The following is a 461373-nucleotide window of genomic DNA, read 5'->3' as shown; positions in this document are numbered from 1 at the left end:
GACGGCGACTCGGGGGCGCAGCCGGGTGCGGGAGAAGTCGGCGGCCTCCTGGTCGGCGACGAGTCTGCCCTCGTCGAGGGTGACGACTCGATCGGCGGTGCGGGCGGCCTCTTTGGGGTCGGCGGTGGTGATGAGCACGGTGCCGCCCTGCGCCGCGTGGGCGCGCAGCATGCCGTACAGCCATCTGCTTTCCCGGGCAGAGAGCCCTTCTGCGGGGTTGTCCAGCACGAGTGTGTGCGGGTCGGACAGCAGGGCGCAGGCCAGGCCGAGGCGGCGGTCCATGCCGCGCGACAGCGTGCCGAGCCGCTCCTCGCGCAGGCTGACGAGACCGACGACCTCCAGCACCTCGTCGGCACGCCGTACCGGAACCCCCGCGGCGGCGCACAACATCCGCAGATGTCCTCGCACCGTGCGCGCCGGGTGGCCCGGCACATCGCCGAGGAGCACGCCGACTTCGCGCGAGGGATGGGCGAGCCGGTGCAGGGGGCGGCCTCTGAAGTAGGTGACGCCGCGGCCCTGTTGGAGTTCGAGCATGAGCCTGAGCGTCGTCGTCTTGCCCGCCCCCGGCGCACCGAGCAGCGCGGTGACGCGGCCCGCCCGGGCTTCGAACGAGACGTCGTCGACGGCGGGCGGAAGCTCCTTGCGGGGGTTGCTGGTCAGTCCGAAGGCCTGGATCACCCGTAGCAAGATAGCGCGCTATGTCCGTTTTTTCGGTACCGCAAGGCCCGCTCCGCAGGCGGTAGTCAGGCCTTTCGGACCAGTGTTCGCCGCCCAACCACCCCTGCGGACACCGCCTGATGCCCCACCGCCCGCAAAACCACCCAAGTCCGCGTCATACCTCGGGGCGCAGCATCGGCGGGTTGAGGAGGGTGGCGCCGCCGGCCCGGAAGAGCTGCGCGGGGCGGCCGCCCTGTCGTGTGGTCGTACCGCCGGTGGGAACGAGAAAGCCCGGCGTCCCCGTCACCTTGCGGTGGAAGTTGCGCGGGTCCAGCGCCACGCCCCACACCGCTTCGTAGACGCGGCGCAGCTCTCCCACGGTGAACTCGGTGGGGCAGAACGCCGTGGCCAGCGACGAGTACTCGATCTTGGAACGGGCGCGTTCCACACCGTCGGACAGGATCTGCGCGTGGTCGAAGGCGAGCGGCGCGACCGGTTCGCCGTCCCGGCCGTAGCCCCCTTGCTGGAGCAGTTCCTCGACCGGCGCCCAGCGCGCGTTGCTGGCGTCGCCGCCCGCCCGGGGTGCGGGCAGGTCGGGGGCGAGCGCCAGGTGCGCGACACTGACCACCCGCATCCGAGGGTCCCGCTTGGGGTCGCCGTAGGTCGCGAGCTGCTCCAGGTGGGCGCCGTTGTCCTGCGCCGGGGCGGCCGGGTCGTGAGCGCGCAGCCCCGTCTCCTCGGTGAGTTCGCGGGCCGCCGCCTGCGACAGGTCCTCGTCGGCCCGTACGAAACCGCCGGGAAGCGCCCAGCGCCCCTGGAAGGGCGGTTCGCCCCTGCGCACCGCCAGCGCGCACAGAGCATGACGGCGCACGGTCAGCACGACCAGGTCCACGGTGACGGCGAAGGGCGGAAAGGCTGACGGGTCGTAGGGCATGCGGCGATCATAGTCGTCTGCTTGACGATAAACACTCCCTTCGTCGGCCTCACCGGTGGCTGATCCACTTCCGTCCGCCATGTGCTCCTCGCCCGCTCCCGACTTGCCCGCAGCTGCGTGTCGTACGAGGTCACACCCCCAGTTGCAGTCCGTCGGCCGCCTCTTCGACCATGGCCAGACCGAGGCGGCTGACCCGTACGGAGAACGGGGCACCCGCGATCCGCAGCCCGGTCAGGACGATCTCTCCCAGCGGCGCACCGCGCACCGGACGCAGAGTCACCGTCCCTGCCGGGGCGTCGGGGCGGATGCCCGCGAGTGTGGTCAGCAGCATCACCCCCGCGGCCGCCGCCGTGGCCGCGGGCCGGCAGGCCGCCGGGTGCGGGACGGGTGCGCTCCCGTCGGTGCGCTGCTCCCCCGCGTACATCTCGGGCAGCCGGTGGCCGAAGGCCTCGGCCGCCGCCAGCGTGCCCCGGAGGAGTGACGCCGCCTGTTTCTCGTACCCGGCGGCGGCCAGGCCCGCGACGGCGACCGCTGTCTCCTGCGTTCTGACGGCGCCCCCGCGGTGGCCGAACGGGTTGTACCCCGCCTCTTTCGCACCCAGCCCGCGCAGCCCCCAGCCCGAGTCCATGGCGGGCCCGCCGAGCAGTCGGGCGAGCTGTTCGGTCTGCACCTTGTCGAGCAGCCCGGAGGCCAGCTCACCGCCGCCCAGCAGACCGGTGTCGAGGAGGTGGGCGGCCGCCGCGCCGAGGTGCGGGACGGGACGGCCGTCCGGGGCACGGGCTGCCGCGGGTCGGCCGCCGCCCAGGTCGTCGATCCAGAAGTCCTCCCGGAAGGCGGCCCGCAGCTGCTGCGCCCAGTGCCGCAGCGCGGCACCACCCGGTCTGCCGCAGGTGTCCAGCAGATCGGCGCCGAGCAGGGCCGCGCGATGGGCGTGTGCCTGCGTCTCGCAGCGCTGGGGCCCGCCGGGCTGTGGATCGCACAGGTAGAGAGCGTCGCCGACGGTGTTCCGCAGCCAGGTCAGACAGCGTTCGGCGGCGGGCAGGAACTCTTCCGTCTCGACCTCGGACAGGCCCCAGCGTCGGGCTTCGGCCAGCAACACCGGGAAGAGCAGCGTGGCCTCCGTGCCCGTGCAGCTTGGTGGCAGATGCGTGCCCGCGTCGCGTCTGGGCCCAGGGATCATGCCGGACTGCGGGCCCGAGCTCTGGAGCTGGGTGCGAGCGAGGGTGCGCAGGGTGCCTGCGGCGAGACGGGTGCCGAGCGGCAGGGTCATGCGGGCGGCGGCGAGCGCGTCGGCCGGGGACAGGCCGCAGCGCCAGGGCGCGCCGGCGGCGAGGTGGGTGTCGGCGGGGTGTGCGGGGTCGCGCAACAGTAGGGCCTGAAGATCCTCGATGCTCGTCCGCATGAGGTGCTGGGCCCTGTGGTCGTCGCCCATCGCACGGGCGGGGGCGAGAGGGCTCGTCGCCGCCCGGCCCACGGCCCGAACGGGTCCCGCGCGGTCGGGGTGGACCCGCAGCTCGACGCTCGCGCTGCCGCCCGGCGGCATGACCAACTCCCAGCGCAGCAGTCCGGCCGAGGCCAGCGCGTCGGCGGGCGGCGGGTCTGCCGTGACCGACGCGTTCCCGAGGGGCGACGACCAGCGCAGACCGGAGTCATGGACGCTCGCGGGCAGTTCGGGCCCCGGGCCACCGGCCGCGATGGCACCCAGATCGGCCAGGTCCGTGCCGAGGGCCACCTCGACCGGCAGCCGCAGGGGACGAACGGCCGCGCTGTGCAGGGTGATCCGCTCCGTACCGTCAGCGTGCCGGATGCGCTCGACGAGCACATCCGGGTCCGGGCCCACATGCGGAGAGGTGCGGACGGTGCCCAGGAACCGCGCGCTGTCGGCCGAGGTCATCCGCGCCTGCACCGGCAGCGGTTCACGCCCGGCCACGCGAACCTGACAGCGCGATAACACACGCCGACCAGCCCGGTAGAACCCCTCCAGCCCGCGCCCCGTCAGCTGCCCCTGCTCCGTGGAGATGGCGAGGCCCGGGAGGGCGACGCAGATCAGGGTGGTGTGGGTGGATGGCAGATCGGCGGGACGACGGGGCGGCGGGAACTGGGCACCGGGGGCCGGTGAGACCGAGACACGAGGTGTCGGCCCCGTGGTGCGGGTTGGCCCGGGGGCAGGGGGCTTGTGCCGGTCTGACGCCGCCGGGCTTGCGGGATGCGGCCGGTCCGACATCGACGGGCTCGGGGGGTGCGGCCGGTCTGCCATCGGTGGACTAGAGGGGTGTGGCCGATCCGACGTCAGTGGACTTGAGGGGTGTGGCCGATCCGACGTCAGTGGACTTGAGGGGTGTGGCCGGTCCGACATCGACGGGCTTGCGGGACGGACCGAGTCTGACGCCGCCGAGCTTGGGAGATGCAACCGGTCTGTCATCGGCGGACCCAACGGATGTGGCCGGTCTGACGTCGCAGTGGACGGCGGGCTGGACTTTACGACCGGGTCCGGCTGCCGTAAGGCCGTCGAGTCCGAGGCAGAGCGTTGATCATCGGCGGTGGAGGGCGGAGTCGGCTGATACATGGGCGGCCACTTCTGCGCTCGGTGCGCCTCGGGCGGGTGCGGCATCGGCGGGGCGGGATTCTGAACCGTGGCGGGACTGTGAACGGGGCTGCGGCGGCAGGTCCGTCCACGCGTTCCGCCACTCAGGTGAACGGAGCAGGGCTCCTCGGGGTCACGCCTCCGACCGCCGAAGCAGACCGGATGGCGGCGGGGTCGGCTGGCCGCGTCCTCGCAGGTGTGCCCGGCCGCCCTCACCCTCACCCTCACCCCCGCCCTCGCCCCCGCCCTCGCCCTCGCCCTCGCCCTCGAGCGGCCGTCCCCGCTATCCCCACCGCCGTAGCCGCCGTAGCCGCCGAATCAGCCATCCCCACCCCGCACGCCATCACACAGTCCCCGCATCCCCTACGCCCCCAGATCGCGCACCACCCCCGCGCGCACCCCGGCCACTGCCGTCAACACCCTTACGAGGACGACCGGCACGAGCCGAATCGGGCCGTGTGCCTCCCTCGGGCCGAGTGCCTCCCGCCGACGTACGCGCCGCACCAGGCCGCGCACCTCCCCCCGCCGAAGCACGAGACCGGGAACCCACCCCCGGACCACGCCCCTCCCGCTCCCCCTTCGCCGAACGAGCACCGCTCGCACCCGCATCGGCGGACCGCGTCCGGCGTCGACGGCCGGAACCCACCGCGGGCTCCGAAAGCGACACGGACGAGGCAGCCTCGCCGACCTCTACGGCAGCGTCGCCGGCCCTCAGCACGGCCTCAGCGTCCTCGTCGGCTGCCATGCTTCCTGCGCCCCGCCTATCCGGCCGCCCCACGCCGGCCACGGAGTCGACGGCTTCGAGAGGCTCCGCCCGTCCCCTCTCCCCGCGTTCCGACCGCAGACAACGGCGGATCGACTCCGGGTCCAGTCCCTCGTTGCAGGCCTGGTGGAGCAGGCGTGCGAAGAGGTAGTCGGGGTCCGCGCCCAGGGCCATGGCCAGGGCCTCCCTCGCCTCCAATTGGTCGCCGGTCGACCATGCGACCCAGCCGGCGAGGGTCAGCGGCGCCGCTGCGTGTTCGCCGTACGGCCCGACGCAGCGTCGGGCGAGGGCTCGCCACAGTCGTAGAGCGGGAGCTGCCGCGTCCCCTTCCATCCACTCGGCCGCGCGGTCCCGGGTCGTGCGGTCCTGGAGGCCGAGGATCAGCGATGCGGCCTCGTCGTGGCCCAGCAGTTGGTCGTCACGGAGATCGGCGGTGAGGATGCCGGACACGGACGGTGCCTGCTCGAAGCGCCGCATGATCTGTTCGGCGAGCTCCAGGGTCTCCGCGGCCACCCCGGCGCGACCGGCCTCGTCGAGGATCCTCGGGACGATGGCCATTCCGGCGGTGTCGAGGGCGATCTCCTGGGCCAGGGCGGCGGCGTTCTCCCAGGGCATCAGCCTGGCCCGCAACTCCCGCAGGGTGCCTCGCACTTGGAGACCGGCGTAGGTGGCGGCCGCGGCGAGTACCGAGGTGCCCGGCAGGCCCATCGACTGCCCCTCGGGCGGACAGCACGCCTCGCTCACGCAGCAGTACGACCAGAAGCGGCCGTCGGAAATGCACAGCGCCTCGATCACCGGCACGTCGCGGGAGCCGCACTCGACACGCAGTTGCTGGGCGAGCGGCCGGAGTCGTTCCATCACCTCTCGGCCCGACTCTCCCCGGCCCGGCTCCTGGCAGAGGTAGGCGACCATCTGGTCGGGACGGGCTCCTCTGCGCTCGCTACCGGTGACCAGTCCGTGGGCCAACTGCCGAGCCACGGCGGGCCAGTCGTCGGCGTTCGCGGGAATGCCGAGTCGGGCGCGACCCCCGAAGCGGCCGCGTCCGTCCTTGTCGCGGAGGGCGACCAGGACGATGCTGTCCTCCGGCCGGTAGCCGAGCAGATAGGGCAGGGCGTCGGCCAGTTCGGCCGGGGTGCGCAGGGTCACCTGTTCGTCGCCGTGGCCGTCGTACGCGAGGGAGTCGACTCCTTCCGCCCGCTCCGTGCACTCGTCTGGCGCACCGAGCGTCTTGCGGGCGCCGCTTCGCGTCGTCTCCCTGCTTGCGGGAGCCGTGGAGATTTCTGCGTCGGATGCCGCGGTTTCGGCGGTTCCGTGGCTTTCAGGGGATCCGGTCGTTTCGCCGTGGTTCGTCATGCCCAGACGATCTCGCGAATCGCAGGATTCCGCTTTCGCCTGTGGATAACTCGGGCCAGGGACACGTCAATTCACCCCTGTCGCACGCCGACCGCCTGCCGAGACGTGCACCGCAAGGATGGCTCCCAGCGAGGCGACTCAGCCTGCCGCGGCAAGCACCAGAGGCAGCACCCGCTCGCTCCCGGCTCGGAGCAGCAGCCGGGCCGCGACCGCCAAGGTCCAGCCGGAGTCGGTGTAGTCGTCCACGAGCAGGACGGGGCCGGGTGTGCGGGCCAGTGCTTCGGCGAGCTCGTCGGAGACGGCGAAGCTGCCGGACAGCGCCCTGAGCCGCTGGGCGGAGTTGCTGCGCCGGGCCGCGTGCGCACCTCCCGGGCCCGTGTACGTCAGCGTGCCCAGGAACGGGAGGCGGCCGATGCCGGCGATGCCCTCGGCCAGGGAACCCACCAGGCGGGGGCGGGCCAGGGACGGTACGGCGACGACGCCCACCGGCCGGGTGGCGGCCTCCACGGCCCCGGAGGCCCACCCGTCGGGCGAGCGCGCCCAGTCGGCGAGGACGGCCACCGCGGCCCGCAGTACGTCGTCGGGGACCGGGCCGTCGGGGGCGTCCTCGGCCAACAGCGGACGTAGCCGGTTGCCCCAGCCGATGTCGGAGAGCCGCCCCAGAGCGCGCCCGGTGGAGCACTGTTCCTTGGCCGGGATGCGGCCCTTGAGGTCGATGCCCAGCGCGGGCATCCCGGTCGGCCACATCCGGCGTGGTTCGACCTCGACGCCCGGACGGTCCAGTTCCTTCGTCGCCGCCGTCAGCGTCTCCGCCGAGACGGAGGTGTCGGCCCAGGCTCCGGCGCAGTTGTCGCAGCGGCCGCAGGGGGCCGCCCCTTCGTCGTCCAGCTGGCGGCGCAGGAATTCCATCCGGCACCCGGCCGTGCTCACGTAGTCGCGCATGGCCTGCTGCTCGGCCGCGCGCTGCCGTGCCACCCAGGCGTACCGCTCGGCGTCGTAGACCCAGGGCTCGCCGGTGGCGATCCAGCCGCCCTTGACCCGCTTGACGGCCCCGTCGACGTCGAGGACCTTGAGCATGGTCTCCAGCCGGGTGCGCCGGAGGTCCACGACCGCCTCCAGGGCGGGCACGGACAGTGGCCGGCCCGCCTCGGCCAGCGCCGCGAGGGTCTGGCGGACCTGTGCCTCCGGCGGGAAGGCGGTGTCGGCGAAGTAGCGCCAGATGGCCTCGTCCTCCTTGCCCGGCAGCAGCAGCACATCGGCGTGGGCCACCCCGCGTCCCGCGCGGCCGACCTGCTGGTAGTAGGCGATCGGCGAGGACGGCGAGCCGAGATGGATGACGAACCCCAGGTCGGGCTTGTCGAAGCCCATTCCCAGCGCCGAGGTCGCGACGAGCGCCTTGACCCGGTTCTCCAGCAGGTCGGTCTCGGCCTGGAGCCGGTCGGCGTTCTCCGTGCGTCCCGTGTAGGAGGCGACCTGGTGGCCGCGCTGCCGCAGATGGGCGGTGGCCTCCTCGGCGGCGGCGACCGTCAGCGTGTAGATGATTCCGGAACCCGGCAGCTCGTCCAGATGCTCGGCGAGCCAGGCCAGGCGGTGTGCCGCGTCCGGCAGTTGGACGACGCCGAGGCGCAGGCTCTCCCGCTCCAGCGGGCCGCGCAGCACCAGCGCCTCTCCTGCGCCGGTACCGAGCTGCTCGGCCACGTCCGCGGTCACGCGCGCGTTGGCGGTCGCCGTGGTCGCCAGTACCGGCACCCCGGGAGCGAGTTCGGTGAGCATCGCCCGCAGCCGGCGGTAGTCGGGCCGGAAGTCATGCCCCCAGTCGGAGATGCAGTGCGCCTCGTCGACCACCAGCAGGCCGGTCGTGGCCGCCAGCTTGGGCAGCAACTGGTCGCGGAAGTCTACGGAGTTGAGGCGCTCGGGGCTGACCAGGAGCACGTCGGTCTCACCTCGCTCCACCTCCTCGTGGATGGTGTCCCACTCCTCGGGGTTGGCCGAGTTGATGGTGCGCGCCCTGATCCCGGCCCGCGCCGCCGACTCGACCTGGTTGCGCATCAGCGCCAGGAGCGGCGAGACGATCACCGTCGGGCCCGCTCCGCGCCGGCGCAGCAACGCGGTGGCGACGAAGTACACCGCCGACTTGCCCCAGCCGGTGCGCTGCACCACCAGCGCGCGCCGTCGGTCCTCCACCAGCGCCGCCACTGCCTGCCACTGGTCCTCCCGCAACCGCGCGGAGCCGTCCGGGGCCCCGACCAGCTCGGCGAGGACGGCATCGGCTTCGGCACGGAGTTCCAGGTTGTCCATGTCTCCATGCAACCCGATGGCACTGACAATCGGCCACTTCACAACGCGTGACACCAGGCATCCCGTGCGTCAGGCACGCGCGTGTGTCTGGCGTCGCCTGGTGAAACACCGGGTAGGGATATAAACCACACACCGTCAGATACCGGTCGGTGGCCCCAATTGCTCGTTGCCGCATTCAAGTTCGACAGGAAGAATTGAACTCCGCTCCCCGCACGGCTCGCCCGTGGTCCGGTAGGGCTCTGCTGCGGCGTGCGTTCCCCCGAATCCGACCCCGCCCGCAGTGTGGGCGCGTAGCCGAAGGGAGGACCGTGACCTTCGGATTCGCTCCGTCCTCGGCGGCATCCACGTCGACGTCTGCCGACCTGTCCGCCGCATCCAACCCGCTCACCCGTCTGCTCGAACCCGCGGAGTGGGCCGCAGCCGGGATTCCTCTGCTGCGCAATCCCCGCGAGGTCGTCAGCGGACTGCACTCCCGGCATCGTCCGACGACCGCGACGGCGATCGTCGCCGTCCTCGACGCGGACGAACGGCTGCGCGCGAGCGCCTCGTTCACACGCCGCCCGGCACCGGCCGACGGTTGGATGTTCCGCAACGCGCTGCTCGCCCAGCTGCGCCGGGTCATCCCGCACGACCTGCGCCGCCGCACTCCGGTGCGTACGGCCGTGCTCCTGTACTGCCGTGACGGCGACGCGCGTTGGACGGAGGAGGACGGCGCGTGGATGTGGGGGCTGCGCGACGCCTGCACGCTGCACGGACTGCGCTGCGGTGCCTACATCACACTCACTCGTGACGGCTGGCAGGTTCTCGGAGAGGGCCGCGGCGGCCGCCGGCCCAACTCCACGTCGGCGCCGGAACCTTTCGCCCTGTCCGAGGCGCCGCCTCCGCTGCCGCGCACCGGCGGTGCCGCGTCAGAGGTACTGCGCCGCGCGGCAGCCCGCTGAGACTCCGGAAGGTGCCCCAGGCGCCTTCCGGTACGACCAACCGGTCGCCCCGTCCACGACATCCACGGATCACCCGGCTCCGCCGTACGTTCATGTCCTACGACGTCGTACGGCATCGCAGGCGAACGTGCCCCGTCGCAAGGCGTCGTACGGCGCGAGAGTCGCGCGGGCGAGAAAGCCCGAGCTCACCGGGCAGCCGCCCAAGCCTGATCACCCCGCGTCCACAGCGAGCGACAACGGTGGAGCTTGCCCGGGGCTGTCGCCCGACTCAGGCCGATACCGAGCCCCGTGCACCGCAGCGAAGCGTTCAGCCGTGCCCGAGCAGACCGCGGCGAGGGGACGCGCACGGACCGCCCCCAGGCGTTCGCGCACGACAAAACCCCCACCGTGCAGAAGCCGCCGTGGCGGCTCCTTCGTCCCCCCGGCGTTCCCCCCGGGTTCACCGATACGGGTTCAGACGCCCGCGCCCAGCACCGAGTTGATCTGCTGCGGGTCGCCGCAGACGATCAGCAGAGCGCCGGCCCGGCTGTGAGCCAGGGGCAGAACGGTCGCGGCAACGGCGTCGGCACCGCCATTGACGGCGACCACGACGACGGGGCGCGCGGCGGCACGGCCCGCGGCGTCGGCGTCCAGGTAGAAGACGTCGTCGCCCGCGTCGTGCTGGGCCCAGTAGGAGGCTTCGCCGAAGGACAGCTCGTGGGTGGCCCACGGGTGCTGCTCGCCGGTGGTGATCACCAGCACGTCACCGGGGGCACGGCCCGACTCCAGGAGCAGGTCCACGGCCTCCTCGGCGGCGTCGAGAGCGCCGTCGGCGGAGGCCGGGATCAGCTGGATCTGCGGGGTCACCCGGGCCGGAGCGGCGGCGCGGGGCGCCGGGTCCGACGGTCCGGGCTTGGCGGCCACGTCATGCGGCGCACGCTGCACCGGAGGCGTGGGGCGGAGGGGGCCGGGACGACCGGGACGCGGGTGCGCCGCGGGCCGGGGGCCGGGTACGGGGCGGGGGGTCGGCGCGGTACGGCCACTGGCCGGAGTGGCGCGGGGACCCTGGGCACTCTCGTGAATCTGAGGCTCCTCGGGAAGGAGAGGCATGAGCTGACTTTTATCAAACATTGGTGCGGTTCGCGTCGGCGGGTGGCACATAAGTGCGAGCGGAACGATCAGAAATCGAAGCCGAGCTGGCCCTCGATCTCCGGAACGCGTCCGTCCGCCCAGCCGCGGACCTTCTTGAGGTGCCGCCACTGAGGCAGCGCATCAAGATACGCCCACGACAGCCGGTGGTACGGGGTGGGTCCCCGCTCCTCCAGCGCGGCCTTGTGCACGGGTGAGGGATACCCGGCATTGTCCGCAAAACCGAAGTCTGCATGGTCGATACCCAGTTCGGCCATCATTTTGTCGCGCTGAACCTTGGCGATCACCGAGGCCGCCGCGACCGCCACGCACGACTGGTCACCCTTGATCACCGTACGGACCCGCCACGGGACCCCGAGGTAGTCGTGCTTGCCGTCGAGGATCACCGCCTCGGGACGGACCGGCAGGGTCTCCAGGGCGCGGACCGCCGCCAGACGCAGGGCGGCCGTCATGCCCAGCTCGTCGATCTCCTCCGGAGAGGCGTGCCCCAGGGCGTACGACGTCACCCAGGTGCGCAGCTGCTCGGCGAGCTCGGTGCGCCGCTTGACGGTGAGCAGCTTGGAGTCGGTGAGGCCTTCAGGGGGTCGGCGCAGTCCGGTGATCGCCGCGCAGACGGTGACGGGGCCGGCCCACGCGCCGCGCCCCACCTCGTCGACACCGGCAATGACCTTGGCTCCGGTCGTGGCGCGGAGAGAGCGCTCGACGGTGTGTGTAGGTGGTTCGTACGGCATGGCGTCCTTAGCGTACGCCGCCTGGATCACCCGGCGACACCCCGGTTCCTCGAGTGGCGTCACGGTGGGCGCAAAGCCCCCTCAGCCAGCGGCCCGACGGCCGCCGCGAGGCCTCCTCAGTCACCGCTCGGTCGCAGCAGCGGAACCATGAACTGGTCGATCAACTCCTGCAGCTCCTGGTCACTCCATTCGCTTCCGCTCATCTTGGAGCGGTACATCATCATCGCCGGGATCGCGTCGAAGACATAGCTGTTCGCGGCATCGGCGCGGACCTCTCCCCGCTCGATTCCACGGGCGATGACCTTCCCGAGCAGCCTGAGCGTCGGCTCCACGACCCCTCCGAAGATCACGCTGTGAAAGCGCTCCGCCTGGGCGTCATCGCATTCGTGAATCACCGCGCGAAGCGCGAAGCCGGGACGCGAATACATCGCGTCACGTGCCTGCCGGCAGAGCGCGAGAAGGTCCTCGCGGAGCCCTCCCAGGTCCGGCGCCTCGTCGATCAGCGGCAGTCCGGCCTTGAGTGCGTCCGCGACGAGGTCCTCCTTGGAGGGCCAGCGACGATAGACCGCGGCCTTGCCGGTCTGGGCGCCCGCGGCGACGCCCTCCATGGTGAGGCCCTTCCAGCCGACCGTGCTGAGCTGCTCCAGCGCGGCGTCGAGGATCGCGCGTTCGAGCACGGCGCCGCGCCGACGGAGGGAGGCCGCCTGAGCGGGGGCGGCCGTCCAGCGCGAGGTAACCATCTGAGTTTCTCCAGCGAGCAGGGGGAGCGGGGATTCCGGGGACACAGGGAAGACGCGCGGCGACGACGGGGGGACACGCCGCACGACCACAATCTAAGTGAACGCTTGCGTTCACTATGGAGGACTCACTACCGTGGACGCGACAGTGAACGCGAGCGTTCACTAACGCACTTGTGGGGGACCCATAGTGACAACCTCTCAGTTGATCAAAGATCAGAAGCCAGGTGCGGCGCGCCGGGAAGGACACCCCGGCATCGCGCTCGCCGTCATCGCGGCCTGCCAACTCATGGTGGTACTCGACGCGACGATTGTGAACATCGCACTCCCGCACATTCAAGACGCTCTGAAGTTCAGCACCACCGACCTCACCTGGGTCGTCAGCGCCTACACACTCACCTTCGGCGGCCTGCTGCTCCTGGGCGGCCGCGCCGGGGACATCCTCGGTCGGCGGCGGGTGTTCACCGCCGGCATCCTGCTGTTCACCTTCGCCTCGCTCCTCGGCGGACTCGCCCAGGAACCCTGGCAGTTGCTGGCGGCACGCGTCCTGCAGGGCGTGGGTGGCGCGATCGCGTCGCCCACCTCGCTGGCCCTCATCACCACCACGTTCCCCGAAGGCCCGGAGCGGAACCGGGCCTTCGGAGTCTTCGCCGCCGTCTCGGCGGGCGGCGGCGCGATCGGGCTGCTCGCGGGCGGCATGCTCACCGAATGGCTCGACTGGCGATGGGTGCTCTTCGTCAACGTGCCGATCGGTGTCCTGATCGCCGTTCTCACGCCGCTGTACATCAGCGAGTCCGAGCGGCACACCGGCCGCTTCGACATCGCCGGCGCACTGACCTCGACAGCCGGCATGGCGTCGCTCGTCTACGGCTTCATCCGCGCGGCGGACGAGGGCTGGCGGGACGGTCTGACGATCGGCTCCTTCGTGGCCGCGGTCGTCCTGCTGCTGTCCTTCGCGTTCATCGAGACGCGCGCGAAGGAACCGATCACCCCGCTGCGGATGTTCGCCGACCGCAATCGCTCGGGCACGTACGTGATCATGCTGAGCCTGGCCGCGGCGATGTTCGGCATGTTCTTCTACATCGTTCTCTTCGTGCAGAACGTGCTGGACTACACCCCGATCGAGGCGGGCCTCGCCTTCCTTCCGGTGACGGTCGTGATCGCGCTCGGCGCCGGTCTGTCGCAGCGGTTCCTGCCGGTGCTGGGCCCCAAACCCTTCATGCTCGTGGGCTCGGCCCTCGCGGTGATCGGCCTGTTCTGGCAGACCCTGATCAGCTCCGACAGCACGTACGCCGGCGGCGTGCTCGGCCCGATGCTGGTGTTCGGCTTCGGCATGGGCCTGAACTTCGTCACGCTGACCATCACCGCGGTCTCCGGCGTCGCCCAGCACGAGGCGGGCGCGGCGTCCGGACTGCTCAACGCGACGCAGCAGGTGGGCGGGTCGCTCGGCCTGTCCATCCTGACCACGGTGTTCGGTTCGGCCAGCAAGGACGAGGCGGAGAAGCAACTGCCCCAGTTCATGGCCGACGGGACGGCGGAGCAGAAAGCGGAGTTCGCCAAGACGCATCAGCTGCCCGCACCGTGGGGCCACGAGGTGCTCGCGCAGGGCATCTCGACGGGATTCGTCGCGGCGGCCGCGATGGCCGTACTCGCCCTGGCCACCGCCTGGCTGGTCATCCGCGTCCGCAAGAGCGACCTGGAAGCCCTCGCGGGCACGGCGGGTCCGGGGCTCGGCTGACCGGCGGGGGCTCGCGCAGAGCCGTGGACGACCGGACCCGGACCTCGTCCGCACGACGGCGGACGAGAACGCCGGTCCGGTCATCCAGGCAACGAGGGTCAACACGCCCACCAGGACCCACATCCCGTACATGCCACCCCCGCGCCCCTCGTACGACACCTGGCCGCCTGTGCCCATGGATCACACAGCGGATACCACGACAACGCACGGCCGGTTACACAGAGTTCCCACCCTGCACGGAGAGTTTTCGCGCACCCGGTGATCGACCGGATCCGCCCCGCGGACGGAGACCGACACCGCTACCGCACGGAGCCAGCTCAGCCGGCCACCGCCATCCATTCCGGCAACGCCTCGGTCCGCCCCACCCACTCGGCAGGCGGCGCTCCCGCCTTCCCCGAGGCGACGATGCCGCCCACGATGGCGCAGGTCGTGTCCACGTCGCCGCCCACCTGGGCGGTCGACCAGAACGCCTCCTCGTAGTCACCGAGACACCGGGCGGCCGACCAGATCGCGAAAGGCACCGTGTCATGAGCCGTCGTACGCCGTCCGCAGCCCAGCACGGCCGCGACGGTGCTCGCGTCGCCGTAGTCGAGCATGTCCCTGGCGCGGCGCAGGCCCGCGCCGACGGCGGACTTCGGGACGAGCGCGACGACCCCGTCGAGGAGCTCCTCGGCAGTGGGCGGACCACCGGGGGCCGCGACCAGTGAGGCCGCCGCGGCGACCGCCATGGCCCCGACCACGGCCTCGCGGTGCTGGTGCGTGGGGTAGGCGGAGATCTCCGCCTGGTGGGTCGCCTGCTCCGGGTCGTCCGCGTACCAGGCGCCCAACGGGGCGATCCGCATCGCGGCGCCGTTGCCCCAGGATCCTTGCCCGTTGAAGAGTCCGGCGGCGAGCTCACGCCAGTCGCCGCCTTCGCGGACCATTCTCAGCAGGCGGTTGACCGCCGGGCCGTAGCCGCGGTCGAAGTCGTGGTGGTGGGCGAAGGACTGGGCCAGCGCGTCCTGGTCGATGCGGTGGTGGGCGGCCAGGACGGCCACCACCGAGCAGGCCATTTCGGTGTCGTCCGTCCACTGCCAGGGCTCGGACGGCAGCTCGCGTCGCTTGAGCAGCGGGTAGTTCACCGGCACGAAGAACTGTGAGCCGAGCGCGTCTCCCACCGCGAGCCCGCGCAGGCTGGACAGGGCGCGGTCCAGGCGCCCGTCGGGAGAGGAGTCAGCGGTCATCGCTCTGCCACTCTATCCGGTGATCCCGTACGGTTCCGGATCTCGCCAGCGGTCAAAGGGCCGGTCAAGGGCGTACCGGCCGTCGTCACCGAGAACGAGCATCCGCATCTCGGCGTTCCCGGGATTCGACAGCGACTCGAATTCGGCCACGCTCCAGTGGAACCAGCGCATGCAGAACAGCCGCATGGCCAGCCCATGGGTCACCAGCAGGACGTTCGGTGGATGGTCGGGTGCCTCGAAGCTGCGGAAGAGACTCTCCAGGAAACCGCCGACCCGGTCGTAGACGTCGGCCCCGGACTCCCCCTGGGCGAAGCGGTAGAAGAAGTGGCCGTACGCGTCCCGATAAGCCTTCTGCAGCCGTACGTCGTCGCGGTCCTGCCAGTTCCCCCAGTCCTGCTCGCGCAGCCGCGGCTCCTCACGCACGCGTACCTGCTCGGGGTCGAGGTGGAAGGCGCGGAAGGTCTCGTGGGTGCGGCGGTACGGCGACACGTAGACGCTGACGCGTTCGCGGCCGAATATCTCGCGCAGCCGTTTCCCAGTCTCCTCCGCCTGCTGCCAGCCCCGCTCGGTCAGTGCCAACGCGTGGTCGGGCTCGCGCTCGTACACGGTGTCATCAACATTGCCCGTTGACTCGCCGTGCCGGACAAGGACGATGCGCCGTGGTCGTGCCATGCCAAAACCCTAGATCGGTTCAGGCCGGATCGAGCACCCGTACGGCCTCCATACGGCGTAGGTCACACATTTCCTGCACCACAGGCCTCACAAGGCTCAGGCGCAGCGGGTCCCGGTCTCAGACCGTCCAGGTCGGTTCGAGCTGCACGATGTCTCCGGTGAGAGAGGCCACGTCGGCCTCGATCTGGGCCCGCAGAGCCAGTCGCTCGACCCGTTCCGTGCGGTACTTGCCGTGCTCGGCGGCCGACTGCCACATCGACAGGACGAGGAACTCGTGGCCCGGCGCCTCGCCGAACAGGCCGCGGATCATGCCGGGCGAGCCGGCCATCGCCGGGTTCCAGACCTTCTCCTGCATCAGCGTGAAGTGCTCGGCCCGTTCCTCGTGGACCCGGCAGTGCGCGACGCGCACCAGGTCGGCGTCGGTGAAGCGCGGCTCGAAGCCGGTCTTCACGTCGAAGCGGTAGTCGAAGAGCTTGACCTGCGCGTCCTTGAACGTGCCGGACTGCGCGGACGCCAGCCGGTCGTGGGAGCGGGCCATGAAGGAGTCGTAGAACGAACGGCTCTCCCAGAAGGAGAAGATGTGCGCCACTCCGGTCCGCCCCCGGCTCCAGCCTCCGCCCTGTCCCCGAAATCCCGGCTCACCGAGTAGCCCCGCCCACTTTCGCTGCCCCCGCTCGAAGCCGCGGCGGTCCACCACGGTGCAGCGAATCCACTTGACCAGCACCGCGCCATCGTAAGGCCACGCAGCGTGGCGTCGGTCACGCTCCGGCAGAGATCTCTCCCGCGCGGGGTGCCGAGCGCGTGGCAGGATGGACAACCGGCCCTGACCTCAAGGCAGTTCGGGCCGCGACACACGGGGAAGGGGAAGCCTGGTGAACGGCCTCAACAAGGGGATCCGCAAGGTCGAAGTCGCACTGAAGTGGGACCCGAGTCCCCCGGGCCACGCTGCCACCGACCTCGACATCGTCGCCGCACCCTATCCGGCGAGCGATCCGTACGGCGCCCCTGGTTACGTGGTGCACTTCGACAGCCGCTCCCCCGACGGCACCATGTACCTCAACCGGGACAGCAAGGACGGCAAGGGCTTCGGCTGGGACGAGGTCATGACGCTGGAACTCGACCGGCTCGACAGCCGGTACGCGCGCGTGGTGGTCGGCGTCGTCATCCAGCAGCGTTCCGAGGAGCGCACGTTCGTCGGGGTGGCCAACCCGGCGCTGCGCATCCGTGAGGGCTACACGGTCCTGACCGAGGACGACTTCGGGACGGTGCTCGGGGCCACGGCGGCGACCGTCGCGGAGTTCGTCCGGGACGGCTCCGGGACCTGGGAGTTCCGGCCGGGCATCCATGGCTTCGAGGACGATCCGGCGGGGTTCACGTCGGCCATGGGGAAGGCACACCAGCCCTGACCCGCGCCACACGGACACGCAGGAGAACACGGACACGCAAGAGGCGGTGGAGCCGGAACCGGCCCCACCGCCCTCACATGTCACTCACGCGTGCGTGATCAGCTGCAACCGCTGGTCGAGCCGCAGCCCTCGCAGATGTAGCAGGAACCGGCCCGCTGCATCTTCGTACCGCAGGAGAAGCAGAGCGGGGCGTCGGCCTGGATGCCCAGCTGCATCTCCACCAGCTCGGCGCTGGTGTGGGCCTGCTTCGGGGCGGGCTTGGCCACCTCGATCTCGGCCTTCGGGGTGGCGACGGCCTTCAGCTCCTGAGCGCGCGGCGCCGACTGGGCCAGGCCCTCGACGTCGACCTCTTCCTCGGTCGGCTCGTAGGAGCCGGTCTCGAGGTGCCGCTGACGCTCCTCGGCGGAGTGGATGCCGAGCGCGGAGCGCGTCTCGAACGGCAGGAAGTCCAGCGCCAGGCGGCGGAAGATGTAGTCGACGATCGACTGCGCCATCCGCACGTCCGGGTCGTCCGTCATGCCGGCCGGCTCGAAGCGCATGTTCGTGAACTTCGAGACGTACGTCTCCAGCGGCACGCCGTACTGGAGGCCGACCGAGACCGCGATCGAGAAGGCGTCCATCATGCCCGCGAGGGTCGAGCCCTGCTTCGACATCTTCAGGAAGACCTCGCCGAGACCGTCGTCCGGGTAGGAGTTGGCGGTCATGTAGCCCTCGGCGCCGCCGACCGTGAAGGACGTCGTGATGCCGGGACGGCCCTTGGGGAGGCGCTTGCGGACCGGGCGGTACTCGACGACCTTCTCGACCGTCTCGCGGATGGTCGCCTCGGCCTTGGCGGTGACCTCGGCCTTCTCCTTCTCCTTGGTCTTGGCGGAGAGGGGCTGGCCGACCTTGCAGTTGTCGCGGTAGATGGCGAGCGCCTTGACGCCCATCTTCCACGCCTCGAAGTAGATCTCCTCGACCTCCTCGACGGTCGCCGACTCCGGCATGTTGACCGTCTTGGACAGGGCACCGGAGATCCAGGGCTGGATCGCGGCCATCATGCGGACGTGGCCCATCGCGGAGATGGAGCGCTCGCCCATGGCGCAGTCGAAGACCTCGTAGTGCTCGTGCTTGAGGCCGGGGGCGTCGACGACATTGCCGTTCTCGGCGATGTGGGCGACGATCGCCTCGATCTGCTCCTCCTGGTAGCCCAGGCGGCGCAGGGCCTGCGGCACGGTGCCGTTGACGATCTGCATCGAGCCGCCGCCGACGAGCTTCTTGAACTTGACCAGCGCGAGGTCGGGCTCGAGACCGGTGGTGTCGCAGGACATCGCCAGACCGATGGTGCCGGTCGGGGCGATGACGGACGCCTGGGAGTTACGGAAACCGTTCTTCTCACCGAGACGCAGCACGTCCTGCCAGGCCTCCGTGGCGGCGGCCCAGATCGGCGTGTCCAGGTCGTCCATGCGGACGGCCTTGGTGTTCTCGTCCGCGTGCTGCTTCATGACCCGCAGGTGCGGCTGCGCGTTGCGGGCGTAGCCGTCGTACGGGCCGACGACCGCGGCGAGTTCGGCGGAACGCTTGTACGACGTGCCGGTCATCAGGGAGGTGATGGAGCCGGCGAGGGCACGGCCGCCGTCGGAGTCGTAGGCGTGGCCGGTCGCCATCAGCAGGGCGCCGAGGTTGGCGTAGCCGATGCCGAGCTGGCGGAACGCGCGCGTGTTCTCGCCGATCTTCTGCGTCGGGAAGTCCGCGAAGCAGATGGAGATGTCCATCGCGGTGATGACGAGCTCGACGACCTTGGAGAAGCGCTCGACGTCGAAGGACTGGTGGCCCTTGCCGTCGTCCTTGAGGAACTTCATCAGGTTCAGCGAGGCGAGGTTGCAGGACGTGTTGTCCAGGTGCATGTACTCGCTGCACGGGTTCGAGCCGTTGATACGGCCGGACTCCGGGCACGTGTGCCAGTGGTTGATGGTGTCGTCGTACTGGATGCCCGGGTCGGCGCAGGCCCAGGCGGCCTCGGCCATCTTGCGGAACAGGGCCTTGGCGTCGACCTCTTCGATGACCTCACCGGTCATCCGCGCGCGGAGGCCGAACTTGCCGCCCTGCTCGACGGCCTTCATGAACTCGTCGTTCACGCGGACCGAGTTGTTGGCGTTCTGGTACTGGACGGAGGTGATGTCCTCGCCGCCCAGGTCCATGTCGAAGCCCGCGTCGCGCAGGGCGCGGATCTTCTCCTCTTCCTTCACCTTGGTCTCGATGAAGTCCTCGATGTCGGGGTGGTCGACGTCGAGGATGACCATCTTGGCCGCGCGGCGGGTGGCGCCACCGGACTTGATGGTGCCCGCGGAGGCGTCGGCACCGCGCATGAAGGAGACGGGACCCGAGGCGTTGCCGCCGGAGGACAGCAGCTCCTTGGAGGAGCGGATCCGGGAGAGGTTCAGGCCGGCGCCGGAACCGCCCTTGAAGATCATGCCCTCTTCCTTGTACCAGTCGAGGATCGACTCCATGGAGTCGTCGACGGCCAGGATGAAGCAGGCGGAGACCTGCTGCGGCTGGGGCGTTCCGACGTTGAACCAGACGGGGCTGTTGAAGCTGAAGATCTGGTGCAGGAGGGCGTACGCCAGCTCGTGCTCGAAGATCTCGGCGTCGGCGGGCGAGGCGAAGTACTTGTAGTCCTCGCCGGCCTTCCGGTACGTCTTCACGATGCGGTCGATCAGCTGCTTGAGGCCGGTCTCGCGCTGCGGGGTGCCGACGGCACCGCGGAAGTACTTGCTGGTGACGATGTTGACCGCGTTCACCGACCAGAAGTCGGGGAACTCGACGCCACGCTGCTCGAAGTTGACCGAGCCGTCGCGCCAGTTGGTCATGACGACGTCACGACGCTCCCACTGGACCTCGTCGTACGGGTGCACGCCGGGGGTGGTGTGGATGCGCTCGATACGCAGTCCCTTGGTGGCCTTGGTGCCCTTGGCTCGGGAACCTCGTGCCGGACCGCTCGCCGTCTCTGTCATGCCGCCTCCCTGGTACGGGCGAAAACGCCCTGAAGTGCCCCGATGTTCCCGTGGCACGGTGTTCTGTCTTGTATTGCGGGCACCCACTCACTACCGCCCGCAACAGGTCTTCGTCGCCGCCGTCCGGCCGACCCGGGCTCCGACGACCGGGCCGCCCCACTGATCAGTCGGCGGCACCCGCGGGCTCGGGGACCGATACGGCCTCTCCCGCCCCGCGGTCGTCTTCCTGGCTCCCCACGTCCGCGTCCACGTCGGGACGCCCCGTCGCCTCCCTCAGTTCCACGATCGCGGCCTCGAAGTCCTCGAGCGAGTCGAACGCCCGGTAGACGGAGGCGAATCGCAGATAGGCGACCAGATCGAGCTCCTGCAACGGGCCGAGTATGGCCAGCCCCACGTCATGGGTGGTCAGCTCGGCGCTTCCGGTGGCCCGCACCGCCTCCTCGACCCGTTGGCCGAGCTGGGCGAGAGCGTCCTCGGTGACAGGCCGTCCCTGGCATGCCTTGCGCACGCCGTTGATGACCTTGGTACGGCTGAAAGGCTCGGTGACTCCGGACCGCTTGACCACCATGAGCGAACACGTCTCCACGGTCGTGAAACGACGGGAGCAGTCCGGACACTGGCGGCGCCTGCGGATCGACGTGCCGTCGTCGGTCGTACGACTGTCGACGACGCGGCTGTCGGGGTGCCTGCAGAAGGGGCAGTGCATGAACTCCCAACCCTCCTCACAGCAGACTCAATAGCCTCGCCGGGGCCCATGGGCCCCTCGAAGCAGCCCCAAGCATAGGCGATCTCAGAGGCCGCGGAGACCCGGGGGACCACAACTTCTGGGCTGCTGTAGCAATCCAAGCACTAGATGTAGGGATCGTCACCGCAAACACGCCGTACGCGCGTGTTGCTCTCGTATTGGCATGTGCCGCATGCCCTAGGCGCCACGCGGGACATGGCCGTGCACAGGCGTACCGCTGCGGCGCATGCGGAGATACCGTGGGCGCCACACGGAGAGGACGTGGGACTCCCGCGCAGATGAGGGCCGCATCCCGGTTGACGGGACGCCGGATGGCAGACTGGGTCAACGACCCACGACGTCGTCACCCGGCGGTGAAGAGTACAACAAAGGGCCCTTTTGTCCGCCAGGCGCCGCGTTGGCTATACACCCAGGCACATGATCACGTCAGGTGAACCAGACTTTTTCACTCGAACGTGTGTTTGGCGCAACCTTTCGAAAGCAACTACCGTTGTCCAGCAGGGAGACCATCGAGAGGGGCCGACGTGACCACCACCGCAGACAGTGCCACCATCACTGCCCAGGACCGCTCCCAGGGCCGACTCGAGCCGGTGCATGCGATGAACGAAGCCGTGAATCCCGAGGGACACAAGCGCTCCCTGCCGGGCCGACCTCCAGGCATCCGCGCCGACAGCTCGGGACTCACCGACCGACAGCGCCGGGTGATCGAGGTCATCAGGGACTCCGTGCAGCGGCGCGGCTACCCGCCGTCCATGCGGGAGATCGGACAGGCGGTCGGCCTCTCCAGCACGTCCTCGGTCGCACACCAGCTCATGGCACTGGAGCGCAAGGGCTTCCTGCGCCGCGACCCGCACCGTCCGCGCGCCTACGAGGTGCGCGGTTCCGACCAGGCCGCCTCCGTGCAGCCCACGGACACCGCCGGCAAGCCCGCCGCGTCGTACGTCCCCCTCGTCGGCCGCATCGCCGCCGGTGGCCCGATCCTCGCGGAGGAGTCCGTCGAGGACGTCTTCCCTCTCCCGCGCCAGCTCGTCGGTGACGGTGAGCTGTTCGTCCTCAAGGTCGTCGGCGACTCGATGATCGAGGCCGCGATCTGCGACGGCGACTGGGTCACGGTCCGCCGCCAGCCGGTCGCCGAGAACGGCGACATCGTGGCCGCCATGCTCGACGGCGAAGCCACCGTCAAGCGCTTCAAGCGCGAGGACGGCCACGTCTGGCTCCTCCCGCACAACGCGGCTTACGAGCCGATCCCCGGCGACGACGCGACCATCCTCGGCAAGGTGGTGGCGGTGCTGCGCCGCGTGTGACGGCTGCGGCGGGCAGGCCCCTTCGAGGTCCGCCCCCTGACCGGGCCCCGGGACCCCTGCGCCGGTTCCGGGGCCCTGTGCTGTGCGGCGTCTTCGGACGCCTGGGGCGTGGGTTTGCCTGGCCGGTGCCGGCCAGGCAAACCCACGCCCTCTCACTCCGCCTGCTTCGCCATCGCATCGATCGCGGCCAGCGACTTCCGGACCTGGTTACGGTCCGTCGTGTACCAGAAGTCGGGCAGTGACGCCTTCAGATAGCTCCCGTACCGCGCGGTCGCGAGTCGCTGATCCAGTACGGCCACCACACCACGGTCCCCCGACGCCCGTACGAGACGGCCGGCGCCCTGGGCCATGAGCAGCGCCGCATGCGTGGCGGCGACCGCCATGAAGCCGTTGCCTCCCGCGTCCTCAACGGCCTTCTGGCGGGCGCTCATCAGCGGGTCGTCGGGCCGCGGGAACGGAATCTTGTCCATGACGACCAGCTGGCAGCTGGGGCCGGGGACGTCCACGCCCTGCCAGAGCGAGAGCGTGCCGAACAGGCACGTCTTCGGGTCGGCCGCGAAGTTCTTGATCAGCTCGCCGAGGGTCTCCTCGCCCTGGAGGAGGATCGGGAACTCGGGGATACGGGAGCGCAGTTCCTCAGCGGCGAGTTGGGCGGCCCGCATCGAGGAGAACAGGCCCAGCGTGCGGCCGCCGGCCGCCTGGATCAGCTCGGTCAGTTCGTCGAGCATGTCCGCGCGGTCGCCGTCCCGCGCGGGGCGCGAGAGGTGCTTGGCCACGTAGAGGATGCCCTGCTTCGGATAGTCGAAGGGCGATCCGACGTCGACGCCCTTCCACTGCGGGAGGTCGTCACCCTCGGTGCCCTCGGGGGCCAGTCCCAGGGAAGCGCCCACTCCGTTGAAGTCGCCGCCCAGCTTCAGCGTCGCCGAGGTCAGGACGACCGAGCGGTCCGCGAACAGCTTCTCCCTGAGCAGGCCCGACACCGACATGGGGGCGACGCGCAGGGACGCGCCGAAGCGGTCATGGCGCTCGTACCAGACGACGTCCCACTCGGAGCCGTTCGTGATCCGCTCCGCCACGTCGTGCACGGTCTCCACGGAGGCCAGGGCCTGCTTGCGGACGGCGTCCTCGTCCTGGACGGACTTGTCGCGGGTGGTGCCGATCGCGGAGATGACGGTCCTGGCCGCGTCACGCAGGGCCATGAGCGCGTAGCCGAGGTCCTCCGGGATCTCCTCTAGACGGCCGGGAAGGGCGAGCTCCATCAGCCGCTCGAAGCCCTCGGCGGCGGTCTGGAGCTGGTCTGCGGCCTTTTCGTTGACGAGCTTCGCCGCGCGGCGCACCGCGCGGTTGACCTGGCCGGGCGTGAGCTCGCCGGTGGCGACGCCGGTGACCCGCGACACCAGTTCATGCGCCTCGTCGACGATCAGCACCTCGTGCTGCGGGAGGACCGGGGCGCCTTCGATCGCGTCGATCGCGAGCAGCGCGTGGTTGGTGACGACGACCTCGGCGAGCTTGGCGCGCTCACGGGCGTTCTCCGCGAAGCACTCGGCGCCGTAGGCGCACTTCGTCGCACCCAGGCACTCGCGCGACGACACCGACACCTGGGCCCAGGCCCGGTCGGAGACGCCGGGTGTGAGGTCGTCCCGGTCGCCGGTCTCCGTCTCGTCCGACCAGTCCCGCAGCCGCAGCAGGTCCTGGCCCAGCTTGCTGGTGGGGGCGGCCGCCTCGAACTGGTCGAAGAGACCCTCCTCCTCGTCCTGCGGCACGCCCTCGTGCAGTCGGTGCAGACACAGATAGTTCGATCTGCCTTTGAGCATCGCGAATTCCGGGCGGCGGCGCAGCAGGGGGTGCAGGGAGTCCACCGTGCGGGGCAGGTCACGCTCCACGAGCTGACGCTGGAGGGCCAGGGTGGCGGTCGCGACGACGACTCTCTCCCCGTGCGCGAGCGCGGGCACGAGGTAGCCCAGCGACTTTCCGGTGCCGGTGCCGGCCTGGACCAGCAGATGGGAGCCGTCGTCGATCGCTTCCGCGACGGCTTCGGCCATGGTCACCTGACCGGGGCGCTCCGTGCCGCCGACGGCAGTGACGGCAGCATGCAGGAGTTCGGGGAGTGAGGGCTTCGTCATAGCGCGACAACCCTACGGCCCGGCACTGACAAACGAGTGGTCAAGGGTGAGACGAGGGGCTGGTTCGGGCCTCGGTGAGAACAGGGGCACGATCGGGTTGGGGTCGTTCAGGGGCGACTGAGGTCGGAATCGGTCGCTTGCGGTCAACACCGACCGACTGTGTCTACGCATGCCGGGTTTCGGCGGAATCCGCTCGGCTGGAAAAAGCTGTCTCGCGATCGGGAACCGGATCGGCCCGAGCGGTGTACCAAAAGTGATGACGATGTGACGCGAGGTGACATCGACCGGTGTCGCGTCACAGCACATCGCGCAGTGGTGTCGCGTCACAGCACATCGCGCAGCGACCGGTCGCGGACCATCAGGGCCGCTCGCTTCTCGGGCAGATCGATCTCGGCGGAGAAGCGGAAACCGGCGCTGAGGAAGGCGGAGACGGAGGGGATGTTGCGAAGGTCGGGTTCCGCGATGACGCGTGCGCAGGCGGGCCGCTTGTCCAGCGCGAGATCGGCGACGGCTCTGAGGAGCGCGCTGCCGAGCCCTCGGCCGCGGTCGGCGGCGGCTCCGATGAGGAGGTGGATTCCGGTGTCATGAGGTCGGGCGGGATAGTGGCGGGCCACGGCATCGAGGTCGGCCCGGTAGATCTCCCAGTAGCTCATGGCCGTGCCGTCCAGCATGCCGAGACAGGGCACGCTGCGCCCGTCGCCGGAGAGCTGGGATCGCACATGGTCCTCCGTCCGGTTCTGGGGCCCGGCCAGCTCCCAGAACTCCGCGACGGCGGGGTCGTTCATCCAACGGCCGAGGAGCGGAAGATCCCGCTCGGCATGTACGGGAACGAGGTGGAACACGCCCACGGGTGTGTTCACCGGGCCCCAGTCGGCCACTCCGTCGAGGAGGTCGTCGCGGTGCGGGGCGCCCGCGCTGAACTGCGCCCGGCTCCCTTCACCGCCCGGTTCCGCATCCGCATCGGCGGCCTCCTCGGCGATGAGGGCGAGGAATGCGTCGGGCAGGCGCAGTTCGAGCGTGTCCTCACAGTCCGTGCCCAAGGCCTCGACCGGACCGAGGTCGGTGCCGGCGGCCGCACCGGCATCGACGGTCGGGGCGGGGGCGGTGGTGGCGTTGGCGCTCGCGTCGGTGGACGGCACGGCGGCGCTCCTCTCAGGAGACGGGTCGGGGCATGTTCCTCAGGAATGAACGGACAGAAATGAGACGCATGACAGGTATTGCCGGTGGAGTGGACGCCGCCCAGAAACGACTGGGTGGTCGGGGCGAAGGGGGTCAGGTGTGAAGGGGGTTGGCGATGGTGACGTAGACGGACTGGGTGTCGACCGGGCCGACGAGTTCGTCGAGTCCGTGCAGTCGGGTCAGGAGGTTGGCCTTGCAGCGCAGGACCGGTGAATCCAGCAGGCGGGCGGGCAGCGTCGTGCGCAGTCGAGCGGGTCCGGAGGCGACATCGCCCAGAAAACGGCGGAAGGCGGCGAGCAACAGACGTTCGTCGGCGAGGCGTTGGGAACCGAAGGCACCGATGAGCCCGAGGACGTTGTTGATGGCGAGGTAGTACGCGAAACGTTCGTCGGTGACCTCGTCGGAGACGAAGGTGTCACTCTGCTCGCCGATACCGGACAGCCGGGCGTCGAGTTCGGCGCGCCGCGAGTCGCGGAAGTAGTAGCCCTGGTTGTCCCGGTAGCGGCCGCCCACGGGCCAGCCGTCGCCGTCCAGAAGGACCAATGTGTTCTGCTGATGTGCCTCCAGGGCGATGCCGGCCTCCGCGTCGAACCACAGCACCGGGCGCACCACCTGCTCCAAGTAGCGCAGGAACCACTCGGCGGCGACGGCGCCCAAAGGTCGCCCCGTGCGGCTCGCGAGGCGGGTGACGACCTCGGCCAGCCGGGATCGCATGGCCGGCTGGTCCACGGCCGGCCCCGCACCGGCACCGGTCGGCCCAGCGGAAGGCCTTGGCGCCACGAGTCCGGCGATGCACGAGACATCGTCAGCAGGGGAGAAGGGGTTGTGCCGGATCATCACGTCGAGGCCCGGCACAGGCCTGCCGTCCGGTCCGTCGACGGCCAGCCAGGCCGGATCGCGGACGATGTCGAAGCCGGGGTGCACGGCCTGCCACTGCTTGGCGAGTCCGCTGCGCAGCAGCCGGTGGACCTCGACGCCTCGATGGAGTTCTTTGCGGAGGTTCTGACGACGGGAGTTGGTGATGCGCAGGCCGAGCGACAGTTTGGGCATGGCTGACGCGCCGGGCCGGTGGAGGGTGCGTACGGAGGAGGTGGGGTGCCAGGGAGAGCCGTGCGTTCCGAGATCGCGGAGCAGTCCGGCGTCGAACAGTGCGGCGGTCGCGGGGTCGTGCCGGACCTCCCGCAACTGCCAAGGGTGCAGTGGCAGAGCCGCGTGACCGTCGGGGAGCGGTAGCCCCGATCCGGCTAGACGTGCGGTGAGTTGAGGGGCGGGAATGAGGCGTCCGCGCTCGGTCCAGGCCGAGTCGGTGGCCAGGAGGGAGGGGGCGACAGCGATCCAGTGCAAGGGGAAGGCACCGCGCAACTCGGGTGAGTACAGCCGCGCTTCGGTGTCGGTCAGGCCCTCGCGGCTCTTCGGTGTGGGGTGCAGGGGATGGCCGAGCACCAGAGCCTGTTCGGCCGCGAGGAACAGGTCGGGCTCCTCCAAAGGATGCTCCCTGCGCTCGCGGATGAAGCTGGCGGTACGGCGCACGGAGTCAGCGACGCGGGCCACGAGGTCGGTGCCGTCTGTGGCTGTGGCCGCGGCCGCGGGACGAGTTCCGGCCGTAGCGTCGGGATGGGTCCCGAGCGTGGTGGCGGGCTGAGCTCCGACCGTAGCGTCGGGGTGAGTCCCGACCGTGGTGGCGGGCTGAGTCCCGACCGTGGTGGCGGGCTGAGCTCCGACCGTGGTGGCGGGGGCGGAGGGTGTGCCGGCAGACGTGGAGGACGTGTCCGCCGGGCGGTCTTCTGAGGGCTCTCTCGCCAGCAGCGCGGCGAGGGTCACGGCGTCGAGAGGCGGCGACTGTTCGGGGGCGCCGGCCAGTTTCGGTGGGCCGAAGCGGTGCCAGCCCGTCGGTGACCAGTAGTGGACGGGGGCCAGCAGGGCCGTTCCGCTGGCGAGGAGCGGGATGCGGAGGGTCCCGTGGGTGGGGGCGGGGAGGTCGGCTTCGCGTACCCAGCAGCGCAGCAGGTTCTCCACGGCGGCGGACTCGGCGGCGGTGTGCGGGTCGGGATGGTCCAGGGGGTCCGCTGTGGCGCCGCGCAACCAGTCGGCGTTCAGGTGGGGCGCCGGTGGACGCGGGTGGCTCATCGGTGCGGACGTTCCGCCTGGGTCTGTCGTCGGCTGGTCGCCGGAGGCTTCGACTCCCGCCGTGATGGTCCGCTCCCTCGCGGCCTGGTCGTCATCGGCCCCCGGTACCCGTGTCCGCTCCTGGTCTCGCTCCCCGTCCCGCCGCCCACGGCCCTGCTCCGGGACTCGTTCCCGCGAGCGGATCCCGGAGGCGCCTGTCGGTCCAGCACCCGACCCCGGCTCGGTCTGGTGGGGAGGCTCCATCGTGGCGCGGCCTGATGTCGGCGTGTGGCTAGGGCCTTCGGGGGTCGGGGTGGTGTCCAAGGCTGTTCCTTGTGAGCGGGGCAGGAAGGGGTGTGCAGGTAGAGGGGTGCGGTGATCTGTGAGGCCGGGTTCCTAGGGGTTCGCGCGGAGGGTGTGCCGGGGTTCGTATGGAGGTGGGGATGTCATTGATCTGGATGATCTGGTTGATCTGGGCGACATGGGCGATCTGGGCCATCTGGGCGATCTCGCTGATGCGGTGGCGAGTGCTGCACCAGCTCTCGCTCAAGCCGCTGCGCCAGCCGCCTCCGCTTCGGTTGCGGGCGCTGTCCCGACCGTCTCTCCCCGCGCGAAGTGTGGTCATGGGCGGCGGCTTCCACCGCGTCGGACAAGCGGTCGAGCACCGCCTCCGCCTGCTCGTCAGTGATGGTCAGCGGCGGGAGGAGGCGGACGACATTCCCCCTGGGTCCGCCGAGCTCGACGATCAGACCGCGGCGCAGGCACTCCCGCTGTACGGCGACGGCAAGTTCGGGAGCGGCGAGTCCAGGGCCGACGGCGGAGTCGACCCCGCCCACACCAGCGCCGCCCCCACCTGCACCGACGCCATTGCCGACACCGGCCCGCGCACCCGCACCGACCCCCGCACCCGCACCGGCCCCCTCATCCGCCCCCGGACCCGCGCCCACACCCCACGACGCACAATCGCCCCCCGTTCCCGTTCCCGTCCCCGTTCCCACCCCACGGTCCCCCACCCCACCCCACACACCGACCGCGCCCCCAACCTCCCGCTCCACCGGCTCCACCAGCTCCACCCCGAGCATCAGCCCCCGCCCCCGCACGTCCCCCACACACGCGAACCGTCCTTGCAGGGAGCGGAGATGGGCGAGCATGCGGGCTCCCAGGAGGGAGGCGCGTTCCGCGAGGTGGTTCTCGCGGACGTGGGCGAGGGTGGCCGTTCCTGCGGCCATGGCGAGTTGGTTGCCGCGGAACGCGCCTGCGGGGGCGGCGGGTTGATGGGCAGCGAGGTCGTCGCGGTAGACCACGGCCGCGAGCGGGAGGCTGCCTCCGATGGCCTTGGACAGCACCATCACGTCGGGAGTGATCCCGCTGTGCTCCACGGCCCAGAAGGCGCCGGTGCGGCCGACTCCCGTTCGGGTCTCGTCGGCGATGAGCGGGATGGACCGGTCGGCCGTGAGCCGGCGCAGACGCCGCAGCCAGGCGTCCGGCGCCGGGATCACTCCGCCCTCGCTCTGAACGGGTTCGACGATCATCCCGGCGGCACCGTTCGCGCCCGAGGCGGGGTCGTCGAGGACGGACTCCGTCCAGCGGGCGGCGAGTTCGGCGCCCTGTGCGCCGCCGACGCCGAAAGGGCAGCGGTAGTCCTGCGGGTAGGGCAGCCGTGCGGCCCGTACGGCTGCCGGGTCCCCCGCGGCCGTCAGAGCCACGTCGGTCATGCCGTGGCGGGCGCCGGTGAAGGCGAGCATCCCCGTGCGCCCGGTCGCCGCCCTGACGAGCCTGTACGCGGCCTCCACGGCATCCGTGTCGGCCGGCCCGCAGAACTGCACGCGCGCGTGGTCGGCGAGACCTGGCGGCAGGGTGCGGAACAGCTCGGTGCGGAAGGCGTCCTCGACAGGGGTCGCGAGGCCCAGGGCGTGCAGTGGCGCGCCGGAGTCGAGCACCTTGCGGATCGCCTCCAGCACGACGGGGTGGTTGTGCCCGAGGGCCAGGGTCCCCGCGCCGGAGCAGCAGTCGAGGTAGCGGCGACCGTCCGCGCCCTCGATGGTCAGCCCGCGCGCCCGCACGGGCACGATCGGGAGGGCGCGCGGGTAGGTGCGCGCCGCCGGCTCGCGCGCCGACTGGCGCCGCAGGATCCCCTCGGACACGTATCCGCCGTGCAGAGCCTCGGCCACGTGTTTCTGTCCTCCCGCCGTCGTCCGACGCCCCGGCCGGGCCGAACTCCCGCCACGGGCCCGGAGGACCGCGCCCGGACAGCAGGCCCCCCACCGCTACCAACCCCGGACGCCGCACCGGGTTACGGGTTGCCTCAAGATCCTTGCCGTGACGGAACCGTTGCCGTTCCGTGGGAAGTCCCCCACAGCGAGCGCATAGTGTGTGATGCCGTTCCAACAGGCCGTGAGCACACACCCGGAGCATCCGGGGGCCGGCGCGGGATCGATGCCAACCGGCTTGCGATCAGACCGTGTTCGGCGTGGGCTCAGGGCCGTCGCGCCAAGTTCGTTCACCTCAGGGGGAGTCAGATCATGCGATCCACAAGGCCGTCGTTCACCGTCCGCCGGGAAAGGGGCGCGCGCCGCAGAACCTCCCCCGTGCTGGCCGCCGTCGCCCTCGCTTCGGCGCTCGCGCTCACCGCCACCGCCTGCGAGTCGGGCGACGACCAGGCAGGGGGCAGCGCCTCCGCGTCGGCTTCCTCCGACGGGAAGATCACGATCCCGGACGACATCAAGGACCGGCTCAAGGAGCACGGGATCGATATCGACAAGTGGAAGGACGGCGCCTGGAAGGACTGGAGCAAGGACGACTGGCTGCGCGAGGCCCAGGACTTCGTCAACCCGATCATCGAGGGCCTGTGGGACCCGGACCGGATGCGCGGCGCCGAGGACCCGGACCAGGGCAAGGGTGTCGACGACAGCGACATCTCCGGGGACCAGGGTGTGACCGACCCGGAGCCGGGGCCAGTGGACGCCAAGGCCGTGTCGGCTACGTACCATGACAGCGTCCCCGTGGCGGGCAAGGTGTTCTTCGACTCCCCCGAGGGCACGATGGTCTGCTCGGCGACGGTCGTGCAGGACCCGGCCAACCCCGGCAAGTCCAACATGGTGTGGACGGCGGGCCATTGCGTGCACGCGGGCAAGGAGGGCGGCTGGTACCGGAACATCGCCTTCGTGCCGTCGTACAACAACGACGCCCTGTCCGTGGCGGAGTTGGCGAAGGCCTCCCGGGAGGAGGTCGCTCCGTACGGTGTCTGGTGGGGTGACTGGGCGCAGACCTCGGACCAGTGGATCGAGCAGGGCGGTGAGACGGGCGGGGACGGTGCCTCGTACGACTTCGCGGTCATCCATGTGACGCCGGAGAAGGGTGGCTCGGGCAAGTCCCTGGAGGAGACGGTCGGTTCGGCCCTGCCGGTGAACTTCAACGCCCCGGCGGCGGCGAAGATCCAGAGCCTGACGGCGACGGGGTACCCGGCGGCGGCGCCGTTCGACGGCGAGACGATGTACCAGTGCCAGGACAAGCCGGGGCGCCTGTCGATCAAGGCGTCGGACCCGACGATGTACCGCATCGGCTGCACCATGACGGGTGGTTCGTCGGGCGGCGGCTGGGTCGCGACCGGGTCGGACGGCAAGCCGGCGCTGGTCTCCAACACCTCGATCGGCCCGGTGACGGCAGGATGGCTGGCCGGACCGCGGCTGGGTGACGTGGCCAAGGGCGTGTACGACTCGGTCAGCGAGAAGTTCGCCGGCCAGTGATGTGATGCGCGGTCAGTGACGTGATCGACGGCGGGGCGAGCCCAAGAAATCTTCACCGCTCCGCCGCCGTTCGCCCTCAACTGCACGGGCATAGTGGGGTGTCGCGCCCGAGGACACCTCTCCAGCCGTGACACGCGCATGACACCTGAGCGGCCTCGGCGCGATCATCAGCTCAACCATCAAGCACAACAACTGTTCCAACGGGGGTCAACGCACCATGCGTTCCACACGTACGTCCCGTACGTCTTCCAAGCGGCGCCGCAGCACGCTCGCCGCCACCGGTCTGGTCGCCGCCCTGGCGCTGACCGCGACGGCCTGCAACGGCTCGGACGAGGCGAGCGACAAGCCCGGGGCCACCACCTCCCAGGCGGCCGACAGCGGCAACGACAAGATCCAGATCCCGGCCGACATCGCCGACAAGCTCAAGAAGCACGGCATCGACGTCGACGACTGGAAGGACGGCGGCTGGAAGAACTGGGACAAGGACAAGTGGCTCAGTGAGGCCAAGGACTTCGTCAACCCGGTCATCGACGGCCTGTGGAAGCCGGAGCGGATGAAGTCCGCGAAGGAGGCCAACAAGACGTACTCGACGAAGGACGCGGCGGCCGACACGGGCGTCACCGACCCGGACCCGCTGCCCGTCGAGGCGTCCGCGGAGAAGACGCCGTACCACGAGAACGCGGCCCCGGTCGGCAAGATCTTCTTCGACACCCCCGAAGGGCACGCCGTCTGCTCGGGCACGGTCGTCAAGGACGTCAACCACCCCGGCAAGTCCAACCTGGTGTGGACGGCGGGCCACTGCGTGCACGCGGGCAGCGGCGGCGGCTGGTACCGCAACATCATGTTCGTCCCGGCCTACAACGACTACGGCAAGTCCGAGGCGGAGCTGACGAACTCCAACCCCACGGAGATCGCACCGTACGGCCAGTGGTGGGCGGACTGGGCCTCCACCTCGAACGAGTGGATCGCGGGCGGCTCGGAGACCGGCGGTGACGGGGCGGCGTACGACTACTCGGTGCTGCACGTGAAGCCGGAGTCCGGCGCCAAGTCGCTGGAGGAGACGGTCGGCGCCGCGCTGGACATCGACTTCTCCGCTCCCTCCGCCACCGAGGTCGCCAAGATGGGCGCCTGGGGCTACCCGCAGGCGGCCCCGTACAACGGCCTGAAGATGTTCAAGTGCATCGACCGGCCGGGCCGTCTCTCGCTGAGCACGACGCTGCCGACGATGTACCGCATCGGCTGCACCATGACCGGCGGTTCGTCGGGCGGCGGCTGGTTCCGGGTGGTCGACGGTGAGACCAAGCTGGTCTCGAACACGTCGATCGGCCCGGCCGACAACACCTGGCTGGCGGGCCCGCAGCTGGGCGCGACCGCCGAGGCGATCTACCAGAACATGAGCAAGACGTACGGCGGCAAGTAGGCCGTACCTACGGAAGGCCCGCCCCTCACGACGAGGGGCGGGCCTTCACGCATACCGCTGTTACGCCGCCGGCGCCGGAACGTACGGCGCGAGATCCGCCGCCAGTTCCTCGTGCACCCGCACCTTGAGCAGGGTGCCCTCCGGGGTGTGCTCCTCGGAGATCACCTCGCCCTCGGAGTGGGCGCGGGCGACGAGCTTGCCGAGCGTGTACGGCACGAGCGCCTCGATCTCGACCGAGGGCCGCGGCAGCTCGTTGTCGATGAGCGCGAGCAGTTCCGCGATGCCCTGGCCGGTACGGGCCGAGACCGCGATGGAACGCTTCTCGATCCGCATCAGCCGCTGGAGGGTCAGCGGGTCCGCCGCGTCCGCCTTGTTGATCACGACGATCTCGGGGACATCGACCGCGCCGACGTCCCTGATCACCTCGCGCACGGCGAGCAGCTGCTCCTCCGGGTTCGGGTGCGAGCCGTCCACCACGTGCAGGATCAGGTCGGACTCGCCGACCTCCTCCATGGTGGAGCGGAACGCCTCGACCAGGTGGTGCGGCAGATGCCGTACGAAGCCGACGGTGTCGGCCAGGGTGTACAGGCGCCCGCTCGGGGTCTCCGCGCGGCGGACGGTCGGGTCCAGGGTCGCGAACAGGGCGTTCTCGACCAGGACACCGGCGCCGGTCAGGCGGTTGAGCAGGGAGGACTTGCCGGCGTTGGTGTAGCCCGCGATGGCGACGGACGGCACCTTGTTGCGCTTGCGCTCCTGGCGCTTGATCTCGCGGCCGGTCTTCATCTCCGCGATCTCCCGGCGCATCTTCGCCATCTTCTCGCGGATCCGACGCCGGTCCGTCTCGATCTTGGTCTCACCGGGACCACGGGTGGCGAGGCCGCCGCCCTTGCCGCCGCCCATCTGACGGGACAGCGACTGACCCCAGCCCCGGAGCCTCGGCAGCATGTACTGCATCTGCGCGAGCGCGACCTGTGCCTTGCCCTCTCGGGACTTGGCGTGCTGGGCGAAGATGTCGAGGATCAGGGCCGTACGGTCGATGACCTTGACCTTGACGACGTCTTCGAGGTGGATGAGCTGGCCCGGGCTGAGCTCACCGTCGCAGATGACAGTGTCCGCGCCCGTTTCGAGGACGATGTCCCGCAGCTCGGTGGCCTTGCCGGAGCCGATGTAGGTGGCCGCGTCGGGCTTGTCGCGGCGCTGGATCACGCCGTCCAGCACGAGCGCGCCCGCGGTCTCCGCGAGGGCGGCGAGCTCCGCGAGGGAGTTCTCCGAGTCCTGCGCGGTCCCCGAGGTCCAGACGCCGACGAGCACGACCCGCTCCAGACGGAGCTGTCGGTACTCGACCTCGGTGACGTCCTCGAGCTCGGTGGAGAGGCCCGCCACACGGCGCAGAGCCGCGCGCTCGGAGCGGTCGAACTGGTCGCCGTCCCGCTCTCCGTCGATCTCGTGGCTCCAGGCGACGTCCTCTTCCATCAGGGCATCGGCCCGAAGGCCTTCGGGGTATGTGTGCGCGAAGCGCTGCTCGTCCTGGGAAAAGGATGAAGAGGAGGTCATTGGGTCCTTACGTCGTTGGGGATGCCGATTCGGCGATCGTGACTTCGTCACCGGTCACAACGCACGAGTACCCCGGGAGATTCCCGTGTCCCGTGCCGCGCCGACCCGAAGATGGTCGCACGGGACGAGGCGTCTCGTCACGGCCTTATTCGCCGTGCCGCTTCGCCGCCGGTGCGACGGACTTCCAGTCCGGGTGGCCCGGCATCGGCGGGGTCTTCTCGCCGTACAGCCAGTCCTGGAAGAACCCGTCGAGGTCGCGCCCGGACATCTCGGAGGCGAGGGCGACGAAGTCCGCGGTCGTGGCGGTGCCGTCCTCGTGGCGGCTCACCCAGACCCGTTCCAGGCGCTCGAAGGTCTCGCGGCCGATCTCCTGGCGCAGGGCGTACAGGGCGAGCGCGGCGCCGTCGTAGACGTTGGGGCGGAAGATGCTGATCTTCTGGCCGGGGTCGGGCGCCTTGGGGGCGGCGGGCGGGCCGCCGGCCGCGCGCCAGCGGTCGGAGGCGCCGTACGCCGCCTTCATCCGCGCCTCCATGGACTTGCCGGCCTTCTCCTCGGCGTACAGGGCCTCGTACCAGGTGGCGTGCCCCTCGTTGAGCCACAGGTCGGACCACGAGGCCGGGGCGACGCTGTCGCCGAACCACTGGTGGGCCAGCTCGTGCACCATGATCGACTCGACGTACCACTTCGGGTAGGCGGGCTCGGTGAAGAGCTCTCTCTCGAAGAGAGAGAGCGTCTGTGTCTCGAGTTCGAAGCCGGTGTCGGCGTCGGCCATGAGCAGGCCGTACGTCTCGAAGGGGTAGCGGCCGACCTTGCTCTCCATCCAGGAGATCTGGTCGGGGGTCTTCTCCAGCCAGGGTTCGAGCGCCTTGCGGTGCTTGGTGGGCACGACGTCGCGGACCGGCAGTCCGTGCGGACCCTCGCGGTGCAGCACCGTGGAGCGGCCGATGGACACCTGGGCGAGCTCGGTGGCCATGGGGTGCTGGGTGCGGTACGTCCAGGTGGTCGCCCCGGCGGCCCGGTCCACGCCGGTCGGCAGCCCGTTGGCGACGGCGGTGTAGCCGTCGGGCGCGGTGATCCGGATGGTGAACATCGCCTTGTCGGAGGGGTGGTCGTTGCACGGGAAGACCAGGTGGGCGGCGTCGGCCTGGTTGGCCATGGCGAGCCCGTCGGTGGTCCGTACCCAGCCGCCGTCCCGGTCCTCGGCGGACACCGGGTCGCTGGTGTGCTTCACGGTGATCCGCATCCAGCTGCCGCTGGGCAGCGCCTCCTCGGGCGTGACCACCAGGTCCTCGCCGGCATCGGCGAAGGACGCCGGCTCGCCGTCGACCTCGACGGACTCGACCTCGCCGTGCGCGAAGTCGAGGTTGATGCGGTCCAGTGGGGTGGTCGTCCAGGCGTCGATGGTGGTGACGGCCTGGAGCGGCTCGCTGTTGGAGCCGGGATAGGTGAAGGAGAGGTCGTACGACGCCACGTCGTATCCGGGGTTGCCGAGGTGCGGGAAGAGGCGGTCGCCGACACCCAGCGGGGCGGCGGGGGCGCTCGCGGCGACGAGGCAGACGGAGACGGCGGAGGCGAGCAGCGCGGCCGCCTTGAGCCGCCGGGGCGTCCTGGCGTGGGGGGTGAGCAGCATGCACCACCGCTACCAGCGCACCCGCCCCCCACGGCGACGACTCGCGCCCGGCCCACCCGAACGAGTGCGACCGAGGTGACGCCGCGACAATCCGGTGCCGCAAACTGCCGCCGCGATCCGGCGCCGCAATGCGCCGCCGCGATCCGCTCCCGCGTCAGGCCCCCTGCGTCTGCGCCCGGCTCACGTCGTACACGCCGGGCACGTTCCGCATCGCCCGCATCAGGGCGGGCAGCAGGGCCGCGTCAGGGAGGTCGACCGTGTAGGTGTGACGGACGCGCTGCTGGCTCGGGGGTTCGACCGTCGCGGAGACGATCTCGGCGCCTTCGAGCGCCATGGCCTCGGTGAGGTCCGCGAGCAGATGGGGGCGGCCGAACGATTCGGCATAGAGCGTCACCCGGCACTCCGCGGTGTCGCCCCAGCGCACCTCCACCTCCGGGCGCCCCGCCTCCTTCATGCGGGCGACCGCCGGACACCCGACGCGGTGCACGGTGACCGCTCCCCCGCGCACGGCGAAGCCGGTGACGTCGTCGGGCGGAACCGGCGTGCAGCAGCCGGCCAGACGCACGGTCGCGCCGGGCTGGTCGACGAGGACGTCAGCGGTACGCGGGCGGGCCGGCGGGCTGTCGGTCGTCCGAGGGCGGGTGCGCTGGGCGGCGGCAGCCGGGGCGTCGGCGGACCCGGCAGGCGCCTCAGCGCCGGCCTGGAGGCCCTCAGGGCGGTCCACCGTGCCGTGCAGGCTCTCGCCCAGGCCCTCCCCGGGAGCCTCGGGCGCGGGATGCGTGGCGAGCCACCGTTGGATGGCGATCCGCGCGGCGGGCGTGTGGGCGTGTTCCAGCCACTCTCTGGAGGGCTCCGAGGCCGGGTCCTGCCCCATGAGGAGCTGGACGGTGTCGCCGTCCCGCAGAACGGTGCTCAGGGTCGCCAGCCGGCCGTTGACGCGGGCGCCGATGCACGCGTGCGCGTCCTCGCCGTACTGCGCGTAGGCGGCGTCCACGCAGGTCGCGCCGTCGGGCAGCCCCAGGGTGCCGCCGTCGGGCCGGAAGACGGTGATCTCGCGGTCCTGGGCGAGGTCCTCGCGCAGCGTCGACCAGAACGTGTCCGGGTCGGGCGCGGCCTCCTGCCAGTCGAGCAGCCGGGAGAGCCAGCCGGGCCGGGTCGGGTCCTCGCGCTCACCGTCGACGGGCTCCTCCGAAGGAGGAGCGTAGGGATTGCCGAGCGCGATGACGCCGGCCTCGGCGACCTTGTGCATCTGGTGGGTGCGGATGAGGACTTCGGCGACCTGGCCGTCGGGGCGGGCGACGGCGGTGTGCAGCGACTGGTACAGGTTGAACTTCGGTACGGCGATGAAGTCCTTGAACTCCGAGACGACGGGCGTCAGACAGGTGTGGAGCTCGCCGAGCACGCCGTAACAGTCCGCGTCCTCGTTCACGAGCACCAGCAGCCGGCCGAAGTCCGAGCCGCGCAACTGGCCGCGTTTACGGGCCACTCGGTGCACGGAGACGAAGTGCCGTGGCCTGATGACGACTTCGGCCTGGATGTCGGCGTCGCGCAGGACACCGCGCACCTCGTCGGCGATCTCGGCGAGGGGGTCGTCCGCGCGGGAGGCGTTGTCGACGATCAACTCGCGCGTGTGCTCGTACTCCTCGGGGTGCAGGATCGCGAAGACCAGGTCTTCCAGTTCGGTCTTGAGCGCCTGCACGCCGAGGCGTTCGGCGAGCGGGATGAGGACGTCGCGGGTCACCTTGGCGATGCGCGCCTGCTTCTCGGGGCGCATCACGCCGAGGGTGCGCATGTTGTGCAGCCGGTCGGCGAGCTTGATCGACATCACGCGGACGTCGCTGCCGGTGGCCTTCAGCATCTTGCGGAAGGTCTCCGGCTCGGCGGCGGCGCCGTAGTCGACCTTCTCCAACTTCGTGACGCCGTCGACGATGTAGCGCACCTCGGCGCCGAACTCCTCGCCGACCTGATCGAGGGTCACATCGGTGTCCTCGACGGTGTCGTGCAGCAGCGAGGCGGTCAACGTCGTGGTCTCGGCGCCGAGTTCGGCGAGGATCAGGGTCACCGCGAGCGGGTGGGTGATGTACGGCTCGCCGCTCTTGCGCATCTGGCCGCGGTGCGAGGACTCGGCCAGCACCCAGGCGCGGCGCAGGGGTTCGAGGTCGGCGTCGGGGTGGTGGGCGCGGTGAGCCTCCGCGACATGGCCGATGGCGTCGGGCAGCCGGTCGCGGGCAGCCGGGCCGAGCAGGGCGGCGCGGCCCAGGCGACGCAGGTCGATCCGCGCCCGCCAGCGCGCCGCAGGCCCCGTTACCGGACCTGGGGTCGCGGGGTTCGTGGCCTCCGCACTCATGGGCACCTCCGGCTGCATTGACCGGCGGACGGGGTGCCCCAGGGCGGACACGGCACAGGGGATGGCATCGGTCCCCCGTCCGGGCCGGTGCTTGATGCTACCGAGCCCATCACGCGCGGCTGACCGCCTCTCGTCGAGCGTGAAACGGATCACCCATTCGAGCGACGGTTTTCAGGTTTACGGTTTCGCGCCACCCGACCTGCGGATCTCCGTCGTTTCGTATCACCGGTGCCGGGTGAGGCTGTGGATCCCAGCGTTCCGAACCGCCGGAACCCACCTTTCACTCGGTCAACGTGCGGCGCTTTCCAGCCATTCCCGGTCGATCTCGCCCTCGGCCACGATCACGGCCGGGCCGGTCATCTCGATCTCCCCGTCGGGCCGCTCGGTGATCACGAGGGTGCCGCCGGGCACATCGACGGTGTACGTCGCCGGGGTCCCGGTCACCGCCGGGTCGACGCCGTCCCTGCGGGCGGTGGCCACGGCGACGGCGCACGCGCCCGTGCCGCACGAGCGGGTCTCGCCGGACCCGCGCTCGTGCACCCGCAGCGCGACGTGCCGCGGGCCGCGGTCGACCACGAACTCCACGTTGACCCCGTCCGGGTAGGCGGAGGCCGGGCTGAAGGGCGGCGCGTCGTACAGGGTGCCCGCGTGGGCGAGGTCCTCGACGAAGGCCACCGCGTGCGGGTTGCCCATGTTCACGTTCCGCGCGGGCCAGCTGCGCTCGCCGACGCTCACCTGGACGTCCCCTTCGGGGAGGCGGGCCTTGCCCATGCCGACGGTGACGTCGCCGTCCTTGGCGAGGTGCACGGTCTTCACGCCCCCGCGCGTGGCGATAGCGAGGTCTCCCTCGGTCACCAGCCCGGCGTGCTGGAGGTAGCGGGCGAAGACGCGGACGCCGTTGCCGCACATCTCGGCGACGGAGCCGTCGCCGTTGCGGTAGTCCATGAACCACTCCGCTTCGGCGGCCATGTGCTGCGCCTCAGGGTGCTTGGCGGACCGCACGACGTGCAGCAGGCCGTCACCGCCGATGCCCGCGCGGCGGTCGCACAGGGCGGCGACGGCGGCCGGGGGCAGGTCGATGGCGTTCTCGGGGTCCGGGACGATCACGAAGTCGTTCTCGGTGCCGTGGCCCTTGAGGAAGGCGATCCGGGTGGTCATGTCTCGATCCTACGTGCCGGCCGGTGGGGGCCGGTCGCGCCCAGACGGCGGAGCCGCACATCGATACGGCCCCGCGCCCCTGAAGGCCTCTTCAGCGCAGCCGCGCCACGCGGAACACCGCCAGCGCGACCACCGCGGCCACGACCACCACGTACAGGAGCACCACTCGCCAGTCCACGCGCCGGCCCGAACCCCGCTGCGGCAGCCCCGGCAGCGTGTATCCCACCCGGCGCGCGGCCATCATGCCCCAGCCCGCCGCGCACGAGCAGATCAGCAGGCCCAGCATCGCGATCACGGCCCCGCTGTCGCCGAAGTCGAAGGCGAGCGGGAAGGCGAACATCAGGGAGCCGAGCGCGGCCAGGGACACGATCGGGGCGAGCTGCCAGATGCGCATCCGGCGCTGCGGACGCAGTTCGACCTCGACCTCGGGGCCGTCGGCGAACATCTCCTCGGGCTCGGGGCCGTCGGCGATCACACCGCCCTGCGTCTCGTCGGGCCCGTCGGGGCTCAGACGGTCGCCGTCCTGCTCCGTTTCACCGCCGTCGGCGGTGCGGGGCTCGGTGCTTCGTGCGGTGTCGCGAGGGCCGGCCTCCATCGCCACGCGCCCTCCCAACTCGGACTCCACTTGGTCGATCGAAGCTCGATGATGGCACGGCGCCGACGGGCCGGATGACGGCCTGAGCGTCCCGATGCCAGGACGTGATCAGGCTGTAACCGGTCGTTCGACCAACGCCAGTGCGAGCTGGGGAAGTTCTGTGAGATCCGCCGCAGCCCCACTGAGCCAGTGCACCCGCGGATCGCGCCTGAACCACGAATCCTGGCGGCGCGCGAAGCGCTTGGTGGCGCGTACGGTCTCGGCCCGGGCCTCCTCCAGCGTGCACTCCCCGGAGAGCGCCGCGAGCACCTGCTGGTAGCCGAGCGCACGCGAGGCCGTGCGCCCCTCGCGCAGCCCCTGCGCCTCCAGCGCGCGCACCTCGTCGATGAGTCCCGCGTCCCACATCCGGTCGACGCGGCGCGCGATCCGCTCGTCGAGCTCGGGGCGCGTGACGTCGACGCCGATCTGGACGGTGTCGTAGACCGAGTCGTGGCCGGGGAGGTTGGCGGTGAAGGGGCGGCCGGTGATCTCGATGACCTCCAGGGCCCGGACGATCCGGCGGCCGTTGCTGGGCAGGATCGCCTGCGCGGCCTCGGGGTCGGCGGCGGCCAGGCGGGCGTGCAAGGCACCGGAGCCGCGGAGCGTGAGTTCCTCCTCCAGGCGGGCCCGGACCTCGGGGTCGGTGCCGGGGAACTCGAGGTTGTCGACGGCGCCCCGGACGTACAGGCCGGAGCCGCCGACCAGGATCGGCCAGCGTCCCTCGGCGAGCAGCGCGTCGATCCGCTCGCGGGCGAGGCGCTGGTACTCGGCGACGGACGCCGTGACGGTCACGTCCCAGATGTCGAGGAGGTGGTGCGGGACGCCGCCGCGCTCCTCGGGCGTCAGTTTGGCGGTGCCGATGTCCATCCCTCGGTAGAGCTGCATGGAGTCGGCGTTGACGACCTCGCCGCCGAGGCGCTGGGCCAGGAAGACGCCCAGATCGGACTTTCCGGCCGCGGTCGGTCCGACGACGGCGATGACTCGGGGGGCGGGGGGTGCGCTGCTCACCGCCCCAGTCTCGCAAACGTCGCGGTGTGGCCTCGAACGAGTTACGTGACGGCACGGGTCCGGGGTCGTTGCCAGTTGCGAGGTTTTCGCCGCCGGTTTGCGGAGGCGGCTCCCCGGTCGACGCAAATGGGCGCACCGGACGACGCGGGATTTCGCCCGCACGAGTAACGTATGGAGCGGATATGGGTGTTTTCGCACGACTTCTCCGGAGGTCGAAGACTGCGGAGGAGACGTCAACCGCCGAGGCAGGGGCCGCCACGCTGACGGCCGATGCCGAGTCGGACGAGGCGACCGAGCCGGCAGCGGCGAAGGAGCCGGCCGAGGCGCAGTCACAGGCCGGAGCCGAGCCCGGGACCGAGACCGAGAGCGGGGCCGAGACCGAGGAAGCGGCCGCGTCGACGGAGGCGAAGGCGGAGACGGACGAGGAGCCGGCGACGGCGTCCGGCGAGTCCGGTGCCGCCGACGGCGTCGAGATCCCCAAGCAGCAGTCCGCCGAGGCGGCGGCCGACAGCGAGGCCGGCGAGAGCGCCCGCACGTAACTGCCCCCGCGCGGGAAGGTGAACGATGGGTCTCCTGGACAATTTGAAAGCCAAGCTCGGCCCGGCCAAGGACAAGGTCTCCGGACTCGCTCAGCAGCACGGGGACAAGGTCCAGCACGGTCTCGACAAAGCCGCGCAGGCCGTCGACAAGAAGACCAAGGGCAAGTACAGCGACAAGATCCAGACGGGCACGGGCAAGGCCAAGGACGCCATGGACCGACTCGCGCACAAGGCCGACGACGGTACGGGCGGCTCGACCACGCCCCCGTCATCACCACCGCCGGCTTCCTGAACGGCACATCGGCGGACGGCCGTGGAGCAACGCTCCCGGCCGTCCGCCGTTTCCTGTCCGCGTCAGGGCAGCGGGCGGTCAGGACCAGGCCGCGACCACATACCCCACGCCGTACGGCGCGTCCTCGTACAGCAGCTGCCCGCCGAGCCCCGCCCCCTCGGCCGCGCCCGCGAGGACCTGCCAGGGGGCCCGGCCGGAGGCCTTGAGCTCGTACGCCAGCCGCGCGTCCAGCGCTTCGAGGGCCGCCACGTCCGCCGCGCCCAGCGCCCGCGCGACCTCCGCGTCGAAGGGTGCCGCGCGCTCGTCGAGGTAGCCGGGCGCCTTGAGCGTGCGGCAGGCGCTGGCGTCGCCCATCACCAGCAGCGCCACGCGCTCGGCCCGCGCGGCGATGTCCCTTCCGACTTCAATACACCGCTCGGCCGCGAGAGGTTCCCCCACGCCGAGCCCCTCGACCGGGGCGCACGACCACCCGGTCCTCGCCAGCAGCCACGCGGCCACGGACAGCGAGGGCGGCAGCGTGTACTCGGCCGCGTCACCCGTGTCCCGGCCGAGGCGTACGTCGACGTCCACGCCGAAGCCCCGGAACGAACCCCGCGTGCCCTCGGCGTGCGTCCCGCGCCCGCTCTCTTCGGCGGGCCCGACCACCACGAGCACGTCCGGCCGGGCGGCGGCGAGCACGCCGAGCGCGTCCGTGCAGGCGGCACGCGCGGCATCCAGCTCGGCCGCGGCACCCGCGGCGACCTCGGGCACGAGGAGAGGCGGACAGGGGCAGACTGCGGCGGCGACAAGCATGATCGGCAGCGTAACGCCGTGCGGCGCCGAACACGTACAGCCCCGGACCTCTGTCCTCAGTGCGCGGTGCAGCCCCCCGTCGCCGCCGGCAGCGGCTCCGGTACGCCGATCTTCGGCAGGCCCAGCAGCACGCCCGCCGGCTTGGCCGCCTCGGCGGCGTTGCGCTTCTCCCAGGCGTCGCCCGCGCGCGTGCGACGCACATTGAGGACGGGGCCCTCGGCGAGGAGGTGGTGCGGGGCGGCGTACGTGATCTCGACCGTGACCACGTCGCCGGGGCGGACCTCCTCGTCCGGCTTGGTGAAGTGGACCAGGCGGTTGTCGGGGGCGCGGCCGGAGAGGCGGTGGGTGGAGCCGTCCTTGCGGCCCTCGCCCTCGGCGACCATCAGCTCCAGCGTGCGGCCGACCTGCTTCTTGTTCTCGTCCCAGGAGATCTCCTCCTGAAGGGCGACGAGACGCTCGTAGCGCGCCTGGACGACCTCCTTGGGGATCTGCCCCTCCATGGTCGCGGCCGGGGTTCCGGGGCGCTTGGAGTACTGGAAGGTGAAGGCGTTGGTGAAGCGGGCCTCGCGGACCGTGTGCATGGTCTGCTCGAAGTCCTCCTCGGTCTCGCCGGGGAAGCCGACGATGATGTCGGTCGAGATCGCGGCGTCCGGCATCGCGGCACGCACCTTCTCGATGATCCCGAGGAAACGCTCCTGCCGGTACGAGCGGCGCATCGCCTTGAGCACCGTGTCCGAGCCGGACTGGAGCGGCATGTGCAGCTGCGGCATCACGTTCGGCGTCTCGGCCATGGCGGCGATGACGTCGTCGGTGAAGTCGCGCGGGTGCGGGGAGGTGAAGCGGACGCGCTCCAGGCCCTCGATCTTGCCGCAGGCCCGCAGCAGCTTGCTGAAGGCCTCGCGGTCGCCGATGTCGGACCCGTACGCGTTGACGTTCTGGCCGAGCAGCGTGATCTCGGAGACGCCCTCGGCGACCAGGGCCTCGATCTCGGCGAGGATGTCGCCGGTGCGACGGTCCTTCTCCTTGCCGCGCAGCGCCGGGACGATGCAGAAGGTGCAGGTGTTGTTGCAGCCGACGGAGATCGACACCCAGGCCGCGTAGGCGCTCTCCCGCCGGGTCGGCAGCGTGGAGGGGAAGGCCTCCAGGGACTCGGCGATCTCGACCTGCGCCTCCTCCTGCACGCGCGCGCGTTCCAGCAGGACCGGCAGCTTGCCGATGTTGTGCGTGCCGAAGACGACGTCCACCCAGGGCGCCTTCTTGACGATGGTGTCCTGGTCCTTCTGCGCCAGGCACCCGCCGACCGCGATCTGCATGCCGGGCCGCGAGGCCTTCTTGGGGGCGAGGCGGCCGAGGTTGCCGTAGAGCCGGTTGTCGGCGTTCTCGCGCACCGCGCAAGTGTTGAAGACCACCACGTCCGCGTCCCCGTCGGAACCCTCGGGCGCGCGCACGTACCCGGCCTCCTCCAGCAGTCCGGACAATCGCTCGGAGTCATGGACGTTCATCTGGCACCCGTAGGTACGAACTTCGTAGGTCTTGGGCACTGAGACGTCCACTGCCGGGCTCCGGTCGCTGCTGATGGTCATCCCTCAAGAGTAGGCGGTCCCGGGAACGCCTCGCGCCGGGCCGGGGCGCCCCGGGGTGCGGGGTCCACAGGGGCAGATCACCATGAGGAGCAGGTGGCCCATGGATTCCGTGACCTCGCGCAGAGTGCTGCGCGTCCTCGCCTTCGCCGCGGCCGTGCTGTGCACGCTGATCGTCGCCGTGGCGGCCACGGCGCGTGCCACGGTCGTGTCGGCGGGCTTCTACGGCTCGGTGCTGGACGAGGAGTCGGCGTACGACCGGGTCTACGACCAGGTCCTGGTCGATCCGAAGGCCGCGTCGGTGACCCGGAACCTGCTGGCGGGGCTGCCCGTGCCGGAGGCCGTGGTGACCTCCAACATCAAGCTGGTGCTGCCGCCGGAGACGGTCCGGGACCTCACCCAGGAGCAGATCGGCAACGCCGTCGGCTACCTCCGCGGCGACCGGGACACCCTCGTTCTGTCCGTGGACCTGCGCCCGGTGCTGGACAACGTCGACGACCTGGCCCAGGTCTACTTCGGCGATCTCGTCGCCTCCGTGCAGAACCGGACCGAGCCGGACTTCGCCGCGTTCTCGGCGGATCTGTCGGCCGCCCTGGAGCACGTCGTCGCCGGCCGCGTCCCCGGTTCGCTGCCCGCCCTCCCCCTCACCGAGGAGCAGGCCGCGACGGCCGCCCGGGACCTCCTCGCCGCGCTTCCCGAGGAGCAGCGGGAGGCGCTGCGACCGGACGTCGAAGTGGCCCTGGGCGACGGGGACATCGGCACGGTGCTCGCCACCGTGGCACCCGCGGTGGTGTCCGAGCGCACCCATGACGCCGCCGCACGGCTGCGGACGCTCGCGGGAGGCAGCCACTGGAACCTCGACCGCCCCCTCGACCTCGCGGGTCTGCGGAGCGTTCGCCCCTATACGGCGGTCGGGCTCGGGATCGTCGAGGCGGTCGCCGCCGCGCTGCTGGTCGCCGCCCTGGCCGTGCTGTGGTTCACCGGTTCCGCCGCGCCCGGCCGCAGGCCGATGCTGCTGGGCTGGGCGCTGGCCGCCGGTGGCCTGCTGACGGCTCTGGTCGTCGTGGTCGTACGTCTTGTCGGCGGCGGCCGTTTCGTCGATCCGCCGGCGAGCTGGCCGACGGGCCTCGCCCGCCTGGTCGACGACCTCCAGCGCACGGCCGTCGACGACATGACGGCCGCCGCCCTGGGCAGCGCGCTGGTCCCGCTGGTGGCGGGGGCGCTGCTCGCCGGGCTCGGGTGGGCTCTTCAGGTACGCCCCCGGCTGCGGACGGCGCCCGCTGCCGCGTACATCCGTCCGCTGGCGGCCGGCGCGAGCGCTCTCGCCCTCGCCGGTCTCGTGCTGGTGCCGTTGGCCGCGCCCGAGGCGCCGCGCCGGTGCGAGGGCAGCGTGCGGCTGTGCGACCGGCCCTACGACAAGGTCGCCTTCCTGACCTCGCACAACGCCATGTCGACCACCGTCGACCGGTTCATCGGCCCGCTCCAGGACCCGGCCATCACCACCCAGCTGGACGACGGGGTACGGGCCCTCCAGATCGACACCTACCGCTGGGAGCGGCCCGACGAGATCACCGCGCGGCTGAACGCGTCCGACTTCTCGCCCGAGCAGCGCGCGCTGATCGCCCACGTGGTCAACCGGGTCAACCCGCCCCGTGAGGGGCTGTGGCTGTGCCATTCCGTGTGCCGGGCCGGCGCGATTCCGCTGGTGCCGGAGCTCCGGGAGATCGGCGACTGGATGCGCGACCATCCGACCGAGGTGCTGACCCTGATCGTGCAGGACGCGATCTCGGGTGAGGACACGGCGGAGGCGTTCGCGCGGGCCGGGTTGAGCGACCTCGTCTTCACACCGGACGCCGATCCCGCGGAGCCCTGGCCGACGCTGGGCGACATGATCGACAGCGGCCGGCGACTGGTGGTCTTCGCCGAGCAGGCCGACGGCCCGGCCGCGTGGTACCGGAACTTCTACGGCTACGGCATGGAGACGCCGTTCTCCTTCCGGCGCCCCGAGCAGATGAGCTGTGAGCCGCACCGGGGCGGCACCGGCAAGCGGTTGTTCCTGCTCAACCACTTCATCACCGCGGGCGGCGGCAGCCGTCTGGACGCGGGCGAGGTCAACGCCCGCGACTACGTCCTGAACCGGGTCGAGGAGTGCGAACGGGAGCGGGGACGACCGGTGAACTTCGTCGCCGTCGACTACACGACGATCGGCGACGCGCGCGGGGCGGTGGAAACGCTCAACGCCGACCGGTAGCGCGAGCCGTCGGGTCCTGTCGCACTAGACACCACCCGGTGACGCGAGCCATTAGGGCCCGCCGAAGTGGCCGGGCCGTCCCGTCGCCCGCAGGATGGTGACGAATCATGACAACTGCCGCCGAGAGGACCTCATGCTCTCTTCCACCCCACGGCGCCGGACCGCGACCGCGCTCACCGGACTCGTCCTGGCAGCGGTGAGCGCGGCGTCGCTCGTCTCGTGCAGTTCGGACAGTGACGACAACGGCTCCAAGTCCAGCGCTTCAGCGACCGCCACGGCGTCCTTCTCCGGTTCGGTCCCCTCCGCCCTCGCCTCCGTCAAGGAGTCGGTCAAGGCGTCGGTCTCGGCCCTCGCCTCCTCCGCCTCCGCCCAGGCCTCGGCATGGCTGGCCTCGGTGTCCGCGGAGACCGAGCGCGCCAACCGGGCCGCCAAGAACGCCCTCAAGGACGTCGACGGCAAGGGCAACGCCACCGCCGACGTCTCCCTCACCGGCAAGCCGCGATCCGAGACGGCCGGACTGCTCGCCGTCGTCGTGAACATCACCAACAGCACGGACAAGACCACGTCCTACGCCGTCCAAGTCGACTTCCGCGACCCCGACGGCAAGGTCGTGCAGACGCGTTACGTCGGCGCGGAGGACCTGAAGCCGGGCGCCAAGGCCCAGCCGCTCGCCATCAGCACGGAACCGGCGGAACCGCAGCTGACCGCCGTGGTCGCGAAGGCGCAGCGCTACTGACCCACACGCCTCACGGCTCGATCAGCCCCGCGCGGATCGCGTACCGGGTCAGTTCGAGGCGGTCCCGCATCCCCAGCTTGGCCAGCAGGTTCGCGCGGTGCCGTTCGACCGTCTTGGTGCTGATGAACAGCAGCTCGCCGATCTCCTTGGACGTGTGCCCCTCGGCGACGAGCTTGAGGATCTCCTCCTCGCGTTCGGTGACGGCCCGCGCGGGCAGCGCGTCGCCCCGGTGCAGTCGGTCCAGGTACGACCGTACAAGAGCGCGTTCCGCGCCGGGATAGACGAACGGCTCGTCGCGCACCGCGCTCCGGCAGGCCGCGACCAGGTCCCGGTCGGCGACGGACTTCAGCACATAACCGCTGGCCCCGGCCTTGAGCGCCTCGAAGAAGTACTGCTCGTTGTCGTACATGGTCAGGATGAGGATGCGCAGCCCCGGCAGCCGTCGCGACAGCTCGCGGGCCGCCTGGAGGCCGGTCATCCGGGGCATGGCGATGTCGAGGACCGCCAGGTCGACCTCACGCGCGCGTGCCAGCTCGACGGCCTCCGCCCCGTCCCCGGCCTCGGCCACGACCATCAGGTCGTCCTCACCGTCGAGGATCAGCCGTACGCCCCGTCGTACGAGGGTGTGGTCGTCGGCGAGCAGTACCCGAACGGGGGTCATCGGTTCCCCCGGACGAGCAGTCGTACATCCGTTCCCCCACCCGGAGCTGCCGCGAGCGTGAGGTCGGCCCCGATGAGCAGCGCCCGCTCCCGCATGCCCCGTATCCCGGCTCCCTCGGTGGCGTCCCCGACGCCCTTGCCGTTGTCCCGTACGAGGAGTTCGACGCCGTCCGCGACCGGCTGGAGCCGGATCTCGGCGTGGTCGGCGGCGGAGTGCCGGGCGGTGTTGGTGAGGCCCTCCTGGGCCACCCGGTAGAGCACGAGTTCGGACTCCTCGGTCAGGGGCGGCAGTCCGCCGGTGACGTGGTGACGCACCGTCAGGCCGGGCGCGCTGAACTCGCCGGCGAGCGAGCGCAGGGCGCTGGCCAGGCCGAGCTCCTCCAGGACGCCGGGGCGCAGCCGGCGGGCGATGCGGCGGATCTCGTCGAGCCCCGCGCGCGTGGCCTCCTGGGCCTGGGCCACCTCCTCGCGCAGCTCCTCGGGGGCCCGGTCGGCGACGCGCTTGAGCTGGAGGAGGACGGCGGTCAGGGTCTGACCGACCTCGTCGTGCAGCTCGCGCGCGATGTGGTGGCGCTCGCGCTCCTGCGCGGACAGGGCCCGCCCGGCCCCGGCGGCATGCTCGGCCTCCAGCCGGTCGAGCATGGTGTTGTACGTCGTGATGAGCGCCGCCGCTTCCGTGGGACCGGCGACGGCGGCGCGGGCGCCCGGCCGGAGCAGGTCGGCGGCGGCCATGGCGTGCCCCAGCCGCTTGAGCGGGGCGAGGCCGATGCGCAGGACCAGCGCGTTCACCGCCAGCAGCGCGGCGAGGCCGACGACCACGACGACCGCCTCGGCCGAGGTCACCGGCGTCGACACGGTGACCGGGCCCAGCAGCAGCGCGGCGGCCACGACCAGGCCGGCGGCGTTGAGCGAGAAGATCCGCCAGAACAGCGACACGTTCCTGTTCCCGCCCCTCTCCTCTGATGCCTGCCCTACCAGACTCGGCCGGTCTCCCCGCCCGCGTATATCCGTGACGCCACCCATGTCGCCACGGTACGGCGCGGTGGCAGCATGCCCATCCGGTACCTGCGACCACCGACCGGGACGATCACCGACCATGAGGGGAAGAAACGTGTCTGCACCGCGCCTGAGGGCGACGCCGCTGCCGGGGATCGGGGTCCAGTACGACCTCGTGACCCGGGAACACCGCCATCTGTCCGTGGTGGCGCACCGCGACGGCGCCCGAACGGTGAGCGTGTACCGGGCCGACGACCCCGACTCCTGCGCCCAGTCGCTGCGGCTGACCGGCGCGGAGGCCGGCTCGCTGATCGACGCGCTGAAGCCGTCCCACCACAGCGCGAGCCTGCTCTACACCACCGACCTGGGGCTGGTCGCCGAGCGCATCGAGGTCGCGGCGGCCTCGCACTGGAACGGGCGGCTGCTGGGCGAGACCCGGATGCGGACGGACACGGGCGCGTCGATCGTCGCCGTGCTGCGGCGGGCCGAGGCGATCCCGTCCCCGGCGCCGGACTTCCGGCTCGCGGGCGGAGACACGGTCATCGTCGTCGGCACCCGCGAGGGCGTGGACGCCGCCGCCGCGATACTCGGGCGGGAGTGAGGCAACCGGTGCACTCCGCGGTCCTGTTGATCGAGTTCGGTTCCATCATCCTCGGCCTCGGCCTCCTCGGCCGGTTCGCCGGCCGCTTCAGCCTCTCCCCCATCCCGCTGTATCTCCTGGCCGGGCTGGCCTTCGGCGAGGGCGGGCTGCTGCCGCTCGGCGCGAGCGAGGAGTTCGTCGCGACCGGCGCCGAGATCGGCGTCATCCTGCTCCTGCTGATGCTCGGCCTGGAGTACTCGGCGGGCGACCTGGTCACCAACCTCAAGGCGCACTATCCGTCGGGCCTGGTCGACGCCGCCCTGAACGCCCTGCCGGGAGCGGCGGCCGCGCTGCTGCTGGGCTGGGGCCCGGTGGCCGCGGTGGTGCTGGCGGGCGTCACCTGGATCTCGTCGTCCGGCGTGATCGCGAAGGTCCTCGGCGACCTGGGAAGGGTCGGCAACCGCGAGACCCCGGTGATCCTCAGCGTGCTGGTCCTGGAGGACCTCGCGATGGCGGTCTACCTGCCGATCGTCACCGCGCTGGTGGCGGGCGCCGGGCTGATGGCCGGGAGCCTCACGCTGGCGATCGCGCTGGGAGCGGCGGGCCTGGTGCTGTTCGTCGCGGTCCGCTACGGGCGCCTGATCTCGCGTTTCGTCTCCAGCGACGACCCGGAGAAGCTGCTTCTGGTGGTGCTGGGGCTCACGATCCTGGTGGCGGGCGTCGCCCAGCAGCTCCAGGTGTCCGCGGCGGTGGGCGCGTTCCTGGTGGGCATCGCGCTGTCCGGCGAGGTGGCCGAGGGCGCGCACACCCTGCTCAGCCCGCTCCGGGACCTGTTCGCCGCGGTCTTCTTCGTCTTCTTCGGCCTGCACACGGACCCGGCGAGCATTCCGCCCGTGTTGCTGCCGGCCCTCGCGCTGGCGCTGGTCACGGCCGCGACGAAGATCGCCACCGGCTACTGGGCGGCCCGGCGGGCCGGCATCTCCGAGAAGGGCCGCTGGCGGGCCGGCGGGGCGCTGGTCGCCCGCGGCGAGTTCTCGATCGTCATCGCGGGCCTGGCGGTCGGCGCGGGCATCGAACCGTCCCTCGGTCCCCTCGCCACGGCGTACGTCCTGATCCTGGTCGTCCTCGGCCCCCTGACGGCGCGCTACACGGAGCCGCTGGCGTCGAGGTGGGCGGGGCGGCTGCGTGAACGCGGGCACGCGCGCGAGGACGAGCCCGTTGCGAAGGAGGCGTCGGTGGTGGACTGAGTCAGGCCACCTCGTCCGCCGCCGAACGGCCGCTCTCCTCCGGCACCCACCCCTGTCGCCGCAGCACCCCCGCCACATCCGGCGCCTCGTAGTGCTCCCCCTTGAGCACCTTGCCGTCGGCCCGGCGGGCCACGCGCCCGTCGGGTCCCAGCTTGGTCATGTTGGAACGGTGGATCTCGGCGATGACCGCGTCGAGGTCGATGCCGTGCACCAGGGCGGTGCCGTACGCGACGTACACGACGTCGGCGAGTTCGTGGGCCAGCCGGTCCAGGGGCCCTTCCACCGATACCTCGGCCACCTCCGCGGCCTCCTCGGCGAGCAGCTCACCGCGATGGGCGGCCAGCTCCGGCGAGACAGCGGTCGGCGTGCTGCGGGCGTCGAGCCCCATGGCGAGATGGAAGGCACGGACGAGATCGGCGGGCGAAGAACTCATACGGCGAGCCTATCCATCGGGCGCCGCCCCCTCCCCGCCCCGCACCCTTGTGATCCTCGCCCTGGTCAGCACCGCGTCCCGCCTGGCAGGATCGCGCGCATGTCCCGCATGTTCCCCCGCATCAGCAGGAGCCGGGCGCTTCAGGGCGCGGCCGCCGGTTTCGTGGCCTTCGGGCTCCTGCTGTGGTGGCTGCTGCCGCTCGGCGAGGAGCCTCCCGGCGGGACGATCACGTTCAGCACGGGCTCGCGCGGCGGCGTCTACGAGGAGTACGGCAAGCAGCTCAGCGACGAGTTCGCCAAGGACATGCCCGACCTGAAGGTGGACCTGGAGACGAGCGCCGGCTCCCAGGACAACGTCGCGCGCGTGGCGTCCGGCGAAGCCGACTTCGCCATCGCGGCGGCCGACGCCGTGGAGACGTACGCCCTCGACCACCCGGCCGAAGCCGCCCGGCTGCGCGGTGTCGCGCGCCTGTACGACGACTATGTGCAGCTGATCGTCCCGCCGGACTCCGACATCCGGTCGGTCGCCGATCTGAAGGGCAAGCGGGTGGCCGTGGGCCTGCCCAAGTCGGGGGTGCGGCTGATCGCCGACCGCGTGCTGGCGGCGGCCGGCATCGACCCGGACAAGGACATCACGGCACTGCCGTACGGCATCAACGACGCGTCCCGCCTCGGCCGTACGTTCGACGCGTTCTTCTGGTCCGGCGGACTGCCCACCCGGGGTCTGCAGACCCTCGCCGAGAGCGAGTCCTTCAAGTTCGTGCCGATAGGCAGCAACCTCATCAGCAAGCTGCACACCCAGGGCGCGGCCATGCGCTACTACCGCCCGACCAACATCCCGGAGTCGACCTACGACGTCCAGGAGGGCTACTCGGTCCCGACGATCGCCGTCTCCAACCTGCTGATCACCCGCAAGGACCTCGACCCCCGGCTCACCGAGTGGCTGACCCGGACGGTGCTGCGCAGCCGGGACAAGATCGGCGCCGAGGTGCACTCGGCCCAGCTGGTCGATCTGCGCACGGCGATCTACACCTCCCCGCTGCAACTCCACGACGGCGCCCGCCGCTACTACCGCTCGGTCAAGCCGTAGCCACCGTCCACCCGGAGGTGGCGCTCCGCGGCACCGTCACCGTCACCTTCAGGCCGTGCGGTTCGTGGTGCTCGTACGAGATCGCGCCGCCGCCCGCGGCCAGCAGGGCGCGGGAGATGGACAGGCCGAGACCGGAACCCTTGACGTTCTGATGGCGGCCGCTGCGCCAGAAGCGGTCGCCGACGCGGGCGAGTTCCTCGTCGGTGAGGCCGGGGCCGTTGTCCCTGACCACGACGTTCGCCGTCTCGCCGTTGGAGGAGACCGTCACCTCGACGCGCTCGCCCTCGGGTGTGAACTTCACGGCGTTGTCGATGACAGCGTCCAGCGCGCTGGACAGGGTGACCGGGTCGGCCCAGGCGGTGGTCGGCGGGCAGTCGCCGACCAGGGTCACGCCCTTGGCCTCGGCGGTCGGTGCCCAGGCCGCGACGCGTTCGGCGGTCAGCGCGCCGATGTCGGTGATGCGCAGGTCCGCGTCGGTGTGCTCGGCCAGGGCGAGGTCGAGCAGGTCGTCCAGGACCTGCGCGAGGCGCTTGCCCTCCATCTGGACCGAGGCGATCTCCTTGTTGCCCTCCGGGAGTTCGAAGGCGAGCAGCTCGATGCGCAGCAGCAACGCGGCGAGCGGATTGCGCAGTTGGTGGGAGGCGTCGGCGACGAAGGCGCGCTGCTGCTCCAGGACGTCCTCGACGTTGTCCGCCATCTCGTTGAACGAGTGGGCCAGGCGCCGGAGTTCCGGCGGCCCGCCGGCGGCGGCGACCCTGGACTTCAGGCTGCCGCTGGCGATCGCGTGCGTGGTGGCGTCCAGGACGCGTACGGGCCGCAGCACCCACCCGGTGAGCCGCAGCGCGGCACCGACGGCCAGCAGCATCGCGGCCATCAGGCCCGCGCCGATCACCAGCCAGTTGTGCAGGATCCGCGACCGCATGTCCCCGGTCGGCGAGTCGGTGACGACGACCGCGACGACGTCACCGTCCCGGATGACCGGGGAGGCGACGACGAGCCGGGTGCGCTCCCAGGGCCAGATCTGGTGCGGGTTCTGGCTGCGCCGGCTGAGCCGCGCCTCCTCGAACGCCTCGCGCACCTCGCCCGTCTCGGGGAGGAACCAGGTCGCCGGCGCGTTGGCCATGGGCACGTCGGTGCGGTAGAAGACGCCGACCCGGATGTCGTAGACCTCGTAGTAGCTCTCGAGTTCGCTCTCCAGCGTGTCCTGACGCTCGTCGTCGGGACCGGTCACGTACTGGGCGAGGGCCGCGAAGTGCGCGGTGTCGTCGATCCGGTCGACGACCACTTTCTGCTGCTGGGCCGAGGCCATGCCGATGCCGAGCGGGATGCCCAGCGCCAGCAGCATGGCCGCCATCAGGACGATGAGCAGCGGGAGGAGTCGTGTACGCACCCGAGCCTGCTACGAGGACGGGGCGACGAGCCGGTAGCCGACGCCGCGTACGGTCTCGATGAGGGCCGGCATGCGCAACTTGGCGCGCAGGGAGGCGACATGGACCTCCAGGGTGCGCCCGGTCCCCTCCCAGCTGGTGCGCCACACCTCGCTGATGATCTGCTCCCGGCGGAAGACGACGCCCGGGCGCTGGGCCAGCAGGGCGAGCAGGTCGAACTCCTTGCGGGTGAGCTGGACGACGGAGCCGTCCACGCTGACCTGACGGGTCGGCAGCTCGATGTGGACCGGCCCGAGGACCAGCGTGGTGTCGGCACCGCCCGAGGCGTCCTCGTGGGCGGTGCGGCGGCTGACGGCGTGGATCCGGGCGAGCAGCTCTCCGGTGTCGTACGGCTTCACCACGTAGTCGTCGGCCCCGAGGTTGAGGCCGTGGATGCGGGAGCGGACGTCGGAGCGGGCGGTGACCATGATCACCGGGGTGCTGGTGCGCTTGCGGATCTTGCCGCAGACCTCGTAACCGTCCTGGTCCGGCAGCCCCAGGTCGAGCAGGACGACACCGAATCCGTCGCTTTCCGGGACCAGGGCCTGGAGAGCTTCCTCCCCGCTTCGGGCGTGCGTCACGTCGAACCCGTGCCGGGCCAGGACCGCGGACAGGGCGGCGGCGACGTGATTGTCGTCCTCGACGAGGAGCAGTCTCATCCGGCCCTCCTTCGCTTCATCAGCCGTACGATCAAGTTGTGTACAAAAAAGCGTGCACGCGCGCGTGCACGTTGCAGTCACGCCGATGGAACAGGACGGCGTCAAGTGGGTTCCGGTTGCGGGCCGCTTCCGTTACCCGGCCGATATGCGGCCTGCTCACAACTGCTACGACACGTGTCCGATTGCTATCGGATCGTGATGCTCAGATTCCCCTCAAAGGTAATGACGCAGGTCGCGTGGGGTCACTACTGTCCTGCGAAACCGAGGAGGACGGAGCCCGAGAGCGATGACCGAAGTATCGGTGGCCAAGCAAGACGCGGCCGCAACCGGCGAACTGGTCGTCCTGAAGAGCGTCAACAAGCACTTCGGCGCGTTGCATGTTCTCCAGGACATCGATCTGACGATCGCCCGCGGTGAGGTCGTCGTCGTCATCGGACCCTCCGGGTCCGGCAAGTCGACGCTGTGCCGCACCATCAACCGCCTGGAGACGATCGACTCCGGCACCATCGCCATCGACGGCAAGCCCCTGCCCGCGGAGGGCAAGGAGCTGGCGCGGCTGCGGGCCGACGTCGGGATGGTCTTCCAGTCCTTCAACCTCTTCGCGCACAAGACCGTGCTCGAGAACGTGATGCTCGGCCAGATCAAGGTCCGCAAGGCGGACAAGAAGACGGCCGAGGAGAAGGCCCGGTCCCTGCTCGACCGGGTCGGTGTGGGCAGCCAGGCGGACAAGTACCCCGCGCAGCTCTCCGGCGGCCAGCAGCAGCGGGTCGCGATCGCCCGGGCACTGGCCATGGACCCCAAGGTCATGCTCTTCGACGAGCCCACCTCGGCGCTCGACCCGGAGATGATCAACGAGGTCCTCGAAGTCATGCAGCAGCTCGCCCGCGACGGCATGACCATGATCGTCGTCACCCATGAGATGGGGTTCGCCCGTTCGGCGGCGAACCGAGTGGTCTTCATGGCGGACGGCCGCATCGTCGAGGAAGCTGTGCCCGACCAGTTCTTCAGCGCTCCGCGCAGCGACCGCGCCAAGGACTTCCTCTCCAAGATCCTGCACCACTGACAGCAACCACTGGCAGCGGCCCCTGACCACCCCTGACAGCGCGTCAGACCCGCGTCACCCGCCTCGACGGCTCGCATCTCTCCTCACACAAAGGATGTTCACCATGAAGCTCCGCAAGGTCACCGCGGCGGCCGCCGCTGCGCTCGTCCTCTCGCTGACCGCGACCGCGTGCGGCGGGGACGACAACGACAGCGACACGGGCTCCGGTTCCGGCGGCGGCGACAAGATCAAGATCGGCATCAAGTACGACCAGCCCGGTCTCGGCCTCAAGAAGCCCGACGGTTCCTTCTCCGGCTTCGACGTGGACGTGGCGACGTACGTGGCCAAGGAGCTCGGCTACAAGCCCGACCAGATCGAGTTCGTCGAGACCAAGAGCGCCGACCGCGAGAACGCGCTGGCCCGTGGCGACGTGAAGTTCATCGCCGCGACGTACTCGATCAACGACGAGCGCAAGCAGAAGGTCGACTTCGCGGGGCCGTATCTGCTGGCCCACCAGGATCTGCTGGTGAAGACGGACTCGGACATCGCCAAGGGCACCGACCTCAACGGCAAGAACCTGTGTTCGGTCACCGGTTCGACCTCGGCGCAGAACGTCAAGAACGACATCGCGCCGAAGGCCAACCTCAAGGAGTACAGCGGCTACTCGGAGTGCATCGCGGCCCTCCAGAGCGGCACCGTCGACGCCGTCACCACCGACGACTCGATCCTCGCCGGCTTCGCCGCCCAGTCGCAGTACAAGGGCAAGTTCAAGCTGGCCGGCCTCAAGCTGAGCAACGAGAACTACGGCATCGGCGTGAAGAAGGGTGACACGGCGACCGTCGACAAGATCAACAAGGCCCTGGAGAAGATGGTCAGCGACGGCAGCTGGGACAAGGCCGTCAAGGACAACTTCGGTCCCGCGAACTACAAGAACGAGCCCGCCCCGAAGATCGGCGACATCGTCCAGTAACAGCGCAACGGTCCATCGGCGTGCCGCCGTCCACCGCGAGGTCGGCGGCGGCGCGCCGTGCCGTCCACGTACGCCACCCACCCGGAAGCGCGGGACATCGTGTTCGACTTTCTCTCCGACTATGACAACCCGACCCTGCTGGGCGCCTTCTGGATGACGGTGAAGCTCACGTTCTTCTCCGGCATCGGTTCCCTGGTCTGGGGCACGGTGCTGGCCGCGATGCGCGTCAGCCCGGTGCCGCTCATGCGTGGGTTCGGCACCGCCTACGTGAACATCGTCCGGAACATTCCCCTGACGGTGATCATCCTGTTCTGCTCGCTGGGTCTCGCGGACATCTTCCACGTGACGCTGGGCGCCTCGGACTTCAAGATCCAGGGCTTCCGGCTGGCGATTCTCGGCTTCACCGCCTACACCGCAGCCTTCGTCTGCGAGGCGGTGCGCTCCGGCATCAACACGGTGCCGATGGGCCAGGCCGAGGCGGCCCGCGCGATCGGCCTGAACTTCACCCAGACACTGCGGCTCATCGTGCTGCCGCAGGCCTTCCGCGCGGTCATCGGCCCGCTGGCGAACGTGCTGATCGCACTGACCAAGAACACCACCGTGGCCGCCGCGATCGGCGTCGCCGAGGCCGCGTACCTGATGAAGGAAATGATCGAGAACGAGGCTCAGACGCTGCTCATCGGCGCGGTCTTCGCCTTCGGTTTCGTGGTACTGACCCTGCCCACCGGCCTCATCCTCGGCTGGCTGAGCAAGCGACTGGCGGTGAAGCGATGAGCTCGGTCCTCTACGACACTCCGGGCCCCCGCGCCAAGCGGCGCAATGTGATCCTCTCGGTGGTCTTCTTCGCCCTGCTCCTGCTGCTGGCGTGGTGGGTGTGGACGGCGCTGGACGACAAGGGCCAGCTGGAGTGGTCCCTGTGGAAGCCGTTCACCCAGTCGGAGACCTGGACGACCTACCTCCTGCCGGGCCTCGGCGAGACCCTCAAGGCAGCGGCGCTGGCCATGATCATCGCCCTCCCCCTGGGCGCGGTCTTCGGCATCGCCCGCCTCTCCGACCACCGCTGGGTGCGGGGCGTGGCCGGCACGGTGGTCGAGTTCTTCCGCTCCATCCCGGTCCTGCTGCTCATGCTGTTCGCCAACGAGGTCTACGCCCGCTCGACGGACGTCGGTACCGAGAACCGGCCGCTCTACGCGGTCGTCACCGGCCTCGTGCTCTACAACGCGGCGGTCCTCGCCGAGATCGTCCGGGCCGGCATCCTCGCGCTGCCCAAGGGACAGACGGAGGCAGCCCAGGCGATCGGCCTGCGCAAGGGCCAGACGATGGCCCTGATCCTGCTCCCGCAGGCCGTCACCGCGATGCTCCCGGCCATCGTCAGCCAGCTCGTCGTCATCGTGAAGGACACCGCGCTCGGCGGCGTCATGATCGGCTTCACCGAGCTGCTCAGCGAGCGCGCGACGCTGGCGGCGAACTACGCCAACGTCATCCAGAGCTTCGTCGTCGTTGCGATCATCTACATCATCGTCAACTTCCTCCTCACCAGCTTCGCGAGCTGGCTGGAGAAGCGGCTGCGGCGGAGCAAGAAGAGCACGGGTGCGGTGCTGGGCGCGACCGACATGGAGGAGATGAACCCGGCGGCGGTCGGCGGTACGTTCGGGACCGGCGGCGAGGGTGGCGGCCCGGGTGGCTTCACCTTCAGCAAGAAACCATGACCGACCTGATGATCAGTCAAGTCGCTTGAATGACCCGGCCCCAGTGCCGTGAACGACGCGGAGGCAGTGGCATGATCGCCACTGCCTCCGTCACTTGACGCAAGCACCGGCAATGGGTTGCATACGTTCTGTGATCGTGCACCCTGCTCCAACCCTCTGTTCACCCACGTCCCCCGGGACACCGCCACGGGCAGGGGGCGCCGCGCCGTGGACCCGGTGATCATCGTCGGAGCGGGGCCCGTCGGGCTCACGCTCGCCCTCGCGCTGGCCCGGCAGGACGTGCCGTCCGTCGTCCTCGACGAGGGTCCCGGCAAGGACGAACCCCGCCTGGCCCGCACGGTCGTGCTCCGTGAGGACACCGCCGCCCTGATGGAGCGGCTGACCGGCGTCGCGCTCGACGGGGTCGGCTGCCACTGGGCCGGATGGCGGTCATTGCGGCGCAAGCAGGTGATGCGCGAGGTCACCTTCGACGACCCGGTGGAACCGGCTCCCCTGCACATCGCCCAGCACGTCCTGACCGGCCTGCTGCGTGAGGCCCTCGCCGGCGAACGGCTCGTCAAGATCGCCGTCGACAGCCGTCTCGACACCGTGGAGCAGGAGAAGTCCGGCGTCACCGCGCACACCCGCGGCACCAAGGGCACGTGGTGGCGCGGCAGTTACCTGGTCGGCTGCGACGGCCCGCGGTCGACGGTCCGCAAACTCCTCGACATCCGTTTCCCCGGCCGTACGGCGGTGGAGCGACACGCCGTCGCCGCGCTGCGTACGGAACTTCCGTGGGAGGGCGAGGCGTTGCTCCACCGGATGCCGCCGTGGCGGACCTCGGGCCCCTCAGCCGGCGAGGTCAGCGGCCGCCCCCTCCCGGACGGCGTGTGGCGCCTCGACTGGCTCCTGCCGCCCGGCAAGGACCTCGTCACACCCGAACTCCTCGTGACCCGCGTCCGCGAGACCCTCGCCGGCTGGACAGGCGGCCCGACACCGCCGTACGACCTCCTCGACACCGGTGTGCACACCGTCCACCACCGTCTCGCGCGGCGCTGGCGGGTCGGCCGGGTGTTCCTCGCCGGGGACGCGGCGCATCTGCTCGGCGCGCTCGGCACCCAGGGGCTGGACGAGGGGCTCAGGGACGCCGACAACCTCGCCTGGAAGCTGGCCCTCGCCTGGCACCACGGCCCGCACGAGGCGCTGCTCGACAGCTACCAGGCCGAGCGCCGTGGCGTCGTCGCCGCCCGGCTGCGCGCCGCCGACCAGGCCCTGCCGCTGCTGCGCGGCGGTGGCGGCCTGCGCGCCTACGTCCCCGGCTCGGCCCGGGGCCATGACGCGCTCCTCGCCGACGGCCACCTGGGGCGCGGCGTGCTCGGTGCGCCGGGGGCGTACGCCGGCTCCCCGCTGGCGCCCCGGCACCTGGAGGGCGAGGTCCCGGTGGACACGGAACCGGGGGCGCCGGTCGCCGATGTGCGGGTCACCGCCGAGGACGGCTCGTTCGTACGACTCCGGGACCGGCTCGGTCGCGGGGCGCTGCTCGTCGTCCTGATCGCGCCGGGGACGGGCGTGTGGGACCGCAAGCACTGGGTGACCGCCGGGGTCATGCCGCGTCTCGCGGCCGCCGTGACGGCGCTGCCGCACGCCGCCGAGCTGCTGGTCGCGGAGAGTTACCCCGGGGCGGCCGCGCACAGCGTCCTGCTGGTACGCCCCGACGGCCACCTGGTGACCGCGCTGAGCGGGGTCCGGCCCGCCGATCTGTACGCGGCCGCGGAGGCGACGGTGGGCGGACCGACGAAGACGGAGGCCGAGGCGGGGGCGGGGACGCGCTGAGACGAGGGGGGTGCCGAGCCGGTCGCGGCGCTCGCACAGGCGTGCGTTCCACATAGTGACGCTGAGTTGACCGTTCTGCACCGTGATGCTGTAATCCGCCTCATGACCGACACCTGTGTGCGCCTGTGGCGGAGGGTCCATATGGACCTGGTCCGCTATGCGGGCTGCGTGTGTCGTCCGTCGTTCTGATTCGCATCCCTCCTCCCGCGCGTGCCGTGCCCGTGGTGCCGTCGCGCGCGTTCCGCGAACGCTCTTCAGGACGGTGCCCGTGTCTGTCTCCCCTGCTCCATCGACCACCGCTTCCGTCGGCGCGTCGGCGCCCACGCAGGCCGAACTGCTCGACTTCGTACGGCGTACCGCTGCCGACGCCGAACTGATCTCCTCGCTCCCGCTCGACCCGCAGGGCCGCACCTGGGTGCGCCTGGAGGGTCCCGGCGGCAGTGAGGCCTGGCTGATCGGCTGGCCGCCCGGCACGGGCACAGGCTGGCACGACCACGCCGAGTCCGTCGGCGCCTTCGTGACGGCTTCCGGCGAGCTCAAGGAGAACTCGCTCGCCGCCCGGCTGCCCGCGGACGGCTGGAAGACTCTGGAACTCACCGACGGGGTGGACCGGGCACGGCGGCTGTCGACCGGCAAGGGCCGTTCCTTCGGGCAGCACCACGTCCACGAGGTGCTCAACGAGTCCACGGACGAGCACGCGATCTCGGTGCACGCCTACTACCCGCCCCTGCCGCAGATCCGCCGTTACAGTCGGACCGGGCAGGTCCTGCGCCTGGAGCACGTGGAGCGTCCGGAGGACTGGCAGTGAGCGCAACACGTGAACAGCCCGTCGGTATCGACGAGTTGCTGGAACAGGTACGCGAGCGCTACGACCGGATCGAGGCACGGGAGGCGTACGACGCCGCCCAGCGCGGTGAGGCGCTGCTGGTGGACATCCGTTACGCCGCCCTGCGCGACCGGGACGGCCTGATCCCCGGCGCCCTCGTCGTCGAGCGCAACGAACTGGAGTGGCGCCTCGACCCACGCGGCAGCCACCGCGCCCCCGAGGCCACGAGCCATGACCTGCGGGTCGTGGTGATCTGCAACGAGGGCTACGCCTCCAGCCTGGCGGCAGCGTCCCTGCACCAGCTGGGGTTGCACCGGGCCACGGATCTGGTGGGCGGGTTCCAGGCCTGGCGGGCGTCGGGATTGCCGGTGACGTCGGCGTAAAGAGCACGCCGTCGTCGAGGTGCCTCAGCCGACGTCGGGATCGCAGCAGAGCGGGACCGTGTCGGCGGTGCCTCTGGTGACGAGGCGGGTCTGGGGGTGGTGACCTTCTCCCTCACCTCAGACCCCCTCAACCCCCACCTCAAAACCCCTCCCCCTCAAGGAACTCCGTCTCCTCGCCCTCTTCCTCGAGCGCCTGCCGCACCACTCTCAGAGCCATGCCCTCGGGATACCCCTTCCGGGCGAGCATCCCCGCGAGCCGGCGCAGGCGCTTGTCCCGGTCCAGGCCGCGGGTGGCACGCAGCTTGCGGTCCACCAGCTCACGCGCGGTCGTCTCCTCCTGCTCGGAGTCGAGCTGCGAGACGGCCGCTTCGATCAGCGTGGAGTCCACGCCCTTGGTCCGCAGTTCCTGGGCGAGCGCCCGCCGGGCGAGCCCCCGGCCGTGGTGCCGGGACTCCACCCAGGCGTCGGCGAACGCGCTGTCGTTGATCAGTCCGACCTCCTCGAACCGCGACAGCACCTCCTCCGCCGCCTCCTCCGGAATCCCCTTCTTGCTCAGGGCGTCCGCGAGTTGCTTGCGGGTGCGCGGGGTCCCGGTGAGCAGGCGCAGACAGATGTTCCGTGCCCGCTCCACCGGGTCCCCTGAAGGCTCTCCCCTCTCGGCCCTCGACGAGGAGGAGACGCCTCCGTCCATGTCGGAGGGATCGTCGGCCGGTCCCCCGTGCGACTCTCCGAAGCCGCGCCGCCGGCGCCCACGTCCCCCACGTGAGCCACCCTCGCCGCGCGCTCCCCGACCGCCCCGGCGCGAGCGGCCGCCGCCCGAGTCGGCTCCGTAGCCGAAACCGTCCTCCGGCCGCTCGCCCTCGGTCGGTGCACCCTCGTACCGCGTGCCGTCGCCCGGCACACCGCCGCCGTACTCCCCGTCCATGCCGTACGACGGCGTACTGCCGTATCCCCCGTGACTGCCCTGGGCCTCGGCGCCGGTGGCACCCCTTCCCCGGTCGCGCGGAGCGTCCGGGTAGGCGTACTCGGCCCAGTCGGTTCGCCGAGTCACCGCGTCAGCTCTTGGCTGCCGCGGCCTTGGTCTTGGCCGTCTTGGCCGCCGCCGGTGCGGGGACCGTCTTCACGGCGTCGTCCGCGGGGGTGGCGACCGCCGCGTCCGCGCCCGGCTCGGCGGTCGGCTCCTCGGGACGGACGCCGACGCCCAGCTTCTCCTTGATCTTCTTCTCGATCTCGTTGGCCAGGTCGGGGTTGTCCTTCAGGAAGTTGCGGGCGTTCTCCTTGCCCTGGCCGAGCTGGTCGCCCTCGTACGTGTACCAGGCGCCGGCCTTGCGCACGAAGCCGTGCTCCACGCCCATGTCGATCAGACCGCCCTCGCGGCTGATGCCCTGGCCGTAGAGGATGTCGAACTCGGCCTGCTTGAAGGGCGGCGCGACCTTGTTCTTGACGACCTTGACGCGGGTGCGGTTGCCGACCGCGTCGGTGCCGTCCTTCAGGGTCTCGATACGGCGGATGTCCATGCGCACCGAGGCGTAGAACTTCAGCGCCCGGCCACCGGTCGTGGTCTCCGGGGAGCCGAACATCACGCCGATCTTCTCGCGGAGCTGGTTGATGAAGATCGCGGTGGTCTTGGACTGGTTGAGCGCGCTGGTGATCTTCCGCAGGGCCTGGCTCATCAGTCGGGCCTGGAGGCCGACGTGGCTGTCGCCCATCTCGCCCTCGATCTCCGCGCGCGGGACGAGCGCGGCGACGGAGTCGATGACGATGAGGTCGAGGGCGCCGGAGCGGACCAGCATGTCCACGATCTCCAGGGCCTGCTCGCCGTTGTCCGGCTGGGAGAGGATCAGGTTGTCCACGTCGACGCCGAGCTTGCGCGCGTACTCGGGGTCGAGGGCGTGCTCCGCGTCCACGAAGGCCACCTGGCCGCCGGCCCGCTGCGCGTTGGCCACCGCGTGCAGGGTGAGGGTGGTCTTGCCGGAGGACTCCGGGCCGTACACCTCCACCACACGGCCACGCGGGATGCCGCCGACGCCGAGTGCGACGTCGAGTGCGGTCGACCCGGTGGGGATGACCTCGATGGGCTCGTTCGGCCGCTCGCCCATGCGCATGACCGCGCCCTTGCCGAACTGCCGTTCAATCTGTGCGAGCGCGGCGTCGAGCGCCTTCTCGCGGTCGGTTCCTGCCATGGGTTCCACCCGGTTTGCTTGAGTCGATCGCTTCACGTGAAAGACGCTAACGCCTGCCACTGACAATGGGCCCCGACGCCCGTCCTGCCTGTGGATAACTCGGGCACTTATCCATCCGAACCATGCCCAAATGCCCACCGCGGACCCTTCTCGGGCCTCGCCCGCGCCTCCATAAGAATGGATGTTCGATTTTCGTGTCAAGCGCACCACGCGGCACATCCGAGCCTACGTCCAGGAGCCGGCGACCCCGGGGATCCCGGGCCGCGCGTCCGGCCCTCCGCGCCTCCCATACTTGCCCTCATGGCCACCTACGACACGCTCGGTGCGACCTACACCCGGACCCGCAGGCCTGATCCGCGCATCGCCGCGCAGATCCACGCCGCGCTCGGCGACGCCCAGGACGTGGTCAACGTCGGGGCGGGCGCCGGTTCCTACGAGCCTCCGCAGACGGTGCTCGCCGTCGAACCCAGCCAGGTCATGATCAGCCAGCGTCCGGCGGGAGCGGCGCCTGCGGTGCAGGCCGTGGCGGAGAACCTCCCGCTGCGCGACAACGCCGCCGACACCGTCATGGCCCTGCTGACCGTGCACCACTGGACGGACCTGAACGCCGGGATCAGGGAGCTGCGCAGAGTCGCCCGCCGCCGCATCGTCGTCCTGACCTGGGACCAGCGCGTCTTCCGCGAGCGGTTCTGGCTCGTCCGCGACTACCTGCCGGAGGTGGCCTCGTACGACGACCTCCGGGCCGTCCCCGTCGACCAGCTGCTCGACCTGCTCGGCGGCGGACGCCAGGAACCGGTCCCCGTCCCCCACGACTGCGTCGACGGCTTCGGCGCCGCCTACTGGCGCCGCCCGGACGCCTACCTCGACCCACAGGTACGCGCGGGTGTCTCCATGCTGGCCCAGACCGGCGACGACGCGCTCGCGCCGGGGCTGAACCGGCTCGCGGACGACCTGAGAACCGGCCGCTGGCAGACGCGGTACGCCGAGCTGCTCACGCTCGGGACGATCGACGTCGGTTACCGGCTGCTCGTGACCGACCTGGGACCGTCCGCCGCCTAGGAACCGGCTTCGTCCCCGGGGTCCCGGTCCCCGGGCCTCCGGGACAGGACATCACGCGCGCGCTTGAACAGGCCGGACCCCGACACCCGTCGCCGGTGGCCGTGCACGCGCGGGTCGTCCGTGACGTCGTACCGCTTCACGTACGCGCCCAGGAACGCCTGGAGCGTGGCGACCGCGGGGATGGCGATCAGTGCGCCGACGGCGCCCAGGAGCGCGGTGCCGGCGATGACCGAGCCGAAGGCCACGGCGGGGTGGACGTCGACGGTCTTCGAGGTCAGCTTGGGCTGGAGCATGTAGTTCTCGAACTGCTGGTAGACCACGACGAAGATCAGCACCCACAGCGCGTACCAGGGATCGACCGTGAACGCGATCAGCATCGGCAGGGCGCCCGCGAGATACGTGCCGATCGTCGGGATGAACTGCGAGACCAGGCCCACCCAGACGGCGAGCACGGGGGCGTTGGGCACTTCCAGTGCCTGGAGCAGGATGTAGTGCGCGATGCCGGAGATCAGCGCCATCACACCGCGCGAGTACAGATAGCCGCCGGTCTTGTCGACCGCGATCTCCCAGGCACGCAGCACCTCGGCCTGCCGGGCGGGCGGCAGGACGGAGCAGAGCGCGCGGCGCAGCCGCGGACCGTCCGCGGCGAAGTAGAACGAGAACAGCGTGATGGTCAGCAGCTGGAAGAGTCCCCCGAGGACCTGGGCGGACAGGTCGAGGACACCGGTGGCGCTGTTCTGGACGTAATTGCGCAGCCAGTCGGACTTGAGCAGGCCCTCCTGGACGTCGATCCGCTTCAGATCGGTGTGGAAGTGCGTGTTGATCCAGCTGATGACGGAGTCGATGTAGTCGGGGAAGTCCTCGACGATCTTGATGATCTGCCCCGCGAGCATCGACCCGAGCAGCGTGATGAACCCGGCGGACACGATCATCACGGCGAGGAAGACGAGGAAGGTCCCGGCTCCTCGGCGTATCCCGCGCGAGGCCATCCAGCTCACCGCGGGTTCGATGGCCAGGGCCAGGAAGAATGCGATCAGGATGTTGATCAGCAGCCCGGTGAGCTGGTGGAAGGCCCACGTGCTCAGCTGGAAGGCTGCGTAGAGGCCGAGGGTGAGCACCACCGCACGCGGCAGCCAGCGCGGCATGCGCGCGTTCGCCCCGGCGCCGCCGTCGGCCGGGGGCCGGGCGGGCGGCGTCGTGCCGAACGGGGACGCGTGCTGGGGGACCTCGTCGGTCTCGTCAGTGGGTGCCACGGTGCAAGTTTCGCCTACGCCGCTGACAATCCGCTGCCCCCCTGCGATCTTCGTGACCGGTCAGCGCTCGACCTGTGGCACGTTCATGACCGGTGCGCACCCGGACCACGGCACGTTCACGACCCGTCAACGCTTCTCTTGCGGCACATTCATGACGGTGCACACCACACGCCACACGTCCTTGGCGTCCCAGCCGGCGTCCAGGGCCTCGTACACCGTGCGCCCGCCGAGTTCGGCCATGACGTGGTCGCGCGCGAAGGTGTCGTCGTACCCGGGACCGAAATGGTCCGCCATCCGCTGCCAGAAGACCGTCAACCGCATGACCCCAGTATCCCGCCCCTGAGGGTGGGCCTCGGCCGGGACCGCTTGCCGAGACCGCTTTCCGCCCTACGGTCTGACGCATGGCCGAAACAGGAGCTTCCCCACTCCCCCCGACGCCCCCCGCGCACTCCCCGCTCTTCCGCGCCGAGCACTTCGTCTGGCTCACCGCGCGCGTGCTGGAACAGCGTCTCTTCGCCCACCACTTCCTGAACGGCGACGCCGACCCGGTCGAGACCGCGCTGGACGCGTACCGCAACGAGGACGGCGGTTACGGCCACGCCCTGGAGCCCGATCTGCGCGGCCCGGTCAGCCAGCCCCTGCACACCGGGCACGCCCTGCGCGTCCTGGACGCCATCGGACGCTGCGGCGGGCGGCGCGTGGAGCACGTGTGCCGCTATCTGACCTCCGTCTCCACCGCGGACGGCGCCCTGCCGGCGATCCTTCCCGGCCAGCGCGGCTATCCCACGGCCCCCTTCATCACGATCGTGGACGACCCGCCCAGCGAACTCCTCGCCACCGGCCCGGTCGTCGGCCTGCTGCACCGCAACGAGGTGTGGCACGCCTGGCTGTTCCGCGCCACGGACTTCTGCTGGCACGCGGTCGAGTCCCTGCGGCAGTCCCACCCGTACGAGGTCCAGGCCGCCGTCGCCTTCCTGGACGCCGCTCCCGACCGCCCGCGCGCGGAGGCGGCCGCGGACCGACTGGGCCGCCTGGTGCGCGAAACCCGGCTCGCGGCGCTGGACCCGGAGCACCTGGACACCCACCCCGTCTCTCCGGGCTACGCCCCGGGCGAGCACCACTTCCCGCACGACTACGCCAGGACGCCGTACTCGCTCGCGCGCGCGTGGTTCACGGACGAGGAGATGGAGCGCTCCCTGGACTTCTTGGCGGCCACGCAGCAGCAGGACGGCGGCTGGCCGATCCGCTGGCGCCAGTGGGCGCCCGGCACCGCCCTGGAGGCCCGCCCCATGGTGACGATCGAGGCGCTGCGCACCCTCAGGGCGTACGGCCGCTCGATCGGCTGAGGTCACCCGCCCATGGCCCGGACTCCCGCCGTGACCACCACGGCCGCCGCGACGACGAGCAGGAAGGGAGCACGCAGCAAGACCGCCACCGCGGCCGCGGCAACCCCCGCAAGCCTGGCGTCCAGCACCAGCTCACGCCCGTCGGCAAAGGTCTGCTGGGCCGTGAGAGCGGCCAGCAGGGCAACCGGCAGCAGCGCGGCCAGCCGCTTCACCAGCGGCCGCTCCAGAGCCCCCTCGGGAACGAGCAGTCCGACGAGCTTGACGGCGTAACAGCCCACGGCGGTGACGCCGATCGCGATCCAGACGCTCACCGCTGCCCCCGCCCATCCTGCCGACGGCCCTCGGCCCACAACACCACGGGAGCCGCGAGAGCGGCCGCCAGCACCGGCACCCCAGCAGGCAGCACGGGCAGCAGCCCGAGCCCCAGCAGCACGGCGAGCCCGGCGACGGCACGCTCGGTGCCGCTCTTCAGCATCGGCGCGAGCAACGCGAGGAACACGGCCGGCCCGGCGGCATCAAGCCCCCAGGCGTCGGTGTCCCCGATGGCCTCGGCCCCGAGCGCGCCCAGCAGGGTGGTGAGATTCCACAGCGCATAGAGACTCAGCCCCGTGACCGCGAACCCGATCCGCACCTGTCGCCGCCCGGTCTGAGCCAGCGCAACAGCCGCCGTCTCATCGATCACCCACTGAGCGGCGAACGGCCGCACCACGCGCGGGAGCGCCAGCAACTGCGACAGACGAAGCCCGTAGAAGGCATTGCGCACTCCGAGGAAGAAGGCCCCGGCGGCCGCGGTCAGCGGATTCCCACCGGCGGCCAGCGCCCCCACGAGCGCGAACTGAGAGGCCCCGGTGAACACCAGAAGGCTGAGTGCACACGTCTGCAACAGGGTGAGCCCACTCCCCGCCGAGGTCACCCCGAAGGCGAACCCGGACAGTCCCACGGCGACCCCGACTCCGAGGGCGTCCCGTACGACGGCGGCATCGGTCTTGCGCCCGTCACCGGCGGCTGTGTCCACGAAAGCTTTCTGTTCTCCCACGCCTCGGACGCTAGACGAGGCCCCGTCCGACGTCTTGTACGTTCTTGCGCTCACGCTGGTACGCCCCGGGCGGCACGCCGACGATCCGCGAGAAGTGCCGATTCAGATGCGGCTGATCACTGAACCCCACGGCGACGGCGGCCTCCCCCGGCGACGTACCCCCGTCCAGCAACAGCCGGGCCCGCCGCACGCGCGCGTCGGTGAGCCAGGCATGCGGCGGCATCCCGTACAGATCCCGAAAGGCCCGCAACAACGCGAACGACCCGACACCGAGCTCCCGCGCCAGCGCCTCCAGGCTCGGCGGCTCGGCCATCCGCTCCTCCAGCAAGGCACGCGCGCGAACAGCCACCCGAGCCCCCGCCGACCGCACCTCCCGCCGTGGCAGCACCCCACCGTTCAGCCGCAGCAACCGGGTCACAGCAACGCGGAGCAGTGTGTCGGCGGCCAGCGCATTGCCCTCGTCAGCGGCCCGCAACACCTGATGCACCAGCCCGACGGCATACGGATCATCAAGAACTGGATCGACGAACCCCGGGGTCCCACGGATCGACGTGGTCTCGGCAGCGATCCCGGCCACCACCTCACGCGACGGATACACGGCCCCGTACCGCCACCCCTCGGGCACCCCCGCCCGCCCGGTATGCACCGTATCCGGATTGACCAGGGCAAGCGCCCCGGCCCCCGCGTACCGATCAGCACCCCGATAGTGAAAGACCTCGACCCCGTCCGCGATGGCGGCGATCACGAAGCTCTCATGGGTGTGCCGCACAAAGTTCTTCCGCACATACCGAGCCCGCAGCAGATCGACCCCGGGCAACTCGGTATACCGCCAATGCCGCGCCCGCTCGCCCGAACCTGCCATACGGACCATTGTCCGCCAGACGGCACGCACCCAACGGCGAGCGGGAACGCGCGGCCCCCGCCCCCACCCCAACCACCCGCGCACAACGCGCCCCCCACCACCACCGAGCCGCAGCCACGAATCCCCAGCTCACCAGCCGTTGTCAGTCCCCGGGTGCAGGATGGACGCATGGTCAGCTCCACACACCGAGCCCTGGACGGCTTCTCCCCCGCAACCCGCGGCTGGTTCACGGGAGCCTTCGACGCGCCCACCGCGGCCCAGGCAGGCGCGTGGACGGCCATCAAAGAGGGCTCGGACGTCCTCGTGGTCGCCCCCACCGGCTCCGGCAAAACCCTCGCCGCCTTCCTGGCCGCCCTGGACGACCTGGCCTCCACGCCCCCACCCGCCGACCCCCGGAAACGCTGCCGAGTCCTCTACGTCTCCCCCCTGAAAGCCCTCGCGGTCGACGTGGAGCGCAACCTCCGCAGCCCCCTCACCGGCATCCGCCAGGAATCCGTCCGCCTCGGCCTGCCCGAACCCGAGGTGAAGGTCGGCATCCGCTCAGGAGACACCCCGGCGGCCGAGCGCCGCGCGCTGTCCACCCGCCCCCCGGACATCCTGATCACCACCCCGGAGTCCCTGTTCCTGATGCTGACGTCGGCGACCCGCGACGCGCTGACCGGCATCGAGACTGTCATCCTGGACGAGGTCCACGCCGTGGCGGGCACCAAGCGCGGCGCCCACCTCGCCCTCTCCCTGGAGCGCCTCGACGAGCTCCTCCCGAAGCCGGCCCGCCGCATCGGCCTCTCCGCGACCGTCCGCCCGGTCGACGAGATCGCCCGCTACCTCTCCCCCCGCCGCAAGGTGGAGATCGTCCAACCGAAGTCGGGCAAGGAGTTCGACCTCTCGGTGGTGGTCCCCGTGGAGGACCTCGGCGAACTCGGCGGCTCCCCCGTGGCCGACGGCACCGAGGGCGCGGAACGCCCCTCGATCTGGCCGCACGTCGAGGAGCGCATCACCGACCTCGTCCAGGCCCACCGCTCCACCATCGTCTTCGCCAACTCCCGCCGCCTCGCGGAACGCCTCTGCAACCGCCTCAACGAGATCGCGTACGAACGAGCGACCGGCGAACCCCTGGCGGAACACCACGCCCCCGCCGAGCTGATGGGCGGCTCAGGAGCGGCCCAGGGCGCACCCCCGGTCATCGCCCGCGCCCACCACGGCTCGGTCTCCAAGGAACAGCGCGCCCTGGTCGAGGAGGACCTCAAGGCCGGCCGCCTCCCCGCGGTGGTCGCGACCTCCAGCCTGGAACTCGGCATCGACATGGGCGCGGTGGACCTGGTCGTACAAGTCGAGTCACCCCCTTCCGTGGCCTCCGGCCTGCAACGCGTGGGCCGCGCGGGCCACCAGGTCGGCGCGGTCTCCACCGGCGTGGTCTTCCCGAAGTACCGCGGCGACCTGGTCCAGGCCGCGGTCGTCACCGAGCGGATGCGCACCGGCTCCATCGAGTCCCTCAAGGTCCCCGCCAACCCCCTGGACGTCCTGGCCCAGCAGCTGGTCGCGATGACGGCGCTGGACACCTGGCAGCTCGACGACCTGCTCGCCACGGTCCGCCGGGCGGCCCCCTTCGCCTCGCTCCCCGAGTCGGCCTTCACCGCGGTCCTCGACATGCTCGCGGGCCGCTACCCCTCCGACGCCTTCGCGGAACTGCGCCCCCGGGTCGTCTGGGACCGCGTCGCCGGCACCGTCACCGGCCGCCCGGGGGCCCAGCGCCTCGCGGTCACCTCCGGCGGCACCATCCCGGACCGTGGCCTCTTCGGCGTGTTCCTCGCCGGTGCCGACCCCAAGAAGGGCGGCGGAAGGGTCGGCGAGCTGGACGAGGAGATGGTCTACGAGTCGCGCGTGGGCGACGTCTTCACGCTCGGCACCAGCTCCTGGCGTATCGAGGACATCACCCGCGACCGCGTCCTGGTCTCCCCGGCCCCGGGCGTCCCGGGTCGGCTGCCGTTCTGGAAGGGCGACCAGCTGGGCCGCCCGCTCGAACTCGGCCGCGCGGTCGGCGCGTTCCTCCGGGAAGTCGGCTCGATGCCCAAGGAGAAGGCCCGCCCACGTCTCCTCGCGGCAGGCCTGGACACCTGGGCGGCGGACAACGTCCTCGCGTACCTGGACGAACAGCGCGAGGCCTGCGGCCACATCCCCGACGACCGCACGATCGTCGTGGAGCGCTTCCGCGACGAACTCGGCGACTGGCGCGTGGTCGTCCACTCCCCGTTCGGCGCCCAGGTGCACGCCCCCTGGGCCCTCGCCCTCGGCGCCAAGCTCTCCGAGCGCTACGGCATGGACGCCCAGGTGATGCACGCGGACGACGGCATCGTCCTCCGCCTCCCCGACGCCGACCTGATGGGCCTGGACCTGCTCGACCAGGAACCCATGAAGCTCGGCACGGAGTACGACGCCGACCAGGCCCCGGTCGGCGCTGCGGACGTCGTCTTCGACAAGGGCGAGGTCGACCAGATCGTCACCGACCAGGTCGGCGGCTCCGCCCTGTTCGCCTCCCGGTTCCGCGAATGCGCGGCCCGCGCGCTGCTGCTGCCCCGCCGCAACCCCGGCAAGCGCACCCCGCTGTGGCAACAGCGTCAGCGCGCCTCACAACTCCTCGAAGTGGCGAGCGAGTTCGGCTCCTTCCCGATCGTCCTGGAGGCGGTCCGCGAGTGCCTCCAGGACGTCTTCGACGTCCCCGGCCTCGTCGAGCTGATGGGCGACCTGGAGTCCCGCAAGGTCCGCCTCGTCGAGGTCACCACCCCCGAGCCCTCCCCCTTCGCCCGCTCCCTCCTCTTCGGTTACGTCGCCCAGTTCCTGTACGAGGGAGACTCCCCCCTCGCCGAGCGCCGCGCCGCGGCCCTGTCCCTCGACTCCCGTCTGCTGGCGGAGCTGCTCGGCCAGGCGGAGCTGCGCGAGCTGCTGGACGCCGAGGTCCTGACGGAGCTGGAGCGGGAACTCCAGTGGCTCACCGAGGACCGCCGCGCGAAGGATGCCGAAGGCGTCGCGGACCTCCTGCGGCTCCTCGGCCCGCTCACGGACGCGGAGCTGGCCGAGCGAGGCGCGGAACCGCAGTGGGCGCAGGACCTCGCCGCAGCGCGCCGCGCCCTCCGGGTCCGTATCGCCGGCACCGACCACTGGGCGGCGGTCGAGGACGCGGGACGGCTGCGCGACGCGCTGGGCACAGCCCTGCCGGTCGGCGTCCCGGAGGCCTTCACCGAGCCGGTCAAGGACCCGCTCGGCGACCTCCTCGCCCGTTACGCCCGCACCCACGGCCCGTTCACCTCGGCGACCGCGGCGGCCCGATTCGGTCTGGGCGTGGCGGTCACGGAGGGCGCGTTGCAGCGCCTCGCCGCGAACGGCCGTGTCGTACAGGGGGAGTTCCACCCGGCGGGCATCGGCCAGGAGTGGTGCGACGCCGCCGTGCTCCGCCGCCTCCGCCGCCGCTCCCTGGCCGCTCTGCGGCATGAACTCGAACCGGTCCCGCCGCCCGCGCTGGCCCAGTTCCTCCCCCAGTGGCAGCACATCGGCAAGGGCCACGGGCTGCGCGGCATCGACGGCCTGGTGCGTGCCGTCGAGCAGTTGCAGGGCGCGTCCGTGCCCGCCTCGGCCCTGGAGAAGCTGGTCCTGCCGTCCCGGGTGGCGAACTACACCCCGGCGATGCTCGACGAACTCACCTCCGCCGGCGAGGTGGTGTGGGCCGGAGCGGGCTCCCTGCCCGGCAAGGACGGCTGGGTCTCCCTCTATCTCGCGGACGCGGCCCCCCTCCTCCTGCCGGCCCCGCACCCCCTGGAGCTGACGGCCCTCCACGAGTCCGTCCTCACCACCCTCTCCGGCGGCTACGGCCTGTTCTTCCGCCAGATCGCCGACCAGGTCCGCGCGACCACCCACCCCGACGCCACCGACCCCCAACTCGCCGACGCCCTCTGGGACCTGGCCTGGTCCGGCCGCCTCACGAACGACACCCTCACGCCCATGCGCTCCCTGCTGGGCTCGGGCCGCACAGCAGGTTCCACGGCCCACCGTGCCAAGCGCACGATCCCGCGCGGCCGCTACGGCTCCCTCACGGCCGCCGCCCGCCCGGCGTCCCGCACCGGCCCGCCCACCGTCGCCGGCCGCTGGTCCCTGCTGCCCGCCCGCGAGCCCGACCCCACCCTGCGCGCCCACGCCCTCGCCCGCACCCTTCTGGACCGACATGGCGTGGTGACCCGCGGCGCGGTCTCCGCGGAGGGCGTCGAGGGCGGCTTCTCGGCGACGTACCGCATCCTGTCGGCCTTCGAGGAGACCGGTCAGGCCCGTCGCGGCTATGTGGTGGAGGGCCTCGGCGCCGCCCAGTTCGCGATGGACGGCGCGGTGGACCGCCTCCGCGCGGTGGCGAACGCCCGCGAACGGGGCCAGACCGACGCCACGGCCCCGGCGACCGACGACTTCCCCCCGTACGCCGACTTCAGCACTCCGGTGCCCGGCGCCGACTTCTGGCAGACCGACGGAGACCAGACCCCCCTGGGCCTCGACGACTCCTACGACCCTCTGCCCCCGGCCCCCACCTCACGCGACCACTACGTCTCCCCCCGCGACTACCGAGACCACCACCCCGCCGCGCGCGCCCCCCACCGCCGCGACCGCCCCTCCCCCGACACCCGAGCCGTCGTCCTGGCCGCCGCCGACCCGGCGAACGCGTACGGCGCCGCCCTCCCCTGGCCCGAGCCCCCGACCGGCGCCGGGCACAAGGCAGGCCGCAAGGCGGGCTCCCTGGTGGTCCTGGTCGACGGCGAGCTGACGCTCTACATGGAGCGCGGCGGCAAGACCCTGCTGGCCTGGCCCGAGGACCCGAACACCAAACCCACCGACGATCCCCGCCTCCAGGCAGCAGCCGACGCCCTGGCGGCAGCCGCCCGAGCAGGCTCCCTGGGCACTGTCACCGTGGAACGCATCAACGGCGCCTCGGCCCTGACGTCTCCCTTCGGTACCCTCCTGGAAGGAGCGGGTTTCATCGCCACCCCACGAGGCCTACGCCTCCGCGCCTGAGGCCGGGCTGAACGCGCCCCAAGGGCGCCGCCGCATGGGTGCGACCGTCCACAAGGAGCCCGCACCCGCCCCACCACAGCACAGCACAGCAGCACCCCGCTCCCAGGCGCCCGGCCTCCACCCCATGCCACCCTTGACCCATGCCCGAAGGAGACACCGTCTGGCAGACAGCGAACCGCCTGCACAACGCCCTCGCCGGCCAGACCCTCACCCGCAGCGACCTCCGCGTCCCCAAGTTCGCCACGGCCGACCTCACCGGCCGCACCGTCCTGGACGTCACCCCGCGCGGCAAACACCTCCTGACCCGCATCGAAGGCGGCCTGACCCTCCACTCGCACCTCAAGATGGACGGCTCCTGGAAGGTCTACGCCCACGGCAGACGCTGGACCGGCGGCCCCGCCCACCAGATCCGCGCGATCCTCGGCAACGCCGACCGGACCGCCGTCGGCTACCGCCTCCCCGTCCTGGAACTCCTCCGCACGTCCGACGAGGACCGCGTCGTCGGCCACCTCGGCCCCGACCTCCTGGGCCCGGACTGGAACCCCGACCGCGCTCTCGCCAACCTCCTCGCCGACCCGGCCCGCCCCCTCGGCGAGGCCCTCCTCGACCAGCGCAACCTCGCCGGAATCGGCAATGTCTACAAGAGCGAGCTCTGCTTCCTGCTGGGCGTGACCCCCTGGCTCCCCGTAGGCGCGCTCCCCGCCGACCGCGCCGCCAAGCTCCCCGCGCTCGCCAAGAAGCTCCTGGAAGCCAACCGCGACCGCCCGGTCCGCACCACCACGGGCCGCCACGGCCACGACCTGTTCGTCTACGGCCGCGCCGGCACCCCCTGCCTCCGCTGCCGCACCCCGGTCCGCATCGCCAACCAGGGCGACGGCTCCCGCGAACGCCCCACCTACTGGTGCCCGACGTGCCAGACGGGACCCGCCCCGGGCGTCACCTCACGTCCCGGAGCCCCATACCGCACGACCAATTGACGATCCGTCAGAAACCCTCGTACCGTCCCCCCATGACCGTCAGCGCGTACGACCTCACCGGACGCACCGCCTTCGTCACCGGCGCCGCCGGCGGTATCGGCCGCGCCTCCGCGGTCCTGCTCGCCGAAGCGGGCGCCACCGTGCACTGCGCCGACCGCGACGCACAGGGCCTGCACGAGACGGCGACCCTGATCAAGGACGCGGGCGGCACCGCCCGCCCCCACCACCTCGACGTGACGGACCGGGACCAGCTCCGCGAAGCCATCGCCTCCTGCGAGCAGCTGGACGTCCTGGCCGCGATCGCCGGCATCATGCACAGCAGCCCGGTCCTGGACACGAAGGACGAGGATCTCGACCGCGTCCTGAGCGTCAACTTCAAGGGAGTGCTGTACGCCTGCCAGGAGGCGGCCCGCCTCATGATCGCCCGGGGCGCCCGGGGCAGCATCGTCACCATGGCCTCGGGCGCCGTCGACACCGGCGGCCCCGGCCTGCTCGCCTACGGCGCGGCCAAGGCGGCGGTCGTCCAGCTGACGAAGACCCTGGCGAACGAGGTCGGCCGGCACGGCATCCGGGTCAACGCCGTCGCCCCGGGCTGGATCCGCACGCCGATGACCGACCGCCACGGCGCGGACCAGGAGCGGACCGAGGCGCTGATGGCCCGTATGTCACCACTGGGCCGGGTGGGTCAGGCCCCCGAGGTCGCCCACGCCGTGCTGTACCTGGCGTCCGACGCCGCGTCCTTCACGACGGGCCAGATCCTCCGTCCGAACGGCGGAGTGGCGATGCCGTGGTGACGGCGCTCGGGGCAGCCGGCATCGCCGTACCGCGCCAGGCCGCCCGCCACCGCCCCGCGGCGAGCGCCCCCGCCGCCCGTCCCTTCGCCACACAGTGCACCGGCAGCAGGCTCAGCCCCCACCCGCCGGCGGCGACGGCACCCTCCAGCACCCCCGCGTCGGAGGCCAGCGCCAGTCGCAGCACCGCCCACCACCACACCGCGCCCAGCGTGACGGCCACCCCCCACCGCGTTATCGGACGGCCCACGACCCCACCTCCAGTCCGCAGACCTCGACGCTAGGACCGAGCCCCGTCCAACGACAGGGCGCACCAAGGGCACACCGAGGCACCCCCAGCCCCCGCCTCACCCGTTCTCGGCCTGGAACATCCAGTGGTGCTTCTCCAGATCCGCCGTGATCCCGATGAACAGATCCTGGCTGACGGGGTCCGCGTCCCCGGTGGCGGCGACCCGCTCCCGCATCCGCCCGATCACCGCGCCCAGCGCGTCCACCAGCGTCCCCACGGCGTCCGCGTCCTTGACCCACCCCTCGGGCACCGCCCCGATGCCGCTGCCCGCCGCCACGGTCGCCGCACGCCCGTCGGGCGGGACGCCCAGCGCGGAGGCCCGCTCGGCGACGGTGTCGGAGTGGGTGCGCGCGATGTCCACGACCTCGTCGAGCTGCAGATGCACGGACCGGAACCGGGGCCCGACCACGTTCCAGTGGATCTGCTTCGCCACGAGGGCGAGGTCCACCAGGTCGACGAGGGCGCCTTGCAGGGCCTCGGCCACGGTCTTCAGGTCCGCGTCGGACAACGGGCTCTTCACGACGTACATGCGCATGCTCCGATTCCTGTACGGCTACACGGCCCCGAGCCCCGCCCGTCCCACGATGCACGAAAGCCCCGGCCGACGCCTCTCCAGATGTTCGGAGAGACCCGGCCGGGGCCTCGCGCACTTCGCAGAGTGCTTTGCACTTCTCAGTGCGTCGTCAGCTCGTCCTTGAGCGGAACCCAAGGACGTACGCGCGTGACGCTCAGGCGGCGACGACGTCCACTGCCTCGGCGGGTGCCTTGATGGTCACCCGTTCCGGTGGCACACCGGTCACCGACACCGAACCCAGCATCGGACGTACCGGCGTGGGTACGGGCTGGCTGGGGGTGGCCGCAGCGGACTGGGCCAGCTCGGCGAGGGCGAGCTCGTCGCTCACTTCCCGCATCAGTTCGGACATCCGTACGTCCAGCGCGTCGCAGATGGCGGAGAGCAGTTCGGAGGAAGCCTCCTTCTGCCCCCGCTCCACCTCGGAGAGATAGCCGAGTGAAACTCGGGCGGACGAGGAGACTTCGCGCAGAGTACGGCCCTGGCGTTGGCGCTGCCGACGCAGCACGTCACCAAGCAGGCGACGGAGCAGAATCATCGGTGGCTCCCTCCTCGGACCGCGTAGCCGCATCCTTCACGCCCCACCGTACCGCCTTGCGCCGCGGCCGTGCGGGGAGCGATGTCGTGTTCACTCAGGGCTGCAAACATCAAAACCCCCCGTTCCGTTCCGTATCCTGTGCCCGCTCATTCCCGGTCTGTTCGCCCGCAAGCTCCTGAAGGAGCAGTGCGAGTACGCTCCGTACACTCTCCATACGAATTTCCGCGCGGTCGCCGTTCAACCGCAGTGAGGCGACTTTCCCGCCATCCGAGAGCCCCGGAGCGGGTCCGTCGACCGCCACATAGACCGTCCCGACGGGCTTTCCGTCCTGTTCGTCCGGCCCTGCGACTCCCGTGGTCGCGATGCCCCAGTCGGCGCCGAGCGCCTTGCGCACGCCGGCTGCCATCTGGGCCGCGACCTGCGGGTCCACCGCTCCACGCGCCGCCAGCAGGCCCGCGTCGACACCGAGCAGTTCATGCTTCAGTTCGGTGGCGTAGGCCGTCACCGAGCCGCGGAAGGCCTGGGAGGCCCCGGGCGCCGCTGTGATTTCCGCCGCAACCAATCCACCGGTGAGAGACTCGGCGACCGCGAGCGTCTCGCCCTTCACCGTCAGTAGTCGCACCACTTCAGTGGCCGGGGAATTCACGCTTCCGACTCCTCCAACGCCGCCTCGCGCTCGGCGATTCCCTGCCTGCGCAGCACAATGGCCTGTCTCACATAGTCGAGTCCGGTCGCCACGGTCAGGACGACCGCCACAGCCATCACCCAGAATCTCGCGGTCGCCAGCCACCCCGTCAGCGCCAGGATGTACATCCCGACCGCGATGCCCTGCGCGAGGGTCTTCAGCTTGCCGCCGCGGCTCGCCGGGATGACGCCGTACCGGATGACGATGAAACGCAGCAGCGTGATCCCGAGTTCCCGGCCGAGGATGACCGCGGTCACCCACCACGGCAGGTCGCCGAGCGCGGAGAGACAGATCAGCGCCGCCCCCATGATCGCCTTGTCGGCGATGGGGTCGGCGATCTTCCCGAAGTCGGTGACGAGGTTGTACGTGCGCGCCAGATGGCCGTCGAAGAGGTCGGTGATCATGGCGACGGAGAAGGCCGCCCAGGCGAACGAGCGCCAGGCGGGGTCGTGTCCGCCGGCGGCCAGCATCAGCGCGACGAAGCCCGGCACCAGCAGGAGCCGGATCATCGTCAGGATGTTGGCGATGTTCCAGAGGCTGGCCTGGTTGACGGCCGCGGCCGCGATCTTGCCGCCGCGCGCGGGCCTGTCGCCGTGGTCGGTACCGGACGCATCCCGCTGCGAAGGGCCCGTCTTGGAGGGGCCGCTCGCAGCGGATGCCGGTACTCCGGTCATCTGCCCGCCTCCTCACTACACGCGAGCGAGCCCGTCACCGGCTCGGCCACCAGGTCGACACCTTCGGTACCGACCACCTTCGCCTCGACGATACGGCCGACGCCGAGCCCCTCGCCGCTCGTGAGCAGCACCTGGCCGTCCGTCTCGGGCGCCTGGTGCGCACCGCGCCCGTACACGCCCTCCTCGTCCACGGACTCCACCAGCACGTGCACGGTCTCGCCCACGCGCTCCTCGGCGCGCTGCGAGACGAGTTCCTCGGCGAGCCGGGAGACACGTGCCAGCCGCTCGGCGACGACGTCCTCGTCGAGCTTGTTGTCGTACGTGGCCGCTTCGGTGCCCTCCTCGTCGGAGTAGCCGAAGACGCCGATGGCGTCCAGCCGCGCGCCGCCCAGGAATCGCTCCAGCTCGGCGAGGTCGGCCTCGCTCTCGCCGGGGAAGCCGACGATGAAGTTGGAGCGCACACCCGCCTGCGGGGCCTTGCTCCGGATGGTGTCGAGCAGCTCCAGGAAGCGGTCGGTGTCACCGAAGCGGCGCATGGCGCGCAGCACGCCGGGCGCGGAGTGCTGGAAGGACAGGTCGAAGTAGGGCACGACCTTGGGCGTCGACGTCAGTACGTCGATGAGGCCGGGCCGCATCTCGGCCGGCTGGAGGTAGCTGACGCGCACCCGCTCGATGCCGTCGACCTCGGCGAGCTCCGGCAGCAGGGACTCCAGCAGGCGGATGTCGCCCAGGTCCTTGCCGTAGGACGTGTTGTTCTCGGAGACCAGCATGATCTCCTTGACGCCCTGCTCCGCCAGCCAGCGCGTCTCGTTGAGCACGTCCGAGGGCCGCCGGGAGATGAACGAGCCGCGGAAGGACGGGATGGCGCAGAACGTGCAGCGCCGGTCGCAGCCGGAGGCGAGCTTCACCGAGGCGACCGGGGAGCCGTCCAGACGGCGGCGCAGGGGCGCGCGCGGGCCGGAGGACGGAGCGACCCCCTCCGGAAGGTCCGCGGGGCCGTGCCCGGGCAGCGCCACCTCGGCCGCCGAGTCCTGGCGCTCGGCCGGGCTGATCGGCAGCAGCTTGCGCCGGTCGCGCGGGGTGTGCGCGGCGTGGATGCCGCCGGACAGGATGGTCTGCAGGCGGTCGGAGATGTCGGCGTAGTCGTCGAAGCCGAGCACGCCGTCGGCCTCGGGAAGGGCCTCGGCGAGGTCCTTCCCATACCGCTCGGCCATGCAGCCCACCGCCACGACGGCCTGGGTTCTGCCCTGGCCCTTGAGGTCGTTGGCCTCCAGGAGGGCGTCGACGGAGTCCTTCTTGGCGGCGTCGACGAAGCCGCAGGTGTTGACGACGGCGACGTCCGCGTCCGCGGCGTCCTCCACGAGGTCCCAGCCGTCCGCCTCCAAGCGGCCTGCGAGCTCCTCCGAGTCCACCTCGTTGCGGGCGCAGCCAAGAGTGACGAGTGCGACGGTACGGCGTTCAGGCATGGGCTCAAGACTACTTTGTCCCACCGACAACGAACGTCGACGGGGTTGGTGAAGATCACCAACCCCGTCGAGCACGCTCCGAGCCTCAGCCGACCTGCGGGTCGCCCTTCGTGTACGTCAGGCGCTCCACGGCGCCGGGCGCCCAGTCGTCGTCGATCTTCTTGCCGTTCACATACAGCTGGATCGCCCCGGCGTCACCGAGGACGAGGTTGATCTTCTCGCTGTCCTGGAAGGTCTTCGACTCGCCCTGCTGGAGCAGACCGTCGTACAGCAGTCGGCCGTTGTGGTCCTTGGCGGAGATCCAGCTCTTGCCGTCGGGGGCGCTGACCTTGACGGTCACCTTGTCCTGGGGGGCCGCCGCGATGGCGCTGTCGGACGGGTCGGGCTTCGGCGATTCGGGCTTCTCGCTCTTCGGCGTGGGCGAGGCGGACTTGCCGGCGGAGGGCGAGGCACCCTCGGCGACCGGCGTCTTGGCGCCCTCGTCGCCGCCCTTGAAGGCGGTGAAGCCGACGAACCCGATCACGGCCACGATCGCGGCGACCATGGCCGCGGTCCAGTTGGGTCCGCGGCGTTCGGGACGGATGCGTTCCGCTTCGAACAGCGGGGCCGCCGGGGTCGGCGCCGGACGGCCGCCGTGGTCGGCGTCGTACTGGGCGAGGAGGGGGGCCGGGTCGAGGCGTACGGCCTTGGCCAGGGTCCGGATGTGGCCTCGGGCGTAGACGTCCCCGCCGCAGGGGGCGAAGTCGTCCGCTTCGATGGCATGCACGATGGCGATACGGACCCGGGTGGCGTTGCTGACGTCGTCGACGGTCAGCCCGGCCGCGATCCGTGCCTGCTTCAGGGCACGGCCGACGGAGATTCGGGCTTCCTCGCGGTCGTCTTCGAACGGACGCTCGTCTTCAGGGGAGTTGCCGATGGACACGGGGGCGCCTTTCGAGCGTTTTAGCCACCTGTGCTGGAGGTTCAGTCTAGGGGGGGTGCGAAAGGGTGGGGCAACCGGGCGGTGGGACTTTGTACGCCATCGGTATGGCCGGACACGCCGATGGTGGAGCAGCAGCTTTTCGCTTCCCTCAACTTGACGTACGCCGAAGGGAAACGGTTGCTCAATGATCCCTTACGGGTGAGTCACGATCGAACACCCATCGGCGGCCCGCCCGCCCGCGAGGTGACCCTTGCGCCCCGTTTCCGGAGGCGACGTCCCCTTAAGCCTCCCCGCGGATCACCGCGAGCACGCCATCCAGCTCATCAGCCTTCACAAGAACGTCACGAGCCTTCGATCCCTCGCTCGGCCCGACGATCCCGCGCGACTCCATCAGGTCCATCAGGCGCCCCGCCTTGGCGAACCCGACCCGCAGCTTGCGCTGGAGCATCGACGTCGAGCCGAACTGCGTGGAGACCACCAGCTCGGCCGCCTGGCACAGCAGGTCCAGGTCGTCGCCGATCTCCTCGTCGATCTCCTTCTTCTGCTTGGTGCCCACGGTGACGTCGTCCCGGAAGACGGGCGCCATCTGGTCCTTGCAGTGCTGGACGACGGCCGCGACCTCGTCCTCGGTGACGAAGGCGCCCTGCATACGGGTGGGCTTGTTCGCGCCCATCGGCAGGAAGAGCCCGTCGCCCTTGCCGATCAGCTTCTCGGCGCCGGGCTGGTCGAGGATGACCCGGGAGTCGGCGAGGGACGAGGTGGCGAAGGCGAGCCGCGAGGGCACGTTGGCCTTGATCAGACCGGTGACGACGTCGACCGACGGCCGCTGCGTGGCGAGCACCAGGTGGATGCCGGCCGCGCGCGCGAGCTGCGTGATGCGCACGATCGAGTCCTCGACGTCGCGCGGCGCGACCATCATCAGGTCGGCGAGCTCGTCGACGATCACCAGCAGGTACGGGTAGGTCTTCAGCTCCCGCTCGCTGCCTTCCGGCGTCTTGAGCTTGCCGTCGCGGATGGCCTGGTTGAAGTCGTCGATGTGCCGGTACCCGAACGCCGCCAGGTCGTCGTACCGAAGATCCATCTCCCGTACGACCCACTGGAGCGCCTCGGCGGCCCGCTTGGGGTTGGTGATGATCGGCGTGATCAGGTGCGGAATGCCCTCGTACGCCGTCAGCTCGACGCGCTTGGGGTCCACCAGGACCATCCGCACGTCCTCGGGGGTCGCGCGGACCATGATGGAAGTGATCAAGCAGTTAATGCACGACGACTTACCGGAACCGGTGGCTCCGGCGACGAGCACGTGCGGCATCTTCGCGAGGTTGGCCATCACATAGCCGCCCTCGACGTCCTTGCCGAGCGCCACCAGCATCGGATGGTCGTCCTCGGCCGCCGCGGCCAGCCGCAGCACGTCACCGAGGTTGACCATCTCGCGGTCGGTGTTCGGGATCTCGATGCCGACCGCGGACTTGCCGGGGATCGGCGAGATGATCCGTACGTCGGGACTGGCGACGGCGTACGCGATGTTCTTGGTCAGCGCGGTGATCCGCTCGACCTTCACCGCGGGGCCGAGCTCGACCTCGTAGCGCGTGACCGTCGGCCCACGCGTGAAGCCGGTGACGGCCGCGTCGACCTTGAACTCCATGAAGACGTTCTGCAACGAGGCGACCACCGCGTCGTTGGCGGCGCTGCGCGTCTTGCCGGGTCCGCCACGCTCCAGCAGGTCGAGCGACGGCAGCGAGTACGTGATGTCACCGGACAGCTGAAGCTGCTCGGCGCGCGGCGGCAGGTCGTCGGGCGCCTCGGGCGCGGGCTTGGTGAGGTCCGCGACCTCGACCTTCAGCCTCTCCTGCTTGGGACGCGCGGCGGGCGACGGCACGGGGCTCGGCGTCGGTACCGGCGTAGGCGTGGTGTCCTCGCGGTCCCCGACGCTGACCCCCTGGGTGAGGTCGGCGACGATCGGCGACGGCGGCATCCCGTGCAGCACAGCGCCGTCGAGCGCGGCGGCGGCGGCCGCGGCGACGTCCACGGCGTCCATCTGCCGGTCCATGTCGGGCTGCGGCACCGCGGAGCGCCTGGGGCGGCCACGACGCCGCGTGAGGGCCTCCTGCTCGGCGCTGTCGGGGTCGTACGCCCCGGGGGCCGCAGCGCGCTTACGAGCGCGTGCGGGCAGCGCCTCGCGCCACTGCTCGTCGTAGCGCTCGTCGTCCGCGGAGAACTCGTCGAACTCGTCCACGGCCGGGTCGTGCACCACCCCGAGCCGCACACCGAGCTCTCGCAGCCGCCGCGGAATGGCGTTGACCGGCGTGGCCGTGACGACGAGCAGCCCGAAGACGGTGAGCAGCACGAGCAGCGGTACGGCGAGGACCTCGCCCATGGTGTACGTCAGCGGGGTCGCCGCGCCCCAGCCGATGAGCCCGCCGGCGTCCCTTATGGCCTGCATGCCGTCACTGCGGGCGGGCGCGCCGCACGCGATGTGGACCTGCCCGAGCACGCCGATGACGAGCGCGGACAGGCCGATGACGATCCGGCCGTTGGCCTCGGGCTTCTCGGGGTGCCGGATGAAGCGCGCGGCGATGACCGCGAGCAGTATCGGCACGAGCAGGTCCAGGCGGCCGAAGGCGCCGGTCACGATGATCTCGACGAGGTCGCCGACCGGACCGCGCAGGTTCGACCAGGTGCCGGCCGCGCAGATCAGCGCGAGGCCGAGGAGCAGCAGCGCGACGCCGTCCTTGCGGTGCGCCGGGTCGAGGTTCTTCGCGCCGTTCCCTATGCCGCGGAACACCGCGCCCACCGCGTGCGCCAGGCCCAGCCAGACGGCGCGCACGAGCCGGTAGATGCCGCCGGTCGGGTTCGGCGCCGGCCTCGGAGGCGGCGCGGCCTTCTTGGCCGCGGCCTTCCTGGCGGGCGCCTTCTTCGCCGGAGCCTTTTTCGCGGCGGCCTTCTTCGCCGGAGCCGCCGCCTTCTTCGCGGGCTGCTTCTTGGCAGCGGAGGGACGTGAGGCCATAGAGGTGAGGTTACCGGTGGAGGCGACGACGGACACGCGTGGCGGGTGCTTCACCCGTTCGTGTCGCCCTTGCGAGGGCGGGAAACTGACGTGTGCTCACGCACAACTGGGCCGTGCCCGGGCCTCAGTTCTGGGAGGGCACCGACGACGTGCTCCCGGCGCCCGGCTCGAGCGCGTCCAGCGCCCGCCGCAAACCGGTCAGTTTGCGTTCGAGATGCGCCGCCGTGGCGACGGCCGCCGCGTCCGCCGACTCGTCGTCGAGCTGCTTGGACAGCGCCTCGGCCTGCTCCTCGACCGCGGCGAGCCGCGCGGACAGCTCGGCGAGCAGCCCCGCCGGTTCCTTCGACTCGCCGGCCGCCGGGGCCTTGCCGCCGGTGCCGCCCTCCAACTGGAGCCGCAACAGCGCCGCCTGCTCCCGCAGCTGGCAGTTCTTCATGTAGAGCTCGACGAAGACGGAGACCTTCGCGCGCAGCACCCACGGGTCGAAGGGCTTGGAGATGTAGTCGACCGCGCCGGCCGCGTAACCACGGAACGTGTGGTGCGGGCCGTGGTTGATCGCGGTGAGGAAGATGATCGGGATGTCGCGGGTGCGCTCCCGCCGCTTGATGTGCGCGGCGGTCTCGAAGCCGTCCATGCCCGGCATCTGGACGTCCAGCAGAATGACCGCGAAGTCGTCAGTGAGCAGCGCTTTGAGCGCTTCCTCCCCGCTCGATGCCCGCACCAGTGTCTGATCGAGCGCGGAGAGGATGGCCTCCAGCGCCAGCAGATTCTCCGGCCGGTCATCGACCAGGAGGATCTTGGCCTTCTGCACCATGGCCCGCCCTCCTCGCCCCGGATGTGCACCGGGCGCCGCCCCTGAGGACGACTCCCTTTCGCCGCCCGTCCTTGTGCCGGTCATGGTAGCCGCACCCCGCCCGTCGCCACACCCTGTCACCGCGATGTCACTGTGCACGTAGCAGAAACGCAAGCGGAGACCAGAAGGTTCCCCGAATCCCGTACTTCTACACGGCTTCGAGCACACTGAGTCAGCAACTCCGCGTGAACACAGAAGGTTCCCCCAGCATCCCCGCGAAGCCCGACCCGTCCGGTCACGCGACCCTCACGCCGCCCCGTCACACACCCCTCACGATTCCCGCACCGCTTCCACGCGACGCTCCGCACGAAGCCCGCGCCACGCGGGCCGCGCAGGCCCCGCGCCACACGATCCGCACGGTCCCGCGCCCCGCGGCCCCGCGCCGGCCCCGTCACGCGCCCCGCATCCACTGCTCCATGACCGCGAGCAGGTGATCGGGGTCGACCGGTTTGGTCACGTAGTCCGAGGCGCCCGACTCGATCGCCTTCTCCCGGTCGCCCTTCATCGCCTTCGCGGTCAGCGCGATGATCGGCAGGCCCGCGAACTGCGGCATCCTGCGGATCGCCGTCGTCGTCGCGTACCCGTCCATCTCCGGCATCATGATGTCCATGAGCACGACCGTGACGTCGTCGTGCTGCTCCAGGACCTCGATGCCCTCACGGCCGTTCTCGGCGTACAGCACGGACAGCCCGTGCTGTTCCAGGACGCTGGTGAGAGCGAAGACGTTGCGGATGTCGTCGTCGACGATGAGCACCTTCTCGCCGCCGAACCGGATACCGCGCCGCACCTCCGTCGCCTGGTTCTGCTCGGTCGCCGACCACCGCTCCTCGGGCCGCTGCTCAAGCTCCGGCAGGGTCCGGCGACGACGCCGGAACAGCGCGGCGGCACCGTTCTGCGTCTCCTGGTACGACCGCACCTCGGCCGGCGTCTCGACCTCCACCTCGGACAGCCCGTTGCTCTCCGAGGCGAGCAGCTCACCGGCCTCCAGGGCGGGCATGGGCTGCTGGTAGCCCTGCGGCGGCAGTTCGCTCGGGTGCAGCGGCAAATACAGCGTGAACGTCGAGCCGCGCCCGGGCTCGCTCTGGGCGTGGATCTCGCCGCCGAGCAGCTGGGCGATCTCCCGCGAGATGGACAGCCCGAGGCCCGTACCGCCGTACTTGCGACTGGTCGTGCCGTCCGCCTGCTTGAACGCCTCGAAGATCACCCGCATCTTGCTGGCCGCGATCCCGATCCCGGTGTCGGTGACGGAGAACGCGATCAGAGGGGCGTCGGGGTCCCGCAGCGAACCGGTCTCCAGGAGCTGCTCGCGGATCTGCACCGGCACGTCCGCGCTGGCCGGCCGGATCACCAGCTCGACCGAGCCCGAGTCGGTGAACTTCACCGCGTTGGACAGCAGGTTGCGCAGCACCTGGAGCAGCCGCTGCTCGTCGGTGTGCAGTGTGGCCGGCAGCTCCGGCGAGACCCGCACGGACAGGTCCAGGCCCTTCTCGGCGGTCAGCGGCCGGAAGGTGGCCTCCACGTAGTCGACGAGCTGCACGAGTGCGATGCGCGTCGGCGAGACGTCCATCTTGCCCGCCTCGACCTTCGACAGGTCGAGGATGTCGTTGATGAGCTGAAGCAGGTCGGAACCGGCCCCGTGGATGGTCTCGGCGAACTCCACCTGCTTCGGGGTGAGGTTGGCGTCCGCGTTGTCGGCGAGCAGCTTGGCGAGGATCAGCAGCGAGTTGAGCGGCGTGCGCAGCTCGTGCGACATGTTGGCGAGGAACTCGCTCTTGTACCGCATGGACACGGCGAGTTGCTCGGCCCGCTCCTCCAGGACCTGCCGCGCCTCCTCGATCTCGGTGTTCTTGACCTCGATGTCGCGGTTCTGCTGGGCCAGCAGCTCGGCCTTCTCCTCCAGTTCGGCGTTGGACGCCTGGAGGGCCTTCTGCCGGTTCTCCAACTCGGCCGACCGCTCACGGAGTTGCTCGGTCAGCTCCTGCGACTGCTTCAGCAGCACCTCGGTCTTGGTGTTCACGGAGATGGTGTTGACGCTGGTCGCGATCATCTCGGCGATCTGGTTGAGGAAATCCTTCTGGATCTGCGTGAAGGGAGTGAAGGAGGCCAGCTCGATCACACCGAGCACCTTGCCCTCGAACAGCACCGGAAGGACGATCACTTGCGCCGGAGGCGCCTCACCGAGCCCGGAGGAGATCTTCAGATAGCCGCTGGGCGCGTTCTCCACGAGGATCGTGCGCTTCTCCTGCGCGGCCGTCCCGATGAGCGCCTCCCCCGGCCGGAAGGACGTCGGCATGGAGCCCATGGAGTAGCCGTACGACCCGAGCATGCGCAGCTCGTACGAGTCCTCCTGGTCGGCGCCGGCGTCCTTGCCGTCGACAAGGGGCATCGCGAGGAAGAACGCGCCGTGCTGCGCGGAGACGACCGGAGTCAGCTCGCTCATGATCAGCGAGGCGACGTCCGCGAGGTCGCGGCGGCCCTGCATCAGCGCGGAGATGCGGGCCAGGTTGCCCTTCAGCCAGTCCTGCTCCTTGTTGGCGATCGTGGTGTCGCGCAGGTTGGCGATCATCTTGTTGATGTAGTCCTGGAGTTCCTGGATCTCCCCGGACGCGTCCACGTCGATCTTCAGGTTCAGGTCGCCGCGGGTCACCGCGGTCGCCACGCGCGCGATGGCACGCACCTGCCGGGTCAGGTTCCCGGCCATCTCGTTCACGGACTCGGTGAGGTCCCGCCAGGTGCCGTCGACGTCACGCACGCGTGCCTGGCCGCCGAGCTGTCCTTCGGTACCCACCTCGCGGGCGACTCGGGTGACCTCCTCGGCGAACGAGGAGAGCTGGTCGACCATCGTGTTGATGGTGGTCTTCAGCTCCAGGATCTCGCCGCGCGCGTCGATGTCGATCTTCTTCGTCAGGTCACCCTTGGCGATGGCCGTGGTCACCATGGCGATGTTCCGCACCTGACCGGTCAGGTTGGACGCCATCTGGTTCACGGACTCGGTGAGGTCCTTCCAGGTACCGGCCACACCGGGCACCCGCGCCTGTCCGCCGAGGATGCCGTCCGTACCCACCTCGCGGGCCACCTTGGTGACCTGGTCGGCGAACGAACTCAGCGTCTTCACCATGGTGTTGAAGGTGTCGGCGAGCTGCGCGACCTCACCGCGCGCCTCGATCGTCACGGTCCGCGTCAGGTCGCCGTTGGCGACCGCGGACGCCACCTGGGAGATGTTCCGCACCTGCATGGTCAGGTTGTTGGCCATCAGGTTCACGTTGTCGCTGAGGTCCTTCCAGATGCCGACAACGCCCGGCACATGGGCCTGACCGCCCAGGATGCCCTCGGTGCCCACCTCGCGGGCCACCCGGGTCACCTGCTCGGCGAAGGACGACAGCTGGTCCACCATCGTGTTGACGGTGCTGACGAGTTCGAGGATCTCGCCCTTGGCGTCGACGGTGATCTTCTTCGACAGGTCGCCCTTGGCGACCGCGGTCGTGACCTCGGCGATGTTGCGCACCTGAATCGTCAGGTTGTTCGCCATGAAGTTCACGGACTGCGTGAGGTCCTTCCAGGTGCCGGAGACCCCCTGCACCTCGGCCTGACCGCCGAGGATGCCCTCGGTACCCACCTCGCGCGCCACGCGCGTGACCTCTTCGGCGAAGGACGACAGCTGGTCGACCATCGTGTTCAGGGTGTTCTTCAGCTCCAGGATCTCGCCGCGCGCGTCCACGGTGATCTTCTGGGACAGGTCACCCCGGGCCACCGCGGTGGCGACCTGCGCGATGTTGCGCACCTGGCCGGTCAGGTTGGACGCCATGCCGTTCACGGAGTCCGTCAGGTCCCGCCACACACCGGCGACGCCGGGCACCTGCGCCTGACCGCCGAGGCGGCCCTCGGTACCCACCTCGCGGGCCACCCGCGTCACCTGCTCCGCGAAGGCGGACAGCTGGTCGACCATCGTGTTGATGGTGTTCTTCAGCTCCAGGATCTCGCCGCGCGCGTCGACGTCGATCTTCTGGGACAGGTCACCCTGCGCCACCGCGGTCGTCACCTGGGCGATCTGCCGCACCTGCGAGGTGAGGTTGCCACCCATGAAGTTGACGGAGTCGGTGAGCTCCTTCCACGTACCCGACACACCGGGTACGACGGCCTGACCGCCCAGGCGGCCCTCGGTGCCCACGTCCCGGGCCATCCGTGTCACCTGGTCCGCGAAGGCCGACAGCTGGTCCACCATCGTGTTCACGGTGTTCTTCAGCTGGAGCATCTCGCCGGAGACGTCGACGGTGACCTTCTGCGACAGGTCACCGTTGGCCACGGCCGTGGTCACCTGAGCGATGTTCCTCACCTGTCCGGTGAGGTTCCGGAACGCCGTGTTGACGGAGTCGGTGAGGTCCTTCCAGGTGCCGGCGGCCCCGGGCACCTGCGCCTGCCCACCCAGCTCACCCTCGACACCGACCTCACGCGCCACCCGCGTGACCTCGGCGCCGAACGCCGACAGCTGGTCCACCATCCCGTTGACGGTGTTCTTCAGCTCCAGCATCTCGCCGGCCACGTCGACCGTGACCTTCTGCGACAGGTCACCGCTGGCCACAGCGGTCGTCACGGCCGCGATGTCCCGCACCTGGATGGTCAGGTTCCGGAAGACCGTGTTCACCGAATCGGTGAGGTCCTTCCACGTCCCCGCCGCACCCGGCACGTTCGCCTGCCCGCCGAGCTGCCCCTCGGCACCGACCTCGTTGGCCACGCGCGTGACCTCGTCCGCGAAGATCCGCAGCGTCTCGGTCATCTGGTTGATCGTGTCCGCGAGCTGGGCGACCTCGCCCCGCGCCGACACGGTCACCTTCTGCGACAGATCGCCGCTGGCCACGGCCGTCGTCACCTGGGCGATCCCGCGCACCTGGGCCGTCAGATTGCCGGCCATCAGGTTCACCGAATCGGTGAGGTCCTTCCACACACCGGCCACACCGGGCACCTGCGCCTGCCCGCCGAGCTCGCCCTCGACGCCCACCTCGCGCGCGACGCGGGTCACCTCGGAGGAGAAGGACGACAGCTGGTCCACCATCGTGTTGACGGTGTTCTTCAGCTCCAGCATCTCGCCGGCGACGTGAACGGTGACCTTGCGGGACAGATCACCCTTGGCCACGGCCGTCGTCACCAGCGCGATGTCCCGCACCTGAGCCGTCAGCCGGTACGCCATGGTGTTGACCGAGTCCGTGAGGTCCTTCCACGAACCCGACATCCCGCGCACCTTGGCCTGCCCGCCCAGCTTGCCCTCGGTGCCCACCTCGCTGGCCACGCGCGTGACCTCGTCGGTGAACGTCGACAGCTGGTCGACCAGGTTGTTGACGGTCCGCCCGACCTTCAGGAACTCCCCGCGCAGCGGATGCCCGCTCCCGTCCGGCGCCTGCGTCCGCAGCTCCATACGGGGCGACAGATCACCCTCCGCGACCGCGGAGAGCACCCGGCCGACCTCGGAGACGGGTCGTACGAGATCGTCGACCAGGGCGTTGGAGGCGTCGATGGCCGTCAGCCACGACCCCTCACAGGCACCGATTTCCAGCCGTTCTGTGAGCTTGCCCTCACGGCCCACCATCCGCCGCACCCGGGACAGCTCACCCGTGAGATGCAGATTACGGTCGGCCACCTCGTTGTAAACCGCCGCGATCTCGGACAACACGCCGTCGCCGGACACCGTGAGCCGCTTGCGGAAGTTCCCGTCCCGCATCGACACCAGGGCCGCCAGCAGTCGGTTCAGGGCGGCCGTGTCCACCGCGGTGGTCCCGCCGCGCGGTTTGCGCTGGTTGTTCAGGGACTGTCCGCCTTTCGCGCGCGTCTTAGTGCCCCGCGTCGCTGCGCCAGACTCCACTGTGTCCCTCCCGCAGGGGTCGACCGTTACTGCTGTGCTCCGGTACTACTGCCCGACGTACCGGTTAATGCCGCTGTGTACCCGTGCCGGATATACCAGGCCGCATCACGGGCTGCTGCCCACTCGCGGCAGATGACACCCGGCCTGCCCGGACCTTCACAAGAAGCTTGCCCAGTGTTTCACCCTGGCTGAACCCGGCCATAACAGTTCGGCAGCTTCGCACATCGTCCGCACACCCTCCGGACGGATACAAAACACTGGTGACCGGCATCCGCATGGACGGGGAAGGTAAGTAACCTTGCATGCGGCTGTCCAGCCGCGCCGGTCCGTCCGGCCTGGGCGGTGGCACGAGTACGAGCGGGCATCGGAGGGGCGGCCGCACAACATGACCACCGGACTGATCCCGGGGGGACACCCCCCGGACCGCCGGCCGACGGACGGCCTGCCGCACCAGCGGCACGAGCCGGTCGGCCACGGAGCCCTGCATGCCGACAACCGGACGAGGAGTTCAGTGATCACCGCGCGCGCGGCCGCCAGCTTCGAGCCCGTCGGGCGATCGGTCGCGAGCGCCCGCTCCTTCGTCCGCGACACGCTCCAGGGCTGGGGCTTCGCGGACATCGTCGACGACGCGGTGGTCCTCACCAGCGAACTGGTGACGAACGCGGTGGTGCACGCGGGCACCGCCGCGGACGTCCTGTGTCTACGCAGCGACGACGGCGTACGGATCGAGGTCGCCGACCGCTATCCCGAACGCGAGATCCCCCTCCAGGGCCACCCCGCCACCATGGGCAGCCCCGACCGCGAGGGCGGCCGCGGACTCCAGCTGTGCGCCGCCCTGGCGGGCCGCTGGGGCGTCGACTACACGCCCACGCACAAGCAGGTCTGGTTCCAGCTCGACCTCCCCGAGCGCCCGGTGGGCACCCGCGCCGCCGGCCCGTCCCTCCCCGCGGACCTCCTCCCCCTCGCGGACGGCCGCGTCCGCGTGGCGGTCGTCCAGATCGACCGTACGGCGGCCATCACGGCCTGGAACGAGGACGCGGAGGAACTCTTCGGCTACCCGGCCGAACAGGTCACCGGCAAGCCCCTGACCGACCTCGCGGCCTGGCCGCACACCCCGGGCACCAGCACCGGCATCGCCGAGGCCCTCCAACTCTCGCGCTGGGAAGGCAGTTACGGCATCCGCGGCGCCAACGGCCGCGTCACCCCGGTGTACGCCTCCCACCTCCGCGTCCGCGACACCGGCGGCGAGCCGTCCACGGTCTGCCTCCTGGTCCGCGACCACGAACGCGCGGTCCTCCAGACCCCGTCGCGCATCCCCACGTCCGACACGTCCACCACCGCCGACGGCCAGAGCGCCGACCCCTTCGAGGTGTTCATCGGCTCGCCGGCCCCGGACGACCTCGACGGCCTCCTCCAGCGCACGGTGGAGCGCGCCCGCGACATGCTCGACGGCGACTCCGCCTTCCTGCTCCTCGCGACCGACGACGAAACGGAGTTGGAGGTCCGCGCCTCCACCGGCCTCCCCTCCGCCCGCCAGCGCTTCGCGCGCGTGCCCGTCGAAGCGGGCCCCGGCCGCTACGGCTCGGCGCGCATGCCGGCCGTCCATGACGACCTGTCGGCGGTCCCGGGTGCGGTCCCCCTCCTCAGCGGCACCGGCATGCGCTCGGTCGTCACGGTCCCCCTGAAGGTCGAGGGCCGCCTCACCGGCTCCCTGGGCGTCGCCGCCGAGGCCCCTGGCAGATACTCGAACGAAGAGGCACTGCGCCTCCAATTCGCCGCCGACCGCATCGCGTTGGCAGTGGAATCGGCCCGCCTCGGCGAACTGGAACGGCTGCGCCGAGGCTCTCTCAGCTTCCTGGTCGAGGCCTCCGACCTCCTCGCCGGCACCCTGGACCGCGACCAGACGCTGGCCCTGATGGCCCAGATGACGGTCCCGACCCTCGCCACCTGGTGCGCGGTCTACACGATCGCCGACCAGGCCTCGGAGCCGTATCTGTCGTACGTCCTCCACGAGGACGAGGAACTCATCGACGGCATCAAGTCGTTGCTCTCGAAGATCTCCCCGCCCGACCCGGTCCCCACCCCGGGTGCCCGCGTCTGGTCGGCCCCCGCCGAAGCGGCCCACCAGGCGGCCCTGCGCACCTCCATGCGCAGCCTCGGCCTGGGCGAGCCGATCGGCCGCCTCAGCACAGGCATCGGCCCCACCCTGGCCACCGCGTCGGCCGTGGGCGGCGAAACAGTCGTCCTCCCCCTCGTCGCCCGCAACCGCGTCATCGGCATGCTGACCCTCGGCAAGCCCACCGACGAACACTTCCGCCAGGAAATCCTGGAGCTGGCGGAGGACTTGAGCCGCAGAGCCGCCCTGGCCCTCGACAACGCCCGCCTCTACTCCGAGCGCACAGCCATCAGCCAGTCCCTCCAGCGCAGCCTCCTGCCCCCCGAGCAGCCCGCGATCGAGGGCATCGAGGTCGAGGTCATCTACCGCGCGGCCGGCGAAGGCAACGAGGTCGGTGGTGACTTCTACGACGTCTTCCCCATCCGCGACGGCGTCTACGGCTTCGCCATCGGCGACGTCTGCGGTACGGGCCCCCACGCGGCGGCGGTGACGGGCCTCGCCCGGCATGCCCTCCGCCTGCTCGCCAGGGAGGGTCTGTCGGGCCCGGCGGTCCTGGAGCGCCTCAACTCCGCGATCCTCGACGAGGGCGCCCGCAGCCGCTTCCTGACCCTCCTCTACGGCGAGATGCGCCCCCAGGAGGACGGCAGCGCCGAGATGAAGGTCGTCTGCGCCGGCCACCCCCTCCCGCTCCGCCTGCGCCAGGACGGCACGGTCGAACCGGCCGCCGAGCCGCAGCCGCTCCTGGGCGTCATCGAGGACCTGGAGCTGTACGAGCAGTCGGTCACCCTGGACCCGGGCGACGTCCTCCTCTGTGTCACGGACGGCGTCACCGAACGCCGCGAGGGCACCCGCATGCTGGGCGACGACGGCCTCACGGACGTCCTCACCACCTGCACGGGCCTGACGGCCGGCGCGGTCGCGGCCCGCGTCATGCGCGCGGTCGAGCGCTTCGCCTCGGACGCCCCGTCCGACGACATGGCGATCCTCGCGATGCGTGTCCCCGGCCTGCACAAGGACTGAGAAGGGTACGCAAAAGGCCCCGCCCATTGGGCGGGGCCTTTCAGTTGGAGCCCCCTAACGGAATCGAACCGTTGACCTTCTCCTTACCATGGAGACGCTCTGCCGACTGAGCTAAGGGGGCCTGTTGCTTTTTCGAGGTTTCCCTCGCGGCAACGGAATAGATCATAGCCCGAACAGACCCGTGCTTCCAAACCCGATCAGAAGGCGGCCTGAAGCAGCCCGCCGAGCGCATTACAGGCACCCACGACCCGCTGCATGTCCCGCTTGGTGAGCGAGGCGTCGACAGGGAGAGCCAGCGTCTCGTCCGCCGCCAACTCCGTCTCCCGCAAGGACACACACCGCCGGAACTCGGGCAGTCGGTGCACAGGAGTCTTCACCGGCACCCGGCACTCAACTCCCCGCCCACGCAGGGCCCGAGCAAAAGCATCCCGATCGGGCCGCCCGTTCCCGGGCACCCGCACGACGTACTGCTGGTAGGTGTGCCCGTCCCCGCCGTCAGGGGTCCGGACCCCTTTCAACTTCCCATCGAGATAAGCGGCCCGCTCCCGCCGCTGAGCCACCTCGTCGTACGGTGCCTCGGACTCCCCCTGCTCCAGCACCAGCAGCCCATGCCGCTGCCCGACACCGTGCAGCGCCGCGATGTCGGCCCGGCGCCCAAACCGATGTACGACAACCACGGCCGCCGTCCGGGGAGTTACGGCCGCCTCGACGGCAGCCACGTCGAGGCAGTACGTCACCGGATCTATGTCGGCGAACACCGGAAGCGCACCGGCCAACACGACCGACTCGGCCACCTCGACGTTCCCGAAGGCCGGCACGACGACCTCGTCACCGACTCCGACGCCGGCGGCCCTGAGCATTGCAGCAGTACCCATGCTGCGGATGCTCCTTGCGCAACGTGAACTTCAAGTGACGCAGAACAAAAAAGGGTTGGACCCCGAACCGAAGTTCAGGATCCAACCCTTTGAAGAATTGTTCGGCGGCGTCCTACTCTCCCACAGGGTCCCCCCTGCAGTACCATCGGCGCTGTAAGGCTTAGCTTCCGGGTTCGGAATGTAACCGGGCGTTTCCCTCACGCTATGACCACCGAAACCCTAATGGTTTCGAGCGAACAAGCACACTCTGTAGTTATTAGTGATGCGTTCTGCTCAAAAAACCGGCAACGGTCGTTGCCTCAGAACTAACACAGTGGACGCGAGCAACTGAGGACAAGCCCTCGGCCTATTAGTACCGGTCACCTCCACACGTTACCGTGCTTCCAGATCCGGCCTATCAACCCAGTCGTCTACTGGGAGCCTTACCCCATCAAGTGGGTGGGAGTCCTCATCTCGAAGCAGGCTTCCCGCTTAGATGCTTTCAGCGGTTATCCCTCCCGAACGTAGCCAACCAGCCATGCCCTTGGCAGAACAACTGGCACACCAGAGGTTCGTCCGTCCCGGTCCTCTCGTACTAGGGACAGCCCTTCTCAAGACTCCTACGCGCACAGCGGATAGGGACCGAACTGTCTCACGACGTTCTAAACCCAGCTCGCGTACCGCTTTAATGGGCGAACAGCCCAACCCTTGGGACCGACTCCAGCCCCAGGATGCGACGAGCCGACATCGAGGTGCCAAACCATCCCGTCGATATGGACTCTTGGGGAAGATCAGCCTGTTATCCCCGGGGTACCTTTTATCCGTTGAGCGACGGCGCTTCCACAAGCCACCGCCGGATCACTAGTCCCGACTTTCGTCCCTGCTCGACCCGTCGGTCTCACAGTCAAGCTCCCTTGTGCACTTACACTCAACACCTGATTGCCAACCAGGCTGAGGGAACCTTTGGGCGCCTCCGTTACTCTTTAGGAGGCAACCGCCCCAGTTAAACTACCCATCAGACACTGTCCCTGATCCGGATCACGGACCCAGGTTAGACATCCAGCACGACCAGACTGGTATTTCAACGACGACTCCACCCGAACTGGCGTCCGAGCTTCACAGTCTCCCAGCTATCCTACACAAGCCGAACCGAACACCAATATCAAACTGTAGTAAAGGTCCCGGGGTCTTTCCGTCCTGCTGCGCGAAACGAGCATCTTTACTCGTAGTGCAATTTCACCGGGCCTATGGTTGAGACAGTCGAGAAGTCGTTACGCCATTCGTGCAGGTCGGAACTTACCCGACAAGGAATTTCGCTACCTTAGGATGGTTATAGTTACCACCGCCGTTTACTGGCGCTTAAGTTCTCAGCTTCGCAACCCCGAAAGGTCACTAACCGGTCCCCTTAACGTTCCAGCACCGGGCAGGCGTCAGTCCGTATACATCGCCTTACGGCTTCGCACGGACCTGTGTTTTTAGTAAACAGTCGCTTCTCGCTGGTCTCTGCGGCCACCCCCAGCTCGAGGAGCAAGTCCTCTCACCAAGCGTGGCCCCCCTTCTCCCGAAGTTACGGGGGCATTTTGCCGAGTTCCTTAACCATAGTTCACCCGAACGCCTCGGTATTCTCTACCTGACCACCTGAGTCGGTTTAGGGTACGGGCCGCCATGAAACTCGCTAGAGGCTTTTCTCGACAGCATAGGATCATCCACTTCACCACAATCGGCTCGGCATCAGGTCTCAGCCTTAATGAGCGGCGGATTTGCCTACCACTCGGCCTACACCCTTACCCCGGGACAACCACCGCCCGGGATGGACTACCTTCCTGCGTCACCCCATCACTCACCTACTACCAGATCGGGTCAGCGGCTCCACCACTCCCCTTTGCCCGAAGGCTCCGGGGCGGCTTCACGGCCTTAGCATCACTGGATTCAATGTTTGACGCTTCACAGCGGGTACCGGAATATCAACCGGTTATCCATCGACTACGCCTGTCGGCCTCGCCTTAGGTCCCGACTTACCCTGGGCAGATCAGCTTGACCCAGGAACCCTTAGTCAATCGGCGCACACGTTTCTCACGTGTGAATCGCTACTCATGCCTGCATTCTCACTCGTCAACCGTCCACAACTCGCTTCCGCGGCTGCTTCACCCGGCAGACGACGCTCCCCTACCCATCACAGCAGGCGTTGGCCCTATTGCTGCAATGACACGACTTCGGCGGTACGCTTGAGCCCCGCTACATTGTCGGCGCGGAATCACTAGACCAGTGAGCTATTACGCACTCTTTCAAGGGTGGCTGCTTCTAAGCCAACCTCCTGGTTGTCTGTGCGACTCCACATCCTTTCCCACTTAGCGTACGCTTAGGGGCCTTAGTCGATGCTCTGGGCTGTTTCCCTCTCGACCATGGAGCTTATCCCCCACAGTCTCACTGCCGCGCTCTCACTTACCGGCATTCGGAGTTTGGCTAAGGTCAGTAACCCGGTAGGGCCCATCGCCTATCCAGTGCTCTACCTCCGGCAAGAAACACACGACGCTGCACCTAAATGCATTTCGGGGAGAACCAGCTATCACGGAGTTTGATTGGCCTTTCACCCCTAACCACAGGTCATCCCCCAGGTTTTCAACCCTGGTGGGTTCGGTCCTCCACGAAGTCTTACCTCCGCTTCAACCTGCCCATGGCTAGATCACTCCGCTTCGGGTCTTGAGCGCGCTACTAAACCGCCCTATTCGGACTCGCTTTCGCTACGGCTTCCCCACACGGGTTAACCTCGCAACACACCGCAAACTCGCAGGCTCATTCTTCAAAAGGCACGCAGTCACGAGAACACAGCAAGCTGTGTTCCGACGCTCCCACGGCTTGTAGGCACACGGTTTCAGGTACTATTTCACTCCGCTCCCGCGGTACTTTTCACCATTCCCTCACGGTACTATCCGCTATCGGTCACCAGGGAATATTTAGGCTTAGCGGGTGGTCCCGCCAGATTCACACGGGATTTCTCGGGCCCCGTGCTACTTGGGTGTCTCTCAAACGAGCCGCTGACGTTTCGACTACGGGGGTCTTACCCTCTACGCCGGACCTTTCGCATGTCCTTCGCCTACATCAACGGTTTCTGACTCGCCCTGTCGCCGGCAGACAACAGAAGAGAGATCCCACAACCCCGTATACGCAACCCCTGCCGGGTCTCACACGCATACGGTTTGGCCTCATCCGGTTTCGCTCGCCACTACTCCCGGAATCACGGTTGTTTTCTCTTCCTGCGGGTACTGAGATGTTTCACTTCCCCGCGTTCCCTCCACATACCCTATGTGTTCAGGTATGGGTGACAGCCCATGACGACTGCCGGGTTTCCCCATTCGGAAACCCCCGGATCAAAGCCTGGTTGACGACTCCCCGGGGACTATCGTGGCCTCCCACGTCCTTCATCGGTTCCTGGTGCCAAGGCATCCACCGTGCGCCCTTAAAAACTTGGCCACAGATGCTCGCGTCCACTGTGCAGTTCTCAAACAACGACCAGCCACCCATCACCCCGCCACACTCGGCGAGTTCACTGGGGCCGGCATCGAAGCACAACCTTGCGGCCGTTACTTCAGACACCCAACAGCGTGCCCGGCCAGTTCCCGTCCGGAGATCATGCGTTCCACGCTCTTGCGAGCAGTACTTGCAGCCTCCGACCCGAGGTCCTGGCCGAATAATCAACGTTCCACCCATGAGCAACCAGCATCGAACGTTCGCCGATGTACTGGCCTCTGACCAACCGGAGTTGGTGAGAAGTGCTCCTTAGAAAGGAGGTGATCCAGCCGCACCTTCCGGTACGGCTACCTTGTTACGACTTCGTCCCAATCGCTGGTCCCACCTTCGACAGCTCCCTCCCACAAGGGGTTGGGCCACCGGCTTCGGGTGTTACCGACTTTCGTGACGTGACGGGCGGTGTGTACAAGGCCCGGGAACGTATTCACCGCAGCAATGCTGATCTGCGATTACTAGCAACTCCGACTTCATGGGGTCGAGTTGCAGACCCCAATCCGAACTGAGACAGGCTTTTTGAGATTCGCTCCACCTCACGGTTTCGCAGCTCATTGTACCTGCCATTGTAGCACGTGTGCAGCCCAAGACATAAGGGGCATGATGACTTGACGTCGTCCCCACCTTCCTCCGAGTTGACCCCGGCGGTCTCCTGTGAGTCCCCATCACCCCGAAGGGCATGCTGGCAACACAGGACAAGGGTTGCGCTCGTTGCGGGACTTAACCCAACATCTCACGACACGAGCTGACGACAGCCATGCACCACCTGTACACCGACCACAAGGGGGCGACCATCTCTGGCCGTTTCCGGTGTATGTCAAGCCTTGGTAAGGTTCTTCGCGTTGCGTCGAATTAAGCCACATGCTCCGCTGCTTGTGCGGGCCCCCGTCAATTCCTTTGAGTTTTAGCCTTGCGGCCGTACTCCCCAGGCGGGGAACTTAATGCGTTAGCTGCGGCACCGACGACGTGGAATGTCGCCAACACCTAGTTCCCACCGTTTACGGCGTGGACTACCAGGGTATCTAATCCTGTTCGCTCCCCACGCTTTCGCTCCTCAGCGTCAGTAATGGCCCAGAGATCCGCCTTCGCCACCGGTGTTCCTCCTGATATCTGCGCATTTCACCGCTACACCAGGAATTCCGATCTCCCCTACCACACTCTAGCTAGCCCGTATCGAATGCAGACCCGGGGTTAAGCCCCGGGCTTTCACACCCGACGTGACAAGCCGCCTACGAGCTCTTTACGCCCAATAATTCCGGACAACGCTTGCGCCCTACGTATTACCGCGGCTGCTGGCACGTAGTTAGCCGGCGCTTCTTCTGCAGGTACCGTCACTTTCGCTTCTTCCCTGCTGAAAGAGGTTTACAACCCGAAGGCCGTCATCCCTCACGCGGCGTCGCTGCATCAGGCTTTCGCCCATTGTGCAATATTCCCCACTGCTGCCTCCCGTAGGAGTCTGGGCCGTGTCTCAGTCCCAGTGTGGCCGGTCGCCCTCTCAGGCCGGCTACCCGTCGTCGCCTTGGTGAGCCGTTACCTCACCAACAAGCTGATAGGCCGCGGGCTCATCCTTCACCGCCGGAGCTTTCAACCCCCACCCATGCGAGTGGAAGTGGTATCCGGTATTAGACCCCGTTTCCAGGGCTTGTCCCAGAGTGAAGGGCAGATTACCCACGTGTTACTCACCCGTTCGCCACTAATCCCCACCGAAGTGGTTCATCGTTCGACTTGCATGTGTTAAGCACGCCGCCAGCGTTCGTCCTGAGCCAGGATCAAACTCTCCGTGAATGTTTTCCCGTAATCGGGATGAACACCACGAGAGCGGAACCACCGGAGGAATGATCCGATGGTTCACAGCGTCCTCGCTGTGTTGTTTCAAAGGAACCTCGCCCCAACCGATGACCGGCCGGAGACGGGGTATCAACTAATCTGGCGTTGATTTTTGGCACGCTGTTGAGTTCTCAAGGAACGGACGCTTCCTTTGTACTCACCCGAGAGACTCTCTCAGGCTTTCCTCCGGGCTTTTCCCTTCGATCTTGCGTTTCCGACTCTATCAGATCGTTTCCGGTTCTGACTTCCTCGGTGCTTTCCAGGTTTCCGCTTTCGCGTTTCCCTTTCCGGCGGCTCCGACTTTATCAGAAGTTCTGAGTCGGAATTCCCACCCGCTTCGGGGACTGGTTCCAGCACGCGAGGCGGCCGGGTTCCCGTTCAGGTGGAGCCGTAAACGTACTGGAGCGGGGCGCCTCGATGCAAATCGAGGCGCCCCGCTCCAGGTTCACGCGTACGAGGGCCGACGGACCGTCAGACCTCCACCACCACCGGGAGGATCATCGGCCTGCGGCGATACGTGTCGGAGACCCACTTGCCGAGGGTCCGCCGCACCAGCTGCTGGAGCTGATGGGGCTCGACCACGCCGTCCTGCGCCGAGCGCTCCAGGACCTCCTTGACCTTCGGGATGACGTCGGCGAACGCCGAGTCCTCGATACCCGAGCCACGGGCCTGGACATGCGGGCCACCCGTGATCTTGCCGCTCGACGAGTCGATGACGACGAAGACCGAGATGATGCCCTCGTCACCGAGGATCCTGCGGTCCTTCAGCGCCGGCTCGCCCACATCGCCGACCGAAAGGCCGTCGACGTACACGTAACCCGCCTGGACCTTGCCGGAGATCTTGGCCTTGCCCGCGACCAGGTCGACGACGACGCCGTCCTCGGCGATGACGATCCGGTCGTGCGGGACGCCGGTCATGGCACCGAGCTCGGCGTTGGCCCGCAGGTGGCGCCATTCGCCGTGGACCGGCATCAGGTTCTTCGGGCGGCAGATGTTGTAGAAGTACAGCAGCTCGCCCGCGGAGGCGTGACCCGAGACATGGACCTTGGCGTTGCCCTTGTGGACGACGTTGGCGCCCCAGCGGGTCAGGCCGTTGATCACGCGGTAGACCGCGTTCTCGTTGCCGGGGATCAGGGACGACGCCAGGATCACCGTGTCGCCGGAGACGATGCGGATCTGGTGGTCCCGGTTGGCCATGCGGGACAGGGCCGCCATCGGCTCGCCCTGTGAACCCGTACAGACGAGGACCACCTGGCTGTCGGGGAGGTCGTCCAGGGTCTTCACGTCGACCACCAGACCCGGCGGGACCTTCAGGTAGCCGAGGTCCCGCGCGATGCCCATGTTGCGGACCATCGAGCGGCCGACGAAGGCGACCCTGCGGCCGTATTCGTGGGCGGCGTCCAGGATCTGCTGGATGCGGTGGATGTGGCTGGCGAAGCTGGCCACGATGATCCGCTTGCGGGCGCCGGCGAAGACCTGGCGCAGGACGTTGGAGATGTCGCGCTCGGGCGGGACGAATCCAGGGACCTCGGCGTTCGTGGAGTCGGAGAGAAGGAGGTCGATGCCCTCCTCGCTCAGACGTGCGAACGCGTGTAGATCCGTCAGACGGTTGTCCAGCGGGAGCTGGTCCATCTTGAAGTCGCCGGTGTGGACCACCATGCCGGCGGGGGTGCGGATCGCCACGGCGAGGGCGTCGGGGATGGAGTGGTTGACCGCGACGAACTCGCAGTCGAAGGGGCCGATGCGCTCGCGGTTCCCCTCCACCACCTCAAGGGTGTACGGGCGGATGCGGTGCTCCTGGAGCTTCGCCTCGATCAGCGCGAGGGTCAGCTTGGAACCGATCAGCGGGATGTCCGGCTTCTCGCGGAGCAGGAACGGGACGGCACCGATGTGGTCCTCGTGGCCGTGCGTGAGCACGATGCCCTCGATGTCGTCGAGACGGTCCCGGATGGACGAGAAGTCCGGCAGGATCAGGTCGATTCCGGGCTGCTCCTCCTCGGGGAAGAGCACTCCGCAGTCGACGATCAGAAGGCGGCCGCCGTACTCGAAGACCGTCATGTTTCGGCCGATCTCACCGAGACCGCCGAGTGGGGTGACGCGCAGGCCGCCTTCGGGAAGCGGCGGAGGCGGGCCGAGTTCAGGATGCGGATGACTCAAAAGACTCTCCTCACCACACGCGCCACGTACCGGCAGGGCACGTGGCGCGCATGACGTTCGTGCGTGTAGCAGTTGTCGTTGTGTGGTGCGGGCACCGGTGGCCCGCGTATTCAGTTGTGAAGTCCGTTGCGCGCCGGGGGCGCGCGAAGTCTGTTGTCAGAGCTGTACCCCGCCGGCGGCAAGATCGATCTTGAGCTGCTCGATCTCTTCCGGAGCGAGTTCCACCATGGGGGCGCGCAGCGGTCCGGCGGGCAGGCCCTGGAGGGCGAGCGCGGCCTTCGTCGTCATGACGCCCTGGGTGCGGAACATGCCGGTGTAGACCGGGAGCAGCTTCTGGTGGATCTCCGTGGCCTTCTGGACGTCGCCCGAGACGAAGGCGTCCACGAGGGCGCGCAGGTCCGGGGTCACCACATGGCCGACGACCGAGACGAAGCCGACCGCGCCCACGGAGAGGAGCGGCAGGTTCAGCATGTCGTCGCCGGAGTACCAGGCGAGGCCGGAGCGGGCGATGGCCCAGCTGGCGCGGCCGAGGTCGCCCTTGGCGTCCTTGTTGGCGACGATGCGCGGGTGCTCGGCGAGCCGGACCAGCGTCTCGGTGTTGATCGGGACGCCGCTGCGGCCGGGGATGTCGTAGAGCATGACCGGCAGCTCGGTGGCGTCGGCGATGGCCTTGAAGTGCCGGTACAGGCCTTCCTGCGGAGGCTTGTTGTAGTACGGCGTGACCACCAGGAGGCCGTGGGCTCCGGTCTGTTCGGCGGCCTTGGCCAGTTCCAGGCTGTGGTGGGTGTCGTTGGTGCCGACGCCGGCGACGACGTGGGCCCGGTCGCCGACCGCCTCCAGTACGGCTCGTACGAGGTCCGTTTTCTCCGCGTCGCTGGTGGTGGGCGACTCACCGGTGGTGCCGTTGATGATCAGGCCGTCGTTGCCTGCGTCCACCAGGTGGGTAGCGAGCCGCTGCGCGCCGTCGAGGTCGAGTGCGCCGTCCGCCGTGAAGGGCGTGACCATGGCGGTGAGGACCCTCCCGAAGGGGGTCTGCGGAGTGGAGGTCGGAGCCATGGGTAACACGCTACTCGCTGCTCAAGACGTGGTCTGCCCTCGGGGGGCGCGAAAAGTCATGACAAAGGTGGAGCCCGGCACTGCCTGCTCGGGGGTTCAAGCAGTGCCGGGTCCGTTTGATCAGGCTAGATGAACTTCTCCAAATGCCGCAATACGGACACCTCGCGAGGCTGAACCGTACATCTGTGCCCGGTCGGGGAACGCGGGTGCGTTACGGCGCCACACGGCCGTTCGCATTGAAGGCGGCGTACGTGAGCGGCATGAGCTTGGCCCACTCGGCCTCCATCTTCTCGCCGACCATCTCGATCTCGCGCTGCGGGAAGGACGGGACCTTCGCCAGTTCGTGCTGGGTGCGCAGGCCGAGGAAGTGCATCAGCGAGCGGGCGTTGCACGTGGCGTACATCGAGGAGAACAGGCCGACCGGGAGGACCGCGCGGGCGACCTCGCGGGCGACGCCGGCGGCGAGCATCTCCTGGTAGGCCTCGTACGCCTGCCGGTAGGAGTCCTCCATGGTGCGGGAGACCAGCTCCTGCTGGGCCTCGGTGCCCTCCACGAAGACGTACTTGCCGGGGCGGCCCTCCTGGACGAGCTTGCGGTCGGCGCCGGGGACGTAGAAGACGGGCTGGAGCTCCCGGTAGCGGCCGGACTCCTCGTTGTACGACCAGCCCACGCGGTGCCGCATGAACTCGCGGAAGACGAAGATCGGGGCGCTGATGAAGAAGGTCATCGAGTTGTGCTCGAACGGGCTGCCGTGCCGGTCCCGCATCAGGTAGTTGATGAGGCCCTTGGAGCGCTCGGGGTCCTTCTTCAGCTCGTCCAGGGACTGCTCGCCGGCGGTGGAGACACGGGCGGCCCACAGCACGTCGGAGTCGGCCGCGCTGTGCTTCACCAGCTCGACGCTGACATCGCTGCGGAAGCTGGGCTTGAGGTCGTCGACTGGGGTGTCGGTCACGGCTCGGAGGGTCCTTCCATCACTTCTCTCGGGCGGCGCCCACTCTACGGCCCGGCACTGACATCGGGGCGTTCGGTGCCGGGACGCGACATCTTCGGTGAAGTTCCGTGAATTCGGGGCATCAGGGCACCTTTTCGGGCACTCGTGCGTCTGTATCAACAACAGTCACTTGTTCGAGCTTGAGAGGAGCGTCTCGCTGATGTTCAGCCGGCGTGAGCCCGTCCCGTTCGCCTTCGTCGCCGAGGCCGACAGGTTCCGCAGCAATGTCACTCCCCCGCCCCGGGAGAAGTCCTCGGCCGGGCAGATAGCCGGGCGTTGGCTGCTGGGGGTCACCATCATCGCCGCGCTGGTGGGTTCCCTGGTGCTCGGGATGCCGGCGCTGACCGTCGATCACTCCGCCGCGGACACCCAGCAGTCACAGGCCTCCCAAGGACACTGACTCATCCGAGCCCCCAAAGGTGGCTCGTGGGGACACTGACGGATAGCCTCACCGGGCACAGCCCGCGCATGCATTGAGTGAGGACCAGCCGTGCCCCTGCCCTTCCTGGCGGCCGACCGCGCCTTCGAGACAGCCGACGACATCGCGCTGCCCTTCGACGACCGCGACCACTGGCGGCGCCCGTACCGCCCCGGCCCCTGGCGGGTGGGTACGGCGGCGCTTCTGCTGCTGCTCGCGTCGTACGTGCTGTTCGCGGCGGTCATCATCGCCCTGACCGGCTCGGTGTCCGAGGGTGGTGTGGTCTTCGGCGCCGCGCTGGCCGTCATCGCCGTGTCGCTTCGGTTGCTGCGGGTGGGCGTGTGGGTGAGTGCCCGCGGGGTGCGCCATGTCGGGTTCTTCCGCACGCGGACCGTGCGGTGGGAGCAGGTCGTCGCCGTGCGGACGGTGCAGCAGCCGGTGCGTTGGCTGGGCCTGCCGCGGACCGTTCAGGGGCAGGCGCTGACCGTCGTACGCCGTGATCGCGCGGCGGAGGACACCTCGCCGCTGCTGACCACGCACAACGCGGACTTCCTGGGGCGGACCGAGGCGTTCGACCGGGCCGCGGACTCGGTGGAGGCGTGGGGCGCGGAGTATCAGCGGGGCTGAGTCGCCGGCCGAAGACACCGAAGACAACGAAGACAACGAAGGGGCCGGTCCGCTTGAGTGCGGGCCGGCCCCTTCGGCGTGCGGCGTTTCAGGCCTGGACGGGTTTGCCGTCGTGCAGGGCGATCGCGCGTTGCATCGCCTTGCGGGCGCGCGGGGTGTCGCGGGCGTCGTGGTAGGCGACGGCGAGGCGGAACCAGCTGCGCCAGTCGTCGGGTTCGGCCTCGGTCTCGGCCTTGCGCCGGGCGAAGACCTCGTCGGCCGAGTCGCGGTCGATGCGGCCGCTGGGCAGGCGCCTCAACTCGTCGACGGGCAGGCCGCCTTCGGCGTCGAGTTCGGCGGCGAGCCGGTTGGCCTTGCGGACGAACTCGGTGTTCTTCCACAGGAACCACAGGCCGATGACCGGCAGGATCAGCACCGCCACGCCGAACGTGACGGTGATGAGGGTGCCGGACTGGATGAGCATGACACCGCGGCTGCCGACCAGGACGAAGTAGAAGACCAGGACGGCGGCCGTTATGGCGTAGGACAGCTTCGCGCGCATGGTGGTGTCAGCCCAGGTCCAGGAAGTTTTCCAGACCGAAGGTCAGGCCCGGGGTCGTGACCACCTTGCGGGCGCCCAGCAGGATGCCGGGCATAAAGCTGCTGTGGTGGAGCGAGTCGTGGCGGATCGTCAGCGTCTCGCCCTCGCCGCCCAGCAGGACCTCCTGGTGGGCCAGCAGACCGCGCAGGCGGACGGAGTGGACGGGCACGCCGTCGACGTCCGCGCCGCGCGCGCCGTCCAGGGCCGTCTCGGTGGCGTCGGGGGCCGGGGCCGTGCCGGCTGCGCGGCGGGCCTCGGCGATGAGCTGGGCCGTGCGCGTGGCGGTGCCCGAGGGCGCGTCGACCTTCTTCGGGTGGTGGAGTTCGACGACCTCCACCGACTCGAAGTAGGGGGCGGCGATCTGCGCGAACTTCATGTTCAGGACGGCGCCGATGGAGAAGTTGGGCGCGATGAGGACGCCCGTCTCCGGGGACGCCGCCAGCCAGCCGTTCAGCTGCGCGAGGCGCTCGTCGGTCCAGCCCGTCGTACCGACGACGGCGTGGATGCCGTGGCCGACGCAGTACTCGAGGTTGTCCATCACCGAGGCCGGCGTGGTGAGTTCGACGGCGACCTGGGCGCCCGTCTCGGCCAGGGTCTCCAGCTTGTCGCCCCGGCTCAGGGCGGCGACCAGCTCCATGTCCTCGGCGGCCTCGACGGCCTTGACCGCCTCGGAGCCGATCCGGCCCTTGGCACCGAGGACCGCCACGCGCAGCTTGCTCATCTCTTGCTTCCTTAAGCCAGAACAGCCAGAACAGAAGGGGGTTAGGCCACGGCCTCGTGCAGTCGGGACGCCTGCTTGTCCTTGAGCGGGCCGATGACCGACAGCGAGGGCCGCTGCCCCAGGATGTCTCGGGCGACCGCGCGGACGTCGTCCGGGGTGACCGAGGCTATCCGGGTGAGCATGTCGTCGACGGACATCTGCTCGCCCCAGCACAGCTCGCTCTTGCCGATGCGGTTCATCAGCGCGCCGGTGTCCTCCAGGCCGAGGACCGTCGAACCCCGGAGCTGGCCGATGGCGCGGGCGATCTCGTCGTCGGACAGGCCGTGCTCGGCGACGTGGTCGAGTTCGTCGCGGCAGATCTTCAGCACGTCGTGGACCTGCGAGGGCCGGCAGCCGGCGTAGACGCCGAAGAGACCGCAGTCGGCGAAGCCCGAGGTGTACGAGTACACGCTGTAGGCCAGGCCGCGCTTCTCGCGGACCTCCTGGAACAGTCGGGAGGACATGCCGCCGCCCAGGGCCGTGTTGAGGACGCCGAGGGCCCAGCGGCGCTCGTCCGTGCGGGCCAGGCCCGGCATGCCGAGGACGACATGGGCCTGCTCGGTCTTGCGGCCGATCAGCTCCACGCGGCCCGCGGTGCGCAGGGCGCGCCGACCGTCGCGCGGGGCGATGGGCGTGGCGTCGGTGTTCTTGAGGGCGCCCGCCTTCTCGAAGGCCGCGCGGACCTGTCGTACGACCTTGTTGTGGTCGATGTTGCCCGCGGCGGCCACGACCAGGTGGGTCGGGTCGTAGTGCTTCTTGTAGAAGCGGCGGATGCGGTCGGCGGTCAGGGCGTTGACGGTGTCGACGGTGCCGAGGACCGGGCGGCCGAGGGGGTTGTCGCCGAACATGGTGTGCGCGAACAGGTCGTGCACGCAGTCGCCCGGGTCGTCCTCGGTCATGGCGATCTCTTCGAGGATCGCGCCGCGCTCGACGTTGACGTCCTCTTCGAGGATGAGGGAGCCCGTGAGCATGTCGCAGACGACGTCTATGGCGAGCGGGAGGTCGGCGTCGAGCACGCGCGCGTAGTAGCACGTGTACTCCTTCGCCGTGAACGCGTTCATCTCGCCGCCGACCGCGTCGAGGGCGGACGAGATGTCCAGCGCCGACCTGCGGGTGGTGCCCTTGAAGAGCAGGTGCTCCAGGTAGTGGGTGGCGCCGTTCAGGGACGGGGTCTCGTCGCGGGAGCCGACGTGGGCCCAGATGCCGAAGGTCGCGGAGCGGACCGAGGGCAGCGTCTCGGTGACGATGCGCAGGCCGCCCGGGAGGGTGGTCTTGCGGACCGTACCGATGCCGTTCTCGCCCTTGATCAGGGTTTGGGTACGGGCGACGGCCCGCGCCTCCGAGGAGGTGCGGGCCGTCGCCGTGGAGCTACTAGACGTCACTTGTCGGTGTCGTCCTTCGTGTCCTCGGAGCCTTCCTCGCCCTCGATCACGGGGATCAGGGAGAGCTTGCCGCGGGAGTCGATCTCGGCGATCTCGACCTGGACCTTCTGGCCCACGCCGACGACGTCCTCGACGTTCTCCACGCGCTTGCCGCCGGCGAGCTTGCGGATCTGCGAGATGTGCAGCAGACCGTCCTTGCCCGGGAGCAGCGAGACGAACGCGCCGAAGGTGGTGGTCTTGACGACCGTACCCAGGTAGCGCTCGCCGACCTCCGGCATGGTCGGGTTGGCGATGCCGTTGATCGTGGCGCGGGCGGCCTCGGCGGCCGGGCCGTCGGCGGCACCGATGTAGATGGTGCCGTCGTCCTCGATCGTGATCTCGGCGCCGGTGTCCTCCTGGATCTGGTTGATCATCTTGCCCTTGGGGCCGATGACCTCACCGATCTTGTCCACGGGGATCTTGACGGTGATGATCCGCGGGGCGTTCGGGGACATCTCGTCCGGCGTGTCGATCGCTTCCATCATCACGTCGAGGATGTGGAGGCGGGCGTCACGGGCCTGCTTGAGGGCGGCGGCCAGGACGGAGGCCGGGATGCCGTCCAGCTTGGTGTCGAGCTGGAGGGCGGTGACGAACTCCTTGGTGCCGGCGACCTTGAAGTCCATGTCGCCGAAGGCGTCCTCCGCACCGAGGATGTCGGTGAGGGTGACGTAGTGCGTCTCGCCCTCGATCTCCTGGGAGATGAGGCCCATGGCGATACCGGCGACGGGGGCCTTCAGCGGCACACCGGCGTTCAGCAGCGACATGGTGGAGGCGCAGACCGAGCCCATGGACGTCGAGCCGTTGGAGCTCAGCGCCTCGGAGACCTGACGGATCGCGTAGGGGAACTCCTCGCGCGTCGGCAGGACCGGGACCAGGGCGCGCTCGGCGAGGGCGCCGTGGCCGATCTCGCGGCGCTTCGGGGAGCCGACGCGGCCGGTCTCGCCGGTGGAGTACGGCGGGAAGTTGTAGTTGTGCATGTACCGCTTGCGGGTCACCGGGGAGAGGGTGTCCAGCTGCTGCTCCATGCGGAGCATGTTGAGGGTGGTGACGCCCAGGATCTGGGTCTCGCCACGCTCGAACACCGCGGAGCCGTGCACGCGCGGAATGGCCTCGACCTCGGCGGCGAGCGTACGGATGTCCGTCACGCCACGGCCGTCGATGCGCTTCTTCTCCTTGATCACGCGCTCGCGGACGAGCTGCTTGGTCAGGGAGCGGTACGCGGCGGAGATCTCCTTCTCGCGGCCCTCGAACTCCGGCAGGAGCTTCTCGGCGGCGAGCGCCTTGACGCGGTCCAGCTCGGCCTCGCGCTCCTGCTTGGCGGCGATGGTCAGCGCGGAGGCGAGCTCCGGGCGGACGGCGGCGGAGAGCGCCTCCAGGACGTCGTCCTGGTAGTCGAGGAAGATCGGGAACTCGCCGGTCGGCTTGGCGGCCTTCGACGCGAGGTCGGCCTGGGCCTTGCAGAGCACCTTGATGAAGGGCTTCGCGGCTTCCAGACCGGCGGCGACGACCTCCTCGGTCGGCGCCTCGGCACCGCCCTTGACCAGCTGGATGGTCTTCTCGGTCGCCTCGGCCTCGACCATCATGATCGCGACGTCGCCGTCCTCCAGGGTGCGGCCCGCGACGACCATGTCGAAGACGGCGTCCTCGAGCTCGGAGTGCGTCGGGAAGGCCACCCACTGGCCGTTGATCAGCGCGACGCGGACGCCGCCGATCGGGCCGGAGAAGGGCAGACCGGCCAGCTGCGTGGACGCGGAGGCGGCGTTGATCGCCACGACGTCGTACAGGTGGTCGGGGTTGAGCGCCATGATCGTGGCGACGACCTGGATCTCGTTGCGCAGGCCCTTCTTGAAGGACGGGCGCAGCGGGCGGTCGATGAGGCGGCAGGTGAGGATCGCGTCCTCGGACGGCCGGCCCTCACGGCGGAAGAAGCTGCCGGGGATCTTGCCGGCGGCGTACATCCGCTCCTCGACGTCCACCGTCAGCGGGAAGAAGTCGAGCTGGTCCTTGGGGTTCTTGGAGGCGGTGGTGGCCGACAGCACCATGGTGTCGTCGTCCAGGTACGCCACGGCGGAGCCGGCGGCCTGCTTGGCCAGGCGGCCCGTCTCGAAGCGGATGGTGCGGGTGCCGAAGGAGCCGTTGTCGATGACGGCCTCGGCGTAGTGGGTCTCGTTCTCCACTAGCGTTTTCTCCTCGTCTTCGTCCCTCTCGCCCGTGTGGCGGGGGGACGGTTGCGGAGAAGCGCTCCGTTCAGTGCGGGCCGGTCTTCGATCGAAGCACCCGGGCTCACTTCCCCCGGGGGCCACTACCGAGGACCGGCGGCGGCGAGGTGCGCTTCTCCTCGTTCGTCTTGTTCTTCTTGCGATCTCGCCCTTACCCCTGTGGGTAAGCGAAATCACGCTGTGTCGTACGTATTGCGTTGTGCTACCACACTACAAAGAGGCAGTGACACTCCGCATGTCTCCGCACGTACGGCAAAGGGAGCGGCCCCCGAACAAGTGGGAACCGCTCCCTTCACGGCGTCTTACTTGGCGCCCGCCGCACCACGGCGGATGCCGAGGCGGTCGACCAGCGTACGGAAGCGCTGGATGTCCTTCTTCGCCAGGTACTGGAGAAGGCGGCGGCGCTGACCGACCAGGATCAGCAGACCACGGCGGGAGTGGTGGTCGTGCTTGTGGGTCTTGAGGTGCTCGGTCAGGTCCGAGATCCGGCGCGAAAGCATGGCGACCTGGACCTCGGGGGAGCCGGTGTCGCCCTCCTTCTGACCGAACTCGGCGATGATCTGCTTCTTCACTGCGGCGTCGAGCGGCACTCGAAACTCCTCGTAGTCTGAAAATGGCCACCGAGTGCCCCCGGTCTGTGTCTCGGGGGAGCTTCCGTTACTCGGGAGGCGGGGATCCGCTGGGCGCGGCCTCCAGGGTCCTTCGAGGGACTCCGGGGGTGCGTACACAAACGGCCGTCACTCAGGGTACCAGGCACAGGTGGGCACCTTCTCCCGGGTTCCATAACCACCCGGAACGGGGATGTGCGGCCACTAGGGTGACGGCAGATCGTACGACGTCGGGAAGGGGTCGCTGGGCATGGCGGAGACGGCAGAGGAGATCAAGGCGCGCAAGGAGCGGGAGCGGGACGAGCTCTACGCGCTCGACATCTCCGGCGTCGAGTGGCACTGCGCGCCGGGCACGGAGGAGCACGAGGAGCGGGTCGAGATCGCGTACCTGCCCGAGGGCGCCGTGGCCATGCGGTCCTCGCTCGACCCGGACACCGTGCTGCGCTACACGGAGGCGGAGTGGACGGCCTTCGTGCTGGGGGCGCGGGACGGGGAGTTCGACCTGGATCCGGCGCCGGAGGAATCGGCGGAGAAGCAGGGCGAGCAGAGAAGGTAGGGCGAGGTGAAGGGGCGGTACGCGCGCGTACCGCCCCTTCACCTGTCTCAGTGCTTCAGTCCTGCGCTTCCGAAGGCGATCGCCATCAGTGCCGGGTCGGTCGGGGACTTGTCGTCGCGGACCAGTTCGCGCTTGCCGAAGAAGACCCGGCCCTGCTGGTAGAGGATGTCCGACCGTTCCGGGTCGCTGAGGTCGGCGTCGTCCTCCTCCGGGAGGGTGAACAGGAGGAGCGGGGTCTCCTTGTCCGTGCGCGGGTTCCAGCGCACCACGGCCGCCGGGGCGACGGTGCCCGCGCCGCGGCGGTAGATGAGCAGGTCGTCGCCGCTCGTCCGGAGGGGATAGACCGTCTGGAACTCACGCCCCTCGAACTTGCCGGCCGTCCTGCCGGTGGCGAGGTCGAACGCCACGATCCAGTCGGAGGGCTCGCCGGTGGCGATGTTCTCCTTGCTCAGGAGATAGGCCTGGGTGCGTCCGACGACGATGCCGTCGCAGTTCTCGTACACGCCGAAGTACGGCGACCCGAAGTACCGCTCGCCGCACTTCGCGTCGTAGCCGTCCAGCGAGATGGTGGAGCGGTGCTTGCCGTTCGCGTCGAGGGTGATGACGTCGGTCGGGAGGCTGTCCCCGGCGGCGACGACGAGCACCGGCGGGTCCGACGAGGGCAGGTACACGCTCTGGACCCCGTCGGAGACCTTGTACGTCCACACGGGCTTGCCGGTGCGCGGGTCGACCTTCTGCACCTGGTACCTGACGTCGGGCAGCGAGCCGCAGCCGCGCAGGGCCAGCAGGGCGCGGCCGCCGGCGAAGGCCTTGTCCTGGCACTCGTCGCCGAGGGCGCTGTTCCAGAGCTTCGCGCCGGTCTTCATGTCGTACGCCACCGAGCCCTGCCCCCAGGCCACGGCGACGACGCCCTTCGTCAGGGTGAGGTTGGTGTTGGTGACGAAGGCGGAGCTCGCGGCCGGCATCTGCTTCTGCCACAGCTTCTTGCCGGTGTTCAGGTCGAAGAACACCACTTGGTCGCAGACGCCGCTCTTCTCCGAGTCCTCGGGCCGCGGGGGCTGGATGACGACGGCGGTACGGCCGTCCGCGGTGACATGCCGGCTGGTGGCGCAGAGGTGGCCGCCCAGTTTGAGGGTCCAGGCCTTCTCGTCGGCGTCGAGGGCGATGTTGTAGCCCTCCAGGCGGTTGGCGACGCCCTTGACCATGACCTTGTCGGTGGCCCAGGTGCCGGGCGCGTAGCGGGGAGCGGCGTCGGTGGCCTTGGAGAGGTTCTCCTCGTCGTGCTCCAGCATCAGTTGGCCCTCGGGTGAGCCGGGGACCTTCTCGGTCGTCTCCCTGACGGCATCGGGGCTCTGTACGACGGGACCCTTGGCGTCGGCGGGCGCGCTGTCGTCGCCGGACGCGAGGAACCAGCTGCCTCCGGCCAGCACGAGGAGGGTCACGACGACCGCCACCGCGCCCAGCAGCTTCGTGCGGCGACGCTTGCGGGCGGTGTCGGCCGCGAGTGCGGATTGGGTGTAGATCGAGGGAGGCGGGCCGAAGCTCACGCGGAAGCGCCCTTTCTGTTTCTGGCCGGAATCCGACCTGATCACGTTCGGATCGGCCCAACTATGCCCGCCGACCGGACGCGGGCCGGGAGCGGGGTGTCCGGCCGTCGCTCTCAACACCCTTGCGGGGCAAGGCGCTTCGGGACGGCGGGCGGCCGGTCGGCGTCACCTTCCGTTTGTGTTCGGGGTATTCACCGACATCGCCCCTTTTCCTCACCGATGCGAAAGCTGTGTACGCCACTTCTGGGCAGGTTGTGACGCAGCGGACGGCTGCTCGGGGGCGGACGGGCCTGCCGGGGTGGGGCTTGTGGTGATTAGGCTGGTACCGGGCGCGACGCCAGAACCCGTGGACCGGGCGTCGGCGTCCCAGGGGGAGAGCCGGCGGGATCGGACGACCTCGAACGACTTCGGACGACTAGAAGACGACAAGAACAGGTCGCCCCTAGCACGGTATGAGGGTGCTCGACCACATCAGGAGGAATTGTGAGCAGCGATCGGGACGGGATCCGCGGGGGCTGGGCCACACCCGGCGATGACCAGCCCGACGCGGAGTCCGCCAGCGAGATGACGGGCGAGTTCACCATCGACTATGCGCCGCCTGCGTGGTACACGCAGAATGCGTCTGGGGGGTCGAACGACGGGGGGAATTCGGGGGGGTCGGGGGATTCAGCTGGTTCGGCTGGTTCGTCGGGTACGGGGGGCTCTTCGGGTACGGCGGGGTCGCCGGCCGGGGGCGCGTCCGGTGGGGCTTCGGGCGGTGTTCCCTCTCCTGTCGACTGGGCCGCGTCCTCGTTGCCTGGGCTGACTCCTCCTGCGCATTCGCTTCCGCAGGGTGCCTCTTCGGGGCCGACCGCTGTTCCGTCTCCGGTGCCGCCTTCTTCCGGGCCCGGGGCTCCCTTCACTCCGCCCGCGCCTCCGTCGTCGGGGCCGGGTGCGCCCTTCACTCCGCCGGTGTCCTCGGCTCCGGGTGCGCCTTTCACTCCGCCGGTGTCCTCGGCTCCGGGTGCGCCTTTCACCCCGCCGGCGCCGCCTTCTTCCGGACCGGGGGCACCCTTCGCTCCGCCCGCGTCGGCTCCCGGTGCGCCTTTCCAGCCGCCCGCGACGCCGAACGGTGGGGCGGGGGCGGTGCCGAGGCTTCCGGTCGGGAGCGGGTTCGAGCCGCAGCCGCCGCAGGCTTCGCAGGCCGACGCCCGGACCGAGGCTCCTGCCGGGGACCCCGCCTCGCCTACGGCCCTGCCGAACATCCCCGGGCCGCAGGGGCCGTGGGGCGCTCCGGCGTCGGCTCCCTCCTCGTCCCCGGCGAGCTTCACGCTGCCCGCACCGGCGCCGGTGCCCGCGCCTGAGGTGTCTCCTGACGCTCCTACGGCCGAGGAGCCGGAGGAGTCCGGGAACGGTGACCTCGAAAGCGGCGCCACCATGCGGTTCTCCCCTGTCGCCCTGAAGCGTGAGATCGCGGAGCACGCTGCCGGGGCGGAGGCGAAGCAGACGTCGGTCGACGACGAGGCTGCGCAGGCCGTTGCCGACGCCGATGCGGAGGTCGCCGTCGATGCCGACGGTGCGGTTGACGATGCGGTTGACGGTGACGCCGATGAGGCGGCGCTCGTGGGCGACGAGGACGGGGCCGGTGAGGACTCCGGCCTCGACGCGGACTCCTTCAGCGACGTTCCGCCGGCCGGAGACGCTGACATCGAGGCCACGGAGGCTTCGGAGGCCGAGGCGGAAGACACCGGTGCCGACGGCGAGACGGAGCGGGAAGGTGCCGCGCCGGAGGACGCCGGCGCGGTGGACGCGGAGCTGACGGACGCCGAGCAACACGACGCCGGTGCGACAACCCCCGTCGCCGTGGCTCCGGAACCCGATGCCGACGTGGAACCGGCGGACGGGCATGAGTCCGACGCGGGGACGGTGAACGCGGAGGAGTCGGACGCGGAGACTGATGTCCCGGCGACTGTGGACGCTGAGGCGGCGGACGCGGAGACTGCGGACGCCAGGTCTGGCGATGCCGTACCTGGTGACGTGGAGCCGGTGGATGCCGGGCCCGCTGACGCTGAGCCGGTGAACTCCGTACGTGCCGACGCGGAACCGGTGGATGCCGGAGCCGCTGACGCCGAGCCCAGCGACTCGGGTCTCGCCGACTCCGACCCCTCCGACTCGGGCCCCGCAGACGCCGTACCGGCCGACGCGAACCCCGCGGAGACCGCGCCTTCCGACGCCGCGCCGTCCGAGACTCCCTCCGACACCGCGCCTTCCGACGCCACCCCCGAGGACAGCGCCCCCCAGGACGCCGCCCCGCAGAACTCCGCTCCGCAGGACGCACCGCCCGCCTGGACTCCCCCGCCCGCGCCGCAGCCCGGCATGCCGCCGCTGCCGCCGTCGTACCAGCCTGCCGCGCCCGCGCCCGCGGCGCAGTGGCCCGCGCAGCCCCAGCCGCAGCAGCCGACCCCGGCGGCGCCCGCCCAGCCGCAGCCCGCGGTCGCCGAGAACCAGCCGCCCGTGCCGCCGCAGCAACCGCCGTTCCAGCCGCAGGCACCGCAGCCCGCGCCCGCCGCCTGGAACCCGCCGGCCACCCAGCAGCCCGCAGGCCAGCCCCCGGCAGCCCCGACCCCACAGGCCGGGTACGGCTTCCCGCAGCCCACCGCGCCGAACCCGCAGGACGGCTACGGCTACCCGCAGCCCACCCCCTCGACCCCGCCGGCCACCCAGCAGCCCGCCGCCCAGGCCCCGGCAGCCCCGGCCCCCCAGGCCGGCTACGGCTTCCCCCACCCCGGCGGAGCCCCCACGCCCGCCCCGCAGCCCAGCGGATACGGCTTCCCGCACCCCGGCGCGCCGGTCCCCGCCCCCAACGCCCAAGGCGGCTACGGCTTCCCCCACCCGGGTGGAACCCCCGCGCCCGCCCCGCAGCCCAGCGGATACGGCTTCCCGCCCTCGGCCGCCGCCCCCGACAACGCCCAGCCCCCCGCACAGCCGGGCCAGCCGCATCCGGCCGCACCCCAGGCCCAGCCGCAGCCGCAGCCGCAGCCGCAGCCGCAAGACAACGCCCTTCCCACCCCGGCCCCCGCGCCCCAGGCCCCCCAGCCCCCCGTACCTCCGACCCCCCAGGGCGGATACGGCTTCCCCCAGCCCCCGGCGCAACCGGGCCAGCCGCAGCCCGCCGTACCCCAGGCGCAGCCCACCCCCACGCCCAACCCGCAGGCCGGCTACGGCTTCCCGCACCCCGGCGCGCCGGTCCCCGCCCCCAACGCCCAAGGCGGCTACGGCTTCCCCCAGCCCCCCGCACAGCCGGGTCAACCGGACCAGCCCCACCCCCACCCCCAAGCCGACGCCCAACCCCCGGCCCCGGCTCCGGCTCCGACCCCCCAGGTCCCCCCTGTCGACCCCCGCACCGGCACCGCCTGGCCCCAGCCGATCCAGCACGACCAGCGGCAGATGACCAACCCCGGTGCCGCGCCGCTCGGTTACACGGCGGCCGTGGAGCTGTCGTCCGACCGGCTGCTCAACAACAAGAAGCAGAAGGCGAAGAGCAGCCGTCCCGCGGCCCAGCCCTCCCGCTTCAAGATCGGCGGCAAGAAGGAGGAGGCCGAGCGGCAGCGGAAGTTGGAGCTGATCCGGACGCCCGTGCTGTCCTGCTACCGGATCGCGGTCATCAGCCTCAAGGGCGGTGTCGGCAAGACGACCACGACCACCGCCCTCGGCTCCACCCTCGCCACCGAGCGCCAGGACAAGATCCTCGCGATCGACGCCAACCCCGACGCCGGTACGCTCGGGCGGCGCGTCCGGCGCGAGACCGGGGCGACCATCCGTGACCTGGTCCAGGCGATCCCATACCTCAACTCGTACATGGACATCCGGCGGTTCACCTCCCAGGCGCCCTCGGGGCTGGAGATCATCGCCAACGACGTCGACCCGGCCGTGTCCACGACCTTCAACGACGAGGACTACCGGCGCGCCATCGACGTGCTGGGCAAGCAGTACCCGATCATCCTGACCGACTCCGGTACCGGTCTGCTCTACTCCGCCATGCGCGGCGTGCTCGACCTCGCCGACCAGCTCATCATCATCTCCACCCCGTCCGTCGACGGCGCCTCCAGCGCCAGTACGACACTGGACTGGCTGTCCGCGCACGGGTACGCCGACCTCGTCTCGCGGTCCATCACCGTCATCTCCGGTGTCCGCGAGACCGGCAAGATGATCAAGGTGGAGGACATCGTCAGCCACTTCGAGACCCGCTGCCGCGGCGTCGTCGTCGTGCCTTTCGACGAGCACCTCGCCGCCGGTGCCGAGGTCGACCTCGACATGATGCGGCCCAAGGTGCGCGAGGCGTACTTCAACCTCGCGGCGATGGTCGCCGAGGACTTCGTACGCCACCAGCAGTCCCACGGCCTGTGGACCAGCGACGGCAACCCGCCTCCGGTGGCGGCCCCGCCGATGCCGGGCCAGCAGCAGTACGCCCAGCCGGGGCAGGCATATCCGCAGCAGCCTTACCCGCAACAGCAGCAGCCCGGCCCTGGCTACCCCCAGCCAGGACAGCCGTACCCGCAGCCGCAGCCCGGCCAGCCGTACCCGCCGCAGCAGCCCTACCCGCAACAGCAGCAGCCCGGTCCCGGTTACCCCCAGCCCGGACAGGCCGCACAGCCCGGACAGCCGGGGCAGCCCCCGCAACCGCCCCAGCAGTAGGCAGTAGGCAGGCCTCACGACACAGAAGGGCGGCCGGTGCTCATCCGCACCGGCCGCCCTTCGGCGTTCTCACCTCCGCAAGACCGCTACTCGGCCTCCGCCACCAGCTCCCGGCAGCGCTTCACGTCCTCCGCCATCTGCTCCAGCAGAGCCTCCAGCGAGTCGAACTTCGCCTGGCCGCGGACGTACGCCAGGAAGTCCACGGCGACATGCAGCCCGTACAGGTCGAGGCCGACGCGGTCGATGGCGTACGCCTCCACCGTGCGTTCGGTGCCGTCGAACTGCGGGTTGGTGCCGACGGAGATGGCGGCCGGCATGGCCTCGCCCGCGACGTGCAGCCAGCCGGCGTACACGCCGTCGGCGGGGATGGCGGTGTGCGGGAGGGTTTCGACGTTGGCCGTGGGGAAGCCGAGTTCGCGGCCGCGCTGCGCGCCGCGTACGACCACGCCCTCCACCCGGTGCGGGCGGCCCAGGATCTCGCGGGCGCCCGTCAGGTCACCCGCGGCGACCAGGCGGCGGGTGAGGGTGGACGAGAACGGCTCGCCGCCGCCCGCCTCACCGCAGACGAACAGGTCGACGATCTCGACCTCGAAGTCGTACACCTTGCCCTGCTCGGCGAGGAACTCCACGTTCCCGGCGGCCTTGTGGCCGAAGCGGAAGTTGGGGCCCTCGACGACCGCCTTGGCGTGCAGCTTGTCGACCAGGACCTTGACGACGAAGTCGGCGGGCGAGAGCTTCGAGAACTCCGTGGTGAAGGGGAGGATCAGGACCGCGTCCACGCCCAGCTCCGCCATCAGCTCGGCGCGGCGGTGGTGCGGGGCCAGCAGCGGCGGGTGGCTGCCGGGGCGGACGACCTCGCTGGGGTGCGGGTCGAAGGTGACGACGACCGAGGGAACGCCCAGCTCACGGGCGCGGTCGACGGCGTGCCGGATGATCAGCTGGTGTCCGCGGTGGACACCGTCGTAGGAGCCGATGGTGACGACGCTGCGTCCCCAGTCCTCGGGGATGTCCTCCAAGCCACGCCAGCGCTGCACTGTGACCGCTCCTCATCGAACCCGTGTCCGTATTTACGGCTTACCTCTTACGCAGGTCTAAGGGTGCCATGCCGCGCCCGTCCGGCCCGCATCGGCATCGGCGCTGTGACTCGACGCACGTGGGTCAGGCGGGGACTCTGACCCCGGCCAGGTTCTCGATCATGCGGCGGCTGCTGGGGCCGACCACGGCCGCCCACCGCTGTGGGGCGTCGGTCAGCCAGCCCGCCACCTGGGCGGCGAAGCCGGGGTTCCGGCGCCCCAGATCGACCAGCGCGCGATCGAAACGGGCCGCTCCGTCCGGGGTGCGCACGAGCAGCACGCCGATGCGGTGGACGAGCTCGCGCAGGCTGTCGCCTCCCGAGGGGTGGCGGGTGGCGGCGCGCAGGAGTGCGTCCAGGACGGCCGGCTCGCGCTCGTGGCTCAACAGGTGTTCGAGCAGTTCTCGACGCAGCGGGTGGGAGGCGGCGGTTCCGGGGGCGACGAGGACGGCGGCCAGAGCCGTCCGCACCTCCTCCGGGCCGTCCTCCAGCAGTCCGGTGACCAGAGGGAAGAGCACGGCCCGGGTCCCCGGTCCCTGGTCGAGGCGCCGGTCGACGTACGCGGCCACGTCCGCCGCGGTCTCCGGCCGCTGCTCCAGGGCCTCCCGTACGAGTACGGCGATCCGGCGGGCCGGCGTGGGCAGCGTGACGTCGGCGAGCGTGCGCAGCGCCTCTCCGGCACCGGGGCGGCGCAGCCGGGCCCGGAAGGCGTCGAGCACCGGCTCGGGATGGGTGGTGAGGGCGGCGACCAGCGCGCTCGGCGGGAAGTGCGGGTCGCCGGCCGCGAAGTGGCCGAGGGCCTGCGGGAGATGGCGGGCCCGCGTGTGCGGGTCGCGGACGAGGAGCGCGAGCGCGCCGCCGTGCAGGGTGCAGTCGGCGGGGCGGGCCAGGAGGGTGAGGGCGGCGTAGCGGAGCAGCTCGCGGTCGGCCTCGGTGGTCACGTGCGGGGCGGCGCGCAGGCCGTAGGCGACCGCCGCGACGCGTCGGTCCGGGCGCTCGTCGTGCGCCCACCGGTCCACCGCCCGGCACAACGCCGACGGCTCGTCCTCCGCGAGCACCGCCAGCAGCTCGTCGGCCCTCCGGTGCGCGCAGTCGACCAGCACCTCCGTCAGGTCGTCCAGCGCCAGCCGCCGGTGCGTGTGCAGCAACGCCTGCGCCGCCTTCGCGACGGTCGCGTGCGGGGTCGCGGGCAGCGGGCGCTCGTCGTCGAACCAGCGGGTGAGATGCGGCTGTACGGCGCCGGGGGCGTCGGCGAGCAGGCGCGAGACCGCATCCAGGAAGCGGGGGGCGGTGTCCTGCGGGGGGCCGTCGGCCAGGACGAGACGGCGGAACAGGTCGAGGAGCGTCACCGACGGGAGGGGGAGCGCCAGCCAGAAGGCGGGTGGGAAGTGGGAGGTGAGGGGACGCACCGCCGCCGTGTCGGGGCCCTCGCACACGCCTTCCCGCTCCCGTCCGCGCCAGTCCGCCACCCGGTCCGCCAGCAGCCTCAACACCCCTGTGTACGGGGTCGCGTCGGGGACCCTGAGCAGGGACTCGGTGAGGAGGCGGGCCGCCCACCAGGAGTGCGGGTCCGCGTCCAGTGCCTGGATCAGTTCCTCCAGGCGGAGGGCGAGGCTCGGGCTGCCCTGCTGGCGGGCGACGAGGAGCAGCGACTGGACGACCGGTCCGATGCGGTGGTGCGGTACGGGGAGCGGGTGGCGGTCGGCCGGGTGGGTGCGGCGGCGGTGGACGAGGGCGCGCAGGGCCTCGTCCAGGTCGAGGTGGATGCCCTGGATCCAGTCGGCGAGTTCCTCGTGGGCGAAGCGGTAGCCGCTGCCGGCGGGGACGAGGAGGCCCTCGGTGAGGACGGCGGACGCCCAGCCGGTGCCGCCGCCGAGGCGGGCCGGGGCGGGGCCCCAGGGAAACACCGCCTCGAACGACTCCCGGTCCAACTCGCCCTGTCCGGGGCCGAGGCTGCGGCGGGCCGCCTCGTGGACCTGACCGGAGACCTTGGCCGCGAGGCGGCGTACGGCGGTGCCGCGCAGGCCGTTCTCGGCGGCGAGGCGGACGGCGATGCGGAGGCACATCAGGTCGAGGTAGGCCGCGAAGACGTCGTCGCGGTCGACAGGGGCGTGCGGGGCGTCGGGGAGGGCGGTGCGGACCTCGGCGAGGAGGCGGAGGGTGAGGGGGTGGCGGGCGTCGGGGTGGTGCAGGGTGCCGTCGGGGATGCGGTAGCGGGCGCGAGCGGTGCGGGCCTCGTCCTCCTGGAGGTCGGTGAGGTGGACGCAGGGGGTGGGGGTGGCGGGGTCCTCGGACGCCGGACGGGCCGGGTGACGCGGGTCCGCATCCGCCGGACGGGCCGGGTGCTGCGGGACCGCATGCTTCGGACGGGCCGGGTGCTGCGACCCCCCTTCAGTGGGCGAAGCCGAGCCCCCGTCATCGCAGAGGTGCCCTGCGCCACCCCCGTACAGCATCTCCCCCGGAAACCCGGCCCCCGCCCCCTCCCAGTACTCCGCCCGGCACGCCACCACCAGCCTCGCCCCCGACTCCCGGAGCCAGCGGGCCGTGCCGTCCGTCCACTCGGGCAGGCGGTGGGCCAGGACGGGGGGCATCTCCTCGGGGCCGTCCAGGAGCAGGAGCAGGGGGCGGCCCGCCGTGCGGGACAGCCGGGAGAGGCGGGCCGGGGTGAGGTCGCCCAGGTCGGTCACGTCCGCGGAGTGTGACGCGGCGACGATCCGCGCGGCGCGCGTCACCGCCCTCTCGGCGGCGTCGGCGACCGAGGTGTCCTCGTCCCTCAGGTCGGCGCCGCGCAGCCAGAGGGTGGGGGCGGGGCGGGCGCCCCGGTTGCGGCGGGCGGCGAGGGACGCGAGTTCTGTCGTACGACCGCTGCCGGGCGGTCCGACGAGCGCGAGGACGGCCGCGTCGCCCTCGACGAACGCCTCGAACTCCGCTGCCGTGGCCGCCCGTTGGACCGGTTCCACGGCGCCGGGGCCGAGGGTGTCCGCGGCCCGGCCCACGTATCCGGCCAGCGCGCCCGGCGGTCCGTCCTGGCCCACCGAGGTGGCCGTCAGTTCCAGGACGCCCGCCAGATTGAGGTCGGTGCCGTACGCGGGGACGGTCGCCGCGTTCTCCGCGAGCAGGTCGGCGAGGGGGCCGTCCGGGGGCGGGAAGAGGGGCACCGCGAACCCGGTCTCGCGCCGGCCGCTTTGCAGGGCGGTGCCCAGTACGGCGACCACCGCGCCGGTCGCGGCGTCGAGGACCGGTCCCCCGGCCGCGCCGCCGCCGAGCCGCAGCGCGTCCTGCCCCGCCGTGCCGATCGCCAACTCCAGCACGCCGTCGAGGAGATGGAAACGGTCCGTCGCCGTGTACGTCACGGAGCCGGTCCCGAGCACCCGCGCCTCGCGCCAGCACCCGGCGGCGATCCGCACATAGGCGCCGGTCTCGACGCCGTCCCGCCCTCCGACGGGCAACGGGTCGACCCCCAGGCCCTCGGTTCGTACGAGCGCCAGGTTCAACTCGGGCAGGGCCGTCACCGCGTCGGCGGTCACCACGCAGTGCCGGTCCTCGGCGGCGTGCATCAGCAGCCGGGGCAGCCCGTCGACGACCTCATGACTGGTGATCACGGTGCCCCGGTGATCGGCGACGAACCCGACGCCCCGGGGCCGCCCGGCCAGATCACGCACCCGGACGAGCACATGATCAGCCGCCCACCCGGGCACGGAGCCGTGAGCCGCCCCCGAGACTCCTGCTTCGCTCCCCGGGTCCGAAAGCCCCGCCCCGCGGACCGGCCCCGAGAACCCTGCCCCACTCCCCGGCGCCCGGACTCCCCCGTGCCCCCGTTCCGACTCCCGCCCACGGCCCCCCGCCGCCCGTGAGCCCCGTCCCGTCATGGTCGAACCTCCCCGCCGTGGCGCTGCCGTGCTCGCGGGGCCGTCTCTCGGTCGGGTGGTCCGTGGGACAGGCCCGTCTTCGACGGTAGGCACCGGCTGATCGGCGGGACAGATCGCGTGGTGAACGCGCCCCCTTCCGCTCCCCCGGTTCACTCCGAGCGCCTGCCCGGACGGGTGAATGGGTGGGGGCGGGTGGATACACCCTAGGGGTGGGGGAACCGAGGGGGGACCGTGGAGCGGCGGAGTACTCCGTGACCGCCGCTCCACGGACGGAGCGTCATCGAGCGGCTCAGCCGAAGACGGCCAGGCTCTTGGCCTTGCCCTTCTGTTCCTCGACCAGGGCGAGGAAACGGCCCTCGGGGTCGAAGACGGCGACCGCGCCGCGGCCCGCGTACGCGTCGGGCATCTCCAGACGTACGCCGTTCAGGAGCAGCCTCGCCCGCTTGGCGTCCACGTCCCAGCGCGGGAACGCGGCCGCGGCGGCCTCGGCGATCGGCATGACCGTCAGCTCCTGCTGGAGCTGGTCCAACGTCTTGGCCGAGTCCAGCTTGTAGGGGCCGACGCGGGTGCGGCGCAGCGCGGTGAGGTGGCCGCCCACGCCCAGGTCCGCGCCCAGGTCACGGGCGAGCGCCCGGATGTACGTGCCCGAGGAGCAGACCACGGACACCACCAGGTCCATCACCGGCGTGCCGTCGGCCGCGACCGCGTCCCGGACGTCGTACACCGCGAAGGACGAGATCCGCACCGGGCGGGCCGGGATCTCGAACTCCTCGCCCTCGCGCGCCCGCTTGTAGGAGCGCACGCCGTCGATCTTGATGGCGCTGACCTTGGACGGCACCTGCATGATGTCGCCGGTCAGCTTGGCGATCCCGGCGTCGACGGCCTCGCGGGTGACCTTCGAGGCGTCTGTCGACCCCGTGATCTCGCCCTCTGCGTCGTCGGTCAGGGTCGTCTGGCCGAGCCGGATCGTGCCCAGGTACTCCTTCTCGGTGAGGGCGAGATGCCCCAGGAGCTTGGTCGCCTTCTCGACGCCGAGGACGAGCACGCCCGTCGCCATGGGGTCGAGGGTGCCGGCGTGGCCGACGCGGCGGGTCCTGGCGATCCCGCGCATCTTGGCGACCACGTCGTGCGAAGTGAAGCCCGACGGCTTGTCGACGATGACAAGGCCGTCGGGCGTGGTGCTCTTCCGGTTCATTCGGAGGTGTCGTCCTCGTCCTCGCCCGGCTTGCGGTACGGGTCCGCCTCACCGGCGTAGGTGGCGCCGGCCGAGACCTCGCGCACCTTCTCGTCGGACTGGCGGGCCTTGTCGAGGAGGTCCTCGATGGTCCGGGCGGTGTCCGGGAGGGCGTCGGCCACGAAGGTGAGCGTCGGGGTGAACTTCACGCCCGCCGCCGCGCCGACCGCGGAACGGAGCACGCCCTTGGCGCTCTCCAGTCCGGCCGCCGCCGCCGCTCGCTCCTCGTCGTCCCCGTACACCGTGTAGAAGACGGTCGCCTCCCGGAGGTCACCGGTGACCCTGGTGTCCGTGATGGTGACGTGGGTGCCGAGCCGCGGATCCTTGATCCCCCGCTGCAGCTTCTGGGCCACCACCTCCCGGATGAGGTCCGCCAGCCTCTTCGCCCGCGCGTTGTCGGCCACTGGTCCGTCTCCTTAGTTACTTCTTCTTGCCGCTTGCTTCAGTCTTCGTCGCTGTGGAGCCTGCGTCGAACCGAGAGCAGTTCCACCTCGGGCCGCCCGGCTACCAGCCGCTCGCAGCGGTCCAGCACGTCGGTGAGGTGGCCTGTGTCCCCGGATACCACCGCGAGCCCGATCTCGGCCCGGCGATGGAGGTCCTGATTGCCCGTCTCCGCCGCACTCACCGCGTACTTGCGCTGGAGCTCGGCCACGATCGGACGGACGAGTGAGCGTTTCTCCTTCAGCGAGTGGACGTCGCCGAGGAGCAGGTCGAAGGACAGAGTCCCCACATACATGTGTGTGTCCGGATGTCCCGCCGGTTCGGGGTACGGGCGCCGCGCTTGGACGCCGATACGGGAACCGTACACGCAACGGCCGGGGCCGATCGACGGAAATTCCGTGGAGGAACTTCCCCGCCGATCGGCCCCGATCGCGTGCTGTGACGGTCAGACGCGCGGCTTCTCGCGCATCTCGTACGTCGCGATGACGTCGTCGACCTTGATGTCGTTGAAGTTTCCGAGGTTGATACCACCCTCGTAGCCTTCGCGGATCTCGGTGACGTCGTCCTTGAAGCGACGCAGACCCTCGATGTTGAGGTTCTCCGCGACCACCTTGCCGTCGCGGATGAGGCGCGCCTTGGTGTTGCGCTTGACCTCGCCCGAGCGGATGAGGACACCGGCGATGTTGCCCAGCTTGGACGACTTGAAGACCTCGCGGATCTCCGCCGTACCGAGCTCGACCTCTTCGTACTCCGGCTTGAGCATGCCCTTGAGGGCCGCCTCGATCTCCTCGATCGCCTGGTAGATGACCGAGTAGTACCGGACGTCCACGCCCTCGCGCTCGGCCATCTGCGCCGCGCGGCCGGCCGCGCGGACGTTGAAGCCGATCACGATGGCGTCGGAGCCCATCGCCAGGTCGATGTCCGACTCCGTGACCGCACCGACGCCGCGGTGCAGGACGCGGATGTCGACCTCTTCGCCGACGTCCAGCTGGAGCAGGGAGGACTCGAGCGCCTCGACGGAACCAGAAGCGTCACCCTTGATGATGAGGTTGAGCTGCTGGACCTCGCCGGCCTTGAGCACCTTGTCCAGGTCCTCGAGGGAGACGCGGCGCGTGCGCTTGGCGAACGCGGCGTTGCGCTCACGGGCGGCGCGCTTCTCGGCGATCTGACGGGCCGTACGGTCCTCGTCGACCACCAGGAAGTTGTCGCCCGCACCCGGGACGTTGGTCAGGCCCAGGACCTGGACCGGCGTCGACGGGCCGGCCTCGGCCACGCTGTTGCCGTTGTCGTCGTGCATCGCCCGGACTCGGCCGTACGCGTCGCCGACCACCATGGTGTCGCCGACCCGCAGCGTGCCGCGCTGGACGAGGACCGTCGACACGGCACCACGGCCGCGGTCGAGACGGGACTCGATCGAGATGCCCTGCGCGTCCTGGTGCGGGTTGGCCCGCAGGTCGAGCGAGGCATCGGCGGTGAGGATCACGGCCTCCAGCAGGGAGTCGATGTGCAGACCCTGCTTGGCGGAGATGTCGACGAACATCGTGTCGCCGCCGTACTCCTCGGCCACCAGCCCGTACTCGGTGAGCTGACCGCGCACCTTGGTCGGGTCGGCGCCCTCGACGTCGATCTTGTTGACCGCGACGACGATCGGCACGTCGGCCGCCTTGGCGTGGTTCAGCGCCTCGACCGTCTGCGGCATGACGCCGTCGTTGGCCGCGACGACGAGGATCGCGATGTCCGTCGACCGCGCACCACGGGCACGCATGGCGGTGAACGCCTCGTGACCCGGGGTGTCGATGAAGGTGATCTTGCGCTCTTCGTCGTTGACCTCGGTCGAGACCTGGTAGGCACCGATGTGCTGGGTGATGCCGCCGGCCTCGCCCGCGATGACGTTCGTCTTGCGGATGGCGTCGAGCAGTCGGGTCTTTCCGTGGTCGACGTGACCCATGACGGTGACGACCGGCGGGCGGACCACCAGGTCCTCCTCGTCGCCCTCGTCCTCGCCGAACTCGATGTCGAAGGACTCGAGCAGCTCGCGGTCCTCCTCCTCCGGGCTGACGATCTGAACCGTGTAGTTCATCTCGTCGGCGAGGAGCTGGAGCGTCTCGTCGGAGACGGACTGCGTGGCCGTGACCATCTCGCCGAGGTTCATCATGACCGCGACGAGCGACGCCGGGTTGGCGTTGATCTTCTCGGCGAAGTCGGTGAGCGAGGCACCGCGCGACAGGCGAACGGTCTCGCCGTTGCCGCGAGGCAGCATCACGCCGCCGACCGACGGGGCCTGCATGGCCTCGTACTCCTGGCGCCTCTGCCGCTTCGACTTGCGACCGCGACGCGCGGGACCGCCGGGGCGACCGAAGGCGCCCTGCGTGCCACCACGGCCACCCGGACCACCGGGACGACCGCCGAAGCCGGGACGACCGCCGCCGCCCGCACCGGCACCCGGACCACCGGGACGACCGGCGAAGCCGCCGCCACCGCCACCGGGACCACCGGGACGACCGGCGAAGCCGCCACCGCCGCCACCGGGACGACCGGCGAAGCCGCCGCCGCCACCCGGACGACCGCCGCCGCCACCGGGACGACCGGCGCCACCGGGACCACGGCCACCGGGGCCACCGCCGCCGGGACGCGGGCCGGCAGCGGGACGCTGCGGCATCATGCCGGGGTTGGGACGCGGGCCGCCGGGGCCGCCGCCGGGACGCGGGCCGCCCTGCGGACGAGGCATGCCGCCCGGGGTCGGACGCGCGCCACCCGGAGCCTGCGGACGGGGACCGCCCGCCGCGCCCTGGGGACGGGGACCGCCCTGGCCCTGCGGACGCGGGGCGCCGCCGGGACGCTCACCGGGGGCACCGGGGCCGCCGGGTCGCGGGGCACCGCCCGGACGGGGCGCCTGCGGGCGCGCCATGCCGGTGGAGCCACCAGAGGTGAAGGGGTTGTTGCCCGGACGGGGACCGGCCGGACGGGCACCGGGACGCGGCGCCTGGCCACCCGGACGCTGGGCGCCGGGAGCGGGACGGTCACCACGACCCTGGCCGCCCTGTGCGGGGCCGCCGGGGCGGGCACCCGGACGCGGGGCCTGCTGGCCGGCCGGACGCGGGGCACCCGGACGCGGGCCGGAGCCCTGCGCGGGAGCCGGTGCGGCGGGGGCCGACGGGGGCGCCGTGAACTCGGGGGTGGTCGGAGCCGGAGACGCCGGCGCGGGGCGCGGCGCGGGCTTCGGACCCGGACGGGGGCCGGGAGCAGCCGGCGCGGCGGGAGCCGCGGGCGTCTCGGCGGCGGCCGGCTTGGGGGCCGGCGGGCGCGGGGCGGCCGGACGGGCAGCCTGCGCCGGAGAGGGGGCTGCCGGCTTCGCCGGGGCAGCCTTGCGCGGGGCGGGCTTGCCGCCTCCGTTGCCCTGCTGGAGGGCGTCCGTCAACTTACGGACGACGGGCGCTTCGATGGTCGAAGACGCCGAACGGACGAATTCACCGAGTTCCTGGAGCTTGGCCATGACGACCTTGCTCTCAACCCCGAACTCCTTGGCGAGTTCGTATACCCGGACCTTAGCCACTTCGCTCCTTTTAGGTCCGGGTTGCGTCCGGACCGTCGCTACTTCATGGGCGTACTCATCGCGTGCTCATCGAGTGCTCATCGCAATCTCGACCTACTTCCAACTCGCGGGGTACCAGGGCCGCACGGGGGTTCCGTACGACACTCCTTGCGGTGTTGCCTGCTCAGCAACTGTCTGTCTGCTCGACGTACTGGCGCAACGCCTTTACGTCGAGCGCTCCCGGGGCGCGCAGCGCCCGCGTGAACGCCCGGCGGCGGACCGCCTGGTCGAGACAGACCAGGGCGGGGTGCACATAGGCGCCCCGGCCGGGCAGCGTACCGCTTGGATCGGGGACGCATGCGTCCTTGATCGCCACGGTGCGCAGCAGATCGGTCTTGGCCGCTCGCTGCCTGCACCCCACACAGGTGCGTTCAGGGCATGCGCGGGCGTGCGTCCGGCCAGACACTGCTAAGTCTACCTCCCCGTACCGACCTCACCCCTTTGGGGCAGGAATCGAACGGTTGTTGTCGTGATCTAAGCCAACCGCGGCTTGGATCTATTCCTCAGTCCTGCTCGGCGGGCTGCTCGGTGTCCGGACGGATGTCGATCCGCCAGCCGGTCAGGCGGGCCGCAAGCCGGGCGTTCTGCCCTTCCTTGCCGATCGCCAGGGACAGCTGGTAGTCCGGCACGGTCACGCGCGCGGAGCGGGCCGCGAGGTCCACGACCTCCACCTTGGAGACACGGGCCGGGGACAGCGCGTTCGCCACCATCTCGGCCGGGTCGTCCGACCAGTCGACGATGTCGATCTTCTCGCCGTTCAGCTCACCCATGACATTGCGCACCCGGCCGCCCATGGGGCCGATGCAGGCGCCCTTGGCGTTGAGGCCGCTGCGGGTGGACCGCACCGCGATCTTCGTACGGTGACCGGCCTCACGCGCGATGGCGGCGATCTCGACGGACCCGTCGGCGATCTCCGGCACCTCCAGCGCGAAGAGCTTCTTCACCAGGTTGGGGTGGGTGCGCGACAGGGTGACGGACGGACCGCGCACGCCCTTCGCCACGCGTACGACGTACGACCGCAGCCGCATGCCGTGCTGGTAGGACTCGCCGGGGACCTGCTCCTGCACCGGCAGGATGGCCTCCAGCTTGCCGATGTCGACCAGCACGTTCTTCGGGTCGCGGCCCTGCTGGACCACGCCGGTGACGATGTCGCCCTCGCGCCCGGCGTACTCGCCGAGCGTCGCGTCGTCCTCGGCGTCGCGCAGCCGCTGCAGGATGACCTGCTTGGCGGTGGTGGCGGCGATACGGCCGAAGTCGGACGGGGTGTCGTCGAACTCTCGGGGCTCCTGGCCCTCTTCGAGGTCCTCGGGGTCTTCCTTCGCCCACACGACCACATGGCCGGAATCCCGGTCGAGGCGCACGCGCGCGTGGCGGTGGCTTCCCTCGGTGCGGTGGTAGGCGATGAGGAGGGCCGACTCGATCGCCTCGACCAACAGGTCGAAGGAGATCTCCTTCTCCCGTACCAAGCCCCGCAGGGCACTCATGTCGATGTCCACGGCTACGCCTCCTCTTCCTTCTTGTCCTTGCGGTTGAACTCGACCTGGACGCGCGCCTTGTCGATCTCGGCGAAGCCGAGCCTGCGGCTGGTCGCCTTGCGGCCCTTCACTCCGGGGACCTCGACGTCCAGGCCGTCGTCGTCGACCTCGAGGATCCGGGCGACCAGTTCCCCGCCCTCGGCCAGCTGGAACTTCACCAGCCGGTCGACGGCACGGGTGTAGTGCCGGTGCTCGGTGAGGAGGCGCTCCGCGCCCGGGGTGCCGACCTCGAGGGTGTACTCGCCCTCGCCCATCGCGTCCGTCTCGTCGAGCTTCGCCGAGAGCGCGCGGCTCACATCGGCGATGGCGTCCAGATCGGCGCCCTGGTCGGAGTCGACGACGACACGCAGCACGCGCTTTCGTCCGACGGAGTCCACTTCGATCTCTTCGAGATCCAGTCCCTGGGAGGTGACGAGCGGTTCCAGGAGCTCTCGCAGCCTCTCGCTCTGGGTGGTGCTCATCCGGGTGACTCCTCGGCCGCGTGTGCTGTTGTGGGAAGGTCGCGTGTCTGGTCAAAGGGTATCCGGTCCGAAGGACTGTTGCCGTCCATCGTGCGCCCCCAGGGGCCCGCGAACGGTGCCGATGAGTGGCCGCGGACCGGTGCGCGGGTACCGTGATCACGGGCGGGGCCGCCCTTCCCGCCCGTGTGTTCGTACGAGCCCCCGAGGACGTCTGCCGTGCCGTACCCCCTGCCGCCGCGCACCCCCTCGGGGCCGCGCAGAAGAACCCTCCTCGCCTCGGCCGCCGGCGCCGCCCTCCTGGTGGGCTGCTCCTCCGGGTCCGACGACTCGGACGCCGAGGAGAGCACCGGAGGCAGCCCGTCGGTCACCGAGCGGGCACGCACGCGTGCGGCGCGGGACAGCAGGGGGATCGTCGAGCGGTACGACGCCGTCCTCGCCGCGTATCCGACCCTGGCGGAGCGGCTGACACCGCTGCGGGAGGCGGCCGTACGGCATGTGGAGGCCTTCGGAGGAACCGTCACCGCGGCCTCCCCCACGATGTCGCGGCCGTCGCCCTCGGCCACCGCGCCGGTGAGTGAGAAGGACGCCCTCGTCGAGCTCGCCGACGCCGAGCGGGCGCTCGCGGACGCGCGCGCGAAGGCGCTGCTGGAGGTGCCGGGCGAGCTGGCCCGGCTGCTGGCGTCGGTGGCCGCGGCCGGGGCGGCGCACGCATATCTGCTGAAGGAGGGGGCCAAGTGAGCGACGAGGACGAGAAGCGGACCCTGACCGCGCTCCAGGCGGCCTTGGCGGCCGAGCACGCGGCCGTGTACGGCTACGGCGTGGTCGGCGGCCGCATCCGCGAGGGCCGGCGCACCGAGGCGCGTTCCGCCTACGACGCCCATCGCGCCCGGCGTGACCTGCTGGTCCGGGAGGTGCGGGACCTGGGCGGCAAGCCGGTCGCGGCGGCGGCCGGATACGCGCTGCCGTTCCCGGTGCCGGACTCGGAGGCGGCCGTACGGCTGGCCGCCGAGCTGGAGGACCGGGTCGCCGGGGTGTACTCCGACCTCGTCCGGGCAAGCGTGGACGGGCGGCGCTCCATGGCCGCGGAGGCACTGCGGGAGGCGGCGGTGCGGGCGGTGCGCTGGCGCGGGGAGAGCGTAGCCTTCCCTGGTCTCGCCGAGCGGGCGGCGCCGGCCACGGCCAGGCCGACTCCCACGGCGTAACACGTACGGGAAGGAAGAACTCGGGTATGGCTTTCGAACCGCCGCAGCGTCTGGTCAGGGCGCTCGGTGAGACGGCACCTGACGGTGACGACTGGTTGGAGAAGCTGCCCGAGGCGGCTCAGCAGGCCGTCGCGCTACGCGAGTTGACCGTGGAGCGGGTACAGGTGCCGGGCGGTCGCAGCAGCCTGGTCGTGCTGGTCCGGCGTGCCGACGGTACCCCCGCCGTGCTCAAGCTCGCCCCGCCGCGGTTCCGGCCGGAGGCCGAGCGGGCGGCGCTGACGCACTGGGACGGGCTGGGGGCCGTACAGCTGCTGGAGCCCTACGCGGGTGAGGGTGTGCTGCTCCTTGAGCGGTTGCATCCCGATGTGTCGGTGCGGTCGCTGCCGGAGGCGAAGGCGCTGCTGGAGGCGGCCGGTACCTTGCGGCGGCTGTGGGTCGAGCCGCCCGCCGGGCACGTGTTCGAGACCGTGGCCGAGCGGACGGGACGGCAGGCGCAGGCGATGCGGGCGACCGCGTCGGAACGGGCCGAGGTCGGACCGCTGGTCTCCGCCGCGGTCGGCGCCCGGGAGGAGCTGCTCGCCGCGCCGCCCGAGGAGCGGCTGCTGCACGGCACGTTCCGGCAGAGCAAGGTGCTGGCCGCGGAGCGGACGCCGTGGTTGGCGGTGGGGCCGGATCCGGTGGTGGGTGAGTGCGCGTTCGACCTGGCCCGGCTGGTGCGGGACCGGGTGGAGGATCTGATCGCCTCGCCCTCGGGGGCTTCGATCACCCGGCGGCGGGTGAAGCGCCTCGCGGAGTCGTTGGACGTGGACCAGGAGCGGCTGCGGGGGTGGACCCTGTTCCGGGCCGTGGAGTCCGGGGTGCGGGCGCTCAGGGTCGGTCGGCCTCAGGACGCGGAGCTGTTGCTGGAGTTCGCGGGCTGGTTGTAGCCGGGCCGCCGCGCAGACGGGAGCACGCCCCCCTGCCGAGGGTCGTCGCAGGGGGGCGTGATGGGTCCGGCCGACGTGCCTCCCGAGCCTGCCGACCGGAGTCTCATGGGGATGGCGGCGGGTGGGTGGGGGCCGTTGCGGTGGGTTCGGTGGCCGTGGTGGCCGTTGCGATGAGTTCGGTGGACTCGGTGAGCTGGGCGGGTGCGGCGGGCTGGGCGGGCTCGGTGAGCAGTGCTCCCTCCAGTGCCAGTAGCCGGGTGTGACGGCGCAGATGGGCCGCCTGGTCGGGGGCCGGGGGGCCGTCCGCGGCGAGGGCGTGCGGTGCGTACGGGGTGTGGGCGAAGAGCGGGAGGTCGGCCGGGTGCAGCCGCCAGGACAGTTGCCGCCCGCCGGCCTCGATGCGCAGTTGGTGGACGCCGTCGGGGCCGGCCTCGCTGTCGGGGGCGAGGACGGCGCTCGCGGGGTGCAGCGCGGCCAGCCAGGCGAGCAGGTGTGCGTGGTCGAGCCGGACGCGGGTCAGCTCCCGCTCGTAGGAGTCGGCGTGACGCTGCCAGCGGTCGCGTTCCCGTCGGCAGTCGTCCAGGTCGCGCTGCTCGGGGCGGGGCACGCGGCCGGAGCGCAGGGCACGACGCAGGGCGGCGGCCGCCCGCCCCAGCGAGCCGGGCGCCCCTGGACCGCGGGCGTCCTTTTCCTCGTGTTCCTCGTGTTCCTCGTGTTCCTCGTGTTCCTCGTGTTCCTCGTGCGGGGTGATCGGAGGGGGCGTGGACATCAGGTACTCCGGTGACGGTGAACAGGTCTCAGCACGGGGCGTCGGTCGCGGGGGCGGCCGCACGGGAGCGGGTCTCGTCGGTACGGTCGCGGGTGGATCCGGTGCGCCGGTACCGACCGGCACCGCGGGCATTGGCGTCCCGACACGCCTCGTCGACGAACTCGCCCCGACGCAGGTGCCGTTGGTAGGCGGCCCGGGTCCCGCAGGGCGCGAGACGGGGCCTCGGACTCGGGGCACCGCGCTCATACGGCCCGTCGCCGGACGGTGTCGTCTCGGGCCGTGGGGGCTGCTCGGCGGCGGCGTCGCCGCCTCGGCTTCGCCCGCCCGTGGGGTCTCCGGCCCGGTTGCGCCCGGCCGCCGGGTCGTCGGCCCGGTTCCGCCCGGCCGCCGGGTCGCTGTCGCGGTTCCGCCCGGCCGTGAGGTCTCCGTAGCGGTTCCGCCCGGCCGCCGGGTCGCCGTCGCGGTATCGCCCGCCCGTGAAGTCTCCGTCGCCATACCGCCCGCCCGTGAGGTCTCCGGCCCGGTTTGGCTCGGCCGCCGGGTCGCTGTCGCAGTTCCGCCCACCCGTGGGGTCTCCGGCCCGGATGGACGGTGGGTCGGTGGCCGTTCGGGGAGGGGCGGCGGGCCGTGAGCCCGTGACCGGCCCGGAAGGAGGAGCGGCGGCCTGGACGGACCGTGCGCCTGCGACGGCCCCAGGAGGAGGGGCAGCGGGCCAGACGCACCCTGCGCCACCCGTGACCGGCCCGTAGGAACGGCTGGCAGGCCGAACACTCCCTGCGTCGCCGGTCGGCCCGGCTGAACGGGCGGGCTCCTCGCGGGACAGCGGCGACGGTCCCCTACCCGGAACGGCGCTCGCGCGCCCGGCGGGTCGACCGCGGGGTCCTCCGTCGGGCCCCAACCTCCGGTCACCGCCGGGCCACCCGACGTGTGACGCAGCGGTACCGCCCGTCCTCCTGCCCGCGACGGCCCCGGCCTCCCCGGGCGGCAACCCTGCGACCTCCCTGGGCCGCGACCCCCCGGCCTCTCCCGGCGGCGACCCCGCGACTTCTCGGGACCGCGGCACCGCGACCTCCCCGCGCGGCAACCCCGCCGCCTCCCGGGCCCCCGACACCCCGGCCTCCCCTGGCGGCGCCCCCGCGACCTCCCCGGACCGCGACCCTCCAGCCTCGCCGGGCGGCGACCCCACAACCTCCCCGGACCGCGACCCCCCAGCCTCCCCGGACCGAGGCACCGCAACCTCCCCGGACCGAGGCACCGCGACCTCCCCGCGCGGCGCCCCCGCAACCGCCCCGGGTGACCGTTCGGCCGGGGCCCCGGACCCTCGTTGCCTGCGGCTCCCCGGGGGCGACCCGTGGGAGGGTCCCGTCGAGCGCGTGGGCGTCGGCGCCTCGTCGTCCGGTGGGGTGTGCTGGTGTGGCAGGTGGTCCGGCGTCTGGGCCAGGGCGTGGCGTTGGGCGCCCGTCAGGCCGGCGATGATGCCCTGGCGGTCGCAGCGCGGCAGGCTTCGCTCCCTGTGGAGCACCGCGGCCCGGCACGGATCGAGCACCGGGCAGGCCGCGCAGATCGCCAGCGCCGTGGACGTGTACCGCTGGGTGAACCACAGGTCGGCGTCCTGCCCCCGGCAGGCCGCGCGTGTCTCCCAGGCCCGCGAGCCCGCGTCCGCCCAGGTCTCGGCGGTGGGTGTGCGCAGGTTCATCGGACCGGTCCCGCCGGTCCGTACGCCGGTGGCGCCGGTACGGGGGCGAGCGACGACGCGGCGGGGTCAGCGTCGTCCGGGGGCAGGGTCCGTACCGGTGTCAGCGGGCCCAGGTGGGCCGCCACGTTGGCCAGGGAGCAGCGCTCGGGCCGGCCGTCCACGGACATCAGCGGCATGCCGTCCTGGCGTCTGCACCCCTGGAAGTACCAGACGTCCCCGTGCCCGTCGCGCAGCGGGAGGGCCAGGTCGTAGACCTTGTCGCCGAGCCGGAAGGGGCGGGCCGGTGCGGTGGGCGCTGCGGAGGGCAGGGTCGCCGCGGCTCCGTGGGCCACCACCGTCACCCGCACGCCGTCCCGCATCCCCTCGCCGATCACGGTGTGCGGGCGGGTGCCCTCGCCGACGATCGTGATGCCGAAGTAGGCGCGCCAGCGGGTCCACTGCGTGGGCCCGTCGACGCGGAGCACGACCCGTACCCGGTCGCCGTCGACGCGGATGTCGGCGGGGTTCAGATGGCCGGCGAGATGGCGCCCGATGACCTGGGCGACGCCGCGCGCCCGCGCACAGGCGGCGTCCCAGTCCAGGGCCTTGCGCTCCAGCTCGGTCAGTGGACGCGGGAAGCGGGACCAGCCTCCGCCGGGTGTGCGGTACAGGAGGGTGCCCGGCGGGCGACGGGGGTCGACGAGCAGCCTCGCGCAGTCGAGCGCGTGGGCGACGGCCACCGCCTGTTCCGGCGGGACGGACCCCAGGACGGCGCGGATCACGCCGGCGGCATGGGTGAGGTTGCTGTTCACACGGACACCGCCTCGATGGACCAGCGCAGCTTCAGCAGGGCCCGGCAGGTGAGCGTGCGTACGGCTCCGACCGTCTGTCCCGTCACCAACGCCGTTTCCTGCGGGGTGAGTTCGTCCAGGTAACGCAGCTCCACGCAGTGCCGCTGACGGGCATTCAGGGTCTTCAAGGCGGCGCGGACCGTCTCCCGGGCCTCCACGGCCTCCAGCTCACGCGCGACCGGGCCTCCGGTACCGGAGCCCGGCCCGCGGGGGTCGTCGAACTCCCCTACCGGGGTCTCCCATCGGGTCCGGCCACGGCCGAGTTCGTCGAGCCAGAGGTTCTTGGCGATGGTGGTGAGCCAGCCGGCGAAGGCGACCCCCTGCCAGGTGAAGCCGTCGATCCGGCGCAGGGCGCGGACGAACGCCTCCTGGGTCAGGTCCTCCGCCAGATGTCTGTTGCGCGTCCGGACGAGGAGGAAGCCGTACACGACGCGGTAGTGCTGGTGGTACAGCGCGGCGAACGCCTCACGGTCCCCGGCGCGAGCACGCGTGACCAGTTCGGGTTCCGGGGTGGCCTCGACGATGGGGTGGGCCGGTAACGACATGATCGCTCTCCCGTCGGCATCGGTGCAGAGGTGCGGGGCGACAGGCTCCGCATCTTCGTTATCCATGTAGATGTAGATTCCGGAGACGCTCCGCAGTCTTCATGTAGATGTAGATCGTGTCAAGGTGCTTCTGTGACGGGAGAGTCAAGCCGTGCACACCGGACCGCCACAGGCCCGATCTGCGATCTACTTGCGCTTGTAGATAACGATGACCGATCCTCGGAGACGTGACGAACGAGGCGAGCCGCCCAGCATCCCCCGAGACCGGCCAGGACCCGCCGCGCCGTGACGAGGATCTGGCGGCCCTGCTCGAACGTCTGCTGGCACAGGTGCCGGACAGGACCCAGAAGGACCTGGCGGCGGAGACCGGTATCGCCTACCCGACGCTCAACGCCTGGATGAACCGCACCCGCGGCACCTCACGCATCGACCCGGAGAAACTCCGTGTCCTGGTCGAGGTGTTCCGGCGCTGGGGCGTCCGCACGACGCCGAAGGAGTTCTTCGAGGCGGTCGGCCGCCCCGTGCCGGGCCCCAGCGGGGACGAGCGCGAGGCCCGGCTCCTGAAGCTCTACCGGCAATTGCCGGAGGCACGTCAGCGCGCACTACTGAAGGACGCCGAGGCGATGCTTCAGGTCAGTCGCATCGTGTGAGGCCAGCGCCGCGCGACCGGCTGTCCGGCCGGTCGCGCCGACATCCGCCGGTTGTGACGCACGGTCCGGATGCGACGGGTGAATATGCCGAAACAGTGCATGCATCCGGCCGCCGTCGGTACCATCAGTCAGCCGCTGGCCTCCCGGAGCGGAACGCTCATGCCGTAGCGCTTTCCTGGGGAGACAGTTGTGTGCGTCCACATTGCCGTAACCGACGGTCTGGCGAACATCGCGGTCTGGGACTCGGACGAGGTCAGCATCCGAGTCTCCCGAGGTGCGCCCACGGGTGAGGCGCTGCGGGAGGTGGCGGACATCCTCATCGTCGATCTCGGCGCCCCCGCTTCCCGCGGCGGCCCGCTGCGCTGCTTCTGCGGGATGCGTGTGGAGCTTCCCCGGGAGCTGTTCGCCTGCGTCCACGGAGCGGAAGCCGGCTGACCGGGGCGATCCCACCCACGTCCCGGACCCGCGTCGGACCGCCCCGGATTCGCGTCGGCCCGTCCCCTGCCCGGCGGGAGTGCCGGGCAGGGGACGGGCCGGACGGAAGGCGGGTCAGGCGGACAGGCGGGCGATCGCCTCGTCCACCGTCAGCTCCTCGCGCTCACCGGTCTTGCGGTCCTTCAGCTCCAGGACGCCCTCGGCGGACCGGCGGCCCGCGACGAGGATCTTCGGTACGCCGATGAGCTCGGCGTCCGTGAACTTCACGCCCGGGGAGACGCCCGCCCGGTCGTCGACCAGGGCGCGCAGGCCCGCGGCGCGCAGCTTCTCGGAGACCTCCAGGGCCAGCTCCGTCTGGAGGGCCTTGCCCGCCGCGACCACGTGGACGTCGGCCGGGGCGACCTCGGCCGGCCAGCACAGGCCCTGCTCGTCGGCGGTCTGCTCGGCGAGGGCGGCGACGGCGCGGGAGACGCCGATGCCGTAGGAGCCCATGGTCACGCGGACCGGCTTGCCGTGCTGGCCGAGGACGTCGAGCTTCAGCGCGTCCGCGTACTTGCGGCCCAGCTGGAAGATGTGGCCGATCTCGATCGCGCGGTCCAGGACGAGGCCGGTGCCGCACTTGGGGCACGGGTCGCCGTCCTGCACGACCACGACGTCGACGTACTCGGCGACCTCGAAGTCACGGCCCGCGACGACGTTCTTGGCGTGCGTGTCGGGCTTGTTGGCGCCGGTGATCCAGGCGGTGCCGGGGGCCACGCGCGGGTCGGCGATGTACTTGACCTTCTCCCCCAGGCCCTGCGGACCGACGTAACCGCGGACCAGGTCCGGGCGGCCCGCGAAGTCGGCCTCGGTGACCATCTCGACGACCGCCGGGGCGAAGTGCGCCTCGACCTTGTCCATGTCGACCTCGCGGTCGCCCGGGACACCGACGGCGACGATCTCGCCGTCGACCTTCACCAGCAGGTTCTTCAGGGTGTCGGAGGCCTGGACGCCGAGGGAGGCGGCGAGGGTCTCGATGGTGGGGGTGTCCGGGGTCGGGATGTCCTCGGCGGCGGGCACGCCGGTGGCGTCCACCGGCTTCAGCTCGTACGTGATCGCCTCGGTGTTGGCCGCGAAGTCGCAGTTGGGGCAGTCGGCGAAGGTGTCCTCGCCGGCGCCGGCCGGGGCGAGGAACTCCTCGGACTTCGAGCCGCCCATCGCGCCGGCGGTCGCGGCACAGATGCGGTAGTCGAGGCCGAGGCGCTCGAAGACGCGCTGGTAGGCCTGGCGGTGCAGGGCGTAGGACCGGGCCAGGCCCTCGTCCTCGGTGTCGAAGGAGTACGAGTCCTTCATGAGGAACTCGCGGCCGCGCAGGATGCCGGCGCGGGGGCGGGCCTCGTCACGGTACTTGTGCTGGATCTGGTAGAGGATGACCGGCAGGTCCTTGTAGGAGGACGCCTGGTCCTTCACCAGCAGGGTGAAGATCTCCTCGTGGGTGGGGCCGAGGAGGTAGTCGCCGCCCTTGCGGTCCTGGAGGCGGAAGAGCTCGGCGCCGTACTCGTCCCAGCGGCCGGTCGCCTCGTACGGCTCCCTCGGCAGCAGGGCGGGGAGCAGCACCTCCTGGGCGCCGATGGCGTCCATCTCCTCACGCACGATGCGCTCGACGTTGGCGAGCACCTTCTTGCCGAGGGGCAGCCAGCTCCAGATTCCGGCGGCGGTGCGGCGGACGTAGCCGGCGCGGACGAGGAGCTTGTGGCTGAGGACCTCGGCGTCCGCCGGGTCGTCGCGCAGCGTCTTCGCCATCAACTGGGACATGCGCTGGACCGGTGCGTTGGCCATGGTTCTCGTACTCCTGCCGGTGGGGGTCCCCCCGCTCGAGCGAAGCCGAGAGTGGGGGAGGTGATGGCAGGAGGTTAGCCGGGGGTCCGGCGGTGGCGGAAATCGGTTATCGGCGCCGCAATGGCAAGGGGGCGCCCATCACGGCGTACGGCTTCGGGGCGCTCGGGAAGAGGACCTGGCGGGCGAGGTCCTGGTAGCCGAGGGAGTGGTAGAGACCGCGGGCCGGGCTGTCGGTGTCGATCGCGGAGAGGATCGAGCGGGGTTCGGCGGCGCTGTCGGTGATCGTGGTGATCAGGGAGCGGCCGATGCCGTGGTTCTGGTGGTGCGGGTGGACGTGCAGCTCCGTGATCACGAAGGAGTCGTCCAGCCAGGTCTCGTGGCCCTGGGCACGGAGGTACGGCTCCACGACCGTGGACCACCAGTGGGTGCGGTCGTTGGGCATGCCGTAGACGAAACCCACGAGACGGCCGGCCACGGTGGCGCCGAGGGCCCGTGCGCCCGGGTACGTCATGTGGCGCAGGACGATCTGGCGTCGTACGGCGACCTCGTCCGCGCCGAGACCGAAGGCGACGGCCTGGACCGCGAGGGCCTCGTCGACGCGGGCGGAGAGATCCAGCGGGCCGATCACGATGTCGTCGTCGGGGTGGCGGCGGTGTCCGTGACCGGGGAATCGCATGTGGGGAGCGTACAGGGCGGTTCGCCGGACGACGCCGGGCACTTCGAGGGTTTCAGAACAGGACGCTCATGAACGCGCCGACCTCTTCGAAGCCCACGCGCCGGTACGTCCGCCGCGCCGCCGTGTTGAAGTCGTTCACGTACAGGCTGACCACCGGCGCCACGTCCGCGAGGGCGTAGCGCAGGACCGCCGACATGCCGGGGGCCGCGTAACCCTGGCCCCGGTATTCGGGGGCCACCCACACGCCCTGGATCTGGCAGGCGCGGTCCGTCGCGGCGCCGATCTCCGCCTTGAAGACGACCTTGCCGTCGGCGTCGAGGCGGGCGAACGAGCGGCCGGAGCCCACGAGTTCGGCGACCCGCGCCTGGTAGAGGAGCCCGCCGTCGCCCGCCATCGGGGAGACGCCGACCTCCTCGGTGAACATCGCCACGCACGCCGGCATGATCGTCTCCATCTCGTCCTTGCGGATGCGGCGGACGTACGGATCGGGGGCGACGTCGGCGGAGAGCCGGTCGGTGACCATCAGGGGCTGGTGGGCGCGGACGTCACGGGCCGGGCCCCAGCTGGGTTCCAGCAGGCGCCACAGTTCCGCGGTGGGTTCGGCGGGGCCGACGATCGAGGAGCAGCGGCGGCCCGCGCGCCGGGCGCGGTCGGCGAAGGCGCGGACCGCTCGCGGGGTGGCGCAGATGGGGACCAGGTTGGCGCCGGCATAGCAGAGGGAGGTCAGCAGGCCGTCCTCGTACCAGCCCCACATCTCGCCGCCGAGCCGCCAGGGGTCGAGGCCGGCGACCTGTACGCGGCTTGTCACGAAGGCGTTCGCGACCGGCTCGCGGTCGAGGACGGCGAGCGCGGCGTCCAGGTCGCTCGGTTCGAGGACCCGGGAGGTCGTCTGGGTCAACACGGGCGGGGCCTCACACTGGTGACTGCGCTGATCTCCGCACTGTACCTGCGGAAGCTGAGCAGCGTCGCCCTGTGATGCCGGTCGCTATGAGGTACCCGGCGTTTCGGTGCCGTCGCCTAAGAGCTCGGGGGGCAGTGGGGCGTTTGCGGCTGCGGGGGCGTGGGGGCTGGTCGCGCAGTTCCCCGCGCCCCTAAAGGCCTTTCAGCCGGCGACCGCCACCGACGGCTCGCCCGACGCCACCCCGTCCGCCTCCATCTGCTCGGCCAGCTTCATGGCTTCCTCGATCAGGGTTTCGACGATCTTCGACTCCGGGACGGTCTTGATGACCTCGCCCTTGACGAAGATCTGGCCCTTGCCGTTGCCGGAGGCGACGCCGAGGTCGGCCTCGCGGGCCTCGCCGGGGCCGTTGACGACGCAGCCCATGACGGCGACGCGGAGGGGGACCTCCATGCCGGTCAGGCCGGCCGTGACCTCCTCGGCCAGCTTGTAGACGTCGACCTGGGCGCGGCCGCAGGACGGGCAGGAGACGATCTCCAGGCCGCGCTGCTTGAGGTTGAGGGACTCCAGGATCTGGTTGCCGACCTTGACCTCCTCGACCGGCGGGGCCGAGAGGGACACGCGGATCGTGTCGCCGATGCCCTGGGAGAGGAGGGCGCCGAAGGCGACGGCGGACTTGATCGTGCCCTGGAACGCCGGGCCCGCCTCCGTCACGCCGAGGTGGAGGGGGTAGTCGCACTGGGCGGCGAGCTGCTTGTACGCCTCGATCATGACGACCGGGTCGTTGTGCTTCACCGAGATCTTGATGTCCCGGAAGTCGTGCTCCTCGAAGAGCGAGGCCTCCCAGAGGGCGGACTCGACAAGGGCCTCGGGGGTGGCCTTGCCGTACTTCTGGAGCAGGCGGCGGTCCAGGGAGCCGGCGTTGACGCCGATGCGGATCGGGGTGCCGTGGTCCTTGGCGGCCCGCGCGATCTCCTTGACCTTGTCGTCGAACTGCTTGATGTTGCCGGGGTTGACGCGGACCGCGGCGCAGCCGGCCTCGATGGCGGCGAAGACGTACTTGGGCTGGAAGTGGATGTCCGCGATGACCGGGATCTGGGACTTCTTCGCGATCGTCGACAGGGCGTCGGCGTCGTCCTGGGTCGGGCAGGCGACGCGCACGATCTGGCAGCCGGACGCCGTCAGCTCGGCGATCTGCTGGAGGGTCGCGCCGATGTCGGACGTACGGGTCGTGGTCATCGACTGGACGGAGACCGGGGCGTCGCCGCCGACGGCGACGGTGCCGACCTGGATCTGCCGGCTCTTGCGGCGCTCGGCAACCCTGGTCGGAACGGACGGCATGCCGAGAGAAATCGCAGTCATCTGCTGTGCAACCCCAAGTCGTGGATCAAGGTCCGGCGCCAACGGAACAGTGGGCTCCAGGCTTCGAGATTACGGCACGCGTGCGGGCCGGAGCACATCCGTCCCGCGGAGCCACCCGAACGAAGACGGCCCGGCACACAGCGTGCCGGGCCGTCGTGAACGCCGTATGGCTAGGAGATTCTCACCGGGTTGACGACGTCCGCGATGAGGACCAGGACCGTGAAGCAGATGAAGATGCCCGCCACGACGTAGGCCACCGGCATCAGCTTCGCCACGTCGAACGGGCCCGGGTCGGGGCGGCGGAAGAGCTTGGCCAGGTTGCGGCGCAGCGACTCCCACAGGGCGCCCGCGATGTGGCCGCCGTCGAGCGGCAGCAGCGGGAGCATGTTGAACAGGAACAGGGAGAGGTTGAAGCCGGCCAGCAGCATCACGAACATCGCCAGTTGCTGGGACGCGGGGATGTCGAGGGTGGCGATCTCGCCGCCGACCCTGGCCGCGCCGACCACGCCCATCGGGGAGTCCGGTTCGCGGGGGCCGTCGCCGAAGGCGGCGTCCCACAGGGCCGGGATCTTGGAGGGCAGGGCGGCGAGGGAGTCGACGGCGTCGCCGACGCGGTCCGTCATCCAGGTCACCGACTCGCCGAAGTCCTGTTTGACGACGCCGGTGGCGGCGCTGAAGCCGAGGAAGCCGGCCTTGACGTACTCGCCCTGGACGTAGGCCCCGCTGGAGTCCTTCTTCGCGACGAGGTTGGTGGCGATCTTGGCCGTGAGGGGGACCTGCTTGCCGTCGCGCTCGACGACGATCGGGACCGTCTTGCCGGCGCTGTCGCGGATGAGGTCGGAGAGGGTGTTCCAGTCGTCCGTCCGCACCCCGGCGAAGGAGACGATCCTGTCGCCCTTCTTCATGCCGGCCGCCGCGGCCGGGGAGGCCTTGTCGGTCTTCTTGCAGGTGTCGCGGTTCTCGCTCTGGGAGATCACGCACGGGGAGACCGAGGCGACGTCGGTGGTCTGCTGCTGGATGCCGAAGCCCATCAGGACCGTCAGGAACAGGCCGATCGCGAGGATCAGGTTCATGAACGGGCCCGCGAACATGACGATCACGCGCTTCCACGGCTTGCGCGTGTAGAAGAGGCGGGACTCGTCACCGGGCTGGAGTTCCTCGAAGGCGGCCGAGCGGGCGTCCTCGATCATGCCGCGCCAGGGTGAGGTGGAGCGGGCCTCCAGGCGGCCGTCCGGGCCGGGCGGGAACATGCCGATCATGCGGATGTAGCCGCCGAAGGGGATGGCCTTGACGCCGTACTCCGTGTCGCCCTTCTTCCTCGACCAGATGGTCGGGCCGAAGCCGACCATGTACTGGGGCACGCGGATGCCGAAGAGCTTGGCCGTGGAGAGGTGGCCCAGCTCGTGCCATGCGATCGAGACCAGGAGTCCGAACGCGAAGACCGCTATGCCGAGGATGAACATCAGGGTCGTCATGCACGGGCCTCCGCCGTCTGTGCCGCCAGTTCCCGGGCCCGGGTGCGGGCCCAGGTCTCCGCTTCGAGGACGTCCGACACCGTGAGCGAGGTTCCCGTGGCCGGCGTGCCGTGCTCCTCCACGACACGCGTCACGGTCTCCATGATCCCGTTGAAGGGCAGCGCGCCGACCCGGAACGCCTCCACGCACTCCTCGTTGGCGGCATTGAACACCGCCGGGGCCGTGCCCGCGAGCTGCCCCACGTGCCGCGCAAGGTTGACCGAAGGAAACGCGTCGTTGTCGAGGGGGAAGAACTCCCACGTCGACGCCTTGCTCCAGTCGAAGGCGGGGGCCGCGTCGGGGACGCGCTCGGGCCAGCCGAGGCCGATGGCGATCGGCCCGCGCATGTCGGGGGGCGTCGCCTGGGCGATTGTCGATCCGTCCGTGAACTCAACCATCGAGTGGACATACGACTGGGGATGCACGACGACCTCAATGCGGTCGAAGGGAATGTCGTAGAGGAGGTGCGCCTCGATGACTTCCAGGCCCTTGTTGACGAGGGTCGCGGAGTTGATGGTGATGACCGGGCCCATGGCCCAGGTGGGGTGGGCGAGGGCGTCCTCGACGCTGACGTTCGCCAGTTCGTCCTTCGTACGGCCGCGGAACGGGCCGCCGGAGGCGGTGACGACCAGCTTGCGCACGTCGGCCCGCGTCCCGGACGCCAGGGCCTGGAACAGGGCCGCGTGCTCGGAGTCGACCGGGATGATCTGCCCCGGCTTGGCGAGTGCCTTGACCAGCGGGCCGCCGACGATGAGCGACTCCTTGTTGGCGAGCGCGAGGGTGCGGCCCGCCTCCAGGGCCGCGAGGGTCGGGGCGAGGCCGATCGAGCCGGTGATGCCGTTGAGGACGGTGTGGCAGTCGGAGGCGGCGACCTGGCCGGCCGCGTCCGGTCCGGCGAGGATCTCGGGGAGCGGTTCACCGGTGCCGTACCGGGCCTCGAGTGACTCCCGCAGTGCCGGTACGACGTCCTCGCGGGCGACCGCGACGGTCCGCACCCCGAGCCGGTGGGCCTGCTCGGCGAGCAGGGAGACCCGGCCACCGTTGGCGGACAGCGCGGTGACCCGGAAGCGGTCCGGGTTGCGCAGGACGAGGTCGATGGCCTGGGTGCCGATCGAGCCGGTGGAGCCGAGGATCACCACATCCTTGGGGCCGTCGCCCGCCACGGGGTCGTAGACGAGGTGGGGATCCGCGAGGGGAGCTGGACTGTCACTCATCCCCCCATTGTTGCCGTAAGGACGGTGTGTGAGGACAGCGCGTCCCCCTCACGGTGGACAGGAGGGGGACGCGGTGTCATGGGCGGGTCAGCGGATGGGGCGGTGGACGTTGTCCTTCTCACTGGCCCCCGGTGTGGCGTCGGCGATCCAGGGGCCCTCGCCCGAGGGGTCGACGATGCCGTCCTCCAGCCACTCGTAGGTGCCGGACATGACGCCCTTGACGACCTTGCGGTCCAGGTCGTCGGTGTTGGTCCACAGGCGGCCGAAGAGCTCCTCGATCCGGATGCGGGACTGGCGGCAGAAGGCGTCCGCCAGTTGGTAGGCCTCGCGGCCGTGGGCCTCGGTGGTGCGCAGGAGTTCGGCGCGGACACAGACCGCGCTCATCGCGAAGAGCTCCGCTCCGATGTCGACGATCCGGCCCAGGAAGCTCTGTTTGGTCTCCATGCGGCCCTGCCAGCGGGACATGGCGTAGAAGGTGGAGCGGGCGAGTTTGCGGGCCGTGCGCTCGACGTAGCGGAGGTGGACGGAGAGGTCGACACCGTGTTTGAACTCGTTGTAGGAGTACGGCAGCTGGCCCTGGCCCGCGACCAGTTTCGGGAGCCACTTGGCGTAGAACACGCCCGCGTTGGCGCCCGCCTTCGCCTTGTCCGTCAGGGACTTGTCCGGGTCGATCAGGTCGCCCGCGACCGAGAGGTGGGCGTCGACCGCCTCGCGGGCGATCAGCAGGTGCATGATCTCGGTCGAGCCCTCGAAGATGCGGTTGATGCGGAGGTCGCGCAGGACCTGCTCCGCCGGGACCGCGCGTTCGCCGCGGGCCGCGAGGGACGCCGCCGTCTCGAAGCCCCGGCCGCCGCGGATCTGCACCAGTTCGTCGGCCATCAGCCACGCCTGCTCGGAGGCGAAGAGCTTCGCCAGGGCGCCCTCGATGCGGATGTCGTTGCGGTCCTCGTCGGCCATCTGGCTGGCGAGGTCCGTGACCGCCTCCAGGGCGAAGGTGGTGGCCGCGATGAAGCTGATCTTCGAGCCGACCGCCTCGTGCTGGGCGATGGGCTTGCCCCACTGCTCGCGGGCCGCCGACCACTCGCGGGCGATCTTCAGGCACCACTTGCCGGCCGCCACGCAGGAGGCGGGCAGGGAGAGCCGGCCGGTGTTGAGGGTGGTGAGCGCGATCTTCAGGCCCGCCCCTTCCGGGCCGATGCGGTTCGCGGCCGGGACCCTGACCTGGTGGAAGCGGGTCACGCCGTTCTCGATGCCGCGCAGGCCCATGAAGGCGTTGCGGTTCTCGACCGTGATGCCGGGCGAGTTGGTCTCGACGACGAACGCGGTGATGCCGCCCCGGTGGTCCTCGGACTTCGGCACCCGGGCCATGACGACGAGGAGGTCGGCGACCACGCCGTTGGTGGTCCAGAGCTTCACGCCGTCGAGGACGTAGTCGTCACCGTCGGGGACCGCGGTGGTGGCGAGGCGGGCCGGGTCGGAGCCGACGTCGGGCTCGGTGAGCAGGAAGGCGCTGATGTCGGTGCGGGCGCACCGGGGCAGGAACGTCTCCTTCTGCTCGTCCGTGCCGAACAGCTTCAGCGGCTGCGGTACGCCGATCGACTGATGGGCGGAGAGCAGCACGCCGATCGCGGGGCTGGCCGAGCCGGCCAGCGCGAGCGCCTTGTTGTAGTACACCTGGGTGAGGCCGAGCCCGCCGTACTTGGTGTCGATCTTCATGCCGAGGGCGCCGAGTTCCTTGAGGCCGTTGATGACCTCGTCGGGGATCTGGGCCTCGCGCTCGATGAGGGCGCCGTCGACCTTCGTCTCGCAGAAGTCGCGGAGCTTGGCGAGGAACTCCTCGCCGCGCTGGGCGGCCTCCTCGGACGGCAGGGGGTGCGGGTGGACCAGGTCGAGCCGGAAGCGACCGAGGAACAGTTCCTTGGCGAAGCTGGGCTTGCGCCACTCCTGTTCCCGGGCCGCCTCGGCGACCTCGCGGGCCTCACGTTCGGAGACGGTGGGTTTGCTGGGTGGGGCGGACATGAGGCTCACCTCGCCGCGAATCGGGATCTTGGACCGTTTTCGTTACCGACCGGTGCTACTCGATCGTATGTACCCGATCCCGGGCGACCCCACCACCCCTGGCGCGCGGCCGGACAGCCGAAGTTGACACGATCGGCCATGGTAAGGAGGAGACCGGCACCCCGGAACCGCACCGGACAGGGTGCGGCAAGTCCATGTCGAAGCGCTTCGACAACCTATGGACACCTACCCCGGGTACAGCTAGTGTCGGACCAATCTCACCCGCCCATATTCACCCCGCGCACTGTCGAAGCGCTTCACAAAGCTTGGAGAGCTGGATGGTCACCCTCGCCGAGGTCGCCCAGCACGCCGGAGTCTCGGCGAGCACGGTGAGCTATGTCCTCAGTGGCAAGCGGTCCATCTCCACGACCACCCGGCAGCGGGTCGAGCAGAGCATCCGCGAGCTCGGCTACCACCCGAACGCGGGCGCCCGCGCCCTGGCCAGCAACAGGTCCAACATCATCGCGCTGATGGTGCCGCTGCGGACGGACATGTACGTGCCGGTGATGATGGAGATCGCCATCGCCGTCGCCACCACCGCCCGCACGCACGGGTACGACGTACTGCTGCTGACCGGTGAGGAGGGCCCGGACGCGGTGCGCCGCGTCACCGGCAGCGGGCTCGCCGACGCGATGATCCTGATGGACGTCGAACTCGACGACGAGCGGCTGCCGTTGCTGCGCGGCACCGACCAGCCGTCCGTCCTCATCGGCCTGCCCGCCGACACCTCCGGGCTGACCTGCGTCGACCTCGACTTCCGGGCGACCGGCGCGCTGTGTGTCGAGCACCTCGCGATGCTCGGCCACCGCGACATCGCTGTCATCGGCGAGGCCCCCGCGGTCTACGAACGCCACACCGGTTTCGCCGAGCGCACCCTCGACGGACTGCGGTCGCGGGCCCAGGAGTTGGGCGTACGGCTGCTGCACCGGCCGTGCGAGGGCGGATACGACGCGATGGCCGTGACGCTCGCCCGCATCCTCGACGAGCGCCCCGGCACCACCGGGTTCGTCGTGCAGAACGAGTCGGCCGTCGAGCCGCTGCTCGCCCTGCTGCGCCAGCAGGGCCGCGCCGTCCCGGAGGACGTGTCGGTCGTGGCGATCTGTCCCGACCAGGTCGCCACCCAGGCCTCGGTGCGGCTGACCTCGGTCGCCATCCCCGCGCAGGAGATGGGCCGCAACGCCGTGGAGCGGCTGGTGGCCAAGCTCGACGGCCGCGGCAGCGACGAAGTCGTCCTGATCACCCCTGAGTTGACGGTCCGGGCGAGCACGGGCCCGGTACCGGCGTAGCACCTCTTGCGTTCGCCCCTGCCGGGGCACCCCCATGTCTGCCACTCCGCCAGGAGTTTCGGAGCCCAGGAGCGCCTCAAGTGACTCAGCCTGCCGAAAACCAGCCCCCGACCGGCGCGGTGAGCCTCGCGCAGTCGTCCCCGACCGTCGGCACGTTCCGTGAGCGGGACGGCGCGCTGGAGTGGAGCGGCCGCCAGGAGACCGTACGGATCGAGCCCTGGGGCCCGGACGCGGTCCGGGTCCGGACCCGGCTCGGCGGGCCGATCCTGGAGGGGCTGCCGGGCGCGCTGCTCGACGACGCCCCCGCCACCTCCTCCACCGTCAAGATCGAGGACGAGCAGGGGCGGTTGACGGTCGGCGCGCTCACCGTCGAGGTCAGTGCCGAGGGCCTGATCCGCTTCCTGCGCACCGAGGACTCGGCCGAGCTGCTCGCCGAGGCCCGCGCCCACTTCTGGTGGCCGGGCTCACGCCTCTACACCGCCGTCGGCAACGGCCACCACCGTCTGGAGCAGCGGTTCGCCGCCTACGACGACGAGAAGCTGTACGGCCTCGGCCAGCACCAGCACGGCCGCTTCGACCAGAAGGGCCTGGTCGTGGACCTGGTCCAGCGCAACGCCGAGGTCGGCATCCCGGTGCTCACGTCCAGCCGGGGCTACACCCTGCTGTGGAACAACCCGGCGATCGGCCGGGTGGAGCTGGCCCACAACGGCACCCGCTGGGTGGCCGACTCGGCCCGGCAGATCGACTACTGGATCACGGCCGGCACCCCGGCCGACGGGCAGCGCCGCTACTCCGCCGTCACCGGCCGCACCCCGATGCTGCCGGAGTGGGCGGCGGGCTTCTGGCAGTGCAAGCTGCGCTACCGCACCCAGGACGAACTCCTGGGCGTGGCACGGGAGTACAAGCGGCGCGGGCTGCCGATCTCCGCGATCGTGTGCGACTTCTTCCACTGGACCCACCTCGGCGAGTGGAAGTTCGACCCGGCGGAGTGGCCCGACCCGGCCGCGATGGTGCGGGAGTTGGCGGAGCTGGGCATCAAACTCGTCGTCTCCGTCTGGCCGTCGGTGTCGCCGCTGAGCGAGAACCACCCGGTGATGGAGCAGCGCGGCTACTTCATCGGCACGCAGTACGGGCCGATGGCCCACGCGGACTGGCCGGACAAGGAGGTGGCGTCGACGGTCCAGGTGGCCTTCTACGACGCCACCAACCCGGAGGCGCGTCAGTTCGTCTGGTCGAAGATCAAGGAGAACTACCTCGACCCGTACGGCATCACGGCCTTCTGGCTGGACGCCTGCGAGCCCGAGCTGAAGCCCGGTTTCGCGGAGAACCTGCGCTACTGGGCGGGCCCGGGCCTGGAGGTCGGCAACATCTACCCGGCGGACAACGCCCGCACCTTCCACGAGGGGCTGAGCGCCGAGGGCGAGGAGGTCATCACCCTCAACCGCTCGGCGTGGGCGGGCAGTCAGCGCTACGGCGCCGCCCTGTGGTCCGGTGACATCGGCACCGACTTCCCGACCCTGCGCCGCCAGATCGCGGCCGGCCTCAACACCGCGCTGTCCGGCATCCCCTGGTGGAACACCGACATCGGCGGCTTCCACGGCGGCGACCCGAGCGACCCGGCGTACCAGGAGGTCATGGTCCGCTGGTTCCAGTTCGGGGCGCTGTCCCCGCTGATGCGGCTGCACGGCTTCCGCGACCCGGGCATGCCGCTGGGCCCGGAGATGACCGGCGGCCCCAACGAGGTGTGGTCGTACGGCGAGCGGGCCGGGGCGGTGCTGGAGAAGTACCTGCGGCTGCGTGAGCGCCTGAAGCCCTACGTCCTGGACGTCATGCGCGAGGCCCACGAGGAGGGCCTGCCGCCCATGCGGCCGCTGTTCCTGGAGTTCCCGGACGACCCGGCGGCCTGGTCGGTGGACGACGCCTATCTCTTCGGCGCGGACCTGCTGGTGGCGCCGGTGCTGACGGCGGGCGCGACGGCCCGCACGACCTATCTCCCGGCGGGCGCGACGTGGACGGACGCGTGGACCGGCACGTCGTACGAGGGCGGCACGACCGTGACGGTCGACGCCCCGCTGGACCGCCTCCCGCTGTTCCTGCGGGACGGGGCGCGGCTTCCCGTAGCGGAGTAGCCGCGGATCAGCCTGCGGCCGGTCCCGATAGGGGAGGGACCGGCCGCACGCGCGTGTCAGCGACTTTGTGTCAGCGGCAGACGGAGGCGAGCGAGCGGACGAGCGCGGCGGTGTGCAGCAGGTCCGGGTGCTTCTCGTGGTGGACCTCGACCACGGCGAGGGCGAGGTCGGGGCGGCAGCCGGCCGAGGACCGCTCCGGGGTGGTGTCGGCCAGGGCGGTGACCAGGCCCGTGTTGATGCGGTTGATGGTCTGCCGTACGACGCCGAGGTCCGGCTTGGTCGTCGGTGCCTCGTCGGGGTGGGCTGTCCAGCGGCGGAACAGGGCGCGCTGGACGGTCTTGTTGGCCTCGATCTGGTCGCGGAAGACGGCCCGGATCTCGTCCGGATCGGCGCCGATCTGCTGGGCCTGGGCGGCGACGGTGTCGAGGACCTGCTGTTCGCGGGCGGGGTCGTCGATGGGGCTGTCGGTGCCCCACTTGGCGGCGGCCACGAGGTCGGCGGTGGCGAGGCGGTCGGCCGCCAGGGACGCGACGGGCAGCAGGCCCGGGGACGCGGGAGCCGCCGTCGCGCTGCCCGGGGAGGCGAGCAGCGCGGCGGCGGCGAGCGCGGTGGTGATGAGGGGGGTGGTGGTACGCATGGGTTCATATAACCCCGTGTCCCCACCCCGTTGGGTCAACTGCTGCTGACGGTCAGGTTGTTGGTTCGGAAATCAAGGCCGCCGGACGACGACGTGATCTCGTAGCCGAACTGGACGTCCCCGATGGTCTCGCTGCTGGACATCCAGCCCTTGGTGCCCGATATCCAGGTGAGGATCGGCTTGATGTCCACGGTGCCGGAGGTGGAGTCCGAGGTCCGCAGGAACGAGAAGACCTCGTTGGCGCCGTTGCTGCCCTTGTAGACGGTCCAGGTGTGGCCGCCGAGGGTGACGTTGCCCTGGGAGGTGCCGAGCGGGCCCACGGCTCCGTTGTAGTTGACCCAGAGCATGATCTCGTAGTCGTAGTCGGTGTCCCAGATGTCGTACGACGTGTTGTACGCGCCGGACGACGGGACGGTGACGTTGTAGCTGCTGGTGAGCGAACCGAGCGAGGAGATGGTCTTGTTGACCACCTTCTTGGCGTTCGGATAGGACTTGATGCCGCCGGTGTTGGGGTGGTTGGCCCAAACCCCCCAGTTGGTGCCGGAGTTGGCCCAGATGCACTGGCTGCCGGCGCCGGAGCCCCAGATGTTGTTGTAGAGCGTGTAGCCGTTCAGGCTGGTGCTGGCCCACTGGTCGCAGGAGTTCCACACGGCCGCCGAGGCGGGCGCGGAGGCGAGGCCGACGGTGGCGCCGAGGGCCATCGCCGGGGCCAGTACGGCCATGGTGACGTTGCGGAGCGTGCTCTTTGCCATGGTGTCCCTTCCATGGGTGGGGGGAAATGCGGGGTGGTTACCACGCCTCCAGACGCAGGACGTGGTCTTCTCCGGCGACGAGGTCGAGCGGCTCCGCGCCGGAGGAAGTCCGCAGTTCGACGCGGTGGGTGCGGGTGGGGCGCAGCACCGCGGTCGCTTGCCGTGGGGTCCAGGTGAGGTCGAGTGCGGCGCCGAACCGGGTGCGGACGCCGAGGAGTTGGCCGCTGGGGTACCGGTCGGGCAGCGCGGGCAGCAGGACCAGCCGGTCCGGGGTCGACTGCACGAGCATCTCGATGAGCACGGCGGGCAGGGTGTGGGCCGCGTCGGCGTTGTAGGTGCGGCGGTTCGGGTAGTGGGCGCTCATCAGCGAGGCGTGGAAGAAGTCGCCCTTGAGGACCTGGCCGAGGGCGTGCGCGACCCGTTCGCCGTCCCGCAGGCGGGCCGCGATCAGGGCGTGGTGGAGATGGCCGTGGGCGGAGTCGTTCTCGGCGCCGCGCAGTGCCAGGGCGCGGTGGGCGGCGTCGGCGAGGTCGGGTGTGTCGTAGGGGTTGATCTCGTCGAGGGGCCAGACGCCGTAGAGGTGGCTGAGGTGGCGGTGGTCGTAGGTGTCCTCCAGGCCCGGCCAGGCCCATTCGGCGAGGGCGCCGTCGTCGTTGGTCCGGTGCGGCGGGAGGCGGTCGGCGAGGGCGCGCAGGCGGTCCGCGTCCTCGGGGTGGTAGTCGGCGGCCGTGTGCAGGGCGTGCCGGGCGGCCGAGAGGTCCATCGCCGCGTTGATCGCGCCCCAACTGCCGCCTGCCGGACGGTTCTCGGGCGAGTAGGAGGGGACGACGACGAGGTGCCCGTCGGCGTCGGTGCGGGTGAGGAAGTCCTCGTAGAACAGGGCGAGTTCGGCGAGCGCGGCGGCGGTGCGCGGGTCGCGGGTGCCGGTGGTCTCGTCGTGGTCGACGAGCGGCTTGAGCAGCCAGTCGGCGCCCGCGGTCCACAGGTGCAGCGGGTATTCGCGCTCGAAGTGGTACGTCAGCCCGGACTCGCCGTCGCTGTGCGGCGGGGCGGCGATCCCGCGGGCGCCGAAGATCGTGCGGGCGTTGTCCCGCCAGTCGGCCAGCTGCCCCTGGATCAGGGCGGCGAGCGCCTCGGTGACCTCGGGGAGGGCGGCGGAGGCGGCGGAGGCGGTCTGGAGGTTGACGTTGGCGTCGTTGGTGAACGCGCCCGACCAGGCGGTGTTCCAGTCGCCGGTCCACAGGCCGGTGAGGCGGGGCGGGAAGAGGCCGCTCGCGGAGAGCAGGTGATAGCGGCCGGCGGCGAAGAGGCGCTCCATGAGCGCGGGGCTGTCGGGGTGTTCGAGCAGCTCCGAGCCGGCCAGGGCGCGTTCGGCGGGGTCGGCGTCCAGGTCGAGGGTGACGCGCTCGTAGGCGGTGCGGTGGAGCGGGGTGTGGCGGTCGAGGAGGGCGGCGTGGTCGAGGGGCAGATCGCGCAGGGCGCGGGCCTCCTCCATGACGTCCAGCTCGCCGGTGTGCCGGACCACGCGGGTCAGCAGCAGCACCGACTCCGCGCCGGCGATCCGCAGCCCGGGCGGCGTGAGCGTGGCGGTGCCGCCGGTGACCTGGACCAGGGTGACGCCGGTGTAGGCGCGGTCGCTGCCGGGGTAGTGGGCGCGCAGGGTGAGCAGGGCGCCCTCGGGGGTGAGGACGGCGCCCTGGCCGACGCCGAGGTCATCCGGGGCGCCGGGCAGCCGGTGGTCCAGGGAGATGTCGAGGTCGGCCGCGGTGACCCGCTGGACGATGACGTCGTCGGCGCGGGAGACGAAGACCTCGCTGTCCCAGCCCTCGTACCGGGTGCGGGTGACGCCGGTGGCGAAGTCGACGGACCGGCGGTAGCCGGCGGCGTCGCCGGTCGACGTCCCGCGCAGCCGGATCTGGAAGGCCGGGTGGAAGGGCTGTACCCACTGAAGGTCCCGGCCGTCCGTGAAGCGCTCGGCGGCGTCGAGCTCACCGGCGAGCAGCCGGTCCTGGAGGTCGGCGAGTCCGGCGGCCAGCTCCGGCGGGCGGGCGCGCTCGGAGCCGTTGGGGCGGACCAGGGTGTGATGGGTCACGACGACCCGCTCGTCGTTCGGCTCGCCGAACACAAGGGTGCCGTGACGGCCGTTGCCGCTCAGGAAGCCGTCCTCCCAGCGGGCGGCCGGTCGGGGTTCCCAGGTGCCGTGCACAAGGTTCATGGCTTCAGCACCGCCACTCCGTAGCGGCCGAGAGTGAGGTCGTCCGTGACGTTCATGCCGGTCAGCAGATCACGGAAGGCGCCCGGAACTCGAACGGTGACCGACTCGCGGACATGGTTGAGCACGAAGAGCAGCTCACCCCGCCGTACGGCCTCGACGCCCGCCGGCAGCCCCTCCAGCACCGGCCGCACGCCCGCCTCGGCCGCGCACTCGGCCAGCATCGCGCGCAGGTGGTCCGGCTCGGGCAGGGTGGCGAGATAGCGGGCCCGGCCCTTGCGCAGCACGGCGGGCAGCCCGTCGAGCTCTCCGCCCTTGAAGGCGGCGGCCACGAGCGTCTCCTCGTCCGCCTCGATCTCCTCCGACCACAGGGTGCCGCGGAACCCGTCGCACTCCACGGTCTCCCCCGCGTCCAGCGGCCACCACTCGTGCAGGGTGCGGATGCCGAACAGCTCCCGCAGGCGTACGTCCATGCCGCCGGGCCTGATCCGGTCGTCCTGGTCGGCGACGCCGGTGAGGAAGCCGGAGACGAGGGTGCCGCCCCGGCGGACGTAGGAGAGGAGGTTCTCGATCGCCGCGTCGGTGAGGGCGTACAGCTGCGGGACGACGACGAGCCGGTATCCGCTCAGGTCGTGTTCGGGGTGGGCGAAGTCCGTGGCGAGGTGGGCCTCCCAGAGGGCCCGGTGCCAGGCGGTCAGGACCTGCGGATAGTCGACCTCACCGGAGAGCCGGCCCTCGTGGTCCCCGGCCCACCAGGAGTGCCAGTCGTGCAGGACGGCGATGTCGTGGGACGTGTGACCGCCGACGACCTCGCCGCCGATCCGGCCGAGTTCCGCGCCGAGCCGCTTGACCTCCTGGTACGTCCGCCCCCGCTCCCCCGCGTGGCTGACCATCCCGGAGTGGAACTTCTCGGCGCCCTGGCGGGACTGCCGCCACTGGAAGTAGCAGATGGCGTCGGCGCCGCGGGCGACGGACTGGAGCGACCAGAGCCGGTTGAGGCCGGCCGGCTTGGGATGGTTCACGCCCCGCCAGTTGACGGGCCCGGCCGCCTGCTCCATCAGCATCCAGGGACCGCGGGCCTGCGAGCGGGTCATGTCCTGGAGGAGGGCCGCGTGCTGGGCGCCCATCGGGTCCCGCGGGTCGGGATAGAGGTCGACGGAGACGACGTCCTCCTCCTCGGCCCAGCGCCAGGCGTCCTGGCCGACCCACAGGGGCATGAAGTTGGTGGTGACCGGGAGGTGCGGGGTGTGGCGCCGCACGATGTCCCGTTCGGCGAGGTAGCACTCCAGCAGCATGTCGGAGGTGAACCGCCTGAAGTCGAGCATCTGGGTGGGGTTCTTCATGTAGTGGGCGTGGCGCGGGGTGTGCACCTCGGCCCAGTCGCCGTAGCCCTGGCTCCAGAAGGCGGTGCCCCAGGCGGAGTTGAGGGCGCCGAGCGTGCCGTAGCGCCGCTGGAGCCAGAGCCGGAAGCGGGCGGCGGCCTCGTCGCTCCAGTCGAAGGTGCAGTACTCGTTGTTGATGTGCCACATCGTGAGGGCGGGGTGGCCGCCGTAGTGGGCGGCGAGGTCCTCGGTGATGGCGGCGGCGTAGCGCCGGTAGACGGCGCTGGAGTGCGAGAAGTGCTGGCGGCCGCCCCACCACTCGGTGCGGCCGTCCTGGTCCACGGGCAGGGTGTCGGGGTGCAGATGGCCCATCCAGGGCGGCGGCGAGGCGGTCGGGGTGGCGAGGACGACGCCGATGCCGGCCTCGTGCATCAGGTCCATGACCCGGTCGAGCCAGCCGAAGTCCCGTTCCCCGGGCCGGGGTTCGAGCTTCGCCCAGGAGAAGACGCCGAGCGTGACGGAGTTGACGCCGGCGTCCTTCATCAGCCGGACGTCCTCGTGCCAGGTCTCCTCGGGCCACTGCTCGGGGTTGTAGTCGCCGCCGAAGAGAAGGCGGCCGCGGGTGACGTCACCGAGCCCCGGCATCACACCGGCTCCCCGTACTGGATGCCGCGCCCGTTGGTGGCGAGATAGACCCGCCCGTACACCCGGGGGTCACCGGCGATCGCCTCACCGGTCCAGCCCCACTGGTGCCGGTCGTCGTTGATCCGCACCCAGGACTTCGCCTCGTCGTCGGAGCGGTGCACGGCGTTGACCGAGTCGGTGGCGCCGACCAGGTAGACCGCCGGGTAGGCGGCCCCGTCGGCGGCCTTGCCGAAGCCGAGGGTGTACGCGGCCCGGCAGCCGGCCACCTTGGCGAAGCCGATGCCCCCGTCGGTGGACCGGTACAGCCCGTTCTCCTTCACGCTCAGCCACAGGTCGCCGCTGCGTCCGGGCGCCGCGACGAGCTCGAACTGGGTGTCGCCGGAGGGCAGTCCGGCCGCCCGCGCGGTGAAGGTGCGGCCGCTGTCAGTGCTGGCCAGTAGCGTTCCTGTGGCGGTGTCGTACGCGTAGAAGCGCGTCGGGTCGGCCGGGTCGGCGACCGGCGTGGCGCCCTTCGGGAAGGAGGGGACCTCGGTCCAGGTGGCCCCGTTGTCGGTGGAGCGGTACGCGGGGTATGTGGTGCCGTCCCAGTGCACGAAGACCCACAGCAGGACAGAGCCGTCGGCGGTGACGGCGATCGGCCCGGGTGCGTCCTTGGCGAGGGCGGGCTGGGCCGCGAAGGGCGCCCAGGTCTGCCCGCCGTCGTTCGAGTAGGCCCCGTTGCCGTGGTCGCCCCACCCGGTGCGCACGACGTACGCCGGCTTCGCCGCGGCCTGCGCGAGTCCCGTCGCCGTCCCGAACACGGGGTTCGACGCCATGCCGCGCGAGGGGGACGCGGTGAGCTTCTCGTGGTACATCACGCCGATGTCCCCGCACCCGCTGAGCAGCTGCGCCTTCCCGGCCGGGGGCGAGATCAGCAGCCGCGCGGAGGCCTCCTCGATCCCGCGGATCTGCGGGGCCCAGTGCTTCAGGTCCCGGGTGCCGTAGAGGGTGGCGCCGGTGCCGTAGACGACATGCCGGGAGTCGTACGGGTCGAGCGCGAGCGCCTGGATCCACCAGCCGAACTTGGGCGCGTCGGCGCCCCACTTGAGATAGGGCGTCTCGGAGACGTCGAGAACGGCGGAGTCCTTGAGCGAGGTCCAGGAGCGACCGCCGTCGGTGGACCGGAAGACGGTGTCGACGAGGGACCACCGGTTGTTGGTGGACACGACGAGGGTGCCCGGCCGCCGGGCGTCGACGGCGACCCCGCCGTACCCGAAGGAGTCGGTGTCGCCGTCGTCGGTCGTCCCGCCGGGCTGCACCGGCGTGACCTCGCGCCACTTCCCGTCGGCGGTGCACAGCGCGTGCACACTGCCGTCCGACTGCCCGTTGGGCCCGGGGGCGTTGGCGTACGTCAGATACAGCTCGCGGGTGTGCCTGTCGTAGGCGGCCCGGATCGGCACCTTGGCGGCGACGCCCGCGGGCTGCCCGGGCACGGCCTCCCACGTGACCCCGTCCACGGTCCGGAACAGGCTGGCGGCGGTCCCGTCGGAGTCGCCCCAGCCGGCGTAGAGGGTGCGCCCGGCGGCGACGAGCAGGGTGACGCCCTGCCCCGAGGCGCTCGGGGTGCCCGGGAACCCGGTGGCGGCGGCCCAAGTGGCGCCTCTGTCGGTCGACTTGAGAAGCCCGTCGTGTCTGGTCCCGAGCCAGAGGGTGTCACTGTCCCGGGGATCGACGAGCAGCCGCTCCCCGGCCCCTCGCCCGTCCTCGTTGGCCCCGAGCTTCACGGTGAGATCGGTACGCCTCCAGGTGGCGCCCCGGTCGTCGGACCGCAGCACGGCCCCGTTGGACGCCCAGGACTGGGCGTAGGTGCCGAGGGCGAGGTAGAGCCGGTTCGGATGAGCGGGGTCGACCGCCATCGCCTCGACACCGAGGAGGTTCCAGTCGTCCCACCCGAGGTGATCGATGAGCGGCGTCCAGCGGCCGGCGGAGTCGTCCCAGCGGTAGGCACCCCCGATGTCCGTACGGGCGTAGGCGAGCCCGCGGACGGAGGGGTGGAAAAGGACACCGGTGACGAATCCGGTACCGCCTTGGACAACGTTGCGCCAGCGGTAGGTGGTAACACCTTCGGCAGCCTGCGCACCCCCTTGGAGAGACGGCACGGCAGTGAGCGCGGCAGCAGCCGCAGCCCCGGAAAGAACGGCCCGACGGCTCAGACGGGTCGTACGCATGACATACCTCGTTCTGTAGAAGGAGGGTCAGGGAGACGCCCTTCAGGGGCGCGGGGAACCGCGCGACCAGCCACGACGAAACCCGCAGCCGCCAACCGGTCAACACACCCCACCCCGTAGGCGTCCCGTCAGCCCTTCACCGCGCCGGTCAACATGCCCTTCTTGAAATGCCGCTGCACGAACGGCGACAGCACCGCCACCGGCAGCAACGCCATCACCATGACCGCCATCTGGACGGCCAGCCCCGACAGCTGCCCCGTCTTGATGGCCTGGCCCAGACCGACCGGCGCCTCCTGGCGCTGCACCAGCTGGATCATGACGTTCTGGAGCGGCATCATGTCCTGCTGGTTCAGGTACAGCGACGCGTTGAACCAGGCGCTCCAGTACCCGACGGCGTAGAACAGCGTGATCACCGCGAGGACCGCCCGCGACAGCGGCATGACGATCCGCAGCAGGATCCTGATGTCCCCGGCGCCGTCGATGCGCGCGCTGTCGATGAGTTCCTGCGAGATCCCCATGAAGAAGCCGCGCAGCACCAGGATGTTGAAGACGCTGATCGCGCTCGGAAGGATCAGCGCGAGATAGCTGTCGGTCAGGCCGAGGGACTGCACCAGCAGATAGGTGGGGATGAGGCCGGCGCTGAAGAACATGGTCGCCAGCAGCGTCATCAGGATCCAGCGGTGGCCGAGGGTCCCGCTGCGGGAGAGGCCGTAGGCGCACAGGACGGACACCGTCATCGAGAACAGCGTGCCGAACAGGGTGACGAAGATGCTGACCAGGGCGGCGCGGGTGACCTGGCCGCCGCTGAGCAGCTCCTGGTAGGCGATGAAGGTGACGTCCTTGGGCACCAGCACCAGGCCGCCCGCCTCGTTGATGGTCCTGCGCGAGGACAGGCTGGTGACGACCACGATCCACAGCGGGAAGAGGATCGCCAGGCAGGCGAAGGACAGGGCGATGCCCTTGGCCGCGAGGCCGGCCCTGGAGGGCTCCTCCTCCCAGGTGGGCCGGGGCGGGGCGGCCCAGCGGCGCGGTGTGCCGGCCGGTTTGTCGATGACGGCGGTCACTTCTGGTACACCCCCTGCTCGCCCATGAGATGGGCCACCTTGTTCGCGGCGAGGACCAGCCCGATGCTGACCACGCCCTTGACCAGGCCCGCGGCGGCCGCGTAGCCGAAGTCCTGGTTGCGGACGCCGTTCCACCACACGAAGGTGTCGAGGACCTCTCCGGCGCCCGGTCCGACGCCGTCGCGTTGCAGCAGGATCTGCTCGAAGCCGACGGTCAGGGCGTCGCCGACGCGCAGCACCAGCAGCAGGGCGATCACCGGCCGCAGGGCGGGCAGCGTGATGTGCCACATGCGGCGCCAGCGTCCGGCGCCGTCCATCGCGGCGGCCTCGTACAGGTCCGGGCTGACCGAGGCGAGCGCGGCGAGGAAGACGATGATCCCCCACCCGGCGTCCTTCCACACGCTCTGGGCGGTGAGCAGGAAGGGGAAGGTGTCCGGGTTGGTCATGATGTTCAGGCCGTCGTGGCCGTTCTGCCGCAGCAGCTGGGAGAGCATTCCCGCGCCGCCGAACATCTGCTGGAAGACGGCGATGACCAGCACCCAGGAGAAGAAGTGCGGCAGGTACAGGACGGCCTGCGCCACGGCCCGCACCCGGGGCCTGACCACGCTGTTGATGAGCAGCGCGAGCAGGACCGGGATCGGGAAGAACAGCAGGAGCTGCACGAAGAACAGCACCAGCGTGTTCTCGACGGCGTTCCAGAACGCGGAGTCCTCGAACATCCGCTGGAAGTTCTCCAGGCCCACGAAGGGGCTGTGCAGGATGGAGACGATGCCGTTGTCGCTGATGTACGGGTCGTAGTCCTGGAAGGCGACGATGTTGCCGAGGATGGGCAGGTAGTTGAAGACCAGGAGGAGCAGGATGGCCGGCAGCGTCATGAGGATCAGGACGCGGTCGCGTCGGAACCTCTGCCGCAGGCTCAGTCTGCCCGTGACTCGTTTCTCCCGGGGGCCGGCGGCGTCGCCGGACGCCGCCGCGGTCTTCACCGGTGTGCTGGCCTCGGCGCTGCTCCGAGGCACCGTGCTGTGCGACACGGTCGATCTCCTTGCCTCAGAGTGGGGTCAGCCCGCCGCGGAACCGTTCTCGTCGAGCAGCTTCTTGTACCAGTCGCGCAGCTTGTCGCCGCCCTTGCTCTTCCAGTCGGAGATGGCCTGCTGCATGTCGCTGATCTTCTTGTGCCCGCGGATGATGTCGTCCTCGAGCTGCTCGAAGTCGGTGGCGAGGTTGGTGTAGCGGGAGGGCTCGGTGATCTGGAGGCCCCAGAACGAGGACTTCTTGGTGAAGGCGCCCATCCGCTGCTGCCACTCGACCATGGCCCGGGTGTAGTCCGGGAGGTCCGGGTGGGCGATGGTCGCCGCGGGGCTCGCGACCATGACGTAGGCGTTGATGACCTCGTTGTTGCCCTTGTCGGTCTTGACCGGCACGCCGTCCTTGAGCGTGTAGTGGGTGCCCTCGACACCGTAGTTGGTCATCATCCACTCCTTGGTGCCGTACGGCGCCGCGGTGACGTTGGCGACCGCCAGCGCGTCGCGGATGACGGACTCGGAGGCCTTCTTGTTGATGAAGGCGAAGATGTTGGCCGGCATCGTGGCGTACAGCGTCGGGTTCCCGCCGTCGTGGCCCCAGATGTCCATGCCCCAGACCTTGACGTCGGGGTTCTGGGTCGCCAACGAGGCCTGCTGCCCGTACCAGTTGGAGATGTCGTTGTTCCAGATCAGGAACTCGCCGGCGGCGAACATGGGGGCCGGGTCGCCGATCTGGCCCTTGCCCAGCTCGAAGTTGGGGTGGACGACCTTGGCGGCGAACAGCTTCCGCGTCCACTCGATGGCTTCCAGGTACTGCGGGGTCTCGATGCGGTTGATGAGCTTGCCGTCGACGAGGTTCCACCACAGCGGCTTCTCACCGCCCCCGAGCACCCCGAAGTTGCTGAACGCGGTCCACTTCATGTCGCCGCAGGCCCACCGCTTGGCCCGGGCGTTGGTGATGTCCTTGCACAGGGCCATGAAATCGTCGGCGGACCGCGGGATTTCGTAGCCCTCCTTCTCGAAGATGTCCTGGCGGTAGAGCGGCACGATGTTGCCGACGTACCCGGCGGGCATCGGCAGGCCCCGCAGCTTGCCGCCGAAGATGGAGCGCTGCCAGGCGTCGCTGGGGATCGCCGCGAGGTTGGGGTACTCCTTGATCTTGTCCCCGGACAGGTACGGGCCGAGATCGGCGAACTTGCTGATGATGGCGCTCGGTATCTTGCCCATCATGTTCCAGCCGGGGACGACCACCATGTCCGGGACGTCGCTGGAGGCGAGGACCGCGCCGAGTTTCTGGTCGTAGGTGTTGCCGTCCTGGTTGCGCCACTCGACGTCGACGCCGATCAGGTCGTTCATCGACGTGTAGTAGGGGTTGCCCTGCTTGGGCGGCGAGCCCCAGAACGGCGACATGACGGTGACCTTGCCGCCCTTGCCGAGCTTCTTGGGGACCGAGGTCTTGAGGCCGGCGACGTCGAGCTTGGACGTGAAGCCCATCGCCGAGCCGTTCTTGGACGGGATGTCCGGCTGCACGACGTTGCTGGCCACGTACGCCGGGAGGATCTTCTTGGCGTTCTTGCCCGAGGTGGTGCCCTCGCGCGAGCCACCCTCCGAACCGCCGCAGGCGGCGAGGAGCGGCATCCCCCCGGCCACCGCTGCGGTGGCGACCGCCGTGGAGGCGAGGAAGCTTCTCCGGCTTGACCCGGAGGAGGCAGAAGTGGCGTTCGGCGTCATTGCGTCAACCCTTCGTGGCGCACCAGGACACCCGGCGGTGGGCCGTCGGCTGCGGTGTCTTCGGTGGAACTGGCTGAGCCGAAGCGTTCCTTCGACTTCTGTGGTCGCTGCGTAGTCGAAGCGCTTCGATGTTGCTGTGAGGTTAAGTGAAGCCCTGGGGGCGCACAAGGGTCGGTTCCAAGATTCCTGAGAGGTCGCGGAGCAGACCTTTTCTTATGCACCGCTTGAAGTAGCGCTGCCGGTCCCTTGACACCCGGCCCTGAGTCGAATCAGCATCGAAGCGCTTCGAAAGAGCTTCGATGCTCCACTCCAAGGGGAACCCCACGTGACCGCACAGACGCCGCCCACGCCGCCTTTCCGAGATCCGCAGCTGCCGATCGCGAAGCGCATCGACGATCTGCTGTCCCGGCTCACCCTGGACGAGAAGACCGCGTTCCTGCACCAGTTCACGCCCGCCGTGGAGCGCCTCGGCATCGCCGCGTTCCGCACCGGCCAGGAGGCACTGCACGGCGTGGCCTGGATGGGCCCGGCGACGGTGTTCCCGCAGGCGGTCGGCCTCGGCGCGACCTGGAACACCGATCTCGTACGACGGGTCGGCGACGCGGTGTCGAAGGAGGTCCGCGCGATGCGGGCCCGCGACGACCGGGTGGGCCTCAACGTCTGGTCCCCGACCGTCAATCTCCTCCGCCACCCCCTGTGGGGCCGCAACGAGGAGGGCTACTCGGAGGACCCGAAGCTGACCTCCGCGATCGCCACCGCGTACACCCACGGCCTGCGCGGCGACCACCCCACGTACTGGCGCACGGCCCCCGTCCTCAAGCACTGGCTGGCCCACAACAACGAGACCGACCGGTCCACTTCGTCGAGTTCGGTGCGCCCGCGCGTGCTGCACGAGTACGACCTGCGCGCCTTCCGGGAGACGGTCGAGGCGGGCGCGGTGGCCGGCGTGATGCCCGCGTACAACCTGGTCAACGGCCGCCCCAACCACGTCAGTCCGTACCTGCGCGAGCAGCTGCGGGCCTGGACGGACGAGGACCTGCTGGTCTGCTCGGACGCGAGCGCGCCCTCCAACCTGGTCGATTCCGAGCACTACTTCGACACCCACGAGGAGGCCACGGCCGCCTCGCTGCTGGCCGGCGTCGACAGCTTCACCGACCACGGCACGGACAGCTCGCAGATGATCGAACGGATCAAGGGGGCTTACGAACAGGGCCTGTTGAGCGAGGCCGACATCGACATGGCGGTCCGCCGCCAGCTCTCGGTCCGGTTCCGGCTCGGCGAGTTCGACGGCTACGACGAGCCGGGCGCGTACGACACCCCCAGGCACCGCGCCCTCGCCCAGGAGGCGGCCGAGCAGGCGATCGTTCTCCTGCGCAACGACGGGGTGCTGCCGCTCGCGCCCGACATCCGCCTCGCCGTGGTCGGTCTGCTCGCCGACGAGTGCAAACTCGACTGGTACAGCGGCACGTTGATCCATCGCTCCACTCCGCTGGAGGGCCTGTACGAGCGGTTCGGCGCCGAGCGCGTGGAGTTCGCGGAGGGCGTGGACCGGGTCCTGCTCAAGACGTCGACCGGCGCCTTTGTCCACGTCCCGGCCGCGGACGCCGACGACGAGGTGCGCGGCGCCGAGGGCGCCCTCGACCCGGCGCTGCTCGCGGGCCGCACCGACCTGCCGCCGCTGACCACGGACGCGACCGGCACCGAACTCGCCCTCGTCGACTGGGGCGAGGACCTGCTGACCCTGCGCGCCCCCGACGGCCGCTATCTCTCGGTGGCCGAGGACGGCTACGTCCGCGCCGCCGCCGACCAGCCCGGGGGCTGGGTCGTCCAGGAGACGTTCCGGCTCGAACCCCATGAGAACGGACACCTCCTCCGGCATGTCGGCACGGGTCGCCACGTCTCTGTTGCCGCCGACGGAGTAAAGGTTGCCGATGAGAACGCGGAAATCTCCGAGCCGCCGGAGATCTTCGAGCTGATCGTCGTCGAGCGGGGTGCGGACGCGGTGGCCCGGGTCGCCGCCGAGGCCGACGTGGTCCTCGTGGTCGCGGGCAACGACCCGCATCTCAACGGCCGTGAGACCGAGGACCGTACGACCCTCGCGCTCCCCGCCCACCAGGAGCGGCTGCTGCGCGCCGCCCGCACCGCCAACCCGAACACGGTGCTGACCCTGGTCTCCGCCTACCCGTACGCCGTCGACACCGGCTCACTGCGCGCCGCGCTCTGGACGGCCCACGCCGGCCAGGCCGCGGGCACCGCCCTGGCCCGGGTCCTCGCCGGCGACGTCTCCCCCGCGGGCCGCCTCCCGCAGACCTGGTACGCGGACGACGCCGACCTGCCGGACCTGCTCGACTACGACGTGATCGGCGGCCGGCAGACGTACCTGTACTTCGAGGGCACCCCCCTGTTCCCGTTCGGCCACGGGCTGTCGTACGCGTCGTTCGCGTACGCGGATCTGAACTCCCGTGCGGGGGAAGCGGCGTTGCACGTGTCCTTCACGGTCACGAACACCGGTGACGTGACCGCCGACGAGGTCGCCCAGCTCTACACCCGGGCCGCGGACCCGTCCGTGCCGCGCCCTCGTCGCGCGCTGGCCGCGCACCGCCGGGTGACGCTGACGCCGGGCGAGACGGTGACCCTGGAGTTCGAAGTCCCCCTGTCGGAGCTGGAGTTCTGGGACGTGGCCCAGGGCCGCGCACGTCTCGAACCCGGGCCGTACGAGCTGCTGGTGGGCGCGTCGAGCGAGGACATCAGGCTGCGGACGACGGTCGTCCTGGACGGCGAGCCGGGCGGCCCGCGTCCGGTGACCGAACGCGGCCTGGACGGGGCGGACTTCGACGAGCAGAGCGGCGCCGAGATCGTCGACCGTACGAAGACGGCGGGCGACGCGGTGACCCCGGCGCCGGGCCGGACGGCCGAACTGCTCTACCGCGCCTGCGACTTCGGGCCGGGCGTCACGGAGGTGACGGTGAGCGTGGCGGGCGAGGGCACGGTGGAGGTGTCGCTGGACGGCGGCGCGACCTCGGTCGCGCTCTCGCCGAAGGCGCCCACGTCAGGACCGTACGACTACGTGACGCTCACGGCGGAGCTGACCGCCTCCGGTGTGCACGACGTCCGTCTCAGGCTGCGCGGCCCGTTGCGGCTCGCGCGGGTCGGCTTCTCCGGTTGAGGGTCCGGAGAAGCCCGGCACGGAGAAGGGGCCCGGCACCGGAAGGCATCGGTGCCGGGCCCCTTTCCCGGAGCCTATCTGAAAATGGTTCCCATTAGCTAGAGGGGTCTCAGAGCGCGAGGCCGGTGAGCACCAGCACCCGCTCGTAGGTGTAGTCGTCCATCGCGAACTTCACGCCCTCGCGGCCCACACCGGACTGCTTGGCGCCGCCGTACGGCATCTGGTCGGCGCGGTAGGAGGGCACGTCGCCGATCACGACGCCGCCGACCTCAAGGGCGCGGTGGGCGCGGAAGGCGGCCTGGAGGTCGTGGGTGAACACGCCCGCCTGGAGGCCGTACTTGGAGTCGTTGACGGCCGCGAACGCCGCGTCCTCGCCGTCCACCTTCTGCACGGTGAGGACGGGTCCGAAGACCTCCTCGCAGGAGATCGTCGTGTCGGCCGGCACGTCGGCGAGGACCGTCGGCGCGTAGGAGGCGCCGTCGCGGTCGCCGCCGGTGAGCAGGGTGGCGCCGGCCTCGACGGCCTCCTTCACCCACGCCTCGACGCGCTTGGCGGCGTCCTCGCTGACCAGCGGGCCGACGTCGGTCTTGTCGTCGCTCGGGTCACCGGTGACCTGGGCCTCGACGGCGGCGACGATACGCGGCAGCAGCCGGTCGTGGACGGACGCGTCGACGATGACCCGCTGCACCGAGATGCAGGACTGGCCGCCCTGGTAGTTGGAGAAGGTGGCGATACGGGTGGCGGCCCAGTCGAGGTCCGCGTCGGAGGCGAAGTCACCGAGGACGACGGCCGCGCCGTTGCCGCCCAGCTCCAGGGTGCAGTGCTTGCGCGGCACCGAGTCCATGATCGCGTAGCCGACCTTCTCGGAGCCGGTGAAGGAGATGACCGGCAGGCGCTCGTCCTGGACGAGGGCCGGCATCCGGTCGTTCGGCACCGGGAGGATGCTCCAGGACCCGGCCGGCAGCTCGGTCTCGGCGAGCAGGTCGCCGATGATCAGGCCGGAGAGCGGGGTGGCCGGGGCGGGCTTGAGGATGATCGGCGCACCGGCCGCGATCGCCGGGGCGATCTTGTGGGCGCACAGGTTCAGCGGGAAGTTGAAGGGCGCGATGCCGAGGACGACGCCCTTCGGGAAGCGCCGGGTGAGCGCGAGCCGGCCCTGACCGCCGAGGTCGGTGTCGAGGCGCTGGGCCTCGCCGCCGTTGAAGCGCCGGGCCTCCTCGGCCGCGAACCGGAACACGGACACGGCCCGGCCGACCTCGCCGCGGGCCCACTTGATCGGCTTGCCGTTCTCCGCGGAGATGAGCTGCGCGATCTCCTCGGTGCGCTCGACGAGCCGCCGGCTGACGTGGTCGAGGGCGGCGGCGCGGACGTGCGCCGGGGTGGCGGCGAACTCGTCCCGTACGGCGTACGCGGCGGCGACGGCCTCCTCGGTCTGCGCGTCGCTCGGCACGCTCACCGTGCCGACGACCCGGCCGTCCCAGGGCGAGGTGACGTCGAAGCTGTCCTCGCCGGTGACCTGGCGGCCGGCGAGCCAGAAGGCGGTGGTGGAAGTCATGTGCGAGTCCGGCCCTTCGCTGTCGGGGGTGTGTACGCGGCTTGCGCCTCCACGGTAGGGGCGAGGAGTCGACGGGGCGTTTGTCCGGGGTGGAGTGGTGGGGGGTGAGGGTGTGCCGGTTTGGACAGAGCCCTGCCCGCCCATCGGCAGGCGATGGGCGGGCAGGTGGCAGTAGTCGGATCAGGCTCGCTTGAGGTGGACGGCGACCGTCTCGCTGACGCTCACCGGCTGGTCGTAGTCCGGGTCCGTCGCCGTTGCCCGGCCCTCGACCTCGACGTCACCGCGCTGGAAGGGAACGTCACCGGTGGGTACGGCCGTCGCGGTCCAGGCCGCCGCGGTGCCCGGCGTGCAGGAGACGGAGGTGCTGAAGGAGCCGCGGATGATCTTCCGGTTCTTCACCTGGGTGACGTCACCCGCCACGTCTACCCGCACCGGCTTGTTGCAGCTCACCGTCCCGTGCACGGTGGCCTTGCCGTTCAGGGTGCTCGCGGTGCCGTCCAGGGCCACGGCGAGGCCGAGGTCGAGCTCCGCGGGCGGGGCCGGGTTGTCGATGTGGACCTCGCCGCGGGCCGCGGGGGTGAATCCCTCACAGTGCTGGACGAAGCTGGCATCGAGCTTTTTGACGTAACCCTGCGGGCCGAGCTCCACGTCGGTGATGGTGAACTCGCCGGTGAGCGTGTTGCAGCCGCGTCCGTTCCCGCTGAGGCTCAGGCCGGGCTCGGCCGACCCGTTGAACGGGTAGCGGGTGGCTCCGGTGTAGGTCCCCGGCGCGAGGGTCTGGCCGGACGGCGCCGTGAGGTCCAGGGACCACCAGTCGCCGTGCGCGCCGTCGAGGTTGAGGTGGACGCCGTTCCCGGCGGTGTCGGCGGAGATGTTCAGCCGGTCCTGGGACGCGGTCGAGTAGGAGTAGGACTGGCCGCCGCTGATGTAGTCGCCCTCGTCGCCGCTGAAGGCGAACGTCCCGTCGGTGACGGGCAGGGCGTGCGCCTCGGTGCCGGACAGCAGACCGGTCGTACCGGCGGCCATGCTCAGGGTCAGTGCGAGGACGGCCGTAGCTCGGGCCAGGACGCGTGCGGGCGCGCTGATTCTCATGGATATCCCCCTGCTGATGAAGTGCCCCGTCGCCGGTGGGAGCGCTCTCCCCGCACCGGCGCGGCGAGTCTGCCAAGGAGTGGGGAACACGACAACCGTGTTTCAGGAGACGACAGTTGTGGTTTCGGCCAACCCCTGGGACCGGCGCGCACCGAACTCCCGGCCCGCCCTATTCCGGCGCCGTCGCCTTCAGCGCCAGCCACAGCTCCATCCGTACGTCCGGATCGTCCAGGGAGCGGCCGAGGATCTCCTCCACCCGCCGCATCCGGTACCGCAGGGTGTGCCGGTGGACGCCCAGGTCCGCGGCCGCCGCGTCCCACTGGCCGTGCCGGGACAGCCAGGCCCGCAGGGAGGCGACCAGGTCCCCGCGGCCGGTCGCGTCGTGCTCGTGCAGCGCCCGCAGCAGGCCGTCCGCGAAGGCCTTCACCGCGTCGTCGGCGAGCAGCGGCAGCACCGAACCCGCCGCCAGCTGCTCGTGCTCCACGTACACCCGGCCCCGCCGCCGGGCCACGGACAGCGCCTGCTCGGCCTGCTTGTACGCGGCCCCCGCGGCCACCGGCCCCACGGGCGCCGACACTCCGACGACGAGTTCCTCGCCCTCGCCCTGGTCGCCCGCCCGAGCCGCCTCCACCGTGGCCCCGTACTCCCCGCACGCCTCGACGGCCGCTCCCCCGTCCGCGGCCAGCACCACCAGCCGCTCGCCCTCGGGCACGACCAGCACGGCCTCCCCGGCCCGCGCCGCCGCCGACTCCACGGCCTCGGTGAGCGCCCCCAGCGGATCGCCGTCGGCGCCGCCCGCCTCGGGCCCCCGCAGCGCCGACCCCACCTCGGCGATCACCACCCGGAACGGCGCGTCCAGCAGCGCCCCGTACAGGTCCCCGGCCACGCCCCGGGCGTGGTCCGGCTCCCCGGCCAGCAGCATGCGCAGCACCGCCGCGCCGATCCGCTGCTCGGCGGCGTGCAGCGACCGTGACCGCTCCGTCGTGAGCGTCAGCAGGGCGATCGCGGAATGGACGGCGTACCGCTCGGCCGTGCCGAGAGCCGAGGCGGTGCCGACCGCGAGCGCGGCCCGGGGCCGCCGGCCCGTGCCCAGGGAGTGCAGTTCGACGCGGTCCTCGTCCGCCGGGCCCGCGACCACCGACGACGCCGGTGCGGGCCGCTCGCGCAGCCGCTCCACGTCCGCGGTCAGCCGCGCGGCCCGCCGTCCGGCCCACTCGGGCGCGGTGGCGACGACGGCGCCCGAGGCGTCGTACAGCGCCGTCCACCCGTCGACCTGCGCGGCGAGCGCGGCGAGCAGCCCCTCGGGACCCTCCACGAGCGCCTGCTTGGTCAGCTCGCGCTGGGCGGCGAATCCCGCCGTCACCGCGCGGTACTGGTCGGCGGCGATGGCGGCGGAGACGGCCTTGCTGATGGCGAGGAACGGGGTGCGCCGGGGGACCTCCAGCAACGGCAGCCCCTCCGCCTCCGCCGCGTCCACCAGCGCCTCGGGGATGTCCTCGTAATTGACCCCGACCGCGAAGCCGAGCCCGACGACCCCGGCGCCGACCAGCCGCTTCACGTACCGCCGCATCGCCTCCGGGTCCTCGGCGTCCAGCTTGAGCGCGGTGATCAGCAGCAGCTCCCCGCCCTCCATGTACGGGACGGGGTCGGCGAGCTCGCTGACGTGCGCCCAGCGCACGGGGACGTCGAGGCGGTCCTCGCCCGCGCGCACGGTCAGCTTGAGCGCGGAGTGGTGGACGAGCGAGGCGAGGGTGGGAGGCATGAGGCCTTCAGATCGGTGAGGTGGGGCCGAGGTGACGGGTGAGGTGGGCCATGGTGATCATTTGGCCGCGGTGTATGAACGGCCTGTGCCGATTCTGCCTCACCGTACGGTCCGGCTCAGCCCCTCAGATCCACCAGGAGCGGCGGCGCGTGCTCCCCCTTCACCGTGGTCAGCGACAGCACCGCGTGCCCCGGCGGCACCGCGTGCGCCAGTTCGGACGCCGACCAGCGCTCCCGCTCCACCTGGCGGACGGTGACCGCCTCCGTGGTCACGGCCTTGCCGGTGACCAGCTTGCGCAGGGAGTGCATGAGCCGGGTCATCGGCTGGTCGGCGAAGACGGTGTGCTGGGCGACGTCCTTGGTCTCCACCCACTCCGTGCCCCAGGCCTCGGCGAAGCGGCTGCCGTCCCAGGTCGTCACCCCGGACAGCGCCATCCGGCAGCCGACCGCCCCGTACAGCGGCCCGTGCAGGGCCTCGGGCACGTCGGAGACCGAGCGCAGCGCCAGCACCACGCCGGCGTTCTGCGAGCGCAGCCGCTGGATCCGGCGCAGCGACCCGGGGGTGACGGTGCCGGTGGCGTCGTCGAGGACGAGGCTCACGAAGTGGTCGCGGACCCCCTCGCCTTCCTGCGCGACCCGCGCGAACTGGGCCAGCACCAGCCGGGCGAGCAGCCGCGCGGCCTCCTCGTGGCCGTGCCGGGGCAGGTCGATGCGGACCCGGAGCGGGTGGTGGGCGACGGCGCGCAGGGAGAACGGTCGGATGGCGTCGCCACCGGAGCCGAAGCCGGCGGAGCCGAAGAAGCCGTCGAACGCGGGCCGGTCCAGCAGGGCAAGCCGGTCGGCGAGCGCCGGACCGGGGTCACCGGGGGCGCCGGTCTGCCGGACGCGGGCGTCCAGCTCACGGCGCATCGCCGCGTACCGGTCGTCGGCGAGCCGCGCGCGGAGGTCGGCGAGGCCGGCGGGGTCCCCTTCGAGCAGTTCACGCAGCACGGGCAGGGTCGGGAAGCGCCCGTACGCGGCCCGGTAGGGGCCGAGCAGCTGGGCGAGGGGCCGTACGGCGCGCTCGGCGCCCACGGTGTCGAGGTCGCCGGCCAGCGCCTCGGCGAGGAACCCGGCCGCCTCGTCGGGGTCGTCGACCTCGGCGTAGGGGTCGAGGTCGTGCACGGAGGCGGGGTCGCCGACGCGGACCACCACGTCGTAGGCGGAGTCGGCCCCGAGCGGCGTTCCCGCGCCGCACACCACGACGACGGCGCAGCTTCCGGTGAGGGCCTGGAGCGTCAGGGACTCCGCGACCGGGGCGATCACCTGCCGGGTCTTGCCGGCGCCGGACGGGCCGACGACCAGCAGTGAGGTGCGCAGGGTCTCCGGTCCGAGGGCGGCGCCGACCCCGCCGTACGCCAGCGGGGTGCGCTCGGCCTCGGCCCAGCGGCCGATGCGGACCTGTCCGGTGAGCAGGTCGTGCCGGGCGGCGCGGTGGGCGAGGTCGCGGGCGCCGGAGGGGTGGGTGAAGGCGGCGGCGCCCTGCCGCAGCACCGTGTCCGTGAAGTCGGCGAGCCGGCCCAGCCGTCGGGCCCGGGTCCAGCCGTGCTCGATGCGGGCGCAGTCCACGTCGTTCATCCGCCCGGCGAGCAGCTCACCGGCGAGCAGGTCGGCGGCCTGGTACTGGCCGGCCTCGCGCAGCTCGGGCCAGCGGGCGCGGGGCTGTTCGGCGACGACGGCCGGGTCCTGGCCGTGCGGGGCGCGACGGCGGTCGGCGAGCCAGGTGCGGGCGAGCGGCAGCCAGCCGCCGAGGCGGGCGAAGGGCAGCAGGACGAGCAGGGTGATGAGGGTGTAGAGCAGGTCCGTGAGCCACGGCGACATGAAGATCTCGGACCCACCACTGAGCAGGATCAGGGAGAACAGCGGCCTCACCACGGGCACGGGATTCCAGCCGACGACCGGGAAAGCATCCGGAAAGACGAAGCTTAGGGCGATCAAAGCACCCAGGGCAGCGATGAGTGCCCGAGCGGGTTGAGGTTTCTGCCCCACGAAGTAACGGGCGAAAGTCAGCAAACTGCCCAGACGAATCACAATGTAGACAAGGACAGCGAAAGAGATGCCGCTGTAGATCTCCAGAGCGTGCTCACCCGGATTCGGAATCGCCTGCCCCTCTAGCTCTCTGGGCGAGGCGAGCGTGCCGCCCCACCACCAGTCGTCCGGTGTGAACAGCCGCAGCACCGTGAACTCGTACGGCACCTCGCCGCGCCGCCAGAAGGACCAGAACACGATGCCGACGACGAGCGGGATCAGCATGCCCGCGACGGTCACCGGGGAGAGCCGCTCGGCCTTCCGGGCCGCCTTCGGCCGCTGGTAGCCGAACCGCCAGATGCCGGGCTCGGCCTCGGGGCGCCTCTCGTTGAGCCAGTTGGCCACCAGCGCGCCGGGGCTGTGTCCCGGCTGCGGCGGCACCCTCGGCGCGTCCGGTGGTCCCGCCGGACGAGGCACCGGGTTCGCATGCGTACCCCGCGCGTCCTGCGTCCCGTCGCTGTCCATCGCCCCTGCTCCCTGACCAGCCGTTCCGTCCACCGTCAGCGGTCAATCTAACGCCCTCGCAAGGGGAGTTCACCGCTAAGAGCCCGTGTCATACCCCCCGGCCGGGCGCCCGCGCCGGCCCACCGGTCGGCGCCGCTATGTCCACCACGGACAAACCCCACCCCCTGACACCGCCCACATGGAGCATGCCCACCCCCCGCTCCCCGCCCTAGCCTGCGAGAAAAGAGTCATGCGTCCGCAAGACGTTCGGTAAGACCCCGTACGCCACACCCCCAGGAGCCCCTCATGAGCGCACTTCCGCAGGAGCGCCGGATCGTCACCGCCATCCCCGGCCCGAAGTCGCAGGAGTTGCAGGCCCGCCGCCTCGAAGCGGTCGCGCAGGGCGTCGGCTCGGTGCTGCCCGTGTTCACCGCGCGGGCGGGCGGCGGCATCATCGAGGACGTCGACGGCAACCGGCTCATCGACTTCGGCTCCGGCATCGCGGTGACCAGCGTCGGCGCCTCCGCCGAGGCCGTCGTACGCCGCGCGAGCGCCCAGCTCGCCGACTTCACCCACACCTGTTTCATGGTCACCCCGTACGAGGGCTACGTGGAGGTCGCGGAGGCGCTGGCCGAGCTGACCCCGGGTGACCACGCCAAGAAGTCCGCGCTGTTCAACTCCGGCGCCGAGGCCGTCGAGAACGCCGTCAAGATCGCGCGTGCGTACACCAAGCGCCAGGCCGTCGTCGTCTTCGACCACGGCTACCACGGCCGTACGAACCTCACCATGGCGCTGACCGCGAAGAACATGCCGTACAAGCACGGCTTCGGGCCCTTCGCCCCCGAGGTGTACCGCGTGCCGGTCGCCTACGGCTACCGCTGGCCCACCGGTGCCGAGAACGCCGGCCCCGAGGCCGCCGCGCAGGCCATCGACCAGATCACCAAGCAGGTCGGCCCGGACAACGTCGCCGCGATCATCATCGAGCCGGTGCTCGGTGAGGGCGGCTTCATCGAGCCCGCCAAGGGCTTCCTGCCGGCGATCCGCCAGTTCGCCGCCGACAACGGCATCGTCTTCGTCGCGGATGAGATCCAGAGCGGGTTCTGCCGTACCGGGCAGTGGTTCGCCTGCGAGGACGAGGGCATCGTCCCGGACCTGATCACCACCGCCAAGGGCATCGCGGGCGGTCTGCCGCTCGCCGCCGTCACCGGCCGCGCCGAGATCATGGACGCCGCGCACGCCGGTGGCCTGGGCGGTACGTACGGCGGCAACCCGGTCGCCTGCGCCGGTGCGCTCGGCTCCATCGAGACGATGAAGGAGCTGGACCTCAACGCCAAGGCGAAGAACATCGAGGCGATCATGAAGGCCCGCCTCGGGGCCATGGCCGAGAAGTTCGACCTCATCGGCGACGTCCGCGGCCGTGGCGCGATGATCGCCATCGAGCTGGTGAAGGACCGCGCCACCAAGGAGCCGAACCCGGAGGCCACCGCCGCGCTCGCCAAGGCCTGCCACCAGGAGGGCCTGCTGGTCCTCACCTGTGGCACCTACGGCAACGTGCTGCGCTTCCTGCCCCCGCTCGTCATCGGCGAGGACCTCCTCAACGAGGGCCTCGACATCATCGAGCAGGCCTTCGCCCGCATCTGAACGAAACCGCTGTGTTCACAGCCGTCCCAGGCGTGAACGCACAGCGGATTCCGGGTCTGGGGCGGCCGACTGCAGAGGGTGTGAAGAAGGTGTGCGAGGTGCATGGCAGGACCCGGTTCCGGCTGTCAGACGCCTGCTCGCTGCCGTAGGTTCTACCCAGATGAGAGATACACCCCGCCCACAGGGGACTGTGGGCGACATCAGGCCGGGGCCTCCCCAGCTTCGACCTGGTCGTGCCCTCGCGCACACAACCGGAGCCTCCGGCTTCGGATCTCCTCACCGATCGGACGGTCACGCGCCCCAAACCCCCCGGGGCGCGCGACGATCCGGTCCGGACGGCCGCCCCGGAACCACCCCCCCTGTTCCGGGGCGGCCGACCTCCTTCTTTCTCCTCCTTCTCGGGCTTCCGGCCCTCCTCCTCGCGCTGATCACCTGGCAGGTCGTGGCCGACGGCCCCCTGCTCCGCCTGGACGAGCGCGTCAGCCGCGCCCTCCTGCACCCGGACCGCGCCTCCGAACTCCTCGCCGACCTCGGCAACATCCAGGTGGCGGTGCCGATCCTCGCCGTCGTCCTGGTGTACGTGGCGCTGCGCGCGCGGCGTACCGGTACAGACCGCTGGTGGGTGCCGGCCACCGCAGGGGCCGTTCTGATGGCCCTGGTCCCGGCCCTGATCGTTCCGCTCAAGGAACTGACCGCCCGCCACGGCACCCCTGTCATGCCGCCCGGACCCGGCTACTTCCCCTCGGGCCACACCGCCACGGCCGCCGTCGCGTACGGCTCCGCGACGCTGCTGCTCCTGCCGTGGCTCCGGACCGCGTGGGCCCGCCGCGCCCTCGTCGCGCTCTGCGCGCTCGCCGTGCTCGGCGTCTCCTTCGGGCTGGTCCGGCGCGGTTACCACTGGCCGCTGGACGTCGTCGCCAGCTGGTTCCTGTGCGCGGTGCTGCTCGGGTCGCTGTGGCTCTTCCTCAACCGGCGGCCACGATCCAGCCCTTCCGCGGAACACTCCTGACCAGCCCGCGTTCCCTGAGCACCTGGTAGGCGCGCTCACCGACCCACACCGCGACGCCTTCCGAGGCGGCGAGCTTCCTGGGGCTGGGCAGCCGTTCGCCCGGGAGCATGCGGCCCGCCGTGATGTCGGCGCAGAGACGGTCGGCCAGCCGGGTCCAGCTCTCCTCGGGGCGGCCGTTGTACGTGTCGTTGTGGCGAGGCCGCTCCGCCCTGATGGCGTCGCGCTCGGCCGCCGCCGCGTCGGCCGGGTACTCGATCCTGATGCCGATGACATCGGGACCCCACGGCTTGTCCCGCAGATGGGTGCGGACCCGGGTGAGCGGACAGGTCGAGATGCCGACGTACAGCAGGCCCTCGACGCCGTAGAGGCGGTACAGCGCCGTCCCGCGCCCCGCGTAGAGGCTGCCTTCCTCGTCGAACAGGCCGCGCAGGAACTGGCTGTCTATGTCGGTCATACGGCCCGGCTCCTTCGCGTCGTCAGGATTCCGGCCGTATCAAAGTAGTCGGCTGAGGACAGCCGGGGACACCTTCTCCGAACAGTTGTCCGCGTCGGCCGCACGGGCGGCCGACGAGATGTCGGACGAAGGACGTGCGACGAGGCGTCACGGAGTCACGGTGTGCTGTCGGGAAGGGGGAGTGCGACAGCCGTGTGACGGTGCGCCCGTCGGACGGTCAGCCTTCGTCGTCCGTGGCCAGCCCCGCCGCCGCCTCGTGCATCGCCAGTTCGAGGAGCGCCGGATCGGTGAGGGTGCCGGAGCCGTCCGGCGGGACCAGCCAGCGGACCCCGCCGGTGGAGCGTCCGGGATACGGCACGACGATCCAGGTGCCCGCACCGGCCGTGCGGATCCCCGTGCCGACCCAGCGCGCGGCGGTGCCGGGCGGCACCAGGAACCCCATCCGCGCGTCGCCGAAGTCGACCAGCACCGGGCCGGGCTGGTCGATGATGCGGGTGAGGACGTCGAGCGTGGGATAGCCGAGCTCGCCCGGCAGGATGAGCACGTCCCAGGCCTTGCCGGCGGGCAGCAACGCGACCCCGAGGGGGTTGCGTTCCCACTCCCAGCGGCAGGCCTCGGGATCCGGAGCCACCGATGCCAGCCACTCGACCGCCGTCTTCGCCCCAGTCATGAGGGGACCTCCCTTTCCTACGTGGACGCGGAGCGCGTCACGAGGGAGAGGGAGGTCCTGGGCAGGCATTACGCGGGTTTCGGCATTTTGTTGAAGTGAACTGGGTCACACCCTGAATGCGCCCCCCGCATGAGCGGGGTCAGCTGTCGAAGCCCAGCCCCAGCCGGTCCATGGTCTTCAGCCACAGGTTGCGCCGGCCGCCGTGCGAGTCCGCCCGCGCCAGCGACCACTTGGTCAGCGCGATGCCGGTCCAGGCGAACGGCTCGGGCGGGAACGGCAGCGGCTTCTTGCGGACCATCTCCAGGGAGGTCCGCTCGGTGGTCTCCCCCGCCAGCAGGTCCAGCATCACGTCCGCGCCGAACCGGGTCGCGCCGACACCGAGGCCCGTATAGCCCGCCGCATAGGCGACGTTGCCGTGGTGGGCGGTCCCGAAGAAGGCCGAGAAGCGCGAGCAGGTGTCGATCGCGCCGCCCCACGCGTGGGTGAACCGGACGCCCTCAAGCTGCGGGAAGCAGGTGAAGAAGTGGTCGGCGAGCTTGGCGTAGGTCTCCGGCCGGTCGTCGTACTCGGCGCGCACCCGGCCGCCGTACTGGTAGACGGCGTCGTAACCGCCCCACAGGATCCGGTTGTCGGCGGAGAGCCGGAAGTAGTGGAACTGGTTGGCCGAGTCCCCGAGGCCCTGCCGGTTCCGCCAGCCGATCTCCTTGAGCTGGTCGTCGGTGAGCGGCTCGGTCATCAGCGCGTAGTCGTAGACCGGGACGGTGTACGAGCGCACGCGCTTGACCAGGTTGGGGAAGATGTTGGTGCCGAGCGCGACCTTCCGGGCCCGGACCGACCCGTAGGGGGTGCGTACGGCCATGCCGGCGCCGTACGGCTTCAGGGTCAGGGCGGGGGTGTGCTCGTAGACGCGGACGCCGAGCTGCACACAGGCCCGCTTCAGACCCCAGGCCAGCTTGGCCGGGTTGAGCATGGCGACGCCCCGGCGGTCGTACAGCCCCGCCTGGAAGGTCGGCGAGTCGACCTGTTCCCGCACCGCCTCCGCGTCCAGGAACTCCACGCCCTCGGCGAGGCCCTGGCGCTGCATCTCCTCGTACCAGTCGCGCAGTTCCCACGCCTGGTACGTCTCGGTGGCGACGTCGATCTCGCCGGTGCGCTCGAAGTCGCAGTCGAGGGAGTAGCGGGCGACCGCCTTCTCGATCTCGTCGAGGTTGCGGGCGCCCAGCTCCTCCAGCCGGTGGATCTCGTCCGGCCAGCGGGTCAGCCCGTTGCCCAGACCGTGGGTGAGGGAGGCGGCGCAGAAGCCGCCGTTGCGGCCCGAGGCGGCCCAGCCCACCTCGCGGCCCTCCAGCAGGACCACGTCCCGCCGCGGGTCGCGCTCCTTGGCGAGGAGCGCGGTCCACAGTCCGCTGTAGCCGCCGCCGACGACCAGCAGGTCGCAGGTCTCGGGGCCGGTGAGGGCGGGCTCGGGGTGGGGCTTGCCGGGGTCGTCCAGCCAGTACGGGACCGGCTGGGCTTCGGAAAGTGCCTTGATCGAATGACTGCCACGGCTCATGGCGCTTGGGGCCATGATTTCAACTCCCTACAGAGCGTTGCGCGGTAAAGGCTTACGCCTTTTGCTTGTTACGGCGACTGGTGACGACCATAGAGGTCAGGACCAGCAGTACGGCGACCAGGAACATGGCCGTACCGATCACGTTGATCTGAACGGGCGTACCGCGCTGTGCCGAGCCCCAGACGAACATGGGGAAGGTGACGGTCGAGCCCGCGTTGAAATTGGTGATGATGAAATCGTCGAAGGAGAGCGCGAAGGCGAGCAGCGCGCCCGCCGCGATTCCGGGGGCGGCGATCGGCAGGGTGACCCGGACGAAGGTCTGGAACGGGCCCGCGTAGAGGTCCTGGGCCGCCTGTTCGAGACGCGGGTCCATCGACATCACGCGTGCCTTCACCGCCGTCACCACGAAGCTCAGGCAGAACATGATGTGGGCGATGAGGATCGTCCAGAAGCCCAGCTGCGCGCCCATGTTGAGGAACAGGGTGAGCAGCGAGGCGGCCATGACGACCTCGGGCATCGCCATCGGCAGGAAGATCAGCGAGTTCACGGCGCCGCGGGCGCGGAACCGGTAGCGGACCAGGGCGAAGGCGATCATCGTGCCGAGGACGGTGGCGCCGATCGTCGCGAACGCCGCGATCCGGAGGCTGATCGACAGCGAGCCGCACATGCCGGCGACGCCGCACGGGTCTTTCCAGGCGTCCGTGGAGAACTGCTGCCATTCGTAGTTGAAGCGCCCCTTCGGTTTGTTGAAGGAGAACACCGTGACGACGACGTTCGGCAGCAGGAGATATCCGAGCGTCAGCAGTCCCGCGATGACGACGAGATTGCGCTTGAGCCAGTTGACGAAGGCCATCTAAACCAGATCCTCCGTCCCGGACTTGCGGATGTAGACGGTGACCATCACGAGAATGGCGGCCATGAGAATGAAGGAGAGCGCGGCCGCTGTCGGGTAGTCGAGAATGCGCAGGAACTGCGACTGGATGACGTTTCCGACCATGCGGGTGTCCGTGGAGCCGAGCAGATCGGCGTTGACGTAGTCACCGGCCGCCGGGATGAACGTCAGCAGCGTGCCGGAGACGACGCCCGGCATCGACAGCGGGAAGGTCACCTTGCGGAACGTGGTGACCGGCTTGGCGTACAGGTCGCCGGCGGCCTCGTGGAGGCGGGTGTCGATGCGTTCCAGCGAGGTGTAGAGCGGCAGGATCATGAACGGCAGGAAGTTGTACGTCAGACCGCAGACGACCGCCAGCGGGGTGGCCAGCACCCGGTCGCCGGTGGTCCAGCCGAGCCAGCTGGTGACGTCCAGGACGTGCAGCGAGTTCAGGGCTCCGACGACCGGGCCGCCGTCCGCGAGGATCGTCTTCCAGGCGAGGGTGCGGATCAGGAAGCTGGTGAAGAACGGCGCGATCACCAGGATCATGATCAGGTTCCGCCAGCGGCCCGCCCGGAAGGCGATGAGGTACGCGAGCGGGTAGCCGAGGACCAGGCAGAGGATCGTCGCCGAGCCGGCGTAGAGGATCGAGCGCAGGTACTGCGGCCAGTACTCGGACAGGGCGTCCCAGTAGGTGGCGAAGTGCCAGGTGACCTTGTAGCCCTCCTCCAGGGAGCCCGTCTGCACGGACGTGGAGGCCTGGTAGACCATCGGCAGCGCGAAGAAGACGACCAGCCACAGCATGCCGGGCAGCAGCAGCCAGTACGGCACGAGCCGGCCCCGCTTGCGCGGGGGCTTCTTCTCCGGTGCGGTCGGGGCGAGAGGCGGCGGCGCCTCCGTCAGCGTCGCCATCAGGCCGCCGCCCCTTCCTCGACACCGGCGTCGATGTCCTGGGCGGCGTCGAGGCCGAAGGTGTGCGCCGGGCTCCAGTGCAGGACGACGTCGGCGCCGGGGGTCAGCCGGGAGTCCCGCTCGATGTTCTGGACGTAGACCTCGAACTCGGGGCAGACCGCGCTGTCGATGACGTACTGCGTGGAGACGCCGATGAAACTGCTGTGGGCGATCTTGCCGGTGATGCGGTTGCGGCCCTCCGGGATCTCGCCCGCGTCGTCGGCGTGGGTGAGGGAGATCTTCTCCGGGCGGACGCCGACCAGCACCTTGCCGCCGGTCGTCGTGGGCGCGGAACATCGCGACTCGGGCAGCACCAGCTTGCCGCCGCCGGCCTTCAACACGATGTCGTCGCCGTTCTTCGTGTCGACCTCGGCCTCGATGAGGTTGGAGGTGCCGAGGAAGTTGGCGACGAACGTCGTCTGCGGGTTCTCGTACAGGTCGCTCGGCGAGCCGAGCTGCTCCACCCGCCCCGCGTTCATCACGGCGACCGTGTCGGCCATGGTCATGGCCTCCTCCTGGTCGTGCGTGACATGCACGAAGGTGATGCCGACCTCGGTCTGGATGCGCTTGAGCTCCAGCTGCATCTGGCGGCGCAGCTTGAGGTCGAGGGCGCCGAGGGGCTCGTCGAGGAGGAGCACCTTGGGGTGGTTGATGAGGGCACGGGCGACGGCGACCCGCTGCTGCTGGCCGCCGGAGAGCTGGTGCGGCTTCTTGCGGGCCTGCTCACCGAGCTGGACGAGCTCCAGCATGTCCTCGACCTGCTTCTTGACGCTCTTGATGCCACGCCGGCGCAGACCGAAGGCGACGTTCTCGAAGATGTCGAGGTGCGGGAAGAGGGCGTACGACTGGAAGACGGTGTTCACCGGCCGCTTGTAGGGCGGCAGGTGGGTGACCTCCTGGTCACCGAGGAACACGGTGCCGGTCGTCGGCTCCTCCAGGCCCGCGATCATCCGCAGGGTGGTGGTCTTGCCGCAGCCGGAGGCACCGAGCAGGGCGAAGAAGGAGCCCTGCGGCACGGTCAGGTCCAGCGGCTGTACGGCCGTGAAGCCGTTGTCGTACGTCTTGCTGATGCCCGAGAGGCGGACGTCCCCGCCGGTTTCGTTCTTGTTCGTCACGGTGGTCACGCCCCAGTCAGCTTCGCGAACTTCTGCTCGAACTCGGTCTCTTCCTTCGAGCTCAGCGAGCGGAAGGCGTGAGACTTCGCGGCCATGGCCTTGTCCGGGATGATCAGCGGGTTGTTCGCCGCATCCGGGTCGATCTTCGCCAGCTCGGCCTTCACCCCGTCGACCGGCGACACGTAGTTGATGTACGCGGCGAGTTCGGCGGCCGGCTGGGGCTCGTAGTAGAAGTCGATGAGCCGCTCGGCGTTCGTCTTGTGCCGGGCCTTGTTCGGGATCAGGAAGTTGTCGGTCGACGTCATGTATCCGCTGTCCGGGATGATGAAGTCGATGTCCGGGCTGTCGGCCTTCAGCTGGACGACGTCACCGGCCCAGGCGATACAGGCCGCGAAGTCGCCGCTGGTCAGGTCGGAGGTGTAGTCGTTGCCGGTGAAGCGGCGGATCTGGCCCTTGTCGACGGCCTTCTGCATCCGGGCGATCGCCGCGTCGTAGTCGTCGGCGGTGAAGTTCGCCGGGTCCTTGCCCATGTCGAGCAGGGTCATGCCGACGCTGTCACGCATCTCGGAGAGGAAGCCGACGCGCCCCTTGAGCTTGGGGTTGTCGAGCAGGTCGGAGACCGACTTCACCTCGACGCCGTCCAGCGCCTTCTTGTTGTAGGCGATGACGGTCGAGATGCCCTGCCAGACGTACGAGTACGCGCGTCCCGGGTCCCAGTCGGGGTCACGGAACTGGGCCGACAGGTTGGCGTAGGCGTGCGGCAGGTTGGAGGCGTCCAGTTTCTGGACCCAGCCGAGGCGGATGAGGCGGGCCGCGAGCCAGTCGGTGAGGACGATGATGTCGCGGCCGGTGTCCTGGCCCGCCGCGAGCTGCGGCTTGATCTTGCCGAAGAACTCGACGTTGTCGTTGATGTCCTCGGTGTACTTGACCGAGATACCGGTCCGCTTCTTGAACTGGTCGAGCGTGGGGTGGTGCTTCTCGCTCTCGTCCACGTCGATGTACTCGGTCCAGTTGGAGAAGTTGACGACCTTCTCCTTGGCCGAGTGGTCCTCTGCGGAGACGCCGCCCTGGGTGTTGCCGGCCGCGGGGATGCCGCAGCCGGTCAGCGCCCCGAGGCCGCCGACCGCGAGCGCGCCGCCCGCGGAGGCGCGCAGCAAGGAACGCCGGGTCATGGCGGCCCGGCCATTGCGGAAGCTGCGCCGTATGGCGGCCACTTGGGCCGGGCTCAGGCGGTCGGGCTCGTACTGCTCCATGCGCGTGGTGCCCTTTCGGAGGGTCGGCCGCGGGTCGGGCGGCCTGATTCAGCTAACGGTCCCCGAAGATCGTGCGGTGCCAGTCCTTCCTGGCGACCGCCGTATTGTCGAACATGACGTGCTTGATCTGGGTGTACTCCTCGAACGAGTACGAGGACATGTCCTTGCCGAAGCCGGACGCCTTGTAGCCGCCGTGGGGCATCTCGCTGATGATCGGGATGTGGTCGTTGACCCACACACACCCCGCCTTGATCTCGCGGGTCGCCCGGTTCGCCCGGTAGACGTCCCGGCTCCAGGCGGAGGCCGCGAGTCCGTACGGGGTGTCGTTGGCGAGCGCGATCCCCTCGTCGTCGCTGTCGAAGGGCAGGACGACCAGGACCGGCCCGAAGAGCTCGGACTGGACGATCTCACTGTCCTGGGCGGCGTCGGCGACGAGGGTGGGCCGGTAGTAGGCGCCCTTGGCGAGCTCCCCTTCCGGTGTCTCGCCGCCGGTCACCACGCGCGCGTAGGCGCGCGCACGGTCGACGAAGGCGGCGACCCGGTCCCGCTGGACGTGCGAGATGAGCGGGCCGAGGTCGGTGCCGGCGGCGAAGGGGTCACCCAGCCGCACGGTCTCCATGAGAGCGGCCGTCTTCTCGACGAACGCCTCGTAGAGGGGCCGCTGCACGTACGCGCGCGTGGCGGCGGTGCAGTCCTGGCCGGTGTTGATGAGCGCGCCGGCGACCGCGCCGTTGACGGCGGCGTCCAGGTCGGCGTCGTCGAAGACGACGAAGGGCGCCTTGCCGCCCAGCTCCAGATGGATGCGCTTGACGGTCGCGGTGGCGATCTCGGCGACGCGCTTCCCCACCGCCGTGGACCCGGTGAAGGAGGTCATGGCGACGGCGGGGTGGCCCACGAGATGCTCGCCGGCCTCCTTGCCCGTCCCGGTGACGATGTTGATGACACCGTCGGGGATGCCGGCGTCGGTGGCCGCCTGCGCGAACAGCAGCGAGGTCAGGGGCGTGAGCTCGGCGGGCTTGAGGACGATGGTGTTACCGGCGGCGACGGCCGGAAGGATCTTCCAGGCGGCCATCTGCAACGGATAGTTCCAGGGCGCGATGGACCCGACGACACCGATCGGCTCCCGCCGCACGTACGACGTGTGGTCACCGGAGTACTCCCCGGCGGACTGCCCCTGGAGGTGCCGTGCGGCACCGGCGAAGAAGGCCGTGTTGTCGATGGTCCCCGGGACGTCGAACTCACGGGTCAGCTTCAGCGGCTTGCCGCACTGGAGGGACTCCGCGCGGGCGAATTCCTCGGCCCGCTCGGCGAGGACGGCGGCGAAGCGGTGCAGGGCGTCGGAGCGCTCACCGGGGGTGGTGGCCGCCCAGCCGGGGAACGCCGCGCGGGCGGCGGCGACGGCCGCGTCCACGTCCGCCGGGCCGGCCAGCTCGTACGTGTACACCTCCTCGCCGGTCGACGGGTCGACGACCGCGTGCGTCCGACCGGAGGTGCCCTTGGTCAGCCGGCCCGCGATGAACTGCGCACCGTCCGCGAGGCGCTCCTGCGCGGGGAACCGGTCCGAGATGCCGGGGGTTTCCGGGGTGGCGTTGCCCGGGTTGTGCATGTCGCTCGCTCTCCTCCGCCGCCGACCCGTGTTCACAGGCGGTGGGCGTAGCTCCAGCTCGATTTGAGTGCCGATCCTGACAGAGCAAATGCCGTCCAACAAGTGATTCCGTTGTTGCCTTTTGGTTACGCGACGGAATCTGTCGACCAGGTGTCGAGCGAGGGAGGAAAAGGAAGGACGGAGTGTCAGTGGCGCCTGCCAGACTCGCATGCATGACGAAGATCGATTCTCGGGACGCGCTGGTCAGGGCGGTCGCGGCAGGGGCGAGAGTCAAGTACCTCCACTTCTGGGGACACCGGCCCTTGCCCGACGGCCGCATCGGCGCGAGCTGTCTGAGCCAGTGGTGGCCGTCACGGTTCGTGGTGGACGGAGTGACGTATGAGACGGCCGAGCACTGGATGATGGCCGGCAAGGCGCGGCTGTTCGGCGACGCGGAGGCGGAGCGGCGGGTGCTGGCGGCGGGCCATCCGTCGCTGGCGAAGAAGGCCGGCCGCCTGGTCCGGGACTTCGACGAGGAGATCTGGCAGCGCGAGCGCTTCGGGATCGTCGTCGAGGGCAGCGTCCACAAGTTCGCCTCCGACGCCCGGCTGCGGGAGTTCCTGCTGAGCACCGGGGAGCGGGTGCTGGTGGAGGCCAGCCCGGTGGACCGGGTGTGGGGCATCGGCCTGGCGGCGACGGACGAGGCGGCGTCGGATCCGGAGCGGTGGCGGGGGCCGAACCTGTTGGGGTTCGCGCTGATGGAGGCGCGGGGGCGGTTGCGGGCCGGGGCGGGCCAGTCCGCCTAGGTCACTACGAGGAGGACGAGCATCCCCACGCCCAGCACGATCCCGGCGGCTCCGCAGATGATCCCGGCCAGGGCCTGACCGGCGTTGGTGGCCATGCCCTTGCTCGCCTTGCCGCGGCCGATCGAGCCGAAGATCACGCCGAGGATGCCCAGGACGATGGCCACCGGCCACAGGCAGAACACGATCGCCGAGAGGATGCCGAGCACGAGCCCGGCGGTGCCCATGCCGTTGGCGGGCAGCGGCTGCGTGCCGGGCCAGCCGTAATAGCCCTGGTGCTGGCCCGGGTAACCCTGGGCTTGCGCCGGGTAACCCTGCGGCTGGCCGGGGTAGCCGTAGCCGCCGCCCGGATAGCCGTAGGGCACCTGACCGGGGCCGTCCGGGGCGATGGGGGGCGGGGGGACGGCGGCGCCCTGGGCGTAGGGGGGCGGGCCGGTGGGGCCCGTGGGGCCGGCGGGGGGTGCGAAGGGGTTCGGCGGGGTTGCGGGGGACGGTGAGGTGAAGGGGGCGGGGCCGGCCGGGCCGGTGGGTGCGGCGAAGGGGGTCGAGGCCGACGCGGCTTGCGGTGCGGCGAAGGGGTTCGAGGGCGACGGGGCTTGGGGTGCGGCGAAGGGGTTGGGCTGGGCCGTCCCGGCCGGAGGGGTCGAGGCGTGCGGCGGGGCGAAGGGATGTGCGGCGCCGTCCCCCGGCGTGCTCGGCGTGCTCGGAGCGCCGGGCGCGGCGAAGGGGTTGGCCCATGGCTGCGGTGCGGGTACGCCGCTGTCTTCCGTCGGTGTGGCGGCGGGCCCCGGGGGCACCCCGTCCGCCCCCGGCATCGACGTGACCGTCTGCTGGTCGTGGACGGACGGAGGCGGCCAGGAGAGCGGACCGTCGGGCAGGGAAACGACGGTGCCCCCGGGTCCACCGGCAGCGCCCGGCGAACCCGAACCGTCCCCCGACAGCGGCACGTCCTCCACGGACACCGTAGGCACCGCCCCCGCGTCATCGGCCGGCGGTGCCCAGGGGTCCGGCTCGACCGACGCCCTGCCGACGGCCTCCCCGTCCGGCCTGGCCGGCCCCATCTCGGGTGCCCGCGACGAGGTCGACCGGTCCCGGGTCGGGTCCGGGGTCTGCGCCTCGTCGGACATGCGTGGGTTCCCCTCGGTTCGGATGCCCCGTCATGCTACGGCCAGGGCATCTCCCCCGCGGGGGCGGCCTACGATGATCCCCGAGTCACCGATCAGCCGATCACCCGCGCCCCGCCGTAGCCGGCCGAGGGCGCCGTTCCGGGGAGGAACCTTGACCGACCGCCTTGTCGACCCCAGCATCCCGCGCGATCTGCACGCGTTCATCGCCGCGCTGCCCAAGGCCGAACTGCACGTCCATCACGTGGGCTCCGCCTCCCCCCGGATCGTCTCGGAACTGGCCGCGCGGCACAGCGACTCCAAGGTCCCCAGCGACCTGGAGGCCCTCGCCGACTACTTCACCTTCACGGACTTCGCCCACTTCATCGAGGTGTACCTGTCCGTCGTCGACCTGATCCGCACGCCGGAGGACGTACGTCTGCTGACGTACGAGGTGGCCCGCGATCTGGCCCGGCAGCAGGTGCGCTACGCCGAGCTGACCATCACGCCGTACTCCTCGACCCGCCGCGGCATCGACGAGAAGGCGTTCATGGAGGCGATCGAGGACGCCCGCAAGGCGGCCGAGGCCGAGTTCGGCACCGTACTGCGCTGGTGCTTCGACATCCCCGGCGAGGCGGGCCTCGTCTCCGCCGAGGAGACGGCACGGCTGGCCACCGACGACCGGCTGCGCCCCGAGGGCCTCGTCTCCTTCGGGCTCGGCGGCCCCGAGATCGGCGTACCGCGCCCGCAGTTCAAGCCGTACTTCGACCGCGCCATCGCGGCCGGCCTGCACTCCGTCCCGCACGCCGGTGAGACGACCGGCCCGGAGACGGTGTGGGACGCCCTCACCCACCTGCGCGCCGAGCGCATCGGGCACGGCACCAACTCCTTCCAGGACCCGAAGCTCCTCGCCCACCTCGCCGAGGAGCGGATCCCGCTGGAGGTGTGCCCGACCTCCAACATCGCCACCCGCGCGGTACGCACGCTCGACGAGCACCCGATCAAGGAGTTCGTGAAGGCCGGGATCGTCGTCACGATCAACTCCGACGACCCGCCCATGTTCGGCACCGACCTCAACAACGAGTACGCGGTGGCCGCCCGCCTCCTCGACCTCGACGAGCGCGGCCTGGCCGACCTGGCGAAGAACGCGGTCGACGCCTCCTTCCTCGACGAGCCGGGCAAGGCGCGGATCAAGGACGAGATCGACACGTACACCGAGGCGTGGCTCGCCCCCTGAGCCGACCGCACGGCACCCCGCCTCGCCCACCACAATGGGCGCATGCAGAAGCTGACCGCAGTGGCCCATCGCGGCTACCCCTACCGCGTCCGTGAGAACACGCTCGACTCCCTGCGTTCCGCGCTCGGCCTGGGCGCGGACGCCGTCGAGGTCGACGTACGCCTCACCAGGGACGGCGTCCCCGTGCTGCTGCACGACGCGACGCTGAAGCGGCTGTGGGAGCACGACCGGCCGCTGCTGTCCCTGTCGTCGGACGAGGTCCGCGGCCTCACGGACGGCAAGGTGCCCACGCTGGCCGAGGCGTTGGCGGTGGTCGACGGCGCCCGGCTCATGCTCGACCTGCCGGGCACGCCGGACGTGGAGGCGGCCCGCCGGGTGGTGGACGTCGTACGGGAGGCCGGGGCGGAGGACCGCGTCTACTACTGCGCGGGCGCCCCGGCCATGCTCGCCGTACGCGCCGCGGACCCGGCGGCGGAGATCGCGCTGACCTGGACGTCCCTGGCCCCACCGCGCGCCGCGCTGGTGGACGCGGTCCGCCCCCGCTGGCTCAACTACCGCTTCCCGCTGGTCGACAAGGCCCTCGCCGAGCGCGTCCACCGCGACGGCTTCCTGCTGTCCGTGTGGACCCCCGACACGGTCCGCTCGATGCGCCGCCTGATCGCCGCGGGCGTCGACTCGATCACGACGAACCGCATCGACGCCCTCTGCGCCCTGCGCGACCTACACGCGTGAGCGTTGCGCCACCGTCACCGGGTCGGCGGCGGTGGCGGTGGCGGCGGTCAGTGCCTCCAGCCGCTTGATCTTCTTCCGTACGACGTACAGCGGTACGACCCCGAAGACCCCGAACGCCATGTCGATGACGCTCCACCAGAACGGGATGCCGCGGACCGGCCCGCAGATCAGCGCGAGCGGGACGATGCCGGCGCAGGCGATCATCCCGAACTCGACGACCCAGATGTTGCGGACCGGGTCGCGGTAAGGGCCGTAGAAGGCGACGGCGATGACGAGGTGGGCGAAGGCCAGCCAGTCGGTGCCGTAGAGGAGGAAGGGATAGTCCGCGTCGGCGGTGTCGAGGCCCTGCCGGACCCGGGTGATCCAGTCCGTCAGGGCGTCGGGCGCGGGCACATGGGTCAGCAGTTCCTCGGTCCAGCGCAGTTCGTGGACGAGCGGGAAGGCCGTGGCGCCGCTGAGCACCAGGCAGATGACGAAGAGGACCAACCAGGCACGGATGCCCTTGAGCAGGGCGGCTCTGTCGCTCATGGGAGGAGCGTACGCCTGAAGTTGAACATGTTCAAAAAGTGTTTCAGGGGGCTGTCCCGAGCGCGGAAGGCGCGAGGGTCGGCACGCTCCCCGAAGGCACCGCGCTGGGTGAGGGCATAGGGGTCCCGGCCGGTTCCGACGGCACCGCGGAGTCGCTCGGCGGGCTGCTCGCGGGAGTGGACGCGGGGACGCTCGCGGGCGGCGGCGCGAGCGGGACCGTGGGCGCGGCGGGGCCGCCGGAATCCGCCTGACGCAATGGCAGTACGACGAGAGCGGCGACGGCGCACACCAGTCCCGCCCCGGCGGCGGCCCGCAGCAGCTTGCGCCGGGCGGCGCCCCGGCGGATCGCCTCGTAGCGCCCGGGCGGCGGGCCGAGATACTCGGCCGGGGGACGCAGGATCACGGCGATCGGGTCGTCGAAACCGGCGTGGACGTCGGAGTCGAAGTCCGGGCCGTCGTCAGCTGGTGTGATCAAGACTCCTCCTCAGGTGGGCGCGGAGCAGTTCGCGGGCCGCGTGGAGGTCGGCCTTGACGGTTCCTTCCTTGCGTCCGGTCAGCAGCGCCACCTCCCGGACGGGCATGTCGGCGTAGTAGTGCAGGAGGATCGGGACGCGCAGGCGTTCCGGCAGCGACTGGACGAGCAACCGTACCGAGGGGTCCACCGGTTCGGCCCGGGGCCCGAGCTCCGCCTCCGTGGCGACCCGGCGCACGGCCCGGCGCTCGCGCTCCAGCTTGCGCCAGTGGTCGCGGACGAGGTTGGCCGTCGTGACGTAGAGAAAGCCCTGCGGTTCGTCCACGGTGGTCCAGCGCGCCCACAGTCTGGTGAACGCCTCCGAGGCGAGCTCGTGGGCCGTCTCGTCGTCGTCGACCAGCCGACGGCACCAGCCGGCGAGGCGCGGATAGAGCGCGGCGAACAGCTCGGACGCCGCCTTCTCTCGGGACCGTTTCAACGTTCTCCAGGGGGTGGGGGGTTCATGGGTGAAGACCCCGAACCGTCGGCACGCGTTCCGACGGGGCGGGATCCGGCGACCCCGGTCAGCGACCGGTGGCGCTCACCGCGGCGAAGACGATCACGTTGTCGGCGTATCCGTCGCCGGTCCGCGGGCCTCCGCAGGTGATGAGGCGCAACTCGGGCCGGTCGACGTCGCCGTACACCTCGCCGGTCGGGAAGTCGGCCTTGGCGACGGTGCGTACGGCGGTGACGGCGAACCCGGCCGAGGTGCCGTCCTTCAACGTCGCCGTGATCCGGTCGCCGCGGCGCAGTGCCGCGAGGTGCCGGAAGACGCCGTCGCCGTAGGAGCCGACCGTGACATGGCCGAGGATCACCGAGGGTCCGGTGCGCCCCGGCACCGGCGAGTGCTCGTACCAGCCGGCCCGGTCGTGCGCCGTGACCGGCGGCACCTGGACGGTGCCGTCCGGAGCGAGGCCCAGCCGGAGGACCGGGGTGTCGACCCCGATGGCCGGTATCCGCAGCCGGACCGGCACCGAACGCCCGCTCCGCGCGGCCGGCTTACCGGCGGGTGCCGAGGTGGCGGTGGGTGTCGAGGCGGCCGAGGCGCCCGAGGTGCGGACTCCCGTCCCGGCTCCCGGACCGCCGCAGCCCACGAGCAGCGCGGCCGGGGCCGCGAGCGTGAAGGCCCGCCGCGAGAGCGGACTCACGCCCCGCTCGCCCGCCGACGCCGTACGACGAGGGCGGCACCGCCACCGAGGACGACCGCCGCGGCGGCACCGCCACCGACGAGACCGCCCTTGCCGTCCGAGGACGGGGTCGTCACTCCGGTGTTCGGCGCCCCGCTGGGCACGACGGAGACCTGGGCGCCGGGCGCCTCACTCGGAACGGCGGTCGGCTCGGGGCTGGGCGCGGTGGTCGGCGCGGCGCTCGGCTCCGCGCTGGGCTCGCCGGGTGCGCTGGGTACGGGACTCGGCGTCGCGTCGGCGAAGGCGGGCGCCGCACCGGTCAGCACGGCCGCACAGACAAGTGCCGCGACGCCCAGGACAGTTGTACGCATGGATGACTCTCCTTGCTCGGTCCGTCCGCCCGTCGGTCGGGCGGGGTGACGGATCGAGCGGAGAGACGAGCCAGCGGCGGGGCGCGTTGCAAAGAGATGGCAAAGCCGCCGGGGGGCGGGATCTCGGGATCTACAGCCCCACGATCGCGTTCCACCTCTTCGAGAACTCCACCCGTTCCGTGGACGTGATGTCGCGGGCGATCACCAGCCGCTCGCGCATCTCGTCGTCGGGGAAGATCAGCGTGTTCCCGGCCAGTGCGGCCGTCTCCTCGTCCTTGGCGGAGGCGAGGACGTCCCGCGCGGCCGGTACCGGGCAGACGTAGTTGACCCAGGCGGCGAGTTCCGCGGCGACCTCGGGGTCGTAGTAGTGGTCGATGAGCCGCTCGGCGTTGGCCTTGTGGCTCGCGCGGTCGGGGATCATCAGGGAGTCCGACCAGAGCTCGGCGCCTTCTTCGGGGACGACGAAGCGGATGTCGGGGTTGTCGGCCTGGAGCTGGATGACGTCACCGGAGTACGCCTGGCAGGCGAGGACGTCACCGCTGACGAGGTCCTTGGTGTAGTCGTTGCCGGTGAAGCGGCGGATCTGGCCGCTGTGGACGTACTTCTCGACCTGGTCGCAGACCGTGTGGAAGTCGTCGGCGGTCCACTTCCTGATGTCCACGCCGTTGCCCTGCATCAGCAGCGCGAACGCCTCGTCGAGGCCGGACAGCAGGGTCACCCTGCCCTTGAGGTCGCTGCCCCACAGCTCGGAGACGTGCCGAATCTCGCGGCCGAGGCGGCGGCGGTCGTAGGCGATGCCGGTGATGCCCGACTGCCAGGGGACGGTGTGCTTGCGGCCCGGGTCGAAGGCGGGTGAACGGAGCAGCGGGTCGAGGTACTTGGTGACGTTCGGCTGCTCGGCCCGGTCCATCTCCTGGACCCAGCCGAGGCGGACGAAGCGCGCGCACATCCAGTCGCTCATGACGATGAGGTCGCGGTCGGTCGACTGGTGGTTCATCAGCGCGGGGCTGATCTTGCCGAAGAACTCGTCGTTGTCGTTGATCTCCTCGACGTAGTCGACGGAGATGCCGGTCTCCTTCTCGAACGCCTCCAGCGTCGGCCGCTTCGCCGTGTCGTCGTCGTCCGTGTCGATGTACAGCGGCCAGTTCGCCCAGCTCAGCCGTTTGTCGGTGGCGGAACGGTCGGGGACCGCGCGATCCGCGGCGGACACGTACGCGGCAGGCACACCGCACCCGGCGAGGGCGCCCAGCGCCGCGGTACCGCCGAGGGCGCGCAGCAGGGAACGGCGAGTGGGCCGGGGCGTGCGCAGTGGGAGCGACATCCCGGCAGCATGCCGCGCCCGGCCACGCCCGAACAATCGACGCTGCGTCGAGCCGTGCCGGACGCAGCGGACACCTTGTCGATCAACACGTGATCGACCGACTGCGCACGAATACGATCCCGGGCGGGCGGAGCCGACCATCCGCCGACGGGCACGGACGCCGGCCTCCGACGACGACCAGCCACCGCCAGCCGCGCGCCCCGATCCTGGAGAAGGCCGGCATCACCTTCCCGGACCCGGCGGACCTGCCCTCGCTCCCGACCCTGGCCAAGCCGGGAGAGCCGGGCGAGGAACTCCCGTCCCTGCACAGGCAGGCAGAGACGGCGTAGGCCAAGGAGGAGGGGGAACGGGGCGGCCCCGGACGGTACTTGATCCGTCCGGGGCCGCCACCGTCGTCGTAGGCGTTACGCGTCCTTGTAAGGACTACGCGTCCTCATAGGAACTACGCGTCCTTGTAGGGACTACGTGTCGTCGTACGGACTACGCGTCCAGGGACGTCATCACGTGCTTGATCCGCGTGTAGTCCTCGAACCCGTACCCCGAAAGGTCCTTGCCGTACCCGGACTTCTTGAAGCCGCCGTGCGGCATCTCCGCGACCAGCGGAATGTGCGTGTTGATCCACACGCACCCGAAGTCCAGCTTCTTGGACATCCGCATCGCCCGCCCGTGGTCCTTGGTCCACACGGACGAAGCCAGCGCGTACTCCACGCCGTTGGCCCACTCGACGGCCTGGTCCTCGTCGGAGAAGGACTGGACGGTGATGACCGGCCCGAAGACCTCGTTCTGGATGATCTCGTCGTCCTGCTTCAGCCCGGACACGACGGTCGGCGCGTAGAAGTAGCCCTTCTCGCCGACCTGGTGGCCACCGGCCTCGACCTTGGCGTGGGCGGGCAGCCGCTCGATGAACCCGGAGACCTGCTTGAGCTGGTTGGGGTTGTTGAGGGGGCCGAACAGCACGTCCTCGTCGTCCGGCTGGCCGGTCTTGGTGTCGGCGGCGGCCTTCGCCAGCGCCGCCACGAACTCGTCGTGGATGGCGGCCTGCACCAGCACGCGCGTGGCCGCCGTACAGTCCTGACCCGCGTTGAAGAAGCCCGCCACGGAGATGTCCTCGACGGCCTTGGCGATGTCGGTGTCCTCGAACACGACGACCGGCGCCTTGCCCCCCAGCTCCAGGTGGACCCGCTTGAGGTCCTTGGACGCGGACTCGGCGACGGACATGCCGGCGCGCACGGAGCCGGTGATGGAGGCCATCGCGGGGATCGGGTGCTCGACCATGAGGCGCCCGGTGTCACGGTCACCGGTCACGACGTTGAAGACGCCCTTCGGCAGGATCGACCCGATGATCTCGGCGATGAGGACGGTCGAGGCCGGGGTGGTGTCGGACGGCTTCAGCACGACCGTGTTGCCCGCGGCGAGCGCCGGCGCGAACTTCCACACAGCCATCATCATCGGGTAGTTCCACGGCGCGACCTGGGCGCAGACGCCGACCGGCTCACGGCGGACGATCGAGGTCATCCCCTCCATGTACTCGCCGGCCGAGCGGCCCTCCAGCATCCGCGCGGCACCCGCGAAGAACCGGATCTGGTCCACCATCGGCGGGATCTCCTCGGACCGCGTGAGCCCGATCGGCTTGCCGGTGTTCTCCACCTCGGCGGCGATGAGGTCCTCGGCCCGCTCCTCGAACGCGTCCGCGATCTTCAGGAGGGCCTTCTGGCGCTCGGCGGGGGTCGTGTCGCGCCAGGCGGGGAAGGCGCGCGCGGCGGCCTCCATCGCGGCGTCGATGTCGGCCTGCCCGGACAGCGGTGCGGTCGCGTACGCCTCGCCCGTCGCGGGGTTGACCACCTCGGTGGTCCGTCCGTCGGCGGCGTCCCGGAACTCACCGTCGATGTAGTTGCGCAGACGACGCAGCTCGGTGCTCACTGCCGGCCTCCTGTGTCGGGTCGAACTGTCCATTGGTTGAGACACCCACCCTAATCCGCCGGCCCACGTTTTCAACACCCCCACTCCCGCCGATTCTGCGAAATCCGCAGGTCTCAGAGACGTAAACAACGAATTTCATCGCTACGGCCTTGCGGAAGTGTCGATACGTCGTGCACAGTGAGCTCGTGGCCAGTCGAAGCACAGACCCCAGGGACTCACGGGTCGTCCGCGAGTCCAGGAACGGCACTCCTCATCTGGATGCCGTGTCCCTCGCCATCATCGAACAGCTCCAGGAGGACGGCCGCCGGCCGTACGCCGCGATCGGCAAGGCCGTCGGCCTGTCGGAGGCGGCCGTGCGCCAGCGCGTCCAGAAGCTGCTCGACCAGGGCGTGATGCAGATCGTCGCCGTCACGGACCCGCTCACCGTGGGCTTCCGCCGGCAGGCGATGGTCGGCATCCATGTCGAGGGCGACGTCGAGTCCGTGGCCGACGCACTGACCTCCATGGCCGAGTGCGAGTACGTGGTGATGACCGCGGGCTCCTTCGACCTGATGGTGGAGATCGTCTGCGAGGACGACGACCACCTCCTGGAGGTCATCAACCGACGTATCCGCGCCATCCCCGGCGTGCGCTCCACCGAGAGCTTCGTTTACCTGAAGCTCAAGAAGCAGACCTACATGTGGGGAACCCGATAACCGTGAGGACCCGATAACCGTGAGCACCAAGGACCTCAGCCAGACCGCGTACGACCACCTGTGGATGCACTTCACCCGCATGTCCTCGTACGAGAAGTCGCCCGTCCCGACCATCGTCCGGGGCGAGGGCACCCACATCTACGACGACAAGGGCAAGCGCTACCTCGACGGTCTCGCGGGCCTGTTCGTGGTCCAGGCCGGACACGGCCGTGTCGAGCTCGCCGAGGCCGCCTTCAAGCAGGCGCAGGAGCTGGCCTTCTTCCCGGTCTGGTCCTACGCCCACCCGAAGGCCGTGGAGCTGGCCGAGCGCCTCGCGCACCACGCCCCGGGCGACCTCAACAAGGTCTTCTTCACCACCGGTGGCGGCGAGGCGGTCGAGACCGCCTGGAAGCTGGCCAAGCAGTACTTCAAGCTCACCGGCAAGCCGACCAAGTACAAGGTCATCTCCCGCGCGGTCGCCTACCACGGCACCCCGCAGGGCGCCCTGTCCATCACCGGCCTGCCGGCCCTGAAGGCCCCCTTCGAGCCGCTGGTCCCCGGCGCGCACAAGGTGCCCAACACCAACATCTACCGCGCCCCGATCTTCGGCGACGACCCCGAGGCCTACGGCCGCTGGGCCGCCGACCAGATCGAGCAGCAGATCCTCTTCGAGGGCCCCGACACGGTCGCCGCGGTCTTCCTGGAGCCGGTCCAGAACGCGGGCGGCTGCTTCCCGCCCCCGCCCGGCTACTTCCAGCGCGTCCGCGAGATCTGCGACCGCCACGACGTACTGCTGGTCTCGGACGAGGTCATCTGCGCCTTCGGCCGCCTGGGCACGATGTTCGCCTGCGACAAGTTCGACTACGTCCCGGACATGATCACCTGCGCCAAGGGCATGACCTCGGGCTACTCCCCGATCGGCGCCTGCATCATCTCCGACCGCCTGGCCGAGCCGTTCTACAAGGGCGACAACACCTTCCTGCACGGCTACACCTTCGGCGGCCACCCGGTCTCCGCGGCCGTGGGCCTCGCCAACCTCGACCTGTTCGAGCGCGAGAACCTCAACCAGCACGTCCTCGACAACGAGGGCGCGTTCCGCTCGACCCTGGAGAAGCTGCACGACCTGCCGATCGTCGGCGACGTCCGCGGCAACGGCTTCTTCTACGGCATCGAGCTGGTGAAGGACAAGGCCACGAAGGAGTCCTTCAACGACGAGGAGACCGAGCGCGTGCTCTACGGCTTCCTCTCCAAGGCCCTCTTCGACAACGGCCTGTACTGCCGCGCCGACGACCGCGGTGACCCGGTCGTCCAGCTCGCCCCGCCGCTGATCTCCAACCAGGAGACCTTCGACGAGATCGAGCAGATCCTGCGCGCCACGCTCACCGAGGCGTGGACCAAGCTGTAACCCCGGCGGTTCAGCGGTTCGTACGGCCCGGGGTGCACCCGTCCGAGTGACAAGGGTGCACCCCGGGCCGCGTGCTGTCCGGGGTTTCCGCACCCGCTCCCTAGCGTGCCTGGTAACCGATCGGCCCTGTCTTCGTTCCCCCGCTCGGGGGATCAACGGCCGGGAAAACGGATCAGATACGAGGTGTACGCCCATGGAGGCCCCGCCCGACAACGACGTGCTCTGGGCCCGCGCCCTGCACTTCACGCACCCCGACGGCTCCCCCGCGCTCGGCGGCGTCTCGCTCGGCGTCCGCGAGGGCGAGATCCTCGCCGTGAGCGGCCCGCGCGGCAGCGGCAAGACGACGCTGCTCAGCTGCCTGTCGGGGCTGGTCCCGGCGCAACGCGGCGAGGTCTGGTTCAACAGCGTGCCCGTGCACACGATGGGTCCGATGACCCGTGAGCGCCTGCGCCGCGACCGCTTCGGCTGGATCGACCCGGCCCCGGTCCTGGTCCCCGAGCTCAACGTCTGGGAGAACGCCGCCCTCCCCCTGATGCTGCGCGGCACCAGCCGCCGCCGGGCCAAGGTGGCCGCGTTGGAGTGGCTGGAGCGGCTCGACATCGGCGACAGATCCCGCCACCGCCCCCACGAACTGACCCAGCCGGAACGCCAACGCGCCTGCATCGCCAGGGCTCTCGCCCCGGCCCCGACCGTCCTGTTCGCGGACGAGCCCACGGCCCCCCTGCACCGCGCGGACCGCGCCCACGTCCTGCGCACCCTCACCACCGCGGCCCGCTCGCACGGCATCACGGTGGTCCTGGCGACCCACGACGCGGAGACGGCGGCGCTCGCCGACCGCACGGTCTCGCTGCTGGACGGCCGCCGGGTGAACACGGTCCACCTTCCCCCGGTCCAGGAAACGCAACCGGCAGGCCAGGGGGCCGCGTGCTCGCTCTCCGTCTGACCCGCGGCGCCCACCCGGCCGTCCACCTGCGCCGCCTGCTGGTCGCGACCGCCGCGGCGGGCACCGGCTTCCTCCTCCTGTGCACCCTCGGCTACGCGATGGCCCACCAGGACGACCCACGCGGCTCCCTCCTCCGGCTGGCCTGGTGCCTGACCCCGCTGGCCACCACGGTCTACTTCGCCCTCGCCGTGGCCCGCACGGACCCCGGCACCCGCCCCCGCCCCGGCCTGGCGGCGATCGGCCTGGGCCCGGCCCGCCTGATGGCCGTATCGGCAGCGACCACAGCCCTGTCCTGCCTCCTGGGTTCGATGGTGGCGCTGCTGTTCTTCCTCCACCTCCGAGGCGACCTGACGGGCATGCCCTTCGACGGCGCGGGAGCGGATTTCCTGGCCCCGGAGAAACCGTTGCCACTGCCGGCGGCCTTGACGCTGCTGGGCCTGGTCCCGGTGATCGCGTCGGTGACGGTGGCCGTGGCGATGCGCCCACGGGACGACAGACCGAAGGGGACGGGGAGGTCGTACGGGAGATTCGGGGCCCGCGGAACGGCCGCGGCCAAGGAGACCTTCGGATCGTACGGCCGCTTCAAGGCTCACCTGGCTGCGGGCAGTCGTGCCGCTGGGGCGGCACGGGTGGGCGCAGGCAGCACCCCGCCAGCGCGGGCAAGCGAAACGCCCCCACCCGAAACTCAAGCACCCCACCTGGCCCCCCACGCCCTCCCCCCAACCCCCCGAGAGGCACCAAAAGGCCTCCCCTGGGGCATCGCAGTACTGGCAGCCGGCCTAGCCGTAGAGGCCTACGCAGGCAAGCAACCCACCACCCCCCTCCCCGGCGGCCTCACCGGCGGAGCCCCCGCCACACTCATCGGCTGGCTCCTCACCGCAATCGGCCTCGCCCTCGCCGGCCCCGGCCTCACCCACCTCTGCGGCCGCCTCCTCCAGTCCGCCCACCCCGGGGCCCTCCGCCTCCTCGCCGGCCGCGTCCTCATGGCGGAAGCCACCCGCATCGGCCGCCCCCTCGGCGTGGTCTGCGCGGTCGCGTCCGGCACGTACGCCATGACGACGCTCCACGGCACGGCGACCACCCCGCAGATCGGCCCCCTCACCACCCTCGGCCTGCTCCTGGTCACCGGCTGCACCCTCGCCACGCTCGCGACCGCGGCCGTGGAGGCGAAGCACGCCCGCGCCGACACCACCGCCGCGCTGCTCCGCCTGGGCGCCCCCGCGACGATGCTCCGCAGCGCGGCGGCCCTGCGCGCAGGCGCGGTCCTGGCCCTGTTCGGCCCGCTCACCCTGGTCGTGGCGGAGCTGGCGGCACTCCCCCTCACCCGCTGAGACCAGCTGAGCCCCACTGGGACCCACTGAGAAAACTCGTACGAAAAAATCTCCGGGCGCCGATGAGTTCCTGATCCGCCCCCGGTCTACCCACCGAACAGCACACACCCCGATGGGAGAGACCACGATGAGCGCGACGTCCTACCAGCAGATGATCTTCATCAACCTGCCCGTGAACGACCTGGACGCCTCCAAGAAGTTCTTCACCGAGCTCGGCTACTCGATCAACCCCCAGTTCAGCGACGAGAACGCCGCGTCGGTCGTGATCAGCGACACCATCGTCACGATGCTGCTCACCAAGTCCTTCTACGCCACCTTCACCGACAAGGAGATCGCGGACGCCACGAAGACCAGCGAGGTGCTGGTCTGTCTGAGCGCCGAGAGCCGCGAGAAGGTGGACGAGCTGGTGGACAAGGCCGTCGCCGCGGGCGGCACCGCCTCGCCGAAGATCCAGGACATGGGCTTCATGTACGGCCGTGCCTTCGACGACCTCGACGGCCACACCTGGGAGGTCGTGTGGATGGACCCGGCCGCCGTCCAGGGCTGAACCACCCCCGTGGAACGCCGTGTCTAGCATGGGCGGGTGCAGACGATGCCCGCCCATGCGGCCCACCACGACGACCGTGAGATCGAGACCCTCGACGAGTTCGACGCGACGGTCTCGGCCCGCGGCACCCTCGTCGGCTTCCGTGTCCAGGCCGTCGATCTGACGGACCGCACAAGGGAGTTGCTCGCCACGGACACCGCGGGCGCGATCTTCCTCGGCTGCCCGATGCGGGACGACGCCGCCGCCAAGGTCCGCGCGGACGGCGCGCTGGTCTTCCCGCCCGTCCCGAACCTCCCCTTCGACCCGTACCGAGGCCTGCTGTACGCGCCGGACGAGTTGTTCGCCGGCCTCGACAAGGGGTACGAGGAGACGCTGGACGCCCGTGCCTACGCCTGGTTCCAGCAGACCAAGGCCGACGGCGACATATTCGCCTCGATGCTCCGCTCGATCCACGACGACGCCGTCTCCGACGCCCTCGACGAACTCCTGCGCGGCACGCGGGTGGTGGGCGTCATGGGCGGCCACGCGATGGCGCGTGGCACGGAGGCGTACGCCGGTGCCGCCCGGCTCGGCCGGGAGCTGACCCGGTCCGGCCTCACCGTCGCCACCGGCGGCGGCCCCGGCGCGATGGAGGCGGCGAACCTCGGCGCGTACGCCGCCCCGTACGACGACGGGATGCTCACCGAGAGCCTCCGACTCCTGGCCAAGGCACCGAAGTTCACCCCGTCGATCACCGACTGGGCGGCCGCCGCCTTCGAGGTCCGGGCACGCTGGCCGAAGGGCGACACGTCCGTCGGCATCCCCACCTGGTTCTACGGCCACGAGCCGCCGAACCCGTTCGCGTCGCACATCGCCAAGTACTTCGCCAACGCCACCCGCGAGGACGGCCTGTTGGCCCGCTCGAACGCGGGCGTCGTGTTCCTGCCGGGTGCCGCCGGGACCGTACAGGAGATCTTCGACAACGCGACGCCCAACTACTACGAGTCGCGCGGGGAACCGACGCCGATGGTGCTCGTCGACCGGGCGCACTGGACCGAGCGGCTGCCGACCTGGCCCCTGCTGACGGCACTTGCGCGGGAACGCTCCATGGAGTCGCGAATCGCCCTGGTTGACCGAATCGAGGAGGCTCCGGCGGCGTTGAAACGTCTCGGTGGTTAATAAGCAGGCAAAGCCAACGCCCTCGATGCGCTTACACGTTGACACTACTTACGCCACACTTATAAACCTGTGAGCCTCTTGGGAATGGTGTTGTCGCATCCCGTGATGTTCCGTCACCACTCCTCCCACCCCCCGCAATTGCGCCTCCCGTAAGGACAAACGTGGCAGTTCTGTCCATATCTCGCCGTACCGTCGCCCGTTCCGTGCGTGTCCTCGGTGTCGCCACCGCAACCGCCGCGCTCGCGCTCGGTGCCGCCGGCAACGCGCTGGCGTGCAACATCAAGGAATTCTCCGCCGAAGCCAAGTGCGACGGCGACAAGGGCGTCATCACCGTCACCGACGTCGACAAGTCCGGCGTCGAGGCCACCGTCTCCGTGTACCTCGTGGAGAACAACGCCGACGTCCGCATGGTCGGCGAGAAGACGGTGAAGGGCTCCAAGGAGGGCACCACCATCACCTTCGACGAGGCCTGGCAGCCCAACGCGGAGTACCGCGTCCACGTGGTCGCCCTGCCCTACATCAAGGGTGACGACATCAGCCCGAACCTGACGACCCCGGCCACGGCCTGCAAGACCGAGGACGAGACCCCGACCCCGACCCCGACGGCCACCCCGTCGCCGTCGGAGTCCACCCCGGCCGAGGAGGAGTCCGACAACCCCACCCCGTCGGCCTCCGAGAGCAGCACCGCTCCCGCGGACACGTCGAGCAACGCCCCGACCCCCGCGGCCGGCGAGTCCAACCTCGCCGAGACCGGCGCCAACTCCAACACGGGCATGATCGCGGGCATCGCGATCGCCCTGGTCGCCATCGGCGGCGGCGCGGTCTTCTTCGGCCTGCGTCGCCGTGGAGCGAGCAGCAGCCGATAAGCACGGCACGCACAGCGGTGTGGCCCGTCCTCCGTCAGGGGACGGGCCACACCCATGTCGCCCGGGACATCGGGGTATCGGGACAGGGGGGCATCGGGACAGGGAGGCATCGGAGCATCGGGGCATCACCCGAAGGTGGCCCGCTCCAGCCAGAACTCCAGCAGCTCCCGCTCGCCGAGCACCTCCAACCCCGGGCTGTCCAGCGGTAGTCGACGGTAGAAGGCGAGCATGACGGCGGTGAGCGGCCCCCTGAGCGCGACGGTCGCCTTCTCGTGCCCGCGCCGCCAGGCGATGGCCTCCTCGCCCAGCTCGACGAGCCATTCACCCGCGTCGTCGGTGGCATGCAGATGGATGCTCTTCCCCGGCCGCCGCAACTCCCTGGCGGCGTCGTGCGGTTGGGTCCGCTGCACGAACTCGACGATCTGGAGCCACTCGTCGATCGCGTCGGCGGCGATGTCCGGCACGACCTCGTAGGGCAGCCCGGCGGCGAGGGTGGCGTCGGCGCGGTGGACGGTGAGCTCATGGGTCATCCGGCGGGCCCAGAAGCCCGCGGTGGGGACGCCGGCCCATGACCACACCGGGGCATCCGGGCCGGCCTCCCGCAGCGTGCCGACCAGCATCTCCCCGGTCTCCGCGAGCCACGCGTCCAGCGCACCGGCGTCCATGGGCGCCTCGCCCGACGTCATCCGATCCGCGGGAACCGCCTCCTGCGCCCGGATGCGCACCAGCGCCTCCACCCCGCGCAGGGCGCCCCCGGTGTGCCGGATGAGCTGTTCCAGCGTCCAGTCCGGGCAGGTCGGCACCGTGGCGGTCAGATCGGCTCCGGAGGTCACCACCGCCCGGAGCAGACCGACCTGGTGGGCGATCTCGTCGCAGTAGCGGTCATGCGGGAGCAGCGTCATGCCCCGCACCCTATGTGCCGTCCGATCAGCCGAGTACGACGATTTCGGCCGCGTCGAACTCCACCCCGACCGTGTCCCCCACCTCCGGCGCCGCCCGCAACGCGCAAGCCGCCTCCAGCACCGGCGCGTCCCCCTCCGGCCGCAACCGCACCGCGACATGCGTGCCCTTGAAGGTGCGCGCGACGACGGAACAGCGCAACCCGGCGTCCACGAGCCGCACCCCCGCGGGCCGCACCAGCAGGCTCCGCACCCCCTGGGGAGCCCCCTCGGGCACCGGCACCTTGCCCCACGGCGTGTCGGCGGCCTCCCCGGCCACCGTGCCCTCGACCACGTTCTCGAAGCCGAGGAAGCGGGCCACGAACTCATCGGCGGGCCGCTGCCACACCTCGAGCGGGGTACCGGACTGGGCGATCCGTCCGTCCCGCATCACCACCACCCGGTCGGCGAGCGCGAACGCCTCCCCCTGGTCGTGCGTGACCGCCAGCACGGTCGTCCCCAACCGCCCGAACAACTCCCGCAGTTCGACGACGAGCCGCTCCCGCAGCGAGCGGTCCAGCTGCCCGAGCGGCTCGTCCAGCATCAGCAGCCGCGGCCGGGGCGCGAGCGCCCGCGCAAGCGCCACCCGCTGCTGCTCGCCCCCGGAGAGCCCGGCGACGGCCCGCCCGGCGGCCCCGGGCAGCCCGACGAGGTCGAGCAACTCCCCGACCCGCTCGCTCTGTTCGCCCTTCGAGACCCCGTGCATGCGCAGCCCGAACGCCACGTTCCCGCCCACGTCCCGCTGTGGGAACAGCTGATGGTCCTGGAACATCAGCCCGACCCCACGCCGGTGCGCCGCCACCCCCACCTGATCGCGTCCGTCCAGCAACACCCGTCCCCCGCCGAGGTGTTGCAGCCCGGCCACCACCCGCAGCAGCGTCGACTTCCCGCTCCCGCTCGGCCCGAGCACACACACGATCTCGTGCTCGGCGACCGACAGGTCGACCCCGTCAAGGACAGCCCGCCCGCCGAAGCGGACCGTCGCGTCCTCCAGCGCCAGCAGCATCAGAACTCACCCGTCCGATCGGTCCGCAGCCGCTCCAGGACCAGCAGCGCCACCGCGCACACCACCATCAGAATCGTCGAAAGGGCCATCGCCTGCCCGTAGTTGAGGTCCCCGGCCCGCCCCAGCAGCCGCGCCACGGCGACCGGCAGCGTCGGATTGTCGGGCCGTGCGATGAACACGGTCGCCCCGAACTCCCCCAGCGACACGGCGAAGGCGAAGCCCGCCGCGATCAGCAACGCCCGTCGCACCAGCGGCAGGTCGACCTCCCGCCACACCCGCCAGGGCGACGCCCCGAGCACGGCCGCCGCCTCCCGCAGCCGCTGGTCCACCGCCCGCAGCACCGGCAGCATGGTCCGTACGACGAAGGGCACCCCGACCAGCGCCTGCGCGAGCGGCACCAGGATCCAGGACGCCCGCAGATCCAGCGGAGGCTCGTCGAGGGCGATCAGGAACCCGAACCCCACGGTCACCGCGGACACCCCGAGCGGCAGCATCAACAGCGCGTCGAAGCCCCGTACGAACCGCCCCGCGTCCCGCCGGGTGAGCGCCGCCGCGGCGAGCCCCCCGATCAGCACCGCGATGGCGGTGGCGGCTACGGCGTACTCCAGCGAGTTCCCGATCGCCTCGATCGGCGGCACCAGGAACACGCCCCCGTCCGCCGAGGTCAGCGCCCGGTAGTAGCCGAAGTCCGGTGCGTCGAGCGACCGTTGTACGAGCACCGCGAGCGGCAGCACCAGCAGGACGGCGATGGTCGCCAGCACCCCGGCGAGGAGCGCCCACTGCCCGGCCCCGCGCGGCCGGCGGGCGGTCGTCTCGGGGGCGACGAGGCGCAGCACGCTCTCCCGGCGCCGTACGGTCCAGGCGTGCACGGCGAGGATCGCGCCCACCGCCACGAACTGGACCAGCGTCAGGACAGCGGCCGTACCGAGGTCGAAGATCTCGGAGGTCTGCCGGTAGATCTCGACTTCGAGCGTCGAGAAGGTCGGCCCGCCGAGGATCTGCACCACCCCGAAGGAGGTGAAGGTGAAGAGGAAGACCATGAGGGCGGCCGCGGCCACAGCCGGCGCGAGCGCGGGCAGCGTGACCTTCCGCCAGGCCCGCCACGAGGACGCGCCGAGCATCCGCGCGGCCTCCTCCTGCCGCGGGTCGAGCTGCGCCCACAGCCCGCCCACCGTCCGTACGACGACGGCGTAGTTGAAGAAGACGTGGGCGAGCAGGATCGCCCACACGGTGGTGTCGAGGCGTACGCCCCACAGCTCGTCGAGCAGCCCGCCGCGCCCGACCAGCGCGAGGAACGCCGTGCCGACGACCACCGTCGGCAGCACGAACGGAACGGTGACGACGGCCCGCAGGATCTGCTTGCCGGGGAAGTCGTAGCGGGCGAACACATACGCGCCCGGCAGCGCGACCGCGAGCGTCAGCGCGGTCGAGGCGAGCGCCTGCCAGGTGGTGAACCACAGCACGTGCCGGATGTCGGACTGCGCGAGCACGTCCGCGATCCGCCCGAACTGCCAGCTCCCGTCCGTCTTGAGCCCGCGCGCGACGATCGCGGCGACGGGCCAGGCGAAGAAGAGCCCGAAGAACGCGACGGGCACGACCATGAGGCCGAGCCGCGTCACGCTCCCCCTGAGACGTGGGGCTACTTCAGTACGAGCGACGTCCACGACTTGACCCAGTCGTCACGATGGTCGGCGATCTTCGCCGGGTCCATGGTCTCGGGGTCCTTGGCGGCGGGACCGTACTTCGTGAACTCGGCGGGCACGGCGGCGCCCTCGACCACCGGGTAGACGAACATGTTGAGCGGCATGTCCTCCTGGAACTTCTTGGTCAGGAGGAAGTCGATGAGGGCCTTGCCGCCCTTGCTGTTCTTCGCGTTGCGCAGCAGACCGGCGTACTCGACCTGCCGGAAGCAGGTCCCCTCGACGACCCCGGTCGGCGCGGTGCTCGGCTTGGGGTCGGCGTAGATGACCTCGGCGGGCGGCGAGGAGGCGTACGAGACGACGAGCGGCCGGTCGGCCTTCGCCTTCTTGCCGCCGGCGGACCCGGAGAACTCCTCGTTGTACGCCTGCTCCCAGCCGTCGACGACCTTGACGCCATTGGCCTTGAGCTTGGTCCAGTACGCCTCCCACCCGTCGTCGCCGTACTTGGCGGCGGTACCGAGCAGGAACCCGAGCCCCGGCGAGGAGGTGGAGGCGTTCTCGGTGACGAGGAGGTTCTTGTAGGCGGGCTTGATCAGATCGTCGTACGACGTCGGCGGCTGGAGCTTGTGCTCGGTGAACCAGGCCTTGTCGTAGTTGAGGCAGATGTCGCCGGTGTCGATGGGCGTGACCTTGTCCCCGTCGACCCGGTAGCCGGCCTTGATCGTGTCGGCGCCCTTGGCCTCGTACGACTGGAACAGTCCGTTGTCGAGCGCCCGGGACAGCAGGGTGTTGTCGACGCCGAAGAAGACGTCGCCCTGCGGGTTGTCCTTGGTCAGGATCGCCTTGTTGACGGCCTGCCCGGCGTCGCCGTCCTCCAGGACCTTGACCTGGTAGCCGGACTCCTTCTCGAAGGCGGCGAGGACGCCCTTGGAGACGGCCCACGAGTTGTGGCTGACGAGCGTGACGGTCTTGGACTCGCTCTGGGAACCGCCCTCGTCGGACGACCCGCACGCGGACAGCGCGACCAGGCCGAGGCCGACGACGACAGCAAAGTACTTCTTGCTACTCACGGTGATGACCGAACTTCCTACCCAGAATGACCTGGGCGAGGTTCAGAGGGTCTGCGGCCCGACGGCCGCACTCTCAGCGCTGTGGCGCTCCCCTGTCGGATAGAAATATGAAGTTGTTCTTGCGTTGCGATTCTTGCGACGGTCAGACTACCGTTCGCCGGCCGCCAGCTGACCGCAGGCCCCGTCGATCTCCTGGCCACGGGTGTCCCGGACGGTCACCGGCACGCCGTGTGCGGCGATGGCCTCGACGAAGGCCTTCTCGTCCTCGGGCCGCGAGGCGGTCCACTTCGAGCCCGGGGTCGGGTTCAGCGGGATGAGGTTGACGTGCACGGGCTTGCCGCGCAGCAGCCGCCCGAGCCGGTCCCCACGCCAGGCCTGGTCGTTGATGTCCCGGATGAGCGCGTACTCGATCGACAGCCGGCGTCCCGACTTCTCGACGTACTCGAACCCGGCGTCGAGCACCTCGCGCACCTTCCACCGCGTGTTCACGGGGACGAGGGTGTCGCGCAGCTCGTCGTCGGGAGCGTGCAGCGAGATGGCGAGCCGGCACTTGAAGCCTTCGTCGGCGAACCGGTGGATGGCCGGCACCAGCCCGACCGTCGACACGGTGATACCGCGCTGCGACAGCCCGAGCCCGTCCGGAGCGGGGTCGGTGAGGGCACGGATCGACTGCACGACCCGCTTGTAGTTGGCGAGGGGCTCGCCCATGCCCATGAAGACGATGTTGGAGAGCCGCGCGGGCCCACCGGGCACTTCCCCGTCCCGGAGCGCGCGCATCCCGTCGACGATCTGGTGGACGATCTCGGCGGTGGACAGGTTCCGGTCCAGCCCCGCCTGCCCGGTGGCGCAGAAGGGGCAGTTCATCCCGCATCCGGCCTGCGACGAGATACACATGGTGACCCGGTCCGGATACCGCATCAGCACCGACTCGACGAGCGTCCCGTCGAACAGGCGCCACAGCGTCTTGCGCGTGGTCCCCTGGTCGGTCGACAGATGCCGGACGACGGTCATCAGCTCAGGAAGCAGCGCCTCCTGCAGCTTGCCGCGAGCGCCGGCCGGAATGTCCGTCCACTGCTCCGGATCGTGCGCGTACCGCGCGAAGTAGTGCTGCGAGAGCTGCTTGGCACGAAACGGCTTCTCACCGATCTCGGCCACGACTTCCTTGCGCTCGGCAGGAGTGAGATCGGCAAGGTGCCGCGGCGGCTTCTTGGCTCCGCGCGGGGCGACGAAAGTGAGTTCTCCGGGCTTAGGCATGGCTGTACCAGTGTCGCAGATCGAATGGAGTGACTCCGGCCCCCGCCCGTCACCGAGGGTGACCGATGATTTCCCCGCGCGGGACGGGTCTTCCTGCCGTACGTTCCCGTCCGCCCGTCACCGGAAGTGATGACAATGCCGTACGCCAAGGTCAACGGCCTGGAGATGTACTACGAGATCCACGGCGCCGCCCACGCGAACCGCCGCCCGCTGGTACTGCTGCACGGCGGCGCCACCGCCATCGGGCTGTCCTTCGGCGCCGTCCTCCCCGCCCTGTCCGCGGGCCGCCGGGTCATCGCCCCCGAGCTCCAGGGACATGGTCACACCGCTGACACGGACCGCGACCTGACCGTCCCGTACCTCGCCTCCGACGTCGTCGCCCTGCTCGACGAGCTCGGCGTCCCGCAGGCCGACGTGCTCGGCTACAGCCTCGGCGGGCTGACCGCGTTGGAGATCGCCGTACGGTATCCGGACCGCGTCGGCCGGCTGGTGATGGTCTCCGCCCCGTACACCCAGGACGGTATGCGGGACGAGATCCGCACCCCCGACTACAGCTCGCCCCTGCTGCCCACCCAGGCCGACTTCCAGGACATGGCCGCCGCGTACGCCGCCGTCGCCCCGCACCCCGAGCACTTCGAGACCTTCCTCGGCAAGGTCTCGGCGGCGGCCCACGCCCCGCTGCCCTGGACCGCGGACGACCTGCGCGGCCTGGCGGCGCCCACGCTGCTGCTGCTCGGCGACCGCGACTTCGTCCACGTCGAGCACGCGGCCGAGATGCAGCGGCTGATCCCCGACGCCCGGTTGGCCGTCCTGCCGGACACCACGCACATGACGGTCCTGCGGCAGCCGCCCGTGGTCCTGCCGCTGCTGGAGGACTTCCTGACCTCCGCCGTCTGCGCGTCCTAGCTGGTCGGCCGCTCCAGGCGCTCCTTGAGCAGCTGCTCGTCCCGCGGGAGCTCCTTGCGGATCTGCGGGCGGACGACGAGGGGGACCAGCGCCCTGCCGAGCCCGTGCCCCTCGAAGTCGATCTCTATCGTCACGCGGGACCTCCGCCCGTCGTCGAGCGGTTCGATCTCCCCGTGGGTACGGGGCCGGACGGGCCCCGAGATCCCGTGCAGGTCCCAGCTGCGCGGCGGGACGAGCTCGTCGAACTCGACGGTCATCGGGATCTCACGGTTCCCGATCCGCCGGGTGACCCGGACCCGGGAGCCGGCATGGACGGGCCCCTCGTCGAGCGGCTCCGCCTTGACGGCGCTCAGCTGCCATTCCGGCAGATGGGAGGGGTCGGTGATGTACGCGTAGACGTCTTCGGGACTGCGGTCGACGTCGATCACTTCACGGATGGCGGGCATGACGCCCTCCTTCCAGGGCGATCCCCTTCGAGGGCTTACAGGGAAATCGTCCCACCGGACCGCCCATGAGAACAGCAGAAGCCCCCGCCTCAGCGGGGGCTTCTCCAGTCATCCGTACGCCGGTCAGCCCGAGCCCACGAACAGCACCAGCAGCAGCCACACCACAGGAGCCGTCGGCAGCAGCGAGTCCAGCCGGTCCATGATGCCGCCGTGCCCCGGCAGCAGCGTGCCCATGTCCTTGATGCCGAGGTCGCGCTTGATCATCGACTCGCCGAGGTCACCGAGCGTCGCGCTCGCCGCCACCGCGAGGCCCAGCAGCAGCCCCTGCCACCAGGTGCCGTCGTCGATCAGGAACTGCATGCACAGCGCGCCCGCCACCATCGCGAAGGACACCGCGCCCAGCAGGCCCTCACGGGTCTTGCCGGGGCTGATGCGCGGCGCGAGCTTGTGCTTGCCGAAGCGCCAGCCGACGGCGTACGCCCCGGTGTCGCTGACGACGGTGAGGAGCAGGAACGTCAGCACCCGCTGCGGCCCGTCGTCGGCGGTGAGCATCATCGCGACGAACGTGGCCAGGAACGGGACGTAGAAGGCCGCGAAGACGCCCGCGGTGACGTCCTTCAGATAGCCCTCCGGCGGTTCCGTCATCCGCCAGACCAGCACCGCGAGCGCGGTGAGCGCCATCGCCACCCACGCGCCCTCGGCGTCCCGGACGTATCCGGCGACGACCATGGCCGCACCGCCGACCGCCAGCGGCACGAGGGGCGCCCGGATGCCCTTGCGCTCCTCCAGCCGCGAGGTCAGCTCCCACAGGCCGACGACCACGGCGACCGCTATCACGCCGACGAAGACGGCCTTGACGACGAAGAGCGAGGCGACGATCACCACCCCGAGCCCGACGCCGACCCCTATGGCCGCGCCCAGGTCACGCCCCGCGCTCTTCTTCTGCGGCGCGGAAGCCGGCTGCGGGGCGTCGGGCATGGGCTCCGGATTCTGCGTCTGCGACGCAGCCGCTCGGGGCTGCGCCGACGTGGTCTCGTCGCGGAACGTCGCGTCCCGGGACGTCGTGTCCCGGAACGTCTCGTCCCTGAACAAAGGGCCACTCAGCCGAGCGGCCCCCCGGTCGTCATCCTGGTCTCCGCCATACGCGGGTACGTCGGGCACGATGGGCATGGGGCGAGTCTGCTGCGCCTCAGGCGCATCGTACGCGGGACCCGCCGGGGCAGCCCCCTGGACAGGCCCCTGGTCGGTGGGCCCCCAGTACCCGGCGTGTGGCCCGGCCCCAGGCGGAGAGCCCCAGGAAGAGTCGTTCATCAGACTTCGAGGAGCTCCGCTTCCTTGTGCTTCAGAAGCTCGTCCACCTGGGCGACGTACTTGTGCGTCGCGTCGTCGAGCTCCTTCTCCGCACGGCGGCCCTCGTCCTCGCCGATCTCGCCGTCCTTGACGAGCTTGTCGATCGCGTCCTTGGCCTTGCGGCGGACCGAGCGGATGGACACGCGGGAGTCCTCCGCCTTGCCCTTGGCGACCTTGATGTAGTCGCGGCGGCGCTCCTCGGTGAGCTCGGGGAACACCACCCGGATGATGTTGCCGTCGTTGCTCGGGTTGACGCCCAGGTCCGAGTCACGGATGGCCTGCTCGATGTTGCGCAGGGCCGTCTTGTCGAACGGGGTCACCACCGCCATGCGCGGCTCCGGCACGGAGAACGAAGCCAGCTGGTTGATCGGCGTCGGCGCGCCGTAGTAGTCGGCCACGATCTTGTTGAACATCGCCGGGTGCGCACGGCCGGTGCGGATCGCGGCGAAGTCCTCCTTGGCGACCACGACGGCCTTCTCCATCTTCTCCTCGGCCTCGAGGAGGGTCTCTTCGATCACCACTTGCTCCTGCGTGTCTTGAGTAGGCCCGGCTGCTGTTCCGTTGCGTGGAGGCGGCGGCCGGCTGCGTCGCGTCTTCTTCCTGCACGGTTCCCGACCGGCAGGACATTGTCCATCCCCCGGTCAGGGTCCGTCCCGTCCGTCCCGCGGACGGTGGTTGCCGGGTCGTCAGTCCCGGCTGCCCTGGTCACCCACCAGCGTGCCGATCTTCTCACCCTTGACGGCGCGCGCGATATTGCCCTCCGTCAGAAGCTCGAAGACGAGGATCGGGAGCTTGTTGTCGCGGCACAGCGTGATGGCGGTGGCGTCGGCGACCTTGAGGTCGCGGGTGATGACCTCGCCGTAGCCGAGGGAGTCGAACTTGACCGCGTCGGGGTTTTTCTTCGGGTCGGAGTCGTAGACCCCGTCCACGCCGTTCTTGCCCATGAGGAGCGCCTCGGCGTCGATCTCCAGGGCGCGCTGGGCGGCGGTGGTGTCGGTGGAGAAGTACGGCATGCCCATACCGGCGCCGAAGATGACCACGCGGCCCTTCTCCAGGTGGCGCACGGCGCGCAGCGGGATGTACGGCTCGGCGACCTGGCCCATGGTGATGGCGGTCTGCACGCGGGAGTCGATGCCCTCCTTCTCCAGGAAGTCCTGGAGGGCGAGGCAGTTCATCACGGTGCCGAGCATGCCCATGTAGTCGGAGCGGGCGCGGTCCATGCCGCGCTGCTGGAGTTCGGCGCCGCGGAAGAAGTTGCCGCCGCCGATGACGACCGCGATCTCCGCGCCGTCGCGCACGACGGCCGCGATCTCCCGGGCGATCTTGTGCACCACGTCCGGGTCCACGCCCAGGCCCCCGCCACCGGAGAAGGCCTCTCCGGACAGCTTCAGCAGAAACCGGCCGCTCACTTTGCCGTCGTCGCTCTTCTGGGCCTTGGTGGTCATCGGAATCTCGCCTCTTTCAAGGGGTCGCACATACGAAGAAGGCCACTGCCGATGGGAACTGGTTCGCATCCCATGCGCGGCAATGGCCTCCTCGTCAGATCTGCTGTCGTCCGCCACGCGCGTGCGTGACGGCGTACCGGACGACTGCCTACGACCCTATCGGGGTCGGGCGTCGAACGCGGTACGGACTCAGATGCCGACCTTGATGCGCGTGAAGCGCTTCAGGGTGACACCGGCCTCGTCCAGAACCTTCTGGACGGACTTCTTGTTGTCCAGCGCGTACGGCTGGCCGAGCAGCGTGGCGTCCTTGAAGAAGCCGTTGAGGCGACCCTCGACGATCTTCGGCAGGGCGGCCTCGGGCTTGCCCTCGGCGCGGGTGGTCTCCTCGGCGACGCGGCGCTCGGACTCGACGACCTCGGCCGGGACGTCCTCCTTGGAGAGGTACTTCGGCGCGAAGGCGGCGATGTGCTGGGCGACACCCTTGGCCAGCTCGGCGTCGGCCTTGTCCAGCTCGACCAGGACACCGATCTGCGGGGGCAGGTCGGGCATGGTGCGGTGCATGTAGGCGAAGACGAAGCCGTCGGCGAACTGCGCGAAGCGGTCCAGGACGATCTTCTCGCCGAGGTTGGCGTTGGCCTCGTCCACGAACGCCTGGACGGTCTTGCCGGCCTCGATCTCCGAGGCGAGCAGGGCGTCGATGTCGGCCGGGGAGGTGGCGGCGACGTGCTGCGCGATCTGGTTGGCGACGGCCTGGAACTTCTCGCCCTTGGCGACGAAGTCCGTCTCGCACTTCAGCTCGACCAGGACACCGGAGGTGTTGTCGTCGGCGATGACGGAGACCACGGCGCCGTTCTCGGCGGAGCGGCCCTCGCGCTTGGCGACGCCCTTCTGGCCCTTGATACGGAGCGCCTCGACGGCCTTGTCGACGTTGCCCTCGGCCTCGTCCAGCGCCTTCTTGCAGTCCATCATGCCGGCGCCGGTGAGCTCACGGAGCTTCTTGACGTCGGCGGCGGTGTAGTTCGCCATGATTCCTGGAATCTCTCTCGAAGTCTGAAGATCTACGGGCCGACGGCGGGGGCTGGTGGGCCCCCGCCGTCAGAAGACCCGAAGGGGTGAGGGGGTCAGGCCTGCTCGGCCTCGGCGGCCGGAGCCTCGGCCTCGGCGGCGGGGGCCTCGGCAGCGGGGGCCTCAGCGGCAGGGGCCTCAGCCTCAGCGGCGGGAGCCTCGGCGGCCGGGGCCTCCTCGGCCTTCTTCTCGCCCTCGAGCAGGTCGCGCTCCCACGCGGCGAGCGGCTCGCCCGCGCCCTTGTCACCCTTGTCGCCGGTGGCGACGCCGGAGCGGGCGATGAGGCCCTCGGCGACGGCGTCGGCGATCACGCGGGTGAGCAGGGTGACGGAGCGGATCGCGTCGTCGTTGCCCGGGATCTTGTAGTCGACCTCGTCGGGGTCGCAGTTGGTGTCGAGGATGGCGACGACCGGGATGTTGAGCTTCCGGGCCTCGCCGACCGCGATGTGCTCCTTCTTGGTGTCCACGATCCAGACGGCGCTGGGCACCTTCTGCATCTCGCGGATACCACCGAGGGTCTTCTCCAGCTTGGCCTTCTCGCGCGAGAGCACGAGAAGCTCCTTCTTGGTCAGACCGGAAGCGGCGACGTCCTCGAAGTCGATCTGCTCGAGCTCCTTGAGGCGCTGCAGACGCTTGTAGACGGTCGAGAAGTTGGTGAGCATGCCGCCCAGCCAGCGCTGGTTGACGTAAGGCATGCCGACGCGGGTGGCCTGCTCGGCGATGGCCTCCTGCGCCTGCTTCTTCGTGCCGACGAACATGACCGTGCCGCCGTGGGCGACGGTCTCCTTGACGAACTCGTAGGCGCGGTCGATGTACGACAGCGACTGGAGCAGGTCGATGATGTAGATGCCGTTGCGCTCGGTGAAGATGAACCGCTTCATCTTCGGGTTCCAGCGACGGGTCTGGTGACCGAAGTGGACGCCGCTTTCCAGCAGCTCCCGCATCGTGACGACGGCCATGGCCGTTCTCCTTGTGTTTTCTCGGTTGTGTCCTGACGCCCGGCACGCGCCGTGCCACGTACGCAGGTGCGTACGGGACCGAAAGGCGCTGACATCGATGGCTACGAGAGCCCGATGTCGGGGCGTGCGAAGTCGACCCGGTGACCCGGATCGCCAGAAGAAGTGTACGGGACCCGCGGAGCACCGGGTGACGCCGCTGTCCACAACCGGGCGGTACTCCACAGCTCCCGGCCGCGCTCAGCCCTGCTCAGGCACCGTTTCAGCCATGCGACACCTGCACAGCGCCCTGCTGCCCGCACTCCTGATCCCCCTCCTGACTCCCCCGCCCCCGGCGCCGCCCGAGCCCCCTCCCACCACGGTCCCGGCCCTCGCCCGCACCTGGCCGGTAGGCGTACGCCCACCCGTCCTCCGCACCTGGGAACCCCCACCCACCCCGTACGCCCGAGGCCACCGAGGCGTGGACCTGGCAGCACCGCCGGGCACACCCGTACGAGCGGTGGCCGCCGGCCGGGTCACCTTCGCGGGCCGCGTGGCCGGAAAGGGCGTGGTCTCGATCGCCCTCACCGGCACAGACCTGCGAACGACGTATGAACCGGTACGGGCGACGGTGAAGAAGGGCGAGGAGGTGACACCGGGCGAAGTGGTGGCGACGGTGGAGCCGACGGGCTCCCACTGCATGGCTACGTGCGTGCACTGGGGTGTGCGACGGGGAGACGCCTACCTGAACCCACTGTCCTTGCTACCGCCGTGGCTCTTGCGCAGGGCCCCGTCAAGGCTGCTGCCGGTACTGGGAGTCCCGCTGCCCTAGCCAGGAACCAGGAGTCCCTCACCCCAGCTGCGGGCAGTCGTGCCGCTGGAGCAGCTCCCGTATCCACGTAGCCTGCGGGCAGTCGTGCCGCTGGGGCGGCACGGGTGGGCGCAGGCGGCACCCCGCCAGCGCGGGCAGGCGAAACGCCCCCGCAGCAACCCCCCACCGGCCTCAGCCGCGATCCCCCACACCAACCCCCACGAACACCTCAGCCGCGAACCCCTCGCAGCGCCATGCTCACCGCAGCCTCAGTGATCGCCGCAGGATCCTCCGCCGCCCCCAGCTCGATCCGCCGCACAGCCGCATCCACCACCCCTTGCAGCAACATCGCCGCAAGCCGAGGCTCCGCGTGCCCCATCTCCTCCAGCGCCTCGCCGATCATCGCGACCAGCTCCCCGTGCGCGGCCCGGATCTTCTCCCGAGCCCCCGCATCGAGCTCACTCGCGGAAATGGCGACCACGGCCCGATGCCGCCGGTCCCCCACCAGCGCCAGCTGCCGCCGCACATACGCCTCGACCTTGGCCTCGGCCCCGTCCGCCGCGCCCATCGCCGCGGCGACCTCCGCCGCCCAGACCGGGAAGTCGACCGCGCACAGCTCCTCGACGACGGCGGCGCGCGACCGGAAGTACTCGTACACCGACGACCGCGCCAGCCCCGTCCGCTCGGCGAGAGCCGGGAACGTCAGCGCCTCCGTCCCGCCCTCGGACAGCAACGACCGAGCCGCGTCCAGCAGGGCGGCTCGCTGCATCGACCGGTGCTCGGCCACGGAGGCCGCTCGAATCCTTGGCACGTCCTCCACTTTACGGACGCACCGCCCCGGACGGGAGTCACCTTCGCCCACGACCGTGCATGCGGCCAGGTCACCGACCGAAGCTCGCCAGTTTCGCCCGCAGTTGCAGCACCGACTTGGTGTGGATCTGACTGACCCGGCTCTCGGTCACACCCAGTACGTTCCCGATCTCCGCCAGGGTCAGCCCCTCGTAGTAGTAGAGCGTGACCACGGTCTTCTCCCGCTCGGGCAGCGTGTTGATCGCCCGCGCCAGGAACCGTCGCAGCTCCCGGTCCTCGGCCACTTCCACCGGGTTGTCGGCGGCGGTGTCCTCCAGCGTGTCCATCAGACTCAGGCGGTCGCCGCCCTCACCCCCGACATGCAGCAGCTCCTCCAGCGCGACCACGTTGGCCAGCGACAACTGACTGAAGACCGCGTGGAGTTCATCCACGGCGATCCCCATCTCGGTCGCCACCTCACCCTCGCTGGGCGTCCGCCGCAGCCGCGCCTCCAGCGTCGCGTACGCCCGCTCGACGTTCCGCGCCTTCTGCCGCACCGACCGCGGAATCCAGTCCAGCGCCCGCAGCTCGTCGATCATCGCGCCCCGGATCCGGGTGATCGCGTACGTCTCGAACTTGATCTCCCGGTCGATGTCGAACTTCTCGATCGCGTCGATGAGCCCGAAGACACCGGAGGAGACGAAGTCGGCCTGCTCGACGTTGGGCGGCAGCCCCACGCTCACCCGGCCCGCCACGTACTTCACGAGCGGCGAGTAGTGCAGGATCAGCTGCTCCCGCAACCGTTCGTCCCCCGTCGCCTTGTACGACCGCCACAGCTCGTCGAGCGTCGAGGGGGCGGGGGGCCGCACGCTGCCACCGTCCCGGGCGGCTGGGGGGGCCGCCGCCCGGTCGGACCCGGAGGTGTGCTGGGGCATTCGTCGCCTTGTGCCGTTCTGCCGTGAAGTGGGGATGGCTGGGTGACCTGTCGGTCTGATGCGGATCTGGAATCTCTGAGGTGGATCTGGAGTCTCTGAGGTGGATCTGTGGTCGAGTCGCCGTTCCGTGCCGGAATCCCCGTGAGCGTAGCGTGACTGGAGTGTCGCGGTGTGCGAAGGAGTGGCCCCGAGCCGTGCGCAGATACGTTCCTCTTGACGCCCCGCCGAGTCACGCCGACGACTCAGCGTGACCACGGGGAAACTCCAACTGCGGGAATTCCCAAGGCTGTAGGGGTTCCCCCGGACGGCCGAACACGCTCGGTCAACTCGGACCGCGAGCACCACGGACGGAGATCATCGCCTGGCGTGTCAACTTCCAGCCGTCGCCGTGTCGTTCGACGTAACCAAGTGATCGGAGCTCGTACAGTCTCGCGACCGCCTCGTCCTGAGTCGTCTGCGCGCCGCGTCCGACCTCGGCGGCGGTCGCCGCACGGCGTGCAGGCAGCGCGTCGAGGACTCTGCGCGCTCCCGGTTCGAGCAGGTCGCGCGGCAGCACGGGTCCCCTCCGCTCCGGCGCGAGCTCGCCCATGTCCCCGACCACCTCGACGACTTCCTCGGCGTCGGTGACGAGTTCGGCGTCGCCGCGCAGCAGTTCGTGCACCCCGGCGGAGAGGCCGCTGGTGGCCGGCCCGGGCACGCCCATGGTGTGCCGCCCGAGGCGTTGCGCGGCACGCGCGGTGACGAGCGAGCCGCTGCGGTACGCCGCTTCGACCACGACGGTCCCTCTGGTGAGCGCGGCGATGACGCGGTTGCGCAGCACGAACCTGCTCGGCGTCGGATGGTCGCCCGGCGGCAACTCCCCCACCACCAGCCCCTGTTCCGCGATCCTGGTGATCAACTCGGTGTGCCCACGCGGATAGGGCCGATCGACGCCGCAGGCCAGCACGGCGACGGTGGCGCCGCCGGCGCCCAGCGCCCCTCTGTGGGCGGCCCCGTCGACGCCGTACGCGCCGCCGGACACCACGACCCAGCCGCGCTCGGCGAGCCCGGCGGCGAGGGTGGCCGCCATGTGCGCGCCGTACTCGGTACAAGCCCGGGCCCCCACCACGGCGACGGACCGCAGGGCCCACATCCGCAGACTGGGCCGCCCCCGCACCCACAGCCCGAGCGGCCGCGCGTCCCCGAGATCGTCCAACTGCCCGGGCCACTCCCCGTCCCCCGGACGGACGAACCGCACCCCGGCCTCGGCGGCGACCGTGAGATCCCGTCGCGGACCGGCCTCCCCGGCCCGAGCCACAAGGCCGCCCCACCGCTTCCCGCTCACCCCGGGCAACACCTCCCGCCCGTCCCGCAGCCTGCGAGCCACCTCCTCCACCCCGAACTCCCGCACCCACCGCCCGGCGACCTCGTCACCGGGCTCAATGACACGGGCGAGGAAGACCCGGGCGAGCAGTTCGCCGTCCGTCACCTGCCGATCCCTTCCAGGACGGCACCACGCCGGACGCCGGTGCGCAGTTCGAGGGCCCAGTTCACGTCGTTCGCCGAGGGTCGGTCACGGCCTCCCAGGTCGGCCACCGTCCAGGCGACGCGCAGCACCCTGTCCAGGCCACGAGCCGACAGCAACCCCCGGTCCAGGTCCTCCTCGGCCTTGCGCAGGGCTCCGGACTGCACATGCCACCGGGTGCGCAGTTCATGCCCCGGGACCTCGCTGTTCGTACGCCAGGGTGTGCCTTCGTAGCGCCTGGCCGCGCGTTCCCGAGCGGCCTTCACCCGCTCGGCGACCGTGGCTGTGGTCTCGGCACCGGAGTGGAGCCGGAGCAGTTCGGCGCGGGCCACCGGCTCCACGGTCACCCGTAGGTCCACGCGGTCCATCAAGGGCCCGGACAGACGGGCTCGGTAGCGCTTGATGGAGGACGGCCTGCACTCACAGATGTCGTCTCCGCGTCCGTGTCGGCCACAGGGGCACGGATTGGCCGCCAGGACCATCAGGAACTTGGCCGGCATACGCAGCATGCCTGCGGCGCGGGCGACCACGACATGGCCCGATTCCAGCGGCTGCCGGAGGGAGTCCAGGACGCTGCTGTGGAATTCCGCGGCTTCATCGAGGAAAAGAACTCCGTGGTGAGCCAGGGAGACGGCTCCCGGCCGCGGAAACCCGTTGCCTCCCCCGACCAGTGAGGCCATGGTCGCGGAGTGGTGCGGTGCGCAGTAGGGCGACCTGTCGACGAGCGGATGGCCGGGTGGCAGTACACCGGCCACCGAGTGCACGGCGGTCACCTCCAGCGACTCCTGCCGGCTCAGCTCGGGCAGGAGTCCGGGCAGTCGCTCGGCCAGCATGGTCTTCCCAGCGCCCGGCGGGCCCTTGAAGAAGACGTGATGCCTCCCCGCGGCGGCCACCTCCAGTGCCGACCGGGCCAGATGCTGCCCCGCCACGTCCGCCAGGTCGGGTTGGTGCCCACCGGAGACGATGCCGGTTCCCAGCCCGGTGCCCGGGAGGGCCAGACCGGCGAGGAAGGGGTCGGGGCGGATCTCCCCTGGGACGGGCTCTTCGTCGGGCACCGGCTCATCGGTGAGAACCGCGATGAGCTGGCGCAGGCTGCGCACCCCCAGCACCGAGACACCCGGCACCAGCGATGCCTCCGGCACGGCGCACTCGGGCACGACTACCTGTTCGTACCCCGCGTCCGCCGCCGCGAGCACGGCAGGCAGTACTCCGCGCACCGGCCGCACCCGCCCGTCCAACCCCAGCTCCCCGATCATCACGATGTCCGCCAGCACGCGCGGATCGATCCGCTCGGCCGCCCCCAGCACCGCTGCCGCCACGGCGAGATCGAACCCGCTCCCGCTCTTCGGCACCGACGCCGGACTCAGCCCTACGGTCAGCTTCTTCGCCGGCCACGCCGCGCCCGAGTTGACCACCGCGGCCCGTACCCGGTCCTTGCTCTCCGTCAGGCTCTTGTCCGGCAGTCCCACCAGCGTGAACGCCGCGACCCCAGGCTCCAGGTCCGCCTGGACCTCCACCACCACACCCTCGACGCCCACCAGCGCCACCGAGCACGTCCGCGCGAACCCCATCTCAGGCCACCCCCCGCGCATGCTCGACGACGGGCGCTCCGCGCTCCGGCAGGAGTACGCCGACCAGGTCGATGCGGACGCCGCCCGGCGGCGCCCCTCCGTGGGCATGGATCCAGCATTCGGCGAGGCCGCGCAGGCGCTCCGCCTTGTCGGGGGTCACCGCGGCCATCGGGTGCTCGAAGGCACCCGCCCGCCGTGTCTTGACCTCGCAGACGACCAGGACCTCTCCGTCCCGCGCCACGATGTCGATCTCACCGGTCCTGCCACAGCGCCAGTTGCGCTCCAGGACGGTCATCCCGGCCTCCGCCAGCCGCCGTGCGGCCAGCGTCTCGCCGTACTTGCCGAGTGCACTGCGTGCGTTCATGTCGGCACCACCTCCGGCGCCAACGATCACGCAGTCCCGCACATGAAGTTGATCTTGGTGGGTTACTCGGTGGTTGTGGAAAACTCAGCCACCCACACGAGCGACCCCCCTACCACCCTCACCCGCCCGGCAGCTCCAGGTCGCTCTTGTTGAGCTCCTCGATGTTCACGTCCTTGAACGTGAGCACCCGCACCTGCTTCACGAACCGCGCCGGCCGGTACATGTCCCAGACCCAGGCGTCGGCCATCGAGACCTCGAAGAACACCTCACCCTGGACCGAGTGCACCTGCATCTCGTAGTCGTTGGTGAGATAGAAACGCCGCTCGGTCTCGATCACGTACTTGAACAGACCGACGACATCGCGGTACTCCCGATAGAGCTTCAGCTCCATCTCGGTCTCGTACTTCTCGAGGTCCTCGGCGCTCATGGCATGTTCCCCTTCAGCCGTGCGATCCCCCCATTGTGCGCCAGTCCCGTCAGCCCCTAGACGATTTCGGTGTCAAGGGTCACGGGCCCGGCCGGGGGACCTTCGTCGAGCAGCCTGCGGAGCAGCTCGGCGAGTCTGGTCGGATACACCGTCTCATGTGCCCGGGTCAGTTCCTGACACGTCCACCAGCGCGCTCCGGCGACGCTGCGCCGTTCCAGATCGGTGAGCGCCGTCGCCGCCGTCGCCGTCTGGGTCGTCCGGGCCAGGAAGTACCACTCGTCCTGGTCCCAGCGGCGCCCCGCGAACGGGAAGGAACACATCCGCCGCCACAGCACCGGCCCGAGCTCGACCTCGGTGATTCCGGTCTCCTCGGCGAGTTCCCGGAGAGCGGCCTCTTCACGAGTCTCGTCGCCCTCGACCCCGCCACCGGGGGTGAACCACCAGTCGTCGTTCGGATCGTCCGGCTCATGGCCGTGCAGGAGCAGGATGCGGTCGTCGGGGTCCAGCAGCACCACTCTGGCGACCTTGCGCAGTCCGCCCTCGTAGGTGTCCGCCGCGGCCTCAGCGCGCACCCACGGGCTCCATCCGGCTCTGCGCGGCGCGACGCCTGCCCAGCCGCTTGGCGATCGGCCCGTAGGCGCCACCGCCGAGCACGAGCACCGCGCCGCCGATGATCAGGGCGGTGATCGTCCGCAGCGGTCCCGGCGAGGACAGCGCACCGAGCTCCTTGAAGCCGCTCGGCTCCTTCAGCATGCCGTCCATGGGCCAGACGACGGCGTCGACGCGGGCGGTCACGGCGCTCACCGCGACGGTGCCGCTGGCCGCGTCCGTGAGGTGGGCGGAGGAGTCCAGGGAGCCCTGCCGCTCGTCACCGAGCAGGAACAGCCGCCCCTTGGGGACGGTCACCTCGGGGATGTTCTTCCACTCGGCCAGGCTGTCCTTGGGCAGATACGGTTCGTCGATCTGCTTGCCGTTGACGGTCAGCTTGCCCTTCGTGCAGCAGGAGACGGTGTCCCCGCCGACCGCGACCACGCGCTTGACCACGGGGGCGTTGCTCACCCAGCTCTTGTCGGTGAAGACGACCACGTCACCCCGGCGGATGTCGCCGCCGTCGATGCGCTGCGCGAGCACCCGGTCGCCGGCGTCGATGGTGGGCGCCATCGAGCTGGTGGGCACGGTGTACGGCCGGTAGACCACCGCTCCCCAGGCGAACCCGCCGAGGAACAGCACCAGGCCCAGCGCGACGGCCAGCCCGGACAGTCGCTGTCCGGTCCGGCTGCCCACCGGGCCCGTGTTGGTGCCACCGCTGCGCGGGGCCGTACGTGTCGTGCTCTCGCCACCCATGGGTCCGCACCCTACCCGGCGGTACCGGAACCGGTCAGCCCCCTTCGGGGACCGAGGTCATGGCATCCGTAAAGGTTTCACAAGGTCAACGACGGTGACCGCTCAGCGCGTCTCCGTCGGCGCGATCCGGCGCCGCCGCCACAGCACCACCGGCACCGCGCCCGCGAGCGCCAGCCCCTGCGGGGCCACCGTCAGCGCGGTGGACGCCGAGGACTGGTTGTTCAGGCCGTCCTGGTCGAAGGTGTCGGGGACCGGCAGGGTGCCCCAGCGGTTGATCGGCCAGGCCTTCACGATGGCCCGTCCGACGACCTCGTCGACCGGGACCATGCCGTGGTACTTGTCGTCCTGGTTGTAGCGCGAGTCGCGCGAGTTCTGGCGGTGGTCGCCCATGACCCAGATGAAGCCCTTGGGCACCTTCACCTTGAACTGGCCGCCCATGTCGTCGACCGTGCACGGGGTGTTGCCGGCGTAGACGTAGTCGCTCTCGTTCAGCGCCTTGCCGTTGACCTTCAGCGGACCGGTGCCCTTGCACTCGACGGTGTCACCGCCGACGCCGATGACCCGCTTGATGAGGTCCTTCTCCTCGGCGGACGGCATCAGACCGATCCAGCTGAGGAACGTCTGGACGGCGTTCGGTTCGGCGGTCGGCTCGCCCGCCAGCCACTGGGTCGGGTCGTGGAAGACGACGACCTCACCGCGCTCGGGCTCGGAGCCGAACCACGGCGTCAGCTTGTCGACGAGGACGCGGTCACCCTGCTGGAGGGTGTTCTGCATCGAGTCGGACGGGATCGAGAACGCCTGCACCAGGAACGTCTTGATCAGCAGCGCCAGGACGAGCGCGATACCGATCAGGATCGGCAGTTCCTTCCAGAAGGAACGCGGCTTCTTCGGCGCGGGTTTCGACTCTTCCTGGCCCTGGCCGGTCCTGGTCCCGTCCTCGTCTCCACCGGAGCCGTCGCTCGAGGTCACGACGCTGTCCGCGGCCGGGTCGGCCGCGTCCACGGGGCGTCCGCGGTGCTCCTCGCCGTCGTGTCCGGACCGTGCGCCAACCGCCACATCCCCCACGCCAACTCCTTACTCTGTGCCGCCGCCTGCCCATGACACGGTGCAGGCCCACCACTCCCATAACGAGCGGGAGTTCCGCAGGGGTCGGGAGTTGGACAGGTCCATTCGGATCGTCGGAGGCAACCCTATGCGACAGCAAGGGAGCTGCGGTCGACCCGGTCGCCGAGTCGGACACGGAAGCGTAGGTTTTCGGCTCCTTCAAGGTGGTCCAGTGGCCCAGGGGCCAGGCGATGACCATGGCCCGTCCCACGACCGAGTCCTCGGAGACCGTACCGCCGTAGTCGGTGTCCTGATGCACGCGGGAGTCCGCGGAGTTGGCCCGGTGGTCGCCCATCACCCACAACCGCCCCTGGGGGACGGTGATGTCGAACTGCTGCGTGGAGGGCGCGTTGCCGGGATAGAGGTAGTCCTCGCTGAGCGGGACCCCGTTGACGGTCACCCGCCCCTGTGCGTCACAGCACTTGACGCGGTCGCCGCCGACGCCGACGACACGCTTGATGAGGTCCTTCTCGTTGTCGGACGGCAGCAGACCGATGAAGGTGAGGCCTTCCTTGATCTGCTTGACGACGACGGGGTCCTGCTTCTTCACCGTCGTCTGCTCGTCCTTGAGCCAGCCGCCGGGGTCCTTGAACACGACGACGTCCCCGCGCTGCGGCTTGGAGCCGAACCACGGGGTGAACTTGTCGACCAGGACGCGGTCGCCGATCCGGATCGTCTGCTCCATGGAGCCCGACGGGATCACGAAGGCCTGCACCAGGAAGGTCTTCAGCACCAACGCTATGAGGACGGCGACACCGACGAGGAGCGGTATCTCCTTGACGGCGGAGCGCCTGCGGCGCCGCTTGACCTTGCGCTGGAGCTTGCGGCGCTCCGCGCGCGAACGGCCGCCCGCGGGGCTGGCGGCGCGCCGGACGCCGGTGGGCAGCAGGTTGTCGGCGGCTGCGCCGGGCACCCCGCGCGGTTTGCCGCGGTTACCCATGCGCACCGCCCGCGGCGGGCACGCGCGCGTAGGCGTCGGACGGCTTGAGCCGGGTCCAGTGCGCGGTCGGCCATACGATCCAATCGGCACGGCCGATGACGTCGCCGACCGGGATCATGCCGCCGCCGGGCGAGCCCAGGTGGTCGCGGGAGTCGCTGGAGCGGCTGCGGTGGTCGCCGAGGACGAAGAGGGTGCCGTCGGGCACGACGACGTCGAAGGGAACCGTCGACGAGCTGTCACCGGGGTACAGGAACGTCGACTCGTCGACCGACCGGCCGTTCACCTCGATCCTCCCCTTCTTGTCGCAGCAGACCACGTGGTCTCCCCCCACACCCACCACGCGCTTGATGTAGTCCGCATCCCCGAAATACCCGGATCCGTCGAACACGACCACATCCCCGCGCCGCGGTTCGGCACCGAAACGGTACGCCAACTTATTTACGAGAACCCGGTCCCCGATCCTCAATCCGTTTTCCATGGATCCGCTGGGAATCTGGAAGGGTTGCACCACGAAAGCGTTGAGGAGCAGCAAAAACAGCAGGCAGAGCAGCGCGGTCAGAGTGATGCGTCCACCGGGGAGCCACTCGGTGATCCGGGACGGGAACGCGAAACGCGACCGTTCCTCCTGACCCTCTGTGTCCGAGATCTCCTCGGAGCGGGAAGGGCGGGAGGAGCGGTCGCGCTCCGTCTGCTGTGCTTCGGTGTCCATCGGGGCCAGATGTTATCCGGCCCCGGCAAGAACGCCCGCGCGAGCTCAGCTCTCGCGCTTCTCCTTGATCTTCGCGGCCTTGCCGCGCAGCTCACGCAGGTAGTACAGCTTCGCGCGACGGACGTCACCACGGGTGACGAGCTCGATCTTCTCGACGATCGGGGTGTGCACCGGGAAGGTGCGCTCGACGCCGACGGAGAACGAGACCTTGCGGACCGTGAAGGTCTCGCGGACACCGGCGCCCTGGCGACGGATGACTACGCCCTTGAACTGCTGCACACGGGAGCGGTTGCCCTCGATGACGCGGACGTGGACGTTGACGGTGTCACCCGGGCGGAAGGCCGGGATGTCGCTGCGCAGCGACGCGCTGTCGACGGAGTCGAGCAGGTGAGACATTTCGTCTGCTTTCTTCGCCCATGCCACAGGTCATAGGCGGGAGATAGGTGGTTCCTGAGGATGCTGTCCGTGTCGGGGCGGGCGTCGTGTCCCCCTGTGGCAGGGGCGCACGCCGGACGACGCACAACAGCGGCCTATTCTTCCACGTCGTCGACCCGACGCCAAAATCGGCCGTACGGCTCCCCCGCCGGGTCCGGGGCCCAGCCCAGGATGGAGAGCATCTCGCGGTCCTTCTTGTCGAAGGCCTTGGGGTCGCAGCGCTCGATCAGGTCGGGCCGGTTGGCCGTGGTGCGCTTGAGCGCCTCGTCGCGCCGCCAGCGGGCGATCTTGCCGTGGTGGCCGCTGAGCAGCGTCTCCGGGATCTCCCGGCCGCGCCAGGCGGGCGGCTTGGTGTAGACGGGGCCCTCCAGGAGGTTCGCCATCGCGCCGGGCGCGAAGGAGTCGTCCCGGTGCGACTCGGCGTTGCCGAGGACGCCGGGCAGCAGGCGCGCCACGGCCTCGGTGATCACCAGGACGGCCGCTTCACCGCCGGCGAGGACGTAGTCGCCGATGGAGACCTCGTGGACGGGCATCCGGGTCGCGTACTCGTCGATGACCCGGCGGTCGATGCCCTCGTAGCGGGCCGGCGTGAAGACCAGCCAGGGCCGCTCGGAGAGCTCGACGGCGAGTTCCTGGGTGAAGGGGCGCCCGCTGGGCGTCGGGACGATGAGGGCCGGGGCGTGCGAGCCCGTCTCGTAGCCGTCGGCCAGCACCGCGTCCAGCGCGTCCCCCCAGGGCTCGGTCTTCATGACCATGCCGGGGCCGCCGCCGTACGGGGTGTCGTCGACGGTGTTGTGGCGGTCGTAGGTCCACTCGCGCAGGTCGTGCACCTGGACGTTGAGCTGTCCACGCGCGCGTGCCTTGCCCACGAGCGAGACGTTCAGGGGTTCGAGGTATTCGGGGAAGATCGTGACGACGTCGAGTCTCATGCGCTGTCTTCCCGGGAGGAGGCGATCTCTGCCTGGTCGTCGATCAGCCCGGGCGGCGGGGTGATGACCGCCTTCTGCTCCTCCAGGTCGATCTCCGTGACGATCTCCTCGACGAACGGGATCATCACCTCGCTGCCGTCGGGACGCTCCACGATGAAGAGGTCCTGCGAGGGCAGGTGCGAGATCTCGGTGATCCGGCCGACCTCCACGCCGTCGGCGGTGACCACGTCCAGGTCGATCAGCTGGTGGTCGTAGTACTCGTCCTCGTCCTCCGGGAGCTCCTCCGGGTCGACCTCGGCGATCAGGAGGGTGTTGCGGAGGGCCTCGGCGGCGGTGCGGTCCTTGACGCCCTCGAAGCGCAGGAGGAGGCGGCCGCTGTGCACCCGGCCGGTCTCGATGGTGAGGGGGCCGGTGGCGGCGGGGTCCGTGAGCAGGACGGCACCGGGGGCGAGCCGGAGCTCCGGCTCGTCGGTACGGACCTCCACGGTGACCTCGCCCTTGATGCCGTGAGCACGGCCGATGCGAGCGACTACGAGCTGCACTTTTCGAAGATCTCCTGATCGTACGTACGACTACGGGCCGGGGACGGCCCAGTGGCCCTCCCCGGCCCGAGCCGGTGCTGCGATTGCGTCAGCGGACGTGGTCCACGTCGACGAGGTCGACGCGGACGCCGCGACCGCCGATGGCGCCCACGACGGTGCGCAGAGCGCGTGCGGTGCGGCCGTTGCGGCCGATCACCTTGCCGAGGTCGTCGGGATGGACCCGGACCTCGAGCACGCGTCCGCGGCGCAGGTTGCGGGATGCGACCTGCACATCGTCAGGGTTGTCGACGATGCCCTTCACGAGGTGCTCGAGAGCCTCCTCGAGCATGCTCAGGCCTCGGTCGACTCGGACTCGGCGGCAGCCTCGTCCTTCTTCTCAGCCTTCTTCTTCTGGGTGATGGCCTCACCCTTGCCCTCGTCGTCGCCGCCCAGGGCCTCGAACGAGGGGCGCGCCTTCTTGGGCTCGGCGACGAGCAGCGGAGCCGGGGCGGGCTCGCCCTTGAACTTCTGCCAGTCGCCGGTCTTCTTCAGGATGGCGAGCACGGGCTCGGTCGGCTGCGCGCCGACACCCAGCCAGTAGGCGACGCGCTCGGCGTCGACCTCGATGCGCGACGGGTTCTGCACCGGGTGGTACAGACCGATCTCCTCGATCGCACGGCCGTCACGACGGGTACGGGAGTCGGCGACGACGATGCGGTAGTGAGGCGAACGGATCTTGCCCAGACGCTTCAGCTTGATCTTGACTGCCACTGGAGTGGATTCTCCTGGTTTTGACGTGGTTGGGCACGGCGAGATTGCCGCGTGGGGTTGCGGTACCCGAGTGCCCGATGGACGCGTCAGCCGGAGGAGAGAGGGGTCCTGTGCGACTGTCGAGTACAGCTAGCCATTGTGCCACACCCCTCGGCTCGCATCGGACCGAGGCCACCGCAGGGCATGCCTGACGGGCACCCGGCGGACCGGGTGCCCGTCAGGGCTGCCGCCACGACACCGGTTCCGGCACCCACGAGACGCCGGCACCGCGCGTGGCTAGGCCGCCCCCACGACCTCCGGGATGCGGAACGGCTTGCCGCAGCCGCCGCACACGATCGGCGCCTGCGCCAGCACCGACGGGACGACCCGTACGTTGCGGCCGCAGTCGCAGACCGCCTTGACGCGCACGCCGCCCCCGGAGGAGCCGTGCCGGGCGGCCGGGCCGCGGAAGGTGCGGGAGGTGTCGGCGGAGGTGGCTGCCGTGTGCGCCTTCAGGGCGCGCTGGAGGCGGTCGATCGTCGGCCGGTAGCGGCGCTTCGCCTCGGGGTTGAGGGTGACCAGCGAGAAACCGCTGCTCGGGTGCGGTTCCTCGGGGTGGTCCAGGCCCAGTTCCTCGGCGATCGCGAGGAATCTGCGGTTGTGGTAGCGGCCGGCGCGGGAGGTGTCACGGACGCCGCGGGCGGCGGCGATCCCATGGACTGCCTCATGGAGCAGTCGCTCGAAGGAGAGTTCGTGTCCGCACGCGGACGACGACTCTCCGATCAGGGACTCTGGCGCGGCGAGGTCCGGCAGCTCGGGGTGGTACCGCTGAATGTCGGCCCACGCCTGCGCCAGCTCGGCGGCGAGAACAGGTGGTGTCTGTGTCGTGCTCACGTAATGACAACGAGCCGGAGTGCCCCAGTGTTCCGATTCCGGGCCATCCCAAATAATTTGCACGTACCCGTCAGTTGCCGCTGATGCGTCCTGACGAGGGCGGGTGCGCTGATCTGCGGAGAAGCCTCACAGCTCGTATCAAGGCGGTACGTAGTCCGATATACGCACCACCGCGTAGACGATGTCCGCGCGTCGCGACGAGTGGGGTCCTCGGATGCGCAAGGGGCGTTTCGGTCGCTCTCCCGCCGGAAGGGCGCTACCTCAGTAAGCGCGTGCGACGACCGCGACGTTACCGGGCGCGTCCTCGGCGTCCGGCACCGACCCACCCTCGGGCAACAAGACCGCCGATGACGGGATCGTACGGCCCCAAGTTGCCGGCATGTGAAATCTCGCCACTGGCACGTTCAACCCACAAGCCGGGCCCTACTACCCCTGGACTCCGGGACGGACGCGGAGTTTGCTGGCATTGCGGGGGAGAGCGCGCGCACGTCACGGGGGCTACGGAAACGGACACGAGGGCAACTCTCGGCGGATTGGGGCGCTTTGATGACACCTACGCTCGTGCGGCAGCACCTGGCTCACGCGGGGGAGACACCCCGTGTGGATCCGGGGGCACGCGCGCGTGACTGGTCCGAGATCCAGGAGCGGATGCTGGTCCCGCTCTACGAGGCCGTCTACGAGCGACTCGATGTAGGACACGGCACCCGGCTGCTCGGCCTCGGCTGCGGCAGCGGGCTCGCCCTTCTGATGGCCGCCTCCCGAGGGGCCGCGGTCACCGGAGTCGACGCCTCCCGTCCCGAGCGGCTGGCCCTGGCCCGGGAGCGGCTGCTTCCCGAGGCGTGGGGCACGCGCCCGCGTGGGAAGACCCGGTTGGTCGAGGGCACACCACAGGACGCGGCCGACGCGGAGACGCCCGCGTACACCCTGGTGACCGCTTTCGAGCCCATCGGATGTCTCGCGGGCGACTCGGAGGGGCTCGGCGAGCTGTTGCAGGCAGCGACCCCGCTCGCCGAGCGCGGGGCGCCCGTGGTGCTCGCCGGCTGGGGTCCGCCGGAACGCTGCACCACGTCGTCCGTGCTGCGGGTGGCCACGAAGCTGGCCGATCCGCTGCGCAGTACGGGCAGTTGGCGCCCCGCCCTTCGCGACGACCTGGAGGAGGTCGCCCAGCGGGCGGGACTGAAGCCGGACGGTTCCGGGCGGGTGGCCTGCCCGTTCGGGTACGCCGACCTGGACAGCGCGGTCAAGGGCCTGCTGTCGACCGGCCTCTTCGACGCGGCGATCGCCGCGACGGACCAGGCGCAGGTCGACAAGGAGGTGGCCGAGGCGCTCCATCCGTACCAGCGACGGGACCGGACGGTGTGGATGCCGAACGTGTTCCGGTACCTCATCGCGCGCGTGCCCTGAGTCCGGCCCGGGGTGTTCCCGCGGGCCTAGGCCTCGTCCTTGGTCAGCCGGGTGACCCCCGCGATGCGGTACGCGTCCGCCTCCTCCAGCGTCTCGTTCTCCAGGAGCGCCTCGGCCAGCGCGTCCAACTGGCCCCGGTGGTCGCGGAGTTTGCGGCAGGCCTCGTCGTAGCACTCGTCGACGATCCGGCGCATCTCGCCGTCGATGACGTCGAGGGTCTGCGGGGCGGCGGCCAGCCCGTAGGCCTGCTGGGCGTCGTTGGGGAGCGCGGACAGCCGGCCCACCCGTTCGCTCATGCCCCACCGGGCGACCATGCCGCGCGCGATGTTGGTGACCTGTTCGAGGTCGTTCTCCGCTCCGGTCGTGATCACGCCGTAGACGACCTGTTCCGCGGCCATGCCGCCCAGCGCGCCGATGATCCGGCCGCGCAGGTACTCCTCGGTGTACGCGTACTTGTCGGCGTCCGGCGTCGACAGGGTCACGCCCAGCGCCCTGCCGCGCGGCACGATGGTGATCTTGCGGACGGGGTCGGCGCCCGGCTGGAGCATGCCGAGGAGGGCGTGTCCGCTCTCGTGGTACGCCGTGCGGCGGCGTTCCTCCTCGGGCATCACCAGCGGGCGTTCGGCGCCCAGTTGGACCTTCTCCAGCGCCTCCGAGAGGTCGGTCTGGGTCACCTGGTCCTGCTTGCGCTTGACCGCGAGGAGGGCCGCCTCGTTGGCCAGGTTGGCCAGTTCGGCGCCGGTCATGCCCGGGGTCGTGCGGGCGACCTGGGCGAGGTCGACGGTGTCGGCCATCGGGATGTCACGGGTGTGGATCTCCAGGATCGCCTCACGGCCGCCCCGGTCCGGGGGCGAGACCATGACCACCCGGTCGAAGCGGCCGGGGCGGGTCAGGGCCGGGTCCAGGACGTCGGCGCGGTTGGTCGCCGCGATGACGATGACGCCCTCGGAGCCGGAGAAGCCGTCCATCTCGGTGAGGATCTGGTTGAGGGTCTGCTCGCGCTCGTCATGGCCCCCCATGCCGGAGCCGCCGCCGCGGGCCCGGCCGATGGTGTCGATCTCGTCGATGAAGATGATCGACGGAGCCACCTTGCGGGCCTCCGCGAACAGTTCCCGCACGCGTGAGGCGCCGACGCCGACGATCATCTCGATGAACTCGGAGGCGGACGCCGAGAAGAACGGCACCCCGGCCTCGCCGGCGACCGCCCGCGCGAGCAGCGTCTTGCCGGTGCCGGGCGGCCCCGCGAGCAGCACACCGCGCGGCATCTTGGCGCCCATGCGCCGATAGGCGTCGGGGTTCTTCAGGAAGTCGACGACGTCGTTGAGCTCACCCTCGACCTCGTCGATGCCGGCCACGTCCGCGAAGGTCGTGCGCTTCTCCCCCGACTCCAGCTCGACCGGCTTCGGCGGCGCCTTGCGGCCGAGCATGCCGCCCGCACCGCCCATCCCCGCGCTCATCCGCCGGGCGATGAAGATCCACAGCACGATCAGCAGCAGCATCGGGGCCAGCGAGATCAGCAGGTTGGCGAGAAAGCTGCGGTGCTGGACGACCGGCTCGGCCGTGACCGTGACGTTGTGCTTGGTCAGGTCCTCCCAGAGCTGGTCGTCCGCGAAGGTCGGCCGCTCGGTGTTGAACTTGGTGTACTTGCCGTCGCCCTCGGGGTTGTCCTGCTCCTTCTTGAGCTGGCCCTGGATCGCGTCGCCCTTGGCGTAGATCTTGCTGACGTTGCCGGCGTCGACCTGCTTGCTGAACTCGGTGTACGAGATCGTCGGCTCGTCGCCCTCGTTGAAGAAGGACAGCACGAGGTTGGCGATCAGGAACACGACCAGCGCCGTGACGACGAGACTCCACCAGCCGCCACGCGGCCGGCGCCCACCGGGGGACGGCTTCTGCGGCTCCTCCGGGGTGCCCTCGGTGCGCCAGGGCTGGTCCGGCGACTTGCGGGGCGGCGCAGGGTTGGTCATATCCGGACGTTACGACAGGAAAGCCGCGCCAGCATGCGCGGTTACGGCGCCGGGGGCACCCCCTGAAACAGGGAGCGCCCCCGGCGTCGTAAGAGAACGAGTCGTAAGAGAACGAACCGTCAGCCCATGAACTTCTTGAACTCGTCCGGCAGCTCGAAGTCCTGCGGGGCCTGCTGGCCCGGGACGCCGAAGGCGTTGCCGCCCTGCGCGGCGGCGGCGCGGCGCGCGGCCTCCTCCTGCTCCTGCTGCTTGCGCTTCATCGGGTTGCCGGAGCGCTGCTTGCCCTTGGTCTTCTTGGGCTGCTTCTTGGCGCGGCCGGGGCCGCCACCCATGCCCGGCATCCCCGGCATGCCCGGCATACCGCCGCCCTGGGCCATCCGGGACATCATCTTGCGGGCCTCGAAGAACCGCTCGACCAGGCCCTTGACCGCGCTGACCTCGACACCGGAACCGCGCGCGATACGGGCGCGACGGGAGCCGTTGATGATCGTCGGGTCCTGACGCTCGCCCGGGGTCATCGACTTGATGATCGCGGCGGTGCGGTCGACGTCCCGCTCGTCGAGGTTGTTGATCTGGTCCTTGATCTGCCCCATGCCGGGCAGCATCCCGAGCAGCTTGCTGATGCTGCCCATCTTCCTGACCTGCTCCATCTGGGCCAGGAAGTCGTCCAGGGTGAAGTCCTGGCCCTTCTTGGACGCCAGCTTGGAGGCCATCTTCTCGGCCTCTTCCTGGCTGAACGTCTTCTCCGCCTGCTCGATCAGGGTGAGCAGGTCACCCATGTCGAGGATGCGGGAGGCCATCCGGTCAGGGTGGAAGGCGTCGAAGTCGTCGAGCTTCTCGCCGTTGGAGGCGAACATGATCGGCTTGCCGGTGATCTGCCGGATCGACAGGGCGGCACCACCGCGGGCGTCACCGTCGAGCTTGGAGAGCACCACGCCGTCGAAGCCGACGCCGTCGCGGAAGGCCTCGGCGGTGTTGACCGCGTCCTGGCCGATCATCGCGTCGACGACGAAGAGGATCTCGTCGGGAGAGACCGCGTCCCGGATGTCCGCGGCCTGCTGCATCATCTCCTGGTCGATACCGAGGCGGCCCGCGGTGTCGACGATGACGATGTCGTGGACCTTGGACTTCGCGAAGTCGATGGAGTCCTTGGCGACCTTGACCGGGTCACCGACGCCGTTGCCCGGCTCCGGCGCGTAGACGGCGACGCCCGCGCGGTCGGCGACGACGCTCAGCTGGTTCACGGCGTTGGGGCGCTGGAGGTCGGCGGCGACCAGCAGCGGGGAGTGGCCCTGGCCCTTGAGCCAGTGGCCGAGCTTGCCCGCGAGGGTCGTCTTACCGGCACCCTGGAGACCGGCCAGCATGATGACGGTCGGCGGCTGCTTGGCGAAGCGCAGGCGCCGGGTCTCGCCGCCGAGGATCGTGACGAGCTCGTCGTTGACGATCTTCAGGACCTGCTGGGCGGGGTTCAGCGCGCGCGAGACCTCGGCACCGAGGGCACGCTCCTTGACGTTCTTGATGAACGTCCGGACGACCGGCAGGGCCACGTCCGCTTCGAGCAGCGCGATACGGATCTCGCGCGCGGTGGCGTCGATGTCCGCCTCGCTCAGACGCCCCTTGCCGCGCAGATTCTTGAAGGTCGCTGAGAGGCGGTCGGAGAGAGTATCGAACACGGCGGCGTCGGTCCTCGGAGTCGGGGGCAGTATGAGCGTCTTCCAGGGTATCCCGGCGCGGCGACTGGCCGGGATCCCCCGTCAGCCCCTGAGCGTCTCCTCCAGTTTCCGCGTCACCGAAGCCACCTCGTCGCCCGGCAGCGGGGCGCCCTCGGGGCCGGTGACGTAGAAGGCGTCGACGGCGTTGGCGCCCAGCGTCGAGACGTGCGCGCTGCGCACCCGTACGCTCGCGTCCTCCAGCGCCCGCCCGATGCGGAACAGCAGCCCGGGGGCGTCCTGGGCGCGTACCTCGATGACCGTGGCCAGCCGGGACGCGGCCGGGGCGACCGTCACGCGCGGCGGCGGGGCGACGACACCCCGGCGGCGCGGGTAGGCCGCGTCCCGCTCGGCGAGGCGGCCCGCGATGTCCAGCGACCCGTCCAGGGCCCGCACCAGATCCGCCCGCAGCCGCGCGGCCTGCGGCAGCGAGCCGTACTCCGCCGCCACCCGCCAGTTCAGCAGCAGCACCGAGCCCTCGACCCCGTCCGGCAGGTCCAGCGCCGTCAGTTCCGCGGTCCGGACGGTCAGGCGGTGCATGGCCAGGACGCCCGCCACCGCCGGGAGGACACCCGGCTGGTCGGGCACCGCGATCAGCAGCTCCACGCCGAGCGGCTCGGGATCGCCGGACGGCTCCTCCCCCGTCGGCGGTTCGGTCTGGGCCCGCAGCGACAGCACCGGGCTGCCGGTCGCGACCGCCTCGATCGCCAGCCGCTCCTGCTCCGCCGTGGGCGCGGCGGCCTCCGGCTCCTCGAGATCGTCCCCCGCGAGCACGGCCACGACCCGCTTCACCAGGTCGGCGACGAGGGAACCCCGCCAGGACGACCAGGCCGCCGGGCCGGTGGCCAGCGCGTCCGCCTCCGTCAGGGCGTGCAGCAGCTCCAGCGTCGACTGCGTGCCGACCGCCTCCGCGACCGACCGGACCGTCTCGGGGTCCTCCAGGTCACGCCGGGTGGCGGTGTCGATGAGCAGGAGGTGGTGCCGTACGAGGGCGGCGAGTACGGCGACGTCCTCGCGGTCGAAGCCGATGCGCGCGGCGACGTCCTTCGCGATGATCTCGCCGGCCACCGAGTGGTCACCGGGCCAGCCCTTGCCGATGTCGTGCAGCAGCGCGGCGACCAGGAGGAGGTCGGGGCGGTGCACGCGGCGGGTGAACTCCGAGGCGCGCACGGCCGTCTCGATCAGGTGCCGGTCGACGGTCCAGATGTGCACGGCGTTGCGCTGCGGCCGGCAGCGCACCCGCTCCCAGTCCGGGAGCAGCCGCGTGATCAGGCCCTCCGCCTCCAGCGCCTCCCAGACGTCGATGGTCGGGGCGCCGGAGCCGAGCAGGGTCACGAGCTGTTCGCGGGCCTCGGCGGGCCAGGGCGTGGGCAGGGGGCGCGCGTGGGCGGCCATGCGCCGTACGGCGTGCAGCGAGAGCGGCAGTCCGGCCTGCGCGGCGGCCGCGGCGGCGCGCAGCGGCAGGACGGGGTCGCGCTCGGGTCGCGCGGCGCGGGCGAGCACCACCTCGCCGTCCATCTCGACCACGCCCTCGGCCAGCGGCGACCGCTCCGCGACGGGCTTCCCGCCGCCGAGCATGGCGCGCAGCCGTGGCCGCACGGCGCGCGACCGCAGCACGCGCCCCACCTCGCGCCAGGTGACGTCACTGGCGTACGACACGACGCGCGCCGCCTCGTACACCTGCCGCAGCAGCGTGTCCGCGTCGAGCAGGCCGAGTTCGGCGGCGACCTGGTCCTGCTCCTGGAGCGCGAGCCGGTCGGTGGCGCGCCCGGTGGCGAGGTGCAGGGCGTCGCGGACGTCGAGGAGCCGGCGCCGGGCGTCGTCGAGGCCCTCGCGCGGGGCGTCGGCCAGCCAGGAGGCGGCGACGGCGCGCAACGCGGTGGCGTCCCTCAGCCCGCCCCGGGCCTCCTTCAGGTCCGGTTCCAGCAGGTACTGCAACTCACCCTGGCGTTCGGCGCGTTCGGCGCAGAGTTCCTGGAGTTCGGGGAGGCGCTTGGGGGCCTGGTTGCGCCAGTCGGCGAGGACCGCGGTGCGCAGTCCGGCGGTCAGGCCCAGGTCGCCGGCGAGGTGCCGGGCGTCGAGGAGGCCGAGCTGGACCTTCAGGTCCTCACCGGCGGTCTTGCGGGCCTCCGCCGGGGTCCGTACGGAGTGGTCGAGGGCCAGGCCCAGGTCCCACACCGGGTACCAGATGCGGTCGGCCAGGGCGGCGATCGCGCCGGAGTCGCTGCCGTCGTGCAGCAGGAGCAGGTCCAGGTCGCTGCGGGGGGAGAGCTCGCCGCGGCCGTAGCCGCCGACGGCGACGAGGGAGACTCCGCGCAGCCCCTCGGCGCCCGCCGTGAAGAGTCCGCTCAGCCAGTCATCCGTCAGTTCGGAGAGGGCTGAACGGCGCGGCGGCCCGGACTGCGCCCCCTCGCTGAGGAGACGCAGCCGGGCCGCCGCGTAGCCGCTGGGTCCGGAGTCCTCTGTTTCCTTGCGTACGTCCGTACTCGACACCCAGCAGCTCCTGTTCTCTTCCGTCAGAGCGCGTCGGGGCCGCGCTCGCCGGTCCGGACCCGTACGGCCGTCTCGACCGGCAGGGACCAGACCTTGCCGTCACCGATCTTGCCGGTGCGGGCGGCCTTGACGATGACGTCGATCAACTGCTCGGCGTCGTCGTCCTCGGCCAGGACCTCGATACGGATCTTCGGGACCAGGTCGACGGTGTACTCGGCACCGCGGTAGACCTCGGTGTGGCCCCGCTGACGACCGTAACCGCTCGCCTCGGTGACCGTCAGGCCGTGGACCCCGAAGGCCTGGAGGGCTTCCTTGATCTCGTCGAGCCGGTGGGGCTTGACGACTGCGGTGATGAGCTTCATGCGTCCACCTTCTTGCTCGCGGCGGCGGCCGGGGCGGCGACTGCGGGCTTGGCGGAACCGCCGCCGGCGCCGCTGAAGTCGTATGCGGTCTCGGCGTGCTCGGCCTGGTCGATGCCCGAGACTTCCTCGTCCTCACTGACCCGCATACCGATGGTCTTGTCGAGGAGGAAGGCGAGGATCGCGGAGGCGATCAGGGAGTAGGCGAGGACCGCGAAGACACCGGCGCACTGCTTCCAGAACTGGTCCAGGCCGCCGCCGTAGAAGAGGCCCTCGACGTCGGACTGGCCCTTGCCGCTGGCGAAGAAGCCGATCAGCAGGGAGCCGATGACACCGCCGACCATGTGGACACCGACGACGTCCAGCGAGTCGTCGTAGCCGAACCTGTACTTCAGGCCGACGGCCGCGGCGCAGGCCACACCGGCGATGGCGCCGACCGCGATCGCGCCGATCGGGGTGACCGCACCACCGGACGGGGTGATGGCGACCAGACCGGCGACCGCGCCGGAGGCGGCACCGAGGGTGGTGAACGCGCCGTGGCGGATCTTCTCGTAGGCGAGCCAGGCCAGCATGGCGGCGGCGGTGGCGATCTGGGTGTTGACGAACATCAGGGAGCCGACGCCGTCGTCGTTGCCGAGCCACGAACCGGCGTTGAAGCCGAACCAGCCGAACCACAGCAGACCGGCACCGAGCATGACCAGCGGGAGGCTGTGCGGGCGCATCGGGTCCTTCTTGAAGCCGACGCGCTTGCCGATGACCAGGATCACGCCGAGCGCCGCGGCACCCGCGTTGATGTGGACCGCCGTACCACCGGCGAAGTCGATCACACCCAGCTCGAAGGCCCAGCCGCCGGTGCCCCAGACCCAGTGGGCGACCGGGAAGTACACGACCGTGGCCCACAGGACGACGAACAGCGCCCAGGCGGAGAACTTCACACGGTCGGCGATCGCGCCGCTTATCAGGGCCGGCGTGATGATGGCGAACATCATCTGGAAGACGGCGAAGGCGAAGACCGGGATCGTGTACCCGGACCAGATGTCGCCCTTGTCGATGCCCGTCCAGCCGAAGAAGTCGTTCTCCCAGCCGATGATCGAGCCGTGGTCCGTCCCGAACGCCATGGAGAAGCCGTACAGCACCCACAGGATGGTGACGATCCCCATGCTGATGAAGCTCATCATCAGCATGTTCAGGGTGCTCTTGACGCGGACCATGCCCCCGTAGAAGAAGGCGAGGCCCGGGGTCATGATCAGCACCAGGGCGGAACAGATGAGCATGAAACCTGTGTTGGCCACCGACAGCTTGTCTGCGGCGAGCGTGATGGCTGGTGCCATCGGCGTCTCCTCGTCGTTGGTACGGCCCCGTGCGGGCGAAGCCTGAGCGGATTGAGGGGTGGGCCGGTTATGCGCCATGAGATTGGCGCAGCGCGGTTTCGGTGGAAGCCCCTCGTTGTTTCGCCGCCGTGACGAAGGCGCATGGCGTGTTACGCGTCGATGAACTGCCGGATGTTCGCCGAGTGGATCGTTATCGTGGCGCAACCTTCATCGAAGGAAAGAAACCGGCCGCGGTCGGCCTTCCGATGACCTGGCATGGGGGAGCCGAGTCGGGCAGTTCGGGAGGGCCGGCCGCGGCCGGGGTTCATGGGTTTCCCGCGGGTGTCAGACGGCCTCGGCCGTCTCGGGCAGCTCGATGGCGAGCTTGTCGGTGAGATCCACGACCTCGGCGAGATCACCGAAATCGCGTACGGCCGTGTCGACCGTCTTTCGGATACGAGTGTTCACACGCTCGGAGCGGACCTTCTTGGCGACGGCCATGGCCTCCTCGGCCAGCACGGTGCTCCGTTCGGGCTCGCGCTGGAGCAGGTGCACGGTGGCCATGCCGATCAGATTGAGTGCGTACGACCGCTGGTGCTCCTGGTCCTTGGCGAAAAGCTCCACCGCCCGCTGCATCAGCGGCTCGGCCAGGGAGGCGTACGTCGGGCTGCGGCCGGCGACGTAGGCGAGGTCACGGTAGGAGTGGGAGTTCTCGCCGTACAGCTCGGCCTCGGAGAAGAAGCGGATCCAGTCGGGGTCCGGCTCGTCCCAGTCGTCGGCGTCGGCGAAGGTGTCCTCGGCCATCCGGACGGCACGCTTGCACTTGCCGGGCTGCCCCATGTTGGCGTAGGCGCGGGCCTCCATCGCATACAGCATCGACTGGGTCCGCGGGCTCGCGCAGTCCCGGCTGCCGTACTGCGCGAGGTGGACCAGCTCCAGGGCGTCGTCGGGCCGGCCGAGGTGGATCATCTGGCGGCTCATGCTGGAGAGGACGTACGAGCCCAGCGGCTTGTCGCCCGCCTCCTTGGCGGCGTGCAGCGCGAGGACGAAGTACTTCTGCGCGGTGGGCTGGAGTCCCACGTCGTACGACATCCAGCCCGCGAGCTCGGCCAGCTCGGCGGCGACCTTGAACAGCTTGCGGGTGGTGGTCTCGGGCTGGGGTTCCTGGAGGAGGTCGGTCACCTCGTGCAGCTGGCCGACGACCGCCTTGCGGCGCAGGCCGCCGCCGCACTGGGCGTCCCACTGCCGGAACATCACCGTGGTGGACTCCAGCAGGTCCAGCTCGGGCTTGGAGAGCCGGCCACCGCGGCGGGCGGCGGCGGACGGTTCGGGCTCGTGGTGCGCGGTGGACGGGGCGGGGACGAGCCAGCGCTGCATGGGCTCGATGAGGGACGGGCCCGCGGAGAGGGCCAGCGAGGTCCCGAGGAAGCCGCGCCGCGCCAGCATGAGGTCGCTGCGCGAGAACTCGCTGAGCAGGGCCACGGTCTGCGGGCCCGTCCAGGGCAGGTCGACCCCGGTCGCGGAGGGTGACTGGCGGGCGGCGCGCAGGCCCAGGTCCTCGACCGAGACGACGCAGCCGAACCGCTCGGAGAACAGCTCCGACAGGATCCGCGGGATCGGTTCACGGGGGTTCTCGCCGTCCAGCCAGCGGCGGACGCGCGAGGTATCGGTGGAGATGTGGTTGGCGCCCAACTGGCGGGCCCGGCGGTTGACTTGGCGGGCGAGTTCGCCCTTCGACCAGCCGCTGCGCACGAACCATGAGGTGAGCAGCTCATTGGGGCGCTTGTCGCCGTTCGCCGCGCTGCCGGCGCCCGTTCCGCTTCCGCCGTTGCCGCTCACTGGAACGCCCCCATCCCTGAGACCACTTGTCGCTGAGTGCGCCAAGCCCTATCAGAATGCCGGTAAATACGGCTTCCTGTCCGACGGTTGTCACCCTTCGAACGGGATACCGAGTTGCCTCCGGCATACCCACGAGTGCATGTGCCCCCAGGCCTCGTGCACTCAAAGTAATCCTACGATCACCCGTCCAGCCATGGCGATCCCGGAAACGCCACCATTCGCCACCCCTTCGAATGAACTCACCGTCGCCCGCACGCGATTCACTTGACATAGGACAGCCGGGAGTGGGCGGAGCGGTGCACTCAGGGGCGTGCATCACCGGGCGCACCACCCGGGGCGCAACCGGGCGCCGAGTGGACGGGTGCGGCATCGCTCAGGTCACTTTCCGTGCGCGTCTCGTAACCACCGGTGCGCCGGACCCGTTGGAGGGGGCATGGGCTTCACGATCGGCAGCAGTCGGGGGATCCGCGACATCCGGTCCTCCTCGCGTCGCCGCGGCCGCTCGTCGGAGTGCACCGCCGTGGCCGAGTTCACCGGCCTGTGGGGCTGGGACGTGGTCCCGGGCGCCCGGGCCGCCGCGGGCGCGTGCTCCTGCGGCCACTCCGACTGCCGGGCGCCGGGCGCGCATCCACTCGACTTCGCGCCGGAGGTGCCGGCGGGCGCGACGCTGGACGAGGTGACCAGTGCCTGGGCCGAGTTCCCGGGCGCCTCGGTGATGCTGCCGGTCGGCCGGGCCTTCGACGTCATCGAGGTGGCCGAGCCGGCCGGGCGCCGCGCCCTGGTCCGCCTGGAGCGCATGGGCCTCCCCCTCGGCCCGGTGACCGCCACCCCCGAAGGCCGCGCCCACTTCTTCGTCGCCCCCGGAGCCGCCGCCGAACTCCCGGAACTCCTCTACCGCATGGGCTGGGACGACCCCACCTCCCTGGACCTGCGCGGCCTGGGCCCGGGCACCCACATCACGGCTCCCCCGTCCGACCGGGGCGGTCTGGGCCCGGTGCACTGGCTGCGCCCCCCGGCCCTGGACTCGGCAACGAAACCACCGGCGGCGAGGCTGCTGCTGGGGACGCTGGCGTACGTGGCGCATCGATCCCGCGCCTAGAAAGCGAAGTGCCCGCTCCCAACTGCACCTTGGGGGCGGGCACTTCTTCGCGTGTACGACGTCCTACTCCCCGATAAGGGCATCCACGAACGCCTCCGGCTCGAACGGCGCCAGGTCGTCCGCGCCCTCACCCAGACCCACGAGCTTCACCGGCACCCCCAGCTCCCGCTGGACCGCGATGACGATGCCGCCCTTGGCCGTGCCGTCGAGCTTGGTCAGCACGATGCCCGTGATGTCGACGACCTCGGCGAAGACACGGGCCTGCACCAGGCCGTTCTGCCCGGTCGTCGCGTCCAGCACCAGCAGCACCTCGTCGAGCGGCGCCTGCTTCTCCACGACCCGCTTGACCTTGCCGAGCTCGTCCATGAGGCCGGTCTTGGTGTGGAGGCGTCCGGCGGTGTCGATCAGCACGACATCGGCGCCGATCTCCTTGCCCTCCTTCACCGCGTCGAACGCGATGGAGGCGGGGTCGCCGCCCTCGGGACCGCGCACGGTGTGGGCGCCGACCCGCTCACCCCAGGTCTGCAACTGATCGGCGGCGGCGGCACGGAAGGTGTCGGCGGCACCGAGGACGACCGAGCGGCCGTCGGCCACGAGCACCCGGGCGAGCTTGCCGGTGGTCGTGGTCTTGCCGGTGCCGTTGACGCCGACGACCATCACGATGCCGGGCTTGCTGGTCTCGGGCTCGGTCTTCACCGTGCGGTCGAAGTCGGTGCCGACCAGCTTCAGGAGCTCCTCGCGCAGCAGCCCGCGCAGCTCCTCCGGGGTCCGGGTGCCGAGCACCTTCACGCGCTCGCGCAGGCCCTCGACCAGCTCCTGGGTGGGCGCGACGCCGACGTCGGCGGTGAGGAGGGTGTCCTCGATCTCCTCCCAGGTGTCGTCGTCGAGGTGCTCGCGGGACAGCAGGGTCAGCAGACCCTTGCCGAGCGCGTTCTGCGAGCGGGAGAGACGGGCGCGCAGCCGCACCAGGCGGCCGGCGGTGGGCTCCGGGACCTCGATCTCGGTCGGCGGGAGCTCTTCGACGACGGGCGGTTCCCCGACGGCGACTCCGGTCGAGCCGTCGGGCAGGTCCACCTCCTCTATCGTCCGGCGCGGTTCGTCGCGGGGCGTCTCGGCCTCGTCGCCGATGTGCGGCTCGGCCGGAGGGGCGGTGATGTCGGGCGCTGCGGGAGGCGGCGGGGGCAGCGGCTTCTTGCGTCGGCTGCCGACGACGAGCCCGCCGAGCACACCGAGCACGACCACGGCGATGACTACAGCAAGGATGACGGTTTCCATAACCCGACCAGTATCGGTCATGGAGTCCTGCGACACCGCTCTGGATGTCTGACACACCGTCAGCTAACGTCCCCCTCCACACCCGCCCGGTGAAGGGAGACCCCCATGCCCGTCTCCGTCGTCCGTTTCAACCTCGTCGAGCCCGGCGCCACCCCTGCCTCCCTGCGCGCCCGCTATCAGGCCGCCCTGGAGATGGCCGCGTACGCCGACGAACACGGCATCACCACCGTGCAGACGGAGGAGCACCACGGCGTCGCGAACAACTGGCTGCCCTCCCCCTTCGCCTTCGCGGCAGCCGTCTTCGGCGCCACCCGCCGCATCGCGGTCACCGTCTCGGCGATCATCGGCCCGCTCCACGACCCCCTGCGGCTGGCCGAGGAGATCGCGGTGCTGGACCTGCTGAGCGGCGGCCGCCTGGTGACGGTCGCCGGGATCGGCTACCGGCCCGAGGAGTACGCCCTGTTCGACGTGGAGTGGAAGCGGCGCGGCAAGCTCCAGGACGAACTGCTGGAGACGCTGCTCAAGGCCTGGACCGGCGAGGACTTCACGTACCGGGGCCGTACGGTACGGGTCACCCCGCGCCCCTTCACCGACCCGCACCCCCTGCTCCTGGTCGGCGGCTCCTCCGAGGCCGCCGCCCGCCGGGCCGCCCGGCTCGGTCTGCCCTTCTTCCCCAGCGCGCATCTGCCGGAACTGGAGGCGTACTACAAAGAACGGCTCGTCGAGTACGGCACGGAGGGGTGGACGATGATGCCGGCCGCCGAGACCCCGCTGCTGCACCTCGCGGAGGACCCGGGCGAGGTGTGGGCCACGCACGGGGAGCACTTCCTGCACGAGGCCCGGACGTACGCCTCCTGGCAGTCCGGGGACATCCGGTCGGCGGTGAAGTCGGCGGCGACGGATGTGGCCGGGCTGCGTGCCGAGGGCGTGTACCGGGTGCTGACGCCGGACGAGTGCGTGGCCCAGGGCCTCGACAACCTCGTACTGCATCCGCTGGCTGGCGGGATGCCGGTCGCGGAGGGGTGGCGGAGTCTGCGGCTGTTCTGCGAGGACGTCCTGCCGAGGCTCGGCGGCTGATCGGCTGGACGCGACACCGCCGCCCAGGCTCGGGCAGTGGCCGAGCCGGGGCGGCGGTGAGGGTCACGGGGAGAGGGGCAGCGGGGTTTGAGCCCTTCCCCCCGAGTTCGTACGGGCTGCTCAGCCCATCTCCTCCAGCGCCTTGCCCTTCGTCTCCTTGACGTACTTGAGGACGAACGGGATGGAGAGCGCGGCGAAGACCGTGTAGATCACGTAGGTCGCGGAGAGGTTCCAGTCGGCCAGCGACGGGAAGCTCGCGGTGATGGCCCAGTTGGCGATCCACTGCGCGGAGGCGGCGACGCCCAGGGCGGCGGCGCGGATGCGGTTGGGGAACATCTCGCCGAGGAAGACCCAGACGACCACGCCCCAGGACAGGGCGAAGAAGAGGACGAAGACGTGGGCCGCGATCAGGGCGGTCCAGCCCTGGGCGGCCGGGAGCTTGCCGTCGACCAGGTCGAAGCTGAACGCCCAGGCCTCCAGGCCGAGGCCGATGACCATGCCGACCGAGCCGATGAGGGCCAGCGGCTTACGGCCGACGCGGTCGACGAAGATCATGGCGATCACGGTGCCGACGATGTTGATGATCGACGTCGTGAAGGAGTAGAAGAACGAGTCCGTCGGGTCGACGCCGACCGACTGCCACAGCGTCGAGGAGTAGTAGAACGCGACGTTGATGCCGACGAACTGCTGGAAGACCGACAGGCCGATGCCGACCCAGACGATCGGCTTGAAGAAGAAGCCGCCGCCGAGCAGGTCCTTGAAGGTGGACTTGTGCTCGCTGCGCATGCCGTGCTCGATCTCCGTCACGCGGGCGTCGAGGTCGATGTTCTCGCCCTCGACCTCCTTGAGGATCTCGCGGGCGCGCTCGTGCTTGCCGACGGAGATCAGGAAGCGCGGGGACTCGGGGATGGCGAAGGAGAGCAGGCCGTAGAGGACGGCCGGGATCACCATGACGCCGAGCATGACCTGCCAGGCCTCCAGGCCCATCAGCTTGCCGCGCTGGTCGCCGCCGGCCGCGTTGAGCAGACCCCAGTTGACCAGCTGCGAGATGGCGATGCCGATGACGATGGCGGCCTGCTGGAAGGAGCCGAGGCGGCCGCGGTAGGCCGGCGGGGCGACCTCGGCGATGTAGGCGGGGCCGATCACGGAGGCCATGCCGATGGCGAAGCCGCCGACGATGCGCCAGAAGGCGAGGTCCCACAGCGCGAAGGGCAGCGCCGAACCGACGGCGCTCACCGTGAACAGCACGGCGGAGATCTGCATACAGCGGATACGGCCGATGCGGTCGGCGATCCGGCCCGCGGTGGCGGCGCCGATGGCACAACCGATCAGGGCGATGGCGATGACCTGCGCCAGCGCCGCCGAACCGATGTCGTACCGGTCCCGGATGGCCTCGACGGCGCCGTTGATCACGGAGCTGTCGTACCCGAAGAGGAACCCGCCCATCGCGGCGGCCGCCGCGATGAAGATGACATGCCCGAGGTGATCGGGATGAGCCGTCCTGGCTCCTGACTTGGGTGGCGCAGTGCTGGTCACGTTCAACTCCTAAGGCCATCGGCAACGCTGCCTGAAGGCAAGAACAACGATGCAGACCTTATGCCTTCAAGTTGTGAAGTCAACAGCGAAAGCGATGTGAGAAAACAGGCACCACTGTGGAAGATGAGTTCAAGGATTGAAGAAGTGAAGAGCGGGTAGACGGGATCAACGCAGCCGCTGGCTGATGACCTTCGAGACGCCGTCGCCCTGCATGGAGACGCCGTACAGCGCGTCGGCGACCTCCATCGTCCGCTTCTGGTGCGTGATCACGATGAGCTGCGAGGCCTCTTGCAGCTCCTGCATGATCCGGATCAGCCGCTGAAGATTGGTGTCGTCCAGCGCGGCCTCGACCTCGTCCATGACATAGAACGGACTCGGCCGGGCCTTGAAGATCGACACCAGCAACGCTACGGCCGTGAGGGACCGCTCGCCACCGGACAGCAGGCTGAGCCGCTTGACCTTCTTGCCCGGCGGACGCGCCTCGACGTCCACACCCGTGGTGAGCATGTTGTCGGGATCGGTGAGGATCAGCCGCCCCTCACCACCGGGGAACAGCCGGCTGAAGACCCCCTCGAACTCCCGGGCCGTGTCCCGGTAGGCCTCGGTGAAGACCTGCTCGACGCGCTCGTCGACCTCCTTCACCACCTGAAGCAGGTCGGCGCGGGTCTTCCGCAGGTCCTCCAGCTGCTCGCTGAGGAACTGGTGCCGCTCCTCCAGCGCCGCGAACTCCTCCAGCGCCAGCGGGTTGACCTTGCCGAGCTGCTGGTACGCCCGCTCGGCCGCCTTGAGCCGCCGCTCCTGCTCCGCCCGGTGGAACTGCCTGGGCTGGTTGCGCGGATGCTCGGGGTCCTCCGGCAGCTCCTCGCCCTCGGCGGGCGGAGACGGCGGTACGAGCTGATGGGGGCCGTACTCGGAGACCAGGCCCGCAGGCTCGACGCCCAGCTCCTCCAGCGCCTTGGTCTCCAGCTGCTCGATCCGCATCCGCTTCTCGGCGCCCAGGACCTCGCCGCGGTGGACGGAGTCGGTGAGCTTGTCCAGCTCGGCCTTGAGATCGCGACCAGTGGCGCGAGCGGCGGTCAGCTCCTGCTCGCGGAGGGCCTTGGCCGCGTCGGCGGCGGTCCGCTCGGCGTCCGCGCGCGCGAGCGACACCTCGACGTGCGCCAGCAACTGCCGGGCACCGGAGGCCACGGCCTCGGCGACGGCGGCCTCGTGGCGCAGCCGGGCCCGCCGCTGCTCGGCACGCGCGCGTGCGTCGCGCTCCGCGCGGGCGGCACGGTCGAGGGAGTCGGCCCGGCCGGCGAGGCCCTTGACGCGCTCCTCGTGCGTACGGACCTGGAGCCGGGCCTCCATCTCGGTCTGCCGGGCATTGGCCCCGTCGGCGGCGAGCCGGTCCCGTACGGCGGTGTCCGGCTCCTCCTCGACGGGCATCTCCTCGGCGACGGCGAGCCGTTCGGCGAGTTCCTCGACGTCCTGGAGGGCCTTGTCCAGCGCGTCCTGCGCGCGGGCCGCGGCCGCGGTCGACCGCTCGGCCTCCCCCGCGGCGCCCTTCGCCTGGCCGGCGAGCCGGCCGAGCTGCTGGGCGACGGCCGACTTCTCCCGGTCGGCGGCGCGGCGACGCTCCGCGAGCTCCTCGACGAGGGCGGCGCATTCCTTACGCCGGTCCGCCGCGGCGTGCTGTGCCTCGGTGAGGGCCTCGCACTGGACGGCCAGTTCCGCCAGCTCCGCGGCCGCCTCGTCGACGGACGCCTGTACTTCGAGGAGGCTCGGCGCGCCCGCGGAGCCGCCGTGGGCGAAGTGGGCACCGAGGAGGTCGCCTTCGGCGGTGACCGCGGTGAGGTGGGGGTGGGCGTAGACGAGGTCCTCGGCGTCTTCGAGGGTGCTGACGACGACGATGCCGGCCAGGAGGCGGCGTACGGCCGGCATGAGGTCGGAAGGGCCGCGGACGAAATCTGCCGCGTGCTGGTGTCTGGCGTCCACGGGTTCGTCGTGGCTGGTCGCGCCCCCAAGAGGCGCTTCAGGTGACCCGGCGAGCAGGAGTGACGCCCGTCCGCCGTCCTGCTTGCGCAGCAGGCGGATCGCGTCCGCCGCCGCCGACGGGGACGTGACCGCCAGTGCGTCCGCCGCCGCGCCGAACGCCGCCGCCAGCGCGACCTCGTGGCCCGGCGTCACGCTCAGCAGCTCCGCCGCCGGGCCCAGCAGACCGCTGAGGCGGTCCTTCGCGCCCAGCAGTATTCCGGTCCCGTCCTTCCTCCGCAGTCCCAGCGCCAGCGCCTCGTGCCGGGCCTGCGTCGCCGCGCGCTTGCGCTCCGCCGCCGTCGCCGCCTCCCGCGCGGCCGTCAGGGCGGCCTCCGCCTCGGCCAGCGCGGCCTTCGCGGCGTCATGCTGCTCGGCGAGTTCCGCGTCGCCCGCGTCGAGGCCGTCGACCTCGGCCTTGAGCGTCTCGTACTCCTCCTGCGCGGCGACCGCACGTTCCTGGGCCTCGTCCCTCGCGGCGGCGAGGCGGTCGATCTCGGCCTGGGCCGAGGCGGCGCGCGAACGGGCCGCGTTGACCTGGCCGTTGAGGCGGGCCAGGCCCTCGCGGCGGTCGGCGATGGCGCGGGCCACGTCCTTCAGGCGCCGTTCCTCGTCGGTCAACGCGCGTTCCAGCTCGGCGCGGTGGGCGACCGTGTCCTCCAGGGCCCGCTCGGCCGCCTCCAGGGCAGCCTCCAGCTCGGCCTCCTGCTCACGGATGCGGGCGGCCTCGCGCTCCATGTCCTCGGGGTCGCGGCCCCGCCGTTCCTCGGGCGGGGCGGAGGTCGCGCTCTTCACGCGGGCGTCGGCGAGCGAGACGGTGCCGCGTACCCGTTCGGCGAGCTGGGAGAGCTCGTACCAGGTCTGCTGGGCGCGCTGGAGGCGCGGGGTGAGCTGCCGTACCTCGTCCTCCAGGAGCGCCTCGCGCTGGAGCGCCTTCTTCAGCTCCTGCTCGGCGGTCTCCTTGCGTTCCTTCAGGGCGGCCTCGTCGGCCACCTCGGCCTTGAGCGCCTCGCGCAGCCGGACGAGGTCGTCGGCGAGCAGGCGCAGCCGGGCGTCGCGCAGGTCGGCCTGGATCACGGCGGCCCGCCGGGCGACCGCGGCCTGGCGGCCGAGGGGCTTGAGCTGCCTGCGGAGTTCGTCCGTGAGGTCCTGCACGCGCGCGAGGTTGGCCTGCATCGCGTCCAGCTTGCGGAGGGCCTTCTCCTTGCGCTTGCGGTGCTTGAGGACGCCGGCGGCCTCTTCGATGAAGGCGCGACGGCCCATCGGGTCGGCGTGCAGAACGGAGTCGAGCTGGCCCTGGCCGACGATGACGTGCATCTCGCGGCCGATGCCGGAGTCGGAGAGGAGGTCCTGGATGTCGAGGAGGCGGCAGGTGTCGCCGTTGATCTGGTACTCGCTGCCGCCGTTGCGGAACATGATCCGCGTGATGGTGACCTCGGCGTACTCGATGGGCAGCGCCCCGTCGGAGTTGTCGATGGTCAGGGACACCTCGGCGCGGCCCAGGGGCGGACGCCCGGTGGTGCCGGCGAAGATGACGTCCTCCATCTTGCCGCCGCGCAGCGACTTGGCGCCCTGCTCGCCCATCACCCAGCTGAGGGCGTCGACGACGTTGGACTTGCCCGAGCCGTTCGGTCCCACGACACACGTGATGCCCGGCTCGAACCGGAGCGTGGTCGCCGAGGCGAACGACTTGAACCCGCGGAGGGTCAGGGCCTTGAGGTGCACGCCGCTGGACTCTACCTTCCGGGGTTGTCTCACTCCATGAACGTGCGGTTGCCCGCGGTTTCACCCATGAACGTGCAGGGCACATCAGACGTTAAAGAAGGTGAGGGGAGTGCGGGGGAAAGAAAGAAGGGACGCCGAAGCGTCCCTTGCAAACTCTGACAACTTAGCGGTTGACACGGGCGGCCCAACCACTGCTAGTCGTGGTGCGATGCAGTGATCAGGTGAGCGCAGGCTCCGCCTGGTGTGCGTCGATGCTCTCCAGAAGCGAGTCCTGAGAAGCGGCAGCCGCGAGCGCGTCGTTCTCGGCCTGAATCCGTACGAGCTCGGATTCGAGGTCCTGTACGCGCTGCTGGAGCCGTCGCATCTCGGCAATGAGTCGCGGGTCGGAGCCGCCGACGTAACCGAGAAGCGCCTTTGCCATGATGGATGGTCCTCCACACTGAGTGACCGACCGAAGCGGTGTGGGTCGTGAGGGATTCGCACCCGCGATGCTTGACACTGTTGAGTTGCTGCTGCCGTTCAACCATGCCAAACAGCTAAGGTGCGCGGGGTGCATTTAGCGTCTCACCAAAAAGTTTGACGGTCAACACGATCACGCCCCGTATTGGCGGGCAACCCGGTGGCGCGCGGCCGGGAAACGGCGGCGCAGCGACTCCTGCGGGGCCCTCGGGGCGTAGCGATCATTCTTAAGTGCGGAGCCTCCCACGAGAACCCCTTCTTGGCAACCACCAGCGTCTTTCCGCTTCGGGCAGCTGCCGGTGGCATGTCCCTCCGCTTCCACCAGGGGTGGTTTACAGAACCGGCTCAACGGATGGCGAAGCCGTCGTAACCCCCACGGGGTGTGTCCCAGATCTCGGTGACACCGTCCACGCGGCCGGGCGTGTCGTCACCCAGAAGCCACGCGAGGAGCCCTTCGCATCGTTCGCGCGGGCCCTCGGCGACCACCTGGACCCGTCCGTCCCCCAAATTGAGAGCAAAACCACTCAGCCCACCGAGCTCCAGGGCCTTGGCCCGCGTGAACCAGCGGAAACCCACACCTTGGACGCGTCCCCGCACCCAGGCGACCAGTCGTACATCCTCGCTCATGGGTGCAACCTAACCAACCAATGTCTCTCTGGGCGCTCCCTCCCCTGGCGCCATGCGGTACCGTCCCCTGCCAATGAATCTCATACGAAACTCACTCGATCGTGTGGGTTTTGTGAGTTCGGTCCGACCGCCGGGGACGAGTCGGCCGCAAAGGACGAGGAAGGCCAGGACACATGGGACGCCACCGACGCTCCGCCGCCGGCCGCGCCGCCACGGGCCGCGCCACGGGGGTCACACAGACAGACGGCTCGTACACGGGCGGCTACGACCCGCAGCACTCGTACAGCATCGACCAGCAGGACGCGTACGACATCGATCAGCACGCGTACGGCATCGACCGGCAGTTCTCCTACGACTTCGAGGCCGACGCCCGGGGCCCGCACAGCGGCGAGTACCCCACGATCGGCATCGCGCCCTATCTGAACCCCGAGGCGCACACCCGCAGCGAGGCCTACCTCTACGCGACCGACGACGAGTACGCCCAGGCTACGGGGACCATGAGCACCGTCATGCTGCCGAGCGAGGGTTTCTCGCCGGCCGACGGGCCGCGGCGCGGGGGCTCGCGCCGGCGCCGTAAGAAGAAGGTCGTGACGCCGGTCAAGACCGGTCTGCTCGGGGTCTCCGCGGCGGTCGCCATCGGCACCGTCGCGGTCGCCACGGGTGTGGTGCCCGGCCTCGACAACTACAAGATCGGCGGCGGCAGCGGCGGCGACAAGGTGCAGGCCGCGGACACCCCGACCAACTCCGCGACCGAGCAGGGCGGCACCTCCGGCAGCGCCGACGCCGGCCGGGACGACGAGGCGGCCAGCCGCGGCGGCGACCGTACGGCCTCGCCGACACCGTCCGCCTCGGCCTCTGCCTCGACGGCGGCGCCGACCAGGACGCCGACCGAGGAGCCGACGAAGACGCCGAGCAAGGAGCCGGAGCCGAAGCCGACGAAGACGGCCTCCAAGGCGCCGCAGAACTCCACCGCGCCGGGCATCACCATCTCCGCGGAGGCGCAGGCCGAGGCCGAGGTGCTGAAGCTCGTGAACGAGGAGCGGGCGAAGGTGGGATGCAGCGCGGTCTCCGCGAACAGCGCGCTGGGCAAGCTCGCCGAGGACTTCAGCGACGCCATGGCCGACCAGGGCTTCTTCGACCACACCGACCCCAGCGGCAACACCCCCTGGGACCGGGCCGAGGCGGCCGGCATCAGCAACCTGGGCGGCGAGAACATAGCCCGGGGCCAGGCCGACGCCGCGGCGGTGATGGAGGCCTGGATGAACAGCGAGGGCCACAGGGCGAACATCCTGAACTGCGACTTCAAGACGCTGGGCGTCGGCGTCCACTTCGGGGCCGGCGGTCCCTGGTGGACCCAGGACTTCGGCTACTAGCCGCACAGCCGACGCGGCACAGACGACGCGGCACAGACGACGAGGGGCTCCCATCCGGTGACCGGGTGGGAGCCCCTTCGTATGTCCCGATGTCTGCGCGACTGTCTACGCGGCGAGGGCGGCGCGGCCGTGCGTGAACACCTTCGCCGTCTCGGCCAGCCGGCGCCCGAGGTGCTCGGCGGTCGCCACGTCGGCCTTGTGGACGGCGTCCGGGCCCTCGTCGACGTTGGTCTGCGCGGCGGCGCCCGCGAAGACGCCGAGGCGGTTGAGGTCGTGCTCGGAGCCCTCGCTGTTGTTCCAGCCCGGGTGCAGACCGAGGTTGATCCAGTGCATGCCGTGCTGTGCGGCGAGGATCTGGAAGAACTGCAGGGTGTGCAGCTTGTCGCCGCTCTTGGAGCCGGAGTTGGTGAAGCCGGCGGCCAGCTTGTCCTTCCAGTCCTGTCCGAACCAGCGCTTGGAGGTGGCCTCGGCGAAGACGTGGAAGGGGCCGGAGGCGGTGCCCATGTAGGTCGGGGAGCCGAAGACGATCGCGTCGGAGCGGTCGAGGACGGCCCACTCCTCGTCGGTGATCTCGGCGACGTTGATCAGATGCACCTCCGCCCCGGCCTCCTGCGCACCGGCGCGGACGGCCTCGGCGAGGACGGCGGTGTGGCCGAAGCCGGAGTGGTAGGCGATGGAAACGACGGGGCTGGTCACGATGGGTTCTCCTGGGATGCGCAGGTCACTGGCGATGAGAAAAGGAAAGCACTAACTTCTAGTTAGTGCAACCTACCGGTTAGCGCTGCGTTCGCGTACGCTTGAATCATGGACATCACGCAGGAGCGCACGCCGGAGCGGGACCAGGACCTGGCTTTCGACGTGTTCGCCAAGGCCTGCCCGTCGCGGGGCACGCTGGAGCACATCACCGGCCGCTGGGGCGCGCTCACGCTCGGCGCGCTGCACGAGGGCTCGCTGCGCTTCAACGAACTGCGCCGTCGCGTCGACGGCGTGAGCGAGAAGATGCTGTCCCAGACCCTGCACGCGCTGGAGCGCGACGGCCTGGTGCACCGCGAGGCCCAGCCGACCAACCCGCCCCGCGTGGACTACGAACTGACGCCGCTCGGCCACGAGATGGCCACGCGACTGCTCGGCCTCATCCACTTCCTGGAGGGCCGGATGGACGACGTGCTCGACGCACGCCGGCGCTACGACGAGACGCGCGGCGCCCTCTGACACTTCGGGCAGAAGTAGCTCGACCGGTTCATCCACGGCCGCCGGCGCATCGGCGTGCCGCACCGCTTGCAGGGCAGGCCCTCCCGGCCGTACGCGTCGAGCGAGCGGTCGAAGTAGCCGGACTCCCCGTTGACGTTGACGTACAGGCTGTCGAAGCTGGTGCCGCCGACCGCGAGGGCCGCGTTCATCACATCCCGCACGTGGCCCAGGAGTTCGGCCGTGCGCGGGCGGGTGAACCCGGCGGTCGGGCGCTCGTAGTGGATGCGGGCGCGCCACAGCGCCTCGTCCGCGTAGATGTTGCCGACGCCGCTGATCAACGACTGGTCCAGCAGGGCCCGTTTGATGGTGCTGCGCTTGCGGCGGAGGTTCTGGTGGAAGGCCTCGTCGTCGAAGAGCGGGTCCAGCGGGTCGCGGGCGATGTGCGCGATGACGTCGGGCAGACCGTCCTCGGTGTTGTCGTGCAACGACAGTCCGCCGAAGGTGCGTTGGTCGACGAAACGCAGCTCGGTGCCGAGGCCGTCCGCGAACCTCACCCGGATCCTGAGGTGCTTCTCGTCGGGTGACTCGTGCGGCTGGACCAGCAGTTGGCCGCTCATGCCGAGGTGGGCAAGGACCGACTGGTTGGTGTCCTCCAGGGGCAGCCACAGATACTTGCCGCGCCTGCTGGGCACGCCGATGCGATGGCCCTTGAGGCGGTGCGTGAAGTCGTCGGCACCGGCGATGTGACGGCGCACGGCACGCGGGTGCAGCACCTCGGCCTCGGCGACCGCACGGTGGGCGACCCACCGCTCCAGACCTCGGCGTACGACCTCTACCTCGGGCAACTCGGGCATCGCATCCCCCGTGACAAGCCGGTGTATGAGCCGAGCGCCCGCCCCGGGGCGGGACGGGCGCTCGGTGTACTGCTCTGTTCGGTCAGGCGGAGGCGGACGCCTCGTCGGCATCCGCGTCGGCCTCGACGGCCTTCGCGGCGGCCTCTGCGGCAGCCTTGGCGCGCTCGTCCGCCGCGGCCCGGATGGACCGCCAGGCGGACTCGGCGGCCTGCTGCTCCGCCTCCTTCTTGCTGCGGCCGGTGCCGGTGCCGTACGAGACGCCTCCGACGCGGGCGGCAGCAGTGAAGGTCTTCTCGTGATCGGGGCCGGTCTCCGAGACCTGGTACTCGGGGACACCGAGTCCTTCGGTCGCGGTGAGCTCCTGGAGACTGGTCTTCCAGTCCAGGCCGGCACCGAGGTTGGAGGACTTCTCGATCAGCGGGTCGAAGAGCCGGTGGACGAGTTCGCCCGCCGCGTCCAGACCCTGGTCGAGATAGACCGCGCCGATCACCGCTTCGAGGGTGTCGGCGAGGATGGACGCCTTGTCCCGGCCGCCCGTGCCCTCTTCACCGCGGCCGAGCCGGATGAAGGAGCCCAGGTCGAGCCCGCGGCCGACCTCCGCCAGCGCACGAGAGTTGACCACCGCGGCCCGCAACTTGGCCAGCTGGCCTTCGGGCAGGTCGGGGTGGGTGCGGTACAGCGTGTCCGTGACCACGAGGCCGAGGACGGAGTCCCCGAGGAACTCCAGGCGCTCGTTGGTCGGCAGACCGCCGTTCTCGTACGCGTAGGACCGGTGGGTCAGCGCACGCACCAGAAGGGCGGACTCGAGCTTGTACCCGAGCCGCCCTTCCAACAGCGTGTGGGACGAGGCCGTGTTCTCCGCAGAGTTCTTCTTCGGCGTGGACACAGTGCCTCTCACCAGCCGCTCAGACCTCGAGGACCTGGCGCTTGTTGTAGGTGCCGCAAGACGGGCACGCGATGTGCTGCTGCTTGGGCTCGTGGCAGCGCTCGCACGCAACCAGGGTGGGGACCGCAGCCTTCCACTGCGACCGGCGGTGGCGCGTGTTGCTGCGCGACATCTTCCGCTTCGGAACAGCCACGGCTACTTCTCCTGCTTCTCGTCGACGCCCGCTTCGGCGCCGCTCATCTCGTCCTTCTCGCCATCTTCGAGTGAACCGGCGAGTCCCTGCAGTGCCGCCCAACGGATGTCGACGGCGTCATGGTGGTGGTCCGGGTCGTCCGCCAGCCGGGCTCCGCACTCGGAGCACAGGCCGGGGCAGTCGTCCTGGCACACCGGCTGCATCGGCAGGGCAAGCACCACCGCGTCACGCAGCACTGGTTCGAGGTCGAACAGGCCGTCCTCGATGAAGAGCCTGTCCTCGTCTTCCTCGGCGTCGTCGGTCGGTTCCGCCTTGGGGCGGCCCCGATCGTCGGCGTCAGGGTACGAGAACATCTCCTGGAAGTCCGCTTCGAGCTCCAGCTCAAGCGGCTCCAGACACCTTACGCACTCCCCCTCGGCCTGTGCACGGGCGGTGCCTGTGACAAGCACCCCTTCCATGACCGACTCGAGCCGGAGTTCGAGCTCCACCGGGGCGCCTTCCGGCACTCCGACGACTCCCGCGATCCCCAGATCCTTGGGAGCGTCGATCTCACGGGTCAGGCGCTGCAACGCACCGGGCCGCCGCCCCAGCTCGTGCGTGTCGAACACGAGAGGCTTGCGGTGGTCGAGGTGTGCGTTGGGAGCCATTCCTGCTTTCGATCTTCGAGCTCAGAGGGACGCCGCCCTTCGGTGTTCCCGGGCAGCGTTGATCGCGGACGTACGCGCGACCGAAGAGCCAGGATACTGGACCTTTCGCTCACGGCCCAATCCGGTGGTCCCGCACTGCTTTCCTACTGGCCGCGACCCTGCTCGTAGGCCCTCAGCTGCTCCGGCGTGATCATGCCGGTGTCGAAGAGGCTGGTCTCGTCGAGGGCGTACGACTGCTGGGCGTGCTGCGCCTGCTGCTGGGCCTGCTGCGCCTGTCCGGCGTCGTAGGCGGCCTGCTGGGGGTCGTAGCCCTGGTACGCGTACGGGTCGGCCTGCTGGTAGCCGTAGGGGTCCTGCTGCTGGGCGTAGGCCGGCTGCTGCCCGTAGCCGCCGCCGTAGGTGTCCTGCTGCTGGTAGCCGTAGGCGGGCTGCTGGTCGTACTGCTGCTGTTGCGGTACGGCCGCCGCGGCCGCGGTGTCCTGTTCGGCCAGGGCCGCGAGGTCGGCGAGGTAGTCGGCGTCGCTGGAGTGCTGGACGGTGCTGTCGTCGTCGGCGAGGGCGCCGAGGTCGTCGGTGGCGATCCGGCCGTGCAGCTTGGCGCGGCCCTTGCCGACGGCCTCCAGGGTCTTGGCCAGGACCGCCTCGAAGGCGCCGAGCTTGGTGTCGACGTAGGCGTCGGCGTCGCGGCGCAGGGTCTCGGGGTCGTGGCTGCGCTCGGGGGCGTCCTCGTCCTCGTAGCCCTGCTCGTCCAGCCCCGGGCCGGTGCCGAGCAGCTTCTCGCGGCCGCGGCCGACCGAGCCGAGGGTCTTGGTGAGGACGACCTCGAAGTTGGCGAGCTTGGAGTCGACGTAGTCGTCGGCCTCGGCGCGGACCTCCTCGGCCTCCCTGCGGGCCTCGCTCAGGATGCGGTCCGCCTCGGCCTGGGAGCGGCGGGCGACCTCGGTGTCGGAGATCAGGGAGCCGCGCTCGGCGTGCGCGCCGGAGATGATCCGCTCGGCCTCCTGGCGGGCCTGCTCGACCATCGACTCGCGGTCGCCGATCAACTCCTGGGCCTGGGCGAGGGAGTCCGGCAGCGCGGCCCGGACCTCCTCCAGCATCGCGAGCAGTTCGGCGCGGTTGACCACGCACGAGGCCGACATGGGCATCGACCGGGCGCCGGAGACCGCGGCGACGATCTCGTCGAGCTTCTTCTGCACGTCCACCTGTGCTCGCCACTCTCTACAGCTGTGTTGGAGACGGACGGGACGACTGTAGCCCCATCAGTCCTTGCGCAGGCGCTCGTTGAGGGCCTCCAGCACCACCGGCGGCACCAGGTGGGCGATGTCGCCGCCCCAGGTGGCGACCTCCTTGACGAGCGAGGAGGACAGGAAGCTGTAGGTGGGGTTGGTGGGGACGAACAGGGTCTCCACGCCGGACAGCCCGTTGTTCATCTGGGCCATCTGGAGTTCGTAGTCGAAGTCGCTGACCGCGCGCAGGCCCTTGACGATCGCGGGGATGTCGCGCTGCTTGCAGTAGTCGACGAGGAGGCCGTGGAAGGACTCGACCTTCACGTTCCCGTACTCGGCGGTGACCTCGCGGATCAGTTCGATCCGCTCGTCGACCTCGAACAGGCCCTTCTTGGACTTGTTGATCATGACCGCGACGTAGACCTCGTCGTACAGACGGGAGGCGCGGGAAATGATGTCGAGATGTCCGTTGGTGATCGGGTCGAACGACCCGGGACAGACGGCGCGGCGCACTTGAGATCCCTCGCTCTCCGGTCCGGTCATCGTGCGTCTTCGCACGTAGAGGCGGCGCGACCGTACCAAAACGTTCCCTCGCCGTAACGACGGGACCGGAGTGCTTCAAAACCGTCCGGCCACCCGAATTCACCGCCTCTGGTGCTGCGCTCCACGGTGACGAGCGCCTCCGCCGCGAGCCAGCCCCCCGAGCGGAGTGTGAGGAGAATCTCCCGAAGATCGTGATCTGTGACTCGGTACGGCGGGTCGAGGAAGACGATGTCGTACGGCTCGGTCGGCGCCGGCTGCTGGATGATCTGCTCCGCTTTGCCCGCCCTGACCTCGGCGCCGGGGAGGCCGAGGCTCTTGACGTTCTCGCGGATGGTGCGGGCGGCGCGGGCGTCGGCCTCGACGAGGAGGGTGTGGCTCGCGCCGCGGGAGAGGGCTTCGAGGCCGACGGCGCCCGATCCGGCGTAGAGGTCGAGGACACGCTCGCCGTCCAAGGGGCCGCCCAGGAGGGACTGCCAGGTGGAGAGGAGACCCTCGCGCGCGCGGTCGGAGGTGGGGCGGGTTCCGTTGCCCGGCGGGACTGCCAGGCGGCGGCCGCCGGCGGCGCCGGCGATTACGCGGGTCATCTCTCGTCCTTGTTCGGGAGGGGCGGGGGGTCCAGTTTCTCAGCCCTTCTCCAAGTACTGCTCCCTCTCGTCGTCCAAGAGGGCGTCCAGAGCCGTGCGCAGGCCCGGGAGGTTCTTGAGCTCCGGGTCCGCCTCCACCACGGCCACCGCTTCCTCCCTCGCCTCCGCGATGACCTCCTCGTCCTCGATGACGGCGAGGACCTTCAGGGAGGTGCGGGCCCCCGACTGGGCCTGGCCGAGGACGTCGCCCTCGCGGCGCTGCTCCAGGTCGATGCGGGAGAGCTCGAAGCCGTCCAGCGTCGACGCCACCGCGTTCAGCCGCTGGCGGGCGGCGCTGGCCTCCGGCATCTCCGTGACCAGGAGACAGAGGCCCGCCGCGGAGCCTCGGCCCACCCGGCCGCGGAGCTGGTGGAGCTGGGAGACGCCGAAGCGGTCGGCGTCCATGATCACCATGGCGGTGGCGTTGGGGACGTTGACGCCGACCTCGATGACCGTGGTGGCGACCAGGACATGGGTCTCGCCGGCGGCGAAGCGGCGCATGACCGCGTCCTTGTCGTCGGGATGCATACGGCCGTGCAGCACCTCGACCCGCAGGCCCTTCAGCGGGCCCTTGGTGAGCTGGTCGGCGACCTCCAGGACGGCCAGCGGCGGGCGCTTCTCGGCCTCGTCCTCGGCGGACTTGCGGGCCTTCTTCGCGTCAGCGGGTTCGTCGATTGCGTCCCCGATGCGGGGGCAGACCACGTACCCCTGATGGCCGTTCTCCACCTCCTCGCGCACCCGTTCCCAGGCGCGGGCCAGGAAGTGGGGCTTGTCGGCGGCCGGGACGACATGGCTGGCGATCGGGGAGCGGCCGGCCGGGAGCTGGTCGAGGACCGAGGTCTCCAGGTCGCCGAAGACCGTCATCGCGACCGTGCGAGGGATGGGCGTGGCCGTCATCACGAGGAGGTGCGGGGGCTGTTTGCCCTTGCCGCGCAGGGCGTCGCGCTGCTCGACGCCGAAGCGGTGCTGTTCGTCGACGACGACCAGGCCGAGGTCGTGGAACTGGACCTTGTCCTCGATCAGCGCGTGCGTGCCGATGACGATGCCGGCCTCGCCGGTGACGAGGTCGAGCAGTGCCTGTTTCCGCGCGGCCGTTCCCATGGAGCCGGTCAGCAGCACTACCTTGGTGGCGTGCTCGGCCCCGCCCAGCATCCCGCCCTCGGCCAGCTCGCCCATCATCTCGACGACCGAGCGGTGGTGCTGCTGGGCGAGGACCTCGGTGGGCGCGAGCATGGCGGCCTGACCGCCCGCGTCGACGGTGGCGAGCATGGCGCGCAGGGCCACCATCGTCTTGCCCGAACCGACCTCTCCTTGCAGGAGCCGGTGCATCGGATGCTCGGTGGCCAGGTCGTCGAAGATCTCCTTGGAGACCTTCTGCTGGCCCTCCGTGAGGGTGAAGGGGAGGCGGTCGTCGAAGGCCGACAGGAGGCCGTCCGGCTTGGGGCGGCGGGCCACCGCCGGGAGCTGGGCGTCGGCGTGGCGGCGGCGGGCCAGGGCGACCTGGAGGACGAAGGCCTCGTCCCATTTGAGGCGGGTGCGGGCGTCGTCGATGTCGGCCTTGGTGTGCGGGCGGTGGATCTTGAGGAGGGCTTCGGGGAGGGAGACCAGGCCGCGGCCTTCCCGGAGGGAGTCCGGGAGGGGGTCGACCGCCTCCTGGGCGCTGGGCAGGACCGTCTGGATGGCCTTGCCGATCTTCCAGGACTCCAGCTTGGCCGTGGCGGGGTAGAGCGGGATGAGGGCGCCGGCCCAGGTCTCGACGGTTTCTTCCGAGTCACCGCGCAGCAACTCGTACGCCGGATGCGCCAGTTGGAGCCGGCGGTTGAAGACGGAGACCTTGCCCGCGAACAACGCGCGGGTGCCCGGCAGGAGCTCCTTGTGAGGCTTGTGGACGCCGTTGCCGAAGAAGACGAGTTGGAGGCGGCCGTTGCCGTCCGTGATGGTCACTTCGAGGCGCTGGCCCTTGCCTCGCGGGGCCTTGGCGGAGGCGAAGGTGTGCAGGCGGGCGTCGGCGACCATCGCCACCACGGTGACGTGCTCGTCCATGGGGAGGTCGGCCAGGTGCGTGAGCTGGCCCCGCTCCTCGTATCTGCGCGGGTAGTGGTGCAGGAGGTCGCCGACGGTGTGCAGGCCGAGGTGCTCGGCCATCACCTTCGCGGTGGGTGGGCCGAGCACCTTTTTCAGTGGTTCTTCGAGTGCGGGCACGAGATCCATTGCACACCACCGCACTGACAATGCCGTATACGTCTTGCGAAACACCTGGTCAGGCGGGCTGTTCCGGCTTTAGGATGGCGCGCCTCCGGCCATCCCTTCCGCGGTCACCGCCCCACCGGGACCGCCCGACCCCGCGCCGTAGACCGTCCCCCGCCCACGGCGCCGTTGCGATGGACTCCCAGACCTCACCGTCATCCCAGGCTTCTCCGTCCCACACGTTCCAGGTCGACCTGCGTGGTCTGGTGGACCTGCTCTCCCATCACCTCTACTCCAGTCCGAAGGTCTACCTGCGCGAGTTGCTGCAGAACGCCGTGGACGCCGTCACCGCCCGGCGGGCCGAACAGCCGGGCGCCCCGGCGAAGGTGCGGCTGTACACGGCGGGCGGCACCCTGCGGGTCGAGGACTCCGGCGTGGGTCTCACCGAGACGGACGTGCACGAACTGCTGGCCACCATCGGCCGCAGCTCGAAGCGGGCCGACGGGATCCAGGAGGCGCGGTCCGAGTTCCTCGGGCAGTTCGGCATCGGGCTGCTCGCCTGTTTCGTGGTGGCCGAGCGGATCCGGGTGGTCAGCCGCAGCGCCCGTACGCCGGACGCGGCGCCGGTGGAGTGGACGGCGAGCGAGGACGGTTCGTACACCGTGCGGACGCTGGCGCCGGAGGCCCGGCCCGAGCCCGGCACCACCGTGCACCTGACGGCCCGGGCGGGGGCCGGGGAGTGGCTGGCCCCGGAGCGGGTGCTGGCGCTGGCGCGGGACTTCGGCGCGCTGCTGCCGTACGACGTACGGGTGGACGGCGAGGCGGTCACCGACCTGCCGGCGCCCTGGGACCGGTCCTACCCCTCCCCCGCGGGCCGAAGGGTGGCCCTGGCGCGGCACTGCCATGACCTGTTCGGGTTCACTCCGCTGGACTCGATCGAGCTGAACGTGCCGCTCGCGGGCGTCCGCGGGGTGGCGTACGTCCTGCCGTCGGCGGTGAGTCCGGCGCAGCGGGCGACGCATCGCGTCCACCTCAAGGGGATGCTGCTGACCGAGCGGGCCGAACAGCTGCTGCCGGACTGGGCGTTCTTCGTGCGGTGCGTGCTCGACACGGACAGTCTGCGGCCCACCGCGTCGCGGGAGGCGCTGTACGAGGACGAGACGCTGGCCGCCGTACGGGAGGCGCTCGGGGAAAGGATTCGGTCCTGGCTGACGGGGCTCGCGGCGGGCGATCCGGAACGGCTGGCGGCGTTCTTGTCGGTGCACCACCTGGGCGTGAAGTCGCTGGCGCGGCACGACGCGGAGATGCTGCGCACGATGCTGCCGTGGCTGCCCTTCGAGACGACCGACGGGCACCTGTCCCTGGAGGAGTTCGCGCGGCGGCACCCGGTCGTGCACTTCACCCGGACCGTCGAGGAGTTCCGGCAGGTCGCGCCGATCGCGTCCGCGCAGGGCATCGGGGTGGTCAACGGCGGTTACACGTACGACAGCGACCTGGTCCAGGCGCTGCCGTCGGTGCGGCCGGGGACGGTGGTGGCGGAGCTGGACGCGGACACCGTGACCGCGCATCTGGACGCCGTCGACCCGGCGGAGGAGCTGGCGCTGGCCGACTTCCTGGCCGCCGCCCGGGCCACGCTCGACCCGCTGGGCTGTGACGTCGTCCTGCGCGCCTTCCACCCGCTCACCGTGCCCGCCCTGCACCTGGACGACCGCGCCGCCCGCCACGAGCAGGCCCGCGCCGACGCCGAGGCGCAGGCGGACGACCTGTGGGCGGGCATCCTGGGCTCGCTGCGCGGCACCGCCCCCCGCGCGCGGCTGGTGCTCAACCACCTCAACCCGCTGATCCGGCGGATCAGTTCGCTGCGCGGGCCGGAACTGATCGGCACCGCCACGGAGTCCCTGTACGGGCAGGCGCTGCTGATGGCACAGCGGCCGCTCAGGCCCGCGGACTCGGCGCTGCTGAACCGGGCCTTCATCGGACTGCTGGAGTGGGCGACGAACGGCGAGGAGGGGCACTGATGGGGGAGATCGCGGACTTCGACGCACTGCGCCGGGCGATGGCGGAGAACGGCGAGCAGCCGGAGGGCCCCGCCCGCAACGCGCGCGCGGAGCAGCTGCTGGCCGAGGCCGAGAAGCTGAACATCCCGCTCGCCGTGATCGAGGCGCTCGGACACCAGCTGAAGGTCTACAACTACAGCTCCGAGAAGGACAAGATGTTCGTCCCCTTCGCGCGCCTGCTGCGCATGTGGGACGAGCGGCCCGAGGACTTCGACGAGTACGAGACCCACTCGCTGCACTGGGTCTTCAAGTGGATGTCGTCCGGGATGCTCGACCAGCCGCACATCCCGCTCGCCTCGATAGAGAAGTGGCTCGGCGAGATGGAGCACCGCTACCGGCTCGCCGGGCACTCCGAACGGGCGGTGCGCAGCGTCGAGTTCACCGTGGCCGCGCATGTCGGGGACACCGCGCGCGCGGAGCGGGCGTTCACCGCGTGGCTGGCCGCCGACCGGGACGCCATGGCCGACTGCCACGCGTGCGAGCTGAACGGGCAGGGCTGGTGGCGGGCGGAGCAGGGCCGGGACGCGGAGGCGCTGCGGCTGTGGGCGCCGGTCCTGGAGGGCGAGTTCACCTGCGCGCACGAGCCGCACACGGTCCTCGCCTCCTCCCTGGTCCCGCTGCTGCGGCTGCGCCGTCTGGACGAGGCGCGGGCCAACCATCTGCGGGGCTTCCGGCTGGTGCGGGCCATGGAGAGCATGCGCTCCGCGTACGCCGACCATGTGGAGTTCTGCGCGCTGACCGGCAACGAGGCCCGCGGTCTGGAGCTGCTCGCGGAGCGCCCGGCGTACTTCACGGACACCGGGCATCCGCGCGGCAAGCTGGAGTTCCTGAGCGTGGTGACGCTGCTCATGGACCGGCTGACCGGCCTCGGTCTGGGCGGCCGCCAGGTGCCGGGACCGGCCGGCCGGACGTGGACGGCCCGCGAACTCGCGGCACACGCGCGTGCGGAGGCCCTGGACCTGGCCGCCCAGTTCGACCGGCGCAACGGCACGACGCACGTCAGCGACCGGGCACGCGCGCGTATGGCACAGGAACCGCTGGTCGAGCGGCTGCCGTTGGGCGTGCGCGCCGCCCGCCAGGCCACCGCCCCGGCCGCGCCGCCCCCGCCCCCCGCACCGGAGACCGACCTCACCGCCCTGATCGCCGAGGCGCGCCGCCTCTCCGACGGCCTCCAGCCGAACGCCGTGGAGGCGTGGGCGGCGGTCGCGCGGGCCGCGGAGGGCGTCGAGCTCGACCCGCGCGACCAGGCGGAGATCGTCGACCACCGGGCGATGGACCTGGGCCCCGCGGGCCTCGACCTGTTCGAGCACGCCGCCGAGCTCTACGCGGCGGCGGGCGATCCGGGAGAGGCGCTCGCGGCACGCACGCGTGGGGCGTTCATGCGGGCCCTCGCCGGTGACGTGGAGGGCGCCCTGGCCGCGGTCGCGGGGCCGTACGACGAGGCCCTCGCCCTGTACTCCGAGGACGGCACCGGCGTACGGCAGACGGCGTCGGTGCTGATGGGGCGGGCGCGGATCCTGCTGCGGCGGGTGCAGGCGGCCGAGGAGGAGGGCGCCGTGCCGGAGTCGGTGCTGGCCGAGGCCGAGGCCGCCGTCCGGGAGGTGCTCGCGCTCGTCGACGGGCGGGCCGGCGAGGACGTACGGCTCGGCTCGCGGGACGCCGAGGCGCGGGCCATGCTCGCCGAGCTGGCGGCGTACGCCGGGGACCTGCCGAGGGCCGCCGGGCTGTTCGCGCGGGCCGCGGAGGGGTTCGTGGCGGCGGGGCTGCCGTGGTTCGCGGTGGAGTACCAGGCCAGGCTGGCCGGGCTCGCCCACCATCTCGGCGACATCGGGCAGGCCGAGTGGGCGCTGCGGGCGGCGCTGACGCACGGCGAACCGTATCTGGAGGCCACCGGACGGGCCCAGCTGCACCTCCAGCTCGCCGAGGTGCTCGGCGGCACGGGACAGCCCGAGGAGGCCGCCGAGCAGGCCCTGGAGGCGGCGCACTGGGCCGACGAGGCCGGTGCCGGACCCACGCTCGGCGCCTGGGCACGGCATCTGCTCGGCGGGTTCCTGCTGCGGCAGGGCCGGTGGGCCGAGGCGGCGGCGGTGCTGGAGTCGGCGCTGCCCGACCTGAGCGTCGACACGCACGGCGACGCCGCGGTCGTCCAGGCGCAGTGGTGGCTCGGCGACTGTCTGAGCGAGCTCGGCGAACACCGTGAGGCCGCCGAGCACCGCCTCCGGGCCGCCGAGCTGGCCCGGGAGTGGCCCGAACAGCAGGACCACGCGACGCTGGCCCACCTCGCCGGCGAGTCCCTCGGCCAGGCGGGGCTGCCCGACGAGGCCGACCGGGCGTACACGCGCGCGGGCGAGCTGTGGCGCGAGGTCGGTGACGTGCACGGCCTGGTCCGCTCGCTGCGCGCCCGCGCGTGGCTGGCGCTGCGCGCGGAGGGCGGGCAGGACGAGGCCCGGGAGCTGATGGCGGAGGCGGTGCGGGAGTGCGGGGAGGCGCTGGGCGCGGACTCCGTGGCCGACGAGGCCCGCCAGCGGCTCGTCGCCGAACTCGGGCACACCCATCGGCAGTACGGCGACCTGCTCGCCCGTTCGGCCGCCGAGGACGCGGAGGACGAGACGATCCAGGCCGCCCTGGAGGACGCCCTCGCCCAGATGACGGAGGCCATCGTGGTGTTCGCGTCCCTCGGTGACGACGCCCTGCACAGCCGCACCGGCGCCGAGCTCGCCGCGGGCTGGCTGGAGGCCGACCTCAGCCGCCCGGACCGCGCGGCGGCACGCGCGCGTGCGGTGCTGGCGGCGTACGAGGACTACGAGCCGTACGAGGCCCGGGGGGCGTACGACGAAGGCGAGGACGACGAGACGGCACAGGCGCGCTGCGCGGAGGCCCAGCAGATGCTCCAGGTGCTGGACGACTAGGGCGTCCCGCAGCAACCGCCGGCGACCCGCTACTCGACCCCGATGAGGAGCAGCGCCCCCTGGCGTCCGCCCCGGTACACCACCGTGTCGACGGCGAGGTACGCCTCACGCACGCGTGCTTCGAGGTGGTCGGCGATGGAGTCGGGGGCGTCGTCGCCGAGGACGAGGGTCACGAGCTCGCCGCCCGCCGACAGCATGCGGTCCAGGACGGTCTCGGCGGCGGAGGTGACGTCGGAGCCGATCACCGCCACGTCGCCTTCGATGAGGCCGAGGACGTCGCCCGCCTCACAGATGCCGGCCAGGGTCCAGGACTGGCGTTCGGCGACGGCGACCTCGGCGTAGCGGGTGGCGCCGGCGGCCGAGGTCATCGAGACGACGTCCTCGTCGAAGCGGCGTCCGGGTTCGTGCACGGCGAGCGCGGCGATGCCCTGGACCGCGGAGCGGGTCGGGATCAGGGCGACCCGGATGCCCTCGGTGCGGGCCTGCTCGGCCGCGGCGGCCGCGGTGTGGCGCAGGTCGGCGTCGTTGGGCAGCAGCACGACCTCGCGCGCGTGGGCCCGTCGTACGGCCTCGACGATCTCTCCGCTCGCGGGCGGCTCCCCGGGGCGCGCGAGCACGGTGGTGGCGCCGGCCTCCGTGTAGAGCCCGGCCAGCCCCTCGCCCGGCACGACGGCGACGACCGCCCGCTGCACCCGCTCCCGGGGCGGCCGCTCACCCCCGCGCGTGTGGACGTCACCGAGCCCGAAGTGGGTGATCCGGATCCGGTACGGCCGCCCCGCCTCGACGCCCGCCTCCACGGCCGCGCCCGCGTCGTCGACATGCACATGGACGTTCCACAGCCCGTCGCCCCCGACGACGACGAGCGAGTCCCCCAGGGCGTCGAGGCGGGTCCTCAACCGGGCCACGGCCGCGTCCTCCGCCTCCAGGAGGTAGATCACCTCGAAGGCGGGTCCGCCGGCTTCCGCGGGCGCGTCCGCGCACTCGTCCGCGGCCGCCATGGCCGCAGGGTCGGAAACGCCGTCCACGCGCGCGTGCGCGGCGGAAGCGGCCGCCACCACTCGGGGCGCCTCCCCGGTGAACGTCTCCACCAGCGCCCCGAGCACCGCCACCAGCCCCCGGCCGCCCGCGTCGACCACCCCGGCCCGCTCCAGGACCGCCAGCTGCCCCGGGGTCACCGCGAGCGCCGCCCGGGCCCCTTCGTAGGCGGCCCGCGCGACCGCCCCGCAGTCGCCCTCGCTCCCCTCGGCGGCGTCGGCCGCGGCCGAGGCGACGGACAGGACCGTGCCCTCCACCGGGTGGGCCACGGCCTCGCGCGCCGAGTCGGCCGCGCGCCGCAGGGCGAGGCGGAGACCGGTCCCGTCGGTGTGAGACGCCTCACTGTCGTCGGCGAGGACCTGGGCCATGCCGCGCAACAGCTGGGCGAGGATCGTCCCGGAGTTCCCGCGGGCGCCTATGAGGGCGCCGTGCGCCATCGCGCGGGCCGCGTCGGCCAGCGAGGGCCTACCGCTCTCGTCGTAGGCGGTGAAGACGGCCTCGACGGCCGCCGCGGCGGACTCCGCGGTCAGATACAGGTTGGTGCCGGTGTCGCCGTCGGCCACCGGATAGACATTGATCGCGTCGATCTCCTCGCGCGCCCGCCCGAGCGCCTCCAGCGCGAGACCGCACCAGGTGCGCACCGCGAGAGCATCGAAGAATGTCTGCGGCACCTGCGCCACCTGCGCCTCCTTGGACTGCTGGACGTGGACGCAGCGTAGACCCCGGGGAGGTGTTCACCGGAAGAGGGCCGGGAGCAGGGCCCTGAGCAGCCATGGTAGTTTCGTTCTACTGGCGCAGTCGTTGTATGCTGCTCCGGTTGCCCGATCCGATCGGGCCATTCCCCTGGCAGCGCCACTCAGATCTCTGATCCTACGATCTCGATCCCGGCTTGCCGGGAGCCAACCGTAAGTGCATCTGAAGTCTTTGGAGTGACCCGTGGCTGCCAACTGCGACGTCTGCGGCAAGGGGCCGGGCTTCGGCAACAACATCTCGCACTCGCACCGCCGTACGTCCCGTCGCTGGAACCCGAACATCCAGCGCGTCCGTACTGTGGTCGGCGGGACGCCGAAGCGCGTGAACGCTTGCACCTCGTGCATCAAGGCCGGCAAGGTCTCGCGCTGACGCACAGCTAAGCGCGCGGCCACTGCTGGTTCGCTGCACTGAGCCGGTCCACCGAGAGGTGGGCCGGCTTTTTGCCGTGCCCGCGCACTACCGAAAGCGCCATCCATGATCGACGGGGCCGATCCCGCTCCCCAGCGCGAACCCGCCCTTGATCGCCGCGGTGACGTACGCCTTCGCCTCCGCGACCGCCTCGGGCACGGACCGCCCCTTCGCCAGCCCCGACGCGATCGCCGAAGCCAGCGTGCAGCCGGTCCCGTGCGTGTGCCGGTTGTCGTGCCGCGGCGCCCGCAGCCAGTGCTCCTCGGCCCCGTCGGTCAGCAGATCGACGGCGTCCCCGGCCAGGTGACCGCCCTTGATGAGCACCCACTTCGGGCCGTACGACAGCACGGCCTCGGCGGCCCGCCGCAGGTCCCCCTCGGACTCGACATGCACCCCGGCCAGCTGGGCCACCTCGTCGAGGTTCGGGGTCGCCACGGTCGCCGCCGGGAGCAGTCGGGTGCGCACCGACTCCAGCGCGGAGGCGGCCAGCAGCGAGTCGCCGTGCTTCGACACCCCGACCGGGTCGACGACCGCCGGGGCGTCGGTCCCGGCGAGCAACTCGGCCACCGCCTCGACGAGTTCGGCCGAGGCCAGCATCCCGGTCTTCACGGCCTGTACGCCGATGTCGTCGACGACGCTGCGGTACTGGGCCCGCACGACCTCCACGGGCAGCGGCCAAGCCCCTTGCACACCCAGGGAGTTCTGCGCGGTGACGGCGGTGACGACGCTCATGCCGTGCACGCCGAGCGCGAGCATCGTCTTCAAGTCGGCCTGGATTCCGGCTCCTCCTCCGGAGTCGGAGCCCGCGACCGTCAGCACGCAGGGGGGCTTCACGACTCGATGTCCCCGAAGTGGTCCCAGCCGCCCTTGCTCGTCCACGGCGCCCCGTCGACCGTCACCTGGGGCAGCGCCGAGGGGTTGAGGACCTCGCCGATGACCTTCCAGCGGGCGGGCAGCTTCACGTCCGGCGGGAAGGTCGCGACGATCGCGTGGTCCTCTCCCCCGGTCAGCACCCACTGCATGGGGTCGACGCCGACCGCCTGCCCGATGTCGTTCATCTGGGACGGGATGTCGATCGCGCCGGAGCGGATGTCGATGCGGACCTTGCTGGCCTCGGCGATGTGGCCGAGGTCGGCGATCAGCCCGTCGCTCACGTCGCACATGGCGGTCGCGCCCAGGCCCGCCGCCGCCGGTCCCGCGTGATACGGCGGCTCGGGGCGCCGGTGCGCCTCCACGAAGGCCCGCGGCGAGCGGAAACCGCGCGACAGCACCGCGTACCCGGCCGCGGACCAGCCCAGCCAGCCGGTCACGGCGACGAGGTCACCGGGCTGCGCGCCGGCCCGCGTGACGGGCTCCTGGTTGCGCAGATCGCCGAGCGCGGTGATGGACACCATGATCGTGTCCCCTCGTACGACATCTCCGCCGACCACCGAGGCGCCCGCGACCTGGCACTCGTCGCGCAGCCCGTCCATGAGCTCGGACGGCCAGGTCACCGGGAGTTCGGCCGGGACGACCAGGCCGAGCAGGAGGGCCGTCGGCACGGCGCCCATGGCGGCGATGTCCGCGAGGTTCTGGGCGGCGGCCTTGCGGCCCACGTCGTAGGCCGTGGACCAGTCCCGGCGGAAGTGCCGCCCCTCCAGGAGGATGTCGGTGCTGGCCACGACCCTGCGGTCGGGAGCGGCCACCACCGCGGCGTCGTCGCCGGGGCCGACCCGGACCGCCGGGGTGGTGGTGAGACGGGAGGTGAGCTCCCTGATGAGCCCGAACTCCCCGAGCTCACCAACAGTGCCCTTCATTGCCCTTTCGCCCCTTCTGTCCCTTGCCGTGCCCGGTCGCGCGTGACCAGTGTCCTCGATACGGTCGAAGTGACCGTCAACTTCTGCCATGTCCGCACCCCGGCACGGGCGTCCGCGCCCCCGCAGGTCTCCCCGCGGCGAGCGGCGACGCGATACCGTGGCGTTCCTTTTCCCCACATGATCCTCGTGGCCGCCCTGGAGGTTCCGTGGTACAGGCGTACATCCTGATCCAGACGGAGGTCGGCAAAGCGTCGACCGTCGCCGAGACGATCAGCAAGATTCCTGGAGTGCTCCAGGCCGAGGACGTGACAGGACCTTATGACGTGATCGTGCGAGCCCAGGCGGACACCGTCGACGACCTCGGCCGGATGGTGGTCGCCAAGGTCCAGCAAGTGGACGGCATCACCCGTACCCTGACCTGCCCGGTCGTCCATCTGTAGCCCCCGTCTACCCTTGGCCGGTGAACTCTTTCCGTCACCGGCTCATCGGCCTGCCCGCGCTCGCCCTGCTGATCATCACCACAGGTTGCTCATCAGCAGACGACAGCGACTCGGTGACGGTTCCCAGCCCCACGGCCGAAGTCGCGAAGCTGTGCCGAAACCTGGACAGTGTCCTGCCGGACAAGGTCGACGGTCTCGACCGGCACGATCCCGAGCCCGCGTCCGCGCTGACGGCGGGCTGGGGAAGCCCGGCGATCATACTGCGCTGCGGTGTCACCCGGCCGCCGAAGATGGTCGACCCCAAGGTGGCCACCGGGAGCGACCCGGACGCGATCGCGGGTGAGGTGAACGGCGTGGAGTGGCTCATGGAGAAGCAGGACGACGGATCGACCCGCTTCACCACGGCCAATCGCAAGGTGTACGTCGAGGTGACGGTCCCGAAGGACCGCGACACCGCGGGGATGCTGACCGACATGGCCGCGTCGATCAAGAAGGCGATCCCCTACGGGAAGTGACCGCCGTGGCTCCTAGCGGAGCCCGGTGGAGCGCCGCAGGGCCGCCTGGATCAGCCGGTCCACCAGCTCCGGGTAGCCGATCCCGGTCGCCTGCCACATCTGCGGGTACATCGAGATCGGCGTGAAGCCCGGCATCGTGTTGATCTCGTTGATGACGAACTCGCCGTCCTCGGTGAGGAAGAAGTCCGCGCGGACCAGCCCCTCGCAGGAGGCCGCGTCGAAGGCGTCCACCGCGAGCCGCTGCACCTCGGCGGTCTCCTCCGGCGTCAGCGGCGCCGGCACGAGGCCCGGGGTGGAGTCGATGTACTTGGCCTCGAAGTCGTAGTACGCGTGCGCGTCCGGCGGCGGGATCTCCGCGGGCACCGAGGCACGCGGGCCGTCCTCGAACTCCAGGACGCCGCACTCGATCTCCCGGCCGCGCAGCGCCGCCTCGACGAGGATCTTCGGGTCGTGCCGCTGGGCCTCGGCGATCGCCTCGTCGAGCCCGGACAGGTCGTCGACCTTGGTGATGCCGATCGACGAACCCGCGCGCGCGGGCTTCACGAACAGCGGCCAGCCGTGCTCGCCGGCGAAGTCGACGATCTTCCTGCGGGCGGCCGACTCGTCCTGCTCCCACTCGCGGGGCCGGATCACCACGTACGGACCGACGTTGAGCCCGAAGGAGGTGAACACCCGCTTCATGTACTCCTTGTCCTGACCGACGGCCGAGGCGAGCACGCCCGAGCCGACGTACGGGACACCGGAGAGCTCCAGCAGACCCTGGAGGGTGCCGTCCTCGCCGTAGGGGCCGTGCAGGACGGGGAAGACGACGTCGACCTCACCGAGGGCCTTGGGCACCGATCCCGGTTCGCTGTACACGACTTCACGGTTCGCGGGGTCGACGGGGAGCACCACGCCGCCCTCATGCGACTCGGCCAGCTCGTCGACGTTGGGCGTACGGCGCTCGGTGATCGCCATGCGGTCCGGTTCGTCGGCGGTGAGCGCCCAACGGCCGTCCTGGGTGATGCCGATCGGCAGGACGTCGTACTTGGTCCGGTCGATGGCCTTCAGGACGGCGCCGGCGGTGACCACGGAGATCCCGTGTTCGGAGCTGCGCCCGCCGAACACGACGGCCACGCGCGGCTTGCGAGGCGGCTGCTCAGGGCTCTGGGGGAGGTTCTCGGTGCTCATATCGCGTTGAGAGTACCCGTTGGTAGAGCCCCGATACAGCGTGGCCGGAGTGGCGTCGCCCAGGCGTCGCTCAGCGTCGCTCGGGCTTCGCGCTGCGCGACATCAGCTCCTTGACGGCGACCACCGGAGGCTTGCCCTCGTGCACGATGGCGACGACCGTCTCGGTGATCGGCATGTCGACGTTGTGCCTGCGCGCCAGATCCAGCACGGACTCACAGGACTTGACGCCCTCGGCGGTCTGCTTGGTGACCGCGATGGTCTCCTGGAGGGTCATGCCCTTGCCGAGGTTGGTGCCGAAGGTGTGGTTGCGCGAGAGCGGCGAGGAGCAGGTCGCCACCAGGTCGCCGAGACCGGCGAGTCCGGCGAAGGTGAGCGGATCGGCGCCGAGCGCGACACCGAGCCGCGCGGTCTCCGCGAGGCCGCGCGTGATGAGCGAGCCCTTGGCGTTGTCGCCGAGCCCCATGCCGTCCGCGATGCCGACGGCGAGCCCGATGACGTTCTTCACCGCGCCGCCGAGCTCACAACCGACCACGTCCGTCTCGGTGTACGGCCTGAAGTAGGGCGTGTGGCAAGCGGACTGGAGTTTCTGCGCGACCGCCTCGTCGGTGCACGCGACCACCGCGGCGGCCGGCATCCGGGCGGCGATCTCGCGCGCGAGGTTGGGTCCGGTGACCACGGCGACGCGGTCCTGCCCCACCTTGGCGACGTCCTCGATCACCTCGCTCATCCGCATGGCGGAGCCGAGCTCGACGCCTTTCATCAGCGACACGAGGACGGTGTTCGGCGCGAGCACCGGAACCCACTCGGCGAGGTTGCCGCGCAACGTCTGCGAGGGGACGGCGAGCACGGTGAAGTCGGCGTCGCGCGCGGCCTCCGCGGCGTCCGTCGTCGCCCGCAGGTTCACCGGGAGTTCGACGCCGGGAAGGTAGTCCGGGTTCGTACGCGTGGAGTTGACGGCTTCCGCGAGTTCGGCGCGACGGCCCCACAGGGTGACCTCGCAGCCCGCGTCGGCGAGGACCATGCCGAAGGCGGTGCCCCATGATCCGGTACCGAAGACAGCCGCCTTGACGGTCGTGCTCACTTGGCGCTCTCCTCCTCGCGGCCGGCCTCGGCCTGACTCCGCCGGCGCTGCTCGATCCGCTCCTTGCGCGGGTCGTAGGGCGTGGCGGGCGCCTTCTCGCCGCGGATCTCCTCCAGCTGGCGGGTGACGGCGGCCATGATGACCTCGGTGGCGTCCTTCAGGAGGTCCGGGGTCATCTCCTTGTCGTAGAACGGCGTCAGGTCCACCGGGGGGCCCGCGAGGACCCGCGAGGTCTTGCGCGGAAGGAGGTTGAGCTTCTTGGCGTACGGCGGCAGCAGTTCGTTGGCGCCCCACTGCGCGACCGGGATCACCGGGCACTTGGTCTGAAGGGCCACCCGTGCCGCGCCGGTCTTGCCCGTCATCGGCCACTGTGCGGGGTCCCGGGTGATGGTGCCCTCGGGGTAGAACGCGACGCACTCGCCGCGCTCCACGGCGTCGATCGCGGCGCGGAAGGCGCTCAGCGCGTCCGTGGTCTCGCGGTAGACGGGGATCTGTCCGGTGCCGCGCATGAAGGCACCGACGAATCCCTTCTTGAAAAGTCCGCTCTTCGCGAGGAATCGCGGAACGCGGCCGGTGTTGTACTGAAAGTGCGCGTACGCGAAGGGATCGATGTGCGAATTGTGGTTCACCGCGGTGATAAATCCGCCATCAGCCGGAATGTTCTCCATTCCGCGCCAGTCCCGCTTGATCAGAACCACCAGCGGCGGTTTGGCGATCACCGCTGCCAAGCGGTACCAGAAGCCGATTCTGCGGCGGGGCACGCGGACACCTTCCTCTAGGGGCCTTGAGGGCCGCACAAGTGTCGCCCCAGGCCGCCGGTCTGTCGAGAACACCGTACGCCTCGCCGCGACGACCGCCAGATGGCCCAGGTGACGGCTGAGTGACAATGGCCGCGACAAGAGAGGGGACGGAACGCTCGTGCAGTGGACCTTGGTCATACCCCTGAAGCCCCTGGAGCGGGCCAAGAGCAGGCTCTCGGACACCGCCGGGGACGGGCTGCGCCCGGGCCTCGCCCTCGCCTTCGCCCAGGACACGGTGGCGGCGGCGCTGGCCTCCCGGGCGGTCGGGGATGTGGCAGTAGTCACGGACGACCCGCTGGCCGGCCGCGAGCTGTCCGCCCTGGGCGCCCGAATCGTCCCCGACGAGCCCCGCGGCGGCCTGAACGCGGCGCTGGCGTACGGGGCGGCGACCGTACGGGCCGCACAGCCCCGAAGTGCCGTAGCGGCCCTCAATGCCGATCTGCCGGCCCTGCGCCCCCTGGAATTGGCCCGGGTCCTGGACGCGGCGGCGGAATTCCCGCGCGCATTCCTCCCGGACGCGGCGGCAATAGGCACGACACTCCTGGCGGTCCGCGAGGGCCAGGAATTGCGCCCGGCTTTCGGAACGGACTCCCGGGCCCGCCATCGCGCGTCGGGGGCGGTGGAGCTGGCTCTCCCGGGCGTCGACTCGGTACGCCAGGACGTGGACACCGGCGAGGACCTGCGGGCGGCACTGGCACTGGGGGTGGGGCCGCGGACGGCGGCCGTCTCAGCGGGCCTGCTGATTCCCGGCCCCCAAGGGCTACGCTGACGACCATGCAGGCCACCGCATACACCTACGACGCCGAGACCCGCACCGGCAGCGTGCTGCTGGACGACGGCACGCCGGTCCCCTTCGACGCCCCGGCGTTCGACGCGGGCGGCCTGCGGCTGCTGCGACCCGGGCAGCGGGTACGGATCGAGCTGGAAGACAGCAAGGTCACCCTCGTGACGTTGCAGACCTTCTGAGCCCCCTCGGCACGAGAACGCGCCGCGGGCCGGACTCCCAGTACGGAGTCCGGCCCGGCGCGTGAGTACCGCTCGCTTTTACCTCTTGCGGGCGGTGGCCTTCTTGGCGGTGGTCTTGCGGGCCGTCGACTTCGCGGCGGGCGCCTTCTTGGCGGTCGCCTTCTTCGCCGGGGCCTTCTTGGCCGTCGCCTTCTTGGCGGTGGTCTTCTTCGCGGCGGTGGTCTTGGCGGCGCCCGTGGTCTTCTTGGCCGTCGTCTTCTTCGCCGTGGTCTTCTTGGCGGTCGCCGTGGTCTTCTTGGCGGTCGTCTTCTTCGCCGTGGTCTTCTTGGCGGCGGCGGTCGCCTTCTTCGCCGGGGCGGCCTTCTTCGCGGCCGCCTTCTTGACCGTGGCGGAAGCCCCACCGGTCAGGCTGCCCTTGGGGGCCTTCTTGACCGCGACGTCGTTCTTCGGGAGCTTCTTCGTGCCGCTCACCAGGTCCTTGAAGCCCTGGCCCGCACGGAAGCGCGGAACGGAGGTCTTCTTGACCCGAACCCGCTCGCCCGTCTGGGGGTTGCGGGCGTACCGGGCCGGGCGGTCGACCTTCTCGAACGAACCGAAGCCGGTGACCGAGACCCGGTCCCCCGCCACGGTCGCGCGGACGATGGCGTCCAGGACCGCGTCGACCGCGTCGGCGGCCTGCTGACGGCCACCGACCTTGTCGGCAATCGCTTCTACGAGCTGCGCCTTGTTCACGTCTTCCCCTTCGGAGACATCGCCCGAACGAAACTGTTCAGGCTTTTTCGCACGTTAGGCAGATATATACCGCAAATCAAACACGAAACGGGCTTATCACCCTTGTGCCGCAACGGGTTCGGCTGTCTCGGACTTGCTCAGCGTTCCTCTTCGGGGAATCGACCCGCGTCGAGGTCCGCCGTGAAGGCCTCCAGACGCCTTGCCGCATCGGCGAGATCGTGCTTGGCCGCGGCCGTAATGACCAGCAGCTTCCGGGTCAGCGCCATCCGTACGCCCTCCGGGACTTGCAGTGCGCGCACCCTTGTGTGCGCTTCCTTGAGTTGGTCCGCGACCGCCGCATAGAGCTTGAGTTGGCCGTCGTGTTCCATGCACAGATTGTGCCATCTGGGGCGAGTTGTCGCCCGCTCAGGGTGCAACTGCCGCCTCAAACGGCCTTCCGGGCGCGCGCCGAAGCCACGGCCACGCCCCTCGCGTACCCCTGCAACACCCCTTCTAACGTGGGAAGTTGAGAAGCGTTTCGGGCGGGCGCAGGGCCGTTCGGGTGCAGACACGGCTGTACCCCCGATCGGGCTGATCGGGGGTACAGCGGGGGGTGTTCGGTGGCCGAAACTCGACCTGTTCAGTTGTGCCGCGCGAGGGGCGCGGTTCGTGTCGCGCGAGGGGTGCGGTCAGACCTCGAGCGTCCGCGGCTTGAACGAGGGCCGCTTGGCCTCGTACGCGGCGATGTCGGCCTCGTTCTGGAGGGTGATGGAGATGTCGTCCAGCCCGTTCAGCAGCCGCCAGCGGGAGTTCTCGTCCAGCTCGAAGCTCGCCGTGATGCCCTCGGCCCGCACCTCACGGGCCTCCAGGTCGACCGTGATCTCGGCCTCGGGGTCGTTCTCGCTCAGTTCCTGGAGCGATTCCACGATCTTCTGGTCCAGAACCACCGTGAGCAGGCCGTTCTTGAGCGAGTTGCCGCGGAAGATGTCGGCGAACCGGGAGGAGATGACGGCCTTGAAGCCGTAGTTCTGCAGCGCCCACACGGCGTGCTCGCGGGAGGAGCCGGTGCCGAAGTCGGGGCCGGCCACCAGGACGGTCGCGCCCTTGCGCTCGGGCTGGTTGAGGATGAACGTCTCGTCCTTGCGCCAGGCCTCGAACAGCCCGTCCTCGAACCCGTCCCGGGTGACCTTCTTGAGCCAGTGAGCAGGGATGATCTGGTCGGTGTCGACGTTGCTGCGGCGCAGCGGGACGGCCCGGCCGGTGTGCGTGGTGAATGCTTCCATGACTGATCAGACTCCAGCGGCGACAGGGGCGTCGGACAGGTCGGCGGGCGAGGCCAGGTGGCCCAGCACGGCGGTCGCGGCGGCGACCTGCGGCGAGACCAGGTGCGTACGGCCGCCCTTGCCCTGCCGTCCCTCGAAGTTGCGGTTGGAGGTGGAGGCGGAGCGCTCACCCGGGGCCAGCTGGTCGGGGTTCATGCCCAGACACATCGAGCAGCCCGCGTGCCGCCATTCGGCGCCGGCGTCCTTGAAGACCACGTCCAGACCCTCGGAGACGGCCTGGAGACCGACCCGCGCGGAGCCGGGAACGACCAGCATCCGTACGCCGTCGGCGACTTTGCGGCCCTTGAGGAGCTCGGCGGCGGCGCGCAGGTCCTCGATACGGCCGTTGGTGCACGAACCTACGAAGACGGTGTCCACCTTGATGGAGCGCAGCGGCTGCCCGGCCTCCAACCCCATGTATTCCAGGGCCTTTTCGGCGGCGAGGCGCTCCGAAGCGTCTTCGTACGAAGCAGGATCGGGGACGTCCGCCGAAAGCGGCGCGCCCTGACCGGGGTTGGTGCCCCAGGTGACGAACGGCGACAGTTCGGCGGCCTCGATGACGACCTCGGCGTCGAACTCCGCGTCCTCGTCCGTCTTCAGGGTCTTCCAGTACGCGACGGCCGCGTCCCAGTCCTCGCCCTTGGGGGCGTGCACGCGGCCCTCGAGGTAGTCGAAGGTGGTCTGGTCGGGGGCGATCATGCCCGCGCGGGCACCGGCCTCGATCGACATGTTGCAGATGGTCATGCGGGCCTCCATCGAGAGTTTCTCGATGGCGGAGCCGCGGTACTCCAGGACGTAGCCCTGGCCGCCGCCGGTGCCGATCTTGGCGATGATCGCCAGGATCAGGTCCTTGGCGGTGACGCCCTCGGGCAGTTCGCCGTTGACCGTGATGGCCATGGTCTTCGGGCGGACCAGCGGCAGCGTCTGGGTGGCCAGCACGTGCTCGACCTGGGAGGTGCCGATGCCGAAAGCCAGACCGCCGAAGGCGCCGTGCGTGGAGGTGTGGGAGTCGCCGCAGACGACCGTCATGCCGGGCTGGGTCAGCCCCAGCTGGGGGCCGACGACGTGCACGACGCCCTGCTCGACGTCGCCCAGCGGGTGCAGGCGCACGCCGAACTCGGCGGCGTTCTTGCGCAGCGTCTCCAGCTGGACCCGGGAGACCGGGTCGGCGATGGGCTTGTCGATGTCGAGGGTCGGGGTGTTGTGGTCCTCGGTCGCGATGGTGAGGTCGAGGCGGCGCACCTGGCGACCGCTCTTGCGGAGGCCGTCGAAGGCCTGCGGGCTGGTCACCTCGTGCAGCAGATGCAGATCGATGAAGAGGAGGTCGGGCTCGCCCTCGGCGCGCCGGACGACGTGGTCGTCCCAGACCTTCTCCGCGAGTGTCCTACCCATCGCTTTCCCTCCGGCCGGCAAGAGGTGCGCCGGCCCAACTAGAGATCTTCCGGAAGCGGCGCCCGCACCCCTGGATTCCCGGGCAGCCGCCGCCAGGCCCGTTTGGTCCGCGGGCCGCTGTGCATCCAAGGGTTGCGCGTCTCACGAAAAAAGGAACTTGCGTTTCACAGAGTGAGACGTGAGTATCGTTTCATGGACAACAGTAGCGGCGTCGGCGTTCTGGACAAGGCAGCCCTTGTCCTCAGCGCCCTGGAGTCCGGTCCGGCCACCCTCGCGGGGCTTGTGGCGGCCACCGGACTGGCAAGACCCACGGCCCACCGGCTGGCCGTGGCTTTGGAACACCACCGTATGGTGGCGCGCGACATGCAGGGCCGTTTCATTCTCGGCCCACGTCTCGCGGAACTGGCCGCGGCGGCCGGCGAGGACCGGCTCCTCGCCACGGCGGGCCCGGTCCTGACGCATCTCCGTGACGTCACGGGCGAGAGCGCCCAGCTCTACCGCCGCCAGGGCGACATGCGTATCTGCGTCGCCGCGGCGGAGCGCCTGTCCGGCCTGCGGGACACCGTCCCGGTCGGCTCGACGCTCACGATGAAGGCCGGCTCCTCGGCCCAGATCCTGATGGCCTGGGAGGAGCCGGAGCGCCTGCACCGCGGCCTCCAGGGCGCCCGCTTCACGGCGACGGCCCTGTCGGGTGTCAGGCGCCGCGGCTGGGCCCAGTCGATCGGTGAGCGCGAGCCGGGCGTCGCGTCCGTCTCAGCGCCCGTACGCGGGCCTTCCAACCGGGTCGTGGCCGCCGTGTCCGTCTCCGGTCCCATCGAGCGTCTGACGCGCCACCCGGGCCGTATGCACGCCCAGGCGGTCATCGACGCCGCGGCCCGCCTCTCCGAGGCCCTGCGCCGCACGGGCTGACCCCGGACCGGGACATCGACGGAGGGGCCTGCCCCAACGCCGCGGCAGGCCCCTCCGTTCCCCCGATCCCCCCGTGTCAGCCGGTCTTCCCGGCCGCCTTCGCCGACCGGTGCGCGAACCGGTCCTTGGCGTAGCGCCCCCGCCGCTCCAGCGGCACCTGCCCGTGCGCCGCGGCGAGCCCGAACGCGGGCATGTCCCCGTAGATCGCCTCGTACGACCCCTCGGGCACCACATAGGCCTCGTGCCAGATCCCCACATGGCCCTTGACCTTGCCCTCCCGCTCCTTGCGGTTGAGGAGCGCCCAGACGGGGTGGTGGCGCATCTCCGGGGCGTGGGCGTAGGCGTAGAGCTTCTCCTTGGACTCCCAGTACTGGACGATGTAGTACGTCCGCGGCGACGCCGTCAGCATCACCTTGCCCAGCAGCCCCCGGCTCGGGTCCTTGGCGAGCTCCGCCAGCATGCGGAACATCGACAGCATCACCAACCCCCACTGGTGCACCGCCCAGAAGTGGTTGATGCGCATCCCGATGAGCAGGACCACCACGTCCCCCTCGGCTTCGGCGGTCGTCCGTCCCAGTACCGGCTTCGCGAACACGGCTCCCCCACGGCTCCCTCGTCGGACAGCGGCGCTATCCTTCTGGACGATGCTTGGATAGTGACACTCCCCAATGAAGGGCGCAAGACATGCGGCTGGCCGAACTGAGCGAGCGCAGTGGGGTGTCCACGGCGACGATCAAGTACTACCTGCGCGAAGGGCTGTTGACCCCGGGCCGCCAGATCAACACGACCACCGCCGAGTACGACGAGGAGCACCTGCGCCGGCTGCGGCTGATCCGGGCGATGATCCAGGTCGGCCGGGTGCCGGTGGCGACGGTGAAGGAGGTGCTGGGGCACGTCGACGACGACTCCCTGCCCCGCGCGATGCGCCTGGGCGCGGCGGTCTGGGCCCTGCCGCAGGTGCCGGAGCCGGACGCGGACGACGAGTTCGTGCAGGGCGCGCGGGTCGCGATGGAGGAGCTGCTCAGGACGCTGGGGTGGGCCAACGCCCAGGCCATGACGAGCGTCTCGCCGTCCTTCCGCTCCCTCGTGGTGGCGGCGGCCGCGCTGCGCCGGCTCGGCTACGACTGGAGTCCCGAGACGCTCGTGCCGTACGCCCGGCTGATGCGCCAAGTCGCCGAGCTGGACATGGAGTTCATGGAGTCGCATGTCTCGGAGGCGGAGAAGGCGGAGGTGGCGGTGCTGGGCGCGGTGCTCGTCGAGCCGATGCTGCAAGCCCTGCACCGGCTGGCGCAGGAGGAGGAGTCGACGCGGCGGTACGGCTTCGAGTAGGGCGGCGGGAGCCGGCCCCGGGGAACGGCGAAGGCCCCCCACCGAAGTGGAGGGCCTTCCTCTACGTACCCCCGACCGGATTCGAACCGGCGCTACCGCCTTGAGAGGGCGGCGTGCTAGGCCGCTACACAACGGGGGCGTGGAGCCTGTCGGCGTTGAATGTTTTCATCACCGCAGGTCCGAGCTGGTCTACCTGGACTCGAACCAAGACTAACTGAACCAGAATCAGTCGTGCTGCCAATTACACCATAGACCAATGTGGTTTAGACCAGTCAGTACCCCCGACCGGATTCGAACCGGCGCTACCGCCTTGAGAGGGCGGCGTGCTAGGCCGCTACACAACGGGGGCCCTAGCGATCCTGCATCGAGGGTGGTGGGAGCTACCCGAGCCACCTTCGCGGGAAGGATCTGTACCCCCGACCGGATTCGAACCGGCGCTACTGCCTTGAGAGGGCAGCGTGCTAGGCCGCTACACAACGGGGGCTTTGCAGATGAGCTCTGCGAGCTGGCCTACCTGGACTCGAACCAAGACTAACTGAACCAGAATCAGTCGTGCTGCCAATTACACCATAGGCCACTGGAACGCAAGCCCCGAAGGGGATCTTGTTCTAGTTTCGCGCTGTGGGTTTCCGGCCTTTCGGCCCGCTCCCCTCGGCGCAGGAAGAACATTACCCGAAGGTGGACGGGGCTCCAAAACGGGTATCCGCGCCGAGGAGCGCGGGGAGTTCGGCGAGGGTGGCGATGCGGTGCGGCCCGACGGGTGGGTCGACGTCGGCGTACCCGCCGGCACGGTTGATCCACACCGACAGCAGCCCGGCGTCGGCGGCACCCCGGCCGTCGATCTCCGGGTGGTCCCCGACGTACGCCACCTCGTGCGGGGCGAGGTCCAGGGCGTCGCAGGCGGCGAGGAAGGCGGCGGCCTCCGGCTTGGAGACGCCGAGTTCGGCGGCGCACAGGATCGCCTCGAAGCGGTCGTGCACACCGAGGACGCGCAGCTTGTGGTCCTGGACGTGGATGCTGGAGTTGGACAGCACGGCATGCCGGTGGCTGGCGGCCAGGGCGTCCAGAGTCGGCAGGACGTCCGGGAACAGGGCCCAGACGGTCTCGTAGTGGGCCAGGTAACGCCGGAACCAGGCGTCGGCTTCGGCGTCGGTCAGCGGCTCGCCCAGGAACACCCGTACGCGGTCGCGGCGCTGGTCCTCGAAGGACACCTCGCCGGCCGAGAAACGCGCCCACTGCGCGTCGGTGATCGTCCGCCAACGCACGAGGGCCTGCTCCGGAGTCTCGTCCCCGGTGAGCAGGCCCTCGGCCGTCAGATGCAGGCGCATGCCCTCGCGGTCCGCCGTGGTGTAGTCGAAGAGAGTGTCGTCCACATCCCAGATCACGGCGTGAATGCTCATGATCCGACGGTAACCCGGGCCGCGCGGGCGCGTCCGGCGATTCGGCTACGCCGCCAGCTTCGCCAGGGCCGCGTCGATGCGGGCCAGCGTCGCCTCCTTGCCCAGGATCTCCAGGGACTCGAAGAGCGGCAGGCCGACGGTGCGGCCGGTGACGGCGACGCGGACCGGGGCCTGGGCCTTGCCGAGCTTGAGGCCATGGGCCTCGCCGGCGGCCAGGACGGCCTCCTTCAGCGACTCCGCGGAGGTCCAGTCGGCCGCGTCGAGCTTCTCGCGGGCCGTGGCCAGGAGCGCGTCGCTGCCCTCCTTCATCGCCTTCGTCCAGGACGGCTCGTCGAAGACCGGCTCCGCCAGGAAGAGGAAGTCGACGTTGTCGGTGATCTCCGACAGGACCTTCAGACGGGTCTGGGCGTGCGGGGCGATCGCCTGCCACTTCGCCTCGTCGAACTCCTCCGGCGACCAGGGCGCGAACGGTGCCTGGAGCCAGGGGGCGCAGCGCTCGGTGAAGTCCTTCACGTCCAGCAGGCGGATGTGGTCGGCGTTGATCGCCTCGCACTTCTTCAGGTCGAAGCGCGCCGGGTTGGGGTTCACGTCCGCGATGTCGAAGGCCGCGATCAGCTCGTCGGTGGTGAAGATGTCCTGGTCCGCCGAGAGCGACCAGCCCAGCAGGGACAGGTAGTTGAGCAGACCCTCGGGCAGGAAGCCGCGCTCGCGGTAGAGGTTGAGGGACGCCTGCGGGTCACGCTTGGAGAGCTTCTTGTTGCCCTCGCCCATGACGTACGGCAGGTGGCCGAACTGCGGGATGCCCTTGGCGACGCCCAGCTCGATCAGCGCCTTGTAGAGGGCGATCTGGCGGGGGGTGGAGGAGAGCAGGTCCTCGCCGCGCAGGACGTGGGTGATCTCCATCAGGGCGTCGTCGACCGGGTTGACCAGGGTGTAGAGCGGGGCGCCGTTCGCGCGGACGATGCCGTAGTCCGGGACGTTCTCCGGGGTGAAGGTCAGCTCGCCGCGGACCAGGTCCGTGAAGGTGATCGTCTCGTCGGGCATGCGGAAGCGGACGATCGGCTCGCGGCCCTCGGCGCGGTAGGCCTCGACCTGCTCGGCGCTCAGGTCGCGGCAGTGGCCGTCGTAGCCCGAGGGCTTGCCGGCGGCGCGGGCGGCCTCGCGGCGCTCGTCCAGCTCGGCCTGGGAGCAGTAGCAGTGGTAGGCGTGGCCGGCGTCCAGGAGCTTGGCGGCGACGTCCTTGTAGAGGTCCATGCGCTGCGACTGGCGGTAGGGCGCGTGCGGGCCGCCGATCTCGGGGCCCTCGTCCCAGTCGAAGCCCAGCCAGCGCATCGAGTCGAGCAGCTGCTGGTAGGACTCCTCGGAGTCGCGGGCCGCGTCGGTGTCCTCGATGCGGAAGACCAGGGTGCCCTGGTGGTGCCGGGCGAACGCCCAGTTGAACAGGGCGGTGCGGACCAGGCCCACGTGGGGGTTACCGGTGGGCGAGGGGCAGAAACGTACGCGGACGGGTGCGCTAGCCACGCTTGACAACCTTGTTGGTGAGAGTGCCGATGCCTTCGATGGTGACGGCGACCTCGTCGCCGACGGTGAGCGGTCCGACGCCTGCCGGGGTGCCCGTGAGGATCACGTCGCCGGGGAGCAGCGTCATGGCCTCGGTGATGTTGACGATCAGATCCTCGATCGGGTGGATCATCTCGCTGGTGCGGCCGAGCTGGCGCTGCTGGCCGTTGACCGTGAGCTGGATGGTGAGGTCGCTCGGGTCGAGGTCGGTCTCCACCCAGGGGCCGAGCGGGCAGGAGGTGTCGAAGCCCTTGGCCCTGGCCCACTGCTTCTCGCGCCGCTGCACGTCACGGGCGGTGACGTCGAGGGCGCAGGTGTAGCCGAGGATGACGTCCTTGACGCGCTCGCGCGGGACCTCGCGGCACATGCGGCCGATGACCACGGCCAGCTCGGCCTCGTGGTGGAGCTCCTCGGAGAAGGACGGGTACTGGATCTCGTCGCCGGGGCCGATCACCGAGGTGGACGGCTTGAAGAAGGCGAACGGGACGTCCGGGACGTCGTTGCCGAGTTCGCGGGCGTGCTCCGCGTAGTTGCGGCCGTAGGCCACGACTTTGTTGGGGAGCACCGGCGGCAGCAGCCGGACCTTGCTCAGCGGGACCTTCGTGCCGGAGAGCTCGAAGTCGGCGAACGGGATGCCCTTGATGATGTCGAGGACGAGCTCGTCCGGCTTGTCGCCCTCGACCGCGCCGAAGGCGACGTTCCCGTCGATGGAGAATCTGGCGATGCGCACGGGATCCTTGCGCCCCTTAACTGAGCTGGCTGGAGTCTGACGCTCCAGGCTAACGCGGTCAGGGGCGGGTGCCGCGCGCATTACCGAGGGCGCCCCGCGGATGAGCGTGGGCGCCCTGGTGGTCGTACGGCTGTGATCTACTCGGCGGCAGCGGTGACCGGGATCTCCATCAGGACCGTGCGGCGCGGGTTGGCCGTCTGGGTCGGGAGGTCGACGGAGTGCTCCGGGAGCTCCGGGGTCTGCAGTTCGTCGGCGTCCTCGAGGTGCGCCAGCGTCGTGCGCCGCGGGTTGGCTATGTTGCGGAACATCATCGTCGTCTTCACGGTTGTAGTGGACCTTGTCGTCCTCGGGCGTCGGCGGAGTCCCGAAGGACCCTCGCGCAGACGCGGGTTGTCAAAGTGTTACGTCATGTAAAGCGTCAGGCTAAACATGCAATTCCCCTCCGAAGCGCGGAAGACCCCATGATCCGCGTGTGAGTTTGCTCACGACCCCAGGGGCAAAGCGGACAATTCCGAGCCGCAACCCACCCCAACGAAACGGACATTGACCCCCTGAAGCCATCATTCCGCTCCTGATCATGGCGACTGGGACACCCCCGTCACCTCAACGATCCGTAGGCATACGTCCGTTATCGTCCGGATCACTTTCTACGACCGGTGACTCCGCCCTCACGTGGTGTCACGTAGGTCACGGCCTGACCCACTGCCCTTGTTGGAGATCCGGCACTGTGCTGGAATCTCACGGACCGCCGCAGGATCGAGCCGGCGCACAGGGGGCGCACCGAGCGCCGAGTGGCGGCGAGAGGGGGAACCAGCGCCGGTCACTCACGACCATCGGGGGGCGTAATTCAGGACGCCCCTCAGTACGCCGACACCGTGCCGTCCGTTCACGCGGAGGGTGCCTGGTCCAGAGGTTGCGACGCTAGTGCAGGGACGTTTCAAGAGGGATGGCAGTGCTTCGGCGGAGCCGGAGCCGCAGGGCGGGACTGCTCCCGGCAATGGCAGTTCCTCGCCCCAGCACGCCCAGAACCCGGGCCAGGTGGCATCCGGCGACGGAGGTGCGCGCCCCGGCGCGACGCCCTCCGGGGCCCCGAACCCCACCGCCCCGACGGTCAAGCCGCCGAAGGGCCCGAGCGGGCCCGGCTCGCGAATAGCGCTGCGCAACTGGCGTATCTCCACGCGCCTGGTGTCACTGCTCGCGCTGCCCGTCGTCGCGGCCACCTCGCTGGGCGCCCTGCGCATCAGCGACAACGTCAACGACATCCAGCAGCTCGAGAACATGAAGCTGCTGACGGACATGACCAAGCAGGCCACGGCTCTGGCCGAGGCGCTGCAGAACGAGCGTGACCAGTCGGCCGGCCCGCTGGCGCACGGCTCCAGCGCGAGCGACTACACGATCAAGGGTCTGCGGGACAAGTCCGACCGCGCCATCGAGGACTTCGTCGACTCCTCGGAGGAGATCGGCGACCAGGGCAGCGGCCTGCAAGGTATCCGCGACAACGTGGTGCTCCTGGTGGCCAGCCTTCGCGAGATCGAGAAGGTCCGCAACAACGCCTACGAGGCCAAGGACAACTCCACCCAGACCGTGGAGGCCTACCACCGCCTCATCACGCAGCTGCTGGACCTCTCGCAGGACATGGCCCAGGCCACCAGCAACCCCGACATGATCCAGCGGACGCGTTCCCTGGCGGCCTTCTCCGCCGCCAAGGAGTACGCCTCCATCCAGCGCGCCGTCCTCGCCGCGGCCCTGCCCGCGAACAAGACGTCCTTCGGTGACCTCTCCGAGAACGACCGGCTGTACGCCCAGTCGGCCCTGGAGAGCGAGGAGTCCGAGCTCAAGAGCTTCCAGTCCATCTACGGCAAGACCAGCGCCGTGGAGCTCCTGGAGCCCATCGGCGACAACAACACGACGATCCAGTCCGCCGACACCTACGCCAGCCGCGCCCTGGACTCCACCAACGGCCTGGAGAACCTGGACAAGCGGTCGTACAAGGACTGGCTGGACGACAGCTCCACCAAGATCGACCAGATGGGCAAGATCGAGAGCACCCTGCTCGAGCAGATGGAGCAGAAGGCCCGCGAGCTGCGCAACGAGTCGGAGAGCGAAGCGATCGTCTCCGGTGCGCTGATCCTGCTCGTGCTCGGTATCTCGCTCGTCGGCGCCTTCGTCGTGGCCCGCTCCATGATCCGCTCGCTGCGCCGGCTGGAGGAGACCGCCACCAAGGTCGCCACCGACCGTCTGCCCGAGCTGGTCAAGCAGCTGTCCGAGTCCGACCCGCAGGACGTCGACACGTCCGTGGAGTCGGTCGGTGTGCACTCGCGCGACGAGATCGGCAAGGTGGCCGCGGCCTTCGACGACGTGCACCGCGAGGCGGTCCGTCTCGCCGCCGAGCAGGCCCTCCTGCGGGGCAACGTCAACGCGATGTTCACCAACCTGTCGCGCCGCTCCCAGGGTCTTATCCAGCGCCAGCTGTCGCTGATTTCCGAGCTCGAGTCCCGTGAGGCCGACCCGGACCAGCTGTCCTCGCTGTTCAAGCTCGACCACCTCGCGACGCGTATGCGCCGTAACGGTGAGAACCTGCTGGTTCTCGCGGGTGAAGAGCCCGGCCGCCGCTGGACCCGTCCGGTCCCGCTGGTCGACGTGCTCCGTGCCGCCGCCTCCGAGGTGGAGCAGTACGAGCGCATCGAGCTGGCCGCCGTGCCGACCACCGAAGTGGCCGGCCGGGTCGTCAACGACCTCGTGCACCTCCTCGCCGAGCTGCTCGAGAACGCGACCTCCTTCTCCTCGCCGCAGACCAAGGTCAAGGTCACCGGTCACGCGCTGCCCGACGGGCGGGTGCTCATCGAGATCCACGACACCGGCATCGGCCTCTCCCCCGAGGACCTCGCCGCGATCAACGAGCGGCTCGCCTCGCCGCCCACCGTGGACGTCTCGGTCTCCCGCCGCATGGGTCTGTTCGTGGTCGGTCGTCTGTCCCAGCGCCACGGCATCCGCATCCAGCTCCGGCCGTCCGACTCCGGTGGTACGACCGCGCTGGTCATGCTGCCCGTCGACGTCGCCCAGGGCGGCAAGAAGCCGCAACCCAAGCCCGGTCAGGGCGCGGGTGGCGGTGCCCCGTCCGCCGCGCAGGCGGCCGCCGGCGTGGCCGCGGCCCGCGGCGGCTCCGGCCGGCCGGGCGGCGGTTCGCTCGGCGCCGGTGCGCCCGCCGGCGGTGCCCTCGGTGCCGGTGCTCCGGCCGGTGGCCGGCTCGGTACCGGTCAGGGACCGCGCGCCGCGCTGCCCGGCACCGGCAACTCCGGTCGTCCCGGTGCGCCCGGTGGCGCGCGTGGGCCGCAGTCGCCGTCCGCTCCGCCGCAGGGCCGGCCCGCTCCGGCCGGTGCGGGCGCGGGCTTCGGCGGTCAGGCTCCGGGTGCTCCGCAGGGTCTGCAGGCCGCCGGTACCGGTGGGCCGCAGGACGCCTTCGGTGGCGGTCGGCCGCCGCAGCAGCCCGCCCCGTCGGCCGGTGAGCAGGGCGGCCGTCGGAGCCGTCTGCTGCCGGGTCGCGGCGGTCCGCGGGCCGAGCTGCCGGGCGGCAACGCGCAGCAGTCGCGGCCCAGTTGGAGCGACGAGAACGCCCAGCCGCAGATCTCGCACGCCTCGCTCGACACCCCGCGCGGCCATGACGAGCAGGACCCCTCGCAGACCTCGCGCATGCCGCGGATCGACGACCGGCAGGGCCCGGGCTCCACGTCCGAGTTCCCCCGCCCGGACTTCGACGCCCCGATGCCGGGTACCGGCGGCCCGCAGCACACCGGCCAGTTCCCCCGGCCGAACGCGGTGCCCGGTGCGCAGGACCCCGGGCAGTTCGCGCCCGCGGACTTCGGCGGACCGCAGAGCACGGGCCAGTTCCCGCGGCCGGACTACGACACCCCGCAGAACACCGGGCAGTTCGCCCAGCCGGGCGCCAACGCCCCGCAGGACGGCACGGGTTCCTTCGTCCGCTCGGACGTCTTCGGCACCCCGGCCCCGAACGGCCCGTCCGCGACCGGCCAGTTCCCGGTCCCGCAGGGCTACGACAACGGCTCCACCGGCCAGTTCCCGGCGCCGAACCACGACAGCAGCTCCACCGGTCAGCACGCGCTGCCGGGCCGCCAGTCCCCCACCGGACCGGTGAACCCGCAGCAGACCGGCCAGTTCGAGCGGCCGCAGCAGGGCGCCGGACGCGGTCCCGCCGACTTCGGCGCCCCGCGGCCCCCGGTCCCGCAGCGTCCGCAGCGGCCGGTACGTCAGGAGCCCGAGGCGCTGCCGCCGGCGGGCCCCGGCGACGGACGCACCCCGCTCTACGACACCCTGGAGACCAACTGGTTCCACGGTACGCAGGGCGGTCAGGGGCAGCCCGCGAACGGCAACGGGGCGGCCCCGGCCGCTCCCCCGGCCCAGGCTCCTCAGCAGCCGCAGGCTCCGGCTGCTCCGCAGCGGCCCGGCTCGGCCGCCTGGCGCAGCTCGCCGAACGACGACCTCGTCCGGCAGGCCGAGCGCGTCCGGCAGCCCGCCGCGGGCGGCGTCACCACCTCCGGTCTGCCGCGCCGGGTGCCCCGGGCGAACCTCGTCCCGGGCACGGCCCAGCAGCAACAGCACCAAGCCGGTCCGGCGGTCTCCCGTGCGCCTGATGACGTACGCGGCCGTCTGACCAATCTCCGTCGGGGTATCGCACAAGGTCGTCAGGTCGGCGGTAACGGCCAGACGGGCAGCTTCCCGAACCCCACTCACCAGCAGGAGCGTTAGTTGAGCCCGATGAGCCAGGCGGCACAGAACCTCAACTGGTTGATCACCAACTTCGTGGACAACACCCCCGGGGTGTCCCACACCGTCGTCGTGTCCGCCGACGGCCTTCTGCTGGCGATGTCCGAGGGTTTCCCGCGTGACCGTGCCGACCAGCTGGCGGCCGTCGCGTCGGGCCTGACCTCGCTCACGGCCGGCGCCTCCCGGATCTTCGAGGGCGGCAACGTGGCACAGACGGTCGTCGAGATGGAACGGGGCTTCCTGTTCCTGATGTCCGTCTCGGACGGCTCGTCGCTGGCCGTGCTCGCGCACCCGGAGTGCGACATCGGCCTCGTCGGCTACGAGATGGCCCTGCTCGTCGATCGCGCGGGCGCGGTGCTCACGCCCGATCTCCGCGCGGAACTGCAAGGCAGTCTGCTTCACTGAACCGCCCCGATCCACCCGTCTCACGAAATCACCGTCGGCCGACACAAACCCCCCACCGGCCTCACCAAGACGGCACGACTGACCGGAAGTTTGCTGTCCCGCCCGGAGGATCAATGACCCCGCCCACCGCCTCTCATGATCCGTACGCGGAGCCGTACGAGGATGAGGGCGACCAGCCGCTGGTACGTCCGTACGCGATGACCGGCGGCCGGACCCGGCCGCGCTACCAGCTCGCCATAGAGGCCCTGATCAGCACCACGGCCGACCCGGCAGCGCTCATGGGCCTGCTCCCGGAGCACCAGCGCATCTGTCATCTGTGCCGCGAGGTGAAGTCGGTCGCGGAGGTGTCGGCGCTCCTGGCCATGCCGCTCGGCGTGGCCCGCATCCTCGTCGCGGACCTTGCCGAGGCAGGGCTCGTCGCCATTCACCAGCCGGGCGGCGACGAGAGCACCGGCGCTCCGGACGTGACACTGCTCGAAAGGGTGCTCAGTGGACTTCGCAAGCTCTGACGGAGGCCGGGCGACCACCTCCGCGAAGATCGTGGTGGCCGGCGGCTTCGGCGTCGGCAAGACCACGTTCGTGGGCGCCGTCTCCGAGATCAACCCGCTGCGCACCGAGGCCGTCATGACGTCCGCGTCGGCGGGCATCGACGACCTCACCCACACCGGGGACAAGACCACCACCACGGTGGCCATGGACTTCGGCCGTATCACCCTGGACCAGGACCTGATCCTGTACCTGTTCGGTACGCCCGGTCAGGACCGTTTCTGGTTCATGTGGGACGACCTGGTGCGCGGTGCGATCGGCGCGGTGGTCCTGGTGGACACCCGTCGCCTGGCCGACTGCTTCCCCGCGGTCGACTACTTCGAGAACAGCGGCCTGCCGTTCGTCGTGGCCCTCAACGGCTTCGACGGACACCAGCCCTACGCGCCCGAGGAGGTGCGCGAGGCACTCCAGATCGGTCCCGACACCCCGATCATCACGACGGACGCCCGGCACCGCTCGGATGCGAAGAGTGCCCTGATCACCCTGGTCGAGCACGCCCTCATGGCACGTCTGCGATAGCACTCAAATCGTCCGCGCCATACGGCAGTTGTCGTAGATGCACCGGAGCCGACTGTGTCCTTTGACACGGTCGGCCCCGGTGTTCATAACGTTTCGGCAGAGGAATCGGGTGGTACGGCCACGCGTCGCGGTCAACCGGTGTCGCTGCGTCCACAAAGGCCCCGTCTTTTGACGGGGCTCGCTCTTTATGACCGTTTTATCTGGGGCTTACATCACTCGGAATCCCCGCACTCCCATGTTTGGACGAGCGCAGGGCCACGTGCTGGAATGCCTGAACTGCCCAATAGTCAAAGACGTACTCATCAGTCGAAGGCGAACTGGGCTCTGAGAGACTGCGGCACAACGTAGGTGCCGACCCCTCCGAGAGGTTGTTGGTCGAGTGAGGCGAAGCAAGAACGGTCCCGAGCCGTCGGCCCGGGGCAACTTCACCCCGCCGCCGCGCGGAGCGGCGCCCGCCCCTGTGCCCGGATCCGAACCAACGGCTGCTCCGGCGCCGAGCGGTGGCCGGCTGTCCCCCCGCAACTGGCGGGTGCCGACCCGGCTGAACGCGATCCTGCTCATACCCGTGCTGGTCGGCCTCGTCATGGGCGGCTTCCAGGTGAAGAGCTCGATCGACACCTGGCAGCAGGCCGAGGACGCCGAGAAGACCGCGCGCCTGGTCCGCGCCGCCCTGACCTACGGCGACGCCCTCTACAACGAGCGCGACACCACCGCCGCCCCTCTCCTGGAGGGCAAGGGCAAGGACGACAAGACGGTCGTCGCCGCCCGCAAGGCCACCGACGAGGCGGCCGACGCCTTCGACGAGGCCGCGCAGAACATGCCGAAGACCGCGGGCCTGGAGCGCCGCCTCCAGCTGTTCCGCGAGGTCGAGGGCGACGTCACGAAACTGCGCGCGGCCGCGTACACGGACGCGCTCCCCGGTGTGCAGACCGAAGAAGGCTACGTCCAGGTCGCGCACCCCCTGATGGAGTTCGCCAACGAACTCGGTCTCGGCACCGGAAACATCACCAGCTACGGCCGTACCGTCTACGCCATCGCGCTGACCAAGGCCTCGCTGTCGCTCGAGCGCTCCATCGGCATGCACCTGCTGATCGCCCCCGGCCCCAAGGCCGAGAGCCTGGCCGCCCAGCGCACCGCGCTCACCTCGTACGCCTACCTCGAGGGCATCGCCATCGAGGAGTACATCGGTGGTGGCACCGAGGCCGACGCCCAGAAGCTCGACACCCTGCAGAAGCAGGCGCAGGCGGACGGCAAGGCGCTGGCCGAGCAGGCCGCGAAGAAGAACCCCGCGTACGTGCCGTCGCCGACCGACACGGCCACCTTCGTCAAGTACGTGGGCTCGCTGACCTCCACCGACAAGTCGGAGCGGCAGGCGCTCGCCACCAAGGGCGTCACCGCGGAGAACTGGTGGGCGTTCAACACCCTCAAGTACAAGACCTACCGGACCATCGAGTCCGACATGAGCGACACCGCGGTGGACGAGGCCGCGAGCATCGCCGACAACGCCAAGCGTGACGCCTTCATCACCGGTGCCGCCGTCGTGGTCGCCCTGCTCGCCGCGTTCATCCTGGCCGGCATGGTGGCCCGCCAGATGTCCCGCTCGATGCGCCAGCTGCGCAACGCCGCCTTCGGTATCGCCGAGCAGCGCCTGCCGATGCTGGTCGACCAGCTCTCGCGCACCGACCCCGGCCGCGTCGACACCCGGGTCGCGCCGATCCCGATCAACTCGACCGACGAGATCGGCGAGGTCGCCCGCGCCTTCGACCAGGTCCACCGCGAGGCGGTCCGGCTCGCCGCCGAGCAGGCCCTGCTGCGGGGCAACATCAACGCGATCTTCACCAACCTCTCGCGCCGCAACCAGTCGCTGATCGAGGGCCAGCTGACCCTGATCACCGACCTGGAGAACAACGAGGCCGACCCGGACCAGCTGGAGAACCTCTTCCGCCTGGACCACCTCGCGACCCGTATGCGCCGCAACGGCGAGAACCTCCTGGTCCTCGCCGGCGAGGAGCCGGGCCGGCGCTGGGACCAGCCGGTCCCGCTGGTCGACGTGCTGCGCGCCGCCTCCTCCGAGGTGGAGCAGTACGAGCGCATCGAGCTCTCCGGCGTCCCGGAGGCCGAGATCCACGGCCGTGCCGTGACCGACCTCGTGCACCTGCTCGCCGAGCTCCTCGAGAACGCCACCACGTTCTCCTCGCCCCAGACCAAGGTCCGCGTCACCGCGACCCGGCTGCCCGACGGCCGCGTGATGATCGAGATCCACGACAAGGGCATCGGCCTCACCGCCGAGGACTTCGCGGACATCAACCACAAGCTCGCCAACCCGCCGACCGTGGACGCCGCGATCTCGCAGCGCATGGGCCTGTTCGTGGTCGGCCGGCTGTCCGACCGGCACGGCATCCGGGTCCAGCTGCGCCCCTCCGGCGAGCAGGCCGGCACCACCTCGCTGGTCATGCTGCCGGACGCGATCACCCATGGTGGCGGTGGCGAACAGCAGGCGCCGGTCGACGAGTTCACCGTCTCGCAGATCATCCCGGAGCAGCAGTACCAGGGCGAGGACTTCAACAACGGCCTGCCGATGCGGACGGCCGCCGAGCTCGGCTTCGACGACAGCCGCTACAGCACCGAGGTCCCCGACGACATCCGTGAGCTGGACCCCGTGGGCCGCTCCCTGATGCGCGAGGAGCGCCGCGCCGCCCTGGAGGCCCAGGCACACCCCGCGCAGCCCGGCCAGGAGGCGCCCGCGGCCCCGTCGTACGGCGACGAGTTCGACGCCCGGCCGGCCGGGTACGACAACGGCCAGGGCGGCTACCAGGAGCCCGCGTACGAGGAGCAGCAGGCGGCGTACACCGAGCCGCAGCACGCCGCGTACGAGGAGCCCCGGCAGCCGTCGTACGACGAGCAGTACTACGCGCCGAACGGCGGCCTGCCGCAGCACGACGCCTTCTCGTCGAACGGCGGCGGCTACCCCGAGCCCGCGTATGCGGAGCCCGTCCAGGAGGAGTCCGCGCCCGTCCAGGCCTCCGCCCCCGAGACCTTCCCGGCCTTCGAGGAGCGGCGTTACCAGGACGACTGGCCGCAGCAGGACACCTTCCAGAACGGCTACCAGGACCAGTACGCTCCCGAAGCGGAATCCGTGCAGGCCGCTGACGCGGGTGAGCGGGACCACGTAGGCTTCGACCGTCCGGGACCTGCCCCGTCGTCCGTCCACGAGCTGACCGACGCCGGCCTTCCCCGCCGCGGATCCACCGGTGGCGGAGCGAACGGCACGAGCAGCGCGAACGGTACGAACGGCACGGGCAGCGGTACGACCGACCTGTTCGGCGCGCGGACCGTGAGCCAGGAGTCGGCGTCCTCCGCACCGGAGAGCAACGGCACCGGCGACTGGCGCTCGGCCAACGACGAGCGCTGGCAGCAGGCATCGGCGCTCCGTAAGCCCAAGGCGGGCGGGGTCACCTCCTCCGGTCTGCCGCGGCGGGTGCCCAAGGCCAACCTGGTCGAGGGTGCCGCCGAAACCACCCCCCAGGGGGGCCCACAGGTCTCCCGCGCTCCGGAGGACGTCCGGGGCAGGCTGAGCAACCTGCGCCGCGGTGTCCAGCGGGGTCGCAGCGCAGGCAGTGAAACGAACGGCCAGGCCACCAGGAATCAGCACGGTGGTCCTGACAGCACCTACAACCAGGAGCGTTAGTGTGAGCCCGATGAGCCAGGCGGCGCAGAACCTGAACTGGTTGATCACCAACTTCGTGGACAACACCCCCGGGGTGTCTCACACGGTGGTGGTCTCCGCCGACGGACTCCTTCTGGCGATGTCCGAAGGCTTTCCGCGCGACCGCGCCGACCAGCTTGCGGCCGTCGCCTCCGGTCTGACCTCGCTGACCGCGGGTGCCTCGCGCATCTTCGAGGGCGGCAGCGTGAACCAGACGGTTGTGGAGATGGAGCGGGGATTCCTGTTCATCATGTCCATCTCCGACGGTTCCTCGCTCGCGGTGCTGGCCCACCCCGAGGCGGACATCGGTCTCATCGGGTACGAGATGGCCCTTCTGGTGGACCGTGCGGGCACGGTCCTGACGCCCGATCTGCGTGCGGAGCTCCAAGGGAGCCTGCTCAACTAGCTCAACTAACAGACAGACGGTGCGTTTTGGCGTCCCGGGGCCGTAAGGTTTCGGGACGCGGCTCCACAGTGATGCGGTGCCCGGCACAGTCGGAGGAGGAGAGAAAGTGGCAACACCCCCAGGCGGTTCATCGTCGGGCAATTGGTCGTACGGCCCCGGACAGGGCCAGAACGACGGTGCCCACAACCCGAACCGTTACAACTTCCCCTCCGCACCCAGCCAGCGGCAGCCGTACGCGCCCCAGAACCCCCAGGGTCCCGGGCCGTCGCCGTACGACCAGCCGCCCGCGCCGCGCATCCAGCCGGTGCAGCCGCAACGACGCGCCCCTGAGCCGGCGCCCGCAGGGGCGTCGCACAACCCCCTGGTGCGCCCGTACGCCATGACCGGCGGCCGGACGCGCCCCCGCTACCAGCTCGCCATCGAGGCGCTGGTGCACACCACCGCGCAGCCGCACCAGATGCAGGGCCAGTTGCCCGAGCATCAGCGGATCTGCAACCTCTGCCGGGAGATCAAGTCGGTGGCCGAGATCTCGGCCCTCCTGACGATCCCTCTCGGCGTGGCCAGGATCCTCGTCGCCGACTTGGCGGAGGCGGGACTGGTCGCGATCCATCAGCCCGGCGGCGACGAGAACGCCGGCGGCCAGCCAGACGTGACACTGCTCGAAAGGGTGCTCAGTGGACTTCGCAAGCTCTAGCGGCGGTCCTTCCCGCTCCACCACCTCGGCGAAGATCGTGGTGGCGGGTGGCTTCGGCGTGGGCAAGACCACGTTCGTCGGGGCCGTTTCGGAGATCAACCCGCTGCGCACAGAGGCCGTGATGACATCCGCGTCGGCGGGCATCGACGACCTCACCCACACCGGAGACAAGACGACCACCACGGTCGCGATGGACTTCGGCCGTATCACGCTCGACCAGGACCTGATCCTGTACCTCTTCGGTACGCCGGGCCAGGACCGCTTCTGGTTCATGTGGGACGACCTGGTGCGCGGCGCGATCGGCGCGATCGTCCTCGTGGACACGAGGCGCCTTGCCGACTGCTTCCCCGCGGTCGACTACTTCGAGAACTCGGGTCTCCCCTTCGTCATCGCCCTCAACGGCTTCGATGGCAATCAGCCGTACAACCCGGACGAGGTCCGTGAGGCGCTCCAGATCGGCCCCGACACCCCGATCATCACGACGGACGCCCGCCACCGCGCGGACGCGAAGTCGGCGCTGATCACGCTGGTGGAGCACGCGCTGATGGCGCGCCTGCGGTAGGGACTGCGACGCGACACGGCCCCTGAGCCTCTCCAAGGAGGCTCAGGGGCCGTTGTGTTGACCGGTCGCACGTTCGGCGATCTCCATGCAGACAGAAGGCCCCGACCGCCCGTGACGGGCGGTCGGGGCCTTCTGTCTCGCTGTGGGGCTCAGTGCCAGCTGTGCGGGGCGCGGAAGCCGCCCTCGCGCTCCAGGCGGCGCCAGCCGGCCTTGGGGCGGCGGTGGGCCGGGGTCTCGGCGGGCCGGGCGGCCGCGCGGGCCAGGAGGAGGGCCGTGATGGCGGCGACTTCCTCGGGCTCGGCGTGGCCCTTCTCGACGCGGATGTCAGGGGTGCTCATAGGTCACAGTCTCCGTGAGAGAGGTTTCCGCAGCGGTACCTGTGGGTTACTGCGGGGGGTTGCCGTGCTTGCGGGAAGGCAGGTCGGCGTGCTTGGTCTGCAGCATCGCCAGGGACTTGATGAGGACCTCGCGGGTCTCCGCCGGGTCGATCACGTCGTCCACCAGGCCGCGCTCCGCCGCGTAATACGGGTGCATCAGCTCGGACTTGTACTCCTTGACCATCTTCTGCCGCATGGCCTCGGGGTCCTCGGCCTCGGCGATCTGCCGGCGGAAGATCACGTTGGCGGCGCCTTCGGCGCCCATGACGGCGATCTCGTTCGTCGGCCACGCGTACGTGAGGTCGGCGCCGATGGACTGGCTGTCCATGACGATGTAGGCACCGCCGTACGCCTTGCGCAGGATCAGCGAGATCCGCGGCACGGTCGCGTTGCAGTAGGCGTAAAGGAGCTTCGCGCCGTGGCGGATGATGCCGCCGTGCTCCTGGTCGACGCCCGGGAGGAACCCGGGGACGTCCAGGAAGGTGACGATCGGGATGTTAAAAGCGTCACACATCTGCACAAAACGCGCAGCTTTTTCCGACGCCTCGATGTCCAGGACGCCCGCGAGGGACTGCGGCTGGTTCGCCACGATGCCGACGACCTGGCCGTCGAGGCGGGCGAGCGCGCAGATGATGTTGCGGGCCCAGCGCTCGTGGACCTCCAGGTAGTCGCCGTCGTCGACGATCTCCTCGATGACCTTGGCCATGTCGTACGGCCGGTTGCCGTCGGCCGGGACCAGGTCGAGCAGGACGTCGCCGCGGCGGTCCGGCGCGTCCGTGGACTCCACGCGCGGCGGGTTCTCGCGGTTGTTCTGCGGGAGCAGCGAGAGGAGATAGCGCACCTCCGCGATGCAGGTCTCCTCGTCGTCGTACGCGAAGTGGCAGACGCCGGAGGTCTCGGCGTGGACGTCGGCGCCGCCCAGGCCGTTCTGTGTGATCTCCTCGCCGGTCACGGCCTTGACGACGTCCGGGCCGGTGATGAACATCTGCGAGGTCTCGCGGACCATGAACACGAAGTCCGTGAGGGCGGGGCTGTAGGCCGCGCCGCCGGCGCACGGGCCGAGCATCACCGAGATCTGCGGGATGACGCCGCTCGCCTTGGTGTTGCGCTGGAAGATGCCGCCGTACCCGGCGAGGGCGGAGACGCCCTCCTGGATACGGGCACCGGCGCCGTCGTTGAGGGAGACCAGCGGGGCACCGGCCGCGATGGCCATGTCCATGATCTTGTGGATCTTCGTGGCGTGGGCCTCGCCCAGCGCGCCGCCGAAGATCCGGAAGTCGTGCGCGTAGACGAAGACCGTACGGCCCTCGACCGTGCCCCAGCCGGTGATGACACCGTCGGTGAACGGCTTCTTGGCCTCCAGGCCGAAGCCGACCGCGCGGTGCCGGCGCAGCTGCTCGACCTCCTGGAAGGACCCGGGGTCGAGAAGGAGTTCGATGCGCTCCCGGGCGGTCAGCTTGCCCTTGGCGTGCTGTGCCTCGGTCGCCTTCTCGCTCGGTCCGGCCAGTGCCTGGGCGCGGATCTCGTGCAGCTCGGCCACTCGTCCGCGTGCGTCCGTCGGCTCACCCGGCGCGTCATCCAAAACGGTCATGTAGCGACCTTACGAAGCACGGCAAGGAAAGCGGGCCGTCGACTCCGTACAGTCTCCAGCCCGTTTTCCTGGTACCCCTGAACAGAACTCGAGCGGCATGCAGCCATTCCGACTGCTCAGGGGGCTCCCTGCTTGTAGGGGTCGTACAAACCAGTCAGCCGAGAGCCACCTCACATTCGTGCGTGGCGCATGCCCTCCCCGGGGTGACACGGAGGCGCAGACGGCGGTCCGCGCCGAGGATCTCGACCGGGTCGTCGGCCCGGAGGACGGCGCGTACGGGGTGGTCCCAGATGATCTCCAGCGGCTCACCGGTGCGCGGCGGCTCGCTGACGCAGAGGGTAGCGGTGTGACCCCTGCGACGGAGAAGCACGCTCGCGCCCGCTGAGGCGGTCAGCGGTCCCACCGTACCGGCCTGCCAGAAGGTGGCGGCGGTCAGGCCCAGGGCGGGGACCCGGACCGCTTGCCGGGCGCCGTCGTTGGCGAGGACGGACAGCCAGTGCCGGTCGGCGGCCCGGGCGGCGGTCTCGTGGCGGTCGGCGCCGGGCAGGAGGACGTAGACGTACGTGGCGTCGACCGGGTCGGTGCCGTGGTCGAGCCAGAGGGTCTGCCAGCGCCGGGTGGCGCGTTCCGTCGTACTGGTGGCGTTGATGTCGGACCAGGCTCCGGTGCGGTCCTCGCGGAGGGTGCGGAGGGCGCCGTACGGCAGGACGTAGCCGCCGTGGCCTTCGAGGTGGGCCCAGCCGCGGCCGCGTACGAAGGGCTGGGTGCCGTTCTCGCCGAGGTTGCGGTTGTCGACGACCGTCTCGACCGGGACGCCGTCGGCGCAGGTGATGCCGGCGCCCAGGCAGATCACCGCGTCGTCGACGCAGAACCACGACTTGCGGGCCTGGAGGGTGGAGCCGAGCCCTTTCAGGTGCTGGCCGATCGCCGCGTACTCGCCGTCCGTCACTCCTCCGACCCAGCGCACGTCGGGCTTGGGCTCGCCCCACTCGCCGCCGGCCCTGTCGGGGAGGCGGCGGGTGGAGACCGTCGTACCGGGGAGGCGGTACCAGTCGACGGTCGGCCAGTACCAGTCGGTGAACTGGTCTCCGTTGCCCTCGGCCCACCACGCGAGCATTCCGGCGCCCGTGTGCCAGCCGCGCGGGTTCTCGCCGTTGCCGCACTCGTAGTGGGCGATGTGGTCGCTGGCCATGGCGATGTTCGCGACGAAGCGGGGGCGGCGGTGGACGGCGCGGTCCATGGCGGCGAAGAGGTGGTGGCCGGTGGGCGCCGGGGTGGCGGGGGTCGGTGACTCGGCCACCGCCTGGAGCCGGGCCAGGTCCGCGACCCCGAACTGACGGGCCGTCAAGATCGGTGTGACGGTGTCCCGTTCGATCCAGTCCTTGATACGGCCGTACCAGCGCTGTCGCTCCGCGGGGCTCGCGCCGTCCGCGAGGAGGGCGATCGCGGCGATGACGCCCTGGCCGTGGAAGTGGTCGCCGCGCAGGACGTGCCGGTCGTCGCTCTTGAGGTAACCCCGGCTGATGGCCCGGCCGTTGACGCTGTCCATCATCAACCCGTCGTGGATCAGCGGCGCGTAGGCGTGCTCGACGCTGTCGAGGACGATCTGCCGGGCGGGGTCGGTGACCTCCCACTCCGATCCCGCGAGGAGCGCGAAGAGGCGTCCCAGGCCGTCGAGGAGGACCTGGCCGTACGTCCCCGAGTAGGCGACCCAGGTGTGCTGCACGAAGGAGCCGTCGGCGTAGAGGCCGTCCCCCTGGGTGACGTAGGGGAAGACCGGGGAGAGGGCGTCGCGGGCGAGGGCGACGCGGTCGGGGGCGCGGCCGAGGATGCCCCGCAGGGCGACCGAGCGGCACAGGTCGACGCGGTTGGCGCCGGTGGAGGTGCCGGAGTAGTCGGTGAGCATCACGTCGGGGATGAAGTGGTCGACTGCGGCGCAGGCCGCTTGCCGCTGTGCGTCCGTGAGGTGGTCGTACAGGACGGCCGTGAGGTCCATGAGCAGGCGGGGGCTGCCGATCTGCCATTCCCACCAGTTGCCGTAGCGGGTGGTGGCGGGGTTGTAGATCGTGGCGGAGAGGTGGTCGAGGCCGCGGATCACGTCCGTGAGGAGGGCGTCGTCGCCGGTGGAGCCGGTGCCGGGCTGGGCGTGGGCCTGGGCCATCGTCCACAGGCGGCTGTAGCTCTGGGTGATGCCGGAGGGCGGGTCGTAGGGGCGGTCGGGCCACAGGGAGCCGGCGGTGGGGGCCATGGCGGCACGGAAGGCGCGGGCCAGTGCGCCGGTCTCGGCGAGGCGGGAGGCGTACGGCTCGGCGGCCGGGTCGTAGCCGGTGCCGAGGGCGATGTCGAGCCAGCGGTGGCGGAGGCCGGCGTAGGGGTCGTCGGGGTCGGCGGCACGACTCACCGAGGTGCTGGTGGCGACGAGGGTCGCCGCGAGTAACAGGGCTCTGCGGGTGAGTCTCATGGAGTCACCGGGACGTGGGGTCATGCCCTGGGCATCTACCACCTCGGCGTCATCGCGCCAACACATTGCGGATGATGTTGAAACTTGAATGGAATAGGTCTACCGTCGTCCGTGTTGGTTAGTTCAACGTTCAACTTACACACTCCGAGGGAGCACACCATGGCGAACACCGACCTGACCGCCCTGACCGGTGACTACACCATCGACGCCTCGCACTCCACCATCGGCTTCACCGTCCGGCACGCCATGGTCACCAACGTCAAGGGCAAGTTCGACGAGTTCAGCGGCTCGCTGCACCTCGACGGCGCCGACCCGTCCGCGTCGACGGCCTCCATCGACGTCAAGATGGAGAGCATCGACACCGGCTCCGCCGACCGTGACGGCCACCTCAAGAGCGCGGACTTCTTCAAGATCGACGAGTTCCCGACCATGACCTTCCGCTCCACCAAGGCGGAGGCGCTCGGCGACGAGGACTACCGGATCACCGGTGACCTGGAGATTCTCGGCACGACCCGGCCCATCACCATCGACCTGGAGTTCAACGGCGCGGCCAAGGACCCCTTCGGCAACGAGCGCGTGGGCTTCGAGGGCAAGGCGGAGATCAAGCGCTCCGACTGGGGCCTGACCTGGAACGCGGCCCTGGAGACGGGCGGCGTGCTGGTCTCCGACAAGATCAAGCTCCACTTCGACATCTCGGCGATCAAGAACGTCTGATGCCTCCGCGAGAGCGCCGGTGAGTCGCCATGACGCACCGGCGCTTCGCGCTGTCATGGGAACCGCTGCTTTTCCATCCCTGCTGACCGCTGCTTCTCCATCCCGGTTGACCGCTGCTTCTCCATCCCGGCTGATCTCCGCTTTTAATCCCTGCGCGGGTGGCCTCGGACCGAGTAACCTGCCCGCGTGTCCAGCCCCGAGGCGTCCAGACTCCGGCCACCGGCTCTCCGGTGGCTGTTCGTGATGTCGGGCTGACAGGCCCCGCTCCGCGCTGCCCGGACGGCCGGTACTTCGTGCCGTGTTCGACTTCTTCTGCTTCGGGTTGCGGAGTTCCTTCATGCCGTTTGCGCTGTTCCTGCTGGGTGTCGCCGTGTTCGCCCAGGGGACGTCCGAGTTCATGCTGTCCGGGCTGCTCCCGGACATCGCCCGTGAGCTGCACGTGTCCGTCGCGGACGCCGGTGCGCTCACCTCTGCCTTCGCCGCCGGGATGGTGGTGGGGGCGCCCCTGATGGCCGGGCTCGCCCGGCGCTGGTCGCGGCGCGGTGCGCTGCTGGGGTTTCTGGTCACGTTCCTCTGCGTGCACGTGGTGGGCGCGGTGACCGGAAGTTTCGCCGTTCTGCTCGCCACCCGGGTCGTGGGCGCGCTGGCCAACGCCGGGTTCCTGGCGGTCGCGCTGGTCACCGCGGTCGGGATGGTGCCGCCGGACGCCAAGGGGCGGGCCACCTCGATGCTGCTGGGCGGGGTCACGCTGGCCTGTGTCGTGGGGGTGCCCGCGGGGGCGCTGCTGGGTCAACTCTGGGGCTGGCGCGCCGCGTTCTGGGCGGTGGCGGTGCTGTCCGTACCGGCCGTGGTGGCGGTGGGCCGGTCGGTGCCCGGCGGTGCCGCCCCGCAAGGCCCCGCGCTGGGGGGTGAGTTGAGGGTGTTGCGCGAGCCCGGGGTGCTCGCCCTCCTCCTGCTCGGCGCGCTCGTGAACGGGGCGACCTTCTGCACGTTCACCTATCTCGCGCCGCTCGTCACCGAGGTCGCCCGGCTGGGCGACGGATGGGTGCCGGTCGTGCTCGCCCTGTTCGGGGCCGGGGCGTTCGCCGGGGTGCGGGTCGGTGGGCTGCTCGCCGACCGGCGCCCCGGGGTGACCCTGGCCGGGGGCGGGATCGCCCTGTGCCTCGGCTGGGCCGCCCTCGCGCTCGGCGCCGGGGACCCCGCGGTGCTGCTCGGGCTGGTTCTCGTGCAGGGCGCGCTCGCCTTCGGCGTCGGGTCCACGCTGATCTCCCAGGTGCTCTACGCGGCACCGGGCGCACCGACGCTGGCCGGCGGATTCGCCACGGCGGCCTTCAACGTGGGGGCGGCTTGCGGACCTTGGGTCGGTGGCGTGGTCATCGACGCGGGTGTCGGGGGCGGCGACGGATATCGGGCGCCGGTGTGGGTGAGCGCGGGGCTGGTGGCGCTGGCCCTGGTGGCCGGGGCCGGAGTTCGGGCGGGGCTGCGGGGAAAGCGGGGTGCGGACACGGGAGTTCGTCCCCCAGCGTGACCCGGCCCGTAGCCGCCGGCGTGGCCGGATTGCACCCCTTGCCTCAGCTCTCACGGCGTTCTCATAATCCACCGACAGATTTGACTTGCTCATGCCATCCGATGGGCGGTTCTTTGCTGTGCTGTCTGGCATGTGCGCGTCAGTTCTGTGATCCGAGTACTTCCACCCCCCACGGAAGGCATCACGTTGAAGAGACTCCTCACGGCCCTCAAGAGATGCGCGGCCCTCGGTGCCGCCGCCCTCGCGATCGCCAGTCTTCAGCCCGTCTCGGCCGCGCAGGCCGCTCCCGCGCCCGTCGTCGGCGGCACCCGGGCCGCGCAGGGCGAGTTCCCGTTCATGGTCCGGCTTTCCATGGGCTGCGGCGGGGCGCTGTACACCCAGCAGATCGTGCTGACCGCCGCGCACTGCGTGAGCGGTTCCGGGGCCAACACCAGCATCACCGCGACCGCGGGGGTCGTCGACCTCCAGTCCACCAGCGGGCGCGTCCAGGTCCGGTCCACCAGGGTGCTTCAGGCGCCCGGCTACAACGGCACCGGCAAGGACTGGGCGCTCATCAAGCTCGCCCAGCCGATCAACCTGCCCACGCTGAAGATCGCCACGAACACGCAGTACAACACCGGTGACTTCACTGTCGCCGGATGGGGTGCGGCGCGTGAGGGCGGGGCTCAGCAGCGGTATCTGCTCAAGGCGACCGTGCCGTTCGTCAGTGACGCCACGTGCAGGGCGTCCGGCGGGTCGTACAGCGATCTCGTCGCCAACGAGGAGATCTGTGCCGGGTTCGCGGCGGGCGGGGTCGACACCTGTCAGGGTGACTCCGGCGGGCCCATGTTCCGCAAGGACAACGCCGGGGCCTGGATCCAGGTCGGGATAGTCAGCTGGGGCGAGGGCTGCGCGCGGCCCAACGCGCCCGGCGTCTACACCGAGGTGTCCACGTTCGCCTCGGCGATAGCGTCGGCGGCGTCGACTCTCTGACGGCGACTGCTTCTCGTACGAATCCCGTTTCTCGTACGGCCTTCCGCGGGCCCGGCGCACCCACGCGCCGGGCCCGCATCGCTGCGGCGGGCCCGGACCCGGGTCGCTCAGAACCCTCCGCCGAAGTCCCCTCCCCCGCCGAAGTCCCCGCCGCCTCCGAAGTCCCCGCCCCCGAACCCCCCGCTGAAGTCGTCCGAGTCGAAGTCCGCGCCCGAGACGTCGCCGCCCTCGTAGCCTCCGGGACCGCCGAAGTCCCCGTAGCCGCTGCCGTAGTCGGCGGCGTACGACGGGGTCGCCATCATGCTGCCCAGCACCGTGCCGACCAGCAGGCCGGGGAGGATGCCGCCGCCGAAGTAGCCGCCTGCCCAGGGGCCGTACGCCGGGCCCGCGTCCCAGTAGGGGCGGCGGCCCGCGTCCGTGTCGACCTCACGCATCACGGGGTCGCGGCCGTCGGCGAGGCGGGTGGCGTCGGCGGCGCAGACCGGGACCTCGCGCGGGGCGCCGGACGGGGGTGTCCAGGTGGCGTCCGTGACGGAGGGGCCGTGGCGGGGGTCGAAGAAGCACGGGGCCCGGCGTTCCGGCAGGGGCCTGCCCTCTCGGCGGGCCGCCAGTTGGGCCAGGGAGAAGCGGCCTTCCTCCAGGGCTTGCGTGACCGCTCGTACCTCTTCCGGCTTGCTCACCGCCGCCATCAGGGTCTTCGCCTGTTCGTACGCGTCCAGCGCGCGCTCGTAGTCCGCGCGCATCGCGTCGTCCGCGCCCTTCTCCGCGGGGTGGAAGTCGAGGCGGTCCAGTTCCTCGCCGAACGCGGTGATGTCCTCGTCCACGACCACCCGGAGCTTCTCCAGCGCCGCCCGCTGCTCCTGAGCGTGCCGGCGGCGGTTGCGGCGGACCAGGGCGTAGCCGCCCGCCCCGCCGGCCACCAGCACGGCACCGACCGTGATCAGCGCGCCCGTCGGGACGCCGTTGTCGTCGGAGCCCGTGCCCCAGCTCGCCGGGGCCGAGCCGCCCATGTTCGTCAGCGCGCTGTTCGTGAAGTCGCTCAGCTGGGCCCGGGTGTCCTCGCCCGCGACCGTCGTGACGAGGTTCCGCACGGCCGCGCGCGGCAGGACCGAGGAGTCGGCGCGGGCGTCGAACCGCTCGCCGAGGCGGACCGCGTACAGCCCGGTCACGCCGGTCGCCGTGCGCAGCCTGGTGAAGAGGTTCTGGGTCGGGTAGTCGGCCGGCAGGACCGCGATGAAGAGCGGCTTGTCCGCGTTCTTGATCTGGGCGGCCAGGGTGGCGGCATCGGAGGAGGACAGCTGGCCGGAGGCCGCCGGGTCCACATAGACGGGGCTCTCGCGGAGCGCCTCGGCGATGGTCGAGACGCTCGTGGCGGCGGACGCGGGCGGCGCGAGGGCCGGCCACAGCACGGTCAGGGCGGCGAGCGCCAAGGCCGCCAACAGCCTGGGAAGGCTTCGGGACCGTAGGGCGGACTTCATACTCCGACGCTACCCGAAGCCTCCCAAACCGGGACATCGATCCTGGTCAGGTCGCCCGGTAGGCCGCCAGCAGGCTCTCCACCGCCTTTCCGTACCGTCCGGTCAGCAGCAGATGGTCCGCCTCCGCGAAGGGCTTCGCCGAGGCCGCCGTCACCGGCCGCTGCTGGACGATCAGCCGTGCCTTGGTCACCAGGGCGCGCCCCGCCTCGTCCGCCCCGGTCCTCTCGGCGACGGCGGCCGCGACGGCGAGGGCCTTCAGGGCCGTCGCCCCGCCCTCCGGGACCCTGGTCAAGGTGGTCAGGCCCCAGCCGTACGGGAACTGCGGGTCGTACGTCGCGTCCCCGACGTTGATCGGCAGCTGCGCCTCCGACCTGGGCCAGGTGACGGGGAGTTGACCGGTGAAGGGCCGCCTGCCGTAGAGCACGTCGGCGACTCCGGCGCCCTCGGTGCCGGGCAGCCAGGACGCCACCAAGGCGTCGATCGCGCCGAGCCGGTCGCCGATGAGCTGAGGGCGTCCGGACACGATCAGCACCGCGCACTTCATGGCCGCGCACACCTTGTCGACGGCCGCCTTGTCGGCCGCGGACAGCTCCAGGTCATGGCCGTTGCCGACGTCGCCGACGCCCTCGGCGTACGGGGTCTCCCCCACGACGACCACACCGACGTCGTAGCCGGTCGTGGGCGCGGAGGCGTCCTTGGAGTATGTGACGTCTCCGCCGGCGTCGCGCAGGCCCTCCAGGATCGTCGTCCCGGGGACGATGTCGCCGGACGCGCCCTGCCAGGTGACCGTCCAGCCTCCGGTCTGGTTGCCGATGTCGTCGGCGTTGGAACCGGCGACGTACACCTTCTGGGACTTCTTCAGCGGCAGCACCCCGCCCGCGTTCTTCAGCAGCACCTGCGACTCGGCCGCCGCCTGCCGGGCCACGGCACGGTGTTCCGCGGAACCGATCTTCGCCGCGCCGCTGGTGTCGGCGTACGGCTTCTCGAAGAGCCCGAGCCTGAACTTCTGCGTGAGGATGCGGGACACGGCGTCGTCGATCCGTGCCTCGCTCACCCGCCCGGCCTCGGTCTCGGCGATGAGCGCGGTGCGGAAGGTCCGGTAGGCGTAGGGGGCCATGACCATGTCGACGCCGGCGTTGACCGAGATGCGGACGTCGGAGGTGTAGTCGCCCGGGATCTGGTTGATGCCGTCCCAGTCGCTGATGACGAAGCCGTCGAAGCCCATCCGGCCCTTCAGCACGCCGTTGATCATGTCACCGCGGGCGTGCATCTTGACCGGGCCCTGGCCGTCGCCGATGACGTCCAGGGAGGAGTACGACGGCATGACCGTGCCGACGCCACGGTCGACGGCCGTCCGGTACGGGGCGAGGTGGACCGCCTCCAGCTGCTGCCGGGTGACGGTGGTGACGCCCTGGTCGATGGTGTAGGTGCCGGTGGTGGAGGAACCGTAGGCGGTGCCGCCGTCGCCGACGAAGTGCTTGGCGGTGGCGAGGACCTTGTCGTCGTCCTTCAAGTCCCTGCCGTTCGCGGCGCCTTGGAGTCCCTGGATGATCGTCTCCATCGAGTCGACCAGGGCCGGGTCCTCACCGAAGGACTCGTAGGAGCGGCCCCAGCGTTCGTCGCGGGTGACGCAGAGGCAGGGGGCGAAGTCCCAGGGGACGCCGGTGGCGCGGACCTCGGCGGCGGTCACCGCGCCGGTGCGCTGGGCGAGTCGGGGGTCGCGGGTGGCGCCGAGCCCGATGTTGTGGGGCATGACGGTGGCGCCGACCAGGTTGTTGTGACCGTGCACGGCGTCGACGCCGTAGATCAGGGGGATCTGGAACCTGGTTGCCTGGGCCCGGAGTTGGAAGGCGTCGATCATCTTCGCCCAGGCCTCGGGGGTGTTGGGCGTGGGGGTGGAACCGCCGCCGGAGAGGAGGGAGCCGAGGGCGTACGCGGCGATGTCGCCGCCGGTCCCGACCGCGCCCCGCTCCGCCTGGGTCATCTGACCGGCCTTCTCGGCGAGGGACATCCGGGAGAGGAGATCGGCGACCCGCGTCTTGACCGGCAACTTGGCGTTCAGATACGGCAGTCCGTGGGCGTCGATCACGATCTGCGGGGTCTCGTCGGGGGCCTTGGCGCCGGTGACGGTGAGTTTCAGCGGGATGGTCTCGGCGCTCTCCGCGGCCTTGTCCTTGAGGGTGCGGACCTGGATCGCCCGTGTGGTGCCGGAGGCCGTGCCGGCGGGGAAGGTGAGGGTGCCGGAGACGGGGACGTAGTCCTTGCCGGGGTCGGCGGGCGTCTCGTAGGCGACCGTGACGGGCTCGTCGACGGGGGCGGAGCCGGTGGTGGCCAGGGTCACCTCGACGGTGGCGGTGCCGCCTTCCTTCACCGGGTACACCGGCGCGTCGGTGAGGACGGAGGCGCGCCGGGACTGGTCGGCCCTGCCGTACAACTCGACGCCGTCCATGGCGAACCGGCCGGGTGCGCCGACCGGGAGGGTGACCGCGTACCCCCAGGTCTCGGTCAGTCCGAGGATGTGGTCGATACCGCCGACGGGCTGGTAGTCGGTGCGGTACGCGAAGTCGGTGAAGGGGATCTCGATCTGTTTCCAGCCACTGAAGTCGTCGGTGAACGACGTCGTCCAGAGCTCGGAGGCCTCGCCGTTGGCGCCGCCGTCCTTGAGCTCGAAGGCGATCTTCTTGCCGTTGTTCTGCCCTTCCCACCAGAACCGGATGCCCTTGTGGGAGGACCAGTCGTGGGCGGGCTCGGCGAAGGCGAAGTCGTGGGTGAAGCCGCCGTAGCCGCTGATGTCGTAGCTGCCGGAGAGGACCTGGTCGCCCTCGGGGGCGTCATCGCGCGCCGCCAGCCGGAGCGTGGGCGGGTCGTCGGTGTCGCTGCCCCAGGTGAAGAGGCCACCCTCGGGCGGGTTCGCGAAGGGGACCTCGCCCTCGAAGCGGTCGACGGGGACCGGGGCGGGATCGTCGGCGGCCTGTGCGGCCAGCGTCGGCAGCAGGGCCGCCAGCAGGGTGGCGGAGGTGAGCAGGGCGGTTCTTCGCATGGAGCTTCCCCCTCGGCTCGCGTGGCTCTCGTGGTCCACACATGACTTACCTCACGCCGTGAGTTAACTGGCGGCCCGCACGCCCGTCAAGGCATCACGTCAGCCATTCGGGCTCTCGGGTCGCTCGCACAACTCCCGTCCCCATCAGGCATGTTGTACGACCGCAACCCGACTGGTGCCGGACGGTGGTCGTGCCGTCCCCCGCCGAGTGATGTGGTCGGTGCAGAACTGGAGGGGGCGGGACGTGAGGCGTGTGGGGGTCGCGATGGCGGGTGCGGTGGCCGGGGGGCTGCTGCTCGGCGGGTGCAGTCCGGCGCATTTGTCGCTGGTCGGCGTCTGGCTGGACACGGACGGTCGGCCGCTGGCACGGGTACGGCCGTGCGACGGCGACCAGTCGGCCGGCGTGACGCTCCGCGCCTATCCGGACGACCGGAACGGTGGTCGTGGCCGCCGGGGTCATCAGGCCGCGAACGGCTGGTCGGCACCGGCCGTGCCCGCGCTCGCCGACACCACGTTCCCGCTCTTCGCGCCGCCCGACTCCTGGCACCCGGAGACGGTCGGGCCGCAGCAGATGCTCTCCCGTGCGACCTACACCTTGGAGTTCACGGCGTACGAGCACGAGGACTTCGTGGACTACGTCGGCGAGGTCACCTTCAGCGCCGCCGACCTGGCCGGTCTGGAGCGCGGTGAGGTCTGGGCGGACGGGCGGGCGATGAGCCGGGAGGCCTTCGAGGACCTGGTGGGGGACGCGTGTTGAGGCGGGGAGCGGCGGCGGTGGGCGCCATGGCGGGGGCGCTGCTGTTGAGCGGGTGCGGCGCGGAGGTGTTGCCGCTGGTCGCGGTGCGGCTGGACGCGGCCGGGGCGGCGGAGGTGGTCCTGCGACCGTGCGGGGACGACCTCGTGCAGGGGCTGGGCCTGGACGGCACGACGGCCGCGGAGGCCGACTCGGACTCCGCGCGCAACCGCTCCGGCTGGCGGGCGCCGGACCGGCTGCGCCCCGACGACGCCGAGTTCCCCCTCTTCTCCCCGCCCGGGGACTGGCACGTCCGCCCGGCGGGAGAGCAGCGGCTGGTTCCGGGATACACCTACCGACTTGCCTTCGGAAAGGCCGAGTTCGACTACGAGTACACCGGCATCGTCGCCTTCACCGCCGACGACCTCGCTACCCTCGCCCCCGGCCAGGTCTGGGCCGACGACCGTCCCATGAGCCTCGGCGAGTTCGAGGAGCTCGCCGAGGGCTCGTGCTGAGCGGGGTTATTCGGCCGGGGTGACGCCCGCGCGGAGGAGGCCGTACGTGTACGCGTCCTCCAGCGCCTGCCAGGACGCCGCGATCACGTTCTCCGCAACCCCCACCGTCGACCACTCCCCCGCCCCGTCGGACGTGGAGATCAGGACGCGGGTCGTGGACTGGGTGCCGTGGACGCCCTCCAGGATGCGGACCTTGTAGTCGACGAGGTCGAGCTTGGCCAGCTGGGGGTAGATCTTCTCCAGGGCGACGCGCAGGGCGCGGTCGAGGGCGTTGACCGGGCCGTTGCCCTCCGCCGTGGCGACGATCCGCTCGCCCTTGGCGAAGAGCTTGACCGTGGCCTCGTTGGCGTGGCTGCCGTCGGGGCGGTCCTCGACGATCGCACGCCAGGATTCGACGGCGAAGTACTTCAGCGGCCGGCCTTCGACCTCGGCGCGCAGGAGCAGTTCGAAGGACGCGTCCGCCGCCTCGTACGTGTAGCCCTTGAGCTCGCGCTCCTTGACCCGCTCCACGACCCGTCCGACCAGCTCGCGGTCGCCGCCGAGGTCGATGCCGAGCTCCTTGCCCTTCAGCTCGACCGAGGCGCGGCCCGCCATGTCGGAGACCAGCATCCGCATGGTGTTGCCGACCTGCTCGGGGTCGATGTGCTGGTAGAGGTCGGGGTCGACCTTGATCGCGGAGGCGTGCAGGCCGGCCTTGTGGGCGAAGGCCGAGACGCCGACGTAGGGCTGGTGGGTGGACGGGGTGAGGTTGACGACCTCGGCGATGGCGTGCGAGATCCTCGTCATCTCGCGCAGCTTGCCCTCGGGCAGCACCTTCTTGCCGTACTTCAGCTCCAGGGCCGCGACGACCGGGAAGAGGTTGGCGTTGCCGACGCGCTCGCCGTAGCCGTTCGCCGTGCACTGGACGTGGGTGGCGCCCGCGTCCACCGCCGCGAGGGTGTTGGCGACCGCGCAGCCGGTGTCGTCCTGGGCGTGGATGCCGAGGCGGGCGCCGGTGTCGGCCAATACCGTGGCGACCACGGCCTGGACCTGCGCCGGCAGCATGCCGCCGTTGGTGTCGCAGAGGATGACGACGGAGGCGCCCGCCTCCGCGGCGGCCCGTACGACGGCCTTGGCGTACTCGGGGTTGGCGCGGTAGCCGTCGAAGAAGTGCTCGCAGTCGACGAAGACCCGGCGGCCCTGCGCGACCAGGTACGACACCGTGTCGCGGACCATCTCCAGGTTCTCGTCCAGCGTGGTGCGCAGGGCGAGCTCGACATGGCGGTCGTGGGACTTGGCGACCAGCGTGATCACCGGAGCGCCCGACTCCAGCAGTGCCTTGACCTGGGGGTCCTCGGACGCCTTGGCGCCCGCCCGGCGGGTCGCGCCGAAGGCGACCAGCTGCGCGTGCCTGAACTCGATCTCCACCTGGGCGCGGGCGAAGAACTCGGTGTCCCGCGGGTTGGCGCCGGGCCAGCCGCCCTCGATGAAGCCCACGCCGAAGTCGTCCAGGTGCCGCGCGATGGCCAGCTTGTCCGCGACGGTGAGGTTGATGCCCTCCCGCTGGGCGCCGTCGCGCAGGGTGGTGTCGAAGACGTGGAACTGATCGTCGAGCTCGCTGGTTTCGGTCATGGTCTCAAGGCTCCTGAGGATTGGATCTCGGTCGTACCGGAATGACCGGCTCCACCGCCCCCACATACTCCCTCGCGCTCTCGCCTCCGGCTGCGGGTGGGCCAGAAAAGCGAAAAACCCCTCGCGGGTGCGAGAGGTCTGCGCGCGGGTCGAGGACGACGGTGTCCGCCCGTACCTGGTCGTACGAGACGGTCACTGCGGACCGGCGCGCCTGCTGCCAATAATCATGGCGAACGAGAGCACGGGGGCAGTCTGGCACAAGTCGCCCCCGCACTCACCGTCCGTCTCAGAATGCGAACCCTCTTCTGGTCAGCGCAGGTGGCGGACGAAGCCGTCGGTGACCCCGTTGGTGTCGTCCGGCACGAGCTGTGTGGAACCGGAGGAGAGCCCGACCTCCTTGCCGCCGCGGCTCACGGAGTAGAGGGTGACGGCCTCGTCCTCGACCGTGCCGCCGGTGACCGATTCGCTGACCAGGCGGACCGTGCCGGTGCGCAGGTCGCGGAGGTAGACGTTGCCGACGCCGAAGTAGCCCGTGTCGCGGTTGCGCGGGGTGGACTCGTAGGCGACATAGCGGCCGTCGGGGCTGAGCTCGGGGCTCTGGGTGCCGAAGGCCGTTTCCGCGTTGTGCGAGATCCGCCGGATCTTGCCGGTCCTCAGGTCGCGCACGCAGACGTCGGTCTCGGTGCCGTTGGTGTCGTCCGGGACCAGGTCCGGGGCGCTGGAGCTGAAGGCGACGTACCGGCCGTCCGCGGTGAGCGAGGCGTCGACGGCCATGGCGGTGGTCGGGGTGCCGTCGGGGGTGACGTTCAGCTGCCGCTGGGTGCCCTTCTTGATGTCGTACGCCCACAGGGCGGAGCCCGGGCCGCGGTACTGGAACTGGTCGTAGACGAGACGGCTGCCGTCGTCGCTGACGTCGTACACGACCGACGTCCACTCGGGGCGGGTGCGCTCGCTGACGCGCTTCACCTTTCCGGTCCGGCGGTCGAGGAGGTAGAGCATCCGGTAGCCGTTGGGGTCGTCGGCCTCCATCCGGTTGGGGCGGGCGGTGAAGGCGACGTAGCGGGCGTCGGCCGACATTTCGGCGCCGCCGACGTCGACGGAGCGGCCGTCGATCCCGAAGCTGAGCCGTTCGGTCCTGCCGGTGCGACGGTCGTGCAGGTAGACGTCGTCGACCCATTCGTCGGCGGGCGGCGGGGTGTCCCAGTGGACGAGGTTGCGGGCCTGGGAGGTGAACAGGACGTACCGGCCGTCGCGGCTGATGTCGAACGCGGTGGACGTGTTGTCGGCCTGGACGCCCGCGGAGCTGACGTTGACCCGCTCGACGGTGCCCTTGCGCAGGTCGCGCACGAAGACGTCGCGTTGTCCGTTGGTGTCGCCCGGCACCAGGTTGGTGGCCTCCGAGGAGAAGACCGCGAAGCGGCCGTCGGCGCTGAACTCGGGGCCGTAGGTGTAGCTGTCGGCCTGCTCGCCCGTGGGCGAGGTGCCGAGGCGCTCGGTGTACGGGGCGGGCGCCGGAGCGGCCGACGCCGTGGCGGTGGAGAGAGCGAGCAGGGCGGCGACGACGCCGGTGGCGAGTGCGGTGCGTGTGCTGGCGGACAAGAGCGGTTCCCCCTGTGGTGGTTCGTCTGTGCTCGGTGTCTCGGTGTTCCGGTCAGTGCAGGCGCCGGGCGAAGACGTCCGTCACCCCGTTGGTGTCGTCCGGCACGAGGTTCGTGGCGTCCGACGCGTACGCGATCCGGGGGCCGCTCAGGGCCGCGCCGCCGGTCGCCGGGCCGTCCGGCTGGGTGCCGTCGGCGGCCGTGCTGACCCGCTCGGTCGCGCCGGTCCGCAGGTCCTTGACGAAGACGTCGGCGACACCGTTGGTGTCGTCCGGTACGAGGTTCGTGGCGGCCGACACGAAGGCGACGCGGCGACCGTCCCCGCTCAGGTACGCCCCGGAGCTCGCGCCGTCGCCCTGCGTGCCGTCGGCGGCGGTGCTGACGCGCACGGTCGTCTGCGACGCCCGGTCGAAGACGAAGACGTCGGTGACCTTGTTGGTGTCGTCGGGCACCAGGGAGCGGACGTTGGAGGCGAAGGCGAAGACCCGGGCGTCGGCGCTGAGCGACGAGTCGAACGAGCTTTCCTTGTAGACGTACTTGGTGGGCCGGCTGATCTGCTCCGTGGTCCGCTCCACGCGGTCGCGTACGTAGACGTTGCGGGCGTGGGTGTAGTCGTGGGCCGGGTCCAGCTGGTCCGCCGACTCGAAGGCCACGTACCGGCCGTCGGCGCTGAGCGCCGCCCCGAGCGAGTCGGCCTCGCCGAGGGTGCCGTCGGTGCGGTACTGGACCAGCTCGTCCCGCCCTGTCGTGCGGTCGTGGACGATCACGTCGTCGCGCCCGTTGGTGTCGCCGGGCGCGGCGTCCGGGGCCGAGGTGGTGTACGCGACGACGCGGCCGTCGGCGCTGATGGCGGGCGAGTAGTTGAGCAGGTAGCGGGGCGGCACGTCCGGGTGGCCGTGGCTGATCCGCTCGGTGCGATGGGTGCGGCGGTCGACGAGGTAGATGTCGTCGAGGCCGTTGTCGTCGTCCCGCGTGAGCGCGGCGGCGGTGGCGACGACGACACGACGGCCGTCACCGCTGAGCGCCACGTCCGTCGCCGGGCCCTCCCCGACGCGTTCGGTACGGCCGGTGCGCAGATCGCGGACGAAGGCGTCGGCGACGCCGTTGGTGTCCCCCGGGACAAGGTTGGCGGCGGCCGACACGAAGGCGACGTACCGGCCGTTCGCGCTGAGCACGGGGCGTCCGGAGGGACCGTCGGCCTGCCGGCCGTGGGTGTCGACGCTGGCCCGCTCGGTGCGCTGCGGGGTGTGCGGGCCGGCGTGGGCCGGTAAGGCGGCCAGGGCGAGCGCGGTCGCGGCGAAGGCGGCGCTCAGCGTCGTACGGCGTGCGAGATGCATAGAAAATCCCCCGATTTTCCGTACTGGCAAAGGAGTTCGGTGCGGACGGCGGACGTCCCCGACCTCTCCACGAGGCAAGCGCATCACAAGGCACAGGGCAATCCCCCGAATTGAGTACAACCCGGGCGCGGGCTCAGGCGTCCGCGAGGAGGGTCTCGTTCAGGAACTCCCGCACGTGGCCGAGAATCTGCGGTCGGTCGGTGCCCCGGAGGCCGATGGCGACGTGGATGGAGAAGCCGTCGAGGAGTGCCCGCAGGCGCGCCGCGAAGCGGTCGGGGTCCACCGGCCGGAACTCCCCCCGCGAGATGCCTTCCGCCAGCAGCGCCACCAGGTCGCGGTGCCAGGCGCCCTCGATCGCGGCCTGGCGGTCGCGGGCCGCGTCGTCGGCGTTCTGCGAGCGGTTCCAGACCTCCAGCCACAGGGTCCAGTGCGGGTCGCGGTGGCCGTCGGGGACGTACAGGTCGACGTACGCATCGAGCCGTTCCCGCGCGGTGCCCGTACGGGCGAGGAGCCGGCCGCGCTCGGCGCCCAGTCGGCCCTCGCTCCACTCCAGGGTCTGGAGCAGCAGTTCGTCCTTGGAGCGGAAGTAGTAGAGGAGGTGACCGCTGCTCATGCCGAGCTCACGGCCGAGCGCGGCCATGGTCAGCTTCTCCAGGCCGCGGTCGGCGATCATCTCCATGGCGGCGGTGAGGATGCGCTCGCGGGGCGGGGCCGGGGTGCGGCGGGGGCTGGTCATACGGCGGTCACCCGGACCGCGTCGGGCAGGAATCTCGTCTCGTACGGGCTGGTGCAGTCGGCGAAGAGGGTCGCCACGACCGCACCGCACCCGCCGCACACCTCGTTGGGCCCCTCACGGCCGGGCGGCCCGCAGCAGCCGATCTCCTGGGACGCGGGGTTCTGCGCGAGATACCCGCGGGTGTCTTCTGGATGCACGACCAGGGTGCCGCGCGGCCCGGCGGAGACCAGGAACCCCGGACCGTCGGGGTCCCCCATCCAGGCGTTCCCCGGGTGGGCGGCGTCGGCCCACTCCGGGTCGGGGTGCGGGACGTACGGCGCCCCGCACGCCTCCGGGTCCACGGCATACGTCCCGCGCGGCATCGTCGCCGGGGCGCGGCGCACGCCGTCAGCGCCCCGGCTGCCGTCGTACTCCGGGCAGGCCGGCACCTCGGGCAGCGGGCGCAGTGGCTCGGTCAGCCGTGCGCCACAGGCGACGCAGTTCAGCACATTCACCCGTACGTTCTACCTGACGCCCGCCCTGGGCTGCTGCTGGGTGATGCAGTGGATGCCGCCCCCGCCCGCGAAGATCGTGCGGGCGTCGACGAGGGTGACCGTGCGGTCGGGGAAGAGGCGGCGGAAGATGCCCGCGGCGAGTTCGTCGTTCGGGTCGCCGAAGGCGCAGAGGACCACGCCGCCGTTGCAGAGGTAGTGGTTGATGTAGGAGTAGTCGACCCAGTCGCCGTCCTCGTCCTTCAGGACGGTCGGCGCCGGGATCTCGACGACCTCCAGGCGGCGGCCCCGCGCGTCGGTCTCGCCGCGCAGGATCTCGACGTACTCCAGGGACCGGGCGTGGTCGGGGTGGGCCGGGTCGCGCTGGCTGTGGACGACCACGACGCCCGGCCGCGCGAACGCGGCGACGATGTCGACGTGGCCCTGGGTGCCGTACGTGCCGTAGTCACCGGCCAGGCCGTGCGGGAGCCAGATCGCCTTGGTGGTGCCGAGCTTGGCGTGGATCTCCGCCTCGACCTGCTCCCGGGTCCAGCCGGGGTTGCGGCCCGCGCCGAGCTGCACGGTCTCGGTGAGCAGGACCGTGCCCTCGCCGTCCACATGGATCGCGCCGCCCTCGTTGACGAGCGTGCTGCCCAGCACCGCCACCCCGGTCAGGTCGGCGACCTGCGCGGCGATCTTCGCGTCGTGCTCCCAGCGGGCCCAGTCCTGCCCGCCCCAGCCGTTGAACGTCCAGTCCACCGCGGCGAGTTGACCCGCCCGGTCCGTCACGAAGGTCGGGCCGATGTCCCGCATCCACGCGTCGTCGAGCTCGCGCTCCACCAACTCGACGTCCGGACCGAGCAGTTCACGGGCCGACGCCCCCTGCCCCGGACCGTGCACCATGGTCACCGGCTCGAAGCGGCGCACCGCACGGGCCACCGACGCCCAGGCGGCACGGGCCTCGGCCAGCTCCTCGTCGTCGGTGAACGTCGGGTTGGGGCCGGGCCAGGCCATCCAGGTGCGCTCGTGCGGTTCCCACTCGGCGGGCATGCGGAAGGTCATGGAGGGTCCTAGAGGAAGTAGAGGCGGTTGAGGGCGACCGAATCGGCCGGTTCCGAGTGCAATGGCTCGCCGTCCAACGTCACCAGTCCCGTGCGCTGGTCGACGTCGACCGCTCCGGTACGGGAGTTGAGGCGCAGGTCGGCCGGTCCGATGCCGCGGGTGCCGCGGACGGCGACCCTGCGGCGCCGGGTCGGCATCGAGTCGTTGCCCTGGTCGACGGCGGCCTGCGCGACGAAGGCCACCGAGAGGTCGGCGGGGGTGGCGCCGTACGACCCGAACTGCGGGCCCAGGACGAGTGGTTCGCAGGTGTCCGTCGCCGCGTTGGGGTCGCCGACGACCCCGTACGCCGGGAACCCGGACTTCAGCACCAGCTGCGGCTTGGCCCCGAAGTACTCCGGGCGCCACAGCACGATGTCGGCCAGCTTGCCGACCTCGATCGACCCGACCTCGTGCGCGAGCCCGTGGGCGATGGCCGGGTTGATGGTCAGCTTGGCCATGTAGCGCAGGACGCGCTCGTTGTCGTGGTCGTCGTTCCCGGCGCCGAACTCGGCCTTCATCTTCCCGGCCATCGCGAAGGTGCGGCGGACCGTCTCGCCGGCGCGCCCCATGCCCTGCGCGTCGGAGGAGGTGATGCCGATCGCGCCCAGGTCGTGCAGCACGTCCTCGGCGCCCATGGTCCCGGCGCGGATGCGGTCGCGGGCCATGGCGGCGTCGCCGGGCAGGTCGGTCTTGAGGTCGTGGACGGAGACGATCATGCCGTAGTGCTCGGCGACCGCGTCCCGGCCGAAGGGCAGGGTGGGGTTGGTGGAGGAGCCGATGACGTTCGGCACGCCGGCCATCTTCAGCACGTTCGGGACGTGTCCGCCGCCGCAGCCCTCGATGTGGAAGGCGTGGATGGTGCGGCCCTCCAGCACCCGCAGGGTGTCCTCCACCGACAGGCATTCGTTCAACCCGTCACTGTGCAGGGCGACTTGGACGTCATACTCCTCGGCGACGCGCAGTGCCGTGTCCAACGCCCGGGTATGGGCGCCCATGTCCTCGTGCACCTTGAAGCCGCTCGCCCCGCCCTCGGCCAGCGCCTCGACCAGGGGCGCCTCGTGGGACGACGAACCCCGGCCCAGGAAACCGATGTTGACCGGCCAGGCGTCGAAGGCGTTGAACGCGTGCCGCAGCGCCCAGGGCGAGTTGACGCCGACGCCCCACACCGGGCCGAACTCCTGCCCGATGACCGTGGTCACCCCGGACGCCAGCGAGGCCTCCATGATCCGCGGCGACAGCAGGTGGACGTGGGTGTCGACGGCCCCGGCGGTGGCGATGAGCCCCTCGCCGGACACGATGGACGTACCGGTGCCGACCACGACGTCCACGCCGTCGAGGGTGTCGGGGTTCCCGGCCCGCCCGATGGCGCAGATCCGCCCCTCGCGGATGCCGATGGACACCTTGCGGATCCCCAGCACCGCGTCGATCACGACGACGTTGCTGATCACCACGTCACAGGTCTCGCGGACGGCCGCGGCCTTGAGGTGCAGTCCGTCGCGGGCGGTCTTGCCGAAGCCGGCGAGGAACTCGTCGCCGTACCGCTGGGAGTCGGCCTCGACCCGGATCGTCAGCCCGGAGTCACCGAGGCGGACGCGGTCGCCGGCGCGGGGGCCGTGGGTGGCGGCGTACTCGTGGGGGGTGAGGCGCCGGGCCTCGGCGGGGTGTCCTCCGGGGCGGCTCATACGACGACCTCCTCAGTGCTTGCCCCCAGGTAGCCGCAGGCGGCAGCCCTCCGCAGCGCCTCTTCCCGGACCCCCGGCGCGTCCAGCTCCCCGTCCACGAGCCCGGCGAAGCCGATGGCCACGCGCGCCCCGCCGATCGGCACGAGCCCGACCTCCAGCGACTCCCCCGGCCCGAACCGCACCGACGACCCGGCGGGCACGGCGAGCCGCATGCCGTAGGCGGCGGCGCGGGCGAAGTCGAGGCGCGGGTTGGCTTCGAAGAAGTGGAAGTGGGAGGTGACCGAGACGGGGACGCCGGCCGTGTTGGTGACCGTCAGCCGTACGACCGCCTCCGGCTCGGGGTGCGCGGGCCCCGGCAGCAGCGCGCCCGGCGCCTGCTCCGCGAGCCCGCCACCCCCGATGGGGTCGGAGACCACCGCGAGCCGCGAGCCGTCGTCGAAGACGGCCTCGACATGCACCTCGGTGACGACGTCCGCGACGCCGGGCAGCACGTCGTCCGGGCCGAGGACGGCGCGGGCGCGCTCGATGGCCTCGGCGAGCCGGGCGCCGTCCCGGGCTGCCTCGCACACGGTGTCCGCGATGAGCGCGGTGGCCTCCGGCACGTTGAGCCGGAGGCCGCGGGCCCTGCGGGCGCGGGCCAGCTCGGCGGCGCCGAAGAGCAGCAGGCGGTCGCGTTCGGTGGGGGTGAGCCGCATGTCGTTCCCTTCGCTTTAGAGCAACACTCTAAACCGAGGTTCCTAGCAAACCAAGGGTTGACGTGAGACCAGGACCACGCTCACATTGAACGGCACTCAAACCCGAGGGAGACGCAGCATGCCGATGGAACAGCGCGGGGTCGACACCATCCCCGACGAGGAACGCACCAGCGGGCCTCGCGACCTCCTCTCGATCCTGCTCGGCTCGAACCTCTGCCTGGGCGTGATCGTCTTCGGCTGGCTGCCGCCGTCCTTCGGTCTCGACTGGTGGGGTTCGGTGAGCTCGATCGTGGCCGGCACGGTGGTCGGCACCCTGCTGACGGCCCCGCTCGCCCTGATCTCGCTGCGCACCGCCACCAACCTCTCCACCTCCTCCGGCGCCCAGTTCGGCGTCCGCGGCCGACTGGTCGGCTCGGTGGTGGGCCTGCTCCTCGCCCTCGGCTACACCGCGCTGACCGTGTGGATCGGCGGCGATGTGATGGTGGGCGCGCTGGGCCGGCTGGTCGGGCTGCCGGCGAGCGGATGGTCGTACGGCGTGATCTACGGACTGCTCGCGGCGGCGACCGTGGCGGGCGCGGTGTACGGCTACCGGGTGCTGCTCACCATGTCGCGGGTGCTGGCGATCGGCATGACGGCCCTGCTGGCCCTCGGGATCGTGGCCTACGCCCCCGACTTCACCACGGACGCGCTGCCCGCGGCGGGCGGCTATCTGCTGGGCGGCTACTGGCCCACCTGGCTCCTGGCGGCCGTGGCCGCGGGCCTGTCCGGCCCGATCGCCTTCATCACCCTCCTCGGCGACTACACCCGCTACATCTCCCCGGCCCGCCACTCCGACCGCCGCGTCCTGCACGCGACCTGGCTCGGACTGCTGCTCGGCCTGCTGGTGCCGCAGCTCTTCGGCACGTTCACGGCGTACGCGGCCCGCGCGGCGCTGGACTACGCCGGGCCCCTGGTCGACGCCTCCCCGTCCTGGTACCTGGTCCCTCTCCTCCTGGCCGCCTCCGCGGGCTCGGTGGGCAACGCGGGGCTGATGCTGTACTCCATGGGCCTCGACCTGGACGCGATCCTGCCGCGCGCCTCCCGCGCCCGCGCCACGTACACCGTCGCGGTGGTGGCGACGGCCTGCGTCTTCGTCGGCCACTACGCCTCGTCCGCCCAGGACGCGATGACGTCCTTCGTCCTCCTCCTGACGGCGATCGGCACCCCGTGGGCGGTCATCACCCTCGTCGGCTTCGTCCGCGGCCGAGGCGTGTACGACGCGGACGCCCTCCAGGTCTTCAACCGCCGTGCGCGCGGCGGGATCTACTGGTTCCGGGGCGGCTGGAACATCCCGGCCACGGTGTCGTGGGCGCTGGGCGCGGCGGTCGGCCTGATGGCGGTCTCGCTGCCGTCGTACGAGGGCCCGCTGCTGTCGCTGACGGGCGGGGTGGATTGCAGCTTCCTGCTGTCGGGGGTGGTGGGCGGGGTCGCCTACGTCCTGCTCTCACCTCGGCGGAACAGCGGCAGGGCCGCCGCGGAGGTGACCTCCGCGGCGGCCCTGGCCAAGCACGAGGTCTAGCCCAGCTTGTGCATCCAGCCGTGCTGGTCCTCCGCCGTGCCGCGCTGGATGTCCAGCAGGGCCTGGCGGAGCTTCACCGTCACCTCGCCGGGCTCGCCCGCGCCCTGGGTCCACTCGGCGCCGGTGCGCTTGACCGTGCCGACCGGGGTGATCACGGCCGCGGTGCCACAGGCGAAGACCTCGGTCAGGGTGCCGTTGGCGGAGTCGGTCTGCCACTGGTCGACGGAGACGCGGCCCTCCTCGGCCTCGTAGCCGAGGTCACGGGCGACCTGGAGGAGCGAGTCGCGGGTGACGCCCTCCAGGATGGAGCCGGTGAGGGTCGGCGTGACGATCTTGTTGCCGTACACGAAGTACAGGTTCATGCCGCCGAGTTCCTCGACCCACTTGCGCTCGACCGCGTCGAGGTAGCAGACCTGGGCGCAGCCCTGCTCGGCGGCCTCGGCCTGGGCGAGCAGGGAGGCGGCGTAGTTGCCGCCGGTCTTGGCGTCGCCCATGCCGCCGGGGACGGCGCGGACGTGGTCCTCGGAGACCCAGATCGACACCGGCTTGACGCCGCCGGGGAAGTACGCGCCGGCCGGGGAGGCGATGACCAGGAACAGGTACTCGTTGGCGGGCTTCACGCCCAGGCCGACCTCGGTGGCGATCATGAACGGGCGGAGGTAGAGGGACTCCTCGCCGCCGTGCGCCGGGACCCACGCCTCGTCCTGCTTCACCAGCGCGTCGCACGCCTCGATGAACGTCTCGACCGGCAGCTCCGGCATGCCGAGCCGGCGGGCGGAGGCCTGGAAGCGCTGGGCGTTCTTCTCCGGGCGGAAGGTCGCCACGGTGCCGTCGGGCTGGCGGTAGGCCTTCAGGCCCTCGAAGATCTCCTGCGCGTAGTGCAGGACCATCGTCGCCGGGTCGAGGGAGAGCGGCGCGTACGGCACGAGCTGGCCGTCGTGCCAGCCGCGGCCCTCGGTCCACTTGATGACGACCATGTGGTCGGTGAAGTGGCGGCCGAACCCGGGGTTGGCCAGGATCGCGGCGCGTTCCGCGTCGGAAAGTGGCGAGGCCGAGGGCTTGAGCTCGATCGTGGGCGTCGTCATGAGTGGTTGTCCTTCACCGGTTGTGTAGTGACACGGGCCGCCGCTCACGCCCTTTTACTGTCAGTGACCAGTGCTAGGACGTCCGAGCATTCCCTCATTCCGCGGCTCCGCGTTCGATTATCGCGCGCGGTGGTCCGTGGAAGAAAACGGCGTGAATGCGACCCAGGGGTTGATGGTGTCACCCGGCGGGGGACATACGGAAGCCGCCGGGTGCGGATGCGACCCGGCGGCTTCGAGGTGTTGCTGGGCAGCCGCGGGTCAGCCGGCTACTCGTACGGCCAGCGCGTCGCCGATCTCCGAGGTGGAGCGGGCGGGCTTGCCGGCGCGCTCGCCGAGGTCGGCCGAGACGGCGTCCTCGATGCGGGCGGCCTCGGTCTCGTAGCCGAGGTGGCGCAGGAGCAGCGCGACGGACAGGACCGTGGCGGTGGGGTCGGCCTTGCCCTGGCCGGCGATGTCGGGCGCGGAGCCGTGGACCGGCTCGAACATCGACGGGAACTCGCGGGAGGGGTTGATGTTGCCGCTCGCCGCGACGCCGATGCCGCCGGAGACGGCCGCGGCGAGGTCGGTGATGATGTCGCCGAAGAGGTTGTCGGTGACGATCACGTCGAACCGGGCCGGGTCGGTGACCAGGTAGATGGTGGCCGCGTCGACGTGGATGTAGTCGGTGGTGACCTCGGGGAACTCCTCGGCCACCTGGTTGAAGATGTTCGTCCACAGGTGGCCCGCGAAGGACAGCACGTTGTTCTTGTGGACCAGCGTGAGCTTCTTGCGCGGACGGGCCTGGGCACGGGCGAAGGCGTCGCGGACCACGCGCTCGACACCGAAGGCCGTGTTCACGGAGACCTCGGTGGCGACCTCGTGCGGGGTGCCCTTGCGGATGGTGCCGCCGTTGCCGGTGTACGGGCCCTCGGTGCCCTCGCGGACGACGACGAAGTCGATCGCCGGCTCGCCCTTGAGGGGCGTCTCGACGCCCGGCAGAAGCTTCGACGGGCGCAGGTTGACGTGGTGGTCGAAGAGGAAGCGGAGCTTCAGCAGGAAGCCGCGCTCCAGGACGCCGGACGGGACCGACGGGTCGCCGATGGCGCCGAGGAGGATCGCGTCGTGCTGCTTGAGCGCCTCCGCGTCCGCGTCGGTGAGGGTCTCACCGGTGGCGTGGTAGCGCCGGGCGCCGAAGTCGTACTCCTTCGTCTCCAGCTTCACATCCTGCGGAAGGACGGCGGAGAGGACCTTCAGACCTTCGGCCACGACCTCCTGGCCGATGCCGTCACCGGGAATCACTGCGAGATTGATGCTGCGAGACATGTACGGCACCCTACTCCCGCGTCCCATGGGATGACACGACATGTCCGCGATACGGACACCCAGGACCACCCCGGGCTCTGCTGGGCGTCAGCCCTTCGACCGGCGTTCACCCGTACGTATGGCGCTCGTTGGCCTGCGCTGGGAACTTCACCGGCATGGACCTTCCCGACGTAGGCATCCCGCCGCAGCTCGCCCGCCGGATGAGCATGGCGGAACAGCACGAGTACCTGCGCACCAAGCTGACCCGGCGGCGCACGCTGGTGACGGCGGGCGCGGTGGCCGGCGGCCTGCTGACCGGTTGCTCCACGGACGGAAACGGTTCATCACCCCGTACGACGGCAGCCTCCGCGTCCGCGACCGGCAAGGCGCCCGGCTCGGCCGTCGTCCCCTTCGGCCGCCATCTCGCCTTCGGCGCCGACCCGAGGACGCAGATGCGGATCTCGTGGCAGGTCCCGGCGGCCGTCCGCAAGCCGTACGTCCGGGTCGGCGCCCGCCCCGACGACCTCGGCCGGAAGATCGAGGCGGAGGTCCGCGACCTCCACACCCCCGGCGTCACCGGCGTCCGCCCCACCCTCGACCAGTACTACGTGCACGCGGCCCTGGACGACCTGCTCCCCGGCACGACGTACTACTACGGCGTCGGCCACGACGGTCTCGACCCGGCCGCCCCCGAACACCGCTCGACGATCGCGTCCTTCCGCACCGCGCCCACCCGCCCGGAGAGGTTCGTGTTCACGGCCTTCGGCGACCAGGGCGTGAGCAAGGCCGCCGCCGCCAACGACGACATCCTGCTGAAGCAGAACCCGGCCTTCCATCTCCACGCGGGCGACATCTGCTACGCCGACGTCAACGGACGCGGCGAGAAGGCGGACGGCTACGACCCGGCGTACTGGGACCTGTTCCTGAAGCAGAACGAGCAGATCGCGCGGTCGGTGCCGTGGATGGTGACGACCGGGAACCACGACATGGAGGCCTGGTACTCCCCCGAGGGCTACGGCGGCCAGCTCGCCCGCTGGTCCCTCCCGGACAGCGGCTTCGACGCCCGCACGGCACCGGGGGTGTACTCCTTCGTGTACGGCAACGTCGGCTTCGTGGCGCTGGACGCCAACGACGTGTCGTACGAGATCCCCGCCAACCTCGGCCACACGGGCGGGAAGCAGACGGCGTGGCTGGACGACCGGCTCGGGGAGCTGCGCAAGGCGGTGGACTTCGTCGTCGTCTTCTTCCACCACTGCGCGTACTCCACCTCGGCGCACGCCTCGGACGGCGGGGTGCGCGAGGAGTGGCTGCCGCTGTTCGCGAAGCACCAGGTGGACCTGGTGATCAACGGGCACAACCACGTCTACGAGCGGACCGACGCGATCAAGGGCGGCGAGGTGGGCCGTCGGGTGCCGATCGGCGCGTCGACCGATCCGACGCGGGACGGGATCGTGTACGTCACCGCGGGCGGGGGCGGCAAGGACCTGTACGGCTTCCCGGCGGGCGCGAAGGAGAGCTACGAGGGCCATGTGCGCGACGTCGACTCCGTCGACACCTTCCAGTGGACGAGGTCACGGGCCACGAAGGCGGAGACGGTGGAGTGGTCGCGGGTGCGCTACCGGGGGTTCTCGCTGCTCAAGGTGGAGGCGGAGAGCGGCAGCGCGCCGCGGCTCAGGGTCTCGGCGCTCGCGCAGAACGGGGAGCGGATCGACCATTTCGAGGTGCGGCGCGGAGCGTGAGCCCGCGCCGCACCCCGGCGGGTGCGGCTCCCGGATCTCTGTGCGGCGGGCCTCAGTGGCCCGTCGAGCCGCCGTTGTCACGGCGGTCGAGGGCGCGCTGGAGGGCGGCCGCGGCGTTCTTGCGGTCGGACTCGCTCGTGCGGGAGGTGTGACGGACTCGACGGCGGGCGGTCGTCTCGGCCATGAGAAATCGACTCCTTCGAATTCATGGAAGGCAACGGGGGTTGCGAGACGCCGGAAGGGGCGGGGAGCGGTGGGCCGCAGGGGTTGCCTGCACGGGCCCGGCTCACGACCGCCATTCGCTTGATCGAGCGAGACGTTCGGCTCCTACAAAGCTAAGGGAGGAGGCCGTGTCTGTCTCCACAATTACTCGGACTTCCTACTATCTGAGACGGTGGATTGGGTCACACGACCCTGAGCTGGGGTTTTACTGAACCGGCGGCGGGCTTGGCATGGGCCCGCAGCTCGCGGACGAGGGCGCGGACGGCCGCCGTGGCCGCGAGTTCGGGGGTGGTGACGTAACCGACCTCGCGGGTGGGCCGGTCGGGTCCGAGATCGGTGACCTGTGTCGAGAGCGGTGCTCCGGTGAGGGAGAGCGCGGGCATGATCGCCATTCCGAGACCGCTGCTCACCATCGAGAGCACCGCTCCGTCATCCTCGGCGCGGACGGTCGCGGTGGGAATCCAGTCCTGGGCGGCCCACCAGGTGCGGGTGTAGGAGGAGCAGTTCTCCAGCCAGTCGACCAGGGGCAGTGAGCGCGGGTCGGGGTGACCGGCCGGGTGCACCAGGGAGTACGGCTCCTCCAGGAGTACGTCCCCCACGAGTTCCGGCGGGATCGGGGTACTGGTGCCGAAGGTGGCGATGCCGAGGTCGGCCCGCCCCTCCGCCACCGCACCGGCGGTCCCCGGCCCGACCTCCCGGACGACGGTGACGGTCGGCCGCAACGCCGGGTGCCGGGCGGTGAGGCGTTCGAGCACGGGCGGGAGCAGATGCAGGGCGGCGCTGCGGAAGGCGGCGATGCGGAGCGGGCCGGCGACCTCGCCGGGCGAGCCGCTGCGGGTCTCGGCGACCAGCACGTCGAGCATCCGCAGCACCCGCCGTCCGTGCGAGACCGCCCGCGCCCCCGCCGGGGTCGGCCGGGCCCCGAACCGCCCCCGCTCGAACAGGACGACGCCCAGCTTGCGTTCGATGCCGCGCACGGCGTGGGAGACGGCGGACTGGGTGGTGCCGAGCCGGACGGCCGCGGCCGAGAAGGCACCCTCCTCGGCGACGGCGACGAGGACGCGCAGCTCCTGCGGCGCCAGATCGACGGCCGGCGTGCGATCGCTGGTCGACGCGAGATCGCTGGTGCTCACTTCCGGGCTCCCCACCTGCGGCTATGAGGGCGGCTCATGGATCCGCCCGTTGCATGAGCCCAACCCTCTGCCCGGCCGGGGCATTCCTCCGTACGGTCCTCGCTCATGACCGAGACCGCGCTCACCGTCCAGCAGACCGCCCGCCCGATGGGCTTCCCGACCCCGGACCACTTCCGCTTCGCGGAGTCACCGGTGCCCGACCCCTCCCCGGGTACGGCGCTGGTCGAGAACCTCTACTGGTCGGTCGACCCCTACCACCGCGAAATGATGGACGGCGACTTCGAGTTGAACGCCCCGCTGGAGGGCCGCACGCTCGGCCGCGTGATCGCCTCCCGCGCGCCCGAGCTGCCGGAGGGCGCGATCGTCTTCCACCGCCGGGGCTGGCGCACGCACGCCGTGGTCGGCCCGGCGGAAGCCAGACGCGTCCCCGAGTACCAAGGCGTCCCGCTGTCGGCGCACTTGGGCGTGCTCGGCGGCACGGGCCTGACGGCGTACGTGGGGCTGACCAGGATCGCCGGGCTCCGCGCGGGCGACGACGTCTTCGTCTCCGCGGCGGCCGGCGGCGTCGGCACGGCGACGGGCCGCTTCGCCCGCCTCCTGGGCGCGGGCCGGCTGATCGGCAGCGCGGGCTCACCGGCCAAGGTCCGCCATCTGACGGACCAGGTCGGCTACGACGCGGCCTTCGACTACCACGAGGGTCCGGTGCGGGACCTGTTGGCGAAGGCGGCCCCGGACGGTATCGACGTCTTCGTGGACAACGTGGGCGGCGACCACCTGGCCGCGGCGATCGGCGCGCTCCGGGAACGCGGCCGGGTGGTCCGGGTCGGCACGGTCGGCCAGTACAACACCCCGGGCACCAGCCAGGCCCACTTCAACCACGCGGACGTGGTCGAGAAGAGCCTGCGCATCGAGGGCTTCCTGGTGAGCAACTACCGGGATGTCCAGCGGGAGTTGGAGGAGTTCGCCGTCCCGCACCTCCAGCGCGGCACCCTCGCCCTCGACGAGACGGTGGTCGACGGCTTCGAACGGATCGTGGAGGCGTTCCTGCTGATGCTGCGGGGCGGGAACACGGGGAAGATCCTGGTGCGGGCGACCTAACCATTCAAAGCGTCTTGACCGGTGCGGTGACCCATGATGGACTGACCTAACCATCAAAATACAATTAAGAGGTTAGACGTCATGGTCACCGCTCACCGCACCACCACCGTCCGCGGCCTCGACATCCACTACCGCGAGGCCGGTCCCGCCGACGCCCCGGTCCTCCTCCTGCTCCACGGCTTCCCCACCAGCTCGCACATGTTCCGCGAGCTGATCCCCCGCCTCGCCGACAGCTACCGCCTCATCGCCCCCGACCACATCGGCTTCGGCCGCTCGGCGGCCCCGGACGCCGCCGACTTCCCCTACACCTTCGCCGAACTCGCCTCCATCACTGGCGAGTTCACCGAGCAGCTCGGCATCGAGCGGTACGCCCTCTACATCCAGGACTACGGCGCCCCGATCGGCCTGCGGCTCGCCCTCGCCCACCCCGAGCGCGTCACGGCGATCGTCACCCAGAACGGCAACGCCTACGAGGAGGGGCTGGGGAAGGAGGCCTGGGCGCCGGTGCTCGCGCTGATCGCGGAGCGGACGCCGGAGACGGAGGCGCCGGTGCGCGAGATCAGCTCACCGGAGGGCATCAAGTGGCAGTACCTGCACGGCGTACCGGAGGAGTACCGGGCGCTCGTCGCGCCGGAGGCGTACGAGCACGACGCGGCACTGATGGCGCGCCCCGGCCAGGCGGAGATCCAGCTCGACCTGATCTCCGACTACGGCTCCAACTTCGCCCTGTACCCGGCCTTCCACGAGTACTTCCGCACCAGCCAGGTCCCGCTCCTCGCCACCTGGGGCGCCCACGACGAGATCTTCGTCCCGGCCGGGGCGCTGGCCTTCCAACGCGATCTCCCCAAGGCCGAGATCCATCTGCTCCCCACGGGCCATTTCGCCCTGGAGACCCACGCCGCTCAGATCGCGGACCTCATGCGGGGCTTCCTGGACCGGCACCTGTTGCCCACGGGATGACCGAAGGGGCCGGACAACAGCCCGGCCCCTCAGCTCATGTGACGTGACGTCAGCCCATGTGCGGGTACGTGTAGTCGGTCGGCGGGACCAGCGTCTCCTTGATGGCGCGGGTCAGGGTCCAGCGCATCAGGTTCTGCGGGGCGCCCGCCTTGTCGTTGGTGCCGGAGGCGCGGCCGCCGCCGAAGGGCTGCTGGCCGACGACAGCGCCGGTGGACTTGTCGTTGATGTAGAAGTTGCCGGCCGCGTAGCGGAGCTTCTCCATCGTGTACGCCGCCGCCGCACGGTCGGACGAGATCACCGAGCCGGTCAGGGCGTAGTCGGACGCCGACTCCATCTGGGTCAGCATCTCGTCGTACCGGTCGTCCTCGTAGACGTACACCGCTAGGAACGGGCCGAAGTACTCGGTCGTGAAGACCTCGTTCTCCGGGTCGGAGCACTCGACGACCGTCGGGCGGACGAAGTAGCCGACCGAGTCGTCGTACGAACCGCCCGCGACGATCGTGCAGGTCGGGTCCGACTTGGCGCGGTCGATGGCCGCCTTGTTCTTGGCGAACGCGCGCTCGTCGATGACCGCGCCGATGAAGTTCGACAGGTCGGTGACGTCACCCATGGTCAGGTAGTCGACCTCGGCCGCGAACTCCTCCTTGAAACCGGAGTTCCAGATGGACGCCGGGATGTAGGCGCGGGAGGTGGCGCTGCACTTCTGGCCCTGGTACTCGAAGGCACCGCGGGTCAGGGCGGTCTTGAGGATCGCCTTGTCGGCGCTCGGGTGGGCGACGACGAAGTCCTTGCCGCCGGTCTCGCCGACCAGACGCGGGTAGGAGCGGTACTTCTCGATGTTGTTGCCGACCGTCTTCCACAGGTACTGGAAGGTCTTGGTGGAGCCGGTGAAGTGGATGCCGGCGAGGTCGCGGTGGACCAGGGCGACCTTGGAGACCTCGATGCCGTCGCCGGTGACGAGGTTGATGACGCCCTTGGGCAGCCCGGCCTCCTCCAGGAGCTGCATCAGCAGCACGGCGGCGTGGGTCTGGGTCGGGGACGGCTTCCACACGACCACGTTGCCCATCAGCGCGGGCGCGGTGGGCAGGTTGCCCGCGATGGCCGTGAAGTTGAACGGCGTGATCGCGTAGACGAAGCCTTCGAGCGGGCGGTGGTCGAGACGGTTCCAGACGCCCGGGGAGTTCGCCGGGGGCTGCTCGGCGAGCAGGTCACGGGCGTACTTGACGTTGAAGCGCCAGAAGTCGACGAGCTCACAGGGGGTGTCGATCTCGGCCTGCTGGGCGGTCTTGGACTGGCCGAGCATGGTGGAGGCCGCGAGGGTCTCGCGCCACGGGCCGGCCAGCAGCTCGGCCGCGCGCAGGATGATCGCGGCACGGTCGTCGAAGGACATCGCGCGCCAGGCGGGCGCGGCGGCGAGGGCCGCGTCGATCGCGTCCTGGGCGTCCTGCTGGGTGGCGTTGCCGTAGGTGCCGAGGCGGGCCTTGTGGTTGTGCGGCTGCACGACGTCGAAGCGCTCACCGCCGCCCATCCGCTTCTCGCCGCCGATGGTCATCGGCAGGTCGATCGGGTTGTCGGCCAGCTCCTTGAGCTTGGCCTCCAGGCGGGCACGCTCGGGCGAGCCGGGGGCGTAGCCGTGCACCGGCTCGTTGACGGGGGTGGGGACCTGGGTCACAGCGTCCATGAGATCCGTAACTCCTTGTACGTGAGCGGGTGTTCGGGTCAGCCCTTGGTGAGGGTCGAGCGGACGAAGAAGAGGAGGTTCGCCGGCTTCTCCGCCAGGCGCCGCATGAAGTAGCCGTACCAGTCGGTGCCGTAGGCGGTGTAGACGCGCATGCGGTGGCCTTCGGCGGCGAGCCGCAGATGCTCGTCGCTGCGGATGCCGTACAGCATCTGGAACTCGTACTCGTCGAGCTTGCGGCCGGCCTTGCGGGCGAGTTCCTGGGCGATGGAGATGAGGCGCGGGTCGTGGGAGCCGATCATCGGGTACCCCTCGCCCTCCATCAGAGTCTTGAGGATGCGGACGTACGCCTTGTCGATCTCGTGCTTCTGCTGGTAGGCGACCTCGGCGGGCTCCTTGTAGGCGCCCTTCACGAGCCGGACGCGGCTGCCGGCCTCGGCGAGGCGGCGGGCGTCGGCCTCGGTGCGGAAGAGGTAGGCCTGGATGACGCAGCCGGTCTGCGGGAAGTCCTTCCGCAGCTCCTCGTGGATGGCGAACATCGAGTCGAGGGTGGTGTGGTCCTCGGCGTCGAGGGTCACGGTCGTCCCGATGGCGGCGGCGGCCTCGACGACCGGGCGGACGTTGGCGAGCGCCAGCTCGTGTCCGCCGTCCAGCGCCTGCCCGAACATCGACAGCTTGACGGACATCTCAACCCGCTCGCCGAGGCCGAGGTCGCGCAGCCGGTCGATCAGCGCGAGGTAGGCGTCGCGGGCGGCGGTGGCCTGCTCGGGGGTGGTGATGTCCTCGCCGACGACGTCCATCGTCAGCTCCAGGCCCCGGTCGGTGAGGCTCTCGATGATCGGCACCACGTCGTCGACGGTCTCGCCGGGGATGAAGCGGTCGACGACCTGCTTGGTCACCGGGGCCGCCGAGATCAGGCGTCGCATCCGGTCGCTGCGCGACGCGGCAAGAATCACGGGACCCAGCACGGGGCACCTCCACAAACCAGCAGGAACATGCCGCTGTCCGACAACGCGGGTACGGCACGGAGAACCACCGTGAAACCTAAGGATCCCTCCGATCGTCGACCATCGACAGCTGTCACGCATCCGTGCCGCAGATCTCAGACAGATGTATGAAGGGGCTGCGATCGTGCGGGAGAATGCGGGAGTGACCGCGGATTACAAAGGTGACTATCAGGAGCTGGTCGACGAGATCTCGGAGCTCCTCGGCGTCCCGGCGACCCTGGAGAACCGCGACTTCGAGCTGATCGCCTTCGGGGCCTACGACAGTGAGGGCGACCTCGATCCCTCGGCCCTGGACCCGGTGCGCACCCGCTCGATCCTGACCCGGCGTTCGACGACGGCCGTCCGGACCTGGTTCGAGGGCTTCGGCATCACCCGCGCGACCGGCCCGGTCCGTATCCCGCCGACCCCGGAGGCGGGCGTCTATCGCGGACGGATCTGTCTCCCCGTACGCCATCGGGGTGTCGTCCTGGGATATGTCTGGCTGCTGGAATCCGATCCCGGGCCCACCGACGCCCAGCTGACCGCCGCCATGGAGGTGACCGTCCGCATCGGCGCGCTGCTCGCGGACGAGGCGCAGCACGGGGCGGATCTCAGCCGGGAGCTGCGGGCGGTACTGACCGCCGAGCGCGGCTGGCAGGGCGACATGGCGGTGGCGGCGCTGCGTACGGCCCTCGGCCCGCGCGGCGACGGCCCGCACGCGGTGGTGTGTGTCGCCCCGTGGCCGTCCGCCGACCCGGACGACGCCCCGTCGGCCCGTACGGTCCCGCACACGACGGCGCTGTGCACGGTGCCGTGGGGCACCACGGCCCAGAGCCTCGCGCTCCTGGTCCGACTCCGTTCACCGGAGGCACGGACCCCCGCGCTGACGGCGGCACAGCGGCTGCTGGGGGAAGGTTCGACTCGGGCGGCCGGCGTGAGCGAGCCCCGCACCGACCTCGCCGACCTGGCCGCGTCCTGGCAGGAGGCCGCGGCGGCGGCCCGCGCGGCCCGCGCGGAGCCACGGCTCGGCCCGGTCGCACAGTGGTCGACGATCGGCCCGTACCGCCTGCTCACCTCACTCCCGCCGGACACGGCCCACGACCCCGCCGTACGCCCCCTCCTCTCCCCCGCCCACCGCGACCTCGCCCGCACCGCCGAGACGTACCTCGACTGCGCGGGCCAGGCGGGGCGCACGGCGGCGGCGCTGGGCATCCACCGGCAGACCCTGTACTACCGCCTCTCCCGGGTCGAGCAGCTGACCGGCCTCGACCTGGACGACGGCGAGGACCGGCTGCTGCTGCACATGGCGTTGAAGGGGGCACGGCTCTAGACGAGCGGTCGGCGGGAGGGATTATTGAAAACGATTGTCATCATGCTACGGTCGGCGCACACCGTCTCTTGACCACCCCTTTACCCGGAGGGTTCCGTGCGCCTGCCCGCTCGCCACCTGCTCCCCGTCACCGCCCTCACGGCGACGTCCGCGCTGCTCACCGGCTGCTTCTCCGGGGCGGGCCCCGCCGCCGGGGGCGACGGCAAGCGGGTGCGCGTCGCGATGATGCAGCCGCCGCGCTCGGGGCTCTCCCCGCTGTCGGACGACGCGTTCAAACTGTCCCGCTGGTCGACCGCCGAGACGCTCGTGAAGCTGGACGCCGACGGGGACGCCGAGCCCGCGCTCGCCACCAAGTGGCGGCAGAGCGGCCGCACGTGGACCTTCGAGATACGCGACGGCGTCACCTTCCACGACGGCAGCGCGCTCGACGCGAAGGCGGTCGTACGCTCGCTCACCACCGCCGCCACCGCCTCCCCCAAGCCCCGCATCCTCGACGGCGTCGACCTGACGGTGCAGGCCCAGGACTCCGACACGGTCACCGTCACCACCGCCGACGAGGACCCCCTCGTCCCGCAGCGGCTCAGCTCGCCCCAGCTGTCGGTCCTCGCGGCGAAGGCGTACCGCGGGAAGACCGTGAACCCCGTCGGTGCCGGCACCGGCCCCTTCGAACTCACCAAGGTCGACGGCACCTCCTCCGCCGCCCTCGACCGCTACGACGGCTACTGGGGCGAGCGGGCCAAGTCCCCGGGGATCGACGTGACGTTCGTCCCGGACGGCACCGCCCGCGCCGCCGCGCTCAGAAGCGGCGAGGCCGACATCGTCGAGGCCGTCCCCGTCTCGCAGGCCGCGCTGCTGGACGAGGATCTCGTCACCGAGGTGCCGATGCCCCGCACCAACACCCTCTACCTCAACACCTCCGACGGCCCCTTCCGCGACGCCGGCCTGCGCGCCGCCGCCCGGGAGGCGATCGATGCCCGGTCGATCGTGGCGGGCGTGTACGAGGGGCGCGCCGATGTCGCCGAGGGGCTGCTGGGGCCCGCGCTGCCGTGGGCGGCCGAGTTGCGGTCGAAGGAGAAGCGGACCGCCGCCTCGAAGGCGGACGGGCGGTCCGTCACCATCGGCACCTTCACCGACCGCGCCGAACTGCCCGAGGTCGCGGCCACCCTGCAACAGCAGCTCCAGAAGGCCGGGTTCAAGGTCACGCTGGAGATCCGCGAGTACGCGAACATCGAGACCGACGCGCTCGCCGGGAAGTTCGACGCGTTCATCCTCTCCCGCGCCACCGTCCTCGACTCCGGCGACCCGGCCGCCTACCTCTACAGCGACTTCGCCTCCGACGGCTCCTTCAACATCGCCCAGCTCGCCGACGCCCGGGTGGACGCGGCGCTGCGGAAGGCCGCCGGGACCGGCGCGGGCGAGGCCCGGCGGAAGGCGGTCATCGCCGCCGAGGCCGCCGTGCTGGCCACCGACGCCGCGATCCCGATGCTCCACGAACGGGTGATCCAGGGCGACGCCGCGGGGGTCGTCGGCGCCGCGCACGACCCGCGCGAGCGGGAGCTGGTCACCACCGACACGTACGTCAAGTGAGCGTGCGGAAAGCAGCGCCCGGGCTCGTGGAGGCGCGGCAAGTGCGGCCCTGGGCGCGGATGGTGCCCTCCGCCGCCGGAGTGACCCGCGCCCTCGCCCTCCTCGCGGTGGTCGCCGCCGTGGGTCTCCTGCCCTGGCTCTCCGGCAAGGACCCCGCCCTCACCGTCCTGCGCGCCCGGTCCGCCGAGCAGGAGCCGACGAAGGAGGCGCTGGACGCCGTACGGCGGGATCTCGGACTGGACTCCGGTCCCCTGTCGCTGCTGGGGAGTTGGGCGTCCGGGCTGGTGCGCGGGGACCTCGGCCTCTCGTGGGTGTCGGGGACCGAGGTGCTGCCCTCGGTGGTGGCCGGGTTGCAGGTGTCGCTGGCGTTGATGGGGGCGGCCTTCGGGGTGGCCCTGGTGCTGGCCTGTGCGCTGGTCGCGCCGGTGCTGGTGCGGGGGCGGCGCTCGGCGGGTGCGTGCGCGGCGATGCTCGCGGCCGTGCCGGAGTTCCTGCTGGCCACGGTCGCGCTGCTGGTGTGCGGGGTGTGGCTGGGGTGGCTGCCGACGTCGGGATGGCAGGGGCCTCCGTCCATGGTGCTGCCGGCGCTCGCGCTCGGGGTGCCGGCGGGCGGGCTGCTCGGGCGGCTGGTCGCGGACGCGCTGCCGGGGGTGCTGGACGAACGGTGGGTGGAACTGTGGCGGGGTGCCGGGGTGGGCCGGCGGCTGATCGCGGGGGCCGCGCTGAAGCGCGTACTACCGCCGCTCGTCCCGCAGTTCGGCATGGTCGCCGTGGGGCTGACGGGTGGCGCGGTCGCCGTGGAGACCGTGTTCGCGGTGCCCGGGATCGGGCGTACGGCGCTCGGCGCGGCCAAGTCGCAGGATCTGCCGTTGCTCCAGGGGGCGGTGCTGGCGCTGTTGACGCTCGGGTTGGTCATGGGCGCGCTGGCGGCGTTCACACGGCGTCGGCTGCTGGGGCCCGCCCTGCGTGACGCCTCACTCACGCTGCCTCCCGCCCGCCCGGTCCGTACACACCCCGCGATCCCGTTGACCCTGTTCACAGTCCTCGCCGTGGCCATCGGCTGGGGCCTGCTGCGCGACCCGTACGCCGTCCACACCGCCGACCGGCTCGCCGCGCCCAGCTGGGCCCACCCGCTCGGCACCGACGGCCTCGGCCGGGACGTCCTCGCCCGGCTCGGTCACGGCGCCGCCCCCACCGTCGGCACGGCCGCCGCCGTCTGCCTGCTCAGCCTGCTGGTCGCCCTCGCCCTCGGCTTCCTCCCCGGCGTCGCCGCCGGCGCGGCCGACATCGCCAACGCCCTCCCGCCGGTCATCGTCGGCATCCTGGTCGCCGCGGTGGCGGGCCCCGGCACCGGCGGCGCGGCCCTCGCGGTCGCCCTGATCTCCTGGCCGCCGCTGGCCGCCCACGCGGCGGCGCTGGTCCAGGAAGTACGCGCGTCCTCGTTCCTGCTGGCCCAACGGGCCATCGGCGCACCCCCGTGGTGGATCCTCACCCGGCACGTCCTGCCCTCCGTCGCCGCCCCGGTCGCCCGGCACGCCCTCCTCCGGCTGCCCGGCATCGCCCTCGCCCTGGCCTCCCTCGGCTTCCTGGGCCTGGGCGCCCAGCCGCCCGCCCCGGAGTGGGGCCTCCTCCTCGACGAGTCCCGCGCCTACGTCGAACGCGCCCCCTGGGCCGCCCTCACCCCCGCGGTGGCGCTGGCCCTGCTGGCGGGGCTCGCGGTGTCGGGGGCGGCGTACGCGCAAGGGCGCCGAGCGCCTCGTACCAGCGAAAGAGGGAAGGTGACCCCCGTTGATCCCGTCGGCCCCGTCGGCCCCGTCGACCCCGTCGGCGTCTGAACCCGTGCTCTCCGTCCGCGACCTGCGGATCGCCTTCGGCGGCGTCGAAGTGGTCCGGGGACTCTCCTTCGACGTCCACGCGGGCGAAGTCCTCGCCCTGGTCGGCGAGTCGGGCGCCGGCAAGTCCCTGACGGCGCGGGCGCTTCTCGGGATGCTGCCGCCCGACGCCGTCCACACGGGCACCGTGCGGCCGGACTTGTCGACCTCCCGCGGCCGCCGTATCGCCCTCGTCCCCCAGGACGCCCTGTCCGCCCTCTCCCCCGTGCACCCGGTCGGCGACCAACTGGCCGCCGCCGTACGGTCGGTGGCCCGCGTCTCCCGTGCGGAGGCCAGGGCCAGGGCGGTGGCGGCGCTCGACCGGGTGGGCATCCCGGACGCCGCGCGCCGGGCACGGTCGTACCCGCACGAGTTCTCCGGCGGCATGCGGCAGCGCGCGGTCGTCGCGATGGCCACGATCAACGCACCCGACGTCCTGGTGGCCGACGAACCCACCACCGCCCTCGACGAGGAACGCCGGGACCAGGTCCTCCACCTCCTCACCGAGCAGCGGGAAGCCGTGGGCGCGGCGCTCGTGCTGGTCACGCACGACCTGGAGGCGGTACGACGGCACGCGGACCGCGCGCTGGTCATGTACGCCGGCCGGATGACCGAACTCGGGCCGGTGGCGGACGTGTTGCAGCGTCCTCTGGCCCCCTACACGGCGGGGCTGCTGGCCTGCCTCCCGCAGCACGCGCGAGGTCGCCGCCGCCTCCCCACCCTTCCCGGCACACCCCCGGCCCCGGACGCGCTGCCACCGGGCTGCGCCTTCGCGCCGCGGTGCACGCGCGCCACACAGCTGTGCGGACGCGAGGAACCGCGGCCGGAGTGGGTGGACGGCCGCCTGGTCGCCTGCCATCACTGGGAGAAGGCATGAGGACCACCCCGCTGCTCGACGTCCGCGACCTCGTCGTCCGCTACGGCGCGGTGACGGCCGTCGACCACGTCTCCTTCTCCCTCGACGCGGGCGAGACGCTCGCCATCGAGGGCCCGTCCGGCTGCGGCAAGTCGTCGACGGCCCTGGCCGTGCTGCGACTGCGCCGCCCGGACAGCGGCGAAGTCCACTTCGAGGGACGGGAGTTGACCGGCCTCACCGAACCCGAACTGCGCCCGCTCCGGCCCCGCATGCAGCCCGTCTTCCAGGACCCGTACGGCTCGTTGAACCCGCGCCACCGCATCCGGGACGCGGTGGCCGAACCCCTGCGCCTCCAGGGCCTGCGCCCCACCGCCGGCCAGGTCGCCGAACTCCTCGACCGCGTCGGCCTGGCCCCGTCGTACGGCGACCGGCGCCCGCACGAACTCTCCGGCGGCCAGTGCCAACGCGCCGGAATCGCCCGCGCGTTGGCCTCCCACCCCCGCCTGCTGGTCCTGGACGAGCCGGTGTCGGCACTGGACCCCTCGGTCCGCGCCGGGATCCTGAATCTCCTGGCCGACCTCCGGGACGAGCTGGGCCTGGCGTACCTGTTCATCTGCCACGACCGGGCGGTCGTACGGCACTTCGCGGACCGGGTGATCGAGATGCGGGACGGGCGGATCACTTCCCGGTGATGCCCTCGATGACCTGGCGGAGCCCCTCCGTGAGCTGGTCCGCCTCGGGCGCGCTCTTCGGGTCGAAGGTCCACTGCGCCATGAGGCCCATCATCAGGGTCGTGTAGAAGGCCCCGACGGTGTCGACGGTCGCGTCCTCGACGTCCTCCTCGCGCCCGCCCATGAAGAGCGGGACGATCCCGCGCGACCCCTCCCGCTGCGCCTTCGCCAAGTGCTCGGCGAGCTCGGGCAGTTGGTCCCGCATCGCCACGATCTCCACGCTGAGCCGCCACAGCGAGCCGGGCCCTCGCATGGTCTCGATGATGTTCGCCCACACCTCCTGGAAGCGTTCCAGGGAGCCGGGCTCCGCGTCGATCCCGGCGACCCCGTCGAAGGCCTCGGCCATCCCCTCGACCAGTGCCACATAGGCCTGTGCGAGCAGCGCGTCCTTCGAGCCGTAGTGGTAGCCGATCGAGGCCAGGTTGGTCCCCGACTCCTTGACGATGTCGCGCGCGGTGGTGCGCGCGAAGCCCTTGGCCAGCAGGCAGCGCTTGGCGCCTTCGAGCAGATCCTCACGGTGTCCCATGCGCCCACTCTATCTAGACAAGCGACTTATACAAGCGTCATAGACAAGCGTTTAAGACGTGCGTATAGTCGCTGCCATGACGAACTCGACGAGCACCAACTCCCGCGCCGGACGCCGGGAATGGACCGCACTCGGCGTGCTGATGCTCCCGCTGCTGCTGGTCTCGATGGACGTCTCCGTCCTCTACTTCGCCATCCCGTCGATCAGCGCGGACCTGGAGCCGTCCGGCACCCAGCAGCTGTGGATCTTCGACATCTACGCGTTCGTGCTGGCCGGTCTGCTGATGACGATGGGCTCGCTGGGCGACCGCATCGGCCACCGCCGGCTCCTGCTGATCGGCGCCACCGCCTTCGGCGCCGCCTCCCTGCTCGCGGCGTACGCGAACAGCGCCGAGACCCTGATCGCGGCCCGCGCGGTCCTCGGCATCGGCGGCGCGACCCTGATGCCGTCGACGATGGCGCTGCTGCGCACGATGTTCACCGACCCCGGCCAGCGCGCGAAGGCGATCGGCCTGTGGTCCGGCGTGATGACGGCCGGCATCGCGCTGGGCTCGGTGATGAGCGGGGTGCTGGTCGAGTACTTCTGGTGGGGCTCGGTCTTCCTGGTCAACCTGCCCGCGATGGCGCTGCTGCTGGTACTCGGCCCGCTCCTGCTGCCGGAGTCCCGCAACCCGCGGGCCGGCCGCTTCGACTGGCTGAGCGTCCCCCTGTCCATGGCGGCCGTGCTCCCGGTGATCTACGGCCTGAAGGAGATCCCCTCCGAGGGCTGGAACGTCCGCTACGTCGTCTCGATCACCGTCGGCCTGCTCTTCGCGGCCCTGTTCGTCCACCGCCAGCGCACCACGGCCTCCCCGATGATCGACCCGGCCCTGTTCCGCAACCGCGGCTTCGCCCCCGCCGTCGCGCTGAACCTCGTCTCGGCGTTCGGGATCATGGGGTCGGCGTACTTCACCACGCAGTACCTTCAGTCGGTGCTCGGCAAGAGCGCCCTGGAGGCGGCGCTGTGGGCGCTGCTGCCGTCGGTGCCGATCGGTGCGGCGGCGCCGGTGGCGACGAGCCTGGTCCAGAAGGGCGTGGCCCGCGCCCGGGTCGTCACCGCGGGCTTCGTGATCGCCGCGGCCGGGTTCGTGGTGCTGGCCTTCGCCGGTACGGACTCGCTGTGGCTGGTGCTGACCGCGTGCGCGGTGCTGGCGGTGGGCGGCGTCGTGGTGATGTCCCAGATCATGGACCTGGCGATGGGCGCCGCCCCGGCCGAGCGGGCGGGCACCGCGTCCTCGCTGATGGAGACCGGCTCGGAGTTCGGCGGCGCGCTGGGCATGGCGCTGCTCGGCTCCATCGGTACGGCGGTCTACCGCCACGAGATGCCGGCTTCCGCACCGGACGTGGCCCGCGAGACCCTGGGCGGGGCGCTGGCGGTGGCCGACCGGGTCCCCGGCCTCGCGACGGTGGCCCGGGAGGCGTTCACCAGCGGGATGCAGGGGGCGGCGATCGGCGGCGCGGTGTTCCTGACGCTGGCCGCGGTGGTGGCGGCGGTGACACTGCGGGGCGTGGAGACGCCGGAGCCGGTGCAGGAGCCGGAGAAGGTGTCCGCCTGACGAGACGAAAAGGCGGGGCGCGCTGAGGATCCGTCCTCAGCGCGCCCCGCCTTGTGCCTGGTACGTCAGACGAGGTTCACCGCACGCGCCGACGTGGCGCCGATCTCCTCGGCCACCTCGGCGAGAACGTTCGCCGGGACCGTGTCGTCGACCGTCAGGACGGCCAGCGCCTCGCCACCGGCGACCGCACGCGACACCTGCATGCCGGCGATGTTGATGCCCGCCTCGCCGAAGACGCGGCCCACGGTGCCGACGACGCCGGGACGGTCCTCGTACTTGAGGACGACCATGTGGTCGGCGAGCGCCAGGTCGACGTCGTAGTCGCCGACCGCCACGATCTTCTGAAGGTGCTTCGGGCCGGCCAGCGTGCCGGAGACCGACACCTCCTCGCCGCTGCCGAGCGTGCCGCGCACGGTCACCACGTTGCGGTGGTCGGACGACTCCGAGCTGGTCGTCAGCCGCACCTCGACGCCGCGCTCCTGGGCGAACAGCGGGGCGTTGACGTAGGAGACCGTCTCGTCGACGACGTCCTCGAAGACACCCTTGAGGGCGGAGAGCTCCAGCACCTTCACGTCGTGCTGGGTGATCTCGCCGTAGACCTCGACGTCGAGGCGGACCGCCACCTCGCCGGCGAGGGCGGTGAAGATCCGGCCGAGGCGCTCGGCGAGCGGGAGGCCCGGCTTGACGTCCTCGGCGATGACGCCGCCCTGGACGTTGACCGCGTCGGGGACGAGCTCACCGGCAAGCGCGAGACGCACGGATCGCGCCACCGCGATACCGGCCTTCTCCTGGGCCTCGTCGGTGGAGGCACCGAGGTGCGGGGTGCAGACGACCTGGTCGAGGTCGAAGAGCGGGGAGTCCGTGCAGGGCTCCTTCGCGTACACGTCGAGACCGGCGCCGGCGACGCGGCCCTCCTTGAGGGCGGAGAACAGCGCGGCCTCGTCGACGATGCCACCGCGCGCGGCGTTGACGATCCGGACGCTCGGCTTGACCTTGTGCAGGGCCTCGTCGCCGATGAGACCGAGGGTCTCGGGGGTCTTGGGGAGGTGGACGGTGATGAAGTCGGAGACCTCGAGCAGCTCGTCCAGCGACAGCACCTTGACGCCCATCTGCGCGGCGCGCGCGGGCTGCACGTAGGGGTCGTAGGCGACGACCTTCATGCCGAAGGCGGACATGCGCTGGGCGACCAGCGCACCGATGCGGCCCAGACCCACGACACCGAGGGTCTTCTCGGCGAGCTCGACGCCCGTGTACTTGCTGCGCTTCCACTCGCCGTTCTTCAGGGCGGTGTTGGCCTGCGGAATGTGGCGGGCCGTGGCGAGCAGCAGACCGCAGGCCAGCTCGGCGGCGGTCACGATGTTGGAGGTCGGGGCGTTGACGACCATCACGCCGGCCTTGGTGGCGGCGGAGACGTCCACGTTGTCCAGGCCGACGCCGGCTCGCGCGACGACCTTCAGTTTGTTCGCCGCGGCGATCGCCTCGGCGTCCACCTTGGTGGCGGAGCGGATCAGGATCGCGTCGACGTCGGCGATGGCGGGCAGCAGCTCGGCGCGGTCCGCGCCGTTGCACTGCCGGATCTCGAAGTCGGGGCCAAGCGCGTCGACGGTCGCGGGCGACAGCTCTTCAGCGATGAGTACGACAGGTTTCGAGCTCACGTGAGTCCTCACATGTCCAATGCGGACGGCCGTCCCGACGGCCGCAGGCGGTGGAGGGTTGCTAGCCGCGTGGAAGACGCACGACGCTGTGGGCCTGACGCGTATGTAGTGCAGCAGTGTAGTGGCGTAGCCACAGGGCATTTACGCCACTGCGGAAGGATCACCCGTCCGTGGCCGGACAGGTTGGACAACGGGGCCGGAGCATGCCGCTCCGGCCCCGTCGGTCGAGGACTTACGCCTCCTCGTCCACCCAGCTCATCAGCTTGCGCAGCTGCTTGCCGGTGGTCTCCAGGAGGTGCTCGGAGTCCGCGGTCTTGTACTCGTTGTACTTCTTCAGACCACCGTGGTACTCGGCCATCCACTCACGCGCGAAGGTGCCGTCCTGGATCTCGGCGAGGACCTGCTTCATCTCGGCCTTGGTGGCGTCGGTGATGATCCGCGGGCCGGTGACGTAGTCGCCCCACTCGGCGGTCTCGGAGACGGACCAGCGCATCTTCTCCAGGCCGCCCTCGTACATGAGGTCGACGATCAGCTTCAGCTCGTGCAGGCACTCGAAGTAGGCGATCTCCGGCTGGTAACCCGCCTCGACGAGGGTCTCGAAGCCGGCCTTCACCAGGGCGGCGGTACCACCGCAGAGGACGGCCTGCTCACCGAAGAGGTCGGTCTCGGTCTCCTCGGTGAAGGTCGTCTTGATGACGCCCGCGCGGGTGCCACCGATGCCCTTGGCGTACGACAGGGCCAGCGCGAAGCCGTTGCCGGTCGCGTCCTGCTCGACGGCCACGATGCAGGGAACGCCGCGACCCTCCTCGTACTGGCGACGCACGAGGTGACCCGGGCCCTTGGGGGCGACCATGCACACGTCGACGCCGGCCGGGGGCTTGATGAAGTCGAAGCGGATGTTCAGGCCGTGACCGAAGAACAGCGCGTCGCCGTCCTTCAGGTTCGGGGCGATGGACTCCTCGTAGACCTGGGCCTGGATCGGGTCCGGGACGAGGATCATGATGACGTCGGCCTCGGCGGCGGCCTCCGACGGGGTCACCACGCGCAGGCCCTGCTCCTCGGCCTTGGCCTTGGACTTGGAGCCCTCGTGCAGACCCACGCGGACGTCGACACCCGAGTCACGGAGCGACAGCGCGTGGGCGTGGCCCTGGCTGCCGTAACCGATGACCGCGACCTTGCGGCCCTGGATGATGGACAGGTCGGCGTCGGCGTCGTAGAACAGCTCGGCCACTTTGGGTTCTCTCCTTGAGTGCAGGTGTTGCGTCCCACCGTATGACGGCGGGGTGAGGGGAAGTCTCGGGGTCTCGCCATACGGGCGGCCGACAGGCGCGGCCGCCCGTACCCGGCGTCAGGCGGATCGGTCGAGCGCGCGCAGCGACCGGTCGGTGATCGACCGCGCGCCGCGGCCGATCGCGATGGTGCCGGACTGGACGAGCTCCTTGATGCCGAAGGGCTCCAGCATCTTGAGCATGGCCTCCAGCTTGTCGCTGGAGCCGGTGGCCTCGATGGTGACGGCCTCCGGGGAGACGTCGACGGTCTTGGCGCGGAACAGCTGGACGATCTCGACGATCTGCGAGCGCGTCTCGTTGTCGGCACGCACCTTCACCAGAACGAGTTCACGCTGAACGGCGCTCGACGGCTCCAGCTCGACGATCTTGAGGACCTCGACGAGCTTGTTGAGCTGCTTGGTGACCTGCTCCAGCGGCAGCGCCTCGACGCTCACCACGATCGTGATGCGGGAGATGTCGGCGTGCTCGGTGACCCCGACGGCGAGGGAGTCGATGTTGAAGCCGCGGCGGGAGAACAGGGCCGCGATGCGGGCCAGGATGCCGGGCTTGTTCTCCACCAGGACGGAGAGCGTGTGCTTGGACATGATCTTTTACGTCTCTCTCGCTCAGTCGTCTTCGCTGTCGCCGAAGTCGGGGCGGACGTCCCGGGCGGCCATGATCTCGTCGTTGGAGGTGCCGGCGGCGACCATCGGCCACACCATGGCGTCCTCGTGGACGATGAAGTCGATGACGACCGGGCGGTCGTTGATGGAGTTCGCCTCTTCGATGACCTTGTCGAGGTCGGCCGGGTCCTCGCAGCGGATCGCGTAGCAGCCCATGGCCTCCGACAGCTTCACGAAGTCGGGGACACGGGTGCCGCGGGCGTTCGGGTTGACGTCCTCGGGGCCGCTGTGGAGCACGGTGTTGGAGTACCGCTGGTTGTAGAAGAGGGTCTGCCACTGGCGGACCATCCCGAGGGCGCCGTTGTTGATGACGGCGACCTTGATCGGGATGTTGTTCAGGGCGCAGGTGGTGAGCTCCTGGTTGGTCATCTGGAAGCAGCCGTCGCCGTCGATCGCCCAGACCGTCCGGTCCGGGGCGCCGGCCTTGGCACCCATCGCGGCCGGGACCGCGTAGCCCATGGTTCCGGCGCCGCCGGAGTTCAGCCAGGTCGCGGGCTTCTCGTACTCGATGTAGTGCGCGGCCCACATCTGGTGCTGGCCGACGCCCGCGGCGAAGATCGTGCCCTCCGGGGCCAGTTGGCCGATGCGCTGGATGACCTGCTGCGGGGAGAGCTGGCCGTTCTCCGGCTGCTCGTAGCCCAGCGGGTAGGTCTCGCGCCAGCGGTTGAGGTCCTTCCACCAGGCGGTGTAGTCGCCCTGGTGGCCCTCGCTGTGCTCCTTCTGGACGGCCTGGACGAGGTCGGCGATGACCTCGCGGGCGTCACCGACGATCGGCACGTCCGCGGCGCGGTTCTTGCCGATCTCCGCGGGGTCGATGTCGGCGTGGACGATCTTGGCGTACGGGGCGAAGCTGTCCAGCTTGCCGGTGACGCGGTCGTCGAAGCGGGCTCCGAGGGCGACGATCAGGTCGGCCTTCTGCAACGCGGTGACGGCGGTGACCGCACCGTGCATGCCCGGCATTCCCACGTGCAGCGGGTGGCTGTCGGGGAATGCGCCGAGCGCCATCAGGGTGGTGGTGACGGGCGCTCCGGTGAGCTCGGCGAGAACCTTGAGCTCGGTGGTGGCCTGTGCCTTGATGACACCGCCACCGACGTAGAGGACGGGCCGCTTGGCGGCCGTGATGAGCTTGGCGGCCTCGCGGATCTGCTTGGCGTGCGGCTTGGTCACCGGGCGGTAGCCCGGGAGGTCCATGACCGGCGGCCAGGAGAACGTGGTCTGCGCCTGGAGGGCGTCCTTGGCGATGTCGACCAGGACCGGTCCGGGACGGCCGGTGGAGGCGATGTGGAACGCCTGCGCGATGGTCCGCGGGATGTCCTCGGCCTTGGTGACCAGGAAGTTGTGCTTGGTGATCGGCATCGTGATACCGACGATGTCCGCCTCCTGGAAGGCGTCCGTGCCGATCGACTTGGAGGCCACCTGCCCGGTGATCGCCACGAGCGGCACCGAGTCCATGTGGGCGTCCGCGATCGGGGTGACCAGGTTGGTCGCGCCCGGGCCCGAGGTCGCCATGCAGACGCCGACCTTGCCGGTGGCCTGCGCGTAACCCGTGGCCGCGTGACCGGCGCCCTGCTCGTGGCGGACCAGGACGTGACGCACGCGGGTGGAGTCCATCAGCGGGTCGTACGCCGGAAGGATCGCACCGCCGGGGATACCGAATACCGTCTCGGCGCCGACCTCCTCGAGAGAGCGGATGAGGGACTTCGCACCCGTGACGTGCTCGGGTGCGGACTGCTGTCCTCCGGATCGGGGCCGCGGCTGCGGATGGTGGGCCCCGGTGGCCTGCTCGGTCATCGTCATTCTCTTCTCGATGCTGAGGGTTTTTGCGAGGTTCGTGCGGTTTGAGCGGCTCTACGCTCGGTGCCTGTGCAACAAAAAACCCCTCGTGCCGGAAGGCAAGCGAGGGGAGCGCGCCGGGAGTGGTCGCTGAGCGGTCGAGGGCTCAGCTTCAGCCGACGCGCTTTCCAAGTACGAGAATTCGGGTGCGCATGGCACTGACCCTCCCCCCGGCGCACACCACGTGTCAAGTGGGTGGGACGGGAGTCTCATTATGTGAGCGAAGGGCACTTCCGCCTCCGAGGACAGCGGTACCGCCCCCGAGGACGGCCGACACACCACTGGTGACCCCACTTGTGTACACCCCCGCGCCACCGCCCGCGAACGCCGGCTCGGCCGGTCCGTGCGGCACCGGGAAGTGGCCGGAAGTGAGCGCCCGGCGCAGCCGGTACTCGTCCAGCGGCCCCGAGAACGCCATCCCCTGGCCGTGCGTGCAGCCCATCGCCCGCAGCGCCACGACCTGCTCCGGCAGGTCCACCCCGTCGGCCACGGACTGCAATCCCAGGTCACCGGCGATCCTGAGCAGCCCGCTGGTGATCTTGTGCAGCCGCGCGGACTCCACGACCCCGTCGACCAGGCTGCGGTCGAGCTTGAGCACGTCCACGGGGAGTCTGCGCAGGGCCGTGATGGCCGCGTAGCCGCTGCCGAACCCGTCGAGCGCGATCCGGACGCCGAGCCTGCGCAAGGCCGCCAGGCGGCGCTCCAGCTCGTCCAGGGAGACCCGGGGGTCGGTCTCGGACAGCTCGATCATCAGCGATCCGGACGGCAGTCCGTGCCGGGTCAGCAGCGCCTCGATCGAGCCGGGCGGCAGCGAGCGGTCCAGGAGCCGGCGGGCGCTCATCCGGACCGTCACCGGCACGGACACCCCGGTCCCGGTCCGCTCGGCGGCCTGCGCCACCGCCTCTTCGAGCATCCAGCGGCCCAGCTCGGCGGTCTTGTCGCCGTCCTCGGCGACCCGCAGGAACTCGGCGGGCGTGAACAGGACACCCTGCGAGGAACGCCAGCGCGCCTGGGCGGCGACCGAGGTGATCCGGCCGTCCTCCAGACACACCACCGGCTGGTGCAGCAGCGCGAACTCGCCGTCGTGCAGCGCGGCACGCAGCCGGGTGGCCAGTTCCGCCTTGCGTACGACGTCCTGCTGCATCTGGGGCGCGTACATCTCGACGCGGCCCTTTCCGGCCGACTTCGCGCGGTACATCGCGAGGTCGGCGTTGCGCAGGATCTCACCCGCGCCCAGGCCCGGCTCGGAGAAGGCGACGCCGATGGAGGCGGCGACCCGGACATCGTTGCCGTCGATGAGGTAGGGCTGGGAGAGCGTGATCCTGAGGCGGTCGGCGAGCTCCAGGATGTGACGTTCCCTGGCGGAGCGGTCGCGGGTGCCGTCGCCGACGATCAGGGCCGCGAACTCGTCGCCGCCCAGCCGGGAGGCGGTGTCGCCGTACCGGACCGCGTCCTGGAGTCTGCGGGCGGCCTGGACGAGCAGCTCGTCCCCGGCCTGGTGCCCGATCGTGTCGTTGACGGCCTTGAAGCCGTCGAGGTCGATGAAGAGGACGGCGGTGCCGCGGTCGGAGGAGCGCCGGCCGGAGAGCGCCTGCTGGACGCGCTTGGTGAACAGGGCGCGGTTGGGCAGGTCGGTGAGCGGGTCGTGCTCGGCGTTGTGCTGGAGCTGCGCCTGGAGGCGCACTCTTTCGGTCACGTCCCGGCTGTTGAAGATGAGGCCGCCGTGGTGGCGGTTGACGGTGGACTCGACGTTGAGCCAGCCTCCGTCGCCCGACTTGAAGCGGCACTCGATGCGGGTGGTGGGCTCCTCCAGCGGGCTGGCGGCGAGGAAGCGGCGCACCTCGTGCACCACGCAGCCCAGGTCCTCGGGATGGATGAGATTGGCCAGTTCCGTACCCACCAGTTCCTCGGCGGGGCGTCCGTAGACCCCGGCGGCGGCCGGGGAGACGTATCGGAGGATGCCGTTGGGCGCGGCGATCATGATGACGTCGCTGGAGCCCTGCACCAGGGAGCGGAAGTGGCTCTCCTTCTGGGCCAGTTCCTGGGTGAGGGTGATGTTGTCGAGCAGCATGATGCCCTGGCGCACCACGAGGGCGAGGACGACGGTGCCGCAGGTGAGCAGGACGACGCGGTCGACGCTGCGGCCGTTGAGCACGTTGTAGAGGATGCCCAGGGTGCAGACGGCGGCGGCGAGGTAGGGCGTGAGGGCGGCCAGGGAGCCGGCGATGGGCCGGGCGGCCGGGTACCGGCTGTGATCACCTCCCGGCGCCGGTGCGGGCGGGTGGTGGTGGATGCCGCCGCGCTGCCTCGGCAGGTGTTCGTGGACCACGCGCGTGTACGGCTCGTCGTCCAGGTGGCCGTGCCGGGGCGTGGCCCAGGGGGCGTAGGCGAGGAGCAGCGAGCCGGCGAACCAGCCCGCGTCCAGCAGCTGGCCCGAGCGGTAGTCGTTGTGCAGCAGCGGCGAGGTGAACAGGGCGTCGCACATCACGGTCAGGGCGAGCGCGCCGATCGCGGTGTTGACCGCGGAGCGGTTCACCGCCGAGCGCCGGAAGTGCAGCGCGAGCACCATGCTGACCAGGGCGATGTCGAGCAGCGGATACGCCAGCGACAGCGCGGTGTGCGCGACGCTCGGCCCCTCGGACTTCGCCGCCTGGGCGAGCGCGAGGCTCCACGACAGTGTGAGCAGCGAGCCGCCGATCAGCCAGGCGTCGAGCGCGAGGCAGACCCAACCGGCCTTCGTCACCGGCCGCTTGGCGAGGACCAGGAGGCCCACGATGGCGGGCGGCGCGAAGCACAGGAAGAACCCGTCGGCATAACTCGGGCTCGGCACGGGCCGCTCCAGGACGACCTCGTACCACCCCCAGACGAGGTTGCCGAGGGAGGCCATGGCCGAGGAGAGCGCGAACAGCAGCCAGGCCGGTCGAAAGCGGATACGGCGTCGACGGGCGTAGAGGAAGCAGGACACGGCGGCGATGCCCGCCGCGGCGCTCAGCCCGAAGTCGCCCATGATCAGGGCGAGTTCGTCCGAACCCCAGCCGAGCGCGGAACCGACGGCGTATCCCGCGCAGATCAGGGCCAGGACGAGTTGATGGACCAGGCTCGCGCCACCGCCTGCGGACGGCGGGCGGGACAGCAGCACCCCTGGCGAAGGCCGGTCCCGCAGCGCTCCGTTGAGGGTGGTCGTGGGGGGCGGCGGCGAGGTCACCGGACCCTCCAGGTCCGCTGTGCCCCGGGGTCCAGTGGCTCCCGAGTCGCTGGGTGCGCATGCCTTTTGCGGCCGCTGTGCCTGCGGTGGTGATGGCCGTGCCGGCAGTTGTGGCTGCCGTGGTGACCGCGTCTGCGCGCGGCCGTGTGCCAGGGTCGCCGCCGGCTGCCCCGCCGCGTCGGATCGTTCGTCCATAGGCCGTGCATCGCCCGTCGCCCCCCTCACAGTCTGAAATGTCCATCCCCGGCGCCGAACGGTGCGCGGCGCAGCCCCTGTCGGGACGATACACCAGTCTCGTCACTCAGGGACATAGTTCCTCTACGCTCCGTGACGACCAGCGGCGTTGTGTGCACGGACCGCGTCCGGAAGGTTGCGGAGGGTACCGGAAGCGGATTACGCGCTTGTTGCCCGGAGCGCTCAGGCCCTTGTGGGACCCGTCGTAAGGATCACGTTCCGCAGGGGCTCCTGGTTCACGAAACGCCCCAACTGATCCACCAGCAACCGTTTTGCGCGCGGCAGGAAAGCGGACGTCGGCCCGCCGACGTGCGGGCTGATGAGCACGCCGGGCGCCTGCCAGAGCGGGTGCCCCTTGGGCAGGGGCTCGGGGTCGACCACGTCCAGGGCGGCGGTGAGGCGACCGGTCTCCAGCTCGGCGAGGAGCGCCTCGGTGTCGACGACGCCTCCGCGCGCGACGTTCACGAGGAGCGCCCCGTCCTTCATCCGGGCCAGGAACCCGGCGTTCACCAGGCCGCGCGTGGAGTCGTCGAGCGGCGTGGAGAGGATGACGACGTCCGCGTCGGGGAGCAGGTCGGGCAGGTCGGTGAGCGGGTGCACCGGTCCGCGCGCCGTGGTGCGCGCGGAGCGCGCGACGCGCGCCACCCGCGCGACCTCGAAGGGCACGAGCCGGTCCTCGATCGCGGCGCCGATGGAGCCGTACCCGACGATGAGCACGTTCTTGTCGGCGAGGGCGGGGTGGAAGTCGCCCTGCCAGTGCTCCTGTTGCTGGGCCCGTACGAAGCCGGGGATGCCGCGCAGGGAGGCGAGGGTCAGGGTGAGGGCGAGCTCGGCGGTGCTGGCCTCGTGCACTCCGCGCGCGTTGCACAGCCGTACGCCGGGGGCGAGGTCGGACAGCTGTGCCATGACGTCGTCGACGCCGGCGGTGAGCGTCTGGACGAGCTGGAGGTTCCGCATCTCCTTCAGCGGGCGGACCTTGACGGGCTGCCGCTTCATGTACGGCACGACGTAGACGACGCAGTCGGCCGGGTCGCCCGGGAACTCCTGCTCCCCTGTCTCACCCCCGTCCCAGAACAGGTAGTTGGGGCCTGCGGGGAGACCCGCGATCTCGTCCGGCGGGATGGGAAGCCACACGTCAGCGCTCATGGTCACGAGGCTATGTCAGGTGCGTGAGGGCGCAGAGGTTAGGTTGTGGGGTGCCGGAACAGGGAGGGTCACGAGCAGGTGGAGCGCAGGACGATCGGCGCGGGGGCACTCGCGGTGGGGGCCGTCGGACTCGGCTGTATGCCGATGAGCTGGGCCTACAGCGCGTCACGGCAGCGGGGCGAGGAGTCACTGCGGGCCGTGCACACAGCGCTCGACGCGGGCACGACGCTCCTGGACACGGCCGACATGTACGGCCCGTTCACCAATGAGCTGCTGGTGGGGCGGGTGTTGAAGGAGCGGCGCGCGGACGCGTTCGTGTCGACCAAGGTCGGCCTGCTGGTGGGCGAGCAGCACATCGTGGCCAACGGCCGCCCGGGATACGTGAAGCGGGCGTGCGACGCCTCACTGCGGCGCCTGCAGACCGATGTCATCGACCTCTACCAACTGCACCGCGCGGACCCCGAGGTCCCGGTCGAGGAGACCTGGGGCGCGATGGCGGAGCTGGTGCGGGCCGGGAAGGTGCGGGCGCTGGGCTTCTGCGCGATGGGGGCGAGGGGCGGGCGCCGCTCCGGGGCTCATCTCTACGACGCGACGATCAGGCAACTGACACGGGTGCAGCAGGTCTTCCCGGTGAGCGCGGTGGAGGCGGAGCTGTCGGTGTGGTCGCCGGAGGCGCTGGAGTCCCTGCTGCCGTGGTGCGAGGCCCGGGGCATCGGCTTCCTGGCGGCGATGCCGCTCGGCAACGGCTTCCTGACCGGCACGCTGACGCCCGGCGAGGGCTTCGAGCCGGACGACCTGCGCGCCCGGCACCCCCGCTTCACCGCGGAGATGATGGCCGCCAACCAGCCGATCATCGCGGGCCTGCGCCGCACGGCGACCCGCCACGGCGAGCACGTCACGCCCGCCCAGGTGGCCCTGGCGTGGGTATTGGCCCAGGGCCCCCACGTGATCCCCGTGCCGGGCACCAAGCAGGAGCGGTGGGCGCGGGAGAACGCCGGGGCGGCGGCACTACGACTGTCGGCCGAGGACCTGACAGAGGTGAAGGAACTGCCGGCCGCGCTCGGGTCGTGGGACTGAGATCCATGGCACGGGGGCGACGCCGGGGGCACGGGGCGACGCCGGGAGCACGGGGATCGTGGGACGCGGCGGGGCGCTGAGTTCGGATCATGGGGACTGAGGTCCGCGGCACGAGGGCGAGGCGCGGTGGGCAAGGCCATCGCCTGGGCGGCAGGACTGGACGCCCGGGGCGAGGGGGCTCGGCGCGAGGAGCCCGGGGAGACGGGGCTCGGCGCGAGAAGCCCGGGGAGACGGGGCTCGGCGCGAGAAGCCCGGGGAGACGGGGCTCGGCGCGAGAAGCCCGGGGAGACGGGGCTCGGCGCGAGAAGCCCGGGGAGACGGGGCTCGGCGCGAGAAGCCCGGGGAGACGGGGCTCGGCGCGAGAAGCCCGGGGAGACGGGGCTCGGCGCGAGAAGCCCGGGGAGACGGGGCTCGGCGCGAGAAGCCCGGGGAGACGGGGCTCGGCGCGAGAAGCCCGGGGAGACGGGGCTCGGCGCGAGAAGCCCGGGGAGACGGGGCTCGGCGCGAGAAGCCCGGCACGAGGGGGCTCAGCGCGAAGGGTCCGGCACGAAAGGCCCGGCACGAAAGGCCCGGCGCGAAGGGCCCGGCGCAAGAGGCCCGGCGCGAGAAGCCCGGGGCTGAGATCCTGGGGTCGTGGGGGTCTTCGTGCATCGGGTCGTGGAGATCGGGAACTCGCGAGGCGCGAGCGGTGTATGAAAAGGAGAACCCGCCGCGTCGAAGGGACCAGATCGTGCAACGTCGAGTTGTGACGGCCGTGTTGGCCGCGACCACACTCCTGCTGACGGCCGGCTGCTCCTCGGACGACGGCGGCGCGGGGCCTGCCGGTGGCGGTCCGACGCCTGGGAGTACGACGTCGAAGTCCGCGTCCTCCCCCACCCAGCAGGCCGCCGAGGAGACACCGCCCGCTCAGGGCACGGCGAAGGTGCTGCGCACCGTCGCCACCGGCCTGGACACTCCCTGGGGCCTGGCCCCGCTGCCCGACGGCGACCTCCTGGTCTCCTCCCGGGACAAGGGGACCATCATCCGGGTCGACGCGGAGACCGGGAAGAAGACGGAGCTCGGCGAGGTCCCCGGGGTGTCCCCGGCGGGCGAGGGCGGTCTCCTGGGCCTGGCCCTCTCCCCGGACTACGCCTCGGACCACATGGTCTACGCGTACTTCACCTCGGCCTCCGACAACCGCATCGTCCGCATGCTGTACGAGGAGAAGAAGCCGTCCGGCGAGCAGCTCGGCGCACCGGACACGGTCTTCAAGGGCATCCCGAAGGGTTTCATCCACAACGGCGGCCGGATCGCCTTCGGCCCCGACAAGATGCTCTACGCGGGCACCGGCGAGAGCGGCAACACCGGTCTGGCCCAGGACAAGAAGTCCCTCGGCGGCAAGATCCTGCGCCTCACCCCGGAGGGCGAGCCGGCTCCGGGCAACCCGTTCCCCGACTCCCCGGTGTACTCCTACGGCCACCGCAATGTGCAGGGCCTCGCCTGGGACGCCGAACAGCGGCTCTTCGCCTCGGAGTTCGGCCAGGACACATGGGACGAACTGAACGCGATCAAGCCGGGCGACAACTACGGCTGGCCCGAGGCCGAGGGCAAGTCGGACGACTCACGCTTCCACAACCCGATAGCCCAGTGGGCCACGGACGACGCCTCCCCCAGCGGCATCGCCTACGCCGAGGGCTCGATATGGATGGCCGGTCTCAAGGGCCAGCGCCTGTGGCGCATCCCGTTGAAGGGCACGGAGGCCTCCGCGGACCCGCAGTCCTTCCTGAAGGGCGAGTACGGCCGGCTGCGCACGGTGGTGTCGGCGGGCGGCGACAAGCTGTGGCTCGTCACCAGCAACACGGACGGCCGGGGGAACCCGAAGGACGGGGACGACCGGATTCTGGAGCTACAGGTGAGCTGAGCCGGAAGCTGCCGGTGAGCTGAGCGGGCAGGCGCCCTCAGTCGTCCTCGGGCACCTCCTCCAGTGCCTCCGTCTCCGCGTCCGGTCGGCGTATGAGGACCTTCCCGGACGAGAGGTCTATCGGCCCGTGTCCCGGGTCGCCGTCACCGACATCGACCCGGGTGAGTTCCAGTCGGTTCTGTTCGTCCCGGGTGTGCTTTCGACCGGGTTGGAACAGCTCCTCGAAGGGGTTGAACACAGGACCTCCCTAGGCCGGCGTCACTTACAGCGTAAGACGTCACCCCGCCGTCCGACTCGAGAGCCGCTCGGCGTGGAACAGTCCCAGCCGATGGGCCACCGCGGCCGCCTCGCCGCGCCCCGAGACACCGAGCTTGGCGAGGATGTTCGACACATGGACGCTGGCCGTCTTCGGGGAGATGAAGAGCTCCTCGGCTATCTGCCGGTTGGTGCGGCCGGCGGAGACCAAGCGCAGGACGTCGCGTTCCCGGCCGGTGAGGCCGAGCGCCTCGGCCTGGTCGGCGGGGGCCGGGGGCTGCTTCGGGGCGTGGGTCAGGCCCAGGCGGGCGCGCTGGGCGAGCCGGGCCACGGCGTCGGCCAGTGGACGGGCACCGAGGTGCTCGGCGACGGCGTGGGCGAGGCGGAGCAGTTCCGTGGCGCGGTCGCGTTCGTCCTCGCCACCGACGGAGAGGAGGGACTCGGCGAGGCGGTGGCGGACGCGGGCGAGATCGTAGGGGCGGTCGAGGGTTTCGAAGGCGGCGGTGACCGCGGCCCAGTCGTCGGGGTCGCTGTACCCCTCGGCGCGCCGGAGTTCGGCGCGGACCCAGTGCTCGTAGGCGTGCCAGACGGGCACGTTGGTGGCCAGGGTCTTGGCGGCTGTGCGGATGTCCTGGAGGACCTCGACGCGGCCGGTCTCGGTGGCGGGCAGACCGAGCGCGTCGGCCTCCGCGACGGCGGCGGTCAGGAGCAGGGGCCAGGCGTAGCGCTGGGTGTCGGGCGGGAAGCCCTCGTCCAGGGCGCGGCGCAGTGCGGTCCGGGCGTCCAGGAGGCGGCCTTCGGCCGCGGTGGCGCCGATGGTGATGCGGGCGAGGGGGAGTTCGTGCTGGGGTGCCCGGTCGTGGGTGCCGAAGTGGCCGCGGGCCGCGGCGAGTTGGTGGGCGCACTCGGCCAGGTCGCCGCGGGCGAGGGCGAGTTCGGCGCGCAGGGTGGCGTGGAAGCCGCGGGGTATCGCGCTCTGGCCGACGCGTTCCGACTTGCCGGCGGCCGTGGCGGCCTCGTCCCAGCGGCCGAGGCTGAAGAGGGACTCGGCGAGGTTGCCCCAGACCCAGGCCTCGCTGTCGAGGAGGCCGAACTTCCGGGTGTGGGCGACGCCTTCCTCCAGGATGGGCACGGCTTCGGCGGAGCGGCCGACGGCTTCGAGGGCGTCGGGCAGGTTGACGTAGACGCGGGCGGCGATGGCGGTCATGCCGTTCTCGGTGGTCTGCCGCCTGACCTCGTACATCTCCTTGAGGCCGGATTCGAGGTCGCCGGAGTGGACGATGAGGCTGCCGAGGGTGAGCCGGGCGCTCATCTCGATCTCGCGGGCGCCGACCATGCGCGCGTACTCCACGGCCCGTTCGGCGGCCGTGAAGGCCTCGGGGCCGGGGACGTGCACCATGGACCAGTTGGCGACCTGGGCGAGGACGTCGGCGTGCACTTCCGAGGGCGGCAGTCCGCGGACCAGGTCCTGGGCGGTGGCCAGCTCCTGCCAGCCGTTGCCGCGCGCGAGGGCCTGCACCAGCCGGGAGCGCATCACCCAGAACCAGGCGGCGCGCACGGGGTCGCCTTCTTCCTCCAGCAGGTGCAGGGCCCGTTTGGTGATCTTCAGGGCGCGTTCCCGCTCCCCGGCGAGCCGGCCGGCGACGGCGGCCTCGGCCATCAGGTCGAGATAGCGGAGCGGGGTGGTGTCGGGGTCGCAGCCGCAGGGCGGGAAGGCCTCGGTGTAGTCGACGGGGCGCAGGGCGGCCCGGACGTCCTCGGGGGCGGTGTCCCACAGCTCCATCGCGCGTTCCAGGAGCCGGAGTTGTTCGGAGAAGGCATGCCGGCGGCGGGCGATGACGGAGGCGTCCAGGACGGCGGGCAGGGCCTTGGCGGCGTCATGGGCGTGGTACCAGTAGCTGGCCAGCCGCATGACCCGGGCGTCGGCCGCGACGAGGGTCGGGTCGGCCTCCAGGGCCTCGGCGTAGCGGCGGTTGAGGCGGGAGCGTTCGCCGGGCAGCAGGTCGTCGCTGACGGCCTCGCGGACCAGGGAGTGCCGGAAGCGGTAGCCGTCGCCGTCCGGGGCGGCGCTGAGGATGCTGGCGTTGACGGCGGCGCGCAGGGCCTCGATGAGGTCGTCCTCGGCGAGCCGGGCGACGGCGGCGATCAGCCGGTACTCGACGGTGGAGCCGCCTTCGGCGACGATCCGGGCGACCCGCTGGGCGCTCTCCGGCAGCCCTTCGACCCGTACGAGGAGCAGGTCGCGCAGGGAGTCGGTGAGGCCGGTGCAGCAGCCCTCGTGGGCGGCGACGGCGAGTTCCTCGACGAAGAAGGCGTTGCCGTCGGAGCGTTCGAAGATCTCGTCGACCTGGGCCGGGTCGGGTTCGGCGGCGAGGATGCCGGCGATCTGGCGGCCGACCTCGGTGCGGTTGAAGCGGCCGAGTTCGAGGCGGCGGACGGTGCGGAGCCGGTCGAGTTCGGCGAGCAGGGGGCGCAGCGGGTGGCGGCGGTGGATGTCGTCGGCGCGGTAGGTGGCGACGACGACGAGGCGGCCGGTGCGCAGGGTGCGGAACAGATAGGCGAGGAGGTGCCGGGTGGAGGCGTCGGCCCAGTGGAGGTCCTCCAGGGCGACGACGACCGTGCGGTCGGCGGCGACGCGTTCCAGGAGGCGGGCGGTGAGTTCGAAGAGGCGGGCCATGCTCTGCTCGTCATGGCGTCCGGCGGGGGCCTCGCCCAGTTCGGGCAGGAGCCGGGCCAGTTCCTCCTCCTGGCCGGCCGCCGCGGCGGCGAGCTCGTCGGGCAGGGCGCGGCGCAGGGCGCGCAGGGCGGTGGAGAAGGGGGCGAAGGGCAGTCCGTCGGCGCCGATCTCGACACAGCCGCCGAGCGCGACGACCGCGCCCCGGCCGCAGGCGGTGGTGGCGAACTCCTCGACGAGGCGCGTCTTGCCGACCCCGGCCTCACCGCCGATCAGCAGTGCCTGGGGCTCTCCGGCGGCGGCGCGGGCGAGCGCGTCGTTGAGGGTGTCGAGCTCGTCTGCGCGGCCGACGAACACGGGACTGACGGACCTGGTCTCCACGGGCCCGAGCATCGCACGCGGGTCCGACAGCGCGGCACCGGTTTTCGCCGAGGGCGCGATCTTGCTGTCCCCCACGGGGGTGCCGACACGCTCCGACGCCGCCCCGGCATACGGGACGGCGTCGGAGGTGGGTGGTGCGTCGGTCGCGGGGAGGACGGCCGCCTGTGTGGTCGGCGTCCGGCCGTCCTCCCTCCCCCCGGCGCTCACGCGGTGCGCAGGAACCGGTGCCGGCGGGAGCGCCCGGTATGCGCCTCGCTCTCCGCTTCGCGGCGGGCTTCCTCGCGGCGGGCGGCGCGGCGGCCCTGGACGGCCTCGCGGACGAGACGGTCGTGCTGGGCCTGGCGGATCAGGTCGTCGGAACGGAGCTGGGAGAGCTCGTACTCGTACATGGTGTGTCCCTTGTGAGATTCGGTTTCGTGCTTCGCTTTCTGCGATGCCTCTACCTTCGTCTCCAAGGCGGGTGCGCCACATCGGGAGAGTTCCGCATCTTCGGCGGCCGCCGGGACCTTAGACGTGCGTGAGGGGCCTCAGACACTGCCTAAGGTGCTTACGGCAGTACTAAGACCCCTCGGGACCTGCGTCGACTCCGCGCCGGCTCAGCTGGTGGAAGGCAGCCCCAGCAGGATGTCGGTGTACTTGAGGACGGCCAGCAGCAGGCCGATGACGCCGAGCGCGACGCCCGCCCAGGCGACCGACTTGATCCAGGCGGCCTGCGGCTTGCCGGGCACCCCGAAGGCGGGCCGGGCCAGCACCACGACGCCGACGATCAGCGCGGCGAGCGCGAAGAGGCCGCCCCACAGCGCGGTGGCGTGCCAGGCGTCGCCGTAGACCTCCTTGACCTGCTTGGCGACGCTCGCGGTGGACGAGGTCTCCAGCTGGCCGACGAGGGTCTCGCGGGCGGAGGCGACGGTGGCGATCCAGCCGCCGGTGAGCGAGACCAGGCCGAGCGCTGCCGAGACGACGGCGGCGGCACCCTGGCCGACTCCGGTCGGGCCCTCCGGCTCGGTGTCGGCGAGACCCTCGGGCTCGTCGACGTCGTCGGTGTCGTCGGTCCCGACCTCGGCACCGGCCTCGGCGTCGGTCGTCGCGTCGACCTTGCCGGCGTCCACCTTCTCGTCGTCGTTCTTCGCCTCGGGGCCGGTTTCGACCCCGGTCTCGTCAACAGTCTTGGTTCCCATGCCTCGCACCGTACGGACGCAGTATGAGAGGTTTCTTAATGATCGTTGTGAGCCGCACGCGCGCGTGCCTCGCGCCACTCGGGCGCGAGCACCGACCAGATCTCCAGATCGTGCCGCACCCCGTGGTGGAGGTGGCTCTCGCGCTGGACCCCGTCCCGGGTCAGCCCCAGCCGCCGGGCCACGTTCAGGCTGGCGGTGTTGCCGGCGGCGGCGACCCATTCGACGCGGTGGATGCCGCGTTCCTCGATCACGTGGTCGATGAGCAGCCGCATCGCCCGGGTGATCAGCCCGCGTCCGGTGGCGGCGGGCTCCAGCCAGCAGCCGACCTCGGCGTTGCCCTGAGCGGCGTCGAAGTTGAGCGTGAGGACGCCGCCGACGAGCTTTCCGTCCAGCCAGATGCCGTGGTAGCCGCCGGTGTCGTCGGCGCGCATCTGCGCGTAGCGCTGGAGGGTCGCCCGGGCGGAGTCGACGTCGACGGCCTGGGAGCCGAAGGCGATGAACTGCCCGATGAACTCCCTGCCGCGCTCCAGGTTCGCCAGGAACTCCTCGGCGTGCCAGGGCTCCAGCGGCCGCAGTTCGGCCCCGTCACCCAGCGATATCGCGTACATCCCGGTCCGACTCCTTCTCCAGCTCCTCCATGACCTCGTCCATCCTTGCACTCACGGCGTCCCCACCGACCTGCTTCTCTGCCGGGGGTCCGGGGGTTGTCCCCCGGAAAAATGCAGCATGAGCAGCGCGGCACTCGGGCGGTTCGATGCTGATGCGGGGCATCCTGCGGTCCAGCCAGCGCGGCAGCCACCAGTTGGCGCCGCCGAGCAGATGCATCAGGGCGGGGACGAGGAGCGTGCGGAGGACGAAGGCGTCCAGGGCGACCGCGGCGGCCAGCGCGATGCCGAACATGGCGATCACGCGGTCGCCGCTGAGGACGAAGGCGAGGAAGACCGAGATCATGATGACCGCGGCGGAGTTGATGACACGGCTGGTCTCGGCCAGCCCGACGCGGACGGCCCGCCGGTTGTCACCGGTCTCCAGCCACTCCTCGTACATCCGGCTGACCAGGAACACCTGGTAGTCCATGGAGAGCCCGAACAGCACGGACACCATGATCACGGGGAGGAAGGGCTCGATCGGCCCGGCCCGGCCCAGGCCGAGGAGTTCGCTCCCCCAGCCCCACTGGAAGATCGCGACGACCACGCCGAACGCGGCGGCCACGGCGGCGACGTTCATCGCGGCGGCCTTCAGCGGAATCCCCACGGACCGGAAGGCGAGCAGGAGCAGCAGACAGCCGAGCCCGATGACGACGCCGACGAACAGCGGCAGCTTGCCGACGATCACCTCGGCGAAGTCGTCGTACGACGCCGTCACCCCGCCGACCTGGATGTCGAGGGACGAGCCGGTCTCGGCGCGGGGCAGCACCTCGGTGCGCAGCCGGTCCACGAGGTCGCTGGTCTGCCGGGACTGCGGGGACGAGGTCGGGACGAGCGTGAAGTAGCCGGTGTCGCCGCCCGCGTTGTAGGTGACCGGGGTCACGGAGGCGACGCCCTCGGTGGTGCGGATGGTGGCGTCGAGGTTGTCGAGGAGCAGCTTGTCCTCGGCGCTGTCGACGTGTGTGACCAGGGTCAGCGGACCGTTGACGCCGGCGCCGAAGCCGTCGGCGAGGAGGTCGTAGGCCTGGCGGGTGGTCGACGAGGCGGGGTTGTTGCCCTGGTCGGAGGTGCCGAGCCGGAGTCCCAGGGTGGGCAGGGCCAGGACGGTGATGACGACGAGGGCGAGCGCGCCGAGCAGCTTGGGGTGCCGTTCGACGAACGCCGACCAGCGGGCGGCGAGCCCGGTGGGCAGCTCGGGCTGGGGCCCGTGTTCGGTCAGGTGCCGCCGTTCGCGCCGGCTCAGGGCGCGCATGCCGATGAGGGACAGCAGGGCGGGCAGCAGGGTGACGGAGGCGGCGACGGTCAGGACGACGGTCAGCGAGGCGGCGATCGCGACGCCGTTGAGGAAGCTCAGCCGGAGGATCAGCATCCCGAGCAGGGCGATGCAAACGGTGGCACCCGCGAAGACGACGGCCCGTCCGGTGGTGGCGACGGCGTTCTGGATGGACTCGGTGACGTCCAGCCCGCGTTTCAGCCCGCGCCGGTGCCGGGTGACGATGAACAGGGCGTAGTCGATGCCGACGCCGAGCCCGATCAGCATGCCGAGCATGGGCGCGAAGTCGGCGACGGTCATGGCGTGCCCGAGCAGCACGATCCCGGCGTAGGCGGTGCCGACGCTGACCAGGGCGGTCGCGATGGGAAGCAGCGAGGCGGCGAGCGACCCGAACGCGAGGAACAGCACGAGCGCGGCGACGACCACGCCGACGACCTCGGCGACATGCCCGCCCGAGGACTCGGTGAGCGCGATGGCGCTGCCGCCCAGCTCCACCTGGACGCCGTCGGACCGGGCACCCTCGGCCGCCTTCACGACGGCCTCCACCTGGCCCTTGTCGAGGTTCTCGGTCCGCTGGTCGAAGGTGACGGTCGCGTACGCCGTACGGCCGTCGGAGCTGATCTGCGCGCTTCTCTGGGTGTCGTACGGGCCGACGACGGACGCCACTCCGGGCAGGTCGGCGATCTTGTCGAGGGTCTGGGTCATGGTCTGCTCGACGGCGGCGGCGCGCACGCCGCCGGTGCCGGACGTGGTGTGCCAGACGACGGTGTCGCTGTCCCCGCCGAGCCGCGGGAACCCCTCCTGGAGCAGCTGGGTGGCGCGGCCCGACTCGGTGCCGGGGACCTCGTAGTCGTTCGAGTACGCGGAGCCGGTGAGCGCGGCGGCCGTACTGACCCCGCCGAGGGCGAGGAGCCACAGCAGAACGACGACGAGACGGCGTCGGACACACCAGCGCGCGAGGGCTGCCACGTTGCTGCTCCCAGGGGTGAATTGTGGATCTTTGACCGGGAACAGTCGCTCAGATGGTGAACAGCCCGCAAAGAACGCATGAGCAATGCGAGGACCACTCTTGCAGGCAGAAATGATCGTTTATGCCATTCGTGGGTTTATTCACAGGAGTGGGAGGCAGATCACAGGACAGTAACGGCCGCTCTGTCACCCTCGGTCGAACTGGTCGCCCCAGGCCATCACCATCACGCCGGCGACCAGCAGCCACAGCGCCCGCCGGGTGCGTCCCCGGGAGCCGAGGACCGCCGCGAGCGCACACACCACGGCACCGAACGCGTAGGCGGCCGGCACCAGCGCGGGCGCGGCACCGCTCAGCCGCAGGGCCGACGCCGCGAGGCCCGCGAGGGCCAGCAGCGCCCCGGTCCCGGACGCCGTCCAGCGGGCCCGCCGGGCGTCAAGGATCTGGTCGTCGTACTCCTCCTGTATGTCGGAGTCGGAATCCGGGTGCGCGTTCATGACGGGCGAGCGTAGCGTGTCCGGCTGGGAATCCCCGGGCTGTCCGCCCCTGGCCGAAGCAGGTGCATGTATGAGTGTCCGACCGAGCTCCTCCGTATCCCTTTCCGCCTTTTCGGACTCAAGGAGCCCGTTCACCGATGCCAGACATCACCCCGACGACGAGGCCCTCGGATGAGGACCTCACGCGACTGCTGACCCACCCGCGCTACCCGCGCAGCAACGGCTACGACGTCCGCTGGGTCATCGAGAACCAGATGGGCCCGAACGCGCTGTGGCTGCTGGAGTGGCTCGCGCCCGCGCTCGGCCTGGACACCCTGCGCCCCTGCGCCCGCGTCCTCGACCTCGGCTGCGGCCGGGCGATGACGTCGGTGTTCCTGGCCAGGGAGTACCACGCCCAGGTCACCGCGGCCGACCTGTGGGTCAAGCCGGACGAGAACGCGGCACGGATCGCCGAGGCCGGCTTCGCCGACCGGGTGCTGCCCGTGCACACCGAGGCGCACGACCTGCCGTTCGCCGAGGGCAGCTTCGACGCGATCGTGAGCATCGACGCGTACCAGTACTTCGGCACGAACGACCTGTATCTGCCCACCCTGACCCGGTTGTTGAAGCCGGGCGGGCGGATCGGGATCGTCGTACCGGCACTGCGCGAGGAGATCGACGGCGTGGAGCCGCCGGAGCACCTCGCGCAGTGGTGGGAGCCGGACTTCTGGTGCTTCCACACCGCCGACTGGTGGCGCCGCCACTGGACCCGCAGCGGAGCCGTCGAGGTCGAGACGGCCGACTGGCTCGACGACGGCTGGAAGGACTGGCTGTTGTGGGTCGACGTGGTCGCCGAGGAGAGCCCTCAGGAGTTCCACCGCACGATGGCCCGCTGGGTGCGCGACATGGTGCGCGCCGACGAGGGTCGGACGTTCGGGTTCGTACGTCTCGTGGGACGCCGTAAGTAGCGATACGACTCGTAGGGCGCTGTAAGCAGCAAGCAGAAGGCCCCGGAGGCAGTGCCTCCGGGGCCTTTCGCGCCGTGCGGGGGTCAGCCCTCGCTGACGCCCAGCTTCTCCAGGATCAGTTCCTTGACGCGGGCCGCGTCGGCCTGACCGCGGGTGGCCTTCATGACCGCGCCGACCAGGGCGCCGGCGGCGGCGACCTTGCCGGAGCGGATCTTGTCGGCGATGCCCGGGTTGCCGGCGATGGCCTCGTCGACGGCGGTGCCGAGGGCACCCTCGTCGGAGACGACCTTCAGACCGCGCTTCTCGACGACCTCGTCCGGGGTGCCTTCGCCCGCGAGGACGCCCTCGATGACCTGGCGGGCCAGCTTGTCGTTCAGGTCGCCCTTCGAGACCAGCTCGGAGACGCGGGCGACCTGCACCGGCGTGATGGCCAGCTCGTCCAGCGACGTGCCCGACTCGTTGGCGCTGCGCGCCAGTTCGCCCATCCACCACTTGCGGGCGGCGGCCGCGTCGGCACCGGCGTCGATCGTGGCGACGATCGGGTCCAGCGCACCGGCGTTGAGGATCGCCTGCATGTCGGTGGCGGAGATGCCCCACTCGGCGAGCAGCCGGTTGCGGCGGGCCAGCGGCAGCTCGGGCAGACCGGCGCGGATCTCCTCGACCCACTCACGGGACGGGGCGACCGGCACGAGGTCCGGCTCCGGGAAGTACCGGTAGTCCTCGGCCTCTTCCTTCACGCGGCCCGAGGTCGTGGACCCCGTGTCCTCGTGGAAGTGCCGGGTCTCCTGGATGATCGTGCCGCCGGACGAGAGAACGGCCGCGTGCCGCTGGATCTCGAACCGGGCCGCACGCTCCACGGAACGCAGCGAGTTGACGTTCTTGGTCTCCGAACGGGTGCCGAACTTCTCGGTGCCGTGCGGACGCAGCGACAGGTTCACGTCGCAGCGCATCTGGCCCATCTCCATGCGGGCCTCGGAGACGCCGAGCGCCCGGATGACCTCGCGCAGCTCACGGACGTACGCCTTGGCGACCTCGGGAGCGCGCTCGCCCGCGCCCTCGATCGGCTTGGTGACGATCTCGATGAGCGGGATGCCGGCGCGGTTGTAGTCCAGCAGGGAGTGCGAGGCGCCGTGGATACGGCCCGTCGCGCCGCCCACGTGGGTCGACTTGCCGGTGTCCTCCTCCATGTGGGCGCGCTCGATCTCCACGCGGAAGGTCTCGCCGTCCTCCAGCTGCACGTCGAGGTAGCCGTTGAAGGCGATCGGCTCGTCGTACTGGGAGGTCTGGAAGTTCTTCGGCATGTCCGGATAGAAGTAGTTCTTCCGGGCGAAGCGGCACCACTCGGCGATCTCGCAGTTCAGCGCGAGACCGATCTTGATCGCCGACTCCACGCCGGTCGCGTTGACGACCGGGAGCGCGCCGGGCAGGCCGAGGCAGGTGGGACAGGTCTGCGTGTTGGCGTCCTGACCGAGCTCGGTCGAACAGCCGCAGAACATCTTGGTCTTGGTGCCGAGTTCGACATGGACCTCAAGGCCCATGACGGGGTCGTACGACGCCAGCGCGTCCTCGTACGACACCAGGTCGGTCGTGGTGGTCACGGTGAAACTTCCCTCTCAGCCCAGCAGGACGTCGTCGTCGCCCAGCCGCTTCAGCTCGCGGTACAGGATGGCGAGGCCGGTGACGATCGCGACCGCGGAGACGGTGGCGTCGATCAGCCGGAGCGTGTCCTGCTCGGTGCGGGCCTTCTTGATCTGCTTGGCGACACCGAACGCGCCGAACGCGGTGGTGGCCATCGACAGGTACGTACCGGACTTGGACTTCTTGAAGTCCTTGGCCTTGGTCAGCTTGCTCACAGCGACGGTGCCTCCTCGAGAAGCGGGTGCCCCCACTTTTCCACGAAGGCGGCCTCGACGGCGGCGCCGACCTTGTAAAGGCGGTCGTCCTTCAGCGCCGGGGCGATGATCTGGAGGCCCACCGGGAGGTTGTCCTCGGGCGCCAGACCGCACGGCAGCGACATCGCCGCGTTGCCCGCGAGGTTCGTCGGGATGGTGCACAGGTCGGCCAGGTACATCGCCATCGGGTCGTCGGCACGCTCGCCGATCGGGAAGGCGGTGGTGGGCGTCGTCGGCGAGACGATGACGTCCACCTGCTCGAAGGCCTTCTCGAAGTCGCGCGTGATGAGCGTGCGCACCTTCTGGGCGGAGCCGTAGTAGGCGTCGTAGTAGCCGCTGCTCAGCGCGTACGTGCCGAGCATGATGCGGCGCTTCACCTCGGGGCCGAAGCCCGCCTCACGGGTGAGGGAGGTGACCTCCTCGGCCGAGTGGGTGCCGTCGTCACCGGTCCGCAGGCCGTAGCGCAGGCCGTCGAAGCGGGCGAGGTTCGAGGAACACTCGCTCGGCGCGATCAGGTAGTACGCCGACAGGGCCAGGTCGAAGGACGGGCAGTCCAGCTCGACGATCTCGGCGCCCAGCTCCTTGAGGAGGGCGACGGACTCGTCGAAGCGCTGGATGACACCGGCCTGGTAGCCCTCGCCGCGGAACTGCTTGACGACGCCGACGCGCATGCCCTGGACGCTGCCGTTGCGGGCGGCCTCGACGACCGGCGGGACCGGGGCGTCGATGGAGGTGGAGTCCAGCGGGTCGTGGCCGGCGATGACCTCGTGCAGGAGCGCCGCGTCCAGGACCGTACGGGCGCACGGGCCGCCCTGGTCGAGGGAGGACGAGAACGCCACCATGCCGTAGCGGGAGACCGCGCCGTACGTCGGCTTCACACCGACCGTGCCGGTGACGGCGGCCGGCTGGCGGATGGAACCGCCGGTGTCGGTGCCGATGGCGAGGGGCGCCATGTGCGCGGCGAGCGCGGCGGAGGAACCGCCGCCGGAGCCGCCGGGGATGCGGGTGAGGTCCCACGGGTTGCCGGTCGGCCCGTACGCGCTGTTCTCCGTCGACGACCCCATGGCGAACTCGTCCATGTTGGTCTTGCCGAGGATGACGACGTCGGCGGCCTTCAGACGCTTGGTGAGCGTGGCGTCGTACGGCGGGATCCAGCCTTCGAGGATCTTGGAGCCGACGGTCGTGGGGATGCCCTCGGTGGTGAAGATGTCCTTCAGCGCGAGGGGCACACCGGCGAGCGGCCCGAGCTTCTCGCCCTTGGCCCGCTTCTCGTCGACGGCACGCGCCTGGGCGAGGGCACCCTCGCGGTCGACGTGCAGGAAGGCGTGCACCTTCTCGTCGACGGCCTCGATCCGGGCGAGGTGGGCCTCGGTGACCTGGACCGCGGTGAGCTCGCCGGAGGCGATCTTCTCGGCGGTCTCGGCGGCGGTCAGCTTGATGATGTTGACGTTGTCCGTCATGGCGATTAGTCCTCCCCCAGGATCTGCGGCACCTTGAAACGCTGCTGCTCCTGGGCCGGGGCGCCGGAGAGCGCCTGCTCGGGGGTGAGCGACGGACGGACCTCGTCCGCCCGCATGACGTTCGTCAGCGGGAGCGGGTGCGAGGTCGGCGGTACGTCTTGGTCGGCGACCTCACTGACGCGTGCGACCGCGCCGATGATGTCGTCCAGCTGTCCCGCGAAGTGCTCGAGCTCTTCGGGCTTCAGCTCCAGACGCGCCAGCCGTGCGAGGTGGGCGACCTCCTCGCGCGTGATGCCAGGCATGCAGCGATCCTCTGGGGTGAGTGTGTGTGGTTTGGGGCCAATCCTATGGGGCGAGTGCCTCTGGCCGTTAAACGGATTCGGAGGGGGTGCCTGGACAGGTTGCTCGGCGACCACCGGTCCGTCGTGGCTTGTCGCGCCGTTCCCCGCGCCCCTGGCGCCCCTACGGGGCGGTCACTCGGCCGCCGGCAGAGCTGCCCGCGGCCGCTGCCAGCCCCTCGAACCCCTCGCCAGCAGCCACGCCGTCGTCTCCTCCGGCGGCATCGCCGCCGCGACCAGCCAGCCCTGTACGGCGTCACAGCCCAGGTCGCGCAGGCGTTCCCAGGTCTCGTCGTCCTCGACGCCCTCGGCGACGACCAGCAGGCCGAGGGAATGGGCGAGGTCGACCGTGCAGCGGACGATCTCGGCGTCCTCGGCGTCGACGGCGAGGCGGGCCACGAACGAGCGGTCGATCTTCAGTTCGCTGACGGGGAGGCTGCGCAGGTGCACCAGGGACGAGTAGCCGGTGCCGAAGTCGTCCAGGGACATCTTCACGCCGTGGCCGGTCAGCCCGGCGAGGGTGTCGGCGGCGCGCTGCGGGTCCTCCAGCAGCACGTGTTCCGTTATCTCCAGCTGGAGGGAGCCCGCGGGGACGCCGTGCCGGGCCAGCCGGGCGGCGACCGAGCCCGCGAAGCCGGGGGTGTGGACGTCACGTGGGGAGACGTTCACCGCGACCGGGACGTACAGCCCCTGCGCGCGCCACTCGGCGACCTGGGCGAGCGCGGTGTCGAGGACGTACTCGGTGAGGTGGGGCATCAGCCCGGAGGACTCGGCGATGGCGATGAACTCGTCCGGCGGCACCTTCCCACGCTCCGGGTGCACCCAGCGGACCAGGGCCTCCAGGCCCGCCACCTGTCCGTCGAAGCGGACCTTGGGCTGGTAGTGCAGCTGGACCTCGTGCGCGTCGAGGGCGCGGCGCAGGTCGCCCAGCAGGCCGAGCCGGTCCGGGGTGTTCGAGTCCCGTTTGGACTCGTAGACCTCGACGCCGGTACGGTCCCGCTTCGCCTGGTACATCGCCACGTCCGCCCGGCGCAGCAGCCCCTCGGCGTCGAGGGCGTGGTCCGGGAAGACGGCGACTCCGGCGCTGGCCTCCAGGACGAGGGTGAGCCCGTCGAGGTCGAGCGGGGAGCTGAGGGCCGAGACGAGGTTGCGGGCGACCCGGGTCGCGGACGTCGTGGAGTCGGCGACCGGCAGTAAGACGGCGAACTCGTCACCGCCGAGCCGCGCGGCCTCCGCCCCGCGCGGCAGGGCCTGTTGCAGCCGGTCCGCTATCTGCAGGAGCAGTCGGTCACCGGCGAGATGCCCGAGCGTGTCGTTGACCGACCGGAAGCGGTCGAGGTCTATGAGCATCAGGGCCGAGCGGGCGCCGATGCGTTCGGCGTCGTCCAGGGCGGTCCAGATGCGTTCGAGGAGCCACTGGCGGTTGGGCAGCCCGGTCAGCGGGTCGCGCAGCTGCTCCTCCGCCCGGGCCCGGGCCATCCACAGGGTGGAGTCGAGGGCTATGAGCGGGATGGCGAAGAGCGGCAGCAGCACCGGCTTGGCCGCGGCGACGACGCAGACCAGCGGGGCGATGCCGAGCAGCGCGACCGCGACCAGGCCCTGTCTGACCAGGGCGGTGCGGGCGACCGTGGGCAGTCCGCCGGTGCGCGGGGCGTGCAGGTACCACAGCAGGGTGCGGGTGACCGCGAGGTAGGCCGCCGCGACGAGGACGATCTCCGGGACCGTGTAGAGGGTCCAGGTGTCGGGGTTCCAGGGGGCCTCGACGCTCGGTACCCGGCCGAAGGCGGCCAGCACCAGCGCGCCGCCGGCGATGCCGAGGATGTCCACCGCGCCGTGCAGGACGCCCTGCCGCCAGCGGTGGCGCCTGGCTATGCCGACCAGGACGACGACGGTGAGGCTGACCATGCCGGCCGGGACCCAGCCGTAGAGCGTCAGGACGGCGAGGGTGAGGGCGGCGCCGGAGCCGGTGCCGCCCCACCAGCGGGCGCGGCCGAGCGCGACGAGGTGGCCGACGATGACGCCGGTCAGCACGGCGAGGGACCAGCCGACGGCGCCGGACGGGAAGAGGGCGTGGCTACCGGTGAACGCCCGGTAGAACCCCGCCCCCAGCACGAACCCGGCCGCCGCGACGACCGCCGCGGGCAGTGCGGGCCAGGACAGATGCCGCTCGTGCTCGGCCCCGGGCAGCCCGGAGGTGTGGTCGGCGGAGAGCTGGACGGCGGTGCGGTCGTCCACGGCGGTGTACGGTCCGGCCGGCAGGGTGGGGCCGGTGACCCGCGCCTCGTCCCGCGGACGCTCCGCGGTGCCCGGCGCCCGACGGCTCCCCCGCCATGCGCCGGCCAGTCGGCGCAGCCGTGAGTACGGGGCGGCGCTCTCGGTCGGTTCCATTCCCGTCCCTCTCACAGCCGGCGGTGCCCACGCCACGCGGCCCGTTGCCCGACAAACCCTCTACGGCGCCGCGTTGGAAAACCCTTTCCCGTCCTCCTGAGGAGCACGGGGTTGCCCCAACCGCAGCTGGGCACGGCAGGCGCACATCTCAACAGTAGGCCGCAGAAGGCTTCCACGGGCAGCGGTCGTCGACGGTTGCCCGAATGCGCCCCGGCCACCCGTATGCATCTGGTATGCGCCGATCGGGTGGCCTTCAACCGCTGCTCCGCCCTACTCCTCGATGGGAAGTGCGACTTCGGCGGCTGCTTCCGGACCCTGTTCGAGCAGGACGTTGAAGCCGTCCTCGTTCAGAACGGGCACCTTGAGCTGCATCGCCTTGTCGTACTTCGAACCAGGATTGTCACCCACAACCACGAAAGACGTCTTCTTCGAAACAGAACCGGTCACTTTCGCTCCGCGCGACTGAAGGGCGTCCTTGGCGCCGTCGCGGGTGAAGTGCTCCAGGGTGCCGGTGACGACGACGGTGAGGCCTTCGAGGGGGCGGGGGCCTTCGTCCTCGCCGGTCTTCTCCTGCTCGAAGGAGACTCCGGCTTCCTTCCATTTGCGGACGATCTCGCGGTGCCAGTCCTCCGCCAGCCACTCCTTGACGGATGCGGCGATGATCTCGCCCACGCCGTCCGTGTTGGCCAGCTCCAGCTCGGTGGCCTGCTCGATCCGCTCGATCGAACGGAACTCCCGGGCCAGCGCCTGGGCGGCGACCGGTCCGACATGGCGGATGGAGAGTCCGTTGAGGAAGCGGGCGAACGGCCGGGTCTTGGCCTCCTCGATGTTCCTGAGCAGCGCCAGGGTGTTCTTCTTCGGCTCGCCCTCCTTGTTGGCGAAGACCGTGACGACCTTCTCCTCGCCCGTCTCGGGGTCCCGCTTGGGCAGGCCGCTGTCCTTGTCCCGGACGTACGCCTTGATCGGGAGCAGCTTCTCCACGGTCAGGTCGAAGAGGTCGCCCTCGTCGACGAGCGGCGGATCGGCCGGCTCCAGCGGGCGGGTGAGGGCGGCGGCGACGACCTCACCGAAGTGCTCGATGTCCAGGCACTCCCGGCCCGCGAGGTAGGACACACGCTCCCGCAACTGGGCCGGGCAGGTACGGGCGTTGGGACACCGCAGATCGATGTCGCCCTCCTTCATGGGCTTCAGCGGTGTTCCGCACTCCGGGCACTCGGCCGGCATCACGAACTCCCGCTCGCTGCCGTCCCGCAGGTCGACCACCGGGCCGAGGATCTCCGGGATGACGTCCCCGGCCTTGCGCAGCACCACCGTGTCCCCGATGAGGACGCCCTTCGCCTTGACGACCTCCTGGTTGTGCAGGGTGGCGAACTCGACCTCGGAGCCCGCGACCGTCACGGGCTCGACCTGGGCGTACGGCGTGACGCGACCGGTGCGGCCGACACCGACCTTGATGTCGATCAGCTTGGTGTTGACCTCTTCCGGCGCGTACTTGTACGCGATCGCCCAGCGCGGGGCGCGTGCCGTGGAGCCGAGGCGGCCCTGGAGACGGATCTCGTCGAGCTTGATGACGGCGCCGTCGATCTCGTGCTCCACCGAGTGCCGGTTCTCGCCGAAGTACGCGATGAACTCCCGTACGCCGTCGAGGTCGTCGACCACCTTGTTGTGCTTGGCGGTGGGCAGGCCCCAGGTCTTGAGGAGGTCGTAGGCCTGGGAGAGGCGGGTCATGCCGTCGAAGCCCTCCAGGGCGCCGATGCCGTGCACGACCATGTGGAGCGGGCGGGAGGCGGTGACGCGCGGGTCCTTCTGGCGCAGCGAACCGGCCGCCGCGTTGCGCGGGTTGGCGAAGGGCTTGTCGCCGGCCTCGACCAGGCGGGCGTTGAGCTCCTCGAACTTCTCCATCGGGAAGTAGACCTCGCCGCGGATCTCCACGAGGTCGGGGATCTTGTCGCCCTTCAGCCGGTCCGGGATCTCGGCGATGGTGCGGACGTTGGGCGTGATGTCCTCGCCGGTGCGGCCGTCGCCGCGGGTCGCCGCGCGGGTGAGGCGGCCGCGCTCATAGGTGAGGTTGACGGCGAGGCCGTCCACCTTCAGCTCGCACAGGAGGTGGTACTCGGCGCCGCCGACGTCCTTGGCGACGCGATCGGCCCACGCGGCGAGCTCCTCGTCGCTGAACGCGTTGTCCAGGGAGAGCATGCGTGAGCGGTGCTCGACGGACGTGAACTCGGTCTCGTAGGCCCCCGCGACCTTCTGCGTGGGCGAGTCGGGCGTGCGCAGCTCCGGGTACTCGTCCTCCAGCGCCTCCAGGGACCTCAGGAGCTTGTCGAAGTCCGCGTCGCTGATGACGGGGGCGTCCTTCACGTAGTACCGGAAGCGGTGCTCCTCGATCTGCTCAGCGAGCTGCGCGTGCTGCTCCCGTGCCTCCGTGGGCACCGTCGTCTCCGCTTGCTTGTCGCCGGCCACCGTGTTGTCCTCCCGTTACTCTGGGTTGTCCGCGAGAGATCTCGCCGCCTGGACGCAGTGGGCGAGAGCCCTGCGCGCGTACTCCGGGGAGGCCCCCGCGAGGCCGCACGCCGGAGTGACCGTCACCGCCTCCGCGAGAAGCCCCGGATGCAGCCCCAGCCTGCGCCACAGCGTCCTGACACCCATGACGCTACCGGCAGGGTCTGACAATGCCGCGTCCGTGCCCGGCACGACACCGGCGAAGAGCCGGGTACCCCCTTCCACCGCCTCGCCGATCGCGTCGTCGTCACGCTCGGTGAGGAGCGAGAAGTCGAAGGAGACCGCGTCCGCGCCCGCCCGGCGCAGCAGGGCGAACGGGACGTCCGGTGCGCACGAGTGGACCACGACGGGGCCGTCGGCGTGAACCCCGACGACATCGCGGAGCGTGGACTCGACGACCTGCCGGTCGACGGCGCGGTAGGTGCGGTAGCCGCTGGCGGTCTTGACGTGCCCGCGGAGCACGGCGACGAGGGAGGGCTCGTCGAGCTGGAGGACGAGCTGGGCGCCCGGGATGCGGCGGCGGACCTCGGCGAGATGCTCTCGCAGTCCCTCGGCGAGGGAGCCGGCGAGGTCACGGCAGGCGCCCGCGTCGGAGAGGGCGGACTCGCCGTTGCGCAGCTCCAGGGCGGCGGCGAGGGTCCAGGGGCCGACGGCCTGCACCTTCAGCTGTCCCTCGTACCCCTGGGTGAACTCCTCCAGCGCGTCGAGGTCTTCGCCGAGCCAGGACCGGGCCCGTTTGGTGTCCCGGCCCGGCCGGTCCCCGAGCCGCCAGCCGCTGGGCTCCACGCGCGCGTACATCTCGACGAGCATCCCGGCGCTCCGGCCGATCATGTCGGCGCCGGGCCCGCGGGCGGGGAGCTCGGGCAGGAACGGGAAGTCCTCGACGGAGCCCGTCGCCGTCTTGGCGGCTTCCCGGGCGTCCCCGCCGGGCAGGGAGCCGACGCCGGTGGCGGCGGCGAAGGTGAACTGGCTGTTGGCACTCACCTGGACAGCGTATGCAACCCCGCCGGCCGTTCCGTCAGCGTCCCGGCCGCACAGTCAGGTCGTTGACCTCCGCGTCCCGGGGCAGGTCGAGCGCCATCAGGACGGTCGTCGCCACCGACTCGGGGTCGATCCACTTCGAGGCGTCGTACTCCTTGCCCTCCTGCTGGTGGACCTTGGCCTGCATCGGGCTCGCGGTGCGGCCGGGGTACACCGAGGTGACCCGGACGCCGTTGCCGTGCTCCTCGTGGCGCAGGGAGTCGGCGAGGGCCTTGAGGCCGTGCTTGGAGGCGGCGTACGCGGACCAGTCGGCGTGGGCGTTGAGGCCCGCGCCCGAGTTCACGAAGACCACGTGGCCGCGGGCGGCACGGAGTTGGGGCAGGAAGTGGCGGGTCAGCTCGGCCGGGGAGATCAGGTTGACGTTCAGCTGGTGGCGCCAGGACTTCGGGGTGAGGTCGCCGACCGGGCCGAGGTCGACGACGCCGGCGATGTGCAGCAGGGAGTCGACCCGGTCGGGAAGCGACTGGTGGGAGAAGGCCCAGGACAGCTTGTCCGGGTCCGCCAGGTCGCCGACGAGCGTCCTCGCGCCGGGGAACTCCGCCGCCAGTTCCTTCGCGCGGCCGGCGTCGCGCGCGTGCAGGACGAGGTCGTCCCCGCGCGCGTGGAGGCGGCGGGCGACGGCCGCGCCGATGCCGGAGCCCGCCCCGGTGATCACATGAGTAGCCATGGTCGTCATCGTCGCACTACGCGACGCCCTGTCCTTCCTCCAGGTACGCGAGCGCCCCCACCGGCTCCTCGGCGAAGAACACCAGGTCGGTGAGGGGCAGGGGCAGGAAGCCCTCGTCCTCCATGCGCCGGAACTGTTCCTTCAACCCGTCGTAGAAACCGGCGGTGTTGAGCAGGACCACCGGCTTGTCGGTGTGGCCGTGCTTCTTCAGTTCCAGGATCTCGGTGGCCTCGTCGAGGGTGCCGGTGCCGCCCACCATGATGACGACCGCGTCGGCCTTCTCCAGGAGGAGCCGCTTGCGCTCGGCGAGGTCCTTGGCGATGACCATCTCGTCGACGGCCGGGCGGACCTTGGCGGCGAGGAACTCCACCGACACCCCGACGAGCTTGCCGCCCGCCTCCTGCACGCCGTCGGCGACGACCTTCATCAGGCCCACGTCCGAGCCGCCCCACACGAGCGTGTGCCCGCCCTTGCCCAGCAGTTTCGCGAACTCGCGCGCGGGGCGCGTGTAACGGTCGTCGAGGTCGGCGGCGGAGAGGAAGACACAGATACGCATGGGGCCACCGTACGCGGGAAGAATCGCGGGCCCGCGCGCGCTGTTCCTCGCATGGCCTCAGGACACACGATCACCATCGAGCAAGGCGACCGGCACGTGCGCGTGGTGCACGGCGACCAGGTGCTGGCGGAGAGCGAACGGCCGCTGATCCTGAAGGAGACGGGCTCTCCGGTGCGGTACTACCTGCCCCCCGAGGACGTCCGCCTCGATCTCCTGACCCCCTCCGACACCCACACCTACTGCCCCTTCAAGGGCACGGCGTCCTACTGGTCGCTGCCCGACGCGGCGGACCTGGTGTGGTCCTATCCCGACCCCAAGCCCGACGTCGCGCAGATCAAGGACCACCTCTGCTTCTACGAGGTGGAGATCACCGATTAGTTCCGTGGTCCGTGGAAGTCTCCACAGACATGGACAAGAAGACTCTTTCCCGCGACGGCACCCCCATCGCCTACGACAGCACCGGCCAGGGACCCGCCGTCATTCTCGTGAGCGGCGCGATGTCGACGGGCGGCTCGATGGCGCCGCTGGCCGCGGCCCTCGCCGATCGGTTCACGGCCTTCGTGTACGACCGGCGGGGCCGCGGCGAGAGCGGCGACACGGCCCCGTACGCGGTGCAGCGTGAGGTCGAGGACCTCGCCGCGCTGATCGGGGCGGCGGGCGGTGAGGCGTGTCTGTGCGGCGTCTCGTCGGGCGGGGCGCTGGTGCTGGAGGCGGCGGCGAGCGGGCTGCCGGTCCGCAGGGCCGCCGTGTACGAGACGCCGTTCGCCGACTTCTCCGAGGAGGGTGCGAAGGAGCGCGCCGCGTACACGGAGAACCTGACCGCCGCGCTCGCGGAGGGCCGGCGCGGGGCCGCCGTCGAGCTGTTCATGCGGCTCGCCGGCATGCCCGACGAGATGATCGAGGGCGCCCGGCAGTCCCCCATGTGGGCGGGCATGGAGGCGGCCGCACCGAGCCTCGCCTACGACAACACCGTCATGGGAGACGGCCTGGTCCCCCGCGACCGGCTGGCCTCGATCCCCGTCCCCGTGCTGGCCGTCGCGGGCGGCGCGAGCCCCGAGTGGCTGCGCGAGGCCACGCGCGCGGTCGCGGAGGCGGTGCCGCGGGGGTCGTACCGGAGCCTGGAGGGTCAGACCCACATGGTGGATCCGAACGCCCTGGCCCCGGTGCTCGCCGAGTACTTCACGCCGTAGCGGCGGCCGGCCGCTTCACGTCGTAGCGACCGCCGTGCACTTCACGCCGTGGCGGTCGCCGTCGCACGCGAGGTCGTCGCGATCGTCGCCGAGCCCACCACGCGCGTGCCGTCGTACAGCACGATCGCCTGGCCGGGGGCGACGCCCCGGACCGGTTCGGTGAACGAGACCCGCAGCTCGCCGTCGACCAGCTCCGCGGTCACCTCGGTCTCGCCGCCGTGGGCGCGGAGCTGGGCGGTGTAGGTGCCGGGGCCCTCGGGGGCCGTGCCGCACCAGCGCGGCTTGATGGCCGTCAGGGCGCTGACGTCGAGGGAGGCGGCCGGGCCGACCGTCACCGTGTTGTTGACCGGGGAGATGTCCAGGACGTAGCGCGGCTTGCCGTCGGCGGCCGGGGTGCCGATCCGCAGGCCCTTGCGCTGGCCGATGGTGAAGCCGTACGCGCCCTCGTGGGTGCCGACCTTGGCGCCGGACTCGTCGACGATGTCGCCCTCGGCCTTGCCGAGCCGGTTCGCGAGGAAGCCCTGGGTGTCGCCGTCGGCGATGAAGCAGATGTCGTGCGAGTCGGGCTTCTTCGCCACCGCCAGGCCCCTGCGCTCGGCCTCCGCGCGGATCTCGTCCTTCGTCGTGACCGTGTCGCCCAGCGGGAAGAGGGCGTGGGCGAGCTGCTTCTCGTCGAGGACGCCGAGGACGTACGACTGGTCCTTCGCCATGTCGGAGGCGCGGTGCAGCTCGCGGGTGCCGTCCTCGCGGACGATCACCTGGGCGTAGTGGCCGGTGCAGACCGCGTCGAAGCCGAGGGCGAGCGCCTTGTCGAGGAGCGCCGCGAACTTGATCTTCTCGTTGCAGCGCAGGCACGGGTTCGGGGTGCGGCCGGCCTCGTACTCGGCGACGAAGTCCTCGACGACGTCCTCGCGGAAGCGGTCGGCGAGGTCCCAGACGTAGAACGGGATGCCGATGACGTCGGCGGCGCGGCGGGCGTCGCGGGAGTCCTCGATGGTGCAACAGCCACGCGCGCCCGTGCGGAACGATTGCGGGTTCGCCGAGAGGGCGAGGTGGACACCGGTCACGTCATGGCCGGCTTCCGCGGCGCGGGCGGCGGCGACGGCGGAGTCCACGCCGCCGGACATGGCGGCGAGGACGCGGAGGGGGCGCTGCGTGGAGTGAGTCATAACCCCTCCAGGGTACGGGGGCGCGGGAACCGAAGCCCACGAGTATCCGTTCACGATCACATGGGGGCGACAGAGGCATCCAAGGACGGCGATCGGCGCCTCGGCCGGCGCGCTCTGCTGATCGGCGGCGCGGCGGCCGCCGTCGGCACGGGCGTGCTGGCCCGGGACGAGCTGGCGCGCCTGTGGTGGCGTACGCCCGGGGTGGAGAAGCCGCGCAAGGAGGGCGAGGTCGACTACGCGAGCGCGCGGTGGGTGGCGGCGTCGGAGGCGAACTGGCGGCGCGCGGACCGGCCCGACGACTACGGCATCGACATGGTGATCATCCATGTCACCCAGGGCAGCCTCGCCAGCGCGGTGAAGGCCTTCCAGGACCCCGGCCACCAGGCGGCGGCGCACTACATAGTCGGCCGGGACGGCCGCGTCACCCAGATGATCCGCGAGCTGGACGTGGCGTACCACGCGGGCAACCGCGACTACAACGAACGCAGTGTCGGCATCGAGCACGAGGGCTTCGTGGACCGGCCCGAGGACTTCACCACCGCGATGTACGCGTCCTCGGCCCGGCTGACGGCGAGGATCTGCGCGCGCTACGACATACCCGTCGACCGCGAGCACATCATCGGCCATGTGGAGGTGCCGGGGACGGACCACACCGACCCGGGCGAGCACTGGGACTGGGACCGGTACATGAAGCTGGTGCGAAGGGCGCGTACGGCGACGGCGTGAGCCCCCTGCGCCAGCCCCCGCCTCCTACGTCAGCTCCCCGGCCCCTACGTCAGCCCCGCCGCCCGCGCCCGTTCCACCGCGGGGCCGATCGCCTTGGCCACCGCCTCGACGTCCGCCTCGGTGGAGGTGTGGCCGAAGGAGAAGCGGAGGGTGCCACGGGCCAGGTCCGGGTCGGTGCCAGTGGCGAGGAGGACATGGCTGGGCTGGGCGACGCCGGCGGTGCAGGCGGAGCCGGTGGAGCACTCGATGCCCTGGGCGTCGAGGAGCAGCAGGAGCGAGTCGCCCTCGCAGCCGGGGAACGTGAAGTGTGCGTTGGCCGGGAGCCGGTCCACCGGGTCGCCGCCGAGGATCGCGTCCGGTACCGCCGTACGCACCGCCTCGACCAGGGCGTCGCGCAGGGCGCCGATCTCGCGGGCGAACCACTCGCGCTGCTCGGCGGCGAGCCGGCCGGCGACGGCGAAGGAGGCGATGGCGGGCACGTCGAGGGTGCCGGAGCGGACATGGCGCTCCTGGCCGCCGCCGTGCAGGACGGGGACGGGGGTGTACTCGCGGCCCAGCAGCAGGGCGCCGATGCCGTAGGGGCCGCCGACCTTGTGGCCGGAGACGGTCATCGCGGCGAGCCCGGAGGCGGCGAAGTCGACGGGGATCTGGCCGTAGGCCTGGACCGCGTCGGCGTGCAGCGGGACGTCGAACTCGGCGCAGACATCGGCCAGTTCGTGGACCGGCAGGATGGTGCCGATCTCGTTGTTGGCCCACATGACGGTGGCGAGGGCCACGTCGTCGGGGTCGCGGGCGATGGCCTCGCGCAGGGCGTCGGGGTGGACGCGGCCGTACATGTCGACGGGGAGGTACTCGACGGTGGCGCCCTCGTGTTCGCCGAGCCAGTGGACGGCGTCCAGGACGGCGTGGTGCTCCACGGGGCTGGCGAGCACCCGGGTGCGGGCCGGGTCGGCGTCGCGGCGGGACCAGTACAGGCCCTTCACGGCGAGGTTGTCGGCCTCGGTGCCGCCGGAGGTGAAGACGACCTCGCTGGGGCGGGCGCCAAGGGATTCGGCGAGCGCCTCGCGGGACTCCTCGACGGTGCGCCTCGCGCGGCGGCCGGCCGCGTGGAGGGCGGAGGCGTTGCCGGTGACGGCCAGCTGGGCGGTGAGCGCCTCGACTGCCTCGGGAAGCATCGGGGTGGTCGCGGCGTGGTCGAGGTAAGCCATGGTGCGTCGATTCTACGGGGCCGCGTTCGGAAGCCTCATGGCAAGGCTCCCCGGCGCCGGGACCTCAGAAGCTCCAGGACACGGTGCTGTCCATCTGCATGACCGTCACGAGGACCAGGAGGTCGGCGACGCCCAGGCCCAGGCCGAGGAAGGCACGGCCGCGGCGGGCGGTGCCGCGCCACAGGGCGACGGTGGCCAGGGCGATGGCGACCGGGCCGAGGAAGACGTTCAGGACGAGCAGGCCCAGGAGGCCGAGGATGAAGGACGCCACGGCCATGCCGTCGGCGTCGCGGGCTCCGGTGCGGCGGCTGCTGGTGGTGGTGCTGTTGGCCGGTGCGGTGAGCTGCATGGTGATCAATCCCCCAGGATCAGGTGGGTGGAGCGGGCTCAGTGAGCGGACGAGTTGCGGCGGGCGTGGCGCTCACGGAGCGCGAAGATGCCCAGCCAGGCGGCGATGACGGCCGCGGCGACGGCGGTGAAGGCGAACGGCGCGTGGGCGACGGTGCCCAGGACGGCGCCGAAGAGCAGAAGTGCGGCGACGAGGAACAGCATGGGATGCAACCCCCTCCGGGACGCCCCTCGTGGGCGTCTCTCGTTACATTTCGGTGAACAGTTGTAGTAACACTTGTTCACTGACTACAGAGTCTAGCGCGTACGACGACTTCTCAATTCCAGAGAACAGTTGTTTACTGCATGGCATGAGTCACACCCTCGGCATCCGGCAGGCCCAGAAGCAGAAGACCCGACAGGCGCTCCTGGACGCGGCGTTGGGACTGTTGGAGGAGCAGAGCCTGAGCAGCCTGGGCCTGCGCGAGGTCACGCGCGCGGTCGGCGTCGCCCCGACCGCCTTCTACCGGCACTTCCGCTCCACCGCCGATCTCGGCGTGGCACTGGTCGAGGACACGCTGGGCAGCCTGCACCCCATGATTCGGACGACGGTGTCCACGGCGGACGACAGCGAACAGCGCATAGCGCGCGCCGTCGAGCTGATCGCCCGTCACGTGGACGCGTACCCCGCCCATATCCGTTTTATCGCCCGGGAACGACATGGCGGGGTCCAGCCGGTGCGGGACGCCATCCGGGAGCAACTGGCCCGGTTCGGCCAGGAGGTGAAGGACGAGCTGGCCAAGGACCCCGAGTCGGCCGGCTGGAGCGACGACGACCTCCTCATGCTCGCCAACCTGTACGTCGACCAGATGCTGATCACCGCCTCGCTGTTCCTGGAGGCCCAGGAGGCCGCCCCTGAGGAGCGGGACCGGGTGATCCAGGTGGCGACCCGCCAGATGCGGCTGATCAGCATCGGCCGTCATCACTGGCTGGGCTGAGGCCCCGGCCCTACGACCCGCGCGGTCAGCTCTTCGTCGCCGACGAGGTCGCCTGCGGGCTGGGCGCACCGCTCGGCACACCGCCGGGCATCCCGCCCCCGGCGCCGGGGCCACCGCAGCCGCCGCCCTGACCGCCGCCGGGGCCACCCTGGCCGCCCGCCGTGGGAGCGCCCGAGGGTGCGCCGCTGGGCCTCCCCGAGGGGTTGCCGCTGGGCGCGCCGGAGGGGTTGCCGCTGGGCGCGCCGGAGGGCGCCTGGCAGGACTGCTGCCCGGAGTTGCCGCTGTTCGAGGAGGACGACGAGTCCCCCGAGCCACAGGCCACCAGGGCGAGGGGCGAGAGCGCCAGCAGGGCCATCGCGGGGACGAGACGCACGCGCTTCATGAGAAACAACTCCAAGAAGAGTGAGGGGAGTCTTGAGGCGGGCACTCAACCAACGCGCCTTGGGGCTTCCTTGGGCCCGCACTGTCCCCGGCCTGTGCGTCAGGCAAAGCGGCCCTAAAGCAGCCCCTCTGACCTGGGGTTCTCTGCCGACTCCCCGCCTGCTCGCTGGTACAGCTCCGTGACAGAAGCGGCCGCGAGTTCGACGCCCGGCCGCCGCCGCTCGGCGTCCGCCGGCACGGTCGCCGCGCGCACCCGGTCCGCGCGGAACAGGCACGGCCGCGCCCTGCGGTCGGCGACCAGGTACCAGACGCCCGCCTTGGAGACGAGGTCGTACGGGTCGACGGTGTACGTCCGGATCTCGCGCTCCCCGCTGTGCCGGGAGCGCCGCCATCACCTTGCGCAGGGCGGAACCGAGCGCGGTGTCGAGGCCGAGGGCGGCGTGCGCGCCCTGCGCGGCCAGGATGAACAGGGCGCGGGACTCGTCGGCGGTCAGTCCGGTACCGTCCGTGCGGAAGCCGGCGAGGAGTTACAGGAGGCGGTCGGGCTTCACGGCCCCAGGATGCCTCCCGTGCCGCGAGCGCCGCCGTCACGAGCGGCGGCTGTCCGGTTTTCCGGGAATGCTCGAAGGAGCACGCCCCCCACGGAGAGGCTTCGCCATGACGGACGCCCGCCCCTTGTTCGCCCGCGCCACCACCCAGGCCGCGGATCTGATCGGCACGGTCCGGCCGGAGCAGTTGTCCGGTCCCACGCCCTGTACCGAGTACGACGTCCGCACCCTGCTCAGCCATGTCGTCGGCGCCTGCACGCGGATCGCGGTGTGCGGTGAGCGCGGGGACGGGCTGCACGTCCGGATGTTCGTGGACGGCGTCCCGGACGACGGCTGGCCACGGGCGTACGAGGACGTCAGGGGCCGGGTCGTCGCCGCGTGGGCGAGCGACGAGCGGCTGGCGACGCCGGTGCGGGTGCCGTGGGGGGAGGTGCCGGGCCGGGAGGCGCTGCCCCTGTACGTGATGGAGGTCGTCACGCACACCTGGGACCTCTGGGAGGGGCTGGGCCGCCCGCTCTCCCTCGACACCGAACTGGCCGAGTACTCGCTCGCCGTCGCGCACGAGGCCCTGCCGGACGGTCCGCGTACGGACCACCCGTTCCAGCCGGTGGTGCCGACTCCCGAAGGGGCCGACGTCTACGGGGAGTTGGCGGCCTGGCTCGGAAGGCGGCCGCTCAGCCCAGTCTGACCCGCGCCAGCTGGCGGGACTGGGCCACCAGGCGGTCCGCGCTGTCCCAGACCTCGGCGTCCTCCTCCAGGAAGCCGCCGGCGAGGTTGCGGGTGGTGATCGAGACGCGCAGCGGGCCGGGGGCCGGGCGGCAGCGGACGTGGACCGTCAGCTCGACCGTGGGGACCCAGCCCTTGAGGCCGATCTCGAAGGCGGTCGGCGGCAGCGCGTCCACCGCGAGCAGCAGGGAGAGGGGGTCGGCGTCGCGGCCGTCGGCGAGGCCGAACCAGGAGCGCATCTCGCCCTTGCCGGACGGGGCGCCGAGGGCCCAGCCCAGGGTCGAGGGGTCCAGCTTGAGCATCAGCCGGTCGGTGATGGCCGAGCTGCCGTCGACGGGGGCCGGTCCGTCCTCGGGGCCGAAGCACTCGTCCATGGGCGGGAACACCGGCGGCTTCGCCGCGGTACGGACGTCGTCGGGGAGCGAGTCGAGGTCGCCGTAGGAGGCGAGGACGCGGATGCGCTCGACCTCGGCGCCCTCCTCGTCGTACTGGAAGAGCGAGGCCTGGCCGGTGGAGAGGGTGCGGCCGGTGCGGACCACGTCCGTGCGGATCACCGCGGGGCCCGGCTGGGACGCGGTGAGGTAGTGCGCGGAGATGGTGAACGGGTCGGCGTGCGGCAGGGCGTCCGCGAGGGCGCGGCCGAGGACGGCCAGCAGATAGCCGCCGTTGACGGCGTTGATGATCGTCCAGCCGGCGGAGAGGTCGATGTCGTAGACACCCGGTTCCCGGCGGGTGACCGCGGTGTCCCGGTCGAACTCGCTGTCGCCGATCGTGGCGCGCGTGACGGAGGCTGCTTCTGGCATGGGTGAACGGTACAACAGCTAACTACTAAGCGGTAGCTTTGTCGAACACGGCCACGCCCTACCCCCAGGTGAGACCCGGGCAATTTCTCGGTAAGTGTCCGTACTCGTCCGTAAACCCGGGGCCCGGTCTCGCCCTCTGTAGGGACATGAGCCTCACCGGGACCACGTTCCTTTACACGCTGATCGTGCTGTCCGTCGTCGCCGTTCTGCTTCCGCTGGCGCTGTGGTCGCGGCTGCGCGGGCCGAAACCACTGCGGGCCCTGGGCCGGCTGTTGATGGTGCTGTTCGCCCAGAGCACGGCCGTCGCACTCGTCTTCGTGCTGGTCAACAACGAGAACAACCTGTACGACAACTGGGCCGACCTCCTCGGCACCGGCAACCACGTCGAGCAGGCCGCCAACCTCGGGGCCGACGGCACCGGCGGCATCGCGCTGAAACGGTTGCCCAGGGTCCGCCAGCAGTTCTCCCCCGCCTCCGGCCCCGGCATGGGCGGCGTCCGCGTCACCCAGCTCAAGGGCCGGGTGTCGGGCGTGAACGCCGAGGTCTACGTCTGGCTGCCGCCGCAGTACCACCAGGCCGCCTACCGGCACCACAAGTTCCCCGTGGTGGAGCTGCTGTCGGGCTACCCGGGCTCGGCGAAGGCCTGGTTCGGGTCGCTGCACGCGGTGCACCAGCTCCAGCCGCTGATGCGGGACGGCAAGGTCGCGCCGTTCATCCTGGTCGCCCCGCGGATGAACCTGCTCGCCGGGGTCGACACCGGGTGCGCCAACATCACGGGCACCGTGAACGCCGACAGCTGGCTCAGCATCGACGTGCCGAAGATGGTCACGGACAACTTCCGCGCCCAGCCGGGCCCCACGGGCTGGGCCGCCGCCGGGTACTCCGCGGGCGGCCACTGCGCGACCAAGCTCGCCGTCGCCCACCCCGACCGCTACCGGGCCGCGATCAGCATGTCCGGCTACAACGACCCGATCGGCGAACGCAACTCGCTGGCCGCCGAGACCCCCGCCCTGCGCCGCGCCAACAACCCCTACGTCCTGCTGCGCGAGGCCCGCACCCCGCCCGCGATCGCGCTCTACCAGTCGGGCCAGCCGGGCGACGGCTACGAGGCGGCCACCGGCCTCGAACAGATCGCGAAGGCCCCGACGACCGTGCACGTCGTCTACATCCCCAAGAGCGCGGGCGGCCACAACATGGCGCTGTGGCGGCCCCAGGTGATCCCGGCCTTCCACTGGCTGACGGAGGAGATGGGGCTGCTGCACGGCCGAGCGGGCGGCCCTACTCCTCGCGTACGGTCGACCGGCGGTTCCAGGCCCGCGGAGCTCGCCAGTGGTAGCGCATCGCCAGCAACCGCAGCACGAAAGCCGTGATCGCGGCGAGGGAGCTGGTGACCGGGGTCAGGGTGTCGTAGCGGATGCAGAGCACCACCATCGTGGCGCCGACGATCGCCGGGACCGCGTACAGGTCGCGGTCCCAGCGCAGCAAGGACGGCACCTCGTTGGCGAGCACGTCACGCAGCACACCGCCGCCGACCGCGGTGGCGAGGCCGAGGGTGGCGGACTGGGTGAGGCCGAGACCGTAGTCGTACGCCTTCGTCGTCCCCGTCACGCAGAACAGGCCGAGGCCCGCCGCGTCGAAGACGTTCACACCGAGCTGGATGCGCTCCACCTGCGGGTGCAGGAAGACGATCAGCAACGCGGCGAGCAGCGGGGTGACGAAGTACCCCAGGTCGGTGAAGGCGGCCGGGGGTACCGCGCCGATGATCAGGTCCCGGAACAGCCCTCCGCCCAGCGCGGTGACCTCGGCGAGGACGGCGATGCCGAAGACGTCGAAGTTCTTGCGCACGGCCAGCAGCGCGCCGGAGATGGCGAAGACGAAGATGCCGATCAGGTCGAGCGTGTGCTGGACGGAGGGGGCAAACAGTGGCTCAAGCACCCCACATTCTTACCTATGAGCGGGGGTGAACCTTGCAATGCAAGGGCTACCCGGCCGGAAGAGCCGGTTTCCCTGTGGTGAACAGCCAGGTCTGGAACAGGTCGTCCAGCTGCTGTCCGGAGATCTTCTCCGCGAGCCGGACGAAGTCGGCCGTGTTGGCGTTGCCGTAGCGGTGGATCTTCGTCCAGGCCGGCAGCAGCTTGAAGAAGGCCGCGTCACCGATGCGTTCGCGTAGCACCTGGAGGGTCATCGCGCCGCGCTGGTAGACCGCGGAGGCGAACATGGTGTCGCGCTGCGGATCGCCGACGGTGATCTGCCAGAAGGGGGCGTCGGCCGGACGGGCGTTGTAGCCGGCCAGGAACGAGTCGTGGGCGCTGCGGGTGCCCTGGTGCTCGGCCCACAGCCACTGGGCGTAGGTGGCGAAGCCCTCGTTGAGCCAGATGTCCTTCCAGCGCTCCACCGACACCGAGTCGCCGAACCACTGGTGGGCCAGCTCGTGCACGATCGTCGTCTCGTTGCGCACGGCCGAGTAGACCGGCTTCGACTGCACCTCCAGCGAGAACCCCGCCTCGGGCATGTCGTCGACGATCGCGCCGGTCTCCTCGAAGGGGTAGGGCCCGAAGACCTCGGACCAGTAGTCGGTGGCGGCGGCCGTGACGGCGTACACGTCGACGTTGTTGCCGTTCGCGAGGACGGGGTCGATCGCGACGTAGATCGGGGTGCCGCCGGGGGTGGTGCCGGTCCTGACGTCGAACTTCCCGATCGTCGCGGTCGCGAGATAGGTCGCCATCGGCTTGGTCTCGCGCCAGTGGGTGTACGTCGAGCCGCCCTTGTCGTACGTCGACACGAGCCGGCCGTTGGAGACGCCGGTCAGGCCCTTGGGCGCCTTGATGCGGATGTCGTAGGTGGCCTTGTCGGCGGGGTGGTCGCTGGACGGGAACCAGGTGGAGGCGGCGTTGGGTTCGCAGGCGACGAAGACACCGTCGGCCGTCTTCATCCAGCCGTAGTTCGAGCCGAACACGATCGGGCCGCCGAGGGGTTCGGGGACGCCCCCGTAGGTGACCCGGACGGTGAAGTCACGGCCCTTGGGAAGCGCGCCGCGCGGGGTGATGCGCAGTTCGTCGCCGTCGCGGGTGAACTGGGCACGTCTGCCGTTCACTTCGACTCCGGTGACCTCCAACTGCTGGAGGTCGAGGTCGAAGGCGGAGAGGTTCTGGGTGGCGCGGGCGGTGAGCGTCGTACGGCCGTCGAGGCGGTCGGTGTCCGGGTTGTACGCCACGTCGAGGTCGTAGTGGCGGGCGTCGAAGCCGCCGTTGCCGAGGAGGGGGAAGTAGGGGTCGCCGAGGCCGGCCCCTCCAGGGGTCGGCGCGGAGGAGGCTGCGATGACCATGAAAGAAGCCGCCGCGGTAGCGACGGCTCCTAAGCGTGCCGAACGGGAGAGTCTCATGGTGTCGTCCCTTTCGAGCGTGTGCCGATAAGTCGGACACGGACGACTGTGGACTCTCCCGGTCGGGCATGTGCATGACTTTGCCAAGTCGTCATGCGTTACTTGTCGGTTGACTCCTGACCATCGGCTTCCGTTTCCTCGGAGGCGGACGCCTCTTCGGAGGCAGAAACCTCTTCGGAGGCGGACGCCTCTTCGGCAGCGACCTCCGCGGCGACAGCCGCCGACGTCTCCGCGCTCTCCGCCAGAACCTCGTCCGCCACCAGCTCCGCCGCTTCCTTCGCGACCGTCAGCAGGACCGTGTCCTGCGGAGCCTGGTCCTCGAAGTTCTCCGGGTGGTGGCAGGCGACCTGCTGACCCGGCTTCAGCTCGACGAGCTTCGGCTCGGTCGTCTTGCAGATCTCCGTCGCCTTCCAGCACCGGGTGTGGAAGCGGCAGCCGCTCGGCGGGGAGATCGGCGAGGGCACGTCGCCCTTGAGCAGGATGCGCTCGGACTTGGCGTTCTTGCGCCGCGGGTCCGGGATCGGCACCGCCGACATGAGCGCCTTGGTGTACGGATGCATCGGCGCCTTGTACAGCGACTCGCGGTCCGCCAGCTCGACGATCTTGCCGAGGTACATCACCGCGATCCGGTCCGAGACGTGCCGGACGACCGACAGGTCGTGCGCGATGATCACGTACGTCAGGCCGAGCTCCTGCTGGAGGTCGTCAAGCAGGTTCACGACCTGGGCCTGGATCGACACGTCGAGCGCGGAGACCGGCTCGTCGGCCACGACCAGCTTCGGGTTCAGGGCGAGCGCGCGGGCGATGCCGATGCGCTGGCGCTGACCGCCGGAGAACTCGTGCGGATAGCGGTTGTAGTGCTCGGGGTTGAGGCCCACGACCGACAGCAGCCGCTGGACCTCCGCCTTGATCCCGCCCTCGGGCGTGACGCCCTGGAGCTTGAAGGGGGCCCCGACGATCGTGCCGATGGTGTGGCGCGGGTTCAGCGACGAGTACGGGTCCTGGAAGATCATCTGCACGTCGCGGCGGAGCGGGCGCATACCGCCGACGCCGAGGTGCGTGATGTCCTGGCCCTCGAACTCGACCTTGCCGGCCGTCGGTTCGAGCAGCCGCGTGATCAGCCGGCCCATCGTCGACTTGCCGCAGCCGGACTCGCCCACGACACCGAGGGTCTCGCCGGACTTGACCTCGAAGTCGATGCCGTCGACCGCGCGGACCGCGCCGACCTGCCGCTGGAGCAGGCCCTTCTTGATCGGGAAGTGCTTCTGGAGCCCGGTCACCTTGAGCAGGGTCTCGCCGGGGGCGGCGTCGGCCTTGGTGACCAGGGTGCCGTCGCTCTGCGCAGGGATGCTCACTTTGTCCTCGCTCACAGCTTCGGCGCAATCTCTTCGGTCCAGATCCGCTCCCGCTGCTCCTGCGTCATGTGGCAGGCGGCCCAGTGCTGACTGCCGACCTCGGCGAGCTCCGGGCGGACCGTGCGGGTGACGTTGTCCTTCGGGATGTCCGCGTACGGGCAGCGCGGGTTGAAGGCGCAGCCGGACGGGATGTTGATCAGCGAGGGCGGGGAGCCCTTCACCGGGATCAGGCGCTCCTGCTGCTCACGGTCGAGGCGGGGCATCGAGCCGAGCAGACCCCAGGTGTAGGGGTGGCGGGGCTCGTAGAACACCTTCTCGGCCGGACCGCGCTCGACGCAGCGGCCGCCGTACATCACCAGGATGTCGTCGGCGAGCTCGGCGACGACGCCCAGGTCGTGGGTGATGATGATGACCGCGGAGCCGAACTCCTTCTGCAAGTCCCGGATCAGGTCGAGGATCTGCGCCTGGACGGTCACGTCCAGGGCGGTCGTCGGCTCGTCCGCGATGAGCAGTTCGGGGTTGTTGACCAGCGACATCGCGATCATCGCGCGCTGGCGCATACCGCCGGAGAACTCGTGCGGGTAGTTGTCCACCCGCTTGTCCGGCTGCGGGATGCCGACCCGGTCGAGCATCTCGACCGCGCGCTTCTTCGCGGTCTTCTTGTCCACGTTGTGGTGGATGCGGTACGCCTCCACGATCTGCTGGCCGATCGTGTAGTACGGGTGCAACGCGGACAGCGGGTCCTGGAAGATCATCGCCATCTCGCGGCCGCGCAGCTTGCGCACGTGGTCCGGGTCGGCGGTGAGCAGCTCGGTGCCGTCCAGCCAGATCTCGCCGGAGATCTGCGCCTTGCGCTTGCCGTACTGGCCGGCGGTGTGCAGGCCCATGATGCCGAGCGAGGTCACCGACTTGCCGGAGCCGGACTCGCCGACGATGCCGAGGGTCTTGCCCTTCTCCAGCTTGAAGGAGAGCCCGTCGACGGACTTGACCAGGCCGTCGTCGGTCGGGAAGTGCACCTTCAGGTCGCGCACTTCCAGGAAGGCGGTCGGCGCGGGCGAGGCGGGGGTGGGCTCGCCCACGGCCGCTCCGCTCTTGCTGAGTTCGGTCATGCGAGCCTCACTCGGGGGTCGATCACGGCGTAGAGGATGTCCACCACGAGGTTGGCGATCAGCACCGCGAGAGAAGTGATCAGGGTGACGCCCAGAATGATGGGCAGGTCCTGGGTCTTGATGCCGTTGAGCACCGCCTGGCCGAGGCCCGGCAGGCTGAACGTCGTCTCGGTCAGGATCGCGCCGCCGATGAGGGCGCCGAGGTCCATGCCGAGCATGGTCAGGATCGGGGTCATCGTGGAGCGCATGGCGTGCTTGCCGATGACGACGCGCTCCTTGAGGCCCTTCGCGCGGGCGGTGCGGATGTAGTCCTCGCCGAGGATCTCCATCATCGTCGCCCGGGTGATCCGGGCGTACATCGCCGCGTAGAGGAAGGCGAGGGTGATCCAGGGGAGGATCATGCCGCCGAACCAGCCGGTGAAGCTCTCGTCGAGGGGCACGTACTCGCCCTCGACCCAGCCGAGACTGTACGAGAAGATCGCGAGGCTCAGCAGGCCGGTGAAGTAGATCGGGAGGGAGACACCCGCGAGGGCGACGACCATCGCGCCGCGGTCCCACAGGCTGCCCCGCTTGAGCGCGGAGAGCACACCCGCGGAGACACCGAACAGCAGCCACAGCACGGCGGCACCGAGCGCGAGACCCAGGGTCACCGGGAAGCGGTCGGTGATCACCGGCCAGATGGCCTGCTCGGTGCGGAAGGAGTACCCGAAGCACGGCGCGGCACAGTGCACGGAGTCGCCACCGCCCACGTAGGTGCGACCGGCGAACAGACCCTTGAAGAACTCCCAGACCTGGGAGTAGATCGGGTCGCTCAGGCCGAGCTTCTGCCGCACGCCCTCGACGGCGGCCGGGTCGGCCTGCTTGCCCACGAAGCTCAAGGCGACGTCGACGCCCGCCCACTTGGGGACGAGGAAGAAGATGCCGAAGACCACCATGATGATGACCACGAGCATCACTGCGGCGGCGAACAGCCGCCTGATGAGGTAAGCGAGCACAGCTCTCGGCCCGCCGCGGGCCGCGGGCCACCGGAGGTCTTCCGGTGGCCCGCGCTCCCGCGTCGCCGGCCTTCACCTGCCTTTCGTGCCGTACGGCGGGTGTGCCGGGATTACTTCGAGGACTTCAGACCGAGGTTCACGAAGTCGTACATACCGCTGTAGCCGTCCGAGGTGTAGACGTTGGCCAGGCGGTCACCGCGCCAGTTGACGAACTTCTCGAAGACGAAGGGCAGGTAGTAGCCGCCCTCCATGACCGCGTGGTTGATGTCCTTGGCGATCGCCAGCTTGCCCGCGTCGTCCTGCGTCTTCACGTAGGTGTCGAACAGACCGTTGATCTTCTTGTCGTCGATGAGGGCGAAGTTGTTGTTGCCGCTCTCGAGGATGTACTTGCCGTCCCACAGCGGCAGACCGAAGCCCTGGACCGACGGGAAGTCGGCGCCCCAGCCCATGATGATGATGCCGTAGCCCTTCTTCTTCACGTTCGAGGGGCTGCCGATGATGCCGGACGTCTGCGAACCGTCGTACTGGTCGATGTTGACGTCGATGCCGATCTTCTTCAGGGAGGCCTGGAGGGACTCGGCGGTCGCGACCTCGACCGGCTTGTTGTTACGGACCGCGATGGTGGTCTTGAAGCCGTTCGGCTTGCCGCAGGCCTTCAGCTCTTCCTTGGCCTTGGCGACGTTGCCGTTCTTGTTCGCGCCGTTCAGCTCGTACGGGTCGTACGACTGGCCCTCGGAACCGGGGACGGTCGGCGGGAGCATGTTGGTGCCGATGTCACCACCGGCGACCGGGCCACCGCGCGCGGTCTGCAGCGAGACGTGGTCGGCGCCGTAGATCACGGCCTTGCGGCAGTGCTCGTTGTCGAACGGCTTCACGCTCTGCGGGAAGGTCGCGTAGCGGATGTAGCCGGAGACCGGGTTGTCCAGGTTGGCCTTGTGCTCCTGGAGGGCGGTGGTGCGGCCCTGCGGGGACAGACCGGTCTGGTTGATGTCCAGGTCGTAGTCACCGGCGAGCAGACGAGCGTCCAGGTCGTTGGCGTTCGAGAAGAACTTGACCGAGATCTTGTCCGGGTACGCCTTGCGGATCGGGTCCGAGGCCTGGCTCCACTTGTCGTTGCGGACCAGGACCAGGTCCTTGCCCGGGCTGTACGACTGGAACTTGTACGGGCCGGAGGAGAACGGCTTCAGGCCGTACTTGGACTTGGTGTCCTTGTCCTGGCGGACCGGGGAGGCCGAGACCAGGGCGAGGATCTCCTCGAAGTCGGCGTTGGCCTGCGGCAGGTGGAAGACGATGGTCTTGTCGTCCGGGGTGTCGATCGCCTTCAGGCCGAGCTTGTCGGCGGAGGTGTCCTTGTAGGGGCCCTTGTACTCGCCCTTCGGGTCGAGGACGTCCTTCACGTAGACGGGGCCGCCGGACAGCACGTCCTGCGCCCAGACGCGCTCGATGCCGTACTTGACGTCCTTCGACGTGATCGGCTTGCCGTCCTCCCACGTGATGCCGTCACGCAGGGTGTACGTGTAGGTCTTGCCGTCGTCGGTGACCTTGGCGAGACCGGTGGCGAGGTCCGGGGTGAGCTCGGTGCCCTTCTTGCCCGGCTCGGCGGCGTTCGTGACGAGCTGGCGGCTGTAGTAGCGCGCGAAGTTCCACATGAAGCCGTAGTAACCGCGCGTGGTGTCCCACGAGTCGGCGTCCTGGGCACCGGCGAACTTCAGCTCGCCGCCCTTCTTGGCGAGCGAGGCCTGGGCGACCTTGTTGTTCGCGGCGTTGAAGCCGGCCGCGCCGGTCGCCGAGCCCTTGTCACCGCCGTCGTCGTTGCCGCCGCCGCACGCCGCCGTGGTCAGCAGCGCGGCGACCGCGGCGGCAGCGGCAAATGCCTGCTTCCGCCGCCCTGAGGTGCGTTGGGTAGTCACGATCTCGGATCCTCCGGATTTGATGAGAGACCCCGTGTCGGTGCCACGGGACGCTTTTGGTACGGCAGTTCAGCGGGAGCCCTTCGGGTCCAGCGCGTCCCGCACGCCGTCGCCGAAGAGGTTGAAGGCCAGAACGGTGATGAAGATCGCCACACCCGGGACCACCATGTAGGTGGGGTCCGACTTGTAGTAGTCGATCGCGTTCGAGAGCATCTGCCCCCAGGAGGCCGTGGGGGGCTTGACGCCCACGCCCAGGAAGCTGAGCGCCGCCTCGGTGAGGATGTTGGTGGGGATCATCATCGTCGTGTAGACGATGATCGGCGCGACCAGGTTGGGCAGCAGCTCCTTGAACAGGATGTAGAGCCGCCCGGCGCCGAGGGAGCGGGCCGCCTCGACGTATTCGCGCTCGCGCAGCGAGAGCGTCTGGCCGCGCACCACGCGTCCGATGTAGGGCCAGCCGAAGAAGCCGATGACGAGGATCATCACGAACAGGCGCACGCCCGTGCCGGAGAGTCCCAGCATGTTGTTCGGCATGACGGAGACCAGCGCGATGATGAACAGCAGCTGCGGGAAGGCCAGCAGACCGTCCATGACCCGGCTGATGGCCGAGTCGACCCAGCCGCCGAAGAAGCCGGCCAGGACACCCAGGACGGTGCCGATGATCACGGCCACGATCGCGGACAGGAAGCCGACGAGCAGCGAGATCCGGGCGCCGTAGACGATGCGCGCGAAGATGTCGCGGCCGTTGACCGGCTCGACGCCCAGCCAGTGGTCGCCGCTGATGCCGCCGAAGGACCCCTTGGGGGTGCCGAACAGCGGGTCGATCAGGTCCTTGTCGTTGTACGCGTTCGGGTCCTGCCCGTACAGGCTGGTGATCACGGGCGCGAGCAGCGCGACCGCGATGAGGACGAGCACGACGACACCGCCCGCGAGGGCGAGTTTGTCCCGCTTCAAACGCTCCCAGGCGATCCGGCCCAGGGAACGCCCCTGTACGGCCTTGGCGCCGGCGTTGACCGCCGCTTCTTCGGCCGCGCTCGGGGCCGCTTCCGCGGTCGGCTCGTGCAATGGTGCCGTCATCTGGCAGGGACCCCTCTCAACCGGCGGTAGCCGGCCCGCACTTGCCGCTGTAGCGGCGTGATCAGTCCGTCGTACACAGGGGCGAACCCACCCCTGGTGCGGGAGTCTTCAACGCTTTGGCGATCTGTTGCCAGACTTGACGAGGAAAGGATGCATAAACGTGATGCGGGCTGCAGGGTTCCGTTATCCGGACAGCGGGTAACAGCCGCCGGACGCGGGCCAGTTGGGGCAATCCGGACCTCGTGGGGCCTTCCGCCCCGATCTACGCGCGCAGACACACTCCCGTAACACGGGAGTCTGTGACCGGTACTCCTCAGTAGCCGGCGGGCGCCGGAGGGTAGCCGTACCCGGCCGCGGGAGCCTGCGCCGGGGCCGCGTGCGCCTCCCGGTCGTAGAAGGGGCGGGCGCCGGCCCGCATCCACATCGCGACCGGGTCGTACTCGTCGGACATGGCGACCGTCGACACCGGCAGCCCGTCCGGGACCGCGCCGATGGACTGCTGCATCATCGCGCGCACCGAGTCCACCGCTGGCGGGCTGGTGTCGTAGACGTCGAGACCGATGGCGAGGTACGGCGCCCCGAGCGCGGGCTGCACCCAGGCGCGGCGCAGCGAGCGGACGGCCGGGGTGCGGTGGGCGTTGTGCGCGATCAGGGCGTAGAACTGCGGGATCTCGATGCCGGGTTCGGACAGGCGCAGGGGGCCGGCGGGCTGGCGCTCCAGACCGGTGGCGATACGGCGCAGGTCGAGCCAGGGGATGCCGACGCCGCCGCCGGGGGCGTGCGGGTTCAGCCAGAGACCGTAGTGGTCGGGGTAGAGGGTGCGCGCGACGTCGACGCCGTCGACGACCTCGTACGAGCGGTTCCAGCCGCTCGCCGAGAGTTCCTGGGCGGAGGTGACGCAGGGCGCGTAGCCGTAGCCGTCGACCTCCATGTTCCCGTACTGGGCGTCCGGGGAGCCCGACTGGCCGTGCCAGAGGAGCATCCAGACCTGGCCGGAGGAGGGGGTGGCGAGGGCGCGGAGGAGTGCCTCGTAGGCGTCGTAGCGCCCCGGCGTCACCTGGCGCAGCATGTGCTCGACCGTGCCGGTCGCTGTGCCGCTGGCACTCACCTTCTACCGCCCCTTCGGGAAAGTTTCATGGACGGAAACAGCTTAAGCGTTGGGAGCTCGGGGCTTGCGGTGGTCTGCGGGGTGCGGGTCGTGGGGGCTTGTCGCGCCCCCGCGGCGGAGCCGCACATCGGCACAGCCCCCCGCCCCTGCCCGCGTCCTAGTGACCCTGCATGTAGAACGGACGTACCTTTTCCCGCATCCAATGGCCCACCGGGTCGTCCGCCACGTCCAGCAGGACCAGGTTGACCGGCCAGGCCACCGGGGCCTGGCCCAGGGCCCGGCCCAGGGCGTCCATCGGGAGGGTACGCAAGTCGCCCTCCCACAGGGAGAGTTCCACGCCCACGAACATCACCGGGTCGGCCGTCTCGATCGCCGCGAGACAGCGGCGGGCCGTCAGGACGACTCCGGTCGCGGCGAACTCGGCGGCGGCGGCCGCGAGGAAGTCCACCGGGTCGTCCTGCCAGTCGGGCTCGTAGAGCTTGACCCGGCCGCCGCTGTTGGGGCCGTCCAGCGGGGTCCGGCCGACCCGGCACAGGTCCGCCACGGCCTCCGGCGGGAGCGGGACGCCGACCACGCCGTCCGGGTTCACGGCGATGCCGACCTGCGGCGGGAGGCCGCGCGCGAACTCCACCGCCGGGGCGATCGTGTACGACATGTGCGCGCCGGCGACCTGGCGGAACTGTTCCTCGGAGCTGAAGACCGGGACGTAGGCCTGGCCCTCGATCTCGAAGGTGGGCAGGTCGAGCGGGCCGGTGTGGGCGCCGCCGCCGTTCGGCAGCGGGACCCAGACGAAGCTGCGGCCGAGGACCTCGATGATCCGGCCGCCGGCGCCGGGCACGCCGAGGGCGGCCGAGAGCACCTCCTCCAGCTCGTTGCCGGGCCATCCGCCGCCGTGCGGATGAGGGTGCGCCTGTGCCGGGAAGTCCTGTGCCGGGAAGTCCATCTGTCCGTCCGCCTGCCGAGTACCGCTGATGTGGCTGAAAGGCTAACGGGTGCGGGCCCCGGGGTGCCCTGGTCGTCAGCCCGTGAACCCGATCCTGCGCAGGGCGTCCGCCGCCGCCCGGTCCAGGAGCACGGCCGAGCCCACGCCCTGCGGCAGTTCGCCCTTCTCGGCGGAGCGGATGAGGCGGGCGGCCGCGGTGCGGTGGCGGAGGAAGGCATAGCGTGAGACGCCCCGGCCGCGCTCGCGCTGGCCCTGGAGCGCCGTGTCCGCGGTGACGTCGAGCAGCAGCAGGTGCAGGGTGCCGCCGCGGCGGTGGGCCGCGCGGGCCAGCCAGCCGCGCACCCAGGACTGGGTGCCGCAGTCGTGCACCACGACCCCCTGGCCGGAGCGCAGGGCGCGGTACAGGCCGAGGTAGTGGGCGGCGCGGACGAGGGGGCGGTAGACCGCGTACGGCAGGAAGCGGGGCGCCCGGGCGTCCCAGCGGTCGCGGGTGTCCTGGGAGTCGATCCGGATGCCCTTGACGGCGCGTCGCATCAGGGTGGACTTGCCGCTGCCGGGCAGGCCGGTGATCACGACCAGGTCGTCGGGGGCGAAGAGCAGGGCGCGCGGGCTGTGGCCGGCACGGTCGCGCAGGTCGCGGACGACCGGCTGCGGTGCGCAGGTTTCCTGGGCCGGAGCTGTCGGCTGCGCGGGCAGCGCGACGGCCGAGGTGGTGGCGTACGCAGTGGGCCTGTTCACCGTGATCGTCCTCCTCCTGGGTCGAGGGGTTCCCCTCCCCACCGAGCGTAAAGAGAAGGTAATGAGGTGTCTCTCTTGTTTTGGTGCTCGTCCTGCCACAAGCCAGTCACAAAGGGGGCGGTGACGGGAGCGGCCGATGCGGCCCTGCCGCCCGTGCCCGATGCGTGCAATGATGTCCGCGCCAACTGCATACCGGCCGTTCGAATCCGCGCGGGAGAGTCCCCACCACTGGCTGGGGCGCCGAAGGAGCAAGTCCCTCCCTTGAATCTCTCAGGCCCCGTTACCGCGCGGGCGAGGCACATCTGAAAAGCGGGTCACCGTTTCCGGTGGCTCCACCCAAGGTGCAAGTCATGTCCCCCGCGGTCATGGCGAACCTCTCAGGTTCCGATGACAGATGGGGAGGAACGACCTCGCCCGTCATGCCTTGGGAGAAGACCGTCCGATGAGCAACGAACCCCGCCTGACCGCGCTCGACGCCCTGCATCGCGCGCTCGGCGCGACGATGACCGACTTCGCCGGCTGGGACATGCCCCTGCGCTACGGCTCCGAGCGCGACGAGCACAACGCCGTGCGCACGAAGGCCGGGCTCTTCGACCTCTCCCACATGGGGGAGATCACGGTGACCGGGCCGCAGGCCGCCGCCCTGCTGAACTTCGCCCTCGTCGGCAACATCGCCTCCGTCGGCGTCGGCCGCGCCCGCTACACCATGATCTGCCGCGAGGACGGCGGCATCCTCGACGACCTGATCGTCTACCGGCTCGAAGAGACCGAGTACATGGTCGTCGCCAACGCCTCCAACGCCCAGGTGGTGCTGGACGCGCTCGTCGAGCGTTCCGCCGGCTTCGACGCCGAGGTCCGCGACGACCGGGACGCCTACGCGCTGATCGCCGTCCAGGGCCCCGAGTCCCCCGGCATCCTCGCCTCCCTCACCGACGCCGACCTCGACGGCCTGAAGTACTACGCCGGGCTGCCCGGCACGGTCGCGGGCGTCCCGGCGCTGATCGCCCGCACCGGCTACACCGGCGAGGACGGCTTCGAGCTGTTCGTGAAGCCCGAGCACGCCGTCGAGCTGTGGCAGGCCCTGACCAAGGCGGGCGAGGGCGTCGGCCTGGTCCCGTGCGGGCTGTCCTGCCGGGACACGCTCCGCCTGGAGGCGGGCATGCCGCTGTACGGGCACGAGCTGAACACCTCGCTCACCCCCTTCGACGCCGGGCTCGGCCGGGTGGTGAAGTTCGAGAAGGAGGGCGACTTCGTGGGCCGCGAGGCGCTCACCGAGGCTGCCGCCCGCGCCGAGACCGCGCCGCCGCGCGTCCTCGTCGGCCTGGTCGCCGAGGGCCGCCGCGTCCCGCGCGCCGGGTACGCCGTCGTCGCCGACGGCCAGGTGATCGGCGAGGTCACCTCCGGCGCCCCCTCGCCCACGCTGGGCAAGCCGATCGCGATGGCGTACGTCGACGCCGCGCACGCCGCGCCGGGCACGACCGGTGTCGGTGTGGACATCCGGGGCAGCCACGAGCCGTACGAGGTCGTGGCGCTGCCCTTCTACAAGCGTCAGAAGTAGCCGCCGTAGGTGATGCTGAGCACACGGACGCTGCTCACGCACGCCTTCCGCAGTCCCCCATTCATCAGCAGTCCCCCGCGTACAGGAGAATTCAGGCCATGAGCAACCCCCAGCAGCTGCGCTACAGCAAGGAGCACGAGTGGCTGTCGGGCGCCGAGGACGGCGTCTCGACGGTCGGTATCACGGAGCACGCGGCCAACGCGCTCGGCGATGTCGTCTTCGTCCAGCTCCCCGAGGTCGGTGACACGGTGACCGCGGGCGAGACCTGTGGCGAGCTGGAGTCGACCAAGTCGGTCAGCGACCTGTACTCCCCTGTCTCCGGTGAGGTAACCGAGGTCAACGAGGACGTCGTCAACGACCCGTCGCTGGTGAACTCCGCCCCCTTCGAGGGCGGCTGGCTGTTCAAGGTACGCGTCGCGGAGGAGCCGGCCGACCTGCTCTCCGCCGACGAGTACACCGCCTTTTCCGCCGGCTGAGGAGTCCGCACCTGATGTCCGCACTGAACACGCCCCTGCATGAGCTCGACCCGGAGATCGCCGCGGCGGTCGACGCCGAGCTGGGCCGTCAGCAGTCCACGCTGGAGATGATCGCGTCGGAGAACTTCGCTCCGCTCGCGGTCATGGAGGCGCAGGGCTCGGTCCTGACCAACAAGTACGCCGAGGGCTACCCCGGCCGGCGCTACTACGGCGGCTGCGAGCACGTCGACGTCGCCGAGCAGATCGCCATCGACCGGATCAAGGAGCTGTTCGGCGCCGAGTACGCCAACGTCCAGCCCCACTCCGGCGCCTCCGCCAACCAGGCCGCCCTGTTCGCGCTGGCCGCCCCCGGCGACACCATCCTGGGCCTGGACCTGGCGCACGGCGGCCACCTCACCCACGGCATGCGCCTGAACTTCTCCGGCAAGCAGTTCAACGTGGTCGCCTACCACGTCGACGACGCCGGTCTGGTCGACATGGCCGAGGTGGAGCGCCTGGCCAAGGAGCACCGCCCGAAGGTGATCATCGCGGGCTGGTCGGCGTACCCGCGGCAGCTGGACTTCGCCGAGTTCCGCCGGATCGCCGACGAGGTCGACGCCTACCTGTGGGTCGACATGGCGCACTTCGCCGGCCTGGTCGCGGCCGGGCTGCACCCCAACCCGGTCGAGCACGCGGACGTGGTCACCTCCACGACCCACAAGACCCTGGGCGGCCCGCGCGGCGGCATCATCCTGGCGAGGAAGGACTTCGCGAAGAAGCTGAACTCGTCGGTGTTCCCGGGCTTCCAGGGCGGCCCGCTGGAGCATGTGATCGCGGCGAAGGCGGTGTCCTTCAAGGTGGCCGCGAGCGAGGAGTTCAAGGAGCGCCAGCGGCGTACGGTGGAGGGTGCGCGCATCCTCGCCGAGCGTCTGACCGCCGCGGACGCCCGGGAGGCCGGGGTCAACGTGCTCTCCGGTGGCACGGACGTGCACCTGATCCTGGTGGACCTGCGCGAGTCGGAGCTGGACGGGCAGCAGGCCGAGGACCGTCTCCACGAGGTCGGCATCACGGTCAACCGCAACGCCGTCCCCAACGACCCGCGCCCGCCCATGGTGACGTCGGGCCTGCGGATCGGCACCCCGGCGCTGGCCACCCGCGGCTTCACGGCCGAGGACTTCACCGAGGTCGCAGACGTGATCGCCGAGACGTTGAAGCCGTCGTACGACGTGGAATCCCTGAAGGCCCGGGTCAAGGCCCTGGCCGACAAGCACCCGCTGTACCCCGGCCTGAGCAAGTAGTAGTTCCCTGGTGGGGGCACCCGACGATGTGTGCCCCCACCCTTTTTGAAGGAGTTCCCGTGGCCATCTCGGTCTTCGACCTGTTCTCGATCGGCATCGGCCCGTCGAGCTCCCACACGGTCGGCCCGATGCGCGCGGCCCGCATGTTCGCCCGCCGTCTGCGCAACGAGGACGTGCTGTCCTCGGTGGCGGCCGTCCGCTCGGAGCTGTACGGCTCGCTGGGCGCGACCGGCCACGGCCACGGCACCCCCAAGGCGGTGCTGCTCGGTCTGGAGGGGGCGTCCCCTCGTACCGTCGACGTGGAGACGGCCGACGAGCGGATCGAGGCGATCAAGAGAAACGGTTCGCTGAATCTGCTGGGCGAGCACGAGATCGCGTTCTCCTTCGACGACGACCTGGTCCTGCACCGCCGCAAGGCGCTGCCGTACCACGCGAACGGCATGACGCTGTGGGCGTACGACGCGTCCGGGGCGGAGCTGCTGTCGAAGACGTACTACTCGGTCGGCGGCGGCTTCGTCGTGGACGAGGACGCGGTGGGCGCGGACCGCATCAAGCTGGACGACACGGTCCTGAAGTACCCCTTCCGCACCGGCGACGAGCTGCTGCGTCTGACGAAGGAGACGGGTCTGTCGATCTCCGCGCTGATGCTGGAGAACGAGCGGGCCTGGCGCACGGAGGAGGAGATCCGGTCCGGGCTCCTCGACATCTGGCGGGTCATGCAGGCGTGCGTCTCGCGCGGCATGTCGCGGGAGGGCATCCTGCCGGGCGGGCTCAGGGTCAAGCGCCGGGCGGCCGTGACGGCGCGTCAACTGAGGGCGGAGGGCGACCCGTTGGCCCACGCGATGGAGTGGATCACGCTCTACGCGATGGCGGTCAACGAGGAGAACGCGGCCGGCGGACGCGTGGTGACCGCCCCGACGAACGGCGCGGCCGGCATCATCCCGGCCGTCCTGCACTACTACATCAACTTCGTGCCGGGCGCCGACGAGGACGGCGTGGTCCGCTTCCTGCTCGCCGCCGGCGCGATCGGCATGCTCTTCAAGGAGAACGCCTCCATCTCCGGCGCCGAGGTCGGCTGCCAGGGCGAGGTCGGCTCGGCCTGCTCGATGGCGGCGGGGGCGCTGGCGGAGGTGCTGGGCGGCTCCCCGGAGCAGGTGGAGAACGCGGCCGAGATCGGCATGGAACACAACCTGGGCCTGACCTGCGACCCGGTCGGCGGCCTGGTCCAGATCCCGTGCATCGAACGCAACGGCATGGCCGCGGTGAAGGCGGTCACCGCCGCCCGCATGGCGATGCGCGGCGACGGCTCCCACAAGGTGTCCCTCGACAAGGTCATCAAGACCATGAAGGACACCGGCGCCGACATGAGCGTGAAGTACAAGGAGACGGCCCGTGGCGGTCTCGCGGTGAACATCATCGAGTGCTGAACGGGCAAGGGGCCCGCGTGCCAAGGTGGTTGGCGATTCACCCGCCACCCCCTGTTCCCCTACGGCACTTCAGGGAGTCCCCCCATGCTGCGCGGCATCGACGTGAGCGCGTACCAGTCCTCCTCCTACTCCACCGACGGCCTCTCCTTCGTCTTCGTCAAGGCGACGGAGGGCCGTACGTACACCAACCCCAAACTCGCGGCCCAGACGAAGCGGGCCCGCGACGCCGGTCTGGTCGTCGGCTTCTACCATTTCCTCTGGCCGGGCAACCTGACCGCCCAGGCCGAGTACTTCGTGAGCAAGGCCCCGGAACGGGCGGGCGACATCCTCGCCGTGGACTGGGAGACCACCGGCGAGGGCACGCACGCGAGCAACGCGGAGAAGGACCGCTTCATCCGGAAGGTGAAGGAGCTGCGGCCGAACAACCGGGTCGTCCTCTACACGAACCGGAACTACTGGCTGAACATCGACACGACCTCCTACGACGGCGACGGCCTGTGGATCGCCGACTACGTGACGGCCGGCAAGCCCCGCATCAAGGCGAAGTGGCTTTTCCACCAGTACACCGACGATCCACTGGACAAGGACGTGGCGAACTTCTCCAGCAGGGCCGCCCTGCGCGAGTGGGCCGAGGACGCCTGATCAGACGCCTGCTATAGAGTCCGCGCCATGGGTGGGCAGATCACTGCGGTCAGCAGCAACGGGACGTATTCCTTCACCAAGCCGAACCGGGAGAGCATCACGCTGCTCGCCGGGCTCGGGGTCGAGGGGGATGTGCACGCCGGAGTGACGGTGAAGCACCGGTCCCGGGTGGCGAGGGACCCCTCGCAGCCGAATCTGCGCCAAGTGCACCTTCTGCACCAGGAGTTGTTCGACGAGGTACGGGAAGCCGGCATCGAGGTCGGCGCCGGGGAGCTCGGGGAGAACGTCACCACGCGGGGCATCGATCTGCTCGCGCTGCCCGTCGGAACCCGGCTGCACCTCGGCGAGCGGGCCGTCGTCGAGGTGACCGGGCTGCGCAACCCCTGTCTTCAGATCGACAACTTCCGGCAAGGGCTGCTGAAGCAGGTCGTCACCCGCGATGCCGACGGGAAGCTCCGGCTCAAGGGCGGGATCATGAGCGTCGTCCTGGAGGGCGGGGTCGTGCGGCCCGGTGACGGGATCGAGGTGGAGCTCCCGGACGGGCCGCACGTGCCGCTGGAGATCGTCTGATCCCGGACCGGTCTCAGGCACGGAACTGGGGCTTGCGTTCCGGGCTCGATTCAGCCGCGGAACTCCGGCTTGCGTTCCGGGCTCGCCTCCGCCAGTGCCTTCGTCACCCCGTCGACACCCTCGCGCAGTCCGTACACCGGTGTGTCCGGCTGCTGGCGCCAGGAGTCGTCGAGGCCGCCCGCGTCGACCGTGTCGAAGCCGAGTTCGTCGATGAGGGCGCGGACCTTCGCCTTGGCCGCCTCGTCGTCGCCGGCGACCGGGAGGGCCTGGCGGTCGGGGGCGCCGGCCGGGCGGTGGCGGTCGAGGATGTCCTGGGCGTAGGTGCCGTTGAAGGCCTTGATGACGGGGTGGCCGAGGTGCCGTTCCGTCCAGCGGCTCTCCGTCAGGCCCTCGTCCTCGATCCCGGCGATCCGGCCGTCGCGCTGCTTCGGGTAGTAGTTGCCGGTGTCGATCACGGCCACGCCGTCCGCCGCGCCGTCGAGCACGCCCTTCGGCAGGTCGGGGATCGCCTTGAGCGGGATCGTGACGACGACCACTTCAGCGCCTCGCGCGGCCTCCTCGACCGGGACGGGCGTCGCGCCGGTCTCCTCCGCGAGCGCGGTCAGGGTGTGCGGGCCGCGCGAGTTCGCCACCGCCACCTCGTGCCCGAGGGCGGTGAGCCGCCGGGTGAGGTTGCCGCCGATGTTTCCCGCGCCGATGATGCCGATCTTCATGACAGACCTTCCCAGATTCGATGCATGTGCATGCGTCTGAGTGGCGTCAACCCGGGTCGGCGGGGAGGTATTCCGGGGGGCCTCAGATCCGGACGACGATCTTTCCCGTGTGCCGGTTCGACTCCATCAGGCGGTGGGCGTCCCGGATGCGGTCCAGGCCCTCGAAGACCTCGGCGATGACCGGCCGGAAGCCGCCGTCGGCCAGGCCCGCGTTGAGGAACGCGGTGGAGCGCCGGCGCCCGCCCGGTGTCCCGGTGAGGATCATGTTGGCGTACGTGTGGATCGTGAACGGCCAGTTCCAGGGGATCTCGGCGGGACGGCGGTCCAGCCAGCCGTAGGCCACCACCGAACCGCCCTCCGCGAGCGCACCGGCCAGCGGGCGGAAGCCGGGGCCGCCGATCGCGTCGAAGATCACCTCGGCACCCCGCCCTCCGGTGAGCCGCCCGACCTCCTTGGCCACCGTCTCGGCGTCCCCGTCCGAGACGATCACCTCCGCCGCCCCCACCTCCAGCAGCCCCTGCCGCTTGGCCTCCGTACGGGTCGTGGCCAGCGGGATCGCGCCGATGCGGCGGGCCACCTGGATCGCCGCCGTGCCGACCCCGCTGGACGCCCCGGTGATCAGGACGTGGTCGCCGGGCCTGAGCCCGGCCGTCTCCAGGAGGGCGCCGTAGGCGGTCGTGTAGGTCAGCCAGGACGCCGCCCCCGTGACGGCGTCCACGGAAGCGGGGCGGGGCAGCACCGCGGTCTCGGGCAGGACGACCCGTTCCGCGTACACCCCCTGGGCGCTCATCTCGATGCCGGGTCCGGTCGTCACCGGGTCGCCGACGGCGAGTTCGGTGACGCCCTCGCCGACCGCCTCGACGACGCCGGAGGCCTCGTAGCCGAGACGGGAGGCGGGCAGGGACGGCTGGTAGTAGTAAGTGCCGGAGCGGAAGAGGGCCTCGGCGCGGTTGAGGCCCAACGCCTCGACGCGGACGGCCACTTGGCCCGGCGCGGGGGCGGGCACCGGCACGTCCTCGATGGACAGCACCTCGGGTCCGCCTGTTTCGTGAAAGAGCACGGTACGTGCGGTAGTTGACATGGCGTCCACGCTAGGAGCCGTGGCGAAGACGATCCATGTCCGCCGGTCTCCCTTTCCTGTCCGTACGTCTTCGCCCGTCAACTCCCGGCTACGGTGGGGGACATGGACGTACTGAGCGACGCGATCGCCGCGATGCGCACCGGGCGGCCGCACTCGGGCCGGCGGGACAAGTACGCGCCCTGGGGGATGCGGATCGAGGACTCCGAAGGTGCCGGGTTCCATGTGGTGCTGCGGGGTTCGGCCTGGCTGCTGCCCTCGACGGGCGAACCGGTGGCGCTCGCGGCGGGGGACGTGGTGTTCCTGGCCCACGGGCGGGGGTACGCGCTGACCAGCGGGCCGGACGTGGAACCGGAGGTCATACGGTTCCAGCCGGACGCGCCCCCGCCCCCGCCTCCCCTACGGGACGCCGTGTCGGACACGGTCCTGCTGTGCGGCGCCTACTGGCTGGACCGCAGCCGGGCCCACCCCCTGCTGACCGAACTGCCCGAGGTCGTGCACCTGCCCGCCAGGGTCGGCGCCCACCGGTCGCTGCGGGCCACCGTGGAGCTGCTGGGCGCGGAGCTGGAGGAGCCGCAGCCGGGGTCGGACATCATCGTCTCCTCGCTCCTGGACACCCTGCTGCTCTACATCCTGCGCGCCTGGTGGCAGGGCGAGGCCCGCGCCGACCGGCATCCCACCGGCTGGGCGGCAGCGCTCGCCGACCCCGCGGTGACGGCGGCGTTGCGGGCCATCCACGCCGCGCCGGACCACCCCTGGACGGTGGAGGAACTCGGCGCCCACGGCGGTCTGTCGCGGGCCGCGTTCGCCCGGCGGTTCACCACCCTCGTGGGACGCCCGCCGCTGGCGTATCTGACCTGGTGGCGCATGACGACGGCGGGCCGGCTGCTGCGGGCGGACGACACACCGCTCCGGACCATCGCCGAGCGCACCGGCTACACCTCGGAGTTCGCCTTCGCCAAGGCGTTCAAGCGGCAGTACGGGGTGGCACCGGGGCAGTACCGGAGACAAGCCTCCTAGGGCCGGTCCGGCATGACGAAGGGGGCGCCCCCACCGGGTGGGCGCCCCCTTCCGCGTGCGTCACTTGCTCAGGTACGCCCAGAACTCGTCGAAGGAGAGCACCTTGTCGCCGTTGAGGTCACGGGTCTTGATGATCACCTCGGCGACGGACTCGGTGACATTCCAGTCACCTTCCTGAGCGAGGGCGGTCTTGAACTCGGCAGCGGTGATGAAGCCGTCACCGTCCGTGTCGATCCGCTCGAAGTCCTTGCGTGCCTCGTCGATGTTCGCCACCGATCCGCCCCTTTTCGTCGTACCTTGCTTGGCTTGTTGCCGGAGGTCAGATTAACGGGCGGTCCGCGCGCGCAGAGCGGCGACCACCCATGCGAACTCCGCCTCGTACGCCGCCTGGGGTCCGAGCCCCGCCACCTGCGCCCACAGCCGGCGGTACCGGGCCACGCGCACGTTGGTTCCCGCCTCCAGCCGCGCCAGCACCTCCGCCGGGTCCGCGTTCCCGAGCAGCCCGCGCAGCAGGTCGGCGGCCTCGGGCGCCTCGGGGGCGACACCCCGCTCGAGCGCCTCCCCCGCGAGCTGCACCAGCCGGCTCATGAACCACAGCGAGGTGCCCGCCGGCACGTCCGGCCCACGGTCCGCCGCGTTGAACTCGATCATCCTGCGCATCAGCGCCCGGAACTCGGGGTCCTGCATCATCTCGGCGATCTCGACCCACGCGTCGACCTGCTCCGGCGTCGGGTCGTCCGGCAGGTCCGTCGGGGCGAACCGCAGCCGCTCGCGGATCTCGGGATCGGCGGTGTCCAGCCCGTCGAAGATCTCGGTGGTGAAGTCCTCGACGATCCGGGCCCGTTCGGCCGCCGACAGCCGTGCCAGCTTGTTCATCAGGGTCATCTCCTCTGCGGTCGAACCGCGTCGCGCCACGGTCGACAGCACCGCCCGGGTCACCTTGAGCGACCGGATCTGCGCGTCCAGCGCCGTCACATGCGCGGCCGCCACCTCCGCGACCGTCCGCTCCCCGTCCAGCACCTTCCGTACCTCGCCCAGGCCGAGGCCCAGCTCGCGCAGGGTGCGGATCAGCTCCAGGCGGGCCGCGCACGAGGCGTCGTACAGCCGGTAGCCCCCGGTCGAACGGGTCACCGGCTCGAGCACGCCCTCGTCGGACCAGTAGCGGATGGTCCGGACCGTCAGGCCCGTCGCCCGGGCCAGCTCGCCGATGGTGAAAAGTCCGGTGCCGTCGTCGATCATGTGTGTGAGTCTGGGCCTTCCAGTGGGTGGAGACTCAAGAGGCGGGTGCGGTGGAGACTCTCCGGGACATTCTCGACGCGGCGGCCCGCGGGGTCTTCCCGCCGGCGGACGGCCGGACGACGGTCGTCCCGCAGCACTCGGCCCGGGACGCGGGCGTCCTCGCCTTCACCGCGCACTCCGTCGTCTTCACCGACGAGGATCCGGAGTGGGTGCACACGACCCTGCGCGGGCTGGACTGCGATCCGCTCGCCGCGACCATGAACCCGCTGTTCCTGGCGGCCTTCCTGGAGCGGACGGGGCGCCGGGCCGAGACGATCGACGCCATGCTGGTCGGCTCGCCCCTGCCCGGCGCACCCCCGCTCGCGCTGGCGGAGATCGAGGACGCCGACCATCCGCGGATCGTGTACGCCCGCGGGCGCCGCGACGACGTGCGGGCCTGGACGGCGGACGGCGGGGTGCTGGTCATGGGGCGCGGGATCGGTGGCCGCCTGGAGGTGTCGGTCGAGGTCGACGACGGTGTACGGCACCGGGGGCTGGGGCGGCTGCTCGTGGGTGCCGCCCGGCATCTCGCCGGCGAGCCGCTGTGGGCGCAGGTCGCACCGGGGAACGCCCGCAGCACGCGGGCGTTCCAGGCGGCCGGTTACCGGCCGGTGGGCGCGGAGGCGCTGCTGCTCAGTGCCAGGCCTCGTAGTGCGGGTTGCTCTGACAGCCGCTCATGATCTCGACCTTGGTGGTCTTGTTCACGGGACAGACGCCGATGATGTACTTCCGGGCGATGCCGCCGGGGAAGGCGACCTCGACCTGGTCGGCCCACTTGTGGGTGTCGCCGATGGTCTTGTTCACGTCCACGCCGCCAGGGGCGTCGATGTAGTAGTTGTAGCCCGACTTCCACCACGTCTTGTACAGGTCGTGGTCGTAGGTCGTGGAGACGTACGGGGAGGGCTGGTTGACCAGGACGTACTTCTCGATGTCGTACTGGCCGTTGACAACGTCCTTCGGTTTGAAGCCCTCCGCGAAGACGATCTCGGGGCCGCGGCCGTCGCTGCGGTAGAGGGTGCCGCAGCTCTTGCGCCAGACCGGCTCGGGAGTGATGCGGCTGACGTCGACGGTGCGGTCGGCGGCGGCCTTGATCGGGTCGTCGAACTGGACCTTGCAGTCGGGGGTCGTGGGGGCCTTCGCGGGGGCGGTGGCCTTGGCGGGGGCGGTGGCCGCCGTGGTGGCGAAGACGGCGGCGAGGGACAGGACGGCGGCAGCGGTGCGCCGCCGCAGACGGGTTGTGATCATGGTGAGCACAATTGCTGGTCTGCGACGGCGCGTTGGGGATCTTCACCCGTGCGGGGCGTGTCAACTGACCGAAGATCAACCGAAGATCAGCGGAAGATGCCCGTGTGCCCCAGTGAGTAGCGTCCGGGCTGCGGGTAGACGGCGAGACCGTGCGGTCCGCTACCGACCTTGATGCGGGCCAGCTGCTCGCCGGTGCGGGTGTCGATGGCGTACACCTCGGCGTTGTAGCGCCCGGACAGCCACAGCACCTTGCCGTCCGCCGAGACGCCGCCCATGTCGGGGCTGCCGCCGTCGGGAAGGTGCCACTTCTCGGCGACCTTGTTCTGCGCGAAGTCCCAGACGGAGATGGTCCCTTCGCCCCGGTTGGAGACGTACATCTCGCGCGAGTCGCGGCTGACGTAGAGGCCGTGGGTGCCCTTGCCGGTGGGGATGAGGCGCGGCTTGTCGAACGTGTCGCCGTCGAGGACCCACATGCCGTCGGCCATCATGTCGGCGACGTAGAACCGCTTGCCGTCCGGCGAGACCTTCACGTCCTGCGGCATGGCCCCGTCGAAGGGCAGTTTCTGCTGGCCGACGACCTTCATCCGCTCGGTGTCGACCTTGAGCAGCTCGCCGCTGAACTCGCAGGAGACGATGAAGTACCGGCCGTCGAGGGAGAAGTCGGCGTGGTTGACGCCGTAGCAGGTGACCGGGACGGTCTTCTTGCGCTCCATGGTGTGCGGGTCGCGGAAGACGAGTTCGCGGTCGAGGGACGCCATGACGACGGCGTACTTGCCGTTGGGCGTGAAGTAGAGGTTGTACGGGTCGTGCACCTCTACCGGCTTGCCCGCCTTGCCGGTTCTCGGGTCGATGGGCGTGAGGGTGTGGCCGCGGTTGTTGTTGACCCACAGCGTCTTCATGTCCCAGGACGGAACGACGTGTTGGGGCTGGCGGCCGACGTGGATCGTCTCGATGATCCGGTACGTCTTCGGGTCGATGACGGAGACCGTGTCGGACTCGGTGTTGGGGACGTACACGCGGGACGGGAAGTCCTTGACCACCGGCGAGAGCCTGTTGGGGCGGTCGGCGGCGTACACGTCCTGCGGGTCGAGGACCGGCGGCATGCCGGGCAGCCCCTGGACGGGCTTCTTCTTCGGCGGCGCGGGGACGGCCGCCCGGGTGGCGGTGTGCTCGGGGGCGGCGTGGTCCCGGCTCTGGGTGCCGCAGGCGGTGAGGGCGGCGAGGACGACTCCGGCGGCCAGGGTCTGCTTCACAAGGCGGTGCATCAGCTGAACAGCTCCGTGGTGGTCACCGCGGCCAGGCCGCGGCGGTCGAGTTCTTCCAGTACGGCGGGGAGGGCGGCGACCGTGTCGGCGTACCCGAAGTGCAGGCTCACCACGGACCCGTTCCGGACCTCGCCGAGCACCTTGCGGGTGATCGCGGGGGCGCCGGGTGAGGTGAAGTCCAGGGAGTCGACGTCGTACGACAGGACGTGCGGGTAGCCGACGCGGCGGGCCAGCCGTTCAACGAGCGGGGAGGCCCGGGCGGCACGCGAGGGGCGGAACCAGCTGCCGATGGAGCCGGTCAGCTTGCGCAGCCGGTCGGCGCAGCCCTCGATCTCGGCGAGCGCGTCCGCCTCGGACATGTCGTTGACGCCGAGGTGGTGGAGGGTGTGGTTGCCGAGGTCATGGCCGCCGTCGAGGATGCGGCGGGCGAGGTCGGGGTGCTCGTCGAGCCAGCTGCCGACGGCGAGGACGGTGATCCGGGCGCCGTGTTCCTCGGCCTCTCGCAGCAGCGCCGTGGCGGTGCCGGGGTCGCCGTTGCCGTGGAAGGTGAGGGCGACGCGGGGGTGGGTGCGGGGGCCGTGGGTGAGCTGGGCGGGGCGGCCGGGGAAGCGGCGGGGGCCGGGGGCGGGGGGTCTGGCCGCGGGGCTGGTGGCGGGGGGCGGATGGGCGACGGCACCGCTGGTGGCGCACCCGGCGGTGAACGCGAGCCCGGCGGTGGCGCGGAGCACGGCCCGGCGATCGGTGTTGGTCACACCCTCATTTAAGGCGGTTTGCTCCGAATACCGGCAGATTCACCCACCCAGGGGCGCGGGGCTGAGACCGCGTGCGGCTTTACCGCGTGGGCGCGACCGGACCGCACAGGCCGACGGCCGGGCACCTACCTGCCGGCGACCGAACACCGACCTGCCAGCGACCGCGCACCTACCTGTCGGCGACCCGCATCTCGAACCACGTCGTCTTGCCGCGCGGCAGCAGATCGACGCCCCAGCGGTCGGACAGCTTGTCCACCAGGAACAGCCCCCGCCCGCTGATGTCCATCTCCTGCACCGGCATCAGACACGGCAGCCCGCGCGAGGGGTCGCGCACCTCGACGCGGATCCAGCCGCGCCGCCGGCGCATCCGGAGCCCGAACACCCGCGCTCCCGTGTGCCGTACCGCGTTGCCCACGAGTTCGGAGACGAGCAGGACGGCGTCCTCGGTCATCTTGGGGGTGAGGCCCCACTGGCGCAGCACGACCACCTGGGTCAGGCGCCGGGCCGCGGCGGCGGACTCGGGGCGGGACGGAAGCGGAACCTCCGCCTCGGTCGGGTCTCCGAACAACTCCAGCGCCTTCTGCGCGTGTTCGTCCTCGACCGTCGGCGACCAGCGCGCCGCGGTCGCACGGCCGTGTCCCCGCGGCTGTTCGATACCCTCCAGCCCCGCCATGCCCCCATCATGGCCGCCCCGGCCGCCCTCCGGGGCCGTTCCTGCCGAATACGCCCCCCGGAATCCACCGTTCCGCAGTTCCCGATCGGCATATGCCAGAGGCAGCTCTGGGCCGTCGACAGCCCGTCTGACCTGCGGTGGAGGCTCGGTTGGAGGCAATCGACGGTCCCCCTCGACAAGGCAGACTTAAGGATGCCTTAAGGCTCCCATAAACCGCCCCATCGAGGGACACGGATCAGACAGTCCGTCAATTGCAAGTGGTTCAGGGAAGTTTCACCATCGACTTCCTCACTCCGGTCCTCAGAGGAACTCGTCAGAGGAACTCCTCAGAGGAACTTCGCCTTCCCGGGCCCCTCCTCGACGAAGCTGCGCATGCCGATCTCCCGGTCGGCGGTGGCGAACAGGCCCGCGAACCAGTTCCGTTCGACGGCGAGCCCGGTGTCGATGTCGGTCTCCAGGCCGGTGTCGATCGACTCCTTCGCGGCCCGCAGCGCGATCGCCGGCCCCTGCGCGAGCTTCGCCGCCCACGCCCGCGCCTCGGCGTACACGTCGGCGGCGGGGACGACCCGGTCCACCAGACCCAGCTTCTCCGCCTCGTCGGCCTTGACCATCCGGCCGGTGAAGATGAGGTCCTTCGCCTTGGACGGGCCGACGAGCCGGGCCAGGCGCTGGGTGCCGCCCGCGCCCGGGATCAGGCCGAGCAGGATCTCGGGCTGGCCCAGCTTGGCGTTGTCGGCGGCGATCCGGAAGTCCGCGCACAGCGCCAGCTCGCAACCGCCGCCCAGCGCGTAGCCGGTGACGGCCGCGACGACCGGCTTGGGGATGCGGGCCACGGCCGTGAACGAGTCCTGGAGGGCGCGGGCGCGCAGGACCATCGCGGTGTGGTCCATGTTCTGCATTTCCTTGATGTCCGCGCCGGCCGCGAACACCTTCTCCCCGCCGTAGATCACCACGGCCCGCACGTCCTCACGACGCGTCGCCTCCTCGGCGAGCTCCTTGAGCCGGTCCTGGGTGGCGACGTCCAGCGCGTTCATGGGCGGACGGTCGAGAAGGATGGTGCCGACGCCTTCGGCGACTTCCAGAGTTACGGTCATGGGGGAAGGTTAACGGCCACTAACGACAACGGCCCCGGTGGAGTACCTCACACCGGGGCCGTACGTCAGCGTCGTACCTCTACTTCTTCCACTCCGCCCAGGACATGTTCCAGCCGTTGTAGCCGTTGTCCGGGGCCACCGTGGCGTCGTTGGAGTGCTTGACGACCACCACGTCGCCGATGATCGAGTGGTCGAAGAACCACGCGGCCGGCGCGGAGCGGTCGCCGCCGCCGCGGTTGTCGCGCAGGCCCACGCAGCCGTGGCTGGCGTTGTAGTTGCCGAACGCGTCGCCGCCCCAGTAGTTGCCGTGGATGAAGGTGCCCGAGTTGGTCAGGCGCATGGCGTCGGGGACGTCCTTGATGTCGTACTCGCCGCCGTAGCCGACCGTCTCGCCGTTCATACGGGTCACCCGGAGGCGCTCGCTGATGACCATCTGGCCGTTCCAGGTGTCGTAGCCGGGCTTGCCGGTGGTGACCGGGAGGGTCTTGACGACCTTGCCGTCCTGCATGACCTTCATCGTGTGCTTCTTGGCGTCCACGACCGAGACCTGGTTGCGGCCGATGGTGAAGGAGACGGTCTTGGCCTGCTTGCCGTAGACGCCGTCACGGCCCTCGACGCCGTCGAGGTTGAGGTCGACGGTGACCTTGGTGCCCTCGGCCCAGTACTTCTCGGGGCGGAAGTCGAGGCGGTCGTTGCCGAACCAGTGGCCCTGGACGTCGACGGCCGGCTCGGTCTTGATGCTGATGGCCTTCTCGACGTCCTCGGGGTTGGTGATGCCCCGGGTGAAGCGGATCGAGAAGGGCATCCCGACGCCGACCTTCGAGCCGTCCTCCGGCGTGAAGTTGCCGATGAAGGTGTTCTTCGGCGTCAGGGTGGTGAAGCTGGAGTCCTCGGCGGCCTCCCGGCCCTCGGAGTCCTTGGCGACCGCGTGCACCGTGTACTTGGTGGACCCGGCCAGGTGGGTGGACGGCGTCCAGGAGGCGCCGTCGGCGGATATCTCGCCGTCGACCTTGTCCCCCTTGGCCGTCTTGACCTCGACGGCCGTCAACTTGCCCTTGCCGGCGGTCACCTTGAGGGCGCCGCTGGTCTCGACGGACTTGGCGCCGTCCTTGGGCGCGATGGCGACGACGGCCACCGACTGCTTGCTCTCCGCGGCGCTCGCGTCCTCGCCCTTGCCGGCGCCGGGCTTGCCGTCCGAGTCCCCGCCGCCTCCGCCGCACGCCGTGACGGCGACCAGCATCACTCCGGACACCACGGCCATCCAGCCCTTGCGTCGCCGCCCGCCTGCGTCAACCGACGCCCCCGATATCGGTCGCACGTTCAAAGTGTTTCTCCCCTCGCCGGGCCCGGTCCAGGCCCGCAACCCCCTGCGCGTCCCGCGCTCTCGGCGCATATTAACCACAAGATCCCGGCCGTCGGCGGGGTGCGATTGTCACCGTTCGGTCCCAACCGCGCCCCCTGCACCACCCGTCGACCCGGCCCCCCACCTGGTTACTTCACCGCGCTGCCCGTCTTCCACTCCTTCCATCCCATATTCCATCCTCCGAGCCCGTTGTCGGGAGCGACCTTTTTGTCATCGCTGTGGACGACCTCGACGACGTCCCCGATGAGGCTGCGGTCGAAGAACCAGCCCGCGGGGGTGTCCGAACCGCCCCCCTTCACGTCCCGCAGACCGACGCACCCGTGGCTGACATTGACCTTCCCGGGGGCGTCCGGCGCCCAGTAGTTGCCGTGCAGGAAGGTGCCGGAGTCGGTCAGGCGCATGGCGTGCGGGACGTCCGGGATGTCGTACTCACCGCCGAAGCCGACCGTGCGGCTGTTCATGCGGGTCACTTCCAGCATCTCGGTGACGACCATCTTGCCGTTGTAGGTCGTGGTCCTGGGCGCTCCGGCGGTGATCGGCACCGTGGCAAGGAGCTCGCCGTCTCTCCTCACCTGCATGGTGTGCTTGGCGGCGTCGACGAGGGAGACCTGGCTGCGGCCGACGGTGAAGGAGAACGTCCGGTACTGGAGGCCGTAGACGCCGGGGGCGCCCTCGACGTCCCGCAGCCGCAGCGCGACGGTCACCTGGGTGCCGGGCTTCCAGTAGTGCTCGGGACGGAAGTCGAGGCGGCCCTTGTCGAACCAGTGGGGGCGGATCTCGACGGGCGGCTTGGCGGTGACGTGGACGGCGCGTTCGACGGCGGCGCGGTTCTCGATGTCGCGGTTGAAGGTCAGGGAGACGATCATTCCGGTGCCGACCGTGGAGCGGTTCTCCGGAGTGACGTACCCGATGAAGCGTTCGTCGGGGACGTAGGTCGTGAAGGTGGTGTGCCGGGCGGAGCGGCGCCCGTGGCCGTCGAGGGCGACGGCGTCGACGGTGTACTTCGCGGCGAGGGCGAGCCGCGCCTCGTCGGGCTCCCATCGCAGGCCGTCCTCGGAGATGTGGCCGGGCACCGGGGTGTCCTGCGCGTCCTGGGACTTGACGACCTTCACCGACTCCAGCCGCCCGCTGGGCACCCGCACCCTGAGCCGGCTGTCCTGCCCCACGCCCTTGCCGCCGTCGTCCGGGGTGACCCGGATGACGTCCTCGGGTGCGGGCGGTTTCCCGAACCCGCCGAGGTCGAGCCCGCCGGACCCCGAAGTGCAGCCGGCCAGCAGTCCTGCCCATGTCAGTACGGCGGCCAGACCGGTCGCCACGCGCCGAGCGCGCCCGTGTGCATGCCTCACAGGGGACCCAACGATCGGGGCGGCCCAGGGGAAACGTGAGTGCGAGCCAAGCGCTGGGCAGAACAGTGGGGAGGACGACTGGAGGGGGTGCAGCGGCCGGGACGCCGTACGCCCTTCATCACGTCGTTCCGCGAGCCGTGGGAGGCCTGAGGTGTCCAGCGCAGCCGAGCAGGAGGCGGTGGCCGAGGACGTACGTCCGGCTGTCGTGAACGGTGCCCGGCGTACGCCGTCGGCGCCGGCCGTGCCCGTGTGGCCGGGTACGCCCGTGCCGTTGGGGGCCCGGTTCCGGGTGGGTCCCGACGGGGTCGCGGGCACCAACTTCGCGTTGTGGGCGGGCGGCGCGGAGGGCGTCGAGCTGTGCCTCTTCGACGAACACGGCAAGGAGACCCGGGCCCGGCTGACCGAGCTGACGCACGAGATCTGGCACGGGTTCGTGCCCGGCGTGATGCCCGGGCAGCGGTACGGCTATCGGGTGCACGGGCGGTGGGACCCCTGGACCGGCGGCCGCTGGAACCCGGCGAAGCTGCTCCTCGACCCGTACGCCCGCGCCGTGGACGGCGACTTCAGCCTGCCGCCCGAGGTGTACGGGCACGTCCGTGACTGGCCCCAGCAGCAGGTCGCGGACACCGTGCGCGACGAACGGGACTCGGCGCCGTACGTCCCGAAGGGCGTGGTCGTCCACGACGACGCTCCCGACGACGAGTGGGCGGACGACCGCCGCCCGAAGACACCGTGGGCGGACTCGGTCATCTACGAGCTGCACGTCCGCGGCTTCACGAAACTGCACCCGGGGATACCCGAGGAACTGCGCGGCACCTACGCCGGTCTGGCGCATCCGGCGGCCATCGAGCACCTCACGAAGCTGGGCGTCACGGCCGTGGAGCTGCTGCCGGTCCACCAGTTCGCCCATGAGGACCATCTGCTGCGCCGCGGCCTGAGGAACTACTGGGGCTACAACTCCATCGGCTACTTCGCCCCGCACGCCGCCTACGCCGCCTCCGGCACCACCGGCCAGCAGGTCGGCGAGTTCCGGCGGATGGTACGCGCGCTGCACGAGGCGGGCATCGAGGTCATCCTCGACGTGGTCTACAACCACACGGCGGAAGCGGGCGAGTTGGGCCCGACGCTGTCGCTGAAGGGCATCGACAACCGGGGCTACTACCGCCTCCAGTCGGACGCCCGCAGGTACGCCGACTACACGGGCTGCGGCAACACGCTCCACGTGGTCCAGCCGCACGTGCTCCGGTTGATCACGGACTCGCTGCGCTACTGGGTCACCGAGATGGGCGTCGACGGCTTCCGCTTCGACCTGGCGGCGGCGCTGGCCCGCTCGATGCACGACGTCGACATGCTGTCGCCGTTCCTCGCGGTGATCGCGCAGGACCCGGTGCTGCGGCGGGTGAAGCTGATCGCCGAGCCGTGGGACGTGGGGTCGGGCGGCTACCAGGTGGGCGCCTTCCCGCCCCTGTGGACGGAGTGGAACGACCGGTATCGCAACGCGGTACGGGACTTCTGGCGCGGTGCGCTGCCGGACGTGCGGGACCTGGGGTACCGCCTGTCGGGCTCCAGCGACCTGTACGCCTGGGGCGGCCGCCGCCCCTACGCCTCCGTCAACTTCATCACCGCGCACGACGGTTTCACGCTGCGCGACATGGTGTCGTACGAACGCAAGCACAACGAGGCCAACGGCGAGGGGAACCGGGACGGTTCGGACGACAACCGGTCGTGGAACTGCGGGGCGGAGGGCGAGACCGACGACGAGCGGGTACGGGGGCTCAGGCGCCGTCAGCTGCGGAACCTGCTGACGACACTGCTGCTGTCGACGGGCGTGCCGATGCTCGTCGCGGGGGACGAACTGGGCCGGACGCAGCGCGGGAACAACAACGCGTACTGCCAGGACAACGAGATCAGCTGGCTGGACTGGGGGCTGCTGGAACAGCCGGGCTGGAAGGCGCTGTTCGAGCTCACGTCCCGCCTGATCGCACTGCGCCACCAGCACCCCGTGCTGCGCCGCCGCGCCTTCTTCTCCGGGCGGGCGCACTCCGCGGACGGGCTGCGCGATCTGGCGTGGTTCACGGCGCGGGGCGCGGAGATGACGGAACGGGACTGGTACGCGCCGGCGGCCACGCTCGGCATGTACCTCTCCGGCCGGGACATCCCGGGTCGCGACGAGCGCGGCGCCCCCGTCCTCGACGACAGCTTCCTCGCCGTCCTGCACGCCGGCGACCGCCCGACGAGCTTCGTCCTGCCGGGGCCGCCGTGGGCGGAGCGGTACGAGGTGGTCGTCGACACGTCCAGGGAGGAGCAGGGGGCGGCGCCGGGGGTGGTGCATCGGGCGGGGGCGGCTATTACGGTGCCGGCTCGGGCGGTGCTGCTGCTGCGGGTGGCCGAGTGACATTGCAGGCCCGTGAACAGCTCATGTGATCCCTGGCCAATGCACGGAGCCGGTGATCAGACTCGACCGCATGTCTGCGATATCCCGTCGTGCCTTCGGTGGTCTCGTCGGTGGTGGTGCCGTGACCGCCGTCGCCGGTACGGCCACCGACGCCGAGGCCGCCTCTGCCGCCGAACGTCCCTTCGAGGCCCGCGCCGGAGCCGCCTCCGGGCGCCGCCCCAACCTCCTCGTCATCCTCGGCGACGACCTCGGCTGGGCCGATCTCTCCTCCTACGGTGCCCCGCACATCAGGACGCCGCACCTGGATCGGCTGGCCCGGCAAGGGGTGCGGTTCACGGATGCGTACTCGGGGTCGGCCACCTGCTCGCCCACGCGGTTCAGTCTGTACACCGGCCGCTATCCGGGCCGTACGCCGGGCGGCCTCGCCGAGCCGATCGGCAACCGGACGCAGGGCCTCGACCCGCACCACCCCACCCTCGCCTCCCTGCTGAAGAAGGCCGGTTACGCCACTGCCCTGATCGGCAAGTGGCACTGCGGCTGGCTGCCCGACTACAGCCCCACCAAGTCGGGCTGGGACGAGTTCTTCGGCAATCACGGCGGTGTCCTGGAGTACTTCTCCAAGCTCGGCCAGCTCGGCGACTACGACCTCTACGAGGGCGACGCCACCTACAAGGACCTGCGCTACTACACCCAGGTCCTGACCGAGCGGGCCGTCGAGTACGTCGGCCGCGAGCACGACCGGCCCTGGCTGCTGAACCTCAACTTCACGACCCCGCACTGGCCCTGGCTCGCCGAGGGCGACGAGGAGACCGGCGCCGAGATCGAGGCGAAGATCCGCGCCGCCGGGAACCAGGCCGAGGTCGTCGCCGCGCTCAACCACTACGACGGCGGCTCGGTCGAGAAGTACGTGGAGATGGTGGAGTCCCTGGACGCGGCGGTCGGCGAGGTGCTCGCCGCACTGCGCCGGTCCGGACAGGAGGAGAACACGGTCGTGGTGTTCGCCAGCGACAACGGAGGCGAGCGCTACTCCTACAACTGGCCGCTCAGCGGCGAGAAGTTCGTCCTGCTGGAGGGCGGTATCAGAGTTCCGACGATCGTGCGCTGGCCCGCCCGCATCGACGGCCACCAGGTCAGCCACGAGCCCAACTTCTCCCCCGACTGGACGGCGACCCTGCTGGAGTTCGGCGGCGCCCGCCCCGACCCGGCGTACCCGCTGGACGGCACGAGCCTCGCGGGCTATCTGCTGCGCGGCGAGAAGCTGCCGGAGCGCGACCTGTTCTGGCGGGTGCGGGCCAACCGGGCGCTCAGGCGCGGCGACTGGAAGTACTACCAGGACGCGGACCGGACCGACCACCTCTACAACCTGGCCGCGGACTCCCGTGAACAGGCCGATCTCGCCCCGGACAAGCCGGAGTTGCTGGCCGAGCTGAAGGCCGCCTGGGAGAGGATCGCCGCCACCCTCCTCCCCTACCCGAGCTAGCCCAGGATCCCCCGCTGGTACGCCGTCGCGACCGCCGCCGCGCGGTCGTTGACGCCCAACTTGGCGTACAGGTGGGTGAGATGGGTCTTCACGGTCGCCTCGCTGATGAAGAGTTCACGGGCGATCTCGCGGTTGGACGTGCCCTTGGCGACGAGGGCCAGCACTTCGCGTTCGCGGGCAGAGAGCGGCTCGTTGCCGGGCGCCCCGGGAGTCCTGACGGCCGAGACCAGGCGGGTGGCGACGGCGGGCGACAGGACCGTGCGGCCTTCCGCCGCCGCGCGGACCGCGGTGAAGAGTTCGTCGCGCGGGGCGTCCTTGAGCAGGTAGCCCGTCGCGCCCGCCTCGATCGCGGGCAGGGTGTCGGAGTCGGTGTCGTACGTCGTCAGCACCAGGACCTTGGCGCGGGCGCCGCGGCGCGTCAGCTCGCGGATGGCGTCGACTCCGCCGCCGCCCGGCATGCGCAGGTCCATCAGGATCACGTCCGGGTCGAGGGCGGCGGCGCGCTCCAGCGCCTCCACGCCGTCGGACGCCTCGCCGAGGACGGTGAAGCCGGGGGCGTTCTCGAACATGCCGCGCAGACCGTCCCGTACCACGGGATGGTCGTCGACGATCAGCAAAGAGACCTGGTCGTTCATGGCGGAGTCAGTCATGGCGGACCAACGGTACGCGAGCCGACAGGGCCGTGCCGTGCCCCGGCTCGGACTCCACCGTGAGGGAGCCCGCGATGCGTTCGGCGCGGGCCCGCATGCCGTCGAGGCCGAAGCCGCCGGTGCGGGTGCGTTCGGGGAGGGCGGTGGGGTCGAAGCCGCGGCCGTCGTCGCGGATGTCGAGGATGACCTCGTCACCGAGGTAGGACAGGGTGACGCCGACGCGGCCGGCCCGGGCGTGCCGGGCCGCGTTGGACAGGGCCTCCTGGACGATCCTCAGCAGGGTCGCCGCGACCTCGTCGTGGAGCTGCTCGGCGGTGCCGGTGACGGTGAACTCGGCGCGTACACCCGTCCGTTCGCCCCATTCGGCGACCGTCTTCTTCAGGGCCTCGGCGAGGCCGGCGTTCTCCAGCGCCACCGGGGCGAGGTTGTGCACCGAGCGGCGGGCCTCGCCGAGACTGTGCCGGGCCAGGTCCGAGGCACGCTCCAGATGGGTGCGTGCCACGTCCAGGTCGGGGGCGTTCGCGACGACCTGGAGCTGGGCGATGATGCCGGTCAGGCCCTGGGCGATGGTGTCGTGGATCTCCGCGGCGAGCCGCCGGCGCTCGTCGGCGACCCCCGCTTCCCGTGCCTGGAGGAGGAGTTGGGCGTGAAGGGCGGCGTTCTCGTCGAGCGCCTGCTGCAACGCCTCGATCGTGGCGGCGCGTTCCCGGGAACGCTCCTCCTCCTGGTAGGTGAGGTGGGCGACGGCCATCAGCAGCGCGTTGTTGACGACCAGCAGCCCGCAGAAGACCGCCACCTGCCCCCAGTTGCGGAACGGCAGCCCGCCCGACTGCGAGCCCGCCACCACGATCGACGTGGCGAACAGCCCGAACCGCTGCCGGCGCACCCCCGGGAGCACCTCGTCGGCGTCGAAGTAGCCGGCCACCGCGTAGAACGCGAAGAACGGGTTGAGCCAGGTCAGTCCGAAGGAGATCGCCCAGCGCAGCACGTAGTAGACGACCCCGCGCCGGGACGGTACCCGACGGCCCCGGCGCGGCCCGTGCCACAGCTGGAGCACGAGCGCGGCGGCCACCAGAGGCCCGGCCACCCACCACTCGCCGGGCCCCGCCATCACCTCCTCGGAGGTGACGGCGGACAGGAGGGTGCCCATCGCGAGCAGTCCGTAGGGGCCCCAGGTGTGGAACTGGTCCCAGCGCCGCTCGATCGCTGCGTCGGCCGCGGTCATGCCCCCAGTGTGCACGGCGGACCGCCTACTCCCACCGGAACCAGCGTGCGGCGGCGCCCGTCAGCAGGGCCGTCCAGGCGACGAGGACGCCCAGGTGGGTCCAGCCGATCCAGTCGCCCGCGGCGGCCCGGTTCAGCGCCTCGGCGGCCGCGCCGAACGGGGTGCAGCCGACGATCCGGGCGAGGACGTCCGGCATCGTCTGCACCGGCGCCCACAGGCCCGCGCAGAACATCGCCGGGAAGAACACGGCCGACCCGATGGCACCGGCGATCTTCGTCGTCCGGGACAGCGCGCAGACGACGGCACCGAGCGCGAGGGACACGAGGACGGCCAGGACGAGGGCGAGGAGATAACCCGCGGGCTGTTTCGGCAGGCGTACGTCGAAGGCCAGCCGTCCGACCGTGAGGGCGAGCAGCGCGGAGGCGAGGGCGGCGCCGCCGAACACCGTCATCTGGGCGGTCAGCAGCGCGGAGGGCCGTACCGGAGTGGTGGCCATCCGGCGCAGGATGCCGCGCTCGCGGTAGCCGGTCAGCGTCTGCGGCATCGCCTGGAGGCCGCCGACGATCAGGCCGAGCAGCACGGCGACGGGGACGTACACGTCGATGGTCCGCAGCCCGCCGAGGTCGGCCTCGGCGTGCCGGAAGGACGGGACCGAACCGAGGATGACCAGGAGCAGGGTCGGGAAGAGCAGGATCCAGAAGAGGGCGCCGGGTTCGCGGCGGAAGAGGCGGATCTCGGTGCGCAGGACGGCGGCGTTCATGCCGTGCCGGCGTGGGTCGTTCACCAGGGCGGTGGTCATGCCGCGGTCTCCTTCGTCAGGTCGAGGAACGCGTCGTCGAGGGTGGCCTCGGTGACGCGGAGCTGGTGTGCGGTGACGTGGCTGCGGGCGAGCAGCGTGATCACGGCGTTGACCGTCTCGTCGGTGCCGGCGAGCGTGACGCGGCCGTCCTTGTGCGCGATCGAGGCGAGCGCGGGCAGGGCGTTGAGGTCGCGGTCGTCCAGCGGGGCGGAGGGCGTGAAGCTGATGACCGTCGCGCCCGCCGAGCGGCGGATGAGGCCGGCCGGGGTGTCGAGAGCGGCGACCCGGCCCTTGTCGATCACGGCGATCCGGTCGCAGAGGCGCTGGGCCTCCTCCATGAAGTGCGTGACGAGGAGGACGGTGACGCCGTTCGCGCGGATGTCCTCGATCAGTTCCCAGGTGTCCCGGCGGGCGCGGGGGTCGAGGCCGGTGGTCAGTTCGTCCAGGACGACGACCCTCGGGTCGCCGATGAGCGCGAGCGCGATGAACAGCCGCTGCTTCTGACCGCCGGACAGCTTCGCGAACCGGGTGGTGAGCTTCCCGGTCAGGCCCAGGCGTTCGGCGAGCGGCCGCCAGTCGGCGGGGCGGGCGTGGAAGGAGGCGTACAGCTCCAGCGCCTCGCGGACGGTGAGCTTGGCCTGGAGCTCGCTCTGCTGGAGCTGGGCGCCGAGGACGCGGGCCACGCGCGCGTGGTCGGCGATCGGGTCGAGCCCGGTGACCCGGACGCGGCCGGCGTCGGGGGCGCGCAGGCCCTCGACGCACTCGACCGTGGTGGTCTTGCCGGCTCCGTTGGGGCCGAGGACGCCGAAGATCTCGCCCTCCTGCACGGTGAAGGAGACGCCGTCCACGACGGGCCGGCCGCCGTAGGACTTGCGCAGTTCGCTGACTTCGATGACGGACATGGCATCAGCGTCGCGGGACGGGGGGTGCGCACACATCGGCCGTCGCGCTCGAAGGCACATCAACCGATCGGTTGATGCCGTCGTACGACCCCTCGAAGGCGCAGGTCGTAGGACCAGCGTCGGACCCGGGTCCGGCCAAAACTCGGTGGGCGTTGTCAGTGCCGATCCGTAGGCTCGCTGCTGATGTCGACGACACGTGCAACCCTCGAGAAACGGTCCGCCGTCAGAACCCTGCTGCGCCTGTGGCCGTACGTCAGACCGGTGCGGGCGCGGCTGTTCACCGCCGCGTTCGTCGCGGTCCTGGCCTCCTGTACCGGCCTGGTGATCCCGCTCGTCCTGAAGTGGATGGTGGACGGCCCGGTCGCCGACCGGGACCCGGCGGGTGTGTGGCTCGGGGCGCTGTTCCTGCTGTTGCTGGGCTTCGGTGAGGCGCTGCTGTTCGGGCTGCGGCGCTGGCTGGTGGCCCGGCCGCTGTCGCACGTCGAGGCGGAGATGCGCGCGGGCCTGTACGGGCATCTGCAACGGCTGCCGGTGGCCTTCCACGACCGGTGGGCGTCGGGCCAGCTGCTGTCGCGGGGCACGACCGACCTGATGCTGCTGCGCATGTTCCTGGCCTTCCCCCTGACGTTCCTGCTGGTCAACAGTGTGACGATCCTCGTCGGCGTCATCATCATGCTGATCCAGGACTGGACCCTCGGGCTGGTGATCCTGGCGCCCGCGGTCCCGGTGATCGTCTCCTGTCTGCTCTTCGAGCAGCGGTACTCCTCGGTGGCCCGGCAGGCGCAGGACCAGGTCGGTGACCTGACGACGGTCGTCGAGGAGAGCGTTCTCGGCATCCGCATCATCAAGGGCTTCGGCCGGCACCGCAGCCAGGCGCGGGCGTTCTGGGAGCTGTCGCGGACCCTGCGCGGCACGGAGCTGCGCAAGGCGCGGCTGCTGGCCGCGATCCTGACCGTCATCGTGACGCTGCCGGAGGTGGCGATCGGGGCCGCGCTGGTGCTGGGGTCGGTGCAGGTGGCGGACGGGGAGCTGTCGGCGGGCACGCTGGTGGCGTTCCTGTCGACGGCGCTGGCGCTGCGGTGGCCCATCGACTCGATCGGCTTCCTGCTGGCGATGAGCCAGGACGCGGCGAGTGCGACGGAGCGGTATTTCGAGGTGATGGACGAGGCTCCGGAAGAGACCTCCGTCGTCCGTTCGACCGGTACCGAGAGCACCGGCCTCCGGTTCCACGACGTCCGTTTCCGCTACCCCGACGCCGCCCCCGACTCGCCCCCCGTCCTCGACCGCATCGACCTCCACATCCGCCCCGGCGAGTCCATGGCGCTGGTCGGCGCGACGGGCAGCGGCAAGACCACCCTCACCGCGCTGGTCCCCCGTCTCCACGAACTCACGGACGGCCGCATCACCCTCGACGGCGAGGACATCACCGCCATGTCCCGCGAGGAGCTGCGCTCCCTGGTGGCGATGGCCTTCGAGGAGCCCACGCTCTTCTCCGCGAGCGTCGGCGAGAACGTCCTCATGGGCGCCGACGACCACGAGCTCGACCGTGCCCTGTCCATCGCGCAGGCCGACTTCGCGCACGCCCTCCCCCAGGGCACCGACACCAGGATCGGCGAGCAGGGCCTCAGCCTCTCCGGCGGCCAGCGCCAGCGTCTCGCGCTGGCCCGCGCGGTCGTCGGCAGGCCCAGGTTCCTCGTCCTGGACGACCCGCTGTCCGCGTTGGACGTGCACACGGAGGCCGCGGTCGAGGCCGCCCTGCGGGACGTGCTCGCCGACACCACCGCCCTGATCGTCGCGCACCGCCCGTCGACCGTGCTGCTCGCGGACCGGGTGGCGCTGCTGTCGGAGGGCCGTATCACCGCCGTCGGCACCCATCAGGAACTGCTGCGGACGAACGCCGAGTACGCCCATCTCATGTCCGGCTCCGAGGAAACGGAGGACGCCCGATGACCGCGCCGCCGACGGCCGCGCCCGCCACCGCCGACGAGGAGCGGGAACCGGGGGTCCGGGAGAAGGCGGGCGACCCCTTCGACCGTGACGTCCTGCCCACCCCGCCCCGTGCGACCTCCACCCTGCTGCGCTCCCTGCTCGCCCCGATGAAGGCCCGCGTCGCCTTCACCAGTTTCCTGCTGCTGCTCCAGCAGGCGGCGGTGCAGGCGGGGCCGCTGCTGGTGGCGTACGCGATCGACAGTGCCGTGCCGGCGTTCCGGGAGGACCGGCACGGACCGCTGATCGCGGTCGGGGTGGCCTATCTGCTGTGCTCGGTGGCCTCCGGCGGGCTCCAGTACGCGTTCATCCGCGCCTCGGCCCGGGTCAACCAGGACGTGCTCCTCGATCTGCGCGGCCGGATCTTCCGGCACGCCCAGGCGCTCAGCGTCGACTTCCACGAGCGCTACACGAGCGGTCGCCTGATCTCCCGCTCCACGACGGACGTCGAGTCGCTGCGCGAGCTCCTCAACGAGGGCCTCCAGGAGTTGATCACGGTCATCCTGTCCTTCGTCTACATCTCGGCGATGCTGCTCTGGCTGGACCTCGGCCTGGGTGCGGTCGCGGTGGCCTCGTTCGTGCCGCTCTACCTCCTCGTACGGAACTACCGGCGGCGCGCGGGACGCGTCTACACGCTCCGCTCGACGGCCATCGCCGCCGTCATCGTGAAGTTCGTCGAGACGATGAACGGCATCCGCCCGGTGCGGGCGTTCCGCCGGGAGGCCGCCAACGACGCCGAGTTCGCCGTACTGAACAAGCGCCACGAACGCACCAACGGCGACGCGCTGCTGGAGATGGCCCGCTATGTCGTCGGCTCCCGGCTGGTCGCCAACACGGCGGTCGCGCTGATCGTGCTGTGGGGCGCCTACCGGGTGGCGGACGGCTCACTGGAGCTGGGCGTGCTGGCCGCCGCGGTCCTGTATCTGCGACGGCTGTACGACCCCATCGACCGCCTGGGCATGTTCCTCAACTCCTACCAGTCGGCGGCGGCCTCGCTGGAGAAGATCGCGGGCCTGCTGGCCCAGACCCCGTCGGTCCCCGAGCCCGTCACGCCCCGCGAACTCCCGCCCCTGGAGTCCGAGCACCCCGGCCGCGAGGTCGTCTTCGACGGCGTCCGCTTCGGCTACCGCACCGGCGGCGAGATCCTCCCCCGCTTCGACCTCACCCTCCCCGCGGGCCAGACGGTCGCGGTCGTCGGCTCCACGGGCGCCGGCAAGTCGACCCTCGCCAAGCTCCTCGCCCGCTTCTACGACCCGACAGCGGGCCGGGTCCTCCTCGACGGCGTCGACCTGCGCGAGCTGTCCGTGCCCGAACTCCGGCGCGGGGTCGTGATGGTGACGCAGGAGGCGTTCCTGTTCTCCGGCACGGTCGCCGACAACATCGCCATCGGCCGCCCCGACGCCACCCGCGAGGAGATCGAGCGGGCCGCGAAGGCCATCGGCGCCCACGAGTTCATCAGCGCCCTGCCCGACGGCTACGACACCGACGTACGCAAGCGCGGCGGCCGTATCTCCGCCGGCCAGCGTCAACTGGTGGCGTTCGCGCGGGCGTTGCTCGCCGATCCGGCCGTCCTGATCCTCGACGAGGCGACCAGCTCGCTCGACATCCCCGGCGAACGGGCGGTGCAGCGCGCGATGTCGACGGTGCTGCACGGCCGTACCGCCGTCGTGATCGCCCACCGGCTCTCCACGGTCGAGATCGCCGACCGGGTGCTGGTGATGGAGCACGGCCGGATCGTGGAGGACGGCGCGCCCGCCGAACTCATCGCCGGTACGGGCAGGTTCGCGGACCTGCACCGGGCGTGGCGGGACAGCCTGGCATGACTCTCTGGGGGATTCACCGGTGATCGACGCATACGAGGACCCCGGCACGCCCGACCACCGCGGCGGCTGGCACTACCTGTGGTGGCTGGTCCGCTGTCAGCCTGGCCGTTCCGCCCTCGGCGCGCTGATCGCCAGCGTCTGGATGGTGCTGCTGGCGGCGACGCCGTACCTGATGGCGAAGGCGATCGACGAGGGCCTGGAGCCCCGCGACCTCGGGATGCTCACGCTCTGGTCGGCCGCCCTGTTCCTGGTCGGCGCCTTCAACGCGTGGCTGAGCATCATGCGGCACCGCACGATGACCCGGGTCCGGATGGACGCCAACTTCCGCACGGTCAAGGTCGTCGTGGGCCACGCGGTCCGGCTGGGCGCCGCGCTGTCACGGCGGGCGGGGGCCGGCGAGGTCGTCACCATCGGAGTCGGCGACGTCCAGACCATCGCCTCCGCCCTCACGGTGGTCGGCCCGGGCGTGGGCGCGATCATCGCCTACCTCGTGGTCGCGGGCCTCCTGGTCTCCGTCTCCCCGGTCATCGCCGCGGTCGTCCTGCTCGGCATGCCGGTGATCGTCGGCCTCGTGGGCCCGTTCCTCACCCGTCTCCAGGGCGCCGAGACCGAGTACCGCGACCGCCAGGGCGTCCTCACCGCCCGCATCGCCGACCTCGCCGGCGGCCTGCGCGTGCTCAACGGCCTCGGCGGCAAGGGTCTGTTCGCCGACGCGTTCCAGCGCGACTCCCAGCGGCTGCGCGAACAGGGCTACCGGGTCGGGGCGGTGACCAGCTGGGTCCAGGCCCTCGGAGTAGGCCTCCCGACCCTGTTCCTGGCGGTGGTCACCTGGCTGGCGGCCCGCCTGGCCGCCCAAGGGGACATCAGCATCGGCGAGTTGGTGTCGGTGTACGGCTATGTCGCCGTCCTGGTGGGCCCGGTGGCGTTCTGGGTCGAGTGCGGCTACATGCTGAGCCGGGGTGTGGTGGCGGCGCGGAGGGTCGTACGGTTCCTGAGCCTGGAGCCGATGGAGGACAGGGGGACGCGGGACGCCCCCGCGGAGGCGTCGGTCCTGCACGACCCGGAGTCGGGCGTACGGATCCTGCCGGGCCGGTTGACGGCGTTGGCGGGGGCGCGTCCGGCGGAGACAGCGGCCGTACTGGACCGCGTGGCCCGTTACACCCCGTCAAAGGCGAGCTGGGGCGGCATCCCTCTGGACGAGATCCAGCTGCCCCAGATCAGAGCCCGCATCTTGATGGCGGACCACGAGTCAGACGTGTTCGCAGGCACCTTGTACGAAGTAATGGGCGCGCCCGCAAAGGCTTTTAGGGGCGCGGGGAACTGCGCGACCAGCCCCAACGAACCCGCACCCGCCACTCAACCCCACGAGGCACCCCCTCCCGCGCACATCACCACCGCCCTTCACACAGCCGCAGCCGAAGACATCGTCCAATCCCTCCCCGACGGCCTCGACTCCCCCATCGACGCGAACGCCCGCAACCTCTCCGGCGGCCAACGCCAACGCATCCGCCTGGCAAGAGCCCTCGCCGCCGACCCCGAGGTACTCCTCGCCATAGAACCCACGTCCGCCCTCGACGCCCACACCGAGGCCCGCGTGGCCACCCGCCTCAAACAGGCCCGCCAAGGCCGAACCACCGTCGTCACCACCACCTCCCCCCTGGTCCTGGCCCACGCGGACACCGTCATCCACCTGGTGGACGGCAAGGTCGCGGCCACCGGCACCCACCAGGGCCTCCTCGACTACGACCCGGCGTACAAGGCCCTCGTGGCGAGGGACACCGACGCAGAGGAGCCCGTGCGGTGACGACTTCCGGCCACCTCCCCATCGCCACCGCCGGCGACGTCCGCCACGCAGCCCACCGCCTCATTCGCGCGGACCGCACAGCCTTCGCCGCCACCCTCGTCCTCAACGCCGCCGCGGCGGTCGCGGGCCTCGGCGGCCCCTGGCTGCTGGGCCGCATCATCGACGAGGTCAGATCCAAGGGTGGCGTCGACGCCGTCGACCGCCTCGCACTCGCGCTGCTCGTATGTGCGGTAGCGGAGCTACTGCTGGCCCGCTGGGCCCGCTTCGTGGGCCACCGCTTCGGCGAACGCACCCTCGCCCGGGTCCGCGAGGAGTTCGTCGACAGGGCCCTCGCCCTGCCCGCGTCCACGGTCGAGCGAGCGGGCACCGGTGACCTCACCGCCCGCGGCACCGCCGACGTCTCCACCGTCGGCACCACCCTGCGCGACGCCGGCCCCGACCTCCTCATCAACACGGTCCGTTTCCTGATCGCGCTGGTCGCGGTGTTCGTGCTGGCCCCGTTGCTGGGCGTGGTCGGCGTGTGCGGTCTGCTGCCCATCTGGTTCGCCCTGCGCTGGTATCTGCGCCGCGCCCGGGACGGCTATCTGGCCGAGGGCGCGGCCACCTCGGACGTCGCGGAGATCGTCGCGGCGACCGCGTCGGGGGCGCGCACGGTGGAGGCGCTGCGGCTGGAGGGCGAGCGGATCGCGGCGAGCCGGGACGCGCTCGAGGCCGCGCGCCGCACCCGTTTGCACACCCTCTACCTGCGCAGTGTCTTCTTCCCGGCCGTCGAGGTGTCGTACGTCCTGCCGATCGCCGGTGTCCTGATCGTCGGCGGTGTGCTGTACACGCACGGGGCGATGAGCCTGGGGGCCGTGGTCGCGGCGGCCCTGTACCTTCAGCAACTCACCGGGCCGCTCGACCAGATCCTGGTCCGGGTGGAGCAACTCCAGAGCAGCGGCGCCTCGTTCGCGCGGGTGGAGGGGCTCGCCCGGGCCCCGAAAGCCGCCTCCGGCGAGTCGGCCGCCCCCGCCGGCGACCGTATCGACGTGACCGGTGTGCGGTACTCCTACGGCCGTGGCGCCGAGGTCCTGCACGGGGTGGACCTCACCGTGCGCCCTGGGGAGCGGCTGGCGATCGTCGGCCCGTCCGGGGCCGGGAAGACCACGCTCAGCAGGCTGCTCGCGGGCGTCGACGCGCCCACCGAGGGGACGGTGACGGTCGGCGGCGTTCCGGTCGTCGCGCTCGGTCCCGAGCAGCTGCGCCGCCAGGTCGTCCTGGTCACCCAGGAGCACCATGTGTTCCTGGGCACGGTCCGGGACAACCTGCTGATCGCCGAACCCGGTGCCGGGGACGGGGAGTTGTGGTCGGCGCTGGCCACCGTCGGTGCCGACGGCTGGGTGCGGGAGCTGCCCGACGGCCTCGACACCGCGCTCGGCGAGGGCGGTCACCGCACCGACGGCTCGCAGGCCCAGCAACTCGCCCTGGCCCGGGTGGTGCTGGCGGACCCGCACACGCTGATCCTGGACGAGGCGACGGCGTTGCTGGACCCGACGACCGCCCGGCACACCGAGCGGGCCCTGGCCGCCGTACTGGCGGGCCGTACCGTCATCGCGATCGCGCACCGGCTGCACACCGCGCACGACGCGGACCGGGTGGCGGTGATGGAGGACGGGCTCCTGACCGAACTCGGCGCGCACGAGGAACTGGTGGCGGCGGACGGGGCGTACGCGGCGCTGTGGCACTCGTGGCACGGGGACCGCACGTCCGGCACGGGGACCACGCGTCCTGACCTTTAGACAAATTGCCCGTATAACGAACATGACCATCCGGGCAACGGACGATTTCCAGCCAACTTCCTGACGCGGTCCTGACAGAAACCGCGAACTGCTGCGACTCTTCCCACGGCCACGACACAGCAACCCCACAGCTTCCGCACAGGGCTGTGCCGCGGTCGAACTCCAGCACGCGCAATGCCCGTTCTGCCCGGCCGGCCCACCAGCCGCCCGGTCTCCCCATGGCCGCGCGACCCGCGGCCCGCAGACGCAGGAGTCAGTGTTGAGAGAGAGTTCCTCCCACAGACGCACCTCCCACACGATGCACCGCCGTGCCGCAGCCGTAGCGCTCGTCGGTGTGTCCGCCCTGATCGCCGCGGCCGTCCAGTCGGGCGCCGCCACCGCAGCCCCGGAGAAGGCACCGTCGGCCGCGGGCAAGGTCATACCGGGCGCCGAGTCGGTCAAACTGACCCCCGCCCAGCGCGCCGAGCTGCTGCGCACGGCGAATGCCGGCAAGGCGGACACCGCCAAGGAACTCGGCCTGGGCGCCAAGGAGAAGCTGGTCGTCCGTGACGTCGTCAAGGACGGCAACGGCACGCTCCACACCCGCTACGAGCGCACCTACGACGGTCTGCCCGTCCTCGGCGGCGACCTGGTCGTCACCAGCACGAAGGCCGACGCCACCGCGGCGGTCACCAAGGCGACCCGCGCCACCATCAAGGTCGCCTCGGTGAAGCCGCAGCTCTCGACCGCCAAGGCCGAGAAGCAGGCGCTGAGCGCGGCGAAGGCGGAGAAGGCCAAGAGCCCGGCGGTCAGCCACGCCCCGCGCAAGGTGATCTGGGCGGCCGACGGAAGGCCGACGCTCGCCTACGAGACGGTCGTGGGCGGCTTCCAGCACGACGGCACCCCGCAGGAGCTGCACGTCATCACCGACGCGGCGACCGGCGCGAAGCTGTACGAGTGGGAGGCCATCGAGACCGGCACCGGCAACACGGTGTACTCGGGCACGGTCAGCCTGACGACGACGCAGTCGGGTTCGACGTACAACCTCACCGACGGCGCCCGCGGCGGCCACAAGACGTACAACCTCAACCGCGGCACCTCCGGGACCGGCACGCTGTTCTCCGGCCCCGACGACGTCTGGGGCAACGGCAGCGCCTCGAACACGGAGTCGGCGGCGGCGGACGCGCACTACGGTGCCGCGCTGACGTGGGACTACTACAAGAACATCCACGGCCGCAGCGGCATCCGCGGTGACGGGGTGGCGGCCTACTCCCGCGTCCACTACGGCAACGCGTACGTCAACGCGTTCTGGGACGACAGCTGCTTCTGCATGACCTACGGCGACGGCTCGGGCAACACCAACCCGCTCGTGTCGATCGACGTGGCCGGTCACGAGATGACGCACGGCGTCACCTCCAACACCGCGGGCCTCAACTACAGCGGGGAGTCCGGCGGTCTGAACGAGGCCACCTCCGATATCTTCGGCACGGCGGTCGAGTTCTACGCGGCGAACTCCAACGACGTCGGTGACTACCTCATCGGCGAGGAGATCAACATCAACGGCGACGGCACGCCGCTGCGTTACATGGACAAGCCGAGCAAGGACGGCGCGTCGAAGGACAGTTGGTACTCCGGTATCGGCTCGGTCGACGTCCACTACTCCTCGGGCCCGGCCAACCACTTCTTCTACCTGCTGTCCGAGGGCAGCGGCGCCAAGGTCATCAACGGCGTCAGCTACAACTCGCCCACCTCGGACGGCCTCCCGGTCACCGGCATCGGCCGCGACAAGGCGGAGAAGATCTGGTTCCGCGCGCTGACCACGAAGTTCACGTCCACCACCAACTACGCGGCGGCCCGCACCGGCACCCTCGCGGCGGCCGGTGAGCTGTACGGCACCACGAGCGCCGAGTACAAGGCGGTGCAGGACGCGTGGGCGGCCGTGGCGGTCGGTTCGCGCTCCGGTGGCGGCGGTGGCGGTACGTCCTTCGAGAACACCGCCGACGTATCGATTCCGGACAACGGCGCCGCGGTGACGTCGTCGATCACGGTCTCCGGGCGGACGGGCAACGCGCCCTCCAACCTCCAGGTCGGCGTCGACATCGTGCACACCTACATCGGTGACCTCAAGGTCGACCTGGTGGCCCCCGACGGCAGTGTGTACACGCTGAAGGCGTACGGCACCGGTGGCAGCGCGGACAACATCAACACCACGTACACCGTGAACGCTTCCTCCGAAGTCGCCAACGGGACGTGGAAGTTGAGGGTCCAGGACAACGCGGCCATCGACACCGGCTACATCAACAGCTGGAAGCTCACCTTCCCGTAGGCCGGCCGTGCTCGACGGCTGAACGACAGGGCGCCGCTCCGGAGGTTCGACTCCCCGGGGCGGCGCCCTCTTTTTGCCAGCCGCTTACCGGTGACTTGTTGGGCCTTTGCCGTGGTCACGTCGCTTTACATGGCGGCAACATTCACCGGACAGTCGACTTTCGGCCAACATCACTTCAGGGTCCTGACATGTACGCGCCTTGATGCCAGGCTTCCTCACACCCGCCGCACAACTTCACAACTGCCCCGGGCGGACTACCCCAAGTCAGTCCGGGCTCCCCCACGAAGGAGCTTGTGTGACCCCCGTCTACGCGCGTCACAAGCGCACCACTCTGGCCATCGCCACCGCCGTCGCGGCCGGAGCTCTCCTCACCACCGGTCTGACCACCGGTACCGCCGCCGCCCAGACCCCGGCGGAGACGAGCGGCAAGGCCACCCTGGCCGCCGCGCCCCTCCAGCTGACCCCGGCGGCGCGCACCACGCTCATCAAGCAGCAGCAGGCCGGCGCCGCCGACACCGCCGCCAAGATAGGCCTCGGCGCCAAGGAGAAGCTGGTCGTCAAGGACGTCGTCAAGGACGCCGACGGCACGGTGCACACCCGCTACGAGCGCACCTACGCCGGTCTGCCCGTCCTCGGCGGCGACCTGGTCGTCCACGCGTCGAAGTCCGGTGCGACCAAGAGCGTCACCAAGGCGACGACCAAGTCCATCAAGGTCGCCTCCCTGACGCCGAAGCTCACCGTCGCCAAGGCCGAGAAGCAGGCGCTGTCCGCCGCCAAGGCCGCGGGTTCGGAGAAGACCGCCGCCGACGGCGCGCGCAAGGTCATCTGGGCCGGCTCGGGCACCCCCGTCCTCGCCTACGAGACGATCGTCGGCGGCTTCCAGGACGACGGCACCCCGAACCAGCTGCACGTCATCACCGACGCCGCGACCGGCAAGAAGCTCTTCGAGTACCAGGGCATCGAGAACGCGACCGGCACCGGCAAGAGCCTGTACTCGGGCACGGTCAGCCTGACCACCACCCTGTCGGGTTCGACGTACCAGCTGACCGACGGCTCGCGCGGCAGCCACAAGACGTACAACAAGTCCCACGGCACCAGCTCCTCCGCGGGCACGCTGTTCACGGACGCCGACAACACCTGGGGCACCGGCACGGCCTCCAGCTCCACCACCGACCAGACGGCGGCCGTCGACGCCGCCTACGGCGCGGCGGAGACCTGGGACTTCTACAAGTCCACCTTCGGCCGCAGCGGCATCAAGAACAACGGTGTCGCGGCCTACTCCCGGGTCCACTACGGCAACCAGTACGTCAACGCGTTCTGGGACGACAGCTGCTTCTGCATGACGTACGGCGACGGCGAGGGCAACGTCAGCCCGCTGACCTCGCTGGACGTGGCCGGCCACGAGATGAGCCACGGCGTCACCTCGAACACGGCGGGCCTGAACTACTCCGGCGAGTCCGGCGGCCTGAACGAGGCCACCTCGGACATCTTCGGCACCGGCGTGGAGTTCTTCGCCAACAACGCGTCCGACAAGGGTGACTACCTCATCGGCGAGAAGATCGACATCAACGGCGACGGCACCCCGCTGCGCTACATGGACAAGCCCAGCAAGGACGGCGGCTCGGCGGACTCCTGGTCCTCCTCCGTCGGCAACCTGGACGTCCACTACTCGTCCGGTGTCGCGAACCACTTCTTCTACCTCCTCTCGGAGGGCAGCGGCGCGAAGACGATCAACGGCGTGAGCTACAACTCGCCGACGTCCAACGGCTCCACGGTCACCGGCATCGGCCGGGACAAGGCGCTCCAGATCTGGTACAAGGCGCTGACGACGTACTTCACGTCGACGACCAACTACAAGTCGGCACGCACGGGCACCCTGTCCGCGGCGGCCGCCCTGTACGGCTCCGGCAGCACCGAGTACAACGCGGTCGCGGCGGCCTGGTCGGCCGTGAACGTGAGCTAGTCCGAGGGGATCGGCGGGCGGCACCCGGGAGGAAGGCATTCCGGGGTGCCGCCCTACCCTTGTTTCCCATGCCGCCGATAGAGCCCCCCAACACCTTCACCTACGCCGACGTGGGCGCGACCCGCAAGCCCGGCTTCTGCCCACCGGACTTCCACCCCCTGCACGTCCGCACCCGCATAGGCGAGGGCGAACCGGTCTTCCGCCGGGCCTCCGAAGCGGTCCTGACCTGGGAGATGCACCGCGCGCTGGGCGTGGGCATCGACGCGACGGCCGACCGCGCGGCCCCCGAGGTCGACGTCACGGTCACCCTGGCCGGCATGATCAAGGCCCCCTGCCGGGTGGTGTGGACGATCGAGGAACCCCGCCGCGCGGGCTGGGCGTACGGCACCCTTTCCGGCCACCCGGAATGCGGCGAGGAGTCCTTCGTGGTCGACCGCACCGGCGACGGCACGGTGTGGCTGACGGTGTCGGCGTTCAGCCGGGCGGCGAAGTGGTACGCACGGGCGGGCGGCCCCGCGACCCGGGGTCTGCAACATGCCTACGCGCGCCGCTGCGGCGTGGTCCTGCGCCGGTTGTCCGGCGGGGAGGAGGACTGAGCCGGGCCCAGCCCTCCGACCGTCACCGCATCAACACCCCCGCGGCCTCCACCGCCTCCTCCGCGGGCACCGCCACCAGCCCCAACTCGGCTCCGGAGGCCAGGAGTCGGTGTGCCGGGAGGATACGGACCGTGTATCCGAAGGGGCCCGTCCGGTCCAGGGACAGCGGACCCTCGTAGACCCACCGCCCCTCCGCGTCCGGACCGCCCACCGGCTTCAGGGGGAGCGTCAGCGCGTCCGTGATCCTGTCCTCCTCGTCGACCCGGCCCGACAGGGCCTGTACGTCGACGTCCTCGGGGCTCAGGTTGCCGAGGCCGACCCGGACCCGCAGTCCCAGCGTCGTGCCCAGTTCCGCGGTCGCGGTCGTCACGGACGTCTCCACATGGTCGACCGTCACGCTCTGCCACGCGGACCGCACCCGCGCCTTCCATCCCGCCAACTCCCGTGCCGCCGCCGGCTCCATCGCGCGGTGCGCGTGCGCGGCGGGGGTGTAGAGACGCTCCACGTACTCGCGGACCATCCGGCCGGCCAGCACCTTCGGGCCCAGCAGTGTCAGCGTCTGGCGGACCATCTCGATCCAGCGGTCGGGCAGTCCGCCCTGGCCGCGCTCGTAGAAGCGGGGGGTCACGCGCTGTTCCAGGAGGTCGTAGAGCGCCGCCGCCTCGATGTCGTCCCGGTGGTCCGGGTCCGTGCCCGTGCCGTCCGCCGTCGGGATCGCCCAGCCGAAGTCCGGCTGGAACCATTCGTCCCACCAGCCGTCCAGGACCGACAGATTCAGGCATCCGTTCAACGCCGCCTTCATCCCTGAAGTCCCGCAGGCCTCCAGCGGCCGCAGCGGGTTGTTCAGCCAGATGTCGCAGCCCGGGTAGAGCTTCTGCGCCATCGCCATGCCGTAGTCCGGGAGGAAGACGATCCGGTGGCGCACCCGCGGGTCGTCCGCGAACCGCACCAGCTCCTGGACCAGGCGCTTCCCGCCGTCGTCCGCCGGGTGCGCCTTCCCCGCCACCACGATCTGGATCGGGCGCTCGGGATGCAGGAGCAGGTCCATCAGCCGGTCCCGGTCGCGCAGCATCAGCGTCAGGCGCTTGTACGACGGGACCCTGCGCGCGAACCCGATCGTCAGGACGTCGGGGTCGAGCACGCCGTCGATCCAGCCCAACTCGGCGCTGCCCGCGCCCCGTTGCCGCCAGGACGCCCGAAGCCGCCGGCGTACCTCCACCACCAGTTGCTCGCGCAGGTCGCGCCGCAGCTCCCAGATGTCCTGGTCCGGGATCTCGCCCACCGCGTCCCACCGGTCCGACCCGCCGACCGTCAGCGCGTCCTCGGTGCGCTGGGCGCCGATCTGCCGGGCGCCCAGGCGGAGGACCTCCGGGGCGACCCAGGTCGGGGCGTGCACCCCGTTGGTGACCGAGGTGATCGGGACCTCGTCCGGGTCGAATCCGGGCCACAGGCCCGAGAACATCTCCCGGCTCACCTGGCCGTGCAGCAGCGAGACGCCGTTCGCCCGCTGGCCCAGCCTGAGGCCCATCACCGCCATGTTGAAGAGGTTCGGCTCGCCTCCCGGGTACGTCTCCATGCCCAGGCGCAGGATGTGCTCGACGTCGATGCCCGGCAACTCGGCGTCGGGGCCGAAGTGATGGGCGACCAGTTCGCGGTCGAAGCGGTCGATGCCGGCGGGGACCGGGGTGTGGGTGGTGAACACCGTTCCGGCGCGGACCGATTCCAGTGCCGCGTCGAAGTCCAGGCCTTCCCCGGCGCACAGTTCGGCGATCCGTTCCAGGCCCAGGAAACCGGCGTGGCCCTCGTTCGTGTGGAAGACCTCGGGCGCGGCATGTCCCGTCAGCCGGCAGTACGTCCGTACCGCCCGCACGCCGCCGATGCCCAGCAACATCTCCTGCAACAGGCGGTGTTCACTGCCGCCGCCGTACAGCCGGTCCGTCACCCCCCGCTCGCCGAGGTCGTTCTCCTCGACGTCCGAGTCGAGCATCAGCAGCGGCACCCGGCCCACCTGCGCCAGCCAGATGCGGGCGTGCAACTGCTTGCCGCCGGGCAGGGCCAGCGACACCTGTGCGGGGGTGCCGTCCTCCTCCCTCAGCAGCGCCACCGGCAGCTCGTTGGGGTCCAGGACGGGGTAGTGCTCCTGTTGCCAGCCGTCCCGGGACAGGGACTGGCGGAAGTAGCCGTGGCGGTACAGCAGGCCGACGCCGATCAGCGGTACGCCCAGGTCGCTGGCCGCTTTCAGATGGTCGCCGGCCAGGATGCCGAGGCCGCCGGAGTACTGCGGGAGCGCGGCCGTGATGCCGAACTCGGGTGAGAAGTAGGCGACGGCGGCCGGGAGTTCGCCGGGCTGGGTCTGGTACCAGCGCTCGCCGGAGACATAGTCGTGGAGATCGTCGGCGACCGACTGCAACCGGCGCAGGAAGCGGCGGTCCTCGGCCAGCTCCGCGAGACGCCGGGGCGGCACGCTGCCCAGGAGGCGTACGGGGTCGCCGCCCGAGGCGGCCCACCGCTCGGGGTCCACCGACTGGAAGAGGTCGCGGGTCTCCGCATGCCAGGACCAGCGCAGATTGCGCGCCAGATCGCTCAACGGGCGGAGGGGATCGGGGAGTACGGGTCGGACGGTGAAGCGACGGATAGCCTTCATGGGCACTGCCACCTCGTCAGGCGTGCGGAAGCGGACGCACCGCGTTGTGCGTCCCGTCGTCGACAACGACGGTATCGGTGGAGGGGCCGCCGTAACCACGGTGCCGTGGAAGCCATACAGATCGGAACCAGACCGGAAATCGCCGCAACCTTCACGCACCCCCCATGGCCGGTATGGCTGATTCCGCCCCTGTAGGCGTCCTTGTGGTGACTTCGCCCCCACGAGAGGGTGCAAGTGGCGTATCGGTCACACAGGGCCAGAACCGGACGACACCGGCCGGGCCCCGAGCGCTTCCGGCCGACTCCCGGGCGCGTCACGACCGCCGTACGCCGAGTCGAGGAGGGGATCTCACACCATGGCACGGACGCGAACCCGGCGTCTGCGCCGAGTGGGGGGCTTGGCCGCGGTGACCTGTGCCGCCGCGCTTTCGGCCAGCACCCTGCCCGCGCACGCCGCACCGGAGGGGCGGATACTCGGCGCCGGAGCCCCCGGCTCCGTCGGCGGAAGCTACCTGGTGACACTCAAGGGGGGAACGACGGCCCCGTCGTCGGCGGGCAAGAGCCTCGCCGAGAAGTACGGGGCGAGAATCAGCCACACCTACGGCACGGTCCTCAACGGCTACGCGATCAAGGCCAACGAGAGACAGGCGAGGCTGCTCGCCGCGGACTCGCGGGTCGCCTCGGTCGTCCAGGACACCCGGGTGACGCTCGACCACACCCAGCGGAACCCGCCGTCCTGGGGCATCGACCGCGTCGACCAGCCGGACCTCCCGCTGGACAAGAACTACACCTGGCCGGATTCCGCGGGCGCCGGGGTCACGGTCTACGTCATCGACACGGGCATCCGCATCTCGCACAAGGACTTCGGCGGACGGGCCGGCTACGGCTGGGACTTCGTCGGAAACGACAAGTACGCCGGTGACGGCAACGGCCACGGCACGCATGTCGCCGGCACCGTCGCGGGCACCAGGTACGGCATCGCCAAGCAGGCCAGGGTCGTCGCCGTCCGGGTGCTCGACAACGCGGGCTCCGGTACGACGGCCCAGGTCATCGCGGGCATCGACTGGGTCACCCGGCACGCCAGGAAGCCCGCCGTCGCCAATCTCAGCCTCGGCGGCTACCACAACGCCCAACTCGACGCCGCCGTACAGAACTCGATCAAGTCCGGCGTCACCTACACGGTCGCGGCGGGCAACGACGGGCTCCCCGCCGGCCTCTACTCCCCCGCCGACGTGAAGCAGGCGATCACGGTCGGCGCGACCGACACCACCGACACCCGGGCGAGCTTCTCCAACTACGGCTCCGCCCTGGATCTGTTCGCCCCGGGGGTCTCGATCACGTCAACCTCGAACAAGGGCGACAGCGCCAAAGCCACCTACTCGGGTACGTCGATGGCCTCCCCGCACGCCGCCGGCACGGCCGCGCTCTACCTCGCCGACCACCCGAGGGCCACGCCCGCACAAGTGGCGAAGGCGCTGGTCACGCTGGCGGCGTCCGGCAAAATCTCCGCACGCGGACTGGGCTCACCGGACAAACTCCTCCAGGTACCGGGCTCCTAGGCACGGTATGCGGACACCGGCCCCGTCCGATGCGGACGGGGCCGGTCTTGTGTGCAGACATACGCGTGAGTAGTTAACAAAGTGCCGGATTGCCCACCCGAATAGGGTGGGAAGGCTCCTCCGGTACACCCCCAGCCACATCATGGGAACACACAGGAACACCACGCAGGACCAACCTCCCCACAGCCATCCGCCCACCCCCAGTTGACGCGGACAGGAGCGGTCATGCCCGCCAAGCACCACTCGTCAGCACCCCCGACACCGAGCACCCGGCCCGCCGTCACCGGGCCACCGTCCACCTCGGAGCCACCCTCCACGGACGACACCCCCACGATCGGACGGATACCGGTGCTGGACGTCCGCCCGATCGTCCAGCACGGCCGCCGCCCCGCCAAGGCCGTCACCGGCGAGACCTTCCAGGTGACCGCCACGGTCTTCCGCGAGGGCCACGACGCGGTCGCCGCCAACGTCGTACTGAAAGACCCCGAGGGCCGGCCGGGCCCGTGGACGCCGATGCGCGAACTCACCCCCGGCACCGACCGCTGGGGCGCCGACGTCACCCCCGACGCCGAGGGCCACTGGACCTTCTACGTCGAGGCCTGGGGCGACCCGATCAGCACCTGGCGTCACCACGCCCAGATCAAGATCCCGGCGGGCATGGACACCGAGCTGGTCCTGGAGGAGGGGGCCCGCCTGCACGAACGGGCCGCGGAAGGCGCCCCCAAGGGACAGCGGAAGATCCTCCGGGCCGCCGTGACCGCCCTCCGGGACGAGACCCGCCCGGCCATGGCCCGGTTGGGGGCGGCGTTGACGCCGGAGGTGGACGCGGTCCTGGCCGCGCACCCGCTGCGGGAGTTCGTCACCGCCTCCGCGCCACTCCCCCTGCTGGTCGAGCGGGAGCGGGCGCTGTACGGCTCCTGGTACGAGTTCTTCCCGCGCTCCGAGGGCACCCCCGAGCGGCCGCACGGCACCTTCCGCACCGCCGCGCGCCGGCTGCCCGCGATCGCCGCGATGGGCTTCGACGTCGTCTACCTGCCCCCGATCCACCCGATCGGGACGACCTTCCGCAAGGGCCCGAACAACACCCTGGCGGCCGGTCCGGACGATGTCGGGGTGCCGTGGGCGATCGGCTCGCCCGAGGGCGGCCACGACGCCGTCCACCCCGACCTGGGCACGATCGAGGACTTCGACCACTTCGTGCAGCAGGCCGCCGCGCACGGCCTGGAGATCGCGCTGGACTTCGCGTTGCAGTGCTCCCCGGACCACCCCTGGGTGCAGAAGCATCCGGAGTGGTTCCACCACCGCCCGGACGGCACCATCGCGTACGCGGAGAATCCGCCGAAGAAGTACCAGGACATCTACCCCATCGCCTTCGACGCGGACCTGGACGGTCTGATCGCCGAAACACTGCGGGTGCTGCGGCACTGGATGGACCACGGGGTGCGGATCTTCCGGGTCGACAACCCGCACACCAAGCCGGTCGTGTTCTGGCAGCAGGTGATCGCGGACATCAACGCCACCGACCCCGACGTGATCTTCCTGGCGGAGGCGTTCACCCGCCCGGCGATGATGCACACCCTGGGACAGATCGGCTTCCAGCAGTCGTACACGTACTTCACCTGGCGCAACACCAAGCAGGAGCTCACCGAGTACCTGACCGAGCTGTCGGGGGAGGCGGCCGCCTACATGCGGCCCAACTTCTTCGCCAACACCCCCGACATCCTGCACGCCTACCTCCAGCACGGCGGCCGGCCCGCCTTCGAGGTCCGCGCCGTCCTGGCCGCCACCCTCTCCCCCACCTGGGGCATCTACAGCGGCTACGAACTGTGCGAGAACACCCCCCTGCGCCAGGGCAGCGAGGAATACCTGAACTCGGAGAAGTACCAACTCCGCCCCCGCGACTGGGAGACGGCCGACACCATCGCGCCCCTGATCACCCGCCTCAACACCATCCGCCGGGAGAACCCGGCCCTGCGCCAACTGCGCGATCTCCACTTCCACCACGCGGACAAGGAAGAGGTGATCGTCTACTCGAAGCAGAGCGGCTCGAACACGGTTCTGGTGGTCGCCAACCTCGACCCTCACCACACCCAGGAGGCCACGGTCTCGTTGGACATGCCGCAACTCGGCCTGGAATGGCACGAGTCGGTGCCGGTGCGCGACGAGCTCACCGGCGAGACCTATCACTGGGGCAGGGCGAACTACGTGCGTCTCGAACCGGGCACTCGCCCCGCGCACATCCTCACCGTCCTGCGACCGTCCACCCCGCAGATCGGAGGGTCACCCACAACATGATCGTCAACGAGCCCGTCCAGGACACCTTCGAGGACACCCCGGCCAAGGACCGGGACCCCGACTGGTTCAAGCGCGCCGTCTTCTACGAGGTGCTCGTCCGTTCCTTCCAGGACAGCAACGGCGACGGCGTCGGCGACCTCAAGGGCCTCACCGCCAAGCTCGACTACCTGCAATGGCTCGGCGTCGACTGCCTCTGGCTGCCGCCCTTCTTCAAGTCACCGCTGCGCGACGGCGGTTACGACGTCTCCGACTACACCGCCGTCCTCCCCGAGTTCGGCGACCTCGCCGACTTCGTGGAGTTCGTCGACGCCGCCCACCAGCGCGGCATGCGCGTCATCATCGACTTCGTGATGAACCACACCAGCGACCAGCACCCGTGGTTCCAGGAGTCGAGGCGGGACCCGGACGGACCCTACGGTGACTACTACGTCTGGGCCGACGACGACAAGCAGTTCCAGGACGCGCGGATCATCTTCGTCGACACCGAGGCGTCCAACTGGACCTTCGACCCGGTCCGCAAGCAGTACTTCTGGCACCGTTTCTTCTCCCACCAGCCCGACCTCAACTACGAGAACCCGGCGGTCCAGGAGGAGATGATCTCCGCGCTGCGGTTCTGGCTGGACCTCGGCATCGACGGCTTCCGGCTGGACGCGGTGCCGTACCTGTACCAGCAGGAAGGCACCAACTGCGAAAACCTTCCGGCAACCCATGAGTTCCTCAAGCGGGTCCGCAAGGAGATCGACGCGCACTACCCGGACACGGTGCTGCTGGCGGAGGCGAACCAGTGGCCCGAGGACGTCGTCGACTACTTCGGCGACTACCGGTCCGGCGGCGACGAATGCCACATGGCCTTCCACTTCCCGGTCATGCCCCGCATCTTCATGGCGGTGCGCAGGGAGTCGCGTTACCCGGTCTCGGAGATCCTCGCCAAGACCCCGGCGATCCCGCAGAACTGCCAGTGGGGCATCTTCCTCAGAAACCACGACGAGCTCACCCTCGAAATGGTCACCGACGAGGAACGCGACTACATGTGGGCCGAGTACGCGAAAGACCCGCGCATGCGCGCCAACATCGGCATCCGCCGCCGGCTCGCGCCCCTCCTCGACAACGACCGCAACCAGATCGAGCTGTTCACGGCTCTCCTGCTCTCCCTGCCCGGCTCGCCGATCCTCTACTACGGCGACGAGATCGGCATGGGCGACAACATCTGGCTCGGCGACCGCGACGCCGTCCGCACCCCCATGCAGTGGACACCGGATCGCAACGCAGGTTTTTCGTCCTGTGACCCCGGGCGGCTGTATCTGCCGACCATCATGGACCCGGTCTACGGCTACCAGGTCACCAACGTCGAGGCGTCGATGTCGTCGCCCTCCTCGCTGCTGCACTGGACCCGCCGCATGATCGAGATCCGGAAGCAGAACCCGGCGTTCGGACTCGGCTCGTACACCGAACTCCAGTCGTCCAACCCGGCGGTGATCGCGTTCCTGAGAGAGTACGAGGACGATCTCGTCCTGTGCGTGCACAACTTCTCCCGCTTCGCGCAACCCACCGAGCTGGACCTGAGCACGTTCAACGGGCGGCACCCGGTGGAGCTGTTCGGCGGGGTGCGCTTCCCGGCCATCGGTGAGCTGCCGTACTTGCTGACGCTGGCGGGGCACGGCTTCTACTGGTTCCGGCTCCGCAAGGACGCCGCCTGACAGACCCGGCGGGGCGGCTGATTCCCGGTTTCTCCCGCCCCGCCCTGGGAACGCATCAGTGACACCCCGCCCACCCGGGGAAAGGACGCGACGCCATGTCGGAAGCCGTCATCGGTACTGCCACGACAAGTCCGGGCCTGCTTGCGTCACTTGATCCACTCCTGCGGGAATGGCTGCCACGGCAGCGCTGGTTCGCCGGCAAGGGCCGCCCGGTCACCGGATTCACGCTGGTCGCGGCCACCGAACTGCTGCCCGCCGACCGCAGGCTGGGCCTCTACCACCTGCTCGTCCAGGCCCATCAGCCGGCCGCGCCCTGGGACTGCTACCAGCTCCTCATAGGCGTGCGCGAGGCGCTGCCACCCCATCTCGCGCCCGCGCTGATCGGACATGTGGAGGAGGGCCCGCTCGCCGGACGCACGGTGTACGAGGCCCTGCACGACCCGAGGGCCGCCGAGGTGCTCCTGGAGGCGCTGCGCTCGCAGGCCCGCATCGGCGGACTCCGCTTCGAACGGGACCCCGGGCAGGACATCCGGCCCGGTCTGGTGCCCCGCGTGATGACCGCCGAGCAGTCCAACACCTCCGTCGTCTACGGAGATACGTTCATCCTGAAACTGCTCCGCCGGGTCGTGCCCGGCGTCAACCCCGACCTGGAGCTGCCACTGGCGCTGGCCCGCGAGGGCTGCCCCCGGGTGCCCGCGCCGACGGCGTGGCTCAACGCCGAGCTGGACGGGGAGTCGTACGTCCTCGGTGTGCTGCAACCCTTCGTGCAGGGCGCGACGGACGGCTGGGAGCTGGCGCTGCGCGAGCTGGCCAAGGGCGAGGACTTCAGCGCGGAGGCGCGGGCGCTCGGGCGGGCCACCGCCGAGGTGCACACGGCGCTGGCCCACGCGCTGCCCTCGGTGACACTCGGCGCCGCACAGCTGCGTCTGCTGGTCGACGGCATGGTCGAGCGCCTCGACGCGGCCGTCCAGGCGGTGCCCGCGCTCACGCCGTACGCGCCCGGGCTGCGCTCCGCGTTCAGCGCGCTGGCCGACCTGGCCGCGGAGGGCCGTACCTGGACCGCGCAGCGCATCCACGGCGATCTGCATCTCGGCCAGTGCCTGCGCTCGCCCGCCGGGCAGTGGTCGCTGATCGACTTCGAGGGCGAGCCGTCGAAACCGCTGGCCGAGCGGCGGATGCCGCAGCCGCCGGCCCGGGACGTCGCCGGAATGCTCCGCTCGTTCGACTACGCCGCGTTCTCGGCCGACCCTCCGGCGCCGGGCTGGGCCCACGCCTGCCGGGCCGCGTACTGCTCCGGATACGCCGAGGTCAGCGGCTCGGACCCGCGTACCGACCCGGTGCTGCTGCGCGCGTACGAGACGGACAAGGCGATCTACGAGGTCGTCTACGAGGCCAGGCACCGCCCGGACTGGCTGCCGGTGCCGATGGCGGCGATCGAGCGGTACGCCACATCCGACCTGTTCTGACTTCACGTTCGCCGAGGAGGCTCCCCCGTGACTCCGCCCACGCCCAGCGGATCGGATCCGAAGAAGAAAGCGACAGCGAAGAAGGCAGCAGCGAAGAAAGCTCCGACCGAGAAGGCGGCCGTGAAGAAGGCGACGGCGAAGAAGGCGGTCGTGAAGGAGGCGGCGGTCAAGAAGGAGGCTGCGGTCAAGAAGGCAGCCGTCAAGAAGGCGACGGCGAAGAAGGCGACCGCGAAGAAGGCGACCGCGAAGGGAGCGACGGCCGAAAAGGCGGTCGCCAAGAAGGCGGCGGCGAAGAAGACCGTCACGAAGGCCCAGAAGACCGTCGCCCCGGCGCCCGCCCCGCTGCCCGAGACGCCCGTCTCCCCCGCCCTCGACGCCCATGACCGCGACCGTCTCCTCTCCGGCACCCATCACGACCCCCACTCGGTCCTCGGCGCCCACCCCGTGCCCGGCGGCATCGCCTTCCGCGCCTTCCGGCCGTACGCCCTCTCCGTCACCGTCCTCACCGGCACCCTGCGCGCCGAGCTGCACGACGACGGGGACGGGTTCTTCAGCGGCCTCCTCCCGCTCCGGGAGGTCCCCTCCTACCGGCTCCTCGTGACGTACGAGGGCTCGGAGCAGGAGATCGAGGACGCGTACGGCTTCCTGCCCGCCCTCGGCGAGCTGGACCTGTATCTCATCGGCGAGGGTCGGCACGAGGAGCTGTGGAAGGCGCTCGGCGCCGAGCCGATGACCCACCAGGGCGTGACCGGCACCCGCTTCACGGTGTGGGCGCCCAACGCCCGCGGGGTCAGCCTGGCCGGCACCTTCAACTTCTGGGACGGCACGGGCCATCCGATGCGCTCGCTCGGCGGCTCGGGCGTCTGGGAGCTGTTCGTGCCCGGCATCGGGGAGGGCGAGCTGTACAAGTTCGCGATCACCCGCCAGGACGGTTCGAAGACGCTGCGCGCCGACCCGCTGGCCCGTCGCACCGAGGTCCCGCCGGCCACCTCGTCGATCGTGCACGCCTCGCATCACGAGTGGCAGGACGCGGCGTGGCTGTCACGGCGCGCGGACACGCCGGCCCACGAGGCGCCCTTGTCGGTGTACGAGGTGCACCTGCCGTCCTGGCGGCCTGGGTTGACGTACCGTCAGCTCGCCGAGCAGCTGCCGGCGTACGTCAAGGACCTGGGCTTCACGCACGTCGAGCTGATGCCCGTCGCCGAGCACCCCTTCGGCGGCTCCTGGGGCTATCAGGTCACCGGCTTCTACGCCCCGACCGCCCGCCTGGGCACGCCGGACGACTTCAAGTACCTGGTCGACGCCCTGCACCAGGCCGGGATCGGCGTCCTGATGGACTGGGTGCCGGCCCATTTCCCGCGCGACGACTGGGCGTTGGCGGAGTTCGACGGACGGCCGCTGTACGAGCACGAGGACCCGCTCCGCGCCGCCCATCCCGACTGGGGCACGCTGGAGTTCGACTTCGGCCGCCGTGAGGTGCGCAACTTCCTCGTCGCCAACGCCGTGTACTGGTGCGAGGAGTTCCACATCGACGGGCTGCGCGTGGACGCGGTGGCGTCCATGCTCTACCTCGACTACTCGCGCGAGCCGGGCCAGTGGACGCCCAATGTGTTCGGCGGCCGGGAGAACCTGGACGCGGTGGCGTTCCTCCAGGAGATGAACGCGACCGTGTACCGCCGGGTCCCGGGGGTCGTCACGATCGCCGAGGAGTCCACGGCCTGGGACGGGGTGACCCGGCCGACCGAGAGCGGCGGGCTGGGGTTCGGGCTGAAGTGGAACATGGGCTGGATGCACGACTCGCTCGACTACGTCCAGCACGAGCCGGTGCACCGCAAGTACCACCACCACGAGATGACGTTCTCGATGGTGTACGCGTACAGCGAGAACTACGTGCTGCCGATCTCGCACGACGAGGTCGTGCACGGCAAGCGGTCGCTGGTGTCGAAGATGCCCGGCGACTGGTGGCAGCAACGCGCCAATCACCGCGCGTACCTGGGCTTCATGTGGGCCCACCCGGGCAAGCAACTCCTCTTCATGGGGCAGGAGTTCGCCCAGGGAGCGGAGTGGTCGGAGGCGCACGGCCCCGACTGGTGGCTGCTGGACCCTGCGTACGGGGCGGAGCCCGATCACCGGGGCGTCCGGGACCTGGTCCGTGACCTCAACGTCGTCTACCGCCACACCCCGGCGCTGTGGCAGCGCGACACCACGCCGGACGGTTTCCAGTGGGTGGTCGGCGACGCGGCGGACGACAACGTCTTCGCGTTCCTGCGCTACGACGCCGAGGGCACGCCCCTGCTCGCGGTCTCCCACTTCTCCCCCGTCGTCCGGCACGACTACCGCCTCGGCGTCCCCGGCGACGTCCCCGCCTGGTACGAGACCCTCAACACCGACCTCGGCAAGTACGGCGGCGGCGACGTCACCAACCCGGACGCCGTGAAGCCGGAGGCCACCCCGTGGCACGGCCGCCCGGCCAGCATCCAACTGACGCTGCCGCCCCTGGCCACGGTCTGGCTACGGCCCGCGTGAGCGTTGATTAAGGTGATCGGGTCGATGTCTGTGCTCCACGGGGGATTCGAGGGCTCATGCGATCCGGAGGCAAGCGCGGGGCGGCCGCGGCCGCCCTGCTCTGCGTGCTCGCCGTACTGCTGCTCGGCGCGTGCGGGACCCAGGTGGCCGGCCAGGGCGGCACCGCCCCGGCGGCCACCGCCCCCTCGTGGACACTGTCGGCGCCCACGCGCTCCCAGATCACCGGGGCCGAACTCGGCACCGACCGGCGCACGGTGACCATCGCCGTGGACGTGCCCAGTGGCCCGAAGCCCTGTGTGCGCGACCTTGAGGCGAAGCTCACCGAGCCCGTCGCGAACACCGTGCCGGTCCAGGTCACCTTCACCTCACCGTCGGGGGACCGGGCCTCCGGCTGCACGAGGACCACCACGGCGAAGGCCCGGGTCAAGCTCCCCGAACCCCTCGGGGACCGCGAGCTGGCGGTCGGCTACCCCGCCGCCGTCTTCACCGCCCACGACGCTCACCTGCCCGCCCTGCGCCTCTGCGGCGACCTGGGCTGCACCCCGCCGGCCACCGGCTGCACCGCCGACTCCTACGAACAGGCGGTCAAGGCGGTCGACGTGCCCACGCACACCTACCGCGACGCGGAGCACTGCGACGGCGAGTGGCTGGTCCTGGACCTCTCCTGGCGCACCGGACCGGCCTGCGGCGACCAGACGGACAGCGCGTGCGCGTCCCGGCTCGGCGACCGCTGGTTCTACAAGGCCGGGAAGTCGGGCTGGAAGCCGTTCTTCCGGACGACGGAAGGGGGCTGCCAGGCCGTCCGGGACAGGGCGCCGGCCTTCCCGACCGCCCTGTGCGCCTCCCTGGAGCCCCTCGACCCGTCCCTGCACCCGACCTACTCCCCCACCCCCACGGCGAGCCCGTCCTCCTGATCGGCCAGCGCCCTGGGCAGCCGCCCGGTGTGCAGCACCCCCAGCCGCTGCGTCGCCCGGGTCAGCGCCACGTACAGGTCGCTGGTCCCGTACAGCGCCGGCTCGACCACCAGGACCGAGTCGAACTCCAGCCCCTTGGACTGCCGCGGGTCGAGGAGGACGACGGTCCGCGTGAGGTCGGGTTCGGCGCCCGCCGTCACTCCGTCCAGCCGGGCCGCCAGCCTGCGGTGCAGATGGCGCGGGGCGATCACCGCGAGCCGGCCCTCGGCGGGGGTCAGCTCCTCGACCGCCTTGGCGACGGCGTCGGGCAGGTCGTCGGTGGCGCGGACCCAGGGCCGTACGCCGGTCGAGCGGATCGAGCTCGGCGGTTCGAAGTCCGGGTTCTCGGCCTGTACGACGGCCGCCGCGAGGTCCATGATCTCGGCGGGCGTGCGGTAGTTGACACCGAGCCGGGTGTGCTCCCAGCGGTCCGCCACGTACGGCTCGAGGATCTTCTCCCACGACCCGACACCGGCCGCCTCCGCCGTCTGGGCCGGGTCGCCGACCAGGGTCATCGAGCGGGTCGGGCTGCGCCGCATGAGCAGCCGCCAGGCCATCGGCGACAGTTCCTGCGCCTCGTCGACGATGATGTGCCCGAAGGCCCAGGTCCGGTCGGCCGCCGCGCGCTCGGCGGCGCTGCGGTGGTCGTCCTCCTCCTGCCGCTCGGCGAACCGCTCGGCGTCGATGATGTCGTGCGCCGACAGCACCTCGGAGTCCTCGTCGTCGATGTCCTCGAACTCATAGGTACGCGAGGCGTACGACACGTCGAGGACGCCCTGCGCATACGCCACTTGCGTCTCCCGCTCGCGCTCGGCAAGGGCTCGCGCCACCCGCTCGTCCACGCCGAGGAGTTCGGCGGCCTCGTCGAGCAGCGGTACGTCCGCCACCGTCCAGCCCCGGGTCACCGGGCGGCGGATGGCGGCCGCGTCCTCGTCGGGGAGGTAGCCGACGGGGTCGGCGAGGAAGTCCGCGACCAGCCGCTGCGGGGTCAGCCGGGGCCACAACTGGTCGATGGCGGACCACACTTCGGGGTTCTCGGCGATCTCGTCGCGGATCTGCGTGACGTCGCTCGGGTCGAGGAGACTGCTGCCGTCGTAGGGGTCGGTACCGACCCGCTCGGCGTACAGCTCGGTGAGGGTGTTGAGGATGTGCCCCTCGAAGTGCTCGCGGGCCACGTTGTGCGGCAGCCGCGCGGCCCGGGTCTTCTCCCGCGCCATCTTCACCAGACCGTCGTCGAGCATCAGGACCTCCCGGTCGTGCTCGATCGCGATGACCGGGTCGGGCAGCGCCTGCCAGTCGCGTACGACGTCGGCGAGGACGTCCGCCATGTCGGCGCGGCCCTTCACGGCCGCCGCCGCGCGGGTGTCGGTGGCGGTCGCCTTCACGCCGGGGAACAGTTCGCCGACCGTGGCGAGCAGCACGCCCGTCTCGCCGAGCGCGGGCAGCACCTCGCCGATGTAGCCGAGGAAGGCGGGGTTGGGGCCGACGATCAGCACGGCCCGCTTGGCGAGCAACTCCCGGTGTTCGTAGAGCAGATAGGCGGCGCGGTGCAGGGCGACGGCCGTCTTGCCGGTGCCCGGGCCGCCCTCGACCACCAGCACACCGCGGTGCGGGGCGCGGATGATCTCGTCCTGCTCGGCCTGGATGGTCTGCACGATGTCGTGCATCCGGCCGGTGCGGGCGGCGTCCAGCGCGGCGAGCAGCACGGCGTCGCCGGTCGGGTCCTCGTGGCCGGTGCGCTCCTGGTCGCCGAGGTCGAGGATCTCGTCGTGCAGGGCGGTGACCGTACGCCCCTCGGTGGTGATGTGCCGGCGGCGGCGCAGGCCCATGGGGGTGTGGCCGGTGGCCAGGTAGAAGGGCCGGGCGACCTGAGCGCGCCAGTCGATGAGGACCGGGGTGCGTTCGGCGTCGTCGGTGCGCAGTCCGATGCGGCCGATGTGATGGCTGGTCCCGGACGTCAGGTCGATGCGGCCGAAGCACAGCGAGCCGTCGACCGCGTTGAGCGCGGCGAGCAGCCCCGACCGCTCGGCGACCAGGATGTCCCGTTCCAGCCGGGCCTGCATGGGCGTGTTGCCCTGGGCGAGGGCGTCGGTGACTCCGGCCTCGGTGTCACCGCGCAGCGCGTCCACGCGGGCGTACAGGGTGTCGATGAATTCCTGCTCACCGCGAATTTCATCGCTGTTTGACAATTCCACTCCCACGCAGATATACTGTGCCTACTGAACTTCTCTGCGACTCAATTCCCGTAAAGTCACGAACCATTGAGTCTAAGCAAAAGAATCCCCCCGGCGCAATTGCCGAGGGGATTTTTCGTTGTCCAGCAGTGGCGCGGAATCAGATCACGTCGGCCAGTTCCTCCAGCAGCCGTCGCTTCGGCCTGGCCCCCACCATCGACTTCACCGGCTCACCGTCGCGGAAGACCATGAACGTCGGCATGGAGAGAACCTTGTAGGCGTTCGTGGTCAGCGGATTGTGGTCCACGTTCAGCTGCACCACCTTCAGGCGGCCGGCCTCCTCCGCGGCGAGCGCCTTCAACACCGGGCCCATCTGCCGGCACGGCGGGCACCAGTCCGCCGTGAACTCCACCAGCACCGGCAGCCCGGCCCCGATCACCTCGGCCGCGAAATCCGCGTCCGTCACATCCGTCACGGCGTCTGTCGCCTGCATCACAGCTCCTGCCCTCCCAGTTCGCACAGGGGCGCCTCGCCCCCGACCGTGGCCAGCCGCACGCCGATCCGTGCCCGTACCGCCTGGAGCTCGCCGATCAGCTCGTCCAGCTCCGCCAGCTTGCGCCGGTAGACGTCGAGCGAGGCCGGACAGGTGTCCCCCTCGGGGTGCCCGGCCTGGAGACACTCCACGAAGGGCCGGGTCTCCTCCAGGTCGAACCCGAAGTCCTGCAACGTCCGGATCTGCCGCAGCAGCTTCAGATCGCTCTCGTCGTACGTCCGGTATCCGTTGCCGCCCCGCCGGGCGGGCAGCAGTCCGCGTGACTCGTAGTACCGCAGCGTCCGGGTCGTGGTCCCGGCCCGCGCGGCCAGCTCGCCGATTCGCATGTCCACGAACGTAATCCTTTACGCCGACGTCAAGGCAACAGCGGTTTCCGCTCCACCGGAGAGGTGAGAACGATCGAGGTCGTGGTGCGCCCGAGGGCGGAGACCTCTTCGAGGACCTCCTCCAGGTGGACGGTGTCCCGGACGGCGACCTTGAGGATCCAGCAGTCCTCGCCGACCGCGTGGTGCACCTCGATGATCTCCGGGCGCTCGATCAGCTCCAGGGTCCTCGGGTGCTTGAGGTTGTAGCCGCCGTGCGGGTTGACCCGGATGAACGCCTGGATGCCGTAGCCGAGCCGGGCCGGGACGACATGGGCGCCGTATCCGCTGATCACGCCCGCCGCCTCCAGCCGGCGCACCCGCTCGGTGACGGCCGCGGGGCTCAGCCGCACCCGGCGGCCCAGCTCGCTCAGCTTGATCCGTCCGTCGCTCTGGAGCAGCCGGAGGATCTCCCGGTCCAGCGCGTCGAAGGCCGCCGAGGTTTCGCTGGCGGCGGCTCGCGGATGCCGTGGTTCTTTCGGTGCCGCGGCCTGAACTCCCATGGTTACCCCTTCAGGACGTGGGTGTGCGCCAGGAGAATTATGGTCATGGAAAAGGCACGGGAGATACTGGTCATCGGCGGCAGCCGCTATTTCGGCAAGCGGCTCGTCACGCGTCTGCTGGCCGCCGGGGACCGGGTGACGGTCCTCAATCGGGGATCGTCGGCCCCGCCGCCCGGGGCGACGCATCTCGTCGCCGACCGCGACGACGAGACGTCCCTGGTGGCGGCGCTCGGTTCCCGCACGTTCGACGTCGTCGTCGACCAGGTCTGCTACACCCCGCGGCAGGCGGAGATCGCGCGGCGGGTGTTCACGGGCCGTACCGGCCGCTATGTGATGACGTCGACGGTCGAGGTGTACGAGTACGAGGACTCCCTCACGCCCGTACGGGAGGACGCCGTCGACCCGCTGACGGTGCCCGTCGACCTCGAACTGCCCTGGGACGACCCGGAGTTCCTCGACGCCCACTACGGCGAGGGCAAGCGGCAGGCGGAGGCGGTCTTCGCGGCCGACCCGGACTTCCCCTACGTGGCCGTCCGCGTCGCCCATGTCCTGGGCGGGGACGACGACTTCACGGGACGCCTGGAGCACTACGCCTCCCGCATCCGGGCCCGCGAGCCGATCGCGGTGCCCTTCTCGAACCAGCCCGCCACCTACATCCACGTCGAGGAGATCGCCGACTTCCTGGTGTGGGCGGTGGGCGAGGACTTCACGGGACCGGTCAACGCCGCCTCCCACGGCCCGCTGACCACGGTGGACCTGTGCGAGGCGATCGTCGCGCGGATTCCCGAGGGCAAGGTCGTGCTCCAGCTCGTCGAGGTCGGCGAGGTCTCGCCGTTCTCCTTCTTCCGCTCCTACGGCATGGACAACTCCCGCGCCACCAGGCTCGGTTACACCTTCCGCGCCGCACCGGCGTGGCTCACGGCGGCCGTGGCGGAGACGCTCGGGAAGGACGGCGACTGACATGCGGTACCGCACACTCGGCGACCTGAAGGTCAGCGCCGTGGGTCTCGGCGCGATGCCGCTGTCCATCGAGGGACGGCCGGACGAGGAGCGCGCGCTCGCGACCGTGCGGGCGGCGCTGGACGCGGGCGTCACCCTCTTCGACACCGCGGACTCCTACCATCTCCCCGGCACCGAGCCCGGCCACAACGAACTGCTGCTGGCCCGCGCCCTGGCCGGCGCCGGCTCCGAGGTGCTGGTCGCCACGAAGGGCGGCCGGGGCCGGCCGGCCGACGGCAGCTGGACCGTGACCGGCGACCCGCGCCATCTGAAGCGGGCCGCCGAGGGCTCCCTGCGGCGGCTCGGCGTCGAGGCCATCGGCCTCTACCAACTGCATAAGCCCGATCCCGCCGTCCCCTTCGAGGAGTCGGTCGGCGCGCTGCGCGAGCTGCTCGACGAGGGCAAGATCCGGCTGGCCGGCGTCTCCAACACGGATGCGGAGCAGATCCGTACGGCCCGCGCGATCCTCGGCGACCGCTTGGCGTCCGTACAGAACCGCTACTCGCCCGAGGTCCGGGACAGCGAGCCCGAGCTGCGGCTGTGCGCGGAGCTGGGGCTCGCCTTCCTGCCGTGGAGCCCGCTGGGCGGCATCTCGCGCAGCTCACTGGACGGCCCGTCGGGCCTCGCGGCCGCCGGGCGCTTCGCCGCCTTCCACGAGATCGCGGCCGAGCGTGGCGTCAGCCCCCAACAGGTGGGCCTGGCCTGGCTGCTGGCGAAGTCCCCGACCGTGATCCCGATCCCGGGGGCGAGCCGCCCGGAGACGATCAGGGACTCGGCGGGGGCGACGGAACTGGCGCTGAGCGGGGCCGAGTTGGCGAGGCTGGAGCCGGTTGGCCAGGTGGCTGAAGCCGCTTGGCCAGGCGGGCTGGAACCGCTCGGCTAGACGGCTGGAGCCGGTTGGCTAGTCCTCCGTCCATTCCTCGTCCTCGATGTCCCTCGTGCCCGGCACCCCCAGCAGCCGCCGGGTCAACCGGTCGCGGTCCGACAGCAGTTCGTCGAGGGCCTCGCGGACGTCCCGTGCCTCGGTGCGTGCCGACTCGCGTTCGGCGGCGATGAGCACGGAGCGTCGTACCAGCTCCTTGGTGAAGGAGGCCGTCGTGCCCTCCGTACGGGCCACCACCTCGTCCGCGATGTCCTGGCCGAGGCCGAGTCCGCCGGCGTAGAGGTCGAGGAGACGGGCGCGGCCCTCGGCGTCCGGGAGGGGGATCTCGACGGCGAGGTCGACGCGTCCCGGGCGCTGGGCGAGGGCGGGTTCCAGCAGGTCGGCGCGGTTGGTGGTGAGGAGGAAGGCGACGTCCGCGTCGTCGCCGAGGCCGTCCATCTCGTTCAGCACCTGGAAGAGCAGGGGCTGTTCGCCGCCGCCGTAGTCGCGGGCCTCGGCGACGAGGTCGCAGTCCTCCAGGACGACGAGGGCGGGCTGGAGCATCCGGGCGAGGGCGCAGGCCGGGCCGATGGCGTTGATGCTCTCGCCGGACAGGATCACCACGGTGAACTGCGGGAGGTGGGAGAGGAGATAGCGCAGGGTGTGGGTCTTGCCGGTGCCGGGCGGGCCGTACAGCAGCAGGCCGCGGCGCAGGTGCTGACCGGCCTCGCGCAGCCGCTCGCGGCGCCGGGCCACGCCCACGACCTGGCGTTCGACGCGCTCCAGGAGGCCGGACGGCATGATGATCTCGTCGCGGGTGAGGCCGGGGCGGCGGTGGAAGCGGAACGGGCCGAGGCCGTGTCCGAACTGCGAGCCCTCGAAGGAGAGGACCTGGCCGCGGAAGACGTTGTGCTCGCGGATGAGCGCGTCGACCTCGGCGAGCAGCCGGTCCGCGAACTCCTTCTCGGAGGCGAGGACTTCGACCTCGACCTTGTTGCGTCCGTACTCGTCCTGCGGCCCGCGCAGCAGCACCGCGAACCGCTCCTCGCCGTCCGTGCCGAGGTAGAACCCGCAGGAGACGCAGGCCAGTTCGGCGTCCGGGGAGATCGGCAGCTGGGCGTAGTCGACGGCACCGACGACGAAGCGGTCGTAGCGGTCGGCGGCGTCGATGATGTCGCCGAGGGTGAGCTCGCCGTGGTGCCGGCCGCCGCGCATGCCGATCAGCTCGTGGGTGCGGCCGTCGGCGGCGAACCAGCGCTCCAGGGCGAGATGGACGTTGGGCAGGTCGAAGGGGGCGTACGCCGTCTTCACCACCGGGCGGTCCGTGGGTGCCGAACCGAGGTGGTCGCGGAGGCGTTTGGCGAGGTCGCGGCTGCCGTCGGAGTCGGCACGCTTGGGGCGGGCGACGGCCAGGAGGAACTCGTGGAACAGCTCGTTGATGCGGTCGATCGAGAGGGCCGAGGGTTCGCGGCTCTCGCCGTACTTGGCTTCGTACTCGTCGGTGCCGAGGATCTCCACCGTGACCTTGCCCGGTTCCGCCATACCCTGTCCGCCTCCGTGTGCCGTGGCCGCGCCCTTCGTGGCTCTCCAGCCTGGGCCCCCACGCGTCGGCGGGTCAAAGCATTTCGGGCAAGCGGCCGCGAAGGGGCCCGAAAAGGGCCGGCGGAGTCAGCCGGGCGGGACCGAGTTCACCGCGCTTCGACGAGGTCACGCTCTTCGTCGGTGACTTGGGCGAAGCAGGTGTCTTCCGTGGCGATGACGTTGGACCGGTCCTGGGCCTCCGTGCTGATGTGTCGCACGCCGAGGGTCCAGCCCTGCTTCTTGTACGTGGCCATGAAGTACGTGCTGCTCCCGGTCATCGGCACTTCCTTGTACGGTTCGCCCTTTTTCCAGCCTCGCGCCTCAAGTCCGGAGAGCACGAGGTCCAGTTGCCGGCGCGGCTCGGCGGACTTCCAGGAGACCACGCACGGTGACAGCCGTTGGGCGAGGGCGGCCAGCTTCTGCCGCTCCGCCGCGGACCGTCGACCGGTCAGACGGCCGTCGCCGGGATAGCCCATCTCCGTCTCCCCTTCCGGGAGTCCGGCAGTCTCGAGCGCCGCGTCGAGGTCCGCCCGCACCGTCTTCTGCCCGAACGCCGCCGGTGAGGTCACCGCCGTCGAGGCCTCGGCGGAGGGCGCGGTCTCGCTGCCGCATCCGGTGACGAGCACCGCCCCTGCGGCGACGGCGGCTATCCGTACGGCTCTGCCGGCGGTGGTGGTACGCATGCACTCTTCCCTGGATGTGAACGGTCGGCTCCGGATCCTCGCATGAATATGCGGAGCCTGTGAATTTGCCATGTGTTTGCCATGTACTCTGCATCCAAGCACGTCAGGGGTGGGGTGCATCAGCAGGGTGCACATGGGGGGTTCGTTGATCCAGCCGTTGCGGCGCGTCCGGTTACAGACGCCCATCCGATAGCCGTCTTCACTTCGGCCTGTCACGCCACCCTCCTCGCCATGCAATCGAACATATGTCTTATTCCGATGCTTGTTTTCACGCTCAGATGGAGACCCTCATGAGACCGACCCGAGGGCGCGCGGCGCGCCTGGCGGGTGCCGGAGTCACGCTGGCACTGGCGCTGACCCTGGCACCAGGGATGCCGCTCGCCGCCGACCGGGCGAGCGCCGCACCGTCGGACGCCACCGGACCGACCGCCTCCGAGAAGGCCCTCGCCGAGGCCGCGGCCACCGGTGAACGGGTGGAGGTCGTCGCGGAACGCACCGAGCGGGACACGGTGTTCGCCAACCCCGACGGCTCCACGCTCACCTTGGAGAAGTCGATCGTCCCGGTCCGGGTCGCCGCCGCGGACGGTGGCTGGGTCCGGCCGGACGCGACGCTGGTGAAGCGGGCGGACGGCTCGGTCGGGCCGCGGGCCGCCGCTGTCGAGATGTCGTTCTCCGGCGGTGGCTCCGGCGCGGACCTGGTCACCATCGGCGACGCCGGCCGGTCGGTGTCCCTCGGCTGGCCGGGAACTCTTCCCGAGCCCCGGCTGGACGGGGCCCGAGCCGTCTACGAGGACGTCCGCCCGGACGTCAACCTCATCCTGACGGCGACTCCGGAAGGCTTCCGGCAGGTGCTGGAGGTCGAGACGCTGGAGGCCGCCGCCGCCCCCGGCCTGCGGGCCATCAGCTACGACCTGGACACCGACGGACTGCAAGCGCGCGCCGGAGCCGCCGGAAGCATGGAAGTGGTCGACGGCAACGGCCAGGTCGTCTTCCGATCACCGAGCGCCCGGATGTGGAACTCCGCCGGAGACACCGCCGACGGCGAGGGCCTGTCCGCCCAGAGCGCCGGGCTGCGTCCGCTGGGCGCGGCCCGGACCGCCGGTGCCGATACCGGGTCCGACCCCGTCCCGGTGACCGGCCCTGCCGACGAGAACCCCCTCGACGGCCCCGGCGCCGGTGACGAGTCCGCTCTGATGGACGTCGTCCTCGACAAGGAATCCGTCCGTGTCGTCCCCGACGCCGGCCTTCTCACCGGCACCACCCAGGCCGAACTGCCGCTCTACATCGACCCGTCGGTAGAACTGAACGAGTCCGAGCGCACGGTGCTGTCGTCCGACGGTGACGTCTTCTACAACTTCTCCGGCGGCACCAACGGCATGAGCGTCGGCAAGTGCGGCTCCGCCGTGATCGGCGGCGTCACCTACTACTGCGGCAACGGCTATGTGAACCGCATGTACTTCGAGTTCGCCCCGGACAAACTGAAGGGCAAGCACGTTCTGGACGCCGAGTTCAACGTGACGGAGACCTGGTCGTTCTCCTGCGACGCCCGCTGGGTCGACCTGGAGCGCACCAACCCCATCTCCTCGTCCAGCAAGTGGCCCGGCCCGACCAAGCTGGACCAGATGGGCGACCGGAACGTCTCCGCCGGCCGCGGCTCCGCCTGCTCACCGGCCCAGCCCGCCGCGCCGATCCGCTTCCACGACTACGCCGAGGAGCCGGACGAGAACCTCACCCCGACCGTCCGGTCCTTCGCGGCCGGATCGTTCCCCCGGCTGACGCTGATGCTCATGGCCAAGAGCGAGTCGGACACGGTGTCCTGGAAGCGGTTCGACGACGACGCCGTCCTCACGGTCGACTACGTCAGCAAGCCCGCCACCCCCACCGAGACCGGCGTCAAGGCCGGCGCCGGCCGGGTGTGCAGCAAGTCGGAGTCGTCCCCCAGCGTCATCACGGACCCCAGGCCCGACCTGCTCGCCACTCCTGAGACGGCGGCCGGCGGTGAGTCCGGCGCCCGGCTGCGCATCTACTTCGACGTGGACGTGAAGAACGGCACCACCTGGTCCGACGCGCCCGAGCCGACCACCTCCTCGTTGAAGCCGACCAGCGGATATGTGGCGTACAGCAGTACGTTGAAGGGATTCCCGGCGCAGACGAAGGACTGGGACAACCCCCTGGCCGACGGCAAACTGCACCGCTACCGGGCCTATACACACTCCCTCTACAACAGCGACCAGAGTTTCCTGTCCAGTCCGCAGAGCGACTGGTGCTACTTCACGGTGGACAGCAAGGCCCCGCAGAAGCCGAGCATCACGTCCTGGACCACGTACAGCGAATGCGTCACGGGCGGTTCCTGCGTCGCGGGCGGCGGGCCCGGCAAGTCCGGTACCGCGGTGTTCGGTCCCGCCGCGGGCGAGACCAGCACCAACAGCGGCTACCGGTACCGGCTCTCCTCGGACTCCGCCTGGTCGGCGTGGATGAGCGGCACCACCTACAAGGCGACCTTCACTCCCCCGTCCTCCGGCACCTATCTGCTCCATGTGCAGGCCAAGTCGGCCGCCTATCCGCTGGGCGGCGACGAGCAGATCGTCCGGTTCCTCGTCAGTGAGGGACCCAAGCCGGTCGCCCACTGGAACTTCGACGAGCCGAGCGGCGCGGCCGTCGACACCTCCACCACGGACAGCGCTCTGCGCGACGACCTCACGCTGTCCGCGGGCGCCGTCCGCACGCCCGACGGGCGCCGCGGTGAGATCGTCAAGCAGCCCGCCACCGAGACCACGACAGCCGTTCTCGGCCAGGACCAGGCGCTGAAGGTGACGAACTCGGCGTACGCCTCGACCACCGAGCCGGTCCTCCAGACCGCGGCGTCGTACACCGTCGCCGCATGGGTACGGCTGGAGGCGACGGGGCGGAACTTCACCGTGGCCGGCCAGGACGGCACGTACTACAGCCCCTTCTTTCTCAGCTACTGCGAGGACAGCAAGACCTGGTGCGTGCGCCTGGCCGACGCCGACCTCGCGTCCACCTCGCTGAGCAACCAGCGGGTCAACGCCAAGGACCCGGCGCAGACGGGTGTGTGGACGCACCTCGCCGCGGTGGTGGACCACGACAAGAACGTCCTGTCGCTGTACGTGAACGGCCGCCTCCAGGGCACCGACACCATCACCGGCAACTGGTCCGCGAACGGCGGCTTCCAGATCGGCCGGGTGAAGTACAAGGGCGCCTACGCCGACCCCTTCGCCGGTGAGGTCGACGAGGTGACGGTCTGGCAGGCGGCCCAGTCCGACGTCCAGATCGCGGGCGAGGCCCGGCTCACCGACGGCCCCGACGGCACCGGGCTGCCCCACCTGGAACTGGTGGCCGACCTGAACGCCTCCGGAGCTTCGGGCAGCACCATCCAGGACACCACCAGCAACTACGGCCCCACGCTCACCGTGGGCAGCGGCGCCAAGCTGGACGGCGAGTCCCTGGTCCTGGAAGGCACGGGCGGTGCCGAGTCCGCTTCACCGCTCGTCGACACCACCGGCTCCTTCACGGTGGCCGTGGAAACGATGGTCGACGGGGCGGCACTCAAGGACAAGCCGAACGGCTATCGCGCGCAGGTCCTCGGTCAGCGCACGGCCACCGGATCGTCCTGGGGGCTGTGGTTCGAGAAGACCGGCCTCGACTCCCAGGGCCATGAGGTCCTGGACGAGAACGGCGACCCTGTGATCGACGAGGCCACCGGTGAGCCGAAGTTCGAGACCTGGGCGCTCGGCCGGTGGCACTTCGGCCTGCTGACCGCCGACGGCAACGGGGCGTCGGTGCAGAGCGACGCCGCGGCCGTGCTCGGCACCGACGTCGAGCTCACGGGCGCGTACGACGCCCAGAACCAGACCATCTCCCTCTTCCTCGTGGACCGGCAGGGCGAGCCCACGCAGTACACGGCACCGGCGAGCAGCGGCGGCGTGGCCGTCGGCAAGGGCTGGCTGAACAGCGCGTGGGGCAACCACGTGCCGGGCCGCGTCAACCACATCCGGATGTGGGCGGGCGCGGTGCAGAGCGCCCACCACAAGACGGCCGTGGTCGGCGACTGACCTCACCTGTCCTGGCCGGGGCGCGGGCGGTACTCCGCCGCCCGCGCCCCGGCCTTCCCCCACACCTTCCAGAAGAAAGCAGATCGTGTTCAGATCACGTTCGCGCAGAAACGGGAACCCGACCGGCCGCAGGCCGGTCATCGGTGCCCTGCTCCTCGCGCTGTTCGCGACACCGGTGCTGCCCTCGGGTGTCGCCGAGGCGGCCCGTCCAAGTGCCCCGGACTCCGCCGACACCAAGGTCAGCCGGGTCCACCCGGTCACCGGCCTCGGGGCCAAGAAGGCCCGGGAGCGGGTCGCCCGGGACAAGAAGGCCAACCAGCGCCTGATAGCCCAGGCCCGCACGGAGCGCCGCGTCGCCTGGCCCAAGCCCGGCACGTCCCACGACTCGCTCGCGACCCCGTCCAAGGGCACCGTCGTCGACGTCACCGCGGTGAAGTCCGGCACCAAGAGGGCCTCAGGCGAGGCGTCCGTCCGGATCCTGGACCGGAAGGCCACACAACGGGCCGGAGTCACCGGTGTCGTGTTCACGGTGGGCGCCAAGCGGCCCGGCGCGGCCCGAGTGACCGTGGACTACAGCTCGTTCGCCTCCGCGGTCGGCGGCAACTGGGCCACCCGGCTGGGCCTGGTGAGGCTCCCGGCGTGCGCGCTGACCACCCCGGAGAAGCCCCGGTGCCGCGTCACGACCCCGGTGGACTCCACCAACGACACCGACGGCCAGACGGTGACGGCCCGCACGGCCGTCGCCGCGAGCGGCACCCCGACCGTGCTGGCGCTGGCCGCCGAGTCCACGACGACGTCCCCGGCCGGTGGCGGTGACTTCGCCGCCACCCCGCTGTCGGCGTCGTCGACCTGGCAGGCCGGCGAGTCGTCCGGCTCGTTCGCCTGGTCCTACCCGCTCACCCTGCCCCCGGCCCCGGCCGGTCCGGTGCCGCCGCTGGCGCTGGGGTACGACTCCGGGTCGATCGACGGCCGTACCGCCAACACCAACAACCAGGGCTCGCTGGTCGGTGAGGGCTTCTCGATGACCGAGTCCTATGTCTCGCGCCAGTACGGCAGTTGCGAGGACGACGGTCAGGCCGACAAGAACGACCTGTGCTGGAAGTTCGAGAACGCCTCGCTCGTCCTCAACGGTGTCGCCAACGAACTGGTCAAGGACGACACCTCCGGCAAGTGGCGGCTGAAGAACGACGACGCCTCGCAGGTCTTCCACGAAACCGGCGCCGACAACGACGACGACGGTGACGGCACGGACGGCAAGGGCGAGTACTGGCGGGTCGTCACCGGCAACGGCACGACGTACACGTTCGGTCTGAACAAACTGCCCGGCGCCGGCACCGAGCGGACCAACTCCACCTGGACCGTGCCCGTCTTCGGCGATGACAGTGGCGAGCCCGGCTACTCCGCGGGCACCGGCTTCTCGGGCCGTGCCAAGACCCAGGCATGGCGCTGGAACCTCGACCTGGTGCAGGACGTGCACGGCAACGCGGCGACCTACTGGTACGCCAAGGAGACCAACCACTACGCGAAGAACGGCGACAAGACGGCGCTCGAGTCGTACGTGAGGGGCGGTCACCCGACCGAGATCCGCTACGGCCAGCGCGCCGACGCGCTGTTCACGGGTGTCACCTCGGCGAAGGTCACGTTCACGTACAAGGAGCGCTGCACGGCCTCCTCGTGCGATTCGCTCACCAAGGACACCGCCGCCAACTGGCCGGACGTCCCCTTCGACTCGATCTGCGCGTCCACCGCGACCGACTGCCTCGCCACGGGCCCGGCCTTCTTCACCCGTAAGCGGCTGACGGCCGTCGACACCTACTACTGGTCCACGGCGGCCGAGCCGGACGCCTTCAAGCCGGTCGACTCCTACGCGCTGGGCCAGGCGTTCTTCGACGGGCAGGACATCGGCAACAGCTCCGACCAGGTCCTCACCCTCACCTCCCTCAAGCGCACCGGCCAGAACGGCACCCCGATCGGCCTGCCGCCGGTCGGCTTCACCTACCAGCAGCGGCCCAACCGCGTCGCCGGCGGCAGCCAGCCGGGCGGCGGCGACATCCTGCCGCTGACCCGGCCCCGTATCTCCACCATCACCTCGGAGACCGGCGCCGTCACGACCGTGGCGCTCTCCAACGAGGAGTGCGTGCGCGGCAGCACCATGCCGGCCGCGGCGGACAAGAACACCCTGTCCTGCTACCCCGTGTACTGGGCGGTCAACGGCGGTGACCCGGCGCTCGACTGGTTCCACAAGTACCGGGTCACCTCGGTCAACACCAGTGACCCCGCGGCCAAGAACCCGGCGGTCGAGTACAGCTACACCTACGAGTCCCCGGCCTGGCACTACAACGACGACCCGTTCACCAAGGAGAAGGAGCGCACCTGGTCCGTGTGGCGCGGCTACCAGAAGGTGACCACCCACACCGGTGAGGTGGGAGCCGTCCGCTCCAAGACGGTGAAGCTGTACATGCAGGGCATGAACGGCGACAGACAGCTCGACGGCACCACCCGCCCCGCGAGCGTCGAGCCGATCCCGATGCCGGGCGTCACCCTGTCCGCGGCGACCGACTCCGACCAGTACGCGGGCCAGCTGCGCCAGGAGATCACCTACGACGGCGGCACGCCGATCACGTTCAGCGTCAACAACTTCTGGTCCAAGCAGACCGCGAGCCAGCAGAAGTCGTACGCGAACACCAAGGCGCACTTCGTGCGCACGGCCCGCACCTACGAGCGCACCTGGCTGACGGCCGCGCAGAAGTGGCGGACCACCGCGGCGTCGTACACCTACGACGACACGTACGGCATGGTCACCCACAACGAGAACCACGGCGACTGGTCGGTGACCGGCGATGAGACCTGCACCCGCACCTGGTACGCGCGGAACGACACCAAGGGCCTGACCTCGCTCGTCTCCCGCACCCGCACGGTGGCCAAGCAGTGCGCGGACACCGACGACAAGCTGTCGCTGCCGGCGAACACCGACACCCGCGGGGACGTCCTCGCCGACGCCGCGACGGTGTACGACACCCCGGGCGCGACCGGCTGGAGCGCCGACCAGACGCCGACGCTCGGCCTGCCGACCTGGACGGGCCAGCCCAAGGGCTACCCGGCCGCGAGCGGCACGGCGGACCGCAACCCCGCCGCGGGGCAGTGGCAGACCGTCACCGCCACCACCTTCGACACCGCGACCGCCAAGCTCGGCCGGTCCCTGAAGGTGGCCGACGCCGCGGGCTACGAGACCAGCACGGCCTACTACCCGGCCGCGGGCGGCCCGGTCACCGGCGTCATCGTCACCTACCCGAAGCTGGCGTCGAACGGCCAGGCGCACAAGTCGTACACCTATTTCGACCCCGCGCGCGGCACGGTCTCCTATGCCCTCGACGCCAACCTCAAGCGCACCGAGCACACCTATGACGCCCTCGGGAGGATCACGGCCACCTGGCTGCCCAACCGGTCGAAGTCCGGGGGTGACACACCGAACGCGAAGTTCGACTACGGCATCAGCCAGACCAAGCCGTCCTGGAACTCCGTCGCCAAGCTGAAGGCGGACGGGACCGGGTATCGCACCTCCTACGCACTGTTCGACTCGTTGCTGCGCCCCGTCCAGACGCAGGTCCCCGCGGCGGCCGGCGGCGGGCGCGTCCTGAACGACACGCGCTACGACTCGCGCGGTCTGGCCGTCACCACGCAGCATGACGCCTACGACAACACCAGCGCCCCCAACAGCACCTACACGGGTGTCGAGTACGCCCAGTCGCCCAAGCAGAACGACACCGTCTACGACGGCGCGGGACGCGCGCTGAAGACCACGCTGTCCTCGTGGGGCGTCAAGAAGTGGGACACCACGACCACCTACACCGGTGACTCGGTGGCGACCACCGCGCTGGAGGGCGGTACCGCGTCCCGGACGATCACCGACGTCCTCGGCCGCACCAAGGAGACCCGCACCTACGCGGGCCCAGTCCCGAACGACACCGAGTACGGCGCGACGCAGGGAACCTCGTACACCAGGGTCGCCTTCACCTACACGCCGGACGCCAAGCAGAAGACCATCACCGGTCCGGACGGCTCCGTCTGGTCGTACACCTACGACCTCTACGGCCGGCAGGTCACCGCGACCGACCCCGACAAGGGCACCACGACCACCAAGTACACGGTCCTCGACCAGGTCGACCACACCAAGGACCAGAAGGGCCGGATCCTCTACTACGGATACGACGAGCTCGGCCGCAAGACCGGTCTGTGGCACACCAGCCGCACCGACGCCAACAAGCTCTCCGCCTGGACCTACGACAGCCTGCTGAAGGGGTACGTCGACGAATCCGTCCGGTACGAGAACGGCGTCGGCCAGACCGACAGCAAGGCGTACACCAAGAAGATCACCGCGTACGACAGCCTGAACCGGCCGACCAGCACCGATCTGACCCTGCCGGCCAGTGACGCGCTGGTCACCTCGCAGGCCGTCGCACAGACCACGACCTTCGGCACCGCGTACCGGCTCGACGGCACGGTCAACAACACGAAGGAGCCGGCAGCCGGCGGCCTGGCCGCCGAGACGGTCGAGACGCTGTACAACGACGCGGGGCTGCCGGTCTCGCAGTCCGGTATCAGCGGCTATCTGCTGGGGGTGGACTACTCCGCGCTCGGCCAGGTCCACCAGTACGAACTCGGCACCTCCGCCTCGGCCAAGCGGGTCTTCATCTCGCGCACCTACGAGGCAGGCACCGGCCGGCTGCTGACGTCGTCGACCGACGACCAGACCCGGGGGCCGGTCCAGGATCTGGAGTACCGCTACGACCAGTCCGGGAACGTCACCGCGATCCACGACCGCGCCGACACCGGCTCCGGGGCCGACCACCAGTGCTTCGCCTACGACGGGCAGAAGCGGCTGACCGAGGCGTGGACGCCGAAGACGGCCGACTGCTCGGCCACCGGGCGCGCCGTGGCCAACCTCGGTGGCGCGGCACCGTACTGGACCAGCTACTCCTACACGGAGTCGGGCCAGCGGGCGACCGAGACCCGCAACGCCGCCGTGCCGACCCCGGTCACGACGAGGTACTGCTACGACCCGGCCCGCAAGCACGCCCTGAAGTCGACCACGACGGCGGCCGCCTGCGACCCGGCGGCCGAGCAGTACACGTACGACGCCGTGGGCAACACGGAGACCCGCGCCGAGTCGGCGGGGTCCGCCACCCGGCAGTCCCTGCTGTGGAATGCCGAGGGCAAGCTCAGCAAGGTCACCGAGGGGACCACGGCCACCGACTACGTGTACGACGCCGACGGCACCCTCCTCATCCGCCGCGACAACGCCGTGAACGGCGAGAGCGTGCTGTACCTCGGGGCCACCGAGGTACACCTCAAGGGCGGCAAGAAGTGGGCCAACCGCTACTACACGGTGGCCGGAGCCGCCATCGCGGTGCGCAGCAACGCGAGCGGCACCGAGAAGCTCCAGTACCTCTCGGGCGACCACCACGGCACCAGCACCGTCGCCATCGGCAGTGACAGCGCCCAGGCGCTCAGCAAGCGGTACACCACCCCCTTCGGCACCGCCCGAGGCAGCGGCACCGGTACCTGGCCGGACGACAAGGGCTTCCTCGGCAAGAGTGTCGACAGCGGCACCGGGCTCACCCAGATCGGGGCCCGCCCGTACGACGCCTCCACCGGCCAGTTCCTCAGCGTCGACCCGCTGCTGATGCCGGAACAGCACCAGTCCCTCAACGGGTACGGCTACGCCAACGGCAACCCCACCACGCTCAGCGACCCGTCCGGGCTCGGCGTGCCCGAGTGCCACACCGGTGAGATCTCATGCACCGGCGGCATCCCGGACACCGAGGCGGAGCGGAAGGCCAAGGGGTGGAAGCCGAGGAAAAGCAGTACCTCCGGCACCTCGTATGTGAACAAGGACGGCAGGTCGGGCAGGGCGCCGGCGGGCGCCAGTCGCTACGGCCGCTCTCTGGAGGAGATCCTCTTCGCCAACGCGGAGATCGCCGCGAAGCTGCGCAAGGAGCGGGTGAACCAGATCCTCGACGGCGAGTGGGATCTCTCCGACCCCTACGAGGAGATGGCCGAGGAGATCGAGGACTCGGTCGGCTGCCCCCGCGGCGCCAGGGACGGCTGCGGCGCGTACAAGCTCGGTTCCGCGTTCGCCGACATGCTGACAGGTCCCGACCGGGACGACGTCGAGGAGATCATGGAACGGATCGACGAATCCTGGAAGCGCAAGAACACGAAGCGCTCCGCGAGCGAATTCGGTTTCTCCGACGACGCCGAGTTCCAGTTGGCCCTCACCCTGGCCGTCATGGGACATGACGTCATGTCCCGCAACGACGACCAGCAGGCACCCCACGCGGGAGACGCCTGGGTCGACGACAAACGGGCCGAGTTCAAGGTGCCCCGGGGCTCGAACACCAATCAGCTCGCCAAGCACCTGAAGAAGGCCGACCGCGAACAGCAGGTCGACGTCGTCTATGTGGATCTGCGTCCCGTCGGAATGGACGAGGACGGTGTGAGCGACGCCCTGCGGCAGTGGAACCCCAAGGGGACCGTGGAACGCGTCGTGTTCATCGGCAGGGACTACGTGGTCGACCACGAGGTATAAGAGAGGACCACGCGGGGGGTGCCGGGACGACCGGCTCCCCCCGTGTCTCTCACGACCGGAAATGGATATGAAGGTGGGCGTTTTCGAAGCACACGTCGGCTTCAAGAAGGATTTCGAACTCTACGTCGGACCAGCGCGGGAGACCGACGAGTGGCGGCGGTTCGCCGGGGAGCTGTGGCAAGACGTCGCCACGACGCTGCGCGTCCCCCTCGACGTGCCCGTAGCCGAGTCAGCCGACGGTGACGAGTGGCGGTACTGGTTCGAGAACAGCGAGATGAGCGTCTCCCTGTACCTGGGCCGTCCGGATCCGGGTGCCGTCGACAAGGCACCGGCGATACTCACCGCCGTATCCCGCTCCTACGACGTGGAGAGCTGGCAGCTCGCGGAGCGGCTCTACACTCGGCTCGTCTCCGCCGGCACGTACCTGGTGGCGGCGTTCCTGGACGACGGTACGCCGATCGACGCGAACTTCGACGTCGACGACGACTGGTGAGCCGACCAGTACCACTCGATGTCCGTGGACGAGGGAGAGTTCACGGACCTCTGTGCCCGACGACCCGCCGGGTCAGGCGGGCACCCTCGCCGCCTCCTCGACCTCCAGCAGGGACGCGCTCCGGCGTTCCGCCTCGAAGGCCCGGTGGCCGCCGCGCAGCCCGAACAGCCGCTTGGTGAGCAGGATGTAGAGCACGGCGAGGATGTTGAGGACCAGGGTGGCGATCTTCAACCAGCTGATGTGCTCGGTGAGTTCGTAGATCTCCAGGGGGAGGAAGGCGGCCGTGGCGACGACCGTCAGATACTCCGCCCAGCGCTTGGCGTACCAGAGCCCGACCGCCTCGACGAGCTCGATGAGCGCGTAGGCCAGGAGCAACACCGCGACCAGGACCAGGGTGCTGTGCTTGTACCCGAAGGTCTTCTGGAGGGTGCCGACGACCGGTGAATGGTCGAGGTCGTAGTGGAAGTGCCGGAAGACCGGGCGGAAGACGTCCAGGTACTCGTCGAAGAGCCGGCGCACCGCGTCCTGGGAGTTGCTGAACTTCCACACGGCCGCCGCGACCAGCACGATGAACACGCCGCGCACGGCCCGCTCGATCGCGAGGAAGCGCAGCACGAACAGATCCCGCAGCACCTTGCCGCGCGGCACGAGCGGCGCCTCGGCGGCCGGACCCGAGCCGTGCGGCTCGCCGAGCACGAAGTCACCGCAGCGCAGACACCGCCAGACCTCGCCGAGCGCGGTGTCGGCACGCAGCCGGATCCGCAGCCGGGGGTCGTCCGGCGCGTACGTCACATGCCCGCGCCGCGCGCAGGTGCGCCGGTCCCAGTCGATCGCCATCCCCCGTGCCTTCCACGAACGCCGAACGAGCCTGCCGCGCCTGTTGGGGGCAGGCGCGGCAGGCTAGTGGGGGCGGGTAAGAGTTCGGTGAGGGGACCGCCGGGGGTGTTGCGGGTCCGGGCGGCTGAGCGACGGGGGAGCTACTCAGCCGCCCGGACATTTCAGTGGGCCCAGGGGGGCTCAGGCCTTCGCGAGTTCCTTCTCGCCGCCCTGCTCCGGCAGGTCCGCGTGGACGTCTCCGGCACCGTCACCCTCGCCGTCCTCGTCGAGCAGCGTCTTCTCGTCGAAGGGCAGCTGACCGGCGAGCACCTGGTCGACCCGGCCGCGGTCGATCTCCTTGGTCCAGGTGCCGATCAGGACCGTGGCGACGGCGTTGCCCGCGAAGTTGGTGAGGGCGCGGGCCTCGCTCATGAAGCGGTCGATGCCGACGATCAGGCCGAGGCCGTCCACCAGGGCGGGCTTGTGCGACTGAAGACCACCGGCCAGGGTCGCGAGACCGGCACCGGTGACACCGGCGGCGCCCTTGGAGGCGACGAACAGGAAGAGCAGCAGCGGGATCTGCTCACCGAGCGACATCGGCGTACCCATGGCGTCGGCGATGAACAGCGAGGCCATGGTCATGTAGATCATGGTGCCGTCGAGGTTGAAGGAGTAGCCGGTCGGGACGGTGATGCCGACGACGGGCTTGCTGACGCCCATGTGCTCCATCTTCGCGATGAGCCGCGGCAGCGCGGACTCGGAGGAGGAGGTGGAGAGGATCAGCAGGAACTCGCGGCCCAGGTACTTGAAGAGCTTGAGGATGTTCAGGCCCGCGAACACCCGCAGCAGCGCTCCGAGCACGATGAAGACGAACAGGAAGCAGGTGAGGTAGAAGCCCACCATGAGAAGGGCGAGATCCTTCAGCGCGTCCACGCCCGCCGAACCGACGACGGCGGCCATCGCGCCGAAGGCGCCGATCGGGGCGGCCCACATGACCATGGCAAGGATCCGGAAGACGAGCCGCTGGATGTGCTCGACACCGCGCAGGATCGGCTGCCCGGAAGAGCCCATGGCCTGCAGCGCGAAGCCCGCCAGCAGGGCGATGAGCAGGGTCTGGAGGACCTCGCCCTCGGTGAAGGCGGAGACGAAGGTGGTCGGGATGATGCCGAGCAGGAACTCGGTGGTGTCCTTGGCCTCCGCGTCGACCTGGGCGTGGCCGACGTCCTTGACGGCGTCGGTGACGGCGAGCCCGGTGCCCGGGTCCAGGATGTTGCCGACGATCAGACCGATGCCGAGCGCGACGAGCGACATGACCATGAAGTAGCCGAGGGCGATACCGCCGACGGCGCCCACCTTGGCGGCCTTCCGTACCGACCCGATACCCAGGACGATCGTGCAGAAGATGATCGGCGAGATCATCATCTTGATCAGGCTCACGAAGCCGGTACCGATCGGCTTCAGCTCGACGGCGAAGTCCGGGGCGACCATGCCGACGAGGATGCCGAGGGCGACCGCGACGATCACCGCGATGTAGAGATAGTGGGTCCGGTCCTTCTTGACCTTGACCTTGGGTGCCGTATCGGGTGCTGCGGGGGTGCTGGCGGCCACGGCTGCCCTCCTTGACGTCTTCGTCGGCATGACCGGAGTGCGGCTCACGTCCGGGCTGTTTAAGGGATTGCGGTGACTATCTCCTGCCCTGTGAGGGCGGTCACCCTTCCGTTCATTTAGTTCACACTTAACGTCGGAGGCACACTGACGACATGCGCATCCCCGTCCCCCGTCCCCGCAGCCTGGCCGGCCAGCTGTTCGCCATGCAGGCCGTGCTCATAGCGGTGCTGGTGGCGGGCTACGCGTTGTTCACGTACGTCAGCGACCGCAGCCAGGCCGAGGAGGCGGCGGGCCGCCAGGCCATGGCGGTGGCGGGCGCGGTCGCGGACTCCCCGTCCGTACGGCAGGCGATCCACACCTCCGACCCCTCGGCGCGGCTCCAGCCGTACGCGCTCCGAGTGATGCGCGACGCCGACGTCGACTTCGTGACGATCATGAACACGCACGGCATCCGCTGGACCCACCCCACGGAGTCGGAGATCGGCAAGAAGTTCCTGGGCCGGATCGGCCCGGCCCTGGCCGGCGAGTCCTTCACCGAGACCTACACCGGCACCCTCGGCCGCTCGGTCCGCGCGGTCACGCCGATCATGGAGGACGGCAAGGTCATCGGCCTGGTCAGCGCGGGCATCAAGGTGGAGGCGATCAGCAAGCGGGTGCAGGGCCAGCTCACGGCGCTGCTGGGAGTGGCGGGAGGCGCGCTGGCGCTGGGCGCGATCGGCACGTACGCCATCAATGCCCGCCTCCGCCGCCACACCCATGGCATGAACGCGGCCGAGCTGAGCCGGATGCACGACTACCACCAGGCCGCGCTGCACGCGGTGCGCGAGGGGCTGCTGATGCTGGACGGCCAGTTCCGGGTGGCGTTGATCAATGACGGGGGGCGGGAGCTGCTGGGGGTGCCCGGGGATGTCGTCGGTCAGTCCGTAGCTGACCTGGGCCTTCCCGCACCTCTGACGGGAGCGCTGCTGGCGTCGGAGCCGAGGGTCGATGAGGTGCATCTGGCGGCGGACCGGGTGCTGGTGGTGAACACGTCGCCGGTGTCGGGGGGTGAGCGGCGGGGGACGGTCGTGACGCTGCGGGATGTGACGGAACTTCAGTCGTTGATGGGCGAGTTGGACTCGGAGCGCGGTTTCACTCAGGCGCTGCGGTCGCAGGCGCACGAGGCCGCGAACCGCCTCCACACGGTCGTCTCCCTGATCGAGTTGGGGCGGGCGGAGGAGGCGGTGGACTTCGCGACGGCTGAGTTGGAGTTGGCGCAGGCGCTGACGGATCAGGTGGTGGCGGCGGTGAGTGAGCCGGTGCTGGCCGCGCTGTTGCTGGGGAAGACGGCACAGGCGAACGAGCGGGGTGTGGAGCTGGTGGTGTCGGAGGACAGCCGGCTGGACGACGGTCTGCTGCCGCCCTCCCTCCCGGCCCGGGACCTGGTGACGATCCTCGGGAACCTGATCGACAACGCGGTGGATGCGGCGCAGGGCAGCGTGGGGGCGCGGGTGACGGTGACCGCGTACACGGACGGTGGCGAGCTGGTGCTGCGGGTCGCGGACACGGGCGCGGGGGTGGACCCGGCGCATGCGGAGGCGGTGTTCCAGCGGGGGTTCTCGACGAAGCCGGCGGGGCCTGGTGGACGGGGGCTGGGCTTGGCTCTGGTGCGGCAGGCGGTTGCGCGGCATGAGGGGACATTGGCTGTGGCGGCGGCCGAAGAGGGCGGCGCCGAGTTCGAGGTACGGGTGCCGTTGCGGGATGCCGGGGACACGGCGACCGCGGGCATGGTCGAAGATGCGTCGACGACAGCTGCCGTACCGGCCGGGACCGAGCGGCGCGCTGTGCGAGGTACCGCATCCGGAGGCGACGCATGACGACCCAGCCAGAGCCGATCCGCGTCCTGGTCGTCGAGGACGACCCGGTGGCCGCGGACGCACATGTGATGTACGTGGGCCGGGTACCGGGGTTCGTCGCGGTCGGCAAGGCGCACACGGGAGCGGAGGCGCGGCGGCTGCTGGACCGTACGCCGGTGGATCTGCTGCTGCTGGATCTGCATCTGCCGGATGTGCACGGGTTGCAGTTCGCGCGGTCGTTGCGGGCGGCGGGGCATCAGGCGGACGTGATAGCGGTGACGTCGGCGCGGGATCTGACGGTGGTGCGGGAGGGCGTGTCGCTGGGGGTCGTGCAGTACGTACTGAAGCCGTTCACGTTCGCCACGCTGCGGGATCGGCTGGTGCGGTACGCCGAGTTCCATGCGGCGGTGGGGGAAGCGAGCGGGCAGGACGAGGTGGACCGGGCGTTGGCTTCGTTGCGGGCGCCCTCGCCTGCGGCGCTGCCCAAGGGGTTGAGTGCGCCGACTCTGGAACGGGTGACGGCTGCGCTGCGGGAGGCGGAGGAGGGGCTTACGGCGACGGGGCTGGCCGAGGGGGTCGGGATCTCGCGGATCACTGCTCGGCGGTATCTGGAGCATCTGGTGGAGGCGGGGAGGGCTGAGCGGGCGCCGGTTTATGGGCAGGTGGGGAGGCCGGAGTTGGTGTATCGGTGGGGGCGGGGGGTGGGGAGGCGTTAGGGGTGGGGGCGG

Annotated in this window: 379 protein-coding genes, 6 tRNA genes, 3 rRNA genes, 3 pseudogenes and 2 riboswitches (1 of these 393 only partly in view); of the genes and pseudogenes, 131 read left to right on the top strand and 260 right to left on the bottom strand. The window is 70.7% G+C overall.

Going from position 1 to position 461373, the window contains the following annotated elements:
- The 5 genes from EJC51_RS35205 to EJC51_RS35185 form a co-directional block, all read right to left on the bottom strand.
- On the bottom strand, nucleotides 1-678 hold the 5' end (the start) of the coding sequence (locus tag EJC51_RS35205; RefSeq protein WP_126274739.1) for an ABC transporter ATP-binding protein. Its footprint begins 1638 nt before the window's first position; only the first 678 of its 2316 coding nucleotides appear in the window; it begins with the start codon at nucleotides 676-678; the stop codon falls past the left edge of the window.
- A gap of 154 nt (nucleotides 679-832) precedes the next feature.
- The gene (locus tag EJC51_RS35200) at nucleotides 833-1591 is read right to left on the bottom strand and encodes an NUDIX hydrolase (RefSeq protein WP_126274738.1); all 759 of its coding nucleotides are present in this window, start codon (nucleotides 1589-1591) and stop codon (nucleotides 833-835) included.
- A gap of 130 nt (nucleotides 1592-1721) precedes the next feature.
- Nucleotides 1722-3638 (bottom strand): glycogen debranching N-terminal domain-containing protein, encoded by a 1917-nt coding sequence (locus EJC51_RS35195; protein WP_425276850.1) that lies wholly within the window; start codon nucleotides 3636-3638, stop codon nucleotides 1722-1724.
- An 880-nt stretch (nucleotides 3639-4518) separates the two neighbouring features.
- On the bottom strand, nucleotides 4519-6291 hold the full coding sequence (locus EJC51_RS35190; RefSeq protein ID WP_126274737.1) for a DUF4192 domain-containing protein: 1773 nt from the start codon (nucleotides 6289-6291) through the stop codon (nucleotides 4519-4521).
- A gap of 138 nt (nucleotides 6292-6429) precedes the next feature.
- On the bottom strand, nucleotides 6430-8589 hold the full coding sequence (locus EJC51_RS35185) for a RecQ family ATP-dependent DNA helicase (protein ID WP_126274736.1): 2160 nt from the start codon (nucleotides 8587-8589) through the stop codon (nucleotides 6430-6432).
- Nucleotides 8590-8897: 308 nt separating this feature from the next.
- Here EJC51_RS35185 and EJC51_RS35180 point away from each other — a divergent pair, with 308 nt between their 5' ends.
- A complete protein-coding gene (locus EJC51_RS35180) occupies nucleotides 8898-9530 on the top strand; it encodes a hypothetical protein (RefSeq protein WP_097269733.1) in 633 nt (210 codons plus the stop codon).
- A 453-nt stretch (nucleotides 9531-9983) separates the two neighbouring features.
- Here the strand turns inward: EJC51_RS35180 and EJC51_RS35175 are convergent, their stop codons facing one another.
- From EJC51_RS35175 to EJC51_RS35165, 3 genes are all read right to left on the bottom strand, one after another.
- The gene (locus EJC51_RS35175; protein WP_126274735.1) at nucleotides 9984-10619 is read right to left on the bottom strand and encodes a hypothetical protein; all 636 of its coding nucleotides are present in this window, start codon (nucleotides 10617-10619) and stop codon (nucleotides 9984-9986) included.
- Between the two features lie 68 nt (nucleotides 10620-10687).
- The gene (locus EJC51_RS35170; RefSeq protein ID WP_126274734.1) at nucleotides 10688-11389 is read right to left on the bottom strand and encodes a ribonuclease HII; all 702 of its coding nucleotides are present in this window, start codon (nucleotides 11387-11389) and stop codon (nucleotides 10688-10690) included.
- A gap of 116 nt (nucleotides 11390-11505) precedes the next feature.
- Nucleotides 11506-12129 (bottom strand): TetR/AcrR family transcriptional regulator, encoded by a 624-nt coding sequence (locus EJC51_RS35165; protein ID WP_126274733.1) that lies wholly within the window; start codon nucleotides 12127-12129, stop codon nucleotides 11506-11508.
- Between the two features lie 187 nt (nucleotides 12130-12316).
- On the opposite strand from EJC51_RS35165, the gene EJC51_RS35155 reads away from it, so the two are divergent.
- Nucleotides 12317-13864 carry an MFS transporter gene (locus EJC51_RS35155; protein ID WP_126274732.1) on the top strand — a complete coding sequence of 516 codons (1548 nt, stop codon included), beginning with the start codon at nucleotides 12317-12319 and terminating at the stop codon, nucleotides 13862-13864.
- Nucleotides 13865-14181: 317 nt separating this feature from the next.
- Here EJC51_RS35155 and EJC51_RS35150 read toward each other — a convergent pair whose 3' ends face one another.
- The 3 genes from EJC51_RS35150 to EJC51_RS35140 form a co-directional block, all read right to left on the bottom strand.
- The gene (locus EJC51_RS35150; protein ID WP_126274731.1) at nucleotides 14182-15087 is read right to left on the bottom strand and encodes an ADP-ribosylglycohydrolase family protein; all 906 of its coding nucleotides are present in this window, start codon (nucleotides 15085-15087) and stop codon (nucleotides 14182-14184) included.
- A gap of 12 nt (nucleotides 15088-15099) precedes the next feature.
- Nucleotides 15100-15759: a histidine phosphatase family protein gene (locus EJC51_RS35145; protein WP_126274730.1), complete on the bottom strand. Its 660-nt coding sequence runs from the start codon at nucleotides 15757-15759 to the stop codon at nucleotides 15100-15102.
- Between the two features lie 118 nt (nucleotides 15760-15877).
- On the bottom strand, nucleotides 15878-16483 hold the full coding sequence (locus EJC51_RS35140; RefSeq protein WP_126274729.1) for a YdbC family protein: 606 nt from the start codon (nucleotides 16481-16483) through the stop codon (nucleotides 15878-15880).
- 148 nt (nucleotides 16484-16631) lie between these two features.
- On the opposite strand from EJC51_RS35140, the gene EJC51_RS35135 reads away from it, so the two are divergent.
- The gene (locus EJC51_RS35135; protein ID WP_126274728.1) at nucleotides 16632-17165 is read left to right on the top strand and encodes a TerD family protein; all 534 of its coding nucleotides are present in this window, start codon (nucleotides 16632-16634) and stop codon (nucleotides 17163-17165) included.
- Between the two features lie 98 nt (nucleotides 17166-17263).
- Here the strand turns inward: EJC51_RS35135 and EJC51_RS35130 are convergent, their stop codons facing one another.
- Nucleotides 17264-20158, bottom strand: a complete 2895-nt coding sequence (locus tag EJC51_RS35130; RefSeq protein WP_126274727.1) for a vitamin B12-dependent ribonucleotide reductase — start codon at nucleotides 20156-20158, stop codon at nucleotides 17264-17266.
- Nucleotides 20159-20321: 163 nt separating this feature from the next.
- Nucleotides 20322-20864, bottom strand: coding sequence for a transcriptional regulator NrdR (gene nrdR, locus EJC51_RS35125; RefSeq protein WP_126274726.1), 543 nt, complete (start codon nucleotides 20862-20864; stop codon nucleotides 20322-20324).
- A 563-nt stretch (nucleotides 20865-21427) separates the two neighbouring features.
- On the opposite strand from nrdR, the gene lexA reads away from it, so the two are divergent.
- Complete coding sequence (gene lexA, locus EJC51_RS35120) at nucleotides 21428-22207, top strand: transcriptional repressor LexA (RefSeq protein WP_059198553.1); 780 nt, start codon at nucleotides 21428-21430, stop codon at nucleotides 22205-22207.
- Between the two features lie 152 nt (nucleotides 22208-22359).
- Here the strand turns inward: lexA and EJC51_RS35115 are convergent, their stop codons facing one another.
- The 4 genes from EJC51_RS35115 to EJC51_RS35100 form a co-directional block, all read right to left on the bottom strand.
- The gene (locus tag EJC51_RS35115; protein ID WP_126274725.1) at nucleotides 22360-24330 is read right to left on the bottom strand and encodes an ATP-dependent DNA helicase; all 1971 of its coding nucleotides are present in this window, start codon (nucleotides 24328-24330) and stop codon (nucleotides 22360-22362) included.
- A 323-nt stretch (nucleotides 24331-24653) separates the two neighbouring features.
- Entirely contained in the window at nucleotides 24654-25469 is an 816-nt protein-coding gene (locus tag EJC51_RS35110) for a GNAT family N-acetyltransferase (protein ID WP_126274724.1), read from the bottom strand.
- Between the two features lie 133 nt (nucleotides 25470-25602).
- Nucleotides 25603-27636 (bottom strand): IucA/IucC family protein, encoded by a 2034-nt coding sequence (locus EJC51_RS35105; protein ID WP_126274723.1) that lies wholly within the window; start codon nucleotides 27634-27636, stop codon nucleotides 25603-25605.
- A 425-nt stretch (nucleotides 27637-28061) separates the two neighbouring features.
- On the bottom strand, nucleotides 28062-29786 hold the full coding sequence (locus EJC51_RS35100) for an aminotransferase class III-fold pyridoxal phosphate-dependent enzyme (RefSeq protein ID WP_126274722.1): 1725 nt from the start codon (nucleotides 29784-29786) through the stop codon (nucleotides 28062-28064).
- A 351-nt stretch (nucleotides 29787-30137) separates the two neighbouring features.
- Here EJC51_RS35100 and EJC51_RS35095 point away from each other — a divergent pair, with 351 nt between their 5' ends.
- Both EJC51_RS35095 and EJC51_RS35090 read left to right on the top strand, forming a co-directional pair.
- The gene (locus EJC51_RS35095; RefSeq protein ID WP_126274721.1) at nucleotides 30138-31361 is read left to right on the top strand and encodes a trypsin-like serine peptidase; all 1224 of its coding nucleotides are present in this window, start codon (nucleotides 30138-30140) and stop codon (nucleotides 31359-31361) included.
- A 217-nt stretch (nucleotides 31362-31578) separates the two neighbouring features.
- The gene (locus EJC51_RS35090) at nucleotides 31579-32781 is read left to right on the top strand and encodes a trypsin-like serine peptidase (protein WP_126274720.1); all 1203 of its coding nucleotides are present in this window, start codon (nucleotides 31579-31581) and stop codon (nucleotides 32779-32781) included.
- Between the two features lie 60 nt (nucleotides 32782-32841).
- Here the strand turns inward: EJC51_RS35090 and hflX are convergent, their stop codons facing one another.
- The 6 genes from hflX to miaA form a co-directional block, all read right to left on the bottom strand.
- Nucleotides 32842-34335 (bottom strand): GTPase HflX, encoded by a 1494-nt coding sequence (hflX, locus tag EJC51_RS35085; protein WP_126274719.1) that lies wholly within the window; start codon nucleotides 34333-34335, stop codon nucleotides 32842-32844.
- Between the two features lie 145 nt (nucleotides 34336-34480).
- A complete protein-coding gene (locus tag EJC51_RS35080) occupies nucleotides 34481-35965 on the bottom strand; it encodes a M1 family metallopeptidase (protein ID WP_126274718.1) in 1485 nt (494 codons plus the stop codon).
- A gap of 154 nt (nucleotides 35966-36119) precedes the next feature.
- A complete protein-coding gene (locus EJC51_RS35075) occupies nucleotides 36120-38312 on the bottom strand; it encodes a RelA/SpoT family protein (RefSeq protein ID WP_126274717.1) in 2193 nt (730 codons plus the stop codon).
- Between the two features lie 288 nt (nucleotides 38313-38600).
- On the bottom strand, nucleotides 38601-39470 hold the full coding sequence (dapF, locus tag EJC51_RS35070) for a diaminopimelate epimerase (RefSeq protein WP_126274716.1): 870 nt from the start codon (nucleotides 39468-39470) through the stop codon (nucleotides 38601-38603).
- A 91-nt stretch (nucleotides 39471-39561) separates the two neighbouring features.
- Entirely contained in the window at nucleotides 39562-40065 is a 504-nt protein-coding gene (locus tag EJC51_RS35065) for a hypothetical protein (RefSeq protein ID WP_126277255.1), read from the bottom strand.
- A 108-nt stretch (nucleotides 40066-40173) separates the two neighbouring features.
- Entirely contained in the window at nucleotides 40174-41112 is a 939-nt protein-coding gene (gene miaA / locus EJC51_RS35060; protein WP_126274715.1) for a tRNA (adenosine(37)-N6)-dimethylallyltransferase MiaA, read from the bottom strand.
- Between the two features lie 182 nt (nucleotides 41113-41294).
- On the opposite strand from miaA, the gene EJC51_RS35055 reads away from it, so the two are divergent.
- A complete protein-coding gene (locus EJC51_RS35055) occupies nucleotides 41295-41651 on the top strand; it encodes a hypothetical protein (protein ID WP_126274714.1) in 357 nt (118 codons plus the stop codon).
- A 25-nt stretch (nucleotides 41652-41676) separates the two neighbouring features.
- Nucleotides 41677-41943, top strand: a complete 267-nt coding sequence (locus tag EJC51_RS35050) for an antitoxin (protein ID WP_126274713.1) — start codon at nucleotides 41677-41679, stop codon at nucleotides 41941-41943.
- A 78-nt stretch (nucleotides 41944-42021) separates the two neighbouring features.
- Here EJC51_RS35050 and EJC51_RS35045 read toward each other — a convergent pair whose 3' ends face one another.
- A complete protein-coding gene (locus tag EJC51_RS35045; protein WP_126274712.1) occupies nucleotides 42022-42735 on the bottom strand; it encodes a class III extradiol dioxygenase subunit B-like domain-containing protein in 714 nt (237 codons plus the stop codon).
- Between the two features lie 56 nt (nucleotides 42736-42791).
- Nucleotides 42792-44318: a tRNA (N6-isopentenyl adenosine(37)-C2)-methylthiotransferase MiaB gene (gene miaB, locus EJC51_RS35040; protein ID WP_207924831.1), complete on the bottom strand. Its 1527-nt coding sequence runs from the start codon at nucleotides 44316-44318 to the stop codon at nucleotides 42792-42794.
- A gap of 100 nt (nucleotides 44319-44418) precedes the next feature.
- Here miaB and EJC51_RS35035 point away from each other — a divergent pair, with 100 nt between their 5' ends.
- Together EJC51_RS35035 and EJC51_RS35030 are read left to right on the top strand one after the other, a co-directional pair.
- On the top strand, nucleotides 44419-46566 hold the full coding sequence (locus EJC51_RS35035; protein ID WP_126274711.1) for a phosphoinositide-specific phospholipase C-related protein: 2148 nt from the start codon (nucleotides 44419-44421) through the stop codon (nucleotides 46564-46566).
- Between the two features lie 133 nt (nucleotides 46567-46699).
- Nucleotides 46700-47302, top strand: a complete 603-nt coding sequence (locus EJC51_RS35030) for a hypothetical protein (RefSeq protein ID WP_126274710.1) — start codon at nucleotides 46700-46702, stop codon at nucleotides 47300-47302.
- A gap of 10 nt (nucleotides 47303-47312) precedes the next feature.
- Here EJC51_RS35030 and EJC51_RS35025 read toward each other — a convergent pair whose 3' ends face one another.
- Both EJC51_RS35025 and EJC51_RS35020 read right to left on the bottom strand, forming a co-directional pair.
- Entirely contained in the window at nucleotides 47313-47963 is a 651-nt protein-coding gene (locus EJC51_RS35025) for a response regulator (RefSeq protein WP_126274709.1), read from the bottom strand.
- Nucleotides 47960-48898: a sensor histidine kinase gene (locus EJC51_RS35020; protein ID WP_244362977.1), complete on the bottom strand. Its 939-nt coding sequence runs from the start codon at nucleotides 48896-48898 to the stop codon at nucleotides 47960-47962. Before EJC51_RS35020 ends, EJC51_RS35025 begins: the two co-directional genes overlap by 4 nt.
- Before the next feature lie 175 nt (nucleotides 48899-49073).
- On the opposite strand from EJC51_RS35020, the gene EJC51_RS35015 reads away from it, so the two are divergent.
- A complete protein-coding gene (locus EJC51_RS35015; protein WP_126274707.1) occupies nucleotides 49074-49559 on the top strand; it encodes a cation:proton antiporter regulatory subunit in 486 nt (161 codons plus the stop codon).
- Nucleotides 49560-49567: 8 nt separating this feature from the next.
- Complete coding sequence (locus EJC51_RS35010; protein WP_126274706.1) at nucleotides 49568-50785, top strand: cation:proton antiporter; 1218 nt, start codon at nucleotides 49568-49570, stop codon at nucleotides 50783-50785.
- A 1-nt stretch (nucleotide 50786) separates the two neighbouring features.
- On the opposite strand, the gene EJC51_RS35005 is transcribed toward EJC51_RS35010, so the two are convergent.
- Nucleotides 50787-51218 carry a pyrophosphohydrolase domain-containing protein gene (locus EJC51_RS35005; protein ID WP_126274705.1) on the bottom strand — a complete coding sequence of 144 codons (432 nt, stop codon included), beginning with the start codon at nucleotides 51216-51218 and terminating at the stop codon, nucleotides 50787-50789.
- Between the two features lie 99 nt (nucleotides 51219-51317).
- On the opposite strand from EJC51_RS35005, the gene EJC51_RS35000 reads away from it, so the two are divergent.
- Nucleotides 51318-52307: a TAXI family TRAP transporter solute-binding subunit gene (locus tag EJC51_RS35000; RefSeq protein WP_126274704.1), complete on the top strand. Its 990-nt coding sequence runs from the start codon at nucleotides 51318-51320 to the stop codon at nucleotides 52305-52307.
- Here the strand turns inward: EJC51_RS35000 and EJC51_RS34995 are convergent.
- Entirely contained in the window at nucleotides 52297-53697 is a 1401-nt protein-coding gene (locus EJC51_RS34995) for a sensor histidine kinase (protein WP_126274703.1), read from the bottom strand. The genes EJC51_RS35000 and EJC51_RS34995 overlap by 11 nt on opposite strands.
- Before the next feature lie 9 nt (nucleotides 53698-53706).
- Nucleotides 53707-54393 (bottom strand): response regulator transcription factor, encoded by a 687-nt coding sequence (locus EJC51_RS34990; protein WP_126274702.1) that lies wholly within the window; start codon nucleotides 54391-54393, stop codon nucleotides 53707-53709.
- A gap of 286 nt (nucleotides 54394-54679) precedes the next feature.
- Between EJC51_RS34990 and EJC51_RS34985 the strand changes: the two genes are divergently transcribed.
- The 8 genes from EJC51_RS34985 (at nucleotide 54680) to EJC51_RS34955 (ending at nucleotide 61135) form a co-directional block, all read left to right on the top strand.
- Nucleotides 54680-55456, top strand: coding sequence for an amino acid ABC transporter ATP-binding protein (locus EJC51_RS34985; protein WP_126274701.1), 777 nt, complete (start codon nucleotides 54680-54682; stop codon nucleotides 55454-55456).
- Between the two features lie 103 nt (nucleotides 55457-55559).
- A complete protein-coding gene (locus tag EJC51_RS34980; protein ID WP_207924832.1) occupies nucleotides 55560-56405 on the top strand; it encodes a glutamate ABC transporter substrate-binding protein in 846 nt (281 codons plus the stop codon).
- Nucleotides 56406-56504: 99 nt separating this feature from the next.
- Entirely contained in the window at nucleotides 56505-57179 is a 675-nt protein-coding gene (locus EJC51_RS34975) for an amino acid ABC transporter permease (RefSeq protein WP_126277253.1), read from the top strand.
- Nucleotides 57176-58114: an amino acid ABC transporter permease gene (locus EJC51_RS34970; RefSeq protein ID WP_126274699.1), complete on the top strand. Its 939-nt coding sequence runs from the start codon at nucleotides 57176-57178 to the stop codon at nucleotides 58112-58114. The genes EJC51_RS34975 and EJC51_RS34970 overlap by 4 nt, the downstream gene beginning before the upstream one ends.
- Before the next feature lie 207 nt (nucleotides 58115-58321).
- Nucleotides 58322-59926: an FAD-dependent monooxygenase gene (locus EJC51_RS34965; RefSeq protein WP_126274698.1), complete on the top strand. Its 1605-nt coding sequence runs from the start codon at nucleotides 58322-58324 to the stop codon at nucleotides 59924-59926.
- A 102-nt stretch (nucleotides 59927-60028) separates the two neighbouring features.
- Nucleotides 60029-60115: a putative leader peptide gene (locus EJC51_RS49635; RefSeq protein WP_318722129.1), complete on the top strand. Its 87-nt coding sequence runs from the start codon at nucleotides 60029-60031 to the stop codon at nucleotides 60113-60115.
- A 79-nt stretch (nucleotides 60116-60194) separates the two neighbouring features.
- Complete coding sequence (locus EJC51_RS34960) at nucleotides 60195-60734, top strand: cupin domain-containing protein (RefSeq protein ID WP_126274697.1); 540 nt, start codon at nucleotides 60195-60197, stop codon at nucleotides 60732-60734.
- The gene (locus EJC51_RS34955; protein ID WP_126274696.1) at nucleotides 60731-61135 is read left to right on the top strand and encodes a rhodanese-like domain-containing protein; all 405 of its coding nucleotides are present in this window, start codon (nucleotides 60731-60733) and stop codon (nucleotides 61133-61135) included. Before EJC51_RS34960 ends, EJC51_RS34955 begins: the two co-directional genes overlap by 4 nt.
- Nucleotides 61136-61274: 139 nt before the next feature.
- On the opposite strand, the gene recX is transcribed toward EJC51_RS34955, so the two are convergent.
- Together recX and recA are read right to left on the bottom strand one after the other, a co-directional pair.
- Nucleotides 61275-62186 (bottom strand): recombination regulator RecX, encoded by a 912-nt coding sequence (recX, locus tag EJC51_RS34950; RefSeq protein ID WP_126274695.1) that lies wholly within the window; start codon nucleotides 62184-62186, stop codon nucleotides 61275-61277.
- Nucleotides 62187-62190: 4 nt separating this feature from the next.
- Entirely contained in the window at nucleotides 62191-63318 is a 1128-nt protein-coding gene (recA, locus tag EJC51_RS34945) for a recombinase RecA (RefSeq protein ID WP_126274694.1), read from the bottom strand.
- Nucleotides 63319-63618: 300 nt separating this feature from the next.
- On the opposite strand from recA, the gene EJC51_RS34940 reads away from it, so the two are divergent.
- The gene (locus tag EJC51_RS34940) at nucleotides 63619-64377 is read left to right on the top strand and encodes a class I SAM-dependent methyltransferase (RefSeq protein ID WP_126274693.1); all 759 of its coding nucleotides are present in this window, start codon (nucleotides 63619-63621) and stop codon (nucleotides 64375-64377) included.
- On the opposite strand, the gene EJC51_RS34935 is transcribed toward EJC51_RS34940, so the two are convergent.
- Complete coding sequence (locus EJC51_RS34935) at nucleotides 64374-65630, bottom strand: AI-2E family transporter (protein ID WP_126274692.1); 1257 nt, start codon at nucleotides 65628-65630, stop codon at nucleotides 64374-64376. The two genes, EJC51_RS34940 and EJC51_RS34935, sit on opposite strands and share 4 nt — an antisense overlap.
- A 126-nt stretch (nucleotides 65631-65756) precedes the next feature.
- Entirely contained in the window at nucleotides 65757-65951 is a 195-nt protein-coding gene (locus EJC51_RS34930) for a DUF3046 domain-containing protein (protein ID WP_059198518.1), read from the bottom strand.
- Nucleotides 65952-66031: 80 nt separating this feature from the next.
- On the opposite strand from EJC51_RS34930, the gene EJC51_RS34925 reads away from it, so the two are divergent.
- Entirely contained in the window at nucleotides 66032-66976 is a 945-nt protein-coding gene (locus EJC51_RS34925) for a prenyltransferase/squalene oxidase repeat-containing protein (RefSeq protein ID WP_126274691.1), read from the top strand.
- 2 nt (nucleotides 66977-66978) lie between these two features.
- On the opposite strand, the gene EJC51_RS34920 is transcribed toward EJC51_RS34925, so the two are convergent.
- From EJC51_RS34920 to EJC51_RS34910, 3 genes are read right to left on the bottom strand one after another with little or no spacing between them, the layout of a single operon-like run.
- A complete protein-coding gene (locus tag EJC51_RS34920; RefSeq protein ID WP_126274690.1) occupies nucleotides 66979-67287 on the bottom strand; it encodes an AzlD domain-containing protein in 309 nt (102 codons plus the stop codon).
- The gene (locus EJC51_RS34915) at nucleotides 67284-68012 is read right to left on the bottom strand and encodes an AzlC family ABC transporter permease (RefSeq protein WP_126274689.1); all 729 of its coding nucleotides are present in this window, start codon (nucleotides 68010-68012) and stop codon (nucleotides 67284-67286) included. The genes EJC51_RS34920 and EJC51_RS34915 overlap by 4 nt, the downstream gene beginning before the upstream one ends.
- 10 nt (nucleotides 68013-68022) lie before the next feature.
- A complete protein-coding gene (locus tag EJC51_RS34910) occupies nucleotides 68023-68874 on the bottom strand; it encodes a helix-turn-helix transcriptional regulator (RefSeq protein ID WP_126274688.1) in 852 nt (283 codons plus the stop codon).
- Between the two features lie 168 nt (nucleotides 68875-69042).
- On the opposite strand from EJC51_RS34910, the gene EJC51_RS34905 reads away from it, so the two are divergent.
- From EJC51_RS34905 to EJC51_RS34895, 3 genes are all read left to right on the top strand, one after another.
- Entirely contained in the window at nucleotides 69043-73920 is a 4878-nt protein-coding gene (locus EJC51_RS34905) for an ATP-dependent helicase (RefSeq protein ID WP_126274687.1), read from the top strand.
- Between the two features lie 140 nt (nucleotides 73921-74060).
- Entirely contained in the window at nucleotides 74061-74897 is an 837-nt protein-coding gene (locus EJC51_RS34900; protein WP_126274686.1) for an Fpg/Nei family DNA glycosylase, read from the top strand.
- Between the two features lie 32 nt (nucleotides 74898-74929).
- A complete protein-coding gene (locus EJC51_RS34895; protein WP_126274685.1) occupies nucleotides 74930-75691 on the top strand; it encodes an SDR family NAD(P)-dependent oxidoreductase in 762 nt (253 codons plus the stop codon).
- Here the strand turns inward: EJC51_RS34895 and EJC51_RS34890 are convergent.
- From EJC51_RS34890 to EJC51_RS34845, 10 genes are all read right to left on the bottom strand, one after another.
- Nucleotides 75639-75938 carry a hypothetical protein gene (locus tag EJC51_RS34890; protein WP_126274684.1) on the bottom strand — a complete coding sequence of 100 codons (300 nt, stop codon included), beginning with the start codon at nucleotides 75936-75938 and terminating at the stop codon, nucleotides 75639-75641. The genes EJC51_RS34895 and EJC51_RS34890 overlap by 53 nt on opposite strands.
- 97 nt (nucleotides 75939-76035) lie before the next feature.
- Entirely contained in the window at nucleotides 76036-76506 is a 471-nt protein-coding gene (locus EJC51_RS34885; RefSeq protein WP_126277252.1) for a Dps family protein, read from the bottom strand.
- A gap of 199 nt (nucleotides 76507-76705) precedes the next feature.
- Complete coding sequence (locus EJC51_RS34880; protein ID WP_046591591.1) at nucleotides 76706-77086, bottom strand: helix-turn-helix domain-containing protein; 381 nt, start codon at nucleotides 77084-77086, stop codon at nucleotides 76706-76708.
- A gap of 109 nt (nucleotides 77087-77195) precedes the next feature.
- Nucleotides 77196-77732, bottom strand: coding sequence for a CinA family protein (locus EJC51_RS34875; protein WP_126274683.1), 537 nt, complete (start codon nucleotides 77730-77732; stop codon nucleotides 77196-77198).
- Nucleotides 77729-78445 carry a CDP-diacylglycerol--glycerol-3-phosphate 3-phosphatidyltransferase gene (gene pgsA, locus EJC51_RS34870; protein ID WP_097269633.1) on the bottom strand — a complete coding sequence of 239 codons (717 nt, stop codon included), beginning with the start codon at nucleotides 78443-78445 and terminating at the stop codon, nucleotides 77729-77731. Before pgsA ends, EJC51_RS34875 begins: the two co-directional genes overlap by 4 nt.
- Nucleotides 78442-79911 (bottom strand): 30S ribosomal protein S12 methylthiotransferase RimO, encoded by a 1470-nt coding sequence (gene rimO / locus EJC51_RS34865; RefSeq protein WP_126274682.1) that lies wholly within the window; start codon nucleotides 79909-79911, stop codon nucleotides 78442-78444. The genes pgsA and rimO overlap by 4 nt, the downstream gene beginning before the upstream one ends.
- Before the next feature lie 85 nt (nucleotides 79912-79996).
- A complete protein-coding gene (locus EJC51_RS34860; RefSeq protein ID WP_126274681.1) occupies nucleotides 79997-80833 on the bottom strand; it encodes a helix-turn-helix domain-containing protein in 837 nt (278 codons plus the stop codon).
- A gap of 280 nt (nucleotides 80834-81113) precedes the next feature.
- Nucleotides 81114-83837, bottom strand: a complete 2724-nt coding sequence (locus EJC51_RS34855; RefSeq protein ID WP_126274680.1) for a DNA translocase FtsK — start codon at nucleotides 83835-83837, stop codon at nucleotides 81114-81116.
- A gap of 124 nt (nucleotides 83838-83961) precedes the next feature.
- Nucleotides 83962-84651, bottom strand: coding sequence for a response regulator (locus EJC51_RS34850; protein WP_097269627.1), 690 nt, complete (start codon nucleotides 84649-84651; stop codon nucleotides 83962-83964).
- Nucleotides 84652-85081: 430 nt separating this feature from the next.
- Entirely contained in the window at nucleotides 85082-90544 is a 5463-nt protein-coding gene (locus EJC51_RS34845) for a HAMP domain-containing protein (protein WP_126274679.1), read from the bottom strand.
- Nucleotides 90545-90929: 385 nt separating this feature from the next.
- Here EJC51_RS34845 and EJC51_RS34835 point away from each other — a divergent pair, with 385 nt between their 5' ends.
- Nucleotides 90930-93680 carry a SpoIIE family protein phosphatase gene (locus EJC51_RS34835; RefSeq protein ID WP_126274678.1) on the top strand — a complete coding sequence of 917 codons (2751 nt, stop codon included), beginning with the start codon at nucleotides 90930-90932 and terminating at the stop codon, nucleotides 93678-93680.
- 45 nt (nucleotides 93681-93725) lie between these two features.
- Here the strand turns inward: EJC51_RS34835 and EJC51_RS34830 are convergent.
- The 8 genes from EJC51_RS34830 to thyX form a co-directional block, all read right to left on the bottom strand.
- Nucleotides 93726-93801, bottom strand: a tRNA-Thr gene (locus EJC51_RS34830).
- Nucleotides 93802-93877: 76 nt separating this feature from the next.
- Entirely contained in the window at nucleotides 93878-94540 is a 663-nt protein-coding gene (locus tag EJC51_RS34825) for a DegT/DnrJ/EryC1/StrS family aminotransferase (RefSeq protein ID WP_126277251.1), read from the bottom strand.
- A gap of 114 nt (nucleotides 94541-94654) precedes the next feature.
- A 5S ribosomal RNA gene (gene rrf, locus EJC51_RS34820) occupies nucleotides 94655-94771 on the bottom strand.
- Nucleotides 94772-94884: 113 nt separating this feature from the next.
- Nucleotides 94885-98005, bottom strand: a 23S ribosomal RNA gene (locus EJC51_RS34815).
- Nucleotides 98006-98315: 310 nt separating this feature from the next.
- Nucleotides 98316-99841: ribosomal RNA gene (locus EJC51_RS34810) — 16S ribosomal RNA — on the bottom strand.
- Together the 16S, 23S and 5S rRNA genes form the textbook arrangement of a ribosomal RNA operon.
- Before the next feature lie 513 nt (nucleotides 99842-100354).
- Nucleotides 100355-102040, bottom strand: coding sequence for a ribonuclease J (locus tag EJC51_RS34800; protein ID WP_126274677.1), 1686 nt, complete (start codon nucleotides 102038-102040; stop codon nucleotides 100355-100357).
- A gap of 156 nt (nucleotides 102041-102196) precedes the next feature.
- Nucleotides 102197-103096 carry a 4-hydroxy-tetrahydrodipicolinate synthase gene (gene dapA, locus EJC51_RS34795; protein ID WP_097269616.1) on the bottom strand — a complete coding sequence of 300 codons (900 nt, stop codon included), beginning with the start codon at nucleotides 103094-103096 and terminating at the stop codon, nucleotides 102197-102199.
- 211 nt (nucleotides 103097-103307) lie between these two features.
- The gene (gene thyX, locus EJC51_RS34790; RefSeq protein WP_126274676.1) at nucleotides 103308-104048 is read right to left on the bottom strand and encodes an FAD-dependent thymidylate synthase; all 741 of its coding nucleotides are present in this window, start codon (nucleotides 104046-104048) and stop codon (nucleotides 103308-103310) included.
- A gap of 199 nt (nucleotides 104049-104247) precedes the next feature.
- Between thyX and EJC51_RS34785 the strand changes: the two genes are divergently transcribed.
- A complete protein-coding gene (locus tag EJC51_RS34785) occupies nucleotides 104248-104487 on the top strand; it encodes a hypothetical protein (RefSeq protein WP_207924903.1) in 240 nt (79 codons plus the stop codon).
- A gap of 90 nt (nucleotides 104488-104577) precedes the next feature.
- A complete protein-coding gene (locus EJC51_RS34780) occupies nucleotides 104578-105132 on the top strand; it encodes a PH domain-containing protein (RefSeq protein WP_126274675.1) in 555 nt (184 codons plus the stop codon).
- A gap of 88 nt (nucleotides 105133-105220) precedes the next feature.
- On the opposite strand, the gene EJC51_RS34775 is transcribed toward EJC51_RS34780, so the two are convergent.
- The 5 genes from EJC51_RS34775 to rpsO form a co-directional block, all read right to left on the bottom strand.
- Entirely contained in the window at nucleotides 105221-105673 is a 453-nt protein-coding gene (locus EJC51_RS34775) for a tetratricopeptide repeat protein (RefSeq protein WP_126274674.1), read from the bottom strand.
- Between the two features lie 7 nt (nucleotides 105674-105680).
- The gene (gene dapB / locus EJC51_RS34770; RefSeq protein WP_126274673.1) at nucleotides 105681-106433 is read right to left on the bottom strand and encodes a 4-hydroxy-tetrahydrodipicolinate reductase; all 753 of its coding nucleotides are present in this window, start codon (nucleotides 106431-106433) and stop codon (nucleotides 105681-105683) included.
- 41 nt (nucleotides 106434-106474) lie between these two features.
- A complete protein-coding gene (locus EJC51_RS34765; RefSeq protein ID WP_126274672.1) occupies nucleotides 106475-107854 on the bottom strand; it encodes a M16 family metallopeptidase in 1380 nt (459 codons plus the stop codon).
- Complete coding sequence (locus tag EJC51_RS34760) at nucleotides 107851-110070, bottom strand: polyribonucleotide nucleotidyltransferase (RefSeq protein ID WP_126274671.1); 2220 nt, start codon at nucleotides 110068-110070, stop codon at nucleotides 107851-107853. The genes EJC51_RS34765 and EJC51_RS34760 overlap by 4 nt, the downstream gene beginning before the upstream one ends.
- Nucleotides 110071-110414: 344 nt before the next feature.
- Nucleotides 110415-110702 carry a 30S ribosomal protein S15 gene (gene rpsO / locus EJC51_RS34755; RefSeq protein ID WP_097269600.1) on the bottom strand — a complete coding sequence of 96 codons (288 nt, stop codon included), beginning with the start codon at nucleotides 110700-110702 and terminating at the stop codon, nucleotides 110415-110417.
- A 268-nt stretch (nucleotides 110703-110970) separates the two neighbouring features.
- Between rpsO and EJC51_RS34750 the strand changes: the two genes are divergently transcribed.
- A complete protein-coding gene (locus EJC51_RS34750; protein ID WP_126274670.1) occupies nucleotides 110971-111276 on the top strand; it encodes a DUF397 domain-containing protein in 306 nt (101 codons plus the stop codon).
- Nucleotides 111277-111323: 47 nt separating this feature from the next.
- Here the strand turns inward: EJC51_RS34750 and EJC51_RS34745 are convergent, their stop codons facing one another.
- The gene (locus EJC51_RS34745; protein WP_126274669.1) at nucleotides 111324-112823 is read right to left on the bottom strand and encodes an outer membrane protein assembly factor BamB family protein; all 1500 of its coding nucleotides are present in this window, start codon (nucleotides 112821-112823) and stop codon (nucleotides 111324-111326) included.
- A gap of 483 nt (nucleotides 112824-113306) precedes the next feature.
- Between EJC51_RS34745 and EJC51_RS49255 the strand changes: the two are divergent.
- Together EJC51_RS49255 and EJC51_RS47900 are read left to right on the top strand one after the other, a co-directional pair.
- A pseudogene (locus tag EJC51_RS49255) lies at nucleotides 113307-113435 on the top strand (SCO5717 family growth-regulating ATPase); the annotation flags it as partial.
- Between the two features lie 513 nt (nucleotides 113436-113948).
- Complete coding sequence (locus EJC51_RS47900) at nucleotides 113949-117497, top strand: MinD/ParA family ATP-binding protein (RefSeq protein WP_244362975.1); 3549 nt, start codon at nucleotides 113949-113951, stop codon at nucleotides 117495-117497.
- Nucleotides 117498-117583: 86 nt separating this feature from the next.
- Here the strand turns inward: EJC51_RS47900 and EJC51_RS34735 are convergent, their stop codons facing one another.
- From EJC51_RS34735 to rimP, 9 genes are all read right to left on the bottom strand, one after another.
- A complete protein-coding gene (locus EJC51_RS34735; RefSeq protein WP_126274668.1) occupies nucleotides 117584-118531 on the bottom strand; it encodes a bifunctional riboflavin kinase/FAD synthetase in 948 nt (315 codons plus the stop codon).
- Between the two features lie 124 nt (nucleotides 118532-118655).
- Nucleotides 118656-122438 (bottom strand): trypsin-like peptidase domain-containing protein, encoded by a 3783-nt coding sequence (locus EJC51_RS34730; RefSeq protein ID WP_244362973.1) that lies wholly within the window; start codon nucleotides 122436-122438, stop codon nucleotides 118656-118658.
- Between the two features lie 289 nt (nucleotides 122439-122727).
- On the bottom strand, nucleotides 122728-123633 hold the full coding sequence (gene truB / locus EJC51_RS34725; RefSeq protein WP_079313071.1) for a tRNA pseudouridine(55) synthase TruB: 906 nt from the start codon (nucleotides 123631-123633) through the stop codon (nucleotides 122728-122730).
- Nucleotides 123630-124076, bottom strand: a complete 447-nt coding sequence (gene rbfA / locus EJC51_RS34720) for a 30S ribosome-binding factor RbfA (RefSeq protein WP_126274666.1) — start codon at nucleotides 124074-124076, stop codon at nucleotides 123630-123632. The genes truB and rbfA overlap by 4 nt, the downstream gene beginning before the upstream one ends.
- A gap of 38 nt (nucleotides 124077-124114) precedes the next feature.
- Nucleotides 124115-124408: a DUF503 domain-containing protein gene (locus EJC51_RS34715; protein ID WP_018531172.1), complete on the bottom strand. Its 294-nt coding sequence runs from the start codon at nucleotides 124406-124408 to the stop codon at nucleotides 124115-124117.
- Between the two features lie 150 nt (nucleotides 124409-124558).
- A complete protein-coding gene (gene infB / locus EJC51_RS34710) occupies nucleotides 124559-127666 on the bottom strand; it encodes a translation initiation factor IF-2 (RefSeq protein WP_126274665.1) in 3108 nt (1035 codons plus the stop codon).
- A 163-nt stretch (nucleotides 127667-127829) separates the two neighbouring features.
- Nucleotides 127830-128111 (bottom strand): YlxR family protein, encoded by a 282-nt coding sequence (locus tag EJC51_RS34705; RefSeq protein WP_097269584.1) that lies wholly within the window; start codon nucleotides 128109-128111, stop codon nucleotides 127830-127832.
- Nucleotides 128112-128208: 97 nt separating this feature from the next.
- Complete coding sequence (gene nusA, locus EJC51_RS34700) at nucleotides 128209-129201, bottom strand: transcription termination factor NusA (protein WP_126274664.1); 993 nt, start codon at nucleotides 129199-129201, stop codon at nucleotides 128209-128211.
- 2 nt (nucleotides 129202-129203) lie between these two features.
- Nucleotides 129204-129701, bottom strand: a complete 498-nt coding sequence (rimP, locus tag EJC51_RS34695) for a ribosome maturation factor RimP (RefSeq protein WP_126274663.1) — start codon at nucleotides 129699-129701, stop codon at nucleotides 129204-129206.
- Between the two features lie 216 nt (nucleotides 129702-129917).
- On the opposite strand from rimP, the gene EJC51_RS34685 reads away from it, so the two are divergent.
- From EJC51_RS34685 to EJC51_RS34675, 3 genes are read left to right on the top strand one after another with little or no spacing between them, the layout of a single operon-like run.
- Nucleotides 129918-130439 carry a hypothetical protein gene (locus EJC51_RS34685; protein WP_126274662.1) on the top strand — a complete coding sequence of 174 codons (522 nt, stop codon included), beginning with the start codon at nucleotides 129918-129920 and terminating at the stop codon, nucleotides 130437-130439.
- On the top strand, nucleotides 130436-130903 hold the full coding sequence (locus tag EJC51_RS34680) for a ferritin-like domain-containing protein (protein WP_126274661.1): 468 nt from the start codon (nucleotides 130436-130438) through the stop codon (nucleotides 130901-130903). Before EJC51_RS34685 ends, EJC51_RS34680 begins: the two co-directional genes overlap by 4 nt.
- A 26-nt stretch (nucleotides 130904-130929) precedes the next feature.
- Entirely contained in the window at nucleotides 130930-131829 is a 900-nt protein-coding gene (locus tag EJC51_RS34675; RefSeq protein ID WP_126274660.1) for an aminoglycoside phosphotransferase family protein, read from the top strand.
- Between the two features lie 103 nt (nucleotides 131830-131932).
- Here the strand turns inward: EJC51_RS34675 and EJC51_RS34670 are convergent, their stop codons facing one another.
- From EJC51_RS34670 to EJC51_RS34655, 4 genes are read right to left on the bottom strand one after another with little or no spacing between them, the layout of a single operon-like run.
- Complete coding sequence (locus EJC51_RS34670) at nucleotides 131933-132598, bottom strand: hypothetical protein (protein WP_126274659.1); 666 nt, start codon at nucleotides 132596-132598, stop codon at nucleotides 131933-131935.
- 28 nt (nucleotides 132599-132626) lie between these two features.
- Nucleotides 132627-134294: a WhiB family transcriptional regulator gene (locus EJC51_RS49630; protein WP_126274658.1), complete on the bottom strand. Its 1668-nt coding sequence runs from the start codon at nucleotides 134292-134294 to the stop codon at nucleotides 132627-132629.
- Nucleotides 134291-135085, bottom strand: coding sequence for a BN159_2729 family protein (locus tag EJC51_RS34660; RefSeq protein ID WP_126274657.1), 795 nt, complete (start codon nucleotides 135083-135085; stop codon nucleotides 134291-134293). Before EJC51_RS34660 ends, EJC51_RS49630 begins: the two co-directional genes overlap by 4 nt.
- Nucleotides 135082-135669: an RNA polymerase sigma factor gene (locus tag EJC51_RS34655; protein WP_126274656.1), complete on the bottom strand. Its 588-nt coding sequence runs from the start codon at nucleotides 135667-135669 to the stop codon at nucleotides 135082-135084. Before EJC51_RS34655 ends, EJC51_RS34660 begins: the two co-directional genes overlap by 4 nt.
- Before the next feature lie 227 nt (nucleotides 135670-135896).
- Here EJC51_RS34655 and EJC51_RS34650 point away from each other — a divergent pair, with 227 nt between their 5' ends.
- Both EJC51_RS34650 and EJC51_RS34645 read left to right on the top strand, forming a co-directional pair.
- Complete coding sequence (locus EJC51_RS34650; protein ID WP_126274655.1) at nucleotides 135897-136319, top strand: helix-turn-helix domain-containing protein; 423 nt, start codon at nucleotides 135897-135899, stop codon at nucleotides 136317-136319.
- Between the two features lie 189 nt (nucleotides 136320-136508).
- Nucleotides 136509-136754, top strand: coding sequence for a hypothetical protein (locus EJC51_RS34645; protein ID WP_126274654.1), 246 nt, complete (start codon nucleotides 136509-136511; stop codon nucleotides 136752-136754).
- 114 nt (nucleotides 136755-136868) lie between these two features.
- On the opposite strand, the gene EJC51_RS34640 is transcribed toward EJC51_RS34645, so the two are convergent.
- The 7 genes from EJC51_RS34640 to EJC51_RS34610 all read right to left on the bottom strand — a co-directional run bounded on the left by EJC51_RS34640 (nucleotide 136869) and on the right by EJC51_RS34610 (nucleotide 146255).
- Entirely contained in the window at nucleotides 136869-138572 is a 1704-nt protein-coding gene (locus EJC51_RS34640; RefSeq protein ID WP_126274653.1) for a proline--tRNA ligase, read from the bottom strand.
- A 106-nt stretch (nucleotides 138573-138678) separates the two neighbouring features.
- A complete protein-coding gene (locus EJC51_RS34635; RefSeq protein WP_126274652.1) occupies nucleotides 138679-139248 on the bottom strand; it encodes a GNAT family N-acetyltransferase in 570 nt (189 codons plus the stop codon).
- 52 nt (nucleotides 139249-139300) lie between these two features.
- Nucleotides 139301-140149, bottom strand: coding sequence for a GNAT family N-acetyltransferase (locus tag EJC51_RS34630; protein ID WP_126274651.1), 849 nt, complete (start codon nucleotides 140147-140149; stop codon nucleotides 139301-139303).
- Between the two features lie 201 nt (nucleotides 140150-140350).
- On the bottom strand, nucleotides 140351-141508 hold the full coding sequence (ispG, locus tag EJC51_RS34625) for a flavodoxin-dependent (E)-4-hydroxy-3-methylbut-2-enyl-diphosphate synthase (protein ID WP_079310275.1): 1158 nt from the start codon (nucleotides 141506-141508) through the stop codon (nucleotides 140351-140353).
- A 170-nt stretch (nucleotides 141509-141678) separates the two neighbouring features.
- A complete protein-coding gene (locus EJC51_RS34620) occupies nucleotides 141679-142971 on the bottom strand; it encodes a M50 family metallopeptidase (RefSeq protein WP_126277249.1) in 1293 nt (430 codons plus the stop codon).
- Between the two features lie 8 nt (nucleotides 142972-142979).
- The gene (dxr, locus tag EJC51_RS34615) at nucleotides 142980-144236 is read right to left on the bottom strand and encodes a 1-deoxy-D-xylulose-5-phosphate reductoisomerase (RefSeq protein WP_126274650.1); all 1257 of its coding nucleotides are present in this window, start codon (nucleotides 144234-144236) and stop codon (nucleotides 142980-142982) included.
- 87 nt (nucleotides 144237-144323) lie between these two features.
- Entirely contained in the window at nucleotides 144324-146255 is a 1932-nt protein-coding gene (locus EJC51_RS34610) for an acyl-CoA dehydrogenase family protein (protein ID WP_126274649.1), read from the bottom strand.
- A 317-nt stretch (nucleotides 146256-146572) separates the two neighbouring features.
- Here EJC51_RS34610 and EJC51_RS34605 point away from each other — a divergent pair, with 317 nt between their 5' ends.
- Both EJC51_RS34605 and EJC51_RS34600 read left to right on the top strand, forming a co-directional pair.
- Nucleotides 146573-147580 carry a LacI family DNA-binding transcriptional regulator gene (locus EJC51_RS34605; protein ID WP_126274648.1) on the top strand — a complete coding sequence of 336 codons (1008 nt, stop codon included), beginning with the start codon at nucleotides 146573-146575 and terminating at the stop codon, nucleotides 147578-147580.
- Between the two features lie 80 nt (nucleotides 147581-147660).
- Nucleotides 147661-149709 (top strand): glycoside hydrolase family 31 protein, encoded by a 2049-nt coding sequence (locus tag EJC51_RS34600; protein ID WP_126274647.1) that lies wholly within the window; start codon nucleotides 147661-147663, stop codon nucleotides 149707-149709.
- A 70-nt stretch (nucleotides 149710-149779) separates the two neighbouring features.
- On the opposite strand, the gene EJC51_RS34595 is transcribed toward EJC51_RS34600, so the two are convergent.
- The 8 genes from EJC51_RS34595 to EJC51_RS34560 form a co-directional block, all read right to left on the bottom strand.
- Nucleotides 149780-150346 carry a chorismate mutase gene (locus tag EJC51_RS34595; protein WP_126274646.1) on the bottom strand — a complete coding sequence of 189 codons (567 nt, stop codon included), beginning with the start codon at nucleotides 150344-150346 and terminating at the stop codon, nucleotides 149780-149782.
- 35 nt (nucleotides 150347-150381) lie between these two features.
- Nucleotides 150382-151098: a glycoside hydrolase family 12 protein gene (locus tag EJC51_RS34590; RefSeq protein WP_126274645.1), complete on the bottom strand. Its 717-nt coding sequence runs from the start codon at nucleotides 151096-151098 to the stop codon at nucleotides 150382-150384.
- A 37-nt stretch (nucleotides 151099-151135) separates the two neighbouring features.
- A complete protein-coding gene (locus tag EJC51_RS34585) occupies nucleotides 151136-153313 on the bottom strand; it encodes a glycosyl hydrolase family 95 catalytic domain-containing protein (RefSeq protein WP_126274644.1) in 2178 nt (725 codons plus the stop codon).
- Entirely contained in the window at nucleotides 153310-155277 is a 1968-nt protein-coding gene (locus tag EJC51_RS34580; RefSeq protein ID WP_126274643.1) for a beta-galactosidase, read from the bottom strand. Before EJC51_RS34580 ends, EJC51_RS34585 begins: the two co-directional genes overlap by 4 nt.
- Nucleotides 155277-157484, bottom strand: coding sequence for a sialidase family protein (locus tag EJC51_RS34575; RefSeq protein ID WP_126274642.1), 2208 nt, complete (start codon nucleotides 157482-157484; stop codon nucleotides 155277-155279). The genes EJC51_RS34580 and EJC51_RS34575 overlap by 1 nt, the downstream gene beginning before the upstream one ends.
- A gap of 128 nt (nucleotides 157485-157612) precedes the next feature.
- Nucleotides 157613-158548, bottom strand: coding sequence for a carbohydrate ABC transporter permease (locus EJC51_RS34570; RefSeq protein ID WP_126274641.1), 936 nt, complete (start codon nucleotides 158546-158548; stop codon nucleotides 157613-157615).
- The gene (locus EJC51_RS34565) at nucleotides 158545-159579 is read right to left on the bottom strand and encodes an ABC transporter permease (RefSeq protein WP_126274640.1); all 1035 of its coding nucleotides are present in this window, start codon (nucleotides 159577-159579) and stop codon (nucleotides 158545-158547) included. The genes EJC51_RS34570 and EJC51_RS34565 overlap by 4 nt, the downstream gene beginning before the upstream one ends.
- A 27-nt stretch (nucleotides 159580-159606) precedes the next feature.
- Nucleotides 159607-161301 carry an extracellular solute-binding protein gene (locus EJC51_RS34560; RefSeq protein ID WP_126274639.1) on the bottom strand — a complete coding sequence of 565 codons (1695 nt, stop codon included), beginning with the start codon at nucleotides 161299-161301 and terminating at the stop codon, nucleotides 159607-159609.
- Nucleotides 161302-161626: 325 nt separating this feature from the next.
- Between EJC51_RS34560 and EJC51_RS34550 the strand changes: the two genes are divergently transcribed.
- Nucleotides 161627-164467: a glycoside hydrolase family 3 C-terminal domain-containing protein gene (locus EJC51_RS34550; protein ID WP_126274638.1), complete on the top strand. Its 2841-nt coding sequence runs from the start codon at nucleotides 161627-161629 to the stop codon at nucleotides 164465-164467.
- A gap of 109 nt (nucleotides 164468-164576) precedes the next feature.
- On the opposite strand, the gene EJC51_RS34545 is transcribed toward EJC51_RS34550, so the two are convergent.
- The 4 genes from EJC51_RS34545 to EJC51_RS34530 form a co-directional block, all read right to left on the bottom strand.
- Nucleotides 164577-166022, bottom strand: coding sequence for an aldehyde dehydrogenase family protein (locus EJC51_RS34545; protein WP_126274637.1), 1446 nt, complete (start codon nucleotides 166020-166022; stop codon nucleotides 164577-164579).
- A 180-nt stretch (nucleotides 166023-166202) separates the two neighbouring features.
- Nucleotides 166203-167114 carry a hypothetical protein gene (locus tag EJC51_RS34540; RefSeq protein WP_126274636.1) on the bottom strand — a complete coding sequence of 304 codons (912 nt, stop codon included), beginning with the start codon at nucleotides 167112-167114 and terminating at the stop codon, nucleotides 166203-166205.
- Nucleotides 167115-167283: 169 nt separating this feature from the next.
- Nucleotides 167284-168876 carry a PucR family transcriptional regulator gene (locus EJC51_RS34535; protein WP_126274635.1) on the bottom strand — a complete coding sequence of 531 codons (1593 nt, stop codon included), beginning with the start codon at nucleotides 168874-168876 and terminating at the stop codon, nucleotides 167284-167286.
- A 116-nt stretch (nucleotides 168877-168992) separates the two neighbouring features.
- A complete protein-coding gene (locus EJC51_RS34530) occupies nucleotides 168993-171407 on the bottom strand; it encodes a type IV secretory system conjugative DNA transfer family protein (RefSeq protein ID WP_126274634.1) in 2415 nt (804 codons plus the stop codon).
- A 285-nt stretch (nucleotides 171408-171692) separates the two neighbouring features.
- Here EJC51_RS34530 and gabT point away from each other — a divergent pair, with 285 nt between their 5' ends.
- Nucleotides 171693-173027 (top strand): 4-aminobutyrate--2-oxoglutarate transaminase, encoded by a 1335-nt coding sequence (gene gabT / locus EJC51_RS34525; RefSeq protein WP_126274633.1) that lies wholly within the window; start codon nucleotides 171693-171695, stop codon nucleotides 173025-173027.
- 190 nt (nucleotides 173028-173217) lie between these two features.
- On the top strand, nucleotides 173218-174036 hold the full coding sequence (locus tag EJC51_RS34520; protein ID WP_244363502.1) for a phosphatase PAP2 family protein: 819 nt from the start codon (nucleotides 173218-173220) through the stop codon (nucleotides 174034-174036).
- Here the strand turns inward: EJC51_RS34520 and EJC51_RS34515 are convergent.
- The 8 genes from EJC51_RS34515 to EJC51_RS34480 all read right to left on the bottom strand — a co-directional run bounded on the left by EJC51_RS34515 (nucleotide 173993) and on the right by EJC51_RS34480 (nucleotide 182508).
- Nucleotides 173993-174490, bottom strand: coding sequence for a GntR family transcriptional regulator (locus tag EJC51_RS34515; protein ID WP_126274631.1), 498 nt, complete (start codon nucleotides 174488-174490; stop codon nucleotides 173993-173995). The two genes, EJC51_RS34520 and EJC51_RS34515, sit on opposite strands and share 44 nt — an antisense overlap.
- Before the next feature lie 217 nt (nucleotides 174491-174707).
- The gene (locus tag EJC51_RS34510; RefSeq protein ID WP_097269524.1) at nucleotides 174708-175160 is read right to left on the bottom strand and encodes a hypothetical protein; all 453 of its coding nucleotides are present in this window, start codon (nucleotides 175158-175160) and stop codon (nucleotides 174708-174710) included.
- A gap of 139 nt (nucleotides 175161-175299) precedes the next feature.
- Entirely contained in the window at nucleotides 175300-176727 is a 1428-nt protein-coding gene (locus tag EJC51_RS34505; protein WP_126274630.1) for an NAD(P)/FAD-dependent oxidoreductase, read from the bottom strand.
- 37 nt (nucleotides 176728-176764) lie between these two features.
- Nucleotides 176765-177565 (bottom strand): ABC transporter permease, encoded by an 801-nt coding sequence (locus EJC51_RS34500; protein ID WP_126274629.1) that lies wholly within the window; start codon nucleotides 177563-177565, stop codon nucleotides 176765-176767.
- On the bottom strand, nucleotides 177566-178495 hold the full coding sequence (locus EJC51_RS34495; protein WP_126274628.1) for an ABC transporter permease: 930 nt from the start codon (nucleotides 178493-178495) through the stop codon (nucleotides 177566-177568).
- Complete coding sequence (locus EJC51_RS34490) at nucleotides 178495-179658, bottom strand: ABC transporter ATP-binding protein (protein WP_126274627.1); 1164 nt, start codon at nucleotides 179656-179658, stop codon at nucleotides 178495-178497. Before EJC51_RS34490 ends, EJC51_RS34495 begins: the two co-directional genes overlap by 1 nt.
- The gene (locus EJC51_RS34485; protein ID WP_126274626.1) at nucleotides 179655-180902 is read right to left on the bottom strand and encodes an ABC transporter substrate-binding protein; all 1248 of its coding nucleotides are present in this window, start codon (nucleotides 180900-180902) and stop codon (nucleotides 179655-179657) included. Before EJC51_RS34485 ends, EJC51_RS34490 begins: the two co-directional genes overlap by 4 nt.
- 52 nt (nucleotides 180903-180954) lie before the next feature.
- Nucleotides 180955-182508: a gamma-aminobutyraldehyde dehydrogenase gene (locus tag EJC51_RS34480; RefSeq protein ID WP_126274625.1), complete on the bottom strand. Its 1554-nt coding sequence runs from the start codon at nucleotides 182506-182508 to the stop codon at nucleotides 180955-180957.
- A gap of 212 nt (nucleotides 182509-182720) precedes the next feature.
- Here EJC51_RS34480 and EJC51_RS34475 point away from each other — a divergent pair, with 212 nt between their 5' ends.
- Nucleotides 182721-183293, top strand: a complete 573-nt coding sequence (locus EJC51_RS34475; RefSeq protein WP_126274624.1) for an NADAR family protein — start codon at nucleotides 182721-182723, stop codon at nucleotides 183291-183293.
- On the opposite strand, the gene EJC51_RS49250 is transcribed toward EJC51_RS34475, so the two are convergent.
- Nucleotides 183290-184417, bottom strand: coding sequence for a hypothetical protein (locus EJC51_RS49250; protein WP_279631364.1), 1128 nt, complete (start codon nucleotides 184415-184417; stop codon nucleotides 183290-183292). The two genes, EJC51_RS34475 and EJC51_RS49250, sit on opposite strands and share 4 nt — an antisense overlap.
- Before the next feature lie 151 nt (nucleotides 184418-184568).
- On the opposite strand from EJC51_RS49250, the gene EJC51_RS34465 reads away from it, so the two are divergent.
- Together EJC51_RS34465 and EJC51_RS34460 are read left to right on the top strand one after the other, a co-directional pair.
- Nucleotides 184569-185630 (top strand): adenosine deaminase, encoded by a 1062-nt coding sequence (locus EJC51_RS34465; RefSeq protein ID WP_126274623.1) that lies wholly within the window; start codon nucleotides 184569-184571, stop codon nucleotides 185628-185630.
- Between the two features lie 42 nt (nucleotides 185631-185672).
- Entirely contained in the window at nucleotides 185673-186362 is a 690-nt protein-coding gene (locus EJC51_RS34460) for a glycerophosphodiester phosphodiesterase (RefSeq protein WP_126274622.1), read from the top strand.
- On the opposite strand, the gene EJC51_RS34455 is transcribed toward EJC51_RS34460, so the two are convergent.
- The 6 genes from EJC51_RS34455 to EJC51_RS34430 all read right to left on the bottom strand — a co-directional run bounded on the left by EJC51_RS34455 (nucleotide 186351) and on the right by EJC51_RS34430 (nucleotide 190220).
- Nucleotides 186351-186890, bottom strand: coding sequence for a hypothetical protein (locus EJC51_RS34455; RefSeq protein WP_126274621.1), 540 nt, complete (start codon nucleotides 186888-186890; stop codon nucleotides 186351-186353). The genes EJC51_RS34460 and EJC51_RS34455 overlap by 12 nt on opposite strands.
- Nucleotides 186891-186933: 43 nt before the next feature.
- Complete coding sequence (locus EJC51_RS34450) at nucleotides 186934-187365, bottom strand: hypothetical protein (protein WP_126274620.1); 432 nt, start codon at nucleotides 187363-187365, stop codon at nucleotides 186934-186936.
- Entirely contained in the window at nucleotides 187349-187840 is a 492-nt protein-coding gene (locus EJC51_RS34445; protein WP_126274619.1) for an RNA polymerase sigma factor, read from the bottom strand. The genes EJC51_RS34450 and EJC51_RS34445 overlap by 17 nt, the downstream gene beginning before the upstream one ends.
- Before the next feature lie 85 nt (nucleotides 187841-187925).
- Nucleotides 187926-188549: a class F sortase gene (locus EJC51_RS34440; RefSeq protein ID WP_126274618.1), complete on the bottom strand. Its 624-nt coding sequence runs from the start codon at nucleotides 188547-188549 to the stop codon at nucleotides 187926-187928.
- Nucleotides 188546-188899: a Tat pathway signal sequence domain protein gene (locus EJC51_RS34435; protein ID WP_126274617.1), complete on the bottom strand. Its 354-nt coding sequence runs from the start codon at nucleotides 188897-188899 to the stop codon at nucleotides 188546-188548. Before EJC51_RS34435 ends, EJC51_RS34440 begins: the two co-directional genes overlap by 4 nt.
- 130 nt (nucleotides 188900-189029) lie before the next feature.
- Nucleotides 189030-190220 carry an ABC transporter substrate-binding protein gene (locus EJC51_RS34430; RefSeq protein ID WP_126274616.1) on the bottom strand — a complete coding sequence of 397 codons (1191 nt, stop codon included), beginning with the start codon at nucleotides 190218-190220 and terminating at the stop codon, nucleotides 189030-189032.
- A gap of 89 nt (nucleotides 190221-190309) precedes the next feature.
- Between EJC51_RS34430 and EJC51_RS34425 the strand changes: the two genes are divergently transcribed.
- A complete protein-coding gene (locus EJC51_RS34425; RefSeq protein WP_126274615.1) occupies nucleotides 190310-190549 on the top strand; it encodes a hypothetical protein in 240 nt (79 codons plus the stop codon).
- A 151-nt stretch (nucleotides 190550-190700) separates the two neighbouring features.
- Here the strand turns inward: EJC51_RS34425 and EJC51_RS34420 are convergent, their stop codons facing one another.
- Nucleotides 190701-192140 (bottom strand): gamma-aminobutyraldehyde dehydrogenase, encoded by a 1440-nt coding sequence (locus EJC51_RS34420; RefSeq protein WP_126274614.1) that lies wholly within the window; start codon nucleotides 192138-192140, stop codon nucleotides 190701-190703.
- A gap of 170 nt (nucleotides 192141-192310) precedes the next feature.
- Between EJC51_RS34420 and EJC51_RS34415 the strand changes: the two genes are divergently transcribed.
- The 7 genes from EJC51_RS34415 to EJC51_RS34385 all read left to right on the top strand — a co-directional run bounded on the left by EJC51_RS34415 (nucleotide 192311) and on the right by EJC51_RS34385 (nucleotide 199064).
- The gene (locus EJC51_RS34415) at nucleotides 192311-192835 is read left to right on the top strand and encodes an Lrp/AsnC family transcriptional regulator (RefSeq protein ID WP_059198004.1); all 525 of its coding nucleotides are present in this window, start codon (nucleotides 192311-192313) and stop codon (nucleotides 192833-192835) included.
- 19 nt (nucleotides 192836-192854) lie between these two features.
- Entirely contained in the window at nucleotides 192855-194219 is a 1365-nt protein-coding gene (locus tag EJC51_RS34410; protein WP_126274613.1) for an aspartate aminotransferase family protein, read from the top strand.
- A gap of 193 nt (nucleotides 194220-194412) precedes the next feature.
- Nucleotides 194413-195162: an ABC transporter ATP-binding protein gene (locus tag EJC51_RS34405; RefSeq protein ID WP_126274612.1), complete on the top strand. Its 750-nt coding sequence runs from the start codon at nucleotides 194413-194415 to the stop codon at nucleotides 195160-195162.
- The gene (locus tag EJC51_RS34400; protein ID WP_126274611.1) at nucleotides 195144-196493 is read left to right on the top strand and encodes a hypothetical protein; all 1350 of its coding nucleotides are present in this window, start codon (nucleotides 195144-195146) and stop codon (nucleotides 196491-196493) included. Before EJC51_RS34405 ends, EJC51_RS34400 begins: the two co-directional genes overlap by 19 nt.
- Before the next feature lie 127 nt (nucleotides 196494-196620).
- Nucleotides 196621-197040: a VOC family protein gene (locus EJC51_RS34395; RefSeq protein ID WP_126274610.1), complete on the top strand. Its 420-nt coding sequence runs from the start codon at nucleotides 196621-196623 to the stop codon at nucleotides 197038-197040.
- Between the two features lie 36 nt (nucleotides 197041-197076).
- Nucleotides 197077-198198: an LOG family protein gene (locus tag EJC51_RS34390; protein ID WP_126274609.1), complete on the top strand. Its 1122-nt coding sequence runs from the start codon at nucleotides 197077-197079 to the stop codon at nucleotides 198196-198198.
- A gap of 161 nt (nucleotides 198199-198359) precedes the next feature.
- Nucleotides 198360-199064 carry an LAETG motif-containing sortase-dependent surface protein gene (locus tag EJC51_RS34385; RefSeq protein WP_126274608.1) on the top strand — a complete coding sequence of 235 codons (705 nt, stop codon included), beginning with the start codon at nucleotides 198360-198362 and terminating at the stop codon, nucleotides 199062-199064.
- A 125-nt stretch (nucleotides 199065-199189) separates the two neighbouring features.
- Here EJC51_RS34385 and EJC51_RS34380 read toward each other — a convergent pair whose 3' ends face one another.
- From EJC51_RS34380 to rlmN, 5 genes are all read right to left on the bottom strand, one after another.
- Entirely contained in the window at nucleotides 199190-199966 is a 777-nt protein-coding gene (locus EJC51_RS34380) for a maleylpyruvate isomerase family mycothiol-dependent enzyme (protein WP_126274607.1), read from the bottom strand.
- Between the two features lie 25 nt (nucleotides 199967-199991).
- Entirely contained in the window at nucleotides 199992-201008 is a 1017-nt protein-coding gene (locus tag EJC51_RS34375; RefSeq protein ID WP_126274606.1) for an ABC transporter ATP-binding protein, read from the bottom strand.
- Complete coding sequence (locus tag EJC51_RS34370) at nucleotides 201008-202609, bottom strand: ABC transporter permease (protein ID WP_126277247.1); 1602 nt, start codon at nucleotides 202607-202609, stop codon at nucleotides 201008-201010. The genes EJC51_RS34375 and EJC51_RS34370 overlap by 1 nt, the downstream gene beginning before the upstream one ends.
- A 38-nt stretch (nucleotides 202610-202647) precedes the next feature.
- Nucleotides 202648-203718 carry a thiamine ABC transporter substrate-binding protein gene (locus EJC51_RS34365; protein ID WP_126274605.1) on the bottom strand — a complete coding sequence of 357 codons (1071 nt, stop codon included), beginning with the start codon at nucleotides 203716-203718 and terminating at the stop codon, nucleotides 202648-202650.
- 147 nt (nucleotides 203719-203865) lie between these two features.
- The gene (gene rlmN, locus EJC51_RS34360) at nucleotides 203866-204972 is read right to left on the bottom strand and encodes a dual-specificity RNA methyltransferase RlmN (protein ID WP_126274604.1); all 1107 of its coding nucleotides are present in this window, start codon (nucleotides 204970-204972) and stop codon (nucleotides 203866-203868) included.
- 129 nt (nucleotides 204973-205101) lie between these two features.
- On the opposite strand from rlmN, the gene EJC51_RS34355 reads away from it, so the two are divergent.
- The gene (locus tag EJC51_RS34355; RefSeq protein WP_126274603.1) at nucleotides 205102-205878 is read left to right on the top strand and encodes an alpha/beta fold hydrolase; all 777 of its coding nucleotides are present in this window, start codon (nucleotides 205102-205104) and stop codon (nucleotides 205876-205878) included.
- On the opposite strand, the gene EJC51_RS34350 is transcribed toward EJC51_RS34355, so the two are convergent.
- From EJC51_RS34350 to rpsB, 6 genes are all read right to left on the bottom strand, one after another.
- Complete coding sequence (locus EJC51_RS34350) at nucleotides 205875-206324, bottom strand: SRPBCC family protein (protein WP_126274602.1); 450 nt, start codon at nucleotides 206322-206324, stop codon at nucleotides 205875-205877. The genes EJC51_RS34355 and EJC51_RS34350 overlap by 4 nt on opposite strands.
- A 123-nt stretch (nucleotides 206325-206447) precedes the next feature.
- Complete coding sequence (locus EJC51_RS34345) at nucleotides 206448-207635, bottom strand: phosphatidate cytidylyltransferase (protein WP_126274601.1); 1188 nt, start codon at nucleotides 207633-207635, stop codon at nucleotides 206448-206450.
- Nucleotides 207635-208192 (bottom strand): ribosome recycling factor, encoded by a 558-nt coding sequence (frr, locus tag EJC51_RS34340; RefSeq protein ID WP_059198018.1) that lies wholly within the window; start codon nucleotides 208190-208192, stop codon nucleotides 207635-207637. The genes EJC51_RS34345 and frr overlap by 1 nt, the downstream gene beginning before the upstream one ends.
- Nucleotides 208193-208360: 168 nt before the next feature.
- Nucleotides 208361-209119, bottom strand: coding sequence for a UMP kinase (gene pyrH, locus EJC51_RS34335; RefSeq protein WP_079309724.1), 759 nt, complete (start codon nucleotides 209117-209119; stop codon nucleotides 208361-208363).
- Between the two features lie 189 nt (nucleotides 209120-209308).
- Nucleotides 209309-210145, bottom strand: a complete 837-nt coding sequence (gene tsf, locus EJC51_RS34330) for a translation elongation factor Ts (protein ID WP_126274600.1) — start codon at nucleotides 210143-210145, stop codon at nucleotides 209309-209311.
- A 95-nt stretch (nucleotides 210146-210240) separates the two neighbouring features.
- Nucleotides 210241-211143 carry a 30S ribosomal protein S2 gene (gene rpsB, locus EJC51_RS34325; RefSeq protein WP_126274599.1) on the bottom strand — a complete coding sequence of 301 codons (903 nt, stop codon included), beginning with the start codon at nucleotides 211141-211143 and terminating at the stop codon, nucleotides 210241-210243.
- Nucleotides 211144-211408: 265 nt separating this feature from the next.
- Here rpsB and EJC51_RS34320 point away from each other — a divergent pair, with 265 nt between their 5' ends.
- Nucleotides 211409-211951, top strand: a complete 543-nt coding sequence (locus EJC51_RS34320) for a M23 family metallopeptidase (protein ID WP_126274598.1) — start codon at nucleotides 211409-211411, stop codon at nucleotides 211949-211951.
- Nucleotides 211952-212159: 208 nt separating this feature from the next.
- On the opposite strand, the gene EJC51_RS34315 is transcribed toward EJC51_RS34320, so the two are convergent.
- The 17 genes and pseudogenes from EJC51_RS34315 to EJC51_RS34235 all read right to left on the bottom strand — a co-directional run bounded on the left by EJC51_RS34315 (nucleotide 212160) and on the right by EJC51_RS34235 (nucleotide 225146).
- On the bottom strand, nucleotides 212160-212717 hold the full coding sequence (locus EJC51_RS34315) for a TetR/AcrR family transcriptional regulator (protein WP_126277246.1): 558 nt from the start codon (nucleotides 212715-212717) through the stop codon (nucleotides 212160-212162).
- A gap of 94 nt (nucleotides 212718-212811) precedes the next feature.
- Entirely contained in the window at nucleotides 212812-213654 is an 843-nt protein-coding gene (gene whiG / locus EJC51_RS34310; RefSeq protein WP_126274597.1) for an RNA polymerase sigma factor WhiG, read from the bottom strand.
- A 322-nt stretch (nucleotides 213655-213976) separates the two neighbouring features.
- Nucleotides 213977-215122 (bottom strand): DNA-processing protein DprA, encoded by a 1146-nt coding sequence (gene dprA, locus EJC51_RS34305; RefSeq protein ID WP_126274596.1) that lies wholly within the window; start codon nucleotides 215120-215122, stop codon nucleotides 213977-213979.
- The gene (locus tag EJC51_RS34300) at nucleotides 215119-216729 is read right to left on the bottom strand and encodes a YifB family Mg chelatase-like AAA ATPase (protein ID WP_079309728.1); all 1611 of its coding nucleotides are present in this window, start codon (nucleotides 216727-216729) and stop codon (nucleotides 215119-215121) included. Before EJC51_RS34300 ends, dprA begins: the two co-directional genes overlap by 4 nt.
- A gap of 1 nt (nucleotide 216730) precedes the next feature.
- Complete coding sequence (locus tag EJC51_RS34295) at nucleotides 216731-217093, bottom strand: YraN family protein (protein ID WP_165951363.1); 363 nt, start codon at nucleotides 217091-217093, stop codon at nucleotides 216731-216733.
- A gap of 118 nt (nucleotides 217094-217211) precedes the next feature.
- Complete coding sequence (locus EJC51_RS34290; RefSeq protein ID WP_003965949.1) at nucleotides 217212-217520, bottom strand: DUF2469 domain-containing protein; 309 nt, start codon at nucleotides 217518-217520, stop codon at nucleotides 217212-217214.
- A gap of 56 nt (nucleotides 217521-217576) precedes the next feature.
- On the bottom strand, nucleotides 217577-218092 hold the full coding sequence (locus EJC51_RS34285) for an NUDIX hydrolase (protein WP_126274594.1): 516 nt from the start codon (nucleotides 218090-218092) through the stop codon (nucleotides 217577-217579).
- Nucleotides 218082-218864, bottom strand: coding sequence for a signal peptidase I (gene lepB, locus EJC51_RS34280; RefSeq protein ID WP_126274593.1), 783 nt, complete (start codon nucleotides 218862-218864; stop codon nucleotides 218082-218084). Before lepB (EJC51_RS34280) ends, EJC51_RS34285 begins: the two co-directional genes overlap by 11 nt.
- Nucleotides 218865-218966: 102 nt before the next feature.
- The gene (gene lepB, locus EJC51_RS48915; RefSeq protein WP_244362971.1) at nucleotides 218967-219929 is read right to left on the bottom strand and encodes a signal peptidase I; all 963 of its coding nucleotides are present in this window, start codon (nucleotides 219927-219929) and stop codon (nucleotides 218967-218969) included.
- Nucleotides 219826-220908: pseudogene (lepB, locus tag EJC51_RS34270) on the bottom strand (signal peptidase I); the annotation flags it as partial. The gene lepB (EJC51_RS48915) and the pseudogene lepB (EJC51_RS34270), both read right to left, overlap by 104 nt.
- Complete coding sequence (gene lepB / locus EJC51_RS34265; protein WP_126274590.1) at nucleotides 220901-221617, bottom strand: signal peptidase I; 717 nt, start codon at nucleotides 221615-221617, stop codon at nucleotides 220901-220903. The pseudogene lepB (EJC51_RS34270) and the gene lepB (EJC51_RS34265), both read right to left, overlap by 8 nt.
- Nucleotides 221618-221662: 45 nt before the next feature.
- Entirely contained in the window at nucleotides 221663-222013 is a 351-nt protein-coding gene (rplS, locus tag EJC51_RS34260) for a 50S ribosomal protein L19 (RefSeq protein WP_079309735.1), read from the bottom strand.
- Nucleotides 222014-222147: 134 nt separating this feature from the next.
- Nucleotides 222148-222981, bottom strand: a complete 834-nt coding sequence (gene trmD, locus EJC51_RS34255) for a tRNA (guanosine(37)-N1)-methyltransferase TrmD (protein WP_126274589.1) — start codon at nucleotides 222979-222981, stop codon at nucleotides 222148-222150.
- Entirely contained in the window at nucleotides 222978-223523 is a 546-nt protein-coding gene (gene rimM / locus EJC51_RS34250) for a ribosome maturation factor RimM (RefSeq protein WP_126274588.1), read from the bottom strand. Before rimM ends, trmD begins: the two co-directional genes overlap by 4 nt.
- Nucleotides 223524-223611: 88 nt before the next feature.
- Nucleotides 223612-223851 carry an RNA-binding protein gene (locus EJC51_RS34245; RefSeq protein ID WP_003973401.1) on the bottom strand — a complete coding sequence of 80 codons (240 nt, stop codon included), beginning with the start codon at nucleotides 223849-223851 and terminating at the stop codon, nucleotides 223612-223614.
- Between the two features lie 2 nt (nucleotides 223852-223853).
- Nucleotides 223854-224273, bottom strand: coding sequence for a 30S ribosomal protein S16 (gene rpsP, locus EJC51_RS34240; protein WP_059198036.1), 420 nt, complete (start codon nucleotides 224271-224273; stop codon nucleotides 223854-223856).
- Nucleotides 224274-224549: 276 nt separating this feature from the next.
- A complete protein-coding gene (locus EJC51_RS34235; protein ID WP_059198037.1) occupies nucleotides 224550-225146 on the bottom strand; it encodes a hypothetical protein in 597 nt (198 codons plus the stop codon).
- Nucleotides 225147-225692: 546 nt separating this feature from the next.
- Between EJC51_RS34235 and EJC51_RS34230 the strand changes: the two genes are divergently transcribed.
- Nucleotides 225693-226550: a class I SAM-dependent methyltransferase gene (locus EJC51_RS34230; protein WP_126274587.1), complete on the top strand. Its 858-nt coding sequence runs from the start codon at nucleotides 225693-225695 to the stop codon at nucleotides 226548-226550.
- Nucleotides 226551-226576: 26 nt separating this feature from the next.
- On the opposite strand, the gene ftsH is transcribed toward EJC51_RS34230, so the two are convergent.
- From ftsH to nsdA, 6 genes are all read right to left on the bottom strand, one after another.
- A complete protein-coding gene (gene ftsH / locus EJC51_RS34225) occupies nucleotides 226577-228514 on the bottom strand; it encodes an ATP-dependent zinc metalloprotease FtsH (RefSeq protein WP_126274586.1) in 1938 nt (645 codons plus the stop codon).
- Between the two features lie 119 nt (nucleotides 228515-228633).
- Nucleotides 228634-230187: a signal recognition particle protein gene (gene ffh, locus EJC51_RS34220; RefSeq protein ID WP_126274585.1), complete on the bottom strand. Its 1554-nt coding sequence runs from the start codon at nucleotides 230185-230187 to the stop codon at nucleotides 228634-228636.
- 81 nt (nucleotides 230188-230268) lie between these two features.
- Nucleotides 230269-232716, bottom strand: a complete 2448-nt coding sequence (locus tag EJC51_RS34215; RefSeq protein WP_126274584.1) for a [protein-PII] uridylyltransferase — start codon at nucleotides 232714-232716, stop codon at nucleotides 230269-230271.
- A gap of 23 nt (nucleotides 232717-232739) precedes the next feature.
- Nucleotides 232740-233078: a P-II family nitrogen regulator gene (locus tag EJC51_RS34210; protein ID WP_003997576.1), complete on the bottom strand. Its 339-nt coding sequence runs from the start codon at nucleotides 233076-233078 to the stop codon at nucleotides 232740-232742.
- Entirely contained in the window at nucleotides 233075-234406 is a 1332-nt protein-coding gene (locus tag EJC51_RS34205) for an ammonium transporter (protein WP_126274583.1), read from the bottom strand. Before EJC51_RS34205 ends, EJC51_RS34210 begins: the two co-directional genes overlap by 4 nt.
- 324 nt (nucleotides 234407-234730) lie before the next feature.
- The gene (gene nsdA, locus EJC51_RS34200; RefSeq protein WP_126274582.1) at nucleotides 234731-236224 is read right to left on the bottom strand and encodes a transcriptional repressor NsdA; all 1494 of its coding nucleotides are present in this window, start codon (nucleotides 236222-236224) and stop codon (nucleotides 234731-234733) included.
- A gap of 433 nt (nucleotides 236225-236657) precedes the next feature.
- Between nsdA and EJC51_RS34195 the strand changes: the two genes are divergently transcribed.
- Nucleotides 236658-237323, top strand: a complete 666-nt coding sequence (locus EJC51_RS34195) for a bifunctional DNA primase/polymerase (RefSeq protein ID WP_097269428.1) — start codon at nucleotides 236658-236660, stop codon at nucleotides 237321-237323.
- Between the two features lie 63 nt (nucleotides 237324-237386).
- Here the strand turns inward: EJC51_RS34195 and ftsY are convergent, their stop codons facing one another.
- Nucleotides 237387-238598 (bottom strand): signal recognition particle-docking protein FtsY, encoded by a 1212-nt coding sequence (ftsY, locus tag EJC51_RS34190; RefSeq protein WP_126274581.1) that lies wholly within the window; start codon nucleotides 238596-238598, stop codon nucleotides 237387-237389.
- A gap of 105 nt (nucleotides 238599-238703) precedes the next feature.
- On the opposite strand from ftsY, the gene EJC51_RS34185 reads away from it, so the two are divergent.
- Nucleotides 238704-239675, top strand: a complete 972-nt coding sequence (locus EJC51_RS34185; protein ID WP_126274580.1) for an LLM class flavin-dependent oxidoreductase — start codon at nucleotides 238704-238706, stop codon at nucleotides 239673-239675.
- A 120-nt stretch (nucleotides 239676-239795) separates the two neighbouring features.
- Here the strand turns inward: EJC51_RS34185 and EJC51_RS34180 are convergent, their stop codons facing one another.
- The 4 genes from EJC51_RS34180 to EJC51_RS34160 all read right to left on the bottom strand — a co-directional run bounded on the left by EJC51_RS34180 (nucleotide 239796) and on the right by EJC51_RS34160 (nucleotide 246035).
- Nucleotides 239796-241211 (bottom strand): sugar porter family MFS transporter, encoded by a 1416-nt coding sequence (locus EJC51_RS34180; RefSeq protein WP_126274579.1) that lies wholly within the window; start codon nucleotides 241209-241211, stop codon nucleotides 239796-239798.
- A gap of 165 nt (nucleotides 241212-241376) precedes the next feature.
- Nucleotides 241377-244949 carry a chromosome segregation protein SMC gene (smc, locus tag EJC51_RS34175; protein WP_126274578.1) on the bottom strand — a complete coding sequence of 1191 codons (3573 nt, stop codon included), beginning with the start codon at nucleotides 244947-244949 and terminating at the stop codon, nucleotides 241377-241379.
- A gap of 217 nt (nucleotides 244950-245166) precedes the next feature.
- Complete coding sequence (locus EJC51_RS34170; RefSeq protein ID WP_059198049.1) at nucleotides 245167-245370, bottom strand: hypothetical protein; 204 nt, start codon at nucleotides 245368-245370, stop codon at nucleotides 245167-245169.
- A gap of 383 nt (nucleotides 245371-245753) precedes the next feature.
- Nucleotides 245754-246035 carry an acylphosphatase gene (locus EJC51_RS34160; RefSeq protein ID WP_059198050.1) on the bottom strand — a complete coding sequence of 94 codons (282 nt, stop codon included), beginning with the start codon at nucleotides 246033-246035 and terminating at the stop codon, nucleotides 245754-245756.
- Nucleotides 246036-246208: 173 nt separating this feature from the next.
- On the opposite strand from EJC51_RS34160, the gene EJC51_RS34155 reads away from it, so the two are divergent.
- Nucleotides 246209-247408: a CAP domain-containing protein gene (locus EJC51_RS34155; protein ID WP_126274577.1), complete on the top strand. Its 1200-nt coding sequence runs from the start codon at nucleotides 246209-246211 to the stop codon at nucleotides 247406-247408.
- Nucleotides 247409-247513: 105 nt separating this feature from the next.
- On the opposite strand, the gene EJC51_RS34150 is transcribed toward EJC51_RS34155, so the two are convergent.
- A complete protein-coding gene (locus EJC51_RS34150) occupies nucleotides 247514-248104 on the bottom strand; it encodes a flavodoxin family protein (protein WP_126274576.1) in 591 nt (196 codons plus the stop codon).
- Between the two features lie 108 nt (nucleotides 248105-248212).
- Between EJC51_RS34150 and EJC51_RS34145 the strand changes: the two genes are divergently transcribed.
- A complete protein-coding gene (locus EJC51_RS34145) occupies nucleotides 248213-248620 on the top strand; it encodes a winged helix-turn-helix transcriptional regulator (protein WP_126274575.1) in 408 nt (135 codons plus the stop codon).
- On the opposite strand, the gene mutM is transcribed toward EJC51_RS34145, so the two are convergent.
- From mutM to recG, 8 genes are all read right to left on the bottom strand, one after another.
- Nucleotides 248593-249453, bottom strand: coding sequence for a bifunctional DNA-formamidopyrimidine glycosylase/DNA-(apurinic or apyrimidinic site) lyase (gene mutM / locus EJC51_RS34140; protein WP_059198054.1), 861 nt, complete (start codon nucleotides 249451-249453; stop codon nucleotides 248593-248595). The two genes, EJC51_RS34145 and mutM, sit on opposite strands and share 28 nt — an antisense overlap.
- Before the next feature lie 82 nt (nucleotides 249454-249535).
- Nucleotides 249536-250351 (bottom strand): ribonuclease III, encoded by an 816-nt coding sequence (gene rnc, locus EJC51_RS34135; RefSeq protein WP_373559695.1) that lies wholly within the window; start codon nucleotides 250349-250351, stop codon nucleotides 249536-249538.
- 7 nt (nucleotides 250352-250358) lie between these two features.
- Complete coding sequence (rpmF, locus tag EJC51_RS34130) at nucleotides 250359-250532, bottom strand: 50S ribosomal protein L32 (RefSeq protein WP_003951102.1); 174 nt, start codon at nucleotides 250530-250532, stop codon at nucleotides 250359-250361.
- Between the two features lie 2 nt (nucleotides 250533-250534).
- Nucleotides 250535-251179, bottom strand: coding sequence for a YceD family protein (locus tag EJC51_RS34125; RefSeq protein ID WP_097269411.1), 645 nt, complete (start codon nucleotides 251177-251179; stop codon nucleotides 250535-250537).
- Between the two features lie 143 nt (nucleotides 251180-251322).
- Entirely contained in the window at nucleotides 251323-252381 is a 1059-nt protein-coding gene (locus EJC51_RS34120) for a DivIVA domain-containing protein (protein WP_126274574.1), read from the bottom strand.
- Between the two features lie 57 nt (nucleotides 252382-252438).
- Nucleotides 252439-252918, bottom strand: a complete 480-nt coding sequence (gene coaD, locus EJC51_RS34115) for a pantetheine-phosphate adenylyltransferase (RefSeq protein ID WP_244362969.1) — start codon at nucleotides 252916-252918, stop codon at nucleotides 252439-252441.
- 26 nt (nucleotides 252919-252944) lie between these two features.
- Complete coding sequence (rsmD, locus tag EJC51_RS34110; protein WP_126274572.1) at nucleotides 252945-253532, bottom strand: 16S rRNA (guanine(966)-N(2))-methyltransferase RsmD; 588 nt, start codon at nucleotides 253530-253532, stop codon at nucleotides 252945-252947.
- Between the two features lie 39 nt (nucleotides 253533-253571).
- Nucleotides 253572-255782, bottom strand: coding sequence for an ATP-dependent DNA helicase RecG (gene recG / locus EJC51_RS34105; protein WP_126274571.1), 2211 nt, complete (start codon nucleotides 255780-255782; stop codon nucleotides 253572-253574).
- 170 nt (nucleotides 255783-255952) lie between these two features.
- On the opposite strand from recG, the gene EJC51_RS34100 reads away from it, so the two are divergent.
- Nucleotides 255953-257776 (top strand): HSP90 family protein, encoded by a 1824-nt coding sequence (locus tag EJC51_RS34100; RefSeq protein WP_126274570.1) that lies wholly within the window; start codon nucleotides 255953-255955, stop codon nucleotides 257774-257776.
- Nucleotides 257776-260724: a tetratricopeptide repeat protein gene (locus EJC51_RS34095; protein ID WP_126274569.1), complete on the top strand. Its 2949-nt coding sequence runs from the start codon at nucleotides 257776-257778 to the stop codon at nucleotides 260722-260724. The genes EJC51_RS34100 and EJC51_RS34095 overlap by 1 nt, the downstream gene beginning before the upstream one ends.
- A gap of 29 nt (nucleotides 260725-260753) precedes the next feature.
- Here the strand turns inward: EJC51_RS34095 and EJC51_RS34090 are convergent, their stop codons facing one another.
- The gene (locus EJC51_RS34090; protein ID WP_126274568.1) at nucleotides 260754-262439 is read right to left on the bottom strand and encodes a DAK2 domain-containing protein; all 1686 of its coding nucleotides are present in this window, start codon (nucleotides 262437-262439) and stop codon (nucleotides 260754-260756) included.
- A 256-nt stretch (nucleotides 262440-262695) separates the two neighbouring features.
- Here EJC51_RS34090 and rpmB point away from each other — a divergent pair, with 256 nt between their 5' ends.
- A complete protein-coding gene (rpmB, locus tag EJC51_RS34085; RefSeq protein WP_003993230.1) occupies nucleotides 262696-262881 on the top strand; it encodes a 50S ribosomal protein L28 in 186 nt (61 codons plus the stop codon).
- Between the two features lie 87 nt (nucleotides 262882-262968).
- Here the strand turns inward: rpmB and thiD are convergent, their stop codons facing one another.
- Both thiD and EJC51_RS34075 read right to left on the bottom strand, forming a co-directional pair.
- Nucleotides 262969-263754 carry a bifunctional hydroxymethylpyrimidine kinase/phosphomethylpyrimidine kinase gene (gene thiD, locus EJC51_RS34080; protein ID WP_126274567.1) on the bottom strand — a complete coding sequence of 262 codons (786 nt, stop codon included), beginning with the start codon at nucleotides 263752-263754 and terminating at the stop codon, nucleotides 262969-262971.
- Complete coding sequence (locus EJC51_RS34075) at nucleotides 263751-264716, bottom strand: thiamine-phosphate kinase (RefSeq protein ID WP_126274566.1); 966 nt, start codon at nucleotides 264714-264716, stop codon at nucleotides 263751-263753. Before EJC51_RS34075 ends, thiD begins: the two co-directional genes overlap by 4 nt.
- 206 nt (nucleotides 264717-264922) lie before the next feature.
- On the opposite strand from EJC51_RS34075, the gene EJC51_RS34070 reads away from it, so the two are divergent.
- Nucleotides 264923-265156: an Lrp/AsnC family transcriptional regulator gene (locus EJC51_RS34070; RefSeq protein ID WP_003993216.1), complete on the top strand. Its 234-nt coding sequence runs from the start codon at nucleotides 264923-264925 to the stop codon at nucleotides 265154-265156.
- A gap of 20 nt (nucleotides 265157-265176) precedes the next feature.
- Nucleotides 265177-265671, top strand: coding sequence for a DUF3515 domain-containing protein (locus EJC51_RS34065; protein WP_126274565.1), 495 nt, complete (start codon nucleotides 265177-265179; stop codon nucleotides 265669-265671).
- Between the two features lie 12 nt (nucleotides 265672-265683).
- Here the strand turns inward: EJC51_RS34065 and EJC51_RS34060 are convergent, their stop codons facing one another.
- The 3 genes from EJC51_RS34060 to EJC51_RS34050 all read right to left on the bottom strand — a co-directional run bounded on the left by EJC51_RS34060 (nucleotide 265684) and on the right by EJC51_RS34050 (nucleotide 268683).
- A complete protein-coding gene (locus EJC51_RS34060; protein ID WP_126274564.1) occupies nucleotides 265684-266841 on the bottom strand; it encodes a D-alanine--D-alanine ligase family protein in 1158 nt (385 codons plus the stop codon).
- Nucleotides 266842-266911: 70 nt separating this feature from the next.
- Complete coding sequence (locus EJC51_RS34055) at nucleotides 266912-267922, bottom strand: NAD(P)H-dependent glycerol-3-phosphate dehydrogenase (RefSeq protein WP_126274563.1); 1011 nt, start codon at nucleotides 267920-267922, stop codon at nucleotides 266912-266914.
- Nucleotides 267919-268683, bottom strand: coding sequence for a lysophospholipid acyltransferase family protein (locus tag EJC51_RS34050; RefSeq protein WP_097269392.1), 765 nt, complete (start codon nucleotides 268681-268683; stop codon nucleotides 267919-267921). The genes EJC51_RS34055 and EJC51_RS34050 overlap by 4 nt, the downstream gene beginning before the upstream one ends.
- 157 nt (nucleotides 268684-268840) lie before the next feature.
- On the opposite strand from EJC51_RS34050, the gene cofC reads away from it, so the two are divergent.
- Entirely contained in the window at nucleotides 268841-269491 is a 651-nt protein-coding gene (gene cofC, locus EJC51_RS34045) for a 2-phospho-L-lactate guanylyltransferase (protein WP_126274562.1), read from the top strand.
- Between the two features lie 5 nt (nucleotides 269492-269496).
- A complete protein-coding gene (locus EJC51_RS34040; RefSeq protein ID WP_126274561.1) occupies nucleotides 269497-269688 on the top strand; it encodes a hypothetical protein in 192 nt (63 codons plus the stop codon).
- 78 nt (nucleotides 269689-269766) lie between these two features.
- Here the strand turns inward: EJC51_RS34040 and EJC51_RS34035 are convergent, their stop codons facing one another.
- The 4 genes from EJC51_RS34035 to leuC all read right to left on the bottom strand — a co-directional run bounded on the left by EJC51_RS34035 (nucleotide 269767) and on the right by leuC (nucleotide 273113).
- Entirely contained in the window at nucleotides 269767-270420 is a 654-nt protein-coding gene (locus tag EJC51_RS34035; protein ID WP_126274560.1) for an HU family DNA-binding protein, read from the bottom strand.
- Nucleotides 270421-270557: 137 nt separating this feature from the next.
- On the bottom strand, nucleotides 270558-270788 hold the full coding sequence (locus EJC51_RS34030; RefSeq protein WP_046258874.1) for an SCO5555 family protein: 231 nt from the start codon (nucleotides 270786-270788) through the stop codon (nucleotides 270558-270560).
- Nucleotides 270789-271088: 300 nt separating this feature from the next.
- Entirely contained in the window at nucleotides 271089-271682 is a 594-nt protein-coding gene (gene leuD / locus EJC51_RS34025) for a 3-isopropylmalate dehydratase small subunit (protein ID WP_126274559.1), read from the bottom strand.
- A gap of 6 nt (nucleotides 271683-271688) precedes the next feature.
- Nucleotides 271689-273113 (bottom strand): 3-isopropylmalate dehydratase large subunit, encoded by a 1425-nt coding sequence (gene leuC / locus EJC51_RS34020; RefSeq protein ID WP_126274558.1) that lies wholly within the window; start codon nucleotides 273111-273113, stop codon nucleotides 271689-271691.
- Nucleotides 273114-273305: 192 nt separating this feature from the next.
- Between leuC and ndgR the strand changes: the two genes are divergently transcribed.
- Nucleotides 273306-274022 carry an IclR family transcriptional regulator NdgR gene (ndgR, locus tag EJC51_RS34015; protein ID WP_015036427.1) on the top strand — a complete coding sequence of 239 codons (717 nt, stop codon included), beginning with the start codon at nucleotides 273306-273308 and terminating at the stop codon, nucleotides 274020-274022.
- Between the two features lie 76 nt (nucleotides 274023-274098).
- On the opposite strand, the gene EJC51_RS34010 is transcribed toward ndgR, so the two are convergent.
- Nucleotides 274099-274617 (bottom strand): DUF4188 domain-containing protein, encoded by a 519-nt coding sequence (locus tag EJC51_RS34010; protein WP_126274557.1) that lies wholly within the window; start codon nucleotides 274615-274617, stop codon nucleotides 274099-274101.
- 89 nt (nucleotides 274618-274706) lie between these two features.
- On the opposite strand from EJC51_RS34010, the gene EJC51_RS34005 reads away from it, so the two are divergent.
- Nucleotides 274707-275351, top strand: coding sequence for a MerR family transcriptional regulator (locus EJC51_RS34005; protein ID WP_126274556.1), 645 nt, complete (start codon nucleotides 274707-274709; stop codon nucleotides 275349-275351).
- A 66-nt stretch (nucleotides 275352-275417) separates the two neighbouring features.
- On the opposite strand, the gene EJC51_RS34000 is transcribed toward EJC51_RS34005, so the two are convergent.
- The 9 genes from EJC51_RS34000 to EJC51_RS33960 all read right to left on the bottom strand — a co-directional run bounded on the left by EJC51_RS34000 (nucleotide 275418) and on the right by EJC51_RS33960 (nucleotide 279364).
- Nucleotides 275418-275490: transfer RNA gene (locus EJC51_RS34000), tRNA-Glu, on the bottom strand.
- 45 nt (nucleotides 275491-275535) lie between these two features.
- Nucleotides 275536-275607, bottom strand: a tRNA-Gln gene (locus EJC51_RS33995).
- 20 nt (nucleotides 275608-275627) lie between these two features.
- Nucleotides 275628-275700: transfer RNA gene (locus tag EJC51_RS33990), tRNA-Glu, on the bottom strand.
- Between the two features lie 62 nt (nucleotides 275701-275762).
- Nucleotides 275763-275835, bottom strand: a tRNA-Glu gene (locus EJC51_RS33985).
- A 21-nt stretch (nucleotides 275836-275856) separates the two neighbouring features.
- Nucleotides 275857-275928, bottom strand: a tRNA-Gln gene (locus tag EJC51_RS33980).
- 91 nt (nucleotides 275929-276019) lie between these two features.
- Nucleotides 276020-276751 (bottom strand): HAD family hydrolase, encoded by a 732-nt coding sequence (locus tag EJC51_RS33975; RefSeq protein WP_126274555.1) that lies wholly within the window; start codon nucleotides 276749-276751, stop codon nucleotides 276020-276022.
- 45 nt (nucleotides 276752-276796) lie between these two features.
- On the bottom strand, nucleotides 276797-278281 hold the full coding sequence (gene gltX / locus EJC51_RS33970; RefSeq protein ID WP_126274554.1) for a glutamate--tRNA ligase: 1485 nt from the start codon (nucleotides 278279-278281) through the stop codon (nucleotides 276797-276799).
- Entirely contained in the window at nucleotides 278265-279041 is a 777-nt protein-coding gene (locus EJC51_RS33965) for a fumarylacetoacetate hydrolase family protein (protein WP_126274553.1), read from the bottom strand. Before EJC51_RS33965 ends, gltX begins: the two co-directional genes overlap by 17 nt.
- A 137-nt stretch (nucleotides 279042-279178) precedes the next feature.
- Nucleotides 279179-279364 carry a hypothetical protein gene (locus EJC51_RS33960; protein ID WP_126274552.1) on the bottom strand — a complete coding sequence of 62 codons (186 nt, stop codon included), beginning with the start codon at nucleotides 279362-279364 and terminating at the stop codon, nucleotides 279179-279181.
- 601 nt (nucleotides 279365-279965) lie between these two features.
- Between EJC51_RS33960 and EJC51_RS33955 the strand changes: the two genes are divergently transcribed.
- From EJC51_RS33955 to EJC51_RS33920, 8 genes are all read left to right on the top strand, one after another.
- Nucleotides 279966-283805, top strand: coding sequence for a sensor histidine kinase (locus EJC51_RS33955; RefSeq protein ID WP_126274551.1), 3840 nt, complete (start codon nucleotides 279966-279968; stop codon nucleotides 283803-283805).
- Between the two features lie 9 nt (nucleotides 283806-283814).
- Nucleotides 283815-284228, top strand: coding sequence for a roadblock/LC7 domain-containing protein (locus tag EJC51_RS33950; RefSeq protein ID WP_003973453.1), 414 nt, complete (start codon nucleotides 283815-283817; stop codon nucleotides 284226-284228).
- A 113-nt stretch (nucleotides 284229-284341) separates the two neighbouring features.
- Nucleotides 284342-284737 carry a DUF742 domain-containing protein gene (locus EJC51_RS33945; protein WP_030611532.1) on the top strand — a complete coding sequence of 132 codons (396 nt, stop codon included), beginning with the start codon at nucleotides 284342-284344 and terminating at the stop codon, nucleotides 284735-284737.
- Nucleotides 284718-285293, top strand: coding sequence for a GTP-binding protein (locus tag EJC51_RS33940; RefSeq protein WP_015657619.1), 576 nt, complete (start codon nucleotides 284718-284720; stop codon nucleotides 285291-285293). Before EJC51_RS33945 ends, EJC51_RS33940 begins: the two co-directional genes overlap by 20 nt.
- Before the next feature lie 379 nt (nucleotides 285294-285672).
- A complete protein-coding gene (locus EJC51_RS33935) occupies nucleotides 285673-288981 on the top strand; it encodes a sensor histidine kinase (protein ID WP_126274550.1) in 3309 nt (1102 codons plus the stop codon).
- Nucleotides 288982-288991: 10 nt separating this feature from the next.
- Nucleotides 288992-289405, top strand: a complete 414-nt coding sequence (locus EJC51_RS33930) for a roadblock/LC7 domain-containing protein (RefSeq protein ID WP_004983065.1) — start codon at nucleotides 288992-288994, stop codon at nucleotides 289403-289405.
- A 106-nt stretch (nucleotides 289406-289511) separates the two neighbouring features.
- The gene (locus EJC51_RS33925; protein ID WP_126274549.1) at nucleotides 289512-290099 is read left to right on the top strand and encodes a DUF742 domain-containing protein; all 588 of its coding nucleotides are present in this window, start codon (nucleotides 289512-289514) and stop codon (nucleotides 290097-290099) included.
- Entirely contained in the window at nucleotides 290080-290661 is a 582-nt protein-coding gene (locus tag EJC51_RS33920; protein WP_026248371.1) for a GTP-binding protein, read from the top strand. The genes EJC51_RS33925 and EJC51_RS33920 overlap by 20 nt, the downstream gene beginning before the upstream one ends.
- A gap of 149 nt (nucleotides 290662-290810) precedes the next feature.
- On the opposite strand, the gene EJC51_RS33915 is transcribed toward EJC51_RS33920, so the two are convergent.
- The 3 genes from EJC51_RS33915 to EJC51_RS33905 all read right to left on the bottom strand — a co-directional run bounded on the left by EJC51_RS33915 (nucleotide 290811) and on the right by EJC51_RS33905 (nucleotide 295090).
- Complete coding sequence (locus tag EJC51_RS33915) at nucleotides 290811-290999, bottom strand: acyl-CoA carboxylase epsilon subunit (protein ID WP_126274548.1); 189 nt, start codon at nucleotides 290997-290999, stop codon at nucleotides 290811-290813.
- A gap of 46 nt (nucleotides 291000-291045) precedes the next feature.
- Nucleotides 291046-292629, bottom strand: coding sequence for an acyl-CoA carboxylase subunit beta (locus EJC51_RS33910; RefSeq protein ID WP_126274547.1), 1584 nt, complete (start codon nucleotides 292627-292629; stop codon nucleotides 291046-291048).
- 154 nt (nucleotides 292630-292783) lie between these two features.
- Nucleotides 292784-295090: a polysaccharide lyase 8 family protein gene (locus EJC51_RS33905; RefSeq protein ID WP_208870760.1), complete on the bottom strand. Its 2307-nt coding sequence runs from the start codon at nucleotides 295088-295090 to the stop codon at nucleotides 292784-292786.
- A gap of 159 nt (nucleotides 295091-295249) precedes the next feature.
- On the opposite strand from EJC51_RS33905, the gene EJC51_RS33900 reads away from it, so the two are divergent.
- The 3 genes from EJC51_RS33900 (at nucleotide 295250) to EJC51_RS33890 (ending at nucleotide 298304) form a co-directional block, all read left to right on the top strand.
- The gene (locus tag EJC51_RS33900) at nucleotides 295250-295804 is read left to right on the top strand and encodes a YceI family protein (RefSeq protein ID WP_126274545.1); all 555 of its coding nucleotides are present in this window, start codon (nucleotides 295250-295252) and stop codon (nucleotides 295802-295804) included.
- A 337-nt stretch (nucleotides 295805-296141) separates the two neighbouring features.
- Complete coding sequence (locus EJC51_RS33895; protein ID WP_126274544.1) at nucleotides 296142-297332, top strand: Cmx/CmrA family chloramphenicol efflux MFS transporter; 1191 nt, start codon at nucleotides 296142-296144, stop codon at nucleotides 297330-297332.
- A gap of 186 nt (nucleotides 297333-297518) precedes the next feature.
- Entirely contained in the window at nucleotides 297519-298304 is a 786-nt protein-coding gene (locus EJC51_RS33890) for a S1 family peptidase (RefSeq protein ID WP_126274543.1), read from the top strand.
- Between the two features lie 107 nt (nucleotides 298305-298411).
- Here EJC51_RS33890 and EJC51_RS33885 read toward each other — a convergent pair whose 3' ends face one another.
- Entirely contained in the window at nucleotides 298412-299782 is a 1371-nt protein-coding gene (locus tag EJC51_RS33885) for a hypothetical protein (protein ID WP_126274542.1), read from the bottom strand.
- Nucleotides 299783-299828: 46 nt separating this feature from the next.
- Nucleotides 299829-302822, bottom strand: coding sequence for a glycoside hydrolase family 3 protein (locus EJC51_RS33880; RefSeq protein WP_126274541.1), 2994 nt, complete (start codon nucleotides 302820-302822; stop codon nucleotides 299829-299831).
- Between the two features lie 244 nt (nucleotides 302823-303066).
- Here EJC51_RS33880 and EJC51_RS33875 point away from each other — a divergent pair, with 244 nt between their 5' ends.
- Nucleotides 303067-303579 (top strand): hypothetical protein, encoded by a 513-nt coding sequence (locus EJC51_RS33875; protein WP_126274540.1) that lies wholly within the window; start codon nucleotides 303067-303069, stop codon nucleotides 303577-303579.
- Nucleotides 303573-304070, top strand: a complete 498-nt coding sequence (locus tag EJC51_RS33870; RefSeq protein ID WP_244362967.1) for a hypothetical protein — start codon at nucleotides 303573-303575, stop codon at nucleotides 304068-304070. Before EJC51_RS33875 ends, EJC51_RS33870 begins: the two co-directional genes overlap by 7 nt.
- A gap of 6 nt (nucleotides 304071-304076) precedes the next feature.
- Here the strand turns inward: EJC51_RS33870 and cimA are convergent, their stop codons facing one another.
- From cimA to ureA, 8 genes are all read right to left on the bottom strand, one after another.
- Nucleotides 304077-305681 carry a citramalate synthase gene (gene cimA, locus EJC51_RS33865; RefSeq protein WP_126274539.1) on the bottom strand — a complete coding sequence of 535 codons (1605 nt, stop codon included), beginning with the start codon at nucleotides 305679-305681 and terminating at the stop codon, nucleotides 304077-304079.
- Nucleotides 305682-305990: 309 nt separating this feature from the next.
- On the bottom strand, nucleotides 305991-307280 hold the full coding sequence (locus EJC51_RS33855) for a TolB family protein (protein WP_126274537.1): 1290 nt from the start codon (nucleotides 307278-307280) through the stop codon (nucleotides 305991-305993).
- 52 nt (nucleotides 307281-307332) lie between these two features.
- Nucleotides 307333-308616 (bottom strand): TolB family protein, encoded by a 1284-nt coding sequence (locus EJC51_RS33850; protein ID WP_126274536.1) that lies wholly within the window; start codon nucleotides 308614-308616, stop codon nucleotides 307333-307335.
- A 133-nt stretch (nucleotides 308617-308749) separates the two neighbouring features.
- On the bottom strand, nucleotides 308750-309352 hold the full coding sequence (locus tag EJC51_RS33845; protein WP_126274535.1) for a TetR/AcrR family transcriptional regulator: 603 nt from the start codon (nucleotides 309350-309352) through the stop codon (nucleotides 308750-308752).
- Entirely contained in the window at nucleotides 309349-309846 is a 498-nt protein-coding gene (locus EJC51_RS33840; RefSeq protein WP_126274534.1) for a hypothetical protein, read from the bottom strand. Before EJC51_RS33840 ends, EJC51_RS33845 begins: the two co-directional genes overlap by 4 nt.
- Nucleotides 309847-309855: 9 nt before the next feature.
- Complete coding sequence (locus EJC51_RS33835; protein ID WP_126274533.1) at nucleotides 309856-310884, bottom strand: agmatine deiminase family protein; 1029 nt, start codon at nucleotides 310882-310884, stop codon at nucleotides 309856-309858.
- An 8-nt stretch (nucleotides 310885-310892) separates the two neighbouring features.
- The gene (locus EJC51_RS33830; RefSeq protein WP_126274532.1) at nucleotides 310893-312605 is read right to left on the bottom strand and encodes an urease subunit alpha; all 1713 of its coding nucleotides are present in this window, start codon (nucleotides 312603-312605) and stop codon (nucleotides 310893-310895) included.
- Nucleotides 312602-313300 carry an urease subunit gamma gene (ureA, locus tag EJC51_RS33825; protein WP_126274531.1) on the bottom strand — a complete coding sequence of 233 codons (699 nt, stop codon included), beginning with the start codon at nucleotides 313298-313300 and terminating at the stop codon, nucleotides 312602-312604. The genes EJC51_RS33830 and ureA overlap by 4 nt, the downstream gene beginning before the upstream one ends.
- A 118-nt stretch (nucleotides 313301-313418) precedes the next feature.
- Between ureA and EJC51_RS33820 the strand changes: the two genes are divergently transcribed.
- Complete coding sequence (locus tag EJC51_RS33820; protein WP_126274530.1) at nucleotides 313419-314858, top strand: cytosine permease; 1440 nt, start codon at nucleotides 313419-313421, stop codon at nucleotides 314856-314858.
- Here the strand turns inward: EJC51_RS33820 and EJC51_RS33815 are convergent.
- The gene (locus tag EJC51_RS33815; RefSeq protein ID WP_126274529.1) at nucleotides 314855-315943 is read right to left on the bottom strand and encodes a branched-chain amino acid aminotransferase; all 1089 of its coding nucleotides are present in this window, start codon (nucleotides 315941-315943) and stop codon (nucleotides 314855-314857) included. The two genes, EJC51_RS33820 and EJC51_RS33815, sit on opposite strands and share 4 nt — an antisense overlap.
- A gap of 258 nt (nucleotides 315944-316201) precedes the next feature.
- Entirely contained in the window at nucleotides 316202-317245 is a 1044-nt protein-coding gene (locus tag EJC51_RS33810) for a 3-isopropylmalate dehydrogenase (protein WP_126274528.1), read from the bottom strand.
- Between the two features lie 155 nt (nucleotides 317246-317400).
- Between EJC51_RS33810 and EJC51_RS33805 the strand changes: the two genes are divergently transcribed.
- Nucleotides 317401-318963, top strand: a complete 1563-nt coding sequence (locus EJC51_RS33805; protein ID WP_126274527.1) for a purple acid phosphatase family protein — start codon at nucleotides 317401-317403, stop codon at nucleotides 318961-318963.
- 52 nt (nucleotides 318964-319015) lie between these two features.
- Here the strand turns inward: EJC51_RS33805 and EJC51_RS49245 are convergent, their stop codons facing one another.
- Together EJC51_RS49245 and EJC51_RS33795 are read right to left on the bottom strand one after the other, a co-directional pair.
- A complete protein-coding gene (locus EJC51_RS49245; protein ID WP_020121043.1) occupies nucleotides 319016-319147 on the bottom strand; it encodes a hypothetical protein in 132 nt (43 codons plus the stop codon).
- Between the two features lie 220 nt (nucleotides 319148-319367).
- Complete coding sequence (locus EJC51_RS33795; RefSeq protein WP_126274526.1) at nucleotides 319368-320318, bottom strand: LysR family transcriptional regulator; 951 nt, start codon at nucleotides 320316-320318, stop codon at nucleotides 319368-319370.
- A 105-nt stretch (nucleotides 320319-320423) separates the two neighbouring features.
- Here EJC51_RS33795 and EJC51_RS33790 point away from each other — a divergent pair, with 105 nt between their 5' ends.
- Together EJC51_RS33790 and EJC51_RS33785 are read left to right on the top strand one after the other, a co-directional pair.
- On the top strand, nucleotides 320424-321416 hold the full coding sequence (locus EJC51_RS33790) for an NADP-dependent oxidoreductase (RefSeq protein ID WP_126274525.1): 993 nt from the start codon (nucleotides 320424-320426) through the stop codon (nucleotides 321414-321416).
- 81 nt (nucleotides 321417-321497) lie between these two features.
- Nucleotides 321498-322376, top strand: a complete 879-nt coding sequence (locus EJC51_RS33785; protein WP_126274524.1) for an alpha/beta fold hydrolase — start codon at nucleotides 321498-321500, stop codon at nucleotides 322374-322376.
- Nucleotides 322377-322425: 49 nt separating this feature from the next.
- Here the strand turns inward: EJC51_RS33785 and pruA are convergent, their stop codons facing one another.
- Nucleotides 322426-324057, bottom strand: a complete 1632-nt coding sequence (pruA, locus tag EJC51_RS33780; protein WP_126274523.1) for an L-glutamate gamma-semialdehyde dehydrogenase — start codon at nucleotides 324055-324057, stop codon at nucleotides 322426-322428.
- Between the two features lie 38 nt (nucleotides 324058-324095).
- Nucleotides 324096-325022 carry a proline dehydrogenase family protein gene (locus EJC51_RS33775; RefSeq protein ID WP_126274522.1) on the bottom strand — a complete coding sequence of 309 codons (927 nt, stop codon included), beginning with the start codon at nucleotides 325020-325022 and terminating at the stop codon, nucleotides 324096-324098.
- Nucleotides 325023-325164: 142 nt separating this feature from the next.
- On the opposite strand from EJC51_RS33775, the gene EJC51_RS33770 reads away from it, so the two are divergent.
- From EJC51_RS33770 to EJC51_RS33750, 5 genes are all read left to right on the top strand, one after another.
- Entirely contained in the window at nucleotides 325165-326370 is a 1206-nt protein-coding gene (locus EJC51_RS33770; protein WP_126274521.1) for a PucR family transcriptional regulator, read from the top strand.
- A 96-nt stretch (nucleotides 326371-326466) separates the two neighbouring features.
- Entirely contained in the window at nucleotides 326467-327957 is a 1491-nt protein-coding gene (locus EJC51_RS33765) for an ABC transporter substrate-binding protein (RefSeq protein ID WP_126274520.1), read from the top strand.
- A gap of 59 nt (nucleotides 327958-328016) precedes the next feature.
- Nucleotides 328017-329792 (top strand): ABC transporter permease subunit, encoded by a 1776-nt coding sequence (locus tag EJC51_RS33760; protein ID WP_126277244.1) that lies wholly within the window; start codon nucleotides 328017-328019, stop codon nucleotides 329790-329792.
- Nucleotides 329793-329796: 4 nt separating this feature from the next.
- A complete protein-coding gene (locus EJC51_RS33755) occupies nucleotides 329797-330705 on the top strand; it encodes an ABC transporter ATP-binding protein (protein WP_244362966.1) in 909 nt (302 codons plus the stop codon).
- Nucleotides 330702-331376 carry an ATP-binding cassette domain-containing protein gene (locus EJC51_RS33750; protein WP_126274519.1) on the top strand — a complete coding sequence of 225 codons (675 nt, stop codon included), beginning with the start codon at nucleotides 330702-330704 and terminating at the stop codon, nucleotides 331374-331376. Before EJC51_RS33755 ends, EJC51_RS33750 begins: the two co-directional genes overlap by 4 nt.
- Here EJC51_RS33750 and EJC51_RS33745 read toward each other — a convergent pair.
- Nucleotides 331363-331941: a TetR/AcrR family transcriptional regulator gene (locus EJC51_RS33745; protein ID WP_126274518.1), complete on the bottom strand. Its 579-nt coding sequence runs from the start codon at nucleotides 331939-331941 to the stop codon at nucleotides 331363-331365. The genes EJC51_RS33750 and EJC51_RS33745 overlap by 14 nt on opposite strands.
- A gap of 76 nt (nucleotides 331942-332017) precedes the next feature.
- Here EJC51_RS33745 and EJC51_RS33740 point away from each other — a divergent pair, with 76 nt between their 5' ends.
- Nucleotides 332018-333535: an MFS transporter gene (locus EJC51_RS33740; protein ID WP_126274517.1), complete on the top strand. Its 1518-nt coding sequence runs from the start codon at nucleotides 332018-332020 to the stop codon at nucleotides 333533-333535.
- 65 nt (nucleotides 333536-333600) lie between these two features.
- On the opposite strand, the gene serA is transcribed toward EJC51_RS33740, so the two are convergent.
- The 6 genes from serA to EJC51_RS33710 all read right to left on the bottom strand — a co-directional run bounded on the left by serA (nucleotide 333601) and on the right by EJC51_RS33710 (nucleotide 343559).
- Nucleotides 333601-335190 (bottom strand): phosphoglycerate dehydrogenase, encoded by a 1590-nt coding sequence (serA, locus tag EJC51_RS33735; protein ID WP_126274516.1) that lies wholly within the window; start codon nucleotides 335188-335190, stop codon nucleotides 333601-333603.
- Nucleotides 335191-335422: 232 nt separating this feature from the next.
- On the bottom strand, nucleotides 335423-336421 hold the full coding sequence (gene ilvC, locus EJC51_RS33730) for a ketol-acid reductoisomerase (RefSeq protein ID WP_126274515.1): 999 nt from the start codon (nucleotides 336419-336421) through the stop codon (nucleotides 335423-335425).
- 117 nt (nucleotides 336422-336538) lie between these two features.
- A complete protein-coding gene (ilvN, locus tag EJC51_RS33725) occupies nucleotides 336539-337063 on the bottom strand; it encodes an acetolactate synthase small subunit (protein WP_059198117.1) in 525 nt (174 codons plus the stop codon).
- Nucleotides 337064-337084: 21 nt separating this feature from the next.
- Nucleotides 337085-338938 (bottom strand): acetolactate synthase large subunit, encoded by a 1854-nt coding sequence (locus EJC51_RS33720; protein ID WP_126274514.1) that lies wholly within the window; start codon nucleotides 338936-338938, stop codon nucleotides 337085-337087.
- Nucleotides 338939-339161: 223 nt separating this feature from the next.
- A complete protein-coding gene (locus tag EJC51_RS33715; protein WP_166682930.1) occupies nucleotides 339162-342179 on the bottom strand; it encodes a putative bifunctional diguanylate cyclase/phosphodiesterase in 3018 nt (1005 codons plus the stop codon).
- Between the two features lie 417 nt (nucleotides 342180-342596).
- Nucleotides 342597-343559 carry a 2-hydroxyacid dehydrogenase gene (locus EJC51_RS33710; protein ID WP_208870759.1) on the bottom strand — a complete coding sequence of 321 codons (963 nt, stop codon included), beginning with the start codon at nucleotides 343557-343559 and terminating at the stop codon, nucleotides 342597-342599.
- Between the two features lie 78 nt (nucleotides 343560-343637).
- On the opposite strand from EJC51_RS33710, the gene EJC51_RS33705 reads away from it, so the two are divergent.
- Together EJC51_RS33705 and EJC51_RS33700 are read left to right on the top strand one after the other, a co-directional pair.
- On the top strand, nucleotides 343638-344636 hold the full coding sequence (locus EJC51_RS33705) for an aldo/keto reductase (protein ID WP_126274512.1): 999 nt from the start codon (nucleotides 343638-343640) through the stop codon (nucleotides 344634-344636).
- A gap of 730 nt (nucleotides 344637-345366) precedes the next feature.
- Entirely contained in the window at nucleotides 345367-346536 is a 1170-nt protein-coding gene (locus EJC51_RS33700) for a PQQ-dependent sugar dehydrogenase (protein WP_425276815.1), read from the top strand.
- A gap of 37 nt (nucleotides 346537-346573) precedes the next feature.
- Here the strand turns inward: EJC51_RS33700 and EJC51_RS33695 are convergent, their stop codons facing one another.
- From EJC51_RS33695 to EJC51_RS33665, 7 genes are all read right to left on the bottom strand, one after another.
- Nucleotides 346574-346774 carry a DUF6191 domain-containing protein gene (locus EJC51_RS33695; protein WP_126274511.1) on the bottom strand — a complete coding sequence of 67 codons (201 nt, stop codon included), beginning with the start codon at nucleotides 346772-346774 and terminating at the stop codon, nucleotides 346574-346576.
- Between the two features lie 39 nt (nucleotides 346775-346813).
- Nucleotides 346814-349858, bottom strand: coding sequence for a helix-turn-helix transcriptional regulator (locus EJC51_RS33690; protein ID WP_126277240.1), 3045 nt, complete (start codon nucleotides 349856-349858; stop codon nucleotides 346814-346816).
- Nucleotides 349859-350049: 191 nt separating this feature from the next.
- A complete protein-coding gene (locus tag EJC51_RS33685; RefSeq protein ID WP_126274510.1) occupies nucleotides 350050-350235 on the bottom strand; it encodes a hypothetical protein in 186 nt (61 codons plus the stop codon).
- A 207-nt stretch (nucleotides 350236-350442) separates the two neighbouring features.
- Complete coding sequence (locus tag EJC51_RS33680) at nucleotides 350443-351024, bottom strand: hypothetical protein (RefSeq protein WP_126274509.1); 582 nt, start codon at nucleotides 351022-351024, stop codon at nucleotides 350443-350445.
- 35 nt (nucleotides 351025-351059) lie between these two features.
- Nucleotides 351060-351632, bottom strand: coding sequence for a GNAT family N-acetyltransferase (locus tag EJC51_RS33675; protein WP_126274508.1), 573 nt, complete (start codon nucleotides 351630-351632; stop codon nucleotides 351060-351062).
- Nucleotides 351610-353913, bottom strand: coding sequence for an MMPL family transporter (locus EJC51_RS33670; RefSeq protein WP_126274507.1), 2304 nt, complete (start codon nucleotides 353911-353913; stop codon nucleotides 351610-351612). The genes EJC51_RS33675 and EJC51_RS33670 overlap by 23 nt, the downstream gene beginning before the upstream one ends.
- 186 nt (nucleotides 353914-354099) lie before the next feature.
- Nucleotides 354100-354408 (bottom strand): hypothetical protein, encoded by a 309-nt coding sequence (locus tag EJC51_RS33665; protein WP_126274506.1) that lies wholly within the window; start codon nucleotides 354406-354408, stop codon nucleotides 354100-354102.
- 137 nt (nucleotides 354409-354545) lie between these two features.
- On the opposite strand from EJC51_RS33665, the gene EJC51_RS33660 reads away from it, so the two are divergent.
- Nucleotides 354546-355355 (top strand): SAM-dependent methyltransferase, encoded by an 810-nt coding sequence (locus EJC51_RS33660; RefSeq protein WP_126274505.1) that lies wholly within the window; start codon nucleotides 354546-354548, stop codon nucleotides 355353-355355.
- 83 nt (nucleotides 355356-355438) lie between these two features.
- On the opposite strand, the gene gatB is transcribed toward EJC51_RS33660, so the two are convergent.
- From gatB to EJC51_RS33615, 9 genes are all read right to left on the bottom strand, one after another.
- On the bottom strand, nucleotides 355439-356953 hold the full coding sequence (gatB, locus tag EJC51_RS33655; protein WP_126274504.1) for an Asp-tRNA(Asn)/Glu-tRNA(Gln) amidotransferase subunit GatB: 1515 nt from the start codon (nucleotides 356951-356953) through the stop codon (nucleotides 355439-355441).
- A 15-nt stretch (nucleotides 356954-356968) separates the two neighbouring features.
- Nucleotides 356969-357208: a hypothetical protein gene (locus EJC51_RS33650; RefSeq protein WP_097269292.1), complete on the bottom strand. Its 240-nt coding sequence runs from the start codon at nucleotides 357206-357208 to the stop codon at nucleotides 356969-356971.
- Nucleotides 357205-358707, bottom strand: coding sequence for an Asp-tRNA(Asn)/Glu-tRNA(Gln) amidotransferase subunit GatA (gatA, locus tag EJC51_RS33645; protein WP_126274503.1), 1503 nt, complete (start codon nucleotides 358705-358707; stop codon nucleotides 357205-357207). The genes EJC51_RS33650 and gatA overlap by 4 nt, the downstream gene beginning before the upstream one ends.
- 5 nt (nucleotides 358708-358712) lie before the next feature.
- Nucleotides 358713-359009, bottom strand: a complete 297-nt coding sequence (gene gatC / locus EJC51_RS33640; protein WP_007384860.1) for an Asp-tRNA(Asn)/Glu-tRNA(Gln) amidotransferase subunit GatC — start codon at nucleotides 359007-359009, stop codon at nucleotides 358713-358715.
- A 171-nt stretch (nucleotides 359010-359180) separates the two neighbouring features.
- Nucleotides 359181-361433, bottom strand: coding sequence for a putative bifunctional diguanylate cyclase/phosphodiesterase (locus EJC51_RS33635; RefSeq protein ID WP_126274502.1), 2253 nt, complete (start codon nucleotides 361431-361433; stop codon nucleotides 359181-359183).
- Between the two features lie 270 nt (nucleotides 361434-361703).
- Entirely contained in the window at nucleotides 361704-363896 is a 2193-nt protein-coding gene (gene ligA / locus EJC51_RS33630; RefSeq protein ID WP_126274501.1) for an NAD-dependent DNA ligase LigA, read from the bottom strand.
- Between the two features lie 15 nt (nucleotides 363897-363911).
- A complete protein-coding gene (locus EJC51_RS33625; RefSeq protein ID WP_126274500.1) occupies nucleotides 363912-364919 on the bottom strand; it encodes a methionine synthase in 1008 nt (335 codons plus the stop codon).
- Between the two features lie 34 nt (nucleotides 364920-364953).
- Nucleotides 364954-365652 (bottom strand): SDR family oxidoreductase, encoded by a 699-nt coding sequence (locus EJC51_RS33620; RefSeq protein WP_126274499.1) that lies wholly within the window; start codon nucleotides 365650-365652, stop codon nucleotides 364954-364956.
- 7 nt (nucleotides 365653-365659) lie between these two features.
- On the bottom strand, nucleotides 365660-366199 hold the full coding sequence (locus EJC51_RS33615; RefSeq protein WP_126274498.1) for an LOG family protein: 540 nt from the start codon (nucleotides 366197-366199) through the stop codon (nucleotides 365660-365662).
- Between the two features lie 51 nt (nucleotides 366200-366250).
- Between EJC51_RS33615 and EJC51_RS33610 the strand changes: the two genes are divergently transcribed.
- Nucleotides 366251-366577: a DUF427 domain-containing protein gene (locus tag EJC51_RS33610; protein ID WP_059198137.1), complete on the top strand. Its 327-nt coding sequence runs from the start codon at nucleotides 366251-366253 to the stop codon at nucleotides 366575-366577.
- A 29-nt stretch (nucleotides 366578-366606) separates the two neighbouring features.
- Complete coding sequence (locus EJC51_RS33605; RefSeq protein ID WP_126274497.1) at nucleotides 366607-367389, top strand: alpha/beta fold hydrolase; 783 nt, start codon at nucleotides 366607-366609, stop codon at nucleotides 367387-367389.
- A gap of 41 nt (nucleotides 367390-367430) precedes the next feature.
- Here the strand turns inward: EJC51_RS33605 and mnmA are convergent, their stop codons facing one another.
- Entirely contained in the window at nucleotides 367431-368558 is a 1128-nt protein-coding gene (mnmA, locus tag EJC51_RS33600) for a tRNA 2-thiouridine(34) synthase MnmA (protein ID WP_126274496.1), read from the bottom strand.
- Between the two features lie 60 nt (nucleotides 368559-368618).
- Between mnmA and EJC51_RS33595 the strand changes: the two genes are divergently transcribed.
- The gene (locus EJC51_RS33595) at nucleotides 368619-369284 is read left to right on the top strand and encodes an N-acetylmuramoyl-L-alanine amidase (RefSeq protein ID WP_126274495.1); all 666 of its coding nucleotides are present in this window, start codon (nucleotides 368619-368621) and stop codon (nucleotides 369282-369284) included.
- 44 nt (nucleotides 369285-369328) lie between these two features.
- Here EJC51_RS33595 and EJC51_RS33590 read toward each other — a convergent pair whose 3' ends face one another.
- The 3 genes from EJC51_RS33590 to EJC51_RS47890 all read right to left on the bottom strand — a co-directional run bounded on the left by EJC51_RS33590 (nucleotide 369329) and on the right by EJC51_RS47890 (nucleotide 371044).
- A complete protein-coding gene (locus EJC51_RS33590) occupies nucleotides 369329-370492 on the bottom strand; it encodes a cysteine desulfurase family protein (RefSeq protein ID WP_126274494.1) in 1164 nt (387 codons plus the stop codon).
- Between the two features lie 64 nt (nucleotides 370493-370556).
- The gene (locus tag EJC51_RS33585) at nucleotides 370557-370841 is read right to left on the bottom strand and encodes a DUF4190 domain-containing protein (RefSeq protein ID WP_126274493.1); all 285 of its coding nucleotides are present in this window, start codon (nucleotides 370839-370841) and stop codon (nucleotides 370557-370559) included.
- Between the two features lie 38 nt (nucleotides 370842-370879).
- Nucleotides 370880-371044: a hypothetical protein gene (locus EJC51_RS47890; RefSeq protein WP_097269263.1), complete on the bottom strand. Its 165-nt coding sequence runs from the start codon at nucleotides 371042-371044 to the stop codon at nucleotides 370880-370882.
- Between the two features lie 146 nt (nucleotides 371045-371190).
- Between EJC51_RS47890 and EJC51_RS33580 the strand changes: the two genes are divergently transcribed.
- The gene (locus EJC51_RS33580; RefSeq protein ID WP_126274492.1) at nucleotides 371191-371817 is read left to right on the top strand and encodes a TetR family transcriptional regulator; all 627 of its coding nucleotides are present in this window, start codon (nucleotides 371191-371193) and stop codon (nucleotides 371815-371817) included.
- 25 nt (nucleotides 371818-371842) lie between these two features.
- Here the strand turns inward: EJC51_RS33580 and EJC51_RS33575 are convergent, their stop codons facing one another.
- Together EJC51_RS33575 and EJC51_RS33570 are read right to left on the bottom strand one after the other, a co-directional pair.
- On the bottom strand, nucleotides 371843-372199 hold the full coding sequence (locus EJC51_RS33575) for a hypothetical protein (protein ID WP_126274491.1): 357 nt from the start codon (nucleotides 372197-372199) through the stop codon (nucleotides 371843-371845).
- A gap of 192 nt (nucleotides 372200-372391) precedes the next feature.
- Nucleotides 372392-372725 (bottom strand): annotated as a pseudogene (locus tag EJC51_RS33570) (WYL domain-containing protein); the annotation flags it as partial.
- A gap of 130 nt (nucleotides 372726-372855) precedes the next feature.
- Here EJC51_RS33570 and EJC51_RS33565 point away from each other — a divergent pair.
- The gene (locus tag EJC51_RS33565) at nucleotides 372856-373434 is read left to right on the top strand and encodes a TIGR03086 family metal-binding protein (protein WP_126274490.1); all 579 of its coding nucleotides are present in this window, start codon (nucleotides 372856-372858) and stop codon (nucleotides 373432-373434) included.
- On the opposite strand, the gene EJC51_RS33560 is transcribed toward EJC51_RS33565, so the two are convergent.
- Nucleotides 373421-374275 (bottom strand): thioesterase family protein, encoded by an 855-nt coding sequence (locus tag EJC51_RS33560; RefSeq protein WP_126274489.1) that lies wholly within the window; start codon nucleotides 374273-374275, stop codon nucleotides 373421-373423. The genes EJC51_RS33565 and EJC51_RS33560 overlap by 14 nt on opposite strands.
- A gap of 146 nt (nucleotides 374276-374421) precedes the next feature.
- Here EJC51_RS33560 and EJC51_RS33555 point away from each other — a divergent pair, with 146 nt between their 5' ends.
- Entirely contained in the window at nucleotides 374422-375645 is a 1224-nt protein-coding gene (locus tag EJC51_RS33555) for an alpha/beta hydrolase (RefSeq protein ID WP_126274488.1), read from the top strand.
- On the opposite strand, the gene EJC51_RS33550 is transcribed toward EJC51_RS33555, so the two are convergent.
- The 10 genes from EJC51_RS33550 to EJC51_RS33505 all read right to left on the bottom strand — a co-directional run bounded on the left by EJC51_RS33550 (nucleotide 375554) and on the right by EJC51_RS33505 (nucleotide 386892).
- On the bottom strand, nucleotides 375554-376210 hold the full coding sequence (locus EJC51_RS33550; protein WP_126274487.1) for a trimeric intracellular cation channel family protein: 657 nt from the start codon (nucleotides 376208-376210) through the stop codon (nucleotides 375554-375556). The genes EJC51_RS33555 and EJC51_RS33550 overlap by 92 nt on opposite strands.
- A gap of 46 nt (nucleotides 376211-376256) precedes the next feature.
- Entirely contained in the window at nucleotides 376257-377657 is a 1401-nt protein-coding gene (locus EJC51_RS33545) for a M1 family metallopeptidase (protein ID WP_126274486.1), read from the bottom strand.
- A 98-nt stretch (nucleotides 377658-377755) separates the two neighbouring features.
- Entirely contained in the window at nucleotides 377756-379012 is a 1257-nt protein-coding gene (locus tag EJC51_RS33540) for an ABC transporter ATP-binding protein (RefSeq protein ID WP_165951361.1), read from the bottom strand.
- Nucleotides 379013-379023: 11 nt separating this feature from the next.
- Nucleotides 379024-380121, bottom strand: coding sequence for an ABC transporter ATP-binding protein (locus EJC51_RS33535; protein WP_126274484.1), 1098 nt, complete (start codon nucleotides 380119-380121; stop codon nucleotides 379024-379026).
- Entirely contained in the window at nucleotides 380118-381116 is a 999-nt protein-coding gene (locus EJC51_RS33530; protein ID WP_126274483.1) for an ABC transporter permease, read from the bottom strand. Before EJC51_RS33530 ends, EJC51_RS33535 begins: the two co-directional genes overlap by 4 nt.
- Nucleotides 381117-381226: 110 nt before the next feature.
- Nucleotides 381227-383026 carry an ABC transporter substrate-binding protein gene (locus tag EJC51_RS33525; protein ID WP_126274482.1) on the bottom strand — a complete coding sequence of 600 codons (1800 nt, stop codon included), beginning with the start codon at nucleotides 383024-383026 and terminating at the stop codon, nucleotides 381227-381229.
- A gap of 69 nt (nucleotides 383027-383095) precedes the next feature.
- A complete protein-coding gene (locus EJC51_RS33520) occupies nucleotides 383096-384103 on the bottom strand; it encodes an ABC transporter permease (RefSeq protein ID WP_126274481.1) in 1008 nt (335 codons plus the stop codon).
- 313 nt (nucleotides 384104-384416) lie between these two features.
- Nucleotides 384417-385211 (bottom strand): enhanced serine sensitivity protein SseB C-terminal domain-containing protein, encoded by a 795-nt coding sequence (locus tag EJC51_RS33515; protein WP_126274480.1) that lies wholly within the window; start codon nucleotides 385209-385211, stop codon nucleotides 384417-384419.
- A gap of 157 nt (nucleotides 385212-385368) precedes the next feature.
- Entirely contained in the window at nucleotides 385369-386154 is a 786-nt protein-coding gene (locus EJC51_RS33510) for an enhanced serine sensitivity protein SseB (protein WP_126274479.1), read from the bottom strand.
- Nucleotides 386155-386229: 75 nt separating this feature from the next.
- A complete protein-coding gene (locus EJC51_RS33505) occupies nucleotides 386230-386892 on the bottom strand; it encodes an AAA family ATPase (RefSeq protein ID WP_126274478.1) in 663 nt (220 codons plus the stop codon).
- Nucleotides 386893-387093: 201 nt separating this feature from the next.
- Nucleotides 387094-387188, top strand: a riboswitch (glycine riboswitch).
- Nucleotides 387189-387296, top strand: a riboswitch (glycine riboswitch). It begins immediately after the preceding riboswitch.
- A 38-nt stretch (nucleotides 387297-387334) separates the two neighbouring features.
- Here EJC51_RS33505 and gcvT point away from each other — a divergent pair.
- The 6 genes from gcvT to EJC51_RS33475 all read left to right on the top strand — a co-directional run bounded on the left by gcvT (nucleotide 387335) and on the right by EJC51_RS33475 (nucleotide 392842).
- Nucleotides 387335-388450 carry a glycine cleavage system aminomethyltransferase GcvT gene (gcvT, locus tag EJC51_RS33500; protein WP_126274477.1) on the top strand — a complete coding sequence of 372 codons (1116 nt, stop codon included), beginning with the start codon at nucleotides 387335-387337 and terminating at the stop codon, nucleotides 388448-388450.
- A 98-nt stretch (nucleotides 388451-388548) separates the two neighbouring features.
- The gene (gene gcvH, locus EJC51_RS33495; RefSeq protein ID WP_062026852.1) at nucleotides 388549-388926 is read left to right on the top strand and encodes a glycine cleavage system protein GcvH; all 378 of its coding nucleotides are present in this window, start codon (nucleotides 388549-388551) and stop codon (nucleotides 388924-388926) included.
- A gap of 14 nt (nucleotides 388927-388940) precedes the next feature.
- Nucleotides 388941-390203, top strand: coding sequence for a serine hydroxymethyltransferase (gene glyA, locus EJC51_RS33490; RefSeq protein ID WP_126274476.1), 1263 nt, complete (start codon nucleotides 388941-388943; stop codon nucleotides 390201-390203).
- A gap of 59 nt (nucleotides 390204-390262) precedes the next feature.
- A complete protein-coding gene (locus tag EJC51_RS33485) occupies nucleotides 390263-391630 on the top strand; it encodes an L-serine ammonia-lyase (protein WP_126274475.1) in 1368 nt (455 codons plus the stop codon).
- Between the two features lie 84 nt (nucleotides 391631-391714).
- The gene (locus EJC51_RS33480; RefSeq protein WP_126274474.1) at nucleotides 391715-392272 is read left to right on the top strand and encodes a glycoside hydrolase family 25 protein; all 558 of its coding nucleotides are present in this window, start codon (nucleotides 391715-391717) and stop codon (nucleotides 392270-392272) included.
- Nucleotides 392273-392299: 27 nt separating this feature from the next.
- Nucleotides 392300-392842 (top strand): MOSC domain-containing protein, encoded by a 543-nt coding sequence (locus EJC51_RS33475; protein WP_126274473.1) that lies wholly within the window; start codon nucleotides 392300-392302, stop codon nucleotides 392840-392842.
- Between the two features lie 50 nt (nucleotides 392843-392892).
- Here the strand turns inward: EJC51_RS33475 and EJC51_RS33470 are convergent, their stop codons facing one another.
- Both EJC51_RS33470 and EJC51_RS33465 read right to left on the bottom strand, forming a co-directional pair.
- Nucleotides 392893-393570, bottom strand: coding sequence for an NADPH-dependent F420 reductase (locus EJC51_RS33470; protein WP_257042007.1), 678 nt, complete (start codon nucleotides 393568-393570; stop codon nucleotides 392893-392895).
- Nucleotides 393571-393637: 67 nt separating this feature from the next.
- Nucleotides 393638-394636, bottom strand: coding sequence for a zinc-dependent alcohol dehydrogenase family protein (locus EJC51_RS33465; RefSeq protein WP_126274472.1), 999 nt, complete (start codon nucleotides 394634-394636; stop codon nucleotides 393638-393640).
- Between the two features lie 102 nt (nucleotides 394637-394738).
- On the opposite strand from EJC51_RS33465, the gene EJC51_RS33460 reads away from it, so the two are divergent.
- Nucleotides 394739-395653 carry an AraC family transcriptional regulator gene (locus EJC51_RS33460; RefSeq protein ID WP_126274471.1) on the top strand — a complete coding sequence of 305 codons (915 nt, stop codon included), beginning with the start codon at nucleotides 394739-394741 and terminating at the stop codon, nucleotides 395651-395653.
- Nucleotides 395654-395713: 60 nt separating this feature from the next.
- On the opposite strand, the gene EJC51_RS33455 is transcribed toward EJC51_RS33460, so the two are convergent.
- Together EJC51_RS33455 and EJC51_RS33450 are read right to left on the bottom strand one after the other, a co-directional pair.
- On the bottom strand, nucleotides 395714-395926 hold the full coding sequence (locus EJC51_RS33455; RefSeq protein ID WP_126274470.1) for an EF-hand domain-containing protein: 213 nt from the start codon (nucleotides 395924-395926) through the stop codon (nucleotides 395714-395716).
- A gap of 51 nt (nucleotides 395927-395977) precedes the next feature.
- Entirely contained in the window at nucleotides 395978-396892 is a 915-nt protein-coding gene (locus EJC51_RS33450) for a helix-turn-helix domain-containing protein (RefSeq protein WP_126274469.1), read from the bottom strand.
- A 50-nt stretch (nucleotides 396893-396942) separates the two neighbouring features.
- Between EJC51_RS33450 and EJC51_RS33445 the strand changes: the two genes are divergently transcribed.
- Nucleotides 396943-397611, top strand: coding sequence for a GNAT family N-acetyltransferase (locus EJC51_RS33445; RefSeq protein WP_126274468.1), 669 nt, complete (start codon nucleotides 396943-396945; stop codon nucleotides 397609-397611).
- On the opposite strand, the gene EJC51_RS33440 is transcribed toward EJC51_RS33445, so the two are convergent.
- The 7 genes from EJC51_RS33440 to EJC51_RS33410 all read right to left on the bottom strand — a co-directional run bounded on the left by EJC51_RS33440 (nucleotide 397565) and on the right by EJC51_RS33410 (nucleotide 404669).
- Entirely contained in the window at nucleotides 397565-398176 is a 612-nt protein-coding gene (locus tag EJC51_RS33440) for an ADP-ribosyltransferase (protein WP_126274467.1), read from the bottom strand. The two genes, EJC51_RS33445 and EJC51_RS33440, sit on opposite strands and share 47 nt — an antisense overlap.
- An 86-nt stretch (nucleotides 398177-398262) precedes the next feature.
- On the bottom strand, nucleotides 398263-399441 hold the full coding sequence (locus EJC51_RS33435) for a YncE family protein (protein ID WP_126274466.1): 1179 nt from the start codon (nucleotides 399439-399441) through the stop codon (nucleotides 398263-398265).
- The gene (locus EJC51_RS33430; protein WP_126274465.1) at nucleotides 399441-400193 is read right to left on the bottom strand and encodes a polysaccharide deacetylase family protein; all 753 of its coding nucleotides are present in this window, start codon (nucleotides 400191-400193) and stop codon (nucleotides 399441-399443) included. The genes EJC51_RS33435 and EJC51_RS33430 overlap by 1 nt, the downstream gene beginning before the upstream one ends.
- Before the next feature lie 169 nt (nucleotides 400194-400362).
- Entirely contained in the window at nucleotides 400363-400866 is a 504-nt protein-coding gene (locus EJC51_RS33425; RefSeq protein ID WP_079306065.1) for an ATP-binding protein, read from the bottom strand.
- A 326-nt stretch (nucleotides 400867-401192) separates the two neighbouring features.
- A complete protein-coding gene (locus EJC51_RS33420) occupies nucleotides 401193-401960 on the bottom strand; it encodes an enoyl-CoA hydratase/isomerase family protein (RefSeq protein ID WP_126274464.1) in 768 nt (255 codons plus the stop codon).
- A 79-nt stretch (nucleotides 401961-402039) separates the two neighbouring features.
- Nucleotides 402040-403284: a L,D-transpeptidase gene (locus tag EJC51_RS33415; RefSeq protein WP_207924959.1), complete on the bottom strand. Its 1245-nt coding sequence runs from the start codon at nucleotides 403282-403284 to the stop codon at nucleotides 402040-402042.
- Nucleotides 403285-403451: 167 nt separating this feature from the next.
- On the bottom strand, nucleotides 403452-404669 hold the full coding sequence (locus EJC51_RS33410; RefSeq protein WP_126274463.1) for a L,D-transpeptidase: 1218 nt from the start codon (nucleotides 404667-404669) through the stop codon (nucleotides 403452-403454).
- 151 nt (nucleotides 404670-404820) lie between these two features.
- Here EJC51_RS33410 and glgX point away from each other — a divergent pair, with 151 nt between their 5' ends.
- Together glgX and EJC51_RS33400 are read left to right on the top strand one after the other, a co-directional pair.
- Entirely contained in the window at nucleotides 404821-407064 is a 2244-nt protein-coding gene (glgX, locus tag EJC51_RS33405) for a glycogen debranching protein GlgX (protein WP_126274462.1), read from the top strand.
- A gap of 70 nt (nucleotides 407065-407134) precedes the next feature.
- Complete coding sequence (locus EJC51_RS33400; RefSeq protein ID WP_208870758.1) at nucleotides 407135-408544, top strand: sulfatase family protein; 1410 nt, start codon at nucleotides 407135-407137, stop codon at nucleotides 408542-408544.
- On the opposite strand, the gene EJC51_RS33395 is transcribed toward EJC51_RS33400, so the two are convergent.
- Genes EJC51_RS33395 through EJC51_RS33380 form a run of 4 tightly spaced genes read right to left on the bottom strand, consistent with a single transcriptional unit; the run spans nucleotide 408541 to nucleotide 412120 of the window.
- Complete coding sequence (locus EJC51_RS33395; protein WP_425276814.1) at nucleotides 408541-409194, bottom strand: response regulator; 654 nt, start codon at nucleotides 409192-409194, stop codon at nucleotides 408541-408543. The two genes, EJC51_RS33400 and EJC51_RS33395, sit on opposite strands and share 4 nt — an antisense overlap.
- Nucleotides 409187-410419, bottom strand: a complete 1233-nt coding sequence (locus tag EJC51_RS33390) for a sensor histidine kinase (protein WP_126274460.1) — start codon at nucleotides 410417-410419, stop codon at nucleotides 409187-409189. The genes EJC51_RS33395 and EJC51_RS33390 overlap by 8 nt, the downstream gene beginning before the upstream one ends.
- A gap of 25 nt (nucleotides 410420-410444) precedes the next feature.
- The gene (locus tag EJC51_RS33385; protein ID WP_126277237.1) at nucleotides 410445-411179 is read right to left on the bottom strand and encodes an ABC transporter permease; all 735 of its coding nucleotides are present in this window, start codon (nucleotides 411177-411179) and stop codon (nucleotides 410445-410447) included.
- Between the two features lie 35 nt (nucleotides 411180-411214).
- Nucleotides 411215-412120 carry an ABC transporter ATP-binding protein gene (locus EJC51_RS33380; RefSeq protein WP_126274459.1) on the bottom strand — a complete coding sequence of 302 codons (906 nt, stop codon included), beginning with the start codon at nucleotides 412118-412120 and terminating at the stop codon, nucleotides 411215-411217.
- Between the two features lie 183 nt (nucleotides 412121-412303).
- Between EJC51_RS33380 and EJC51_RS33375 the strand changes: the two genes are divergently transcribed.
- From EJC51_RS33375 to EJC51_RS33345, 7 genes are all read left to right on the top strand, one after another.
- A complete protein-coding gene (locus tag EJC51_RS33375) occupies nucleotides 412304-414070 on the top strand; it encodes an ABC transporter ATP-binding protein (RefSeq protein ID WP_126274458.1) in 1767 nt (588 codons plus the stop codon).
- Entirely contained in the window at nucleotides 414067-415929 is a 1863-nt protein-coding gene (locus EJC51_RS33370; protein ID WP_126274457.1) for an ABC transporter ATP-binding protein, read from the top strand. Before EJC51_RS33375 ends, EJC51_RS33370 begins: the two co-directional genes overlap by 4 nt.
- 19 nt (nucleotides 415930-415948) lie before the next feature.
- Nucleotides 415949-417733, top strand: a complete 1785-nt coding sequence (locus EJC51_RS33365; protein ID WP_126274456.1) for an ABC transporter ATP-binding protein — start codon at nucleotides 415949-415951, stop codon at nucleotides 417731-417733.
- Nucleotides 417730-419511, top strand: a complete 1782-nt coding sequence (locus EJC51_RS33360) for an ABC transporter ATP-binding protein (RefSeq protein WP_126274455.1) — start codon at nucleotides 417730-417732, stop codon at nucleotides 419509-419511. The genes EJC51_RS33365 and EJC51_RS33360 overlap by 4 nt, the downstream gene beginning before the upstream one ends.
- A gap of 259 nt (nucleotides 419512-419770) precedes the next feature.
- Nucleotides 419771-421816 (top strand): M4 family metallopeptidase, encoded by a 2046-nt coding sequence (locus EJC51_RS33355; protein ID WP_126274454.1) that lies wholly within the window; start codon nucleotides 419771-419773, stop codon nucleotides 421814-421816.
- Between the two features lie 295 nt (nucleotides 421817-422111).
- A complete protein-coding gene (locus EJC51_RS33350) occupies nucleotides 422112-423779 on the top strand; it encodes a M4 family metallopeptidase (RefSeq protein WP_126274453.1) in 1668 nt (555 codons plus the stop codon).
- Nucleotides 423780-423847: 68 nt separating this feature from the next.
- Nucleotides 423848-424375, top strand: a complete 528-nt coding sequence (locus tag EJC51_RS33345; RefSeq protein ID WP_126274452.1) for a DUF1990 domain-containing protein — start codon at nucleotides 423848-423850, stop codon at nucleotides 424373-424375.
- A gap of 22 nt (nucleotides 424376-424397) precedes the next feature.
- Here the strand turns inward: EJC51_RS33345 and EJC51_RS33340 are convergent, their stop codons facing one another.
- Complete coding sequence (locus tag EJC51_RS33340; protein WP_126274451.1) at nucleotides 424398-427019, bottom strand: glycosyltransferase family 1 protein; 2622 nt, start codon at nucleotides 427017-427019, stop codon at nucleotides 424398-424400.
- Between the two features lie 355 nt (nucleotides 427020-427374).
- On the opposite strand from EJC51_RS33340, the gene EJC51_RS33335 reads away from it, so the two are divergent.
- The 6 genes from EJC51_RS33335 (at nucleotide 427375) to EJC51_RS33310 (ending at nucleotide 437475) form a co-directional block, all read left to right on the top strand.
- Nucleotides 427375-428577 (top strand): S8 family peptidase, encoded by a 1203-nt coding sequence (locus EJC51_RS33335; protein ID WP_126274450.1) that lies wholly within the window; start codon nucleotides 427375-427377, stop codon nucleotides 428575-428577.
- 225 nt (nucleotides 428578-428802) lie between these two features.
- Entirely contained in the window at nucleotides 428803-430872 is a 2070-nt protein-coding gene (locus EJC51_RS33330; protein WP_126274449.1) for an alpha-1,4-glucan--maltose-1-phosphate maltosyltransferase, read from the top strand.
- Nucleotides 430869-432569, top strand: coding sequence for a maltose alpha-D-glucosyltransferase (treS, locus tag EJC51_RS33325; protein ID WP_126274448.1), 1701 nt, complete (start codon nucleotides 430869-430871; stop codon nucleotides 432567-432569). Before EJC51_RS33330 ends, treS begins: the two co-directional genes overlap by 4 nt.
- Nucleotides 432570-432664: 95 nt before the next feature.
- Complete coding sequence (locus tag EJC51_RS33320; RefSeq protein ID WP_126274447.1) at nucleotides 432665-434035, top strand: maltokinase N-terminal cap-like domain-containing protein; 1371 nt, start codon at nucleotides 432665-432667, stop codon at nucleotides 434033-434035.
- Between the two features lie 27 nt (nucleotides 434036-434062).
- Nucleotides 434063-436561 (top strand): 1,4-alpha-glucan branching enzyme, encoded by a 2499-nt coding sequence (gene glgB, locus EJC51_RS33315; RefSeq protein ID WP_126274446.1) that lies wholly within the window; start codon nucleotides 434063-434065, stop codon nucleotides 436559-436561.
- Between the two features lie 56 nt (nucleotides 436562-436617).
- Entirely contained in the window at nucleotides 436618-437475 is an 858-nt protein-coding gene (locus EJC51_RS33310) for a hypothetical protein (RefSeq protein ID WP_126274445.1), read from the top strand.
- On the opposite strand, the gene EJC51_RS33305 is transcribed toward EJC51_RS33310, so the two are convergent.
- From EJC51_RS33305 to EJC51_RS33290, 4 genes are all read right to left on the bottom strand, one after another.
- Nucleotides 437439-439685: a HelD family protein gene (locus EJC51_RS33305; protein WP_126277236.1), complete on the bottom strand. Its 2247-nt coding sequence runs from the start codon at nucleotides 439683-439685 to the stop codon at nucleotides 437439-437441. The genes EJC51_RS33310 and EJC51_RS33305 overlap by 37 nt on opposite strands.
- A 163-nt stretch (nucleotides 439686-439848) precedes the next feature.
- A complete protein-coding gene (locus tag EJC51_RS33300) occupies nucleotides 439849-440163 on the bottom strand; it encodes a thioredoxin family protein (RefSeq protein WP_165951206.1) in 315 nt (104 codons plus the stop codon).
- A gap of 17 nt (nucleotides 440164-440180) precedes the next feature.
- Nucleotides 440181-440567 carry a MerR family transcriptional regulator gene (locus EJC51_RS33295; protein WP_126277235.1) on the bottom strand — a complete coding sequence of 129 codons (387 nt, stop codon included), beginning with the start codon at nucleotides 440565-440567 and terminating at the stop codon, nucleotides 440181-440183.
- A gap of 29 nt (nucleotides 440568-440596) precedes the next feature.
- Complete coding sequence (locus EJC51_RS33290; protein WP_207924762.1) at nucleotides 440597-441106, bottom strand: Lrp/AsnC family transcriptional regulator; 510 nt, start codon at nucleotides 441104-441106, stop codon at nucleotides 440597-440599.
- A gap of 45 nt (nucleotides 441107-441151) precedes the next feature.
- Here EJC51_RS33290 and EJC51_RS33285 point away from each other — a divergent pair, with 45 nt between their 5' ends.
- Both EJC51_RS33285 and EJC51_RS33280 read left to right on the top strand, forming a co-directional pair.
- Nucleotides 441152-442066 carry an NAD-dependent epimerase/dehydratase family protein gene (locus tag EJC51_RS33285; protein WP_244362965.1) on the top strand — a complete coding sequence of 305 codons (915 nt, stop codon included), beginning with the start codon at nucleotides 441152-441154 and terminating at the stop codon, nucleotides 442064-442066.
- A gap of 1 nt (nucleotide 442067) precedes the next feature.
- The gene (locus EJC51_RS33280) at nucleotides 442068-442988 is read left to right on the top strand and encodes an aldo/keto reductase (protein ID WP_126274442.1); all 921 of its coding nucleotides are present in this window, start codon (nucleotides 442068-442070) and stop codon (nucleotides 442986-442988) included.
- 18 nt (nucleotides 442989-443006) lie between these two features.
- Here EJC51_RS33280 and EJC51_RS33275 read toward each other — a convergent pair whose 3' ends face one another.
- Entirely contained in the window at nucleotides 443007-444509 is a 1503-nt protein-coding gene (locus EJC51_RS33275) for an AAA family ATPase (RefSeq protein WP_126274441.1), read from the bottom strand.
- Nucleotides 444510-444655: 146 nt separating this feature from the next.
- Nucleotides 444656-445231, bottom strand: coding sequence for a hypothetical protein (locus EJC51_RS33270; protein WP_126274440.1), 576 nt, complete (start codon nucleotides 445229-445231; stop codon nucleotides 444656-444658).
- A 290-nt stretch (nucleotides 445232-445521) separates the two neighbouring features.
- Between EJC51_RS33270 and EJC51_RS33265 the strand changes: the two genes are divergently transcribed.
- The 3 genes from EJC51_RS33265 to EJC51_RS33255 all read left to right on the top strand — a co-directional run bounded on the left by EJC51_RS33265 (nucleotide 445522) and on the right by EJC51_RS33255 (nucleotide 456386).
- Nucleotides 445522-449304 carry a LamG-like jellyroll fold domain-containing protein gene (locus EJC51_RS33265; protein WP_126274439.1) on the top strand — a complete coding sequence of 1261 codons (3783 nt, stop codon included), beginning with the start codon at nucleotides 445522-445524 and terminating at the stop codon, nucleotides 449302-449304.
- 85 nt (nucleotides 449305-449389) lie between these two features.
- Nucleotides 449390-455893 (top strand): RHS repeat-associated core domain-containing protein, encoded by a 6504-nt coding sequence (locus tag EJC51_RS33260; RefSeq protein WP_244362964.1) that lies wholly within the window; start codon nucleotides 449390-449392, stop codon nucleotides 455891-455893.
- 73 nt (nucleotides 455894-455966) lie between these two features.
- Nucleotides 455967-456386, top strand: a complete 420-nt coding sequence (locus EJC51_RS33255) for a hypothetical protein (protein ID WP_126274438.1) — start codon at nucleotides 455967-455969, stop codon at nucleotides 456384-456386.
- A 72-nt stretch (nucleotides 456387-456458) separates the two neighbouring features.
- Here EJC51_RS33255 and EJC51_RS33250 read toward each other — a convergent pair whose 3' ends face one another.
- Together EJC51_RS33250 and EJC51_RS33245 are read right to left on the bottom strand one after the other, a co-directional pair.
- Nucleotides 456459-457223, bottom strand: a complete 765-nt coding sequence (locus EJC51_RS33250; RefSeq protein ID WP_126274437.1) for a DUF2127 domain-containing protein — start codon at nucleotides 457221-457223, stop codon at nucleotides 456459-456461.
- A 180-nt stretch (nucleotides 457224-457403) separates the two neighbouring features.
- Nucleotides 457404-458840 carry a cation:dicarboxylate symporter family transporter gene (locus tag EJC51_RS33245; RefSeq protein ID WP_425276849.1) on the bottom strand — a complete coding sequence of 479 codons (1437 nt, stop codon included), beginning with the start codon at nucleotides 458838-458840 and terminating at the stop codon, nucleotides 457404-457406.
- A 122-nt stretch (nucleotides 458841-458962) separates the two neighbouring features.
- Here EJC51_RS33245 and EJC51_RS33240 point away from each other — a divergent pair, with 122 nt between their 5' ends.
- A complete protein-coding gene (locus EJC51_RS33240) occupies nucleotides 458963-460666 on the top strand; it encodes an ATP-binding protein (RefSeq protein WP_126274435.1) in 1704 nt (567 codons plus the stop codon).
- Nucleotides 460663-461361 (top strand): response regulator, encoded by a 699-nt coding sequence (locus EJC51_RS33235; RefSeq protein WP_244362962.1) that lies wholly within the window; start codon nucleotides 460663-460665, stop codon nucleotides 461359-461361. The genes EJC51_RS33240 and EJC51_RS33235 overlap by 4 nt, the downstream gene beginning before the upstream one ends.
- Nucleotides 461362-461373 lie beyond the last annotated feature (12 nt).

This window comes from Streptomyces aquilus (assembly GCF_003955715.1).
Lineage (GTDB): Bacteria > Actinomycetota > Actinomycetes > Streptomycetales > Streptomycetaceae > Streptomyces > Streptomyces aquilus.
This window is presented reverse-complemented; position numbering and strand designations above follow the sequence as displayed.

Excerpts from the sequence above, each read along its gene's own strand:
- EJC51_RS34100 (WP_126274570.1), top strand. The coding sequence starts at position 255,953 with ATGGACTCCCAGACCTCACCGTCATCCCAGGCTTCTCCGTCCCACACG.
- EJC51_RS33465 (WP_126274472.1), bottom strand. The coding sequence starts at position 394,636 with ATGTCAACTACCGCACGTACCGTGCTCTTTCACGAAACAGGCGGACCC.
- EJC51_RS33905 (WP_208870760.1), bottom strand. The coding sequence starts at position 295,090 with ATGAGACTCACCCGCAGAGCCCTGTTACTCGCGGCGACCCTCGTCGCC.
- pruA (WP_126274523.1), bottom strand. The coding sequence starts at position 324,057 with ATGGACGCTGTGACCCAGGTCCCCACCCCCGTCAACGAGCCGGTGCAC.
- dapA (WP_097269616.1), bottom strand. The coding sequence starts at position 103,096 with ATGGCTCCGACCTCCACTCCGCAGACCCCCTTCGGGAGGGTCCTCACC.
- leuC (WP_126274558.1), bottom strand. The coding sequence starts at position 273,113 with ATGGGTAGGACACTCGCGGAGAAGGTCTGGGACGACCACGTCGTCCGG.
- ilvN (WP_059198117.1), bottom strand. The coding sequence starts at position 337,063 with ATGTCCAAGCACACGCTCTCCGTCCTGGTGGAGAACAAGCCCGGCATC.
- EJC51_RS34030 (WP_046258874.1), bottom strand. The coding sequence starts at position 270,788 with ATGGAACACGACGGCCAACTCAAGCTCTATGCGGCGGTCGCGGACCAA.
- EJC51_RS34185 (WP_126274580.1), top strand. The coding sequence starts at position 238,704 with ATGCCCGTCTCCGTCGTCCGTTTCAACCTCGTCGAGCCCGGCGCCACC.
- EJC51_RS35000 (WP_126274704.1), top strand. The coding sequence starts at position 51,318 with ATGTCCCGCATGTTCCCCCGCATCAGCAGGAGCCGGGCGCTTCAGGGC.
- EJC51_RS33555 (WP_126274488.1), top strand. The coding sequence starts at position 374,422 with ATGAGCCTCACCGGGACCACGTTCCTTTACACGCTGATCGTGCTGTCC.
- EJC51_RS35080 (WP_126274718.1), bottom strand. The coding sequence starts at position 35,965 with ATGCTGCTCACCCCCCACGCCAGGACGCCCCGGCGGCTCAAGGCGGCC.
- dapB (WP_126274673.1), bottom strand. The coding sequence starts at position 106,433 with ATGAGCAAGCTGCGCGTGGCGGTCCTCGGTGCCAAGGGCCGGATCGGC.
- EJC51_RS33680 (WP_126274509.1), bottom strand. The coding sequence starts at position 351,024 with ATGGGAACCAAGACTGTTGACGAGACCGGGGTCGAAACCGGCCCCGAG.
- EJC51_RS34980 (WP_207924832.1), top strand. The coding sequence starts at position 55,560 with ATGAAGCTCCGCAAGGTCACCGCGGCGGCCGCCGCTGCGCTCGTCCTC.
- EJC51_RS33545 (WP_126274486.1), bottom strand. The coding sequence starts at position 377,657 with ATGAGACTCTCCCGTTCGGCACGCTTAGGAGCCGTCGCTACCGCGGCG.
- EJC51_RS33320 (WP_126274447.1), top strand. The coding sequence starts at position 432,665 with ATGTCGGAAGCCGTCATCGGTACTGCCACGACAAGTCCGGGCCTGCTT.
- EJC51_RS33475 (WP_126274473.1), top strand. The coding sequence starts at position 392,300 with ATGGGTGGGCAGATCACTGCGGTCAGCAGCAACGGGACGTATTCCTTC.
- EJC51_RS33235 (WP_244362962.1), top strand. The coding sequence starts at position 460,663 with ATGACGACCCAGCCAGAGCCGATCCGCGTCCTGGTCGTCGAGGACGAC.
- EJC51_RS34370 (WP_126277247.1), bottom strand. The coding sequence starts at position 202,609 with ATGGTCGTGCCCGTCGCGTTCTTCGGGCTCTTCTTCGCCTGGCCCGTC.
- EJC51_RS33585 (WP_126274493.1), bottom strand. The coding sequence starts at position 370,841 with ATGCAGCTCACCGCACCGGCCAACAGCACCACCACCAGCAGCCGCCGC.
- truB (WP_079313071.1), bottom strand. The coding sequence starts at position 123,633 with ATGAACCGGAAGAGCACCACGCCCGACGGCCTTGTCATCGTCGACAAG.
- EJC51_RS35175 (WP_126274735.1), bottom strand. The coding sequence starts at position 10,619 with ATGCCTCTCCTTCCCGAGGAGCCTCAGATTCACGAGAGTGCCCAGGGT.
- EJC51_RS33340 (WP_126274451.1), bottom strand. The coding sequence starts at position 427,019 with ATGAAGGCTATCCGTCGCTTCACCGTCCGACCCGTACTCCCCGATCCC.
- EJC51_RS33395 (WP_425276814.1), bottom strand. The coding sequence starts at position 409,194 with ATGACTGACTCCGCCATGAACGACCAGGTCTCTTTGCTGATCGTCGAC.
- EJC51_RS33580 (WP_126274492.1), top strand. The coding sequence starts at position 371,191 with ATGAGTCACACCCTCGGCATCCGGCAGGCCCAGAAGCAGAAGACCCGA.
- EJC51_RS33850 (WP_126274536.1), bottom strand. The coding sequence starts at position 308,616 with ATGCATCTCGCACGCCGTACGACGCTGAGCGCCGCCTTCGCCGCGACC.
- EJC51_RS33385 (WP_126277237.1), bottom strand. The coding sequence starts at position 411,179 with ATGAACGCCGCCGTCCTGCGCACCGAGATCCGCCTCTTCCGCCGCGAA.
- EJC51_RS35185 (WP_126274736.1), bottom strand. The coding sequence starts at position 8,589 with ATGGACAACCTGGAACTCCGTGCCGAAGCCGATGCCGTCCTCGCCGAG.
- EJC51_RS34940 (WP_126274693.1), top strand. The coding sequence starts at position 63,619 with ATGGCCACCTACGACACGCTCGGTGCGACCTACACCCGGACCCGCAGG.
- EJC51_RS33805 (WP_126274527.1), top strand. The coding sequence starts at position 317,401 with ATGGACCTTCCCGACGTAGGCATCCCGCCGCAGCTCGCCCGCCGGATG.
- EJC51_RS34505 (WP_126274630.1), bottom strand. The coding sequence starts at position 176,727 with ATGGCCCCAAGCGCCATGAGCCGTGGCAGTCATTCGATCAAGGCACTT.
- trmD (WP_126274589.1), bottom strand. The coding sequence starts at position 222,981 with ATGAGACTCGACGTCGTCACGATCTTCCCCGAATACCTCGAACCCCTG.
- EJC51_RS35025 (WP_126274709.1), bottom strand. The coding sequence starts at position 47,963 with ATGACCCCCGTTCGGGTACTGCTCGCCGACGACCACACCCTCGTACGA.
- EJC51_RS34170 (WP_059198049.1), bottom strand. The coding sequence starts at position 245,370 with ATGGCAAAGGCGCTTCTCGGTTACGTCGGCGGCTCCGACCCGCGACTC.
- EJC51_RS34455 (WP_126274621.1), bottom strand. The coding sequence starts at position 186,890 with ATGAGCGACAGAGCCGCCCTGCTCAAGGGCATCCGTGCCTGGTTGGTC.
- EJC51_RS33845 (WP_126274535.1), bottom strand. The coding sequence starts at position 309,352 with ATGACCAGCCCCCGCCGCACCCCGGCCCCGCCCCGCGAGCGCATCCTC.
- EJC51_RS34125 (WP_097269411.1), bottom strand. The coding sequence starts at position 251,179 with ATGGCTCCCAACGCACACCTCGACCACCGCAAGCCTCTCGTGTTCGAC.
- EJC51_RS35050 (WP_126274713.1), top strand. The coding sequence starts at position 41,677 with ATGGGTCTCCTGGACAATTTGAAAGCCAAGCTCGGCCCGGCCAAGGAC.
- EJC51_RS33565 (WP_126274490.1), top strand. The coding sequence starts at position 372,856 with ATGACGGACGCCCGCCCCTTGTTCGCCCGCGCCACCACCCAGGCCGCG.
- EJC51_RS33265 (WP_126274439.1), top strand. The coding sequence starts at position 445,522 with ATGAGACCGACCCGAGGGCGCGCGGCGCGCCTGGCGGGTGCCGGAGTC.
- EJC51_RS34715 (WP_018531172.1), bottom strand. The coding sequence starts at position 124,408 with ATGTATGTGGGGACTCTGTCCTTCGACCTGCTCCTCGGCGACGTCCAC.
- EJC51_RS33440 (WP_126274467.1), bottom strand. The coding sequence starts at position 398,176 with ATGATCACAACCCGTCTGCGGCGGCGCACCGCTGCCGCCGTCCTGTCC.
- EJC51_RS34730 (WP_244362973.1), bottom strand. The coding sequence starts at position 122,438 with ATGACGGGACGGGGCTCACGGGCGGCGGGGGGCCGTGGGCGGGAGTCG.
- tsf (WP_126274600.1), bottom strand. The coding sequence starts at position 210,145 with ATGGCGAACTACACCGCCGCCGACGTCAAGAAGCTCCGTGAGCTCACC.
- EJC51_RS35190 (WP_126274737.1), bottom strand. The coding sequence starts at position 6,291 with ATGACGAACCACGGCGAAACGACCGGATCCCCTGAAAGCCACGGAACC.
- dapF (WP_126274716.1), bottom strand. The coding sequence starts at position 39,470 with ATGACCACCCGGATCGCCTTCCTCAAGGGCCACGGCACCGAGAACGAC.
- EJC51_RS35075 (WP_126274717.1), bottom strand. The coding sequence starts at position 38,312 with ATGAGTGCGGAGGCCACGAACCCCGCGACCCCAGGTCCGGTAACGGGG.
- EJC51_RS33335 (WP_126274450.1), top strand. The coding sequence starts at position 427,375 with ATGGCACGGACGCGAACCCGGCGTCTGCGCCGAGTGGGGGGCTTGGCC.
- EJC51_RS49250 (WP_279631364.1), bottom strand. The coding sequence starts at position 184,417 with ATGTCCGACGAGGCGCAGACCCCGGACCCGACCCGGGACCGGTCGACC.
- EJC51_RS33635 (WP_126274502.1), bottom strand. The coding sequence starts at position 361,433 with ATGGAACCGACCGAGAGCGCCGCCCCGTACTCACGGCTGCGCCGACTG.
- EJC51_RS34895 (WP_126274685.1), top strand. The coding sequence starts at position 74,930 with ATGACCGTCAGCGCGTACGACCTCACCGGACGCACCGCCTTCGTCACC.
- EJC51_RS33595 (WP_126274495.1), top strand. The coding sequence starts at position 368,619 with ATGGGGGCGACAGAGGCATCCAAGGACGGCGATCGGCGCCTCGGCCGG.
- EJC51_RS33675 (WP_126274508.1), bottom strand. The coding sequence starts at position 351,632 with ATGTACGCGATATCGCTGGGTGACGGGGCCGAACTGCGGCCGCTGGAG.
- EJC51_RS33745 (WP_126274518.1), bottom strand. The coding sequence starts at position 331,941 with ATGGGACACCGTGAGGATCTGCTCGAAGGCGCCAAGCGCTGCCTGCTG.
- EJC51_RS33785 (WP_126274524.1), top strand. The coding sequence starts at position 321,498 with ATGGTCACCGCTCACCGCACCACCACCGTCCGCGGCCTCGACATCCAC.
- EJC51_RS34145 (WP_126274575.1), top strand. The coding sequence starts at position 248,213 with ATGGACATCACGCAGGAGCGCACGCCGGAGCGGGACCAGGACCTGGCT.
- EJC51_RS34355 (WP_126274603.1), top strand. The coding sequence starts at position 205,102 with ATGACAATGCCGTACGCCAAGGTCAACGGCCTGGAGATGTACTACGAG.
- EJC51_RS34530 (WP_126274634.1), bottom strand. The coding sequence starts at position 171,407 with ATGGACAGCGACGGGACGCAGGACGCGCGGGGTACGCATGCGAACCCG.
- EJC51_RS33560 (WP_126274489.1), bottom strand. The coding sequence starts at position 374,275 with ATGCCAGAAGCAGCCTCCGTCACGCGCGCCACGATCGGCGACAGCGAG.
- EJC51_RS34610 (WP_126274649.1), bottom strand. The coding sequence starts at position 146,255 with ATGTCCGCCCCACCCAGCAAACCCACCGTCTCCGAACGTGAGGCCCGC.
- EJC51_RS34500 (WP_126274629.1), bottom strand. The coding sequence starts at position 177,565 with ATGGCCTTCGTCAACTGGCTCAAGCGCAATCTCGTCGTCATCGCGGGA.
- EJC51_RS34060 (WP_126274564.1), bottom strand. The coding sequence starts at position 266,841 with ATGAGCACCGAGAACCTCCCCCAGAGCCCTGAGCAGCCGCCTCGCAAG.
- EJC51_RS33380 (WP_126274459.1), bottom strand. The coding sequence starts at position 412,120 with ATGTCCGTCATCGAAGTCAGCGAACTGCGCAAGTCCTACGGCGGCCGG.
- EJC51_RS35150 (WP_126274731.1), bottom strand. The coding sequence starts at position 15,087 with ATGACCGCTGACTCCTCTCCCGACGGGCGCCTGGACCGCGCCCTGTCC.
- EJC51_RS34245 (WP_003973401.1), bottom strand. The coding sequence starts at position 223,851 with ATGCTCGAGGAGGCTCTCGAGCACCTCGTGAAGGGCATCGTCGACAAC.
- EJC51_RS33915 (WP_126274548.1), bottom strand. The coding sequence starts at position 290,999 with ATGAGCACCCCTGACATCCGCGTCGAGAAGGGCCACGCCGAGCCCGAG.
- EJC51_RS34855 (WP_126274680.1), bottom strand. The coding sequence starts at position 83,837 with ATGGCCTCACGTCCCTCCGCTGCCAAGAAGCAGCCCGCGAAGAAGGCG.
- EJC51_RS34545 (WP_126274637.1), bottom strand. The coding sequence starts at position 166,022 with ATGACTTCCACCACCGCCTTCTGGCTCGCCGGCCGCCAGGTCACCGGC.
- EJC51_RS35065 (WP_126277255.1), bottom strand. The coding sequence starts at position 40,065 with ATGGAGGCCGGCCCTCGCGACACCGCACGAAGCACCGAGCCCCGCACC.
- EJC51_RS34575 (WP_126274642.1), bottom strand. The coding sequence starts at position 157,484 with ATGCGTACGACCCGTCTGAGCCGTCGGGCCGTTCTTTCCGGGGCTGCG.
- EJC51_RS34635 (WP_126274652.1), bottom strand. The coding sequence starts at position 139,248 with ATGCGATTCCCCGGTCACGGACACCGCCGCCACCCCGACGACGACATC.
- lepB (WP_126274590.1), bottom strand. The coding sequence starts at position 221,617 with ATGGACACCGAAGCACAGCAGACGGAGCGCGACCGCTCCTCCCGCCCT.
- EJC51_RS34195 (WP_097269428.1), top strand. The coding sequence starts at position 236,658 with ATGGGCTTCACGATCGGCAGCAGTCGGGGGATCCGCGACATCCGGTCC.
- EJC51_RS33590 (WP_126274494.1), bottom strand. The coding sequence starts at position 370,492 with ATGGCTTACCTCGACCACGCCGCGACCACCCCGATGCTTCCCGAGGCA.
- EJC51_RS35005 (WP_126274705.1), bottom strand. The coding sequence starts at position 51,218 with ATGAGTTCTTCGCCCGCCGATCTCGTCCGTGCCTTCCATCTCGCCATG.
- EJC51_RS34345 (WP_126274601.1), bottom strand. The coding sequence starts at position 207,635 with ATGAACGACTCTTCCTGGGGCTCTCCGCCTGGGGCCGGGCCACACGCC.
- ftsY (WP_126274581.1), bottom strand. The coding sequence starts at position 238,598 with ATGGAAACCGTCATCCTTGCTGTAGTCATCGCCGTGGTCGTGCTCGGT.
- EJC51_RS34750 (WP_126274670.1), top strand. The coding sequence starts at position 110,971 with ATGGCGGAGACGGCAGAGGAGATCAAGGCGCGCAAGGAGCGGGAGCGG.
- recG (WP_126274571.1), bottom strand. The coding sequence starts at position 255,782 with ATGGATCTCGTGCCCGCACTCGAAGAACCACTGAAAAAGGTGCTCGGC.
- EJC51_RS33950 (WP_003973453.1), top strand. The coding sequence starts at position 283,815 with ATGAGCCAGGCGGCACAGAACCTCAACTGGTTGATCACCAACTTCGTG.
- EJC51_RS33375 (WP_126274458.1), top strand. The coding sequence starts at position 412,304 with ATGTCGACGACACGTGCAACCCTCGAGAAACGGTCCGCCGTCAGAACC.
- EJC51_RS34925 (WP_126274691.1), top strand. The coding sequence starts at position 66,032 with ATGGCCGAAACAGGAGCTTCCCCACTCCCCCCGACGCCCCCCGCGCAC.
- EJC51_RS33660 (WP_126274505.1), top strand. The coding sequence starts at position 354,546 with ATGCCAGACATCACCCCGACGACGAGGCCCTCGGATGAGGACCTCACG.
- EJC51_RS34290 (WP_003965949.1), bottom strand. The coding sequence starts at position 217,520 with ATGAGCGCCGAGGACCTCGAGAAGTACGAGACCGAGATGGAGCTGAAG.
- EJC51_RS34540 (WP_126274636.1), bottom strand. The coding sequence starts at position 167,114 with ATGAGAATCAGCGCGCCCGCACGCGTCCTGGCCCGAGCTACGGCCGTC.
- rlmN (WP_126274604.1), bottom strand. The coding sequence starts at position 204,972 with ATGCCTAAGCCCGGAGAACTCACTTTCGTCGCCCCGCGCGGAGCCAAG.
- gcvH (WP_062026852.1), top strand. The coding sequence starts at position 388,549 with ATGAGCAACCCCCAGCAGCTGCGCTACAGCAAGGAGCACGAGTGGCTG.
- EJC51_RS33275 (WP_126274441.1), bottom strand. The coding sequence starts at position 444,509 with ATGGCGGAACCGGGCAAGGTCACGGTGGAGATCCTCGGCACCGACGAG.
- EJC51_RS33460 (WP_126274471.1), top strand. The coding sequence starts at position 394,739 with ATGGACGTACTGAGCGACGCGATCGCCGCGATGCGCACCGGGCGGCCG.
- EJC51_RS33280 (WP_126274442.1), top strand. The coding sequence starts at position 442,068 with ATGCGGTACCGCACACTCGGCGACCTGAAGGTCAGCGCCGTGGGTCTC.
- EJC51_RS33740 (WP_126274517.1), top strand. The coding sequence starts at position 332,018 with ATGACGAACTCGACGAGCACCAACTCCCGCGCCGGACGCCGGGAATGG.
- EJC51_RS34930 (WP_059198518.1), bottom strand. The coding sequence starts at position 65,951 with ATGCGGTTGACGGTCTTCTGGCAGCGGATGGCGGACCATTTCGGTCCC.
- EJC51_RS33610 (WP_059198137.1), top strand. The coding sequence starts at position 366,251 with ATGGCCTCAGGACACACGATCACCATCGAGCAAGGCGACCGGCACGTG.
- EJC51_RS34885 (WP_126277252.1), bottom strand. The coding sequence starts at position 76,506 with ATGTACGTCGTGAAGAGCCCGTTGTCCGACGCGGACCTGAAGACCGTG.
- EJC51_RS34005 (WP_126274556.1), top strand. The coding sequence starts at position 274,707 with ATGCGGCTGGCCGAACTGAGCGAGCGCAGTGGGGTGTCCACGGCGACG.
- mnmA (WP_126274496.1), bottom strand. The coding sequence starts at position 368,558 with ATGACTCACTCCACGCAGCGCCCCCTCCGCGTCCTCGCCGCCATGTCC.
- ndgR (WP_015036427.1), top strand. The coding sequence starts at position 273,306 with ATGGACAACAGTAGCGGCGTCGGCGTTCTGGACAAGGCAGCCCTTGTC.
- EJC51_RS34380 (WP_126274607.1), bottom strand. The coding sequence starts at position 199,966 with ATGACGCTGCTCCCGCATGACCGCTACTGCGACGAGATCGCCCACCAG.
- rpsB (WP_126274599.1), bottom strand. The coding sequence starts at position 211,143 with ATGGCCGTCGTCACGATGCGGGAGCTGCTGGAAAGCGGCGTCCACTTC.
- EJC51_RS49630 (WP_126274658.1), bottom strand. The coding sequence starts at position 134,294 with ATGAACCTGCGCACACCCACCGCCGAGACCTGGGCGGACGCGGGCTCG.
- EJC51_RS34560 (WP_126274639.1), bottom strand. The coding sequence starts at position 161,301 with ATGACGCCGAACGCCACTTCTGCCTCCTCCGGGTCAAGCCGGAGAAGC.
- EJC51_RS33250 (WP_126274437.1), bottom strand. The coding sequence starts at position 457,223 with ATGGCGATCGACTGGGACCGGCGCACCTGCGCGCGGCGCGGGCATGTG.
- EJC51_RS34075 (WP_126274566.1), bottom strand. The coding sequence starts at position 264,716 with ATGAAGGGCACTGTTGGTGAGCTCGGGGAGTTCGGGCTCATCAGGGAG.
- EJC51_RS34580 (WP_126274643.1), bottom strand. The coding sequence starts at position 155,277 with ATGCCGGGGCTCGGTGACGTCACCCGCGGCCGCCTTCTCTTCGGCGGC.
- EJC51_RS33720 (WP_126274514.1), bottom strand. The coding sequence starts at position 338,938 with ATGACGATGACCGAGCAGGCCACCGGGGCCCACCATCCGCAGCCGCGG.
- EJC51_RS33510 (WP_126274479.1), bottom strand. The coding sequence starts at position 386,154 with ATGGACTTCCCGGCACAGGACTTCCCGGCACAGGCGCACCCTCATCCG.
- EJC51_RS33450 (WP_126274469.1), bottom strand. The coding sequence starts at position 396,892 with ATGATCGACGACGGCACCGGACTTTTCACCATCGGCGAGCTGGCCCGG.
- EJC51_RS34880 (WP_046591591.1), bottom strand. The coding sequence starts at position 77,086 with ATGATTCTGCTCCGTCGCCTGCTTGGTGACGTGCTGCGTCGGCAGCGC.
- EJC51_RS34785 (WP_207924903.1), top strand. The coding sequence starts at position 104,248 with ATGTTCAGCCGGCGTGAGCCCGTCCCGTTCGCCTTCGTCGCCGAGGCC.
- EJC51_RS33240 (WP_126274435.1), top strand. The coding sequence starts at position 458,963 with ATGCGCATCCCCGTCCCCCGTCCCCGCAGCCTGGCCGGCCAGCTGTTC.
- EJC51_RS49635 (WP_318722129.1), top strand. The coding sequence starts at position 60,029 with ATGACCGACACCTGTGTGCGCCTGTGGCGGAGGGTCCATATGGACCTG.
- EJC51_RS33820 (WP_126274530.1), top strand. The coding sequence starts at position 313,419 with ATGCCGATGGAACAGCGCGGGGTCGACACCATCCCCGACGAGGAACGC.
- EJC51_RS34670 (WP_126274659.1), bottom strand. The coding sequence starts at position 132,598 with ATGTCCACGCCCCCTCCGATCACCCCGCACGAGGAACACGAGGAACAC.
- EJC51_RS33895 (WP_126274544.1), top strand. The coding sequence starts at position 296,142 with ATGCCGTTTGCGCTGTTCCTGCTGGGTGTCGCCGTGTTCGCCCAGGGG.
- EJC51_RS33420 (WP_126274464.1), bottom strand. The coding sequence starts at position 401,960 with ATGACCGTAACTCTGGAAGTCGCCGAAGGCGTCGGCACCATCCTTCTC.
- EJC51_RS33245 (WP_425276849.1), bottom strand. The coding sequence starts at position 458,840 with ATGCCGACGAAGACGTCAAGGAGGGCAGCCGTGGCCGCCAGCACCCCC.
- gatC (WP_007384860.1), bottom strand. The coding sequence starts at position 359,009 with ATGCCTGGCATCACGCGCGAGGAGGTCGCCCACCTCGCACGGCTGGCG.
- EJC51_RS35170 (WP_126274734.1), bottom strand. The coding sequence starts at position 11,389 with ATGCCGTACGAACCACCTACACACACCGTCGAGCGCTCTCTCCGCGCC.
- EJC51_RS35105 (WP_126274723.1), bottom strand. The coding sequence starts at position 27,636 with ATGAGCCACCCGCGTCCACCGGCGCCCCACCTGAACGCCGACTGGTTG.
- EJC51_RS33690 (WP_126277240.1), bottom strand. The coding sequence starts at position 349,858 with ATGCTCGGGCCCGTGGAGACCAGGTCCGTCAGTCCCGTGTTCGTCGGC.
- EJC51_RS33810 (WP_126274528.1), bottom strand. The coding sequence starts at position 317,245 with ATGTCTCGCAGCATCAATCTCGCAGTGATTCCCGGTGACGGCATCGGC.
- EJC51_RS34605 (WP_126274648.1), top strand. The coding sequence starts at position 146,573 with ATGGTCACCCTCGCCGAGGTCGCCCAGCACGCCGGAGTCTCGGCGAGC.
- EJC51_RS34590 (WP_126274645.1), bottom strand. The coding sequence starts at position 151,098 with ATGGCAAAGAGCACGCTCCGCAACGTCACCATGGCCGTACTGGCCCCG.
- EJC51_RS34495 (WP_126274628.1), bottom strand. The coding sequence starts at position 178,495 with ATGGCGACGCTGACGGAGGCGCCGCCGCCTCTCGCCCCGACCGCACCG.
- nrdR (WP_126274726.1), bottom strand. The coding sequence starts at position 20,864 with ATGCACTGCCCCTTCTGCAGGCACCCCGACAGCCGCGTCGTCGACAGT.
- EJC51_RS35030 (WP_126274710.1), top strand. The coding sequence starts at position 46,700 with ATGCTCTCTTCCACCCCACGGCGCCGGACCGCGACCGCGCTCACCGGA.
- EJC51_RS33400 (WP_208870758.1), top strand. The coding sequence starts at position 407,135 with ATGTCTGCGATATCCCGTCGTGCCTTCGGTGGTCTCGTCGGTGGTGGT.
- gabT (WP_126274633.1), top strand. The coding sequence starts at position 171,693 with ATGAGCGCACTTCCGCAGGAGCGCCGGATCGTCACCGCCATCCCCGGC.
- recA (WP_126274694.1), bottom strand. The coding sequence starts at position 63,318 with ATGGCAGGAACCGACCGCGAGAAGGCGCTCGACGCCGCGCTCGCACAG.
- EJC51_RS34515 (WP_126274631.1), bottom strand. The coding sequence starts at position 174,490 with ATGACCGACATAGACAGCCAGTTCCTGCGCGGCCTGTTCGACGAGGAA.
- miaB (WP_207924831.1), bottom strand. The coding sequence starts at position 44,318 with ATGACCATCAGCAGCGACCGGAGCCCGGCAGTGGACGTCTCAGTGCCC.
- EJC51_RS34970 (WP_126274699.1), top strand. The coding sequence starts at position 57,176 with ATGAGCTCGGTCCTCTACGACACTCCGGGCCCCCGCGCCAAGCGGCGC.
- EJC51_RS34905 (WP_126274687.1), top strand. The coding sequence starts at position 69,043 with ATGGTCAGCTCCACACACCGAGCCCTGGACGGCTTCTCCCCCGCAACC.
- cimA (WP_126274539.1), bottom strand. The coding sequence starts at position 305,681 with ATGACCGAAACCAGCGAGCTCGACGATCAGTTCCACGTCTTCGACACC.
- EJC51_RS35115 (WP_126274725.1), bottom strand. The coding sequence starts at position 24,330 with ATGACGAAGCCCTCACTCCCCGAACTCCTGCATGCTGCCGTCACTGCC.
- EJC51_RS33710 (WP_208870759.1), bottom strand. The coding sequence starts at position 343,559 with ATGAGCGCTGACGTGTGGCTTCCCATCCCGCCGGACGAGATCGCGGGT.
- EJC51_RS34095 (WP_126274569.1), top strand. The coding sequence starts at position 257,776 with ATGGGGGAGATCGCGGACTTCGACGCACTGCGCCGGGCGATGGCGGAG.
- EJC51_RS34535 (WP_126274635.1), bottom strand. The coding sequence starts at position 168,876 with ATGCCTCCCACCCTCGCCTCGCTCGTCCACCACTCCGCGCTCAAGCTG.
- EJC51_RS33345 (WP_126274452.1), top strand. The coding sequence starts at position 423,848 with ATGCCGCCGATAGAGCCCCCCAACACCTTCACCTACGCCGACGTGGGC.
- hflX (WP_126274719.1), bottom strand. The coding sequence starts at position 34,335 with ATGACCTCCTCTTCATCCTTTTCCCAGGACGAGCAGCGCTTCGCGCAC.
- EJC51_RS33880 (WP_126274541.1), bottom strand. The coding sequence starts at position 302,822 with ATGCGAAGAACCGCCCTGCTCACCTCCGCCACCCTGCTGGCGGCCCTG.
- EJC51_RS33425 (WP_079306065.1), bottom strand. The coding sequence starts at position 400,866 with ATGGCGGGGCTGGAGGGTATCGAACAGCCGCGGGGACACGGCCGTGCG.
- EJC51_RS35055 (WP_126274714.1), top strand. The coding sequence starts at position 41,295 with ATGGGTGTTTTCGCACGACTTCTCCGGAGGTCGAAGACTGCGGAGGAG.
- lepB (WP_126274593.1), bottom strand. The coding sequence starts at position 218,864 with ATGGGTGGCGAGAGCACGACACGTACGGCCCCGCGCAGCGGTGGCACC.
- EJC51_RS33830 (WP_126274532.1), bottom strand. The coding sequence starts at position 312,605 with ATGAGCCGCCCCGGAGGACACCCCGCCGAGGCCCGGCGCCTCACCCCC.
- EJC51_RS34825 (WP_126277251.1), bottom strand. The coding sequence starts at position 94,540 with ATGCTCAGGGCCGCCGGCGTCGGAGTCGGTGACGAGGTCGTCGTGCCG.
- mutM (WP_059198054.1), bottom strand. The coding sequence starts at position 249,453 with ATGCCCGAGTTGCCCGAGGTAGAGGTCGTACGCCGAGGTCTGGAGCGG.
- EJC51_RS34460 (WP_126274622.1), top strand. The coding sequence starts at position 185,673 with ATGCAGAAGCTGACCGCAGTGGCCCATCGCGGCTACCCCTACCGCGTC.
- EJC51_RS34900 (WP_126274686.1), top strand. The coding sequence starts at position 74,061 with ATGCCCGAAGGAGACACCGTCTGGCAGACAGCGAACCGCCTGCACAAC.
- EJC51_RS34475 (WP_126274624.1), top strand. The coding sequence starts at position 182,721 with ATGACGAAGATCGATTCTCGGGACGCGCTGGTCAGGGCGGTCGCGGCA.
- EJC51_RS34850 (WP_097269627.1), bottom strand. The coding sequence starts at position 84,651 with ATGGTGCAGAAGGCCAAGATCCTCCTGGTCGATGACCGGCCGGAGAAT.
- EJC51_RS34295 (WP_165951363.1), bottom strand. The coding sequence starts at position 217,093 with ATGAACGCACGCAGTGCACTCGGCAAGTACGGCGAGACGCTGGCCGCA.
- EJC51_RS33910 (WP_126274547.1), bottom strand. The coding sequence starts at position 292,629 with ATGACCGTTTTGGATGACGCGCCGGGTGAGCCGACGGACGCACGCGGA.
- EJC51_RS35145 (WP_126274730.1), bottom strand. The coding sequence starts at position 15,759 with ATGGCACGACCACGGCGCATCGTCCTTGTCCGGCACGGCGAGTCAACG.
- EJC51_RS35165 (WP_126274733.1), bottom strand. The coding sequence starts at position 12,129 with ATGGTTACCTCGCGCTGGACGGCCGCCCCCGCTCAGGCGGCCTCCCTC.
- EJC51_RS33285 (WP_244362965.1), top strand. The coding sequence starts at position 441,152 with ATGGAAAAGGCACGGGAGATACTGGTCATCGGCGGCAGCCGCTATTTC.
- EJC51_RS34230 (WP_126274587.1), top strand. The coding sequence starts at position 225,693 with ATGACACCTACGCTCGTGCGGCAGCACCTGGCTCACGCGGGGGAGACA.
- EJC51_RS34640 (WP_126274653.1), bottom strand. The coding sequence starts at position 138,572 with ATGGCCAACGCACCGGTCCAGCGCATGTCCCAGTTGATGGCGAAGACG.
- EJC51_RS33535 (WP_126274484.1), bottom strand. The coding sequence starts at position 380,121 with ATGACCGAACTCAGCAAGAGCGGAGCGGCCGTGGGCGAGCCCACCCCC.
- EJC51_RS33390 (WP_126274460.1), bottom strand. The coding sequence starts at position 410,419 with ATGACCGCGGCCGACGCAGCGATCGAGCGGCGCTGGGACCAGTTCCAC.
- EJC51_RS33835 (WP_126274533.1), bottom strand. The coding sequence starts at position 310,884 with ATGACCTTCCGCATGCCCGCCGAGTGGGAACCGCACGAGCGCACCTGG.
- EJC51_RS34430 (WP_126274616.1), bottom strand. The coding sequence starts at position 190,220 with ATGTCGCTCCCACTGCGCACGCCCCGGCCCACTCGCCGTTCCCTGCTG.
- EJC51_RS35200 (WP_126274738.1), bottom strand. The coding sequence starts at position 1,591 with ATGCCCTACGACCCGTCAGCCTTTCCGCCCTTCGCCGTCACCGTGGAC.
- EJC51_RS34375 (WP_126274606.1), bottom strand. The coding sequence starts at position 201,008 with ATGCTGCTGGCGCTGGAGGACGCGACGGTCCGCTTCGGCGGGCGGGCT.
- rsmD (WP_126274572.1), bottom strand. The coding sequence starts at position 253,532 with ATGACCCGCGTAATCGCCGGCGCCGCCGGCGGCCGCCGCCTGGCAGTC.
- EJC51_RS34510 (WP_097269524.1), bottom strand. The coding sequence starts at position 175,160 with ATGACTGGGGCGAAGACGGCGGTCGAGTGGCTGGCATCGGTGGCTCCG.
- EJC51_RS33370 (WP_126274457.1), top strand. The coding sequence starts at position 414,067 with ATGACCGCGCCGCCGACGGCCGCGCCCGCCACCGCCGACGAGGAGCGG.
- EJC51_RS33295 (WP_126277235.1), bottom strand. The coding sequence starts at position 440,567 with ATGCGAATCGGCGAGCTGGCCGCGCGGGCCGGGACCACGACCCGGACG.
- EJC51_RS34395 (WP_126274610.1), top strand. The coding sequence starts at position 196,621 with ATGAGCGCGACGTCCTACCAGCAGATGATCTTCATCAACCTGCCCGTG.
- leuD (WP_126274559.1), bottom strand. The coding sequence starts at position 271,682 with ATGGAAGCATTCACCACGCACACCGGCCGGGCCGTCCCGCTGCGCCGC.
- EJC51_RS47890 (WP_097269263.1), bottom strand. The coding sequence starts at position 371,044 with ATGCTGTTCCTCGTCGCCGCACTTCTGCTCTTCGGCGCCGTCCTGGGC.
- EJC51_RS34210 (WP_003997576.1), bottom strand. The coding sequence starts at position 233,078 with ATGAAGCTCATCACCGCAGTCGTCAAGCCCCACCGGCTCGACGAGATC.
- EJC51_RS33770 (WP_126274521.1), top strand. The coding sequence starts at position 325,165 with ATGTATGAAGGGGCTGCGATCGTGCGGGAGAATGCGGGAGTGACCGCG.
- EJC51_RS34620 (WP_126277249.1), bottom strand. The coding sequence starts at position 142,971 with ATGTTCATCCTCGGCATAGCGGTCTTCGCGTTCGGACTCCTGGTCTCG.
- EJC51_RS33435 (WP_126274466.1), bottom strand. The coding sequence starts at position 399,441 with ATGCACCGCCTTGTGAAGCAGACCCTGGCCGCCGGAGTCGTCCTCGCC.
- EJC51_RS33310 (WP_126274445.1), top strand. The coding sequence starts at position 436,618 with ATGCGATCCGGAGGCAAGCGCGGGGCGGCCGCGGCCGCCCTGCTCTGC.
- EJC51_RS33605 (WP_126274497.1), top strand. The coding sequence starts at position 366,607 with ATGGACAAGAAGACTCTTTCCCGCGACGGCACCCCCATCGCCTACGAC.
- glyA (WP_126274476.1), top strand. The coding sequence starts at position 388,941 with ATGTCCGCACTGAACACGCCCCTGCATGAGCTCGACCCGGAGATCGCC.
- EJC51_RS34835 (WP_126274678.1), top strand. The coding sequence starts at position 90,930 with ATGACCACCGGACTGATCCCGGGGGGACACCCCCCGGACCGCCGGCCG.
- EJC51_RS34585 (WP_126274644.1), bottom strand. The coding sequence starts at position 153,313 with ATGAACCTTGTGCACGGCACCTGGGAACCCCGACCGGCCGCCCGCTGG.
- EJC51_RS34985 (WP_126274701.1), top strand. The coding sequence starts at position 54,680 with ATGACCGAAGTATCGGTGGCCAAGCAAGACGCGGCCGCAACCGGCGAA.
- rimP (WP_126274663.1), bottom strand. The coding sequence starts at position 129,701 with ATGAGCACCACCCAGAGCGAGAGGCTGCGAGAGCTCCTGGAACCGCTC.
- EJC51_RS34435 (WP_126274617.1), bottom strand. The coding sequence starts at position 188,899 with ATGCGTACAACTGTCCTGGGCGTCGCGGCACTTGTCTGTGCGGCCGTG.
- EJC51_RS33615 (WP_126274498.1), bottom strand. The coding sequence starts at position 366,199 with ATGCGTATCTGTGTCTTCCTCTCCGCCGCCGACCTCGACGACCGTTAC.
- EJC51_RS34990 (WP_126274702.1), bottom strand. The coding sequence starts at position 54,393 with ATGAGACTGCTCCTCGTCGAGGACGACAATCACGTCGCCGCCGCCCTG.
- EJC51_RS33480 (WP_126274474.1), top strand. The coding sequence starts at position 391,715 with ATGCTGCGCGGCATCGACGTGAGCGCGTACCAGTCCTCCTCCTACTCC.
- EJC51_RS33270 (WP_126274440.1), bottom strand. The coding sequence starts at position 445,231 with ATGCGTACCACCACCGCCGGCAGAGCCGTACGGATAGCCGCCGTCGCC.
- ispG (WP_079310275.1), bottom strand. The coding sequence starts at position 141,508 with ATGACTGCGATTTCTCTCGGCATGCCGTCCGTTCCGACCAGGGTTGCC.
- ftsH (WP_126274586.1), bottom strand. The coding sequence starts at position 228,514 with ATGACCAACCCTGCGCCGCCCCGCAAGTCGCCGGACCAGCCCTGGCGC.
- EJC51_RS34910 (WP_126274688.1), bottom strand. The coding sequence starts at position 68,874 with ATGGCAGGTTCGGGCGAGCGGGCGCGGCATTGGCGGTATACCGAGTTG.
- pgsA (WP_097269633.1), bottom strand. The coding sequence starts at position 78,445 with ATGACCGGAGTACCGGCATCCGCTGCGAGCGGCCCCTCCAAGACGGGC.
- whiG (WP_126274597.1), bottom strand. The coding sequence starts at position 213,654 with ATGCCCCAGCACACCTCCGGGTCCGACCGGGCGGCGGCCCCCCCAGCC.
- EJC51_RS33945 (WP_030611532.1), top strand. The coding sequence starts at position 284,342 with ATGACCCCGCCCACCGCCTCTCATGATCCGTACGCGGAGCCGTACGAG.
- EJC51_RS34205 (WP_126274583.1), bottom strand. The coding sequence starts at position 234,406 with ATGGCACCAGCCATCACGCTCGCCGCAGACAAGCTGTCGGTGGCCAAC.
- EJC51_RS34155 (WP_126274577.1), top strand. The coding sequence starts at position 246,209 with ATGGGACGCCACCGACGCTCCGCCGCCGGCCGCGCCGCCACGGGCCGC.
- gcvT (WP_126274477.1), top strand. The coding sequence starts at position 387,335 with ATGAGCAACGAACCCCGCCTGACCGCGCTCGACGCCCTGCATCGCGCG.
- pyrH (WP_079309724.1), bottom strand. The coding sequence starts at position 209,119 with ATGACCACCAAGGCCCAGAAGAGCGACGACGGCAAAGTGAGCGGCCGG.
- EJC51_RS33520 (WP_126274481.1), bottom strand. The coding sequence starts at position 384,103 with ATGACGGCACCATTGCACGAGCCGACCGCGGAAGCGGCCCCGAGCGCG.
- EJC51_RS34040 (WP_126274561.1), top strand. The coding sequence starts at position 269,497 with ATGCAGGCCACCGCATACACCTACGACGCCGAGACCCGCACCGGCAGC.
- EJC51_RS33330 (WP_126274449.1), top strand. The coding sequence starts at position 428,803 with ATGCCCGCCAAGCACCACTCGTCAGCACCCCCGACACCGAGCACCCGG.
- EJC51_RS33290 (WP_207924762.1), bottom strand. The coding sequence starts at position 441,106 with ATGGGAGTTCAGGCCGCGGCACCGAAAGAACCACGGCATCCGCGAGCC.
- EJC51_RS33620 (WP_126274499.1), bottom strand. The coding sequence starts at position 365,652 with ATGACGACCATGGCTACTCATGTGATCACCGGGGCGGGCTCCGGCATC.
- EJC51_RS35090 (WP_126274720.1), top strand. The coding sequence starts at position 31,579 with ATGCGTTCCACACGTACGTCCCGTACGTCTTCCAAGCGGCGCCGCAGC.
- EJC51_RS34300 (WP_079309728.1), bottom strand. The coding sequence starts at position 216,729 with ATGGGGTTCGCGCGGACGTGCTCGGTGGCGCTGGTGGGCGTCGAGGGT.
- EJC51_RS33790 (WP_126274525.1), top strand. The coding sequence starts at position 320,424 with ATGACCGAGACCGCGCTCACCGTCCAGCAGACCGCCCGCCCGATGGGC.
- EJC51_RS34775 (WP_126274674.1), bottom strand. The coding sequence starts at position 105,673 with ATGCGCGCGAAGCTGTCCTACGCCATAACGGCCGCCGTCCTGGTCTTC.
- EJC51_RS33975 (WP_126274555.1), bottom strand. The coding sequence starts at position 276,751 with ATGAGCATTCACGCCGTGATCTGGGATGTGGACGACACTCTCTTCGAC.
- EJC51_RS35130 (WP_126274727.1), bottom strand. The coding sequence starts at position 20,158 with ATGACAGAGACGGCGAGCGGTCCGGCACGAGGTTCCCGAGCCAAGGGC.
- EJC51_RS34480 (WP_126274625.1), bottom strand. The coding sequence starts at position 182,508 with ATGCACAACCCGGGCAACGCCACCCCGGAAACCCCCGGCATCTCGGAC.
- EJC51_RS34595 (WP_126274646.1), bottom strand. The coding sequence starts at position 150,346 with ATGCGTACCACCACCCCCCTCATCACCACCGCGCTCGCCGCCGCCGCG.
- EJC51_RS33900 (WP_126274545.1), top strand. The coding sequence starts at position 295,250 with ATGGCGAACACCGACCTGACCGCCCTGACCGGTGACTACACCATCGAC.
- EJC51_RS34320 (WP_126274598.1), top strand. The coding sequence starts at position 211,409 with ATGCGACACCTGCACAGCGCCCTGCTGCCCGCACTCCTGATCCCCCTC.
- EJC51_RS35095 (WP_126274721.1), top strand. The coding sequence starts at position 30,138 with ATGCGATCCACAAGGCCGTCGTTCACCGTCCGCCGGGAAAGGGGCGCG.
- EJC51_RS33760 (WP_126277244.1), top strand. The coding sequence starts at position 328,017 with ATGGTGCCCTCCGCCGCCGGAGTGACCCGCGCCCTCGCCCTCCTCGCG.
- rplS (WP_079309735.1), bottom strand. The coding sequence starts at position 222,013 with ATGTCTCACCTGCTCGACTCCGTCGACAGCGCGTCGCTGCGCAGCGAC.
- EJC51_RS34405 (WP_126274612.1), top strand. The coding sequence starts at position 194,413 with ATGGAGGCCCCGCCCGACAACGACGTGCTCTGGGCCCGCGCCCTGCAC.
- EJC51_RS33930 (WP_004983065.1), top strand. The coding sequence starts at position 288,992 with ATGAGCCAGGCGGCGCAGAACCTGAACTGGTTGATCACCAACTTCGTG.
- EJC51_RS34160 (WP_059198050.1), bottom strand. The coding sequence starts at position 246,035 with ATGAGCGAGGATGTACGACTGGTCGCCTGGGTGCGGGGACGCGTCCAA.
- EJC51_RS34675 (WP_126274660.1), top strand. The coding sequence starts at position 130,930 with ATGGCTTTCGAACCGCCGCAGCGTCTGGTCAGGGCGCTCGGTGAGACG.
- gatA (WP_126274503.1), bottom strand. The coding sequence starts at position 358,707 with ATGACGGACAACGTCAACATCATCAAGCTGACCGCCGCCGAGACCGCC.
- EJC51_RS35045 (WP_126274712.1), bottom strand. The coding sequence starts at position 42,735 with ATGCTTGTCGCCGCCGCAGTCTGCCCCTGTCCGCCTCTCCTCGTGCCC.
- EJC51_RS33685 (WP_126274510.1), bottom strand. The coding sequence starts at position 350,235 with ATGTACGAGTACGAGCTCTCCCAGCTCCGTTCCGACGACCTGATCCGC.
- rimO (WP_126274682.1), bottom strand. The coding sequence starts at position 79,911 with ATGCCTGAACGCCGTACCGTCGCACTCGTCACTCTTGGCTGCGCCCGC.
- EJC51_RS33665 (WP_126274506.1), bottom strand. The coding sequence starts at position 354,408 with ATGAACGCGCACCCGGATTCCGACTCCGACATACAGGAGGAGTACGAC.
- treS (WP_126274448.1), top strand. The coding sequence starts at position 430,869 with ATGATCGTCAACGAGCCCGTCCAGGACACCTTCGAGGACACCCCGGCC.
- EJC51_RS34655 (WP_126274656.1), bottom strand. The coding sequence starts at position 135,669 with ATGTCGTTACCGGCCCACCCCATCGTCGAGGCCACCCCGGAACCCGAA.
- EJC51_RS34485 (WP_126274626.1), bottom strand. The coding sequence starts at position 180,902 with ATGGAGCAGTACGAGCCCGACCGCCTGAGCCCGGCCCAAGTGGCCGCC.
- EJC51_RS35035 (WP_126274711.1), top strand. The coding sequence starts at position 44,419 with ATGGATTCCGTGACCTCGCGCAGAGTGCTGCGCGTCCTCGCCTTCGCC.
- EJC51_RS49245 (WP_020121043.1), bottom strand. The coding sequence starts at position 319,147 with ATGGCCGAGACGACCGCCCGCCGTCGAGTCCGTCACACCTCCCGCACG.
- EJC51_RS34350 (WP_126274602.1), bottom strand. The coding sequence starts at position 206,324 with ATGCCCGCCATCCGTGAAGTGATCGACGTCGACCGCAGTCCCGAAGAC.
- dxr (WP_126274650.1), bottom strand. The coding sequence starts at position 144,236 with ATGAGTGACAGTCCAGCTCCCCTCGCGGATCCCCACCTCGTCTACGAC.
- ureA (WP_126274531.1), bottom strand. The coding sequence starts at position 313,300 with ATGCGGCTCACCCCCACCGAACGCGACCGCCTGCTGCTCTTCGGCGCC.
- EJC51_RS33885 (WP_126274542.1), bottom strand. The coding sequence starts at position 299,782 with ATGAAGTCCGCCCTACGGTCCCGAAGCCTTCCCAGGCTGTTGGCGGCC.
- EJC51_RS33750 (WP_126274519.1), top strand. The coding sequence starts at position 330,702 with ATGAGGACCACCCCGCTGCTCGACGTCCGCGACCTCGTCGTCCGCTAC.
- EJC51_RS33815 (WP_126274529.1), bottom strand. The coding sequence starts at position 315,943 with ATGACGACGCCCACGATCGAGCTCAAGCCCTCGGCCTCGCCACTTTCC.
- EJC51_RS33575 (WP_126274491.1), bottom strand. The coding sequence starts at position 372,199 with ATGAAGCGCGTGCGTCTCGTCCCCGCGATGGCCCTGCTGGCGCTCTCG.